Raw genomic sequence first — 461,373 nt, 5'->3', positions numbered from 1 at the left:
TTTGATGCCGCATTAACAAGTCATAGCGCCACTTAGGCGACGTCTACACTTACTCAATATCGAATTGACACCACCATCACCTCAAAGGAATTGAGGAAGCGTCGAAGAAAGGAGGGAGCCATCTGACTCCCTCACAGATGCCCGCTATTTGGGTTCGAAGGTAAAAGACTGCCCGGCCAGTGCGGCCTCATACATCAGGCCACCCTTGGCGGCGGTGAAGATCGCCATGCCGTTGATGTAGGCGGCGCTGGCGGCCTTGTTGCTGCCGGACTTGCCTGCGCCCGCCGAGTTACCTGTGGTGCCCACCTGGGCATTGGCACCGACATTGATGGCGACGGCCGAGGCGGTAGCGCCGAACTCGAAGCTGCCGCTGGTAAACTCTTGATAAGCTTTGGCATCTTTGAAGAAGATGATCTCGCTGTAGGCCTGTCCGCCGAGCTGGAAGCCAATGGACAGCTGGGTCAGGCTGGAGTCGCCGGTATGGGCACCGCCCTTGTAGACACGGCCCTTACCGTAGGCGGCGCCTATGCCTATGCCGCCCTTGCCGACTGTGGGAAAGATGGCGTAGCCATAGGCGGAGTTGAAAAACTTCTGGGTGTCTGGGGCTTTCTTGAAGTTGGCGATCGCCTCGCTGTAGCTGTCGGCGGCGAGCGTCATGGGGGACGTCAATAATCCCAATGCCACACAACAGCTTAGAATTAAGGTAGACAGATACTTATGCATGATGACCTCCATCGATTTGGATGGTTTTAGCATAGTTCGACTGGTTAAGAATGAAAACGGCTTTTGATGAAAAAAGCGCCAAAATTGACGCTTTTTCGATTGATGTCAGCTCGGGTTCAGCTAACAAATAGGCTTTTACTTAGCTTCGTCCATCTGCTTACCCAGCACATAATGCTCGAACCAGAGCTTGTCCCAGTCCATCTTGGCCTGTCTGTGCTGGTACTTGCTCAGACCATGACCTTCACCCGGATAGACCACCAACTCGACTGGCACGTTCAGGTAGTGCTTCAGGGCGCGGTAGAGACCCTGGGCATGACCCAGTGGCACACGCTGATCGTTTTCGCCTATGTGGATCAGGGTCGGTGTCTTGATCTTGTCGGCATGGGTCAGCGACGAGCCGTGGGTATAGGCCTCAGGTTTCTCCCAGGGCAGGCCCTGCATGAAGTTGATCACATGGCCTGGGGTATCCTCCAGCATCCACTGCAGACGCTGGTCGAATACGCCGGCACCCGAGCTCGCGGCCTTGAAGCGGTTGCTGGTGCTGATGAGGGCGTTGGTGAGGTAGCCGCCGTTACTCCAGCCCATGACCGCCATCTTGTCACCGTCGGCGATGCCCTGTTTGATCAGATGATCGACACCGGCCATGATGTCGGCCACCTCTATTTCGTGCTCCTGGCCGACCAGATCCGTGAGGAACTTGTCGCCATAGCCGGTTGAGCCGCGGTAGTTAGGCGACAGCAGTGCCCAGCCGTTGGCTGTGAAGGTGGCGCGGCCGTAGGATCTGTGTTGCAGCGCATAGGGGGTGGCCGAGGTTGGGCCGCCGTGGATCTGTACGATCAGCGGCAGCGGGCCATCGCTCTTCTTATAGCCTGCGGGAAGGTCCAGGATCCCCTCGACCTGGCTGCCGTCCGGCGCCGTCCATTTCACTATCGATATCTCTGGCAAGATCCAGCTGTCGGTCTGCGGGTTGATGTTGGTCAGGCGCTTGTACTTGGCCTTCTTGCTGGCGGCGTCCGCGATGAAGAGATCGCTGAAGTGATCCAGGCCGTTGTGGCTGAAGGCCAGCTTCTTACCGTTGTGGCTGAAGCTGTAGCTGCCCATGACCAGATCGCCCGCCAGCACTGTGCGGGTGTCGCCTTGTGCCTGGTTATCTATCTCGCTACAGAAGAGTTTGACCCTGGCATGATCGTAGCCGCGATAGCAGAGCTCGTCGCTGCCTGGTCGCCAATGGATGTCGCTTGAGTTGAAGGTGACATCACCCTCTGCCTTCACCTGGATTGGTTTGGCCTTGTCATCCTCAGGCTTAACCACAAACAGCTTGCCCGGGTGGCCGTCGAAGTCGATGCGAAACGCCAGGCGTTGGTTGTCTTCATGCCAAGCCAGGCCCAGTAGCCAGCCGTAAGGCGAGGGTGCCTGCTCGCGCCAGGCGCTGTCTTCCAGCACCTTGTTCTGCTGTGACTGGGTGTTGTACACCTCTATGTTCGACCAGCCTTCGAGGTTGACCAGCTCGTTGTCCTGGGTGGTGATACGGGCGATCTGGCTGGCGTCCCGGTTGACGCTGAAGTGCCATACCACCTTGTCATCGTCCAGCACCAGGCTCTGTTGGTAGTGCTCGAGATTTAACTTGTAGAGCGGGTTGGTCGTAACCTTGCCGTGACCATACTTAGGTGCACCATGCTTGGCGCGGACCTTAGCCCAGATATCTTTGTCTGTGGTGCTCTTGTTGGCGAGGAAGTAGAGGCTCTTACCGTCTTGGCTGAGCTGAAACTCTTTCACCCCTTCGGCCTCTTTGGTGACAGGCACGGCCTCAGTGCTGCCAAGGGCTATTCTGAACACCTGCGCCTTGCCGTTGTAGGGGGCCTTGTTGTCTTCACGGCTCTGCTTGACCAGGTAGTAGATGGCGCTGCCATCCGGGCTCCACTGAGGGCTGGATTCGCTTTCGTTGGTGAAGGTCAGGCGGTTGGTCTTGCGTGACTTGGTGTCGATAAGCCAGAGATCTTTCTGTGCCTTGTCCAGCTCCTTGTCCCAGCGGGATTCTAGCCAGAGTGCGTGTTTACCATCTGGGCTGAGCTGAACGTTGCCCATGTTGCCTATGGTGAAAAAGTCATCCGTGGTGATCTGGTGAGTACGCTCGACGGCCAATACGCCGCTGCTCAGTCCCATGGCGCCCGCACAGATCGCCGCCAGTACGGTGAGTTGATATCCCCTTCCCATCTTGATCCCTTCTCTAGTGATTGCTTGAGTAATTCTTGTTAATTGAGGTGGTTAAGCCCGGATACATTAACGCAAAACCGCTTAGGTATAAATTGAGTTAATTATTTTTTGTCGGATTGCAGCAGTTGTTGCAGATAATTGAGTTCTTCGGCACTCAGCAGCTGACGGCTGCTGTTTGGATGAGCTTGGGCTTGTAGGTCTGGGGAGAGGCGGCCCCTGAGATAGGCTGACATGGTGATCTGCTTGAGGCCATAAAGCGCCAACAGGTAGAGGCTGAGGAGTAGAAACAGCCGGGTACTCGCCTGAGCCGCCAGGCTGACCTTGTCGCCCAGCAGGTAGGGCATGATAACTAAGGCCATGCGTACCAGCCAGTTGGTCAACATGGCCAGCGTTAGGGCCAGCAGCCACCTGAACTTGATATCCTTGAGGCTGTCTTGATGGGCGCGGTGTACCCGTCCCTTGAAGCGGCGCAGCAGGCGCAAGATGGCATAGAAATAGAGGCCGGTCTGCAGCACCAATAGCAGAGGCAGCAGGGTGCCCAGTAGGGTGACATGGTTAAACTGGGCGAAGCTACTGGTAGCCAGTAGCTGGCGCATCTCGCTGCTGAGCAGCACGCTGAGACCGATCAAGAGTACCAAGATGATAGCCGGCGCAAAGTGCCGCGACAGGCCGACCGCCCCTTTGATGTCGTGCAGGCTGCGATAGCAGTAGAGATAGAGCATGGGCATCATCAGGAAATAGGCCGGAATCAGCAGGATAAACAGCTGTTGCAGCGGCAGCGGTGAGTTGTCTTTGTTGAGCAGGCCGGTAAGAAAATAGAGCGCCAGCAGGCTGAAGATGGCGCCTAGTAGCTTGTGATTGTCGTTGCGGTCACGGTAGAGATATCTGAGGTAAAGCCCCAGGCCGATACAGTGCAGGCCACCCAGTAAGGAGAGCCACCAGTATCCTTCGAATAACAAGCCGGGAGAGTGCGTATCCATAGCCTCATTGTTGACTTAAAGTGGCCGGCGAGGCAAGCATGAAGTGGGATTTCGAGGTGAAATTCCTCTATGAGTTACGGCCCTGATCTCACCTTGGAAATAACGGGTTAACTTAAGGTGATTTTTGGGCCTTATCGCAGCGTTTATTAGGGATTTTTCGCTCTGGGTTAGGAGGACTGCTGTTTCTCCTTGGCCAGGCGAAGGTGACGATTGGACGCCGCCGCAGGGGGCTTACCCGGCACCGGGCCGCGTTCGGCCCACAGGTGGCGAATAGCCATGATGGGGTGGGGCAGTAACATGCGCGGGCCGGCATAGATCATTATCTCTCTCGCCTTGGCCTTTGGCTCAGGCTTGTAGCAATGCACAGGGCATTTGTTGCAGGTGGGTTTATCCTGGCCATAGGGGCAGCGATCTAGCCTGGTGTGGGCATATTCAAGAAACTCGCTACATTCTGGGCAGTTGGGCACATCGCCCTTGGCTGGGCAGTGGTCCTTGCAATAGATATGTACCATGGCGGCGATCGTCTTGAACTCTCGCAGCAGCTTACCACTTAGGATCTCTTGGCTCATGATATATCCGACTCATTTACTAGGTTATAGCTAGCCTAGCCCGAGGGAAGCCGGAACACAAAAGCAAGGCGTGAAACTATGAAGATGCGCACAAAATGCTATTTATTGCCCGCCATGTTTGACCAAGGGATATGACCAAGGGATATGAGCAAGGAAAGGGGGATTTTTGCCCCCTAAGCATGATTTTACCTGCTGTTTTTGATACCCGAGCGAAAAAGAGGTATAAATATTTGATTTATAGCAAGAGAATCGACTAATAATATCGGTTAATATCTAGACATATTTGCGATATGAAACTGCCTGATACTGGGCGCGATTAATCAACGGTGGATGATAATGAAATATATAGCCATTATTTTGCTGGTAGCGGTGGGCGTTTACCTGTACAAACGAGCGCAGCGACTGGCACAGGAAGAGCAACAAGCAACCCAGAAACCGGTTGAGAAGGTAGTATCGGGCGAAGCCGTGGATGTGCCGAGCCAGGAAGCGGAGAAGGTGGTGTCGACGCCAGCCGACGAGGGCGTCACCTTCGAACCTGTCGAGCCCGTTGAGACAGAGGCTGTTGAAGAAACTGTTGTTGAGCCTGCTGAGCCCGTAGAGAAGGCAGAAGCCGTTGAGGCTGTCGAAGAGCCGGTCGAAGTGGTTGAGGCTGCTGAAGAGACTAAGCCGGCCGAAGTGGTTGAGGCGGAAAAAGCCCCTGAACAGGCTGTTGCAGAGCCAGAGCCAGAGCCAGAGCCAGAGCCAGAGCCAGAGCCAGAGCCAGAGCCAGAGCCAGAGCCAGAGCCAGAGCCAGAGCCAGCCTTCAAGATGCTGGCGGTGACCGACGAGTCCTGGGCCAATGATAAGCTGAGCGCGTCTTTAGCCCAATATCGCGCCGAACCAGAGGCCGAAGGTAAGCATATGGCGCTGCTACAGGCGATCGCCGAGTGTTACAAGCAGCGTAAGCAGGAAGAGTACCGTGAATATGGCGCGGCCTTGTCGCCTTATTATCAGTCGCTGTTTGCGGCCCTGCCAGAACCTACCAAGGAGAAGGGGGTTGGCTTCATGCACCTGGCCACCCTGCTCAACGACTGTGGTGACTTCGATGGTGCAATCAAGACTTGTCAGGCGGCCATAGGCTATGGCCTCTCAGACGGTACGGTTACCGGTTTCGAGGGACGTATCACTCGCATCGAGAAGGCCAAGGCGAAGGCGCAGGCCTGATCTTAAGCCCGGCAGTAATCTACTGCATCTCGGCGAATAGCCGTGTAAACTAATCAAGCAATACTAAAGAGGCGAACCGAGTGTCGCCTTTTTTATGTCCGGAATATTTATGCCATTTGCCCAGGGATGGAGAGGAAATGGCGTTATGTCCGGAACATTTATGCCCTATCCGCAGGATGACTGGTATGAGTCCCAGGGATGGAGAGGAAATGGCGTTATGTCCGGAACATTTATGCCCTATCCGCAGGATGACTGGCAAGAGTCCCAGGGATGGAAAGGAAATGGCGTTATGTCCGGAACATTTATGTCTCAGGTCGCAGGGCTATATTGGCCTTGGTTTAGGTTGGACAATCTGTGGTAACAGGAGATCAAAATGCGCAGCATGATGGCTTTCGCGGCGTTACTATTAACTATGACGGCTTGTACCCAGGTGCCACAATGGACCCTCTTCTATTATCCCGATGCGGCGCCGGGTGCCTCCGCCGAGGCGCTGACGAGTCAAGGTGAGCTAGACCAGCACATAAGCGGCTACTATCAGCAGCTGGATCAGTGTCTGGCCAAGGGCGCCGGTATGGTGAAGCTGAGTCAGACGGGCAGCGGCAGTTATCTGTGCGGTGAACTATGTCAGCGCAATGAGGCGGGTGAGCTTAAGTGCCAACGCCTGGAAACTCTGGTGAGCCAGTGAAGCATAAGGGTTAGCCAATGAAGTTTAAGCAAGATTATTTCGACCAGCTGAGCGGGTTTTATTCCCAGGTGACCCCTCAGGGGCTGCCGCGCCCGCAGTGGCTGGCCTGGAGTGAAGATGCCGCCGCGCTAATTGGGCTTAAGCAGCCCGATGATGAGTTGCTGCAGGGGCTGGCGGGCAATCAGGCTATCCCGGGTGCCAGCTATTATGCTCAGGTCTACAGTGGTCATCAGTTTGGCGGCTACTCGCCCCAGCTTGGCGACGGTCGCTCCATCATACTGGGTGAGGCCGAGGGGCCGCAGGGTTACTGGGATGTGGCACTCAAGGGCGCCGGCATGACGCCTTACTCCCGCCATGGCGATGGCCGCGCCGTGATGCGCAGTGCGGTGCGCGAATTTCTGGTTTCCGAGGCGCTGCATCATCTCAATATTCCCACCACGCGCGCCCTGGCGGTGATCGGCTCTGACTTGCCGGTATGGCGTGAGACTCAGGAGACGGCGGCCATTACCGTCCGTCTGGCCAAGAGCCATATCCGCTTCGGTCATTTCGAGTTCTTCTGCCACAGCGAGCAGGGCAGCAAGGATAAGCTCAAGCAGCTGCTCGACTTTACCCTGAGTCAGCACTATCCCGAGTTGAGCCGTGACCAGGCCGGCTACATCGCCTGGTTTAACCGTGTGGTGGCCGATACCGCCAAGTTGATCGCCCACTGGCAGGCCGTCGGCTTCGCCCATGGGGTGATGAACACAGACAACATGTCGATCCTCGGCGACAGCTTCGATTTCGGCCCCTTCGCCTTCCTCGATACCTTCGAGGAGGACTTTATCTGTAACCATTCGGATCCCAATGGTCGCTATGCCTTCGGTCAGCAGCCGGGCGTCGGCCTGTGGAACCTGCAGCGTCTGGCCCAGGCCTTAGTGCCGATTATCGCCTCGGACGATCTAATCGCCGCCCTCAATACCTATCAACATCACTTGGTGCAGGCCTATCTGGTCTTGATGCGCGATAAGTTGGGCATCAAGTTGGTTGAGTCGGCAGGCAGCGAGCAAGATGAGGCGGACCTACAGCTGATCGGCGGCTTTACTCAGCTGATGGAGGCTAACCGTTTGGATCACACCAACACCTGGCGCCGCTTTGCGCAGCTGGATCCGAATAGCCAACACTCCTCTCTCAGAGATGACTTTATCGATCTCGCCGGTTTCGATTCCTGGTATCAGGCCTATCAAGAGCGTCTGGGGCAGGTGAGTGATGTGGCCGGCTGGCAGGCGGCGCGGGCACAGGTGAACCCAAAGTATGTGCTGCGCAACTATCTGGCTCAGGAGGCGATTATCGCCTGTGAAGAGGGCAATACCCAGCCACTGGCCGATCTGCACCAGTTGCTGACACGCCCCTTCGACGAGCAGCCGGAGAAGGAAGCCTACGCCAAGCGTCCACCCGAGTGGGGACAGGGACTTATCATGTCCTGTAGCAGCTAGCCGGCCGAGATAGCCGCGCGTGGGTCTAAAAGAATCAGTTTGAAGAGGCAGGGAACACCCTGAGTAAGTTATGAATCAAGAGTTGAAGATCACCGCCATTAAGGTCGAGCCCCAGGCCAAGAGCCTGTCGATTCTGGCCGATGTGGATTTTGACCGCTTCGATCCTTTTGCCGAGGCGCTCGTTAAGGCGCTGGATTGCCGGGTGATCGAGCGTCATTGGGGCGCCGACAGGCATCAGTGGCTGCTGGAGTTCGAGGGCAGCCTGTTGCAGCTAAATTATGAGTTTTACGGCGATGTCTGCTGGCTGTCTGTGGAGCGCGATGATGAAGTCGAGGTGCTCGTCTATCTGGCCAGCCTATTGGAGTCACAGCTATGACAGAATCGATGCAAGGGGCGGGGTTTCATTTTCAGGCCTTGACGCCGGATCTCATCCTGGATGCCATTGAGTCTGTGGGCATCTACCCCGAGACAGGGCTGTTAGCGCTCAATAGTTATGAGAACCGCGTCTATCAGTTTCGCTGCGATCTGGGGCGACGCTATGTGGTGAAGTTCTATCGCCCCGAGCGTTGGAGTAATGAGCAGATCCAGGAGGAGCACGACTTCTGCGCCGAGTTGGTGGAGGAGGAGATCCCTGTGGCGGCGCCCGTGATCATCGAGGGGCGCTCATTGCAGGAGTATCAGGGTTATCGCTTCGCGCTGTTTCCGTCCATGGGCGGGCGTGCCTTCGAGGTGGATAACCTGGAGCAGCTTGAGGAGGTGGGACATTTCATCGGTCGTATTCATCAGATGGCCAAGCGGCGTCCCTTTGTGCATCGTCAGACCCTGACGCCAAAATTGCTGGGCGATGAGTCTCTGGCGTGGCTCAAGGGCTCAGATCATGTGCCACCTAGCCTTGAGACCGCCTATTTCACCATAGTGGAGCAGGTGCTGGAGAAGGCGAAAGCCATCTGGCATCAACATCCCACCGAGGCGATCCGCCTGCATGGGGATCTGCACCCTAGTAACATCTTGTGGACCCCGGACGGCCCAGGATTTGTCGACTTGGATGACGCCAAGATGGGACCTGCGGTGCAGGATATCTGGATGATGCTCTCGGGCGAGCGCTCGCAGCAGACCCTGCAGCTGGAGGTGTTGCTGGAGGCCTATGAGGAGTTCTGCGACTTCGACAATCGCCAGCTGCATCTGATCGAGTCGCTGCGGGCGATGCGTATGTTGCATTACAATGCCTGGCTGAGTCGGCGCTGGCAGGATCCGGCCTTTCCGATGCATTTCCCCTGGTATGGCGAGGAGAAATATTGGGAGCAGCAGATCTTGGCGTTCAAGGAGCAGCTGGCCAAGTTGGACGAGCCGCCGCTCACCCTGATCCCCTATTAGCCCGGCAAACCTGGCTGTAATTTGTAACAGAAAAATGAACTTATCCGCTTGAGGTGGACTCCAAACCACTTTAAGGTATGGTCAATCTATTTGTCATAGTGGTGCTTAGGCACTGGGAAGGAAACATAATGAAAAAAGCGTTATTGGTAGCACTGGCACTCTTAGTTGCCCCTATGGCGGCACTGGCCGCCGATTACAAAGAGGGAGTTCATTACACAGTGATCAACGATGGCCCAGCTACGGCTAAGCCAGAGATCGCCGAGTTTTTCTCTTTCTACTGCCCACATTGCTACAACTTTGCCAAGACTCAGGTGCCTAAGATCAAGGCTAACCTGCCAGAAGGTGTGGTGTTTAAGCAGAACCATGTTGAATTTATCGGTCGTGAAATGGGCCCAGAGATGTCTCGTGCCTTCGCCGTAGCGAATCAGCTGAAGGTTGAAGACAAGATGGAACACGCGCTGTTTGCCGCTATCCACGACAAGAAGCAACGTTTCGTTAGCCGTGACGATATCCGTCAGCTGTTCATCGCCAATGGCGTAGATGGCAAAGATTTCGATGCCGCCGCCAACTCTTTCATGGTGAGCGCACAGATGGCGCAGATGAAGCGTGCGACCGAGAATGCCAAGCTGTCTGGCGTACCTGCCCTGGTGGTAAACGGCAAGTACCGTGTCGAGACTGGTGCGATTAAGTCTTATGACGAGTTGCTGCAGATCGCTTACTATCTGACTAGCTTGAAGTAATCGGCAGTCGGTTATCGAAAGGGGCTTAGGCCCCTTTTTTGTTGCCCAGAATAAAAAAAACCGTATTTCCGGTCGCTTTGGAAATACGGTTATTGAGCTAAAAAGCTCTATTTACCCTGAGTAACTATTCCAATCTACCAGCGTGTCAAAAATTTGGCAAGTGACAATTTTTGTTTAGGCTAGTCTATTAGTCTGATAGACAAGGTAAAAATTTCGCACTATGGCATGAAGGTCAAAATTAGCGAAAAAAATGCTCAAAAAATTGAAACTAACATGGTAAAAGACCTGTCGAATCTAAGTATAAAAATAAGAACGCAGAGTCTTGCTTGGAGGTCTCATGAGAGTTTTTCCTGTCTACGCGCCGAAATTGATTGTTAAACATGCCCGAATCTTTGTTTCTGGGGTGATCTGGGTGAAAGACCTGGGACGATTAGAGTTCGAGAAAGGAAAATTTTTGCTGCCGCGTCAGAGCCTGCCTCAGGTAAAACGCGCCATCATGGAATTGAATGAAATGATTGAGCACCAACATAACGAGGCGAAGACGGCTTAGGTCTTCGCGCATCGAACGCGCTTATCAATAGAGCCTCATGCTCCTTGTATAAGCGCCTCTACTCTGAAGTTATTCGCTAACTTCGTCGTTCAGCAGACCCACAAGCCCGGTCACTTTTTCGTTCCAAGAGTTGAGATCTTGACTCAGCTGTTGGTTCTGTTCGTTCAGGGTGTGGTTCTTCTGCTTCTCTTCTTCAAGCTCCATTTTCAGTAGCTCAATGGTTTCGAGTGCCGCTTGGATTTTTGTCTCCAGCTTGGACAGTAGTTCAAGGCTCATGGGGAGGTCCTAATAGTTTCTGGATGGTGCTTCGATTCTATCAGTGCCGCTATCTGAGTGAATAGCTAATTCGTGCTAAATGTCTAAAAATCCATCTATATATGGATTAAACATTGTTTATTTCGTCGGCGCGGCGAGCATACTGCGCTAAAGGGCTTGTAAGTGACTCGCCGGCGGCCCCTGGCGTTAATCTTGTTAGGGTTTCTTGGCTGCGGCGATCACCACACGATCGAACGCCGCGCCCTGGGTTAAGGGGGTGATGGCCTGAATATGATCCAGGCGGATCTCCTGCTCGCCCGCCTCGTTTCTCACGGTCAGGTACTCGCTCTTATCCGACCTGGTGGTGCGTGTGATGGCGGTGGCACGAATGTCGCCTTCTGAGGTCTCGATAAGCAGTTGGTAACCCCTGATGCAAGCCAGCTCCAGGTGGTCGTGAACATGACAGTCTATGATGCGATAGGGTTCCATAGGTTTTCCTTTGATTGAAGAGGGCATCTTTGAATGTAAATGGCGCGGCGCCGGGTCTCTTAAGTAGATGCCTATCATCTTGGAGGATAACCCGTGCCGAGTAAACTTGCCCTATTGCTCTTGCTCAGTCTGTTTACTCAGCCGCTTTTGGTGGCGCAGACGCAGACGCAGACGCAGTTTCACAAGCGCAGTGGTGAGCTGCAACCGCTTGTGATAGAGCTGTTTACCTCTCAAGGCTGTAGCAGCTGTCCGCCAATGGATCGTTGGCTCTCGGGTTTCAAGCGGGAGACCGGCCTGTGGCGCGATTACTTTCCCTTGGCCTTTCATGTGACCTACTGGAACTACCTCGGCTGGCGGGATCCCTTTTCCAGGCGTGCCTTCAGTCGCCGCCAGTATGACTATCTAAACCACAAGGGCATCTCCCAGGTCTATACGCCGCAGCTGGTGATCAATGGCCGCGAGTGGCGCCCGGGTGGCCAGGGTTTACTGCCCGATGAAGCCGCTATGCGCCCGTTAGTGGGCAAGCTAAGCGTGACCATAGCGGGGCAAGCAGTGACGGCGACATTTGACAGCCTGTTGCCCAGTAATGAGGGGCTCACGTTGCACCTAGCCTTGCTGGGCAGTGGTATGGCGACTCAGGTTGGCAGGGGAGAGAATCGCGGCAAATATCTGCGAGAAGATTTTGTGGTCTTAAGTCACCAGCACTTTCGAGGCATTGACGCTACCCCGGTAAGCTTCTTAGGCACTTTGGGTGCCTTACCCGGTGAGGCCAGAGAGGCGAAGCGCTTGGCCTGGGTAGCCTGGGTAGAACAAGATCATCTCCCCCTGCAAGCGGTTGGGGATTGGCTGGAGAATGAGTCAATAGATGAATATTAAAAAAGCCCCTTGCGGGGCTTTCTTGTATAGACTCGGCTTAGAAGCGGTAGTCTACAGACAGGTAAACCTGTTGGCTGTCATCCAGTGAGAAAGATGCCTTGTCGCCAGCGTCTGACGCGAAGCCTTTCTCATAGTCTTGCTTCAGGTAACGGTAGCCGATCTCTGTGCTCAGGCTATCGTTGATCTTGTACATGAAACCTGTTTGACCACCCCATACGAAGGTGTTTTTAGATTCCAGCATGTCTGTGTCTGGGCTCACATGGTTCACACCAGCTGTCGCACCGATAAACCAGTTGAACTTGTTGTTTGCATCTAGGCCGACCAGGTAGTCGTAAGACATCAAGAAGCTCTGCTGCTTAGCGAAGTCATCTGAGTTGTAAGAGTAAGTACCGTATACGCGGTTGTTGTCATTGAGGTAAACACCGCCACGTAGCTCATAGATCATGTCGCTATCTGAATCTTTGAAGGTGCCCTTGCTGAAGCCAGGATCGACCGCTTCGGTGATCTCTGCCTTGTAGTTGTTCTCTTGTGAACCGATACCGCCACCGATGAACCAATCTGCGGCCATAGTTGGCGCTGACAATGCTGCGGTGATGACTGCGGCTACTGCTAATGTCTTCTTAGTCATAATATGCTCTCTCTTAAAAGGTGGTGTTGTTTTCGTTGAGGGCATAGTAAGTTAGCCTTGCTGAACCAAAACTGAATGAGATCTGCAAGTTAGATTGCAGGTGTCATGTCTATAGATGTGGCGCCTGTGGAGCTTAAGGTCCCCGATGAGCGTCGAGACAAATGAAGGAGTGAGACGATGAAACTGGTGTTTGTACATGGATGGAGTGTCACCAGTACCCAGACCTATGGCGAGTTGCCCCAGGCGCTGCTTAAGCTGGCCCCCGAGGCCTTGGCCCTGGATATTGAGCACATCTATCTGGGGCGTTATATCAGCTTTAACGACGCGGTGACGCTGGAAGATCTCAGCATCGCCTTCGAGTCGGCTCGCCTCGCCGAGCTGGGGGATGAGCCCTTCTCTGTGATTACTCACTCCACCGGCGGTCCACTGATTCGCCACTGGTTGTGCCGCTATTACCAAGAGGCAGCGACGACGCCGCTACAACACCTGATCATGCTGGCGCCCGCCAATCATGGCTCGGCATTGGCGCAGCTGGGTAAGTCAAGGGTGAGTCGACTCAAAGCCTGGTTCGATGGTGTCGAGCCGGGTCAGCGAGTATTGGATTGGCTGGAGCTGGGCAGCGACGGTCAGCATCAGCTCAATCTGAGCTGGCAGCAAAAGGATTGGCTTAGCAGCGACGTCTATCCCTTCGTGCTCACTGGAGAGGCCATAGACGGCGCGCTTTACGACTATATGAACAGTTACACCGGCGAGGCTGGCTCTGATGGCGTGGTGCGGGTGTGCGCCGCCAACATGAACTTTGTCTATGCCAAGCTGGCGCAGCAAGTGGGCGTACTCTGCGACAGCTTCGACGGCGAGTGCGCCGAGACTTTGGTGCTAACGGAGTTGACCCAGGCCGTTGAGCCTTGCGTCTTAGGGATTGTGCCTAGGGCGAGTCACAGCAATCGCAAGATGGGGATCATGAGCTCAGTGACCCAGAGAAATGCCGCTAACAAGCCTGTGGTCGCCGATATTCTCGATTGTCTGAGGGTAAAAGATCGCCAGGGGTATCGTAAGCTGAGAGAACAGATGGCGCTCGAGTCCGAGGCGAGTCGTAAACCACCCCGTTACTGCATGCTGGTGGTGCGAGTGTTCGATAACCTGGGCCATGCCGTCACCGACTTCGATTGCTATCTCTTGGCGGGCGATGAGTACCATGCCTCGCGGTTGCCCCACGCCATGGTGCTGGATAAGCAGCGTAACAGCGTCAACGGTAACGTGATCACCTTCTATTTGGATGCCAATAAGCTCTCCAAGATAAAGGCGGGTAAGCTGGGGCTTAAGCTGATCCCAAGGCCAGACGAGGGTTTTTGCCATTACAAGAGCGCCGAGTTTCGCTGTGAGCCCGAGCAGTTAACCCAGCTGTTTGGCGCCGATCAGACCCTGATGCTCGATGTGCAGCTTGAGCGCTATATTGCCCCCAATACCTTCGGCTTTGCTAAGGTTGGCGAGAAAGCGGACTTTAAGCAAATACCGCCGCAGGATTAAAGGTGGATAAAACAAAAAGCGGAGCCAGAGGCTCCGCTTTTTAGATTGAGTAGACGAGCTTATACCAATCGTAATAAATAATTGATCATTCTAGCTTGTTAAAACGCTCGATAACTGTAGTAGTATTTTTAATTGTAGAATAACTGCTTATCTAAAAATCCTGCTTTGTTCTCAAGCGTTTTTTCTGCGCTATTTCTGATCACATGTTTACTGTGATTGGTATTATTTCTTAAAGAAGGCTTCGTTGGTGCCGTAGGGGCCTAAGTTAAGATCACGCTTACGGATGGCATCGACGCGATCGAAGGCTTCTTCGGCAACACGCAGGTTTTTCACGTCTTTACGCCAGTAGTATTTGAAACCGTCGAAGTGGGCGTTGTTCGGATACCAGTAGATCACCCCCAGGCCCTTCTCAGACATGATAGGCGTGTTGTGGATAGTGGCGCCTGGAATATAGAAGTATTGGCCGGTGCCGAGTTTCTTAAACTGGTTGTCTGCCAGGGTTTGTCCCTCGCCGTTGACCACGTAGTAACATTCTGGTTGACCGTGGAAGTGAGGCGCATGGTCTGACTTGCCACCATCGGTAATACCAATCACCACAGGGCTATCAGATAGCTCTTTCCAGATATAACCCACAGGGGATTTAGTGCGGTCACAGTCTTTGACTTCTAAGATGTTGCCGTCATCATCTAGGGTCTTACAGAAGCGTTGATCGGCGGCGATACTGTCGTTGGCTTGAATCGTGGTGAAGTCGATCTTGCCCGCTTCCCAATCGGCAATATAGGCCTCGACCTCAGGGTTACTGCACTGCTCTGGCATAGTGTCTTGCGGTGAGTAAGGTGTGCTGTCGTATGGTACAGGCGTCATCTGCTGAAACGGCAGCTGCGCATGGTTACATTGTGGGCCCTGGGCCACGGCGGTTGTTGAAGCCAGAGCGGCCACACCTAATAGCATTTTTAATTTCATCATTCCTGTCCTATTGTTGCAGCCAATGGCCGCGTTATTTTGGGTGTAAATTTGTGTATGGACTAACGATAAAGTGATTAGTTTGTTGTAAAGGTGAAATGGATCACGCCACTTTTTTAACAGCAAACTTATTCGTGACTCAGCTCGCGAATAATCTTACCTATCGCCGTCTATTACAGTGAGAATTGCATACTCAACTGGGCATAGTTTGAGGCCCCGCGGGGGCTCGGGGCTGTCGTGTCAGTGCTGGCGTCCTGAATCTCATAGCGCCCGAATTCGACCCCGACGCTGAGCGCCGGCGTGAGATCGGTAAACAGGTTGACGCCCCAATGGTAGCGGTCCGTCTGTTCGACCTCTGTGGTGGTGCGCCCATAGAAGAGGGTCGAGCGGCTGCGTTCGCTCCAGAAATGGCGATAGGCAAACATGCCCGATAGCGACGTCTCTATCTCGCCCTCTATGATGTCCCTGGCTGCATCTGTGCCTACGTAGCGCCCCAGGTTGCCGTAGTGCAGCTGTAGGCGCAGATCGTCTCGTCCAAAGGTGAACAGCTTGGCCCCCACCGATAGCCCGCTGCCCCATTGCCGGCTGCCGTCTGGATCGAGATAGCGGATCAGGGTCGATACAGAGACATTGCCCCATTCGCCTGTTTGATCGTATCTGATGATGGCGTCGGGCAGATAGTCGTTACTGGTATCTATCCACTGCATCTGCCCTTGGTTGTCAGGGCTGGTGGTGCCGTAGGTGTAAGGGTTTTCCAGGGCAAACTGCCAGTGTGTGGTGCTAAAGCGAAACTGCGCCTGTCTGATCATGGCCTGACCGACCAAGGGGCCGCCGAGATCGGCTGTTTCGGCAAAGCTGCTGGTGTTGACTAGCGTTGACCAGGTTTGCCCGGCGGTAATGCCTTGATACTGAATGAAGGCATGCCTGAGTCTGGGGGCATAGGAGTTAGAAATGATGGGATTGCCCTGGGCGGAGCCGACAAAGTCTATCTCGGCGAAGCCAAAGATCTGCTCATGATTGAGTTTGACGTTGAAACGGCTCTCCTGAGCGCTAAATTGAGTGCGCTTAGCCGGATCGACGACCCGGCCGCCGCCGCTCCAGCTGTCTTGAAAGGCGATGTTACCGTCGACATAGCGTGCATTGGCCTTGAGAAAACCACCCAGTTCGATGCTGGTGGCGTGAGCCGAAGTGGCTGAAAGACTGAGGCAGAAGAGGGCACAGCTTAAGTATGTTTTCATAGTCTTGGCGTCGATTGATGGAGAAAAATTAAAAAAAAAGCCCTATCAGATAGGGCCAGATTGAAAATGCGTTATGCGTGGGGAGCGGCATCTAATCTCAATAAAGGGAAATGGCAGAAACCCAGTGAGAGCGACCAGGTTTCTGCCGGGCACTTATGCCAGGTTAGAAATAGTAACCAAAGTTAATGTTGACCCGTTTGTCCCAATCGTCGCCAACCTCTGGAAGCCCCACATGGTCATTGTTAGCGGTTGAGAAGGTCATGTTCTTACCCATCACGAAGTCGACCATGGTATAGGTCGGGCCGGCGGCGATGGCACAGCCAGTGACGTTTTGCATGCTGTTGTCATAGCTGTCATCGGCAACGTCGGGTGTCATTACGCCAAAGTCGTTGTAGCACTTCACGCTACCCCAGTCGGTGTTGAAGGTCTTGGCAAGGTTCACGCTATATGCCTGACCCTTACTGGCGATTTCATATTGCCAGCTCACCACTGAGACCCCAATCTTGTTTGGGTCGACGGCGTCGGCGGCGTCGTATTCATACTGCATGGCCTGCAGTTGAAGGTTCCAGCCCTTGTAGCTGCTGTCTAGGTGCAGCGCGACTGCATAACGGTCACCGTTGTTGCCCGTCTTATTGTTATAGATCTGACCATACTGCACAGAACCGCCAACCGTGGTCGAGCCGCCTTCATGCTCCAGGGTGTAGGTTTGGCGCACGTTGAACTGGTTGGTCTCTTCGTTGTTGTACTCGGTGCCGTTGATGGTGCCCGTGTAGAGATCTGTGGCGTAGCGCTTGTTCTCTGCCGGGCCATACTCAGGGTTCTTGTAGAAGGCCAGGTCTGTGTGCCAGCCGTTCTTTTCATAGATAGCCTTGATACCTACATCATGATCATCTTCGAAGCCCAGGTAGTAGGGGATGCCGAACCACCAGCTGTTGGAGATGAAGTCGCGGTTACCAAAAGGCACCTTGTTGATACCGAGCTGCAATTGCCAGTCGGGGTCGATATTGTAGTAGCCATAGCCATACTTGACGTAGTCGGTACTGGAGGTGAAGCGGTATTCTGCCGCCAGGCCCCAGTCGCCTTTTTGGCCGTTGAACTTGATGGCCGCCATATCGAAGGTCAGATCACCGCCCTTGTCCTTAGAGGCCTCGCTATAGTCTTTATAGCCATAGTTAACACGTACCGCACCGCCAACATTGATACCGTCTTCCTGTTCCCCGGCAAACGCCGTTGAGCCAGAAAGGGCTATCGCGGTGGCGACCATAGACAACATAAACTGAGTGGTCTTTTTCATCATCATTACCTATTAGTATTTTTAAGTATTTACGTCAGAATTTGTTACATCTCACCGAACCAGGTGCGGTGACATTCGGCGCAGACTGGCGCCTTTTTCTCGTGTTCGCCATGACAGGCCAGGCAGCTCGCGCCTTGGTTATAGTGCAGAGACTTATGTGGATGGGCCTCTGGGATGGCCAGCTTGCTTTCGTCTACCGGAATGCTATTGATCTCGCCGTGACACTCGACGCAGGCGGTATCTGTGGCGTTCTTCTTGCCTGATCCCTGGTGACAGCCCTGGCAGCCATCTTGGTAGATAAACTCGTGGTTGGTGCGTCCCTGAGTCTTGCCCTTCATCTTGACGAGATCGCCGGCGTAGACGCTTGAAGACAGTGCCAGTCCCAGTAAGAGGGTTAAAATACATTTGTTCATAGTGATTAAGCCTGCGCGTCAGATTTGATGGTTTCAGAAACGACGATTCCCATCGCCAAACATTCGAGACAAGAGGTCGAGCTGAGTCTGGCCTCGCCGTGAACGCCACCCGTGGCCTCACCAATGGCATAGAGCTTGTTGATGGGTGACATGGAGCGGCCATCGATAACCCGGGCGCCGAGATCTGTCTTTAGACCACCCATGCAGTAGTGCACCTTAGGCCAGATGCGCGAGACTACATAGGGGCCGGTCAATACCTCGGCCGTGTCCATCTTGCGGTTGAATAGCGGGTCTTTACGGGCTTTAACATGGCCGTTGTACTCGCTGATGGTGCGTTTTAGCTCGGCCGCCGGGATGTTGAATTTGCTGGCTATCTCATCTAGGCTGTCCAGTTTCCAGGCCATCTTGTCGCGCAGCGCACGCACCACACGGTCGTCGTCCTTGTATTTCTCGTAGTTGAACAAGACTACTGGGTAGGCCGGACTGTTGTCTGGATAACGGTTTTTCATGATTGCTTCGGAGCAGGTTTTACGGTCTGCACGTTCGTCCATGAAGCGTTTTCCATTGAGGACGCTGATGGCGGCGCCTTGGTGCCAACCAATTGAAAGCAGAGCATTTGACCAGCCAAAACCACCCTCATCGGGTGAACCCCAGTGGCCGGTTTGAATCAGGTTCATGTGCACGGGCAGGGCGCCGTGTGCCATGGCGGTGAGGGTTACCTCGCCGGTGGCGCCAAGGGCATTGGTGCAGTCAAGTGTCGGGTCCAGCGAAGGGTCGACCACCTCCCTGAGTTTCATGTTGCGGGCGAAGCCGCCATTGGCCAGGATCACCGCCTTGTTGGCTTTGATGTAGACGGTGCTGCCGGTCTTGATGTCGGGGAAGCGATAGTTTTTACGTACCTTGAGTCCGACTATGGTTTGGCCATCCATGATGAAGTCTTCAATATAGTGTTGCAGGCGGTACTCGACCCCCTCTTTGACACCTGCCTCATACAGCTTGGTGGTGATGTCGCCACCCGTACCATGCTGTGTCCGTATGGCGCGAGCCTTGTTGTGGCCGCCGACCTGAATGTTGAAACCATCGCGGAACTTGACGCCTGTGCCTATGCATAGCTCATAGGCATCGAGGGCGCGATTGGCGATCTGACGCAGCGCGGCCTCGTTCTGCATGCCGCGGCCAGAGATGATCTGGTCTTTGACTAACTCTTCGGGAGAGTCATCTTTGATGCCCTGTGCCAGCTGAATCGGGTTTTTGGGGATGGCTAGCCAGCCACCATTGATGGCCGAGTTGCCGCCGATGACCTGCATCTTTTCCAGTACCAATACCGAGCCGACGCCTTGACGCTTGGTATTGAGCGCCGCCGACAATCCGGCAAAGCCGGAGCCGACGACGATAACGTCATGAGACTCGTCCCATTGTATCTCTTTGCACTCTTTGGCAAAGGAGGTGGCGGGCATTGCCACGGCCATGCCACCTATGGCGGCTCCCGCACTAAGCTTTAAAAAGTTTCTTCTGTTGTGCATTGCTAATGTCCTCTGTCTCTTTATGCTGGCAAAGATAGAGGTTCTGCAAAGCGTTAAAGGTGAAGTAAGTCACGGCTTTTTTTGAGTGGCAAACTTATTCGTGAACCATGTCTCGAATAACTTTTCTGAAATGTTTCTATGCCGGCGAAATGTAGGCGCAAGTGTATCTGGGCGTGAATTTTTCTGCGTGAATGTTTGTTTGACGTGATTCACAAAGCCTGACAGTAGCGGCCGTTTTACGTGAGGTTTGTCCCGATTAGTTAAGGGGTCACTGTAATTCGAAAATAAATTGGGCGCATACTCTCGCCTCTTCCACGATAAGGGTGTAAACGATGAAATGTCCCACCGATACTTTGCCAATGATGCGTTGCAATCAGATCTTGGATGCTGCGGAGCAGCTTATCGAGTCTCAAGGGATAGTGTCATTTAAATTCTCTCAGCTGGCGAAAGAGGTGGGTTGCTCGACCGGCACTCTCTATAAATTTTTCGAGCGAAAAGAAGATGTGTTGGTCTGCCTCTTCCTGAGGAGTGCGACATCGAATCACTTACCCATCTTTATCGATAAACATCCCGAACTGACGGCGCAGGAGAGGGTGCTCTTGCCTATCATGTTCACCTTCGAGACCATTAAACGCAGCAAGAGCTTTTTCACCCTGCGTTCGGTGTCGGTCAATACCATGGTGTGGCAGCTTGCCAGCGACGAAAAAATTGAGCGATTTAAGAAGCGAATCAATGCCTTTTGGGGCTGGTTTACCGAGTCGTTGCACCAGGCGATAGAGAGGGGAGAGCTGGAGGCGACACCCTTACAAGTTAAGGAGCTGGTGCAAGGCATCACCTTCTATCTGACCGGTTCGCTGACCCAGTTTGAAAGTCAGTTGATCGCGCCCGAGTATCTGTCAAATCGTCGTGAGACCTGTTATCGCCATCTCGCCAAGTTGATGGGGCAGTATCGCTGGCATAGGCCGTTAACCCCTGAATTATTCGATTCGCTTGAGGCACAAACCACGGCGTTTTTCGACCAGCACTATCGCGATCATATGAGCTGCGCCGCCTGCAGTGCGCTGACGAGTGTTAATTTGCAGGATTCCCCCGAGTGTACTAGGGCCTGTTGACCTTTCAAGTTTAATTTTTGTTCAATCTAAACGCGTTTTGCGCGAGGCGAGAGCCATGAAGCATAGTTACTCTATGTGAATGGCGAACAACAAAGTGCAGCGCGCGTTTAGATGAACCCGTTGGGCAGCGTTTGTAGGCCATTTCTACGGTGTTATCGTCAGTTTGTGTAGGATACTACACGGCACAGGCTCTGCCTTGTATAAATCACCTTCAAACTGCTGCAAAAACAAACGGCAAAGATCAACAGGCCCTAGGCATAACCTCACCGAAAAAAGCCCTCGATAGGGTCGAGGGCCGGGCCAAATTTGTTGCGGTGGTGTGATTAGATGAGCAATAGCGCGGCCCTAAAGCTGCAAGTTAGGCGGAAGGAGCAACTGCCACCTAACTTTTGTTGCCAGGTTAGAAGTAGTAACCAAAGTTGATGTTGACCCGCTTGTCCCAATCGTCGCCAATCTCTGGAAGCCCCACATGGTCATTGTTAGCGGTTGAGAAGGTCATGTTCTTACCCATCACGAAGTCGACCATGGTATAGGTCGGGCCGGCGGCGATGGCACAGCCAGTGACGTTCTGCATGCTGTTGTCATAGCTGTCATCGGCAACGTCGGGTGTCATCACACCGAAGTCGTTGTAGCACTTCACGCTACCCCAGTCGGTGTTGAAGGTCTTGGCAAGGTTCACGCTATATGCCTGACCCTTACTGGCGATCTCATACTGCCAGCTCACCACTGAGACCCCAATCTTGTTTGGGTCGACGGCGTCGGCGGCGTCATATTCATACTGCATCGCCTGCAGCTGAAGGTTCCAGCCCTTGTAGCTGCTGTCTAGGTGCAGCGCGACCGCATAACGGTCACCGTTGTTGCCCGTCTTGTTGTTATAGATCTGACCATACTGCACAGAACCGCCAACCGTGGTCGAGCCACCTTCATGGTCCAGGGTGTAGGTTTGGCGCAGGTTGAACTGGTTGGTCTCTTCGTTGTTGTACTCGGTGCCGTTGATGGTGCCCGTGTAGAGATCTGTGGCGTAGCGCTTGTTCTCTGTCGGGCCATACTCAGGGTTCTTGTAGAAGGCCAGGTCTGTGTGCCAGCCGTTCTTTTCATAGATAGCCTTGATACCTACATCATGATCGTCTTCGAAGCCCAGGTAGTAGGGGATGCCGAACCAGAAGCTGTTGGAGATGAAGTCACGGTTACCAAAAGGCACCTTGTTGATACCGAACTGCAATTGCCAGTCGGGGTCGATATTGTAGTAGCCGTAGCCATACTTAATGTAGTCGGTGCTGGAGGTGAAGCGGTACTCGGCCGCTAGGCCCCATTCGCCTTTTTGGCCGTTGAACTTGATGGCCGCCATGTCAAAGCTAAAGTCGCCAGCTTTGTCTTGAGAGGCGTCACTATAATCTTTATAAGCGTAATTGACCCGAACGGCACCGCCGACATTGATGCCATCTTCGGCGTGGACGATAGTGCTTGCGCTGCCTAGAACGAGGGCGAGTGCGATGCTAGAGCTTAAAAGTGTGGCTTGTTTCATCATGTTTACCTATAGAGTTTACTGCGCGGTGCCGAGCTCAGTGTGAGTGGCTCGATGCCGAAGGGGCGACTTTAACTGGGTAGGGAATGGCTTCATCGCCCTGAATGAAGTAACCCGTTTGTGCAAAGGCATTCTTTTCTGAGCGCACTGCGAGAGTGCCTGAGATATAGATGGGCTGTTCTATCTCAGGTAGGGCAATGGGCTGCTCAAATGTTACGTGGATCAATTGGTTTGGACCTGGCGGTGGTCGGTGGATACAGGCACCTTGTCGTGGCGACAATAAAAAGTCTCGTGTTTGTCCCTCTAGAGTATCCAGAGGAATAACGAAACCAGGAATAACCACCTGCTTGCCATTAAGCGCCTGATTAATGTTGACTTCAGCCGGGAGTTTGGCCGGCCCGGGTGCCAGGCTGTTCCAAAGGATCGCCTGTGGTGCATCGGCAAAGATATTGCTGCTAAACAGTAAGCTAAAGATAAGAATGTATTTTTTCATAGTTATTTAAGGGGCCGTTCTTAACGGCCCCTTACTCTGGCCTAATGAAGACTAAGCGTTACTTTTTCGATGACTGGATAACATCCCAACCATAGCCGCCTTTACCTGAACGGACGGCGTGTGAGTTGGTATATGGGATGAAGTCAAACATCAGGGTTTCACCTGGGCCAACATCTTTTGGCCATTGATACTTAAAGGTGGAGAACTTGCCGTCGAGTGGGAACCAGTACATGTAGATCAGATCCTGATCATCATAGGTGTTTGGTGTGTAGTGCATCGCCTTACTTGGGATTTCGATGTAGTCACCAGGTTGGAATGGCTGCATTCTTTCTTGCGCCCAGGTTAGGCCTTCACCGCTAAGATTGTAGTAACATTCCATTTCTCTGTGGTAGTGAGGAATGGCCGTACCCGGTGCGACGCGAACTAAGCCAATAACAGTAGGTTCGTCGTTAAGCTCTTTCCAGCACATACCCACTTCAGTTGCACTGGCGCCGCCTTCAGGACATGGAATAAGCGTATCGGGATCGGCAATTGTCCAGGTTAGCCAGCCTGAGTCATTCGCCCCCTTACCACCATGGTCGTTTGACTTGACTGAGAAGATATCTTTTTCGCCACTTTGCAGCTCTTTGAGGTAAGCCATTGCCTGCTCCTGCTTACAAACCATAGGCATGGTCTTAGTCGGAGCATTAATGGTCGAAAGCGTTGGCTTTTCGTTGTGCCAAGGCTTATCGGCTGGTTTATCGGCAGCAACGGCGCAGCCTGTCATCAGTATTGCAGAGGTGATTAGTAGTTTTTTCATCATCATTTCCTTTGGCGATTATTCGCCTTTTTAGTGTTTAAATTTTGGGTAATCAAAGTTGTGACAATCCATACAGATTGCTTGCTTTGGTGTGTGCTCTCCGTGACATTCCATGCAAGGCGCTTCTTGGCCATAGTGCATGCTGTCGTGAGGATTCTGTTTGGCGTCATGGCCCTCGCGTTTGGTCTGCTGTGCCAGCTCGCCCATGTCGTGACACTGTAGGCAGGCATCATCTGATGGAAAGCGCTTGGTGCCTTGGTCATGACAGGTCTTACAGCCTGAGTCATAAACCATGTCATGGTAGTCGCGCTTATCTCTTGCTTGAGCCGACAGGGCGATACAGCTAGTTAGTGCCAGCATAAGTAGTACGTTGATCTTGTTCATGTTTAATCCTTAAGCCTTCATGATTGAACGTGCTGCGGTTACGCCGAATGCCATACACTCTGGTGTGGAGCAGCCTCCTAAGCGGCTGACGCCGTGAATCCCACCTGACACTTCGCCAGCGGCATAGAGGCCTGGGATTTTCTCGCCAGTTTTGGCGGCAATCACTTCGGCTTTTGTGTTGATTTGGATACCACCTTGGCAGTAGTGGACCTTTGGCCATAGGCGTTGCACGATAAAAGGTGCCTTGAGGTAAATCCCTGTGCTCATGTTCATTCGTTTGCCAAATTGTGGGTCTTCGCCCGCTTTGACATAGGTGTTCCAATCATCAATCTGTTTTTTCAGCGGCTTGAGTGGTACATCGAAGTGCTTGGCGATTGCTTCGACGCTGTCGAACTCCCAGGCGACGTTATAGCGCAGCACATTCTCCATTGAGGGATCTTTTTGAGCCTCATGCTTGGGCGCAATTAGCAGGGCTGGGTTAGGCTTGCCATCTTTATCACGGCGCTGTACTTCGAGGTCTGCTCGTGTCTTGCGATCGGCAGTTTCATTCATGAAACGTTGGCCTGTAGAGCGATCGACCGCGATAGAATGTGGGAAGTTGTAGAGTGAGAAACCTGCACCATAGCCAAATCCGCCTTCATCGGGAGAAGCCCATGGGCCAGATTGAATAAAGCTGAGGTGAACAGGCATGGCACCTTCGGCAAGCATGGCGATAAGGCCGTCGCCGGTAGCGCCACGTGCGTTAGTACAACCGACTTCTGGACCCAAGTTAGGATCTAATGCCTGACGGAAACTGACGTTGGCACCAAAGCCGCCCGTTGCAATCAGTACCCCCTTGGAGGCGCGAACATTGATCAGTTCGCCTGAGCCTTCGTGACCGAAGTGATAGCCTCGACGCACTTTGATACCCAATACTTTGCCGTCGGCAGCTGTGATTAGGCCTTCAAACTTGTGACGAATCTTGGTTTTGACACCGTAACTGCGCGCCGTTTTAAGCATAGGGCGAATGAACCCGGAACCGCTGCGTTCGACGACTTGGTGGCTACGCGTGGCGCTGGTACCGCCGGTATTGATGATGTGGTCGCGGTAGACACACCCACAATCTTTGGTGAGTTGGTAGATGTAGGGGCCTAACTCGGCACTGTGGCGTAACAGTTCTTCACTGGCGTAGCCGCGTCCCGATTTCAGCTGGTCTTGCACCATGAGCTCGGCGCTATCTTCGATACCGAGCTTTTTCTGTAGATCTGTGTTGGCAAAGCAGGCTTGACCGGCATTTAGGGTGCTGTTACCACCGTATACGCCGAGCTTTTCGAATACGACAACATCTTTGGCACCGAGTTTTCCCGCTTCAACCGCTGCTGCTAGGCCTGCAAAGCCTGAACCGACGATGATGATTTCGTGCTCTTCATGCCACTTTATGTTTGATGGGCTTGCATTTGAGCTGAAGGGAACTAGCGCGCCAGCCGCCGCGGCGCCAGCTCCTAGTTTTAAAAATGAACGTCTTGTTTGCATGTGTTACCTCCGATTAACTTGGGGTAACAATAATTTTTAAGTTGCTTTTCAATTATGCGCCAAATCACACTTTATTAGGGGGGAGAAAGTTTTATGTGATGCTGATTAAGAAAATGTTTCTTTTAAGTATATTAATAGTATGAGCGCCATAAAATAGATTAATAGTTGAGTGTTAAATGGTGATTATATGCGCTGTCCCAAAGATAGTTGTGAGGCGTTGCGATGCAACCAACTGCTAGATGAGGCGGAAAAATTAATTGATAATCAGGGTGTTGTTTCTTTTCGCTTTGCTCAGATCGCAAAGCAAGCTGGTTGTTCAACCAATACGCTTTATAAATATTTTGAATCAAAAGAAGATGTATTAGTTTGTCTTTTCTTAAGAAATACTACATCTACTCGAATTCCTGTATTTATTAAGGAAAATCCGCAGCTTAATATTCATCAGCTTGCCGTCTTGCCAATTTTATTTACCTTTGAGGTGGTTAAAAGAAGTCCGATATTTAATATATTGCGTGTTGTCTCAATTAACAGTATGTTCTGGCAGTTGGCAAGCTCAGAAAAAATTGATGTTCTGCGAAATAGAGTTAACTTATTTTGGAGCTGTATTCGTCAGCCTATTGATCATGCGGTCAGCGTGGGAGAGTTGGATGCAACGGAGGCAGAAGTTAAGGAACTGGTGCAATCGCTATATTTCTTTCTGGCAGGAGCGACCTCTTCATACGAGAGTAAACTGATGGATGAATATTACTTTACTCCCGATGATGAGACTGGTTATCGCCATATCAGTCGACTGATGAATCGATACCGCTGGCAGAAACCTATCACCAAAGAGATGATGCAGGAGATGACGCAGAAGATCAGCGCCTTTCTAGATAAGGGGGAAGGTAAGGTGCGTTCCTGTAATACTTGTGCAGAGATAGGCAAACGTCACCATTGCAGTGAAATTGAATAGCAAGTGATGTAACGCTTTGGGTGGATTAGCTGTCTATATATCTGTACTCCCACTTTAATGAAGAGTTTGATGGCAGGCCCCATTGAGCTTGACTTTAAAGCAGGGCGTCCATAGTCTGCTAGATCAGTATTCAAGGTGGTATGCAATGCAAATAAATTATAATTTAAAACCTGCGTCTGAACGCCGAACACAGCAGTTTAAGCCTGAAGCCAATGTGGGCTTCGGTAATCTTAGAACTGACCATATGTTTTTGATGGATTACCGCGATGGGGAGTGGCGGGATCCGAGAATCGTTCCTTACGGACCATTCGAGATGGCACCGGGTGCCATGGCTCTGCACTATGGTCAATCCATCTTTGAGGGGGCTAAGGCCTTCATGCATGACGATGGCGAGATCTATACCTTCCGTTTAAATAAGAATGCCGAGCGTCTCAACCTGAGCGGCGAGGTGATCTGTATTCCGCCCATACCCGAGGCGATGCAGCTGGCGGGGATCAATGCATTGATCGATGTCGATAGGCTCTGGTTTCCGATGCAGGATGGGGCCTGTCTCTATATTCGTCCCTTCGTATTTGCGACCGAAGACAGACTCTCTGTGAGCCCGAGCCAGCAGTACACCTTCTGTGTCATGCTGAGCCCAAGCGGCGCCTACTATGCAGATGGTTTCGATAAGGCGATTCGTCTGTTGATCACCGAACGTTTCCACCGCGCGGTATCGGGGGGTACGGGCGCCTCTAAGGCGGCGGGCAACTATGCAGCCTCGCTCAGAGCGGGCAAGGCGGCGGCAGAATATGGCGCGGCCCAGGTGTTGTATCTCGATGCCAACAACAAGCAGATCGAAGAGGTGGGCGCGATGAACCACTTCCATGTGCTAAAAGATGGTACCATCATCATACCTAAATTTACCGATACCATTTTGAAGTCTATTACCTCGCAATCCATCATGGAGCTTGGGGAGGCCCTCGGCTGCGAGGTGCGTCAAGAGACAGTGATGCTGGATAAGTTTATTGCCGATATCGAGTCCGGTGAGATCGTCGAGGCCGGTGGCTTCGGTACTGCCGCCGTGGTGTCGCCTGTAGGCTCCTATATCTTCGAAGACCATAGGGTTGTAACGGTCGGCGATGGTGAGGTGGGTGTGCATACCCGCCGCATCTATCAGGTGTTGACGGATATTCAGAAGGGCAAGCGTCAGGGCCCAGAAGGCTGGATGCAAAAGGTTGAGCGCGTTGCGCCTTAACTCCTAGCTATGCCCTTGATAGCTATACCCATGAAAAGAAAAGGCGCCCAGGAGGCGCCTTTTTTAATCGAATGTTACGGTTGCAGAGACCCGCACCGGCTGGGCCGTCTTGTTGTAGACCGTGGCGTTAAATCTCTGCTGGCTAAATCTGGCGAGCAGTGCTTGTTTCTGTTCGGGTGAGAGGGTCAAGTCGTCGAGTTCAAGATCCACTAGCTGCCCTGACCCATTGATGCCAAAGCTGATGTTGAGCTTCTGTTTTTGTTCTACCAAACCTTTCCAATTCAGGGTACTGTCTTGTATGACCCAATACTTGCTTAGCTGAGTCGGGGTGACTTCCAGATAGTCTCTTGGAGTTTGGGTAATAGCATTACTCTGGCAGGCGGAGACAAATAGCGGTAATGCGAGTAACGCTGCCAAGCGAAATAGCGATGATAGTTTGTGTCTGGCGACAACATCGAGTGGGTTCACAGCAACTACTCTCCGTTAATGCGTTTTTATGCATGTATCTTGCTCATTTAGGCGGTCAAGTATATTAGCATTCACTTAAAAGTTGTAGTCAGTTTTGTGACATTTACAATAATTTGGCGTTAAAGATGAGTGACTCTTGCTTAATATAGAGAAAAGGCCTTGCCGGAAGGGAGGGGCAAGGCCTTTTCGAGTCGATGCCAACGAGTGTTCGCTGGCATGAACCAGGTTGCTGCTACTCTGCCTGTAGCGCCTTAAGTCGTTTCTCTGTGTTGATTCGGCCCTGCTCTATGTGACGGCGCATCAGCAGGCTAGCCAGTTCGCCATCACCAGCGGCAATGGCTTCGACAATGCGTCTGTGTTCGGCAATCGCCTTGGTCGGTCTGGTCTCGCTGGTGCATTGATAGCGATACATGCGCAGCAGATGATAGAGGTTGCCGATGAGGGTTTCCTGCAGATGCTTGCTACCGCTCGCGCGTATGATGCGGTAGTGAAAATCCACATCGCCATCTTGCTGAAAATAGGTATCGCCCTTGGCTAGCGATTCTTCCTGACTATCCATCAGACGTTGTAGCTGCATCAGCGCTGTGGGACTTATATGCTTCGCGGCCAGTTCGCAGGCCATGCCTTCTAACACGCTGCGCAGACGATAGAGATCGCCCAGCTCATCTATCGACAGCTGAGCGACGCGGGCGCCGACATGGGGAATTCTGACGATGAGGCGGCGACGCTCCAGGGTCAACAGGGCTTCCCGTGTGGGGCCGCGACTGATGCCGTATCGCTGGGCGAGCATCTGCTCGTTGATCTTACTGCCGGGGGCGAGTTCTCCCTTAATGATACTGGTTTGGATCGCCTGCAATGCCTTATCCGCCAGGGTGAGTGCCGGCGTCTCAGTGTCTATGGTGTTTAATGCGTCTAACGCCATCGGCTTGCTCATTAAGGGATAAGAGGAGTAATGAAGTTAGTGCGGATGGTTTGGATTGTCAACAATCTGTCGGTAAAACTTAAGTCTAACGCAGGCATTTAGCCTTGAAATCGTCATTTTATGGATAGCTTACGGCTTTGCTGGGGTGGTATTGTAGACAACCTTGGGTGTTCGCCGCCCGAAAAGGCGACGAATCCAATAAAATTAGCGACTCTCTGCCAGAGATGGGGTCTCTTCGGTGATCAGCTGATCTGAGTTATAGCGGGTCAAGATCTGATGAATCTGCTCATCTTTTTGTTGCCAGACGCCATTGAGCCAACGCTGGAACTGAGCACGACACTCGGCGTCGTTGAAGTATCTCTGGTCGTCGACCTCGGGTACCGGCATAGATTCGATGCGCACCACGATACTTTTCACCTTGCCGTGCATCACCTCGGATAGCGTGTTGTCGGCCGAGTCTGGATAGACCAGGGTGACGTTAAGCAGGCTGGTAAACTGCTCGCCCATGGCCGAGATGGTAAAGGCGATGCCGCCTGCCTTTGGGCGCAGCAGATAGCGGTATGGAGAGCGCTGACGAGCCTTCTTCTCCGGGGTGAAGCGACTACCTTCCACATAGTTGATGATAGAGGTAGGAATGGTCCTAAACTTTTCACAGGAGCGGCGGGTGGTCTCTAAGTCTTTGCCCTTGAGTTTAGGGTTTTTACGCAGCTGCTTGGCGCTGGTGCGATTCATGAAAGGCATGTCCAATGCCCAGCAACCGAGGCCAAGGAAAGGCACATAGAGCAGCTCTTTCTTCAGGAAGAACTTGAGCATAGGGATGTTGTTACGCAGCACATAGGTGAGGGCGGCGATGTCGAACCCACTGAGATGATTGCTGATCAGCAGGTACCAGCCATCTTTCTTCAGTCCTTCTAGCCCTTCGATATCCCACTCTATCTTGGCGATCAAAAACAGAATGCCGCCATTGAGGCTGGCCCAGCTCCACATGCAGCGATTCATCAAGTGAGTGATCCCGGTGCGCAGCAGTGTGATCGGTAGCAGGAGTTTAATTATGCCGCCAATGCAGATCAAAGTACTCCATAACACAGTGTTGATGATCAACAAGGTCAGGCTAAGCGCAAACAGGAGGGGTCCGGGTAAAAAATTTAGCATCTTTCTAAAGCACCTTATCTGCGGTTATTGCTGCGCCATTTTCGTTAACATGGCGTCCTTTTCTTGCCAGATACGATTGAGTTGTTCCTGAAAACTGATCTTGTAGGCGCGATCATTGAGGTAGTCGCCACGCATCTCGGGAGCGATTTCGCTGACCTTGATGTGGACCCTGACCTGTTTGACCCGGCCGCAGATATAGTCCCAGTAGCTGGGTGTGTTGCCTGGATAATAGATGGTGACATCGACTAGTTTATGGATCTGCTCACCCATTGCCGACAGGGCGAAAGCCATACCACCCGCCTTCGGCTTGAGCAGGTGGTTAAATTCTGAGTTTTGCTTTTGATGTTTCTCGGGTCTAAAGCGGGTGCCCTCGACAAAGTTCATCACACTGACCGGCTTAGTCTTAAACTTGGCGCAGGCCTTACGGGTGATCTCGATATCTTTGCCCCTGAGCTTTGGATTCTTGCGCAGTTGCGCGCTTGAGTATCGGCGCATGAATGGGAAGTCTAGCGCCCACCAGGCGAGGCCCAGCACTGGCACGTAGAGCAGCTCCTGCTTCAGGAAGAATTTCAGGAAAGGGATCTTATGGTTGAAGATACGTTGCAGGACCAAGATATCTACCCAGGATTGGTGGTTGGCGATCACCATGTACCACTCCTTGGGGGAGAGATTGCTGTCGCCTTCAATCTGAACATCCACTCGGTGGAACAGACGTTCGATTAAGGTGTTGACGCTGATCCAGGCGGTCGCGCAGTGATCCAACAGGTAGCTACACAGGGTACGTAGCGGCGTGATAGGGATAAGTTTTATTATACTTACCAATAAGATAGGTATTACCCAAAAAAGGGTGTTGATGACATAACAGCTAAATGCCAAGCTGCCTCTTATTAGTGATAACACCGCGCCCATTAAAGCCCCCATAAAAAATTCGGAGACCTATGTTACTCGCCTGAGCCCATTAGCTCAATCTTATCCTGTTCATCTTGCCAAGATAACCCTGTTTTAGGTAAGGGTATAACTGGTCTCAGTAAGGCGTTTTCAGGCTATTGAGCAGACGATCCATAGCGCGATAGCCAAGTGCTTGGGCGATGTGGTGGCGTGCAACATCTTTGCTCTGCTCAAGATCGGCTATGGTGCGGGCAACCCTCTGCAGCCTGTGATAGCTGCGCACCGAGAGCCCGAGCTGGTTAACGCTCTGCTCGAGAAACTCGAGATCTTTCTGGCTGAAGCCTGCGGTTTGCGTGAGCAGTTTGCCGCTCAGCTCGGCGTTGAGTACTCCGGCGCGGCTCAGCTGGCGCTCCCTGGCCTGATGCACTCGCTGAGCAACATCTCGGCTGGTTTCACCACGCTGACTGCTGGTGAGTGTGCCTTGGGGCAGCCGGGGGACCTCTATGGTGAGATCGAAGCGATCGATGAAGGGCCCCGAGAGTCTGGCGAGATAGCGCTGGATCTGATCCGGGGTAGCCCTGGCGTTGGCGCTGTCGCCGCAGGGGCTGGGGTTCATGGCGGCGATCAACTGAAAGCGGCTGGCAAAGGTGAGCTTGGCGGCGGCGCGGGAGATCACTACCTCGCCTGTCTCCATCGGCTCTCGCAGGCAATCGAGCACCTTGCGGGGAAACTCGGCGACCTCATCGAGGAAGAGCACGCCGCGATGGGCCAGGGAGATCTCGCCTGGCTTGGGGTGGCTGCCGCCGCCCACCAGTGAGATGGCCGAGCTGGTGTGGTGAGGGCTGCGAAAGGGACGTTGATAGAAGGCCTGCATGGGAATGCTGATCCCCGCCACCGAGTGAATGGCGGCGACCTCTAACGCCTCATCATAGTCCAGTGGTGGTAGCAGCTGCATCATGCGGCTGGCGAGCATGGTCTTGCCCGTGCCTGGAGGGCCGAGAAACAACAGGTTGTGATTGCCGGCTGCGGCGATCTCCAGCGCGCGCTTCGCCTGATACTGGCCGATCACATCGCTGAGGCACTTGTGGTCCGTGTTTGTCTGGCTATCGAGCCACTCTAGATCTTGTGTCAGTCCTGGCAGGGAGGCTTGTCCGTGCAGGTATTGGGCTAAAGCTTGTAGGTGGGCGGCGAAGAAACATTTACGGTAGCCCACCAGTTCGGCGTCGGCGCGATTTTCCAGGGGCAGGACTAAGGCCTTATCCTGTTTACGGGCATCTATGATCACCGGCAATATGCCGGTGCAGGGCCTTATTTGTCCGGAGAGAGCCAGCTCGCCGATGAACTCATGATCACTTAAGTGGGTATCGGGTATCTGTTTGGAGGCCGCCAGTATGCCGATGGCGATGGGGAGGTCGTAGCGGCCACCCTGCTTGGGCAGATCGGCTGGCGCGAGATTGACCGTTATCCTGCGTTGTGGGAACTCGAATCCCGCGTTGATCAGGGCGCTGCGCACACGCTCTTTGGCTTCCTTGACCGAGGTTTCAGGTAGCCCCACCAAGTTGAAGGCGGGTAAGCCATTGCTGAGATGTACTTCGACTGTGACTTCGGGAGCTGCCACGCCCAGGCTGGCGCGCGTGGTGACGCAGGCAATGGCCATAAACAAATCCTTTTGTTTTTGTTATTAAACCTTTTTTAAATAAGTGTAGCAGCAATGAATTATTTGGACTGTCTGTACAAAATTTAGTTGCCTATTGGCCAATTTCTGATAAAAGGTGCTCCATGTTTTCAGCCGCATTCTGTCGCGGCGACTTTCCCGCAAACTTGCATCCTGAGGTGGAATCTCAATCACGTCTTCTGAAGGCGTAGATCACTATAATTGTCGGCGTCTTCACACGGCTTACATCATTTAGGGTTAATGTCACTTTATCCCCTGACAGGGAGAGTTCCTGGCCGTCGCTGGCCCGTATGAGGTTTAGGTTAGGTTTAAAATGAGTCTACTAGATAACATCTTGATTATTTTGTTGTTAATCGGCACGAGTTGTTTCTTTTCCATGTCGGAGATCGCCTTGGCTGCGGCGCGTAAGATCCGCCTGCGTCAGTTGGCCGACGAGGGAGACCTGCGTGCGGAAAGGGTGTTGCATCTGCAGGCTCACCCCGGCAGTTTCTTTACCGTGGTACAGATAGGGCTGAACGCGGTCGCTATCATGGGGGGGATCGTCGGTGAGTCGGCCTTCACCCCCTACATTAAGGCGGGTCTGCACTCCTGGCTGGCCGATCCCTGGCTTAGCCAGCTGAGCTTCATCTTGTCTTTCATCATAGTCACCAGCCTGTTTATCCTGATCGCCGACCTGATGCCCAAGCGAGTGGCCATGGCGATGCCTGAGCGGGTGGCTCTGGTGCTGGTGGGGCCCATGACCTTCTGCATCCGCCTGCTGACGCCGCTGGTATGGATTTTCAACGGCCTGGCTAATGCCATCTTTCGCCTGCTGCAGATCCCCACGGCGCGCAACGACCAGGTAACCTCAGACGATATCTATGCGGTGATGGATGCCGGCGCCGAAGCCGGTGTGCTGGATAAGGATGAGCAGCAGATGATCGAGAATGTGTTCGAGATGCAGACCGTGCCGGTAACGGCTGCCATGACGGCTCGCGAGAGCCTGGTCTATTTCCTGCTGCAGGATGATGAAGAGGTGATTAAGCGCAAGATCGCCGAAGATCCCCATACTAAGTTCCTAGTGTGCGACGGCCAGCTGGACACTATTAAGGGAGTCGTGGATGCCAAAGAACTGTTGATTCGGGTGATAAATGGTCAGAGCATCACCCTCAAGGACAGCTCATTGGTGCATAACTGCCTGATCATTCCTGATAGCCTTAGCCTGTCGGAATCGATGGAATATTTTAAGAATCACAGGGCCGATTTTGCCGTGGTGATGAACGAGTATGCCCTAGTGGTCGGCATAGTGACGACCAACGACTTGCAGAGCGCCGTGATGGGGGCCTGGTCACTCCATGAGAGCGAGGAGCAGATCATCGCCCGGGATAAAGATTCCTGGTTGGTGGATGGCGTGACACCCATTACCGATGTGATGCGCGCCTTCGGTATCGAGGCCTTTCCCCAGAGTCAGAATTACGAAACCATCGCCGGCTTCATGATGTTTATGTTACGCAAGATCCCCAAGCGCACCGACTTTGTCAATTTTGGTGGGTATAAGTTTGAGGTGGTCGATATCGATGCCTATAAGGTGGACCAGTTACTGGTGACGCGCATCCCCGTCGAGGCTACGTTGCCATTGACCACGGGCGTAGAGCTTTAAATGCTCTCGTTTAGGGGCGAATTACTCGAGTTTAGGGGCTGAATTGCCCCAGAGGCGGAGGCGTGTCGATCACCTGAGAGAAGGTCTCATAGTCGCTGTTATTTTGTTTGCTGCGATACATGGCAATATCGGCATGCTTCATCAGGGTCTTCCTGTCGTCGCCATCTTGGGGATAGAGTGCCATGCCTATGCTGATGCCGACGGCCAGCAGGTGGCCCTCGCAGTGAATATCTTCAATCACTGCCTTCTGGATCTGTGCTGCCAGACGTTGCGCCTGGCCGAGTTCGCTCTTGGGGAGGATCACGGCAAATTCATCTCCTCCCAATCGCGCGGGTAAGGCCTGAGGGGGCATGATACGCTCGATGCGATAGGCGATGATCTCCAGCACCTTGTCACCGGCATCATGACCCAGATTGTCGTTGATCATCTTGAAATCATTGAGATCCATCATGATAAAGGTAAAGGATGAGCCATTTTCTCTGATCAGGCGCTCCATGGTTTCATACAGCATGTGGCGATTGGGGAGATCGGTCAAGGAGTCGTGATAGGCCTGGTAATGTTTATCCTCCAGTGTGTCTTGCAGTTTGACTATGGTCTTCTTGCTCATCTTTACGACCAACCAGACGAAGGCGCCGCCGGCGGAAAACACTACGGAGACGACGGTTTCCAGGGGGCCGGTCTCGCGATTGAGCAGCATCCAGAGGAAACCCAGATAGCCGAAAATAAACAGACCTATCATGCACAGCAATAGATACCAGCCCTGGCTCTGTGGCGGTTTTAGCTGACAGATCTGATAGGTAGGAATGAGCGATGCGAGCAGTCCCATCAAACCGATCAGTACGATAAAAATGGCAAAGGCGGTCATGTCTTCCCCTTGTACTGCATATTGGCGTTGAGGCGTCATTCCATGGCATGGACGTGCCATCTTTTGGGACAAAGGCTACGTCGGGCTCGCCAACTGCTTGAGAGTCATATGGCTGATATATCGGTCTTAAGTATAGGCTAAGTTGGCTGCAAGCATGACGAGCGCCGCCGTTATCTCATCGAAAGTACATTAACGAGTCTGCCTTAGCAGCTGTAGATGGTGTTCCAGCAGCGGGCGTAACTTACCTTCCTTGTTGAGCCTGTCGACCTTGGTATCGAACAACTGCTTAATGGCCTCTTTGTGAGGTGAGTTTTTAGAGATAAGCATATAGAAGGGTTCAGGCTGGATATCGGGGACAGATATACCGGTGAGTTGGGTGTAAAAGTCATCCATCTTATTGATGGCTAAGGTGCCGCTGAGGGTCTCTTTGCGGGCGAGAAAGAACTGACAGCGCTTCTTGGTGAGCATCTCGGGAAGATGCGCCAGGTTACGGATTTGAAACATGTGAAAGTCTGGCTTGAGACCAAAGTTTTCATAGTTGAAGTTTCTAATGCCGCACACGCTGCCATAGTCGTTGAGCTGCTCAAGATGCTTTACCTGTACCCCCTTGGGGAAGTCCGTCTTTAGGTAGTAGTAGCTGGGTGTGAGGAAATAGTAGGGGGTGGAGATCAGATAGTCGCGGCGTCGCTCACCGTTGAGTGAGGCGCTCATCGCCGCATCGACCGTGCCCTGTTTGACCTCCTTCAGGCAGCGATTCCAGGGGAGGGCGACCACCTTGTGGCTTAGCTCGCTCTGGTCGAAGGCCAGTTTGAGTAGGTCAATATCATAGCCTATGGTGCGGGGCTCCACGCTCTGGTTGCGATCGAAATAGTTGAAGGGTGGGAATTCGGTATTCTCGACACATATGGTGATAGAGGCCGTGGCCATGGCGGGAAGTGCCGAGCATAACAAGGCGAGGCCACAGCATAAGCGGGTGACCCAGAGTCTCCATGACACCATAGCTAACCTCTTGATAATTAGTCGATGAAATCAGTATAGCAGAGGTCTGCACTCTGCCACTTTTTTGCTACTTGACCTCATTGAGTTCTTTCACGAAGGCGGCAATTACAGGCTCATCTTCGCGACTCTTCTTGCTGCAACAACCAAGCTCAAAGGGGGGGATTGCCACTGGTGAGGCCAGCTGCTGGATTCTGTCTTTCACCGGGCTGTTTTGAATCACCACCTCAGGGGTAATGCTTACCCCACAGCCCAGTGCCACCATGGAGGCGATCGCCTCCTGCCCGGAAACCTGAGCATAGACATTGGCATTGAGCCCCAGTTGCTTGAACCAGTTCTCGATTCTCAGCCGTCCCGGGCCGTGTTCCGGCAGGATGAAAGGCAGTCGATCCCAGGGGATGTAGGGCTCGGTCAGCAGCTCCTGCACGGCGCACTTGAAGGTGGGGGCGATGATCACCAGCGGCACATTATCTATCTTGATGAAATGCAAGGATTCCGGCAGAGATTCGGGCTTGGCGGCGATACTGATGTCGGCGCGGTTTTGCCGCACCATCTCCACTGCGTTGGCGGCGTCTCCCGTGGTCAGCGCGATCTCCACCATGGGATGTTCGTTGCGAAAGCGATCCAGCAGTGCCGGCAGGTGACTGTAGGCGGCGGTGACCGAGCAGTAGATGTTGAGGCGGCCGCGCAGCAGATCTTGTTTGGGATCCAGCCTGTGTTTGAGCTTGCTCCAGTTATCTAACGTCTGCTCGGCAAAGTGGCGATACTCGATGCCGGCATTGGTGAGGGTCACGCTGCGATTATCGCGCTCGAACAACTTGGCGCCCACCTCTTCTTCCAGGCGCTGCATGGCGCGGCTTAGGGTGGAGGGGCTGACATGCATCTGCTGCGCGGTACGGGCAAAGTGGAGACTGTTGCTCAGGTGCAGATAGAGTTTGATGGTACGAATATCCAAGATCCCGCCTCGTCTTATCGTCTAGTTGTTGAGCTAAATATTGCATTTTATGCAACGTGACATTTCGAATATATCATTTTAAGCAATGAAATACATGGGCTATAGTTGATTGCAATCACAGCTTGGCCAAGGCGGTTGAGCCCATATTCAACGGTTTCGTTTTAAAGGTAGGGAATCTGATGGCTAATTACTTTAACTCTTTGAATTTACGCCAACAATTAGAGCAACTTGGCCAATGTCGTTTTATGGACCGCAGCGAATTTAGTCAAGGCTGTGACTATATCAAGGGCTGGAATATCGTCATCCTGGGCTGTGGTGCCCAAGGCCTTAACCAGGGTCTCAACATGCGCGATTCGGGCCTGAATATCTCCTTCGCTTTGCGTGAGCAGGCGATTGCCGAGAAACGTGCCTCTTACCAGAAAGCGACCGGCAACGGTTTCCGCGTGGGTACCTTCGAAGAGCTGATCCCGGAGGCGGATCTGGTGCTTAACCTGACCCCAGACAAGCAGCATACGGATGCCGTGAATGCCGTGATGCCGTTGATGAAGCAGGGCGCGGTACTCTCTTACTCTCACGGCTTCAACATAGTGGAAGAGGGCATGCAGGTGCGTCCCGACATTACTGTCATCATGGTGGCGCCTAAATGTCCGGGTACCGAGGTGCGCGAAGAATACAAGCGTGGTTTCGGTGTACCAACCCTGATCGCCGTCCACCCAGAGAACGATCCTAAGGGCGATGGCCTGGAAGTGGCCAAGGCCTATGCCAGTGCTACCGGCGGCGATCGCGCCGGCGTGCTGCACTCCTCTTTCATTGCCGAGGTGAAGTCAGACTTAATGGGTGAGCAGACCATCTTGTGTGGCATGCTGCAAACCGGTGCCATCCTGGGCTATGAGAAGATGGTGGCCGACGGTATTGAGCCAGGCTACGCCGCCAAGCTTATCCAGCAAGGTTGGGAGACCACGACCGAAGCGCTTAAGCATGGTGGTATCACTCACATGATGGATCGCCTATCTAACCCTGCCAAGATCAAGGCATTCGAGATGGCCGAGGAGCTCAAAGCGATTCTGCAGCCACTGTTTGAGAAGCACATGGACGACATCATCAGCGGTGAGTTTTCTAAGACCATGATGGAAGATTGGGCGAACGACGATGCCAACTTGCTGAAATGGCGCGCCGAGACCAACGAAACTGGCTTCGAGAATGCCCCAGCATGTGATGAGGCGATCGACGAGCAGACCTACTTCGATAAGGGGATCTTCCTGGTCGCCATGATCAAGGCGGGTGTTGAACTGGCCTTCGATACCATGGTATCGGCCGGTATCGTCGAAGAGTCGGCCTATTATGAATCGCTGCACGAGACACCACTGATCGCCAACACCATCGCTCGTAAGCGTCTGTATGAGATGAACGTGGTGATCTCAGATACCGCTGAATATGGCTGCTACCTGTTTAACCACGCCGCCGTGCCATTGCTGCGTGATTATGTGAATCAGATGTCTCCCGAGTACCTGGGCGGGGGCCTGAAAGACAGTGGCAACGGCGTCGATAACCTACGTCTGATCGAGGTGAACGATGCAATCCGTCACACCGCGGTTGAGTACATAGGCGCCGAGCTTCGCGGTTACATGACCGAGATGAAGCGCATCGTAGAAGAAGCTTAATTATCAATGCATTAACCCACGGATTTTTAGTGGTTGGGCCGAGTCCTCTCTGTTTCGATTTGTCGAATTTGGGCCGGCCCAAGAGTCAAACCCGAGAGTCACATGAGTAGGGAAATATCTGGTCTTGATTGGCTTGCTAGCGCTGCCCAAGACGCCTGTGACCAGGCTTTTTACAGATAGTCGCAGGTTTTGGTTGTGTTATTCGTTGGCTTTGTGGTATTGATTAAAAGGTCGGCTAAATTGAGTCGGCCGAGATACAGAATTTAAGCAAACAGAGATTAGGAAATACAGATACACCATGTTTAACCAAGCTGCCCTCCTCATTATTGAGATTATTACCGTAGTGATTATTCAATCACAGCGGGGGCATCGCATGGCGCGTCGACACACCTAATCAGGTCAAGATTGCAACAAGAACCCCCGCTCCGAAAGGACCGGGGGTTTTTTGTTTTTAGCACTCATGACTTGCTTAACCCAGAAAAACACTTAAATACGCAGGATAGGGCAGATGGAACAAGGGCAGAAGATCAGAGGCGCAGACGCCGTCATCAAGGCATTGGCCGCGCACGGCGTGACCACGGTATTTGGCTATCCAGGCGGGGCGATTATGCCCATCTACGATGCCTTGGTTGGCGCGCCGGTTGAACATCTGCTCAGTCGTCATGAACAAGGCGCCGCCTTCGCCGCAGTGGGCTATGCCAGAGCCAGCGGTAAGACGGGAGTCTGTTTCGCCACCTCGGGCCCAGGTGCCACAAACCTGGTGACCGCCCTGGCCGATGCCCTGCTCGATTCCGTGCCTTTGGTGGCCATCACGGGTCAGGTCTCTACCGCCGTTATCGGCACAGATGCGTTTCAGGAGATCGACGTGCTGGGCATGTCGCTTTCCTGTACCAAGCACAGCTTCATGGTGACTGATGTCGAGGAGTTAGTGCCTACCCTGTACCGTGCCTTCGAAATCGCCGCTTCTGGCCGCCCAGGCCCTGTGCTGGTGGACATTCCTAAAGATATCCAGATCGCCCTACTGGACTACAAGGCGCCACTCCAGGCGATACAGCCAGAACCCGAAGTTGAATCCAGTCAACTTGATGCCGCCAGAGCGCTGATTGCCCAGGCACAGCGCCCCATGCTTTACGTGGGCGGCGGCGTGGGCATGGCGGGTGCGGTCGAGCAACTGAGAGGCTTTATCGACAAGACAGGCATGCCTTCGGTGGCGACCCTCAAGGGGCTGGGCAGCATAGCCCATGACCATCCTGGCTATCTGGGCATGCTGGGCATGCACGGCGGTAAGGCGGCCAACCTGGCGGTGCAGGAGTGCGATCTACTGCTGGTGGTCGGTGCCCGTTTTGACGACAGGGTTACCGGTCGTCTGGCCAGCTTTGCCGAACATGCCAAGGTGGTGCACCTGGATATCGATATCGCCGAGCTGGGTAAGCTTAGACGCCCCGATGTCGCCATCGCCGGGGATCTGCGTGAGATCTTGCCTGCGTTGGCGCAGCCGCTGGAGATAGCGCCTTGGCTGGCCGAGGTTGCCACATTGAAAGCCCAGCATGCCTGGAGCTACGACAGACCCGGCGAGCTGATCTTCGCGCCTAAGCTGCTCAACAGTCTGGCGGCTAAGTTGCCCGAGGACAGCGTGGTGGCCTGTGACGTGGGCCAGCATCAGATGTGGGTCGCTCAGCATATGTGGTTCAGACGCCCCGAAGATCACCTCTCCAGCGCAGGTCTCGGCACCATGGGGTTTGGTCTGCCGGCGGCGATCGGCGCCAAGGTCGCCAGACCCGACGCCTGTGTGGTGGCCGTCTCAGGCGATGGTTCTTTCATGATGAATGTGCAGGAGCTGACCACCATCAAGCGACGCCAGATCCCGCTCAAGATCCTGCTGATCGATAACCAGAAACTGGGGATGGTGAAGCAGTGGCAACAGCTGTTTTTCGAAGAACGTTTCAGCGAGACAGACCTTTCCGACAACCCGGACTTTGTCACCATGGCCTCGGCCTTCGACATCCCGGGGCGCACCATCACCCAGGCGGGTGAGGTGGAGTCGGCGCTCGATGAGATGCTCGATGCAAAGGGGCCCTTCTTACTGCACGTAAGAATCGACGAAGCCCACAACGTTTGGCCTTTGGTGCCGCCCGGCGCCAGTAACCGTGACATGATGGATGAGATGGAGAAGCAGACATGATCTATAACCTAGCCTTAACCCTAGCCCAGCAACCCGAGGTGGTAGAACGTGTCCTGCGAGTCACACGCCACCGTGGATTTAAGGTCACCGAGATGGATATGCACCTGGGTGACAATGGTACGACCCGGCTCGGCATGGTGGTGGAGAGCGAGCGCGCGCTCGAGCTTCTGAGCCATCAGCTGAATAAATTGATCGATGTCACCGAGTGCGAGGTCCTTTCAGCCAAGCCCGCCGCGACAAGATACCCCCAACACGCAAGCGCCTAAGACGCGAAACAGATAGGTGAGAGAAGATGGCCGCAAAAACAGCAGAGTTGATTTGGTTTAATGGAGAGATCATGCCTTGGGGGGATGCCAAGGTACACGTGATGTCGCACGCCTTGCATTACGGCACCTCGGTGTTCGAGGGGATCCGCGTCTACGACACGCCACAGGGACCGGCGGGATTTCGCCTAACCGACCATGTGCAGCGCCTGTATGACTCGGCCAAGATCTATCGCATGCCTGTGCCCTATAGTTTCGAGCAGACCATGCAGGCCTGCCGCGACATAGTAAAGCGCAACAAGCTCGACGCGGCCTACATTCGTCCCCTGGTGTTTTTCGGCGACGTAGGCATGGGGATCACCCCGCCTAAGGATGCGCAGTGCGATCTTATGGTGGCTGCCTTCCCTTGGGGCGCCTACCTAGGTGAGGGCAGCATGGAGCGCGGCGTCGATGTGGCCGTGACCTCCTGGAATCGTTTGGCGCCGAATACCATTCCTACCGGTGCCAAGGCGGGCGGTAACTATCTCTCCTCATTACAGATCTCCACCGAGGCCAAGCGTAACGGCTTCGATGAGGGGATCGCCCTGGATGTCAACGGCCTGGTGAGCGAAGGCGCCGGTGCCAACCTGTTTGTGGTGAAGAAGAACAAGCTCTATACCCCGCCAGCCACAGCGGCCATTCTGCTGGGGATCACCCGATATACCATCATCACCCTGGCGAGAGACCTGGGTTATGAGGTAGTCGAAGAGCCTATGTCGCGCGAGTTTCTCTATCTGGCAGACGAGATCTTTATGACAGGAACCGCCGCTGAGATAGTGCCGGTGCGCAGCGTCGATCGTATCGAGGTGGGCGCCGGTGGCCGCGGCCCGGTAACCCAGGCCTTGCAGGCGAGCTTCTTTGGCCTGTTTAATGGTGAGACCCAGGATAAGTGGGGCTGGTTAGAGCCGCTTTAACCTCCCGTATGCAAGTTTTAAGATAAGATTAAAACCTCGGCGGTGGATTTGCCGTCGAGGCTCCAATTTAGCTCAGGTGGCCAGGCCGCCAACGCAACAGAAGGAAAGTGTCATGGCAAAACTACGTTCAGCTACCAGTACTCAAGGGCGCAACATGGCCGGAGCCCGTGCCCTCTGGCGGGCGACCGGGGTAAAAGACAGCGATTTTGGTAAGCCGATTGTCGCCATTGCCAACTCCTTTACCCAGTTTGTGCCGGGACACGTGCATCTTAAGGATATGGGCTCGCTGGTGGCCGGTGCCATCGAAGAGGCGGGCGGTATCGCCAAAGAATTCAATACTATTGCCGTGGATGATGGCATCGCCATGGGCCATGGTGGCATGCTCTACTCCCTGCCATCGCGGGAGCTGATCGCCGACAGCGTCGAGTATATGGTCAATGCCCATTGCGCCGACGCCCTGGTGTGTATCTCCAACTGCGACAAGATCACCCCAGGCATGCTGATGGCGGCGCTCAGACTCAACATCCCCGTGGTGTTTGTCTCCGGCGGCCCCATGGAGGCGGGTAAGACCAAATTGTCGGACAAGCTGATAAAACTGGATCTGGTGGATGCCATGGTGGCCGCAGCCGACGATCGCGTCTCGGACGAAGACAGCGAGAAGATAGAGCGTAGCGCCTGCCCAACTTGTGGCTCCTGCTCGGGCATGTTTACCGCCAACTCGATGAACTGCCTGACCGAGGCCTTAGGCTTGTCGCTGCCGGGCAATGGTTCACTGCTGGCGACCCACAGCGATCGCCGCGAACTCTTCTTAGAGGCCGGTCGCCGGGTGATGGCGCTGGCTAACCGTTACTACCGCGATGATGACGAGTCGGTGCTGCCACGCAATATTGCCAGCTTCAAGGCATTCGAGAATGCCATGGCACTGGATATCGCCATGGGCGGCTCGTCGAATACCGTATTGCACCTTTTGGCCGCGGCCCAGGAGGCCAAGGTAGATTTTACCATGGCCGATATCGACCGCCTGTCCCGCCAGGTGCCGCACCTGTGTAAGGTGGCGCCGTCGACCCCTAAATATCATATGGAAGATGTGCACCGCGCCGGTGGCGTGATGGGCATCTTAGGTGAGCTGGACAGAGCTGGCTTGCTGCACACGGATGTCAGCCATGTGGCCGGTGAGAACCTCAAGGCGGTGCTGGCCCAGTATGACCTGGTCCAGACCCAGGATGAGGCGGTGCAGCAGTTTTATGCCGCCGGTCCTGCCGGCATCCCCACTACCAAGGCCTTCAGCCAGAGCTGTCGCTGGCCGAGCCTGGATGTGGATCGCCAGGGGGGCTGTATCCGCACCCGCGAATTTGCCTTCAGTCAGGAGGGCGGCCTGGCGGTACTGTCGGGCAACATCGCGGCCGATGGTTGTATCGTCAAGACAGCCGGGGTCGATGAAGCCAACCATACCTTCGTGGGCCATGCCCGTGTGTATGAGAGCCAGGACGATGCCGTGGCCGGCATCTTAGGTGGCGAGGTGGTTGCCGGTGATGTGGTCGTGATCCGCTACGAGGGCCCTAAAGGGGGCCCGGGTATGCAGGAGATGCTTTACCCAACAAGCTATCTTAAATCTAAGGGGCTGGGTACCTCTTGTGCGCTTATCACCGACGGACGCTTCTCAGGTGGCACCTCGGGTTTGTCTATCGGTCATGTGTCACCCGAGGCGGCGGCCGGTGGCACCATAGCCCTGGTGGAGACCGGCGATCGTATCGAGATCGATATTCCTGCAAGGTCAATCACTTTGGCAGTGAGCGAAGAAGAGCTTGAGACTCGTCGTCAGGCCATGCAGGCCCGTGGCAAGCAGGCCTGGAAGCCGGTTAATCGTGAGCGCAGCGTGTCGCTGGCGCTGAAAGCCTATGCCATGCTCGCCACCAGTGCCGATAAGGGCGCGGTGCGCGACGTCAGTAAGCTGGAGGATTAGTATGTTGGCCCTTGCCTCTCAGTCTCAGTTGGATCTCGCCCACTATTATCTGCAAAAGATCTTGCTGTCGTCGGTTTATGATGTTGCCAAGGTGACGCCGCTCTCTAGCCTCAATAAGCTGTCGGCGCGCCTCGGGTGTCAGGTATTTCTGAAGCGTGAAGATATGCAACCGGTACACTCCTTTAAGCTGCGCGGCGCCTACAATCGTATCGCCGAGCTGAGTCAGGAGGAGTGTCAACGTGGGGTGGTGTGCGCCTCGGCCGGTAACCATGCCCAAGGGGTCGCCATGTCGGCCTCAGCGCGTGGTGTCAGTGCGGTTATCGTCATGCCCCAGACCACGCCGGATATCAAAGTGGATGCGGTGCGTCGCCTCGGCGGCACAGTGGTGCTGCACGGCCAGTCCTTCGACATGGCTAACGAGCATGCTCAGCAGCTCGCCCGCGATGAGGGGCGCATCTATGTGGCGCCGTTTGACGATGAGGCGGTGATCGCCGGGCAAGGCACGGTTGCCCAGGAGATGCTGCAACAGCAGCGGGATCTTGAGGTGGTGTTCGTGCCCGTGGGCGGTGGCGGCCTGATCGCCGGTATCGCGGCCTACTATAAGGCGGTGATGCCGCAGGTGAAGATCATAGGCGTAGAGCCGGAAGACTCTGCCTGCCTCAAGGCGGCACTGGAAGCCGACGAGCGGGTGGTATTGTCTCAGGTGGGGCTGTTTGCCGACGGCGTGGCGGTGAAGCAGATAGGCGCCGAGCCTTTCAGACTGGCCCGTGAGTATGTGGATCAGGTGGTGACAGTAACCTCAGATGAGATCTGCGCCGCGGTGAAGGATATCTTCGAGGATACCCGCGCCATCGCCGAACCGGCGGGCGCGCTCTCTCTGGCGGGGCTAAAGAAATATATCGGCGACGAGGGCAAGGGGCAGAAGGTGGCGGCGATTCTCAGCGGCGCCAACGTCAACTTTCATAGCCTGCGTTATGTGTCCGAGCGTTGTGAACTGGGTGAACAGAAGGAGGCGATTCTGGCGGTGAAAGTGCCGGAGCGTCCGGGGATCTTTCTGCGCTTCTGTGAGCTGCTGGAAAAGCGTGCCATGACAGAGTTTAACTACCGTTTCTCTAGCCGTGAAAAGGCGGTGGTGTTTGCCGGTATTCGCCTGTCTCACGGTCAGGCGGAGCTGGACGAGATAGTGGCGCGGCTCGAGGGCGATGGCTTCGAGGTGCAGGACCTGTCTCACGACGAGACGGCCAAGCTGCACGTGCGCTACATGGTCGGCGGTCTGCCGCCCGAGCCGCTGCAGGAGCGTCTGTTCAGCTTCGAGTTTCCCGAGCATCCCGGCGCCCTGTTTAAGTTTCTCACCACCCTGCGTAGCAAGTGGAACATCAGCCTGTTTCACTACCGCAACCACGGTGCCGCCTACGGACGGGTGCTGGCCGGTTTCGAGGTGCCCGAGAGCGATAGCGTCGCCTTCCAGCAGTTTCTTACCGAGCTAGGTTTCGTCTACCAGGAAGAGACTCAGAGCCCGGCCTATAAGCTGTTTCTGGATAATCGCGACTAATGTTTTTTGCTTTCGCGTGCAGAGACAAACTTTAACGTTAAAGGGGCGCGATGGCGCCTTTTTTTATGTTATCTTGCAACAGATTCAAAGCAATAAGATGCCAGTTATACCAATCACGGTAAGTAAGTGATCAGAAATAGCACAGGAAAAACGGTCGAGAACAAGGCAGAATTTTTTGATAAGTAGTTATTCTACAATCAAAAATAGTAACGCCGTTATCGGACGTTTTAACAAGCTAGCATGATCAGTTATTTACTACGATTGGTATTATGGCACGCGAATAACTGTTCATCCGTAGGGTGATGATGGGGCGTAAAGCGTTCGTCATCAAAACAAAACGACAGTTAGCCTTAACCCTAACTTCTCAAGCTAAGGCTTGATAGAGGATATGAGATGTTAGCAGCACCCAAAGTTACCCCTTTTAATCCCCCACGCCGAGTCTTGATGGGCCCGGGCCCGTCGGATGTCTATCCCGAGGTTCTGGCGGCACAGGCAAGGCCGACCATAGGCCACCTGGATCCCCTGTTTGTCGGCATGATGGATGAGCTTAAAGCACTGATCCAATATGCGTTCCAGACCGAAAATGCTATGACGCTGGCGGTATCAGCCCCAGGCAGCGCCGGTATGGAAACCTGTTTCGTCAACCTGGTGGAGCCGGGCGAGAAGGTGATCGTCTGTCGTAACGGCGTATTTGGCGAGCGTATGCGTCAGAATGTTGAGCGTGTCGGCGCGATTGCCGTAGTGGTGGATAACGAGTGGGGCACGCCGGTGTCTCTGAGCGATGTCGAGGCGGTGCTTAAGGCCCATCCCGATGCCAAGTTTCTCGCCTTCGTCCACGCTGAAACCTCAACCGGGGCGCTGTCGGATGCTAAGGGACTGTGTCAGCTGGCCAAGGCACATGACTGTCTGTCGATCGTCGATGCGGTGACTTCCCTCGGCGGCGTGGAGCTCAAGGTTGATGAGTGGGGCATAGATGCTATCTATTCGGGTAGCCAGAAGTGTCTCTCCTGTGTGCCGGGCTTGTCGCCTGTCTCTTTCTCACCGGCGGCGGTAGAGAAGCTCAAGGCGCGTAAGACGCCGGTGCAGAGCTGGTTTTTAGATCAGAGCCTGGTCATGGGTTACTGGAGTGGCGATCAGGGGGCGGGCGGTAAGCGTAGCTATCACCATACGGCGCCGGTCAATGCCCTGTATGCCTTGCATGAGTCGTTACGCCTGCTGGCCGAAGAGGGGCTGGAAAATGCCTGGGCTCGTCATCAGTCTATGCATGGCTTGCTGCGCGATGGTCTGGAAAATCTGGGGCTTAAGTTTGTGGTCGAGGAATCTTCGCGCCTGCCGCAGCTCAACGCCGTCTATATCCCCGAGGGCGTCGACGATGGCGCCGTGCGTAAGCAACTGCTTGAAAACTATAACCTTGAGATAGGTGCCGGACTGGGTGCCCTCGCCGGTAAGGCCTGGCGTATCGGCCTGATGGGCTTCGGGGCGCGGCGCGAAAATGTGGCCCTCTGCCTAAGAGCGTTAGAGGAAGTGCTGCGTTAAACCAACTGCAAATCTAAAAAAGGGGGCTTAGGCCCCTTTTTTGTTGTTAGCGCCTCCCTGTTTAGAGGGAAAACCTTTGATTTAGTCTATCGTGGTGCCATAAGCGATGAGCGCCAGGGTCGCCATTATGGTCACCGAGGAGAATATGGTCCCCAGAATGGCAAAGATCTTCTTGCGTTGTTTCTGCACCAGGCCGCCAATCCCCAGTCCCAAGCCTACCAAGGCTAGGCCGATAAAGGCAAAGATCAGCATGCCGACGATGATCGCCTCGGGAGAGGTTTCATCCATGCCACCGGGCGTGGTCGCCTCTAGGATGCCAGCAATGGTGACTAGCGCGAAGATGAGCAGAGTCGAGAGAATACTCAGAATGAAGGCGGCGATACCAAGGCCCGAGTGTTTTAACGCAGGTGCGGTTGGCGTGCTCGGCGCCTGCATAGCGGGCTGAATGTGTAGCTGAGAGTCTGATTGAGTGATTGCGGAGGCGGTTGCTTGTGACGGCTCAGATGCCGCGCCCTTGTCGATGGATGCTGTGTCCATTAACGATTCCTTTCGTTGAAGAGTGTCATTCAAAGCATACCTAAGTCTCCCCCGGCTGTCTTCAAAAATTTTGTCGAGACTGGTGAGGTAAAAAATTGTCTAACCTCATAATAATATTGCCTTTGTCTTGTCTGATTCAGGGGCTTTTTTCCCTTGGTGGTGAGGGCATATTTTGTGCCCGAATATTGCCCTGAAATAGGCTTTTTCACCTTGTTTTGATCTGGATTAATTCGGCTGTAGATAGTGCCTTTCCAGCAGTAAAAATTGGGACTAAGGGACTAAAATTAGATCAGGGAGCCCAGAGGGCTTGCGCTTTGGGCTGTTCGTAAATCCTCTGAATCTTGCCTTAGGGAGATTCAGCCAACAAAGGAGCTTGTTATGCGATCTTTCTTCCCCTCCATCTTTCATAAAGATGATCCGCGAACCGCTCTGCATTCGCGGCTAGACAATGTATTCGATGATTTTGCTAAAGACTGGTTAACCACTTGGCCCAACGCCCGCGCCGAGATGGGTGTCATGCCTGCCATAGATGTCAAAGAATGTGCCGAATATGTCGAGATCAAGGCCGAATTGCCCGATATGGAAGAGAAGGATATCGACGTCGACATCCGCGGTAATTACCTCACCATCAGCGGTGAGAAGCGTCATGAGCAGGAGAAAGATGAAAAGGGCTATCACCTCAGAGAGCGTTCATTTGGCTCATTCCAACGGCAGATCCCATTAGGCTTCAATATCGACGCCGACCAGATCACCGCCCAGTACAAGAAGGGTGTGCTCGCCATTCATGTGCCAAAACCTGCCGAGTTGCAGCAAGATGCTAAGAAGGTGAAAGTCGACTTTCATGAGTAGCAAGTGAGGTGAGTTAACAGCTATAGCAAGTCAATCGAATGTGAATCGAAGGCGCCCAGTTGGGCGCCTTTTCACTGAATTACGCAGGGTTAATAATATAAGCAGATTGCCGGTGGAAGTTGTGCGTCTTCCGGTGCGATTAATTGGGGGTATAGCTCGGTCATGTCAGCATATAATTTTGTGTATTTTAACCGTAAAAGCGCCATTAACCTGATATGTGCTGGCTGAATTGGCGGTTCGAGTGACATGATAAACGGTAAATAGGTCATGAGTTGATCCGGATTGAACCTATGATCACTCGTGTCTAACAAGAGATATAAAGGATCCCGTCCAACCACTCTTTCGGGATAGAGAATGTGCTGCGAGATGAGATAATTAAGCAGTTGAAGATCTTCTTTTGTAATCGCTATGTCGAGCAGGCTCTTACCTGAATAATCGAGCTCGTCGATATCTATACCCTGCGCAATAACGTCGACCATTTTACTCTTGCTGGCGTCGTATAACAGCGAATAAGAGAGCCTTTCCTGATGCAGGCGACTGGTCTGTAAAGGTACAAAATAAGTGGGGTCGTAACCTAGCAGTTGATAGAAGAAATGGCGATATTCCGCTTCATTAAGCTGCGCCTCTTCTAACAGGCTTATGGCTTCAGAGATCTTATTCTCACGAGCGAACCCGTAGACCTTATCTTCCAACTCTCTATCGTGAAGGTAACTTACCCCAAGTGTTTCCGGTGCAAACTTTGAAGAACAGTCTGCCAGGATAGGATCGATTTCATTGAGGGTTTCTCTGGTAACAGTTTTCCCCTCATCAGTGAGCTTGGTGGTGAAAAAGTTGAGATCCCGAGGTTGCCACTCTTGATCGACTCGAGCCACAATTTTCTTGCATTGGTTGCGCTCGGACTCTGAAGCAATAGTTGTTAGCTGCTCTGCGAGTTCTTTCTCAAGAGCTTGCATTAAGGCGCTCTGTTTATCGAACTTCAGGCCCTGCTTGGGGAGGATTTGAGCCAAGACTAAATCGTGAGTTTGCTGTAGGAATGCGATTTGCTGGGCGTCGAAACTGTAAAAGTGCCTTGGGAAGAATCCTTTAACACTCTGTTCTGTGTTTGAGATGAAGTTTGCGGGGCTCCCCTGTGACTGCAGGAGTCTGATGATCTCTATCTGGTGCTTAAAGACTTCATCATCGTTGAGTTTGTTCATTCGGAATCGATAGTCGAGGCCTGCAAGGGCATATTCCATCGTCGTGCCCAGATAGGGATCATTAGTCAGTTGGCTACCTTTGTTTAGTAGGGCAGAGACCACTTGGTTGCGACCATGAAAGGCTGCGGTATCGATTAGATGTAAGGTTTCATCCTGTGTAATACCGTAGCCGAGCAAAGCGTTGACATCTTCGATTTGATTGAGTGCTTGTAGCAAGAGGGTTTGAGGTAAGCTCTCTTGTTTCAGCAGCCAATTTAGATCATCGATTGAAATCTCTGTGGACTCAAGTAGGGCTAGAGCCTCTTCTTGTTTTAACTCAGTTATATTTGCGAGTTGTGGCTGCGGAACAGCTTTTTCTACGCGAACGAAACTCGGCAAGTCGGGTATCAGCGCCTTTACCTGCTCGCCGAGACTGCGATTAACCTGACTTAGCTGAGAATTATGTTTGAGCTGTTTGGCTCGCCAGCTGCCTACAAAGTTTGTATTGAGATAATGACCCATAGCCAGGGTAATGTCGTCTATGGAGTAGCCTTGTTCGAGTCGTTGATCCCAATCTTGCTCTCCGGCCCATTTTTGCTTGAGATCCTTGGCAGATTGAAGCGTATTACGGCAATCGGCGTAATTTAGTCCATCGAGTGCTTGCGAATGGCTTGCAGTGTCAGGCGCCACATTAGCAGATTTATCGGTAGGGGCATTGGGTGTATCGGCTGCTTGAATAGGGACGATGAGCGAACTGTCACGCGTCTGCCAATAGAGGATAAAGGCCACAAATAGAATGATGGCGACAAAAAATTTTTTCACTATGTTTCAATCCCTAAAACAATTTTGATGGTTAAATTTTTATTGTCGCCATTCTAGCATCTCGAATCGCAGAGGAAAAATCAGCCCTTGATGCCAAGCGAGTGGCGAGCCTCAAGGGCAGAAGATTATTCGTTTAGTGCTAAGTTGAGCTGTTCCTCCCGCCACCAGGCGACGCTTTCGGGCGTGTTGTGAATATCCAGTACCTGTCCCACGATTGGCGTGATGAGCTGTGTGTTTGCATCGGCGGCTAGGGCGGCGATGCGTTCCAGTGGCTCGTACCAGCTGTGAAAGGCCAGGTCGAAGGTGCCATTGTGGATCGGCATCATCTGACGTCCACCCAGATCCAGGTGGGCCTGCAGGCTCTGTTCTGGTGTCATATGAATGCTGGGCCAGTCTTTATCATAGGCGCCCGTCTCTATCATGGTGAGGTCGAAGGGGCCGAACCGCTCGCCTATGGCCTTGAAGCCGTCGAAGTAGCCCGAGTCGCCGCTGAAGTACAGCTTGCTCCTGTCAGATTGAATGACATAGCTGGCCCAGAGGGTCTGATTCTTGTCCCAAAGTCCCCGGCCGGAAAAGTGCTGGGTCGGCGTTGCCGTGATGCTGAGTTCGCCAAGCGTCACACTCTGCCACCAATCCAGCGGCTGCACCTTATCTTTGTCGACGCCCCAGCGAAGCAGATGTTGCTCCACACCCAAAGGGACGATGAAACGTTTCACCTTGTGGTGGAGTCGCTTGATGCTCTCTTCGTCCAGGTGATCGTAATGGTCGTGGCTGATCAACACGCCATCGATCTCGGGAAGCTGTTCGAGGGCGATCGGTGGTTGGTGGAAGCGTTTAGGGCCGATAAAGCTAAAGGGCGAGGCCCGGTCGCTAAAAACGGGATCGATCAACCAGGTTTGGCCCGCTATCTTGAGTAAGATGCTCGAGTGGCCCAGGCGGATCACGCTGTCCTGAGAGTCAGGCAGCGCGGCGATGCCATCGCGGGTCAGTGGCATCAAAGGGATTGCCTTGGAAGGACTGGCATCGATTCGTGTCTCGATCAGGTAACGCATCAGGATGGCGCCCATGCCGCTGTTCTCGGTGAGATTGGTGGCGGTATTTTGAAAGCCGCCATCTGATCTGTGGTGTGCGGCAGGCTCTCTGCTGGCAAGTTGATCACCTGAGCCCAGGGCTTGCGGCGCCGAAGAGGAGTTGATTAGGTTAGATGTCAGCATGCCGCCTCCGAGTATGATGCCAAGTGAGATGAGATATTTGCGTTTCATTGCAACCACCAAATGTAAACTAGTCAGTGTAGTTTACATAATCTTAGTTTAAAAAGTAAACTAATAAGTGTAAAATAATTGCAATTCGCCAAGGTAAACCTAATAAGTTATTTAAAATGATAGAGAAAAAATTAACTCGCTCGGAGCTGAAACGCGCGGCCATCGTCGAGGCAGCCAGTGTGGAGTTTCAAAATAAGGGATTTAGCCTAGCGAGTATGGATGACATTGCCAAACGTGCCGATGTGTCCAAACGCACCGTGTACAACCATTTCCCCAGCAAAGAGGCGTTGTTTAGTGCCATCATGCTCGAGATGATGGAGATGCTGTGTGCCTTCGAATCTTTGCCCTTCGACGAAAATAAGAGCCTGAGCTCGCAGTTGACCCAATTGGTGCAGCACGAGATTAAGCTGTTAAGTGCTAAGGGGTTTATCGATACGGCCAGGGTGATTATTGCCGAGGCGATCCATAAGCCGGAGCTGATTCAAGACGCCATGTCGGAGTTCAGCAAGCAGGAGTCGCCACTGGCGAACTGGTTCAATCAGGCGATCGCCGCCGGTGCGTTAAAGGCCAAGGATAGCGAGATCTTGGTGGTTCAGTTTACCGCTGTGATCAAGGCCTACTGCTTCTGGCCTCAGTTGATCCAGGGTGAGCCTCTGCCTAGCCAGGCCAAGCTCGATGAGATCACCCAAACTGTGGTCGAGATGATTATCAAGCAATATACCTAGGGCTAGCCCCCAGCCATTGGTGGTTGCCCAAATAGCAAGCCTAGTCATATCCCAATGACTAGGCTTTTGTGTATCTGAGCTTTAGACCGACCTTTTATGCTCACCTCAGGTTGACTTACTCGCTAAGCCTTAGGCGGTCAGCAGCTGCAATATGATGGCGAGGATCAGCACCGGGCAAACATATTTCACGTACACGGGCCAGATGTGCCAGAAGAGGCCGTCGAGCTTGGCGCCTTCCTGGGCGGCGATCGCCTTGAGCAGGCTGTTTCTATGCCATACCCAGCCAGTGTAAAGGGCTATGCCCAGGGCGATAAAGGGCTGGGCGCGCTCAGTGGTCAGGGTAATAACTAACCCGAACAGGGCATCGAAATTAAACACCATGATAGTCGCCAGCAGGGCTATGCCACCGCCCACCAGATAGGTGGCGCTGTGACGCTGAATCTCTGTCTTCTCCACCATATAGCTGGTGGGCACCTCGACAATCGAGATGGCCGATGTCAGCCCGGCTATGGTCATCAGGATGAAGAAGACGATGGCGATCGCCTGCCCTGTGAGGCCGCCCAAACTATCAAACAGTGCCGGTAACACGGTGAAGACCAAGGTGTCGGCGTTGAGCAGGCTGCCATCGGAGGCGAAGATCTGAACGCCGTTATGCTGGGCGACATACATGGCGGGAATGATCATCAGGGCGGCGAGGAAGGCGATGCTGGTGTCGGTCAGGGTGACGTATGCAGTCAGCTTGGCCAGGTTTTCCTGCCGATTCAGGTAGGCGCCGTAGACCATCATGGCGCCTGTACCCACGGTGAGTGAGAAGAAGGTCTGGCCCAAAGCGCCGATAAGCACCTGAGGTTCCCAAATGCGGCCGAAATCCGGCACCAGTAGGGCGTTTAGCCCCTGGCTCGCACCGGGTTGAGTCAGAATATAGGCCACGCCCAATATCAAGATTGCCAACAGCAGCGGCATGAGCCGCTTGGACCAAGCCTCGATCCCCTGCTGTACTCCCTGGCGGATCACTAAGACCACCATGAGGATAAAGATTAGGGTAAAGAGTAGATTACGCTCCAGCGAGAAGCTCCTTAGCCAGTGGGCAATCTCTGGCATTCCCACTAGCCTGGCGATTGGCGCCAGGGTGAAGCTGACAAACCAGCCAGATAGGATGCTGTAGAAGGTGCAGATTAGGGTGGCGGTAATGATGGAGGCGAAACCTATGGTCTTGCCCAGGTTGCGACTCAGCTTACTGCTACCCAGCTTGGCCATGGCATCGGCAGGGTTGGTCTGGCCGTGGCGGCCAATCATGAGTTCGGCCACCAACATGGGGTAGCCCAGTAAGAAAATCAGCACCAGATACACCAAGAGGAAGGCGCCGCCCCCATGGGTTGCCGCCTGAGTGGGAAATCCCCAGATGTTACCGACACCGACGGCCGAGCCAGCAGCCGCCATGATAAAGCCTATGCGTGAGCTGAAATGCCCTAAATCTTTTGCGCTCATCTATTCCTTACCTCAGTGTTAAAGAGGGCGCATCATAGTCCTTTATTATAGTCGGTCAAGGATGGTAAATGGCGTGATTCCAGGTTAAGCCTTTGTTGTTATCGCGTCATATTGCTATTGGGTGAAAATAAATTTCGCTATCTGACTTTATTGGCGAAATTATTGCGATGGTCGCATTGAGACAGGCGTCGACGCGATAGGATTGCGCGGCCAAAAAAATGAGAAATTGCGTGATTTATCAAGCTTTATCGTCTTGAATGCCGAGTTCCGGCAGGGGAATGGCGGTGCGGCTCTTGACCTGTTTGAGCACGAAGCTTGAGCGTATGCCTGCGATATGTGGATTGCTGGTGAGCTTCTCCAGCAGGAAGTGTTTGAAGGCATCCATGTCTCTGACTAAGACCTTGAGCTGGTAATCGGCGTCGCTACCAGTGAGCAGGGCGCATTCGAGTACCTCGTCATAGCCGTCGATGGCCTGCTCGAACGCATCGAGTATTGCTTGGGTGTGTTTTTCCAGGCGCACCTGCACGTAGGCGGTCAGGGTTAACTGAAAGTAGGGCGCATCGACTAAGGCGGCGTAACCGGCGATGATGCCCGCCTCCTCCATCGCCTTGACCCGGCGCGAGCAGGGCGAGGGCGACAGGCCGACGCTTGCAGCCAGATCTTGGTTGGCCATGCGTCCCTGGGCTTGGAGTAACTTGAGGATCTGAATGTCGGTCTTGTCGAGTTGTAGTCTTGTCATGTCAGTCGCCGGGTAAGAGTAAACCCTTGTGGAAGTAAAATACTGTTTCAGTCAAACATTAGCCCAGTTAGGCATTAGCCTTGGCCGATGGCGCCATTTTTCGGTGATCAGCAAGGCCAGCAGGGCGATAGCGCCGCCAAGCAGGGTGGCGGCCAAGATATCCTGAGGCCAGTGCATGCCCAGTAACATGCGGCTAAACCCCATGGCCAGCGCCCATAAGCATAACAGAGCGGCGAATAAAAACCTTTGCGCCGCCAACAAAAAATAGCTGACGACTAGGGTGAGCGTCACCGCAAACAGTGTGTGACCCGAGGGGAAAGAGTAACCCACCTCATCTTGCCAATGCTGGGCTATCTTGGGGGAGAGGGATAGCTTGGTCTCCTGTGATAGCTTGGCAACCTCTTGTGCCATCAATGCCCGTCGCGTCGGCTGACTGGCCTGATAAAAACCGCTAAGCGACAGCCCTTGGTTCTCTGCCAAGAATTGCACATTGGGTCTGGGGTGGCCGAAGTAAGGCTTGAGAAAGTGATTTAGCCCTAGGCTGAGCCCCATGGCGAGGCAGACGCTAAACAGCAGTGGCGCAAGCTGTTTGCGTGGCAGCAACAGATAACAGGCGAGTAGCAGGGCAAGCACGGTGAGTATGCCATAGGGCGCCGTTCCCAGGCTGGTTAAGCCATAGAGTAGCTGCGCCTTGATGGAGTCTAGCTCGAGCCAGGGAAACAGGCTGAGGCCACCCAGATAGAGCGCGGCGGGAATAAGTGCTAGGCCGCCCCAAAGGAGTAACAGATAAGCGTAGGGATTTAGCCGATCGTTTCGTGTCATAAATGCTCCCTAAAAAGCGCTAGGCTAACCTGCCGCGGTGATGCTGGCTAGCCCGACGTTGTATTTAGTCGTTCGCGGCCTGCGGCGGCTCGACCTGGTGGCGGGTCAGGTACATCAGAATCAGCAAGACTAGCATCAGCAGCCCTGAACCCATCAACAGCGCATAGTCTTCCAGCTTCAATATGGAGTAGAGCACGCTGTAGAGCGCCAGCAATATGATGGCCATGAAGACGCCCCGCTGACGACTGGCGGTGACGCTGGCGATATAGGCCGAGACTGATAGCAGTGGGACGGAGGCGGCCATCAGATAGGCGTAACCGAAGCTGATATGTTCCGACAGGGAGAGGAGCAGCAGATAGAAGAGCGCCATGGCGCTGGCGACCAGCAGATACTGAATCGAGCTTAGGGTCTGTTGTTGCCCCAGTTCGAAGATCAGCAGCATGATGCTGGTGAGCATGATAAACAGCAGACCATATTTGACCGCGCGTTCTATCTTACCGTAGTGGGTAACCGGTTCAAATAGGGTCGCCTGAGCCGCTATCTCCTGCAGGTTAACCTCCTGTATCTTGGTGAATACCTGCGGATAGTTGCGGGTCAGGTGGCTCACGTCCCACTGGGCGCTAAAGCCCTCAGCGCTGATCTGCCGCTCGGTCGGCAGCAGGCCGTGGAAGCTCGGATGAGGCCAGTCTGCAGACAGTGTGACCTGGGTCTGTTGTCCTATGGGCAGCACAGAGATCCCTTGGGAGCCGCGCAGGCTGATATCGAAGTTCACCCAGAGTTGCTGGTTGTCAGATTGCAAGGTGATTGGCTGATGAAACCCTCTGTCTAGCCCGCCGAGCTGCTCCAGCCCTGTACCCGGCATGAGTCGTTGGGGAGCGGCCTCCTGTTGATCAATCTTAGCCGTGAAGCGGTTGATCTTGTCGATGGCCTGGTTGGCAGAGATGCCAAATACCAGCCTGGCTAGCTCGGGGTGCAGGCTGACTAAGTTGGCCGGAGTGTAAGGTTCGAGGCGAAAGTGTGCCGAGCCTGTGACCTGAGATTGATAGACGAGTGAGCGAAAGATACCGCGCGACAGAAAGCTATGGTCGAGCGAGACGGCGAGATTGAGCTGCTCGGGTAGCACGACCAGCTCGCTGTCGTAGGTGTGCCTTGCCTTGGTCATCTTGCCAGTGTCGCTGATACTCTCCTGCACCACCTCATAGGTGTAGGGGATCACCAGCGCCGGCCCCGCAATGGTCTGCCGCTCGCCCCAGGAGCGACCTATCTCATGGACCACGTCGTGGTACAGATGCTGCCTGTCCGAGGTGAGGCTATCGATGAGTCCCAGGGGGATCATCGCTACCAGGGTGAGAATGGCGATGAAGATAAGTTTCTTGCTTAGGGGGCTGTTGGCTAGGGGTAACCGACTTAACATAAAATTCCCTCTCAATGACGGTCTGGGTGTATTGCGCCATTACACCACAAGTCGCGCCAAACAGGCTGGCATAGCGATGACCAATTGTGGCAAAACCGAGGCAATTTAAAATGAGCAATCGAAAGCCGGGCCCGTGGAGGAAACGGTAAGGAGAGGCAATAAAAAAGAGCGTCGTGCGCTCTTTTTTGTGGATGGGGCGTTATAGTCGCCGCCTTTCGCAGATGGGCTTAGGCGTCGTCTTGCTGTCTGAGTCTGGCTTCCAGGGCATCGACCTGGGCCTGGAGTGATTCCAGCTTCTCACGGGTTTTCAAGAGCACGTGCTGCTGCACATCAAACTCTTCGCGCGAAACCAGATCGAGTTTCATCAGCTGGTTTTGCAGTATCTGCTTACTCTTCTCTTCAAACTCACCGGCAAACTGCTTAAGCCCGCTGGGGAGGTTATCGCTTAGCTGCTTAGCTACTTCTTCGATCTTTTTGGGGTTAATCATCTTTTCTGTCCGCCATTGGCCGTTTAATGCTATGCCCGAATTGTACCTAAGCCTACTGGGATGACAACTAAAAACCGGTGGCTTGGCCCCGTGTTTGGGGCGGGCTCACGTCTGAGGCAGGCCGGTCATCTGCGGTTAAGCTCAGGGCAAAGCCTGGATATTTTTGTCTGAGCTATGGCAAAGATTCTGGTATGATCCCTGGCCGATCTTAAGATTTCTCTAGTTGGTAGCCGTTAGTTAATGAAGCTCAATCCCGGTCAAAATGATGCTGTTCACTATGTCTCTGGTCCCTGTCTGGTGCTTGCCGGCGCGGGCAGTGGTAAGACACGCGTGATCATCAATAAAATTGCCTATTTGGTACAGAAGTGTGGTTATCAGGCTCGCAACATCGCCGCGGTGACCTTTACCAACAAGGCGGCGCGGGAGATGAAGGAGCGTGTAGCCCAGTCGATGGGGCGTAAAGAGGCCAGAGGGCTGTGGATCTCGACCTTTCACACCCTGGGGCTTGAGATCATCAAGCGGGAGTATAAGGTGGTCGGTCTCAAGCCCGGCTTCTCCCTGTTTGACGATCAGGACACCTTGGCGCTGCTGAAAGAACTCACCGAGAAGGAGTTTGACGGCGATAAAGATCTGTTGCGCATGCTGATGACGGCGATCTCCAACTGGAAGGGCGATCTGATGACGCCGGATCGCGCCATCAAGAGTGCCCGAGACGAACAGTCACAGCTGTTCGCCCTGCTCTATCAGCGCTATGCCCAGCATATGAAGGCCTATAACGCGCTGGATTTCGACGATCTTATCCTGCTGCCCACCCTGCTGCTGCGGCACAAGCAGGAGGTACGCGAGCGCTGGCAGAAACGGATCCAATACCTGCTGGTGGATGAGTATCAGGATACCAACACCAGCCAGTATGAGTTGGTTAAGCTGCTGGTGGGCGAGCGCGCCCGCTTTACCGTGGTAGGGGATGACGATCAATCTATCTACTCTTGGCGTGGGGCCAAGCCGCAGAACCTGGTGCTTTTGGGGAAGGACTTTCCCAATCTTAAGTTAATTAAACTCGAACAGAACTACCGCTCCAGTCAGCGTATTTTGCGGGCGGCTAACATATTGATCGCCAATAACCCCCACGTCTACGACAAATCACTGTTCAGCGAGCTGGCCTATGGTGAGCCGCTGCGGGTGCTGATCGCCGCCAACGAGGAGCAGGAGGCCGAGCGTGTGGTGGCCGAGATGATCCGCCACAAGTTTGTGGGCAAGACCCAGTTTGGCGATTATGCCATCCTCTATCGGGGTAACCATCAGTCGCGCCTGCTGGAGCGCGCGCTGATGACCAACCGCATCCCCTATAAGCTCAGCGGGGGCACCTCCTTCTTCGGCCGCGCCGAGATCAAAGATATCATGGCCTACCTGCGTCTGGTGGTGAATCCCGACGACGATAACGCCTTTCTGCGGGTGGTTAACCTGCCCAAACGCGGCATCGGCCCGGCGACCCTGGAACGCCTGGGTAACTACGCCAACGAGCAGCACATCTCCATGTTCGAGGCGATATTCCAAAGCGAGCTGAACCATCATCTGCCGCCGGCGGCCATGTCGGCCCTGTATCAGTTTGGCAAGTTTATCGTCGATACCGGCGAGGCGGCGACCCGCGGCGAACCGGTTGAGGCGGTGAAGCAGCTGATCCGCCACATCAACTACGAAGACTATCTGTACGAGACCAGTACCAGTGCCAAGGCCGCCGAGATGCGGATGAAGAACATCTCCGAGCTCTATCGCTGGGTGACCGAGATGCTAGAGGGCGATGAACTGGACGAAGGGATGACGCTGCCGGAAGTGGTGACCCGTCTGACCCTGAGAGACATGATGGAGCGCAACAGCGAAGACGAGGCTGGTGATCAGGTGCAGCTAATGACGCTGCACGCCTCTAAGGGGCTGGAGTTCCCCTATGTCTTTATGGTGGGAGTGGAGGAGCGCATCTTGCCGCACCAGACCAGCATAGATGAAGACAACGTCGAGGAGGAGCGCCGCCTGGCCTATGTGGGGATTACGCGGGCGCAGCGGGAGCTGTGGTTCATGATCTGCCGCGAGCGACGACAGTTTGGTGAGGTGATGCGCTGTGAGCCTAGTCGCTTCTTGATGGAGCTGCCTCAGGACGATCTCATCTGGGAGAACCGCAAGCCCCCTCAGTCCGAGCAGCAAAGAGTGCAATCGGGCCGGGCCAATATTGCCAACATACGGGATATGCTGAAGAAGTAATTGGACTAGCCTAAGTGGACATCTCTGCTTAGGCAGAGATGCTGCCGCTGCGAGACCGGCTTGGCTCAGGTAGTTTACAGGGGTCGATAGACTCACCCAGGGCCTGGCCCTGACCCTGATCGAAGCCTAGGCTGACCAGCTGCTGCCTGTGCAGATCTGTCTTAACCCCTTCCACAAACAGGGTCAGTTCGAGCGCCGATGCGGTCAGCTGATGCGCCTTAAGCAGGCGTTTTTGCTGCGGATTATTCAGATGACTGATATAGCTAGGGTCGAGCTTCAGGCCGCTCAAGGGCAGGAAGCTTAGGCTGCTCAGCGCGGTGTGGGCACTGCCGTAGGCGCAGAGGCCTATGTTTATTGACTGCTTGGCCAGGATGTCGAAGGCCTGAATATGGCTGTCGCTGTCGGCGACAAAGGCCTTTTCGTTGAAGAAGACCCAGATATTGGCTGGCTTATAGTAGCTCTGCTTGATGCGATTCTTGAGCTTACGCACCGCATGCTTATGCTTGAGGTGCTGACTGGCGACTTTGATATGTAGCTGCACCTTGCCATCGACCTGCTGCATGACCTTGTCATAGTCGCTATTGAGTTGATCGAAGAGGTAGAGATCCAGCTCCTTGGTCAGGTTGCAGTGTTCGGCAATGTTGCTTAGCTGATCCTGCTTTATCTTCCCCAGCTGCTCGTGTTGCCAGTAGAGTCTGGGTTCCAGCGCGATAACCTCCTGGGTCGCCAATGCCATGACGGGGAAATACTGTAGTGCCAACGCCTTCTTGGCTATCGCCTCCCTCAGCTCTATCTCTAGGGTGATGTCGTGGCTCTGCTGGTGGCTGGTATTGTGATCGAATATGACGAAGCAGCCCTTGCCGTTGGACTTGGCTTGATACATGGCGGCATCGGCGTCCTTTAACAGCGATTCGCTGGTATCGCCACTGCTTTGGCCGCTGAAGGCGATGCCAATACTGGCCCCCGAGGTAAAGCTCTGATTCGACAGCTGGTAGGGCTCGCTCAGCTCGCCTAAGATGCGCTCGGCCACCTCGATGGCGTCACTATTGGTATTAATGCTGTCCAGCAATATGACAAACTCATCGCCGCCGATACGCCCTAAGGTGTCGTTGCTCCTGATGCAGAGGTTGAGGCGACGGGCGGTTTCAATCAGGAAACGGTCACCCTGTAGATGGCCCAGGGTATCGTTGATCAGCTTAAAGCGGTCGAGGTCGATAAACAGCAGGGCAAATCTGTCTCTGGCATGGCGCCTGACATGTTTGACCGCCTGTGCAAGCCGCTCCATAAACATGGCGCGATTGGGCAGGCCGGTTAAGGTGTCGTGGCTAGCATCATGCACCAGCTGTTGTTCGACCTTACGGCGCTGGGCGATCTCCTTCTCCAGGTCTTGGTTGAGCATCGCCAGGGCGCGGGTACGTTGGGCGACTTTCTCTTCTAACTGCTCGTAGCTCTGTTTCAGTGATTCCGCCGATAGCTTGCGCTCGATCGCCGCCGCGATATGCTGCGAGACGAAGGTGAGCAGATCCAGATCTTTCTCCTGGTAGGTCTGCGACGGGGTAAAGCTGTAGATGGTTAGCGCACCCTTGACTATGCCCTGAATAAACAGCGGCACGCCGATCCACTGGTGTATGGTTTCGGCGTAGTTGAGCTGGGGTGCCTTGGCGTAGAGTTGCTTGTTCTTGATCAGCGTCTTGATATCGCTGCCATCGAGCAGCAGGGGACGTTTATGTTTGAGGATAAACTCCGTCAGGCCATCGGCCAGAGGGCGCCTTTGCGGCGCGCCTACGTTGAGCTGAGAGACATAAAAGGGAAAATGCAGCTCACGGCCATTGTCCTCGAGCAGGGCGATATAACAGTTGTTGGCCGGTAGCAGGTGGCTGATCACCCTGTGTAGTTCGCGGTAGAAGCTCTGGTGGTCTATGGTCGCATTGGAAAGCTCGGCTATTTCAAACAGCGACTTCTGCAGGTTTTCCGCCCGTCGCCGTTCGGTGACCTCCTGCTTGAGCTTATCGTAGGCGACGCTCAGCTCCTTGGTTCTGTGCTCGATAGCCGCTTCCAGGTTGTGTTGGTATTGTACCCGCTCGATAACGCCCGAGATATGTTGGCTGATGAAGGTCATCAGCTCGACCTCTATCTCGCCATAGGTGATATTGGCATCGTAGCTCTGCACCGCGATCACCCCTATGGTCTGATCGCTGCTGAAAATTGGGACCCCTAGCCACTGGTGGCAGCTAGATCCCCGACTGACGATCTCGCCGCTGGCGAGCAGATGCTCAAACTTGTCGTCATCACACAGCAAAGGCTGTTGACTGCGCAGCACATAGCCGGTGAGGCCGCTGTTGAGCGTGGTAGACAACTCTTCACTGGGGTAAAGCTGGCTTGGGTGCTGGTCCTTCTCATCGACGAAGAAAGGTACACCTAATTTGTTGGTTTCTCTGTCTGTGATGGCGATGAAGAAGTTGTCTGCGGGGAGGAGGCGGTTGAGATTGGTCTGGATTCCAGCATAGAAGTCTTCGGCGCGCTCGACTCGAGCGGCAAGATTGGAGATATCCAATAGTGTATGTTGGACGATCTCAGAACGCTTGTACTTCCGAGCCAGGCTCTTTAAGCGAGATATCCTTTTATATAAACGGCCAACTTCACGGGGTGAATGTTGGTCTGTTTTATCCCTAAACATGGTTCCGCCAATCACAAGTAATTATATTTTTTCGCTAGGATTTGGGGTAATGATTATAAATAGCATAAAAAAACACCAGCACCAAGTCATTATTTTGACGTCGTCAGCTTAATATCTCCTTAAATATGCTAAAACTTGAGCAAACGCGTAAAAAAATATGTGTTTGCTATAGACGCGCAGTAAAATAATCCATACTATATGCGGCGCTAACAAGGCAGGCACCCATAGCTCAGCTGGATAGAGCGCACCCCTCCGGAGGGTGAGGCCGAGGGTTCGAATCCTTCTGGGTGCACCAGTTGGATGAGGGTCAAGTTAGCGTAAAGAAGTCAACATCAGTGGTGATTGTAGCTCAGTTGGTAGAGCCCCGGATTGTGATTCCGGTTGTCGTGGGTTCAAGTCCCATCAGTCACCCCACTTCTTCTTGCAACAGACTTCACGAGTCATTCTTATCCTTGATATAGTGAAGCGAGGCGGCACCTCGTAAAATATCCCTTGTTTCGGTGATTAGCGCAGTCCGGTAGCGCATCTGGTTTGGGACCAGAGGGTCAGAGGTTCGAATCCTCTATCACCGACCAGTTTCCAAGTGAGTGATGTTTTAAGATGTCATTTACTGATACAAAAAGATTTTCGGTGATTAGCGCAGTCCGGTAGCGCATCTGGTTTGGGACCAGAGGGTCAGAGGTTCGAATCCTCTATCACCGACCAATCATAGAGAAGCCCCTCGAGTAATCGAGGGGCTTTTTCTTTGCCTGTCTTTTGTAAATAATACCAATCGTAATAAATAATTGATCATTCTAGCTTGTTAAAATGCTCGATAACTGTATTAGCAATTTTTAATTGTAGAATAACTACTTATCTAAAAATCCTGCTTTGTTCTCAAACGTTTTTCCTGCGCTATTTCTGATCACATACTTACTGTAATTGGTATAAGGCCCTCTTTCTATTTATTAAGCCGTATTATCGGGATAAAAAAAGCTGCCTTTTGGGCAGCTTTTTTTGTTATAGCTCAACCCGAGTGGGCGGGTAGATGTAGCCCATGTAGGCGTTGGCCTTGAGCGGCTCGAAACGTGCCAATTGTGGCTGCTCCTGAATGCCTGTGACGATGATCTGGATATCCAGGCCTCTGGCGACGTTTACCAGGGCGCGGCACAGCTCGCTGTTGTGCTCGTTCTCATCATAGTAGGCGAAGGATTGATCTAACTTGACGTAGCTAGGTCTCAGGTTCTGCAGGTAAGACATAGAGCCAAACTGACGACCGAAGTGATCGATACCGAAGTGGGCGCCATTATCGCGAATGATGTTACATAGGGCCTGACAGGCATCGGGATCGCTATAGACGCCGGCCTCTGGAATATCAAACACGATACGCTGGGCCTGCTGCGTACTGCTCAGGAACTTGTTGAGCCATTTATGGAAACTGGTATCGCTCAGACTGTTGAAGGTCAGGTTAATGGCGATAGGCTCATCATTACGCTCCAGCAGACCATTTTCCACTATGGTTTCGATCAGGCATCTGTCCAGCATAGACCCCAGTGAGAGCAGCTCGACATAAGGCATAAACTGGCCCGCGTGGATCTCTTTATCGCCTATGGTGAGCTGACAATAGAGCTCACGCTGCACCACCTCATCCTTATGGGTATGGTAGACCGGCTGCCATTTGAACTGGAACTGCTTGCTGCTGATGGCCGCGCTCAAATGCTCTCGCCACTGCTCACGGGTGTAGAGCTGTTTCTCGTTACTCTCGAACCAATGGAATACCTTGTTGTCGGCGATCGCCTTCTGCAATGCGTTATCTGTCTGCGCCAGAATGTCCGATACCGTCATGTTGTCGGTGCGCTGGGCGATACCTATGGCAAACTGCTCGTTAGGCTTACAGCCCGCCTTGGAGATCTCCTGATTCACGGTTCTGATCAGGGTATGCAGGTACTTGCTGCTCTGCTCCTGTTCGGCACTGGTGATCAGGAAGGCAAATTCATAGGCGGCGATACGGGCGATGACGGAAGGGGCGATCTCGTCGAGTTGCTCCTGCATCTTCTCGGCCAGCAGGCGTATGGTTTCATCGCGAACCTGATAGCCATACTTGCTGTGTACCTCTTCTAGCCAGTCAAACTTAGCCATCATCAGCGAGCCATTGTTAGGTTCATTCAACCAGCTGTTGAGACGGCCCATCATATATTGTCGGTTTGGCAGCTTAGAGACTTGATCCACCAGGTTCTTCTTGCGCAGTTCTGTCACCTCTTCGTCTAGAGAGCTGAAGATCTGCTTGAGCTGGTGAGACATGCTGTTAAAGGCTTCGACCACTGACTTGAGCTCTGAGGTCTTAGGAATTGCCATGTCAGGGCCAAATTTGCGCTGGGCTATTTCGGTCGCATGCTCGGCAATCTCATGCAGTGGTCGCAGGATCCAGGTTAGCCCGAAGCGCGCCAGCATGATGGCGAGTAAAAACAGGATAGAAATGACTATGATGGCGTTGGTCAGGGTGCGCCACAGCTCGTTGTAACCAAAGCCGGGGTGGGCAGTGATCTCTAGCTTGGCCAGTTGAATCCAACCCGAGGTAATGGTGCTTTCGCGTTTAATGGTTTCGAAGAACCCTAGGTCGATAAACCATTGGGGGACGCCCTCAATCTTAACGTCGTTTTCCCACACCTGTTGTTTGCCATCGACCAGCCAGGTGAGTTTCACCTGTTGGTAATAGCCGCCTTCGAAGATGACGTTGATCAGCGTCTCCGCGCCGACAATGTCACCCGCTTCCAGATCGGGAACCAGCATGATCCCCAGACTGTGGCTGGTGTTATTGAGATCGGACTCCATCTGCTTGGTCAGAAAGCTTTGTGTCTCTGTAAATTGTACATAAGCCAGGCTGATGACAACGACCAAGAACAGGCCAAAAAGCAGTGAGTATATCTGTCGAAACAGTGTCATTGTTTTCGCTACTCCAATCTTAACTTAGGCATTTTGAGTCGCTCAACACCTAATCTATTTTTGAGATCATTCCATTTTTCAAGGCGTCCCGATGAGCCTGCCAGTACACCGCGACCTTTTTCTTTGTTTAGCCACAACTGACGACCGTTAAAGCTGTATACGGGGATCAGATCTTGTCTCTGGGTGGCCGGTTTAATCTGTCTGTCCAGGTTATCCAACACCAAGGGGATGGAGCCGGGCGTTTCATAATAGGCTAACACCATGTGGTACTGGTTGACCGAGGTGGCCTTGACCATGGTGATCCGCAGCTTGTCATCGGGCACCCCCAGCTGCAGCAGGGTGAAATATTTGGCGATGGAGAAATCTTCACAATCGCCACCATTCACCCCGATAAACTCCATCGGTGTGGCCCAGTAGTTACTGACGCCCCACAGCTTGATGTCGTCGACAAACCTAAACAGATTGAAAAAGTTATTTACCTTGGTGATCTTCTCTTGTTCACTCAGGCCCTGCGATTCATCCAGCACCTTAAACCAGGCGGCGACGCGCATGCCTGCGCGCTCACCGTATCGGGCTTCTAGGGTGGACTTAATGTAGTTGGCGTCGAGTGTTTGTGTCGGAGAAGCGTATAGGCAAGAAAACCCCAGGGCCGTTGCCACAACGCAAAGTTGGCAGACCCTTTGAAAGCGTTTTTGCCTGCCAATTTTGGCCTTCATCTTCTCCGACTATTTTTTATTTTACTTGTTCATCAACTGTGTAGATGTGCCACTTCATATCGGCTCTGGTGTCTTCACCCGTTACCTCTGCGATCACGCGGCGGTTACGTGTGTGTGCCATCTTGGTATGAGTAGGGTCTACCGGTCTGTCGTAGCTGTAGCCTATGGCGGTCAGACGGTCGTTGGCGATACCGAATCGCTCAGACAACAGCGAAGTTACGGCATCGGCGCGGTTTTGCGACAGCGTTAGGTTGTGCTCATAGCTACCCGTCTTACTGCAGTGACCTTCAATGGTCACCTTAGTATTGGGGTACTGTCTCATGAAAGTCGCAACCATTTCTACCTGATCATAGTACTGGGGATCAATGTAGTAAGAGTCGTTGGCGAACAATATCTTAAGCTCTTGACGCTCATTGATCGGCTTAATCTTACCACAGCCGTAGTTATCAATGTTGGCACCGAGCACTGTATCGTTACAGCGTTCGCGAGCGACAATAACACCATCTTTATCTTTGTCGTTAAGATCGAATACCTGATTGGTTGGGGTATCCATGGTCACTATGTCGCGCGAGGCGCAGCCGCCCAGTAAGGCGACGCTAAGAATAATCAGTAAGGCTTTCATTATTTTACTCCCCCTTCGTATTCGCGCTCACCCTTCCAGACATCGGGGCGAGTCACACGAAGCGATTCCAGTAGTCTTCCTGTAGCGTTAAGGATGCGATATTCAGAGAGGATCTCGTCATATTCGGCATCGAGGTAATCCTTACGCGCTTCAAACAGTTCGTTTTCGGTATCCAGCAAATCCAATAAGGTGCGCTGTCCCAGGTTGAACTGTTGGCTATAGGCGACTTGAGTGTCTTTGGCTGCGATGACGTGATCGCGGATATAGAGCTTCTGTGGCTCTAGCATCTCATAGGCGTTCCAGGCCAGGTTGACCCCTTCGACCACCTGACGATAGGCACGCTGGCGAATCTCTTTCGCCTCACCTATCTTGTAGGCGGCTTCTTTCTCGCGGGCCAGATCTTTACCACCGGCAAACAGGTTGTATTTCACCCTTACCATGGCGACAAGATCATTGTTGTGACCGCCGACATTCTGGTTGGCAAAAATTGAGTAGCCGTCTTCACCGTCCAGGTTGTCATTCCAGTTGCCACCTAATTCTAGCGAGAGCTTAGGGTAGTAGTTGGACTGGGCTGATGAACGCTCGTTCTCTGCCGCCGAGATATCACTGGCGGCGGATTTCAGAATAGGATGGTTTTCCTGGGCAACCTTGAGGCCGTCGGTGAGGTTGGTCGGCAGCATATCGTCATCAGGCACGGGAACGATTAGGTTTTCCGGCTCTTTCTCGACGATACGAACAAACTGCGCCTTGGCATCGAAGAAGTTGTTCTTCGCCGCGATCACGTTGGCGTTGGCGCGGGCCAGACGACCCGTGATTTGAGACAGATCTGCGACTGAGCCCAGGCCCGAATCGGTACGCTGTTTGATCTGATCATAGATGTCTTTATGACTCTGCAGGTTTTTCTCTGCCAGGGTCAGCACTTGCTCACTACGAATATAGTTGACGTAGACTTTAGCCACATCCAGTGCGATATCTTCGGCAGCGGCAAACAGGGCCCATTGATCGGCGCTGGCTTCGAAGCTAAAACGATCCACTTCGCTCGAGGTGTAGAAACCGTCGAAAAGCATCTGCTTGATGCTAAATCCGACTTCACCACGCATCAATTCGATGACACCATCTTCGTCAACATCGCCCTGGCCTGCACGGCGGCGGGTAGACGGACTATTTGTCTGCTCCCAGCCATAGCCACCACTGATATCAACGCTTGGCATGTAACCGGCGATTGCCTGATTGACCTGCTCTTCGCGTGCCTTGAAGCGATTAAATGCGATGCGAATATCTGGATTGGTATCCAGCGTATGGGCGACAGCCTGTTCTAGCGTTTGGCTAGAGGCTGCCCCGGGTATCAACATCGCACTAATGGCGAGTGCCATGGCACTGCGCTTTAGTTGATGCATGGTTTGCTTACTCATTTGGTAACCCCCCTGGTTATTGTTGTGAACTTAACGTTCACGTAGAGCAGTGTCTCTTGCTCTCAAAATTGGATTAAGTATGTACTCCAGAACAGATCTTTGCCCAGTGATCACATCCACCGTGGTTAACATGCCAGGTATGATGGGCATCTGGGTGCCGTCGTCTTTCGTCAAACTTGATAGTTCAGTTCTAACCCTTACAAGATAGAAACTGTTTCCCTCTTCGTCCTGTGTTGTATCGGCACTGATGTGCTCCACAACGCCATTGAGGCCACCGTAACGAGTGAAATCGTAGGCAGTAACTTTAACAACGGCGGGTAAGCCAGGATGTAAAAATGCGATATCTTTCGGAATGATCTTGGTTTCGATAAGCAGCTGATCTTCAGATGGCACTATCTCTATGATGTCGATGCCAGGCTGAACAACACCACCTAAGGTGTTGATATGAACTGTTTTGATCGTGCCGTTTACCGGCGAGACGATCTCGGCCTTGCTCACCTTATCTCGTGCGCCCACCTGAGCCTCGTTGATGCGCGACAGACGTGTCTGCATCTCGTTGAGCTGGGTGCGGGCCTCTGCGGCGTAGACGAACACGGCTTCGCGGCGTTTCAGTATCGCCTCATCCTGTGATGCCTTAACCTTCGGCCTGAGTAGCCTGAGCGAGCTTAGCTCACCGCGAATGTCGTTGACGTTACGTTCCAGCTTAAGCAGCTCAACCTCGGGCACAATCCCCTTGTCGGCTAGCGGACGGGTCAGCTCAAGTTCCCGGGTCACCAGCTGGAAGCTGGTTGTCAGGGTATTGATCTTAGAGGCCAGCTCTTCGGTTTCCTGCTGCTTCTGTTGGATCTGGCGCGCTAGGATCTCCAGCTGATTGCTCAGGTTGTCCAGCCTGCCCGAGTATTCGTCGCGCTGACGCTCTATCAGGTCGTGTTCGCTTTCGATCAGCTCAGGCGGGAACTGTAGCGGCTGTTTGGCGATCTTCACCTGCTCGCGCCAGTCGGCGGCCACATCTGAGATGGTGATGCTGTTGAGCTCGGCGCGCAGACGAATAACGTTAGCCTGCAGGCTGTAGACCTCCTGCTCCTGCTGGGCGAAGTCTGAGCGAAAACGGGTGTCATCTATGCGCACCAGAGGCTGGCCCTTGGTGACCGTCATGCCTTCACGGACATACAACTCTTTCATGATGCCGCCGTCCAGACTCTGAATCACCTGTACCTGAGACGAGGGAATCACCTTGCCTGTGCCCGTGGTCACCCGATCCAGCTCGGCAAAATAGGCCCATACCAGGAAGCTAAAGGCGAGGGCGGTCAGGGCCCAGATTATCAGCCTGTGACTGGTGGGCGCATCTGTCATCATGGCGCCGTAGACGTCATCGACCATCTCTAAATCTTGGGTAGTTAAGTGCTTACTCACTCTTCGGCCCTCCCGAAAGTAGCCCCTTGGCGAGCTGGTTGAGTACCTGCTCTTTCGGGCCGTCGGCCACCAGATGGCCTCGATCTAAGACTATGATACGGTCAACGAGATTCAGCAGGTGCATCTTGTGGGTGATCAGCAGCAGGGTGCGCTCCTTGGAGACATTCTTCATGGCGCGAATAAATTGCTTTTCGGCGCGCGCATCTAGGCTTGCGGTGGGCTCATCCATCAGCAGCACTGGCGGATCGTTTAGGGTCGCCCGTGCCAGCGCTATGGTTTGGCGTTGACCGCGAGACAGAGACTGACCGCCTTCACCGACCTGTTGATCTAAGCCTTCGGTCTCGATATCGGTAAACTGGTTGACGCCAGACAACTGCACCGCACGGATTAGCTGATGTTCGGTGACCTGTCGGGTACCGAAGAGTATGTTGTCGCGGATTGTCCCGTGGAATAGAGTGATGTCCTGAGGCAGGTAACCGAAGTTTCTACGCAGATCTGTTGGGTGAATCTGCGCCGAATCCAGGCCGTCGTAGCGCAAACTGCCCTTGGTAGGTTGGTAGAGGCCGACTAAGAGCTTGGCCAGGGTGCTCTTGCCCGAACCGTTGCGGCCTATGATGGCGATGCGTTCACCCGGTGCAATCGACAGGGACATGGGGTGCAGTACGGGACGCTCTGAGCCAGGATAATTAAAGCTGACGTGGTCGGCGTTGATCTGGCCCTTGAGACGCTGTTTGCTGACCAGATGGCCCTTATTCTCAAACTCATCTTCCTGGGTCATGATCTGATCCAGCTGCCTTAGGGCGCTGGCGGTATGGTTGCCTCGGGTCATCAGGCCGGCCAGCTGCGCCATGGGTGAGATGGCCCGGCTAGACAGGATCACCGCGGCGATAATGCCGCCCATGGAGATATCGTTATCGGCGACGCGATATACCCCTAAGATCACCACGCAGACCACGGAGAGTTGTACGGTGAAGTTGGCAACGTTGGTGACCGAAGTGGAGATCTTCTTGACCTTCAGCTGCCAGTTAGCGGTGTGGCCAATCATCTGCTGCCAGCTCTTCTGCACTAGGCCTTCGGCGCCGCTGGATTTTATCGACTCGATAGAGGCCAGAGACTCGATCAGGTGACCATGTTTCAGGCCAGAGAACTTGTTGCTCTCTTCGATAGCCGCCTTGAGGCGCGGCTGCATGATCAGGGTATAGGCAATGATAATGATGCCGCCTATCACAGGAATGATGGCTAGATCGCCCGCAACGATATAGATGATCAGCATGAAGAACAGTGCAAACGGCAGATCGACCAAGGTGGTGATGGTCGCCGAGGTCAATATCTCGCGTATGCTGTCAAATTCGCCCAACTGGCGTGCCATGCCGCCGATACTGGGGGAGCGTTTCTCTAAGGGTATGCCTATGGCCTTAGCGAAAAGCCTCGATGACACTATGATGTCGACCTTCTTGCCAGCCACATCGATCAGGTAGGCCCTGAGTTGCCGCATGACCAGATCGAAGATGTAGGCGATGCCGGCGCCTATGGCGAGTACCCATAGGGACTCAAAGGCGAGGTTAGGCACCACCTTGTCATAGACATTCATGATAAACAGTGGCGATACCAAGGCGAACAGGTTCACCAGCACGGAGGCTATTAAGGCGTCTCGGTAGATGGGCGCCGAATCTTTCAGGGTTTGGATAAGCCAGTGGGTGCGACTGTCGTGCAGATGCACATCCAGTCCCATGTCGCCACGGTATTGCTGCTTCACGAGAAATAGATACCCGACGTACATGGCTTCGAGCGCTTCTATGCTGAGCACTTCTTCGCCGCCGGTTTCCGGCAACTGAATCACAGCCCTGTCTTTGTCTATGTCGATCTCTCGCAGCAGACAGGCATTCTTATCTTTTAGCAGCAAGATACAAGGCAGGAGGATCGGGGAGATCTGATCCAGCCCCTTACGAGTCAGCTTGGCCGCCAACCCGGCTCGGCTTGCTGCCTGAGGGACAAGTTCGGGTGTCAAAATACTCCCCGACAGCGGCAGTCCTGCGGCTAATGACTCGCTGGAACAGGGGCTGCCAAAGTATTCTGTCAATAACACTAAACTGTCTAACAAGGGATCGACAGTCACTCTTTGGGAGGCTGAAACTGTCCATTGCTCAGTTTTTGGAGACGCTGAAGCTTGCACCTTAAAAGCTTATCCTTAAGATTTTATTATAAAATTATCGTAGAACAATTATAGAAGTAATACTAAAACATCACCAAAGTAAAAATGACACCAATTAGCCGAAACTAGTTGGTGCCATTCTACTGTTCTCCTTTTTAAGGGAGTATGACTTGGATTTGGCCATCATCGTCGAGGGTTGTCGGTACGGCAAAGCTCGAAGCCGCCTGGTTCACGTTGGCATTATCTACGATCAATGCACCGTGACCCTCCGAGCCCAATAAACCGTTGATGATTTGACCATCGGTTGTGCCCAGATGGCTCAGGTCGACGCCGTCGAGGACGATGGTCTGATCCACGTGACCATCGTTATTGGCATCAATCTCGATGGTAGTTGAACCATTATCAACGGTGAAGTGCAGGTAGTCTTCCAAGTTACCGCCGTTTTCGCCCTGGAGCAGATCGCTTAGATCCAGCTTGTCCTGGTTGATATCGAAATCGGTAATATGGTCGGTACCCGTATCACCTTGCTGCCAAACGAAAGTATCGGCTTCACTATCTGCCTTACCTGAGCCACCGGTTAGGGTGTCATCGCCCAGGCCGCCGATGAGAATATCTTCGCCGGCACCACCGATCAGCATGTCGCTGCCATGGCCGCCTAGTAGCATATCATCGCCGCTACCGCCGTGAAGCTCGTCATTGCCGCCTTGACCGAAGAGGATATCGTTGCCCTGATTACCGGCCAGTATATCGTTGCCATCTTGGTCGCGAGAGGTGTCGAATAGCGCTGGATTGGCCGCCACGAATTCGTGAACATCTTGGATTGTAACGGTTGAAGCATCTTCACCTAGTTGCTGTGCCACAAATTTCTGCAGTGCTGCGTAGCCCTGACCGTCAATACCGTCGAACTGAACCAGATCGCCAAACACTATGTCGTGGCCCTCGCCGGCGTTAACCGTGTCATCACCTTGAAGTAGCATCTCTTTAGAGCCCAAGATGATGCTGGCCAGATCGCTGACGTTGATGTTGGTTGCAACGTTACCATCAGAGTCATATGGAGTTAGCTTATTCAGGCTAATACCACTGCCTATGCCGATGGCTTCGACATTAGACAGAGTGTTAAGCACTTGGAAGGCCGCCAATGCTTCAGATTCTGCCGTGACGTCGGTACCGTTACCATTGCTGTATCCGGAGGCGATCTTCGCGACATAGTAGTCGCCATTTTCATCGACTCTCATGCTACCAGTCTGATAATGCTTCCATGAGCCATCGTCTCTATACCAGTAATTAATGTTACCGTATTCATCGATGATGACTTTGCCATTGTGCTTAAGTTCTTGGCCTGGGACGTACTTATCTAGAAGATCGGATAACTTCTTATCCCAGTCATTGTAGTAATTATTATAAACCCACACATCTTCAGGATCGGCATCAACGTTGTAGTTGTTGGTTTCACCATCTGTGATGAAGTAGGTCAGGTTGGTTCCTGTATTGCTAGCTGCCGAACCATGACTAAACCAATCGATGACAGTCTCAAATGCCGCCTCGTAGTTGGTTCTACCGTTGTCGCTGCTGATTTCGTTCAGTACGCTCTCTAACTTAGAGATAGCATCTGAATCGGCTAGATTAACGGCCACATGTGCCTTAGTGCCGCTGTTAAAGTCGACAAGTAATACGTTCACCGTACCTGAGGTAGCGCCACCCACGCTGGCCTTCAATGTATTGAAGACCTGTAGTAGCTGATCCTTAGCCGACTCAATTCGATTCGAGCCCATACTTCCTGACGAATCCAGGATAAAGGCGACATTGTAGTTTTCGCCCTGTACTACCTGTATGCCGGTCGTATCACTAACGATGACGTCATGATCATTTGTCCCTGTTAGTGCGTTGTCTCCATCTGTTCCATTACTATATTGGTAGTCACGTACAACAGACTGAGGATTCACGGCAAAATGACCAATTGCGGTATCGCCGTCCGAATCGGTTGCGACAACATTGAAGTCTAGCTGTCCATCGGCGGTTGCTTCCATCGTCTTGTATTGATAGAACTCCCACTGACCAGTGCTAGGTGTAAACTCAACCTTAAAGACTAGCTCACCAGATGCTGTTTCGCCGATAAGGGTATTGCCCGACATTGAGGTAGAGATACTTTGACCATCGCTAGTCTGCAGTTTGGTTTCGTCTATGCCTGTAAGGCTTAGAGATCCCATACCATCGGCGCCCCAATCGGTATCGACTGTGCCCGTTGCATAACCCGTTGCTATGTCGTCATAGCCTAAGAACTCAATAGCCTTGATGGCAAAGTCGCTGTTATCACCATGGGCTGCACCAAAACCGTTATCGGTAGCCCTGATAACCATCTTGTCGAACCCGCCTTGTAACACTTCAAAGACTGCGGCGTAATTACCATCTTTGGCATCCGAGCTAAAGGTTTGCGTTGTGATCAGCTGGCCATCGCGATAAAACTCGACAATACCTACTTCAAGTTCACCGCCAAACATCGCAGAGAACTCTATGTTGACACCATAAGCGAGAGTATCGGCATCTAGTGTAACAACTATCTCCTCTGAGCCTTCACTACCATCGGCGAACTTCCTGAAGTCGACTTCGCCAGGGAGGTTAAGGTATGGGCTATCTATGCTTTGAACACCTATGCCACTACTTGTGCTAGAGACGTTCGCTGTCGTTAGCGTTGAGTCTGTAGACGAGCTAAATCCTCTTGCCGTGATGGTGAAGCCATCGAAATCAAGCGAGCGGCTAGCGCCGCTGCCGGTTAATGAGAATTCACCCACTAAGGTGTCAGGAATGTTATCGCCCGTCACATCAACAGTTTGGCTAGCGGCAATTTCTGGGGCATCGTCTTGTACGGTAACTGAGTAGGTGCTTGTTGCCGTCTTGCCGTTAGCATCAACCGCTATAATATCAATACCGCTAATTGTTAAATCCTCGGTGCTGACATTGTGTGGGAAGGTATCGAGAATCTCAGCGGTAACGCTTACGTTACCCTCGGCACCACTCTCAATACGATTACCATTCAGGGTCAGGCGGATAGCCTCTTTACCCATGAAGGTACCTATGAGTTGTCCGTTCTCGTTAAATGACCAGCTTATCTTGGCGTTGACACCAGAGACTTGGATATCATCCGTATCGCCAAACTGGAATGCCGTAATCGACTCACTGCCAGACTTGAAGCGCAGTGTCTGTACGTCTGACTCGGCGCCATCTTTGTAAAGGTCGGCTTCGCTCAGCATAGATACAGCATTCGAGGAGAGCGCCGTTGGAGCCGTAGTCGCGCTGCCTGGTGCATCCAAATCAACATGGATAGAACCTGTTGAGGTATCGCCGTCGCTGTCGGTCACATCGACCACAAAGTCGAGATCCACATCCACGGTCGAGCTGACGATATTCTCTGCCGACGTACCGGTAAACTGGAAGTTGGAATGCCCCCCTTGCGCACTGGTGGACACTTCGATATAGCTAATTTCGCCAAGGTTACCAATGGTTTGTCCGCTGGTAATGTCGCCTTCGCCCAGCAAGTTGCCATTGGCATCGTAGGCCTTGTAATGGATATAGGTGGCACCGCTAAAGTTGATCGAAGCCGAGGCTACCTCATTGGCGTAGTCGATGATGAGTGCTTCGCCTTGATCGACCCAGGCGTTTTGTGCGCCGAAACCATTTGTGTTGCCATTGACGGTGCTTGCAATGCTGCCCGATGTAGACGTTAAGGTGAATGCAATGTCATTCGGATTCGTTACATCATTAATATCGTTATAAATTGTACCATCGGCCATCACATAGGCTGCTGGCGTGTTACCGCCTTTACCACCACTCATGTTGGCTACAGTCACTGTGCTGAGTTCATCGATGGCATGCTTCAGATCTAGCTGGTAGCTATCGCTATTCGGATCGATAGATAGGGTAAATATCACCGATTGCGCACCGTTGCCAGAATCGTAAGCCGAAGGTGTGCCACTGGTATCCGAATAGGCAATGAGTATGCCTGGATTGGCCGGATCGACATAGTAGAACACGGTCAAACCACCGGCGGTAATGCCTGAGTCGGAGAAGGTTCCCCCGCCCGAAATATTGCCTGAGAGGTCTGCACTAAAGTCTTGATCTGCGCCGTCGACATTGATAACGCCATCATAGATACCTGCGGCATTGTCACCGGCAAGGTCTAGCGGATCGAGCGTGACGCCGTCGTCGATAACCTTCACGGATACAGAACCCGTGGCGGTTGCATTACTTGTATCTGTCGCTTCTACAGTGATGCCATTGATGACAATGTCATCGACGTTTGCGCCGTGTGGCAAGTTATCCAGCAGGGTCACTGAAACAGTTACCGAACCGGTGGCGCCCGCGCTGATGTTACTACCCGATAGACTTAGCTGTAATACCGGTGTGCCGTCTATGCTGCCGATCAGGTTACCCGAGGCATCAAGATCCCAGCTAATGTTGGCGTCAAGGCCGCTAACATTGATATCGCCAATATTAGTAAAGGCAAAACTGGTGACATCGTATACGCCTGCTGTGAAGCTCAGCCCTGAACTGTCGGTGTCGCTTGCTGAGCCAAGTGTGTTGGCGTCATCGACAGTGAGATCAGCGTTGCTGCCACCTGACACTCGTATGACGGTATGTGTCGAAATGGTGTCGGCGGTAAAGGGGTTACCGGCATCATCGGTACCAGAGACAGTGGCAGTGAACTCGGTATCAAGGGCCAAATCGCTGCCTGCGACCGCGACGCTAAAGCCCAGGCCGCCATTAGGCAGGGCGATCACTGTGGTGGTGTAGGTCGTGCCGTTGATCACCATGGTGACCGTATCACCGATGGCGGCATCGCCGCCGACGGTACCGGTGACCGTGACATTGCCGGCCGCTTCCTGGGCGTTGAGCACGTCATCACTGGTGATGTTATCCACCGTGATGGTGGCGCTGGCGTTGGTGTCGACAGTGTGTGTCGAAATGGTGTCAGCAGTAAAGGGGTTGCCGGCGTCATCGGTGCCGGAGACGGTTGCAGTGAACTCAGTATCAAGGGCCAAGTCGCTGCCGGCGACGGCGACGCTAAAGCCCAGGCCGCCATTAGGCAGGGCGATCACTGTGGTGGTGTAGGTCGTGCCGTTGATCACCATGGTGACCGTATCACCGATGGCGGCATCGCCGCCGACGGTACCGGTGACCGTGACATTGCCGGCCGCTTCCTGGGCGTTGAGCACGTCATCACTGGGAAATGGTGTCAGCAGTAAAGGGGTTGCCGGCGTCATCGGTGCCGGAGACGGTTGCAGTGAACTCAGTATCAAGGGCCAAGTCGCTGCCGGCGACGGCGACGCTAAAGCCCAGGCCGCCATTAGGCAGGGCGATCACTGTGGTGGTGTAGGTCGTGCCGTTGATCACCATGGTGACCGTATCACCGATGGCGGCATCGCCGCCGACGGTACCGGTGACCGTGACATTGCCGGCTGCTTCCTGGGCGTTGAGCACGTCATCACTGGTGATGTTATCCACCGTGATGGTGGCGCTGGCGCCGGTGTCGACAGTGTGTGTCGAAATGGTGTCAGCAGTAAAGGGGTTGCCGGCGTCATCGGTGCCGGAGACGGTTGCAGTGAACTCAGTATCAAGGGCCAAGTCGCTGCCGGCGACGGCGACGCTAAAGCCCAGGCCGCCATTAGGCAGGGCGATCACTGTGGTGGTGTAGGTTGTGCCGTTGATCACCATAGTGACCGTATCACCGATGGCGGCATCGCCGCCGACGGTACCGGTGACCGTGACATTGCCGGCTGCTTCCTGGGCGTTGAGCACGTCATCACTGGTGATGTTATCCACCGTGATGGTGGCGCTGGCGCCGGTGTCGACAGTGTGTGTTGAAATGGTGTCAGCAGTAAAGGGGTTGCCGGCGTCATCGGTGCCGGAGACGGTTGCAGTGAACTCAGTATCAAGGGCCAAGTCGCTGCCGGCGACGGCGACGCTAAAGCCCAGGCCGCCATTAGGCAGGGCGATCACTGTGGTGGTGTAGGTCGTGCCGTTGATCACCATGGTGACCGTATCACCGATGGCGGCATCGCCGCCGACGGTACCGGTGACCGTGACATTGCCGGCTGCTTCCTGGGCGTTGAGCACGTCATCACTGGTGATGTTATCCACCGTGATGGTGGCGCTGGCGTTGGTGTCGACAGTGTGTGTCGAAACGGTGTCAGCAGTAAAGGGGTTGCCGGCGTCATCGGTGCCGGAGACGGTTGCAGTGAACTCAGTATCAAGGGCCAAGTCGCTGCCGGCGACGGCGACGCTAAAGCCCAGGCCGCCATTAGGCAGGGCGATCACTGTGGTGGTGTAGGTTGTGCCGTTGATCACCATGGTGACCGTATCACCGATGGCGGCATCGCCGCCGACGGTACCGGTGACAGTGACATCGCTGGCCGCTTCTTGGGCGTTGAGCACGTCATCGCTGGTGATGTTATCCACCGTGATGGTGGCGCTGGCGTTGGTGTCGACAGTGTGTGTCGAAATGGTGTCAGCGGTAAAGGGGTTGCCGGCGTCATCGGTGCCGGAGACGGTTGCAGTGAACTCAGTATCAAGGGCCAAGTCGCTGCCGGCGACGGCGACGCTAAAGCCCAGGCCGCCATTAGGCAGGGCGATCACTGTGGTGGTGTAGGTCGTGCCGTTGATCACCATGGTGACCGTATCACCGATGGCGGCATCGCCGCCGACGGTACCGGTGACCGTGACATTGCCGGCCGCTTCCTGGGCGTTGAGCACGTCATCACTGNGTAAAGGGGTTGCCGGCGTCATCGGTGCCGGAGACGGTTGCAGTGAACTCAGTATCAAGGGCCAAGTCGCTGCCGGCGACGGCGACGCTAAAGCCCAGGCCGCCATTAGGCAGGGCGATCACTGTGGTGGTGTAGGTCGTGCCGTTGATCACCATGGTGACCGTATCACCGATGGCGGCATCGCCGCCGACGGTACCGGTGACCGTGACATTGCCGGCCGCTTCCTGGGCGTTGAGCACGTCATCACTGGTGATGTTATCCACCGTGATGGTAGCGCTGGCGTTGGTGTCTAAGACTGCAGAGTCAGTACCCGGAGCAGATATGTTTCCAGCTTGATCGGTGACAGTTGCGGTAACAACTATCTCATTACCTTCACCTGGTGATGGTAAAGTCATATCTACACTGTTGTTAGTAATATGTTCCTGAGTAAGGACTATTGAAATTCCATTTACTGTAAGAGTGTCACCGACAATTGCTCCTGTATTTTCAAGGCTAATGGTTACATCAATTGTCGTGCTCCCATTTAATTCACTGTTGCTGATAAATGCATCATTGTTTATATCAGTGGTGATCGTAACTGTTGGAGCTCCATCAATAACTGGGGTGACATTAATGGTCAGGGTCGCGCTTTCACCGGTATTGGTGGTGTAAGTGATGACCGGCACACTGCCGTTCCAGTTGTCGTTTGGCGTAAAGGTGTAAGAGCCATCGGCGTTGATCACCAGGCTGCCACCTTCTAGCTCGACGGTGGTGCCGGCGTTAACGGTTTGACCGTCGACGCTGAAGCTGACCACAGACAGCTGACTGTCGATATCGCTGTCGTTATCGAGCACGTTGCCGCTTGCCACGGTGTCTTCTGCCACGGTGTTGCTGTCGTTGGCCAGTACAGAAGGGTCATCTACTGGGGTGACATTAATGGTCAGGGTCGCGCTTTCACCGGTATTGGTGGTGTAGGTGATGACCGGCACACTGCCGTTCCAATCTTGGTTCGGTGTAAAGGTGTAGCTGCCRTCGGCGTTKATCACCAGGCTGCCACCTTCTAGCTCGACGGTAGTACCAGCGTTAACGGTTTGACCGTCGACGCTGAAGCTGACCACAGACAGTTCGCTGTCGATATCGCTGTCGTTATCGAGCACGTTACCGCTTGCCACTGTGTCTTCTGCCACGGTGTTGCTGTCGTTAGCCAGTACAGAAGGGTCATCTACTGGGGTGACATTAATGGTCAGGGTCGCACTTTCACCGGTGTTGGTGGTGTAGGTGATGACCGGCACACTGCCGTTCCAGTTGTCGTTTGGCGTAAAGGTGTAGCTGCCGTCGGCGTTGATCACCAGGCTGCCACCTTCTAGCTCGACGGTRGTRCCRGCRTTRACGGTTTGACCGTCGACRCTGAAGCTGACCACAGACAGTTGGCTGTCGATGTCGCTRTCGTTATCGAGCACGTTACCGCTTGCCACTGTGTCTTCTGCCACGGTGTTGCTGTCGTTGGCCAGCACGGATGGGTCATCTACTGGGGTGACATTAATGGTCAGGGTCGCACTTTCACCGGTATTGGTGGTGTAGGTGATGACCGGCACACTGCCGTTCCAGTTGTCGTTTGGCGTAAAGGTGTAGCTGCCATCGGCGTTGATCACCAGGCTGCCACCTTCTAGCTCGACGGTAGTGCCGGCATTGACGGTTTGACCGTCGACACTGAAGCTGACTACTNGTGTCTTCTGCCACGGTGTTGCTGTCGTTGGCCAGCACGGATGGGTCATCTACTGGGGTGACATTAATGGTCAGGGTCGCACTTTCACCGGTATTGGTGGTGTAGGTGATGACCGGCACACTGCCGTTCCAGTTGTCGTTTGGCGTAAAGGTGTAGCTGCCATCGGCGTTGATCACCAGGCTGCCACCTTCTAGCTCGACGGTAGTGCCGGCATTGACGGTTTGACCGTCGACGCTGAAGCTGACCACAGACAGTTGGCTGTCGATATCGCTGTCGTTATCGAGCACGTTACCGCTTGCTACTGTGTCTTCTGCCACGGTGTTGCTGTCGTTAGCCAGTACAGATGGATCATCTACTGGGGTGACAGTAATGGTCAGGGTCGCACTTTCACCGGTGTTGGTGGTGTAGGTGATGACCGGCACACTGCCGTTCCAGTTGTCGTTTGGTGTAAAGGTGTAGCTGCCGTCGGCGTTGATCACCAGGCTGCCACCTTCTAGCTCGACGCTGGTGTCGGCATTGACGGTTTGACCGTCGACGTTGAAGCTGACCACAGACAGTTCGCTGTCGATGTCACTGTCGTTATCGAGCACGTTACCGCTTGCTACTGTGTCTTCTGCCACGGTGTTGCTGTCGTTGGCCAGTACAGAAGGGTCATCTACTGGGGTGACAGTAATGATCAGGGTCGCACTTTCACCGGTGTTGGTGGTGTAGGTGATGACCGGCACACTGCCGTTCCAGTTGTCGTTTGGTGTAAAGGTGTAAGAGCCATCGGCGTTGATCACCAGGCTGCCACCTTCTAGCTCGACGCTGGTGCCGGCATTGACGGTTTGACCGTCGACACTGAAGCTGACCACAGACAGTTGGCTGTCGATGTCGCTATCGTTATCGAGCACGTTACCGCTTGCCACGGTGTCTTCTGCCACGGTGTTGCTGTCGTTGGCCAGCACGGATGGGTCATCTACTGGGGTGACATTAATGGTCAGGGTCGCACTTTCACCGGTATTGGTGGTGTAGGTGATGACCGGCACACTGCCGTTCCAGTTGTCGTTTGGCGTAAAGGTGTAGCTGCCATCGGCGTTGATCACCAGGCTGCCACCTTCTAGCTCGACGGTAGTGCCGGCATTGACGGTTTGACCGTCGACACTGAAGCTGACTACTNGTGTCTTCTGCCACGGTGTTGCTGTCGTTGGCCAGCACGGATGGGTCATCTACTGGGGTGACATTAATGGTCAGGGTCGCACTTTCACCGGTATTGGTGGTGTAGGTGATGACCGGCACACTGCCGTTCCAGTTGTCGTTTGGCGTAAAGGTGTAGCTGCCATCGGCGTTGATCACCAGGCTGCCACCTTCTAGCTCGACGGTAGTGCCGGCATTGACGGTTTGACCGTCGACACTGAAGCTGACTACTGATAATTCGGTATCGAAATCAAGATCATTATCTAAAACGTTGCCAGTTGCGACTTCATCTTCTGCGATAGTATTAGTGTCATTAGCGGTAATGGTAGGGGCGTCATCACTACTAACGGTAAACGCTTGAACTGTAGGCTGTTCTACAGAGAATCCAGATGTAGTATATCCGGCGCCAGCGATTGTTTGGGCGCCAGTTCTGCTTACGGAGATAAAGCCAGAGTCACCTTCACTGGTGGCAGTATTACCCGCGGCGGTTTCTGGTAATTCGGCTGTTGGATCTTCTCCTGATGCGATCAGTGCTTGAAGTTGTTCAATTTCATTTAATGCATCAGCTTCAACAGACGAAGTGTCATTGATACTTTGACTTGTAAAAGAAGTGCCATCTGCAAACTCAAGCTCTAAATCAGCCTGCTCAGCAATGAGAATCGTGCTTCCTTCGGGAATCACTTCACCGATAGTTACTGCTTTTTGCTCGGTTTCTGTTACCAAAGAAACCTTCCCTTTCACATCTATAACTTGTCCATTTTTGGTTGTAACTATCGATTTCATACCTGCCCCCGCAGAATTAAATGACACAACTTGATTTTAAGTGTTGTAACTGTTAGCGCGTTTTTTCGCCAAGTGTTGAATGTTATCAATAGTCTGTACAGTGGTCAATTTTTTGACACACAAATAATGCTAAAGGTAAGGTATGCTCGCAGTTTGTAATGCTTGTGATTGACAAATAAAAAGGCCAAACCACTAATTGTTAGGGTTTGACCTTGTAGGGTGTCGCGACAATGTCAGCTGTTATGGAATTGTATCAATAATCAGGTTTTCGTTGCCGAGTAGATTGTTGATGATCTGTGTATCGCTTAAGGTGTTGTTATTGGTTAAGTCAACATTGTTCAATACGATCGTGAGATCAACGATTCCATCATGGTTGGCATCGACAGAGATCTCAGTATTCCCACCGCTGAAATTGAATGCTAAGTATTGATCTAGAGAGTACATACCATTCTCTTCGTCGACTAAGATTGCTGACAAATCTAACTGATCCATACTGATGTCGAAATTGAGCACAGTATCTATGCCGTTGTCGTCGGAACCAATATCCCAGACCAAGGTGTCAATGTCGCTGTCAATACCCGCATCTATGGTATCGCTGCCTGCACCACCAATGAGTATATCGGCGCCTATGCCGCCATCGATAGTGTCGTTTCCTAGGCCTCCTAAGATGATGTCGTTACCACTTCCGCCTTCTATCAGATCGTCACCAGAGCCACCGATGAGTTGATCGTCGCCTTCCAAACCGAATATAGAGTCGTTGCCTTCTCGACCATATATTTCGTCATCGAGGTTTGCCCCTGTTAGAGAGTCACCCTCTGTGGTGCCGAAGATAAGGTTATCCACATCATCAGTACCTGTGACTGTCACCGCTGTATCAGCTAGCAGCTCATGGGTAAAGGTGGCCTGTACAAAGCGAGCCTGATAGGAGCCACCATCGTTATCCAAGTAGGTAATGGTCCAAATATCACCGGGATCGACTGGATTAGCTGCTAAGTAATCGGCAAGTGTAATACTATTGTCTGATTCCATAAGGATGTTTGTATAAGAGATATGGGCATTCATCAGACCTGAATCAGCATCATAAAACCAATCCGTTACGCCATTAGCTGCCGCTATCACAATGAAGGTGATACCGTTAATAGTCAGCCTTACTGATACTTCCTCCTCCCTTTCTATGCCTGTCTGTCCGCCAATTTCGCTGTTAGGAATTGGGATATCGAAAGGCGATTTTTGGAAATCAGTAAACAGATCTAATGCACCGCTGCTTGGATCTAAGTTGATGGCGCTGGCAAATGCGCTACTAACGGTCAGGAAGGCATCTTGATCATTACCTGAAGTTAGTGGTGATGAACCATCACCAATGAGCACAGTATTTCCGCCCAGGCTATTCGCTGGAACCGTATGTATGACAAAGTTACCATCGACGCTATCGGAACCCGAGTTGATTGTGAAGGTGAGGTTAATGTCTAGCTGCTCGCCTGTATCTCCATCACTTCCGGGGACATATATTAGGCTACCGAGTTCAGAAGCCGATAGCACGACGGGACTATCGAAGAGATACTGGGTCAACTCCCCGGTAACATCATCTATATACCAAATTTCGCCTATGTCGGCTGTCTCGTCAGGATCGACGAAGGATAGATTCAATCCTGTGATAGTGATGACATCTGTGTAGTCTTGGTCCGTTGGTATATCAATGTTGAGTGGATAACCATCAAGGTAAGGTATGGCTATTTCAGCAAGCGATGCCGGTACCCAGATCTCTTTAGCAAATTCGCCCTCAATTGGATCGTTAGTTCCATTGATGGTGATTGTGACTGTTTGAGTATCTGTGCCCCCGTCATTATCAGTGACTGTGACATTGAAACTCAGGGTGATGGTTTCATCTTCAGCAAGGAACTGCACCAGAGAGTTAAGGATGCTGTAATCCCAGCTGTCGCTGTCGACGCTGAAGCCGTCGATGAGGCTCTGGATTTGACCTGCGCTGAGCACGCTGGTCAGGTCACCACCGCTCCAGCTGATGTCATTGTTGTAGACCTCGGTGACGCTGTGGGTGTTGTTGACATCCACGTCGGTGAAGCTGAGTGCGCCGCTGTCGGTCAGGTTAGGATTGCTGGCATCTTCCGTCACGCCGCCTGTGGCATCCACGGTGAGTACCGGCAGGTCGTTGGTACCGGTAATGGTGAGGCTAACCGTCTTGGTGTCAGACCCGCCGTCGTTATCGGTGACCGTGACCTCGAAGCTTAAGGTGATGGTCTCATCTTCAGCAAGGAACTGCACATCACTGTTCAGGATACTGTAATCCCAGCTGTCGCTGTCGACGCTGAAGCCGTCGATGAGGCTCTGGATTTGACCGGCGCTGAGTACGCTGGTGAGGTCACCACCGCTCCAGCCGATGTCATTGTTGTAGACCTCGGTGACGCTGTGGGTGTTGTTGACATCCACGTCGGTGAAGCTCAGTGCGCCGCTGTCGGTCAGGTTAGGATTGCTGGCATCTTCGGTCACGCCGCCGCTGGCGTCCACGGTGAGCACCGGCAGGTCGTTGGTGCCGGTAATGGTGAGGCTGACGGTCTTGGTATCAGACCCGCCGTCGTTGTCGGTGACCGTGACCTCGAAGCTTAAGGTGATGGTCTCATCTTCAGCAAGGAACTGCACCAGAGAGTTGAGGATACTGTAATCCCAGCTGTCACTGTCGACGCTGAAGCCGTCGATGAGGCTCTGGATTTGACCGGCGCTGAGTACGCTGGTGAGGTCACCACCGCTCCAGCTGATGTCATTGTTGTAGACCTCGGTGACGCTGTGGGTGTTGTTGACATCCACGTCGGTGAAGCTCAGTGCGCCGCTGTCGGTCAGGTTAGGGTTGCTGGCATCTTCCGTCACGCCGCCGCTGGCGTCCACGGTGAGCACCGGCAGGTCGTTGGTGCCGGTAATGGTGAGGCTGACGGTCTTGGTGTCAGACCCGCCATCGTTGTCGGTGACCGTGACCTCGAAGCTTAAGGTGATGGTTTCATCTTCAGCAAGGAACTGCACCAGAGAGTTAAGGATGCTGTAGTCCCAGCTGTCGCTGTCGACGCTGAAGCCGTCGATGAGGCTCTGGATTTGACCTGCGCTGAGCACGCTGGTCAGGTCACCACCGCTCCAGCTGATGTCATTGTTGTAGACCTCGGTGACGCTGTGGGTGTTGTTGACATCCACGTCGGTGAAGCTGAGTGCGCCGCTGTCGGTCAGGTTAGGATTGCTGGCATCTTCCGTCACGCCGCCTGTGGCATCCACGGTGAGCACCGGCAGGTCGTTGGTACCGGTAATGGTGAGGCTGACGGTCTTAGTATCAGACCCGCCATCGTTGTCGGTGACCGTGACCTCGAAGCTTAAGGTGATGGTCTCATCTTCAGCAAGGAACTGCACCAGAGAGTTAAGGATGCTGTAATCCCAGCTGTCGCTGTCGACGCTGAAGCCGTCGATGAGGCTCTGGATTTGGCCTGCGCTGAGCACGTTGGTCAGATCGCCGCCGTCCCAGCTGATGTCATCGTTATACACCTCGGTGACGCTGTGGGTGTTGTTAACATCCACGTCGGTGAAGCTGAGTGCGCCGCTGTCGGTCAGGTTAGGATTGCTGGCATCTTCCGTCACGCCGCCTGTGGCATCCACGGTGAGCACCGGCAGGTCGTTGGTGCCTGTGATGGTGAGGCTGACGGTCTTGGTGTCAGACCCGCCATCGTTGTCGGTGACCGTGACCTCGAAGCTTAAGGTGATGGTTTCATCTTCAGCAAGGAACTGCACCAGAGAGTTAAGGATACTGTAATCCCAGCTGTCGCTGTCGACGCTGAAGCCGTCGATGAGGCTCTGGATTTGGCTGGCGCTGAGTACGTTGGTGAGGTCACCACCGCTCCAGCCGATGTCATTGTTGTAGACCTCGGTGACGCTGTGGGTGTTGTTGACATCCACGTCGGTGAAGCTGAGTGCGCCGCTGTCGGTCAGGTTAGGGTTGCTGGCATCTTCGACCACGCCGCCGCTGGCATCCACGGTGAGCACCGGCAGGTCGTTGGTGCCTGTGATGGTGAGGCTGACGGTCTTAGTGTCAGACCCGCCATCGTTGTCGGTGACCGTGACCTCGAAGCTTAAGGTGATGGTYTCATCTTCAGCAAGGAACTGCACCAGAGAGTTAAGGATACTGTAATCCCAGCTGTCGCTGTCGACGCTGAAGCCGTCGATGAGGCTCTGGATTTGACCGGCGCTGAGCACGCTGGTCAGGTCACCGCCGCTCCAGCCGATGTCATTGTTGTAGACCTCGGTGACGCTGTGGGTGTTGTTGACATCCACGTCGGTGAAGCTSAGTGCGCCGCTGTCGGTCAGGTTAGGATTGCTGGCATCTTCCGTCACGCCGCCTGTGGCATCCACGGTGAGCACCGGCAGGTCGTTGGTGCCTGTGATGGTGAGGCTGACGGTCTTGGTGTCAGACCCGCCATCGTTGTCGGTGACCGTGACCTCGAAGCTTAAGGTGATGGTTTCATCTTCAGCAAGGAACTGCACCAGAGAGTTAAGGATACTGTAATCCCAGCTGTCGCTGTCGACGCTGAAGCCGNAGTGCGCCGCTGTCGGTCAGGTTAGGATTGCTGGCATCTTCCGTCACGCCGCCTGTGGCATCCACGGTGAGCACCGGCAGGTCGTTGGTGCCTGTGATGGTGAGGCTGACGGTCTTGGTGTCAGACCCGCCATCGTTGTCGGTGACCGTGACCTCGAAGCTTAAGGTGATGGTTTCATCTTCAGCAAGGAACTGCACCAGAGAGTTAAGGATACTGTAATCCCAGCTGTCGCTGTCGACGCTGAAGCCGTCGATGAGGCTCTGGACTTGACCGGCGCTGAGTACGTTGGTGAGGTCACCACCGCTCCAGCTGATGTCATTGTTGTAGACCTCGGTGACGCTGTGGGTGTTGTTGACATCCACGTCGGTGAAGCTGAGTGCGCCGCTGTCGGTCAGGTTAGGATTGCTGGCATCTTCCGTCACGCCGCCTGTGGCATCCACGGTGAGCACCGGCAGGTCGTTGGTGCCTGTGATGGTGAGGCTGACGGTCTTAGTGTCAGACCCTGTGGCATCCACGGTGAGCACCGGCAGGTCGTTGGTGCCTGTGATGGTGAGGCTGACGGTCTTGGTGTCAGACCCGCCATCGTTGTCGGTGACCGTGACCTCGAAGCTTAAGGTGATGGTTTCATCTTCAGCAAGGAACTGCACCAGAGAGTTAAGGATACTGTAATCCCAGCTGTCGCTGTCGACGCTGAAGCCGTCGATGAGGCTCTGGATTTGACCGGCGCTGAGTACGTTGGTGAGGTCACCACCGCTCCAGCYGATGTCATTGTTGTAGACCTCGGTGACGCTGTGGGTGTTGTTGACATCCACGTCGGTGAAGCTGAGTGCGCCGCTGTCGGTCAGGTTAGGATTGCTGGCATCTTCCGTCACGCCGCCTGTGGCATCCACGGTGAGCACCGGCAGGTCGTTGGTGCCTGTGATGGTGAGGCTGACGGTCTTAGTGTCAGACCCGCCATCGTTGTCGGTGACCGTGACCTCGAAGCTTAAGGTGATGGTTTCATCTTCAGCAAGGAACTGCACCAGAGAGTTAAGGATACTGTAATCCCAGCTGTCGCTGTCGACGCTGAAGCCGTCGATGAGGCTCTGGATTTGGCTGGCGCTGAGTACGTTGGTGAGGTCACCACCGCTCCAGCCGATGTCATTGTTGTAGACCTCGGTGACGCTGTGGGTGTTGTTGACATCCACGTCGGTGAAGCTGAGTGCGCCGCTGTCGGTCAGGTTAGGGTTGCTGGCATCTTCCGTCACGCCGCCTAGGCCGTCAATTGTCAGTATTGGAAGATCGTTAGTACCCGTGATGGTAATGGTCAGTGGGACGAGTACCGCGTCGCCGTCGCTGTCGGTTAGCAGGTAATTAAAGGTTTCTGTTATCTGCTCACCGAGCGCAAGTGACTGTACTGAGTTGGAGCCATTGTTGAGTTGATAGCTATAGCTGCCATCGGCAAACAGGGTGAGTACCCCGAACTGGCCTTGGATGCTATTGATCTCACCAAGGTTGATGGAGGTGCCTTGGCTATTGGTGACGGCTGTAACCTGAGCTGAGTCTGCACCCAGAGTATCATTTACGAGCAAGTTGCCTGTTGCCACGGTGGCCGAATCTTCTGTGACGGCGTTACTGTCGGCGAGTCCTGTAGGTTGATCGTCGATAATATTGACTGTAATGGTACCTGTGGCGACAGCACCCTGATTATCGATCAGTTCAATGTTGAACAGGAATTGCAGTTGATCGCCTGCGCTGTGATCGGCTGCGCTATTGAAAGCATAGTCGTAGGTAAATTGTCCCGATGAGCTGTCAAAGCCTGTAATGGTGAGGACACCGTTTGGAGTATTGATCACTATAGGACCGGCAAATTGGCCGCCACTAATGATGTTGATGCCATTGATGGTGAGACTACTAATGCCTGCATCTGCTGCGGTTTGAATACTGTTGGCAAAACTGGTTAATAGGGCAGACGGTGAGCTACCCTGCGCCAGATTGGCCTCGAATAGCGAGAAGGTCGCAGAGGATACCGTTGGCGTGGGTTGAAGCTCGGGAATGATCACTTCTTCAACCGTGGTATCCGATGTCAGTGGGAAACCTGTTGTGTCCCAGCCCGCATCGGCAAGTGTCTCATCGGCGGCTCTGCCGACGGAGACGAAGTCGGATCCACCTTCATTACCGCCAGTACCGGCTCCGGCCGCTGTTTCTGGGAGTCCTTGGGTCGGATCATCACCGGCTAGTATCTGGGCTTGCAGTGCGGCGATTTCGGGATCCAGAGCTACTGGCGTATCGGTTTCGGGCGCGGCGTCATTCTGTTGTCCCTGGCTGGTAGCATTGCTGACCCTTATGTCTTGATTAAGTGTATCTTGCATCAAGTTGGCTTGGGTCGTTGATGAGCCATCTTCATATTCAAGATTAAACTTAACATTGGGTGAAAATATAAGTTGCTCCCCGGCATGGATCAGGTCGCCTATTTTTACCTCTCTGATATTTCCTTGTTCATCTTTAACCTTGAGTTCGCCTACAAGGTTAACAACTACTGCATCCTGTGTTGTGATTGAAGCACCCATAATCATTTCTCGCTCTACTAAATGTAAAATCAAGAGCAAAAGAGTTCTGTTTTGCGCTTGCTATTGGTATACCCACCTGGTTTATCTCTTTAAGTGTGGTTGGCATTGAATAGCTGTCAAATAGCGGCAATTAAGCGAAAAATAGGGGAAAATACAGTGTTTTGATAAAAGTACAACTAATTGATTGTTTTAGAGAGGGTTATATGGAAGGAAGCAAGTTAGGGACTCCTTTAAAAACAAAAAACCACCAGTGATGGTGGTTTCTTATCTAAAAACAGTATAAGAAAGCGTCAAAAAATTGCCGCTTTACGGTAATTTTGTAGCGCCTGGTTCTGTTCTCCCAGGTGTTCGCAGGCCTCGGCAAGCGCCAGCCAACGCTGTTTAGTGGGGGATTGTTGACAGACTCTTAACCACCATTTCTGTGACTCTCTAAACTCCTTGCTCTGATCATACAGGGCGGCGATACAGGCTTGGTATTCGGTCTGTTCGCCGAGTTTCTTCTCAAGTTCAAAAAGTTGCTTTCTTGCGTCGAGATCGGCGGGGGTCAATACCTGGGGAAGAGCGTCGAAGATCGCCTGCGTCGGCTGCTGTTTTGCCTGCTTCATCAAGAGCTTGATCGCCTCGTCTCTGCGCTCGAATTTGGCCAGACCCAGGGCATATTGTGCAATAAACTCGGTTTGTTTGCGTTCTGCACGGCTAAGCCAGTGCCAGGCTTTTTCTAATGCCTGTTCGTTCTGGCCGGCAGCTTGCCTGAGCAGGGCCAGATTCACTTCGGCGTTGAGCTGCTGATGCTCTGTCTCGTCGATAATCCCGCGCTTCTTAACTATGGGAAGCAACAGCTTGAGGGCTGACCAATCTTCCTGGGCACGGTAGAGATCGAGCGCCAACCCTAACACAGGCGGCTTACTCTTGCTGGTTGGATTGAGCTCGTCCAGTAGTGCGCGTGCCCGGGTGAGTTCACCCTGTTGTAGCAGATATCTTACTCGTGTCGTGAGTACCGCCTTGTATGCGGCAGGGTCTTTTGCCGCCTCGTTGAGGTAATGGTCACGGGCATCATGATCGTTTCTGTGCTGGGCGGCGCGGGCGGCAGCTAATAGATTCAACGCCGGGATCTCGCCCTTATCGGCGCCACGGGCCATCGCCTTTTCGGCGGTCGACCAATCTTCTTCGGCCAAGGCTAAGGCGCCTGTGAGAGTATGTTTTCTGGCCGCCTTACGGCGCCACTTTTCCGGTAACAGACGGCTGTTTAGGACCAGGTTCACGCTCCAGACGACCAGCATTTCCAGCAAGACCAGGCCCACGTAAAACATGACGGCAGCAAACATGGCAAATACTAGGCTGGTTTCCAGTTCATAGTCGCCGATGGCGATATAGATATAGCCCTTTAGCCAGGACAGATAGGGGCTGGCGATTAACCCTATGATGACGATTACCAGGTAGATCAAGGCTCTTATCATAGCGATGTCTCCCGATCTTTAAGCAGGCTGCCGTTTGAGACCAGTTGCTGTAGCAGCGGCGTGGCGGCAAATTGTTCTATGGTGGGCGACTGGATTTCCAGCGTGGCCAAGGCATCCAGGGCGGCCAGTGTCTGCTCGGTTTTGTTATCGTCGAGCGCGAAGTACTGGAAGATCCACTTTCTGGCGAGGTTTACCGACTGACGATAGTTCACCTGATCCTGACGGAACAGAGCCAACTGTGCCTGTAGGAGTTTGTTGCGAATATTTTCAACAAGATACCACTGCTGATCGGGTGCCAATAGGGGGGCTGGATCAGTAGTGCGCTTGCGTATAATGACAAACTCTTCGATGAGTGCCTGCCAGGACTTGGCCAGATTGGTCTGCCAGTCGTCGATAGACTCGGTGACTTGCAGGGAATCGTCTCTGGCGTTGATCTTGGATTCGCTACGGTTAACCTTTAGTTTCGGCAGGCGCTCTATGATGGTGTCTAGGCTAAGCACAGTGCCGGCGACATCGGTACTCTTGATGGCGGCGACATCGCTCATGTCCCGTGCCAGGGCTTTGCGGATCGGCGTCAGCGAAGGATCTTTCATGGTTTCGATGCGATCGTCCGCGGCCTCCAAGAGACTCAGCGCCGTCTGGGGATCTTTCTCTAACCAAAGCTTATTGCCGGCCATTCTGACCAGATACTTGGCCTCTTCTGCCCTCCAATGATTAGGATTACGCTGAGCCAGTTTGTTGACTTGGTCCTGCACCTCATTCTGCTTAGCCTGTAGCTGGGCAAGCTTTTGATCGAATTGATTTTCTGAGGTGCGTTGCTGCTGTTCCAGATGGGTGATGCGGGTGCGCGGGTCGTCGAGACCCTGTTGCAACTGTTTAGCCAGCGCGGCCGTCTTTTCCTGTTGCTGGGTTAACTCCTGATACAGGTAGAAACCACCTGTTGCCGTGGCAAATAGGAGCAACAAGATAAATACCAGATTAAAGAGAAATCCCCAGGAAACCCCGCCGCTAGACTGAGGAGGCTTGGCCTCCTGAGGTGCCGTCGATTTGGCCTGTGGCGTCTCGGTAAAGGTCTCATCGATAGACTCATCGTGCTCTGTGGTGGCAACCGCTTTACTCTCTTGGGTATTTTTGTCCATTTAGGCAGATCCTTGAAGACGAGGGCGACATCGGCGAGCAGCTGAGTAAGAAGGTTTAATCCTGTAAACCTAAGGCTGTGAGTACTGCGTCGCGGTTTGCTGCTTTTGCATTGGTGACCCGTGTAAAACCTGCCGCGATGGCTTGGTCATAGACACGTTCGCTGGGCACTATAATATGACATGCGTGCAGCCAAGCAAATAATTCTTTAGGTACAAGTGTAATTAGGTTAGCCAGAATTTCACCACTGGTAATGACTATGGTGTCAATCGCTTGCGCTTGCCATTCAACTGCGGTGCTGGGATCGAATTCAGGGCAGGCGCGGCGATAGACCTCCCAGTAGTCCACCTGTGCCCCTCGCTCTGCTAGCGCACTAGCCAGGGCTTCTCTGCCACCAACGCCTCTGACTATGGTGATCCGCTTAGCCGTTAAGGCCTGGAGTGAAGGTAAGGTGAGTAGGCCTTCAGTTTGCTGACAAGACTCGGGGGCCTCGGTGGCGGTAATGCCCTTGTCTTTAAGGGCGCAATAGGTTGCCTGACCGACCGCAAAATATTGCTTATCCTTCGGCCAATCTGACGCTAGGGCGATATCGGCATACTCTACTGCGTTGGTGCTGATAAAGATGATGATGTCAGACTGATGAAATAGCTTTTTCTTGTGCTGATGGTCGGCGGCGTCGTTAGCGACGACCTGAAGTAACGGCGCTATGGTAAAAGGCACGCCACGCTGTGACAATGCCTCGGCCATAGACTGATTGCGCCCTTCTGGGCGCGTCAGTAGTAGCTTCATTTTTACTTGGCGTATACCGCATCTAAGATGGCTTTGGCGCCTTTAGACAGCAGCTCATCGGCCAGTGCAATACCCAGCTGCTCCGCATCTTGCTTAGAACCGCTGGTCGCGCCGCGGATCACCTGGCTACCATCTGGGTTACCCACCAGGCCGCGTAGCGACAGGGTGTCACCGTCGATTTCGGCGTAGGCGCCGATAGGTACCTGGCAGCCACCCTCAAGGCGAGTGTTCATGGCGCGCTCGGCGATGACACGATAGCGTGTCTCTGTATGTTCGAGTGGTGCCAACAGTGCCTTGACGCGCTCATCGTCGGTGCGACATTCGATACCCACGGCGCCCTGGCCGTTAGCGGGTAGCGAGTCTTCTGCCGAGATAAAGCTGGCGATACGCTCTTCGAGTTTCAGGCGTTTTAGGCCTGCTGCCGCCAAGATGATGGCGTCGTAGTTACCGGCATCGAGTTTCGCCAGACGAGTGCCGACGTTACCGCGCAGGTCGCGAATTTCTAGGTCAGGACGTGCCGCACGGATCTGGCATTGGCGTCTCAGGCTCGAGGTGCCGACGATGGCTCCCTGTGGCAACTCTTCGATGTTTTTATAGGTATTAGAGACGAAGGCATCGCGGGGATCTTCGCGCTCGCAGATCACCTGCAGTCCCAGGCCTTCGGGGAAGTCGACCGGCACATCTTTCATCGAGTGCACGGCGATATCGGCCTTGCCTTCGAGCATGGCAACTTCCAACTCTTTAACGAACAAGCCTTTACCGCCTACTTTTGCCAATGGCGTGTCCAGAATGACATCCCCTTTGGTGCTCATAGGTAGGAGTTCGACGACCAATCCCTCATGGGCTTTTTCTAGTTCGGCTTTAACAAATTCAGCTTGCCACATTGCCAGTGGACTTTTACGTGTAGCGATACGAATGACGTTTTGAGACATGCTCGATATTCCATCAGAGGCCATAGTTGCGCTAATGCTAACATTGCTTATTGCTATATGTAAGAAATGCCTGTCGATTCTTTGAAGTTCACCCGTTTACCGTTTTAGCGCCATGAGGAAAAAGTGTGATCCAGCTCTCATATACTTGCTGTTTTTGTCTAAGCTGTTAGCATGCTATAGGTGAGCTAAATTGACTAGGTTGCTTGAAATTGAAAGAGCAAGAGCATTTTATCGCAACGGCGGAGCGCTTAAACAAGGTACGTTTAGCACGTGCGCTTGCCATATTGACGCCCCTACAGCGTCATTTGATGCAACTGATCCCTGTGCTGTTTCATTATCATCGTAGCGACTATCCCGGCTACAACGGCCCCATGACGCCTAGCGGCATATTCGAATACTTTCCCAGTGATGATGCCCTTGAGGCCTGCGACACCCTCGGGCTCAGCGAGCCGCAGGTGATTCACCAGCAGCAGAGTGCCATCTATGGCGTCTACACCATGGGCAGCACCGCCAGCTTCGGCCAGAACCCTAAGAGTGATATCGACGTTTGGTTGGTGTATGACCCGACCCTGGCCGAAGATGAAATTGCCTCCCTGCAGGAAAAGTCCCAGCGACTGACGGCCTGGTTTGGCCAACACGATCTCGAAGTGAATATCTATCTGGTTCATCCGAAACAGTTTCTTGCCAGTAGTGGCGAAGGCGTATATCAGGCTGCCAGCCTCGGCTGTGAAAACAGTGGCAGTGTGCAGCACTGGTTGCTGCTCGAAGAGTTTTACCGCAGCCACATCTGTCTTGGCGGTAAGCGGGTCGCCTGGTGGCCAGGAGCCGAGGCGATAGAGAGTCATCTCTTCCTGGGGGACGTGAGTAACTTGCCCGCCAGCGAGTACTTTGGCGCCTCCCTGTGGCAGCTCTATAAAGGCTTGGACAAGCCCCATAAGGCGCTGCTCAAGGTAATGCTGCTGGAGGCTTATGCCAGCGATTATCCCAATAGTAATCTGGTGACCACCCAGGTTTGGCAGCGCACCCTGGCAGGGGATTTTTCGGCTTTCAACGATGCCTATTTTCTGCTGTATCAATCGATCGAACATTATCTGGAATACAAGGGAGATAAGAGGCGCCTCGAGATTGTACGCCGTTGTTTCTATTTGAAATGTGGTATCAGGCTGACGGTCGCCGAACACCCTAAAGACTGGCGCTACTACAAGTTGCAGTCGCTGGTGACGCGTTGGGCCTGGTCTGACAATTTGCTGCGCACCTTAGATCAGTGCGCCAGCTGGCACTGTGGCCAGTTACAGTGGTTCAACGAACAACTCAATGAGTTGATGCTTGGCTGCTACCAGACCCTGCTGCAATTTGCCTCGGCCAACAAGTTGAGTGACAGCCTGAAGATCTCCGAGCTGGGTCTGTTGACCCGTAAGCTACACACCTATTTTAGTGAGGATGATAAGCAGATCATCAGCCTCAATCGGCTCTGGACGCGATCCGTGGCCGAGGCGCACCTGACGGTGATCTATAGCCACAACTCCAAGGAATATTACCTCTATCGCTGCACGCCAGAGTCGAAAAACTTCATGGGGAATCGCGCGGTATTTCACTCCCATAGCAAGGCTAAGCTATTGATTTGGGCCAGCCTAAATGGTGTGTCGACCGCTCAAACGCAATGGTATGCCTTCGGCGAGGGTAAGGGGCATGACAGGGCGCTCACCAAGGCGGCCAAGCGTCTGCCAACTATCATGTCGGAGCGTCGCTGGCGGGCATCCAAGTTGGATCTGTGTCAGCCATGGCATTTTCGTCAGCTGTTGTTTCTGATTAATTTTAATCGCGACGAGACCGAGTTGTGGCGGGGACAGGAGATCATTTTCGACTATATGAATGCCAATATTTTCTCAATGGGTCGCCATCATAAGAACATGGTGCAGTCGTTGGATGTGATCTGCCAAAACAGCTGGGGAGAATGGCATTGCCATCACTTTGAAGGCAATGAGGCCATCTTAGATGCCCTGGTTCATATTACACCCGGCATGCAGAGGGCGCCTCAGCCGGTGAAGGTGGATGTAGTGAGCTGTTCCAGCCGGTTAAGTTCGCAGATCGAGCGCAGCATCAGCCAGCTGGTTCACAGAGCAAATCGTATGTGTACCAAGGCGAAAACCTCGTCGACCATGGTGCATCCGCTTCAGGTGGGTGGCATTAAATATGGCCTGTTTTTCAACTCTAAAGGCATGGTGTATCAGGATCTGAGTGAATCAACGGCCTTCTATCAGCGACTCTCCAAGCAACGTATGCTGGAGCTGCCGCGGCCGGATCTCGGCAACGAACCTTTTAGTAAGATCCCTGAAGTGATCCAAGATTTTGCCGCCATAGGTGCGATTCAATACTTCCTGCGGCCGGGTAAGGAAGGGATAGATGTGTTTGTGCTCGATGAAAAAAATGAGCTGAATCATTATGTTCAGCCGGGGAATAACCTGGAAGAGCTGGTGAGTCAGGTGAGCCATCATCACGCCTTTGCCGACTCTTATCTGGATAACGAACGCTTTAATCTACCGCAGTTTTTCCGTCTGGTAAGAGTCGATGGCCGACTGGAGGCGCAGCCCTTTGGGGTCAACGCCGATGAGGCAGCCATCGAATTTTAACGCGGCCTTATAGGCTCAATGCTATGCCACCCTGACGCAGGATAGAGGCGAGCACGAAGGGCATAAATTCGCCAGCATCGCTGCGCTCATCTAACCATTTGCCATCGACGTAAGAGAAATGGTATCCGCCAAACTGTGTCGCCACCCAGATCTGATGCAGGGGCTCTTGCTTATTGATGACGATCTTGGACTTGTCCTGAAACTCGAGTTGCAAAACATTGCCTGAGGCATCGATGTCGATATCGGCATCTTGCTCATCGATTGCATTCTCTATGGCATCTTCAAGGGCGTTAAACATTTCGTCGGCGAGCTTATGGTACTCGGAATCTGTCATTGCCATCTGGGCATCCTTCAGTGGAGTGGGTTGTTGCAGAGCCCACATAGTAATACCAATTTTACTAAATATCTAACTTTGGCCAGGTCTGGGTGCAGTTAAGGTTTTATGTGGAACAGGAGTTTCATTTACCACTCTGGAATAAGGGCAGGCTGCCTTTGGCACGAGAATGAATAAAAATATTCATATTCGGGGTTTTTAGTCTGGGTTAAGCTTGACGTTTTAACCCTATCTCTGCAAACATCAAGCAGACTCTATATTGATTGTGCAAGTGTGAGTCCCAAGCCGGATGAGCACACTGTTTGATGGTGATAATGCCTGCCTGCACAGCTTAGGGAATTCGTTTTTTCCTGATGATGGCAGACATATGAAATATAGATTTTTATAGGCTTTGGCGGGGATTTATCCTGTTTGGGGTAAAAATCATCTTTTTCTCCCCTCTAGCCTCGATAGCGCATACAATCATGAGAAACATGATTAAAAAAGGTGCGGAGCCCTTGGCTACCGTGTGTGATCCCCTCGATACTGGAATGTCTGATGTTGAATAAGATGAAACCAATTTTGTTTATGTTATTGGCGAGTGTTGTGCTGAGTGCCTGCGGACAGAAGGGGCCTCTGTACAAATCGCCAGAACAGGAAGACAACCAGAAGGCGCAGGTGGAACAGCCCACATCAGCAACCCAGCAGAAGAACAATAAGGACTAAGCCAAGTGGATCACTTTCTTTATCAACAAGACGAGCTCCATGCCGAGCAATGTGCCGTTGCCGAACTCGCCAACACCTATGGCACCCCCCTCTATATCTATTCGCGCGCGACGTTAGAGCGTCACTGGCATGCCTTCGATAAGGCGGTCGCCGACCATCCGCACATGATCTGCTATGCGGTGAAGGCCAACTCGAATCTGGCGGTGTTGAATGTGTTAGTCCGGCTGGGCAGTGGTTTCGATATAGTCTCCGGCGGCGAACTCGCTCGGGTATTAGAAGCAGGTGGAGAGGCGAGTAAGGTGGTCTTTTCCGGCGTCGGCAAGACGGTTGCCGAGATGGAGATGGCGCTGGAGGCGGGGATCTACTGTTTTAACGTCGAGTCGGCCGCCGAGCTTGAGCAGCTAAACGAGGTCGCCCTGAGGCTGGGTAAGGTCGCACCTGTGTCGCTGCGGGTGAACCCGGATGTGGACGCCGGTACCCATCCCTATATTTCGACCGGTCTTAAAGAGAATAAGTTTGGCATCGCCATGGAAGAAGCCGAGGCGATCTTCCTGCGGGCCAATACATTAGCTGGCTTGGCGGTGAAGGGCGCCGATTGTCATATCGGTTCACAGCTGACCGAGTTACAGCCTTTCCTCGATGCCATGGATCGTATGTTAGCCCTTATCGATCGTCTGGCAGAGCAGGGCGTTAAGATTGCTCATCTGGATGTGGGCGGCGGCTTGGGGGTCACCTATGATGGTGAACAGCCGCCTGAGCCGAGTGCCTATGCCAGTGCCTTGCTTGGCAAACTCGCGGGACGCGACCTCAAGCTCATCTTCGAGCCAGGCCGCGCCATCGCCGCCAATGCCGGTATCTTTGTGACTCAGGTGCTCTATCTGAAAGAGAATGCCGATAAGAATTTTGCTCTGGTCGACGGCGCCATGAACGACCTGATCCGTCCTTCCTTGTATAGCGCCTGGCAGAAGATCATCCCTGTGGTTCCTCGCCCGGGTGAGACCCGTCATTATGACGTGGTGGGCCCAGTGTGTGAGACTGGCGACTTCTTAGGTAAAGACAGGGCGCTCAATATCGCCGCAAACGATCTTCTAGCGGTGCGCTCGTCGGGCGCCTATGGCTTTACCATGGCATCAAATTATAACTCCCGTCCTCGCGCCGCGGAGGTGATGGTGGATGGCGATCGTCATTATTTGGTGAGAGAGCGAGAAAAAATCGCTCAATTGTGGCAAGGTGAACAACTCCTCCCTTAAGCAAGGGAGGCCGGTTATTTATTGAAGGAAAACACTTTTGATCCATTTCACCAAGATGCATGGTTTAGGCAATGATTTTATGGTGGTCGATGGCGTGACGCAGAATGTCTATTTCTCGCCCGAGCAGATAAAGCGCTTAGCGGATCGCAATTTCGGCATAGGTTTCGATCAGCTTCTGTTAGTGGAGCCGCCTTATGATCCTGACCTGGACTTTCATTATCGCATCTTCAATGCCGATGGTAGCGAAGTCGAACAGTGTGGTAACGGCGCGCGCTGTTTTGCTCGCTTCGTCAAGAGCAAGGGGCTGATCCATAAGCAGAAAATTAAGGTCAGCACCTCATCGGGAAAGATGACCTTGCGCCTCGAGCGTGACGGCAGCGTCACGGTCAATATGGGTATCCCTGTGCTAGAACCCAGTAAGATTCCTTTCAACGCCAAGAAGGCGGAAAAGACCTACCTGTTGCAGGCCGATATGCCTGAGGGGATGCAAACCTTCTTGTGTGGCGCCGTGTCTATGGGTAATCCCCACTGCGTGCTCGAGGTCGATGACGTGGCGAATGCCGACGTCGAGCGGATCGGTGCCTTGCTGACCAAGCATGAGCGTTTCCCCAAGGGGGTGAACGTGGGGTTCATGCAGGTGGTCGATGCAAACCATATTAAACTTAGGGTATATGAGCGCGGCGCGGCCGAAACCTTGGCCTGTGGCAGCGGCGCCTGTGCGGCCGTGGTCGTGGGTCAGTTGCAAGGCAAGCTGGCCAGACGCGTGCGGGTCGACCTGCCCGGTGGTAGCTTAACCATTAATTGGGAAGGCGAGGGTAAGCCCCTATGGATGACGGGGCCTGCTGAACATGTATACGATGGACAGATACAGCAATGAATGATGCGATGAACAAAAAAGCCGAGTTGCCCTTCGATGAAGTCTTGATCCGCGAGTATTTGCTCGACAATCCCGACTTCTTCACCCGCTACCCAGAGTTGCTACTTGCGATGCGAATCCCCCATGAGCAGCGTGGTGCCGTCTCACTGGTGGAGCGTCGTCAGGAGATGCTGAGAGCCAGGGTGACGCAACTCGAAGAGGAGATCACCTCGCTACTGTCCATGGCCTCGCGTAACGAACAGATCTATATGTTCAATACCGCCTTGTCACTCAAGCTGTTGCAGGCCGAAGATCTGGGGGAATTAAGACAGATACTGTCGAGCGAGTTACAGCAGCAGTTTCAGTTTACCCATGTGCGGCTGATCACCGTCCATGATATCGACAGTGAATTGTCCAATATCTGGAGTGAGCGCCTGAAACAGGGCTACTACTTCGGCCGTCTTACCCAGAACGAATCTAAGCGTCTGTTTGGCTGCGAGGTGGGCTCGGTGGCGCTGTCCCGCCTGTCACAGCAGTGTGGTCAGGTGATCTTTGCTATCGCCAGCCAAGACCCTATGCATTTCCATCCCGAAATGGATAACCTCTTGCTGGATCAGCTAAAACAGTTGCTCGATCACCTGCTACCTAAGTTGTGATATCGCTATGTCAGTCGACTGGGTGAAGGAATTTGTCTCTTATTTGGCGAACGAGCGGCAGCTCTCTCCCCACACGGTCAGAAATTATCGCTTCGAGCTCGACCGAGTCGGCGAGCTCTTACCTCAAGATCTTGCGTGGGGTGAGGTGAGTGACGAGCAGCTGCAAGCTGTGCTCAATAAGCTGCACCGTAGGGGGCTCGGGCCTCGCTCCATCGCCCTGACGCTTTCGGCCCTTAAGCAGTTTTGTCACTATCTGCTGCAAGAGGGCTATATCAGTAAAGATCCCAGCCTTAACCTCAGCGCTCCCAAGCTGCAAAAGCCCCTGCCTAAGAACATGGATCTCGACTCTGTGACCCATCTTCTGGCTATCGAGGGCGACGATCCTTTAGCGCTGCGAGACAAGGCGATCATGGAGCTGTTCTACTCTTCCGGCCTGCGCCTGGCGGAGTTGGCGGCCCTGGATACCCGGGATATTGCCAGCGGTGAGCATCAAGTGAAAGTCATGGGTAAGGGCAGTAAAGAGCGTATCGTGCCCATAGGTAGCATGGCGCTGACTGCCATCGACGACTGGCTCAAGGTGCGAGCAAGCCTGCCCTGTGAAGACGATGCCCTGTTTGTGACCGCCAAGGGTAAACGCCTCGCCCATCGAAGCATTCAGGCCAGGTTAAACAAGTGGGGTCAGCAGCAGGGGTTAAACGTCCGGGTGCATCCCCACAAACTGCGTCACTCCTTCGCGACTCACATGCTGGAATCCAGCGCCGATCTCAGGGCGGTGCAGGAACTGCTTGGCCACGCCAACCTGTCGACGACTCAGGTCTACACCAGCCTGGATTTTCAACATCTTGCCAAGGTCTATGACGGCGCCCATCCCAGGGCCAAGAAGCGAGGTGGCAATGGTTAGTGTGGCCATAGGTCTGCGCCCCTTCAAGGCGATCAGCTTCGACCTGGACGATACCCTGTATGACAATCGGCCCATCATCATGACGGCCGAGAGGCGCCTGCTGAGCTACCTGGCCGAGAAACATCCGGTAACCCAAGATTGGAGCCTGGATGACTGGCAGGCCTTGAAGCGTCAGCTTATCCAGCAAGCGCCCATGTTGGCCCATGACACCTCGGCCGCGCGTCTGGCGACGCTGGAGCAGGGATTGATGACCTTAGGTTATGCCAGCAAGACCGCAGCAGAGGCGGCGCAGCAGGCGTTAGCCTACTTTGTGGAGCAGCGCTCAGACTTTAGGGTCCCAGCTGAGGTGTTGGCACTGCTCACCAGGTTGGCCGAATCTTATCGATTGGTGGGGATCACTAACGGCAATGTGGACGCTCATCGCATTGGTTTAGGCGAGCTATTTGAGTTTGTTCTGCACCCAGGCAATGGCACCCGCATGAAACCCTATCCCGATATGTTCTACCAGGCCTGTCATCGGCTCGATATCGACTGTGATCAGCTCTTGCACCTAGGCGATAGCTTTAAGGCCGATGTTCAGGGGGCGCGCCGAGCGGGGTGTCAATCTGCCTGGCTCAACCCTGCGGTCGGACGGGAGCCACAGAAAAGCGCCCAGGGGCAACTCCCTCATATTACCTGTAGCAGTTTGGACGTTCTCCTAGCGCTTATTGACTAGGGCACTTATTTATACTTTTTAGCTAAGCGTCACAGTCCATTAATCTTATTTCCTCTATTGTCATCGCTATCATTTCAAGGATAGAGAGGACTCATGCGTACAAGGTTACTTCCCCTATTGCTGCTGGCGTGGACAACGCCGGTATTTGCCCATGGCATCACTCACGGTGCCGGCTTCATGACAGGCTTTAATCATCCCGTATTGGGCTTTGACCACCTCCTAGCCATGCTTAGCGTGGGCCTGTTGAGTACTCAGCTGGGTGGGCGAGCGATCTGGACCGTACCGCTGGCCTTCATGGCCTTCATGTTATTTGGCGGAATACTGGGGCTCTATGGGGTAGAGCTGCCACTGGTAGAGTTGGGAATTGCCTTGTCTGTATTGCTGCTTGGCCTGGCGATCGCCTTGGGTCGACAGATTCCGCTGCTGCTCGCCATGGGATTTGTCGGGCTGTTTGCCATCTTTCATGGCCACGCTCACGGTGCCGAGATGCCGGCGTTAGCCAGCCCGGTGCTATATGCGTTAGGTTTCCTCACTGGTACTGCGGTGATCCATCTGCTAGGCGTGGCGCTCGGCATCATAATGCAACACCTTAGCCGTAAGCTGCCGCTTCTGCGCCTCAGTGGTGGTGTGATTGCCTTGGTGGGTGGTTACCTGATCGCTGGATTTTAAAGGCTTGATACAGTGGGGGCTCCGACGGCAGAGCCCCGAGAGAAGCCCTTTTAGATAGCCAGGGTCTTAGGGAAGAGGATGTTGTTTTCGATATGGATATGCTGGTGCAGATCGGCGACAAACTCTTTTAGGCTGGCATAGCAGATACGCCAGGTGGTACAGGCGTGTGCCGGCGGGGTAAAGTCGTTAGTGAGGGCTCTCAGGCGCTCGACGATCTCGCTGGCCTCATCATGCTCATGTTCCATCGCATTGATGGGATTACCTATGTGACCAAAGCAGCCGCTGACCTGTTCGCCATTAGCCATGGCGCGGATGGCCGGGAACAGGATCTGTTCTTCCTTCATCAGGTGGGGCATGAGATCTTCTATCAGGGCACGCACCCAACCGGCAAAGGGTTTTATCTCGTCATAATGTTCGCCATGGGCGCGCACCATCTTCTGGCTATATTCGATCAGCAGGGGGGCTTTCTCACGAACATAGTCATGGTGGGTCGCCTCGATATAGTCGATCAACTCGGCGAGGGGGAGTTGATTCAGGCTATCTTCCTGCATCCCTTCAGCCTTAACGGCCTGGAGCGCCGCCTCCACCTCTACCAGTGCTATGCCTGCTCGATCACAGGCCTTTGCCAGGGTGCGCTTGCCGCCACAGCAGAAATCGATGCCAAATTGGCTAAATACATGGGCACGGCGAAAGTCGCCAGCCACTAAGCTGCCAACCGTCTCGTCGGCAAATTCTGAGGCCAGTGGGGACTGTGTAGATAAAGACATGGTGACTCCAACATTAAAAAAGATGTATTTAATAAGCGTGTTTTGATGGTAGAGAGATTGCCGATTAAATTCAACGTAAACTTGAGTAATTTAGTCGGGTTTGTTGAGGCAGATCATGATTTGTGCGCTAAGGCGCTAGCACGAGATGGTGGAATAGAATGAAGGCTCGTACGGTTGGGCTTGCATTAAGTGGCTGAAAGCAAAACGGGCTCACCATTGCTGGTGAGCCCGTTTAATACAGCTAACTAAGAAGGTCTTAGTTCATGCCGTATTTCTTTAATTTCTTACGCAGAGTACCACGGTTGATACCTAGCATGTTGGCAGCACGAGTCTGGTTGCCACGGGTGTGTTGCATGATGATATCTAGTAGAGGTGCTTCAACTTCACATAACACCATTTCATAAACTTCTTCGGCTTCCTGGCCGTCCATTTGAGCGAAAAAGTTAGTTACCGCACGCTTCACTGCGTCACGAAGTAACTGAGGCTTGATAGTGCCGTTAGCGGTTTCGATTTTGCCTACGGTAAGCTGATGAGCTTCTGGTTGAGTTGTCTGATCAAACATTCGTATTCTGCTCTTTATTAATTCTTTACTAATTCATCAAAATAACGCTCCAACATGGAACGTTGTTCTTCAACAGTTTCCAGCCGATTGAAGTCGGCTCTAAAAGATCTCTGCGCTTCTTGGTCCAGATACCATCCAACATGCTTTCTGGCGATACGTAACCCTTTGTATTCACCATATAATGCATATAAATTCTTGAGGTGTTCCAGCATCACTTGACGCTTTTCGTCCACTTCAATGGGCGCTAGCTTATTACCTGTTTCCAAGTAATGTTGGATCTCTCTGAATAGCCAAGGTCGTCCTTGAGCGCCTCTTCCTATCATCACGGCGTCTGCCCCCGTATAGTCCAGCACGTGACGTGCCTTCTCTGGAGTGCAGATATCGCCATTTGCGACAACTGGAATAGAGACATTCTGTTTAATCGCACGAATCGTGTCGTACTCGGCATCGCCTTTGTACATGCATTGTCGCGTACGGCCATGGACCGCGAGCGAGGCAATGCCACAATCTTGCGCAATTTGGGCTATCTGAACGCCATTTCGGTGTTCTGGCGCCCAACCTGTGCGAATCTTCAGGGTGACGGGTACATCCACAGCGGCAACGACAGCCTGTAAAATTGCTTTTACCTGCTCTGGTTGCTGCAGTAGTGCCGAACCTGCCAACTTCTTATTCACTTTCTTTGCAGGACACCCCATGTTGATATCGATGATCTGTGCGCCTTGTTGTACGTTGACAACGGCGGCATGGGCCATCATATCGGGGTCGGCACCTGCAATTTGTACTGAGCGAATCCCATCTTCACCAGCGTGTGCCATGCGCTGTCGGCTCTTGTCCGTGTCCCACACTTCGGGATTAGACGAAAGCATCTCCGATACGGCCAGGGCGGCACCGTAGCGTAAACAGAGATTTCGGAAGGGTTGGTCGGTGACTCCTGCCATAGGAGCCACGATCAGCTGATTCTTCAGTTGATAGGGTCCAATCTGCATTAATCATTACACCTTGCGCTTCAAAGGGGCGCTATAGTACGCCTTTTTCAAGCCGGTGAAAAGGTCAATAAATGACCTGAGAGCAACTTTTTTGCTTGACTTTTGCGAGCTGAGAAGTCTGTGGCGGCCTTGCGGCCGCTGGCTTTTACCCCTATTTGCGTCTGCCTGTCAAGCGGCTCCAATCTTCTTTGTGAGCTGGTGCGTCCATGTCGAACCACTGGGCATAATGCTGGCTGATCTCGTCGGCTTGTTCCTTTAACAGACCAGAGAGTGCGAGCAAGCCGCCCGGTTGTACTTTTTCGGCGATCAGCGGAGCCAGTTCGCGTAGCGGGCCGGCAAGGATGTTGGCAACCAGGACTTCCGCCTTAAGGTCGGCCGGTTGGTCCTCTGGCAGATACAAGGCTAACTTGTCGGCCACATGGTTACGTTCGGCGTTAGCCTTAGAAGCCTCGATCGCCTGGTAGTCGATGTCGATACCGGTAACCTTGGCGGCGCCCAGCTTGAGCGCTGCGACGGCGAGAATGCCTGAACCACAGCCAAAATCGATCGCCTCTTTATCTTTTAGGTCCAGGCTGTCCAACCATTCGAGGCACAGGGCCGTGGTTGGGTGGGTGCCGGTACCGAAGGCTAGGCCGGGATCCAGCATGACGTTGACTGCGTCTGGGTCGGGGACTTCGCGCCAGCTTGGGCAGATCCATAGGCGACGACCAAATTGAATGGGGTGGAAGTTGTCCATCCACTCTCTTTCCCAGTCTTTGTCTTCGACCTGTTCTATCTTGTGGCTAAAGTCTGCGCCTAAATAAGGCTGTAGCTTAAGCATCTCCACCACAGGCGCCAGATCATAGTCTGCCTCGAACAGGGCGGTGATCACCGTATGGCTCCATAGCGGAGTCTCGCCCAGGTTAGGCTCGTAGATCGGAGTGTCTTTACCATCTTCGTAGGTGATCGACAGCGAACCCAGCTCCATCAGCATGTCGCTGAGTTGCTCGGCGTGTTGGTTATCTGTGTCTATCTTTAACTGGATCCAGGCCATGGGATCTTCTCTCTAAGGTCAATATAAGTTCAATAATGGCCCTATTGTAAACCAAGCCTAAGGCAAAGGCCGAGGAATCTGTGCTGAAACTGAGATTTGAGGGAATTAGCATCTAAATTCAATTGGTTATTTTTACCGATTTGTCATTGATTGTATTGTTTGAAATGGTTGTTTAAATTACTGATTAATAGTGGGTAATTGGTTTTACCTTTGTTTTGTTGTTGGCATATTGTTTGTGATCGGCGTCAAATGTTCCACCTTGGCATGGTGAGGTGTCTCACGCTTTTTAGGCATCCGTATAGGCAGCTCAAAACTTGTTGGTATGGTGTAGATCCCGACACTAGGCGCAGAAAGATCATGAAGGTTAACAGCTTGCAGTACCAACACACACATTACGCTGCTTTGGGCAGTCCCTGGTCGGCCAAGGCTGACAGAATACAGAGTGCCACCGGCATCTTATTGGGATGTTTCTTGTTGGCGCATCTGCACTTCGAGTCGAGCATCCTCTTCGGTAAAGAGACCTTCTATCAGGTGGTGCAGTTTCTCGAAGGCGGCATGTTTAGCAGTGATGGCCATGGCATGCCGATAGTGACCAAGGTATTTTCCATTTTTATCATGGTGGTGGTGATGCTGCATGCGGCGGTGGCTCTGCGTCGCTTCCCGGCGCAGCTGGGTCAATGGCGCGCGTTGCGTAATCACATGCAGGGGATTAAACATAAGGATAGCCATGCCTGGTTCTGGCAGTTGGTCACGGGCTTCATCCTGTTCTTCCTGGCGCCTGTGCATATCTTTACCATGATCACCAACCCTGAAATTGGTCCGCACCTGTCGGCCGAACGCGTCTATCACGCCAATGCCTGGCTGCTGTATGCCCTGTTGCTGCCCGCCGTGGTAGTGCACGCCATGATCGGCCTGTACCGGGTGGCGGTGAAGTGGGGGCTGATCCGTCACCGTAAGGGACTGAGAAAGGCGATCAAGGTCTTGATCATCTATCTGATGACGCTAGGGATCCTCAGCCTTATCTCTTACATCATGATTGGCAGATCACTGGTGTTGCCAATTACGCCGTTTGTGCCTTAACTGTGTAGGCGCGAGATAGATTAGCAAATTGTAAAGTATAGGGTTTTGTTTTGATCTATCTCACGGTTTTTGTTGGGTTTGTGAGCGACATTAAGGCTAACTATTTTTAGCTTTTGCACTGTCTTGCCCTTATCCCACTATTCACAGGAGTGCCTATGTCGCTGGCGAAGAAAAATAATAATGTAAGCGGTTGGCTCGATATGAGTCAGAGTGTCTCGGGCGTCATCTTGGCGCTGTTTCTCTGGACACATCTGGTATTGGTTTCCTCGATCCTCCTGGGAGCCGATGCCATGACCTTTGTGGCGCGCACCATGGAGCTGAGTTTTCTCAGCGCCGATGGTCATGGCTATCCCTGGGTGGTGTCAGGCATCGCCATCATAGTGGCGCTATTGGCCTTGATACATGTCTTGGTCGCGGTTCACAAGATGCCACTGAACCTGCAGCAGCAGCGGGCGCTACGTCAGCAGATGAGCGTGATCCACCACGACGATACCAAGCTGTGGGTGTGGCAGGCGATCACCGGAGTGGGCATCTTCCTGCTCTTGCCTGTGCATCTGTGGTTGATCGGTAGTGCACCGGAAACCATAGGCCCGATCGGCAGCGCCGATCGTATCTGGAACCAAGGGGTTTGGATGGTCTATCTGCCGCTGCTCCTGTGTGTCGAGTTACATGCCGCCATCGGCATCTATCGTGTGGCTATCAAGTGGGGAGCAAAACGCGCCATCGATGCCCGCGCCCGAATTAGAAAAATAAAAACCATAGTGAGTGTGGTGTTTGTGGTCATAGGTCTGGCGTCTCTGCTCGCCTTCCTGCCCTACGCCAGCTAATCACTTAGAAGCTAAATTTGATCTCTTATCCCTCGTAAGGAGCAAGTGTGAAACTGATATATACCGATTCTTTAGTCGTGGGCGCAGGACTGGCCGGACTGAGGGTCGCCATAGCCTCGAAGGAACGCGGCCTGGATACCCTGGTGCTGTCATTGATCCCCGCTAAGCGTTCTCATTCGGCCGCGGCCCAGGGGGGCATGCAGGCCAGCCTGGGGAATACCGTCAAAGGCATGGGAGATGATGAAGACGTCCATTTCCAGGATACGGTAAAGGGATCGGACTGGGGCTGTGATCAGGAAGTGGCGCGGATGTTTGCGCACTGTGCGCCCAAGGCGGTGCGTGAGCTGGCAAACTGGGGTGTGCCCTGGACGCGAGTCACCAAGGGGCCACGACAGGTGGTGGTGAATGCCGAGAAGGTCACCATCGAAGAGGCCGAAGAGGCCCATGGCCTGATCAACGCTCGTGACTTCGGCGGCACCAAGAAGTGGCGTACCTGTTATACCGCAGACGGTACCGGCCATTCGCTGCTTTATGCCGTCGACAACAAGGCGATTTCACTCGACATTCCTGTGCACGAGAGAGTAGAGGCGCTGGCGCTGATCCACGATGGCAAGCGTTGCCATGGGGTGGTGGCCAGATGCCTGATCACGGGGGAACTGCGTGCCTATGTGGCCAAGTCCACCACCATAGCCACCGGCGGTTATGGCCGTATCTACGAGGTGTCTACCAATGCGATCATCTGCGAGGGGATAGGCCAGGCGTTGGCGCTGGAAACCGGCGTGGCGACACTGGGTAATATGGAGGCGGTGCAGTTCCATCCGACTGCCATCGTGCCCGTGGGGATCCTCACCACAGAAGGTTGCCGCGGTGACGGTGGCCTGCTCAGAGACAAAGATGGCCATCGTTTCATGCCCGACTATGAGCCGGAGAAGAAAGAGCTGGCCTCGCGGGACGTGGTATCTCGCCGCATGACAGAACACATGCGCAAGGGCAAGGGGGTCGATAGCCCTTACGGACCACACCTCTGGCTCGATATCACCCTGCTGGGGCGCAAGCATGTGGAGACCAACCTGCGTGAGGTGAAGGAGATCTGTGAGAACTTCCTCGGCATAGATCCCGCCGAAGATTGGATCCCTGTGCGTCCAACTCAACACTATTCTATGGGCGGTATACGTACGGATGCCAAGGGACAGAGTCCTCAGCTAAAAGGCCTGTTCAGTGTGGGTGAAGCCGCCTGCTGGGATATGCATGGCTTCAACCGTCTGGGGGGCAACTCGTTGGCGGAAACCGTGGTGGGCGGCATGATTATCGGCAAGTATGTCGCCGACTTCTGCGAGGAGAACACACTCGAGATAGACACCGCACTGGCCGAGCGTTTCGTGGCTCAGGTGCGCGATGAGATAGACAGCCTAGTCGAAGGCCAGGGCAGTGAGTCGGCCTATGAGCTTAAGCGCGAGATGCAGCGCATCATGATGGATTATGTGGGGATCTTCCGTAATGGTCCCGAGCTGACCAAGGCGGTCGAGGAGTTGGAAGCCTTGCTGATCCGTTCGCGTAACCTCGGCCTTAAGTGCAAGAAGCGTCATGCCAACCCAGAGCTGGTGGAGGCGCTTAGGGTCAAGCGTATGATCAAGGTGGCGTTGACGGTGGCCTGCGGCGCCGAGGCGCGCACCGAGAGTCGCGGCGCCCATGCCCGCGAAGACTATCCGCAGCGTAACGATAAAGAGTGGCTCAACCGCACGCTTTCTTCCTGGCCGAGCGCCGATGCAACGCGGCCGCAGCTGGATTATGAAGCGCTCGACGTGATGAAGATGGAGCTGCCGCCTGGCTATCGTGGCTATGGTATCAACAATGCCATCGCCCATCCGGATACCGAGAAGCGCGAGAAACAGATCGTCGAGATCTTGAGTAACCTGGGAGAAGAGGCCGATCGTCACGAGCGCCAGCACGCCTTGATGCCGTTCGAGGTACCAGAATCCCTTAGAGAGAAGAATGAGCGTTTGCATGATAAGCCGCTCGGAAACAGTCAGCAGCTTGGAGAAGAGAGCAAATGAGTCAGGGTCGTACACTAACCTTTAATATCTTCCGTTATGATCCTCAGGTGCCGGACGATAAGCCTAAGATGGTGAAGTATCAGCTGGAAGAGGCGCCGGGCATGACGGTGTTTATCGCGCTCAACATGCTGCGGGAACAGCAGGATCCCTCGCTGCAGTTCGACTTCGTCTGCCGCGCCGGGATCTGCGGCAGCTGTGCCATGGTGATCAACGGCTATCCCACCTTGGCCTGCCGCACCCTGACCAGCAAGTATCCTAAGGGGGAGATCACCCTGATGCCGCTGCCGGGCTTTGAGCTGATCGGCGATCTCTCGGTCAATACGGGCAAGTTTATGCGCGAACTGGCGGAGCGTCTCAAGCTGTGGCTGCATCCGAGAAACGACGAGGTCGACATTCATCGCATCGAGGCGCCCATGGATCCCGAGGAGGCCGCCAAGCTCTATGAGCTGGAGCGCTGCGTCGAATGCGGCGTGTGTGTCTCGGCCTGTGCCACCAAGCAGATGCGCGACACCTTCGTCGGCGCCGTGGGCATGATGAAGATCGCCCGCTTCGAACTCGACAGTCGCGATGCCCGCAGCGTGGAAGACTTCTACCATGTGATCGGTAATCAGGATGGGGTGTTTGGTTGTATGACCCTGCTGGGTTGTCAGGACAACTGCCCTAAGGATCTGCCCCATATGCAGCAGATCGCCTACCTCAGACGCAAGATGGCGACCGCCTTGGTCTAAAAGCTCTAAGCCGATAGCGCTAAAGTGTCTGCGTAATACCTAAAGAAGCCTGCCCATGCAGGCTTTTTTATTGTCTCTCTGCCTTTTATCAAAAATATTTTGATAAAGGTAAGGTTTTTAGCCAGTCTATGCTTAACTGAAGCGAATAAAAAAGGGCTCTTAAAAAGGGGCTCATTAAGAGAGTCTCACAAACGAGAAGCTTCGCGAGAGAGGCGGTAAGAGGACGGGGAAACGGGCTATGCAAGTCAATGATCTATTGTTATTTGTAAGGGTCGCCGATTGCGGCAGCCTGAGCGGCGCGGCGGTGGAGCTGGAGATCTCCGCGGCGGTAGCCAGTGCCAGCCTGAAGCGGCTGGAGAAGGAGCTGGATACCGTGCTCTTTATCCGCAGCACCCGCAGCCTGAGGCTGACCGATGCCGGCGAGCGTTACCTCAGCTATTGTCGCCGGGCGCTGGAGGACTTGCGTCTCGGCGAACAGGCGCTGGCCTGCGCCAAGTCGCAGATTGCCGGTAAGTTGAGTGTGGCCCTGCCGTCCGATGCCGGGCGCAACTATATTCTGCCCTGGCTGGATCATCTGATGGACGAATATCCCAGGTTACAGCTGAGGCTGCATCTCGCCGACAGCCTGACTAACTTCTATCACGACAAGATAGATGTGGCCCTGCGGAGCGGTACCCCCAAGGATTCTAGCCTGGTGGCCTTTAAGATCTGCTCGGCCCAGCGCATCCTGTGCGCCTCGCCCGAGTATATTGCTGCCCATGGTCGCCCCGAGACCCTGAGCGATCTGGAGAAGCATAACTGCTTGTTTTTCATGTTAGATGAGAAGACCCACGACCAATGGTGCTTCTATCGCGATGGTCAGACACATAGGGTGAGGGTGTCGGGCAATCGCACCTGTAACGATGCCGAGGTGGCCCGCAAGTGGGCGTTGGCGGGCAAGGGGATAGTCTATAAGTCATCGCTGGACCTGGCGGATGATTTGGCCAGCGGCGCCCTGGTGCCACTGCTGACTCAGTACAGTGGCGAGAGCGCCGATCTCTATCTCGTCTGCCCAGGACGGCAGCATGTGACGCCTCTGGTGCTGACCCTGAGGGATCAGCTGCGCCAGCGCTGTGCTCAGCGCGCCCAGAGGCTCGCCGAGCAGGTATAAAAAAAGCCGCATGTTTGCGGCTTTTTCTTTATCGCTAAAGTCTTAAGATTTTAGGACTTAGCGCGTTTCATCGCGGTAAAGAACTCTTCGTTAGTCTTGGTCATGGCCAGCTTGTCGATGAGGAACTCCATGCCGCTGACTTCGTCCATCGGATTGAGGATCTTACGCAGGATCCACATCTTCTGTAGCTCGTCTGGTGTGGTCAGCTTCTCTTCGCGACGGGTACCCGAGCGGTTGAAGTCGATGGCAGGGAAGACACGCTTCTCGGCGGCCTTACGAGACAGGTGAAGTTCCTGGTTACCCGTACCCTTAAATTCTTCGTAGATCACTTCATCCATCTTAGAGCCTGTATCGACCAGCGCGGTGGCGATAATGGTCAGGCTGCCGCCATGTTCGATGTTACGAGCGGCGCCGAAGAAGCGCTTAGGACGGTGCAATGCGTTGGCGTCCACACCACCGGTAAGTACCTTACCTGATGAAGGGATCACTGTGTTGTAGGCGCGTGCCAGACGGGTGATAGAGTCGAGCAGGATCACTACGTCTTTCTTATGTTCAACCAGACGCTTCGCCTTCTCGATAACCATCTCGGCTACCTGTACGTGACGGCTGGCTGGTTCGTCGAAGGTAGAGGCAACCACTTCACCCTTCACCAGGCGTTGCATCTCGGTTACTTCTTCTGGACGCTCGTCAATCAGCAGTACCATGAGGACAACTTCTGGGTTGTTGTAGGTGATACTCTGGGCAATGTTTTGCAGCAGCAAGGTTTTACCTGCCTTCGGCGGCGCCACGATCAGACCACGTTGGCCCTTACCGATAGGCGAGCAGAGGTCGAGAATACGGGCGGTAATATCTTCGGTTGAACCGTTACCACGTTCCATTCGGATACGTTCTTCTGCATGAAGTGGGGTTAAGTTTTCGAAGAGGATCTTGCTGCGGGAGTTTTCGGGTTTGTCGAAGTTGACTTCACTGACTTTCAGTAGCGCGAAATAACGTTCACCTTCTTTCGGGGGACGGATTTTACCAAAAATGGTATCACCGGTGCGCATGTTAAAGCGGCGAATCTGACTCGGTGAAACATAGATATCGTCTGGACCTGCAAGGTAAGAACCGTCTGCGCTACGAAGGAAACCAAAACCATCTTGCAGGATTTCGAGTACCCCGCCACCGAAAATATCTTCACCGCTTTTGGCGTGGGCTTTAAGGATTGCGAAAATAATGTCCTGTTTGCGGGCTCGGGCCATGTTCTCGATTTTCATATCCTGGGCCAGAATGACCAGGTCTGAAATCGACTTCTCTTTTAATTCTGATAAATTCATCGTGGTGGGTCTTGTATATTGCGAGACAAAGCTATTCTAGGACTAATAGCATAAAGTTGTTTGGATATTAATCGAAATAGCGAGGTGTGGTTAATGAGAAAGTTTCTGGTTATTAAAGTAGCACTATAGGAGCAGGGCGTCTAGAAATTTAGCGACCCTCGACACAATTACTTGACTAAGCTGTGTCGAGAATCACTTTCTATGACAAAAATGTCATAGGGATCGATGCATTTATAGTTGTGCGTCGATGAACTCTTTCAGTTGAGTCTTAGAAAGGGCGCCTACTTTAGTGTCGGCAAGCTCACCATTCTTGAACATAAGCAGTGTTGGAATGCCACGTACGCCATACTTGGCCGGAGAGGCGTTGTTTTGGTCTACGTTTAGCTTAGCGATAGTTACCTTGCCGGCATATTCGTCTGCAACGTCATCCAGGATTGGGGCGATCATTTTACAAGGGCCGCACCATTCTGCCCAGAAATCAACGAGGACTGGCAGATCTGATTTTAAAACGTCGTTTTCAAAGCTGTCGTCGCTTAGGGTAATAATTTTATCGCTCATGATGTTCTCCAGTTAGGTTGCCATTGCTGGTTTGTTAATGGCTTAAGCTGTATATTGGGTCTGAAATTCGCTTTTCAAGAGTTATTCGCGGCTTTCAACGGTCTTTTTTTATTAGCCGTTATTTCAAACGATCGAGTTCCTTATTGCAACCCTAACTGGTATGCTTGCGCTATGAGCGAAACACATTTAACGAATCAAAAGTTTGCCGACTTTTCTCTGCATCCAGAGATACAACAGGCATTAGTCGAAAGCGGCTTTGAATATTGCACACCTATCCAGGCATTATCATTACCGATTTTACTCCAGCATAAAGATATCGCAGGCCAAGCGCAGACGGGTACAGGTAAAACCCTGGCTTTTCTGGTCGCAACCTTCAATCATCTGCTAACCACCCCCATTCCCGACGGACGTCAACTCAATCAGCCGAGAGCCATAGTGATGGCACCAACCCGCGAACTGGCTATTCAGATCGCCAAGGATGCTGAGCTGTTGGCGAAACATACTGGCCTGAAGGTGGGTATTGTCTACGGCGGCGAAAGCTACGAAGTACAGCGTAAGGTGTTGGATAAAGGGGTCGATATCCTTATAGGCACTACCGGACGCATCATAGACTATGTGCGTCAGGGGGTGATCAACCTCAGCACCATCCAGGCGGTAGTGTTGGACGAAGCCGACCGCATGTTCGATCTCGGTTTCATCAAAGATATTCGCTTCCTCTTTAGACGTATGCCAGACGCCAACGAGCGTTTGAACATGCTCTTCTCGGCGACCCTGTCGATGAAGGTGCAGGAGCTGGCTTACGATCATATGAATGATCCTGAGAAGGTCGAGATCGCGCCAAGCGAGAAGACGTCTAAAAACATCACCGAGGAGATCTTCTATCCTTCACAGGAAGAGAAGATGCGTCTGCTGCTTACTCTGATTGAGGAAGATTGGCCAGAAAAAGCTATCGTGTTCTCTAACACTAAGCACAGCTGTGAAAACCTTTGGGCTCACCTAGAGGGTGATGGTCACCGAGTTGGCCTGCTCACCGGCGATGTGCCGCAGAAGAAACGTATCCGTATTCTCGAGCAGTTTACCGAGGGTCAGCTGGATATTTTGGTCGCGACAGACGTGGCTGCGCGTGGTCTGCATATCTCAGACGTGTCTCACGTGTATAACTATGATCTGCCCGATGACTGTGAAGATTATGTCCACCGTATCGGTCGTACCGGACGTGCGGGTCAGAAAGGGGTCTCTATTAGTTTCGCTTGTGAAGAGTACGCCCTGAACCTGCCGGCTATTGAGAATTATATTCAACATAGCATTCCTGTGACTAACTACGACAGCGAAGCGTTGCTCGATGATATTCCGCCACCAGTGCGCATTCATCGCAAGCATTCGCCACGTCCTGCAGGCCGTTCGGGTGGTAGTAAGCCACAGGGTGGCCGTCCAGGTGCTCGTCCAAGACGTCACGACAGGACCCGTAGACACAGTTAATGAAGCACTCTGGCGTCAGTCCCTTGTATGCGGCCATTACCTTAGGCTCGAATAGTTTTAACATGCTGGTGGCGCAAACCCGTGCCGGCAAGCCGACCGTAGTGGCCAAGTATAAGCGCAAGGTACGCCTTGCCGAGGGGATAGGCGCAGATGGCGTGCTCAGCCCCGAGGTGTTCGACCGTGGCCTGGATTGTCTGCAGATGTTTTCGCAGATGCTGGACCAGGACGGGGTCAGTCGCGAGCATATTGCCGTTATCGCCACCGCGACCCTGCGCAGTATCAGCAATGCCGAGGCCTTTTGCGAGGCCGCCCTGCCTATCCTGGGACAACCCATAGAGATCATCTCTGGCCTGCGTGAGGCGGAGCTCATCTATCAGGGGATGGTTGCAACCACCCTGGGCGAGGGGCGACGCCTGGTGATCGACATCGGCGGTGCCAGTACCGAGTTCATCATTGGGGATGGCAATAAGGTGCTGCTTAAGACCAGCCTGCCCATGGGCTGCGTCACCTTCAACGATAAATTCTTCAACAGCTTCCCATTTCAGCAACTGGATTTCGATGCGGCCCAGAGCCAGGTCGAGACCGCCCTGGGTGACTATCGCAGGCAGCTGACCGATTATGGCTGGCACTGTGTGGTTGGCGCCTCGGGCACTGTGCAGTCCGTGGTGGAGCTACTCAACGATCGCGGCGTCTCCGCGACCATTACCCCGGCAGTGCTAGCCGATCTCAGGGGTGAGGTGCTGGCACAGACAGATGTGAGCCTGCGAGATATTCGCGGCCTGCATAGTGAGCGCGCGCCAACCTTCGCCGCCGGATTAGCCATACTATCAGCCCTGTTTAATCTGCTCGACATTCAGTCCCTCAATCTCTCCGGCGGCGCCCTGAGAGAAGGCGTGCTGCATCAACTTGCCCAGCGAGTCTTGGCCGCCTAATTCTGCCTTTTATTGGCGATTGCCAACATTGAATTAACGCCCTTAGCCTTCGGTACCTCTCCTACTTTTTCTTGACGAAAACAAAATAATCCAATTTTTCATAAACTTGCAATCCTTTATTGCCTGTCTCCCTCTCTCCCTCTCTCCCTCTCTCCCTCTTGACTGCTTTGCATGAAGATCTTTTGTATATTGAAGATTGTATAAAATATGTCTTTTATGTTATGTTTTTGTTGCGTTCGGGGGCTGTACCCATAAAACCTTAAATTCATTGCCTCGAACGTCAGCAAAATAATAAAGAGAAGGGAGATAAAACTTATGTCAGGAAGTAACGCTACTAAGCGTTTTGTCCCGAGAAAGACCCTGGCGGCAATCGCTGTCGGTTCGGTACTTATGATGTCCGCACCAGCCGCGATGGCGGCCGATGGTCTGGGCACGATTAAAGGGCATATCACAAGTGCTGTCGGCGCCGACGTGAATAATGCCAAGGTGATCATTCGCCACGAGAGCAAGGGTATAGTCAAAGAGACCACCACAGGTGCCAACGGCAGCTTTTCATTGAAGGGTCTGCCGATCGGTAATTACACCATCACTATCGTTAAGGATGGTTTCTATCAGGTACAAGAGCAGCATGTGGCCGTGACCGTGGGTAACGCCTTGACCTTCGATGTGGCACTGGATGCACAGAACAATGAAGTGGAGCGTATCGCGGTGACAGGCGCCCGTATCAGCCGAGTCGATACCTCGAGCACCACTAACTCTCAGGTGATCTCTATCGAAGAGCTTAATCAGCTGCCGGTAGAGTTGGACTCCACCTCAATCGCACTGCTGAGCCCTGGTGCGGTCGCCGGCGATAACGGTTTCGGCGGTGTTGCCATCGCCGGTTCTTCGGTGGCCGAGAACGGCTACTATCTAAATGGCCTGAACATTACCGATCTGCGTAAGGGGATGGGCGATATCGATCTGCCTTGGGAAGCGATCTCGCAGACAGAGGTACAGACTGGCGGCGTGTCGGCGGAATATGGTCGTTTCATCGGTGGTGTGGTCAACCTGGTGTCTAAGTCGGGTGACAACGAGTGGAAGTTCGGCGCCAAGGCCGAAGTCGCCCCGGATGCCCTGGCCGAACCTGTGCCGCGCATGAAAGATGACGGCAGCATAGAAACCGTATCCGATGCCTATTGGCAAGAAACCGAATATAACCTCTGGGCGTCTGGCGCCCTGATCGAAGACAAGCTCTTCTTCTACGGCCTGTGGAACCCCTATGGCGAGGAGTCGACCGCCTATGGCGAGACTACGCTGCGCGATAAAGAGTGGGATACCAACCGCTGGTTTACTAAGGTGGACTGGTTTATCCATGAGGATCACTCTGTCGGCGTGATGGCCTTCAGCAACGAAGGGGATTATGCCAGCACCCAGTATCGTCGCAATGACGACGGTAGTCGTGGTGATGCTATCGGCCTTACCGAAAGCACCTACGGCGGCATCGGCTGGAACGCCCAGTACACGGGTTATCTGACCGACGACATTACCCTGTCGGCCATGTATGGTGAGATCACGCAATCCACCAAGGACAACTCGGGCACCCTAGATCAGTCCACCTATGAAGATTACCGCTCGGGCAGCTATCAGCGTCTGGGTGACTGGGTTGGCTATGGTTCTTCCGAGACGGAAGATAAGCGTATTACCTACCGTATCGACCTGGACTGGGTCATTGGCGATCACACGCTGCGCGCCGGTTATGACTATGAGCGTCTCGAGATCGCCGACTTCTATACTCCGCACGGCGACGGCTGGTATGAGTATTACACCGCCGGTGCCGACAACGCCTATGGCCTAGCCGAAGGCACAGAATATGCTGACTTACGCATCTGGGGTAAGGCGAGTGAGACTGAAAACGTGCACACCGCCCTGTATGTGTCGGACACCTGGATGGTGACAGATACTGTGACTGTGAATGCCGGCGTGCGTTACAGCGAGTTCAGTAACACCACAGGCTCTGGCGACAAGTACGTCGACCTCGACGGTCAGTTTGCGCCGCGTCTGGGCGTGACCTGGGATGTGATTGGTGATGGATCGAGCAAGGTTTACGCCTCTTATGGCCGTTACTTCCAGCCGGTATCGCCTAACACCAACCTGCGCATGGCCTCTGCTGCCTACGATTCGCACATCGTCAGCCATCTTAATGGCGTGAACGCCGACGGCTCGCCAATCCTGGGGGATGAGATCTCTCGCCGCGTGGTGGCCGATGGCACAGTGCCAGATGCCGACCAGCTGTTTAACAACAAGGCTGGGTCTATGTACTCGGATGAGTTTGCCCTGGGCTTCCAGCAGCAGCTCAACGACGACTGGGCCGTGGGTATTCGCGGTGTCTATCGCGACCTTAAGCAGTCGATTGAAGACGTGTCCTTTAACTATGGTATGAACCAGTGGATTAAGGAAAACTACGATTCTTCCTGGTATGCCGGCAATGGCGAGACCAGTGCCGAAGATTACTTCGTCGGTGGCTGGTTCCCGACGCTGACCAACCCAGGCATAGGCACTGAGATCAACTATGATGTCGACGGCGATGGCGTGAAAGAGACGGTTAACGTGACCGCAGATCAGATGGGCTTCCCTAAGGCGACTCGTACCTATAAGGCTGTTGAGCTGAGCTTTAGCGGTAACGTGACCGAAGACTTTACCCTGAACGGTTCATACACCTGGTCTAAGAGTGAAGGTAACACAGAAGGTTTGGTACGTTCGGACAACGAGCAGGCCGATCCGGGTTGGACCACTTCGTTCGACTATCCTGAGTTGATGGACAACGGCGAAGGCTACCTGCCTAACGACAGACGCCATAACTTCAAGCTCTATGGTGTGTATCACATCACGGATGACTTGAGTGTCGGTTTTAACTCTTATCTGCAATCGGGTCGTCCGATCAATGCCTTCGGCTTGCATCCGGCGGATCAGGGTTACTGTGTGAAGGCGATCGCCATCGATGGTACCTGTTATGGTCGTGACTGGTACGGCGCTTCCTCTTTCTACGCCAATGGCGAGGCGGCACCGCGTGGCAGCATGGGACGCACTGACTGGGTCTACAACATAGATCTGAACCTGTCCTACACCATGGACTTCGATACGGCGGGACGCCTGAACTTCAAGTTGAACGTGTACAACCTGTTTAACTTCGACGGCATCACTGGTGTGGATGAGCAGTATGAGCTAGACAGTGGCGATAAGAACATTCGCTACGGTTATGCCGACAGCTTCCAGACGCCAAGATATGTACGTGCGTCGGTACGCTACGACTTTTAATCTTTAGTCAGATCAAAAAAGGCCGCAATTGCGGCCTTTTTTATTGATGCGGGTTTAGTCGAGGATCTTCGCCAGATCCACCTCGAGTGAGGTTTCTGGACGCTCGACGATACGACCTATCTCTTTGCCATCCTGCTTCACGATGAAGGTTGGGATGCGGGTAAAGTCATACTTGGCAGCTAGGCCTTCTGGGTCGAGTTTCTTACGATCCACCCCTATGTAGGTCACCTTGATGTTCGGGTTGTTGGCCGCCTCCATGATGCGGATGAAGCGCGGGGTCTCACGGTGACAATCTGGGCACCAGGTGCCAATGATGACGACAATCTCGGTTGGTGTCTGCAGCTTCTTGATTGGCGCGATGGCAGCCTCGTCGACCTGATAGCTCTTATAACCCTGGGTGAAATCGTCAAGCTCTGTGACTAAGGTCTGGGCTTGTACTTCGCCTGTCAGTATCACTTCCTGTTTCTCCTCACTGCAGGTGGCGATAAAGCCTTCCTGCTTCTCATCAAATGCACAGCCATTATTTGCCAGTGCCTGAGTGCTAAAGAACAGCGCTGTGGTGGCAAGTAATGCTTTAATATTATTGGTCATAAATAGTACCTCAGGCCCGTAGACAAAAACCAGAATTGAGCATTCATTTCATTCTGATGCTATTCAATCATCTAAGTTGCACCGAGAGTAGCGCCAATGCGGCGAGCTGTTAACTGGATCACGCCATGATGGCCTGCTTGGCGCAGGGCTTCACACATTTGTCGCTAAATTGCAGAATTTTTCCGCTATCGGCAACAAGGTGTTAACCCTGCGGGGCGCGAGGTAGTTAGGCGGCGACTAGCTTGGCGAGATCCGCTGGGCGATAGTAGACTGACTTGAGCACCTTGCCCTGACGCACCACCTTACCGGCCATCTCCACATCTTTGGCACACTTGGCGATGATGAAGTCGCCCTTGCGGCTGCCGACGATCTCTACACCCTGCTTGGCGTAGTGGGCGATGGTTTCTTGCAGTTCCTGCTCGTTACGGCACACCTTACTCATGTTGCTCGAATGCACCTCGTCCCAGCAGCGGACGAAGTCGATGTCGCGGTTCTTGGCGACATGCAGCAGCAGATCGATCACATAGCTGATCTCCAGGCGGTCATTGACTTGCTTAGCCCCCAGATGTACCAGGCGGCCCATGAGCACATAAACCGAATCGACGATGGCATCGGCCTGTTCGACACGGTTATCGGCCTCGGCCAGCTCGGTCAACTCCTCGATGGCGAGTGAGGTGTGCAGGGTATCGGCCTGCTCATCCAGGCTGGTCTCATCTTCGATAGGCAGATCGAAGGTTGAGCGGAACTGGTGGATGTCACGGTAGAGGTGGTCGTAAAGGGGCTGATCGAGTGCGGTCAGTTTCATCTGTGTGCCTTACTGGGTCTTGAATGTCTAAATGCGTGGCGGCAATTTTAATTTAACGGCGCAGTAATTGAAAGCTGACTTCCAGGCGCAAAGTCAGCGAGTATTAGGGACTTTTTTCATCCTTTTAAAAGCACAAAATATATGTGCAATAGATGCATAACCACGCTCAAAACCGCCTTAGTGATGAATTTATACGCTCAACGGCATGGCTTTGCCGCGCCTTGGGCGTATCGGCATCCCAGGCCGGTCTGGACTGGATTGTTAAAAATGTGTAACTATGTTCGGCCCGCCTGAGGATTAAACCTTTGATGCCCGAATTAATAGGGCCGGTGTGATGGCGGGGAGAAAAATAGGAAACCCCATAATTATAATAAGGATTATCCATGACCTCTCATCCGCAGTCGCCAGAACAGCCTGGCAGAGATTCGAGTCCCGCGTCTGACACCACACATAAGCAGCCGACGCTATTAGATGCCCTGATCCCCATTTTTGCCTTGGTCTGCATGTTAACTGCATCAGTGTATCTGTTCTCTTCAGACAGCTCCTATGGCGCCAACCAGATTGCCCTTATCATGGCGGCCTGTATCACCCTAGTTATCGGGGTGAAGAACGGCTATAGCTGGAAGGAGATGGAGGCGGGGATCGTCAAGAGCGTTTCCCTGGCCACGGGCGCCTTGTTGATCCTGTTTTCCGTCGGTTCCCTGATCGGTACCTGGATCCTGGCCGGCACAGTGCCCACTATGATCTTTTACGGTATGAAGATCTTAAACCCGGATTATTTCTACGCCGCCTCCTGTCTGCTGTGCGCGGTTGTGGCCTTGAGTATCGGCAGTTCCTGGACGGTCGCCGGTACCTTAGGTATCGCGCTGATTGGCGTCGCCGGTGCCATGGGGCTCAGCGTCGAGATCACCGCAGGTGCCATCATCAGTGGCGCCTATTTCGGTGACAAGATGTCGCCCATGTCCGACACCACCAACCTGGCGCCAGCTGTCGCCGGTAGCGAGCTGTTTGGCCATATCCGCCACATGGTGTGGACCACCACGCCGAGCATATTGCTGGCCCTGACAGGCTTTCTGTTTATCGGTCTGAGCAGCGACAGCAGTGGCGCGGTGACGGATCTTGCCGCGACCATGTCACGCATCGAGGCTCAGTATCACCCAGGCCAGCATCTGCTGCTGCCCTTGCTGGTGGTCTTAGTGCTGGCCTACAAGAAGCTGCCCGCCTTCCCGACTGTGATTCTTGGCACCTTGGCCGGTGCCATCTGTGCGGCGCTGTTCCAGTTCGACGGGGTGATCAAGTTTGTCAACGACGACAGCCTGCCCACCATGGTCGCCCTAGTGAAGGGGATCTGGGTAGCGATGTTCGATGGCTATACCGCTAATACCGGAGATAAGACGCTCGACAGTCTGCTGAGCCGCGGCGGCATGAGCAGCATGGTCAATACCGTCTGGTTGATCCTCTGCGCCATGGCCTTCGGTGGCGTGATGGAGAAAACCGGCCTGCTACAAAGGTTGTTGCAAGGGGTGCTACGTCTGGTGAAATCCAGTGGCAGCCTGATCATCACCACCCTGGCCAGTTGTATCGGCGCTAACCTGATCACAGGCGATCAGTTTATTGCCATCTTGCTGCCGGGTCGTATGCTCAAGGTCGAGTATGAAAAACATGGCCTGGCACCTGTAAACCTGAGTCGTGCCCTGGAAGATTCGGCCACCATCACCAGTCCCTTGGTGCCCTGGAATACCTGCGGCGCCTATATGGCCAGCACCTTAGGGGTCGCCACCATCGCCTATCTGCCTTTCGCCTTCTTCAATCTCATCTGTCCCTTCATCAGCGCGGCGTACGCCTATTATGACTTCAAGATTGAGCGACTGGCAGAGAGTGAAGCCATGGAGGCCGTGGCTTAAGTTGGCGGGATAACCCGCTTTGATTTAGTTATAAAAAAATCCGCCCGGCGAAGTGACTGGCGTGGTGCCGGGCGGGAGCAATAAAGTGTGATGGTGGATACGGCGCCGAATGACGCGATTGCTTAATGAAGATTTTTTGCCGTGTCAGGGTTGGCGTACTTAGCCGTTAGTTGTTCCAGATAGGGCTGAACCGCCTTGTCCCCCCAATCGAGGTAACCGCGTAAGAAGCCGACCAAGTTGCCCTCGCCATCGAAGGCGTAGGTGGCCGGAACAATATTGGCCGGCAGCATGGTTTCCACCTGCAGCTTGGGGTCGATTAGCGTCGGATAGCCTGCCAGCTGATGGCGGGCCAGGAAGGCCGCGACCTCGCCATGGGCCTCGTCGATGGACAGGGGCAGCACTACCAGATCTTTGTCGAGATTGTCCCGTCTTATCTTATCCATCATAGGGATCTCCTTGATGCAGGGAGCGCACCAGGTAGCCCAGAGGTTGATTAATACTAGCTTGCCTCGATAATCACTCAGCTTCACCTGATGACCATTGAGATCCTCGAATGTGGCCTCGTCGACCTTGCGGGCGCTGGTCATCTCCACAAAGCGCGACATGATCATTGGCTTGGGTAAGTTCTCCCCTGTGTCATACACCTTGGCACTTGGCATGACGGCCAGGGAAGGTAGGCTGAGCGTCATTAGGCTAAAGGCGAGCAGGGGAAGTGGTAATTTTCTCATGATCTGTGTTCCTGACTATGGGGTAATGGTCGGCGCGTATGCATTTGTCGCAGGTACCAGAATAGGACGGCGGCAAGCAGCCCGAGTGGTATAAAAAAGAGGAGGGCGGTACCCGATGTCAGGCTGGGCATATAGCGGATCCGCTCACCGTAGCGGGCGACCATAAAGTCGACAATCTCATCGGCCGTCTTTCCCCGTTCAAGTTGCAGATAGATCTCCGCCTTGAGTTCGCTGGCGATCGGGCTTTGTGAGTCCAGCAGGTTCTGATTGGTGGACATGGGGCAGCGCAGGGTGGCTGCAATCTCTATGGCCTGGCGCTTTAGCACCGCCGGTGCCTGCAAGGAGGTGTTAGTCTGCACCTCTGCTTGTGCCTGCCCGAGGAGCAGTGTGAGCGTGGCGCCAAGTAGAAGTAGTCGCTTAATGCTTGTCATCATCGGGCTCCTTTTACCGCGAGTTGAGGGGCCGACACGCGGGCTTGTCTGCAGGCGTCGCTCGGGCGCAACAGGCTGAGACCGGCAAACATCATGATGAGGGCGCCAATCCAGATCCAGCCGACGAGTGGCTTGTAGCTGATGCGGATTAAAAACTCCTCCTCGCTGAGCTGGTTGCCCATGGAGATATAGAGATCGGCAAACAGGCTACGATGGATCCCCGCGGCGGAGATCTGCATGGCGTTGCTGTTAAAGGTCTGGCGCTGGGGATAGAGATAGGTCAGATGCTGATCGCGTTTGTCTCTCACCTCTATCTTGGCCTGTAGCGCACTGTAGCTAGTGTGCGAGACCGTTTCTGTTGCCTGGTAGATAAAGGTATAGCCCGCCACGACCCTGCCCTGACCTGGCCCCATCCTCAGTAGCTCTTCCTGCTGAAAATAGCTTGAACAGGTGGCGCCTAAGATACTCAACGCCACACCTAGGTGGGTAACACACATGACGTAAAAGCGTCTGTTGCCGGTAGGGAGCGTCATTCTTCTCAGATGATTACGTACATACAGGCCCGTACAGGAGATCAGCCAGAGGCTGGCGAAACTGCCAAGCATAAAGTGAGCATCTATTTCACCCAGCATCAGATAATTGAGGCTGAAGCTGCCCCCTAGGCAGATGCATGCCAGCAGCGCGAGTGGTTTTATCGCATCTTGACGCGATGCCTGCCAGCCCATCAAGGGGGCGGCGCCCATGAAGAGACTGATGATCCCAGTTAATGGAATGAAGAGGCTATTAAAGTAAGGTGCCCCCACCGAAATGCTTTGCCCCGTGACGACTTCATACAGCAATGGATAGCAGGTACCCAGCAAGATGGAGAGCGCGGCAACCAGCAGTAACAGGTTGCCAAGTTGCATCAGGTTTTCCCGGCTCAGCCCTTGGGTGCTTATCGGCCTGATGAGTTTTGGCAATCTGTGCAGCAGCAAGGTAAAGCCGCAGATAGAAACCAGAGCGAACAGGGTGAGCATGGCTGCGCCACGCAGGGGATCGGCTGCAAAGGCGTGTACCGACTGCACCACGCCCGAGCGAACCAGAAAGGTGCCCAGCAGGCAAAGACTGAAGCCGAGTATTGCGAGAAACAGGCTGGTGCCGTGAAACCTGTCCCTTTGCTCGCCTAAAATGAGTGAGTGCATGAGCGCCGTGGCGACTAACCAGGGGATAAACGAGGCGTTTTCGACCGGATCCCAAAACCACCATCCACCCCAGCCCAGTTCGTTATATGCCCACCAGGCGCCGAAGGCGTTGCCCCCGGTTAGCATGGCCCACGCCAGAATGGCCCAGGGGCGCATCACTCGGCAGTGATGCTTCATAGATTGGCTATTGTCTAACAAGGCGGCGACAGCCGCGGCGAAACAGACAGCCAGCCCCACATATCCCACAAATAGCAGAGGTGGATGCAGGATAAGACCTATATCTTGAAGTATGGGGTTGAGATCCCGCCCTTCGACTGGGATGCCGGGTAATAGCCTGGCAAAGGGATTTGAACCTATGAGGAGAAAGGCGATTAATCCGGCTTGAATCGCACCTAGGACCGCGTGAAGGTAGTGAAAAAAGGGCGCGGTGGCATCTGATTTCAAGCTGATCACCCAGCTCCAGATGCCGATGGCGGCAACCCAAAACAACATAGAACCTTCGTGTCCTCCCCAGACGGCGGCGACCTTATAGAGGCTGGCCAGTTGGCTGTTGGAGTTATTGGCCACGTATGCCACAGAAAAGTCGTTATCCAGGAAGAGGAAAACGAGGATCAATAGGCTAGCCAGTTGCGCCAGCGTGTTTAGCTTAATAAAGAGAGACAGATAGTCGTGCAGTGCCACGCGGCAACGGCAGGCCTGCGCAATAGGCATCGCGGCCATGAGCAAGCATAGCGTCAGTGAGATAGTAAGAAGTAATAAGCCAATTTCTGCGTTCATCGCCTCGCCTTCAACCAATCGAACGAAATAATTCGTCTAACTAATAGTGATGGGTAAGTTTGTCTCTGATTGAGCCTAACCTTAGGTGAACTTCTTCATGGATTCTGTGAGCTGTGGCAGGGTCCGTTTTACCCCTTTTCTCCCTCAATCTTTTTCATAACTCAAAAAGCGACTTGAGGTTTTTTGAGATCTAAAAATACCGGTTTTAGAACTAAAAAAGAAAACACTAAAAAGATTTAAATATTTGTTTTTATTTGTTTTATATCTATTCACAACTCATGGTTTTTTCCCTGTGCGCCAGCTCAACTTTTTTGTCTTTGGTCTGTGAAAAATACTGAAGCTGCTCAGCTGTAAAGTCGTTCGGTTAACGATGAGGTTTATTCCCTTTAATTCCCGTCAGCGAAAAGGATGAGCCGATCTGGAATTAAGCATAAACAGATAAAACTAAAAATATTTAGGAGTGAATGATGAGACGATGGAAACACAAGGTAGCCTTGAGTGCGCTATTTTGTTTCGGTGCCATTGCCAATGTGAACGCTGCTGGTGGTAAATACAACAGCGTGCCTGAGATGGGCGAAACTGCCAAAGGCGCGATCGCAAACTATCAGGGCATGGAAAAAGTCAACGGCGTAAAAACCCTTCAGGACTATGTAGTTCAAGAAGCCGCGTTGTTTGACTTCTTGTTTGAAAACCACCCTATGTTCAAATACCAGGAAGCGGGCAATCTGGTTGGCGATTATCATGTCAGTGATCGTGGCGAAGAGTATCTGGATACCGGCCATAGCCCTGACTACAGCAAGAAAGTGGGTAAACCCAGAGCCGTACAGTACAGGCTAGGCGCCAAGTCTATCCTGGACTTTCCCAACAATTTTGTCGGCCCGGAAAAGTGCGCCGAATGTCATGCGACCCAGTATGAGAAGTGGAGCCGTTCACGTCATGCCAAGACAGTTCGTTTCCCTGGGGAGCATCCCGAGGTGGACAACGACCTCAACAAGACAATGTATGGCACTAAAGACACTTCTATTCTCCCCGACGGCATCACGCCGGATGTGATCTATGCGACCGTGGGTACGCCCAGAACCAAATATGGCTTTATCGATGCCTGGTTGGTGCGTGGCTCTTACCATATCGAAGGTGGCTTATTGAAGGATGGTACCGGCAAGATGGTTGCCGGTGCTAACCAGTTCTCTCGTGGTTGGGCCGAGTGGTTAACCCCTGAGATGGCTAAGAAGATCAACGCCGTGATCCCTGAGTTCCCTACCACCTTGGCTGCTTATGGTGACTCGGGTTCTCATCAGTGGGGCATGAGCTCTTACGGCGCCAAGTACCGTAAAGAGATGTTGTTCCAGCCAGCAAGTTCTTACTGCGAAGTTTGTCATACCTTCAAGTTCGACTTTAAGTCTCAGCAAGAGTACTTCGATGCCCTGGGCGATCCTAAGAAGCTGCAGGAACACACCATCAGTAAGGGCATTGCCTGTGAGGAGTGCCACGGTGCTGGTGGCCACCTAGATGGCGGTACAGGCGGTATGCAGTCTAACTGCGAACGTTGTCACCAACGCTTCCAATACGATCCTGTCATGGCCGAGACGCCAGCCGCACAGGAAAAACCTGAGCTGGCCTTTGGCGTGAAGATGAAGTCGCTATGTCCTTCTTGTGGTACCGAAGGCTCACAGATGTACGGTTCGGCGCACTATGAGAAAGGCATGCGTTGTACTACTTGTCACGATCCTCACGAGGTCACCGATGGTTCCTGGTTGTCGGGAATCACTAAGCCCAAGTTGAAGAAAGACTGTAAGGACTGTCACGAGGCGCAGACTGTGATAGCCAGCAACACAGACACTCACGCCAACCAGACCTGTCAGAGCTGTCACATGCCAAACATGGGTAGCTGTGAAAACTTCAAGGCGATGCAGTTCCCCGATCAAGCAGGCTTCGACGCCGTTCGTAAGTCACACATGTGGAAGATTGATGTCGACCCTGTGCGCAAGACGCTTAACCCACCAGAGGGAGCGCCTAGAACCCAGGGACCAGATGCGGCTAAAGGCTGGACTGTGGCCAAGAACGAGGAGGGACGTACCTATCTGGATCTCATGTGGTCTTGTGCCCGTACCTCAATTTCTGACCACGATGTGGTGGAAAACAAGGGCTGTCACAGCCAGTTCCAATCTGAGCTAGAAACCGGCCTGCACTATAAGGATCAGCTGGAGATCTACGGTGAAGTCATGAAGTGGCAGAAGCCGATCAAAGAGGTCTTCGGTCAGGTTGAGCAGGCGCTGGTGCGTATCGATCAGCTGCTTGAGGTCACTAAGTTGTCTACTGAAGACAAGACTCAGGTGCTGATGTTGGCGGAGAAGGCTCAGGCCACAGTGGATCTGATCAAGCAAGATGGTTCTTGGGGCGTTCATGGCTTCCGTTATAGCCAGAAGCGTCTGGATGCCGCGCTGACCTATGTGACTCAAGCGCAGAAGATCTTAGATGGCAGTGGCTATTCGGCCAAGGCGAACTAGTTCTCTCACAGTAACGTGATTGACCAACCACCCGGCGCCACGCCAGGCGCCGGGTATTAGGGGAGAGAGAAGATGAAATCGAGAATAGGCCTGTCTTTGGCCTTGCTGTTGGGCTTGACTCCGCTATGCAGTCAGGCGGGCGGCGGCGCCGAGATGGCACCGGCTCACAGGTATGAACATAGCCTGCACACTATTAGTCTGGCCCAGGCCGAAGCCCTGCTGGCCGAGGGGAATGTTTACTTCTTCGACGTCAACACCTTAGAGCTTTGGGCCGAGGGGTATATCCCTGGGGCCGTCTACTTCAATGTCGATAACTGGAAGACCCTGCTACCGGAAGATAAGGCGGCGCGAATGGTGTTTTACTGTGCCAATCGCCTCTGTAATGCCAGCGAGATTGCCGCCCATCAGGTAATGAAGCTGGGCTACACCAATGTGATGCAGATGCACGATGGGATCTATGGCTGGCGCCTGTCGGGTCGAGCTATTGAAAAACCATAATAAACAAATCCTTGCGTAATTTTTTGAACAGTTAGCATTTTGAGCAATAGATGAACGAGAGTGTGAATATGAAAGCGAGTCTACTGAAATCTTGTCGTGTTACCACCTTAGCCCTGGCCTTGAGTGGGTCATTCTTTGCCGTGGCCAGCGAGTCGCCTCAGGAGGTCGAAGATGCCTCCTATGCATTAGGTGCGTCCGTGGGCCATTACATATCGGGCAAGATCTATAACCAAGTTGACTTAGGTGCCCAGGTCAATATCGACACTGTGGTCAAAGGGGTCGTCGATGCCCTCAAGGGTGAGGGCAAGATGTCCAATGAGGAGATACTGACCCATCTCAACGCCCGCGCCGAATGGCTCAATAATGCCAAGAGCGCCAAGCTGGAGGCCTTGGCCAATAAGCATCTGGCCGAGGGGCAAGCCTATCTGGCAAGGAACAAGAGCAAGGCTGGGGTGACGGTAACCGAATCGGGTCTTCAGTATGAAGTGCTGAAGCAAGGCGATGGCCCTAAACCTGTCGAGTCTGACGTGGTAACGGTTCACTACGTAGGTAAGCTGCTCGATGGAACCGAATTTGATAACTCTTATGAGCGCGATGAACCCAATCGTTTTGCCCTAATGTCGGTGATTGATGGCTGGAAAGAGGGGATAGCCCTGATGCCCGTGGGTTCCACCTATCGCTTGACCATTCCTGCCGAGTTGGCCTACGGCAAAGAGGTGGTGGGGATTATCCCACCGGGCTCGACCCTAATCTTCGATGTTGAGCTGCTCAAGCTTGAGGCTCCTGGCGAAAACGCCCATGGCATGGGGCTAAGTGGTATGGGCATGGGCGGCATGATGGGCATGGGTCACTAGGTTATCGGCAGTAGGTGCTTGTTATGAATCATTTAGTGTTTGCCATGGCGGTCACGCTTGTTTGTTTTATTGCGCCTGTTTGGCGCCACTATTTCATCCAGGCGGCGAATGCCAAGGCCGGTGATGCGACCATCCCTGCTAGGAAGCGGATCCAGACACCAATTTGGGTGACGGGCATGCTACTGCTGATACCACTGACCCTCTATGGTCTGCTGGGGCGTTTTAACGACTGGCACACAGGCCAGATAGACGAAAACATCGATTACTTGATTGCCGCCGACATCAACAAGAATGCACGTATCTTAGATGATGCCCCCCTCGATAGGCTTGCCTTGCTCAATCTGGCCAATGCCTACGCCGAAGGTGGTCGCTATGGCGATGCGGTAGCGACACTAGACAAATTACTGGCAATAGCGCCCGACGCCGAGCTGTTTGGCATGAAGGCGACGGCGCTCTATTACCGTGATAACCGCGCCATGAGCCTGGAGGTATCGATTGCGATATCTCAGGCGCTGGCGCTCGATCCTAAGGAAGTGCAGTCACTGCTGCTGATGGCGACCCACGCTTATTTGAATAGGGATTTTCAACAGGCGATCGCTTATTGGCAACAGTTACTGGACAGTGATAACCCCAACATAAACCGAGCATCGATTAACAGTGCGATTGTCAACGCTGAGCAGAAAATGGCTAACCGTACCGTGACTGCATCTGAGTAAAAGTCACCAAGATGAAAGATTCAATGAGGTCGGCGTGCGTGCCGACGGATGGAGGATGCTGTGAGTGAAAATATAGAGAGACGGAGGTTCCTGAAATGCTTAGGAGCCGGCTCTTTGATGTTGGCGCCCTTGGGCTGCAGCGTTAAGGAGCAGACTGCTCAAACCGAATCGCCACACTATGTGATGGTGTTCGATCAAAATAAATGTGTGGGGTGTGGCGGTTGTAAGGAGGCCTGTAATAAAGCCAACAACCTGCCCGAGGGACGTTCGCGAGTGATACTGGAGCAGCAGTCATCTGCCGTTGCGGGGCAGGCTTGTCCCCATTGCGGCAAGACAGATTGCGATTGCCAGCGTAAGTATGTGCGGGTCTCCTGTCAGCAATGTCAGAATGCCCCCTGTGTGTCTGTGTGCCCAACGGGGGCGGCTCACAGAGATCCCAACACAGGCATAGTCACCATGGATGCCAGCAAGTGTGCCGGCTGTAAATACTGTATCGCCGCTTGTCCTTACAACGCGCGCTATATCAATAGTGAGACGGATGTGGCCGATAACTGTGACTTCTGCCTCGAGAGCAAATTAAGCAAGGGAGAGTTGCCTGCCTGCGTACAGGAGTGTCGTTACGATGCCCTGATCTTTGGCGATGCCAACGACCCTAACTCCTATGTGAGTCGTTTGCTGGCGGTGAAGGATTCGGTAAGGATTAAGGCCCATCTGGGGACCGAGCCGAGCCTACGTTACATTCCTATCGTTAAGTTGGGGGTATAGAGATGGACGGAACACTCGGATTTACCATAGGTTTGTCGGAAGGGGTTGCCTGGCCTTGGCCCATTGCCGTGTACCTGTTTTTTGCCGGTATCTCGGGCGGTGCCCTGTCGGTCGCGTTGTTCATTCGCTTCTATAAACAGCAGAGCGTTAACACCCCCTTCCTCAAGGCGTCGGCGCTAATTGCCTTCGTGACCATAGCTCTGGGCATGCTTTGTCTGGTGTTGGATCTGACCAACCCGCTGTTTTTCTGGCGTATCTTGGTCTACTACAACCTCAACTCCGTGATGTCTGTCGGGGTGATCGCCTTGTCGGCCTATATCCCGCTGGTCGCCTTGATCGCCTTGTTTGCCCTGGAGGAGGAGATCCGTCGCCTGCCTATTTTGGCGCCGCTGCTGCCGCTTATCGACAGGTTAAGACCCTGGCGACGGGCGAGTGAAACCTTAGTGTTGCTATTGGCGCTGGCAGTATGTGCCTACACAGGCTTCTTAATCTCAGCCTTGATTCGCTTCCCTATCATCAACACCTCGGTGTTGCCTGCGCTGTTTGTGGCCTCTGGTCTGTCGGCCGGCGCGGCGGCGGCCAAGATGCTGGCGGTTGGGTTGTTTAAGGAAGACAGACACAGCAGCGACATGCAGATTTTGCACGGTGCCGAGTGGCCGATCATGTTTGCCGAGGCCTTGTTCCTCTTCATGATCATCATGTCACTGGCCACTGGTAATGCCGGCGCGCAGAGTGCCTTCGAGGCTTTCCACAGCGGCAGCTGGTCTATGGTGTTCTGGCTGGGTGTCGTGGGCATCGGATTTGGTGGTCCTCTGCTGCTGAATTTTGCCACAGGTAAGCAATTCAGTCATTCGGCCCAGGCCTTCTACCTCTCGGGTCTATGCGCCGTGAGCGGCATGATGTGCCTGAGGATGTTCATCCTCTACGCCGGTCAAAACTTTGCGATTTGATCCTTTAGCTCAGCCCCTGTGTGACAGGGGCTGATTATCCGTTTAGGAGACACAATGAGAGCCTTTATCTTCATTTTTATTTGTTCCTTGTTTATGTCGGGGTGCGGCGCGGCCGAGAGCGACACTCATAGTCACGCGAGTCTGGTGATCGACGCCCATGAACGCTGTCACATGTGCGGCATGATGGTGAAGCAGTATCCCGGCCCTAAGGGGAGCCTGCATCTTAAGGGGGGAGAGCTACAACCTAAGTTCTGTTCGACCCGTGACATGTTCATGTTTGCCCTGCAGCCCGAGAATCGACGTCAGGTCGAGACACTTTGGGTGCACGATATGGCGGCAACAGATTGGCAGTATCCGGACGATGAGCATTTTATCGATGCCACTAAGGCCTGGTATGTCTATGGATCCAATCGTAAGGCGGTGATGGGGGTTGCCGTAGCTCCTTTCTCAACTCTCACTGCGGCCGAAGAGTTTGCCCGCCAGTATGGCGGCGCCGTGTTCAAATATGACGAGATAACTCTTGAGTTACTTTCGGCTGATTAAGCACCGTCTTTGGCCTGTGTTGGCTCAGTCATTGGGCCTGTGCCTGTGTGGTTTACTGTTTATGGCGCCAGTGCTGGCACAATCCAGTGATGGGACTCGGCACGTTACTGTGGTGGACAGCGAGACGTTACACTCGGCGTTGGCCTCCATGCCCCAAGGCGCAGAGATACGGCTAAAACCTGGGCTCTATCGGGGGCACTTTCACATCGAAAAGCCCCTGACCCTCATCGGAGCACCTGGCGTGGTGTTCGATGCTCAGGGAGTCGGTTCGGCAATCGTGGTCAGTGCGCCGGGGGTGAGTATTACCCGGGTGACTGTGCAGCGCTGGGGGCAGGATCTCTATGAGAAGGATGCCGCCATTCGCCTGATGCCCGGCGCAAACGACGTTGCAATTATTGCCAATCGGCTTGTCGGTCCCGGTTTCGGTATCTACGCCAGCGAGGTGAGCGACCTTAGGTTGCTGGATAATCAAATACAGGGAGATGAGCAGACATTCTTGCTGGATCGCGGCGATGGGATTCATCTGCTGAAGGTGAATCACCCTACTGTTCGCGGCAACCGTATCAGCAAGGTGCGTGATGGTATCTACCTTGAGTCGGGTATAGGCAGTCGCATCTATAGCAATCATCTCTCCGATCTGCAGTATGGCCTGCACTATATGTATACCCAACAGGATGAAGCCATGGACAACCAGGCGACTCGGGTGAGTGGTGGTTACGCCCTGATGAACTCGCAGGGGATTCATTTGATCGCAAACACAGTAAAGCACGCCCAGGAGTTTGGGGTGCTGCTCAATCTTACCCATGACGCCAAGATCCAAGCCAATCAGATTGAGGCGACCCAGATGGCCAATAGTGTGGCCGGCGATCTGTTTAGCGAAGGCAAAGGCTTGTTTGTATACGGCGCTCAACGCAATCAGATCATCGGCAACTCAGTTACAGGTAATCAGATTGGCATCGCCATGGCGCTAGGCGGTGAAGACAATGCCGTTTATCAAAACCAGTTTTTAGCGAATACGACCCAGGTGCGCTACGTGGGGGAGCAGCGAGTTGAGTGGAGCTTTCAAGGCCGGGGAAATTACTGGAGCGACTATCAGGGCTGGGATCTCGACGGTGATGGCATAGGCGACAGTCAGCATCTGCCCAATGATAATTTGGATCGTCTGTTTTGGCTGTATCCGGAGGCAAGGTTTTTAATGGAGAGCCCCATAGTGAAGTTACTGAAATGGTTGGATAACCAGATACAAGACGAGCATTCTGCTGGCGTGGTAGACAGCTATCCTCTGATGGTGCCGTTAAATGCTTTCGTGTCGCATACCGGGGAGGCACTATGAGTCAGATAGCCGTGAGTGTGAGGCAGGTGAGTCATTTTTTTGATGAGCGCTGCGCCCTGAATGAACTGAGTTTCTCGCTGCCGAGCGGCCAATTGATGGCGCTCTTGGGCCATAACGGTGCGGGCAAGTCGACGCTGATCAAGATGATTCTGGGCCTATTGCGTCCTACCTCGGGCGAGGTAAGCGTATTCGGGCGTGCGGTGACGACATCGGGTGCCATGACTGAAATAGGGTATCTTCCCGAGAACATTAGCTTTTACGACAAGTTAACGGGCCATGAGGTACTGAGTTATTTTGCGGCGTTAAAGGGGATCTCAAGACAGACGGTGAATCGGCTGCTGGAGGAGTTTGGCCTGGCCTATGCGCAGCACAAGTCGGTTAAGGACTACTCCAAAGGGATGAAACAGCGCCTGGGATTTGCTCAGGCCATTCTGGCCCGGCCCAGGTTGCTGCTGCTGGATGAGCCTACTGTGGGGCTCGATCCGCAGGCGTCGCAGTTTATCTATCACAAGATCAAACAGCTGGTTACACAGGGAAGTACGGTGATTGTTTGTACCCACGAACTACAGCTGGTGGAATCGCAGCTGGATCTCGCCTTAATTCTCGGCAGAGGGCGCAGACTTGCCTTCGGTACGCTCGACGAACTGCTGCACAGCGGCAACATGAACCTACGCGTAGAGCACCCACGCCTGGATAGCCTGGTAGCGACCCATCCCCTATTAAAATCTTTTTACGCAGACGGCGGCTTAAATTGTCCTGTCTCACAACGTGAGGTGTTGATGAAATATCTGATCTTAGAGTGCCAACTGTATGATGTTAAGGTGAGCCCCCCGGATCTGGCGCAGGTGTACCATGCCAAAATGGCTCAGATGCAGGTTTTAAACGAGCTGGGACTGAGCCTGACACCGGGAGATATCTGATGCTGACCATAGCTAAGCGGCCGAGCCTCGGCCTCATCAGGGTGATCGCGAACAAAGAGCTGAAAGACAGCCTCAGAAATCGTTGGGTGCTGGTGGTTTTTGCCATCTTCTGGGTCTTGGCGTTGAGCATGACTTTTGCCGGCAGCGCCGTCAGCGGCACGCTAGCCTTACCTAGCCTAAGTAGCGTTATCGCATCCTTGACCACTGTCTCTGTGTTTATCATCCCCCTGGCGGCGATTTTGCTCAGCCATGATGCCTTCGTGGGGGAGGAGGAGGCGGGCACTCTCTGCTTACTGCTTACCTATCCGGTGAGCAAGTCGCAGATCCTTGTCGGTAAGTTGCTGGCCCACTGTATGGTGACATTTACTGCCATTACCAGCAGCTACGGCAGTAGCGCCGCGATCTTGATGCTGTTTGGTCGTGGTGAGGCCTGGGAGGAGATACTGTCGGCCTTTGGGCTCTTGATTGCCAGTAGCTGCCTGCTGGCAACAATCTTCATTCTGATCAGTTACCTGGTGAGCCTTAAATCGGCAGAAAAGGCCAGAGCGGTAGGGAGTCTATTGGGACTCTGGTTTGCCTTGGTGCTTATCTATGATCTGCTGCTGTTGGCACTCTTGGTGGCCGATCTCGGCTATGGCAGCCAATGGTTGGTCAACCTGCTTATCTTGCTAAATCCAACCGATCTCTACCGCGCCATTAACCTGGTGAGTGCTGGTGCCCCTCTGGGAAGCCTTGGACTGCTGGCTCAGTATGAGTGGAGTTTGCCGCTTCTGCTGGGGGCCTGCGTTGCCTGGCCATTGCTGCTTCTGTTTTGGACTCGCCGCGTATTTATCACCAAGTTGGTGTAGTGCTTAGCCGCAGCATATTGAAGCAGGGTTTTGGGCGGTAGTTCACATTCTTCGTGGCTGCCTGAAATCCTGGCGCAGTATTTGAGTGAACAATCACGTTAATTTTGTAGGGACATTAATAAAATATCATAGATAACAATAAGATATTTCTAATTGATGATTAGGAATTATTGAGGTGTCAGGTGTTAAAAATTACGCCATATCTTGAGTTCGATGATGAGGCGCACCAACTGCATGATCGCACCTGTGGTGCCACCGTAGGGCTGAGCTTTTCCGAGTCGGCGGTGTTGGCGCACCTATTGTCTCAGCCTGATGCCATCTGTAATAAAGAAGCGTTGATCGCCGTTGGCTGGCCCGATCGTGTGGTGGCGGCGACCTCGCTGACACAATGCATCAGCACTCTTCGCAAGAAGCTGGAGCCTTTTCCCGAAGTTCAACTGAAAACGGTCGCCCGGCGTGGCTACCAGCTACATGTCTCACCTAAATCCCGTGTCACCATGCTGGCGGTGACTGATGCGGAGTCGATCAAAGATGCGCTGATCGATGTTTCCTTGATGGTTAAGATTAGCGGCATCTTGATTGCGCTGGGGATTGTGGCCACCCTCTGGTATCAGAGTGATTATCATAAGGTGATGAAACATTCGGCCAAGTGGGTGTCAGGCAGCGAAATTAATCTGAACATAGGGGGAACCAAGCGGCCACTGACGCTGATCCACCCTAAAGGGGTCGATAGTCTACATCCTTCCAATTGGCAAAAGCATATTGCGCCCGAGAGCAATAGCATTGAGGGATTTAACCATTTTGGTGGTTTCGCCTTTACCGATGGCACCCACTATTCGGTAGCGGTATGCGACCTGGGTGACAACGGCGAGTGTCGCCGAGATAAGATCATCAATTTGACCGAAATCGACCTGAAGCCTGCCGGCCTCAACATGGTGGAGTTTGTCGAGCTGAGTAAGCGAATGGAAGATAGGATCCGCTACAACCGCATCCTGATCCCCCCTAGCGAGGCCGAAGGTGAGCTGGTGGAACATCACTACAATGGTGATATCTATTTTCCGGTGGCAGACGAGTTGCTGGTACGTGCCGACTTAGGGATCTCTCTGGTGTACGACAAACCTCTCAGCGGTAAGTTTTACTCCCGCGCCTGTATTACGGATCAGGACTGCCTGACCACGCCGATTAAGTATCAGATCCGCGGCGAGTTCGAGCAGTATCGTCAGCAGCTTGGTCAGCTGGATGTGGATGTCTTTTATGTTAAGGTCAGGCAGAAAGATCTGATCATGCCAGAGGTGGTGAGTGACTCGGCCATGCACTTCTATCGTGAGATTCGTAAACATAATATTCGCGACGAGGAGCTGTTTTACATGCGAATACATGCCGACAACGGCACTGCGGTCTGGGTGGTGCCATTGCTAGGCAGTCTGGTCGCCTGGACCAAGTATGAGAAGGTAGCCCTCTAACGGTGAGGGCATAAGCCCCGACCTTAAAGGTCAGGGCTTGCGCGATAGCATTACTTGATGAAGGCGAAGGCGTCGCCGTAGAGGTGCTGCTCTTCGACGCCTATCTCACGGAACACTTCGCGCGCCGCGCCGACCATGTCGAAACGACCGGCAATATAGATGTCGTAGCCGTTGAGGCTGACATAATCCTGCTTAATCTGCGCCAACAGGTTGGCCGTCTTGCCTTGCCACTCGGGCGTCGACTCTTCTACCACAGGCACGAAATGTAGCCAGGGGTGATCCTGATGCCACTGACGTGCCAGCGACTCATAGTACATAGCATCTTGGTTACGACAGCCCCAGTAGAGGGTGGTCTCAACATTCTGCCCAAGGGCGATCGCCTGTTCGACTATGCTCTTGATGTAGGAGAAACCTGTGCCACCGGCGATCAGCAGGCGGGGTCTGTGGCTGTCGGCGCGTAGGAAGGCTTCGCCGCCCGGCACTTCGATGTCGATATATTCGCTCTGCTGCAGGCGCTCGACCACCTGCATGGGGTAGCTCTCGCTGACGGCGGCACCTATGTGCAGCTCGATCTGCTCCTGGCCTGGCGCAGAGGCGATAGAGAAGGGACGTTTATCTTTTTCACCCATTACGACGCAAAGGTACTGACCAGCCTTAAATTCGAAGCTGGTTTCTGGGGTTAATGCTACCTGATAGACGGCATCATTAAAGGCGGTAACATGTTCAACTTTACAGCGTATGGTGTTCATTGGTTTTCCTTTCAGACCCTCTCTGTGGAGGTTTAGCACCTCTGAATACCTGATTAAATTTTTCAGGTATTCAAAGGGTTAACTTCTTTGATTTATTTTTAAAATTCAGACGATTAGTTTATGTCTGATATTGATTATAGCGTTGGCGCTTCGTCTATGCCCAGGTCATCCCAGATCGCATCGATCCTCTGTTTGACCGCTTCGTCCATGACGATAGGGGTGCCCCACTCGCGATTGGTTTCCCCTTCCCACTTGTTGGTGGCATCCATCCCCATCTTAGAGCCGAGTCCGGCAACCGGGGAGGCGAAATCCAGGTAGTCGATAGGCGTGTTGTCTATCATCACGGTATCGCGCTTGGGATCCATCCGGGTGGTGATGGCCCAGATCACATCGTTCCAGTCGCGGCAGTTGACATCCTCATCCACTATGATGATGAATTTGGTGTACATGAACTGGCGCAGGAAGGACCAGGCGCCCATCATTACCCGCTTGGCATGTCCCGGATACTGCTTGCGGATGGAGATCACCGCCATGCGATAGGAGCAGCCTTCGGGCGGCAGATAGAAGTCGACGATCTCCGGATATTGCTTGCGCAAGATAGGCACGAACACCTCGTTCAGTGCCACACCCAACATGGCGGGCTCATCGGGTGGCCTGCCGGTGTAGGTGCTGTGATAGATGGCGTCGCGTCTGTGGCTCACATGGGTCACGGTGAAGACAGGGAACTCGTCGGTCTCGTTGTAGTAACCCGTGTGATCCCCGTAAGGCCCTTCTTCGGCCATCTCGCCGGGCTCGATATAACCTTCAAGGATGATCTCGCTGGTGGCGGGCACCTCGAGATCGCAGCTCAGCGCCTTACACACCTCGGTGCGTTCGCCGCGCAGTAGACCTGCAAAGGCATATTCGCTCATAGCGTCGGGCACAGGCGTCACGGCGCCTAAGATGGTCACGGGGTCGGCGCCCAGCGCCACCACCACGGGATAGCGTTCGCCGGGATGCTGCGCCTTAAAGTCTTTGAAATCCAGCGCGCCGCCGCGATGATCCAGCCAGCGCATGATCAGCTTGTTCTTGCCCAGCAATTGTTGGCGGTAGATCCCTAGGTTTTGGCGTTTCTGCCTCGGTCCCTTGGTGATGGTGAGTCCCCAGGTGACCAAGGGGGCGACATCGCCGGGCCAGCAGTGCTGAATGGGCAGCTTAGTGAGATCGACCTCATCGCCACTGACCACAACCTCCTGACACGGAGCATTGCGTATCGTCTTAGGTGGCATGTTTAGCGCCTGCTTGAACATGGGGATCTTGGCGATGGCGTCTTTAAAGCCGCGTGGCGGCTCGGGTTCCTTGAGGAAGGCCAGCAGCTCACCCACATCGCGTAGGGCGAGTGGGTCTTCTTTACCCAGGGCCATGGCGACGCGTTTGGGAGTGCCAAATAAGTTAGCCAATACCGGCATGGTCTTGCCGACAGGATTTTCAAACAGCAGCGCCGGGCCCTTGGCTCTTAGCACACGATCGGCGATCTCTGTCATCTCCAGATGGGGATCGACGGGGTGGCTAATGCGTTTTAGCTCGCCATTGGCTTCGAGGTGATCGATAAAACTGCGTAAATCCTTAAAACTCATTTGGAAATACTCGCGTTGAGAAAAATGTGATATGGCGCGCACTATACCATTTATGGGCGTTATTCCCAAATGCCTTACACCGGCTTTGCGACCCCAGCATGGCAAGATTTTCAGGGCGTATAATTAAGGGTAAGATGCGGTGAATCTCTCGGGCATGAGGTGGCAAGATGAGGCTTAATGTGAACCCTTTATTACTTCTGGCTGGGCTGTTGTGGCTTGGTGCCTTGCCGCCGATTGCTACCGACGCTTGGGCGCTGAAGTCAGACAAATATCAGCTGACTCCATACGTAGGTCTAGGGTGGGGCTATCGCCCTGGCTGGCATCGGGACTTCTATGACCCTTGGCGCTGGCAAGTAGGTATAGGCACAGGTTTTCCCTACTGGCGCCATGGCTACTGGCGCAATGACTGGGGTTATTGGCGAGACGACTGGCGTTACCCCTATCGCTATCAGCCGCGTAAGCGCCGGGAGCCTAAACCTATCGCACCGCCTCAGCGGGTGACCACTAGCCTTACTCAGAGCGATGCGATTCATAGCCTGCCAGCCAATGCCAGAGTGAAGGTGAAGGACGGCAGGACGGTATACGAATGGCAAGGCGTTGAGTATGCCTACGACTGGAATAGCGACAGCTACCGGATTGTAAAGTAGCCGCCGCGGCTTACTCTTTACGCTTTAGATTTTAGAGTGGCTGCAACCAACGCTCTGGCCGGAATAGGTAATAGTGTTCCGGGTCGTTGGAGAAGGCGACTCTATGGGCCTTGCCGGTGATCTCTTCGCGGGGGACGAAGCCGATGACGCGGGAGTCGGCACTGGCGTCGCGATTGTCACCAAGGGCCAGGTAGTGCCCTTCGGGCACGGTCACAGGACCAAAGTTGGCAAGTCTAGACGGTTGGGCATTGAGCCTGATGGCGTGAGGCTTGCCGGGCAGGGCTTCTTGCCGTTCGCTATAAGCTTGTTTTCCTGTGCCAAAGACTTGCTGCTCGCCAGTGTTATTGGGCGCCTCTTGGTAGCTTAAGGCCTCGCCATTTAGGTAGAGGCGATTGTTGCGCATGGCCAGGGTGTCACCGGGCAGGCCTATGATGCGTTTGACCAGCTTCTTGTCGGCCACGGCCGAGTCGAAGGTGATGATGTCGCCACGCTCTGGATCCGCCAGCTTCATCAGGCTGATATGGGTAAAGGGCAGACGCAGATCGTAGGCCATCTTGTTCACCAGTATGCGATCTCCCTGCACTATGGTGGGTAGCATGGAGCCGCTGGGGACATGATTCCAGTCGGCGACGGCACTGCGAAACACCAGCATCAGGCCGATAAACAGGATGAACTGGCGATGTTGTTTTATAGAACGAATCACTTTTTTTAGCATACCAACTCCTTGGAAAGTAAAGTGTCTGGCAGAGTCAGACGCTTGTTTGCCCGAGTGGTTCCAACCGTATTCGCGTATAAGCGTAAGCAAATATTTTTGCTCTGCTCAGCGTGGCATTGATATAGTGCTGCCACTTGTCCTGAGGCCATCCCATGGAGAGAGAATGAAGTACCAGTGGATATTATTTGACGCCGATGAAACCCTGTTTCATTTCGACGCCTTTAAAGGATTACAGCTGATGTTTTCGCGTTTCGGTGTGGACTTCACCCTTACCGATTTCGAAGAGTATCAAACGGTTAATCTGCCTTTGTGGGTGGATTATCAAGACGGCAAGATCAGCGCCCGCCACCTGCAGGTGACTCGTTTCGAGCGTTGGGCCGAGAAGCTCTCTGTGACCGCCGAGCATCTCAATGCGGCGTTTCTTTCGGCCATGGCCGATATCTGTACCTTGCTGCCCGGTGCCGCCGAGCTGGTGGACGCCCTCTATGGCAAGGTGAAGATGGGGATCATCACCAATGGTTTCACTGACCTGCAGACGGTGCGCCTAGAACGCACCGGCTTGCTGCATGCCTTTTCGCCCGTGGTGATCTCCGAAGAGGTTGGCGTTGCCAAACCCGATGTGGCGATCTTTGAACACGCCCTGTCGCAGATGGCTCACCCCCCCAGGGAGCATGTGTTGATGGTGGGGGATAACCCTCATTCGGATATTCAGGGTGGGCTCAATGCCGGGTTCGATACCTGTTGGCTGAACCCTGCCAGTCAGCCCGCACCCGAGGGGATAACGCCACACTATCAGGTGACTTCGCTCACCGAGCTGAAACACCTGCTGCTTAAAGGCTAACTCAATTCGGGCTAACAGCCTGAATCGACAATCTCGAAGGTCGGGCCCTGGGCAGTACTCAGGGCCTGAGTGTATTTGAGGTAGCAGTTTTGGCCGCTGGATTTCCTGCTTGGGTGCATGAAGCGGATAAAAGGCTCGGCCTTGTTATTGTGAAAGTACCAATCGGCCGGATCGTCGGCATTGAATACCGCATCGGCAAAGGTGGCTTCTAATAACAGTGCCCAGGCGTGGGCCGAATCGGCGGCGGGGTAACCATAGGCAAGCTCGACCTGATCGCCGTTGAGGCTGATATTGGTGCTGGCCTGAGTCTGCAGGTTTTCCAGGTTCGCCTTGGTGAAGACCAGGGGCAGGGTGCCGCTCATCTCCCCTTTGAGTCCCTGAAGGGCTGCAACGCGGGCATCGGACTGGATATTGATGAAGCGTGGCAGGGCTATCGTTGCCAAAATCGCCAGTATGATCACTGTGATGACAAGTTCAATTAGGGTAAATCCGTTAGGTTTCATCTTGCTACCTGCAGTTTTCTTTGTGTTTATACTACACACTGAGCGGGCATTTTATCCCCTAAACAAGCTTAAAAAGGTTGTTTTTAACGCATTTGTCATCGAAAAATGCCTTAATGGATTATTTGTTGCTCAGTTAGTGAAATTTAGGCTTTACATTTAAAGTCCATTTCCTTACTATTCTCGGCGTTCGGAGAGATGGCAGAGTGGTCGAATGCACCGGTCTTGAAAACCGGCACGGGTTTATAGCCCGTCTAGGGTTCAAATCCCTATCTCTCCGCCACATTAAGAAAAAAGGCTTCCAGAAATGGAAGCCTTTTTTCGTTCTAGCTTTCGAGTGCTGGGCACTGTCTTGTCAGCGCTTTTCATTCTGTCCTCTGGAGCCGGGTTAACAACCAACACGAGCAACATTAGCACCATAAACTCATGAGCTTAGACGAGCGAAAAATAGATGTCGGTGATCAGCTCATGCTCCGCCACTTCGGGGAAGAAGTTGTGGTACTCGAAGTAGAGGGGGAAGTCCCTCAGCTCCTCTCCGCTCTCGGGTAACCAGTCGCGGTAGAATTGATAGATCTTATCGTCCATCTGATCGTGTGGCCCCTGGTGGCGGATCACGGCGCAGCGACCGCCGGGGATCGTCTTGGTGATCACCCCAAAGTCATTGGCCTTGACCTCAGACGCTACCGAGCCACAGATGTCGAAGCGAAACGCCTCGGGTGCTACCGTATTGGGGTCGTTAAAGGGGACGCCCAGGGTCAGGCTGCTGGCTACAGGGGATTCGCCGCTCTGTTTGCGCCAGTTGATAAATTGTTGAATCGAGTCGTTCAGTGCGGCCGGGCTGCCTTGGTGTTCCAGCACGGCGACCTTGATATCGTCTCTTTGCGTGAGTTTGATCTGCACAGTTTCTCTCCTTGTATAGTTCACCTTGGCATATTGTTGACTCCATTGCTCCCACTGCGGGGTCAACCTGAACTGGGATGGGGTCTGGGCAAATATCTGCTTAAAGGCTCGCGAGAAGGATTCGCCGTTCTCAAATCCGGCATCGAGGGCGATGTCGGTGATCTTGAGCTCGGGGTGAAACACCAATCGGTATGAGGCCCGTTTTAGCCTGAGCAGGCTGATGTATCTACCTAAGGTTATGCCGGTATACACCTGAAACTGGCGATGAAAATGATACTTGGAGAAGTGCGCCTTCTGGCTCAGTTGTTCCAGCGTCAGGGGCTGATCCAGATGTTTGGCAATATAGTCGCATACCGTCTGTATGCGTTGACTGTAGGCCTGGTGCGCTGCTCGGTTCATATACATCCCTTTTCAAGTGAGAGGCCATTGTGCGACGAGACGGTCGGCTTTACCTGACTCATATTGCTCAATTGAGGATGGCTGAGCGGACTGCCTTAAAAGCCTCTGCGTTTCCAGAAGTTGGCCACCTGGCTTTCCTCGTCATTAAGGTGCACATGAAAGGTCTTCTCGGCAACCACCTTGTCGCCCAGGGAGAGGGTCATGCGCCACTTGCCCACCTTATCATGCTCGGGGGCCCAGATGGTGTCACCCAGGTAAAACTTCCAGTCGTTAGACTCGACGAACAGCTCGCCCTCGAAGGGCGGGCGAATATTGCCCTGCTGATCGGTAATGTGGGGATGATAGATGCAGTAGGTTAGCCTGCGATTCTTGGCCTTGCGGATGCGGGCGATAAAGCCAAATTCTATGTCTATCTCTGCAGGTACATGGACTGTGGCCTTGAGAAATTTGGGCAGATCTGGGCTATCTTCATCCCAACGGCTGAAGAGTCCCGCCTGCAGTATGGTGACGTCGGCTTTGAGCTTAGACAAAGTAGGCTGGTCTTACGGCCTAGGTGTGATACTTCACGGCCATGTCGATCAGCGGCTCGCGGCTGGCCTTGGCGGCGCGCAGCCTGGCCAGATAGTTCTCCCATAACTCCACCTGATTGGTGGCTAAGTCATAGAGCACCTTCCAGGAGTAGAGACCCGTGTCATGGCCGTCATCGAACACCAGCTTGACCGCATAGTTGCCTACGGGGGTGATAGCGTTGATATTGACGTTCTTCTTGTGAGTCACCAGCACTGGATTGCCGTGACCATGCACCTCGGCCGAGGGGGAGTACACCCTTAAGAGTTCACAGCTGAGGGTATATTGCTGGCCGTTATCGAAACTGACTTCCAGCTGACGCGACTTACGTTTGAGTTTGAGTCCTGTGACCTTGGGGGTATCGCTTTGAGGAGTCATGGCTTTGCCTTTTGGGAACGCTTGGGTGTTAAAAAAAGAGGGCCCGCAGGGGAACTGACGGGCCCTTTAAGTTTACAGGATGAAGCGGCTGAGGTCTTCGTCCTGTACCAAGTTGTCCAGGTGAGCGTTGACATAGTCGGCATCGATCACTGTGGTGCTGCCCGATTTGTCCGAGGCCTCGAAGGAGAGGTCTTCCATCAGACGCTCCATCACGGTATGCAGACGGCGGGCGCCAATGTTTTCGGTGCGTTCGTTCACCTGCCAGGCGGCCTGGGCGATGCGCTCGATACCCGACTCGCTGAACTTTACCTTAACTCCTTCGGTCGCCATCAGCGCCATATACTGCTCTGTGAGCGATGCATGGGGCTCGGTGAGGATGCGTTTAAAGTCGTTGGCCGAAAGGGCTTCCAGCTCGACACGGATCGGCAGACGACCCTGCAGCTCAGGAATCAGATCCGATGGCTTGGACATCTGGAAGGCACCCGAGGCGATAAACAGGATATGGTCTGTCTTGACCATGCCGTGTTTGGTGTTCACCGTGCAGCCTTCTACCAGTGGCAGCAGGTCGCGCTGAACCCCTTCGCGGGAGACGTCTGGGCCCGAGGTGTCGCCACGCTTACAGATCTTATCAATTTCGTCTAAGAACACTATGCCGTGCTGCTCAACCAGTTCGATAGCCTGTTCCTTAAGATCGTCAGGGTTTACCAGCTTGGCAGCTTCCTCTTCGATCAACAGCTTGTAGGCTTCCTTGATGGTCATCTTGCGACGCTTGCTGGCGCCGGGGCCCATGTTTTGGAACATGCTCTGTAGTTGGTTGGTCATCTCCTCCATGCCGGGAGGTGACATGATCTCTATGCCCACCTGAGGCGCGGCGATATCGATTTCGATCTCTTTATCATCCAGCTGGCCTTCGCGCAGTTTCTTACGAAATACCTGGCGAGTGCCAGAATCATCTTTTTGCTCGCTGTCCCAGTCTTCCTTCGGCTTAGGCAGCAGGGCGTCGAGAATGCGCTCTTCGGCGGCTTCCTCGGCTCTGAATTTACACTTGGCCATCTGCTCTTCACGGGTCAGCTTAACGGCGGCGTCGGTGAGGTCACGGATGATCTGCTCGACCTCCTTACCTACATAACCGACTTCGGTAAACTTAGTGGCCTCGACCTTGATGAAGGGCGCCTTGGCCAGCTTGGCCAGACGGCGGGCGATCTCGGTTTTACCTACACCCGTTGGGCCTATCATCAGAATGTTTTTTGGGGTGACTTCTTGGCGCAGCGCGGCGTCAAGCTGCATACGGCGCCAGCGGTTGCGCAGGGCGATAGCGACCGAACGCTTGGCATTTTGCTGGCCTATGATGTGGCTGTCCAGCTCGTGAACAATCTCGCGTGGAGTCATCTCAGACATAAGTATCCCTTAATGCTTGGGTGCATATATTTGTTAACAATGAGCGGACTCAGTGTTAGTAATTCAGTTCTTCTATCGTCTTGAATTGGTTGGTGAATACACAGATGTCACCGGCAATGGTCAAAGACTTTTCGGCGATCTCTTTGGCACTGAGATCGGTATTTTCCAGAAGTGCCGTGGCCGCGGCCTGGGCAAAGTTGCCGCCCGATCCTATGGCTATCAGGTCGTTTTCTGGCTGTACCACATCGCCGTTACCTGTGATGATCAGGCTGCACTCGGTATCGGCCACCGCCAACAGGGCCTCAAGCTTGCGCAGGACCTTGTCGGAGCGCCAGTCTTTAGCCATCTCGACCGCGGCGCGCATCAGATGTCCTTGATGCATCTCTAACTTGGCCTCGAAGCGCTCGAACAGGGTAAAGGCATCTGCGGTACCGCCGGCAAAGCCCGCGAGGACCTTATTGTGATATAGGCGGCGAACCTTTTTAGCGTTTCCTTTCATCACTGTATTTCCCAGTGATACCTGGCCGTCTCCGGCAATAACAACCTGATTGTTGCGACGTACTGAAACGATTGTGGTCACGGTATTTCCTCTTCTCAAGCCGACGAGTAGGAAACTCATCGGTGGATAATAGCTTAGATATGGGGATGGCATTTCGTTTTTCAAGGGAGATCACCCATAGGTTTACCCATGCAATCCGCGAAAAGCCGAGTTTTGTGCCTCTTAGGTGGAAAAGCCTTTTATTTTTATCGCCTTATTCATTTGAGTATGACACCGAGGCTAATACTAAAGAGGGGGTATTCCTGGGCAAAACTAGCCGCTTGGTGGCGGGCTTTCATACCTTAGCCGGATGAAGGGGGAGGGGCTTGTCCGCATACTTTTGCCTGCCAGCAAAGGCTGGCGCTTGTTTCTAAGCCGCTTGTTTCAAACATGGGGATGAAAGGAAAACGGTTCGCGGTGTAGGGGTCGATTGGCCAGAGGTTGCACGGTGACGCTTGTCGGAATCTTCTCTGGATGCGCCAACATCTCAGTGATGGGCGATGAAGATTCGACATCTGGTAATCGCAGTTTCATGTTACTGCTGAGACTTGCATAGGATGCACCACCAGACTTGGTGTGCTTGGGGGCCGCTTTAGCTGAGCGCCCGACAGATAAATTTAGTAAAGGATATTACTCATGACAAAGCTACTTCCACTGGCCGCCGCCATTGCGATGACAATTGGTACCGCCCACGCTGCAGACAGCACGGCGACTACCTCACAGAATGGTTCAGGCAACCTGGCGACTACAGTGCAGACAGGGACTAACCATACTGCGACGATTAACACAGCCCTGGGTTTCGACAGCTCGGCCAACATAGACCAAGCCGGTGATGCACAAACCGCTACCATCAACCAGGTTGGCGGCGTGGCTAACTCGAGCGCCACGGTGACTCAGTCTGTATCGTCAAACAATGCCACCATCAACCAGGAGCATATGGATAACACCCATGCGACTGTGACCCAGGCCGGTGAGAGTAACAACGCCGATGTGAACCAGCTGCATGTTAACGATTCTCAGGCGATCGTTCAGCAGCAGGGTAACACCAACAACGCCAACATCAGACAATATGGTTTCGGTATCCATAATCCGGCAGGTTCGACCATACTGCAGACAGGTAACAACAATAGCGCGACTTCAGATCAAGATACCTCTACCGATGCCCTGTCGACAGTGGTGCAGACCGGCGCAGATAACATCGCCAACGTAAACCAGATGAACGGTGCCGAGCGCTCGATTGTTGCCATCAATCAGATCACTAATAGCTCTCTGGCCACCGCGACTCAGGATGGTTCTGCCGACTCGAGCATCACCATCAACCAGATCAACGGTTCTATCGGCACCGCTGATGTCACTCAAAGCAACGGCAGCGGCAACCTGGCGAGCGTGACTCAGGATGACAACAGCCTAAATGCGATTGCAAGCGTGTCGCAAACCGGCAGCTCTAACCAGGTCAGCACGCTACAGCAGCACGCAATCAACACCAGCCTGAGCGTGATGCAAGAGGGTGCGTCTAACATCGCCTCTGTTAATCAAGAGCATGTGAATGACAGCGTCGCGACCGTGAATGTGACCGGTGACTCTAACACCAGCACTGTACGTCAGAATGGCTTTGGTTTCCATGAACCGGCATCGGCTACCGTAACGACTGTGGGTAACCTCAACAATGCCAACATCAACCAAGATACCTCCTACATGGCGCAGGCGACCGTGGACCAGGCAGGTAACGGTAACATCGCCTTGGTGAGCCAGCTTAATGAGTCAGACAACGCTAACGTCTTTGTCGCTCAGATCGATGGTAGCGAGTCGGGTAACGTTGTCGTGGCGCAGAACCAAGCTGCAGACTCTACCGCGACTGTGATGCAGTCTGCCGTTAACGGTTCGGCGGTATTTGTGGCCCAGGGCCCAGGTAGCCAACTGAATGCCGACGTGAATCAGACTGGCAGTATTGGCGGTATGGTAAACGTGAACCAAGATGGCGTTGACCAAGCCGCAGTGGTGAGCCAGAGCGGTACGGATAACATGGCCGATGTTTACCAGACGGCTTCGCTTAACCGCGCGAACGTGACGCAGATGGGCGACTTTGGTGCGGCCGATATCGATCAGACCGGTGCCGACAACGAAGCTTGGGTAAACCAGAGTGGTGGTGAGTACAATGACGCCGTGTTGCTGCAACAAGGCGATGAAAACTACGCCATGATCGAGCAATCAGGCTTGGGCCAGGATGGCGCGCATAACCTGGCGACCATCAACCAGCTGGGCATGAACGATAGCGCTTCTATCATGCAGGCCGGTGGTTTCGGTAACACGGCGACCATCACCCAGAACTAAGCGATTAACGCAGACAACAAAAAGCCAGCATCATGCTGGCTTTTTTATTGCCTCAAACATAAAAAAACGGGCCTTGGCCCGTCTTTAGTCTGCTGAGGTTAACTGCCTTCCCAGAACCAGATCTGACAGCCGTTGAGGCCGCCGCGTTGCAGGATATGGCGATGCTTCTCGGCGAGGCGTTTACGCTCGTAGGGGCCTAAGACCACCTTGTACCAGATACCGCTACTGCCGCTGACTTTACGCACCTGAGCCTCTAGGCCCTGAAAGGCGATAACCGCTTTCATCTCATTAGCCTGAGCCTCTTTCCTGAAGGAGCCACACTGCATCTGATAGGGACGGGTCGGCGCGGTGTTTTCCGGAATATCCACCTCGACCTGCTTGTTTTCAAGCTCCTCTTGGTAGGTCCACTCCTCCTTCGGCTTTGGCGGCAGCGCATTAGGGTCCTTCTTGACCACCTTAGGCTTAACCGTTTGCACCTCGGGCTGAGTCTCTACCTTGTCGGCGCTGTCGTTGATGCTCCACAGGAAGTAGCCGAAACCGCCCACCAATCCTAAGGTCACCAGTGAGAGCACGAAGGGGAAGCGTCTCGGCTTTGGTGCCGACTTACGTCGGCCACCGGTGCTCTTCTTGCGTCCTTTCGAGGCAGGTCTTCTGTTGGCGTAATCGCGATTGCTCATCCTAGCGCCCTATACTACATGCGTTCTAAGGTTTCGATACCCAGTAGATCCAGACCCTGCTTCAAGGTCTTAGCGGTCAGCTGTGCCAGCAGTAGACGGCTCTTCTTCTCATCTTCGCTATCGGCCGCCAGTACAGGACAGGCCTCGTAGAAGCTTGAGAAGGCGCCAGCCAGTTCGAACAGGTAACCACACAGGGCGTGAGGCTGCCCCTTGGCCACCATGCGACCTAGCACCTCGGCAAACTGGGCCAGCTTGTTGCCCAGCTCTTTCTCCTTGTCGTGTTCCAGCTTGATGCTGGCACCGGTCAGGTCGACGTCGGCTGCACGCTTGAAGATACCCGCCACACGCGTGTAGGCATAGAGCAGGTAAGGCGCCGTGTTGCCCTCGAAGCTCAGCATCTGCTCGAAGCTGAAGATGTAATCGCTGGCACGGTTCTTCGACAGGTCGGCATATTTCACCGAGGCGATACCGACCACCTTGGCGATCTTGGCCAGCTCCTCTTCATCCATATCTGGATTCTTGCTGCGTACCAGTTCCAGTGCGCGGGTCTCTGCCTCGCTCAGCAGGTCAACCAGCTTCACTACACCGCCAGAGCGGGTCTTGAATGGGCGACCGTCTTCGCCGTTCATGGTGCCAAAGCCCATATGTTCTAGGCTCATCTCTGGACGGACGAAGTTAGCGGTGCGGGCCAGGCTGAATACCTGCTGGAAGTGCAGGGCCTGACGCAGGTCGACGAAGTACAGGGCGCGGTCGGCCTTGAGTACGTTTGAGCGGTAGCGCATCGCCGCCAGATCGCTGGTGGCATACAGGAAGCCGCCGTCAGCCTTCTGGATGATCACTGGCAGTGGCTCACCCTCTTTGGTTTGGAACTCATCCTGGAAGACCACCTTGGCGCCGTTACTTTCTGACAATAGGCCCTGGGCATCCAGATCCCGTACCACCTGCTCCAGGTCATCGTTGTAGGCGCTCTCGCCGCGCACGTCGGCGCGGGTCAGGCTCACGCCCAGACGCTCATAAACCTCGTGACAGTGGCTTAGGGAGATATCGTTGAATTCACGCCATAGCTTGTTGCAGTACTCGTCGCCCGATTGCAGCTCAACCACGAGCTGGCGAGCGCGGGTAGCAAACTCTTCCGACTCGTCGAAACGTACCTTGGCGGCGCGGTAGAAGCTTTCGAGATCCGCCAGCTCAACCTGGGCTTGCTCGCCTTGCTGAGCGCGTAGCTCTTCCATGTAGGCCAGCAGCATGCCGAACTGAGTACCCCAGTCGCCGACATGGTTCTGACGGATCACCTTGTGACCCTGGAATTCCAGGGCGCGTACCACGGCGTCGCCGATGATGGTCGAGCGCAGGTGGCCTACGTGCATCTCTTTGGCCAGGTTCGGCGATGAGTAGTCGACCACCACAGTCTGTGGCGCTGGCAAGCTGACACCCAGATGATCGTCGTTCAGGGCGGTCATCAGTTGGTTGGTCAGGGCGTTCTCATCGATAAAGAAGTTGATGAAACCTGGGCCGGCGATCTCCACCTTAGCCACCTGGCTATCTTGCGGCAGGCTATCGATTATCAGTTGCGCGACCTCACGAGGGTTCTTGCGCGCCACCTTGGTCAGCATCATGGCCAGGTTGGTGGCAAAATCACCGTGGGTTTTGTCTTTGGTTCGGTCTACCTGAATGCGAGCCTCAAAATCCGCAGGGATGATCGCCTGCTGTTTTAGGGTTTGAATGGCTTGTTCGAGCAAAGATTGAATATGTGATTTCATTGGCGTTTAATCGACAGTTGCTAAATATAAAAAGATTCAGGGATAACCGCGTATTTTAGCCGTTTGTGGTGGCCAATTGCTATCCTCTTGCCGGATTTTTATGAGCTATTTTTGCATTTTTTGATCACAAGAGATCCTGCGGGTCGCGATCTAGGCTCCAGCGGCATCGCTTGGCCAGGGGCAGGGCTTCGATCTGCGGCAGCGCCTGTTCGAAGGCCTGCTGCAACAGGCCGCGGGTCTTGGTCTGGAACATCAGTTGACGGCGGAATTTGCCTGCCTTTCTGTCCATGGGGGCGGGCATGGGGCCTATGATCTCGCACTGCTCGTTTTGTGGCAGCAACTGGGCGACCTGGGCCAAAAAGGCGTCGGCATCCTCGGCCCTGTGGGCCTCGGCGCGCAGCAACAGCATGTGCCAGGCAGGTGGCAGCAGGGCCTGTTTGCGCTCTTCCAGCTGACCACGGGCGAACTCGCCGTACCCCTTGTGCATCAACTCTCGCAATATGGGGTTATCGCATTGGTGGGTCTGTAGCAGCACGGTTCCTGGCTTGCGTGCCCGCCCGGCGCGGCCCGATACCTGGGTATAGAGCTGGCCGAAACGCTCGGGGGCGCGAAAGTCGGCGCTGAACAGGGCGCCATCGACATCTAACAGGCCTACCAGGGTAACATCGGGGAAATGGTGTCCCTTGGCGAGCATCTGGGTGCCCACCAGGATCTTATATTCGCCCTTATGGATGGCATTGAGGTGGTTTTCCAGCGCGCCCTTGCGGCTGGTGGTGTCGCGATCGATTCGCACCACGGGGTAACGGGGAAATTCCTTGGCGAGGGCATCGGCCAACTGCTCGGTTCCCACGCCTTGGCCCATCAACATGGTGCTGCCACACTGGTGACACTGTTTGGGGATGGCGTATTGATTGCCACAGTGGTGGCAGCGGATCTCCCCCAGAGACTGATGCACGGTAAAGAAGGCGTCACAGCGGTCGCACTCGTGTAGGTGGCCACATTCATGGCACAGCAGCGCCGGGGCGAAACCGCGACGATTGAGAAACAGCAGCACCTGGTTGCCCGCATCCAGATGGATTCGCATCTCGTTGAGCAGGCCATGGGAGAGGCCATTCTTCAGCGGCTGGTTACGGATGTCGATGATCCCCTGGCGCACCTTCTCGGCGGCGCCGGCGCGGCTGCCGAGGCTAAGGTGTTGGTAGCGTCCCGACAGGGCATTCTGTAGCGTCTCTAAAGAGGGGGTGGCGCTGCCCAGCAGCACGGGGATCTTTTCCAGATGGCCGCGCATCACCGCCAGGTCTCGGGCGTGATAGCCTATCCCTTCCTGCTGCTTGAAGCTGGCATCGTGCTCCTCATCCAGGATGATGATGCCCGGATAGCGCATGGGGGTGAACAGCGCCGAGCGGGTGCCGATTATGATGGCGGCCTCGCCGCTTCTGGCCTGGCGCCAGGCGCCGAGGCGTTGATTGTCGGTGAGCCCAGAGTGGATAACTACCACCTGTACCTTGAAGCGGCGTTTGAAGCGGCTGATGGTCTGAGGGGTCAGGCCGATCTCGGGCACCAGAATCAGCGCCTGTTTGCCCTGTTTCAGCACTGTTTCCAGCAGGGCCAGATAGACCTCTGTCTTGCCCGAGCCTGTGATTCCCTCGAGCAGGGTGCAGTGGTAGCCCTGTTGCTGATTGAGGGTGGCAACCGCAATGGCCTGCTCAGGGTTGAGCTGATGGGGCGTCTCAATGAGCTCAAGTCCATCGCGCCAGCTGAGATCTGAGGCGACTTGTCGCTCAAATGATTCGATCCAGCCCCGCTCCACCAGTGCCTTCAGCGCCGTCTTGCTTAGCTCCAGGGCATTGAGTTCATCCTGGCTGAGTTCAGTCTCTAACAGGGCGAGTAGCAACTTGCGCTGGGCCGGGGCGCGCTTGAGCAGATCGATATCCGCCTCCTGCCCGGCCGGGGTGACGCGCCAGATCTGCAGCTGCTGGGCCTCTATCTCGGCCCCCTTACGCAGGGCGACGGGCAGGGCCTGAGAGAGCATCTGCCCCAGGCTGCAAAAATAGTAGCGGGCGGCCCATTGGGTCAGCTTGTAGAGCGAGGGAGGCAATACGGCTTCTTGGTCGAGAAAGGCGATGACAGACTTGATCTGATTCGGCGCCAGGTCGCAGCTCTGGCTGAGGCCGGTTACTAGTCCGATCAACTGCTGCCTGCCAAAGGGGACTCTGACCCTGACGCCTACCTGGGCCTTGTCGAGATCGGCCTCTTTGACGCGATAGCTAAAGGCCTGGCGCATGGGGACGGGGAGGGCGACTTCGACAAACAGGGACATAGGTTCGGCTGGGACTCGGCTGGCTTCAATAATAGTAGAGCAAGTGTAACCAGACAGTCTGACGAGGGCTACCAGAATCTGTCACGAGTCGGTGGAAAGCTTAGGCTGTTCAGATCTAAGACTTGTGACAAAATTGTTGAAACATCAAGGAGCTTGTAGCTTAATAGCTAATAGACTTATGGGGCGTTAGGCGAGTGTTGTCCCGTTGAGCCCTATTAAGGTCGGCGTCAAAGATTCGAGTCTGTTCACCCAAACAGGGATAAGAAGGTTGCGATGAAGAGAGTGCAATATCTGGTCATGCTTTGCTTAGTACTGGTGAGTCAAGCCGGACTAATGAGTCAGTCCGCCTGGGCCAAGCTTACCCACGTCAGTATCAACCAAAGGCTGTCAGATCTGGGGCAGCGCCCGACGCTCAGAGTCAATATCGTCGCCCAATCGGTTAACCTGGATAAGGTGCAGTTTATTGTCGAGCAGCGATCGGGCAGCGAGCGATTGATGGTCAAGCCGATGAACACCTATATGTTGTTGCTCAGTGGCGTAGAAGATGTGCGGGACAGTGAGGCGGAGCTGGTGGTCAAAGAGTATCAGGTCAACAACTGGCAAGAAGTGAAACGCATGCCATTGTTCGATGCCGGCATGCGAAGCGCTAGCGCCGATAAACGAGTCAAGGCGGCTAAGTCGAACGAGTCGGTGAAAGCAATTGCGAAGGCTTCGCGAATTGCCGATGCCCGTCAACCTATGGCTGCCTTAGGGACTGTCGATGCCGGCGATAGAGTGCAACCTGGCTGTCTGCTGGATTATGCCCCGCCGCAGACTCTGTGGCGACTCGGCAGTGCCTATGCCAAGCAGTGGGAGCTGAGTACCTACGGTGCCATGCTGGCGATCTTCGAGGCCAATCCTAGGGCCTTTAACGGCGGCAAGATCAATGGCCTGCGGGCAGATGTGACCCTCAAGTGTCCGTCTGCTGCCCTTAAGCAGAAATATCTTAGTGCAGAGGCGGCAAGAGTCACCTTCGAGGCCCTGTCGGCCGAGTAAGCATGGTGCCCGGCCGATTCGGGCCGGATGCCGATATTCCCAGCCGCAATATTTTTAGATGATGCAGCAGAATAGTTACAGGCTATGCTTGTATCTATTGGTGGTATCCTGTACTATCTCGCGCCTAAATATTTTATTAACTGCATGTGGTGTCCGACTTCGGGTTGGAAGTGCGACATGGCCTTAAACTTGAGGTAATCCCAATGAAACCAGGCATTCATCCTGAATATGCTGAAATCACTGCAACTTGTACTTGTGGTAACGTTATCAAAGTAAACTCAACTGCAGGTAAGCCACTGCACTTGGACGTATGTGGTGCATGTCACCCATTCTACACTGGTACTCAGAAAGTTATGGATACCGGTGGACGTATCGACAAGTTCAACAAGCGTTTCGGTATGCTTGGCAAGAAGTAATACTTCTGCAAAGAACTCTGAAAAAGGCGCCTCTAAGGCGCCTTTTTTGTTGCCTGTTCGGCAGCCTACTCGGTGCTGGTTTGCCCCTCAAGCAGGCCCTTGGCAATAAAGTTGGCACTCGGCCCAACAAGCTAGAATGATCAATATTGATTACGATTGGTAGTATACCAATCACAGTAAACATGTGATCAGAAATAGCGCAGGAAAAGCGCTTGAGAACAAAGCAGGATTTTTAGATAAGTAGTTATTCTACAATTAAAAATACTAATACAGTTATCGAACGTTTTAACAAGCTAAAATGATCAATTGTTTATTACGATTGGTATAAGGTAATGATATAACTGATCGACCGAGCGTTTAATTTAGGGAAGTGATTCATTATGGACAAGATTCTGGCCCTCTCTCTTTCTCTCTGCTCCTTTCTGGCGACGGCCAGCGGCAGCCTGTGTGCGCCGACCCATTATGATGAGACTGTCACTTTCGCCTCGGTGATCGATGGCGATACCTTGATGCTGGAAGATGGCCGTCAACTCAGGCTGATCGGCATCGACTCGCCCGAGATAGACAGACATTATCCCGAGTTGTCTGAACCCTTCGCCAATCGGGCTCGCAACTTTCTGGCGGAGCGCTTGGTACCCGGTCAGGCACTCAAGCTGGCCTTCGATCGTAAACGTCTGGATCCCCAAGGGAAAACCTTAGCCTATGCCTATACCGAATCAGGGGAGCATCTGCAGGAGATCATGCTGAGTCAGGGCTACGCTAAGGCGAGGGTCTATCAGAACGACTATTTTTGGCAGTGTTTGGCCAATATCGAGCGTCAGGCCCGCCAGGAGAGGCGGGGATTATGGAGCCATAAAAGCTATCAGGCCAAGTCGCCAGATGAGCTGGGGCGTGACGATCGCAACCGTTGGCGAGAGGTCAGAGGAGTAGTGACGGGTTTTGAAAGAAAAGGTCAGCAATTGTGGCTGATTATCGATGAAAACTTTTATGTGGGTATACCTAGAGAAGAATCTGGTAAATTTAGCAACATTTTAACCCTAAATCTGCTTGAAAGTCCGGTAATCGTGCGTGGTGAGTTGTATTATTCCTACAAAAAATGGCAGATGATTGCCCATCATCCTTCGCAGATAAGTTTGCAAAATAAGCCTTAGACCGTTTGGCTTCATAATAAACTGAAATTTTCTAATATCTTGTTTAAAAATCGCCTAATTTCGAGTATCTTAGCGCCCTAATGGCTCGCGTCGTTTTTCGCCAAATCTGGGGGAGCGAAGCGGGGCAAATAAGACCTTACCCTGAACACACTTGTCGCATTTTTTGCAGGATTACTAAAATGGCCGATTTCCGTCAGCAAGCCCTTGACTACCATGAGTTCCCCGTACCAGGCAAAACCGCCGTTAGCCTGACCAAGCCCGCAGAGACCAGCATGGATCTGGCGCTGGCCTATAGTCCGGGTGTGGCCGAGCCGGTGCGTGAAATTGCTGCCAATCCTGACGACGCCTACCGTTACACCGCCAAGGGCAATACGGTTGCCGTGATCTCAAACGGTACCGCCATCTTGGGCCTGGGTAACCTGGGGCCACTGGCCTCTAAGCCTGTGATGGAAGGTAAGGCGCTGCTGTTCAAACATTTCGCCAATATCGATGCCACAGACATCGAAGTGAAGCACCGTACCGCGGAAGAGTTTATCAACACGGTCGAGGCGATTGCCGATACCTTTGGTGGCATCAACCTGGAAGACATCAAGGCGCCAGAGTGTTTCGAGATCGAGAAGGCGCTTATCGAGCGTTGTAATGTGCCAGTCTTCCATGACGATCAACACGGCACGGCCATCGTGACCGCTGCCGGCATGATCAACGCCTTAGAGATCCAAGGTAAGAAGCTGGAAGAGGCGGTCTTTGTCTGTATGGGCGCCGGCGCTGCGGCGATCGCCTGTATGACCATGCTGGTGAAGTGTGGCGTGCAGCGTGAGAATGTCTACATGCTGGACCGCAAGGGGGTTATCCACACCCGTCGTGAAGATATCAACGAATACAAGGCGCTGTTTGCCAACAACACAGACAAGCGTACCCTGCAGGATGTGATCAAGGGCGCCGACGCCTTCCTCGGTCTGTCTGGCCCTGATGTATTGAGCGCTGAGGATGTGGCTCTGATGGCCGAGAAGCCGGTGATCTTCGCCTGTTCAAACCCAGATCCTGAGATCAAGCCTGAGCTGGCCCACGATGTGCGTAAAGATCTGATCATGGGCACCGGTCGTAGCGACTACCCTAACCAGGTGAACAACGTGCTCTGCTTCCCCTTCATCTTCCGTGGTGCCCTGGATGTGCGCGCGGCTAAGATCAACGACGAGATGAAGATTGCCGCAGTACACGCCATCGCGGCCCTGGCGAAAGAGCCGGTTCCTGCCGAGGTATTGGCTGCCTATCCTGACGTGTCTGAGCTGAAGTTTGGCCCTGATTATGTGATCCCTAAGCCGATGGACCCACGCCTGCTGTCAAACGTGGCCAAGGCGGTTGCCCAGGCGGCTATCGACTCGGGTGTTGCCGCCTTGCCAACACTGCCTGAGCACTACATGGCCTAATCGGCGCATGCGATGATAAGAAAAGGGCCTCAGGGCCCTTTTTTATTGTGCCTTTACGGCTTTATTTGTATGGTAAGTGTTAATACGCAGCCTTTGCGTTGACGCCTTTCATCGCAAGCGGTCAGCGAAGCTGTTAGGAGTCGTTCCAGACGATTTCTTTGTTGCGTGCTATTTACATAGAATAACTATGTCGTACAGCACGCGCCTTGAGCAAAACGCGTTTAGGTCGAACAAAAAGTAAACCGGAAAGATAAACAGACCCTAGATGATAAAGCGGTCTCAGACGTAAAAAATAATAATAATCCTGCAGGAAGCGGAAATGAAATTGACACAACTCCTCACCAAGAAGTTAACCGGCTTTTGGCTGCTTTCCCTCGCTGCGGTCGCCTTCATCTTTCTGCTTACCGCCCTGGTCAGTTTCATTCAGCTTACCTATAAGTTCCAACAGCAACAGATGACAGAGCTGGAAGAGATGCTGCTGCAACATCAGGTTCGCCATGAGCTGCAGCATCTGGATATCTGGTTACCGCAGATATTGGCCGCCTACGACGCGCAAAAATTTACCCTGATCCGGGGAGACGAGACACTGTACCGCTTCGACCGGGGCAATCATGATCAGAGTGTGGTCAACTACGACAGGGTACTCAACCAGACCCTAGATCTGCATTTTCATATCAGTCTGCCCCAGCCCTTCTTGCTGCATAACATCAGCTGGCACGGCAGCCTGGTGTTCCTGGTGGGCTGTATCGCCGTGGGGCTGCTGGTACGCCGCGGCTATCTCTGGCTGGCGCTGCAGCTGCAGGGCATAGAAGATCTGGCTAAGCGCAGCCATCTGATCCTCTCCGGGGACTATGACAAGGCTCTGGCCGAGACGGGCCACGGCCGCCCAAGGCTTATCAACCGCGCCCTGACCCAAATGTTGCTGGAGCTGGATGATGCCCAGAAGCAGCGCGCCAGGTTCGATCAGTTTATTCGCTCCAACACCTTCCTCGACCCCGAGTCTGGCATAGGTAACCGCCTGTTCCTCAAGAATCGTCTGGATGCCCTGAGCAACAAGGATGGCATGATGGCCCCTGGGGTACTGCTACTGCTGGAGATGGAAGATCTGGATCTTTTACAGCAGGAGGCAGACGAGTTCAGCATTCAGGAGCTGCTGACCCAGACCATAGGCGGCATCAGTCATCTATTGGACAGTCAGGCCAACAGCATCTTTTCCCGTCGCTCCTACAATCAGTTTGCCATCGTCGTGCCGCAGATCTCCCTGGCCGATGCCGAGAAGCTGGCCGCGCGGCTGCTCAAGGTCTGCCTGAGTCAGCCCCTGGAAGGGGTGAACAATCGCGACGACTTCTTTCATATCGGCGTCGCCTACTTCAAGGTGGGCGAGAGCAAGGAGCAGCTGATCGAGGAGGCCGAGATGGCGCTGCGGGCGGCGCAGTTTCAGGGCAACAGTGGCTGGTTCATGTACGACAAGGGCGCGGTGGACGAGGAGTTTGCCCGGGGCTCGGTGCGTTGGCGCAGCTTTCTCGAGTATGCGCTGGTCAACAAGCGGGTAGTGCCCTTTACGCAGGCGGTGCTCGACAGCGATGGCAAGGAGCACCACAGCGAGGTCTCCTGTCGTCTGCGGGACAGCGGCAACAACCTGGTGCGCGCCACCCTGTTCCTGCCGATGGCCATTAAGTGTGGTCTGATCCCGCAGATCGAACGTCAGGTGATCGAGGCCGTGTTGTTCGATCTGTTACCCAAGTCACCCAAGGACAAGCATAAATACAGTATTAATCTCTCTCTGGACACCCTGACCAGCAGGGCCTTTATCCGTTGGTTGCAGACGACACTGCTGGAGTATCGTCATCTGACGCCGCGGCTGATCTTCGAGATCAACGAAGATATCCTGGTAAACAACCTGGCTAAGCTGAAGGCGCCGCTGGATATGATCGCCAAGATGGGAGCCAGCCTGTGTGTCGACAGGGTTGGGCAGCAGGTGGTGAGTACTCAATATCTTCAATCCTGCCGCGTGGATCTGATTAAGCTGCACAGGTCTATCGTGCGACAGATACATTTACGCCAGGAAAATCAACTGTTTGTCAGAAGCCTTATCGGTGGCCTCTATCGCACCGAGGTGCAGGTCTTTGCCGAAGGGGTCGAGTCGCTGGAGGAGTGGCAGACGCTGAAAATTTTAGGGGTGAGTGCGGGGCAGGGCAGTTTCTTTAGCGAACCGCTCGAGGCAGAGTGATTTTGTTATCTCTCTGTTGGGGCTGATAAGGGCTTGTTAGGGCGGGGTTACTGTTCTATGTTTATCTGAGTGTATCTGATTGATGTTAGATTTTTTCTATAAAATTAGGCGATTAGTCGCTACAATAACGCTATTATTTTGACGCTTTCCTCGAGGCAATATCGGCCCTGTATTTGAGGTAGAGCGATTTGGGACACTCATGGCGCGTGAGTATCAAATTGGTGGATATGCCTTAAATGGAAAATAGTCTTTTGAGTAAATTTGCCTTCTGGCAAACCAAGCACGATAGAGTCGATTTAGGCGTATACCTCAACGTCGCCGGGATGACCTTCTTTAACCGCGATGGCGATACCTCCTTTTCTCTGCCCCAGTCGGGTGATGACTGGTCTGATGTATTTCAGGCGCTGACCGACAAGATCCCCGCTCCCAACCTGCAACTCGTTCTGAGCGAAGATTTTTACCAGCTGCTGGTGGTCGACAAGCCTATGGTCGAGCCCGAGGAGATGCATCAGGCGCTCGTCTGGTCGATCAAGGATATGGTGTCAGAACCTGTCGAGTCTTTGCATCTGGATTATTTTGAGTCGCCTGAGTCCACCAACAATAAGGTGACTGTGGTGGTGGTGAACCGGGCGATGTTGCAGGCACTGGTCAAGGCGGCCGACAAGCATGAGGTGAGCATTGGCGGGATCAGCATCGAAGAGATGGCCATCAGTAACTATGGCGCCGAGGACAAGCTGGCGCACATGGTGCTTTGCCATAAGCCGGGGAGCGAATTGTTGCTGACCGTAGTGAAACAGGGACAGCTGTATATGCAGCGTCGTATTCGCGGCTTCAGCCAGATCGACAGGGTCTCCAGCCAAGATCTTCAGCTCGGCGTGGCCGATAACCTCAGCCTGGAGCTGCAGCGTTCCATGGACTATTTCGAGAGCCAGCTGCGCCAGGCACCTGTGGCGTCTATCGCCCTGTTGATGGGTGGTGAGCGTCAGATTCTGGCCCAGCTACTGAGTAAGAACTTTGACCAAGCTGTCGAGGTGATCGCCTGCGACCAAGTGCAGGACAAGTTGGCCCAGTGGGCTTTGGTCGAGCTTGCACGTCAAACGGAGGAGCCTGCCTAGATGAATCCAAAATTGCGGGTCAACCTCTACACCGCCAGCCTGTTACCGCCCAGGCTGCGTCTCTCATTTACGCGCCTGCTGCAGCTTGGTTTCGGCCTGTTTGTCTTGATGCTGACGGCTAACTTACTGGCCTATGTACAGCTTGGTAGCCTTGAGACAGAAAAGGCGCAGCTGCTTACCGAGAAGGCCGCCTTCGATCAGCAAAAGGCGCAGCTCGAGCAGGCTATCGCCCAACGCAGTGCCTCTCAGGCCCTGGTACAAGACGTGGATCTCCTCTCACAGCAGGTGGAGCTTAAGCGCCTGCTCTTGGGTGAACTTACCCATGTGGATACGTTGACCAGTAAGGGCTACTCGCCCCTGCTGACAGGGCTTGCCCGGGTGACCGACGATAAGCTCTGGCTGAGTCGCATTCAGGTGAGTGAAAATCAGTTTGTCTTCGAAGGCTTTAGCGCCGCGCCCAACGCAGTGCCGCTGTGGCTGGCACGCCTGCAAGGGGTCGAGCCGCTCAAGGGCCAGGCCTTTAGCACGCTCACCATGAACCGGGGTGACAAGCAGCCGCTAGGGTTTGTGCTGCGTAGCAAGCGTGATGAGGAGCAGGCGAAATGAAACAACAGATAGCCCGCTGGGGCGAAGCCTTCGATCAGCTGAGTCAGCGCGAGCGGGTGATGATCGCCGTGGCAGTCGTGGTGGTGATCGGCATGTTGCTCTATCTGCCGCTTGAGTCTCTGCTGACTCAGAGCAGCCGCGTGCAGAGCAATATCAAGGCCTTAACGGCGGAGAACCGTATCTCCCTGCAGCAGATCGACCTGTATCAACAGACGCTGGCGAGCGATCCCGATCAGGAATACCGTCAGCGTCTGGCGAGTCTGCAACAGCAAGTGGCGGATCTCGATCAGCAGCTGTCGTTTCAGATGGTCGACATGGTGCCCGCCGACAAGATGCCGACCATGCTCGGTGAGCTACTTGGCCGGGTGAAGGGAATACGTCTGCAAAGTTTCGAATCATTGGCGCCTAAGCCGCTGCTGGCCCTGGGGGATGAGAATAAGCTTAATCTCTACAGCCACGGGATCAGGCTGGCGTTCGAGGGGGATTACTTTTCTACCCTCAAGTTTATCGAGGCGGTCGAGTCTATGCCCAATAAACTCTACTGGCGTCAACTGGATTATGTGGTGGGTGATTACCCTAAGGCCGAGGTGATGTTAGAGGTCTACACACTCAGTATTAACAAGGACTTTATCAGTGTTGCGAATCAAGATTAGTGTTTGCCTGTTGGCACTGCTTAGCCTGACTCAGGCCTCGGCGCAGACCCTGAGGGATCCGACCCGGCCGGGTGTAGGCGTCCAAGGCTCGGCGCAGCACCAGGGCGGTCAGAAGCTGGTGTTAAACAGCCTGATGATCACCGACCACTCGGCGACGGCCATTATCAACAACAAGATGTTCACCACAGGTGACAGGGTACAAGGTGTGAGCATTACTCGCATCACTAAGCAGGGGGTCTGGCTCGCCGATGGCCGCCAACTCAAGCTCTACCCAGAAGTAACTGCGACCAAGGGACAATAAATGACTGCGATGAAAACCATAACACCTCTGCTCGTGCTGATGTTAGCCGCCTGTCAGACAACGGATCGTCCCCAGCCCGTCGAGTCGAAATCGGCGATCGATACCTCGATCGCGGCGGCCCAGAATAAGCCGCAGACGCCCCCTCCGGCGGCTGTGATGCCAGACTCTGTGCAGCGTGAACTGCAGTCATCGGCCCTGCTCGGCTCCTTGACCCCAAGCCAGCCTAGCGAGCGTCGTTTCGATGTGTCGGCCAAGGATGTCGATGCCAAGGTGTTCTTTCCAAGCCTGGTGCAGGGCACGCCTCTGAGTGTCGCCGTGCATCCCGCCGTGACAGGCAGCGTGTCTTTGTCCCTCAAGGGCGTGACTTTGAGTGAGGCGCTGCAGGTGGTCGAAGATATCTATGGTTACGAGGTGAGCCGAGAAGGGCGTATCCTGCGCGTATTTCCTGCGGGCATGCGCACAGAGACCTTCCCGCTCAATTATCTCTACATGGAGCGTCAGGGGCTGTCGCTGACCTCGGTGAACTCTGGCCGCATCTCAGACAACAACAATAACAACAATAATAACAACGGCAACAACAGCAATAATTACAACAATAACGCCAACAATAACGGCAACGACGGCAGCAACAACAATAGCAACGAGACCACCAACGGCACCTTCATCCGCTCCAAGACCAAGACAGACTTCTGGGGTGAGCTCAAAGAAACGCTGGAATCTATCATAGGCAACACGGGGAATGGCCGCCAGGTGGTGGTCAGCCCGCAGGCGGGCCTGGTGACCATCAGGGCTTATCCTAACGAACTGCGTCAGGTGAAGACCTTCCTCAAGACCGCCGAGAGTCACCTGCAGCGTCAGGTGATCCTCGAGGCCAAGGTGTTGGAGGTGACCCTGTCTGACGGTTATCAGCAGGGGATACACTGGGAAAGTGTGTTGGGGCAGAGTGGGAATAACAGCGTCGAGTTTGGTACCTCGCAGGCGCCCGATGGCCTGGGGGATGTGATCACCTCGGCGATAGGTGGCATCACCTCCTTGCAGATTAAGGGCAAAGACTTCAGCACCATGATTAACCTGCTCGATACCCAGGGTGATGTGGATGTGCTGTCGAGCCCAAGGGTGACGGCCTCGAACAACCAGAAGGCGGTTATCAAGGTGGGTCGCGACGAATATTTCGTGACAGATGTGTCTTCGACCACGGTAGCGGGCACCACGCCGGTCACCACACCGGAAGTGGAGCTGACGCCGTTTTTCTCTGGCATCGCCCTGGATGTGACGCCGCAGATCGACGAGGAGGGCAGTGTGCTGCTGCACATCCACCCATCGGTTATCGATATCAAGGAGCAGAACAAGTCGATCAAGGTATCAGACAGCACACTCGAGCTGCCCCTGGCCCAGAGTGAGATCCGCGAGTCGGATACTGTCATCAAGGCCAATACCGGCGACGTGGTGGTGATAGGTGGCCTGATGAAGAGTGAGAATATCGAGTTGGTCTCTAAGGTGCCGCTGCTGGGGGATATTCCGTTACTGGGCGAGGCCTTTACCAATCGTTCCAATTCGCTACGCAAGACTGAGCTGGTGATCCTGCTCAAGCCGACCGTGGTGGGCGCCGAGACCTGGCAGACCGAGCTGCAACGCTCCAAGGCTCTGCTGGATCGCTGGTATCCAGAAGAGAAGCAGGAGTAGAGGTTTGTATCTGCAGCACTTTCATTTGGCGCAGCCGCCCTTTTCGCTGACGCCAAATACCGGCTTCTTCTTCGGCTTGGCGCCCCATGTCGAGGCGCTACAAGTGCTGCAAACTGCCCTGCAGACGGGCGAGGGTTTTATCAAGGTTACCGGCGAGGTCGGTACGGGTAAGACGCTGATCTGTCGCAAGTTACTTAACGATATCCCCGAGCGTTTTCACTGCGCCTATCTACCCAATCCCTATCTCAGTCCCAGCGAGCTGCGCTGGGCGCTGGCCTTGGAACTTGGTCTCAAATACAGCGCCGATCTGGATCAGCAGCGCCTCACCACGCTGATTCAGCAGCAGTTGATTGCGCTCAGTGCCCACGGCCATTCCATCGTCCTGGTGCTGGACGAAGCCCAGGCCCTGCCCGATGAGAGTCTGGAGGCGCTGCGGCTGTTCACCAATCTGGAGACGGAGAGCCGCAAGCTGCTGCAGGTGGTGCTGTTTGGTCAGCCGGAGCTGGATAGCCGTCTGCAGCAGACCCAGTTTCGGCAGCTCAGGCAGCGTATCACTTTTAGTTATCAATTAAGGGCCATGACCCCCGACGAGACCCGTGCCTATCAGGCTCACCGATTGGAGGTAGCGGGGTATCGCGGCGAAGGGCTTTTTGGCGCCCGCGAGAGTAGACGCATCGCCCGCGCCGCAAGAGGAATTCCAAGACTCATCAATATCTTATCCCATAAGGCTCTGCTGCTGGCCTATGGTGAGGGTGCAGCAAGGGTGAATCTCTGTCACGTGAAGGGCGCGATCAAGGATACTCAGGATGCCGACAAGGGGCTGTTTCCCCCTTGGTGGTTTGGCACCTTTGGCGCCGTGTCGCTGTGCTTGGGCGCGTTGTGGCTATGGTTAGCCAGGGGGCTGGCATGAGCGTCATCAACACCATGCTCAAAGACTTGGATAAGCGCCAGCAGCCCCATGGGCTGGATGAGCTGCCGGTGCCGCCGCTGCAATATCGTCAGGCGCCTCAGTCGCGACTGCCCTGGTTGCTACTCGTGCTGCTCTCGCTGTTACTGCTGACTCTGGGTTATCTGGCGTGGGAGAGATATGCGGTGCTCGCACGCACCAACCTGTCGCTGCAACAGGATAATCAGGCATTGACCCAGGAGATCGCCACAGGGAATAGCACGCCGTCGGGGGGCAGTGTAGAGAGGGCTGCCGCATTTGATGTGAGTAAAGAGCCCTCAGGTCATAAAAAGCCCTCAGCTAGACAAGAGCCCTCAGCTCATAAAGAGTCTTCAGCTAGACAAGAGCTCTCAGCTAGACAAGAGCTCTCAGCTAGACAAGAGCCGACTGGGTTAGTAACGACTCAGGCCGCAGCGGTTCCTGAATCAAAAACTGAGCCCAAAACAGAGCTAAAAACTGAACCCAAAACTGAGTCAAATGCAGAGCCTAGCGTCGAGAGCAAGCTCGTCGTTAAAAGTAGGCCAGTAACAAAACCTCAGACGGCCGCAGAGGCCCAGGCATCGAGTGCTAAGGCGGTAAAACAGACTGGCACCATGGCGGTGACCGAGGTGAAGCTTTCTCCGGAGGCGATGGCCGAGAAGCGTTTTAGTCAGGGCAAGTCGGCCCAGGAGGGCGGGCAGCTCTCCCAGGCGGTGACAGATTTTAGTGAGGCGATAAGCCTGAATCCTGCGCTGCACGGTGCGCGTCAACATCTGGCGGCCCTCTATTATGGTCAGGGGCAGCTGGGTGAGGCCAACAAGGTGCTGGAACAAGGGCTCGCCCTCTATCCAGGCGAATTCGATTACGCCCTCATGCTAGCAAGGGTGCTGCAGGCACAGGATGATAGCCAGGGGGCCTTGGCGGTGCTTGGCAAGATCCCAGATGATCACCTGCTCGCCAAGCAGAAGTGGGTGATGCAGAGTCATCTGGCCCAGCAGGCCTCGGCATTTACCCTGGCCGAAGAGAGTTATCGTCGCCTGGCCAGGGTCGAACCCAATCAGGCCAAGTGGTGGATGGGGCTGGCCTATGCCTTAGATTCCCAGCAAAAATTTACCGGCGCCAAGCAGGCCTATGGTCAGGCTCTAGGCTTACCCGGCTTGTCGCAGCAGGCCAGCGATTTTATTCAGCAGCGGCTGGCGCAGTTAGGAGATATTGAGTGAAACCCAAGTTAAAGATGCGCCTCGGCGACTTATTGGTACAGGAAGCGATTATCAGCGAGGCGCAGCTGGGCCAGGCCCTGGCGGAGCAGAAAAATACCGGCAAGAAGCTGGGGCGCACCCTGATCGATCTCTCCTGTATCACCGAGGAGCAGCTCCTTAAGTTTTTGTCGCAGCAGCTTAATATCCCCTTCCTCGATATCAGTCGCCGGGCGATCCCCCCACAGGTGGTGAACCTTCTGCCCGAGGTGCAGGCCCGTCGCTATCGCGCCCTGGCGGTGGAAGATAATGGCGATCATGTGTTGGTGGCCATGAGTGACCCTGCGGATCTGCAGGCGATGGATAATATCGAGGTGTTGCTGGCGCCTAAGGCGATCCAGATAGCCGTAGTCACCGAGACCCAGCTGCTGGAGGCTTTCGATAACCTGTATCGCCGCACCGGTGAGATCGCGCAGATCGCCGGTAAGCTGGAGGAGGAATATGCCGCCGACGATCAGTTCGACCTGGCCAGCCTGACAGATGCCGACAGCGATAACGAAACCACTGTGGTTAAGCTGCTGCAGTCGATCTTCGAAGATGCGGTGCAGATGCGGGCGTCGGATATTCATATCGAGCCAGGCGACAAGGTACTAAGGATCCGTCAGCGTATCGATGGTCAGCTCCAGGAAAATACCCTGCAGGAAGTGAATATCGCCTCGGCGTTGGTGCTGCGTCTCAAGTTGATGGCAGGCCTGGATATCTCTGAGAAGCGACTGCCGCAGGATGGCCGCTTCCATATGGAGGTCAAGGGACACAAGATAGATGTGCGTATGTCGACCATGCCTATCTATCATGGCGAGTCGGTGGTGATGCGTCTGCTTGACCAATCCGCGGGTCTGCTCACCTTGGATGAGACGGGCATGCCTGCCGAGATACTGGCGCGGGTGCGTAAACAGATCAAGCGCCCCCACGGCATGCTGCTGGTTACCGGGCCTACGGGTAGCGGTAAGACTACCACGCTATATGGCGTGCTGAGCGAGCTTAATACCGCAGATCGCAAGATCATCACGGTGGAAGATCCTGTGGAGTACCAGCTGCCGCGCATCAATCAGGTACAAGTTAACCATAAGATAGGATTGGATTTTTCTAATGTGCTGCGCACCACCCTGCGTCAGGACCCCGACATCATCATGGTGGGTGAGATGCGTGACCAGGAGACGGTGGAGATTGGCCTCAGGGGCGCACTGACCGGTCACTTCGTGCTATCGACCCTGCATACCAACGATGCGGTCACCTCGGCACTGCGTCTGCTGGACATGGGCGCCGCCAGCTACCTGGTGGCCAGCGCACTTAGGGTGATTATCGCCCAGCGCCTGGTGCGCCGTGTCTGCCATAACTGTGCCCAGCCCTTCGAGCCCAGCGCCGCCGATCATGCCTGGCTGAGTAGTATCAGTGGTCGTGACTTCAGTCAGGCCAGGTTCCGTATCGGCACAGGTTGTCAGAGCTGTAACGGCAGTGGCTATCGTGGCCGTATCGGGGTTTTTGAGATCTTGGAGCTGGACGAGCAAATGATTGAGGCGATGCGTAGCGGTAATCCCCAGGCGTTTGCCACGGCTGCCTACCAGAGCCCTAACTTTACCCCGCTGGCGGAGTCGGCGCTCAACTACCTGGCCGAAGGCATGACCACTATGGAAGAGGTGGCCAAGCTTATCGAAGATGCCAGCGATGCCCAGGTACCCATCTCGCAGGAGATGATCCATCAACATGAGATTGAGGGCTAACTATGCCTGTCTATCAGTACAAGGGGCGTGATGCACAGGGCAATGCGGTCAGCGGGCGACTCGATGCGACCACACAAAGTGCCGCCGCCGATCAGCTGCTGTCTCGCGCCGTGATCCCCCTTGAGCTGGTGGAGGCCAAGGCCGCGCGCGAGTTTCACCTTGGCAGCCTGTTTAAGAGCAAGGTCGGCCTGGATGAGCTGCAGATATTTACTCGGCAGATGTATTCGCTCACCCGCTCAGGTATCCCGATTCTACGTGCCATCGCCGGCCTCTCCGAGAGCTCTCACTCGAAACGGATGAAGGATGCCCTGAATGATATCTCAGAGCAGTTGATCTCGGGGCGTCCGCTTTCATCGGCGATGAACCATCACCCGGATGTGTTCGATGCCCTGTTTGTCTCCATGATCCATGTGGGGGAGAACACGGGTAAGTTGGAGGATGCCTTTATTCAGCTCTCTGGTTATATCGAACGTGAGCAGGAGACCCGCAGGCGCATCAAGGCGGCGATGCGCTATCCTGTCTTCGTGTTGATGGCGGTGGCATTGGCTATGGTAGTGCTCAACATCATGGTGATCCCTAAGTTTGCCGATCTGTTCGCCCGTTTCGGCGCGGATCTGCCCTGGGCCACCAAGCTGTTGATTGGCACCTCTAATTTCTTCGTCAACTACTGGTACCTGTTGCTCATCGCCTTAGTGGGGGGCTTCGTGGGCATCCGCTACTGGCACAACACAGAGAAGGGCGAGCAGCAGTGGGACAGATGGAAGCTTAAGATCCCGGCGGTGGGGAGCATCATAGAGCGCTCGACCCTGTCGCGATATTGCCGCAGCTTCTCCATGATGCTGAGTGCGGGTGTGCCCATGACACAGGCGTTAAGCCTGGTGGCCGATGCCGTCGATAACGCCTATATGCATGACCGCATAGTGGCCATGCGCCGGGGCATAGAGTCCGGCGAGTCTATGCTGCGGGTGTCGAACCAGAGTCAGCTCTTTACCCCGCTGGTGCTGCAGATGGTGGCCGTTGGGGAAGAGACGGGCCAGATAGATCAACTGCTTAACGACGCCGCCGACTTCTATGAGGGGGAGGTCGATTACGACCTCAAGAACCTGACCGCCAAGCTGGAGCCTATCTTGATCGGCATAGTCGCGGTGATCGTCCTCATCCTGGCGTTGGGTATCTACCTGCCGATGTGGGATATGCTCAATGTGGTCAAGGGGGGATAACCCATGGCAGCCATGAGCCGGGAGCTGAGCTGATGGAAAACCAGACACGGGTCGACAGCGAGCTGATGCAGGCCTACGGCAAGATGATCGCCATAGTGGTGCTCTTGCTCATCTTGGGGGGACTGGGTTACGGTTATTTTGCCAAGGTGGATCAGGTCTCTTCTCAGGGGCTGAAGCTGGAGCACAGCCGCCTGCTGAATGTGCTGGCCATGGTGCGCTCTCAATGGTTGGTGCAGGGGCGCCCAGCTGAGATGCATCTGGATTGGTCCACTGCGATGGAATTGAGGGGCGGTGAGCAGCCTCTGATCAAGATGAGTGATCAGGGGTGGCCAACCTTAGACAAGATAACCCAGGAGAGCTGCAAGACCCTCTGGTGGCAGCTGTTGGGTGGGCGCGACGATTTAGAAAAAATTGTTACAAAAGCCGACCAGGTCGGAGAGGTTTGTAGTTATATTGCTAATAACGGTGATCGTTTGAGTTATCAACTCAATAGCGGGCGTGTTATTTTTTTGACTGATCTTTGAATTTAGCAACTTCTAAGGTTTTATAATTTGCTGTAACTGCTAGAATTATCAGGATTATCTAAGGGAGATTTTTATGAAAATGCGAGCCCAAAACATGGGAGTGAACCAGAGTGGTTTCTCTCTGATCGAATTGGTGATCGTTATCGTGATCCTGGGCATACTGGCGGCCACAGCGATTCCCCGTTTTTTAAATGTGACCGACGATGCCGAAGATGCTAGCGTAGATGGCGTAGCCGGTGGCTTGGCCACGGCGGTAAGCTTCGTGCGCTCACAGTGGGAAGTCGATGGACGTAACAATGCCAATGTGGTCTTAGATGGCACCCAGATCTCTCTCGATACTCGTTTCGGTTTTCCAACCGGATTAACCTCGGGCAGTGGTATCGTCAGTGCGACCGGCATGACAGATGCCGCCTGTCAGGAGGTATTTCAGAACATTCTGCAGGGCGCGCCGCGTAACGTGTTGTTTAATCAAGATGCCCGTAATCAGCGTTTTACTGCACGGGTATTAGACGGCGCTGGTGGCAATGGCGTGGCGATCGATGGTACCCAGGTGACCAACTTAGATCTCTGTGTCTACCATCAGGTGACTTCCCTGGTGTTAAATACCACTACAGGGGTGCCCACACCCGCGCCGGATCTGGATACGGCCAACGCCAAAGGGATCCTTTATAACCCGGGTACCGGCCAGGTGGTGAGTTTTATCAATTAATCTTGCGCCTTGCCCTCGGCGAGGCCAATAGAATTTTATAGAAAAGTTGAAAGTTAAAAGTTAGCAGAAGCGACAATAACAAGGGTACGACATGAAGAAGCAAAACGGCTTTACGCTGATCGAGTTAGTGGTTGTGATCATCATCTTGGGGATTCTGGCCGTGACCGCAGCACCTAAGTTTATTAACTTACAGAGTGATGCGCGTAAATCGACGGTTGAAGGGGTAAAAGCGGCACTGCAAGGCGCTAATTCTCTGGTTTATTCTAAGGCGGCCATTGCCGGTAAAGAGAAGGATCAAGGAGCGTCTATTACAATCGCTACCGGCGTGGCTGTCACAACAGATTATGGATACTTGGATAGCGCAACCGATACGGCAACGGTAAAGACAAACCTAGAGAAAGCCATGGATATGACTTTTGAAGCCTTGAGCGCTACCGATAGTGTTACAGCCCAAGATTGGGGCGTGCTCTATTCAAGTGAAACTAAGTTTATCATAGTGCCTAAGGGCAAGAAGTCGACAGATGCATGCCGCATCGACTATACGACGGCAGAGAATGCAAGCACACCGGCGGTTGTTGCCGCTGTTACTACAGATTGTTAATTGGGGCGCTGTAAATGAACAAACAGAAAGGTTTTACGCTAATCGAATTAGTGGTCGTTATTATCATTTTAGGTATTTTGGCGGTAACCGCCGCACCTAAGTTTATTAACCTGCAGAGTGATGCTCGTAAATCGACGGTTGAAGGTATGAAGGGGGCACTACAGGGTGCCAATACCTTGCTTTACTCCAAGGCCGCAATCCAGGGTAAAGAAAAAGATGCTAATTCGAATGACGCAAATAACGTTGATACGACTGGAGACGGCACTGCTGATACCAAGGCCGTATATGGTTACGTGAAGGCGGATGCGACAGAGTTAGCTAAAGTACTTGAAGTGGATAGCGCTGATTGGACGATAGTGGCACCAGCAGCTGGTGTGAGCACTGCCGATATCATCATTCATCCTGCAGATTTTACTCCGGCGGCAGATAAGAAGTGTTTCCTTGAGTACACGGATGCTACATCCAGTAGCCTACCTATTTATAAAACCGTTTTAGATAACTGTTAATGGTTTAGCGTTATATAAAGGCCTGCATTGCAGGCCTTTTTTGTCTCTGCAGTGAGACTAATTACTGAAATCGATGGCAATATTTGCCATACTCTGTAGGTTATTAGAAAGTTTAACGCTATCAGCGTGTTGCAGCTGGGGTGTCGATGAATAAACAACAAGGTTTTACCCTTGTAGAGCTGGTTACAACCATCATCTTGATTGCCATTCTTTCTGTGGTGGTCTTGCCGCGCTTCTTTACCGCCTCAAGCTACAGCGCCTATACCCTCAGAGACGAACTGATTAGCGAACTCAGACGGGTACAGCTGATGGCCCTCAACAATCTGGATCGCTGCTACAAGGTGAGCGTGACTGAAGCGGCCTATCGCGCCGATATCTATGGCGCCGACTGCAATAGTCTGACGGTCACTGGCAATGCCCAGTCGCTACCCCGGCAGACAGGTCTGAGCCTAGGTGGGGCGAACAGCTTTACCCTGGCATTCGATCGCGATGGTCGGGTGACCGGAAGCTGCGCGTCGGGTTGTACCATCAAGGTCGCCGCCGATGAAACCTTAGATCTTACTATCGAGAGCCAGGGGTATATTCATGGACGCTAGTAGATTCAAGGCATCAAGGCGCGCCTCTGGTTTTACCCTGATCGAGTTGGTGGTAGGCATGATAGTCTTAGGCGTCGCCCTGGTCATGCTCACCAGCATGCTGTTCCCCCAGGCGGATCGCGCCGCCGAGACACTACACAGGGTGCGCTCTGCCGAGCTGGCTCACTCCCTGCTTAACGAGATCTGGGGCAAGCGCTACGATCAGAATGCCAACCCTAATGGCGGCGTGCCCGCTTGCGGCGCTGCGGCGCGGCCAGATCTTGGCTTGCCCGCCGGACTGCCCTGTACCGACCAGGCTGATTTTGGCCCTGACGGCCTGACGCGCAACGCCTATCGTGACGTGGATGACTACCATGGCCTGACCCAGGCCAGCAAGATGCTGAATTCGGATCGCACCTATGCCCAGGAGTACCTCAACTATCAACTGTCGGTGAGCGTGACCTATCCCGGCAGCGACAAGAACAGTAAGCTGGTGGCGATCAATGTGACCACCCCCAGTGGTGAGGTGATCACCTATCATGCGCTGCGGAGTAACTATTGATGAGCAGATCACCGCAGATGAGCAGGCGAGTGAATAAGGGCTTCACCTTAGTGGAGATGGTGACCGTCATCATCATACTCGGCATCCTGGTGGTTGGGGTGAGCAGTTTCGTCATCTTGGGCACCCGTATCTTCGTCGAGTCCAGTTCGGTGGATCAGGTGTTGAGCCAGAGCCGTTTCGTGATTGAGCGCATGACCCGTGAGCTGCGTAATGCCCTGCCAAATAGCATTCGAGTGGCGAGCACGAGCGGTGGCCAGTGCATAGAGTTTATGCCTATCACCGCCAGTGCCAGCTATATCAGCCTGCCTATTGCGCCCGATAGCGAGACAGACAGCGGCAGCATCATGTTGCCGGCGCAGGGAGTAAACCTGGCCCATAAGATAGTGGTGTATCCGCTATCGCCCGCTCAGCTCTATCAAGACACGCCTTCGACGACTCAGGGACGTATCTTCGCTATCAAGCAGTTGAGCGGTAATCGGCTCGAGTTTAATAATGCGCTGCGTTTCGATGAGACATCGCCTCAGCGGCGTTATTTCATGGTCAATGGCGCCGTGAGTTACTGTTTCTTGAGTAGCGGCGACATCAGGCGTTACGACGGCTATGGGGTTCAGACCAGCCAGCCGACACCCGCGCAGATGGGGACGGGCGCCTTGATGGGCCAGTATGTGGTCAATAATCTAGGTAGCGAGGCGCCGATTCACTACACGCCTGGCACTCTGGTTAACAATGCCGTGGTGCAGCTGTCGCCCCGGTTTGAAGTGAATGGCCAGACCTTTCAATATCAACATCAGGTGCAGGTGATCAATGTTCCTTAATCGATCAAGCCAACGAGGCAGCGCCCTAGTGATAGGTATCTTCATCATTACCGTGATGTTTCTGATGGCGGCTGCGCTCATCAATATCGTCAGCGATGCCGATGAGGGGGTAAACCTGGAGGTCTTGGCGACACGCGCTTTTGCCGCGGCGAACAGCGGTGCCGATGCTGCCATGGCGCAGTTGTTTCCGTTAAGCGGCACAGTGATCGGTTGTTCTAGCGTCTCAGCTAGTTGGACACCGCCGAATGTAGTGGGCTTTCATGGCTGTAGCGTGGCGTTAAGTTGCAATCAGACCACAGTGACGATTGGGAGTGAGAGTGTAACCCAATATCTTATCGGCAGTGAGGCGACCTGCGCCGTGGGCAACTGCGATGGCGATGCCTGTCTGCGCGTTAATCGAAAGGTGGAGGTTGAGGCTCGTGAATAGATTCCTTCTAACCCTGCTCGCTGGTTTGTTATACCTGGTATTCTCCACAGGCGTTTTCGCCGTGCCTCAGTGTGATGCGATCTTTACCGACCCACCTTCAGGTAACCATTTCCCAAATGGTATATGGCCTCCTGATAATTTGGAGCCTACTCGAGGAAATCTTACATGTCGAAAGCAGGGGCGATCTACCTATTGTTCACCAAGCTATTATAGTTTCTCTCCGGGAGATTATAATTTTTCCACGGGCAGTTTTAGTCACGGAAGCTATGTGGCAACAAACGGTGCCAGTACTCGCTTATATTTTGATGATTTATATTTAAACCAAGCAAGATTGAATCAGTTTGGTAATGCCGCTGATTTAGTTATTTATGTTCGAGGCAGTTTATCAATCGCTGGGCAGAATTACATAAATGGTATTGTTTATGTAGCGGGCAGTGTGTCAGTAACAGGCAATGCTTCGATCGATGGTGCTCTTGCCTCTGGCGGGGCAATGGTCATTAATGGTAATGGTAATGTCGATGTCGACCTGAGTGCCGTGGATGATGCCGACTTCGGTGGCATGTGCAATAAGGGCGGGCCAAGTGTCGATCATTACCGGCTCGAATTTACCTCGGATGCGCTGAGCTGCGCCGCCAAAGACATACTGCTGCGGGCCTGTGTCAACGCCGACTGCTCGACTCAAGCGAGTGTCTCTTCGAGCGTCGAGTTAACCAAGAATGACAATAAATATGCCGATGTCGGCTTTACCGGATCGACTCAGACCCAGGTATGGCACCCTGATGGTGGCAGTGTGTTACTCGGCTTAGATGCCACGGCACCATCCGCGCCCTATCGCTGTTATATCGACGGTGCTCTGGTGGCTAATGCCCAGTGCCTGCTCGATTTTGCCGATACGGGATTCTATTTCGATGTGCCCGACAGCACCGCCTGTAAGACGGGTAACAGCTTTAACCTGTTTGCGGTGACCAAGGATACTCAGACGCAGCAGTGTAAGCCCCTGTTTGCCAACCAGACCAAGACGGTCAACTTCGGCTTCGATTATCTGCGCCCGGCCGTGGTCAACAATCCGGCCAAGCTTACCCTGAACAGCCTGTTATCCCCGACGGATACGGTAGTTATTGATGGCGGCGGCACTCAGACAGTGCAGGTGCATTTTAACGGTGAAGGGGTTGCCAACCTGTCGGCCAACTACCCTGAAGCGGGCGTGGTGACGCTTAGCGCCGAATATAACCACACAGTTTCGCGTCCCGCCGGAGGCTCAGAGACGCTAGTGCTCACCCACAGTGATAGCTTTACCTCGGCGCCCGCCGGTTTTCATTTTGCCAATGTCAGTGCCAATGGGCGCTGTGATGCCGGCGATCCCTATGATGCAGGCTGTAAGGTGCTGGCCGCGGCGGGGGAACCTTTTAGCATGCAGGTGACTGCGGCCTGTTGGCAGAGCGATGATGATAAGGATTTCGGTGACAATACTGCATTGCAAAACTTCGAGCATAATGGCCTGTCTGTGATCTCTCAGGTGGTACAGCCCGATACTGGGGTCAATGGCGTATTAGGCCGTGATAGTTTGGCGTTCTCGCTATCATCTGGTGCCAGTGCCCAGATCATCAATGATCAAAGCTGGAGCGAGGTGGGCACTATGAAGGTAGCGCTTGGCAGCGATGTCAGCTTTGAGGGAGTAACCATTCCCGCCAGCCACGCTAGCAGTGAGGTGTTTGGCCGTTTCACGCCAGCCTATCTAGGCATTACAGGCAATACCCCTGAGGCTGACCAGAGCTGCGGCACATTCACCTATCTGGATCAGCCCTTCGGCTTTAAAACGGGCGTCGAGCCAAAAATTGAGGTGGCGGGGTTAAATGCCCAAGATAAGGTGACCAGCAATTACCAGATCGGCGATTGGTGGCGTTATAAACATAGGGATGAGGCCGAGCGCAATCAGTGGGCTGAGCGCAGCTATCAAGACAGCACCGGGTCTGCTGTGATTGGTGACAGTCAGGCGCCGGCACTCTCTGGACAGGTCAATTATCTTAGCTCTCCAAATGTCGCTGAGTTAATCGGCGCAGAGCCGAGTTACCAGCGCACCAAGACGCCGCTGGCTCCTTTTAATGCCGAGTTTGCTCTGGTTTTGTCGGCGCTGGACGTCAGCGATGAAGATGGTATCTGTTACCAAGATAACGCCACGGCCCCTTGCCGCGGATTTACCTTCAGCGATATCGGCGACGGTAAGGCCTTCGAGCTTCGCTATGGCCGCATGGTGCTGGAAAACGGCTATGGTCCTCAGTCCGAGAGCCTGCGTCTGCCGCTACGCAGCGAATATGTTTCCAGCGTGACAGCTGGCGTGCCGGTCTGGACATTAAATGGCGACGATAATTGCTCGATTTTTAATTCGCAGACCTCCTTAGATGCCGGCGAGACGGCAACCTCTGGCCTGTATCGCGTTCTTCCGCCGGGCTTCCCCGATCTGCAGGCCTATAGCGATAGCGGACTGTCGCTGCGAAGTGGCGCCTTACTGAATGGCTTGGGCAATCTCTATTTTGCCATCCCCAATCAGGCGGGCGAGGTGCCCCTCAAGCTGCATGTCGAGCCTTGGTTAAAGGGATACTGGAACTATCCAGGTAATGCCGCCGATACCCTGTTTGATCCCAGAGCAAACGCCTATTTTGGCACCTACCGTGGGCACGATAAGATCATCTATTGGCGGGAAGTAAAATAGCCACTCTCCCAATTGCTGAGCGAGTGTTCACTTAGGCTGACACAAGCCCCAATGATGAACAGATATTTATCTAAGGATCAGCATAATATCCTTGTGGAATGCGGGGGGCATTGATAAAGTTACCTGATTTTTATTTTTCCGACTCCACTGAGACAGGCTGGTTACATGTTCAAGAAGCTGCGTGGCATTTTTTCTAACGATCTTTCGATCGATTTGGGTACGGCTAACACCTTAATTTACGTTCGCGAAGAGGGCATAGTGTTAAATGAGCCTTCGGTTGTTGCAATTCGAGGCGAACGCGGCAGCGGCGGCCAAAAATCGGTTGCCGCCGTGGGAACAGAAGCTAAGCAGATGCTGGGTCGTACGCCGGGCAACATTCAGGCCATACGTCCAATGAAAGACGGCGTGATCGCCGACTTCTATGTGACCGAAAAGATGCTGCAGCATTTCATCAAACAGGTACACAACAACAGCGTATTCCGTCCAAGCCCACGCGTCTTGGTGTGTGTGCCAGTGGGAGCCACTCAGGTCGAGCGTCGCGCGATTCGTGAGTCGGCCATGGGCGCAGGTGCTCGCGAAGTCTATCTGATTGAAGAGCCGATGGCGGCCGCTATCGGTGCCGGTCTGCCAGTGTCGGAAGCAACAGGTTCTATGGTTGTGGATATCGGTGGTGGTACTACCGAAGTGGCTATCATCTCGCTAAATGGCGTGGTTTATTCTTCTTCTGTGCGTATCGGTGGCGATAAGTTTGACGACGCCATCATCAACTATGTGCGTCGCAACTATGGCAGCCTGATCGGTGAAGCCACGGCTGAGCGTATCAAGCACACCATAGGTACCGCCTATCCGGGTGACGAAGTGCTGGAGATCGAAGTGCGCGGCCGCAACTTGGCCGAAGGGGTACCACGTAGCTTTACCCTGAACAGCAACGAGATCCTCGAGGCGCTGCAAGAACCGCTCTCTGGCATCGTCAGCGCCGTGATGGTTGCACTGGAACAGTCTCCGCCAGAATTGGCCTCAGATATCTCTGAGCGCGGCATGGTACTGACAGGCGGTGGCGCGCTGCTGCGTGACCTCGACCGTCTGTTGATGCAAGAGACAGGCATCCCTGTGATGGTAGCCGACGACCCGCTGACCTGTGTGGCCCGTGGCGGTGGTAAGGCGCTTGAGATGATCGACATGCACGGTGGCGATCTCTTCTCTGACGAAAACTAATTCGGCCCAAATAAAATAGGCAGCAAGACTCTGGTTATCCTCCGGGCGAGACATAGCAACTGATGGCTCGCCGCCCCGACACCACAAGGTGAAAGGGTAAAGCGGGTACCGGGTTCGCTGCCTTAAGTGTTTTATGAAACCTATTTTTGCCCGCGGTATTTCGAATCAATTCAGGCTCACATTGGCAATTGTTTTGTCGGTGATCTTACTGGTGGCCAACGATAGGCTGGAGCCGGTTCGCCAATCTATCTCCTCTTTGCTCAGCCCCTTACAATATGTGGCCAATATTCCCGGTGTCGTGCTGGACTGGTCGGCCGAGAGTATCGCTACCCGCAACATGCTGGCCAAGCAAAACAAGCAGCTGCTCAGGCAGCAACTCTTGATGAGCGAGCGTCTGCAGCGTTTCGAGCACCTGAGACAGGAAAACGATCGTCTGCGCGCCTTGCTTGGCTCTCCGGTGCATATGGACTCCAAGAAGATGGTTGCCGAGGTGATGGAGGTGGCCAGCGATCCCTTTCGTCACTATGTGGTACTCAACCATGGCGCCCGTAGCGGCGTATTCGTCGGTCAGCCGGTGGTGGATGCCCACGGCGTCGTCGGCCAGGTGGTGGAGATCAGCGAGCTGACCAGTCGGGTACTGCTGATCTCAGATGTGACCCACGCCATTCCGGTACGGGTGACCCGCAACGATGTGCGTCTGGTGGCCCAGGGCATAGGTGAGCTCGATGAGCTAGAGCTGCGCCATGTGGCGAAGAGTACGGATCTCAGGGTCGGCGATCTCCTGGTCTCCTCAGGCCTGGGTAAACGTTTCCCCGAGGGCTACCCGGTGGCGCGCATTATGAAGGTCGAGCGTGATGATGGCCAGAGCTATGCCACGGTAACCGCTCAGCCCCTGGCGGCGCTGGACCGTATTCGTTATCTGCTGTTGATCTGGCCAGACGGCAACCAGAGTGAATTGAGCGAGCCTCAAGCCGAGCCGCAAGCCAACGAGCCTAAAGCGGAGGAGACGCCATGAGCATGCATATTCCCCACGGACGTTGGGTGGTCTGGCTAAGCTTCCTGCTGGCCATGTTGTTTCAGATCATGCCGCTGCCCGGCCTGGTCGAGGGCTGGCGTCCCGACTGGTTGCTGCTGGTCATGATCTACTGGGCGATGGCACTGCCGCACCGCTATAACATCTTATCTGCCTGGTTACTGGGTGTGTTGCTGGACATCTTGCTGGGGGCACACCTTGGCATACGCGCGCTCTCCATGTCGCTGGTGATCTATGTGGTGGTGTTGCATTTCCAGCGGCTGCGTAACTTCCCCATGTGGCAACAGGCCCTGATGGTGGCTAGCCTGGTGTGTCTGCACCATCTGCTGGTGTTCTGGACACAGTTTGTGGTGAATGTGGCCAGCTTCGATGCCAGCCTGTTCCTACCAGCCCTGTCGAGCCTGATCATCTGGCCTTGGGTATTTTGGATGCTGAGACGCATTCGTCGTATTTATAAAGTGAGATAATCATGCAACTGGTATTAGCCTCTGCCTCTCCCCGTCGTCGTGAGCTGCTGTTGCAGGTCGGCCTGGGCCAAGCTGAATTTAGTTTCGAGGCGCTGGCCGCCGATATCGATGAGAGCCATAGGGCCGGGGAAAGTGCCGCAGAGTTCGTGGTGCGTCTGGCGATTGAGAAGGCCAATGCCGGATTGGCACTGTGGGGGCAATCGGATGCCGTGGTGTTGGGCTCAGATACTATAGTGGTATTAGAGGGGGCTATCTTAGGTAAACCTAAGGATGAAGCAGACGCCAGGCAGATGCTTAGTGCGCTTTCAGGTAAGCGCCATAGTGTGATGACGGCGGTGGCGGTGACCGATGGTCAGCGGACCCTGTCTCGATTAGTTGAAACTAAAGTGCAATTTTGCGGCCTAACAGAACAGGCTATCTTGGCTTATATCGCCACCGGCGAGCCTATGGATAAGGCCGGTGCCTACGGCATTCAGGGCCTGGGCGGCTGCTTCGTCGAGGCCATAGATGGCAGCTATTCGGCGGTAGTGGGCCTACCCCTGGTGGAAACCCGGGCGCTGCTGGCCGAGATGAAGCTGTTATCCATTTAGCATTTTACCCAGTAGATTGAGCCATTTAGGTGTAAATTGTTCTAAAATTAACGGTCCGTTAGGGCCGTTAATGCATTAATCATATTTAAGTGAGTAAGCATGAGTCACATAGTCAAAAACAGAGTACAGAAAAAGATAGGTTCTGAGTTATTGATCAATGTGACGCCGACCGAGGCGCGGGTAGCGCTGGTGGAATATGGCATCCTGCAAGAGGTGCATATAGAGCGCCGCATGAAGCGTGGTCTGGTTGGCAATATCTATAAGGGCAAGGTCAGCCGGGTGCTGCCAGGCATGCAGGCAGCCTTTGTGGATATCGGTCTAGACAAGGCGGCCTTTCTTCATGCCTCAGATATTGTGCCTCATACCGAGTGTGTGGCGGATATCGAGAAGGGCAACTTCGTGGTGCGTGATATTGCCGAGCTGGTTCGTCAGGGCCAGGACATCATGGTGCAGGTGGTAAAAGATCCCCTGGGCACCAAGGGCGCACGCCTCACCACAGATATCACCTTACCCTCACGTTATCTGGTGTTCATGCCGGGCTCCAGCCATGTGGGCGTGTCGCAACGGATCGAGTCCGAAGAGGTTCGCGCCCGTCTCAAGGGGCTGACTGAACCCTTCGTCGACGAAGATGGCGGCTTCATTATCCGCACCGCCGCCGAGAATGCCGGCGAGCAGGAGCTGGTTCAGGATGCGGCTTTCCTGCGCCGAGTCTGGGCCAAGGTGTGTGAGCGTCGTAAGCGTCCCGGTGTCTCGCTGCTCTATCAAGATCTCGCCCTGCCTGTGCGTATCGTACGCGACTTCGTCGGCACAGAGCTGGATCAGATCCAGGTGGACTCAGGCCAGACCTATGAGGAGCTGCTGCAGTTTACCCAGGAGTTTATGCCCGAGATCGCCGACAAGATTGAACACTATTCTGGCCGGGTACCCATCTTCGATCTCTACGATGTGGAGAACGAGGTGCAGCGCGCCTTGGGGCGCAAGGTAGAGCTCAAGTCTGGCGGCTATCTGATCATAGATCAGACCGAGGCCATGACCACTGTGGATATCAACACAGGCGCCTTCGTCGGTCATCGCAACCTTGAAGAGACCATATTCAACACCAACCTGGAGGCGACACACGCCATCGCCCGCCAATTGCGCCTGCGTAATCTGGGGGGGATCATCATCATAGATTTTATCGACATGCTGAACGAAGATCATAAGAAGCGTGTCCTCAGTACCCTGGAGGCGGCGCTGGCCAACGACAGGGTGAAGACCAATGTCAGCGGCTTCTCGGGCCTCGGCCTGGTGGAGATGACCCGTAAGCGTACCCGCGAGAGCCTGGAACATGTGCTGTGTGGCGAGTGTCCGGCCTGTTTCGGTACCGGGAGTCTGAAGACAGTCGAAACCGTCTCCTATGAGATCTTCCGTGAGATCATCCGCCTCAACCGCGGCTATGATGCCGACGAGTTCCTGGTCTACTGCGCCCCCACGGTTTATAACAGCCTCACCGGCGAGGAGAGTCATCTGGTGGCAGAGCTAGGAGCCTATATCGGCAAGCATGTGCGTCTGCAAAACGAGCCCATGTACGCGCAAAACAAATTCGATGTGGTGATAATGTAGTGTCCCGCCCATTCTGTCCCCGCACCTTCGGCCGCCTATGTTGGCAGATGATCGCCATCATAGTGGTGCTCTTCGCCCTGAGTGTCAGCCTGTTCAGAGGCCTGCTGCCTAAGCTGGATCAGGTCCGTCAGGAGCTGGTGAGCTATATCTATGAGCAGTATCAGGTGAAGGTCGAAGTGTCAGAGCTGACCGCCGAATGGCAGGCGTTCGGCCCGGCGGTGACCATCAAGCATCTGGTGTTGCCCGTGCAGGAGAATCTGCCGGTCACCTTCATCATAGATAATGTCCATCTCAAGCTGGATTTCTGGGACAGCCTGGTCTCGGCCTCGCCGCAAATTGAGAATGTGATCTTCGAAGGGGTTAAGATTGCCCTGGACCTGGATCGCGTTGGTCAGGGCGGCAAGGGCGAGCAGAGCAGCGATGCCCCTGTGGTGGAGCAGAATACCGATTGGCTCTATGCCCTGATGCTGGAGCAGTTCGATCGATTCTCTATCACAGATGTGACCATGCAGCTGATCAGTCGCTCCCATAAGTTCAGGCCTATTCATGTCAGGGACCTGCGCTGGCGCAACTTAGCCGGGCGACACCGGGCCGAGGGGGCGCTGTTTCTCGACGAGCGGGCCTCTGAGGTCGAGCGCCTCTCTCTCGCCGTCGATATTCGCGGCGATGGTCATAGCCCCGAGTCTTTGACCGGTCAGCTCTATCTGGCGGCCAACTCACTGGATCTCGGCGAATGGGCATCGCGCCAGGAAAACCCTTATGCCTCGGGTAAGAAGCTGCCTCTAGAAGGCGTGGTGAACCTGCAGGCCTGGGCCGAATTTTCCAACCGAGCCTTTACCGCGGCGACGGTCGCCTTCGAGCCGAGCTGGTTGCAATGGGAGCTCAAGGGCGAGCAGCAAAAATTTGAGATACAGGGCGGGCAATTCAACTGGCAGCCGCAATTCTCGGGTTGGCAACTGACCAGCTCAGATCTGGCCTTTGTGACCAATGGCCAGGCCTGGCCGGTGCTGCATATTGGCGCGCGTAAGCGTGACGACCAGCTGATGGCCAATATCAATCAACTCGATGCCAAGGTATTGCTGCCCCTGTTGCCACTAGTGCCCGGCATGGATCTCGATGGCCTCCACCTGTGGCAGACGATAGATCCCAGTGGCACCATAGAGCAGCTCAAGTTGGGTTATGGCGAGCAGCAGGGCTTTGCCCTGTCGGCGCAGTTAACTCAGTTTGCCTGGCAGGCGAGTGGTTCCATTCCGGGGGCCGAGGCGATCGATCTCATGCTCGGCATCCAGGGCAGCGATCTCTATCTGTCTGCGCCCGAGCAGCATTATCGATTGGATTTTAATGGCGGCTTCGAGGCGCCACTGTCGCTTGACGGCGATGCCTTTACGCTTAAATACGCCATGGGCGAGGCGGCGCTGGTTGCGCCTAAGCTGCATTTCTATAACGCCGATCTGGATCTCGACGCGGCCATGAAGTTTGGCTTTTCAGGCGAAGCCAGCCTAAATCTGCTTGCCGATGTACAGGTGAAAAACGCCGCCAGGGCCAAATACTATTTTCCGAAACATGGGATGAGTGAGTCGCTTGTCGATTACCTCAGCGGCGCCATCAAGGCGGGACAGAGCCAGGATGCCAAGGTGGTGTGGAACGGCGCCCTCAAGCATTTTCCTTATGACGACAATAGCGGCGTATTCCAGGCCGGTTTCTCCCTGAATCAGGCTCGCTATCAATTCCAGCCCGATTGGCCCGAGGTGACCGAGCTGAGTCTCGATGCCTTGTTTGAAAATGCGGCTATGGATATCTGGGTGAACAAGGGGATGTTAATGGATGTCCCCGCCGACGGTGCCCACGTGGCCATTCCGCGTATGAGTCATGAGACTCTGCTGACGGTGAAGGCGGATCTTCGCACTCAGGGTGATGCGGCCAAGCAGGTGCTGCTGCGCTCGCCCCTGGCCGATACGGTTGGCGCGACACTCGAGGTGGTGCAGGTGCAAGGCGATGTCTCGGGCAAGCTGGATCTGAGTATTCCCCTCTATCATGGCGGCAAAGCGCAGATATTGGGACAGGTAAGCTTCGACAACACCCCCGTTTATGTTACTCAGCCGGGCGTGCAGCTCGAGGGCGTAACCGGTGTGGTGCATTTTGCCAACGATGTGGTGACGGGCGAGGAGATACAGGCCCGTCTGTTCGAGCAACCCGTGAGTTTCAGCTTCGATACCGGTAAGAGCAACAAAAATTATGGCCTGAACCTGGATATGCAGGGTAAGTGGGCACTGGCCTCGCTCCCACCGTCATTGGATAATCCACTGAAGGATTACTATAGCGGCGAGCTGGATTGGCAGGGCGCCATGACGCTGATCTTCGATGAGCTGGGCTATCGTATTCAGGCGCAGGTGAAGAGCGACATGCAGGGCGTCGAGCTCAGCCTGCCGGGTAAGTTTGCCAAGACGGTGGACAGTCAGCGAGCGCTCTCCTTCGAGCTTATCGGCGATAACAAGCAGGCCTCCCTGGGGGCCAAGCTTGGGGACCAGATGGAGTTCTGGGGCGGTTTCGACGAGCAGTCGGGCGACCATCTGGCGCACTTCGACCTGCTGCTGGGACGCCTGTTTAAGCCCGGCGATCAACTCAAGCGTCAGGCCGGCCATCTACAGCTGGACATGCCTGCCACCGAGTTTGCCCCCTGGCTACCCATCATCAAGGGATTCATGGGGGACGCCGCGCTGGAATCCTCCCTGGATGCCGCCATGCGTCAGGCCCTTGAAGGACAGACACAAGAAACCCCGCTGCTGCAGGCAGAAGAAGCGCCTCAGAAGAGCCATTTCTTCCCGCCCTTGATCGCGGTCGACGGCCAGGTACGCCAGTTAAATCTCTATGGGCAGCCGCTGACCGAGTTGAGCCTGGAGGCCTATCCCACAGAGCATGGTTGGCGCTTCGAGGGTAACGCAAACGAATTTAGCGGCCGGGTCGATTTCTATCCCGACTGGTCGACTCAGGGGTTAAAGCTGGTGGCGAGCCGGTTTAACTTTGCCCCCGAAAGCACACAAGGCGATGAGTCTGAGTTAGCCGGCGACGAGGTGCTTAGCATACTGCCGCCGCTGGCGGTGGATGTGGATCAGTTTAGTGTCCACGGCAAGTCTCTCGGTCACCTGGTGTTGCAGGCGACCCCCAAGAATGGCGACTATCAGATTCAGACAATCGCCATCACCACGCCCGGGATCACCCTCAAGGGTAAGGGTGCCTGGTCGAACAGTGAGGGGCAGAACCTGACCGAGTTTGAAGTGGATCTCAAGGCCAAGCAGTTCGATGAGGTCTCCGAGCGGCTGGGCATAGACCCGGGTCTCAAGGAGGCGCCGCTGGATCTGCAGGCCGAGCTGTCCTGGCAGGGAGCACCCCACGCCTTCTCGCTGGAGACTCTCAACGGCCAGATAAGTTATAAGCTAGGCAAGGGCCATCTGTCAGAGGTGAGCGACAAGGGCGCGCGTATCTTCTCCCTGTTCAGCCTGGATTCCCTGCTGCGTAAGCTGTCGCTGGATTTCTCCGATGTCTTCGGCAAGGGGCTCTACTTTAACGCCTTTACCGGTACCCTCAAGCTGGACAACGGCGTGGTAAAGACCACAGATTCCGAGATGGATGCGGTGGCGGGTAACATGAAGGTGCGGGGCTATACCGACCTCACCACAGAGAGCCTCAATTATGACATACGTTTCGTGCCGCAATTGGCTTCCAGCGTGCCGACCGTGGTGCTGCTCAGCACTGGTGGTTGGACCCTAGGCCTAGGCGCGTTTGCTCTGACCAAGGTGCTGGAGCCGGTGATCGAGGTGATCTCGGAAATTCGCTTCAGGCTGACGGGCACCATGTCAGAGCCTAAGCTCGAGGAGCTGGAGCGTAAGAGCAAGGAGATAGAGATCCCCGAGTCTGTCTTGCCTCGCCAACCAGAACAGCAGCCTGGCGCAGAGACTAAGCCCCAGAGTGAATCGAAAGAGCCTAAACAGGAAAAGGCGCAAGAGCCAAAACAACAGCTTCAGCAAGCACAGCAGCAACAACAGAATCAGGTGCAACAGCCTGCAGCTCAGCCAGTGGCAGTTTCGGCAGATGAGCAGGTGATGCCATCGGGTGTCGCTATCCCTAAGAGTGCGGTCGAAGCCATGCCCGAGTTTAAGGAGACGCCGACCGGCCAGCAGCCCGTCGAGCAAGAACCTCAGGCGCCGCAACAGCAAGAATCACAGGAAAAGCCGGTGAACAAGGAGCCAAGCGATGCAGGTCAGCCTATTACAATGTCAGAGTGGTCGCGACGTCGAGGAGAACCTCAAGTTTATTCGCGAGCAGCTTGATCTGCTAGAGAGTAGTGAGCGCCCCCATTTGGTGGTGCTGCCAGAGTGCTGTCTGCTGTTTGGTGGTCACGAGCGCCAGCAGCTGGCCTATGCCGGCAATGATGCCGACAGCGAACTCAAGCAGACCCTGGCCGCCTTGGCCAAGCAGTATGGTGTCTATCTGGTGGCCGGTACCATTCCTATCCTGGCGGATGAGGGGCGGGTGTTTAGCCGCAGCTATCTGTTTGACGACAACGGCGAGACCTTAGGCCATTACGACAAGCTGCACCTGTTCGATGTGGATGTGGACGATGGCACTAAGTCCTACCGGGAGAGTGACACCTTTTGCCCCGGTGAGGCGGTAACCGTCGTCGATACGCCTTTCGGTAAGGTCGGGATGGCGATATGCTATGACATCAGGTTTGCCGATCTATTTCGGGCCATGCGTCTGCAGGGGGCGGAGATCATCGTCTTGCCGGCGGCCTTTACCCGGGTGACCGGGCGGGTGCACTGGCTGCCCCTGCTGCAGGCCAGAGCCATAGAGACCCAGTGCTTTGTGTTGGCGGCCGCTCAATGGGGCGAGCACAATCAGGGCAGGCGCGAGACCTGGGGACACTCCTGCGTCATCTCTCCTTGGGGGGAGGTGCAGGCGATCAAACCCGAAGGTTGTGGCTGGTTGTCGGCAGAGATAGACCTTAAGGCCATTGAGGGGATACGTCGTAACATCCCAGTGGTCGAGCACAATCGTTTCGAGCCACCCAAATTAAAGAGATAATAAAATTGCGTCTTCATGCAGGCGCCAAAGAGAGAGAATTAATGCCATTTTTAACCCAAGTAGAACAGAGCCTCTTGCAAGACGGATTGTCGCTGGATCAGTTGCAAGGCTATATCAATAGCATTCATCAGCATCAGGTGGACTTTTCCGATCTCTATTTTCAGGGCAGTCGCCACGAGTCTTGGGTGTTAGAAGATGGCATAGTCAAAGAGGGCAGCTTCCATATCGAGCGTGGTGTGGGCGTGCGTGCCATCAGCGGCGAGAAGACGGGCTTCGCCTATGCCGATGAGATCACCCCCGTGGCGCTTAGCGCGGCGGTCGAGGCGGCTCGCGGCATCTCGGCGGCGGGCAAGAGCGGTGGTGTGCAGGCCTGGAAACAGCAGAAGGTGACGCCGCTCTATCAGAGCGCCGACCCTATCGCCGCCATGGAAGAGGTGAAGAAGATTGAACTGCTTAAACAGGCAGACGCCTATGTACGCAGCCTGGACCCGCGCATCATACAGGTGGTGATCAGCCTCTCTGGCGTGCATGAGGAGATCTTGGTGGCGGCCAGTGACGGCACCCTGGCGGCGGATATTCGTCCGCTGGTACGTTTCAACTGTAGCGTGGTGCTAGAGCAGGAAGGCAAGCGCGAGCGCGGCGCCAGCGGTGGCGGCGGACGCCACGATTATCAAGTCTTTTTCGAGTCGGGCGACGACGGTCTGCCCAGCTGTTTTGCCTTTGCCCGCGAAGCCGTGCGTCAGGCTTCGGTCAATCTGACCGCCATAGATGCGCCCGCCGGCGAGATGCCTGTGGTTCTGGGGGCCGGTTGGCCCGGCGTCTTGCTACACGAGGCCGTGGGGCATGGCCTGGAGGGTGACTTTAACCGTAAGGGCAGCAGCGCCTTTAGTGGCCTGGTCGGCCAGCAGGTGGCGTCAAGCCTGGTAACTGTGGTGGACGATGGCACCCTGGAGAATCGCCGCGGCTCGCTGAGCATAGACGATGAAGGGGTGGCGACGCAGAAGACAGTGCTTATTGAGGACGGTATCCTCAAGGGCTATATGCAAGACAAGCTTAACGGCCGTCTGATGGGCCAGGCCTCAACCGGTAATGGTCGCCGTGAGTCTTATGCGCATCTGCCGATGCCGCGTATGACCAATACCTATATGGAAGCTGGCGACAGCTCGCCTGAAGATATCATCAAGTCGGTCGACAAGGGGATCTACGCGCCTAACTTCGGCGGCGGCCAGGTCGATATCACCTCGGGCAAGTTTGTGTTCTCGGCGTCCGAAGCCTACCTCATAGAGAAGGGCGAGATCACCCAGGCGATCAAGGGTGCGACTCTCATTGGTAACGGCCCGGAGGCCATGGGGCAGATCTCTATGGTAGGTAACGATCTGGCGCTCGATAAGGGCGTCGGTGTCTGTGGCAAAGATGGTCAAAGCGTGCCCGTGGGTGTGGGCCAGCCTAGCCTGAAACTCGATCGCTTGACGGTGGGCGGCACGGCCTAGTTCGCCGGATCTCGTTGTCTGTAGAAAGCGTTAGCGGCGATTGCTGGGAAGACTGCCGATAAGGCGCTAGAGAAGCTTGCCTACAAGGCCTGCTTCTCAACGCCTCCATAGGGTGTTAACATTTGCCAAGGAAGTAGAGTATTAGCTCTAGAGGTGTAGATGAGATATTCACATGTTATTTGGCTGTCGTTGTTGACCCTGGTGGGGCATGCGGCGCAGGCGCAAGAGCTCGCCTTTGGCGAGGCCTGGCAGCAGCTGCTACAGGTCAGCGACAAGCTGCAGGCCAGTCAGCAGGAGGTCAACCGTGCCCAGGCCGAAAAGGCCGCCGGGGAGGATCTCAACCTGCCTTCGCTGTCGATCAACGGCAGCTATACACGCTTAGAGAAGCCCCTGGAGCTGGACCTGAGGGATCTCAATCCCTTAGCCAGCCTCGATCCCGCGAGTCTGCCTCCGGCGCTCGGCGCCGCCCTAGGCGCCATTCCTGGCTCGCTGTTTATTACCCCTTTTACCGAGCAGGATGTCTTCCGCTCCAGTCTGCAGGCGATGTGGCCCATCTATACCGGCGGTCGTATCAGCGCCGCGCAGGGGATCCATGAGGCGCAAGTCGCCGAGAAGGAGCAGCAGCATCAGCTGTCGACGCGGGATCTCTTCATCAAGCTGGTGGACAGATATTATGGCGTGGCGGTGAGTCATGCCCTGATGACCACCCGAGGCCAGCTGGTGGATGCCTTGAGCGAGCATGCCGAACATGCCGTCAAGCTGGAAGAGCAGGGACAGATCGCCAAGGTCGAGCGTCTCAACGCCCAGGTGGCGTTGGAAAATGCCCGAGTGGATTATGCCAGCGCCAAGCGTCAGCTGGAGATGACTCAGATCGCCCTATCGCGCATGTTACATCGGGAGAATATCGATACCGCCTCCAGGCTGTTTATGCTGGAAAACTCGCCCTCTTTAGGTCAATTAAGCCAGCTGACCCTGACGACACACCCGGCGCTCAAGCTGCTGGAAGCCAAGGAAGTCCAGGCCAATGGCCTTATCGACGTAGAGAAGGGCAGTTATTACCCCACAGTCTTTCTTTACGGCAACTACACACTATATGAAGACGATAGCCTACTGGCCAAGATGGAGCCCGATTGGATGGTCGGCGTCGGGGTGAAGATCCCGCTAATCAGTCGCGACGGACGCAGTGGCAAGGTCGAAGCCGCCCGCAGTGCCTTGCTTCAGGCACGTTATACCAAGGCGCAGACCCAGCAGGATCTCAGCCTCTTGCTGGACCAGAGCTATCGCCAGCTCGAGCAGGCCAGAGAGGAGACAGAGTCACTCAACCTATCGCTGGCCCTCGCCAAAGAGAATAAACGCCTGAGGGATCTCGCCTTCAGTCAGGGGCTGTCGACTTCGATTGAGAAAGTTGACGCCGAGCTCAAGCTGAGCGGCGTGCAGACCCAACAGTTGGCGGCCCAGTACCGCTATGTGCAGGCCTATGCCAGATTGATGGCCATCAGTGGCCAGTTAGATGAATTTATCGGTCGCTCATCGAGTGCCCAGGAGAGAGTCAATGCGAACTAATAGAGCCTTAGCCGTTGTCGCCTTACTGGTGTTGGTGGCTTTACTCGGGTACGGATTAAAGTTAGCCCATACCCCTAAGCCCGAACGACTACAGGGGCAGATAGAGGCCAGGGAATATAACATCTCCTCCAAGGTGCCGGGACGGGTCGCCAAGGTGCTGGTGCGCCGTGGCGATCGGGTGGCCGAGGGGGATCTGTTATTTGCCATCGACAGTCCCGAGCTCAACGCCAAGCTGATGCAGGCCCAGGGAGGCCGCGATGCTGCCAAGGCCTTGCAACAGGAGGCGGATAACGGCGCCCGTAAGCAGCAGGTTGCCGCGTCGAAAGAGCAATGGTTGAAAGCCAAGGCGGCGGCGACCCTGGCCGAGACCACTTATAAACGCGTAGAGGTGTTGTTTAGCGAAGGGGTGCTGGCGCGCCAGAAACGCGACGAGGCCTTTACCCAGTGGCAGGCAGCCAAGTATACCGAGCAGGCGGCCTACGCCATGTATCAGATGGCCGAAGAGGGCGCTCGCGAAGAGACCAAGGCCGCGGCCGAAGGCAATGCCCGTATGGCCGAGGGGGCGGTGAAAGAGGTTAGTGCCATTTTGGCCGACAGTCAGATGCGCTCGCCCAGAGCCGGCGAGGTAAGCGAAGTCCTGTTGCAGCCAGGTGAGCTGGCGCCGAGCGGATTCCCCGTGGTGAGCATTATCGACATGCAGGATGCCTGGGCGGTTTTCCAGGTGCGTGAGGATCAGCTTAAAAACTACAAGATAGGCGACACCCTCGAGGTCGAGATTCCGGCATTGGGGGCCAGTTATCCGTTCACCATCAAGCATATTGGTGTTATGGGGCACTTTGCGACCTGGCGCTCTACCGAGAGCGGTCACGACTTCGATATGCGCACCTTCGAGATGGAGTTGCGGCCAAACGCCCCGATCGCCGACCTGAGAGTGGGCATGACAACTCTGCTGGTGCGTTAAGCCTTGGCCACCATGAAGCAGCTAATTAAACGCGAGTTAATCGCCTTGTGGAATGACCCTTGGCAACTCGCCTTAGTGAGCTATATCCCCTTGGTGGGGATATTCGGCTTATGGTGGCTATTTAGTGCCGGTCTGCCACGTGAGTTGCCCGTAGCGATCGTCGATCAGGATCAGAGTCAGATCAGCCGTATGCTGGTGAGACGGCTACAGGCTAACTCTGTGATCACCCCAATTCATTATCAAGACATCAATAGTGCCAAGGCCTCGATGGAGAGCGCCGAAACCTATGCCATGGTGGTGTTGCCGTTTCAGCTCAATCGCGATCTACTCACGGGTCATCAGCCAACCATAGATATACGTTACAACAGTCAGTACCTCTTGGTTGGTAAGCTGTTATCGAGTCAGATCCAGCTCAGCCTGGCCGATGGGCTCAAGAGCAAGGCGCTCTTGAAGCAATTGGCCGCGGGTGTGCCTATGGCGCAGGCCGAAGTGAACCTTAACTTAGTGAAGACCCAGATAAGCGCGCTCTATAATGCTAACAGCAACTATGTGGTGTTCTTGCTGCCACCGATACTGCTCGCCCTGGGGCAACTGCTCGCCATGTTAGTGTTTGCCAACTCCCTTAATCGGGAGCTAAGACAGGAGACCATGACCGAGTGGTTTAGCCTGGGCACGCGGCGTGTGTTATGGGCTAAGATGCTGGTTTATACACCCTTGATCGTGCTGCAGGGGCGCCTGATCCTGACCCTGCTATATCAATACCTGGGATTGCCGCTGGCGGGGGTATTCGGTCAGCTATTGTTGGCGCAGATAGTGATGTTGTTGGCGGTGTGGCTGCTGGTGCTCACCATCTTCTTCCTGTTGCAAGACGCCGCCAGGGTGATCAGTTTCTGCACCGCGCTATTTGCTCCGGCATTTCCCTTTATGGGGATCACCTTTCCAACCCAGGAGATGCCGCAGTTGGCTCAGTGGTGGCGAAAGCTGATGCCATCGAGCCACTACATAGATACCCATGTTGGTGTGGTGAGTTATGGCCAGGATTTTGCTGTCTTTGTCCAGCAGGTGACTAGCTATTGGGGCTTCTTGTTGTTGGTGCCTGTGATTGTGGTCTTGGCTCGTCGGGTCAGGCGGGAATGGTCTGCCGAAGCCAGCACTCAGCCTATGAATGAGGCGCCTTAATATGGATTTCTGGTCTTTGATGTGGGCAGACTTTAAGTCGATCGTGACAGACAAGGCGATCGCTATCACCTTGTTTGGTGGCGTGCTCTTCTATTCTGTGCTCTATCCTCTGCCTTATCTGCATGAAGTGCCGACCAAGCAACAGATAGTCGTCGTCGACGGGGATCACTCGAGCCTGAGTCGTCAGTTGATTCGCCATGCCGATGCCAGCCCCAAGCTTGAGGTCGTCGCTGAGCTGAATAATATTAACCAGGCGGAGGACTGGATCGCCTCGGGTAGAGCCCACGGCTATATGGTGATCCCTGAAGGGTTCAGGCGGGATCTCATTCGTCAAAAAGGGGTGACCTTAGCCTACGGCGGCGATGCCAACTACTTCTTAATCTACTCTGCCGTGCTCGAAGGGCTAGTGTCCGCCGGGATCGATGCGGGCAAATATGTACAATTTAATGGTCTGCTGGCCAGGGGGAGTTCGGCCAAACAGGTGAAACATGACCTGGAGCCGATTAAGCTCAACAGCGTACCCGCCTTTAATCCGAGCCTGGGCTACACCCCTTATGTGGTGCCTGGCGTGCTGTTATTGGTGCTGCACCAGACCCTGCTTATTGGCGCGGGCATACTCGGTGCGGGGCAATGGGGAAGAGAGGGCTACTGGCAGCAGGTGCCTGCCATGAAGCTTATTTTTGCCCGGGTGAGTGTGTTCGCCCTTATCTACAGCCTGTTTACCAGCTTCTATGTGGGCTTCTGTAACTACTGGTATGGGGTCAGCGTACAGGGCGTGCTATCCCAGGTGGTCCTGTTTCTGGTGCCCTTCGTTATCTGTACGGCAATTGCCGGTGTCGCCTTTAGCTGTATGTTTACCCGGCGTGATCTGCCGACCCAGGTGCTTTTGCTGATCTCTATGCCGATCCTGTTTGTCTCAGGGTTTATCTGGCCGTTTGAGTTGATCCCGTCGCCGCTTATCTGGATCGCCCAGGTGATCCCCGCCATACCTAGCATACAGGGCATGTTGCAGTTAAATCAGATGGGGGCTAGCTGGAGTAGTGTTGCCGGCTTCTGGTGGCAGTTATGGGGCTTGGCCCTGGTCTATCTTCTGCTAGCCTATCTGGGCGTCAGGTACCGTTTAAATAGCAAATAGCCCGCACTGATGACGGGCTATTTTCGCGAAAGGCTATTTGCTCGAAAGGCTATCTTTTCGAGGGACTATCTTCTTGAACTAGTCGTGCCTATTCGCCGGTCTCGGCGCGCAGATACTTGACCAATTCGGCGGCAGACTTAGAGGCCTCGTCGGGCTTCTTGGTCAGCTCCTTGTTGGCCTGTCTCACCAGCTGGCGCAGCTTCTGGCGCTCTAGGCCTGGATGCTGTTCGAGCAGGGCCTGAATCGCCTCATCACCGCCACTTAGCAGCTGATCTTTCTGCTTCTCGGCGACGTTCTGCTTAGAGCTTTCGTTACGATTCTGGTTGAGCACGTTCTTCAGGTTTGCCTGCAGCTCGTCGATATCCACGTTGCGCATCAGCTTGCCGACATAGTGCAGCTGGCGGCGATGGGCCTCGCTATTGATGCGGATCGTCTTGGCTTTCAAGATGTTATCGTGCAGCAGCTCGTCCAGCTCCAGCTTCTTCAGCTGGCTCTTGCTGAGGGAGACCAGTTTCTTACCTAGCTCTTGGTAAATGGCAATCTCGCGCTTTATATCGGCTCTGCTGACGTAATCATCGTCATGATCGAAGGGCTGTTTAAAGTGTTCTGAGTCACCAACAATATTATTCATTAAAACTCTCTGGGGTCTAAGCCATAACTCCCCTAATGATACCATTTCCGGCCAATATCGCCTACGAAACGGCTCAGTTATTTAATGTGAAAGCCTGACGGGTTTGCTATGCTACGGCCACGTTTGATAACAAAAGAGTAGATTTGTGCCTTCTCCCAGCATCGAAACCGGATTGAATTCACTGAAAGACGCCGTGTCTATGGCATTGGAATATGCCGCCAAATTGGGTACCTCGGGGGCCGAAGTGGCCATCAGTAAGCAGCAGGGACTCTCAGTCTCTACGCGCCTGAAAGAGGTTGAGACCGTTGAGTTTAATAAAGATGGTGCGCTGGGGATCACACTGTTCAGGGATGGCTGCAAGGGGAGTTCATCGACCTCAGATCTGAGCCCTGAGGCGATTCGCCGCGCCGTGAAGGCCGCCGACGATATCGCCCGCTTCACCTCGGAAGACCCCTTCAATGGTCTGGCAGATGCCGAGTTGATGGCCAAGCAGATAGAAGATCTCGAACTCTACTATCCTCACGAGGCTGCGCCTGCCGAGCTCGAAGCCCTGGCGGCAAGCGCCGAAACGGCGGCGTTAGATAGCGATGCCCGCATCATCAATTCCGACGGTGCCAGTGCCAATGCGCACACAGGTGCCAAGGTGTATGGCAACAGCCATGGCTTCTTAAATGGTTATGTCAGCTCACGCTACAGCCTGAGCTGCGTGGTGATCGGCGAGCAAGACGGTCATATGCAGCGTGACTACGACTACACGGTCGCCCGCCGCTTCGAAGACCTATGGACGCCCGAGTCGGTAGGTCAGCAGGCCGCCAAGAAGACTTTGAGCCGTCTGGGGGCACGCAAGATAGCCACCACTAAGCTGCCGATTCTGTTTGCACCTGACGTGGCCACCGGCCTCATGGGGCATCTGGTAGGCGCCATCAGCGGCAGCAGCCTGTATCGCAAGTCGAGCTTCCTGCTCGATGCCATAGATACCCAGATCTTCCCCGAGTGGTTTACCATCGCCGAGCAGCCGCACCTCAAGGGGGCACTGGCCAGCGCTTGTTATGACAGCGAAGGTGTGGCGACAATCGATCGCAACATCATCGACAGCGGCATTCTCTCTACCTATCTGCTGACCAGCTACTCGGCGCGCAAGCTCGGCCTGACTAACACGGGTCATGCAGGTGGTATCTATAACTGGACGCTTTCTCATACTGGGCAGACCTTCGATGAGCTGGTGAAGCAGATGGACACAGGTCTTATTGTCACCGAAGTTATGGGTCAGGGGGTCAACGGCGTGACTGGCGATTATTCTCGCGGCGCCGCCGGTTTCTATGTGGAGAAGGGCGAGATCCAATTCCCCGTGGAAGAGATCACCATAGCCGGTAACCTCAAGGGTATGTATCGCAACATGGTGGCCGTGGGTAAGGAGCGGGATCTGCGATCTTCTATCCGCACCGGTGCCATACTGCTCGATGAGATGAAGATTGCCGGTAACTAATCCGACATATTCAGACTGATATTTTAAATACTGATGTTTTAAATGATAGGAAGCGAGCCCGATGGCTCGCTTTTTTTGTGTCTGCTCACTGCTGCGTGTCGTGTTACAAGCGTGGCAAACAAGACTTGAATATACGGAAAAGCATATATATGCTTAGCCATATATTTATGTGTGGGAGTGCCAATGGCCGTCGCAATCTTTAAAGCCCTTTCCGATGAGACCCGCCTGCTGAGCCTGCTGTTGATCCAGGCCGAGGGCGAGCTGTGTGTGTGTGAGTTGATGGTGGCGCTGGACGAGAGCCAGCCTAAGGTCTCACGTCACCTGGCGCAGCTGCGTAAGGCAGAGCTTTTAAGTGACCGTCGTCAGGGTCAGTGGGTGTTTTACCGTATCAACCCCGAGCTACCCGCCTGGGCTGGCGAGGTGATCCAAAAGACCCTGGCGGGCAACCCTGAACTCTTGCGTCAGGCCCAGGCCCGTCTGGCTAAGATGGGTCAGCGTCCCGAGCGGGTACAAGTCTGTTGTAAAGGATAAGTCCATGGGACTATTTGAACGTTATCTGAGTGTCTGGGTAGGGCAGGCCATAGTGGCTGGTGTCGCATTGGGCTATCTGCTGCCGGCGCAATTTGCCCTAATTGCCTCCTTTGAATATGCCAGCGTCAATCTGCTGATCGCCCTGCTTATCTGGGTGATGATCTACCCTATGATGGTACAGATCGACTTCTCGGCTGTGAAGGATGTGGGCAAGCGCCCCAAGGGACTGGTGCTGACCCTGGTGGTGAACTGGCTGATCAAGCCCTTTACCATGGCACTGCTGGGCTGGCTCTTCTTTCGTGTGCTGTTTGCCTCCTGGGTCGATCCGCAGACCGCCAGTGAGTATATCGCCGGCATGATCCTGCTGGGTGTGGCGCCCTGTACCGCCATGGTGTTTGTCTGGAGTCAGCTCACCAAGGGCAATCCTAACTACACCTTGGTGCAGGTGTCGGTGAACGATATCATCATGGTGTTTGCCTTCGCGCCTATCTGTGCCTTCCTGCTGGGCGTCAGCGACATCCAGGTGCCCTGGCAGACGCTGCTGATCTCAGTGGTGCTTTATGTGGTACTGCCGCTTGTCGCCGGCGTGATCACCCGTAATTTATTGAATAAGAAGGGTCATGTGTTGAGCGTCGAGGGCTTTGTCGCTCGCCTCAAGCCCTGGTCTATTCTGGGACTACTGGCGACCGTGGTGCTGCTGTTTGGCCTGCAGGCCAACACCATATTGGAACAGCCGCAGAACATCCTGCTGATCGCCATACCCTTGCTTATCCAGACCTATGGCATCTTCTTCATTGCCTATTTTGCCGCTAAGCGACTCAGGCTGGAACAGGAGGTGGCGGCGCCTGCCTGTATGATCGCCACCTCTAACTTCTTCGAGCTGGCGGTGGCCGTGGCCATCTCATTGTTTGGCCTGCATTCGGGTGCGGCGCTAGCTACAGTGGTGGGGGTGCTGGTGGAGGTGCCCGTGATGCTCTCCCTAGTGGCCTTCGTCAATCGGGATAAAACCAATTATTTGCGCGGCCTGGGTAAGGCCTAGGCGGCAACAGAAACAGCGAATTGAGAGAATAGGATAACAAGATGACAATCAAAGTAGGCATCAACGGCTTTGGCCGCATGGGACGTCTGGCGCTGCGCGCCGCCTGGGAGTGGGACGATATCGAGTTTGTGCAGATCAACGACCCGGCGGGCGATGCCGCCACCCTGGCGCATCTGCTCACCTTCGACTCCATCCATGGCCGCTGGGCGCATGAGGCTGTTGCCGAAGGCGATCAAATAGTCATAGGTGATAAGCGCATTGCAACTAGCGCTAACCGCGCCATCGGCGACACCGATTGGTCGGGCTGCGACCTGGTGATCGAGGCCTCTGGGGTGATGAAGTCGAAGGCGCTGCTGCAGGCCTATCTCGACCAAGGGGTCAAGCGAGTGGTGGTGACCGCGCCAGTGAAGGAGGAGGGCGTGCTCAACATCGTCATGGGGGTTAACCATCAGCTATATGACAAGGACAAATATCCGATAGTCACGGCGGCCTCCTGCACTACCAACTGTCTCGCCCCCGTGGTCAAGGTGCTGCATGAGCAGATCGGCATCAAACATGGCTCCATGACCACCATTCACGACATTACCAATACCCAGACCATCTTAGATGCGCCCCACAAGGATCTGCGCCGGGCCCGCGCCTGCGGTCAGTCGCTGATCCCGACCACCACGGGCTCGGCCACCGCCATCACCCATATCTTCCCCGAGCTGAAGGGCAAGTTAAACGGTCATGCGGTGCGTGTGCCCCTGGCCAATGCTTCCATAACAGACTGTGTGTTCGAGATGCAACGCCCTGTGACCGAACAGGAGGTCAACGCCCTGTTTAAGGCGGCCGCCGAAGGTGAGCTTAAAGATATTCTTGGCTACGAGGAGCGCCCGCTAGTTTCGGTGGACTACAAAACAGATCCCCGCTCCAGCATAGTCGATGCGCTGTCGACCATGGTGATCAACGACACTCAGCTCAAGCTCTATGTCTGGTACGACAACGAGTGGGGCTATGCCAACCGCACCGCCGAGTTGGCGCGTATGGTCGGCCGGTTGGATAAGGCCTAAGGTTCGCCGGCATGCTAACTAGCCTGCGCGCCCTACCGAGTGAGATGCGCCAGTATCTGCTGGTGACCGGCAACTACTGGGCCTTCACCCTCACAGATGGCGCGCTGCGTATGCTGGTGGTGCTGCATTTTCACCAGCTTGGGTATTCGCCGCTGTCGATCGCCATGTTGTTTCTCTTCTATGAGATATTCGGCGTGGTGACTAACCTGGTGGGCGGCTACCTTGGCGCCCGCTTGGGGCTAAATCGCACCATGAACATCGGCCTCGGCTTGCAGGTTGCGGCACTGGCCATGCTGCTGGTGCCCAGTAGCTGGCTTACCGTGCCCTGGGTGATGGCCGCCCAGGCTCTGTCTGGGATCGCTAAAGATCTCAATAAGATGAGCGCCAAGAGCAGCGTCAAGATGCTGGTGGCCAAGGGCGAAGAGGGCAGGCTGTACAAGTATGTCGCCGTGCTGACGGGTTCTAAGAATGCCCTCAAGGGGGCGGGCTTCTTCCTCGGCGGCGCCTTGCTGGCGCTGCTGGGCTTCAAGGGAGCTATCGGCCTGATGGCGACCCTGCTCAGCATCGTCTGGCTGGTTAGCATCATCAAACTCAAACAAGATCTGGGCAAGGCCAAGAACAAGCCTAAGTTTACCGAGCTTTTTTCTAAGAGCCGGGCGATCAACATCTTATCGGCGGCGCGCATGTGCCTGTTCGCCGCCCGAGACGTCTGGTTTGTGGTGGCTCTGCCCGTTTATCTTGCCAGTCAGTTTGGCTGGGACCACTATCGGGTGGGGGGCTTTCTGGCGCTGTGGGTCACAGGTTATGGCGCGGTGCAGAGCCTGGCGCCCAGAATCACCGGCAAGGCCAGCGGCCAGGTGCCCGATGGCCGCAGCGCCATGTTATGGGCGGCTGGGTTGACACTGATCCCCGCCGCGATTGCGCTGGTCCTGACTGGACAGCTCGGGCTTGCGTCGGCGATGGCCCAAGAGGCGGCCTTGCTGATCGGCCTCTTGCTGTTCGGCGCCGTGTTTGCCATCAACTCCTCCTTACACAGCTACCTGATCGTCAGCTATGCCAGCGACGATGGCGTCTCCTTGGATGTCGGTTTCTACTACATGGCCAATGCCATGGGACGGCTATTGGGCACTATCCTCTCGGGTTGGGTCTATCAGGCCTATGGGCTGGCGGCTTGCTTATGGATCTCGACGGCATTGCTCGGGCTGACGGCTGTGATAAGTGTGGGGCTGCCGAGGCGCTAGCCTTGGCATGAAGACTGAGCATTATTTTGCTCTGCCATCGACGTCCGCAGCTGCATCTGCAATCGATCATTTACTCTCTTAGATTTGATGGCATTTGAATCATTGGGGGCTCAATTCCTGAGGTTGCTGTTTCTCCGCTTAGCCCCCTTCAATTCATAGTATTTCGTCTCAGTGAAAGAGTCGCAGGCCGAGCCCGAATATGCCGTGGGTGAGCAGGCTGTGTAGTCGAGCCAGGCCCGGGTTGGGCAGACGTGAGGCGGCGATGCCTGCGCCCATGCCGGGTTGCATCAGCAAGAAGGGGGCGAGCACAGTGACTAGGCCCACCGCGAGGGCGGGAGACAGGCTTGGCTCTGTGAGCCACTGTGAGCCAGTAATGAGCAGCAAGAGGGCGGCAAAGCTGACGCCGATAAGATAGTGGGCCAGCCAACCTATGAGGGTCTCACCCGGGACGGGCGTGGCCTTGGCGATCGCCTGGTGACGAAACTTACCCTTGGGCATGTGGCATAGCCAGCGGCCCACCAGATAGTAGCTAGGCAGGGGCATACCCAACAGGGGATGACGCAGCAGGCCCCAGAGGTCCATGATGAGGGTGGCGATACAGTCTATTAGGGGAGACATATTCATTCCTTTGTTGTGTGAAGCCGTTGATATTGTTAGCTTACAGCTTCAAGTCGACTTGAGGTCAAGGGAAGGATATGGATATTTCACTGGTCGCCAAGCGCTCGGGCGTGCCGGCGTCGACCCTGCGTTATTACGAAGAGCGGGGGTTGATCCGCTCGCTGGGGCGTCATGGCATTCGCCGCCAATTTGGCGCCGAGGTGCTAGAGCGTCTGGCGTTGATTGCCCTTGGCCGCTCGGCGGGATTGTCCCTCGATGAGATTGCCAGCATGCTCGCAACAGGCGGTGATCCCCTCATAGACAGAGAGCTGCTGCTACGCCGGGCCGACGAGCTGGAGCGCACCATCTTGAAGATGCAGGCGATGCGTGACGGTTTGAGACACGCCGCCAACTGCACCGCGCCCAGTCACATGGAATGCCCCAAGTTTCGCCGTCTGATGAAGGCCGCCGCAGCCGGTGCATTTGACCCGCAGTATAAGTCGTCTCTACCAAGGCGCTAGCGGTTCGCTTGCGTCAAATTCCTCATGAAAACGCCTTGAGTCATATTCTTAGGCAGTAGGCTTGCCGCCTCGGCTAACATCTCTCTTTGTTTCAATTTGTTAACAATCGCTGCTTTCATTTTGAACGCTTTTCGTTGTACTCTGGGATGCAATCAACAAAGCGTGGCGTAGATCACCAAAATAACGATAAAAACGACGAGGTTTGAATGGAAGTTATTACTGAGTTTGTCAGTACGATTAACGGGTTCGTATGGGGTACTCCCATGCTCGTGATGATCTTAGGCGTGGGACTCTTTCTCTCCTTTGGCTTGCGGTTGATGCCGATCCTCAAGCTGGGTACCGGCTTTAAGTTGCTCTGGTCTGGGCGTATTCCCGATAAAGATAAGCAGATGAAGGGGGAGATCAGCCCCTTTAATGCCCTGATGACCTCACTGTCGGCCACCATAGGTACGGGAAACATTGCCGGGGTGGCGACCGCCATCTTTATCGGCGGCCCGGGTGCCCTGTTCTGGATGTGGTGTACAGCCTTAGTCGGCATGGCGACTAAGTTTGCCGAGGCGGTGCTGGCGGTGAAATACCGTGAAGTCGACGATAACGGCAACCATATCGGCGGCCCCATGTACTACATCAAGAATGGTCTGGGCAGCAAATGGGCCTGGCTGGGTACAGCCTTCGCCCTGTTTGGATCCTTCGCCGGTTTCGGTATCGGCAACACAGTACAGGCCAACTCTGTGGCCGACGCCCTGAGCAGTAACTTCGGCGTGCCCACCTGGGTGACTGGTGTGGTGCTCATGGTGTTGGTGGGCGCTGTGCTGATGGGCGGTATCAAGCGTATCGCCGATGTGGCGGGTAAGCTGGTGCCCCTGATGACGGTATTCTATATCGCCGCCGGCCTGTCGGTGATCGTGGTTAATTTCGCCGACATTCCCGATGCCATCGCCCTTATCGTGCACAGCGCCTTTAATCCTGTGGCGGCCCAGGGCGGCTTCGCCGGTGCGGCGGTGTGGGCCGCGGTACGTTTCGGTGTGGCCCGCGGCGTCTTCTCTAACGAGGCCGGTCTAGGTAGCGCGCCTATTGCCCACGCGGCGGCGCAGACCAACAACCCTGTGGCCCAAGGCCTGGTGGCTATGCTGGGTACCTTCATCGATACTCTGGTGGTATGTACCATTACCGGTCTGGCGATCGTGGTCTCAGGTGCCTGGACATCGGGTGAGAATGGTGCGGCGCTGACCTCCTATGCCTTCTCCCACGCCCTGCCTATGGGGAACTATATCGTGGCCATCGCCCTCTCTATCTTTGCCTTCACCACCATCCTGGGCTGGAGCGTCTATAGCGAGAAGTGTGTGCAGTACCTGTTTGGTGTGCGCGCGGTAAAACCCTTCAGAGCCATCTGGGTCATAGTTGTTCCGCTAGGGGCCGTCAGCTCGCTCGACTTCATCTGGCTGCTGGCCGATACCCTGAATGCCATGATGGCGATCCCTAACCTGATCGCCTTGTCGCTGCTCAGCCCAGTCGTCTTCGGCTTGACTCGTGAGTACTTCATCAAGAAGCGACAGCAAGAGGCCGAGGCCAGTAGTTAAACCGTCTGTTATGAGCAACAAAAAAAGCGCCCGAGGGCGCTTTTTTTGTTGCTCATATGACTAGTCGAGACGCTTATTGAAGCGCAGCGAGGCCACTAGGATGCCGACCAGGGTAAAGCCGATAAGCCAGAGGGCATCGAACTGCATGTCGCTCAGGTCGCCTCCCCGCAACACTATGGCGCGTATGATGCGCATGAAGTGGGTGGCGGGCAGAAGCTCGGCGATCCACTGGGCCGGCCTGGGCATGGCCTCGAAGGGAAACATGAAGCCGGACAACAAGATAGTGGGCAGTATGATGAAGATGGTCATCTGCATCGCCTGCAGTTGCGTCTTGGCGATGGTGGAGATGATCAGCCCCAGGGTGAGGCTGGCGGCGATAAACAGCAGGGTGCCCATCAGCAGCTGGGCGATGGCGCCATTGATGGGCACATCGAAGATAAGATGCCCCAGGCCGAGGATGATGGTCATCTGCACCAAGCCCACCAAGATGTAGGGCACTATCTTACCCAGCATCAGCTCTAGCGGCTTGATGGGCGTGGTGATCAGCAGCTCCAGGTTGCCGCGCTCGCGCTCTCGTACTATGGCTGCCGAGGTAAAGAGGATCATGGTCATGGTGAGGATCACCGCGATCAGCCCCGGTACTATGTTGACCGCCGAGCGCTGCTCTGGGTTATAGAAGAGGGCGATCTCGAAGGTGGGCAGCCTCTGTGTGTCTTGCCCTGTGATCTGATCCAGAGGCATGTTTCTCAGCTGGCTGATCGCCGAGGCAACCATGGTATCCGAGCCGTCGACCACCCATTGTCCCAGGGTTTCGCCGTTGGCCAGCTTCTGGGTGAGGTTGGGCGGCAGGATCAGCGCCGCGCGTACCTCACCCCGGGTAATGGCGGCCTCGGCCTCTTCGGCACTGGCGTAGTGCTTCTCTATGCTGACCACCTGAGTCACCTTGATCGCCTCGACTATCCAGCGACCGGCGGCGGAGTGGCTCTGATCCACCACGACCACGGGCACGTTACGCACATCGGTATTGATGGCATAGCCAAACAGCAGCAACTGGATCAGCGGGATCATCACCACCATGCCGAAGGTGATACGGTCGCGCTTGAGCTGGCGGATCTCCTTGGTGGTGATCGACTTTATGCGCCTCAGGCTAGCCAGTAGCATCTTGCGCCTCCCGCGACGTGCTGAGCCCCTTGCCGGTGACCGACACGAAGAGATCTTCCAGATTGGGGGCGACCTGAGTCAGTTGCTGTGGCGTCAGTTGGCCTGCTACGGCGCTACTCTTCTCCAGCAACCAGGGAATGGGCGCATCTATCTGCTTGTCGACCAGGACCCGTAGGCGATCGCCTAGCTGGGCGGCGGAGGGGATCTCGCCGAACTGGCTAAGGTGTGACTTAAGCTGTCTCAGCCTGTGTCCGGCTATCTCGATGACGTGCAGCGACATCTCCTCAAGCAGCGCCTGAGGATTGCCCTTGGCGCGAATGTGGCCGCTTTCCATGATCGCCAGCTGGTGGCAACGCTGCGCCTCATCCATGTAGTGGGTGGTGACTAAGATGCTGGTGCCGCGCTCGGAGAGATCGAACAGCTGTTCCCAGAAGTCGCGCCGGTTCTGGGGATCCACCGCCGAGGTGGGCTCGTCGAGAAACAGCAGCTCTGGCTCGTTGATACAGGCGCAGGCCAGCCCCAGGCGCTGTTTCTGTCCGCCGCTGAGGGTGCCCGCGAGCTGCTGGCGCTGGGCGTCGAGATGATAGGTATCGATCAGCTCATCTATCTTGTGTTTGCTCTCCCTGACGCCCAGACCATAGATGTCGGCGATAAATTGCAGGTTCTCCCTGACACTCAGGTCTTCGTATAGGGAAAACTTCTGTGTCATATAGCCTATGCGCCGCCTGAGTGCCTCGGCCTGCTTGGGGATCGCCATGCCGAGCACGGAGATCTCGCCTCGGGTAGGGGTCAAAAGACCGGTGAGCATGCGTATTGTGGTGGACTTGCCACAGCCGTTGGGGCCGAGAAAGCCGTAGATGTGCCCCTTCTGCACCTGCAGATCCAGCTCGGCAACCGCAAGTAGGTCGCCAAACCGCTTATCAACGCCGCGGGCATCTATTGCCAGCTCCGCACCTGGAGACATCAGGGCAGCTCCACCTGGGCGGGGATCCCCGTGGGCAGGCTCTGAGCCGAGTCGTCGAGATCGAACTCCGCCAGATAGACGAGGCGAGACCTGTCTTGTTGATTTAAGGCGTAATAAGGGGTGAAGGCCGGCTCCTTGCTGAGCCAGCGTAGCGTGCCGGTAAAGGGCTGCTCTTGACCGTCGACATGGACTTTTAGCTGCATCCCAATGGTGAGTTTGGCCATGGCGGGGGCGGGAATATAGACCCTGGCATAGGCGGCCTTGTCGGCCTGAATCGCCACCACCACGGCGTTGGCGGGCACTCGTTCGCCGAGGTTAAAGGGCAGGCTGTCGAGGCGACCGCTGCGGGTCGCCGTGATGCTGAGATCTTCCAGCAGTTGCCGCGCCAGATCCAGCTCGGCGGCCGCCGCATCCAGTGCCGCCTGGGCCTGCTGAATATCTTCCTGACGCACGCCGACAATCAGTTTACTCAAGGCTTCGTTCGCGGCGTTATGTTCGGCGATGGTCTGATCCCGGCTAGCAATGGCCTGATCCAGCTCCTGCTGGCTTACCAGGTTCTGTCGCTTGAGTTTGTCGATGCGCCTGTAGGTCTTCTCCGCCTGCACCATGGCGGCGGTGGCACGCTCCAGATTGGCCTGAGCGCTGGCGATATCCTCCGGGCGTTCGCCATTGGTGAGCCTGAGCAGGTAGGCCTGTGCCTTCTGCCACTGGGCCTGGGCGTTGGCAACACGTGCAAGTTGTTTGCGGGTGTCGAATTGCAGTAGCAAGTCGCCTTGGGTGACCTGGCTGCCTTCGCGTTTAGGTAAGGCCGTGATGATCTCTGAGGTGGTGGCGCGCAGGAGTACCCGGTCGCGCTCTAACGTGCCCAGAGCCTGGGGCGGCTCGGCGCCCTGACAGCCGCTTAGCAGCAGGATAAGTGGGGCGATAAGGCGTAAGGATTTGCTTAGCGTCATGATGACCTCTTGCAGATAAACTGCCCGGAAGAATTATGACTATCAATAAGTTATGTACTGAATTTAATCTTACACCAATTTAACCAGTGGAGAAGGGGAATCTTAACAAGCCCTCGGCTCGACCTGATAAGTCACTTTAAGACGGAACAAGATTAAGCCTGAACCAGATTAAGGCCTGTGTTGCACAGCAAAGAGCGTCCTAATAGGGCGCGTTTTTTGTGTTTGAGATGGATGATTCTTGGATTGAGTTGCTAGGCTTGCTGGCGCTAAGTGGTGAGTGGCTTCGACCTATGGCGCTAGGCTGTTTTTCTTTGTTTCGAACAATTTTTGGAGGAGAGATGACAACAATTGAAGGGCGATAACATCGCTATCCAGGTTGCGATTAGGCTTGGTGGCGAGCCTTTTCTTACGCATTTAAGTGGTTTGGGTCCTTGGTTAGGCGTCGTTTGGTGCAAGGCTGTCACTTATCGGTTTGTTAACATCTCAGTGTCTTGGCGGGTGGTATTAAGGCGTTTCTTTTGGTTTCTCCTCTAGGTTGACCGCATTTCGCCTAGAGAGTGTAAAAGTAATGTGAGCGCCGCACTTTCTTGTGAGAGGTTGGCGCAATTAGCGTGTATCTTATTGTTTTTTAACTTGCCACCCCTGGTAACTGGCTGATTTTTTGGTTGTTTTTGTTTTGTTTGCGTGTTGCCTCATTGCTATCTGTTTTGAGTTTTCCCCTTTCTCGCTTCTTAATGCGGGTGTTCGTTTGCGTTTGCCTGTTATCCATTAATTAAATCTTATCGACTTTGTTACCGGGATCACATCTCGTTGCAAAATGTTCACATTTACCCCCCTGAACTTGACCGCAATGTGAGGCCGCTCTCATTAAGTGCGAAAAAGAAAAATTAGAGTAAAGACTCTAATTTAGAGTAATTGCTCTATAAGTTGTTCAGGTTAGCGTCGATGTAAACGTCAACCTGAATCAAGTTAACTCAGGAGGCGTTATGGACATACCTGTCTGGCAATATGTTGTTTCGATGAGCGGATACATAGTGTTCTTGCTCGTGTTGGTGGAGGGCATGCGCCGTACACCTCGATTAACGGCAGCCTTTTGGCTGTTGTCATTACTGACCGCGCCCTTATGGGCGGATAACCTCGACGGATGGTTCCGTTGGGCGAAAACCGTGAGTGTGCTGATCCCTACCGCTATCGTGGTAGGCGGCGCTCGCATCGCTTATCTCTACTATGACAATCCAAATAGGGTGCTGGCGTTCTTCAGGGGCGACTGGGTGCTCAAGGTGTTGTACGCCGTGTTGTTCCTCAACATTGCCGAGGCAACGGCTAAAGACTTTGTGACCGCCAATTACTTCAATGCTATCTGTGGTGTGATTCTGTGTATCACCATTCCGTTCCCTCGTTACAAGAACGGCCAGCGCATGTATTGGGTGATAGGTCGAGACAAGCCCAATGATCTCTTGTTTTATTCGACTGCGGCGTGGAACTTCCTCTACACCACATGGAACCTGGCCTTCGTGTTTGGTGAGAACCCAGGCTACTTCGCCAGCTCCTTCTGTATCTTAATGGCGGCAGAGCTGTACCCCATCATCAAGGGACGACCCGAGCTCTACATCATCGCTCGTGTGTACACCTTAGCCTTCCACATTCTGGTTCGCGCCAATGCCGACATCTTCACGCCTGTGATGGATTCGACCAGCTGGGCCAACGACACAGTGCTCTGGGTGTGGGGCGCGATCAACCTGTGTCTGCACGTTCCATTTGCCATCTGGTACTTCAATAAGCAACGCACTAGCCCAACAGGCGAGCCGCCTACGGGGGACAACGAGCCGCCGATGCTTAATGAGTACTACAAAGATACGCCGGAAAAACAGCAACAACTAACCACGGCTTAAGACCTTAGGGCGCCGCTAGGTGGCGCCCCTCATCTAAGCATCACGATTGAGAGAGTGAAATTATGAAACTCAGGGTGAAACAGATATTTAGCACTATGTTTGCCATGTTACTGATGCTATGCAGCTCAGTTAGCTACGCAGACGACGCCTTAGATGCGACATCGCATCTGGACAATATTCAGGGGCAGGTTTGGCAGGGAACGCGAGACGGTAAGCCGGGGGAAGGCAGCCTGTTTTATCGCCTCGAATTTGGCAGCGATGATACGGTTCAGGTCATCAAGCAGTCGGGTGGCTTTAACCATAGCGAGATTCAGCACTGGGCATTGTCGGGTCATGACCTGACTATCGCCAGTCAGCCAGGCGCCTTGATCACCGACTTCGATGGCGCAAAGATCAGCTTCGTCGAAGCCGAGACCATGCGTTTTAGCCTGGATGGCGATGGCTTTAACATCCACAAGTGGTATCAAAACCGCGCCTTCGGACACGTGCTTTTGGTGCTGATTGGCTTGATGCTGCTCAACGAGCTATGTCGTCGCTTCAAGTACAGCAACTACCTGCTGTGGTTTATTCTGCCCATCGTATTGATTCCATTGTGGTCCAGCTATGGTGTGACCTATTGGTTCAAGTGGGTCAAGCTCTATTCTGTGGTGGGCGCCGCCGCGCTATTTACCTTGATCCGCTTTACCAAGATAGGGGATATGAAGTGGGCCAAGTTTGGCGCGGCCGCCTTCCTCGCCATCAACATTTCAGAAGCCGTTATGCAGGATTTTAGTATGGGTAACCTCGCTAATATCCTCAACGCCATTGGCGGCGTGTTGTCCATCATCACGCTGGCGGGCTGGGCGCAGATCTTTGCCGACAAGTCTAAGCAGCAAGACATGATTTGGCCCGCGATGACCACCTTCTGGATCATTGCCTATGACGTTTGGAACATCGTCTTCGTTTACCTCAACTTCCCGGGTTCTGCGACGGCGCAGATGATGGTGCTGATCGCCGCGACACTGCCCGCGCTGTTCATCAAGAAGGGTACCTGGTTGCAGGCGCGTGCGTTCACGCTGGCCGGCTCCTTCATGTATTACTTCAGCTGCCCATTCATGTACGAAAGCAACGTGGTGCCAATGCCACGTAACGATGAGCTCATGCTTGCCGCCGGGCTGGCAAGTTTCGTGATTAACAGTGCATATGCCTATGTCTTCTTTACTGGCAAGTGGAAGCGCCGTCAGGCACTGGCTGCGGCAAGTTAACCGCCGTAATGCGACAAGTGATTAAAACCGATTTTTTATAACAAATAGATCAAATGATGACGATGGAGTCAATTATGAAAAAGCATCTTTTAAGTGTTGCGGTTGTAGCGTCAATGACTTGTGGTTTCAGCGCGATGGCGGCAGATGATGCCGATATCGATATGTCTAACCCAACGGATGTGTATACCTCTTTGGGGGCTTCCTATGGTAGTGAAGGTGCAAATTTTAAGGCGCAGTTGATGCTGTCTGAAAAGACGGCCACCTCGGGGCAAAAAACAGGGGTGATCTTCGAGGCGAAAAACATCTTCAATGAGGGAGACAAGACGCCGCAGTTCACAGGCATGGTGGCTCACCCTGATTACGGCATGATCCCAACCTTTAACGACGAGACCAGCAAGCGTTCATATCGTATGCGCTACGGCACCATTAACACAACCAATGGCACCGGCTGGTCGATCGATGCCATCCTGGCGGACCATCCCTTCTACGGCAACATGGCGGTGATTCAGGCGGGTCCCGTGATGACGATTCCAGTGACAGACAGCTTCTACATCTGGCCGATTCTCTATGCCGGCGCCGTGGTAGTTGAAGATAACATGTCGCAGATCTTGCCGCCTGATATGGCCGCTAGTACCGCGGTATCGAGCAGCGGCATCGATGTGCCGTCACTCATTCTGACCGGCATGGTTTACGCTCGCTATGCCTTTAACGATCACTGGTGGACCCTGGTGAGCGCCTCTTATACCGATGAGATTCAGGGTAAGGGCTGGAGCGATGACATCATGGATGGTGGGTTACAAATGGCCAGTTTCAATGGTGAAATTTCGGTGGCCTACCAGATGAATAAGCGTCAAAACATTCGTGTGAACTTTAAGACGGACAATAGTGACAGCACGGATGACAGCTACTGGATCGAGTACAACCACGCATTCTAGCTGGTGCCCTTTGCGCTAGCGTTTTGCTCCCCAGTTCGGCGTTAGTGCCTTTTTATTATGTCGTGTGCGGAAGGCTCGCTATGAGTGGCCTAGCCTCCCGCCACGGCCTGGAATTCGATGGAGTCACAAATGAAAAAACAGAGTTTATTATTGGCGAGTGTGCTGTTGTTGAGTACCTCTGCTGTGTCGGCAGTCGAGGTGGCGGGGGTCGATGTTGCCGACACCATGACCTCTCAGGAGCAGGTGCTGCAACTTAATGGTGCAGGTGTTCGCAGTAAGTTCTTCATGGATCTCTATGTGGGATCCCTCTATACGGTTGGTCCTACCGATCAGGCCGCCAATGTAGTCGATGGCGAACAAATTTCCGCGATTCGGCTCAACATCACCTCGGGCATGATCACCTCAGAGAAGATGACCGAGGCGATGCATGATGGCTTCGACCGCGCGACCGATGGAGACACCAGCGCCATTGCCGATAGCATCAACTCCTTTATTGCAACCTTTGCCGAGCCGATCAAGGAGGGCGATCAATTTACCTTAGTGAGCGTACCGGGTACTGGGATTGTCAGCTATAAAAATGGTCAGCAGCTGTCGGTCACCAGTGGTGAAGATTTCCGTAAGGCCGTGCTCGCGATTTGGTTGGGTGACAATCCAACGGATAAAGGGCTAAAGAAAGAGATGCTTAAAGGGTAAGTTTTAAGTCGGCCTGTTGCGGTCAGCATTTGATGTGCCATCAGACTTGCCTCTATCAAATGAGCCAGTGTCGATGAGCCACTCCTGTTCACTCGGTGGTTGCAATGCAACGTCATGCTGATTAGCGACAGGCTGGCTTAACTCGAGCCTGAGTTCTAACGTGGCAGGAGAGCAAAGCCTATGACCCCTCTCGCTATCTGGCGCAAGTTGTTTTTCCCAAAGCGCCATGGCTGGAATGATGATCAAGTTCGTTTGGTCGATACCCTGTTGTTCTTCACGCTGCTTTGCCTGTTTACAGGGCTATATAGCCTGATGAAATGGGCCCAGCAGCCCCATACCCTGTTGATGATCACCTCGATGATCTTAATCTCCGTCGAGGTGATCGCCGCCGCGACGATTCGCTTTCTGCGGCAGATAAACCTGGCGTTAAACCTGGGCTTCTTTGGCATGGTGTTGCATGCCCTCAACGTTATCTACCAGGGAGGTGGCATACTCACCTCCAGCCAGAGCCTCTGGGTTGCTGTGTTGATTATCGCCTTCTATCTCACCGCCAATTTAGTCATGGCGACCCTTTGGAGTCTGGTCGTTATCGCCCTGTCGGCCGTGATGGTGCAGCAGGGATTGCAGCAGCAGATAGTGGTGACCATAGCTTTGTCTGAAGCCGGGGAGGCCATAGAGGCCTGGAGTGGCATGATACTCCCGCTTGTGGTCATAGTCGTCGCGCAGGGTTATAGCTGCGCGGCCCGGTTTAAGGCCAATCAGGCGCAGGCCGAAGCACAGCAAAATATGCAGTCGAGCGCCGCCAAGGCGCAGGCGGGCGAGCAGCGCCTCGGACAGGTGCTGACTCAGGCGAGTGAGGATGCCTCGGCCCTGTCTGGCGTCGCCACCGCGCTGGACACCCAGGCGTTGACACTTCATCGGCAGGTGACTCAGCTTAATGTGAACTGCGAATCTCAGGCCAGTGCGGCCGAGCAGATGAGTCAGCAGGTGTCGCAGATGACCCAAGACATGCGCCAATCTGAACAGTTTATGGAGGAGCTAAAGGGGCGCTGCCAATCTATCGATCGCCGGGCGGCCAATAGCGCCCAATCCTTAGAGGCGTCCACCAACGCGATTGCGGCGATACTGAAAAGCAACCAGGAGATAGTCTCGGTCGCCGATCTCATTACCTCAGTGGCGGAGCAAACGAATCTACTGGCGCTAAACGCGGCAATTGAGGCGGCCAGGGCCGGCGAGTATGGACGAGGCTTTGCCGTGGTGGCGGAACAAGTCAGGGAGCTGTCGGCTAAGAGTAACCGCTCTGCGATAGAGATACGTCAGCTGCTCGGCAACAGCCGTGACGAGGTGATTCAAGGGCAAAGAGTGATAGAGCAGAGTGCGGAGGAGCTGACGCAGATCATCGACCAGATTGCCAGTGTGGTTCACGACGTTAATCAACTGGCGGGGTTAATGACCCAGCAAGGAGAGGCGCTCACCCAGCTAAACTGTGCCAGCAGCGAGGTGGCCAGCAGTGTGGTGGGCACTAACCAAGTATCCGAATCGGTTGCTATTGAGGGCGAGCAGTTGGCCAAGCGGGTTGAGCAGCTGCAGGCGTTAGCCAATAGCCTGACTAAGGTTGTTCACTGCCAGGCGGATTAGCATTTAAGGGTAGGGATGGCCTACCCTAATCGCTAACTTTCAGTAGAAATCGCCCCCCATGGCGCGTTTGAGGGCCGCCTCTTCGAGTAACTCTTCTAGGCGACGTTTGACTTCGCGTCTGTGTTGCAGCTCACAGGCGGCCTTAGGGTTTTTGGGTGCTGTGATCGCTTCGATTTCAGCATCGTTCGGAATAACATCGAGTAACTGAGCCATAGTGAAATCCTCGTCAAATAAAGTGCTTGAGCACTCATTTGGTGCTGCTTAGCACTGAGCCGCTTTAACATAAAGTTAACTGAGTCAAAGCGTTAGCTAGTTTAGCGTCCTAAGGCCTGGGCACATTAGCGAGCGCTAATGAGAAAAATAGCAGGGGATTTTCAATTTTTGTTTGATCGAGTTAACACATTTGTATTTGTCGATTTTCTCGACAAAAGCGGAGGGCGTTGGTGAGTGTGTGGATTTTAATTGATTGTTTTTAAATGGAATAGTGGCTGAATAATAGTGAGTTGCCAGCTAAATTAGCGGCAACTCATTTAAATTTAGATCACAAATCGAAACTATAGCTGTAGCCTACCACCACTTTAGGATCGTCACCGTCGAGGTCGGTATCGCTGACCAAGAAGGAGATGGTACCAAAGTCGGTCTCCTTATCCAGAGAGAGGGAGTAGTCGGCATAGTTGTCGGTATCGAACCAGGCGTTGACCACATCGCCGCTGGAGTAGCCATAGTGAGCCGAGAATGACAAGGTTTCCGATAGCGGGAAGCTGACACCTGCGTTGATGTAGCTGAGATCTTTCTCATCGAAAGGATCGGCTGCCACATCGCTATCGGCATTGACTACCTGTGAGTAGGCGAGGCTAAACCACTTCCAGCTCAGGGCCAGGGTGACTTCACCGAAGTCTATGCTCGAATCGCTGTCGGGATAGGCGTAGTAGAGATAGCTGATGTCATAGCCAAAATCTTCCCCCACGCTGCCCGCATAGCCGCCGTAGAAGTCGATCTCGTAGCTGGTGTCGTCACCGAAATCCACATTAGAAGCCCATGTGCCTAAGTAAAGGCCGCTTTCGTGTTCGAAGTCTATGCCGCCTTGAACCGCGGGTGCGTCTCCTGTCTGTGTGGCACCGCGCCACAAGTAGTTGGAGGTCGCACCAATGTTGCCCGTGACGCTAGCGCTGGTAGGTAAGGCCACTATCAAGGTGCCCGCGAGTAGGCTTAGGGTTCGCAATGCTTGTTTCATACTCATTCCTTCTTATTGGTCTATGGGAGCGGCCTTGCCTGTTGTTATGAGTATTGTCAGGCCGCGTACAAGCTATAGCGAAGAGTGTGCCAAATATTTATTGGTTATTTTTCAATTGGTTATTTTATTTGTGTCAGAGGTAGGCTAGCGATTGATTAAAAATGAGGCAGAGGGTGCACTAGGAAGGTGCATAAAAAAACCTCCATGGCGGAGGTTTTTTCGACGGATTAAATACCGATTTAGTTTACGCTGTCTTTTAGCGTCTTACCGGCTTTAAACTTAGGTACTACAGCCGCTGGGATCTGAATTTCTTTGCCCGTCTGTGGGTTGCGGCCTGTACGTGCTGCACGGCTAGTGGTCTCGAAAGAACCAAAACCTACAATAGAGATTTTTTCGCCGTTCTTCATCGCTTCCGCTACCGTTTCTTCGAAAGACTTTAAGGCGCGAGCAGCTTCAGCTTTAGTGAGTTCAGCGCTTTCCGCTATTTTTGCAACAAGTTCAGTTTTATTCATTTGGATAGTCTCTTCTTTCCGTAGATTTAGTAATACCAATTACATTAGATACTTGCAATTGCTGGACTTAACATGCCACAAGCATCCCTATAATGAAAGCGGTTTTATGCGCCCAAAGGGTGCTTTCAGTCAAATTCAGTAAAAATTTACCTTAGTGGCAGCAAAAAGTGGCCGATATTTCCCACTCTTGGCTTGAAAGGCTCACCAGACAAGGCTTGGGCCTTATTTGGCTCATTTACCAGGGGGATTATTTAAGCCTCGCGCTTATCGCTTGTTTGCGCCGCTTGTGGCAGATACTGTTTCATGCTCTTAGAGAAGGCCATATACCACTGAAAACTCAAGAGTATGGTGACCACCAGGGCGATAGCCCAGATAGGCAGCTCCTGACCACGCACCACCACCTTAACGTCTTCAGGGGTGATCTGATAGGCGATCACCGCCGTGGCTCCAAGCGCCGTGAACCCCAGGGTTTGTATGCCAATATAGATCTTCAGCACCAGGCTAGCCCAGTTGGTGCGTGCGATCAGACCGATCAGCACAGGGATCACGCCTAGGGTAAAGAGATCGAGTGTCTGGCTGTCTAACGCGCGCCAGCCGGCGAGAATGGCGATAACGATATAGAGGGCGATCAGTAGCAGTATGCTGGGAGTCGGTCGGTTCATCTTGGCTCTTGGGTGAATGATTTGCCCCGCAGTGTAGAAAAATGGTGCGATTTAGTCCAATGCTTTGCCTAATTTGCCTGTCTATGCTGCTCAGCGTTGCCGGTTAAGGTAAGATGTGGCGGACTTAGATAGCGTGAGAACCCCATGACAGAGAGTGAATTTTGGCAGTTAGTGACCCGCCGCGAACCTCAGCAGGATCAGGAAAGCCTGGCGGTCGAGCTTAAGGCCAAGCTGACCGAGTTGAGTAACGAGGAGCTGGCGGCCTTCGATAAGCTGTTTTCCCAGCAGATGCGCAGGGCCTATCTCTGGTCGCTCTGGGGGGCGGCTTATATCGTCACGGGCTGCGACAGCGAGTATGGGTTTGCCGAGTTTCGTGCTTTCTTAATCTCGCTGGGCCAGGAGTGGTTCGAGCGGATACTGCTGGAGCCAGATGCATTGGCGCAGCTGCCAGCCTGGCCTGAGAAGGACGGCTATGCCTATCCCTTCGTGGAAGATTACGATCTGCTTGCCGGGCAGATCTATGAGGATCGTACCGGCGAGGAGTTGCCCTTTGTGCCTTCTGGCCAGGCGACACCTCAGGGTAAGAAGTTTTCGCACAAGAAAAAACAGCTGAAGGCGACTTACCCCCAGCTGTTTCAGTTGTTTCCCTTTTAGCGGCGTCTCGGCGAGTCAGGTTTAGTAGCAGACCTGGCTGTCGTTGTCGAACTGCAGCTCATGTTCGGCGCAGGCGTCTTCCATAAAGGCTTCCTCGGCCTTGTCAAGCTGGTTGTCCAGGTCTGCCTGGAAGCTGTCAAGCCTCTGGTTGTCGCTCGCTTCTTGCTGCTTATCCAGAATCTGGAAGTGTTTTGCTACCGCGGCGCGTTCGCTGTCGGTCAGCTCATTGGCGTTAACGCCCGAGATAAAGGCGAAACCAAGGATTAGCGAGGCCAATAGGGCGAATTTCCCTGAGAATCTTGTGCGGGTGAGTTGGCTCATTGTCATAGCTCCTGTCAGTATCTTAAATCGAATTCTTTGCCGCTAACCGGGCCATGCTATTGCGCTTTGTTGTGCGCTTGCAGACTGCCCCTGCGGTTTAATTGATACCTATGTTAATGACAATTGCTTGAACAGGAGCTGAATAAAAAACGAACAGGTGGAGTCGGTCTGTGGATCTCTGAAGAAAAGGGAGCCGACTTACTCCTGATTCTTCATGGTCTCGCACTGAAAGCCCTGACGGCTGTTGTCGAAGCGGCACCTTAGTCCACACTCCCACAAGACATCGCCAAGCGCCTTAGCCTGTTCGGTGGCGAAGGTCTTACAGCTTTCATAGTCCTCGAAGTCATCGGTTTTCTTGTAGCGGCCCGAGTTGTAACCGTGGGCATAGACGAAGGCCGACCAGGTCTCTGGCGTTTGCTGGGTCTCTTCTGCGGTGATCCAATAGAGGGCGCCTGCCAGTAGAGAGAAGATAATGACGACGAATAGCAGAGCGGATCGATTTTGCATGATTTACCTTAGTAGACTTGCCGAGTCTGAGAGTCTACCCCAGGGGTGCAGCAAATTGATACAAAGGCTGCCAAAAACTGTGGGCTCGGGAGAAAAGGGTTAATCGTGATTGTCCAATAGGTAAAAAGGCGGCGAAAAGGTTCGCCAGTGTTTTACATTAAGCCTATATTCAGGTTAGCTTTTGTACACTCAGTGTTGTAACAAGACTCAATAGGTGTCCCAAGCTTGGGCGATTAAGGAGGCAAAATATGAAGTTTCAATCTCTACTCCTGGTGGGGGCGCTGGTGTCGCTGAACCTTGCCGCCGAAGAAGCCAAAGAGAACCCGGTCACCGAGGCCGGAGTGGTGAAGATCTCTTGGCAGGATGTGGACAACTATCGTGACGTGAAGGCGGTAGGCGATATTCAATCTCGCTACGAGCTGCGTGTGTTCGAGACCCTGACTAAGAATCTCAACAAGGCGGCCGAGAAGACGCTTAAGCCCAACCAGAAACTGGAGCTGGTGGTGACAGATGTGGATCTGGCCGGCGACGTGCGCCCTACCTTCGGTGCGACGCCAAACGATATCCGTGTGGTCAAAGACATCTATCCGCCGCGCATGACCTTTAGTTATCAGGTGCTCGACGGTGAGCAGGTGGTGATTGCCGGCGACGAGAAACTCAGAGACATGAGTTTCATGCACACCACGGGTACCATGAATGACAAGCCGCTGAGATATGAGTCTAAGATGCTCAGCGATTGGCTGAAGAAGACGGTGGAGCCCAAGCTTTAAGGCAGGGCTGTCTCTTAAGCTAACTTAAGCGGCCGATACATAGCAATTGCCCCGTCATTGGGCGCGGGCGTAAACAGGCTAAAGCCATTCAATGCGGCTTTGGCCTGTTTTTTTGCCGCCGCGCTATAGGCCGACAGCTCCTGCTCGTCGCAGTAACGCGTCACCTCTGGCGGTAGCAGGCCGACACATAGGCTGATCAGGGGATGAGTCACCCTCTGTCCCTGTCTGTCTTCTGCCATCACACTCTGGGCCAGCCAGTCGTCGGGACTGTAGAAGGCCTCCCTGGCTTGGTTGAAGCTGAGGAGCAGGCGACGACACTCATCGACGATCGCCTGGCTAGTGCCTATCACCACAAAATCATCGCCGCCCACATGACCGACAAAATGGTCGGCGCCCAGTTGCTGCTGTAAACGCTTTGCCAGGGATTGGATCACCTCATCTCCCCGGCAGAAGCCGTAGAGATCGTTATAAGGCTTGAAGTGGCACAGATCGAAGTAGGCTAGGTAGAAGGCCCTGCCTTGCTGGCGTAGGCGTTGCAGCTCCTCCTGGATGGGGATGTTACCGGGAAGACCGCTCAGTGGATTGGCGTGGCGGGCCATCTTGATCCGCTGCTCGGTGATCTGTTGCAGCAGATCTTTGGTGTGACCTATCCCCAGCAGTTGCTGGCCGCGCATCACCAAGAAATGTTGCGCCACAGTGCCATGTTCGGCGGTCAGGCATTGACTCACCTCGGAGATCGGCATGCAGGCGGGTACTTTCAGCACCTTGTCGTTCATTACCTCAGCCACAGGGCTGTTCTCGTGTAAAGCGCGGCCATAGGGCGTACTGAACAGCTCCATCAACTGCGCCCTGTCGACCACGCCCAGTGGCAGCTGCTTGGCATCGACGATGGCGACTACCTGCAGATGAGGCGAACGGGCGAAGCGGGCGCTCAGCGCCTTTAGCTTGGTCTGTGGGGAGACGCATATGGTACGGGTGGACAGGCTTTCGGCCGATTCGGCGTAGCGGGTCTGGCGTTGGCGGGTGTCCTGGGGTGCCATCGCCGCCAGGGTCTGCGTCGGTTGTGTCTGGGGACGCCCTAAAAAGTAGCCCTGGCAATAGACTATTCCCAATTGGGTCAGCAGGGCCAACTCTGCCTGGGTCTCTATGCCTTCGGCGATCACCTTACAACTCAGGCTCTGACAGAGATCTATGATGGAGCGGACAAATTCCTGCTTCACCGGCGATTGGTCAATCTGGTGGATGAAGTGGCGGTCGATTTTGACATAGTCTGGCGCCAGTTCTGACCAGAGCCTCAATCCCGAATAGCCTGTACCCAGATCGTCGATGGCGGTCAGGAAGCCCTGGCTGCGGTAGTGGTTGAGGCACTCCTTGAGCAGATCGATATCATCGGCGGGGTATTGCTCCGACAGCTCTATCACTATCTGATCCGGCGACAGCCCAAGCTCCTGCACCAAACTTAAGGTGAGTCCCTTGGCGTGGCTGGGTTCCAACAGGGCCTTTGGCGAGATGTTGATAAACAGCTTGCCCGGCAGTTCGCGGGCGTCAAACTGCCTGATGGAGTGACGACGGCAGATCTCTTCCAGTTGCGACAGGCGCCCCTCATGGGCAGCGGTCTGAAACAGGGGCACAGGAGAGAAGAGGGCGCTATGCTCTGGGCCTCGACTCAGGGCCTCGAAGCCGTGCAGCTTATTGCTTGCGATGTTGAAGATGGGCTGAAACAGCACATGGATCTTCTCATGCTCGATGATCTTATCCAGTTCACTGCTCAGGTCGATTGCTGTCATCTAGGTCCGCCTCCTACGAAAAGTAGGGCGATTCTAGGACCAGGCCATGACAGCAATATGACACTAAAGTATGAGGTTACCCGCTCATTCAGTTGCTTTAGTTACTTGGCCTGGCTTTTAAACGCCTGCAGGGTCTGCAGCAGCACCCCGAGTTTACGCACGAAAGTTTCAAGCGCCGGCGCCAGGCCATCGCCTTGGCTAGGCAGCTTAGTCATGTCGTCGGCCAGCTCCTGTACATAGGGGCCGAAGCGGTTGCTGCGTGCGCTAAAGCCTTCTTCTTGGGTGAAGATGGTGGTGAACTTGCCGTGGCCGGCCTTCTTTAACTCATCCAGTTTGGCATCGGCATCGATTGCCTGGCGATAGGCCAACTGCAAGTTCTCTTTAAGTTGCTCAATGAGGTGACTATGTGGCATAACTGCCTCGTGTTGAAAAATTTAGCCGAATTATAAGGGGCAAGCCTGATGGCAACAAGTCGACCGCGTTTATTCACCATAGGGATTTTATTACTGACAGGGATCATGTCACTCGGCGCGATGGCCGCGAGCGACGACAAACCGCCCTTCTATAAGCTCAGTTATCAAGGCAAACAGACCTATCTGTTGGGATCCATTCACATCGGTCAGGCCGATTTTTATCCCATGGCGGAGCAGATAGAAACGGCCTTTGCCAAGTCGGGAGCACTTGCGGTCGAGGCCGATACCAGCAAGGCAGATATCATGGGATTGATCCGCAAATATGGCCTGACTCAGATGGCGGCAAATGCCAAGACCCAGGCCCGCCTGGCTGATTATTGCCGTAGCCGCAGCGAGATCTGCACCCCAATGCAAGCCTATGCGCCCTGGATGCAGGCGATGCAGTTTAGCGTGATGCGTTTTGCGTCCCTGGGCTACCAGGCGCAGTGGGGCGTAGACCAGGTGCTGCAGAGCAAGAATGGTGAGCGTCCCGTGATTGAGCTGGAGAGTACCGAGTTTCAGTTTGAGCTGATGGCCTCGTTCAGTCCTAAGCTTCAGTGGGAGATGGTGCTCGAGGCGATCGATGCCCCTGACGAGGAGATGGAGCTGCTGGTAAGGGCCTGGCGCAGCGGCGATGAGGCCGCCCTAGATGACTTGATGCAGGGGCAGATGCTGCATGATGGTGATAAGGAGCTTATCGACAAGATGCTCTGGCGGCGCAACGAGCAGATGACTGCCAAGATCCGCGCCTTGATGATGCAGCAAGACGGTCCGTCGCCGCTGTTTGTGGTGGTGGGGGCCGGCCATGTGGTGGGCGACAAGGGGATACCCGCCAAGTTTGCCGCCATTGAAGGGGCCAAGGTTCAAAATTGCTGGCAGACGGCCTGCAACTGATTCCTTTTTAGAACTCGGCGCCAAGCTGAAGGGCATCAATGTCTGTCGTTTAGCTATACTGTTAGGCAGGATAAATATTGGCCAAAATATCGATGGGCGTAAAGTCCATCGATGCAGGGAGGCAAGATGCAGGCTGAGGCGCCCCTTTTCCCCGTTCGACCCGAGTTTGAGGGTATCCCCCGTCAGTGGGATACCCGCCACGACGCCGTGGTGGCCCGTGTCGACCCAGGTAACTTCTATGTCACCGCCCATGATGAGCTGATCTTCACCCGCCTGGGATCTTGTGTCGCGGCCTGCATCTGGGATCCTCTGTTGGGGATAGGCGGTCTCAATCATTTCCTGCTGCCCGAGCGGCAACTCCATGAAGATTGGCACCAGCTAACCAGTTATACCTGCCGCTATGGTAACTGGGCCATGGAGCAGTTGATCAACAGCATATTGAACCTGGGTGGCATGCGCAGTCGTCTCAAGGCCAAGGTGTTTGGCGGTGCTCAGATGACCACATCCAGCGTGCTGAACGTGGGCGAGTCCAACATCAGCTTCGTGAACAACTACCTCAAGACCGAGGGGATTGAGATAGTGAGTGAAGATCTCGGTGGCCCCTGGCCGCGAAAGGTGTTGTTTCATCCCAATAGCGGCAAGGTCAAGCTGATGCGTCTGTCGCCGGAGCGGATCACTAAGATGATGAGCGAAGAGCAGCGCTACCTGAAACAGATAGTCACCGCTCAGGGCGAGAGCCAGGTGGAGCTGTTCGACTAGTGAGCTAGCTATCTTTGCCAACGGATGATGAAGTGGACGTATCGCCCCAGGCCTATGTAGGCGGGGTGAGTCGAGTATTGCAGCTCCATCTCAAGCAGTTGGCTGAAATCGGCATTGGGGGGCTGGTGGGTCTTGAGATAATCGTGGATCACTCTAACGCCCGACTCCGATACCAGCTCCATCTGCCAATCTGTCACCCAGGCCCGCACATCCTCTATATACAGGGGATAACTAGGGGTTAGCCCCACCTTCTTCTTCACCTTAAAATCCGCCGCCACATAGTCGAAGTTGCCGGAGATCAGGCTGTGAAAGCGCATCGCCTCCTTGTTGTAAAACATGAGGGAGAACAGGCCCTGTGGTTTTAACAGCTGGGTGAGATCGGCCAGCGTCTGCCTGGCATCGCTGAGCCACTCGGCGACCGCGTGGCAGAGGATGAGGTCGAACTGGCCAAGATCGTCTCGGGTAAGGGATTGGATCGGTGCGTGCAGCAGTGTGATATCCAGTTTCTCGCCGCTGCTCTCCTCATAGGCTTCAATCTGCGCTTTGCCCAGGGCTAACATCTCGCTGGAGATATCGCACAGGGTGACGCTATGGCCCATCTTTGCCAGCTTCTGGCTGAAGAAGCCGAAGCCGCCACCGGCATCCAAAATACGCAGAGGCCCCTCGGGCAGTTGTGTCATGGCCTGGGAGAGATCTCGCCATAGCACGGCGGCGCGAACCTCGCCCTTAGGGGTACCGTAGATGTTTTTGGCAAATTTACCGGCTAATGCATCGAAGTTTTTGTCTTGCACTGAGTGACGCCCATGGGAAAAGCTGACTGAAATTAGGAGGGCTATTTTGCCATAGGCACGGGCGGCGCGCATTAAACAGACTTAAGGTTTAGGTAAAAAGCGTGAATTTGGGGTATACTCGCGGGCTTGCAATTTTTAGGCTAAGTAAAGTGTGAAGGGTTTGGATAGCGTGAATAAAGAAATTTGTGTTGAACTTAAGGCGATGCCGTCGCTGTTATCGCTTTATCGCAAGATCTTTTTTGGCCGAAAGCCAGGCTGGGATGAGCAGCCGTTGCCCCATGTTAAGGTGACCTGTCCACAGGTGGCCGTGCGCGGCGATAAGGTCGCCCAATATGCCAAGGTGTGTGGCTTCGAGTTCGATGGCCAGCAGCTGCCCCTGACCTATCTCTATGTCATGGTGTTTCGTCTGCATGCCAGCATCTTTACCTTAGATGCAATTACCTTCCCCTTGCTGGGGATGATCCACCTCAAGAACAGCATTACCCGTTATCGCACCACGGGTGTCGATGAGCGTTACGATCTCGAGTGTGAGTTGACCAGCAGCCAGATGACGGACTCTGGGCTGGAATTTGAGCTGGTGTCCCGCGCCTTCGTCGGCGGCGAGCTGGTGTGGGAGTCGCTATCGACCTATCTCTATCGTATCGAGGGCAGTGGTAAGCGCGCCCGCCCACCTAAGGCGACCCCAATGAGCTGGTCTAATCCGGTGAGCTGGGAGCTGAGTGAAGATCTCGGCCGTCGCTATGCCAAGGCATCGGGCGACTATAACCTGATTCACCTACATCCTGTGCTGTCCAAGCGTTTCGGTTTCGACCGCGTGTTGGCCCACGGCATGTGGTCTAAGGCGAGAAGTGTCGCCCAGCTGATGCCAGAGATCGGCGACAAGCCCTGTACCATAGAGGTGGCCTTTAAGTTACCCCTCTTGATGCCGGCTCAGGTGAGCTTCGATTTCGACACCGAGAGCGCCGAAGGCCTGATGTTTGAACTGCGTGACGTCAAGGGACGCAGACCTCATCTGACGGGACAGGTGAAGTTTCACGACTAAGTTTTAGGACTAAGTTTCAGGACTAAGTTTTTGCTTACGTCTCAAATCTGAGCCGTGAGCCTTGAGATAGAAATGATAAAGCCAGCGGATTGCTGGCTTTTTTGTTGCTGTCAACAGGCCCTAGGGCACGCTGTGGCCGGTGGCGGCCTGCCAGATGCTAAACCACTCCTGTCTGTCCAGTGTGATCTCGCTGGAAGCCACGGCGGCGCTGATGCGCGCTGGATTGCCGCTGCCTATGATGGGTTTTGGCTGGCTGGGGAGGGCCAGCACCCAGGCATAGATGATCTGGCTGATATCGTCCGTGCCATGGTTGGCGGCTATCTGGCTCAGGGTCTTACGTAGCCTAACGGCCTGCTCGCTCTGGCTGTGGAAGATCTCACCGCCCCCGAGACAAGACCAGGCCATGGGAGGACAGCGATACTGCTGCGCCTGATCTAGGCTGCCATCGCTCAGGGTATGCATGGCCAGGGGGGAGATCTCCAGCTGGTTGGTCACCAGGGGGCGATCCAGCCGGGACTGTAACAGGTCGAACTGAGCCGGGGTGAAGTTGGAGACGCCAAAGTGGCGCACCTTGCCGGTCTGATAGAGCTGTTCGAAGGCCTGGGCGACCTCGTCGGCATTCATCAGGGGATCTGGTCTGTGGATCAGCAGTAGATCTATCTCATCCACCCGCAGCGCCTTAAGCGAGTTATCGACGCTGGTGAGAATGTGCTGATAGCCTGTGTCATAGTGGTTGACGTAGCGCTCTGGTGTCGAGGCGAAGGCAGGCTTGATGCCGCACTTGGTGACAATCTGCATCTGGTGTCTCAGCTCGGGCTTTAGGGCCAGAGCACGGCCAAATAGCGCCTCGCAGCTGTATTCGCCGTAGATGTCGGCATGATCCATACAGGTCACGCCTAGGCTGAGATAGTGCTGGATTAACGCCAGGGTCTGCTGTGGCGTCTGTTGCCAACTATCGAGGCGCCAGAAGCCGGCGATAAAGGGGGAGAATGTAAAGCTATGCTGACTCATGGGCTGCTCCGTTTGGATTAATTTTTTCCATTAATAATCATTTTATTGATTTAGATTCATAAATCCTTAATTAATGCCTTAGCCGACAATGAATAGGTTTGTTGTGACCACTTTTTGCTCTATATTCGCACCAGCTCGCTTTTTTCATGCTTATTTATTGTAGGAGCGCTATATGCTGACTGACATCGAAATTTCACGCCAAGCCAGCTTACAACCCATAGAAGACATTGCCACTGCCTTCGGGATCTTGCCCCATGAATTAAGCCCCTATGGCAGGACCAAGGCCAAGGTAGATCTGGCTATCACAAACCGAATTAAAGATAACAAACAAGGCAAGTTAGTGATAGTCACCGCGGTCACGCCGACTCCCTTCGGCGAAGGCAAGACAGTGACCAGTATCGGCCTGACCCAGGGCTTGCAGGCGATCGGCAAGAAGAGCTGCGCCTGTATCCGCCAACCCAGCATGGGCCCGGTATTTGGTATCAAGGGCGGCGCCGCAGGCGGTGGCCTGGCCCAGGTGGTGCCCATGGAAGATCTCAACCTGCACCTGACTGGCGACATACATGCGGTGACTAGTGCCCATAACTTGGCGGCAGCGGCCATCGATGCCCGCCTGTATCACGAGCAGCGCCTGGGCGGTGATGCCTTTCTCGAGCAGTCCGGGCTCGCGCCTTTGGATATCGATCCCGAGAAGATCTTATGGCGCCGGGTGGTGGATCAGAACGAGCGCAGCCTACGTACCATCACGGTTGGCCTGGGCGAGGTCAACGGCCCTGTGCATCAGGGGGGCTTCGATATCAGCGCCGCCTCCGAGCTGATGGCGATTCTCGCGCTGAGCCGGGATCTTAAGGATCTGCGTGCCCGCATCGGCCGTATCGTGCTGGCGCAAAATAAACAGGGCGACTATATCAGCGCCGAAGATCTCGGCGTGGCTGGCGCCATGACGGCCATCATGAGTCAGGCCATCTCGCCGACGCTAATGCAGACGCTAAGCGGCGCGCCTTGTCTGATCCACGCCGGCCCCTTCGCCAATATCGCCCACGGCAACTCGTCGGTTATCGCCGACGATATCGCCCTGAGACTGGCGGATGTCGTGGTGACCGAAGGAGGCTTCGGCTCCGACATGGGCTTCGAGAAATTCTGTAACATCAAGACACGTCAGTCGGGCAATGCGCCGGATGCGGCTGTGTTAGTGGTAACGATTAAGGCGCTCAAGTCCCATGATCCCCAGGCGGGAAGCGAGATGGACAAGCTCGCCGCCGGCTATGCCAACTTAAGCTGGCACATCGGCAATGTGGCCAAGTATGGCCTGCCGCTGGTGGTGTCGATTAACCGTTTCGCCGAGGATACCCAGGAGGAGCTGGACTGGCTCAAGGCCCGCGTGCTACAAGAGGGGGTGTTTGCCTGTGAGATCTGCGAAGCCTTCTCTCAGGGCGCCGAGGGCGCCGTGGCACTCGCCGAGGCCGTGGTGCGCGCCACAGAGCAGCCGAGCCAGTTCCGTTATCTCTATGAGACCAAGCAGTCCATCGAGGCCAAGTTGCTGACCATCGCCGAGGCGGGTTATGGCGCCGGAGGCATCAGCCTATCCGACAAGGCCAAGACCCAGCTGGCCCAGCTGCAACGCCATGGATTCGATAAGCTGGCGCTGTGTATCGCTAAGACGCCCATGTCGGTCAGCCATGATCCTAAGCTCAAGGGGGCACCGCAGGGATTTGAGTTACCCATCGCCGAGCTGAAACTCAATGCCGGTGCCGGCTTTATCACGGCGCTGGTGGGTAAGGTGATGACAATGCCGGGGCTGGGAATACGCCCAGGCTATCTTAATATCGATATCGATGAGCAGGGGGAGATCACCGGACTGGCCTAAGGCAAGTGGATTATTGGCTCTGATTCTAGTGAGATAAAAAAACGCCTGCAATTGCAGGCGTTTTTATGTGAGCGACTATTTTTCTGTCTGATAGATATGCACGTCGCGCTGTGGGAAAGGAATGGAGATCTTTTCCTGATCGAAGCGCATCTTCACCGCACGGGTGATGTCCCAGTACACATCCCAGTAATCTTCCGGCTTCACCCAAGGGCGCACCACGAAATCCACCGAAGACTCGCCCAGTAGATGCAGCTTCACCGTCGGCTCGGGTTGCTTGAGCACCTTTGGATGCTCTTCGACTATGCCGCGTAGCACCTGTTCGGCGTGTTCTATGTTGTCGCCATAGCCAATGCCGAAGGTCATGTCGACGCGGCGTTGATGTTCTACCGTGATGTTGTTGATGGTATCACCCCAGATCTTGTTGTTGGGGATGATCAGGCGCTGGTTATCCAGAGTCTTGATGGTGGTGGAGACCAGGCTCATCTGGCTCACCTTGCCGGTGACGCCCGCGGCGTTGATCAGGTCGCCCACATCATAGGGGCGATAGATGAGGATCATCATGCCCGAGGCGAAGTTGGACAGGGTATCTTGCAGGGCGAAGCCTATGATGACACCCGCGACCCCAAAGCCTGCCAGTAGTGGTCCAAGCTCGAAGCCCAGCTGTGACAGGGCGATCATCAGACCCAATGCAAATACCGTCTTACCCGACAGGGAGATGAAGAAGTCTTGCAGCAGCTTGCTGAATTTCAGCTTAGAGTTACTGACCATCTTCTTGACGATGCGCTGCACCGCCTTGCCGGCCAGGTGGGCTAAAAAGAGGATCAGCAGGAAGACAAACAGCTTGAACAACAGCCCTGGACCGTTATCCAGCAACTGATTCTTAGCCTTGTTCCACCACTGATCCAGCAGGTTGCTGGCCACGTCGACGTTGAGTACATCCTGGGTGATATCCCCTGAGATGCTAAACAGGGTCTGTTTTAGCACTGTGGTGTCCTGGCTCAGGGCGTCTAGTAGCTCGATCGCCACCGACAGGCTGGCGCTGGTGAGGCTGAGTCGCTCGTTGAGATTGGTGACCAGGGCCGTCTGCTCAGCAGTGACATCCTTACCCGCCTTAGCCGCCTCGTCGACGGCTAACTTGAGCTTGTCCTGGGTAAAGTGTACCAGGCTATTGAGCATGTCTGAGCGCTTGAGTAGCTGAGTCGTGAGTTGGGTCTTGATGGCCTGAGTGTCTTCGCCTAGCTCATCTAGCCAGGTGAGGGTCTCGTATTTAGCGCCGAGGATCTCGTCGCGCTGACGATCCCGCATGGCCAGCTTATACATGACACCCGTGTCATTATCGCTGCCAAGTTGTTGTTTAAATTGGTCGATATCGGCGGCGTAGTAGTCGGCCACCTTGTCGATGAAGGCCAGATGCTTCTGCAGTAGCGGCAGAAGTGCAGCCTTATCCAGCGGTTGCTGTTTCATCAGCACCTTGAACTTGTCATGGACCTGATTGGCGTGTTCCTTGATGCGATACTCGATGAACTGCTTCATCTCACCATTGGCATTGCCAAGTTTAGCAATATCTAAATCTATGGTCTGTTGCAGTTGAGTCAGTTCGGTCAGGGGCTGAGGTGTCTGGAGGGCTTCATCGGCGGTGGCGGGAAGATGGGCTAGCGCCATCATAGTCACCAGCGCCAGGGCTAAGGTGCGTAACATATTATCCGTCCTGTGTTAGCTAATCGCTGGATCATAATCTGTTCCATCTGCGCTGTAAATTCACAACGCGCGGCGGTTCAATCTGGTAGACTAGCACTCTTTGTCGTCATTTGAGAGTTTGTTGTGCTTTGTCCTCACTGTAGTCATTCCTTTCGCGCCGCTCAGGTCGATGCCCAACGGGGCAAGGGGCTGGATGCGCAGATCCAATGCCCCCACTGCGAGGCCTGGCTAGGGCGAAGTGCCATCTTGATGCGATTGAAAATACTCGGCTTCTATCTAGGCCTGCTGATGCTGGTCCTGGGCTATTTCTTGCCTGACTGGCGCAACCTGACTACGCCAGTGGCGATATTTGCCGTGATGATATTGCTGGTGAGCCATATGATGGATCACCTCAAGGTGATTCAAGCGCCGCCGAGGCAAGAGGTGGATGATAGCGAGCAGCGACAGAAGTATCGCTGAGATGAGCTGGCTGGTGAAAGCCAGCTAAGAAGATGCCGGGTTTTATCTTGGCTTAGCGCTCGCCATCTTAATCTATGACTTGAACCTGGGCCTCGAGCGCCGCTTCGACGTAATAGATCCCGCCCAGGATGGCGACGATAAAGATCGTGGTCCAGAACAGCATTTTGAAATTTTCGCGAAAAAATTCCTTCATAGAGAGCATTTCCTTTAACCTTGAATGGGAAGAGTCGGTAGCCGATAGCCACTATGGCTGTAATCTTAGTGTCACTAACTTAAGTCAGACTTAATTTTAGCCAATCTGGCCGTGATGTGGGCCACGCTTTGGGTCGGCGCATAAGTAAAATTTTCGAATAACTTTTGTTACATTCCAGCCTGAGCCACCGCCAATTCTGGCTTGACTTCATCACTCGTATCCCTAAACTTGGTCGGAATTTGAATGGTTCCAGTTGATCTCATGGCAATATCGGTTAGAGCAAAAGTAAGAGGAGTGGCGATATGGCTTAGTGCCGTATTGTTCTGCTTGTCTGTGCTCGCCCCGGCACATAGCCTGGAACATCTGGACGATGGGGCGACAACTCACTGTACCCTGTGTATTCAAAAACTGCAGCTTAACAGCGTCTTGCCTGTCGGCGAGTTCAGCTTTAGCCTGCCCACTCTCTCGGTGGAAGTGCCGCTGCGAGAGTCTACTGCGCTTGCAGCCGTTCATGTCGACTATTTCCAAAGTCGCGCCCCGCCCGCCTTATCGTAATACCTCAAAAACTTAAGAAGATTAATACTCTGCGCCCCCTTGGCAGCAGAGTCGTTTAGCTGTTTTTTGGAGACATTATGATAAATTTCAATGCGCGCCTGTCGGCGGTTGCTCTTGCCTGTGCCTGTTTACCTAGCCTAATGCCAAACCTAAGTTTTGCGGCGGATCCAACCCTGACGAATCCTGCTATTAGCGCCGTACTCGATGGTTATTATCAGAACGCCGAGCGTCCAATGGCCGAGCGGGTCGAAGGCTTTGGCCTGGGCCATACAGAGCTGGCACTGAGCGCCAACATAGATGACATGTTCTACGGCAAGCTGACCTCGGTGATCGAGGTCCATGACGGCGAGACCGAGGTGGGGCTGGAGGAGGCCTTCATTCAGACCCTGGGTATGCCCTATGGTTTCTCTATGCGCGGCGGTCGTTTCCTGTCGGATGTTGGTTACCTCAACAATCAGCATGTGCACACAGATGCCTTCTCGGATCGCCCGGCGGCCTATCGCGCCTTCCTGGGCAGTCATTATTTTGATGACGGTGTGCGTCTGGACTATGTCGCGCCGACCGACCTCTACTGGACCATGGGTATCGAGGCCTTCAAGGGCGACAGCATGCGCGCCGAAGATGAGCATGGTGAGCGCGAGTTTAAGAACGTCGGCGTCTACACCGCCTACACTAAGCTGGGTGGCGACATAGGCGTCAGCAGCTCCTGGATGTTGGGCCTGAGTTACCTGCGTAACGAGAACGGTCGTCTCACTGCCCATGAGGAGCATGAAGAAGCCGTGGTGGCCGAAGAAGAGCACGATCATGACCACAGCCATGGGGCAAGGTATACGGGTGAGAACACCTACATCGCAGACTTCGTCTATAAGTGGGCACCACAGGGTAACTACAAGTATCAGCATTTAACCCTGAGCGGCGAGTATTTCCGCGTCAGCGACTATGCGCCGCTCGAGGAGCACGATCATGACCTGGTTGACGATCACGATACCTCAAAGCCGGATGCTCACACCGGCTGGTACCTCAGCTCTGTGTATCAGTTCTCGCCAAATTGGTCGGCGGGCGTGAGATACGGTCAGGTCGATACACATCTTTTGCACGATGAGCATTTCGATGCACAGAAACTGAAAGAGACAGAGGTGAGCCTGGCCTGGCACCACAGCCATTTCTCGACCGTGCGTCTACAATATACCAATCAGCAGGGCACTAACTTTGACGGCATCACCGACGATAACGTCATTACACTTCAATATGTTATGACTTTGGGGGCTCACGGTGCGCATCAATTCTAATTACTTAAAGGCCGGCGTTGCGGCGCTGGCACTCAGCTTTGCCTGTGGGGCACAGGCGAAACTCAATATCTTCGCCTGCGAGCCTGAATATGCCGCGCTATCCAAGGAGCTGGCGCCGGATGCTAAGGTGTACGCTGCGACGACCGCGATGCAGGACCCGCATCAGGTTCAGGCCAGACCCAGCCTGATCGCTAAGATGCGCCAGGCAGATCTGGCGGTCTGCGCCGGTGCCGATCTCGAGGTGGGCTGGTTGCCCATGTTGCAGATGAAGTCGGCCAACGCTCAGGTGCGCTCGACCGACAAGGGGCTGTTCTATGCCGCCGAGCATACCCAGACCCTAGATAAGCTGGCCCAGGTCGATCGCAGCATGGGTGATGTGCATGCCCAGGGCAATCCACACCTGCACTTCGACCCAGAGCGTCTGCTCCAGGTGGCTAAGGCCTTGTCGGCCAAGATGGTGGTGCTCGATCCGGATAATGCCGCGGGTTATGAGTCGGCCCTGGCCGATTTCAGTCAGCGCTGGCAGGCGGCGATGGGCCGCTGGCAATCACAGGCGGCGCCACTTCAGGGCAAGAAGGTGATCGCCTATCACACCAGCTTCCGCTACCTGTTCAACTGGTTAGGCATGGAGCAGGTGGGGGATCTCGAGCCCAAGCCGGGGCTGCCGCCGAGCACGGGTCACCTGGCAAGCCTGCAGGGGCGTGCCGGTCAGGGGGATGTGATGGCCATCATAGTCGCCTCCTATCAGGATGAGCGCGGGGCCAAGTGGCTCGGTGAGCGCACCGGCCTGCCAGTGGTGAATCTGCCCATGTCGGTCGGCGGTAACGATGACGCACAGGATCTCTTCGGTCTGTACGACAGTGTTATCCAGTTATTGCTGGGTGTGAATCGCTAGCCTGGCTTATATCCGGCGCCCCATGGGGCGCCGTTGTTCGTTTTTTGGTACTCAATCATGTTTGATCTCGATCTCTTATCTATCCTGCTACCCGCCTTCGCCGCGGGTATCTTGGTGCTCTCAACCCATGTGCTGCTGGGCAGTCAGGTGCTCAAGCGCGGCATCATCTTCATCGACCTGGCGATCGCCCAGGTGGCGGCGCTGGGGGCCATCATTGCCCACACCAACCACGAGCTGGAGCATCTAGCCTATGTCACGGTCTGGATGCCGGCCCTGTTTGCCCTCTTGGGGGCAGGGTTTATCGCCTGGCTGGCCAAGCGAATGGCCAACGAGCTGGAGGCGATCATAGGTTGCTTCTATGTGTTGTCGGCGGTGGCGGCCATGTTACTGCTGTCAAACGATCCCCACGGCGCAGAGATGCTTAAGCAGTTGATGTCCGGCCAGATCCTCTGGGTGAACTGGTCACAGCTGATTCTGCCTGCCGTGGTGTCTGCACTGGTGCTGGCAATCATCGCCCTGCGCCCGGCCATACTCAATGGTGCCGGTTTCTATCTGTTGTTTGCCTTAGTGATCACTTTGTCGGTAGAGCTGGTGGGCGTCTATCTGGTGTTCAGTTCCCTTATCCTGCCGGCGCTGGCGGTTAACAAGCTGCGCGGCAGGGGCAAATGGCCGCTGGCCTATCTGGTGGGTCTGCTGGGCTATGGCATTGGCCTGTTGCTGTCGGCCAGTTTCGACCTGCCGAGCGGCGCGGCGATTGTGGCGACCCTGGCGGTCAGCACAGTGGCGTTTCGTCTGTTACAGCCTCGTCTAATGAGGGAAAGTTCGATTACGAAGGTTAGCGCTAACTAGAAAAGTCGATAAAGACGACGTGCTTGAGAGATGAGCGGGTAGGGTGCAACAGGCACTCTCCCGCTTTTTTCTTGCCTGCATTCCGTTGAGGCGATGTTTTTTCACTGTTAATTCCATGACTTATATCGTTAACACTTGGCAAGTATGCTGTAAGCCCTTTGAGGCCCTAAGACGACAGGTGTAAGTCAAAAGGCCTGCTGCTATAATGTCGCCACTGAAATCACAGGAGTAAGTTGTGCTGTTAATCTTCAGATCTCTGATCTTAGCCATCATGTTGTTGTTGGCCTTTGTCTTCGGTGGCCTCTATTGTCTGCTGCGCCCCCGCCATAGAGACAATGTTCATCTGTTTGCTAAGATATTTTCCTGGGCCGCGCCTGTCTTAGGGGTCAAGGTCGTGGTACGTAAGCCCAAGGTGGAGCGCAGCGAGCCTTGTATCTTCCTGGCCAACCATCAGAATAATTTTGATATGTTTACCCATACGGCCGCCGTGCCTAAGGGCACTGTCAGCCTGGGCAAGAAGAGCCTGGCGTGGATCCCTTTCTTCGGCCAGATATACTGGTTATCGGGGAACATATTGATTGACCGTAAAAACCGTAACCGCGCCTTCGAGACCATGGCGCAGACCGCGAAGAAGATTAAAGATAAGTGCCTCTCTATTTGGATCTTCCCCGAGGGCACACGCTCACGGGGCAAGGGGCTGTTACCCTTCAAGGCCGGCGCCTTCCATACCGCCATCGAGGCCGGTGTCGCCATGGTGCCTGTGTTGGCTTCGAATCAGGAACATATTAAGCTTAACCGCTGGAATAACGGCGTGGTGATCATCGAGATGATGGATCCCATAGAGACCAAAGGCCTGGCTAAGTCGCAGGTAAAAGAGCTATCGACTCGGATTCATGCCATGATGGCGGAGAAGTTGGCTCAGCTGAATCAGGAAGCCAGCGCCCTGATGGCCAAGAAAGCAATTAATTAAGAACACTTTTATTCGGAGAGATCCATGTCTACAGAACGTCAACTGCAGGAACAGAAACAGGAAAACCAGGAGATCGTCGACGCGATTCTTGCCGATGGTTCTGAGCCTGATGCCGAATACACCATAGAACACCACTTCTCGGCCTCTAACTTCGACCGTCTGGAGAAGGCGGCGGTGGAAGCCTTTAAGATGGGCTTCGAGGTGAACGATGCCGAAGAGATGGAGCTGGAAGATGGCTCAGTGCTCTTCTGTTTCGACGCCATCGCCTACCATAAACTCGACGTGGCTTTGCTGGACAAGGCCTGTGAAGATCTGATCCAGCTGGCGGCTAAGCTGAAGGTGGATTACGACGGCTGGGGCACCTACTTCATCGGCGACGATATGGAAGGTGGCGACGAGGAGTATGAAGAGGAAGACTCTCGCTTCCATTAAGCTGTTTTTATTAAGCTGTTTCCATTTAGCAGCTGCCATTAAAAAAGCCCATCTATGATGGGCTTTTTTGTGTCTGTGACCACTTGCCATTTAACACCTACCGCTTGCCACTTGCCATTTAGCCGTGGCGGACTAGTCTGCCTCGCCTGGCTCGAAGATGACGCAGCAGTTACGCCCTTGCTGCTTGGCCTGATAGAGGGCGCTGTCGGCCTGACCCAGCCACTGGGCGCTGTTGCTCAGATGCTCGTCTATGCCGCAGATGCCGATACTCACCGTCACCTTAAGGATGGCGCTCTCGAATCTCAGCTCCGAGGCTTCAATCTTCTCCCGCAGACGATCGGCAAAATGCAGTGCGGCCTCGGCGTTGGTGTTCGACAGCACCACGGAAAACTCCTCGCCGCCGTAGCGGCCGGCGCAGTCTGTGTCCCGCAGGGACTGGCGCAGGATATGGGACACATGCTGGATCACCTTGTCACCGGCGATATGGCCGTAGGTGTCGTTGATGCGTTTGAAATGGTCGATGTCGAACATCACCAGCGTGGTGGGTTCGCCATAGCGGGCGTGGCGGTCGAACTCCTTCTGCATACACAGCTGCCAGTGGCGGCGGTTATGCAGCTGGGTCAATCCATCTGTCTGGCTCAGGTGTTCCAGGCGCTCGTTGGCGGCCTTGAGCTGTAGCTTGTTGATCGCCACATCGGTGACATCATAGATGATCATGCTGATATGGGTGATCTGGCCGGTGAGCGAGGAGAGCGGCAGCAGGGTCACATTCTGGTACATGAAGTCGGCGCGGCCCGTGATGGGACGATAGTTGCCGAACTTGAACACATAGGGGCGCTGCTCCCAGCTGATAAAGGCGCGATTCTTCAGCAGGAAGACAGACTCCATCTTCTGTTTCAGCCAGGTCGCCGGCAGGTAGTCGAACTGATCGAACAGGTACTTGCCCTTGATGGAGTTGGGTGAGATGCCACTATGGTTCTCCATGAAACCATTCCAGAGCTGGATGTTGTAATCGCGATCCAACACGACCAGGCCGACCTCTATGGTCTGCACCATATCGATTAGCCAGTGGAGTTCGTTCATCGCGCTTTGGTCATATGGCATATCTTGATCCAACTTAATCCAGCAAATAGCCCAGCTTATAGTTAAGCGTCGGCAAAGATTCTTCGGTAAATAACAAGAGAAGATCGCATTGAATATCATGCCCTTCGATGCGGTAGTTGATCTCCATCGCCAGGGTGCGAGACCACTTCTCCGAGTTGTCGTGGATCAGGTCGTTCACCGTGCAGTGGCGCCCCAGCACCACGGGATGGCTCTGGCTGAATTTCATGTGTAGCTGCTCTGAGATGCCGCTGAGGAAGGCGCCGATCAACACGTTGCCCGTGTCTATCATCACCTCTATCTCAGTATTGGCATCCTCAGGGTTTGCCAGTCCCATCAGCTTGGCCATGTCCTGAAAGGAGGAGTCGTGAAATAGCAGTAGTGCCTCGCCAGCTACCCCTGCGCCGATAAAACCCTGACACAGGGCCGATACCGTGCTGTACTGCTCGGTGGCCTTGAGGGTCATGGTGAGTTCGCTGACTTCCAGCACGTTGACGTTAGGGATGGGCAAGAGCACGAAGACATCCAGCAGCTTGGCCAGCAGATCGGCGGCGCGGCCCATGGCCACGTTGGCGACCTCCTGACAGGCGTCGCGTAGATCCACCTCGATCATGGGGTTGTCGTTTTCTTGCTCGCCCAGGGCTATGGTGAGTATGCCGTATTCCTGGAGTATGTTACTGATGGCATCGGCGCTGACGGGCTTCTGAATAAAGTCCAGGGCACCCAGGGCCTTCACCTTCTCGTGGGCCTTGATCTGAATGTCGCCCGACACCACGATCACCAGGGCGGGTAGATCCTCTTTCTGAATGGTTTCCAGTACCTCGTAGCCATCCATCACCGGCATGTTGAGGTCGAGAAAGACCACTTCGCCCTTACCGGCCCTGATCGCCTCGATACCTTCGGCGCCATTGTTGGCAAAGGTGATCTCGACATCCCACTCCTTGGGCAGGGTCCTGGCCATCTGCTTGCGAGCGAGTGCGGAGTCATCGCATATGAGTACGGGGATCGACATCTAGTTATAACATCCTAATCTGCCTTCATTATTAGAAGATAACACCAAATCACTTGCTTGGTGGCTAAAAGCTTCATCCTGAGGCAGTTTTATCGGTTTTGTCTTTGGTAACGACAGGGATTATCGGGGCTTGTTGCTGATGCATTTACCGGGACATTTACCCGATCTCCAGGCATCCGAGCCAGCTTGGCGCGGGTAGCGGGAGCAGGTAAATGACAAACTCTGTCCAAAGGTTATTATCTATCAGCTTGATTAACAACCGTAAACTCTTGGGTGGCAATATTTTGACGATAGTCAAAAAACGGACTCATGTTATATCTTTTAGGGATATTTGCCAAATGTGTTACATTCCCTTCTGGACTGACCAGTAGCAGAGTTTAAGCGCAGCGATTGAGGAGTAAAGGAATGCAACACCCCAACGTCACCCTGACCATAGCCGAAGGCATCGCCTGGGTAGAGCTGTCACGGCCGGAAAAGTACAACGCCCTTAACTATGAACTGTTTGAATCTATCGTTGAGGTGCAGAAGCATATCTCCAAACGCCGGGATGTGCGGGCGGTGATCTTAACCGGCAGCGGCGGTAACTTCTGTTCCGGCCTGGATGTGGCCAGCGTGATGAAGTCGCCGATGCAGGCGTTTAAGTTGCTGTTTAAGTGGTTGCCGGGTAATGCCAATCTGGCGCAGCGGGTCTCAATCGGCTGGCGCCGACTGCCTGTGCCTGTGATCTGCGTGCTCGAGGGGATCTGCTATGGCGGCGGTACCCAGATAGCCTTAGGGGCGGATATGCGTATCGCCGCGCCAGACTGTCGTCTCTCTATCATGGAGGCCAAGTGGGGACTGGTGCCTGACATGGCGGGCTTAGTCGGTCTGCGAGAGTTAGTGGGTAAGGATATCGCCATGCAGCTCACCATGACGGCCGAGGTGATCGACGCCCTGCAGGCCAAGGCCTATGGCCTGGTGACCCAGGTGAGCGAGGCGCCGCGGGAGGTGGCAGAGGCCCTGGCACATCGACTGGCCAACACCTCGCCCGATGCCAATGCGGCGATCAAGTTCAGCATCAACAAGAGTTGGCGCGCCGGTGAGCGTAGCCTGCTGGCCCGTGAGTCCCTGAGTCAGGTGCGTCTGCTTGTGGGCAAGAATCGGCTGATTGCCGCCCTGCGTCAGACAAAAGATCCTGAGCGTCGTTACCAGCTGCGTCAGCCCTGGTGGCGTTAACTGAATGAGTCACAACAGATTTTCAATGTGATCGGCTTCACACTACCTCTCGCCCGGCGAGACGAACACCCCGAGGCTCGCTAGTATCCTGCTGCCAAAATTTTGATAAAGGAAAGCTGGATAATGCGACAAGGGTTTGAACGATTTCTCTGGAGTAGCCGCCTCTCAGTGATGATAGGGGTGTTTGCCTGTGTGCTGGCGGCCCTTGTGGTGTTTGTCATGGGCATCAAGGATGTGATCCATATGGTCGACCTGCTGTGGGACTATGTGATCAGCGGCAGCTACGAGGTGCGTAACGATCTTGTGATGGTGGTGGTCGAGATCTTAGATACCTTCCTGCTAGGGTCTGTGCTGCTTATCTTTGCCTTTGGCCTCTATGAGCTGTTTATCAGCAACCTGCAGGCGGCGGAAGACAGTGTCGCCGGTGGTAAGATCTTAGTGATCAGCAGCATAGACTCGCTCAAGAGCAAGCTGGGTAAAGTGATCCTTATGATGTTGATCATTAAGGTGTTCTCCTACTTTACCGAGATGAAGCCGACCTCCATGTTGGAGTTGCTCTACATGGGCATCATAGTCGTGCTGATCGCCCTGGCGCTGATGCTGAGTAAAGATAAGAAGTAAACCTCTAAGCCTTAGGGATAGGCTCGCAGAATACGCTGGGCGAAGCCCTGAACCAGGAGCAGAACCTCCTGCCAGGCTGTGGGCTGATCCAGGTTTAACGCCAGTCGCTGCTGCTCATAACGCAGTGGCTGCCCCATGGGGGAGAGGGTCTTGCGGGCCTTTTGGGTCGCCAGGGAGGCGGGCAGTCCGTCCGGCGATTGAATATCCAATACCGGCAGCTCGAGCTTAGCCAGCTTGCCCGGCAGATCCCGATTCTCCGCCTCAAGTTCCAGATAGGGATTGATCACCACCAGCAGATCCGGGCTTGGCAGCGCGGCGGCGGTCAGCATCTCGATAACCAGGCCGGCACTCTGGCCGCTGACAATAAGCATCCGCTTACCCGGATACGCCTTCCCCAGGCCGTCGAGCTGCCCCAGGGTTTGACTCAGGGCGGTTTTCTGTTTCTCCCGTAAAGCGGTCCAATCTTCCTGGCTGTATTTGGGCAGGCTCTGATCACGCTTCTGGCTGAGCTGCGCCTCGCCGGGCTTGGGGATCTCACCGGCATCAGTGATATGGTTGGGCTGTGATGCCCCCTGGGGGGCACCTATGCTCAGGGTCGCCCAGCCCTTGGGCGTGAGATCGCGTCTGAGAAAGGCGAGCAGGCCTTCTGGGTCGGCATCTTCGCCCAAGTCCCCTAACAATACCGCCGCGCCATATTGATTTCGTCCCTGCCAGGGGCGCACCAATACCGGCTGCTCTGTGCCCTCGACCGTGATTTTAGCCACCTCGGTTGGCGGCAGGTAATCATAGTCTTGCATGGTATTGCGCTGGGCGAGAGCCATAAGGGGAAACAGGGTAAGGATGAGCAGTGTGGTGCGTAGATTCATCGGCTTATTGGGTCATCTGGCGTTAACTTTGACTATGGCGTCAGTATAAGCCTAAGTGCTTGCCAATGGCGATAAAATGCGAAAGAAGCTGGCACCGACCAGGGTCGGTGCCATAGGGAGAGAGTTATGCGTAACTGGAATTAGGCATGGCTGACTAGGACCAGACGCACGGCGTCCAGTTGCAGCTGGCAGCCATCTAGGTAGTTGCCCAGCTCGACCATCTGATTTCTCAGGTGCTCCAGCTCCTCGTCACGGATGTTGGGGTTGACTGCCTTGAGGGCCTCCAAACGTTCCAGCTCGGCGGTGAGCTGCTGAGTCATCTTGGCGCAGGCCTCTTCGGTCAGCTGTTTCATCGCCGCCTCGGCAAAGGCTTCACCCTTGGCAAACAGCGGGTGCAGCAGGGTCTGCGACGCGTTGACCAGCTTGCTGGCGATGTGACGGTTGACCGCGCTCAGCTGCTTGTCGAAGCTCTCGTAGCTGACGTTCTCCGACAGGTTGTTGCCATTCTTGTCCAGCAACACACGAACCGGGGTAGGTGGCATGTAGCGGTAGAGCTGGCTCGAACGCGGCGCCGAGGCATCGGCCATGTAGATCAGCTCAAGGAAGACTGTGCCTGCCGGCAGGGCCTTGTTCTTGAGCACGGCCACGCTGGTGGTGCCTGTCTCGGAGGAGGTGATCAGATCCAGACCCGTCTGTACCAGCGGGTGCTCCTGGGTGATCAGGGCGATATCGTCGCGGGACAGCGCCATCTCTCGGTCGAAGGTCACGGTAATACCGTCTTCCGGCAGGCCTGGGTAGGTGGGGAACATCATATGCTCGCTCGGGTGCAGCACGATGGCGTTCTCGCCGCTATCTTCCTGCTCGACACCTATGATGTCCCACAGGCGGATCACTGAGCCAATCAGCTGGGTGTCCTGGTCGCGGGCCGCCAGGCTCTCCACCAACTTCTGCGCCTTGGCGCCGCCGTGGGAGTTGATCTCCAGCAGCTTGTCGCGGCCCTGTTCCATCGCCTTCTTCAGCGCCTTGTAACGGGTCTGGGTGTGGTTGAGCAGCTGGGTGAACTGATCTTCGTCGCGATACACCAGCTGGGTCAGCAGCTCGTCGGAAAACTCGTTAAACAGTATATGGCCCGTAGGACAGGTCTGCTCAAAGGCGTTCAGTCCCTTGTGGTACCAGTTCATCAGGTTTTCCTGGGCCGTGCCCGCTAGGTAGGGCAGGTGGATCTCGACATCGTTGGCCTGGCCGATACGGTCCAGACGACCGATACGCTGCTCCAGCAGATCTGGGTTCAGCGGTAGGTCGAACAGCACCAGATGGCTGGCAAACTGGAAGTTACGGCCCTCTGAGCCGATCTCGCTACAGATAAGTGCCTGGGCGCCGCCGGTTTCCTGGGCGAAGTAGGCGCCGGCCTTGTCGCGTTCTATGATAGACATGCCTTCATGGAATACTGTGGCCTGAATGCCCTCGCGGGTACGCAGCGCCTCTTCCAGGCTCAGGGCGGTCTCCGCCTGGCTGGCGATGATCAGCACCTTCTTGCTGCGATGATTCTTGAGGAAGTCGATCAACCAGTCGACCCTTGGGTCGAACTTCCACCAACTGGCACTGTCGCTCTCAAACGCCTGATACAGCTTCTCCGGGCTCAGCGCCTGTTTCACCTTGGCGGTGAGATCTGTCTGGCCACCCATCATCTCTGACACGCGGGCGGCGGTCTCGTACTGGGTCGGCATGGTCTGCGGATGGGCGTTGAAGATACGGGTCGGGAAACCCTTCACCGAGGCGCGGCTGTTACGGTAGAGCACGCGGCCGGTGCCGTGTCTGTCTAATAGCTCCTGTAGCAGCTCGCTGCGGGCCTGTTCGCGTTGATCATCATCGACACTCTCGTCCTCGATCAGACGCAGCGCCGGGGTGATATCTTTCTCGTTGAGTAGCTCGGTCAGGCTGGCAACGGCCTCGTCGGGCAGACGCTTGCCACTGGCCAGGGCATCGGCGGCACTGGCCACCTCTTTGTAGCTCTCCTCCTCTTTGAGGAAGGCCTGATAGTCGTAGAAGCGATCCGGGTCCAGCAGACGCAGACGGGCGAAGTGGCTCTGGTGGCCCAGCTGATCCGGGGTCGCGGTCAGCAGTAGCACACCGGGGACCACTTCACTCAGGGCCTCGACCACGCGATAGGCGCGGCTCGGTTCCTCTTCGGTCCACTCCAGGTGGTGGGCTTCGTCGACTACCATGAGATCCCAGTCGGCATCCAATGCCTGGTCCAGGCGTTTCTTCTTACGCAGCAGCTCCAGCGAGCAGATCACCAGCTGTTCGGTGTAGAAAGGGTTGTCGTGGTCGGCATAGGCCTCGACGCATCTGTCTTCGTCAAACACTGAGAAGCGCAGGTTGAAACGGCGCAGCATCTCCACTAACCACTGATGGCGCAGCGTGTCTGGCACTATGATCAGGATACGCTCGGCGCGGCCGGTCAGCAGCTGCTGGTGAATGATCAGGCCGGCTTCGATGGTCTTACCCAGGCCTACCTCGTCCGCCAATAGGACGCGCGGTGCAAAGCGCTGGCCCACTTCATGGGCGATCCACTGCTGATGGGGGATCAGGCCGACACGGGGCCCCTGTAGGCCCAGCAGATCTGAGGTGGCCAGCTTGTGACGCAGTAGCTGGCTCTGGTAGCGCACGCCAAATCTGTCGAGACGGTCGATCTGGCCGGCAAACAGTCTGTCCTGGGGCTTGTTGAAGCGAATATTGTGGTTGAGCAGGGTCTCGCGCAGGCTGACCTCCTCGCCGGTTTCCGTGTGGATACCGTGGTAGATCACCAGCTGGTTCTTCTCTTCGACTTCGCTGACCTTGAGGCTCCAGCCTTCGTGACTCTCGATGATATCGCCGGGGTTATAGATCACTCGGGTTAGCGGGGCATCGTCGCGGGCAAACATGCGGTTTTCGTCAGTGGCGGGGAACATCAGGGTGACCATACGGCCTTCGAGTCCAATGACAGTACCTAAACCGAGTTCCGATTCGGTATCACTAATCCAACGTTGACCTAAGGAAAAGGGCATTTACAAATTCTCATCTACAGGGTGAATCACGAAAGGGCGCGTATGTTATCCAATCGGGGCTTTGATGTCGAACACATCTGACCCGTAATTGCCTCGTTAAAAAGCCTAAAGATTACAAATTATCCAATCGGATCGGCTGGCACCCGCCTTGTCATCTTAATGTCATTTTAGGCCACCAGTCTCAAATTGGGTCGGGCGATTTTCTGGGCAAGTTTCCGTTGAAGCCGTGAGATTTTGGTGTCAGTATGGATTTAACCGCTAAGTGCTTTGTTGCGCGTCACTATACTGATAGAGAAGGAGGCTAATTACCCACTCAGTTCGCTCGACTACAAATATAACACCCTACGCACAAGTGGAGGCGCCATGGAACAAGACGACAAGAAGTTGTTTGTACTGGATACCAATGTGTTACTGCATGAACCCTTAGCCATCTATTCGTTTAAGGAGCATGATGTCGTAGTCCCCATGACTGTCCTTGAAGAGTTGGATCAGATCAAAGACAGGAAACGAGATATTAGCCGAGATGCCCGAGTCGCCATTCGCGCACTGGAAGATATACTCGGTGGGCAAACCACCCCAGAAGAGATTGTCAGCGGGGTGCCCTTACCCAAACGTGAAGGACACGGTGACGCAGTAGGTTCCCTCTCTATCTTCCCCGACCATCAACTCGAATTTACCCAGGCATCCCTGCCTGGCGACAATAACGACAACCGCATCATCAACACAGCACTGCATCTGCAGAAGCAGTTTGCCCCACGCCATGTGGTGCTGGTGACTAAAGATATCAACATGCGCCTCAAGGCCAAGGGCGCCGGCATTAACCTGGTCGAAGACTACCGCACCGACCAGCTGATCGACGACATTCGCTTCCTCACCAAAGGTTTTCACCAGTTTGAGGGGGATTTCTGGGCGCGCAAGGAGCATGTGAATACCGAAACCCAGGGGCGCCATACGGTGCATAGGGTGCCGGTTAGGGAAGTGGGTGAGGAAAACTTTTATACCAACCAATACCTTATCGACGAAGACTCTAACTTCTGTGGCCGGGTATTGAGCAATAACGACGAGGATCTGGAGATATTGGACCTCGGCCGTGATCGCCTGCTCAACCTGGATGCCTGGGGCATCAAGCCCAAAAATATCTACCAGGGGATGGCGATGCAGGCGCTGCTGGATCCAGATATCGATCTGGTGATCCTCACCGGCCCCGCCGGTTGTGGTAAGACGCTGCTGGCCATGGCGGCGGCGCTGGAGATGGTGGTGGAGCGGGGCCTCTACGACAAGGTGATCGTCACCCGTAACACGCCGGAGATCGCCGAATCTATCGGCTTCCTGCCCGGCACCGAAGAGGAGAAGATGGCGCCCTGGCTCGCGGCCATTACCGATACGCTGGAGGTGTTACACAAGCATGACGTCAACCCCAGCGGCAGCATGAACTACATCATGGACAAGGCCAACATACAGTTTAAGTCGATTAACTTCATGCGTGGACGCTCGATACAGAACTCTGTGGTCTTGCTGGACGAGTGTCAAAACCTGACCGCCTCGCAGATCAAGACGATGATCACCCGTATGGGCGAGGGGACTAAGCTGATCTGTAGCGGTAACCTGGCGCAGATCGATTCTAACTACTTGACGGCGGTGACCTCGGGGCTCACCTATATCGTCGAGCGCTTTAAAAATTTCGATGGCAGTGCCAACGTCTACCTCAACGGCGTGGTGCGCTCTCGCCTAGCCGAGTTTGCCGAGGAAAACCTATAGCCGCTTAGACGGTCAATGACGATAAAAGGCTCCCAGGGTGGAGTCTTTTGTCTAAAGAAAGCGCAGCGCTAGGCAGCTGCATCAATTTGTCGGCCCAGGCCAACTGAGATCATTCTGGCAAAAGCGACTCCCCTTTGTATTCCATTGGGCTGGCTTCCTGATACTATATGCAGAATATGATGCGCCGCTCAGGTTAACCCCAAGGGCAGATGCTTGTTTTCAAAGGTAATCAATGAAGTCGACAGAGCCGGACTTACAGCTTAAGTCTCCGATTCAAAAAAACTACAATCGCGCGGTTTTCTATACCTATATCGGCGTGATCATCATGGCGTTGCTGACGGCCTGGATCTTCTTCGAGCGACAAAAGACCCAGATGATGGAGCAGCGCGAAGAGCTGGTCGAGCGTCACGTGTTGCAGATCGACCTTTTGTTGGAATCCAGCATTCGCGCGGTGAAGAGCCTGCGCAACGTGGCGGTGGATCACCTGCGTCTGGGCGAGCTGGTGCGTACCGACCGTCTGCCCCAGTATGAGAAGTTTAACGAGAGCGGCCAGTTCTTTACCTTAGAGCCCAGCTATGCCCAGAGCGGCAAGCCCTTCACCAACATGGGGCGGATCACCGGGGCGGGCTCCCTCAATGGCCGCAGCGACAAGTTTTATCAGGAGCTGGAGATGCTGTTCGAGCTCTCCCTCTCCTTCCCGGTCGCCCGACAGGCGGCGCCCAAGGCCTCCTCCATCTACTACATCTCCAAACACAGGATGATGTCTTACTATCCCTGGCCCTCGGACGAACAACGCTTTCGCGACGAGCTGCTGAAGAAGCAGCAGTTCCAGCTGGTCACCCCCGCCATGAACCCACAGCGCAGCGTGGCCTGGAGCCCCGCCTATGTGGAGCCTAATGGCAAGGGGCTGCTAACCACTGTAGGTGTGCCCATCTATCTGGAAGATGAGTTTATCGGCTCCATCAACCTGGATATGACCCTCTCCTCCCTGGACAAGCAGATCCGCCTCTACTTCAAGATGCCGGGCACGGTTATTCTGCTGGATCAGCAAAACAATATTCTCTCTCACAGCGATATCGACGCCGCCGACATCAACCGGGTGTTCCATATCAGCCAGAAGATCCCCTCGGCGCTGCATTCGGTGCCCGAGTCAGAGCTGTTCGATGCCCATGAGGGGATCATGCGTAACGGCTACTATATCCACTCGGTGGCGCTGCAAAACGCACCCTGGCGCCTCCTCTACCTGCAGGACGAGAACGAGCTGTTTAAGGATTCCTGGGAGAAGCTGGAGCTGACCTTCCTGCTGGTGGTGATCGCCCTGTCTGTGTTGGTGACCATAGTGCACTGGCAGACCCGCCGCTCCTTCGTTAACCCGGCGTCGCGCCTGTTGTCGCACCTCGAGGGCTGCTCTCAGGAACCGCGCAAGCCACCGGCCAAGATCACCCAGGGCTGGGAGCCATGGTTCCAGCTGGTGAGTCGTATCTTCGAAGAAAACCAGCAATATACCCGGCACCTGGCGGAGCAGAACCGTCGCCTGGATAACCTGGTGGCGCGGCGCACCGAGCGTCTCAAGGAGACCACAGAGCGGCGCGAGCGGGAATATGCCTTGTTGCGCTCCCTGCTGGACTCCATCCCAGAGGCGATCATCTTCAAGGATAAAGAGGGTAAATACCTGGGCTGTAACAAGTCGGCTGAGCGCATGCTGGGTTACACCGAGAGCGAGATGATCGGCCAGGATTCCCAGGCGATGACCAGCAACGAGCAGTCGATGCGGATCCGCGCCGAAGATGAGCGGGTGCTGTCCGAGCGTACGCCGCTGAGGTATCAGGAGAAGGTGGAGCTGGCGGGCAAGCCGGTGCTGCTGGATACCCTCAAGCTGCCTTTCTACAACCGCCGTGGCGAACTGCTGGGGCTTATCGCCGTGTGGCGTGACGTGACCCGGGAATATGAATCCGCCGAGCAGCTCAGGCTGTCGGAGGAGCGTTATCACCTGGCGATGGACGCGGTAGAAGATGGCCTGTGGGACTGGTATCTGGATTCTGAGCAGATCATCTGTAACCCGGCCTACTACTCTATGCTCGGCTATAAGAGCAACGAATTCCCGGCCCTGGTGTCGACCATTGACGAGCTGGTGCATCCGGATGATCGCATTCGGGTGCAGGAGTACCGCGAGCAGTATCTGGCGGATCCTATCGGCGCCTACGACATCGAATTCCGTATGCGCGGCAAGAGCGGCATGTATCACTGGGTACTCAGCCGTGGCCGTGTGGTGGAGTTCACCTCTGACAACCAGCCTAAGCGTATGGTGGGTACCCACAAGGATATTACCCGCCATAAGAGCAACGAGGTGGCGCTGCTGGAGGCCAAGCAGGACGCGGAATCGGCCAACCTGTATAAGAGTGAGTTCCTGGCCAACATGAGTCACGAGATCCGCACGCCGATGAACGCCATTATCGGTATGTTGCAGCTGGCCAGCCGCACTCAGCTGACGCCGCAGCAGGCGGACTACCTGGATAAGGCGGGCTTCTCGGCGCAATCCCTGCTGCGCATCATCAACGACATCCTCGACTTCTCCAAGATTGAGGCCGGTAAGCTGGAGCTGGAACGGGTTGCCTTCCCGCTGGACAAGGTGCTGGACCATGCCTTGGACCTCAACGCCCTCAAGGCCCAGGAGAAGGGCGTCGAGCTGCTGCTTTACGCCCCTGTTACCGCCGGGCTTATCCTCGAAGGGGATCCCCTACGTCTGGGGCAGGTGCTGATCAACATGCTCAGCAACGCGGTCAAGTTTACCCAGAGCGGCGAAATCGAGCTGGGCTGTGAAGATGTGGGCGAGCGGGATCATCGCATCACCCTCAAGTTCTGGGTGCGCGACACCGGCATAGGGATCAGCAAGGAGCAGCAGGCGAGCCTGTTCGACGCCTTCGCCCAGGCCGATGGCTCGACTACCCGCAAGTACGGTGGCACAGGCTTGGGTCTCTCCATCAGTAAGCATCTAGTCTCCATGATGGGCGGCACCATGCAGGTGCAGAGTGAGCTGGGGGTGGGCAGTACCTTTAGCTTTACCATCAGCTTCGAGATCGCCGAAGAGGCCGAGGTGAAGCCCCTTATCGTGCCCGAGGTGATAGGTAACCTGAAGACACTGGTGGTGGACGACAACCCGACGGCGCTGCAGATCTACTCGACCGCCATGCGCGACTTCCACTTCGACGTGGATACCGCCTCTAACGGCGCCGAGGCCCTGTACAAGCTGGAGCACAGGCCGGTGGATCTCCTGCTGCTCGACTGGATGATGCCTGAGATGGATGGGGTCGAGGTGATCAAGGCCCTGGACGCCATGGTGGCCGATGGTCGCCTGGAGAAGCGCCCGGTGATCATCATGATGACCGCCTACGCCTCGGAGCCGCTCAAGGAAGATCTGGACGATCTCGACATCTACGCCATGTTGCAGAAGCCGTTCAAGGCCTCGGCCCTGTTTGACGAGATCATTTCAGCCTTCATCGACAAGCCTAAGATCAATCCTGCGGCGGCCCTACCCGTGGAAGGTAAGGCCACGGGATCTGGGCAGATCCTGCTGGTGGAAGATAACTTCATCAACCAACAGGTGGCCACCGAGCTGCTTAAGAGCGCGGGTTACGAGGTAGATGTGGCCGAAAACGGCCAGGTTGCCCTGGACATGGTGGACGCCAAGCAATATGACGCCGTGCTGATGGATATTCAGATGCCTGTGATGGATGGTCTGACGGCCACCAAGGAGCTGCGTAAGCGCTACACCAAGGAGGAGCTGCCGGTGATCGCCATGACGGCCCATGCCATGTCGGGTGATCGCGAGAAGAGCCTGGCGGCGGGCATGAACGCCCACATCACTAAGCCTATCGTGCTCAACGAGCTGTTCGACACCCTGGCCCAGTGGATAGTGCGTCACTAATCGGACAGTGCAATGCGTATGTGAGAGAACAGAAGGGGCCTTGGCCCCTTTTTTGTGGCTGTCGATTTGCTGGCCAACAAGGCGTAGAGGCTTATGATGCGGCGTGAATTATTTGCACTTGAGCCTGAATCGAGACCTGTTAAGCTAAGTGACTGATATTCACGAGACGCATAATATTTGAACAACTCAGTCTCCCATTATAAGTCTCAGCAAGGAGATAACATGAGACCCTCTACACTCGCGCTGGCCCTTGCCCTCATTCTGGTCCCGACTGGCCCCCTGCTCGCCGTCGAAAATAGCGCTAAGGTGATCAAGAGCAGTCAGGCCGCCAAAGGCTTTATCAACCTCTTCTATCAGCAAGGCTCGGGCGATCTCTACCTGGAGGCGACCCGCCTCAATCAGCCTTTCTTGCTGGTCACCAGCCTGCCCCATGGCGTGGGCTCTAACGATATCGGCCTGGATCGCGGCCAGCTGGGAATGACCCGCCTGGTGCAGTTTGAACGCCATGGACCCTATCTCATCCTGAAACAGCTTAACACCCGTTACCGCGCCACCACGGACAACGGCGCCGAGCAGCGGGCGGTCAAAGAGGCCTTCGCCGAGTCTGTGCTCTGGCGCGGCAAGGTACTTGAGGGCAAGCGGGCGCTGGTGGCGATCAAGGATCTTGTACTGCGCGACCTGCATGGCATAGTCGATACCCTAGAACAGACCAAGCAGGGCAATTATCAGCTGGACAAGGAGACCTCGCTCATCCTGCCTCAGGGGGTTAAGTCCTTCGAGCGTAACAGCGATGTCGATGTGCTGCTCACCTTCAAGGGCGCCAAGGCCGGGCCTCAGGTGGCTCTGGTGACCCCCGATGGTAAGCAGATGTCGCTGCGGATGCGTTACTCCTTCGTCGCGTTGCCGGACGATAATTATCAGCCCAGGGCCTACCACCCCAATAGCGGTTACCTGTCCGATGAGTATCTGGATTACGGCGCGCCAATCGACAGCGACATAGTGCAGCGCCATCTGCTGCGTCATCGCCTGGAGAAGGTAACCCCGGGTGACGCCCCCAGTGAGGTGGTCAAACCCATCATCTATTATCTGGATCCCGGCGTGCCAGAGCCTATTCGTAGTGCCCTGCTAGAGGGGGCTCGCTGGTGGGAGAGTGCCTTCAACGAGGCGGGCTTTATCAACGGCTTCAAGGTGGAGCTACTGCCGGAAGATGCCGATCCCCAGGACATTCGCTACAACGTGATCCAGTGGGTACACAGGGCGACTCGCGGCTGGTCTTATGGCAGCGCCATCGCCGACCCGCGCACAGGTGAGATCATCAAGGGCCATGTGACCCTGGGCAGTCAGCGTGTCAGGCAAGATCATCTCATCGCCCGCGGTCTCACCGCAGGCTGGGAAGACAGAGAGGCGGCTTCTCAGGCGGTGACAGACCTCTCGCTGGCGCGTATTCGCCAGCTGTCGGCTCATGAGGTGGGTCATACTCTGGGTCTGGACCATAACTTCGCCGCGTCGAGCAACGACAACGCCTCAGTGATGGATTACCCGCACCCCAAGGTGACACTCAAGGGCGGCAAGATAGATATCTCCGCTCCTTACGATGAAGGTGTTGGTGCCTGGGATAAGTTTACCGTGGCCTATGGCTATGGTCAGTTTAGCGCCGAGGCTCAACAGGCCAAGTTGACCGGGTTGATGCAGGCGGTGGAGCGCCAGGGGCTGAGATATATAGGTGAGGCAGATTCGCGCCGCGCCGGTTCCAGCCAGGCCTATGCCAGCCTCTGGGACAATGGCAAGGATCCTGTGGCCGAGCTGAGCCGTCTGGCCAAGGTGCGCGAGGTGGCCATCGACAACTTTAGCGACGCCGCGCTGCTCCAGGGCCAGCCCTATGGTGAGCTGCGCGACGCCTTCGTGCCCATCTATCTGCTGACCCGTTATCAGATCGAAGCCGCGGCCAAGTTTATTGGTGGCAGTGACTACAACTATTCCACTCAGGATGGGGGGCGCAGCTGGCACTATATGGCCCCCGAGCTGCAAAAGAACGCGCTGGATACCCTGCTGCAAGGCCTGAGTGCAGATGCCCTGGCCTTGCCGACTAAGGTGACCGACGCCCTGGTGCCTAAGTCGGGCAACTATGGCGCCACCCGCGAGAGCTTCGATGGCGCCACCGGCGTGGTGATCGATCCCCTCGGAATGGCCGAGGTGCTTAGCCGTCACACCTGTCAGCAGCTGCTGCAGCCTCAGCGTCTCAATCGCGTCAATCAGGGCTACTTTGCCGACAGGGAGCAGCTGTCTGTGGTGACTCTGGTCAATAAGCTGCTGGCTAAGACCCTGTTTAGCGATGCGCCTAATGGGGCGACGCAGGGGGTATGGATGCGGGTCAATGCCGTGGTGATCGATGCCCTGCTGGCCAGCTACCATGATGGGGCGAGTTCGCCCGAGGTGAAGGCGCAGCTGGCGGGTCGTCTGGCCTATGCCCAGAAGCAGCTTAGCCGTCTGGTGAAGCGCAGTAGCGACTATGAATCGGCGCACTATCAGTGGCTATTAGAGGGGATAGAGCAGGGGCTGAAAGAGAGCAAGCATAAGCTGATCCACAAGCCGCTTGCCATGCCGCCTGGCTCGCCGATTTAAGCTCTGTAACATTAGCTAAAAGCCCCGCATCGCGGGGCTTTTTTATGGTCTAAATTTGCCCGAGCCGGCGGCTAGAGGCGCTGCACCGAGTCGAGGAAATTACGGGCGGTCTGCTCTTCGCGGCTGGACTGATAGCTGGCCATCAAGAGCAGTAGGTGGTCGTCGATGATATAGATGTGTTGCAGCATGCGCAGATCGTCCTTGGGCATCCGCATCTCAACCTCGTAGCCGCGCATGCCATTGGTGTTGATATAGCCCTTGCTTAAGGATCATCTCCTCGAGAATGCTGGCCACTTCAGGCCCCGCCATGCTGGTGTATTTATCCAAATCATAAGGCAAGAACTCCAAGTCCTCTGGTTCTAAATGCTCCATCGACGACTTGAAACTCATCACGAACATGGTGAGCTTGTCGTCGCTGCTTTTCTGGGTATTGAGGGACTCGAATTCCACCTGGCTGTTTTGCTTGTGCAGCACTTTAGGGTCAGGCAGCAGCTCGAGGCTCACCGGCACCGACGCCAGGCGGTAGGTTTGTAGCGGGTAGGGGGCAAACCAATGCTGGTAGCCGAAATAGAGCGCAGCCACCAGGGCCGCCAGTTTGATCAGGTGCGACATGCTTATTTCCTTGTCTGCTTAGCGCTGGGCTAAGGGTTATCCGTAACGCGTTAATTTGTCGTGCCAGCCATATTTGCCCCGCTGGCACCCAGTCAGTTTACCCAGCGAATCGTCAAAATAGCAAATTTGCTGCATGGGGCCGAGGCCGGCAAAAAGTGTAACAAATTGCAAGCCTTAGTGTGATCTTGTTCAAAAAATGTGTGGTTTAGGTTAGTATCTTTGTTAGCTAATTGTGGTCAATAAGATTGGAGTACATGATGAAGTTGTTAGCCAGCACGACCTTAGCTTTAGCCTCTCTACTACTTACTACTCAGGCGTTTGCCGAGAGACCGGATTTCTCTAAGACCGCCGCGGCAAGAGCCGATTATCGCTTTTCCGACAACCCAGGCGCCAAGCAGAATCTGGTGCCGCAATCGAGCAGTCGTCACGATTTTTCCAAGACGACCGCCGCCAACAGTGAGTATCGTTTTGCCGACAATCCCCCCGCAGATGAAACTGAGCCTGCGTCGAGATCTACTCAACACGATTTTTCGCGAACCCAGGCGGCAAGCAAACAGAGCTAAAGATGATTTGAGATCACCGAGGAGCCGATTAGGCTCCTTTTTTTATGGCCAGCTTTTATGGCGAGAGTTTATGTTTCCTGATTCAGGGCTTCTTCACGCATCTGCTTCTTGCCCTGGCGATAGGCATCCAGAATGCCGATGAGCCAGCCGAGGATGAAGGCCCAGGTAGCCACCTCGATCCACAAGGCCTCGTTTCCCTGAGGTGCCTGGCTGATGGCGGCGTAGATGGCGCCATAATCCAGGGGGAACTCTCCCGATAGGATCTTATCCGACACACTCGTGGCGCGATTGACCGCCTGATACAAGAGGTAGGCGAGGCCGCTGAGGCTAAGGCAGGAGATGAGCGTGCCTGCGTTATAGCGCTTGAGGTAGAAGTGGCCCGAACCTGGGCAGACGAAGGCCGAAAGCAGGGTGGCGATGATGGCTTTATTCATAAGGCTCTATTCATAAGGTTTGCTGCTGAGTCGTGTGGTTACAGGACTGTCGTTATTGGCATTTTTATTATGGGTAAGCTATTCCAGATCGATGCGTCTGATGGCGGCCCTGAGATGCTCGGCCCTGGTGCGCATCGCCTCGGGAGCCGCATCGCCACTGGCCGCCAGCTGGCTCTCGACGCCGCTTAGTGTTTGCACCAGCCAGCCACGCACCATCACATAGTAGCGCGAATCCGTGCCGTAGCGGGCGATCACCTCAAGGTGCTCGGGAGAGGGGACGGCGATAGCTTGTTGCAGCGCCTGCACCATGACCCCTAGCCGTTGTTGCTCCACCTCTGTTTGGCTGGGCGTGGCTACGCATCCCGTCACTAGGCTGGCGGCGAACAAGAAGAGGAAAATCTGACGACCCATAGGTTTCAACTCGGTGGCTTAAGGGTGAGTTTGATGATAACAGAATTTAGTAAAAAGCCACCGCCCGGAGGCGGTGGTTAGCAGAGTAGAAAGCTAGTTCTGTTTGGCGCCTTCATCTATCCAACGTTTGATCGTGGCGATCTGCTCGCTGCTGAGGGGCTTTCCTTCGCCTTGCGCAAATTTATCACTGTGGTGAGGGGGCATCTGGATCTTGCTGTCGACCTTGTGATCGATCGCCAGGTAGAGGGTGCTTGAGGCGGCGCTGCCGGGGACCACGACGGGGCCAAGCTGGGTGCCGCGCATCACGCCCTCATAGCTATCCAGTGCCAGATGGGTTTTTGCCATGCCTTCGCCTGCACCCGAATGACAGCTGATGCAGGAGGCGTTAAGTATGGGCTGTACCTGAGATGAGAAGCTCACCGGCCGCTCACAGCCCAGTAGCGCCGTGGTGGCTAGTGCCGCTACCAGTAACAGGCGCCTGTCGATGGAGTGATGAGCATACATAGTATCCTCCCGATAACCTTACATTGTTTACGGTTTAAGTATAGTCCCGTCGTGCCTGATCCTCCTGTGTGACGAGTGAGACGAGGCGCCTGTGGTGAGCGGGTGTAAATCCAGCTTGCCGCTAATCCGAGATGAACCAAAGAAAAAGCCCGACTCTTTCGAGCCGGGCACGCCGGGAAGCGAATTGGAAAGGGGTGAAGCCCGCCTAGGCGCGCTTAGGCACCTTGATGCCGAACACTAGCGTGTAGGTCACCGGCAGCACCACCAGGGTGAGCACAGAGGCGAACCCCAGGCCGAAGATGATGGTGATCGCCATGGAGCCGAAGAAGGCGTCCGGCAGCAGGGGGATCATCCCCAGCATGGTGGTGATCGCCGCCATCAACACGGGGCGCACGCGGCTCACCGAGGAATCGAACACCGCCTGATAGGCCTGCTTACCCTGGCTCAGCTCCAGGTTGATCTGATCTACCAGGACGATACCGTTCTTGATGATCATCCCGGTAAGACTCAGCAGGCCCAGCAGCGCCATGAAGCTGAAGGGGGCGTCGAACAGCAGCAGGCCTGAGACCACGCCGATAAGCGCCAGGGGCACGGTAAACCAGATCACCAGGGGCTGCCTGACCGAGTTAAACAGCAGCACAGTTATCAGGAACATCGCCAGATAGCCCATTGGAATCGAGCTAAATACCGACTGCTGCGCCTCGCTTGAGGTCTCGTATTCGCCGCCCCATTCCAGTTCATAACCGGCAGGCAGGCTGATGGCCTCGACTTTGTCACGTAGCTTTCTAAACACCGAATCTGCGGTCTCATTGCTGCCGTTGACCGGATCGGCGAGCACAGAGATCACCCGCTTACGGTCGCGGCGCATGATCAGCGGGTTCTCCCACTCGGTGGCAAAATCGCTGACGACCTGAGAGATGGGCACGAACACATTGTTTTCTGTGCTCCACACCTGCAGCGCCGAGATGCTGTCGGCATTGAGACGCTCATCGGCCGGTGCCCGGGCGATAATCGGCAATAGGTGGCTGTTCTCGCGGTACAGGCCCACCTGCTTGCCGCTGAAATTCGTCAGCAGAGCGTTATCCAGGTCTTGCTTGCTGATGCCGGTTTCGCGGGCCTGAGCCAGCGCCAGTTGCGGCCGTACCAGGGTCACCTGATTACGCCAGTTGTGGCGCACGCTGGTGGCGCTCGGCTCGGCGAGGAAGAGCTCGCTGGCCTGCTGGGCCAACTGCCGCAGCACCTCAGGGTCTTCGCCGTAGAAGCGCGCCTCTATCTTGGCCGCCGGGCTTGGGCCATTCTCCATATACTTGAAGCGATATTCCGCCTCGGGATAATGCTGTACCAGATCCTGCTCTAGCCTGCGCATATAGGCGTTGAGGGTCTCCAGGTTGCTCATCTCGATCAGCAGCTGACCATAGGCTGCATAGCCCTTCTCCGGCACATAGGGCAGCACGAAGCGTTGGGCACCCTGGCCCACCACGCTGGTGATGTTCACCAGGCCGGCATCTTGCTTCTGCTGCTCCGCCATCAGGTCCTGCTCGATACGGCCCAGCAGGGCCTCGGTGGCCTTGATGTCGCTGCCCTCTGGCATCCATACATCCACGAAGAAGATAGGCGTGTTAGAGGCCGGGAAGAAGACGTTCTTCACCTGACCAAAGCCCATGACAGAGCCTACCAAGGCCAGCAGCACGACCAGCAGGGTCAGACCGCGAAAGCGCATCGCCAGGCCTAGGCTGGCACGATAGAGCTGGAACAGCCAACCCTTGTAGGGGTCGCTATCGGCCTCGTCTGGGATCTCGCCATCCTTAAACAGCAGATCGCAGAAGAAGGGGGTCAGGGTCATGGCGGTGATCCAGCTGATAAACAGTGAGATCAGCAGCACCAGAAACAGGGAGATACAGAACTCACCCGTGGCGTTATCCGACAGACCGATTGGCGCGAAGGCGATGATGGCAATCACGGTTGCCCCCAGCAGTGGCCACTGGGTCTGGGTGATCACCTGCTTGGCGGTCTCCAAGCGCGACTGGCCGCGCTTGAGGCCGATGAGGATCCCCTCGGTCACCACGATGGCGTTATCCACCAACATCCCCAGGGCGATGATCAATGCCCCCAGTGAGATGATCTGTAGTTCGATATTGAGCACCTGCATCATGATGAAGGTCCCCAGAATGGTGAGCAGCAGTACCAGCCCCATCAGCAGGCCAGATCTCAGCCCCATGAAGATCAGCAGCACGCCGATGACGATGGCGATCGATTCCGCCAGGTTCACCAGGAAGCCGTTGATGGTTTGATCCACCATCTTGCTCTGATCATAGACTGTGGTGAGTGTCATGCCTACGGGCAGCTCGTCGCCGAGCTCCTGCATCTTGAGGTTGACCGCCTCACCCACCTTGACCACGTTGACGCCGCTGGAGAAGGCGATGCCCACAGACAGCGCCATGTCGCCGCCGCTGTGATACAGGTTACTTGGGGTCTCGTCCATCGCCTTGTAGATGTTGGCGATATCTCTCAGGTAGATAAGCTTGGCACTGCCGGGCGCACTCACCACCAGGCGCGATAGCGCCTCGACGCTGTCGAACTCGCCCGTGGGGTGGATGCGAATACGGTTGTCGCCCACGCGAATGCTACCCGCGTTAGAGACCACGTTCTGGCTGTTGATCAGGCCATAGATATAGTCCTGGTTCAGCCCCAGGGCGTTGATCTTCTGGGTGGAGATCTCCACCACCACCTGCTGGTCGACGATACCGGCTATGTTGACCCGCTTGATGCCGTCGACCAGCACCAGCTCACGGCGCAGAAAGTCGGCGTAGTTTTCCAACTCGCGCTCGCTATAGCCGTCGCCGCTGAGGTTGAGCAGAATGCCGTAGACATCGCCAAAGTCGTCGATCACCTGAGGCGTCATGGCGCCACTGGGCAGACTCCCCTGGGTATCGCTTACCTTACGGCGCACCAGATCCCAGATCTGCGGCAGCTTCTCGGCATCATACTTGTCTTCCATCTCAATCTGGATCTGCGACAGGCCGGCGCTGTTGATCGAGGTGATATGCTTCACCCCATCGAGTTGCTGCAGCGCGTCTTCCAGTGGCAGGGTGACCTCTTCTTCCACCTGCTCGGGCGAGGCACCAGGGTAGGCGGTGACAACCAGCGCCTCCTTGATGGTAAATTCTGGAAATTCAAGCTGCCCCAGGCTGAGGAACGACAGGCTGCCGCCAATCAGCAGTAGCAGGGCAAACATCCAACTGATCACCTTGTGGGTGATCGAATACTCGGCAAAATTCATCGGTTAAACACCTCGTTGCCAGCGCAGAGGCTTGACCTGTTGATGTTCGCTGAGCTGGGCCACACCGGCGACCACCACACGGTCGCCCACCGTCAGGCCCTGGGTGATCTCTATGCCCTCACTGGTGACCTTACCCAGGCTCACCTCGCGGGAACTCACCTGGCCCGTGCCCAGATCATAGGTCCAAACGATAGGCGTGCCGTCCTGATCTCGCTTGAGCACGGCGCTCGGCGGCACTACGGTGCTTTTCTTGTCGGCATCGGGGCCGGCAATATCCAGCACCAGCTGGGCGCTCATGCCCGGCAGTACGCTAAATTCGGTCGGGGTCGGCAGGGTAAACACCACCTCATAGCTCTGGGTACCCGGAGTGACCTGGGTGGCGAACTCCTTGAGACGCGCGGCATACTGCTGCTCTGGATGGTTGCTAAAGGTCACCATGGGCAGCGAAGGCGAATGGGGATTAAAGGAGGTCACGCGGCTGGCCAGCGACTCGGGCACCTGGATCACCACGTCGATGAAACGATCTTTCTGTAGCACCAGAATCGGCTGGTTGGCCTGCACTATCTGGAAATTTTCTATCTTGGTCTTGGCGACCGTGCCGCTGAAGGGCGCCTTGATCACCGTATAGCTCAGCTGATCCTGGGCGCTGGCCAGGTTGGCGGCGCTGGATTTCAGCTGCGCCTTGGCTAAGTCATATTCCGCCTGGGAGATCAGCGCCTGGCGCAGCAGCTCACCCTTACGGTTAAAGTCGGCCTGGGCCAGCTCATGATCCGCCTCGCGGTTGAGCAGGTTGTTGCGGGCGTCTCTGTCGTCCAGACGCGCCAGCACTTCGCCCTTGGTGACACGCTGACCATCCACCAGGGTGAATTCGACCAGCTGACCCGACAGGCGGAAGGAGAGCTCGGCCTGCTTGGTGGCGGCCACCTTGGCGGGGAAGCTTCTCAGGGTGCCGCTACCTAGCTCGGTGATCTCCAGCAACTTAACGGGGCGCACACTGGGCGGGGTTATCTCGGCAGATTCTGTGCTGCAACCAGCAAGTACTAGAGTCATTACGAGTAGTGAAAGTGAGGTTGTCAGGGGTTTCATATCGTAAACTCCATTAATTGTGACAAGGTGTATCTCATGGCTGGCTAAGATAGCAGCGCGATACATCTATTAAAATGGAATTATGTGGAACTGTGGGTTCCATAAAATGAAACGATATTGACTTGATTTAGCCTGACGTGTGTGTGCAAAGTAATAGGCAATCAGGTTTAGCGTGTTAGTGAGTCAGTGATGAAAACCGAAGATATTGCCCTGTTCCACCGTATCGTTGAGACGGGTAGCCTGGTCGAGGCGGCCGATATACTCAATGTGCCTAAATCGACCCTGAGTCGCCGTCTGCAGGCGCTGGAAGATGAGCTCAATGTGAAGCTGTTTCATCGCCAGAGCCGGGCCATGACCCTCACCGCCTCGGGCAGTCATTTCTACAATAAAACCACGCCCTTACTGGCGACCCTGGAGCAGACCTTCTCAGAGCTGTCGGGGGGCGAGGCCGCTGTGTCTGGACACCTGCGCATACTGATCTTTCCAATCCCTGAGCTCCTGCACATCACCCACGCGATATTCGAGTTCATGGATCTCAATCCGGCGCTGACGGTGGAGATCATCGTCAGCTCAGAGCCCAAGGATATGATCCGCAATAATATCGATCTGGCCTTCATGCTCGAAGATGCGTTTAATGAAAATGAGATGGTGGCGCGCCACCTGATCAGCGAAACCATACACTTCTTTGCCAGCCCGGAATACCTGGAGAGGGCGGGTAAACCGACTAAGCCGGAGGAGTTACCCGAGCATAATTCGATCCTGTTCCGTTATCCCAACGGTAGGATCTTCAACGAAGTCCCCTTCGGTAAAGACAGGATACTGTCGGTGTCGGGTAACCTCTGCGTCAACAGCCTCGATACCTGTTTAGAAGCCGCTCTGATGGGGCGGGGGATCGCCATGATGCCGCTGCCGATAGCCCAGGAATATGTGGAACAGGGCAAGTTGGTGATGCTATTTGAAGATATCGAACCCTATGAGGGTAAGTGCTTCCTGGTCTATCCGTCGCGGCGTTTCATCAGCCTCGCCAGCCAGCGCTTCATCGACCACATGATGCGGGCGTTAGAGGAGTGCATTCAAAGCGGGGCCTGTGACCGCGAAGCCAGAACCAAGGGTGTGATCAAGCCGCTCTCCTAAGCTGGCATTGATGACAACTCGGCTCGAGAAGGCCGATAACCGAGAGCCATCATCAGGCTCTCAGGTATCATTGCCAGTGCTACCGACCATACCAGCTAAAACACCATCAGCCGCGACTCAATTCCTCTTAGAAAACCTTTGCCAAACATGGCGGAGGCGCTAACGCTTGTAGAGCTCCACATGCTTAGGCGCTTAGCTAACGCTTGTAGATCTCCACATGCTTAGGCGTGGTGTCAGGTTCTGTGATGCGACTGGCCAGGATATAACAGGCGATGCCCATCACGGCGTTGGTGACAGGTAGCGCCAGCAGCAGCCCCTTCACCCCGCCCAGATAAGAGCCCAGCGCCGCCAGCGGCAGCAGGAGCAGAAACAGGCGGCAGAGGTTAAGCACCAAGGAGCTCATGGGCCTGTGGTAGGCGTTGAGCGAGGTGGCGGTGAGGATCACCATGCCCAGCGGGCCATAGGCGGCGGGCAGGGCGATGATGTAGAAGCTGAGCCACTCGATCACCTGGGGATCTTTACTGAACAGCTGGGCGATAGGGTTCGCCAGCAGCGCCAGCGGCAGATAGATCAGGGTCTGGAATACTAGCACGAAACGCAGCGACAGCATGAGGGCGTCGCGGGCGCGCTCCGTCTGTCCCGCCCCCAGATTTTGGGCGATGAAGGGCACCAAGCTGGAGGAGAGCGCCATCACGGCGATCAGCAGTACCGACTCCAATCGGGTGCCGGCGCCGAAGGCCGCCACCGCGCTGTGGTCGATGCGCGCCAGCATGGCCATGATGATGGCGTTAGCCACAGGGTTGAGCAGGTTCATCAGCGCCGCCGGCTGGGCGATATGGGCCAGCTGGCGCCAGTTGCAGTGAATCCGCTCAAGGTTAAATTCGGCAAAGTCCACCAGGTTACGCTTGATGATCAACAGGTATCCCGACAAGGACAGCGCCACTATCCAGGAGACCAGGGTGGCGATGGCCGCGCCCTGAATTTCCAGGCGTGGGAAGGGGCCTAGACCGAAGATCAGCAGCGGGTCGAGCACCAGGTTGATCAGCGCCGCCAGCGCCATGATCTTGGCCGGTGACTTGGTATCGCCGGTGGCGCGCAGCCCCTGGTTACCCACCATCAAGAGCACCAGCAGCGGCGCCCCCAGATACCAGAGAAACATATAGTCGCGGATCAGCGGCAGGCTGAGTTCGTTGGCCCCCAGCAGGCTAAACAGCGGGCCGATAAACAGGCTGCCCAGCAGCGAGATGGCGGCGATCAGCCAGAAGGTGATCAGCAGGGCGTCATGGAGAAACACCCTTGCCTTGGGGCTGTTGCCGCTGCCGATGAGGCGGCCAAGATTGGTGGAGACCCCGGCGCCTATGCCGATGGCTATGCTGGAAACAATCAGGGTGACCGGAAAGGTAAAGCTGATGGCGGCCAGGGCTTCTGTGCCTAACTGGCTGATAAAAAAAGTGTCTACAAGGCTGAACCCAAGAATGGTGAGAATACCAATCAGGTTCGGGAGGCTCATATTTAGCAGTACACGACCGATTGGCTGACTGAGCAGCCCGTGTCTGTCTCTCATGTAAGTGAAATGCCTAGGTAACAGAAGGAGGGCAATTCTATCAGGAATGGCTGATCTTTTATAAAACCCAGTTAAAAAAAATCAGATTTTTTTTGTAAAGCCCTTGGATCTCAGCAACCCCATCCCCATATATCGAACATCCCGCGGCGAAAGCGAAGTCGCCGCACTTTTTTTTGATAAACCGCCAACGTTTGTTGGGCAAAAAAATCATTAGGAGAGTCCGTAGATGAATATTCGTCCATTACATGACCGCGTCATTGTTAAGCGTTCTGAAGTTGAATCAAAATCAGCCGGTGGCATCGTACTGACAGGTAGTGCAGCCGAGCAGTCAACTCGCGGTGAAGTTCTTGCTGTAGGCAATGGCCGAATTCTTGAAAATGGCACTGTGCAGCCACTCGACGTAAAAGTGGGTGACATAGTGATCTTCAACGAAGGTTATGGCGTGAAGAAAGAGAAGATCGACGGCCAAGAGGTCTTGATCCTTTCTGAGTCAGATTTAATGGCTGTAGTGGAATAATCCACTCAATATCCCGTTTAACCAGAATTTTATTAAAGGATACAGAACATGGCAGCTAAAGAAGTTTTATTTGGTAATGATGCTCGCGTAAAAATGCTTTCGGGCGTAAACGTACTGGCTAACGCAGTTAAAGTCACCCTGGGCCCTAAAGGCCGTAACGTAGTGCTAGACAAGAGCTTCGGCGCACCACTGATCACCAAAGATGGTGTATCGGTTGCTAAAGAGATCGAACTAGAAGACAAGTTTGAAAACATGGGCGCGCAGATGGTGAAAGAAGTTGCTTCTAAAGCCAACGACGCCGCCGGTGACGGTACCACCACTGCAACCGTACTGGCGCAAGCTATCGTGACCGAAGGTCTGAAAGCCGTTGCCGCTGGCATGAACCCAATGGATCTTAAGCGCGGTATCGACAAGGCAGTTGTGGCTGCTGTTGCCGAGCTGAAGACACTGTCTCAAGAGTGTAGCGACACTAAGGCTATCGCTCAGGTAGGTACCATCTCTGCTAACTCTGACGAGTCTATCGGTGAAATCATCGCAACTGCGATGGAGCGCGTGGGTAAAGAAGGCGTGATCACCGTTGAAGAAGGTCAGGCGCTAGAGAACGAGCTGGACGTGGTTGAAGGTATGCAGTTTGACCGTGGTTACCTGTCTCCATACTTCATCAACAAGCCAGAAACCGGCAGCGTTGAACTTGAAAACCCATACATCCTATTGGTTGACAAGAAGATCTCTAACATCCGTGAGCTACTGCCAATCCTTGAAGGTCTGGCGAAAACTGGTAAGCCACTGATGATCATCGCCGAAGACGTCGAAGGCGAAGCCCTGGCGACGCTGGTTGTGAACAACATGCGCGGTATCGTTAAGGTTGCTGCGGTTAAGGCACCTGGTTTCGGTGACCGTCGTAAGGCGATGCTACAAGATATCGCCATCCTGACTGGCGGTACTGTGATTGCCGAAGAGATCGGCCTAGAGCTTGAAAAAGCCACTCTGGAAGATCTGGGTACGGCTAAGCGCGTGGTTATCACCAAAGATGACACTACCATCATCGACGGTACCGGCGAGCAAGAGCAGATCTCTGCCCGCGTTGCTCAAATCAAGATCCAGGCTGAAGAGTCTACTTCTGACTACGACCGTGAAAAACTACAAGAGCGTATGGCTAAGCTGGCCGGCGGTGTTGCAGTGATCAAAGTCGGTGCCGCTACCGAAGTCGAAATGAAAGAGAAGAAGGCTCGCGTAGAAGATGCACTACACGCGACTCGCGCCGCCGTTGAAGAAGGTGTGGTTGCCGGTGGTGGTGTTGCCCTGGTTCGCGTTGCCTCTAAGATCGGTGAAGTTGAAGTGGCTAACGAAGACCAGAAGCACGGTGTGACTATCGCACTGCGCGCCATGGAAGCGCCACTACGTCAGATCGCCACTAACGCAGGTGAAGAAGCCTCAGTGGTTGCCAACAACGTTAAGAACGGCTCAGGTAACTATGGTTACAACGCCGGTAGCGACGTATATGGCGACATGCTAGAAATGGGTATCCTTGACCCAACTAAGGTGACTCGTAGCGCGCTACAGTTCGCTTCATCTATCGCGGGTCTGATGATCACTACCGAAGCTATGGTTGGTGAGATTCCACAAGAAGCTGGTGCCGGCGATATGGGCGGCATGGGCGGAATGGGTGGTATGGGCGGTATGGGCGGCATGATGTAATTCTAGCTGGTTAAAATCGTCTATAGCGGCGTTATCTTGCCACTCGTTTAGACAGCTAAACGTCGCGGCAAGATGCCTTGCTCTAAAACGATTTTTCCTGCGCTAGAACATCTGTTCCATAGGCCTGAGTGCTTAGCTAAATCGCTAAGCACAACACCTAAAAAGAAAATCCCTGATACTTCACAGTGTCAGGGATTTTTTTGTATATAGGGGGAGAGTACGCTGCGTTGCTTCATCACATGAATGTAAGGTATTAGCAGTGTACTAAACGTTGCGGTAAAGCGCCTTGCTCTAACAAGATTTATCCCACGTAAAATGCTCTGCTGGTCTAAGCTTAACAGCCTGAAACTAAGTAAAAAAACCGATACCTAAGGGGGGCGGTTTTTATGTCTGAATTTTTTATAAGGTAAATTAGTAGGATAGATGTTTTTGAGTCCATTGCATACGTCTAATGCAGCTGGGTCTGAACCTTTAGTTTAGGGGGCATATTTTAGATGTGTCTACCTAATTCAGTAAAACTTGATACATTGGATTATCTGGGAGTGCTTCAATGTTATTTTTATGATTTTCATCATCAAAGCCTTTAGATGTTTTTATATTTAAATAACAGTTTTTAACATATGGTATAAATATAAACAATAAGTCTAATTGAATTTGTTATGTAACTGATTGTATTATTGTTTGATATTTTTGTATTTACATGGTTGTTAGATGATTGATAGTCGAGTGCGTTCTGTTGAAGAAATAAAAAAACCTTCGGGAAAGCAAGTTTTGAGGGCCGGAGAGTGTTTGATTAATTCAGATACCTATCTTCCACAAAATGAGGATAAATTGAACGAGGCCTTCAGTGTTCTGTCTTATTGGCGATTTAGTTATGAGAAACCATTGGAGAATGCTTTAGACAAGTTGCAACCAGCTGTTAAAGAAATTGATGAAAAGGCTATTTTTGCTAAAAGATTAAAAAGATTTCCATCTATAGTTCTGAAGCTAAGGCGTTTTCCTAAAATGAACTTAAAAAACATGCAGGATATCGGTGGCTGCAGAATCGTTTTAGGTAACAGTAAGAAAGTCGCTCAAGTTTCAAGAGTTCTAAGGAAAATGCCAGAGTTTAGATGGGATGATGGATTTCGTATTAAAGATTATATTAAAGAACCAAAGGATGATGGATATAGAAGCTTGCATATAGTGGGAAGATTTCCAGACTTATCTGGAAGAGATAAAAAAATAGAGGTTCAATTAAGAACAAGAATTCAACACTATTGGGCGACAGCTTTGGAAATTATTGACTTGTTTACTAAGCAGTCTTTAAAAACAAATCAAGGTCAGAAAATGTGGAGTGATTTTTTTATTAATGTTAGCAAGCAGTTTGCAATCATGGATAATATTCATTTGTTTGAAAGTTTAAGTGATAAAGATAAAAAAATTCAGTACATTTCTCGACTAATAAATGATAAAGAATCGTCAGAATCTGTCCTATCTATTTGTGAAAACACTAGGAATCTGAAGGTGGCAGATAAGCTAAAGGCATTTGCTAATTCGTTGAAAATTATCGGTGAGGAACTAGATACTATTGGAAAGGAAGGCTATGTTTTACTTGAGGTAAATATTTTGAATAAATCTTTGACTTATACTCATTTTAGTGAGGACGAGTCTAAAGAAGCGCAGGATATATATACCGAAACAGAAAAAATTACAGCTGATAAGGATTCTAATGTTGTAGTTGCATTAGTGTACGCAAATGCCGTTGGTGGTATAAGGGAGGCATACCCTAACTTTTTCGCTGATTCATCAAAATTTAGTGAACACCTAGAATATATAATGAGTGCTGAAAACATATTCAGGCAGAATTTCTTTGCTAAACTCCTGAAAAAAGCAAACTTAGCTGACTCCTGGGGAGATGTTTCACGGTGAAGATTAGAGTGGTAAAAATGGGTGGTAAAAAGTGGGGGCAGAGTAAACTTTATTAATACCTGAGTCGATATTCGAATTTCGTTTGGTAAGCCTAAACCACCTGCTGATTAAAGCTGCATTCTTGGCAGTGTAGCGTGTAGGTTTCTCGCCTTTTCTGTACTCGGGTATGCTTGCTTTGGCACTGGGGACACTCCTGTTTCATGGGCGTGTTTTTAGTGCACTGGTTGCAATGGATGTAGTATCCGTACTTACCATACATTGGCTTGTAATTAGCTGATTCCCCACAGTGCTTACAAAGCAGTTTTAGTTGTGGGACTGCATCATGCTGACGAGCTTGGTAAGGGGGATGGGCCTCTTGTAGCTGCATTATGGGCTGTGGCTGAATCGCCTCTGAATCTATAATAATTTCGCCTTGTTCTAAGTTTTTATGTTTCCACGTAGCCTGCTCGCTAGCTTCGTGCTGTTCTTTCGAGTGCTTGTTATCGAAGTCATGGCTAATCAAGAAATCGGCGATTGAGTTGAGTTCATCTTGGCTAAAGTCGGGTCGGGTATCGGTAAAATTAACCAATCGTGTAAACTTGCCCTTGAGATTCATTATCTCGTTGAGTTTGTCGACCAGGAACTCGGTTTTCACTAGTTTTTCTGAGACCTGCTTAGGTATGGTGTCGCGGTTAATTATTGCATCGCTCGATACGGCGCAAAGATGATCCCATCCTCGTAACCTGAAGCCCTGCTGTTTGATGCCCAATAGCTTACCGAGAATTTCACTTCTGTGATGCGTTAATAATTGCAGCAAAAGCGCCTGTTGGAGTTCGACTTGTTTGATGGGCGATGCCATACCAAACCAATTGCCCTGGTGGCTGCGAGTCCACTCTTCCTGTTGGTTGACTTTAACCTGACCTTTGATGCTCTTTGACTCGATTAATACAAAACCATAGGTGTAGATAATCAGATGGTCGATCTGCGCCGTTTCATCGTTAAAACTGAACTTAAAGTCATTGATGACCAACACTTGGGGATGATCTTTGAAGGCGCGGCGTAGAAAGAAAGCAACGTCCTGTTCTTGCTTTTGTCCAGCATAGGCTTGTGCGGAATGTACTGTTTGAAGTGATTTGTTTTTCAGAATCATTTATCAATTGCATCCATTCACTGCTCAATAATGAGCAAACTGATAATGGGCAAGTGTATCTGATTTCATCTAGGTGACAAAGCATTGAAGAATGTTCAGGATTTTCTATGTGGATAAAGAATATGCGTTAAGAGCTAATGTTGCTGTTGTTGATAACCAAGGCGCAGGTGCTGTTCGTAGGGATAATGCTGTTGGTCCTAGGGCTTCGATAACACTTTCTCATTCTGTACGACTCAAAAAGTGTAACAAGTGACACTTTTGGCCCATTTGCTAACTTGAACAGATTAAAGGTGTATGATGTTACACTTTTTGGCTGTTGATCTTGTTAATACTTAAAAAGTGTATGTTGCTACACTTTTATGTTGAATCATCCCTTTATCGTGGCTAAAGTGTAGCAAAGTACACTTTATGGTGATCTTATGAGCTCCTCGTTAAACCAAGATTCGTTGGGATTACTGATTAAGACCCGCAGGAAGGAAGCGGCGCTGACTCAAGAGGTGGCGGCAATGTTGTGCGGTGTCACTAAGAAAACCCTGATTCGTGTCGAGAAGGGGGAAGATGTCTACATCTCTACCCTATTCAAGATACTCGATGGCTTGGGGATTAGGCTCGCTGTCGAGTCAAAGTCGGATGCCGGTTCAAGTGAGTGGTACTAGCTATGGCCGAATCACCAATCCTTGTGTTAGAAATGCTTCTCGGTGACCAAGTCATCGGTGAGTTGTCATTTAATCCAAGCGATGAGCGTTTTGCGGTCAGCTACACCCAAGCCTGGCAGCAAAGCGGTTTTCCATTATCACCTATGATCCCTTTGGATGGTTCGGGTAGCAGTACGCAAATTGCCATGTTTCTGGTTAATTTGCTGCCTGAGAATAAGGGGCTCGATTACCTTGTTGAATCGCTTGGTGTTACAAAGGGCAATACCTTTGCGCTCATCCGGGCCATTGGCCTAGATACTGCGGGTGCCATCGCCTTTTCTTCTAAAGGTTCAGCATTTCCACCGACAAGATTCCGGGCTATCAGTGACGATGAGATCGTTCAGAGACTGGAAGCTCCTGACTACTGGCCAATGGAGATTTGGGATGGTAGACCTAGGCTGTCGGTGGCTGGGGTACAGTCTAAGTTAAATCTCTTCTTTAACGGTGAGGAGTTTGGCTTCGGCGAAGGAGCGCTGTCATCGACACATATCCTGAAATTTGAACAGCATCCGCATCTGGTCATCAACGAGTTCCTTACTATGCGCTTGGCTAAGGCGCTGGCCTTGAATGTCGCGAATGTCGAGATTCGTTGTTTTGGTCAGTATAAATCCTTGTGTGTCGAACGTTTCGATCGTCGCTATCTGGCCGATGAAAACAGGGTGCAGAGGCGGCACATTATCGATAGTTGCCAAGCCCTTGGTTTTAGCGTCAACAAGAAATATGAACGTAACTTTGGTAGTGGACGGGATGTCAGGGATATTCGTGAAGGTGTCAGCCTGCCAAGGTTGTTTGGTCTTGCGAATCAATGTATTAATCCGGCTGCAGCCAAGCAGGATATGTTGCGGTGGACGCTCTTCAATTTATTGAGTGGCAATGCCGATGCCCATGGGAAAAACTACTCGTTTTTTATGACGCCCAGCGGTATGACGCCTACGCCTTGGTATGACCTAGTTTGCGTGGCCTTATATGAGGATTTTGAACAAGAGTTGGCAATGGCGATAGATGATGAGTTCGATCCCAATAAGATCTATGCCTATCAACTTGCCGCCTTTAGCGAAGAGGTGGGATTACCAAGAGCCTTAATCGTAAATAGCCTGGATAAGATGGTAGTTAAGATAAGGCTCGAAATTGATGGTGTCATCGCCATGCTCAAAGACTTGGACGAAGATGAGCAGGCTTTTGTGGAGGCATATAAGGCACAACTACTGGCCAGATGCGAACGTTATTCGGCGATCGCTCCTGACATCAAGGCAATTGCGCTTTAACCTGAACAATTATCCATTTTTAAGATTTGCCTCAGCTTGCCTAGGTAGCATGGTGACTGTTTTGTATCTGGAATGGTTATCAAGGGAGCGAGCATCATGGGAGAGCGGCATTTAAACGGGACTAAGCGTGGGCCTTGGATGGCGATTGGGGTGAGCTTGGCCGTGGTGGGGCTGATCGCGCTGCTGATCATGATGATGCCCAAGGGCTTTAAGGCGACCCATGAGGAGATAGGTCAGGGGACGCCTGCCCTAGTGTTTGTCTACGACCCTAACCTGGCGGTGAGCCATACCCAGACAGAGCAGATGAACGAGGCGCGTGGTCATCTTGGCGATAACCTGGTGTTTCTGCTGGCCAGAGTCGGCACTCCAGAGGGCGACCAATTGATTGCTAAATACCGGGCGGGCGCCGCCGAACTCCTGCTGTTCGACGGCTCGGGTAAGCTGATTAAGCGCCAGCTCGGCGGGCTAGACGCCAATCAGCTAATGCGTTGGGTACGCTAACAATCTCATGGTTTCCCTAATATAGTTATCGGGATTATTGAATGAGTTTGTTTGGTGTGAATGTGGTTATAAATGGTATTTCACTAAGAATGAGAAGGTGTTTTGGTCTATCCCTTCTACGCCGTATTTGTTTAGCCATAGGTCATACTCTATCCCGACCAGCAGTTTGCTGGGTTGATTAAACATGACCTGTCCCAGGTCATACTTTATCTGGGGATTTAGGTGGAAGCTGTCTATATCTGTGTCGGTATTAAATACCCAATCGATATAGCCGTCGATGATGAGGCTGCTGTTGCCTACGGGGACCTCAAGCATGAAAGAGGGAGATAGCTGCCATTCATTGTCGTCCTGGCCACTGTGTAGGGGATGCTTCTTGTAGCTGTTGAGCTTCACATATTTAAAATAGGGCAGATCGAAGTCGATGCCAACACCGTAGAGTAAGGTTTCAAGCGGACCCTCTCCTTCTTCTAATTGCAATGCCAGTGAGAGATCTTTAACGATCGAAAAGCCAATATCTGTGTTGAAGATTTTGTTGGCGCTGAAACGTGTGGTGATTTCGCCATAGGTGGTATTGCTTTTTCCGACATCGCTGCCGTTGAAATAGGTCAGGTCTTGAAATGCGAACCAATCGCCGTAACGCCAGCCTCCTGCGGTTTCAAAGGTGAATGTTGTCTGCTTATCCGACGGGGCTAGATCATAGTTTTCGCCGTAGAGTGCCGAAGCACTAAGATCCCACCAGTGGATCAACGGAGTGGATTCTGCGTGTACCTGGGTGCTGCAGACCAAAGCTATACATGCGTAAAGGGTTTTCATCTCATGACTCCTAGGGGTAAAGGTTTGTACAGCAACAATGAGGCTAAATTTGATATTGGTTTGATGTCGCTGAACATTGTTGACTTCATGGGTAACTCTAATGAAAACGCAAAATATGTTTCATCTTTAAATGTTGTTTGATTTTCTTATTGTGATGTTGTTTTTATTATTTCTGCTAGATGTGAATATTTTTCGTTTTTATTTGTGACTGGGTTAATGGTGACTTTTTCATGGTCTGTTAATATGTGGGTGTTACCGTGATTGAGCGAAGGCCATGAAGTCTAAGAAATATAGTGATAGAGAGGTTTTATTACTGAATGAGGCAAAGCGCCTTATTGAGACGCAGGGGGTGATGTCTTTTCGTTTCTCTGAATTAGCAAGTGTTGTTAAATGTAGCGTAGGCACATTGTATTCCCATTTTACTAATAAAGAAGATCTGTTCTTAGCTATTCAAACTCAAAATCTTGAGCGTCATCTATTACACTTTCCAAGTTTATTTAATTGTGAACTCACCCCGGCGGAGATCTGGTTGGCGATCACCTTGCTACCCTTCTGGCATGCGAAGCAGACTGGTCTTGGCACTGGGGTGCATGTCATGGCCGAGTTGCCATCTTTGCTGCATAGGGCTAGCAGTGGACGAAGACAGGCATTTTTAAATAAGCTTAACTCTTGTTGTCTAGGTATTGATGCATTATTAAAAAGAGCTAAGGCTGCAGGTGAACTATATAGTTGTAGCGATGAAATTGCATTAGTCCGCACAAGTGTTGTTTGTATTCAGCGTGGTGCTATGGCGCTATCTGATGTTGAAATATGTGGCAATAATCCACGTCTATTAGACGAGCATAATTTTGCCAGGTGTTTATTTGGTTGTATTAACCAGCTTGAGTGGAAAAGACCATTGAATAGTGATTCTTATGCTAAGGTTATTAAGCAAATTAATCGGATTGTTATGATTTACGATGAATGAGTTTCTGCTTTTATCATGAATTAAAATGATGCTGGCATCTAATAGTGATTAAGTTTTCTATTCAATAATGTAATCTTTAAATCCACCCGCATAAAAAACGCTGAATTGTTCGTCCCGCCTTTCTATTATCATTACTGGTAACGCTTTTTCATTTGCAAAGGCCAACGCTCGCTGGACTCCCATTACCGATAAGGCCGTAGCATAGCCGTCAGCATACATACAGCTGGGGTGTAGGACGGTAACCGATGCAATATGGTTGGTAATAGGTTTACCAAGTTGCGGATCGATCAGGTGACTGTAAACCTTGTCCTGATAGCGATAGAAGTTGAGGTAGTCTCCAGAAGTCGCAATCGCGAGGTTGTTGGCACGGATGATTTGTTGAATCTGCTGCTGTTGAGCATCGGGTTTGAGGATGGCGATTTTCCATGGTAGTCGCTGCTGATTAAGCCCCTTAAGCCTTACCTCGCCGCCAATTTCGACCATATAGTCTTCAATGCCGTGTTGCTCGAGAAGGTGGGCGATGCGATCGACGCCATACCCCTTCGCAATTGCCGAGAAATCGAGTGTGGCACCAGCAACTTTCTTCGTGAGGTGCTGGTTTTGTACCTTGAAGCTACTTAGTCCCATCTTAGATTGGGCATGTTTGATCTGGCTGTCACTGGGTATCTTAGCTATCTGATGTGGGCCGAATCCCCAGAGATTTACCAGTGGTGCCGCCGTGACGTCTAAGGCCCCTTGAGTCTGTCTGTATAGTTCCATTCCCGCATCGAGAATCTTGCGAAAATCATCGCCTATGGTGACGCTCTGGTCTGGATTGGAGCGGTTATATTTTGCGATTTGTGAGTTCGATTGATAGGTGGATACCTGCTGATTGAGCGCGGCAAGTGCCGCGTCGATCTCTGCTTGTCGTGCCTTTGGAGAGCTGGAGATCCACTTGATGTGATAGACAGTGCCCATGGTGTCACCGCTAATGCTATGAAGCTGTTGAGCCGCGGCGGGAAGAGCGCAGCAGAGGCATAAGTAGAAGGCGACGAACAGGTGACGCGACATAGGTGACTCCTTTGATGAATCGCCCCGCACTCGCCTATGGTTAGGTGGGGGCGATAGTGACGCTAAGTGAGACTACAGGAACACCTTGTCTAGGTGTTTGGTTAGATCTTGACGTAGTTGTTTGATTTCACTTTGATAGTTATCTGAGTCGTTCTTAGGCGTACGGTCGTTCATGAAGCGACCGAGGTTTTCCATGCCCCACCACGACGAGGTGTCGTCATCGAGTACCTTGAATGCCTTCATATAGCTTTCCCATTTCGCATCATTGATTCCGACACCATCACCTATGTAACCGCGCCCGCCACCTAGGAAGCCGCAGTTCATGATGGTATACATGCCTTTGCCTTTTAGCAGACCAACCGGGCCTTTAGCGCCGCTATCGTAGGCAAATTTTTTGGAGAATACTCTTTCCTGGTACCCCTTAATCATGGCGTTGGGTGTATCGTGCCAGTTGGTGTAAGAGAAGATTACGTAATCGGCTCGCTCAATTAGTGCCTGCTCATGCGCCACGTCTTCTTGGGGCTCGCCGATGCCGTCTTTCTGGAAGTAGAACTCCTCTTTGTGTAATACGGGCTGCCACTCCATGGCATATAGATCTCGCACTTCTACCTCGATGCCTTGGGCTTCAAGGTGAGCCATGGCGGTGTAGGCGAGGTCCATGTTTACGCTGCGTTGACGAGGATCGGCTAACACAAATAGAGCCTTCTTGGCGTCGGATTGGCTAAAGCCTTTAGGAGTATATTGTTGCAGGTACTCTTTCTGCACTAAAGAAGCGGAGGTAACTGCATCTATGTCTGTCACTTCTACTTTGGCTTTCTTGGCCGTTGCGGCAGACTTGCCATCATGTTTGTCGGCAAAAACAGGGCTAGCAAATAGCGCGGTAATTGTTGCGGTAACGAGTAGTTTTTTCATTGAATAGTCCTCTGGCACTTGTCGTTGTGATTAGATTGGACTGACTCATGAGGTGGTACAATTACTGCTAAAAGAATTGCTTTCAATGTTTGATGGCGGACAATAAAGCGGCAGAAAAACTGAAAAAAAATCGTATTTTGTAGCCAGTTATTGATTCCGTTCACAGCCGCCGGTGATAGAAAAGGCAAGATTAACCTGGAGCGACAGTATGCCTTGTTCCAGAAGAGTTGCTCCTGAGAGATCGCCGATAGCGATGGCCCTAATCGATAAGATGCTTGTCGGTCATATTGTCTTGATGAAAATTAGTCAGGCATCACGACTATTCCTAGTGGTTCTAGTAATTGCTCCGTCTGCCAGGCACAGATCTTCACGCCTTCCAAGTCGACACTTCTGATGTCGAGCCCCTCAAGCTCGGCATGGGTGAGGTCACACCCGCGTATGTTCAAGTTCTGCCAGCAATCTTGAGAGAAGCTGCCGCGACTAAGATCCGAGCCCATCAACGAGGCACCGTTAAGATTGGCGCTGCGCCAGTTGTTTTCAAATAGTTCGCACTTTTCCAGGCATTGGTCGTTCAAGTTGGCGTAGGCGAGGTTGCAGCCCGTGATGTAGGCGGAGCAGAAGTACACAGTATGACTGATCTGGTTGTAAAATCGGCTGCGGGAAAAGTTGGCGCCCTTAAGATCGCACTCTCTGAATTCGATGCCAAAACAGTTGGCACCGGCAAAATTGGCCAGAGAGAGTCGGCAAGCCTTAAAACTCGCATCACGCAGGTCGGCGAAGTTAAAGTGACAGCCTTCTATGGCGCCAGGTTCGATGAAATGACACTCTTCGAAGCTGGCATCTCGCAGGTTGGCGTGGCGAAAATCGCACTGGTAGAAGTGGCAACGTCGAAAACGGCAGTCGCTCAAGTCTTGGCGCGAAAAGTCCTGCTGTGTAAAAACTTTGTCGATAAGATCCATACTTACTCCTCAAATAAACCGCCTGCACCTTAGCACTCAGATGTTCAATTTTCACCAAAATTAAACCCTTTAAAATCAGTATTTTAAAATGTGCTCAAATCGCGATGCTAAGGGGGCAAAACGGCATCCTAAGCCACGTTCGGCATCGAATCGGTATGAACGGGTGGTGAAAAAAGTTTTTAGCCTTAGTGCGTTTGATTAAATTCGACTCAATTCAGGCGGTGAATCGTATCTTCGCGGCACTTTAGTTGAACCATTGGCGGCATTTTTGAACATTTGTTAATCGAAAAAGTCGTTGTTGAACGGCGCTGGGGTGGTAAAATGCCGCTCGGCTTTGGTGCGGCCGTGGCCGAACTTGGGGTCACCTCGCGAGTGCCGAGCTTATTTCTCTTTTTCCATTACTGATTCGAGTGTCTATGAAACGGATTTTATGTTTGTCCCTGCTGGCCTGTTCTAACCTGGCGTTTTCTAACCTAGCGTTTGCCGTCGACCCCCTGATTGAAACCCCGAAAGATATGCCGCCGACCTGGGTGGATGAGATCCTCGACGTGTTTGGCGCCGACGGTGAGTTTGACGACAGCAAGACCATAGACATGAGCTATCTGCCGACTGCCTATTACACGCCGGAGAAGAAGTTCGGCGTGGGTCTGCTGATGGTGGGTCTGTATAAGACGGACGGCGCGGCGCCCGAGGAGCAGCCTTCCTCACTGGTGCTGAACTCCTTCGTGTCGATGAACAACTCCTACGGCGTCGAGGTGGAGAACATGACCTTCTTCAACGGCGGCAAGCAGCGTCTGCTGCTGGGCCTGGAGCTGCACAACGAGGCGTCTGTCTATTACGGACGTGGCATAGCAGATGGCAACATAGACAGCAATCATCATGAGTTCGACGAGCAGCTCTACAGCTTTACGCCGCGCTGGATGACTCAGCTGGCCGACAACTATTTTGTCGGCGTGGGCGCCGACTTTACCTACGCCAGTGCTGACAAGTTCACTCGGGTGGAGGGCGACCTGCCCCTGCCATCCGATGGCATACTGCCCGATAACCTGAGTTCGGGTCTGGTGGTGACCAGCATCTATGACTCGCGAGACTATCGCCTCAACGCCACCCAGGGTTGGTTGTTGCAACTGGACGCGGGTTTGTATCAAAACAGCGAGTACGACAGCTTTGCCAAGTACGATCTCGAGTTGGCGAACTATATCGATCTCAGCACCACCTCTTTACTGAGCGGCATGCCGGGGCTGATTGCCTGGCAGGTGCAGGGTCACTTCACCAGTGGTGACGTGCCCTGGAACATGCTGCCGGATCTCGGCGGCTCAAGTGCCATGCGCGGCTACATCAAGGGCCGCTACCGTGACAAGCAGATGATGATGGGGCAGGTCGAGTACCGTCTGCCTATCTTCCAGCGTTATGGCATGGTGTTCTGGGGCGGTGTGGGCAGCGTGGCCGACAAGGTGAGCGAGCTCAATGACGAGCTGTTGACCACCTACGGCACAGGCTTCCGCTTCAAGCTCAAAGATAAGATCAACCTGCGTCTGGATATTGGTGTCGGCGAGAACGAGACCAACTTCTACCTCAACGTGAACGAAGTCTTCTAGTGATGCTGTTGCCGTTCGCTCTGCCTGCCCGATTGTGTCTCAACGTCAAGTTTTTGCTGGTCGCCTCGGTTGTTATCTCCGCCCTGGCGACGAGCCAGCCTGTGCAGGCGGGCGAGACTCAGCTCCATGATGCACAAGATAAAAAGGCCCAGTGCACGCGCCGTGCCGAGTACGATATCTATCTTAGCGGCATACACACGGGCACCATGAGCCGCACCGAGCAGTGGCAGGGCAAAAGCGCCGTGGTGACCTCAGACAGTGAGGCCAGCATCTTAGGCATAGGCACCCGCTACAGGCAGAGAGCCGAGTTAACCTGGTCAGAGGCCACCCAGGAGTGGATCACCCAGGCGTTTCATCAGCAGGTGAGCGGCTTTCGTGCCCGCGACATGCGGGTAGAGTTTAGCGACAATGGCCGCGCCTCACGGGTAGACTTGGATGGTGAGGTAACCGACTATCGCTCACCGGAGAAGGCACTGCGCGACGTGGACACCCTGGCGATCGAGATGCGCCGCTTGCTGTTAAAGGGGCGACACCAGTTTGCCCTGATTCGCCAGGCCTCGGATGCCATGGAGCCCTATCAATTCTATGTAAAATCCCCTCAGCCTTTACAGCAGACTCCCTGGGGTAAGCTGACCTTAGTGCCGGTGGAGCAGACAGGCGCCGAAGAGGTGACCTACTACTTCGCCCCCGAGCTGGATTATCAGCTCATTAAGGCGCGCTATCACGGCATCCTGCTGCAGGGGCTTATCGAGCTCAATCACTACAGCTCGAGTTGCGACTCAACCTCATAGGGCCCAGCCGCAACTATCATTTGGGTAAGGCTTTAAGCGTCAATAGGCTTGGCTCTTATTTAGCCCTGATTTAACCCTGGTTATAGTGGCTAATGGGCAGCTGGCTGACGCTGTCGAGTCGCCAGGCACCTTTCTCGTAGACGAAGCTGACGCTGTGCAGTGCATCCTTAAACTCATAGCGTTTGTTCGAGGCCGGCAGGGCATGGTTAAACTCGACCTGAATGTGTTGGTAGCCATCGTTTAGTGACATCTTACCCAGGTGCTTGGGCAGGTCGATAAGGCGGCTCAGCGCCTTGTCTAATTCGCGATCTCGTATCGGCAGTTGCTGCTTAAACTGCTCGCTGAACAGCGCCGAGAAGGCCTGCTTGTCCTTGCTGTGGGTGTAGGCGGCAATGGTCCAGTCGGCCAACAAGAGGTCGAACGCCTTATCGGCCTGGGTCAGTGAGGCGACGGGCGTCTTGTTGTCGTTGCTAAGGTAGTTGTTAAGCGTCTCCTCGGCTGTTTTTATCGCGTCTTCAAGCAGCTGAGCCACCTTTTCCGCCGCTGGTTCTTGGCTGACCTTGAGCTCGCCGCTGACCCTGTCGACTGCCTCTACTCGTTCTTGCCAGCTGTTGAAGCCCTTCATAAGCCCTTGTAGCGAGGCCATATGTAGCTTCATCACCTCGGCGACGGCCTTGTCTTGTTTGCGCGCCTCTCTGGCCTCTGTGCCCACAGTGTCTCTAAAGGTGCTATTGAGCAGGTTTTCGGGCGAATCGAAGTAGAGTCCGGCACCGCTGTAGGGATCGACCCAGAGATCGCTGGTATCGACAGGCGCCATGGATTTGGGCTTTAAGTCGCCATAGTAGAGCTGGGCCAACTCGGCCTTATGCTGGCTAACGAAGCCGCCAATTGCCTTGCGATCGCTGGCCGGCAGTTGTTGGTACTGGCTTGCCAGTTGTTGCAATTTGTCTGAGTGCTGCACCCTTTGGCTGGCATAGTAGCCGCAGCGCAGGTTACAGGCTTGCTTGGTCAGGCTGGAGGCTGGGCCTAAGGTGATCGCCTTGCTCTGCACAAATACCTCGGCGGTATATATGCCTCTGGGGATGACGCCACTCTTGTCCATCAGGTAGATGGTATTGTTGGGGCTATGGCGGCCGACGACCTCAAGATCTTGCTTGCTGGCGCACAGGGAATAGTCCCGGCTGGTGACAGGCAGCTCCTTGTTGTAGGTGGAGACGACCAGCTTATCCAGGCTAATCCCGTCGGGCACTTTGCCTGTGATGGTGAGATCGCACTGCTCAGCGTTGACGTTGAGGGCCAGGCCACCCAGGGCCAGACCGAGAAATACCAATCCTTGTTTCATGAAGCTTCCTTGTCGTTGTAGCTGTTAATTGATTTAGGGTGTTCCTTTAGCCGCACCACTGTTTTTCACAGGGGACACCGTCATGGTTGCCGTCCATCTTAGTATCTGGGCAATTATTGATATAGTAGATGGCCTCCTCGCAGGAGCGCATATGACTGCAATGTGTCTTACCTGCCTCACAGCGAAACTTGGGGGTAGCCGGTTGCCACTCTTGGGGCTCGACTGCGGGGAGTTCCTCGTAGGTGATCACCGGAGTGGCATTGAGTGCCTGATACTGTCTTAGGCCGAAAAAGCCAATTCCGAGCAATAGGCTCAGGGTGATGAGTCGGCGCAAAGGCGAGCCTGAACGGCGGTGAGTGTAGTGCGGCGTTTGGTGGCGCTCTCTGCCTGGGGCGCCTGCATTTTGCTTTGGCTTGGGTTGTGGCTTGCGCGCGAGGCCGGAGGTTACGCCCGATATGACGGCGACCCCCTCGATGCTGGCTTTTGTCGCCTTTATCTTGCCATCGCTCTGTTGCTGGCTTTGATAGACTATCTCGTCGCCCACCACAGGCTTTCTGGCCATCTGTTTCAGGGTGGAGATATGGATAAACACATCTTGGGCATTGGGCGTATTTGGCTTGATAAAGCCAAAGCCTCTATCGTCGTTCCAGCGAACCAGGGTGCCTCTTTCCATGGCGAAGGTTGTCCTTTTTTGAATTGTTTTGCTATCGATGCAGTTGCTAAGCAATGATTTTCACTCAGCTTTTTATCTATGCTATCGCGAATGCTCCCGCTTTGTCATCCGCTAATGGTGACCAGATTCAGTATCCAGCCCATCAGGGTGAAGGCGACTAGCAGCAGGCCAAACAGCATGGCGAGTAAGCGCCAGCGCATCACCTGCTTGAGCATGACGAACTCGGGAAAGCTGGCGGCGACTGTGCTCATGCAAAAGGCCAGGGTAGTGCCCAGGGGGACGCCCTGCATCAACAGGCTTTCCAGCACGGGGATAACGCCGGTGGCGTTGGCGTACAGGGGGATGCCCATTAACACGGCGACAGGGACTGACCACCACTGGCCGTCGCCCAGATTGGCCTCCAGGAAGCCGGCGGGCACGAAGCCGTGCAGGGCCGCGCCCAGGCCAACCCCTATGATGACCCATTTCCACACTCGGCCGAAGATGGTGAGTGTCTCCTCCTTGGCAAACTGGTGACGCTGGCGCCAGCTCATGCTTGGCGGACTCATGGGCGAGGAGTGAGCCGCGGCGGTTTGCGCCTGAGAGATGCCGCGTTGGTAGGCGTTGGCGGCCAGTGGTTGTAGCCAACGCTCGGCATGTAGCAGATCCAGCAGGGCGCCACCGAGAATGCCTATGGTGATGCCGGTGAGGGCATATAATAGGGTAACCTTGGCACCGAGCAGGCTAAACAGCAGCAGGATGGCGACCTCGTTGATCAGCGGCGAGGTCAGCAGAAACGCCATGGTGATCCCCACGGGAATGCCCGCCGTGGTAAAGCCGAGAAACACTGGGATGCTGGAGCAGGAGCAGAAGGGAGTGATGGCGCCAAAGCCCGCGCCCAGGCCATAACCCAGCAGCTTAGGCTTACCTGCCAGATAGTCGCGAACCCGCTCGACGTTGAGCGCCGCCCGCAGCCAGCCGATCAGGTAGATCATCATCAGGAGCAGGGCGAAGATCTTGCTGGTGTCTTCGACAAAGAAGTGCAACGCCTGACCCCAGGCGCTCTGAGCGGAGAGGCCGATGAGATCAACGACCAGCAGGTCGGCGAGTTGGGTAAACCAGGCTAGCATGGGTCCTCCCTTGAGATGCCTGAGGCGTTATTGCACCTTGTGGATCTTGGTTAGCAGTTGGGTGAGTTCTTCGTCGCTGGGCAGACGTCCTGCCGCCAGCACCTCGCCGTCGATCACTATGGCCGGGGTCGACATGACGCCATAGGCGGCGATCTGGGCGATGTCGGTCACCTTGGTCAGCTCTATATTGAGGTTAAGCTCATCGGCGATCCTGGCGATGTCGCTGGCGAGGTTGGTGCAGCGTTTACAGCCACTGCCGAGTACTTCTATCTTCATCTGTTGCTCCTTATCTAACGGATTGAATTTATTCGCTATGAGCCTTGTTCATTGCTGGTGGGTGATTATCTGCCGCAGCAGCTTTTGCTTGTTTGTGCCTCGAGTGCGGTCTCGATACAGGTCAGCATGCCCAGCAGGCAAGGCGTTTCCAGGCGATAGTAGATCTGCTTGCCCTGGCGGCGGCTGGCGACTATACCGGCTTGCCTAAGCAGTAACAGGTGTTTGGAGACGGTGGAGATGTCGGCATCCACGCCGTCGGTGAGCTCGCAGACACAGCGCTCTTGCTGTTCCAGCTGCTCAACCAGCCAGAGGCGGGTCGGGTGGGCCAGCGCCTTGAGCAGGGCGGCGCGACTGTTGAGTCGCTCCTGGCTCTGGGTATGAGTCTGGGCCTGGGTCATGACAGGTTTCATGGCGCGCCTTAAAAAAGTGTTGGCTTCATTTGGCATAATAGCCAAATGTTTTGCCGACGAGTAACCTTTTATCAAGGGTTTAGCTCGGCTTTGTGATGCAAGTGTCATCTAGCGGATGCTTTGTGAGACTGGGCTGATTTGCAATGAATGGGATTCGCCTATGCAGTTTATGCAACTCTGGCGAGTCCACATGGCAAGCTGTATTTAGAGAGTGGTGAAAATTTGTACTTAGGTTGCTTGGTGCTAGAGTGAGTAAATCGCTCATCGAAAGGATCTAAGATGAAGACACCGAAAATATCCCCTAGATTACCGCTGGCCCTGCTACTGGGATTGGGGCTGTTTAGCGCCCAGGTTTCCGCCAGCAATGGCTTTAACAGTGAGGCGAGCCATGCCGCCGGCGGCGCCGTGATGGCCGGGGCACTGGTGTGGGCATCCGATGCCTGGACGCCTCAGTATGACAGAGCCAGGGTGGGATTCTCCGTTAGCGCCGCCCTCGGCATCCTGGTGCAATATCATGAGTATGACAAGGGCACCAATACCGCCAGCGAAGCCTTGCTCGACGCGGCGTCTCATACCCTGGGCGCCGCCATCGGCGCCTATGTCACCGACGGTTATCTGCTTAGCCCTGTGGCCAAGCCCGAGCACGGTGGCAGTTATGTGGGCGTGGATTTCTCGTTTCGTTTCTAGCGCCAGCCGCTACTGAATTCTGGCTGAGTTTAAAGGATTAAGTTTGGTTTAAGTCTTAGGGCCGATCATGTTGGCCAAATCACAATAACAACAAGTTGAAGGAGAGGACGCGTGAAGAAGATAGCAATACTCTTGCTGTGCATCTTGATGCCGGTAACGACGGTTTTTGCCCAGACGGGCAAGCCTCTGTCGGTGGAGGTGCTGTGGCAGCTCAGCCGAATAGGTAATCCTAGCATTTCCCCCAATGGCGATTACATTATCGCCCCAGTGACCGAATACGATGTGCCCGAAGACAAGGGCAACACCCAGCTGTGGCTGTTCGGCAAGGATGGCAAGCAGCAGCGGGTGCTGACCGCCAAGGGGCTGCGGGTGAGCGAGCCGGTATTCTCGCCAGACAGCAAGACCCTGGCCTTTATCAGCAAGCGCGATAAGGATGAGGCGGGTCAGATCTATCTGCTGCCTATGGATGGCCCGGGCGAGGCGCAGCGTTTGACCGAGGTGCCTAGTGGCGTCTATGGCCTCAAGTGGGTGGGCGAGCACCTCTATTTCATCAGTTCTGTCTATCCCGGCAAAAACTGGAAAGAGATAGGCGAGCAGCTCAAGGCCGACAAGGACAACAAGGTATCGGCCCACCAGTGGAACGCCCTGCCTTATTCGAGCTTCGATCACTGGATCGATGAAGGCCGTCAGGCCCATGTATTCCGTATTGCCGCTAAGGGCGGCGAGGTAGAAGCGATCACTCAGCCGCTGAACATAGAACTGCCGCGCTCGTCCCAAGGTGCGGGTAGCTATGATATCAGCCCGGATGAAGCCTGGATCGCCTTTAACGCCAACGGCAGCGACAACCTGGTGAATCCTAAGCTAGATCTCTTCCTCGCGGCCATCGGTAGCGGCAAGGCCGAGAACATCACCCCAGACAATCTGGCGCCGGACGCCAGCCCGCAGTTCAGCCCCAACGGTAAGACACTGGCCTTTACCCGCCAGCATATTCAGGGCTTTTACGCCGATACCGCCAAGCTGATGCTGTTCGATCTGAAGAAGCGCAGCACTAAGATGCTCGCCAAAGAGTGGGATCGCTCTGTGGCCCGCTTCGTGTGGACCCCTGACAGCAAGGGCTTCTATGCCGCCATCGACGACGCGGCCACCAGGCGCCTGTACCATATCGACGCCAAGAGCGGCAAGGTAAGGGCGATTACTAAGGCGACCAACTTTGGTAAGCCCGCTATTGCTCAAGATGGCACCCTGGTGGCGGCCAACGACAGCTTCCTCTACCCGGCGCGTTTGGTGAAGGTGAATGGCAAGAACGGCAAGACCAGCCGTTTGGATAGCTTTAACGACCAGATCCTCGCGGATGTCGATCTGGGCAGCTATGAGTCGGTGACCTACAAGGGTTATAACGACCAAGAGATCCAGATGTGGGTGCACTACCCACCAGGGTTTGATCGCAGCAAGAAATATCCGCTGATGATGCTGGTGCATGGCGGGCCGCATAACGCCATCTCAGATGGTTTCCATTATCGCTGGAACGCCCAGACCTTCGCCTCCTGGGGCTATGTGACCGCCTGGCCTAACTTCCACGGCTCCAACAGCTTCGGTCAGGCGTTTGCCGACAGCATCAACCCGGATTGGAAGAACAAGTCACTGGAAGATGTGCTCAAGGCAGCCGACTGGTTTAAGCAGCAATCCTGGATCGATGACAAGCGCATGGTGGCCGGTGGTGCCAGCTATGGCGGTTACCTGACCTCTATCATCCTGGGGCAGAAGCATCCCTTCAACGCCCTGTTGATCCACGCCGCCGTATACAACATGTACTCGCAGATGGCGGCGGACTTCTCGGTGCACAGCTCCCGCTTTGGCAACTACTGGGATAACCCAGAGATCTACCAGTCTATCTCGCCTCACTATGGCGCAGGCAATTTCAACACCCCGACCCTAGTGATCCATGGTCAGCTGGATTATCGCGTGCCTGTGGGCCAGGGCTTCGAGCTGTTTAGAACCCTGCAGACCCGCGGCGTAGAGTCGCGCATGATCTACTTCCCAGACGAGAATCATTGGATCATGAAGCCTAACAACTCCATTTACTGGTATCACCAGGTGAAAGACTGGATGACCCGCTTCGCCGAGCCAGGTGGCAAGTAAGCGACTGATTGGTTAGGTGAATAGTTGAATTAAGTGAATAGTTGAATTAGGCGAATAGATGAATCCTATCGCCTAGCACTAAAGAAAAAGGCTGCCTCGCATAACGGGGCAGCCTTTCTTATATCGCAGCATATCGCAACAGATATGTTAGGGCTTTTGCAGTTGCGCCTTGGCCGCTTCGACCTTGGCGAAATCCAGCCCGAGCTCGGTGACTGCCTCTTTGATCAGTGCCGGGTTTTGCATCACCAGCGCCATCAGTTGCTGCAGCTTTTCAGGGGCGATCCCCAGCTGGCCTATGGTGCCCATGGCCATCAATGGGTTTTCGGTCAGGGCTTGAAACAGCTCCTGGATCTGCGCATCGCTGACGTTATGTTCTTTTAAGATCGCAATAATCGGGTTCATTGCACTACCTTGTCTCGGTTGAAAGTAAAACAGGTCGCTAGTCTAGCATCCTCTACGACTAGCTCAAGCCATAGTCTTGCATCAGGTCGCATAGGCCCTGTCTTGGCGAGCATGTCGGCTGAGCCAGTTGCTGTTGAAGCCTTGCTTACAGGAGCGGGTCGCCTGACTTGCTTTCTACCTTGCCGATCACCTCGATATCGCTCAGGGTCGAGAGTATGCCCCACTGCTGTATGGTCATCATATCCTTCACCTCCTGGGCCTTGAAGCTCAGGCGCAGGCCGTCCTTGCGATACTCCTCGGGCAAGTTTTGCGGCAGTATGTGGCGGCCATCGTCGGCAACTATGCCCCAGAAACCGCCTTCGAGATTGAAATACCTAACCGTGCCCTGTGTCATGGTGATCGCCTTATCCAGTGATTCGCTCTTCTCGATTGATAAGCCATTGGGGACGGCTTTTAGCGCTTCCTTGCTAGGCTGCTCGGCCTTAGGCGCTGCTTGCTCTGCCGCCTGCTCGGTTGGTTGAGCGGGAGCCTCTTGCTCCTGATTGCAGGCGCTAAGGGCGAATACGGCAAGCAGGGGAAGTGACATCTTGGTTACTAGATTCACGGAATAATTCCTCTCTTTCGAAATGGACAATAAGTAATGTAACAGAAACCTCTAAGGCCAGTTTAGCTTTCGGATTTAAATTATGTTTAATCTAAACGCGTTTGGCGCTGGCAGGCAAATTAAGCATAGGCTAATAAATTGAATTAAAAGCAACAAATGGCAATCGGCCCTAGCTTGCAAGGTGACGGTTTTAGTCTTGCCAGGGTATCGATTTGTGGTGAATAAACCCTGGTCTGTGCCTCAGGTTTCTTTCTGCCCTTGGTCGAAGTACCATAGCCTGCAAGAAATGACTCTATGCGCCTAGCCTTTGTTGATGGGTGGGCAAAGGAAGGTGTGATCTTGGCTAATACGTTTAATGCTGGATTGGCGATTCATCGTCAGCGAGGTTTTAGTGGCATGCAGATCTTCATGATCGTGCTCCTGACCATGGTGCTGACCGCAGTGGCCAGCTTCTTTATCATCAAGACCTATATTTTTCCCTCGCCCTTCACCCCTGTGACCCTCAATGCGAAGGAGGAGCAGCGGCTAGACGGCAAGCTGTCGCAGCTGGGCTGGCAGGTGGAGCGTAAAGACGATCGCCATGGCGGGGCGGGTAAGCTTGAGCCCGAGCCCTATCGTGAGCGCGACGCCGACAGGCAGGTGACCTTTAGCGAGAAGGAGGTCAACGCCATGATAGGTCGTAATCCGGACTTTGCCGAGCGCGTGGTGATCGATTTCTCCGACAACCTGGCCAGTGCCAAGATCTTAATACCCATTCCACAGGATTTTCCCGTCATGGCCGGTGAGATCCTGCGGGTGAACGCCGGGCTGGATATCCACCTGGATTCGGCCCGTCGCCCGGTGGTGGCGCTTGTCGGCGTCAGCCTGATGGGCGTGCCGATTCCCAACGCCTGGCTGGGCAACATGAAGAACGTCAATCTGGTGGGGGAGTTTGGCGATCGCGGCTTCTGGACCACCTTCGCCGATGGTGTCGAGGATCTGCAGATCCGCGATGGTGAGCTCTACCTTAAGCTAAGGCGTTAGCGAACAGGCCTTGCGACCAGGCTCGGTGGATAGACGTTAGCAAAATAAAAGCCGGTGATGAGAGCCGGCTTTTTGATGCAGTGGTGTAGGGAGGGGGAGATGGTGCCTAATCCTTAGCCTGATCCGTCTTGGCCTCCTGCTGGCTAGCCTTCTCTTGATTCGTCTCTTCCTGTTTCGGTTTTTCGGCCTGTCCGCCGCATCCGCCACAACAACTCATAAATACTCCTGTTATCTCGATTAAGTGGCCACAGAGTACTTGATTAAATTACTCGGGTATTTGATCTCGATCAGCTTTTGTCTACTTGTTGTGATCGCCGCCCTCGGCGAACGATCACGGATGAGAGATCAGGCGGTCAGCTCCTGTTGTTCACCTTGGCGTTCTCTGGCGGCGAAATAGCTGAGCGTATCGCTGATGATCACCTTACGCAGGCCGATGAGGGCGATGAGGTTGGGAATAGCCATCAGGCCGTTGACGGTATCGGCCAGCAGCCAGATAAGATCCAGCTGAATAAAGGCGCCCAGGGCGATGAGACTCAGAAAGATAAACTGGTAGATCTTTATGCCGTGTTCGCCCAGTTTCTGCCCCGTGAGATAGTACCAGCAGCGCTCGCCATAGTAGTGCCAGCCCAGTATGGTGGTGAAGGCGAAGCAGACCAGTGCGATGGTCACCAGGTATTGGCCGATGAGGGCAGAGCCACCGGTGGCGAAGGCGGCGCTGGTCATGGCCGCGCCAGCTGCATCGCCGCTCCAGACTCCTGTGATGATCAGCACCAGCCCGGTCATGGTGCAGATGAGCAGGGTATCGAAGAAGGTTCCCGTCATGCTCACCAGTCCCTGTTCGACCGGCTCCTTGGTCTTGGCGGCGGCGGCTGCGATGGGGGCGCTGCCCAGCCCCGACTCGTTAGAGAAGACGCCGCGGGCGATACCTATCTGAATCGCCTGTGCAACCGTGGCACCGAGGAAGCCGCCGGCGGCGGAGATGGGGCTGAAGGCCGAGTGGATCACCAGCTGCAGCGCCGGAATTATCTGGTCGCTAAAGGTGAACAAGATCCATAAGCAGGCCAGCAGATAGCCCAGGGCCATGCTGGGCACCAGTTTTTGTGCCACCTTGGCGATCCGCTTGACGCCGCCCAGGGTGACAGCCGCCACCAATAGGGTGAGCACCTGCGCCGTTACCCAAGCGGGTACATGAAAGGCGATGGTCATGGCGTCACTGATGGCGTTGACCTGGGCAAAGGTGCCAATGCCGAAGAAGGCCACGCCTACGCCGAATAGGGCAAACAGCTTGGCCAGCCAGCCCAGACCTAGTCCGCGTTCTATGTAATACATGGGGCCGCCGGCGATATTGCCGCGTGCATCTGTGGTGCGATACTTGAGCGCCAGCATACACTCGCCATACTTGGTCGCCATGCCGAAGAAGGCCGCCAGCCACATCCAGAAGAGGGCGCCAGGGCCGCCTACCTTGATGGCGGTGGCCACGCCGACGATATTGCCCGTGCCTATGGTGGCCGACAGGGCGGTGCACAGGGCGGCGAAGGAGGAGAGATCGCCCTGGCCGCTGGCGGGTTTAAACAGCAGTTTGAGCGCCAGTGGCAGCTTGAAGATCTGGATGAGCCGCAAACGCAGCGTGAGATAGAGGCCCGTGCCGACTAACAGGCAGAGGGTGATAGGGCCCCAGACGATGGCGTTGATCTCGCTTAGTAACGCGTGAAAATTCATGATGTTCCTCGAATATTAAACACTAGGGTCTATAGACCCTCTAATATGGAGGAGGAAAAGAAATGTCTGTGTGGAGACCGACGTCTGTGATCCATTGGCGAGCACCAACAAGCTAAAAGCGACAAACGACAGTGACTGAATATAGCCATGGCTATAACCGCGACAGTCATCCTCTCCTCTGTCCTTTTGCCTGAGCGTTTCGCGCAGCCATGTGGGGCTGCACTTTCGCCTTCGGCGCCGTAATACCCAGGGATCATCCTGGGCTCACAGTCTCTCCAGAGGCTCGTCCAGTAACAGTCCACGCCATACTATGGCACCTGAAAGAGTGGTTTCTCGCCGATAACGCCTGGCGACAAACTTGCCTCGTCGGTGTGGGGTTGACTCCCCACTCTCCTGCTACCTTCATCCGAACGGAATCCGGGGGCGGCAGCCCCCGGGCCGGATAGCATGCGTCAAATGCCGCGTCGGCTCAAGGGGGACGAGTCACAATTTGTGGCTTTAAGTCGAATATCGTTAGGGATCTTCGACCAAAGGCGAAGCAAATTTTTTGTTTTGCCCCTTAACTTGGCGCCCTCGCAGGGTTTAGAATAAATGCTCGTATCCACCTTGTGGTCATACTGGCATACCTTGCTTAGCTGTCCAGCCTTAGGGCTCACAGACATTCAGGTGTATCGTCACCTCACGACTTGCCATTTTTTGCCAAGCGCAGACAAGCCTTGATCTCGACTCGTTACACTCAGATGTCCGCTATTGTGTTGCGGCCGCTAGCATTATTTCATCGGGATCAAAATGTTATCAGCACTCAAGAAAAGCATCAGCGCTAAACCTTCTACTCAGGAGATACAGACCAATATATTGGCGGGATTGACCGTGGGGGTGATTGCCCTGCCACTCTCAATGGCCCTGGCGATCGCCAGTGGCGTACCGCCTCAGCACGGCCTCTACACGGCGATGATCGCCGGCATAGTGATCGCCCTGTGTGGCGGCTCTAAGGTCAACATCTCGGGGCCGACGGCGGCCTTTGTGGTGATTCTGCTGCCCATAGTGCAGCAGTTTGGCCTGGGGGGACTGCTGCTCAGCGGCCTGATGGCCGGGGTGATACTGCTGCTGATGGGGCTGGGCAAGCTGGGTAAGTTGATAGAGATAGTGCCCTATCCGGTTACCGTCGGCTTTACCGCAGGCATAGGTGTGGTGATCGCCACCTTTCAGATCAAGGACTTCTTCGGCCTCGAGGTGGCCGGCGGTGGTGAACACTATCTGGAGAAACTCTCTTACATCGCCCAGGCGCTGACCAGCATCAATTGGCAGGAGACGTTGGTGGGCGGCTTAACCCTAGCCGTGTTGTTGGCCTGGCCCAGGCTCAAGTCAAAGGTGCCGGCGCATCTGGCGGCGCTGTTAGTCGGCGCCTTGTTCGCCTGGATCATGACCCAGATGCTTGGTGATTTTTCGGTGGCGACCATAGGCAGTCGCTTTCACTATGAACTGGACGGCATGTTGGGCAGTGGTATTCCTCCTATCATGCCGAGCTTCGAGTGGCCCTGGAACCTGCCGGGCGCCGATGGCCAGCCTATCGGCATGAGCTTCGAGCTGGTACGTGAACTGCTGCCCTCGGCCATCACCATCGCCATACTCGGGGCGCTGGAATCCCTGCTGTGCGCCGTGGTGGCCGACGGCATGTCGGGCAAGAAACATAATCCTAATGATGAGCTGATCGGCCAGGGGATAGGTAACATGCTGGTGCCTCTGTTTGGCGGTATTCCGGCGACAGCGGCTATCGCTCGCACCGCAGCCAACGTCAAGGCGGGCGGAACCATGCCGCTGGCCTCTGTGGTGCATGGCCTGTTTATTCTGGCGGGGATCCTCCTGCTGGCGCCACTGCTGTCTTATATTCCCATGGCCTCGATGGCGGCTTTGCTGCTGGTGGTAGCCTGGAACATGAGCGAGGCCAAACACTTTGCCCGTACCCTCAAGGTGGCGCCTAGGGACGATGTGCTGATTCTGCTGCTCTGTTTCGCCCTGACCGTGCTGTTCGACATGACCATTGCGGTGGCGGTGGGCATGGGCTTGGCGGCCATGTTGTTTATTCGTCGCAGCATTAGCCTGACCGATGCCAGAGCCGTGGAGACCAATCATCAGGCCTACCAGGTGCCTGATAGCGTGGTGGTGTATGACATCAATGGGCCGCTGTTTTTTGGCTCGGCCCACAAGGCGCTCAAGACCATCGCCCTGGTGCGCCCCGATGTGCGGGTAGTGATTCTGGATATGTCGGAGGTGACGCTGCTGGATATGAGCGCCATCGTCGCCATGGAGTCGATCGCCCAAGATCTTTCGGCCAAGCGGGTGGGGCTCATCATCAACAACCTGCAACCACGTATGCTGCTCAAGCTCAGGCGGGCGGGGATCCGTAAGCGTCGCGGTCAGGTGGAATATGCCCGCACCATGGATGACAGCTTTACCCTGGCACGGCGCATGGCCGCACAGGAGTAATTTTATCTGGATATTTGGAGTCGCCTAATACATTTGTTGTATTTTTGTTGACAGTCTTTAGTTGTAGCAGTAGCTTCTAGTTTCTTTTTTTTGAGGGAACAAAAATCGTGACTAACTACAAGATACAAAAACATTTTTCACTAATTTTAGGAGTCCTCCTATTAGGGCTGACAACAGGTTGTGCCACCTCTTATAAGGTTGACCCCGAGTTGGTGAGTCAGTTTAAGCCTGAGGCGACACCGACTCAGGAGGAAACCTTCGTCTATGTGATCCGTGGCGCTAACTTTCAGGGAGGTGCCCGCGGTGCCTGGGTGGCGGCCAACAAAGATGTGGTTGCCGATCTCTCCAACGGTAGCCATACCTTGCTGAAGCTGGCAACCGGGCTGAACTCTGTGCACTTGGTGCAGGGCTTGGTGGGGTTCGGTTATAGCCGTGTGGATAATCGTCCCGGTGAGACTGTGTACCTGACCATAGATTACACCACGGGTAAGATGAAGGAGGTCGAACGGGATCTCGGTGTCTCCATGATCATGCAGACCAAGAAGGCCAAAGATATCGGCGCGCCGCGAAACAACGATGCTTACGATAACCTGATGGCTAACCCCGCCTTGCTGGGTTTCCCCGTGATGAAACCGGGTGTTGAACCTATTAAGCCCGATGCCGAGACGGCGGTGATCAACTTCTACCGTATGGAGACTCTGATCGGTGAAGTGCCTTTCGATATCTGGTCGGAAAACGGCTATGTGGGTAGTACCAAGGCGGGCACCTATTTTCAGGTGAGAGTCACGCCGGGCAAGCATACCTTCGTCTCACTCTCCGAGCGTTACTCTGTGCTGGAAGCCGAGGTCGAAGCGGGCAAGGAGTATGTGGTCGAATATGATGTGGACATGGGATGGAATCAGGCCCATGTACAGATCTTGCCTATCGATCCCGTCAAGTCGGCCAAGACCATTAAGAAGTGGCAGGCCAAGGCTAAGCTGATGGTGGTGGATGAGGCCGTGGTGAATCAGAGTGAGTTTGCACAGCGTGTCGAGATGGCCCGCGAATACCTGACGCCAAAGTTTAAAAGTATCGATGCCGGCGAGATGAGCAAGCGAGTATTGAATAAGCAGCACGCGCTGTAATCTACAGGCGGTTATGGCTTGAGGCGAATCACTGTTAAAGGTGGTTCGCCTTTTTGTTCTTAAGGGTTTACGAATGCAACCCAGTGTGACTCGCCCCTCAGTTTTCATCGATGAGATGACTCAAAATCAAGTTATTGGCCTAGGCCAATAACTCGTGTTCAGCTTGTCCTCGCCACGCCCTTAATATTGCGCCGTGGAGGATGCGACTGAACGTCTTGCTATGTAATCGATGAAGGTAATGGTCATGCCAAGACCCAAGAAATGTCGTCATCTGCAGTGTCGCCCGCCCTGTAGCCTGTTTAAACCCAATGGGATCCCCAGTGTGGAGCTAGAGCAAGTCCAGCTTGAGGCCGATGAATTTGAGGCCTTGGCGCTCGGCGATGTGCAGCGGCTCAGTCAACTGGAGGCGGCTGCGTCTATGGGGATCTCCCGTCAGACCTTCGGCAATCTGCTGGCCAGTGCCCGCCACAAGGTGGCGACGGCGATCACTCAGGGGCAGGCCATAGTGCTGCCGACATCGAATCAATAAGGAATCATCATGATAATTGCTATGCCCATGAGCAGGGGCCGTCTGGCGGCGCATTTTACCAAGGCGCAGCGCATCGGCTTCTTCAACGAATATCACCAGCTGATCACCAGCTTCGATAACCCGGCCATAGGTGGCGGTGGTTGTCGCGCCAAGAGTGAGTTGCTAAGCCTGATCAAGGCGCAGAAGACAGATATAGTGATAGTGCAGCATATCGGCGAGCGTATGCTGGGTAAGTTGCTGGCGGCAGGGATCAGTGTCAGCCAGGGGGACAACGCTGAGAGCATAGAGGTGCTGCTCAGTCAGACTCAGCTGCTGGAGCGTCGTTTGGTGGATGCCTCACAGGGACGGGCTTCCCTCAATCACGCCAAGAAGGGTGGTTGTTGCGCTGACGGTGGTGGCTGTGGTGCTAGTGAGGGCGGATGTGGCTGCGGCGGTCATAAGCCTATGCCTGAGGTATCGAGTTTGCTACAAAAGCCTGAGTCAGCCCAGGGTGAACAGGCGTCTGTCTCCTATAGCGGCTTTCGACCTCTGAGTTAGGCTCATCAGTCCAGCAGTTGATAGGGGCGAGCGATCGCCTCTCTCACCTCGGCCATAGAGAAGACCTTGATGAAACGCTCGAAGGGCTGGCCGTGAAAATAGAGTTCAACAACGGGTAGGGTAAAGACTCGGTGGGCGGCGGCGATCTCGCCCTGCTCTGCACAGTCGATATAACAAAGCTGCATCTTGGGATACTCGGTCTCGAGTAGCTGTTTCAGCCTGGGTTTAATGCTGTGACAGACGCCGCAGTCGGGAGCGCCAAATAACAAGAGTACCGCCTGCTGCGTTTTCAGGTAGGCGTGCAATGCCGCCAAAGAGTCTGTGTGTAAAGATCTCACCTGTCTTATCCTTCTCTGTGCCAGATGTCAGCATGCCTCTAAAGAGGTATTTAAAAACAACATCATAGCCTATTTTACCTATCTGGTTCACACTTCTTTTGTTCGGTTCGAATATCCATTGTCCGTCATATGTCCTCTGAGTAGACTGGCAGCATTAAAGCGATATTCAAGATGTTTGTTTAATTACTGATTCAGGCCGAGGCGCTGCAGATGCTTAATATTGATGATCCTAAAGTGGTCGACAAGACGCCGGCGATTTGGCGCCTGGGGTTCAGACCCTTCTTTCTGGGCGGTGCATTGTTGGCGGCCCTCTATGTGCCGCTGTGGCTGGTGACCTGGTATTTGCCCGAGATGAGCCTGCTGAGATCCCAGTTTTGGGTGAAGGTGGTGCCGCTTTGGTGGCATCCCCACGAGTTGCTGTTTGGCTTTGCCATGGCGATCGTCTGTGGCTTCCTGCTAACCTCGGTACAGACCTGGACCAATCAACCCAGCCTCAAGGGCTGGCCGCTCGCGATAGTGTTTGCTTGTTGGTTGCTGGCGCGTGTGCTCTTATTGGCGCCGCTAGAGCTGCCCGTCTGGTTACCTGCGCTGTTTGACAGCCTGTTTCTGCTGCTCAGCGCCGCCAAGCTCTGGTCCTGTATCTACCGGGTCAAACAGTGGCGCAATATAGGCTTTCCCATCATGTTGCTGGTAGCGACCGGCATTAACCTGCTGAGCTATTATGCCCTGAGTCAGCGCGACTTCGTGCTGAGCCACCATATCTGGCAGGGCATGCTCTGGTGGCTGGGGCTGTTGATCACTATCGTCGGTGGGCGGGTGATCCCCTTCTTTACCGCGGTGCGGATCAAACAGCCCAAGCCCGAGCCTATTCAGGCGCTGGATCTGAGTCTGATCGGCCTGATGATCCTATTGATTATCCAAGGCATCACTCAATATCTACCACTCGGCGCCGAGCAGGCCTTGCTGGCGGTGACGGCGCTTGCGCATCTGCTGCGTTGGAGTCGCTGGTTGCCTCACAAGACGCTGAAGGAGCCTATGCTCTGGTCGCTGCAGCTGGCCTATCTGTGTCTGCCGTTAACCCTGGCGGCCATAGCCTGGAATATAGATGATGAAAACGCCTATCGTCATCTGCTGCACCTGTTTGCCATAGGCACCATGGCGGGGCTCTGCCTGTCGATGATCTCTCGGGTCTCTCTGGGCCATACCAGTCGCAATATCTATCAGGGCCCCAAGATGTCACTGGCCTTTATGGGTATCACGCTGGCGGCCCTGTGCCGAGCCGTGATGCCGTTGTGGTTTCCCGAATATAGCGAGCTGTGGCTGTGGATCGCCGGCAGCTGTTGGAGCCTGGCCTTCGGCTGGTTTGTCTGGTGCTACGCGCCCATATTAACCCGGCCAAGAGTCGACGGACGTCCGGGCTAGCCCAGACACAATTTATCCCAGAACAAGTAGTCATTTAAATGAGTGTGGAAAGTGTAATGAAGAGACTAACAGCCATCGCATTGAGCCTGTTGAGCTGGTGCACCCTGAGTCAGGCGCTCGCCGCAGATGTTAGCCCCGAGGCCATGGAGAGTATGCAGGCCATGCAGGCCAAATACCCTAACCAGTATGCCAGCTGGCAGGCGACCTCGACCCAGGCGACGCGCAGCGACATGCTGGCCAGCTATCCCGCCGCCATTATCCTCTGGGCGGGCTCGGCCTACGCCAAGGAATACCATAGCCCTCGTGGGCATCAGTTTGCGGTAGCGGACGTGACCCATACCCTGCGCACAGGCGTGCCGCCGGGAGAGGGCCAGAAGGGGCTGTCGGCGAGCTGCTGGACCTGTAAGTCGCCGGATGTGCCAAGACTTATCGATGAGCTGGGGGTCGAAGGCTTCTCGACGAAGAACTTCACCGATCTCGGTAGCGAGATGAACAGTGTGGTCTACTGCAGCGACTGCCACCAACAGGGCAAGGCGGAGTTGGCCCTGCCGCGTCCTCACGCCCGCGATGCCATGGCCAAGGTCCATCTGCCCTTCGACAAGCAAGATGAGGCGATGCAAGGGGCGCAGGTGTGTGGCCAGTGTCATGTGACCTATTACTTTCAGCCGGAGCGCAGCAACAAGGTAAACATTCCCTGGATCTTCGGCAGCAGCGCGGATCTTATTGAGAAATATTACGATACCCGCCGTTTCTACGAATGGATCCATCCCGTCTCTAAGACGCCCATCCTCAAGGCGCGTCATCCAGAGTTTGAGCATTGGAGCCGCAGCGAACACGCTAAGGCAGGTGTCACCTGCGTGACCTGCCACATGCCAGCGACGACCGACGGTGAGGGCAAGGCCTACACCAATCATCAGGTGGGCAAGGCGCTGCCAAACTATGACGCCGTGTGCAAGGGCTGCCACGAGAGTAAACAGACGCTGATGAAGCAGCTGAACTCGGCCAAGTCGCAGATTGCCGAGAAGGCGAGACATGTAGAGCAGTTGCTGGTCAAGGCCCACTACGAGGCCGGGGCCGCCTGGGATGCTGGTGCAAGCTGGGCTATCATGAACGATGCCATCATGGCGATTCGCCATGCCCAGTGGCGCTGGGACTTTGCCATGTCGTCCCACGGCAGCTATGCCCATAACCCTCAGGAGGCCAACGCCCTACTGGATACGGCGATTAAGCAGGCCGAATATGCGCGTAGCGCCCTTGCGGAGATCCTGAGCATGTTGTCTGTCAGCGAGGTGAGCTATCCCGATATCTCCAGCAAGGAGGCGGCGCAGCAGGCGGTGGGCATTGAACTGGAAAAACTGACCAAAGCCAAGCAGACCTTCATCAAGCAAGAGGTTGATAAGCATTGGCCCGCGGTGAGCCGCACGGGTTACTAACTGCTCTTAACTCACTCGTTTTGAACAACGCCGACCCTAAGGTTTGTATCTGGGTCGGCGTTTTCGTATCTGGGGTCCGGGGCTTATATAGCTGCTTGTCCTAGGAGGCTATTTAAAAAACTGTTAAATAACCCAGCTCTAGGACTTTGGCTGCGGATATTGGCTGTCGAACGCCTGGCATTTCTGTTTGAGAAACTCGATACAGGTGCGGACCTTATGGCTGGGATAATCTGTCTGCAGGTAGGTGAGCTGTAGCGGGATCGGCTCGGCCAGATAATCTGCCAGCAGGAGTTCGAGCCTGCCCTCTGTTACCTCTTGAGCCACATCGAACCAACTCTTGTAGGCGATCCCTTCACCGGCGAGCGTCCACTCCTTGATGACGGCGCCGTCGTTGCAACTCTTAATCCCCGTAAGCTCTACCTCCAGCGGTGCTTGTTTGTCGGCAAAGTGCCACTTATGCCATGGGGTGTTCCCCCGGTTGAGCAGCAAGATCTTATGTTGGCTTAGCTGCTGGGGATGGCTGGGGCGGCCATGTCGTGCTAAGTAGTCCGGGGCGGCGACTGCCACCCTGTGCATACGTGCCAGTTGCCGACGCATCAGGGAGGAGTCTGGCAGTTCGCCGTATCTCAACGCCAGATGGACATTTTGGGCGATGAGGTCTTCCATCTGATCGCCAAAATAGAGGCGCAGAGTTAACTCGGGCGCCTGGGCCGCTAGCTCGTCCAGCCAGCCTCTGACGCGGTTGCGGCCGAGATCTGAGGGCAGGGCGATACGCAGTTCGCCCCTGAGTTCGCCTCGCTTGTCGGCGAGGGCGTCGCTGGCGCCTTGCAATAGATTGAGGGCCTGACGCCCGGTGTCGATGAAGGCCTGTCCCTCCTCGGTGAGCTGCATGTTGCGGGTCGAGCGAGCAAATAGCTGGCAGTTGAGCTTATGTTCCAGGCGCTGCAGGGCGGCGCTAGCCGATGCCGGTGTCATACCCAGCTCACGGGCGGCGGCCGATACGCTGTGCAGGTCGGCGATGCGGATCGCCAGTTGCAGGTCTTTGAGATGATACATATCAAAAATTTTTTGAAAATGATTTCAATACTAGCCTAATTATCAAATTATGTAACGGGTAATAGACTCTGTTTCATCGAAACAACTTGAACTGCATCTGCCGCGACCTGTCGGCATAAGGAAACCCGATGAAACTCTTTAACTCCTACCAGATGGGCCAGCATACCTTGGCCAACCGTATCGTGATGGCGCCCATGACCCGCTCACGCACCAGCCAGCCGGGCAATCTGCCCAACCAGATGATGGCCACCTACTACGCCCAGCGCGCCTCGGCGGGGCTAATAGTAACCGAGGCGACCCAGATCTCAGGCGATAGCCAGGGATATTCCTTCACCCCAGGTATCTATACCCAGGCACAGATCGACGGCTGGCGTCAGGTGACAGATGCGGTGCACAGTGCGGGCGGCAAGATCTTCAATCAGCTCTGGCATGTGGGCCGGGTGTCTCATCCTGTCTTTCAGGGTGGCGAGGCGCCCATGGCACCCTCGGCCATCAAGCCGCAAGGGACTCAGGTCTGGGTGGTCGATGCTGCGCACCCCGAGGGGCAGATGGTAGATTGCCCTATGCCCAGAGAGATGACCCAGGAGGATATCGACCGTGTGGTGAAGGACTTTACCGATGCGGCGAGCAATGCGGTGACCGCCGGCTTCGATGGGGTGGAGATCCACGGCGGTAATGGTTACCTCATCGATCAGTTCCTGCGCACCAACTCTAACAAGCGCCGCGATGCCTACGGCGGCAGCGGTGAGAAACGTATTCGCTTCCTGCTTGAGATAGTCGCTGCCGTGAGCGAAAGAATAGGCGCCGAGCGGGTCGGCGTGCGTCTTGCCCCCTTCGTGACCTTTAAGGACATGAGTTGCCCGGAGATTGTCGATACCATCTTGCTGGCAGCCGGCGCGCTGTCGAAGATAGGGATCGCCTATATTCATCTGTCAGAGGCGGATTGGGATGATGCGCCGCAGATCCCCGAGTCTTTCAGGGTGCAGCTACGCAACCTGTTCGACGCCACTATTATCGTTGCAGGACGCTACGATCTTGCCAGAGCCAGCGAGGTGCTAAGTAAGGGGTATGCGGATCTGGTGGCCTTCGGTCGTCCCTTTATCGCCAACCCGGACCTGCCCCACAGATTGCAGCACAAGTTGCCGCTGGCAAGCTTCGACAAGGGCCCATTGTTTGGCGGTGGCGCGGCGGGATATACGGATTATCCCGCTGCGAGTTAGGCATAATAAAATTCTGATGGGAGGTATTCCCTTAGCCCCAAGGATTAGTACAAAGGCTAGGGGATTAATCGACTCAGTGCCTGAGATCAGAGATCAGGTGCCACTGCCGGCGGCCCATTTCCAATATCACCCCTACGGCGAGTCCGGCGGCGGTATTGATGGTCAGGCAGACGGCGGCGGTGGATAAGATCACAAAGATGCAGAAGGGTTTGCCATCGAGGAAGCGTTTCGACCAGGCCAGTTGTAGGCCGGCGATTGCCAATAGGCTCCCTAGAATCGCCAGGGGGATCAGGGACAGCACCTGGGCTATGGTGTCGCCCCAGCACAGGGCGACTAGCAGGCAGCAGATACCGAACAGGGCTGGGGCACGCCAGCTTCTGGCACCAAAATGGTATTGCACCGCCAGGCCGCCCGCGCCATGGCACATGGGCGTGGCGCCTAGTGGGGCCAGCAGCAGGTTTGCCCAGCCCGAGCTGGTGGCCAGACGCTGCGGCGAGAAACGTTTGTCATCGATCAGCCTATCTTGGGGAAACTTCTCACCGGCCATGGCCGATGTGGCGATCACCGCATTGGTGAGTGTGAGTGCCAGCTGCGGTAGCACCAACAGCAGAGCGGCAGATTGCCACTCGTCGATATTGGGCCAGCCCAGTTGCCAGTCTGTAGTGGCGGGCAAGTTAAAGCTGGGAGCCGAGCCCTGATTTGCCTGCCACAGCACGCCTAACCCTAACACCAGGGGCATGGCCAGATAGGGAAGCGGCATGAAACGGCTCATAAACAGGGCGCTGAAGGCCAGTATGCCGATGAGCCAAGTGCCGCTCATCATCTGCCCGCCCATCCAGATGAGTTGCAGGCCGATGGCTAGTTGTATGCCTATGCTTACCGCGGGTGACAGCTGTTTGGCCATCCAGCCGATGGCGCCGCTATAGGCCAGCAGCAAGAGTATGAGTCCCATCAGGATACCGCTGGCCTGCAGCATACCGGGCGTCAGTCCCTGGGCGATCACCAGCGCCGCGATCACCTTCATCGGCTGCACTGGAATGGGCCGACGATAGAAGTAGGCGGTAAAGAGGGCGAACAGGCCGAAGCCGAGAAAGATCCCCTGTGGGGAGAAATGGTTGATGGCGATCAGGCCGAGCACCAGTGGCAGAAAGGTGCCTAGATCGGCGAAGGCGCCGCTGAATTCTCCTATGTGTTTGTGTAGCGGGTTGTTGTCTTGGGTGTTACATCTCATATTGCTTGCCGTGGGAAATCATCACTTATTTCACGGCAAATTTAATGCCATGTTTTTTGTAGGCTTTTATCGGTAAAACCGAGCCATAATGGGCCATTTGGCTAACAAGGGTGAGACAAGTTGTCACATAGGTCGGTGATATTGGGTCAAGAGATCTCAAATTAATCATTGCTAATCTTCCTAGGCTTCTTCATGCAAGTAACTTTGTGATCGGGCCCATGTCTGCTGCTTGTGTTAACAAATCAGAAGAAACGAGTGATATTCGCCTGCTTTTATCGTTCATGACGCTGGTTAGGGTTAGATGAAGGTGGGGCTTTGATAGAAACACTATTTCGGCGTTATTCAACTTCAGCAGGGCTAGGCATGCTGAAGTTGCATGCTTTGAACTGTCGCTGCTATCAAAGCCAGAGCTGCGCGACGACTTGTTCGCACCTTTCTTAGGGGAAGGATATGGCTACATTACTTCTGAGATGCGCGTTAAGGCACTAATGATTCTAGTGGCTAAGGGCATCTATCGACAAAAAGGCCCGCAAGCGGGCCTTTATTTTATCTTAGAACTGGTTATGCATATCGTTTAAGGCGTTGTGCAGCAGCTCGTCGTCATTAGCGTTGGCATGGTGCTCCTCTACTGGGTCGTCGATATCTATGCCCCTATGCTTTAGCTCCTCTTTTTCATGGTGATCCAGCAGCGGATTGTCGAAGTGATCTACCTGAGTCAGGGTGAGAGCGTCGGCGTCGAACTGCTCTGCCGGCATCGGCGGCGTATCCAGATCAGCTTGAGACCTGGTGTGGTTATCAAGCAGCGCCAGATCTTGCTGGCTAAGTCCTATCATCTGCAGATAGTGATCCACAGGGGCGAGCGTAGCGGCCGCCAATGGCTGGGGGTCTGCCTCTGCATGAGAGGGGTCGGCACCACTTGTCATCTGCTCATGGGGCTGATTAACAGGCTCCTCATCTTGAGCTGCTGCGCGTTGTGCATGTTTATCCTCTGCCTCGTTTTCGTTTGCCTGGATGATGACAGGGGCATCATCGCTAACGTCCTGATTACCATCCCATTGGGGGGTATCATTCAGCTCAGGCGGCGGTGGTGGTGGGGCCGGACTCATGGTGACAGGAGTGACCGTCATGTCCACCAACTGGGTCGACTGTTGGTTGTGGCCACTATGGCCATGGATATAGGTGATATCCAGATTCACCTCCACATCCACATTGGAGGAGTGGCTGTCATGGTAGAGGATGTGGAAGATATCGTGGTGGGTTTCTGAGATGGTCTCGCCCGCCCAGTGGGTGCCGCCCGCAGCCTTGTCGCCTGGTGTTGGTTCTTGGTTATAGAGATAGTCTACGTGGCCTGTATCTGGGTCTATGGTAAGGGTGCCGTATTGCCCCTTAAGACTGTGTGTGGGGTGTCCATGACCGTCATCTATTGCCCATGCGCCCTTGGTGGATAGGTTAGGGGTGAGTTGCTGAAGCAATGGCGGAGCAATGAGATCGCCTGAGATATGTGAGCCAATGCTACCACTACCTGTTGGTGTAGGGGGGGTCTTAAAGCTCAAAGTGGGTACAGGGTTAGCGCTATCGCTAATAAACAGAGGGCTGTGTATTGATGCTAAATTCCCCGCTAAATCTTGAACCGATGCGCTGATATCAACCGTTCCCCCAGGCAGCGCCTGAACCTCCGCTGCGGTTAATGATGTGTGCCAAGCGCCTTGAGTTACCACGGCTTGATGCTGCTGACCCGCAATCGTTACAGTAACTGTTTGCCCATCTTCAACGCCAGATACTGTACCGGTTATATCAATCGCTTGTTGGTGTTCGCTGCCTTCAATGACATTGTCGCTGGTGATTGGGTTAACCCTAATGGCCGTAGTATCGGTGCTGTAGTGATGATTATCCGCCGCACTGGTTGCCGTAGTGCCATCAGGCCCTGTGGTGGTGACTTCTACATGTAAGGGGACATCTCCAGTTGGTGCAGTTTTAGGGAGTACAACCTCAATGCTTGAACGATGCCAATCTTGCACTTCGACTGCTTGGCCATTCTGAACTGTAGCAGTGTGTCCATGGCCGTCATCAAGAGTTGTACCATCCGGAAGGCCAGTTAGCTTAACGCTTGTAACATGATCATCCGGATCATTGGGCTGCACATCCAGGTTCAGATCGTGATGGAATGGATTCCCCCCTATTTGTGGTGTATTCAAAGTGTGATGTGCCAATGCATCGGTTTGGTGTCCTGTATGATCGACTAGTTGCCCGCCTTGGATGCCTAATTCCAGTAAAACCCTGCCAGAACCAATTCCTGGTGTTGATTCACTTAATGGTCCAGAGGCTACCTGTTGGGCTGTTACTTCTCCTTGCATAATGACAGCACTGGTAAATACAGCTTGCACACTTAAATCACTCGCAGGCGCTTTCATCTGCCCATCGCTGTACATTACCTGCCCATTTTCATTCATCAGTGGGTGTAACCCATCACCTAAATTAACCCCAGTATGTCCTACTGCTTTTGCAATAAAGATTGGTATATGGTCTCCCCCACGACCTTGGTGGTTAAACCAAAAGGTAGGATTTCCAAAAATCTGTGCATCATCTCCAGCAGTGTTGTAACTATTCATGCCTAAATCACTATCATGCCATATCTGAGCACTGTTGGTGTGAAAGACAGGTTGACCATCTTGATAAACAGTGGCGCTATGCGATGCAGTATTTACTGAGAAGGTGAGTCGATGTGGATCATGGTTTTGAGTAATATCAATACCTGTTTGAATTGGTTTATGTCCCGGTAGCCAAATAGTAAGGTTTTGTGGGTTGGTGACCGTAAATGTATTTAACGTGTTGGTATGACTGTCGTCTGAATAAATTTTACATACTGCTGCAGCTCCTTGTTGTTCACCTTTGGCGACAGCATTACCAAATTGTATTAAAACGGATTCTTTATTAAGGTGTGAGCCTGAAGGAATTTTAACCACGACTTCAGCGGTTAATTCTGGTGAAGTCTGATGGGTAAGGTGAGAACCATCCAAGCGAGTAACAGCAAGCCCATTCCCTTGTCCTGATTGCATGGTTGCTTCAGTCGCGCTCAGATGCATCGAAATCGACGCTGCATCGGTGACGCTGTCTACCGTAATATGACCTGAAGCCGCTGCCGACTGCATGCCATTTTCACTCACGGTAAATCCAAAGCTGGCATCACCGTGGTAGTTTTGCGCTGGTGTAAAAACAAGCTGGTCAATGTGGGCTGTGTCGATATGTTGTCCAGCTGCCACAGGCTGCCCATTGAACGTCAAAGTGCCGTGTGTTACATCAGGTAAAGAACTGATGGTGAGCTGATCAAAATTGTCCGCACTGAACTCTGCAGCAGTAAAGGTATGTGGGGAATCTTCATGCATCTGAATGATCCCGGAGCTTGCCGTTGGCGCACTGCCCATACTGGCATGAACAGACACTGAAGCTCCTTCAGGGTCGGTGACCTGATAACTGATGTCTACCGGCCCTTTGTATCCATTTTCAGGATGGTATAGATAACCTCCATGTCCATCAGGAGTAATGGTGCCGTGGTCTGCTTGTAAGTGGCTGACACTTAAATGCTGATTGTCATGCGTATCTGGGTCGCGAACATTAGCCAGCAAATCACGTAAAGCGATCGGTGTATTACCATTTTGCGGCGTGATAAAGGTTTGCCCATTCACAACTGGTGCATCGTTGGTTCCTTGAATTGTGACTACAATGTCATGTTTGGTTCCATCACTGGCGGTCACCGTGATCTTATCTTGTACCGTCTCTTTAGCGCCAACATGTTGCACTTTGCTTTGATCAAGTGTGTACTCCCAATGCCCATTATGCATAGTAAAGTAGCCGTAACCATTGTCACCCGATGTGGATGGCATGTCTGGAAGCGTTGGTGTTTGATTGGTGTCTGGGTCGGTGATGGAAATACTGCCGTGCACCGCAGCAATATCCCCTACATTTCCTTCCCTTAAATTTCCTGAGAAGTCTCCTTTAAATTCAGAAGGTGTGTCGGTTCCCGTCAGATTAATCGTAACTTGATGCGTCACCCCATCATGGGTTCTAAACGTAAAGGTTTCTTGGGCTTTTGCACCATCAGGCAGAGATGTGGCTTTGTCACCAGCGGTAAAAGACCAGTGACCATCTTTCATCGTGAAAGTACCGTAACCATGATCTCCTATTTGGTTTTGTACATTAACAAAGGTGTCTGGGGTCGCATCTGGATCAGTAATATGCAAGTCACCATGGGCATCATCGGTCACACCATTAAAATGCGCCGTGGCACTGTTTGTCCCGCGCGTAAACATTGCATAGCCATTTACACCATAATTTGGGTCTCCCATGTTCATTACCCAAAACCCATGCTGCAGATCCAAGCCCTGAGCAGCACCACCTGCCGGACCCTCATCACCGCCTACAGAATACCAACGACCAGCGTTTGGATCGTTTTTGGTCACCGGTGGAAAGTCAAAACCAGCAGAAATGGTGGCCAGCCAAGCCCCTTGGGGAACCGTCAAATCTGGCATAGCACCTTGTGAACCGCCCTCAGTGACAGAGGCACTGTTATCACCTGAAATCTTTGCAACATCGTTCACTGCCACCAAGTTAATAGAGGCGGTTTGTGGTATAGACGCCCCATGCTCATCTTGCACTTGGTAACTAAACTGGACTGGACCGTTATAGTCCTTGTCAGGTGTAAAACGAAAAGTACCATCGTGGTTGTCTACAATTTGTCCGTGATCGGCAGACAAATTATGTATGCTCAGTTGTGCGTTATGGTCAATATCACTGGCATGGGCTAGCAAATCAGAAGCTTGCAAGGTCACAGTCGTGTCTTCTTTTCCTGTAGCCAATATGACTGACGATGACACAGTCGGAGCATCATTAGTGCCCGTAACGGTAATAGTAATGCGGTGAGACGTGCCATCCGAAGAATGAACCTCATAGATGACATCTTTAGTTTCACCTTGCTTTAGGGCTTGTACCGCTGGATTGCCATTTGCTAGGACGTAATCCCAATTGCCATGACGGTCGATGTGCATTTCTCCCTGGAAGGGGTCACTGATAGCTTTTTCGTGTCCAAATGCCCCTGACGCCCTAAAGTGATCTTCACCAGCATCTGGATCGGATATAGAAAGGCTTCCGGTCACTTGAATATGATGCATCGAATCGGGGAAAACGTGCCGATCTTCAGTAATTGAACCAGTATCGACACCTGCGATGATCGCAGAGTCGTTGCTACCTTGTACATTTATTTGAATATGTTTTGTTGCTGTAGAGCCATCACTTGAAATGGCAACAATATCAAATCCTTCTGTTTGATTTTGTCCCGCCGTTAAGTGCTGTGCTTTGGCCGGATCTAATTGGTAATGCCAAGTACCATCTGTCGCGACACTGAAACTGCCAAAATTACCGGTTAAATTCTGCGTTTGAAAATGCACGCTATCATCTTTATCAACATCGTGTGCTTGTAATGTGCCTGATAGCGTGGTTTTTTGATCTTCAATGGCAGTGCCAATCGATGCTGTTAACGAATCAGGTGTATCGATAATAACGCTATCTTCTGTGCCTTTAATCGTCGCTGTAATAGGAATTCGTGTGCCATCTGCGGTGATCAACGTCATGTGATCGGTGAGACTTTGACCATCTTTTAATTGTTGAATTTCAGGGTGATTATTATCTGCGATATAAAGCCATTTATTATGTCCATCAAATCCATGAGTGGTAACAAATGAACCGTGATCCCCCTGTAAAGTCATTGCAAAATTTGCGGGGACGCTATGCTCAACACCATTAACTTCAATTTTGACAATTTGTGCATCGGCTTGACCATCGGTATCAGTAATATCAAGGTTTTTCCAATAAGAAGTTAACGTATGAGAAGAGGAACCGCTAAGATGATCTTCAATCACTTCGTTGCTAGATAACGCACTCGCAAGTACTGAAGCATCATTGACAGCAACTAAATTGATCGTTGCGTCTGTGTGTGTAGTCCCCCCGTGGCGATCAATGACATCATAATTAAAGTGTACAACTCCGTTGTAGTCTTTTTCTGGCGTGAAGGTGAAACTGCCATCGGCATTGGTGCTGACTGAACCATGGTCGGCTGTTAAGTGGGTGGCTTTTAGCCAGCCTTGATCGTTGCGGTCACTATCACTGGCGTGAGCTAATAAATCCTGTTGGGTTAATATCACCTGTTTATCTTCACTGCCTTGGCTCAACACAAGTCCACCGGTCACAGTTGGTGCATCGTTACTACCGTGCACGACGACAGTGACCGTTTTACTCACTTTGCTTCCATCGGTTGATATAGCCTCAACGGTGAAATGCTCGTTCCATTCATCACCTTGCCCTAATGCTCCTGCTTTTGACTCATCGACAATGTAGTGCCACTGACCATTGGCATCTATTGAGAACGCACCATATTTCCCAGTTGTTTGAGTAATGGCCCAGCTCACTGAATCATGAGTATCACTATCATGAGCCTGTAGTTGACCGCTGACTTGTGCGCCTGTTGATTGATGCTCAATCACATCACCAATATGATTGGGTGAATCGATGATAACGTGATCTTCGGTCCCTTTAATTTCAACCGATAGAGACTGGCGGGTGCCATCTGGTGCAACTAAGGTGATACTTTCATGTAAAGACTCGCCCTCTTTTAAACCTTGAATTGATGGGTTGCGATTATCACCGTTATACAACCAAACTAGCTCCCCCTTGTGCGGACCATGAGAATATGTTGTTAGTTCGAATTTGCCATATTTGGTTTGAATATCAAGAGGCGAACCGACTTGCCAAGTAACCGTTTTACCGCCAAATTCAATGTCAACCTGATCGACCTTACTGTCAATGTCGGTAATCGTCAGTTGATGCCATTGTGAGTCGGCGAAGCGACTGCCGCCAAAGTTGCCATAAGAGCTGACTCCAGGATCGATGTCTTCTTTAACTGAGTCAGTTGAGACACCGCCAAACACAGTCTTGTCGTCAACGGCCGCTAGGTTGGTGGAAGCACCTGTATGTGTAATACCACCATGGGCATCTTTCACATCGTAAGTAAAATGCACCTCGCCGTTGTAGTCTTTTTCTGGCGAGAAGGTAAAGGTGCCATCTTGGTTGTCTCGAATGGAGCCATGGTTGGCAATCAAGTTAGCGACGGTAAGCTGACCTTGGTCGTTACCATCAATATCGGTTGCATGCGCCAGCAAATCAGCCGCAGTAATGGTTTGAACAGAGTCTTCCTTGCCTGAGTTTAACTGCACTTCACTTGATACTGTCGGGGCGTCATTAGTGCCGTGGATGGTAATGACGATATCGTGGGTGGTGCCATCTTTAGAGTGTACCGTCACCGTATCCGTTAAGGTTTCACCTTTCCCTAAGTGCTGGATTTCAGGTTTGCGGTTATCTATGTAGTAATTCCAGTTTCCTTTTGGGTCAATTGCCAATTGGCCACCCAGCGATGATGAATATGGCCGCCACTCTGGGTGCGTTGCTGCTGAGATAAGGGTTTTAAAATCAAAGCCTGATTCATCCTTGTCGGGGTCGATAGCAGATAATGAGCCTTGAGTCTCCAATTTATAGGCGTAGTTTCCTTGCACGCTGGCATGAGGGTTTAGGTCTTCAGTAACACTACCTGTATCAATGCCTGCAATAACCGCATTATCTTGTACCGCCGCTAAAGTGGTACTGGCGCCAGTATGAGTCATACCGCCGTGTGCATCTTTGACGTCATAGCTAAAGTGCACCGCGCCGTTATAGTCTTTTTCTGGGGTAAAAGTGAAGGTACCATCGCCATTAATTAATATCGAACCATGGTCGGCGTGTAGGTTTTCAATAGTTAGTTTACCCGCGTCATTGGCATCCACATCGACAGTGTTTGCCAACAGTTGAGCGGTCGTCAGCGTTTGGCGTGTATCTTCAGTGCCACTTTGTAGTACGACCTCGGATGAACAATAGGGGCGGTCATTACTGCCATGGATGGTGATAACAATGTCATGAGATGTCCCATCTTTTGAATAAACGGTAATGGTATCGGTCAGGCTTTGCCCTTCACCGAGCTGGTCAATTGTCGATCCTCTGTTGGACGCGTAGCCACCTTTAATACGCACACCGCCAGCATCAGCATAATAGGTCCATTGACCATTTTCTTGCAGCAGTAGATCGCCAAATTTACCCGAGTAGGTGAAGCCGACCCCGTGAGTGTTGAAGGCTGCTTCGCCGGAATCCNGCACACCGCCAGCATCAGCATAATAGGTCCATTGACCATTTTCTTGCAGCAGTAGATCGCCAAATTTACCCGAGTAGGTGAAGCCGACCCCGTGAGTGTTGAAGGCTGCTTCGCCGGAATCCAAGTCCGAAATGGTTAAGGTGCCACTGGCATACAGAGGGTTACGGCCAAGGTGAGCCATACCTGGTTGCGCATAGTCAGGTGACATATCTTTACCGGCGGAATTTTCGGTAACACTGCCGGTATCGATACCGCCAATCACGGCTTTATCGTCGGTGCCGTTAATGGTCACTGTCACCTTCTGTTCGGTGCCATCAACCGAGTGAACCAGCACGGTATCCGTGAGTGATTCACCCGTTTTTAAGCCTTGAATCGCGGCTTGTGCGTTATCGGCGGTGTAGGTCCAGTGGCCATGCTCGTTAATAGTGAGGCTGCCGTACTGGCCTTGAAGACTGGTGGCAACAAACTGGTTTTGTCCGCTGTCAGGATCGGTGATAGTTAGTACACCATCAGCGTGGATCATTCCTTGATGAACGTTTTTATCTTCAGTCAAACTTACTGTACTAGTTCCCGCGATTTGAGCCTTATCATTGACGGCTGCTAAGATGGTGCTGGCACCGGTGTGGGTTATGCCGCCATGGCCATCTTTCACATCGTAAGTAAAATGCACCTCACCGTTGTAGTCTTTTTCTGGTGTGAAGGTAAAGCTGCCGTCACCATTAATTAATATCGAACCATGGTCGGCGTGCAGGTTTTCAATAGTTAGTTTACCCGCGTCATTGGCATCCACATCGACAGTGTTTGCCAACAGTTGAGCGGTCGTCAGCGTTTGGCGTGTATCTTCAGTGCCACTTTGTAGTACGACCTCGGATGAGCAATAGGGGCGATCGTTACTGCCATGAATGGTGATAACAATGTCATGAGATGTCCCATCTTTTGAATAAACGGTAATGGTATCGGTCAGGCTTTGCCCTTCACCGAGCTGGTCAATTGTCGATCCTCTGTTGGACGCGTAGCCACCTTTAATACGCACACCGCCAGCATCAGCATAATAGGTCCATTGACCATTTTCTTGCAGCAGTAGATCGCCAAATTTACCCGAGTAGGTGAAGCCGACCCCGTGAGTGTTGAAGGCTGCTTCGCCGGAATCCNGCACACCGCCAGCATCAGCATAATAGGTCCATTGACCATTTTCTTGCAGCAGTAGATCGCCAAATTTACCCGAGTAGGTGAAGCCGACCCCGTGAGTGTTGAAGGCTGCTTCGCCGGAATCCAAGTCCGAAATGGTTAAGGTGCCACTGGCATACAGAGGGTTACGGCCAAGGTGAGCCATACCTGGTTGCGCATAGTCAGGTGACATATCTTTACCGGCGGAATTTTCGGTAACACTGCCGGTATCGACACCGCCAATCACGGCTTTATCGTCAGTGCCGTTAATGGTCACAGTCACTTTTTGCGAAGTGCCATCAACCGAGTGAACCAGCACGGTATCCGTGAGTGACTCACCCGTTTTTAAGCCTTGAATTGTGGCTTGTGCGTTATCAGCGGTGTAGGTCCAGTGGCCATGCTCGTTAATAGTGAGGCTGCCGTACTGGCCTTGAAGACTGGTGGCAACAAACTGGTTTTGTCCGCTGTCAGGATCGGTGACGGTGAGCGCGCCATCGACGCGGAGTTGTCCTTGGTAGAGGTCTTTGTCCTCGGTCACTGAAGCCGTAGCAGTACCGCCAATGACGGCGTTATCGTCGGTGCCGTTAATGGTCACAGTCACTTTTTGTGAAGTGCCATCAACCGAGTGAACCATCACGGTATCCGTGAGTGACTCACCGGTTTTTAAGCCTTGAATTGTGGCTTGTGCGTTATCAGCGGTGTAGGTCCAGTGGCCATGCTCGTTAATAGTGAGGCTGCCGTACTGGCCTTGAAGACTGGTGGCAACAAACTGGTTTTGTCCGCTGTCAGGATCGGTGACGGTGAGCGCGCCATCGACGCGGAGTTGTCCTTGGTNCACGGTATCCGTGAGTGACTCACCGGTTTTTAAGCCTTGAATTGTGGCTTGTGCGTTATCAGCGGTGTAGGTCCAGTGGCCATGCTCGTTAATAGTGAGGCTGCCGTACTGGCCTTGAAGACTGGTGGCAACAAACTGGTTTTGTCCGCTGTCAGGATCGGTGACGGTGAGCGCGCCATCGACGCGGAGTTGTCCTTGGTAGAGGTCTTTGTCTTCGGTCACTGAAGCCGTAGCAGTACCGCCAATGACGGCTTTATCGTCGGTGCCGTTAATGGTCACAGTCACTTTTTGCGAAGTGCCATCAACCGAGTGAACCAGCACGGTATCCGTGAGTGACTCACCGGTTTTTAAGCCTTGAATTGTGGCTTGTGCGTTATCAGCGGTGTAGGTCCAGTGGCCATGCTCGTTAATAGTGAGGCTGCCGTACTGGCCTTGAAGACTGGTGGCAACAAACTGGTTTTGTCCGCTGTCAGGATCGGTGACGGTGAGCGCGCCATCGACGCGGAGTTGTCCTTGGTAGAGGTCTTTGTCCTCGGTCACTGAAGCGGTTGAGGCANGTTTTTAAGCCTTGAATTGTGGCTTGTGCGTTATCAGCGGTGTAGGTCCAGTGGCCATGCTCGTTAATAGTGAGGCTGCCGTACTGGCCTTGAAGACTGGTGGCAACAAACTGGTTTTGTCCGCTGTCAGGATCGGTGACGGTGAGCGCGCCATCGACGCGGAGTTGTCCTTGGTAGAGGTCTTTGTCCTCGGTCACTGAAGCGGTTGAGGCACCCGCAATCATCGCTTTATCGTCGGTGCCGTTAATGGTCACAGTCACTTTTTGTGAAGTGCCATCAACCGAGTGAACCATCACGGTATCCGTGAGTGACTCACCGGTTTTTAAGCCTTGAATTGTGGCTTGTGCGTTATCAGCGGTGTAGGTCCAGTGGCCATGCTCGTTAATAGTGAGGCTGCCGTACTGGCCTTGAAGAGTGGTGGCTACAAATTGGTTTTGTCCGCTGTCAGGATCGGTGACGGTGAGCGCGCCATCGACGCGGAGTTGTCCTTGGTAGAGGTCTTTGTCCTCGGTCACTGAAGCGGTTGAGGCACCCGCAATCATCGCTTTATCGTCGGTGCCGTTAATGGTCACAGTCACTTTTTGTGAAGTGCCATCAACCGAGTGAACCAGCACGGTATCCGTGAGTGACTCACCGGTTTTTAAGCCTTGAATCGCGGCTTGTGCGTTATCAGCGGTGTAGGTCCAGTGGCCATGCTCGTTAATAGTGAGGCTGCCGTACTGGCCTTGAAGACTGGTGGCAACAAACTGGTTTTGTCCGCTGTCGGGATCGGTGACGGTGAGCGCGCCATCGACGCGGAGTTGTCCTTGGTAGAGGTCTTTGTCCTCGGTCACTGAAGCGGTTGAGGCACCCGCAATCATCGCTTTATCGTCGGTGCCGTTAATGGTCACAGTCACTTTTTGCGAAGTGCCATCAACCGAGTGAACCAGCACGGTATCCGTGAGTGACTCACCGGTTTTTAAGCCTTGAATCGCGGCTTGTGCGTTATCAGCGGTGTAAGTCCAATGGCCATGCTCGTTAATAGTGAGGCTGCCGTACTGGCCTTGAAGAGTGGTGGCTACAAATTGGTTTTGTCCGCTGTCGGGATCGGTGACGGTGAGTGCGCCATCAACACGCAAATGCCCTTGGTAGAGGTCTTTGTCCTCGGTCACAGCGCCCGTTGACGCGCCGCCAATCACCGCCTTGTCGTCGGTGCCGTTAATGGTGACGGTCACCTTCTGCGCGGTACCATCGACCGAGTGCACCAGTAAGGTTTCGGTGAGCGACTCGCCAGCTTTCAGCCCTTGAATCGCAGATTGTGAGTTATCAGCGGTGTAGGTCCAGTGGCCATTTGAATCAATCGACAAGGTACCAAATTGGCCTTGAAGAGTGGTGGCAACAAACTGGTTTTGTCCGCTGTCGGGATCGGTGACGGTGAGTGCGCCATCAACACGCAAATGCCCTTGGTAGAGGTCTTTGTCCTCGGTCACAGCGCCCGTGGCCGTGCCGCCAATCACTGCCTTGTCGTCGGTGCCGTTAATGGTGACTGTCACCTTCTGCGCTGTGCCATCGACGCTGTGAACAAACAGGGTCTCGGTGAGTGATTCACCTGACTTGAGCCCCTGAATGGTGGCCTGAGAGTTGTCGGCTGTGTAGGTCCAGTGGCCGAGATCGTTGATGGTCAGGGTGCCGTATTGGCCTTGCAGGCTGGTGGCGATGAACTGGTTTTGTCCGCTGTCGGGATCGGTAACGGTGAGCGCGCCATCAACGCGGAGATGTCCTTGGTAAAGGTCTTTGTCCTCGGTCACAGCGCCCGTGGCCGCGCCGCCAATGACTGCCTTGTCGTCGGTGCCGTTAATGGTGACGGTCACCTTCTGCTCGGTGCCATCGACCGAGTGTACAAACAGGGTTTCGGTAAGCGACTCGCCAGCTTTCAGCCCCTGAATCGCAGATTGTGAGTTATCGGCGGTGTAAGTCCAGTGCCCTAAATCATTGATGGTAAGTGTGCCGAATTGCCCTTGGTGTGTGGTAGCAATGAAGTGAGCATCGCCGCCATCGGGATCGATCACCGTCAGTTGCCCGGATGTCTGTAGCTGCCCGGCGACCAGGTCTTTGTCTTCTGTCACCGAGCCGCTGGCCATGCCATGGATGATGGCTCGCTGATCTGTGCCGTGAACTTCTATGGTCACTATCTGGCTGACGGGTTGTCCTGAGCTGTCGGTTGCTGTGACTCTGAAGGTCTCAGTGGCCACCTGGCCCGCATGTAGGGCCAGGGTGTTGGGGAAGCTATTATCGAGCCGATACTGCCAGAGACCTGTATCTGGGTCGATAACTAGCTCGCCATAGACGCCGGATGAATGGGGCACGGCCCAATGGACGCCGTCTCCCGAGTCGGGATCTGTGGCGATCAATTGCCCCGATACTCGGTCAACCGAGCCCTGTTCATTTAGGCTGGCATGATGGACGCCAGAGATCACCGGCAGATCGTTACTGCCCTCGACGGCGACGCATATGACGCTGCTGACGCTGTTGCCCTGATTGTCAGTTGCCGTAATGGTGAAGGTTTCATTGTGGTGCTCGCCTTCGGAGAGGGCATTGGTCTTGGCATCGAAGTTGTTGAGATGGTAGTGCCACTCACCCGTGCTGGGGTTGAGCACAAGATCGCCATATTGTCCCTTGCTGGTCTCTACCGACCAGGTGATGGCGTCCTTGGTGTCGCCGCTAGCCGCGAGTTTTCCTGATACCGTATCGATAACACTGTTTTCTTTAATCGTTTGAAAATTTTGTTGACTATCAATATGCAACGGATTTTCATGCGTGCCAGTGCCAGTGCCAGTGCCAGTGCCAGTGCCAGTGCCAGTGCCAGTGCCAGTGCCTGTCAGCGAGACCTGTGGGTCGGTAGTGGGGCGGTCAGTTGTTGGATGCTGAGTGCCTGTTTGCTGTGTGCTTGGAAGCTGTGTCGAGCCCGTGTTCGGTAGTTGTGGCTTGTGAGTTGGCGTCTCGTTGGTGGTTAGGGTCACCTGAAAGGCGGGCAGGGTGCCGCTTGAGGTGAGTGCATGGGCGAGGGGCGTCAGACTTGGGGGCTGTGCTGTGCCTTTTTCGAAGCCGCTAAACTCCTCTATTCCCGTGGTCTGCGCCGCGCGGTGGGCCAGTTTGTTTTGCGGCTGCGCCGCATTTGCTTGTGCTTCTGACGTTTGAGTTTCTTGTGCCAGCGCTTTTTGTGACTGAAGCTCTTGAGATGGGTTTTCCTGTGGCTGCGCCGCTGACGTTATCTTATCGTCTAATTCTGTTGAGCTTGGTGTCTGATCGCCCTGAACCATTGGGCCCAGAACTGCACTATTTGCCAGATCTGCGTCTAGTTGCTCTGGCTCTGACTCTGGTTCTGGTATTGGCTCTGGCTCTGCGCCTGCGCTGGCGGCAGTGTGCCAAGGCTTCTCCGCCACCAGATCTTGATTAAATCGGCTCGATGTCTTGCCGTCCCGGTACTCTTCGGCCTTGAGCTGCTCGACCGCCTTGTCTTGCGCCCTGGCGAGACGTTTCGCCTCGCGTTCACGTCGCTGAGCCTCTGTTAACTGCTCCTGCTCGCTCGCTGGCTGCGAATTGGTTTGCGGCTTAGCCTGATTCCTAGCCTGACTAGATTCGTCTTGAGGCGGCTTGTTGGGGCGCTTATCTTGGCTCATGGCGTTCTCCTAACGTTCACCAAAGGCTTCGGTCACATTGGTAAATACGGGTTTCCACAGGTATTGGAAGACAGTTTTGTCGCCTGTCACTATGTCGGCTTCCCCAGTCATGCCGGGAATCAACGCCAGCTTATCGGGTTGGTCGCCGAAGTAAGGTTTGTCGATGGCGATCTGTACCTTGTAGAAGACGCCGCCCTTCTCGTCTGCGTCTGTGCTGGGGGAGATCTTCTTCACCAGCCCATCAATGGCGCCATAGCGGCTGTAATCGAAGGCATCTATCTTGATGCGAGCTTTCTGTCCGACGGTGACGAAGCCTATGTCTCTAGGGGACAGCTTGGCCTCCAGTAGCGCTGTTGGAGTGGTGGGGACGATTACTGCGACTGTACCGCCCGGTTGGATCACGCTACCCGCCGAGTTGTTGGGGATAGATTGAATGATGCCATCCACCGGCGAGGTAACCCGGTTCTGTTGCACCTGGGAGTCAGAGGATTTGAGTCTCGCTATGATGCCCAGCAGCTCTGCCTGGGCGTCGGTGCGTTTCTCGCCTACCTCGTTGAAGAGGCTTGCCTGCTTCTGGGCCAGCTGTTTCTCTTGATTGTCGATATTGCGTTTCAGTACGCTACTACGTCCCTCCAAGACTTTGAGTTCTCGGATATAGGAATCAAGTTTTTGTTGTGATTCCATCATCCTGAGCTTAGAGACTGCCTGTTGCTCCTTGACCGAGTTCATCATCTTGAGGGTTTGTTCCACCGAGCGGATCTGATCTTTGAGCGGGGTGATCTCCTGCTCGACACTGGCCAACTCTGCCTCAGACTTAGCCACGTCAGATTCGGACAGGGCGATAATTGCCTGTTTCTCCTGATTCATACGTGCCAGGGCATTGATGTGCTGGGCCACTAGGGCGGGAAAGGCAAGCTGATAGGCTTCGAAGTCTGCTTCTCGCTCTTCGAGGAAGGCATTGTATCTCTCTATCTTCAGCTCCAGGTTGGCCTGCTTGCTTTGAAGCTCCTCTTTGAGAGCCTGGCTGTCGGTGGCGACAAAGTTGGCGATCAGGTCACCCTTCTTGACTAGGTCTCCCTCGGCGACGGCGATCGATGCCAGGGTACCGCCGGTCTGGCTCTGGATCACCTGCCTGTGTCCCAGTGGCACCACCTGGCCTTTGGCCTTGGCTATCTCTTCTATGTTGGTGAAGATAGACCAAATCAGCAGAATGAAGACGGCCGTGGCGATAAAGAAGGTGATGCGACGAATGGCGCGTTTCTCGGCGGGCGCCTCGACGGCCTCGGTAAATTCGTGTTCAGGCCAGGATTGCTGAGTGAGTTTGTTATCATTCATTTTGTGAGGCCTCCATGCTGGGGGTTGGGTCCTGATTGGTTGCACTTTGTGTCGTCACACCGTCTTGGTTAGGCAGCGGACCTGCGTAGACTACTGTGCCCTTGTCGAGGATCACCACCTTGTCCGCCTGCTGAATGAGCGAATGGTCATGTGTGGTGAATAGGATTGTGGTTTTGCCCTTGAGGTTTCTCAGGGTCTTGATAAAGGCCTGTCTGGCAAAAGGGTTTCGATTGGCTATCGGTTCATCCATCACCAGCAGGGGGGAGCCTTTCAACAGGGCTCTTGCCAGGCTGATATAGCTGCTCTCTACCGCAGAGAACATGCTGGTGCCGCGGGAGAAGAGGTTGGCATCTATGTTCTGTTTCAGCGCCTGCAGCAGCGAGGCGCCGCCGGCATAGGTAATAGCCTGCTTAAGCTCTTCGTCGCTGGCCTCTGGCTTGGCCAGGCGCAGGTTGTCCGCCAGGGTGCCGGGTAAGAGCTCGCTGTTGGTGGGGCTGTAGGCGGCCCACTGACGGAAGATCTCAGGGTCGAACTGCTTCAGGTTCTTGCCATTGACGGTGACGAAACCGGCCTGGGGCTCGATAACCCCTATGGTGGCGAGTAGCAGCGAGGTCTTGCCGCTACCGTTAGGGCCTATGATGGCCACCGTTTCGCCTGCTTCTATATCGAGTGTGACGCCTGAAAGTGCTGGCTCACTGTCGCCGCTGTATCTAAGGGTGACGTGTTTGAAGGAGAGCGTTGGTGCTTTGTTAAGGTCCGGTGAGTCGAGTCTGAGTTCATTGAACTCTGTTGTGACCGCCATGAAACGATCGAATTGGTCGATCGCTCCCTTGAGTAGTGTAAATTTTTGTCGCGAGGCGAAAGCCAGTTGCGCTGGCCCTGTGATCCGCCAGATTAGCATCACGCAGGCGATTAGTGCCCCTGGGGTGATGCTCTGGTTGAGCACCAGGAAGATGCCGGTAAATACTGTGGCGAGGGCGGTAAACAGCCCCATGGCATGAGCCACCGCTGCGTTGAGTCCCGCGCGCTTGCTGTAGAGAAAGTTCTGCCGGCAATTTTCCCGGGCGCGGCGCATAAATTGCTCGTACCAGGCGCCGCTCTCGCCTGCACTCTTTAGTGGTAGCAGATGAGTCGAGAGTTCGTTGAGGCTGTTCTGATACTCGCCGCTGATGGTGGGTGCGGCGGCCTGGGTAAACCTGTCCAGCGCCTTCATCACCAGGTAGAAGATCAGCAACATGGCCAGCGGCACCAACACCAGAAAACCACTCAATAGAGTGATGGCGACCAGAGCGATGAGGGTAAAGGGCAGATCGATGAGGCCAGCGCCGCCAGGGCCAGCCACTAGACTGCGCACCTTCTCGGCGTTGCGCATCCGAGCTAGATGACTGGAGAGTCCTACACGCGAGAGTAGGCCAAGGGGCATACTCAGCAGACGATTGAAGGTGATGCCAGAAAGATCCCTGGCGAAACGATTGCTGACATTGGCCAAAGCCTGTGCTCTAAGCAGCCTACTGGCGACAAATATCCCCAGGGCTAGTGCAGCCCCTAGGGCGATGCTTGGCAGGATCTGCGGCGCCTGACCACCGATGACTCTGTCGTACACCGCCATGGTAAAGAGGGGGATGGCCAATCCGCCGAGACTGGAGAGCAGGCTCAGCCAGAAGATGGGGTGATACCAAGGCCTGAGCTTAGCGAGATGGGAGGCAAAGACGCTGCTGTTTCGGCTCTGGGCCGGTAGACTCTCGACCAGAAACACATGGCCGACGCTCGGCAGTTTGTCGAGTGCGAGCCATTGATTATCTTGGCTTAAGTATTGAAAACTGTGATTACTGCGCCGCGCTACCATAGGCTCGCCATCCTGTGGCAGCAAGATGAAGGGGTAGACGCTGTGGACCAAGAGGTTAGTGTCTAGTGCCTGTACTTTTATTCCCACATGATGTTTCTTCAGCAAAACATAGGCTTCTAGGTGGGTTAGCCTGTCGTTGAGATCGCTCTTGTCGATGTTGCTGGCCTGCACGCTAAGGCCTAGCTGATGGAACAGGTCGATCAGCAGTGACTTAGGTAGATGTATCGGATCCAGGGGCTGCTTCATTAGTGCTCTCCTCCTTGAACTTGGCTGACTAGCTCGCCCTGCTCGCCGAGAGCGATCTGCATGTCACTCAGTGCTGCTACCTCGTCAAAATAGGAGGCGATGACAACCGTCATCTGCCCGCGCCGCTCGGCTAACACCTGCAGCAGACGGCTCTGAGAGTCGGCATCTAGTGAAACCATGGGCTCGTCCAGCAACAGGATAGATGGGGATTGTGCCAGGGCTCGCACCAAGGCGATCAGCTTGATAGCCCCCTTGTTGAGCACCTGGTTTTCATTGCTGCCAACCTGGGTCTGATAACCTGCCGGCAGCTGCGCTAGGGTGGCTGATAGGCCGAGTTGGTCGGCGATCACCATGGCACTCGCCTCACGCTCGCGACGAAACAGCGTCATATTCTCTAAGATGGTACCGCTGAAGAGGCTGGCCCAGGGAGGGACGTAGCAGATAGACTGACGGTACTCGAAGCCGTCGTGATCCTGCTGCGGCACACCCGCGATGGCTATCTGCCCGCTATCTAGCTGGTGAAAGGCGCCTATGGTGCTCAGTAGCAGGCTGGCATGTGTCATGGGGTTGGAGGTAACGGTAGCGATGCTGCCTGCGGGTATGGTGAGGCTGATGTTGTCGAGCTGGGCGCTGGTCTTTTCGGCGCAGATACTCTCCAAACGGATAGGGCCTAGGGGCAGCTTTTCTTGATAGCGGGTCTGGCCGTTAAAGGTTTCCTGAGGCGTTGCGATCAAAGCATTGACCTGATCCATCGCCTCCTTGGCACTGACATATTTGGCCCTCAGGCTGCCGATGGCGCTTAAGGGAGCGACGGCGCGACCAGCCAGGATGGAACAGGCCGCCAAGCCACCTGTGGTCAGGTTACCGTTAAGTACCTCAAAACAGCCAATCATTACCAGGCACAGGGTGGTGGCCTGGGCGGTGCCCTGGATCAGTTCCTGAAGTTTCGCCGACAACCAGTCGACCTCCTCTTGCTGAGCCAGACGTTGATGATTGATCTTCTTATAGGCGTAGGTCATGCGGGACTCAAGCGCCATTGCCTTGGTGGTGAGACCGGAGAGCACCAGCATCAACAGACGGGTACGTTCATCCTGACTCAGACTCAGTTCCTTGGTGGCGAGAGAGAGCTTCTGTCCGAGTTGCCATACTCTTATGCCAGCGATTAGCCAGACCAGTAGGGGGATAAATACCAGAGGTCCACCTATGTAGGCGACTAAAGCAAGGAAGATAACCACGAAAGGAAAATCCATCAGTGCGACGGCGGCTTGTCCAGAATAGATGTCGCGCATCGCCGCTATGCTGTGAATGCCGTGGGAGATCTTGCCTGTCCCTAAGTTTTCTATGTGATGATAATCGGCATTGAGCAGGCGTTTAACCACCCGGGTGATGGTGTGCAGTTCATAGTTGGCCGCCGAGGCGCCGAGTAGCCAGCTGCGGGCGTATCTGAGTATCAGCTCCAGCAGGATGGCGATGGCAACTCCAATTACAAGAACCGTTGCTGTACCATGCGCCTCGTTGGGCAGGATACGATCGTAGATCTGTAACATGGTGAAAGGCAGGGCGAGTGAAAGCAGATTGATAAACACAGAGGCCAGGAGCAGTTCGTTGAACGATTGATTCTGTGCGAGCAAACGAAAGGTTTTAACCATCTATGTTGTCCCTTGGAATAATTAGTGATTAAACAAGAGTGTAGTTCAAAGTTGCTATAACCAAAGCTAGCAGCTTGTTTTCATTTTAGATATAAGACAAATTTCTACTCTTGTTACTGTTTTTCTCTCAACTCAAGCCAACTTTTACCTTTGCTTAACAGGTGTACGTCGCGTTGATGCATTTAGGTTCACTTGGATGTAAATAAACTAACCCATCTAATACTTGGTTCCATTTTAGTTACCCGTGATTGAGTAAGGGTTCTACTTGCGTTGAAGTGGATTAGGAGATCTTATTCTCTATGGATAAGGTGAAATTAAGGTGAGGGCTAAAAAAAGAGGTCTGGCGAACCAGACCTCTTTGCTGCAGGGAGATGACGATGGGAAAACTATTTAGCGTGTTTAGGGCCTTTCTTGTTCTTCATTGGATCGCCGTCGTAGCCTAAGGCTTGCCAGTCTAAACGTGTGCCCTTGTTGTGGCAGTCGTTACATTTGAGCGCCTGATCTTTTGGTGAAACCATGTGGTTGATACGCCACCACATCTCGGTTTCGGCAAAACCATGCTCGCCACTGTACTTAATGCCTTGCTGGGCCAGTGCCTGGTTAGCCTCCATGCCGAGCTTGGCGGCCTTATCCCAGTCGAACTCTTTCCAGTAACCACCCTTGCCATAGACCTTGGCGGTCACGAAGATGTTCTGCTTCTTGTCGTAGATCTGCTTGCCGCGATGTACCTTGAATGGGTAGATCTTGGCAGTCTTGTCAGCGATATCACCTAGTGGCGTGGTGAGCTTCGTGACCTTAGTCGGATCCATCTTGTCGCCCACCATGTAGGCATCGGCCTTGCCGTTGTACCAGGCGTATTCCGGCTTAACCATCTTGCCCCAGACGAAGCTGCCTTTCTTCTTCATAAAGGTGTGCTTGCCATACTCGTCGACGGTCTCCTCCTGATCGCTCCCGGCGGTTGACCAATCCCAGCTCATCTTAGTGGGTTCGTTGCGGGCGAAGAAAGGAATATGACAGGTCTGACAGGCGACGCTGGCGGTGTGGGTATTGAGACGCTTGTTGGCGTGTGGTGCGCTATCGTGGCAGTTTTCACAGCCAATATCGTTGTCGCCGCCTGGCGATACGCCCATGGCATTCCCCGTGATCTGGTGCTGCTCTGTGGTGTGACAGGTCTGGCACTGGAAGTCATTGCCGTCGGTATCCATGTGTACGTCGGTCGCCTTGTCGGGGTAGGCCATAGAGGAGTCGAGATCCCCGTGCTTGACCGCGTCGCCGCCGCCACCATAGAAGTGGCAGGTACCGCAGTTGTCACGTACCGGCATACCAACATTTTGTGCCACGCGTTCCAGGTTGACCTTGGCCAGGGCCTCGCCGGCGCCGGCGGGATCCTTGATATAGGTACCTGTGGTGTCGTGACAAACCAGACAGTCGACCTTGGTCATGTCGCTAAAGTCGAAGCTGTTGTCTTTCCAGCCGTAGCCGGCGTGACAACTGGTACATCTGGGCTCGTTACCCGCGATTGAGGTACAGAAGTTGTTGATGGCGTTTTTCTTACCGCGTTTTACCGTGCGGCCGGGGAGCTTCTGCTCCAGTTCCCAGGTCCAGTGAGACGATTTCATGAAGTCTTTGGCGTGATCTTCATGGCATTCGATACACTGCTCGGTCACCTGAGAGCCTTGAGTGAAGGGGCCTTGAATGGCTTCCTTATGGGGGTTATCGGCGACGGCATTGAGGCTGGCCAGGCCGAGAACTCCGGCGGCAAACATCGCCGTGAGAGAAAGTGAGTATTTCATGGTGCATTCCCTACCCCCGGCCGCAGCCGGGGGAGATATTTTAATTAGAAGTTGACGACGAGTGAGGCGTTGAGGTCATAAGCGGTATCGACCACAGGCAACATGGAGAAAGCTGAACCATTGATCACGTCATCCACTTTTTGCGGTGCGCCCACTGGAGTGCCACTGCCGGTATATTCGTAGTCGTAATAGAGACCGGCGAGCTTGATAAACATCCTAGGGTTGATATCAAACATATAGTAGGCTTCGGCGACATGACCGCGTGTGGCCAGCTTGCTGCCGATAGGGTCGTCCTGGGCCTGAGTAAATGGGGTCCAGTACTTGGAACCATAGTTGTATTCCAGACCGAACTTGCCGTATGGCGCGGGAACCTGAATACCCACATAGATACCGTAACCATCTTTGGTGTCGGCTTCGTCGGCGGCGCTAGGCATCATGATGATCTCGCTGCCGTCGGCGTTGAGTTGTGCCTCGAAGACCGCATCACTGAGCATGCCACCAAACATACCGGCGTTACCGTTGCCTTCGGCGCGGGTCCAGCCGAATGAGGCGAAGGCCTTGAAGTCTTCATCGCTCTCGTAGGCGTAGCCTATGCCACCTAGGTACATGTCGCCGATCACGCCGCTAGGCTGTACTCGGGTCTGGAAGTTGAAGTTGCTGAACTTCTGCATGTCTTGGTACATGGTCGGTGCGAAGATGCCGGCCAGTTGTGTCGGGAAGGCCATGGTGCCCTTGAAGCCGTCGTTGATATCTTTGGCGCCAAACAGGGTGATTTGCAGGAAGTGGTTGCCGTCGTTGATGGCATCTATGTTAAAGCCGCCCAGGTGGGTGTCTTTGGTGACGATATCGCCAAACATCTCACCGTTGCCCCACTGTGACTCGAAGCCCTGGCCATAACAGAAACGCACCACTTGACCGTCGATACCAGTGATCTCGCCCAGTTTGTAGCCCAGTGTCAGACCATCGAAGTTGAAGTTAACCAGATGGCCCGATGGCGTGCCGCCACGCATCTCATTTTCACGGTATTGGGTTGGTGGGCCATAGGTTGAAGGACGGCGGCCGATAGATAGGTAGGTTTTTGAACCACCAATGTTTTTCCAGTCGAAGTAGGCGCGTTCTACGCGGAGCCAGTCACCGCTGGTGTTACCACTGTTGGTGCCATCCATGGTGAATGAACGCCAGGAATCGAACACCTGCACGCCGGTAGAGTCTCCCCAGTTTTTATACATACTGAGACGACCGGCGAAGTTGACGTTATCCCATACCTTGGCCTTGAGGTTTAGTCTCAGGCGAGTGGTGTAGAAGATGTCGTTGTTGATGTCCTGAGTGGTCTTGGGCGCCAAGACGTAGGGCATCACGCCTTGCAGCATACCACTCTGGAAGGCGGCGGCCAGATCCGGGTTGGCCTGCATCATCTGTCCCAAGGGGGAGTTGGGATCGTTGGGCATACCAAAGGCACCAGACATGGCTTTTGCACCAAAATCATTGAAGTCTACCTTGATTGCAGGGTTCCAGGTGACATTTTGATAGTGCAATGAATGGGCCTTGGTACGGAAATCGCCAGTGAGTTGAATTCTATCGAGCGCGCTATGACGTTCGTTTTTGTCAACACGACTGTTGATGTCTTCAATCTCTTCGGTGAGATCGGCAAGCTGTTGTTTAAGCTCGGCTAGTTTTTGTGCATCACTATCGGCGGCATAGGCTGAGCCAGAGATGGCGAGTGCATTTGCGATGAGTATGGATAGTAGAGTACGCATGTGAATCTCTCCTTATGCGCTCGTTGGGGTTGTTGACGAGCGCACCGATAACAAGTCCGTGGTTAACCGCATGTCTGTGGCTGATCTGAGTCGGCCGCATGGTCATAGAGGAACTGTTGGATGTCTAAACGATCCTTTTCAGAGAGCTTCTCGAAGACTTCCGGCTTTACTTTATGCATGTCACGTTTGAAGTAACGATCCCATTGGCTCATGGTCTTGCTCATAGGGGTCAGTTCACCGGCGGCATCGCCCTTGCTGTGGCAGGCTTTGCATTCTTTTTTATACAGGTGTTTCCCTTTCTTAGGGTTACCACCGTCGACGGCGTAGGCTTGTCCGCCAACTGTGAGGGCGAGGAGTAAGCATGTAGCTATTTTGGCAACGTTTTTCATCATCATTTTCCTTAATCGCTACTCTGAGCGATTTATTAACCTGAAACAAAATGCTTGTTTCTTGTTGGAAAATTTACCAAAAGGGAGTAGTTGTAAACTTGATGTTGATCACTTTCATGAAAAAAATCTAATTGATAAAAATATCATGGATATAAATCTAATGAATGTTTTGTAATATGTTGAAATTTAATAATTTCATGTTCTTGCGATTGGCGTGCGGTGTTCCTGTAATCGCTATAAAAGTACCTAGTTAGATCACACTTTATTACTTAAGTTATCTCTAAATGGGTATTCTTGGCTGTGTTTGTATTGCATAGGCGCCGAATTAGGGGGGAGGGGCGCCTACCGAATCGACAGGATTTATATGTGTGGGTAGGGGCGACTAAATAATTTGAAAAAAAGTGTTTAAACCTCGGGTTTGGAGAGCACTTTTTTGTCGTCTTAGTCTATCTTTAAAGACGACTCGGGTAGCTTCCTGAGCGAGAACAAAAATAATGAACAGGGTGAATAAGATGAAATACCTTAGCTTGGTCATCGCGGTGTTATTGTCTGGTAGTGCCTCTCTGGCGTCTGCCGCTTCTCTCTACAACGAGGCTCGCAGTGATGCCATGGGCGGAACCGGGGTGGCAGCCTCTAACCGTGAAGGTGCCGCCTTTATCAACCCCGCCTTATTAGCCATTCATGCGCCCAAGTATTCCGGCGGCGCGGTGATGTTGCCCGTGCTCGGTGCCGAGGTGGCAGATGTCGATAACCTGACCGACAAGTTCGATGCCCTGCAGGACTCCTATGACGGCCTAGAGGCGGCCATCAATGCCAGTGATGTGGCGGGCATTACCAATTATCGCGACATGCTGGTTGCCGATCTTAGATCCCTCGATGGTGAAAATGCCTATGCCAGCGTGGGCCTGGGGTTTTCTGTTGTCTTGCCAACCAAGCGTATGCCCATGTCTATTTTTTATAAGACCTATATCGATGCGGTGAGTGTGGCGGTGATCGAGGAGAGTGATATCGATACCCTGACCGATTTGGATCCCAACAACCCGCCCCAGGTGACGGATCTCGACTCTCAAGGAGCCGTGGTTGCCGGGGCTATTTCAGAGATCGGGGTCGCCTTGAGCTTCCCGCTGTCGATTGTGAACATGCCGGTGGCCGTCGGTATTTCCCCCAAGCTGCAGCGTATCGATACCTATAACTATGTGGTGAGTGCCAACAACTTCGATGCCGATGATTTTGATGACAGTAAGTATCGCAACGATGATACCGTGGCAAACTTGGATATTGGCGTTGCCATTCAGCCCATGGATGGTATGACTCTGGGCTTGTCTGGCCGCAATCTGGTGAGTCAGAAAGTTGATACCGTGGAGGCTTTGGGACGTCAGTTTACCTATCGGGTCGAGGCCTTATATACCTTAGGTGTTGCCTATGACTGGGACAATTTCAGCCTGACCACAGATGTGGATCTCAATAGTCATAAACGTTTCGATGAGATAGGTGAAACTCAATACTGGCGTCTGGGCGGCGAGATGCGGGCGACCGATTGGCTGGCATTGCGTGTCGGCTATCGCCACGATATGAAAGATACCAGCAGCAACCTCTATACCCTGGGCACAGGCTTTACCATAGGCCGCTCCTTTAATCTGGATCTCACCGGTCTGGTGGGCACAGATGACGCCGTGGGCGGGGTGATTCAGACCTCCTATCATTTCTAGGGATAGGTTTTTTAGCTGAAACAAGAAGGCCGGCTGTAATGTCGGCCTTCTCTTTATCCTAGAGGAGTTACAGCAGGGCGCTTGAGGACTTGGCGGCCAGCAGGATGGCGCTCAGACTACAGAGCACCAGGGTCATGAGGCGGGTCTTGTTCTTGTCTATGCGCCCCACCAGGCGATTGGCCACCAGGTAACCGAGCAGCACTGAGGGAAGCAGCAGCGCCGAGCAGTAGAAGTGATGCAGGGTCAGCAGACCTGTGAGTCCCAGAATCACTATAGCGATAGTAGAGCTGAAGATGAAGAAGGCCGATAGGGCCGCGCGAAACTGCTTAGCATCTTTGCCCGAGAGCAGTATGGCCAGCGGCGGTCCGCCGATGGCGGCGATGTTGCCGAAGATGCCGGAGATCACCCCGGCGATAAACAGGCTGCGACGGTTAACCACCAGGTTGAGCCGCAGCAGGCTGAGCAGTACGGCGATGGCCACGATGATGGCGATGGTCATTCCCAGCACGGCTTGAGGCGCGACCAATAGCAGGCCTGCACCGATGAAGCCGCCGGGGATGCGTCCCAGCAAGGCATACTGTAGGCCGTTGAATTCCAGGGCGCCACGCTCGCGCAGCAGGGTCAGCATAGCGATAGAGAAGCCCATCAGGATCACGGGGGCCGGCACCAGTGACGGCTCGATAAGATAGAGCAGGGGCGCGGCAACTACCGCCATACCAAAGCCGATTAGGCTCTGGGTGAGGGCGCCGACGAAGACTATCAGTGAGGCAAGCGCCAGAATATGGGGATCGAGTGGAAGTGCAGGCACTGGGGTGTTCCAGATAAAAGTTGAAAACTAAAGAGGGATCGCTAAGCGATCCCTCTGTCGATTCGTGTATGAGTGGACTATTCCATCTCTTCCCACTCTATGCCCATCTCTGTCATCAGGCGTTTGACTTCGGCTGGGATGCTATCGGGTTTGTCTTTAGACAGGTCATCGTCTTGGGGAAGTGGCTGGCCAGTGTAGGCGTGCAGGAAAGCCTCGCATAGCAGTTCGCTATTGGTGGCGTGACGCAAGTTGTTGACCTGGCGCCGAGTGCGCTCATCGGTTAACACCTTAAGCACCTTTAGAGGAATAGAGACAGTGATCTTCTTTACCTGCTCATTCTTCTTACCATGTTCAGCATAGGGGCTGATATAATCGCCATTCCACTCAGTCATTGACTCACCTGTAAATTCTAAAATTCGGTGCAGATTTTAAACCCTTACAAATTACAGTCAAATTATTGCCTCGAATTTTTGGTAAATGCAAATAGATTTCTAAATGTTTGGACGTCTAAACGTCTAAAAGTTGTTGACGCTCACTACCGGCTTAGGTACATTTAGACGTCCAGACATCTCTTTAGTCTAAGATGCCTGCCCAGATCCATATTGAGGAGTTGAAGATGACAGCGCGTAAACTAGCCACCGCCGCCGTACGACGAGGCATAGAGTCAGACACTCAGCACGGTGCCGTGGTGCCGCCTATCTATCTGTCGACAAACTACTCGTTTGAAGGGCATCAGCAGCCGCGGGATTTCGATTACAGCCGTTCCGGCAACCCGACCCGTTCTATTCTGGGGGAGGCGATTGCCGAACTGGAGCAGGGGGCGACTGGCGTGGTGACCTGCACCGGCATGGCGGCCATCACCCTAGTGACCAGCCTGCTAGGGCCGGAGGATCTACTGGTGGTGCCTCACGATTGCTATGGCGGCAGCTATCGACTCTTCACCAATTTGGCCAAGAAGGGTGCCTTTAGGCTCCTGGTGGTGGATCAAACCGACGAGCGTGCGCTTGAGCAGGCACTGACCCAGTCTCCTAAGATGGTGTGGCTGGAGACCCCCTCTAACCCGCTGCTGAGAGTGGTGGATATTCAGGCCATCGCCCAGGCGAGCCACAAGGTGGACGCTCAGGTGGTGGTGGACAACACCTTCCTCTCTCCCGTTTTACAACAGCCACTGCTGCTGGGGGCCGACATTGTGGTGCACTCGACCACTAAATATATCAATGGCCATAGCGATGTGGTGGGCGGCGCCGTGGTGGCGAAAGACCCTGAGGTGGGTGAGCTACTGCACTGGTGGTCGAACACCCTAGGTCTCACCGGGTCGGCCTTCGACAGTTACCTGACTCTGAGGGGGCTGAGAACCCTGGCGGTGCGCATTCGTGAACACCAAGCCAACGCTCAGAAGGTATTGGCACTGCTTTGTGACCACAAGGCGGTGGAAAAAGTGTATTATCCGGGGCTTGCCGAGCATCCTGGCCATGAAATTGCGGCCAGACAGCAGAAGGGCTTCGGCGCTATGCTGAGTTTTGAGCTAAAAGGTGGCGAATCGGCACTCGTTGCCTTTTTAGATGCGTTACAATACTTCTCGGTAGCCGAGAGTCTGGGAGGCGTAGAGAGTCTGGTGGCGGTGCCCGCGACCATGACCCATAGAGCCATGGACCCAGAGGCGCGCCGCGAGGCGGGCGTTAAAGATACCCTGATCCGTTTGTCAGTGGGCATTGAAGATGGCGAGGATCTGGTGGCAGATATTCTTGCGGGTTTAGAAGCGGCTATCGCGGTAAGTAGTTAAAGGGTTTGAGGAGCAGATAATGACACGATGTCATTTGCATAAGTTTGGTGGTTCTAGTTTAGCGGATGCAGATTGTTACCGCCGCGTCGCCCACATTTTACTGACCCATGGCCACAGCGATGATCTTATCGTGGTGTCGGCCGCGGGCAAGAGTACCAATTTCCTATATCGTTTGCTGGAGCTGTGCGACACAGATCAGCTGTGGCAGGAAGAGTTACAGGTGCTGGTGAGTTACCAGCAGAATCTGATCGAGCAACTGCTCTCCAACGAGCAGGCCCGTAGCCTGAGAGAGCGCCTGGCCACCGACAAGTCGCAGCTTAGCAGCCTGTTATCACTCGATGAACTTAACGATTATCAACGTAACCAGGTGGTGAGTTTCGGCGAGCGCTGGTCTTCACGTCTGCTGGCGGCGTTGCTGCGTGAGTCTGGCGTGGCGGCGCTTGATGTGGATGCCCGAACCCTGTTGGTGGCCGACGAAGGTGCCGTGCCGCAGATCCGAATCGGCGAGTCGCGCCAAAAGGTACAGGCCCTGCTTGAGGCCCACCCTCAAGAGCGTCTGGTGATCACCGGCTTTATCTGCGCCAATGAGCAGGGCGATACCTTGTTGCTCGGCCGTAACGGCTCAGACTTCAGCGCCACCTTGCTGGCGAGCCTTGCAGATATCGAACGTGTCACCATCTGGACAGATGTTGAGGGGGTGTTTAACGCCGACCCTAACCGGATTAACGATGCCAAGTTGCTCAAGAGCATGTCGCTCACCGAGGCGAACCGCCTAGCGCACCTTGGCTCTCCTGTGCTGCATAACCGCACTCTGCAGCCGCTATTCGATACCGAAGTCAGCCTGGCGGTGCGTTCAAGCTACGCCCCCCATACAGATTTTACCCTGATCGCCCCTAAGAGCTCTTCGGCCAGTGCCCCAGTGGTGACTAGCCTTTCCAGTGTCAGTCTGTTTAGCCTGACCATAGGGGTCGAGTTGCCGCAGCTGCTGGCCTGTTTTGCCCAGGCAGGTTTGACGCCGCTGGCCTACTGGTCGCTGGCTCATGGCCGCGCCGAGCTGGCCTTTACTCATGAAAATCAGAAGCAGGCTCAGGCCATCTTCGAGGCCAAGCGCAGCGAGCTGGGGATTGATGAGTTACAGCTGCGCGACGATCTCGGCCTGGTGGCCCTGGTGAGCGCCGATGCCAGCCTCTATCGTCGCGGCTTCTCGCGCCTGCTGAGCCGTGAGGCGCATCCTCTGTGCAACGATGGCCTGAGTCTGGTGACCTTGGTGCCAAAGGCGCAGGTAAACCTGTTGACCCAGAAGGTGCACAGACGCTGCGCCGGACCGCGCAAGCGTATCGGTGTCCTGTTGCTAGGCATAGGCAACATAGGCGAAGCCTGGATCGATCTCTTCAAGCGTGCCCGCCCCGTGCTCAATAAGGAGCTTGAGGTCAGCGTCGAGTTGGTGGGACTCTTGAGTTCGAAGAAGGCGCTGCTGAGCGAGACAGATATTGACTTAAGCAGCTGGCAACAGGCCTTCGACGAGCGGGGCACGGCTTGGCAGTACTCCCATCTGTTCGAGCAGTTGCAGGCACTAAATTGCGATGAGTTGATCGCCCTGGATATCAGCGCCAGCGCCGATCTCACCCTGCAGTACCCGGAATTCTTTGCCCGCGGCATCCATATCGTCAGCGCCAACAAGCTGGCGGGTTCTGGGCCGCTGGCCTTCTATCAAGAGCTGAAACAGCAACTAGGTAATCGTCGTCTGTTTTGGCGTTATAACGCCAGCTGTGGTGCGGGCTTGCCGGTGCAACATGCGCTGAACGATCTGCATAACAGCGGCGATAGCATTGAGGCGGTCGGCGGTATTTTTTCTGGCACCCTGTGCTGGCTGTTTGAGCACTATGATGCCAAGAAACCCTTCTCCGAGCTGGTGCTGGAAGCTAAGGGGCTGGGCATTACCGAGCCGGATCCCCGCGACGATCTCTCCGGTCGGGACATGCAGCGTAAGTTGCTGATTTTGGCCCGTGAGATAGGTTACGACATAGAGCTGGACGATATCGAGCTGGAGTCTCTGGTGCCGACTAAGCTGGCTGAGATCCCGCTGGATGATTTCATCAAACGCATGGCCGAACTCGACGGTGAGATGTTGCAGCAGTATCAGGCGGCGGCCGAGCAGAACAAGGTGCTCAGGTATGTGGCGTCATTGGATTCAGACCAGGGCCAGCTCAAGGCCAAGGTGGGGATCCAGTGGGTCGATAGGAGCCACCCTTATGCCAATCTGACGCCGGGCGATAATGTCTTCGTGATCCGCAGCGATTTCTATCAGGACAATCCGCTGATCATACGTGGTCCGGGCGCCGGGCGCGAGGTGACGGCTGCCGCGGTGCAGTCGGATCTGGCGCAGATCTGCCGGGATCTCCTGCAAGAGTAATCTAATGGGTCGATGTGCATGTCGCGCATCGACCCGCTATTCACGCCTTTCTCTCTTCTTTTTTTCTATTCTTATTAGTGGGTTTCGCCGGGTTAATTCTGTGAGACAGGCGTCTCTGTGCCTGCCGCCCTACTCAGTGTCTATCATATAAACAAATTGTTTCTTAACGAGGCAATTTTTAGGCTTGACATCACTCTGAGTTTCTCTAGTATATGGACATATAGACGTCCAAACGTCTAAATGTTTCTTGTTCTAGGTCTGAGGGAATTAAGATGGCTTTTCATCACGCACAACACGCCAATTCATTGAACCAAAGCTTGTCTGAGCTTAATGGTGATATCAATGTGTCATTCGAGTTTTTCCCACCGGCGACCCCCGAGATGGAAACCATCTTGTGGAACTCCATCAGACGCCTAGAGCCGCTGAATCCCAAGTTTGTCTCGGTAACCTATGGTGCCAACTCGGGGGTGCGCGATCGTACCCACGGGGTGATCGAGCGCATCCAGAAGGAGACAGATCTTGTGGCCGCGCCCCATCTGACCCTGGTCGATGCCAGCGATGAAGAGCTGGTTGAGCTGGCGAAGCACTACTGGAACTCGGGCATACGCGATATCGTTGCGCTGCGTGGCGATCTGCCTGCGGGCAGCCCTAAGCCGACCCGTTTCGCCAACGACCTGGTACGCCTGCTGAAATCAGTGGCCGATTTCGATATCTCGGTGGCGGCCTATCCCGAGGTACACCCTGACGCGCCTAATGCCCAGGCGGATCTGATCAACCTCAAGAAGAAGATAGACGCCGGAGCCAACCGCGCCATTACCCAGTTCTTCTTCGATGTGGAATCTTACCTGAGATTCAGAGACCGCTGCGTCGCCGCCGGTATCGATGTGGAGATAGTTCCGGGTATCCTGCCTGTGACTAACTTTACTCAGCTCAAACGTTTCGCCGGCATGACCAATGTGTCTATTCCCAGCTGGCTACACAGGCAGTTTGAGGGGTTAGATGACGACCCGTCGACTCGTCAGATGGTAGGGGCCAACGTGGCCATCGATATGGTTAAGGTGTTGTCTCGCGAAGGGGTGAAAGACTTCCACTTCTATACCCTGAACCGCGCCGAACTGACCTATGCCATCTGTCACACACTCGGGGTCAGACCCGGTAAATAGCGCATTTTACATGTCAGGATAGAGGGTTAGCCCCGCCCGATAGGTGGGGCTTTTTACTGCCACGGCTGATCCTTGTCGGTATTGGATTTTACACCCATTGGAGCTGGCTGAGCGGCAGTTGTTGCTTTTGTGTGTCGCGAAGCAAGCCATTGGCTCACTATTCAATTAAACCTCAATTCAATTGAACATTAATGCAATTGAACATCAACTCATTAGAGTATTAACGCTGGCTTTTAGCTCTGGCGACCAGTTGCAATGCTCCTCCTATTGTCCCGTTCGAGACAGAGTGTTAACGTTAATGGCTAACTCTCAGTTTCTATGGTTTTTATGCACGCGAATGCGAGTCACTGCCCTCTGTGTCATCAGCCTAATCATTGTGCCTTGGCGGCTCAGCGGGAGAGCGACACCTGTTGGTGTCATCATCAGGAGTTTCCGCCTAAAGCCCAATTATCTAAGGCCCAATTACCAAAGGCCATAGCCCCTGATGTTTGTATCTGCCAGGCCTGCGCCGAGGCGCTTAGGCTAGAGGTTAAGTTGGGGGTTAAGCGAGTCGATTAATGTTAATTATTTAAGGATGAATATTTATGAAAAATACCGCCACTATACTCATAGGCCTGCTTGTGCTCGGGGGATGTAGTAATTTAAATATGACGACAAATATTTCTCCGGCACCAGAGGAAGCACTTAAGACGTATAAGGTGGAAGAGTACAGTATGGCCGAAATTGGTCGTTATAAGGCGGAGTCTCTGGGAAAGGTCTCATCATCCTTTTGTGGTACTCGTAACAGTCAGCCGAAGCCGACCGAGTCATTGTTGATTGGTAATCTTAAGTATCAGGCACAGAAGCGGGGGGCTAACGGCATAGTGGTCATGGAGTGTGTCGATCATAAGCTCAATAATGATTGTGCCGAGTTTTTGCGTTGTGATGCGCTGGCCTATCGGGTCGATTTCGACACTCTATAAAGTAAAATCTGTCATGAAAAAAGAGGCGAAATCGCCTCTTTTCATTTTATGCTCTAACGACTTGGGAAGTAGTTGGGTCATTCGAGTCTAAAGGCAAGAGTTTCTCTTCCCCAATCTGACAACATCACATCTCTTATACGTTCGCTGTCTCCCTCACTACTGCATGCCCACATCTCGGCGCAGGTGCGTCCGGCAATGTTAGACCCTGTGCCCGACTCTGTATCTGGACGACTGTTGTTGAGACGGGCGATCTCGTCGTCGAAGTAGCTGTTATAGTCGGGAGCAGTTACGGTAATGGTTTCCATTTCGCCAACCGGTGCATCACTGCCTGGTTTGGCATTCATATCGGCGTCGATCATGGCATATAACTTAGGTAATGATAGAGTCTTAGCCAGTTCTGAATTTTTTAGTTTCTTGGCAAAGTCTTTAGCTGAGACGTTGTTTAGCTCGTATGCCTTAGACAACCATTTGTCTGCTTCAGTGAGATCCTGTTTTATTAGATTACCACTAAGGTAAACCTTACCCAGTATTAGGGCACTTGGTGAAAAGTCGACTCTTAGACTACGTTCCAATAGGGAGATAGCCTTATCGACATCTTGATAGTCGGTCTCTTGCAGATACATGACGGCAGCTTTGTACTGCGCCGTTGTGTTGCCAAACTTGGCCGCGCGTCTAAACCACTTTAGCGCCTTCTTGTTGTTCTTCTTGGTGCCGTAACCTGCGTAGTAGAGCTCTCCAAGCGTCGCCATGGCGTCAGAGTGACCCCGTTTGGTCAAAATGGTATACGCCTTGAAATACTCCTTACATTCGGCCGAGTCACACTCGGGTAACCCTGAGGCATAACTGCTTGATGTGATAGCCCAAAAGCTTAAGCCAATTGAGAGTGCTTTGATCATCCTTTTCATTATATTTCCTATTTATGATGGTTTATGTGCATCAACCCTACTTTAAGCGTCAATCGGCTTAAAGTAGGGGTGTTGAGGCTTATGTTATCGAAAACTGAGTGCCACTTTCCCCCAGTCGGATAGCAGGAAGTCGCGAACACGCTCACCGTCTCCCTCTGAGCTACATGCCCACATTTCGGCACAGGTTCTACCGGCAATGTTGGAGCCTGTGCCTTTTTCTGTATCTGGACGAGTGTTGTTGAGACGGGCTATCTCATCGTTGAAGAACTGGGTAAAATCAGGCGCCGTCACCGTGATGGTTTCCATCTCACCGACAGGTGCGGTGCTGCCTGGTTTATTGCTGGCTTGCCGATCAATTAGGGCGTAGAGTGTCGGCATGTCGATTGCCTGGCCCTTTGTCGATGCCTTGAGCTGTCTGGCAAATTTCTGCGCCTCTTGGTTGTTGAGCTCATAGGCCTTGGCGAGCCAGTGATCGGCTTCGGCAAGGTCTTGTTTAACCAGCTCGTTACCGAGATAGATCTTGCCTAGCACGAAGGCGCTAGGAGAGAAGCCTATTTTGCTACTGCGTTTTAGCAGTGTGATGCCTTTGTCTATATCTTGATCTTCTGTATCTTGAAGATACATGATCCCCGCCTTATACTGGGCTGTGGTATTGCCAAACTTAGCTGCGCGCCTAAACCATTTGAAGGCCTGTTCTAAATCTTTTTCTGTGCCATAACCTGCATAGTAGAGTTCACCAAGCGTTGCCATGGCGTCCGAATGGCCTCGTTTGGTTAAAATGGTATAGGCCTTGAAATACTCCTGGCATTCTGCGGTGTCGCACTCTGGGAGCCCAGCGGCATAACCTTGAGCGCTAACAGCTAATAGGCCCAGTCCAACCGTGAGTGATTTGAGTGTCTTTTTCATCATCTCTTTCCTTGATTGTGTTGACAAAATTCAACCCTTCTCGCCAGAGGAGGCTAGAAGTACCACTCGTTGAAATGAAATTACCTAAAATTTAAGGCTAATGCGATGTTACCCCAGTCCGATAACTGAAGGTCACGAATGCGCTCACTGTCCCCCTCGCTGCTACAGGCCCAGATATCTAAGCAGGTTCGTCCGGCAATGCTTGAACCTGTCCCTTTTGCCGTGTCGGGACGACTCTGATTAAGTAGTGCGATCTCTTCGTCGAAGTAGGCGGCATAGTCAGGAGCCTCAACCAGTATCACCTCCATCTCTTCCATCGTAGATTTACTGTCTTTTGCGACGGGTTTTTCGGCATCGACGAGTGCAAACAGCTTAGTTAGGGGGAGTGTGGTGGTGTCAGGCGACTCTCGAAGGGTCTTGGCAAATTTCATTGCCTCTAAGTTGTTAAGCTTATAAGCGAGAGTGAGCCATCTGTCTGTTTCGGCGAGATCGGTTGGGATCAATTTGTTTTGTAGGTAGATCTTGCCTAATGCCAGCGCGCTGGGGGAGAAAGTTGCCTTGGCGCTGCGTTTTAACAAAGCGATCCCTTTATCGATATCTTGGTGTGCAGTCGTTTGCAAGTACATGATCCCAGCTTTATATTGTGCCGTGGTATGGCCAAATTTGGCGGCGCGTCTAAACCATTTAAAGGCCTTATCTAGGTCTTTTTCCGTGCCATAACCTGAGTAGTAGAGTTCACCGAGTGTTGCCATGGCACTGGAATGACCGCGCTTAGTCAAGATGGTGTAAGCATCAAAATAGGCCTCACATTCTGCCGATTTACAAGGGGTCAACTGAGTTGCATTGCAAAGAGGGGCTATCGCGAGCAAAGCTGCTACTAACAAAAGCTTATTCACGATTCGCTGCATGCCAATATCCTTTAGTAAAATGTTAATAACTATTACTATCAGTAACTAATAATGAGTGCCATAGTACTAAAGTGCTAATGTTTACGGTGGTCTAAGACGACTTCTTGCTTGATTCTGCCGCAGATAGTTTTAGGCCATATTGAGACATGTTTTACTCATGCTGGTCATTCGGCCTGTTTAGACGCATTGATCAGATTGGTGTGAAGAAGGCTAAGGAAGTGAGTGATGGATAAGTTCGATGCCGTGGTTATCGGCGCAGGAGTCATAGGGCTGGCGGTAGCTGCCAGCTTGAGTCGGCGTTTTGCAAGCGTGCTGCTCATCGATCGCGCCGAGGCCATAGGTACAGGTATCAGTAGCCGAAATAGCGAGGTGATCCACGCGGGGATCTACTATCCGACCGGCAGTCTCAAGGCGAGGCTGTGTGTGGAGGGAAGGCAGAGGTTATATGCCTATTGTGATCGCCGAGGTATCGCAGTGAATCCCCTGGGCAAGGTAATAGTGGCGACTCAGACGGAGCAGCAGGCGCAGCTCGATGCCTTGCTTGCTCAAGGCTGGGCCAATGGTGTGACAGATCTCTACCCCCTCAGCCGGCGTCAACTGGCCGAGTTTGAGCCTGCACTGGCGGCGACGGGTGGCTTATTCTCACCCTCTACCGGCATAGTCGACAGCCATAGTTTGATGCTGAGCCTGCTGGCGGAGGCGGAAGAACAAGGCGCGATATTTTGTCCCCATAGCGAATTTATCGCCGCCCAAGCCGGTGGCAGTGGCTTTAGGGTCGAGCTGAAGCAGCTGGGGGAGCGGATGAGCATCGACACAAGTTACTTAATCAACTGCGCCGGTTTATATGCCACTCAAACAGCGGCTCGCATCGAGGGGCTGGCGAAATCCTTTATTCCACCTCTGCATTGGTGCAAGGGGCATTACTTTGCCTATCAGGGCAAGAGTCCGTTTTCCCATCTCATCTATCCCGTGCCCGAACCCGGGCTGAAAGGCTTAGGCGTACACGCCACCTTAGATCTCGGTGGCCTGCTTAAGTTTGGCCCGGATACCCAATTTTTGACGCCCGGCAGTCAGGAGAGTTACCAGGTACCCGATGCGCTGCGCCAGAGTTTCTTGGAGGCGATATTCCGTTATTATCCCGGCATAGATATCGACCGTTTGGTGCCGGCCTACGCCGGTATCCGTCCTAAATTGCAGGGACCGGACGATAGTGAGGTGGCTGACTTCTTGATTCAGGGGGAGGCAGAGCATGGGGTTGCAGGCTTGGTTAACCTTATTGGCATCGAATCGCCGGGCCTCACCGCCAGTTTAGCCATTGCCGAACTAGTCTGTCGGCGTCTGCCTGCTATTTAGGCAACAAAAAAGGAGCCGATAGGCTCCTTTTTTAGTGGCTAACGCCTGACGCTAGCCGTTGTCTCTGTTGCCCTTGCGGTGAGACTTGCGTTCACCCGCTGGCTTGCGACGGCGTGGCGCACGATTGTCATCGCTAGCGTTTGCCATCTCGGTACCCGCTTCACGAATGTTTAGCGGTTTGCCACAAACGCGCACCTTCTTCAGGTGTTGCAGCACATCTTTTGGCATGCCATCGGGCAGGTCGATCGAGGTGATCTGATCGAACAGTTGGATCTGGCCAATGTAACGGCTGTCGATGTTGGCTTCGTTGGCTACTGCACCCACGATGTTACCTACACCCACACCATGGTCACGTCCCACGTCGAGTACGTAACGGCACATCTTAACGTCTGGATGATCCTTCAGTGTATCTGCCTTGCCCAGATTTGTCGGGGTCGGACGCGATTCGCGACGACCACGAGGGTTACGCTCGCCACGATCGCGTGAGTTACGCTCATCACGGTTATCGCGTTGACGCTCCTGGATTGGAGGTAGCTGCAGAGGACGCTCCTGTTGCACCATGTTTAGCAGGGCGGCGGCTAGCACTTCTGTGTCGACTTCCAGTTGCTGACATAGCTGGGCAACGGCGCCATGCATGAAGTCCAGCGACTCGTTGTTGATGGTGTTCGATACCTGCTCACCCAGACGAGACAGACGACGCTCGGCTACCGTCTCAGGGCTTGGTACGTTCATCGGTGAGATGCGACTCTTGGTTGCACGCTCGATGGTGCGCAGCATGCGCATCTCTCTGTGGGTAACGAACAGAATCGCCATACCGGTACGACCGGCGCGACCAGTACGACCGATACGGTGTACGTAGGCTTCGGTGTCGTATGGAATGTCGAAGTTAATCACGTGACCGATACGCTCAACGTCCAAACCACGGGCGGCAACGTCGGTAGCGATAAGGATATCCAGCTTGCCACGCTTGAGCTGGTCAACGGCGCGCTCACGGGCCTGCTGGTTCATGTCGCCATGCAGTGGCGATGAGGCATAACCGCGGGCTTCCAGCTTCTCGGCCAGCTCGACACAGGAGTTACGGGTACGAACGAAGATGATGATACCTTCGGTGTTTTCCACTTCCAGTACGCGTACCAGGGCCTCGAGTTTGTTGTGCTGAGAAACCTGCACGAAACGCTGTTCGATAGACTCAACTGTGGTGTGGCTGGCGGCGATGCTAATGTGTACCGGTGTCTGCAGGTACTTGTTGGCAACGCGTTTGATCTGCTCAGGCATGGTGGCAGAGAACAGTGCCAGTTGACGTTCCTGTGGTGTGTGTTCCAGGATCCACTCGATATCGTCGATAAAGCCCATCTTGAGCATTTCATCTGCTTCATCGAGCACCAGGGCATTGAGTGTTTCTAGCTTAAGGGTGCCACGACGCATGTGGTCCATGACGCGCCCTGGGGTTCCCACAACAATCTGCGGACCACGGCGTAGGGCGTTAAGCTGCTGATGCATGCTCTGACCGCCATAGATAGGCAGTACATGCAGGCCTTTCATAAACTTGGAGTAACTACCGAAGGCTTCGGCAACCTGTACCGCCAGTTCGCGAGTCGGTGCGAGCACCAGGATCTGTGGCACGTTGCGGCTAGGATCGATAGCGTTGAGCAGGGGCAGGGCGAAGGCGCCGGTTTTACCCGTACCGGTTTGTGCCTGGCCAAGAATATCTTTACCCTCCATCAGGGGGTCGATACTGGCGGCCTGGATCGGCGTAGGATTTTCATAACCTAGCTCGTCGAGAGCACGCAACAAAGGCTCGGACAGGCCGAGTTCGCGGAAAGTTTTTTCACTGGATGACATGGGTTGTAGCCTTGTGGTGTAACTAAAGTGCAGAGACTGCACCAAAAGATGTAAAAGACAGAAAATCAACCCCGTGTCGACTTCCCGCACCGAAAACGAATCAGTAAGCCGATTATTATAACAGTAAGCCAGATATCTTTCCACCACCTGGCATAATTTTCGCAGTAAACCCAGATGTCGTTAATTTAACCACTTAGTTAACAGTGGGTTATATTTTTCAAAAATACAAAAATCCCTGTGGTTTGTATTAGTTATTCAAGAGATAAGTGTCAATTATTAATAGTTTATAGGCGGTTTCCGTAACAGCGGCCAGAAAATTAACATCTATCTTGCTCGCCTCGTCACTGGGCTGGTGATAATCCTTGTGGGGCGGGACGCCGAAGTAGAGCCAGGGGATACCTGCCTGATGAAAAGGATAATGATCTGAAGCTCTTAACCAATCGACCCTCTGTAGTGTCTTGCCCGCTTCCGGGGGATGATTGGCGCGAATACAAAGATCTACCGTCTGCTCCAGTTGGGCCTTTATCTGCTGGAACTGACTGAAGCCACGGCGCCCCTCTAGGTAGATGCGGGCGTTGCGCGCCGGTCGGCCTATCATGTCGAGGTTAATCATTAACTCAATCTGACTGGCCTTGAGTGGGGCACCGGGCGTCAGCAAGCCATCCACGAAGGCCTTGGAGCCATATAGACCGGGCTCTTCGGCATCGGTAGCGATAAACATCAGGTTGGTATCTCTTGCTCGGCTCATGCTATGGGCGGCGATCTCCAAGAGGGCGGCGATGCCCGAGGCGTTATCGTCTGCGCCGTGATAGAGCTTGTGTCCTTGCTTGCCCAGGTGATCATAATGGGCCGCTACGACTCGCCAGCGATCGCTCGGGCGGCTTGCGGGCAGTATGCCGATGACATTGGTGCCCAGGCGAGTACCGAATTGATAGTCATATTCAAAATCGTGATTGAAATGTCCCTGCCAGGGAGTGAGACCCGACTGTCGCATCTGGCTCATTATGTAGTCTCGGGCCAGGGCGGCGCCGTCTGTGCCTGTCTTGCGGCCGGTGAATTGGTCGCTGCTGAGGGTCTCGACATGGGAAAACAGCCGCGCTTGATTGCTCCACACGAGTCGATAGTCATCGCCGCAGCGCCTATCGTTCGGGCTCTCGGCGCAGCCTAGTAGAATCAGCGAGAGCAGGCCTAGGGAGAGCAGAGCAACAAATAGCGCGGGTCGAGGGCGCCTGATGTCGACAAGTGGATGAGGCGTTTTCAACGAAGACTATCCTTAGGTTCGAAAACTCCTAAGCTACCTGGGTTTGTGCGTGAAATAAACAAAAAAGCCAGCCCGTCGGGGCTGGCTTCTTAAGGCCGTCAGCTTGAGCTGCTCTTTAATAGCGGCTTGAGGAAGCGCGCCGTGTGGGAGCTTGGATGCTCGGCGACCTGCTCAGGTGTGCCGCTGACCAGTATGGTGCCGCCGCCGGAGCCGCCCTCTGGGCCGAGGTCGACGATCCAGTCTGCCGTCTTGATCACATCCAGGTTGTGCTCGATAACCACTATGGTATTACCGTGTGCCTTGAGTCTATGCAGTACGTCCAGTAGCAGCTGAATATCGGCAAAATGCAGGCCCGTGGTCGGCTCATCTAGGATATAGAGAGTCTTGCCGGTATCGCGCTTACTCAGCTCCTTGGCCAGCTTGACCCTTTGGGCCTCACCGCCCGAAAGTGTTGTCGCGCTCTGACCCAGGCCGATATAGGAGAGGCCTACTTCCATCAGGGTCTGTAGCTTGCGGGCGATGGCCGGCACGGCGTCGAAGAACTCCCGCGCCTCCTCGACCGTCATCTCAAGTACCTCGTGGATGTTCTTGCCTTTGTAGCGTACCTCTAAGGTCTCGCGGTTGTAGCGCTTGCTCTTACAGCTATCGCAAGGCACATACACATCCGGCAGGAAGTGCATCTCCACCTTGATCAGACCATCACCCTGACAGGCCTCACAGCGCCCGCCCTTGACGTTAAAGGAGAAACGCCCCGGCTTGTAGCCTCGGGTCCGCGCCTCTTGCGTGGCGGCAAACAGCTCTCGGATTGGGGTAAAGATCCCCGTGTAGGTGGCCGGATTAGAGCGCGGCGTGCGGCCGATGGGGCTCTGGTCGATATCCACCACCTTGTCACAGTGGTCCATGCCGGTGACTTTCTGGAAAGGAGCCGGCTCATCCACCGTGGCGCCGTTCAGCTGGCGATGGGCGATCTTATAGAAGGTGTCGTTGATCAGGGTCGACTTGCCCGAGCCAGACACCCCGGTGACACAGGTAAACAGCCCCACGGGAATGGTGAGATCGACATTCTTCAGGTTGTTACCCGAGGCACCGAACAGCTCGATCACTTTGCTGGCATCGTACTCTGCGCGTTTCTCGCTGATCTGGATCTGCTTCTTGCCCGAGATATATTGGCCGGTTACCGACTGCTCGCAGGCGACGATCTCCTTGAGCGGGCCGTCGCAGATCACCTGACCGCCATGCACCCCGGCGCCCGGGCCGATATCGATAATATGATCCGCCATGCGGATGGCATCTTCGTCGTGTTCGACCACGATTACCGTGTTGCCGAGATCTCTGAGGTGGATCAAGGTGTTGAGCAGACGCTCGTTGTCTCTCTGGTGCAGACCGATGGAGGGTTCATCCAGCACATACATGACACCAACCAAGCCGGCGCCGATTTGGCTGGCCAGACGGATACGCTGGGCCTCGCCGCCGGATAGGGTATCGGCCGAGCGTGACAGGCTCAGGTAGTTGAGGCCGACGTTCACCAGGAAGCCTAGGCGATCGCGCACCTCCTTGAGGATCTTCTCGGCGATCTGTGCCCGCTGGCCGGTCAGGCTCAGCTGCTCGAAGTATTCCATAGCCTCGCCGATAGACCACTCGGTGAGTCTTGGCAGGTTGAGGTCTTCGATAAACACATGGCGGGCCTCTTCACGCAGGCGCGAGCCACCACAGCTGCTACAGGCCTGGGTGTTGATATACTTGGCCAGCTCTTCGCGTACCGCGTTTGATTCCGTCTCGCGGTAGCGTCTGTCCATGTTATTGAGGATCCCTTCGAAGGGGTGGTTGCGCACCACCACGTCGCCGCGATCGTTAATGTATTTGAAGGCTATGCTCTCCTTGCCCGAACCGTGCAGGACTATGTTACGTATCTTGGCGCTCAGTTTCTCAAACGGCGCCTCGACATCGAACTTATAGTGCTCCGCCAGCGAGGTGAGCATCTGGAAATAGTAGAAATTGCGTCTGTCCCAACCGCGGATGGCGCCACCGGCCAGAGAGAGTTCTGTGTTGGTGATCACCCGGTCGGCATCGAAAAACTGCTGCACGCCCAGACCATCACAGGTGGGGCAGGCACCGGCGGGGTTGTTGAAGGAGAAGATGCGCGGCTCCAGCTCCGCCATAGAGTAACCACAGTGGGTACAGGCAAAGTTGGCCGAGAACAGCAGCTCTTCACCGTCGCCGTCCATGGAGGCGACCGTGGCGATACCGCCGGAAAGTTCCAGGGCTGTCTCGAACGATTCTGCCAGACGCTGCTGCAGATCGTCACGCACCTTGAAGCGATCCACCACCACCTCGATGGTGTGTTTCACGTGCAGCTCCAGCGCCGGGGGATCGGACAGGTCGCATACCTCGCCATCGATACGGGCGCGGATAAAGCCCTGGGCCGCCAGGCTGTCCAGCAGCTTGACGTGCTCGCCCTTGCGGTCGTTGATCACTGGGGCCAGCAGCATCTGTCGGCTGCCTTCTGGCAGGGTGAGTACCTTGTCGACCATCTGGCTGACGGTCTGGGCCGCCAATGGTTGGTTGTGAGTCGGACATCTAGGCTCGCCCACACGAGCAAACAGCAGACGCAGGTAGTCGTAGATCTCTGTGATGGTGCCCACGGTGGAGCGTGGGTTATGGGAGGTCGATTTCTGTTCGATGGAGATCGCCGGACTCAAGCCCTCGATATGATCCACATCAGGCTTCTCCATCAGGCTGAGGAACTGGCGCGCGTAAGCCGACAGAGATTCGACATAACGACGCTGTCCCTCGGCGTAGAGGGTATCGAAGGCGAGTGAGGATTTTCCCGAACCCGACAGGCCAGTGATCACAATAAGCTTATCTCTGGGGATCGTCAGGTTGATGTTTTTGAGATTGTGGGTGCGGGCGCCACGAACTTCAATCTTGTCCATCTGTCTCTCTGAATGTGCCGAAAAAGAGACTGATTATCGCATAAAAATTGAGTCAGGTCATAGAAAAGCCCAGCCTGTGATCTAGCCATGGGGGGAGGGCAATTGCGCATTTTGCTCGCATCTTCAACTTTTCTTTTTGAGCTATTTCTCCGCTTCGTGATAAACTGCGCGACTTATTTATGAATACAGATCAGGGCGAATAATGGCCAATAATGGACTGTCTAAGACTGAGAAAAGAGTCGCGTTTTCACTAGCCAGTGTATTTGGGCTACGCATGATGGGCTTGTTTATGATCATGCCTGTCTTTGCGTTGTACGGACAACACCTTGAGGGATTCTCTCCCCTGTGGGTGGGGATTGCCATCGGGGCCTATGGCCTAACCCAGGCCATCTTGCAGATCCCCATGGGGATCCTATCGGACAAATATGGCCGCAAGCCTATCATTCTCATCGGTCTGGCCCTGTTTGCGCTGGGCAGCCTGCTGGCCGCCTCGGCCGATTCAATCTATGGCGTCGTTGCCGGACGTGCCCTGCAGGGGATGGGGGCAATTGCCGCCGCCGTGTTGGCGCTGGCCGCCGACCTGACCCGTGACGAGCAACGCACTAAGGTAATGGCCATCATAGGCATGTGCATCGGCTTCTCCTTCGCACTTTCTCTGCTGGTGGGCCCTATCGTGGCCGAGCATCTTGGCCTGTCGGGTCTGTTTGCCATGACAGCTGGTCTCGCCCTGCTGGGGATGGTGATAGTGCAGCTGCTGGTGCCTAACCCCATAGGTCAGGCGCCCAAAGGCGATACTGTCGCGGCGCCGGCTAAGCTCAAGGCGATGCTCACCGATCCTCAGCTGTTTCGACTGGATGCGGGTATCTTCATCCTGCATCTGGTGTTGACCGCCGTGTTTGTGGCGCTGCCGCTGGATCTGGTCGATGCGGGCCTGGCGAAAGAGAAACACTGGATGCTCTATTTTCCCGCCTTCGTGGGGGCCTTCTTCCTCATGGTGCCGCTTATCATCATTGGGGTGAAGAAGAAAAACACTAAGGCGACCTTTCAGATTGCGCTGCTGATCATGATCGCCGCCTTGGCCGCCATGGCGCTGTTTGCCAATAGCCTGGTGGTGCTGAGCGTTGCCGTGGTGCTCTTCTTTACCGGCTTTAACTATCTCGAGGCATCGCTGCCGAGCCTGATCGCCAAGTTCTGCCCAGTGGGCGACAAGGGATCGGCCATGGGGGTCTACTCTACCAGTCAGTTCCTAGGCGCCTTCTGTGGCGGCCTGTTAGGCGGTGGTGCCTATCAGCTGCTGGGGGCGGCGGGTGTCTTTACCGTGGCGCTCGGTCTGATGTGCCTCTGGTTATTGCTGACATTCGGTATGCAAAACCCGGTTTTATTAAAGAGTTATACCCTGGAAGCCGAGGTGGAAGGCAAGGAACAGGCCCGTGCCATGGCAACCGAGCTGTCGCAGCTACCCGGCGTGGCCGAGGCCATAGTCGTGCTTGAGGAGAAGGTCGCTTATTTGAAAGTTGATGAGCATTTCGATTTGAGACAGGCGCGAGCTGTGTTAGGCTCTTCCAATTAACAGATCCACGGCCGAATATGGCCGAGCATCTGTACCCAATTTAGATTTATAAGATTATCGCAGGAGATTTCAATGGCCAGTCGTGGTGTCAATAAGGTAATTTTGGTCGGTAACCTGGGGAAAGATCCCGAGGTTCGTTACATGCCAAACGGCAACGCCGTAGCCAACTTTACAGTGGCGACCAGTGAGTCTTGGAAAGACCAACAAGGTCAGATGCAAGAACGTACAGAATGGCACAACATTGTAATGTACCGTCGTCTTGCGGAGATCGCAGGTGAGTACCTGAAGAAGGGCTCGAAAGTGTATCTGGAAGGTAAGCTGCAGACCAGCAAGTGGCAGGATCAGCAGACCGGACAAGATCGCTACAAGACAGAGATCAACGTTAACGAGATGCAGATGTTGGATAGCCGTGGCCAAGGTGGTCAGGGTGGTCAGCAAGGTTATGGCGCGCCGCAACAGCAAAACCAGAACCAGTACGCACCTCAGCAATCTGCGCCGGCACAGCGTCAGCAACAACCTCAGCAATCGGCTCCTCAAGGTGGTTATGGTGCCCAGCAACAGGCTGCACCACAGCAGCAAGGTTATGGCGCTCAGCCGCAGCAGGCACCAGCCTATGCGCCTAAGCCACAGGCCGCACCGCAACAGCAGGCTCCGCAGCAGCGTCCGGCGCCTCAGCCACAACAGAACTTCACGCCGGATCTGGATGACGGTTGGGACGACGATATCCCGTTCTAGGATTAGGTCGACAAATGTTTGCTTAAAACCCTGCCGTGGCAGGGTTTTTCTTTTCTTAGACTCTGCCGCGCTATGCTCTTCTTAGCGCGCGCCGATTGGCGTCATCCCGCGGGAGTGTTCATTTGTTGTCATGCGGTGTAAAATGCGCGCCCAGCCCGAGAGAGGGCGACTGCTAAACTTGGGTTACCCTTATTTATGTCATCTGCCACTATGCCAACTGCTATTAATCGTACCTTCTCCATTGCGCCCATGCTGGATTGGACCGACAGACACTACCGCTATTTCGCGCGCCTGATGTCCTCTGAGCTGCTGCTCTATACCGAGATGGTCACCACCGGGGCGATCATTCATGGCAAGGGCGATTACCTGGCCTATAACCAAGAGGAGCATCCGCTGGCGCTGCAGCTGGGGGGATCAAATCCTGAAGACCTGGCCAAGTGTGCCAAGCTGGCGGCCGAGCGCGGCTATGATGAGGTTAACCTGAATGTCGGCTGCCCGTCGGATCGTGTGCAGAATGGCCGTTTCGGTGCCTGTCTGATGGCGGAGCCAGATTTAGTGGCCCAGTGTGTGGCGGCCATGAATGAGGTGGTCGACATTCCGGTAACGGTGAAGACCCGCATCGGCATCGACGAGCAAGACAGCTATGAGTTTCTCACCGAGTTCGTCGACAAGGTGAGCGCGGCTGGCTGCGACACCTTTATTATTCATGCCCGCAAGGCCTGGTTGCAGGGGCTGAGTCCCAAGGAGAATCGCGAGATCCCCGAGCTTGACTATGACAGGGTATATCGCCTCAAGCGGGATTATCCTCAGCTGAGCATCTCCATCAATGGTGGGGTCAAGACACTTGAAGAGTGCGGCGAGCACCTTAAGCAGTTAGACGGTGTCATGGTGGGACGTGAAGCCTATCAGAACCCTTACATATTGGCTCAGGTGGATCAACAACTGTGCGGTCAGGATAAGTCTGTGCTGAGCAGAGATGCCGTTTTGGAGAATATGATTCCCTATATAGAGAAACATCTAGTGTCCGGTGGTCGCCTGAATCATATTACCCGTCATATCACAGGTTTGTATCAGGGCGAGGCGGGGTCTCGTGCCTGGCGTCGTTATTTGAGCGAGAATGCTCATAAGCCTGGCGCCGGTATCGAGGTGGTCCATCAGGCTAGGGCCAGTATGGATCTTAAATAATTGCTGATTAAATAGAAGCTTATCTCATCATTTTCTAAAAGAGCCGCTGATAACTTAGCGGCTCTTTTTGTCTAAATTTTATACTCATTACTAAAGTTAGTGAAAATTACCAGCCGGTGGTGAAACTCACTATCTTCATCATCTCGTCGTCTTTGCCTTCGCCTAAGTCTTTCACCAAGGTAAACCTATAAATCCTTATTTATCAAATGATTATATTGTTTGCGAAAAGTTGGCACACCCCTTGTATTATCCAAGATGTCATAAACGAAATGGAAAGGAAGACATCATGAACAAGCTAACTAAAGTATCGCTAATCGCCTCTCTACTGGTAGGTGCTAGCTTCTCTGCCTCGGCAGATGACTTTATCCCTACAGATATCACCGCCAAGCTAGAACGTCATTTGGCGACTCAGATGCAGGAGATGATGGTGACCGCTCAGCAAGAGCTGACACTTTCACTGCAGACGCAGCTATCGGAGTCATTATTCGATACCAACCTTAAGCTGGCTGAAACGGCGACTAAGAGTGAAGAGGCGCCAATGAAGAGCGCAATGGTTAAGGAATAAACTGGTTAAGTCATCACTTTGGTTAAGGAATACCACTGATTAGGGAATCATTATGACTTATCTGTTTGAGTTGGCAGCACTGTTACTGCTCCCTGTTTTGAGCTTCGCGCTCTGCGCAACCTTAGTCTGTACCCTGAAATGGCATAAGGTGTTATAGCCGGGGCTCACGATTTTGTTGATAGTGAAGGACACATATTATGAATATCGATGATCTGGTTAGAAGGTTAAAGAATCCCCGCAGCATGGTATGTGGTGTGGCGGCGATGACGGCAGACAAATTTGCCTGGTCTTGCCTGTGGACACGTGTGGTCTGGGCCGTGGCAGCCTTTATGAATCCGGCTTTCGTCTTGTTAGTTTATTTTGTCTTGGCGCTGGTGCTACCGAAATGGAAACCAGGCTACTAGCCTTTTGGGATGATGAGCGTGAAGGGACGTACGAATTTACAAAAAGCGCTGGATATCCTGCTGGCCTTGGGGGTCTTCCTCTTTGTTGCAGCGGTGCTGTTGACGCTAGGACATTATTTTGAAGCGCGTTGGTTTTATATCAGCCTGGAGTCCCCTCAGTGGATCGACATTGGCCTGTGGAGTACGGCGCTGGTCAGTGCCCTGTTATTGATTCTGTTACTCTGGCTCACCCTGGCCTTTAGTTTTATCGCCCTGGTCTCCTCTTTCTGTGTGCTGAGTGCCATCGCCATGTTGTTTGCCGGTTTTTCGCTGTTTTGGCCGATTATTCTCTTATTGCTCGCCGCCTGGGGCGTAGGCCAAGCCAGCCGGGTCGACTAGCCTGGCCCAATTTCTTTATCTGCTCAGGAAGGCGTTAAATTGCGCCTTGGCCTCGTCACTCTGCAGGCGAATGGCAAACTCTTCCAACTCTTTTAGCATCTGCTCTCTTATTGGCGCCTTATCGCCACGTATTAGCCTGCGACTGGCTCTGAGTGCCTGAGGTGGCTTCTTCGCCAGCTTGATGCTTTGGTTCAGGGCATGGCTCATCAATTTATCGCTTGGCAGCAGATCGTTGATAAGCCCTATCGATAGGGCGCTCTGGGCATCGAAGGCCTCACCGAGCAGCAGCAATTCGCTGGCCTTGGCCTGCCCGACCAGACGGGGCAGCAGTAGGCTAGCACCGGCCTCAGGCACCAGTGCTAGGTTGACGAAGGGAAGCTGAAACTTAGCCGTGTTGTCGGCGTAGATGAGGTCGCAATGCAGCAGCAGGGTAGTGCCTATGCCGACGGCCGGGCCGCTGACCGCAGCAACCAAAGGTTTAGTCAGATCCAGCAGGCTGAACAGAAACTTGAATGCCGGATGATCTGGCCCTAAGTCACTATTTTTTAAAAAGTCAGCAACATCGTTGCCCGAGGTGAAACAATCGCCTTCACCTTTGAGGAGAAAGGCGTTAATTCCGTTGTCTGACTCCCCTTGGATAAGGTATTCTGTGAGCTGAGTATACATCTCAAGGTTAAGCGCATTACGTTTTTCGGGGCGATTGATCGTGATGATGCGTACGCCCTGCTCATCCTGAAATTGAATGTTACTCATGGGTCAATAATCCTTATATGGCAAATGGGGTTAAAAAGGAGTTTAAGGCATTGAAACAGATTTTCAAACACGCGTTTAATTTTGTCCTGCTATCATGCACTTCATTTTCCGTATTGGCAAACGTCATGTTTGTCGATGGCTATGTCAGGGCCATGCCGCCGAGCGTGCCCAATAGTGCCGCCTATTTCACCCTGATGAACCACGGGCCTGAGGTCGACCTTGTCGGCGTCGAGACCGAGGTAGCCGCCGAGGCGCAGCTGCACACCCTGGTGGAAGAAGAAGGCGTGGTGAAGATGCGTCAACTCCCCAAATTTACCCTGGCCAGTCACGGCAACCTTGAGCTCATGCCTTCGGGCAAACATGTGATGTTATTGGGATTAAAAAAACCGCTGACGGAAGGACAGGAAGTGGTGTTGAGGCTAAAGTTTAGCGATGGCAGCGAGCAGCAAGTAACGCTGCCGGTGAGCAAGCAAGCGATGGCGACACAAGATGATGGCCAGCACCATCATCACCATTAATGGAGTAAGAGTATGCAGGTAACATGGAAACGGGTCAGCCTGGCGGCGGCCGTCTTATTTTTGATTGGCTATATCATCAGCGTATGGTGGAGTGTAGAGCCAGACAGTATCGAGCCCTATCAGCTCAATAACGAGACGGGTCATAAGATAGTGGGCTACGCGACCACCACCTCTCTGATTTTGACTATGGAAACCCTCCTCGATAAAAACGGCGGCTGGCTGTCCAACGATGTGATGCCGCCTTCGCTGTTTATGGATAACATGCCGGCCTTCGAGTTTGGCGCCATCGAGCAGGCGAGGGACCTGGCGCTGATCATGCGCAAGGAATTTAGCCGTTCCCAGTCGCAGTCTACCGCCGACAAAGATCTGCTGGCGGCCCACTCTAAGCTGAATATCGAACACACGAGCTGGTTAGTGCCGAGCGCCGAAGGCGAGTATCGCGATGCCATCAAGCTGCTCAAGCTCTATCGTGCCCGCATCGCCGACACCAATAATCCCGACGCACAGTTCTACGCCCGTGCCGATAACCTCAATGAGTGGCTCAAAGAGGTGCAGAAGCGCCTGGGCAGCATGTCGCAGCGCCTGTCCGCCAGCGTCGGTCAGGAGCGAATCAACACAGATCTCGCCGGTGACACTGAGGCCAGCCAGTCGACGCCTAATCTGGCCAGCCAGGAGATCAAGACCGGCTGGTGGCAGATCGACGATGTCTTCTATGAAACCCGTGGCGCCACCTGGGCACTGTTGAATTTCATGAAGGCTATTGAGGTGGATTTTGCCGACGTATTGAAGAAGAAAAATGCTGAAGTCAGCTTGCAGCAGATCATTCGTGAGCTGGAAGAGACACAGCAGCCTGTGTGGAGCCCGATCGTGTTGAACGGATCTGGGTTTGGCATAGTGGCCAACCACTCCTTGGTGATGGCCAATTATATTTCCCGCGCAAATGCCGCGGTGATCGATTTAACTAACTTATTGACTCAAGGCTAATTAGATGAAAAAAACACTACTTGCATGTGCTCTGCTCGGGTCTTTGGCAGCGACGTCTGCACAGGCGGCTACTGTAGTTGGCTTTAAAGTGGGCGGCGACTACTGGAATGCCGACACCGAGGGTACCTTCGCGCAGAAGGGCCAGGCTCAACAGGAGTTTGATTACAGCTCTTCATCTCAGGGTAGTATCTGGGTCGCCATCGAGCATCCTATTCCTTTAGTGCCTAACCTAAAGATCCGTGAAAACCGTCTGGATGCCGACGGCAAGGCGACTCTGGCCGGCGATCGGGTATTTAGCGGCGACGTGACCACGGCGAGCAATTTGAGCAATACCGATTTCGTGCTCTACTATGAGCTGCTGGATAACGACATAGTGGCACTGGATCTCGGCGCCGCCTACAAGAAGATGCACGGCTCTTTCCGCGTACATCAAATCTCGCCATCTGGCGTTGTCGGTGCCTATTCACAAAAAGATCTTAGCGATGGTGTGGTCATGGCTTACGCCAATGCCGAGGTAGGTATTCCAGGCCTGGGTCTGTATGGCTTTGCCGATGTGATGCAGGGCGTCGATGAGAGCAGCGTTTACGATTATCAATTGGGTCTGGGCTGGCAGTTCGACGGCGTGGCGCTCGATACCAAGCTGCGTGTCGGCTACCGTGACTTTAACTTCGACGTGAACAACTTCGATGGTGTGACGGCCAACATGCAGTTTAAAGGCTATTTCGCCGGGGTTGAGCTAGTCTTCTAATTGCTAGTTTGCAGACATAAAAAAAACCGCCATGTTGGCGGTTTTTTTGTGGCTAAAGCCTGATCTCTTACTGACTGACTTCAGGTGCCTTCAGGCCATTGTTGATGGCGATGACATCGTCTTCGCTCAGGGTGCCAGTCGCTTGTTTCAACGCCAGAATAGAGTTGATGTAGCCATAACGGGCATTAGAGAGCTGACGCTTAGAGTCATACAGGTCACGGGTACGGTTGAGTACGTCAACGATGGTACGAGTGCCGACTTCGAAACCTGCCTGAGTTGCCTTCAGTGCGCTCTCAGAAGAGACCACAGATTGCTCATAGGCGCGGATAGAGCTGATAGAGGCACCAACGTTGTTGAAGTTGTTACGCACATCTTTTACTACCTTGCGGTAAGTCTGCTCCATCTTTTCGCTGGCTTCTACGTACTGGTATTGTGCCTGGTTAACTTTAGAGCTGACCTTAAAGCCTTCGAAGATAGGCACGCTCAGTTTCAGGCCCACATTGGCGTTGTCGTAATCGTTCAAATCACCTGTCTGATTCTTCTGATCCAGGTTTGTGGTGTAACCTGCGTTCAGGCTCAGAGATGGCATGTGACCCGCTTTATAGAGCGAGATAGTCTGCTGGGCGATATCTTTACCGATACGCGTCGTTAGCAGATCCACACTGCTGCTTTCGGCCATCTTTAACCAATCATTTGGCTGGGCTGGGCTCGGTGGTACCGCGGTGAAACGCGTGGTGTCCAGAATATCGATAGACTTGTGGTCTATACCAGTGATCTCTCTGAGCGCTTCGTAGCTGTTGATCAGCTGGTTTTCCGCCAGAATTTCCGATGCTCGGGCCAAGTCATACTGGGCTTGGGCTTCGTGTACGTCTGTGATCGCGGTGAGACCCACGGCAAAACGTTGCTTGGTCTGCTCGAGCTGACGCTCGATGGCGCGTTTTTCCGCACCCTTGAATTCGTAGTTATCTTTCGCGGCTAAGACGTCGAAATAGGCGCTTGTCACGCGAATGATGAGTGACTGAAGTGTCGAGGCATAGGCCGCGTCGGCCTGTGAGGCCGCCAGCTCAGCAAGATCGAGTCCAACCCAGGCGCTGTGATCATAGATCACCTGATTGAGTGACACTCCAGCATCGAGTCCGCTGTTGTACTTGTCATCATCAATATTGGTCCAGCGCTTTCCATAGCCTACGCTGGCGCTGATGGTAGGTAGCAAGGGAGCGCGGTTCTCTTCGATCTGCTCGTAGAGACGGTCACGCTGAGCTTGTGCCTGTAGTGCAATAGGATCGTTGGTGAGAGCCTGCTGATATATCTGCAGTAGATCGTCGGCATGCACGGCAGAAGTCGTTGCCGCGAGAGTCAACGCTGCACATAAGGTGCGGATCTTAAATTTCATTAGCTGTCCTTTTTTAGACATAAATACTCCTAGGCGGAGCCATTTACTTAATAAAGTTAAGTGATGCTTCAGCGCAATTCATTTGCGCGAAGCGGTTTGCGCTTCCCGACGCTTCCCGATACATCTAAACTTATTAAGGTTAAGATATTAAGAAATTAACCATTTTTAAGTCAACAAGGAAGTGTAACAGTTTTTAACGGTAAATCTGCATTTTTTAATGGTCTACATGATATATTGAGAGCCCCTGGGGATAAGCAATTACTAACTGAGTCGCGGGATGAGTCATGAGTCAGAAATTCACCAAAGATGACGTACAGATGCTGGGAAAACGAACCCTGTTTCAGGGTTTTTTTCGTATGGAAGAGTACAGATTCAAACATAGGCTGTTTGCCGGTGGCTGGAGCCAGGAAGTGGTGCGTGAGGTGTTCGAGCGCGGCCACGCCGTGGTCGTGCTGCCCTATGACCCCGTGAGTGACAAGGTGGTGCTGATTGAGCAGATACGCATTCCCGTGGTTGACGCGGCGCCCACGCCTTGGTTGCTCGAGTTAGTGGCTGGCATGATAGAAGAGGAGGAGTCGGCCGAGCAGGTGGCTCATCGTGAGCTGCTTGAGGAGTCAGGCCTGGTGGCCAGCGAGATGCACTACATCAGCCAATATTTTTCCAGCCCCGGCGGTACCAGCGAGCGATTCGATTTCTACTGGGCACGGGTCGATGCCAGTCAGGCCGATGGCCTGCATGGCCTGGACGATGAACATGAAGACATTAAGGTACATGTGATGCCGCGTGAGGCTGCCTATCTGTTGCTGTGTGACGGCACTATCAACAACGCCTCCACTGTGATCGGTCTGCAGTGGCTACAGCTGCACCATCAAGATCTAAGGGCGGCTAAGTGAGCCTGTCGTTAAATAAGAGAAAGCCCGACTACCAGGCAAACGTGAGTCGTTTTCTCGCCTTGTGCAGTCGCAACTATTTCAATATATTACGCTGGCTACCCGCGGGGTATGAGCAAGGACAGTCATGGCAGGTCGAAGGAGACTTTGGCTGCCTCGAGGTTAAGCTGCTGGAAAATACCCAATATACCCAATTAATTGAGATCTCCCGCCCGCTAAAAATCGCGCAATACGTTGATACTCCTAAAGTTGTAGTACGTGTTTACCATGACGCTAAATTAGCAGAAGTGTTAACTAGTCGACAGATTTATCGATTAAGACCAGTATATGATTATCCAAATATACGTATGTACCATAGAGATGAAAAGTATCAGGTAAATGCTTTTCTTGAAGAGTTACTCAAGATTGACAACCATGCCCGCATCATTTGTCAGTCCGAATCTTAGGGTTTTAATGTGCTAAAAGAGGCTATCTCTTATTCCATCGATCATGATGAGAGCGTAAAGCTGGTCCAGGTGACGGACCCTCATCTTTTTGCCGATCCCGAGGCGCAGCTGCTGGGTGTGAATACCGCACATAGTTTAGATGCTGTATTGAACACCATTAAGGCCGTTGAGTATCCGGCACACCTCTTGTTGGCGACTGGCGACATTAGCCAAGATTATTCCAATCAGTCTTACCATAACTTCGTTGCGGCGATTGAAAAGTTAAACCTTCCTTGTCATTACCTGCCGGGCAATCACGACGATCCACGCATCATGCATCTGCATATGCAGGGCCCCAGGGTCTATGGCGATAGGCGCATCCTGGTGGGAAAGTGGCAGATCATCATGCTGGACTCCACCGTTAGGGGAAAACCTGGCGGGCATATGGCCGACAGTGAGATGGAGTTGATTGAGGCGGCGGTGGCGGCTCATCCCGAGCTACATACCCTGTTGGTGATGCACCACAATCCGATTCTGGTGGATTGCAAATGGTTGGATCAACACTGCATGGACAATGGTGACGCATTTCTCGACAGAGTCACGGCCATGCCTCAGGTCAAGGGCCTGTTATGGGGCCATGTACATCAGAGTCTGGATCAGAATTATCAGGGCAAGAGTGGCCCGGTTAAGCTGATGGCTACGCCTTCGACCTGCATCCAGTTTAAGCCCAAGTCTCCCTATTTCGCCCTCGATGCCCAGCAACCCGGTTATCGCCTGCTTGAATTAAGACCAGACGGCAGCATTCAGGCCAACGTCTATCGGGTGCCCGGCAACAAGTTTTCACCTGATCACGACTCCAGCGGTTATTAGGCGGCCATCTTGGTTACCCTGTTAGGCAGGCAGTTTGCTAAGCATCGATGGGTTAATATTTGGTTAATTGCCGCGTGGATGATAGCATCTGATTGCCCGACGCGAGGTGGAGAGACTAAGCGACTGAAACTAAGCGGCAGAGACTAGGTTCAGCGCCGTTCTGGCCGGTAAGCCGTCGTGTAAGGGATACATCGCCTTTTTATCATTCACTGCCGAGGACATATGCTGCTCTATATTCATGGATTCAATAGTTCACCGCACTCAGATAAAGGTGTGGTCACTGCCAAATATATTGCCAAGCATTTTCCTGATATCAATTTCGTACAACCTCAACTCCCCGCCACGCCAATGGCAGCCATGGCACTGCTGACAGATTTGGTCGAGCAGGCGCTGGCACGTGGGGAGCGCCTCGGCTTTATCGGCTCTTCCCTTGGCGGCTATTTTGCGAGTTATCTGGCGGAGCACTATGGCGGACGAGCCGTGCTGGTTAATCCTGCGGTGAAACCCTTCGAGCTGTTTGATGAGTTCCTCGGTCCCCAGTACAATCCCTACACAGAAGAGGATTATCAGATTCTCCCCGAGCACAAGTTAGAGGTGGCGCAATACGATACGCCGGCCATCTCACATCCCTATCGATTCTTGGTGCTGCTGCAGTCAGGGGATGAGGTGCTTGATTATCGGCAAGCCGTGAATAAATACCAATGTTGTCAAATGCTCATCGAGGCGGGAGGCGATCATAGCTTCGTCGGCTATGAGCAGCAGATGCCAGGGATCTGTGATTTCCTGTTTCTTGACAAATAGACATGTAGGGCCGCAACATGGCCTGAATAACAATATATTGTGTGCGCTATGACTAACCAATACACTTCAGATGCAATTGAAGTCCTCAATGGACTCGACCCGGTAAAACGTCGCCCCGGTATGTACACCGACACCACCCGCCCCAACCATTTGGGCCAAGAGGTGATCGATAACAGCGTCGATGAGGCTCTTGCGGGGCACGCGACCAAAATTGACGTGATACTGCACAAGGATAATTCGCTCGAGGTGATCGACGATGGCCGCGGCATGCCGGTGGACATCCATCCCGAAGAAGGGATACCTGGGGTAGAGCTTATTCTCACCAAGCTGCACGCCGGTGGTAAGTTTTCCAACAATAACTATCAGTTTTCCGGTGGTCTGCACGGAGTGGGGATCTCTGTGGTCAATGCGCTCTCTAATCGCGTCGAGATCACGGTGCGAAGGGGCGGTCAAGTCTATGAGATGGCCTTCGCCCACGGTGACAAGGTAGATGACCTGACGGTGACAGGTACCTGTGGTCGACGCAACACGGGCACGCGGGTCCATTTCTGGCCCACCGCCAGCTATTTCGACTCGGTTAACTTCTCGATTCCCAAGCTTATCTATCTGTTAAGAGCCAAGGCGGTACTCTGCCCGGGGCTGCGCATCAAGTTTACCAATAAGCAGACGGGTGATATCGAAGAGTGGTGCTACGAGAGCGGCCTGACCGACTACCTCAAGTCGTCGACCAATGGCGCCATGACGCTGCCTCAGGAACCTTTTATCGGCAGCATGCAGGGCAATACCGAGGCGGTAGACTGGGCCATCACCTGGTTGCCCGAGGGCGGAGACTCCCTCAACGAGAGTTATGTCAACCTGATCCCGACGCCGCTGGGGGGGACCCATGTCAATGGCTTCCGTCAGGGACTGCTGGAGGCGATGCGCGAGTTCTGTGAGTTTCGCAACCTGATCCCCAGAGGGATCAAGCTATCACCCGAAGATATCTGGGATCGCAGCAGCTTTATCCTGTCGATCAAGATGCAAGACCCTCAGTTTGCCGGACAGACCAAAGAGAAACTCTCCAGTCGTCAGAGCGCGGCGTTCGTATCGGGTGTCGTCAGAGACGCCTTCAGCCTTTGGCTCAATACCCATACGGATCAGGCAGAGGCCCTGGCCGAGATGTGTATCAGCAACGCCCAGAAACGCCTGAAGGCGGCTAAGAAGGTGGCGCGTAAGAAGGTCACTTCTGGCCCTGCACTGCCGGGTAAGCTGACCGATTGTAGCGGCCAAGACCCAATGCGAGGCGAACTCTTCCTGGTGGAGGGGGACTCGGCAGGCGGCAGTGCCAAGCAGGCGAGGGATCGTGAATTCCAGGCGATCATGCCGCTGCGGGGGAAGATTCTTAATACCTGGGAGGTGGAGGCCTCGCAGGTGCTGGCCTCTCAGGAGGTGCACGACATCTCGGTCGCTATAGGTTGTGACCCGGACAGCAACGATATCTCCGAACTCAGATACGGCAAGATCTGTATCCTGGCCGATGCCGACTCGGATGGTCTGCATATCGCCACCCTGCTGTGTGCCCTGTTTATGAAGCACTACAAGGTGCTGGTGGAGAAGGGACACATCTATGTGGCCATGCCGCCGCTGTTTAGGGTGGATGTGGGCAAAGAGGTGTACTACGCCCTGGATGAAGCCGAGAAGCAGGGGATCTTAGATCGCATCACTGCCGAGAAGAAGAAGGGTAAGGTGCAGGTGACCCGATTCAAGGGGTTGGGTGAGATGAACCCGCTGCAGCTGAGGGAGACCACCATGGATCCCAACACCCGAAGACTGGTACAGTTAACCATAGATGATGCCGAGGATACCCTGGCCATCATGGACATGTTGCTGGCCAAGAAGCGTTCTGGCGATCGTAAGACCTGGCTTGAAACCAAAGGCGACTTAGCCCAGCTATAGCTATGTCATTAAAATAAAAAGATAAATCGTTAGACAAGCTTAATATAATGCATAATAAAAGAGTTAGTTGTTATTTTCTGAGTGCGATGTTTGCCATGGTGGCATCGGGCGTGGCCCTGACGGCACGTGCCGAGCAGCCTATCATGATCACAGTCACCAAGGGATTTGGACTCTCCTTATATGCCTCAGATCTCGGGGATGCCAAGCAGATGGCACTGGGTGATGAGGGTACGCTGTTTGTCGGCTCCTATAAATCTGGCAGCATTCAGGCCTTGGTGGACAGTAACGCCGATGGCCGTGTAGACAAGCGTTACGTGGTCGCCAAGGGGCTCGAGTACCCAGAGGCGATCGCTTTTTACAAAGGGGATCTCTATGTTGCCGAAGAGGAGCGTATTCTGCGCTTCGTGGACATAGAGAACCGTCTGCGACGTCCGGGCAGGGGTAAGGAGGTCTACGACCGTCTGCCGGGCAAGACCAACAAGAGCCGCCGCGCCATGCGTTTCGGCCCAGATGGTCGCCTCTATGTCGCCATCGGTGCGCCCTGTAACGTGTGTGAGGCCCATGCGCCCTTTGGCAGCATCATCGCCATCGATCTCGAGAGTGGCAGCAGCGAGCAGATCGCCACCGGCATACGCAACGTCACCGGCTTCGACTGGGCCCCTAAAGACAGCAAGCTGTGGTTTGCCGATCTGGGCCGCGACTGGATGGGCGACAGACTGCCACCGGATGAGATTAACCGTGTCGATATTGTCGGTGCCCACTACGGCTTTCCCTATATTCATGCCAGCAGCGTGCTAGAACCCGCCTACGAGAAGCCCAAGGGCCTTAAGGTGACGACGCCCGTCTTCGAGCTACCGGCCCACGTGGCGCCCATGGGGCTCGAGTTCTACCGCGGTGAGCAGTTCCCCGAGAAGTACCGTGACCAGCTATTCGTGGCCGAAAACGGCTCCTGGAACCGTTCCAGTAAGATAGGCTACCAGGTCACCATGTTGACCCTGGAAGATGACAGTATCAGCAAGCGCCAGACGGTGGTGAGCTTTCTCGATGGAGAGTTTCCCGTTGCCCGGCCCTATGACTTAATCATGGCACCCGATGGGGCCATGTATATTTCAGACGATCTCAAAGGCAATGTGTATCGTCTGTTTTATAAAGAGAACACGAGCGAAGAGAGCGAATCGAGTGAAGCGAGTGAACAACAGGATCCTAATCAATGAGTGATGCGATAGATTTAAGCCTCGATGGCGTCGAACAGATGCCCTTGAGACGTTTCACCGAAGAGGCGTATCTAAACTATTCCATGTACGTCATCATGGATCGCGCCCTGCCACATATCGGCGACGGATTAAAACCGGTGCAGCGCCGTATCGTCTACGCCATGAGCGAGCTTGGCCTGTCGGCGCAATCTAAGCACAAGAAGTCGGCAAGAACCGTGGGTGATGTACTGGGTAAGTATCACCCCCACGGCGACAGTGCCTGTTACGAGGCCATGGTCTTGATGGCGCAGCCGTTCTCATACCGCTACCCCTTGGTAGATGGTCAGGGTAACTGGGGGGCGCCGGACGATCCTAAGTCATTTGCGGCCATGCGTTATACCGAGGCGCGTCTCTCTAAGTTCTCCGAGGTGTTGCTGACCGAACTGGGTCAGGGCACGGTAGATTGGGGCGTCAACTTCGACGGCACCCTGAAAGAGCCTATGGTGTTGCCTGCGCGCCTGCCGCACATACTGCTCAACGGCATCACAGGGATCGCGGTGGGTATGGCCACCGACGTGCCGCCACACAATGCCCGCGAGCTGGTGGATGCCTGTGTCGAGCTGATCGACAACCCTAAGGCGGATCTGGAAAGGCTGATGGAGCTGGTGCCCGGCCCTGACTATCCTACCGAGGCGGAAATCATCAGTCCGAGAACCGAGATCGCCAAGATCTACGAGACCGGCCGTGGCTCTATCAAGGCTCGCGCCGTCTATACGGTGGAGTCGGGTGAGATAGTGATCACCGCGCTGCCACACCAGGCAAGTGGCGGTAAGATTCTCGAGCAGATCGCCGCCCAGATGCAGGCCAAGAAGCTGCCCATGGTGGCCGACCTGCGTGACGAATCGGATCACGAGAGCCCGGTGCGCATCGTCATAGTGCCGCGCTCCAACCGTGTCGATTGTGACCAGCTGATGGCGCACCTGTTTGCCACCACAGATCTGGAGAAGAACTTCCGCGTTAACCTCAACGTGCTTGGGCTCAATGGTCGTCCTCAGGTCAAGGGGTTGAAACTGCTGCTGACCGAGTGGCTGGAGTTCAGGCTGACCACGGTCAGACGCCGTTTAGAGCACAGATTAGATAAGGTACTGGCAAGGCTGCATATTCTTGAGGCCTTGATGATCGCCTTCCTCAATATCGATGAGGTGATCGAGATCATTCGTTACCACGATGATCCCAAAGCCGAGCTGATGTCGCGTTTTAACCTGACCGATGAGCAGGCCAACGCCATCCTGGATCTTAAACTGCGTCACCTGGCGAAGCTGGAAGAGTTTAAGATCAAGACGGAACAGAGCGAGCTAGAGGCGGAGCGCGAGAAGCTTGAGCTAATGCTGAGCTCAGATCGCCGCATGAAGACGCTGATCAAGAAAGAACTTAAGCAAGACGCCGAAACCTATGGCGATGAGCGTCGCTCGCCGCTTGTCGAGCGTAGCGAATCCCGTGCCCTGTCTGAGCAGGAGTTGGTACCGGCCGAAGCGGTAACCGTAGTGCTGTCGGAGAAGGGCTGGGTGCGCTGCGCCAAGGGCCATGATATCGACCCAACGGCGCTCTCCTATAAGGCGGGTGACGGCTTCCTCTGCGCCGCGTCGGGCAGGAGCAATCACGCCACCGTCTTTATCGGCTCGACCGGACGCGCCTTTGCGACCGATACCCATACCCTGCCATCGGCCAGGAGCCAGGGTGAGCCCGTGACCACTCGCTTCCAGCTGTCACCGGGCGAGTCTATGGCTCATGCGCTGCTGGGTGAGGATGGACAATGCTTCCTGCTGGCCTCCGATGCGGGCTATGGTTTCATCGGCGACTATAAGGATATGGTGTCGCGCAACAAGGCGGGTAAGGCGCTGCTGAGCCTGCCAGCCAATGCGCAGGTGCTGCCACCGAGACGCGTGGATAAGAGCCGCAGCGAGTCTATCTTGGCGATCACCAACGAGGGCCGCATGTTGCTCTTCTCTGTCGACGCCCTGCCACAGCTGGCTAAGGGTAAGGGTAACAAGATCATCGGCATCGCCAGCGACAGGGCCAAGAGCCGCGAAGAGCTGCTGGTGCATCTGCACGTGGTGCCCCAAGATACCGCCGTCACCCTGTGGGCGGGTAAGCGCAAGCTCACCCTCAAGCCGAGCGATCTCGAGCATTACCGTGGTGAGCGCGGTCGTCGTGGTGCCAAGCTGCCTCGAGGTCTGCAACGTGTGGATAAGGTGGAGTTGGGTGAGGACGAAACCAGCCTCTAGTCGACTGTCAGACATAAAATCCAGACATAAAAAAAGCTGCTCTAGAGCAGCTTTTTTTATGTCTGTTTGAAGCGGGCCTTAAGCCACTTCGTAGAAGTTAGGGGTAACATCGAGTCGCGCCTGGATGATCTCGGTGGCCATCTTGCTACATTTACCGCATTGGTTGCCAACGCCCAGACGACGCTTAACGTCGGCAAGAGACATATCTCCTTGATCGACAGCTTCTTTTATTTGCTTGTCGGTAATGGCGTGGCAAAGGCAAACATACATACAGGTGACTCCCCTACTTCAGATGCACGCAAGTATAAATGAAAACGATTCTCAATGCTAATAACTCCTGGTTATAGAATGTGCACTATGGCGCCTTTACGGGGAATTAAAAATTGTGAACTATCCCACTAAACACGGGGCCTCTAGCCTATCTGGGGATAGGATTTGCCTCGTTGGGCTTAGATTTTGACCGACGCAGTAACGCTGGCAAGCGCGCCAGCTAGGCCGGATTAATTTAAGAGGTGATGGTATTAACCTGGTCGAGCCTTGCATTCATACCTGTAAGCCAGTGCTGAGCACACATGGGGCTTGCTCGCGGCTTCCTTAGTAGCCGCGCTCGAAGTTAACCCTGTGGCTCAGGGGCTCTCCCTTGATGAACTTGTGGTAGTTATTGGCGAAGATCTCCACGACCTGCTCGGGAAAACTCGGGGCGGCGATATGGGGGGTGATGATGACATTCTCCAGCGACCAGATGGGATGCTCCTGGGGCAGGGGCTCCTGATTGAAGACATCCAAGATGGCGTTTTGCTGAGGGTGGCTCAGTAGCTGGGCATAGAGGGCGTCAAGATCCAGCACATCGCCGCGGCCCAGATTAAAGAGGATCGCCTCAGGCTTCATCAAGGCGAGCATCTCTTGATTGAGTGCGCCCTGGGTCTGTGGTGTGCTGGGCAGGATCGCGGCGATGGCATCCGCATTACCTATGTGCTGAGCCAGATTCGCCAGGGTATCGACCTTGTCGAAGCCTATGGTGGGCTTGGCGCCGCGGTTGATGCCGGTGACCCGCATGCCAAAATGTTTAGCGGTCTGGGCGAGGTGCTTGGCGATATTGCCCGTGCCTAATAGCAGCAGCTCCTGCCCTTGCAGGGTGCGAAAGTTGCCCGGGCGCCAGATCTTTTCTGCCTGCTGGGACTGATACTGCTTATGTTGGCGCTGGTGGGCCAGTAGGTAGCCAAACAGGTACTCGCTCATCAGCGGGCCGAAAATTCCCCTCACATTGGTGAGCTGATAGTCACGGCGTAGCCTGGGTTTGACCAGGAGATCGACGCCGGCATAGGTAGATTGCATCCATTGGATCTGTTTGGCATGACCCACCAAGGGCGCCGCCAATGGCGGTTCGGCCAGCCAGATATCGGCCTCGAGGATACTCTGAGGATTGTCGCCCAGCAACGTCAGGTGCGGCAGATGACAGGAGCCGAGCAGGTTGCGATATTTGTCGTTATCGCTGGTTAGCAGCAGTAGCTTGTGTTCCATAGCGAGTCCTTTTGGCTGTTATTATTTTTGTATGAGACCCAGAAAATGGCTGGTTTATTTTTGTGGCGAACTTTATTTAGTCGCACTTAGTCATTATAGATGTTCCCGCTGGCCTTAGTACTTAAGTGGGGTAGGCCCTAGTTCTACAGTTACAAAAAATGGCAGAGGTGTCCACCGCTAGTGCGGACTTTGCTTATTTGTTGGGCGGTTTGGCGTGAGTAAGTACTAGCGTGTCAGCAGGAGTTGATGCACGCAGTCGGCGCTGACGTCGGGGAAATTACTGAAGATTCCATCGACCCCAAGCAGCGACAGGTAGTGGATATCGTCACGATTATCCACGGTATAGACAAACACCTTGGCGCCGCGGGCGTGGGCATCCTCCACTAACTCCCGGGTGACGAAGTTGACGCTAAGATGCAGTGAGAAGGCTTCTAATCGGGTGACTATGGCCGCCAGGTCTTCCGGTACCCCTTCGATTAATGGCGCCAGCACTATCTCGGGATAGGCCTGTCTCAGGGCAAACAGGAAGCCGTGATGGAAAGAGGAGATCAGCAGCTGATCGGTGCGGTAGTTGAGTTTATTGAGGATCTCAGGGTAGAGCGCCATGAAGGGACCGAGGGAGTTAAGTCCCTTGAGCTCTATGTTAATCAGGGCGTCGAAGGGCTGCAGATACTCGAGGAGCTCCCAGAGTTTGGGGATGGGCTCGCCATCCACGCTAACGCTCGCCAGATACTCTTGAGTCACCGCCTCGATAAGGCCAGTACCCGAGCTCTTGCCATCGAGACGCCTGTCGTGAAACACATAGAGTTCGCCCTCGACGCTGTGCACATCGATTTCGACGGCATTACAGCCCAGGGCGACCGATTTTTTGATGGCGGCCAGGGTATTTTCGGCGCCGTAGCCGCTGGCGCCCCGGTGAGCATAGACACGCATTAGCTTCTAATTAATCCCTGAGTCTCTTTACTTTGACCACTAATATGCACCTCTAGCTGCGGATAGGCGAGCTCTAGATGATTTTCTCTGAGTTTCTTGCTGACTTGCTTGTGTAGCTTATGCCTTAGTGGCCAGCGGGTGTTCATATCCTTGGCATAGGCGCGGATCTCATAATCCTGGGTATGCTGACCAAATCCGGCAAACCAGACCTCTGGCTCGGGTGTGGTCAGGGCATCGTCACACTCCTTGACGGCCTGGTACAGGGCCGCCTCCACCCGCGCAGGGTCTGAGTCTCTGGCGACCGAGACGTAGACGATCACTCGGGTGATGGGATCCGACAGTGACCAGTTGATCAGCTGCTCGGTAATAAAGGCCTTGTTGGGCACTATGATCTCTTTCCTGTCCCAGTCGACGATAGTGGTGGCGCGGATCTGAATCTTACTCACAGTGCCGGTCAGATCGCGAATGGTGACGGTATCGCCGATACGCACAGGTTTCTCGAACAAGATGATCAGGCCCGAGATGAAGTTGGCGAAGATCTCCTGCAGGCCGAAACCCAGGCCCACAGAGAGCGCCGCGACCAGCCATTGCAGCTTAGACCACTCCATCCCCAGGGTCGAGAAACCACTGAGCATGCCGAAGAAGACTACCAGGTAGCGACTCACCGTGGTGATGGCGAAGCCTGTGCCCTGGGACAGATCCAGTCGCTGCAGGATCATCAGCTCCAGCAGGCCCGGCAGATTGGTGGCGATCATCAGCGAGAAACCGACGATGATCAGCCCAAGCAACAAGGACTTGAGGGTGATTGGCAACTGCTGGGCGATGCCATCGACCGTGCTCGAGCTGGTCCACAGAGTGATGCCATCCAGGAAGGAGAAGATGGCGCTATGGGTCTGGGTCCAGAGGCCGATCAGGCTGATCAGGAAGGCCAGAGTCAGCAGTGAGCGTACCAGCCCCAGAGATTGACTGGAGATGGTCTCTAGATCCACCACGGGTTCTTCATAGGTGTCCGGTGGTTCGTTGCTGTTGGGGTCGTCCTCTTTCTCCCTTTGGGCTAGTATTTCGGCGCGCTTGGCCTTGGCACGGTTGAAGGCGATGCGGCGGCGTTCGATCAACATCCAGCGCTTAATCAACTGATACAGCAGCATAAAGCTTAGGGATAAGATCAATGACAGCTGTAGCTGCAGCAGCATCTGATAGGCGGTGAAGTAGTAGCCCCTGAAGGCCAGCACGGCGCAGGCCGGTGGCAGTAGTATGAGTATCGACCAGAGCAGCTTCTGTAGCAGGCGTTTGTTTTTATCGTCCTGATGATAATGATGCTCCTGCTTCGACAGGCTCAGCATGTCGCGGTAGAACCAGAACAGCATGAGGGCCAGCAGGATGAAGGCGCCGCGACCCAGGCTGTTGCGTACCAGCGAGGTCTCTAACACCTCGGTAAAGCCGATAACGCCCACGATAGGCATGGCCAGAATGGTCAGGGCGCGCAGGCGTTGCTGGCCGGCACGTATGATGGGCTTGTCGCCCTTGAAGTGACCGATCAACAGACCCTTGTCCAGCGCCAGCAGATAGGTGAGGCGATAGAGCTGATACAGCATACCTATGGCCAGTATGCCCATGCCGACCGAGGAGACCAGGTTGTGGTTGCTGAAGTAGAAGATCAGGCCGCCGCAGATCAATGGCAGTGGCTTGATGCAGCTATAGAGGAGCGAGCCAACCAGGGTATTGAAACTATAGATAAACTTATCTTGGGTGACATTGCCCACATAGGTGACGTTCTTCGCCAGTAGCTGGGTAAACTTGGGCGTGACCAGATCCTGCATTACCAGACAGAGCACCATCAAGATCACCCACCATGACCAGAGGGTGCTTTGCTCGCTAAGGGCGTCGTGTAGCTGATGCCAGGGGGCCTGAGTGAGCAGCCATTGGGTACTCTGGTACAGGTCGCTTATCCAGTAGCCGTCTATGCTATTGGCGTTGGCCACCCAAAACAGGTGTTCGTTGAGTGTGGTCTTGAGGGTTTGATATTGCTGGCTTAACTGTTCATACAAGACCCTAAGTTCGGCGAGCTCACCAATATAGAGGTCATAGTTTTCCAGTAGCTGACGCTGCAGCTCTTTTTGGGCGCTCAGGAGCTTGCTTTGCAGCGGCGAGAGCTGCTCTGCGGCGCCGAGCAGCGGGTGCAGGGTCTGATCTTGCTCTATCTGGTAGCGTGCCAGGCGGGCATTGGCGATCTCATTACTGATCTTATCCTGACTCGGCGGTTTGGGCAGCGAATAGAGGATACGCAGGAAACGCTCGCCGAAGGCCGAGTTGAGCTTTACCAGGGCGATCTGCTGCTGAATGTTAGTGATCTGCTTGGCCTGGAATTGGTATTGGGTTTCGGCCTGCTCCTGCAGCGTCATCACATTGGTCACTTCATGGGTGAGCTGTTTCAGCTGCTCGCCATAGGCCTGATTCTGGTCGTTCAGCTTGATGGCGATGGCATCGTCTGTGATGGAGGTTTCGATCTGGCTGGCGGCGATGGTGGCCGCCGTGGCCTTATGACGCTGCTCGGCGATGGCGCCGTTGAGCCTTTCGATCAGGGCTTCCTGCTGAACTAGCTGACTACGCACCAGCGCTAGCTGTTGCTGGGTCAGGGCAATCTGTTTCTGGCTGCTGGCTAATTCTGATTCCAGGGTCGAGAGGCTCTGAACATAGACCCGGCGCTGCATCTCGCTCAGAGGCTGATTGTCGTTGCCGGTCGCCTGTTTGTGCTTGACCAGGGTCAGGTTGGCTTGGCTTATCAGGCTGGGCAGCTGCTGCTGACGCTTGATCAATTCGTTGACCTGGGTGGCCAGGTTGGCCTCTGTCTCCTTGAGTTCAGCCAATCTCAGGTATGAGAGTGATGCCTGCTGGCTCAGGTCTTGATTAGGGTTGTATTCCAGTGGCGTGGCGGCTTCTTTAAGCTGCTGTGTCAGCGCCTGTTTCTGGCTCTGATACTGGTGAATGATGGCGTCGAAGCTGGACTGTAGGGCCTGCTGTTCGGTGAGCTGTTCTTCGAGCAGACTGAGTTGCTCGGCGGTGCTCTTGCTGGCGACCTGGGGTTCTTGTCCTATTCCCAGGCGTTTATTGAGGTTCAGGGGCGAATTAGCGGCACCCGAGAATGAGATTAGACAGAGAATAATCAGTAATATACGAGACATAAGCCGCTTTGTTTACACCAGCATCAATGGACGCTTATATATTACCAAGTTAGTTCAAAAATGATATCTATGAATCGGTTAATTTGACCCGTGTGGCGTTTCATTTACCACCAAGGAAAATGCCTTAGGATTTTGCTTGTTGGGCGCGATTGGCCTTATGGCTTTTCTGGGTCTCATAGACGGCGGTAAAGACCACTAAGGCGCCGCCAATCAGCGTCTTCATGGCGAGTCCCTCGCCGAGAATCAAAAGGGCCAGCAGGGCACCATAGAGGGGTTGCAGGCAGGAGACCAGGCTGACCGTCTTAGCGCTTAGCTGGCGCAGTGCCGAGGTAAACAGGGCGTGGGGTGCGGCGGTAAAGACTATGCCTAAGAGGATCACCAACCACCAGACGTTGGCTTGGATGGCGCTTGGGTCGACCTCGAGCCAAGGCAGCAGGAAGAGGGCGCTGACCCCAGTCTGATAATACATGGCCTGGGCACCGCTGTAGCTGGCGAAGTAGCGCTTGTGTAGCAGGTTTCTGGCGGTGAACAGGGCCGCCGACAGTATGCCTATGATGATCCCTAGGGTGACATCGTTGCCTAGGTTGGCCTCTGGGATCAGCAGGCTGACACCGAGCAGGACACAGATGCCGCTTATGATATCGGCTAGCTCTAGGCGCTTGCCGGTAAAGAAGGGCTCCACTAACACTGTCATGACCGGGTAGGTGAAGAAGGCGATCATGCCTATGGCCACCGAGGAGAGTTGCATGGCGGCAAAGTAGGTGACCCAGTGCAGGCTGACTATGATGCCGAGGCCCAGGGCTATGCAGTAGTCTTTACCGCGATTGAGCCTGAGGTGCTTGCCGCTGACCTTAACTAATAGAGCGAGGGCGAGGGCGGCGATGCAGCAGCGAAGTGCTGTGATATCCAGGGCACTGAGGGGAATCAGCTTGGAGAAAAGGGCCGTACCACCAAACAGGAGGACGGCCAGATGCAGTTCGATTAAGCCAGAGCGTTCGCTGCTACTTGTGTTCAAGATTTCCTCTAATCGATTTTGGCAAAAGCCTGACCCATGCGGGTAACGGCCTTAGGCTCGACGCCATCGGCAAAGTGTTCCAGTGCGTCTTTGGCAAATAGCATCACTACAGTGCTGCCAAGCTTGAAGCGTCCCATCTCCTCGCCCTTGTCCAGGGTGATCGCCTCTGGGCCCTCGGTCGGATAATCCCAGGTGAATACCTTCTTGCCCGTCGGCGGGGTAACGGTACCGGCCCAGACGGTTTCTATGCTGGCTACGATAGTGGCGCCAACCAAGACCATGGCCATGGGACCGATTTCGGTTTCGAAGATGGCCACGACTCGCTCGTTACGGGCAAAAAGGCCAGGCACATTCTCGGCCGTTAGTGGGTTAACCGAAAACAGCTCGCCCGGCACATAGGTCATCTTAGACAGGGTGCCTTTTATGGGCATGTGAATTCTATGGTAATCCTTAGGTGCCAGATAGATGGTGGCAAAGTCACCGCCTTCGAAGCGTTTGGCATCATCGGCCTGATCGCCTAAAAGGGCAAGTGACGAATATTCATGTCCCTTGGCTTGAAAGATGCGCCCCTCTTTGATCGGCCCGCATTGGCTGACGGCGCCATCGACCGGATGAACGATATAGTCGTCATCTTCACACAGGGGACGAATGCCGGGCTTCAAAGCGCGGGTAAAGAACTGGTTGAAGCTGGCATAGGCTTCTGGTGCACTCTCGGCGGCCTCGCTCATGTCTATCTTATATTGCTTGATAAACCATTTAATTACGCTTGTCGTTACCGCGCCGAGTTCGGCGGCAGCCAGCTTACCCACGAGTCGCGATAGCAGGTGTTTCGGCATTATGTATTGCAAGGCAATCTTCAATTTGTCCACTGTCTGTTTTCCTTCAAATCCAGTTTGGCTGTCTTTAATTTAGTTAGTCGTTATCGTTTTTGAAATGACGGGCGTGTCGCTGCTCATCCAGGCTGTCGATAATTCTATGGTAGTTCTGATACCTGTCTTCGGCGATCTTACCTTCCTCGAATGCCTGGGTGATGGCGCAGCCTGGGTCATTCTTGTGTTTACAGTCTCTAAACTTGCAGGTGCCCAGGTAATCCCTGAATTCGACGAAGCACCAGCCGACGCGCTCGGCGGGTAGGTGCCACAGGGCGAATTCGCGCACGCCGGGAGAGTCTACCAGGTCACCGCCGCTAGGGAAGTGCAGCAACTTGGCTGTGGTGGTGGTGTGTTGGCCGAGGCCAGAGTTCTCGGATACGTCGCCGGTGATCAGTTCGGCTTCAGGTAGCAGGGCGTTGATCAGGGATGACTTGCCCACGCCAGATTGGCCGACAAACACGCTCACCTTGTCTTTTAATAGGGTCTTGATCTCCTCGACCCCTTCGCCAGACTTACTGCTGACGCGATATACCTGGTAGCCGATGGCTTGATAGCGTTGCAGCGCGGCTTCGACGGCTGGCGCCTCTTCGTCGCTAAGCAGGTCTATCTTGTTGAGTATGATGACCGGGGCTATGCCTGTGTCTTCGGCGGCCACCAGATAACGGTCGATGATCTGGGTGGTGAAGCTAGGCACCACGGAAGAGACGATAAGTATCTGATCGATGTTGGCGGCGATGATCTTTATGCCGTCGTAGAGATCCGGCCGTGACAGTGAGGAGTGTCTCGGGTGAACGGCCTCGACCACACCGGCGATGGTGGCTGTGGTTTCACTGGCCTGGCGCATGATCACCTTATCGCCGGTGACCAGGCTTTGAATATTTCGGCGAATGTTACAGCGAACCAGTTCACCGTTTTCCGTTTCGACATCAGCGTGTTGGCCGAAACGAGAGATGACGGTGCCCAGCTGTTCTGGCCCCAGTGAGCTATCCTGTAACTCAATGGTTGTTTCTTTTGCGTCTTTGCGCTGCAGCCGTTTCTCTTGATTGGCGCGCATGCGGCGGCGTTGGCCTTGGCTTAGGGGTTTCTTTTTACTCACAGTGTCGTCATCGTCAAAATAAGGTTATTTTGTGTCTTCTAAAAAAGCAGTATGATACACGGTCTTAAATAAAAAAGCCTGAATTTAGGCAAACACGCATTGATAAGGCAGATATATGGCTGCAGATGAAACAAATCTGATCTGGGTTGATCTGGAGATGACGGGACTAGAGCCCGAGGTCGATAGAATCATTGAGATAGCAACGATTGTGACCGACAAGGAGTTGAACATCTTGGCCGAAGGGCCGGTGATTGCCATCCATCAGAGTGAGGATGTACTTGCGGCGATGGATGACTGGAATCAGAAGCATCACGGCGAGTCAGGCCTGATCGACAGAGTCAGGGCGAGTGACTTCAGCGAGCAAGATGCCATCACTCAGACGATTGCCTTCTTATCCGAGCATGTACCAGCCGGTGTGTCGCCAATGTGCGGTAATAGCATAGGTCAGGACAGACGTTTCATGAATCGTTACATGCCAGCCCTGGAAGACTATTTTCACTATCGCAACATAGATGTCAGCTCTGTCAAAGAGTTAGTGCGTCGCTGGAAGCCTGAGGTAATGAACGGTTTTAAGAAGCAGGGCACTCATCAGGCACTGGTTGATATCCAGGAGTCGATTGCCGAACTGCAATATTATCGTGAGAAAGTATTTAAAATTTAACCAAACGGTAGAAAATTTTAAATTAGGGGGTTGCAGAGGGGCGAAATTCTCCTATAATGCGGCCTCAACTTTTTACTGGCGCAAACGCCGGTGATGATTGAAATGCGACATTAGCTCAGTTGGTAGAGCGATACCTTGCCAAGGTATAGGTCATCGGTTCGAACCCGATATGTCGCTCCAAATTATGCGACATTAGCTCAGTTGGTAGAGCGATACCTTGCCAAGGTATAGGTCATCGGTTCGAACCCGATATGTCGCTCCAAATTATGCGACATTAGCTCAGTTGGTAGAGCGATACCTTGCCAAGGTATAGGTCATCGGTTCGAACCCGATATGTCGCTCCAAAATTTGAGTTACGTTAACTCAGTTGATGAAAGGTGAAAGACGATCCCTTTTGTCGATGATGACAGTTAGGGTAGCACGAAAAATTTATGCGACATTAGCTCAGTTGGTAGAGCGATACCTTGCCAAGGTATAGGTCATCGGTTCGAACCCGATATGTCGCTCCAAATTTTCCTCTCTAAGCTTCAGTTTCCAACAGTACTTAATATTTATCCCGCTGCTTGCGTGTATTGTCCCTATGCGACATTAGCCCGTTGGTTCTTTGTTCACTGCGTTAGGCGATACCTTGGCAAGGTATAGATCGAGCGTTTAGCGCTACCGATTCGAACCCGATATGTCGCTCCAAATTTTCCTCTCTACGCTTCAGTTTCCAACAGTACTTAATATTTATCCCGCTGCTTGCGTGTATTGTCCCTATGCGACATTAGCTCTGTTGGCTCTTTGTTTCTGTCTGCAACCTCCATCCTTTATCCATCATTCTTCTTCGAACGCGCTTAGGTGCCATAGATTTTGGTCTTGGTGAATTTCTATTCACTATTGAAGGGTAATTTTGATGAGTGTTTTGTCGTTTTATCTATTGCCAGAGCCTTTAAGTTAACGATTATTAGCCCTTTATCGGCGTGAAGATCACAAAATTGTCATTAGCGTGATGTGAGATAAAATTCTTTAAGCTTGTCTAATGTAGCGACTTCAGAAGTGCGCAAACTATGACATTGTTCAAAAAAAACTGCGCTAATTACTCCCATAATGAAATCAAGTCAGTATTAACGCCTAACGCTTGGCATCGATTGGAGTAGGAAAAATGAGATTTCAACAACTTAATGAACAGTTGGCATATGTCTCTAAGTGTCGCTTGGAAATGGCTCGTTTGTATGCGCGTTTACACAGCGCGGTAGATTCGTCTCGCGTGAAATTGATGCTGGAGTATTTGCAACAGCATGAGAAAGAGGTGTCTAAGAAGATCGATGACTACATCGAAGAGGCGCCAAGCCGTCTGCTGGAACTCTGGTACAACGACATTGTGTTTGAAGACTTCATCAAGCGGTGTCAGGATGTGATTCCAGCAGCCAACATGAATGAAGATGATCTGCTTGAGCTACACCTGGATCTCGATAACCGTCTGATCGGCTTGTTTGAGAAGACGGCGGATTCCTCTGTGCCGGGTGATGTGAAGAACGCCCTCAACGATCTGGTGCGGGTCGAGAAGATTCAGCAGCAACGTCTGGTGCACAGCAGCCTGAGAATGGAAGATATTTAAGCAGAGTTATTTAAGCCGAGTTATTTAAGTCGAGTTAAGTAGGCTTAGTTTTTTAAGCTGAGCTATTTGACCATTTCGGACAAAGACACATATGAAAAAGGCGCCTTGGGCGCCTTTTTCTATTCACACCCAGCTTATTTTAAGTCTAAGGTTATAGCTAACTATTTTTAATTGCTTTTTTGTGTTTCAACCAGGGTGAAAACTTCAATTATCTATATCCACTTAGGGTTTTATAACCTCAATAGTTCAGTAATTTGGCTGACTACCTAAGTTATTTTTTCTCAGTTCGATGAAATGTTTTGTTATCTCTTTGTTGGCCTTCGGGGCTCTGAGCTGGCGGATTTATTGTGCCAGATCAAACTTCCTCCAATCTCTGGCGTTTAAACGGAATCTCTTGGCGATTAAAAACTTAAATATCGAATATGCTTAGGCATAGGGCAAACCGCCCCGGTGATGAGTCTTGTTAAGGAGAATCCAGATGTTGTTTAGTGACGGCCAGCTGCCATCGGCCTTATATACGGCGCAGATGATTCGTGATGCCGAAGCGCGCTTTATTGCGTCCGGTGAGGCTAACTTATGTCAGTTGATCGACAGCGCCGGTCAGTCGGCCTTCGAACTACTGCAGCGGGAAGAAAGGCTTAACAACAAAATTTTGGTATTGGCGGGCTATGGCAACAACGGCGCCGACGCCTATATCTGTGCCACCTTGCTGCTCGAATCTGGCTGTGATGTCGCCCTCTATGCCGTGGAGCGTCCCGAGCCAGGCGAGGGGATTAGCTACGCCAAGGCGGCCTTTCTCGCGGCGGGCGGACATCAGCTATCTGATTATGAAGAGGCACTCAAGGAGGCCGAGGTCGTCGTCGATGGCCTGCTGGGCACAGGGGTAAAGGGAGAGCCTCGCGCCCCCTTTGCCGAGATGATTAAGGCGCTGAATGCTTATTCCCCCTGGATCTTATCCTTAGACGTACCCTCTGGGATCGATGTGGATACCGGCGCCGGCCAGCTGGCGGTCAAGGCCGATGTGACCCTGACTTTCGGCGCGCCGAAACAGGGGCTTATCACGGGTAAGGCGAGGGACTGTGTCGGACGCCTCTGGTTTGCCGATATAGGGTTACAGGACTATCTGCCGAATTCTAAGGTGCTCAATATTGCCTACAGGCTAACCGATTTGGGATTGCCTGCCAGGGCGCAGAACAGCCACAAGGGCGCCTGTGGCAAGGTGACCGTTATCGGTGGTGACAATGGGATGGCCGGGGCGCCGCGTTTGGCGGCCGAGAGTTGTCTGCGAGCCGGAGCCGGTTTAGTGGCGGTGATCTCGAGGCCCGAGCATTTGACCGTGGTTAACTCGGGCAGACCAGAAATCATGTTCTGGGGCTGTGAGCTGGTGGATATGGAGGTGTACCAGCGCCTGGGCTGGGCCGATATTTTGCTGATCGGGCCTGGACTGGGCAAACATGACTGGGGCTATAACTTGCTCAAGGCGACGAGTCTGAGTGACAAGCCCTGTGTGATGGACGCCGATGCGCTCAATCTACTGGCGCTTGACCCATCACGGCAGAGTAACTGGGTGCTAACTCCCCACAGTGGTGAGGCGGCTCGTCTTTTGGGTATCAGTATCGCCGAGGTGGAGGCGGATCGCTTTGCCGCCGTCTATGCTCTGCAGGCAAAATATGGCGGCGTAGTGGTACTTAAAGGGGCTGGCACTTTGATCTATGACGGCAAGGTGTGTCATGTGGCACCCGTGGGTAACCCTGGGCTTGCCAGTGGCGGCAGCGGTGACGTGCTAGGCGGCATCATAGCGGCCCTGATGGCACAGGGGATGTCTAAGATGGATGCGGCCAGCGCCGGGGTGGTGGTGCATGGCGCCGCGGCGGATCTTGCGGCCAAAGATGGCGAGCGAGGCATGCTGGCCTGTGACCTGTTTGCTCATATACGTGCGCTGGTCGATAGGATTTAGCCTGGGCAGATTAAAATGCGCTAATGTTTGTTTAGATAAACGCCGGTTTAGGTTAAAGTATTCGGTTCAAAAAAGGATTGTCCTTAATTAGCGATAGATACGATGACATCAGTAAAAGTTTATCTTGAAAATGAAGCAGAAACCGTTAGCTTAGGCCAAAGGCTAGCCAGTGCGATTAAGCCGCCATTGACCCTCTATCTGAGTGGTGAATTGGGGGCGGGGAAAACCACCTTTAGTCGTGGTCTGATTCAGAGCCTGGGGCATCAGGGGGCGGTGAAGAGCCCGACCTATACGCTGGTTGAGCCTTATGAACTAGGTGATATTGATGTATATCATTTTGATCTATATAGATTAAGTGATCCAGAAGAGCTCGAGTTTATGGGGATTCGAGATTACTTTACCGACTCGAGCCTGTGTATTGTCGAGTGGCCCGATAAGGGCGTTGGCCTCCTGCCCGAGGCCGATCTGGCGATACACATTCAATATCACCAACAGGGCCGAGAGGTCACGCTGACGGCGCATTCGCGCGCCGGAGAGATTTTGTTAGATAGTTTACATAATTAATAATGATAAGAACTGAGTCACTAATAAAACGCCTATTATTGATTGTCTTGCTATGTATTCCTTCCATTGCCTACAGCGCAAATAAACTGGAAGGCGTACGTATCTGGGCGGCGCCAGAATCCACACGTGTGGTGTTTGACCTGCGTGAGCCGCCAAAGTATTCCCATTTTACCCTCACCAGTCCCTATCGCTTGGTGGTCGATCTGACTACCACGGCAACAGGGCTCAATCTGAGCAAGATTGAGAATAACAGCAAGTTGGTTAAGCGGGTGCGCATCAGCAAACCGCCCAAGAAGGGCACTCTTAGGCTGGTGATCGATCTGGTCAAGCCCGCCAAGGCCAACTTGTTTGCCCTGTCGCCCACGGCCCCCTATGGCAATCGCCTGGTGGTGGATCTTGAAGGCGGCAGCCAGAGCCCTAAGACGGCAAAGGCTGAACCCCAGCAGGAGCTGAGAGACATTATTGTCGCCATCGACGCCGGCCATGGCGGCGATGATCCGGGCTCTATCGGTCCCTCGGGGATCTATGAGAAGAAGGTCGCGTTACAGATCGCCAAGAAGGTAGAGGCCAAGATCAATGCCACACCGGGCATGCGCGCCATTATGACCCGCTCGGGTGACTACTTCGTCAACCTGAATAAACGCTCTGAGATCGCCCGTAACAGCAAGGCCGATCTGCTGGTGTCTATTCACGCCGACGCCTTTACCTCGCCTAAGCCTCAGGGCGCCTCTGTGTGGGTGCTGTCGATGCGCCGCGCCAACAGTGAGATCGGTCGCTGGTTAGAGCAGAAAGAGAAGCACTCTGAACTGCTTGGCGGTGCCGGTGAGATTATCCAGAACGCAGATAACGAGCAGTATCTGGCCATGACCCTGCTGGATATGTCGATGGACAGATCCATGGCGATCAGCCATAACATCGCCGGAGACGTGCTCGCTAATCTGGGGAAGGTGACACGCCTGCATAAGCATAAGCCGGAGGCAGCCAGCCTGGCCGTGCTCAAGTCGCCGGATATTCCCTCTATCCTGGTGGAGACGGGCTTTATCTCGAATCACAAAGAGGAGCGCCTGCTGACCCAGAGGGATCATCAGAACAATATCGCCAACGCCGTCCACAAGGGTGTGGTGCGCTATTTCGAGAATAATCCTCCTGCTAACACCATGATGGCCAGTAAGAGCGGCATCAAGCATAAGGTGACGGCCGGCGAGTCATTGTCGGTGATCGCCCATCGCTATCAGGTATCAGTCGCCAGCATCAAGAAGGCTAACAAGCTTAAGTCCAACACCCTCTACATTGGTCAGAAGCTGATCATTCCCCGGGCGTAAGGAACCAAGATGACTATTCGAATTTTGCCTCCTCAACTGGCTAACCAGATTGCCGCCGGGGAGGTGGTAGAGCGTCCTGCTTCCGTTATCAAAGAGCTGGTGGAAAACAGCCTGGATGCCGGCGCCACCCGCGTCGATATCGAGATAGACAAGGGCGGCAGCAAGCTGATTAAGATCACAGACAACGGCTCTGGCATCCCCAAGGAGGAGCTGAGTCTGGCCCTGTCTCGTCATGCCACCTCTAAGCTGGCCTCGTTAGATGATCTGGATGCCATCCTGAGTTTCGGCTTTCGCGGTGAGGCGCTTGCCAGTATCAGCTCTGTCTCCCGTCTGACCCTGACCTCGAGAACGCAGCAGCAGAGTGAGGCATGGCAGGCCTATGCAGAAGGCTCCGAGATGGCGGTCAGGGTGATCCCGGCGGCACATCCCGTGGGCTCGACGGTGGAGGCGGCAGATCTCTTCTTCAATACGCCGGCCAGACGCCGTTTCTTAAAGAGCGACAAGACAGAATTTACCCATATCGATGAGTGGCTCAAGCGAATCGCTTTGGTGCGCCGCGACATTCATTTTACCCTCAAGCATAACGGCAAGCAGGTGCGCAACTATCGCCCGGCCAAGACAGAGGCGCAATATCTGCAGCGTATGGCCCAGGTCAGCGGTAAGGCCTTTGCTGACAACGCGCTCAGGGTCGACTGTACCCACAACGGCTTAAGTCTCAGCGGCTATATTCAATCGCCATTTGGCGAGCAGGCCGTTGGCGACACCCAATATTTCTATGTTAACGGCCGTTTGGTGCGTGACCGCCTGGTTAATCATGCGGTGCGTCAGGCATTTGCTCAGCAGCTGCAAGGAGAGCAGGTTGCCTTCGTGCTCATGTTGACCCTGGATCCCCATCAGGTGGATGTCAACGTGCATCCCGCCAAGCATGAGGTGCGTTTCCACGAGAGCCGTTATGTGCATGACTTTATCCTGCAGGCGCTGGAATCGGCGCTGCGTCAGTCGAGTGAGTTGGCCTTAGAGGCGGCTCAGGACAGAGAAGTGGCAGAGCAGGAGACGTCCGCCTCCTATATTCGTCCGCTGCAACCTGAGTCTAATAGGCGTGAGCAGAGTAACTATGCTGCTAAAACGACTGAGCAGAACGAAGCATGGTCAGGGGATGAGCGCCGTGCCTATGCGGGACACAATGGTGGGTTAGGAGCCGGCGGTGAGCGGGTGCGAGAGACGCAGGTGAGCGCCTATGGCGGCAGTCAGTTTGCCGGGCGAGGACGCAGCCATGCGAGCGCCGAGCTGCCCAGTCAGGCGGCCGTCGACAGTTATGCCCAGCTGATGACCACACCAGGTGTGACGAGTCAGCCTGTTCAACAAGCAGGTGACGTTCCGCCCATGCCACAGCTGCTCGACGGACAATATTGGCTGCTGGTTCGGGGCAGCGAGCTTGCCTTGCTCAGCCTGCAGACCGCTGTGCGTGAAGTGACGCGCCGTGAGATTCAGGCCAAGCTGGATGCCGGTCTCATTGGCCAGCCGCTCCTGATGCCCGTATCGGTCAAGGTCGACGAGGATTGGCAGCAGACCTTGGCCGAGAGAGACCTTTTAGTGAGAAAATTGGGATTAGAGCTAACTATTCGCCTCGGCCAGTTGATAATTAAAAAAGTGCCCCCATATCTAAGGCAGAGTCAGCTGGCGAGCGTGATCCCCGAGTTTCTCCAATGGATACGCTTCGAAGAGCCGACAAACGATGCGCTGGTTAATTGGCTGGTGAATCAAGCGAGCGAACAGTTTAGCTCGGCGAGTCGACTCTGGGGCGAACTCATGGGACTAACCGAGTCGCAACAGCAAGAAATTTTATCTATGGCCAAGGTGATGCCTTGGCAAGAATGGTTAGGTGAGCAAACGAGTGAATAGCGAGAGTCAGCCGACAATTATCACCCTGATGGGGCCGACGGCGTCCGGTAAGACAGCGCTTGCGATGGCATTGGCCGAGCAGCACAACTGCGAGATCATCTCGGTCGACTCGGCGCTCATCTATCGCGGTATGGACATCGGCAGCGCCAAACCGACCCAGGAAGAGCTAAGCCGCGCGCCGCACCGTTTGATCGATATTCGCGATCCTAGCGAGAGTTACTCCGCGGCGGATTTTCGTAGCGACGCCATCGCCAACATTGAAGCGATCCTAGCGGCAGGCAAGACGCCCCTGCTGGTTGGCGGCACCATGCTGTATTTCAAGGCGCTACTCGAAGGCCTGTCGCCATTGCCATCGGCGGATGAGGCCATCCGGGCCGAGATAGCCAGCGAGGTCGAAACCAAGGGCTGGCAGGCGTTGCATGACGAGCTGCGTCGTGTGGACCCAGTATCGGCAGAGCGAATCCACCCTAATGATCCCCAGCGTCTGTCGCGGGCATTGGAGGTATACCGCATTAGCGGTAAAAGCCTGACCGAGTTGACCCAGGTGAAGGCCGATGCCTTGCCCTATAAGGTGGTGCAATTTGGCATAGCGCCGAAAGATCGCAAAGTGCTACACCTTGCTATAGCAGAAAGATTCAAATTGATGTTAAATCAAGGTTTCGTCGAAGAGGTGCAGCGGCTCAAGGCGCGAGCGGATCTGCATCTAGACCTACCTTCGATGAGATGTGTCGGATATCGCCAGGTGTGGCAGTATCTCGATGGGGAATATGACTATGATACTATGGTCGAAAAATCCATAGTTGCGACTAGGCAATTGGCCAAGCGTCAATTAACATGGTTGCGAGGATGGACCGATCTAAATTGGCTGGAGAGTGGGGATGAAGCTAATCTGGCGCGACTATTAGAACATTGTCGCTAGCTAATTCATTCACTCTATATAATACTAAAACCAAACCAGAAATTGATGCTGTATTAGGTTTTAATTAATTTTAATAAAAAGGAAATTACATAATGGCAAAGGGGCAATCTTTACAAGACCCATTTTTGAACGCATTACGACGTGAACGCGTTCCGGTATCTATCTACCTAGTTAACGGTATCAAGCTTCAGGGACAAGTTGAGTCATTCGATCAGTTTGTTATTTTATTGAAGAACACTGTCAGCCAGATGGTATACAAGCACGCTATCTCTACCGTGGTGCCTGCACGTCCATTTAACGTGAGCAACCATCACAACACGCCTAACCAGGCGGCGGGTTACAATGCACAACATGACGATAGCGCTGAGTAATTTCCTGAGGAGTTCGCTTTTTGTTTGAACGCTATGAGGCGGGAGAAGCTGCAGTACTTGTCCATATCGACTTTTCAGATGAAGACAGTAGGGAAGATATTACCGAACTTCGTTTACTGGTCGAGTCGGCAGGCGCTGAAACCGTTGGCGTGATCACGGGAAGTCGTCGTTCTCCAGATAGAAAGTATTTTGTTGGTACAGGTAAAGCGGAAGAGTTGGCGGCCATGGTGGCAGCCACCGACGCGAATGTGGTGATTTTTAACCACGCCTTGAGTCCTGCACAAGAGCGTAATCTTGAGCTGATCTGTCAGTGTCGGGTCTTAGACCGTACGACGCTGATTTTGGATATTTTTGCTCAGCGCGCCAGGACCTATGAGGGTAAGTTGCAGGTGGAGCTAGCGCAATTGCGCCACATGTCGACGCGCCTGATTCGTGGTTGGACGCACCTTGAAAGGCAAAAAGGTGGTATCGGCCTACGGGGACCGGGTGAAACCCAGCTGGAAACCGACAGACGTCTGTTGCGTGGTCGTATCAAGACCATCAACAAGCGACTGGAAAAGGTCGATAAGCAGCGTGAACAGAGTCGCCGGGCAAGGCAGCGAAGCGAACTCGCGACCGTGTCCTTGGTGGGTTACACCAACGCCGGTAAGTCGACCCTATTTAACGCCTTGACCGTTTCCGAGGTCTATGCCGCCGACCAGCTGTTTGCGACACTCGATCCGACCCTGCGTAAGTTAGACTTACAAGACGGTTCGGTCATTTTGGCCGACACGGTCGGTTTCATCAGACATCTTCCCCATGATCTCGTGGCGGCGTTTAAGGCCACCCTGCAGGAAACCCGCGAAGCGGATCTTCTGCTACATGTGGTCGACAGTGCTGATGAAAACATGGGCGACAATTTTGAACAGGTACAGTTGGTACTCAAAGAGATTGGCGCCGAAGAGATTCCACAGTTGATCGTCTGTAACAAGATAGATCTCTTGGAAGATGTGGGCCCTAAGATCGACTATGACAGCGATGGGGTCCCAACGCGTGTGTGGGTTTCGGCCCAGCAGCGACTAGGCTTGGACTTGCTCGAGAAGGCCATCAACCAGTTGGTTGGGCGGGCCGTATTAGAGCTTACCTTGCGTATTCCGGCGACGGCCGGACATTATCTTGGTCAGTTTTATCGACTGGATGTGATACAGCAGAAAGAGTATGACGATCTGGGGAACTGTATCTTATCTGTGCGCTTATTGGAGGCCGATTGGCACCGATTAGCCAAGCAGAGCCAAGGGGAGTTGGAAACCTTTATTGTTGAAACCGCAGCAATAGAGTAGTTTTTAGTAATCTCGTTTATTTCATACACCTATGGAGTGCTAAATGGCTTGGAACGAGCCCGGTAACAAGGGTCAAGACCCTTGGGGAAACAAGAACGGCAATGACAAGGGGCCGCCAGATCTCGACGAAGTATTTAAGAATATTTCGAAGCGTTTTGGGGGTAAAGGAAATGGCGCTGGCGGCGGATTCAGCGCACTAGGTTTTATCATTGTATTAGGCATCGCCGTTGTCGTATGGGGACTATCAGGTTTCTATACGGTGAAAGAAGCCGAGAAGGGTGTGGCGCTTCGCTTTGGTAAATATATTGGCGAAGTAGAGCCTGGCCTACAGTGGAAGGCGACCTTTATCGATGAAGTCTTCCCTGTGAACGTGAGCAACGTTCGCTCAATTCCAGCCTCGGGCAGCATGCTGACCGCCGACGAGAACGTCGTGCTGGTGGAGCTGGATGTACAGTATATTGTGGTCGATCCTTATCGTTACCTGTTCAGCGCGGTCGATGCTAATTCGAGCCTGCGTGAGGCAACGGATAGCGCCCTGCGTTATGTGGTGGGCCACAACAGGATGGACGATATCCTGACCACGGGACGTGATCAGATCCGTCGCGATACCTGGGAAGAAGTTGAGCGTATCATCAAGCCTTATAACCTGGGCATAGAGATCCGCGACGTGAACTTCCTGCCGGCCCGTCCGCCGGAAGAGGTGAAAGACGCCTTCGATGACGCCATTGCCGCACAGGAAGATGAGCAGCGTTTCATCCGTGAAGCCGAAGCTTATTCTCGTGAAATCGAGCCAAAGGCCCGTGGTACAGTGCAGCGCATGGAGCAGCAGGCGAACGCTTATAAAGAGCGTGAGATCTTAGAGGCGCGCGGTAAGGTGGCTCGCTTCGAGAAGCTGTTGCCTGAATATAAGGCGGCGCCGGAAGTCACCCGCAATCGTCTCTACATCGATGCCATGTCTAAAGTCTTATCGGGTACCAACAAGGTGCTGGTGGACTCAAAGGCGGGCAACAACATGATGTATCTGCCGCTGGATAAGTTAATGGAGCAGCGTCCACAGACTAAGACGAGTAAGCCTGTCGAGGTGGACACGGTCAATGACTCAGTGAACAGCATAGTAAATAGTGTTGGCATGCCGTTAGATGGAAGGCCTTCTCGTAGCGACCGTACTCGCCAGGGGAGAAACTAATCATGGGTAGATTATCTGTTATTATTGCGGCCATCTTAGTCGCTATGGGTCTATCGTCCCTGATGGTGGTCAACGAGGGTGAACGCGCTATCGTGTCGCGCTTTGGTAAGATCATCAAAGATGAGGGCGTGACGCGCATCTATAAGCCGGGTCTGCATATCAAGTTGCCGGTGATCGATAAGATCAAGTATCTCGATTCTCGCATCCAGACCATGGATGGCGCGGCGGACCGTTTCGTTACCTCAGAGAAGAAAGACCTTATGGTCGACTCTTATGTGAAGTGGCGCATCAAGGATCACGAGAAGTATTATCTTGCGACCAACGGTGGTAACAAGGTCCAGGCCGAATCGCTACTCCAACGCAAGATAAACAACGATCTGCGTACCGAGTTTGGTCGCCGTACCATCAAGGATATCGTTTCGGGTAGCCGTGACGAGCTGCAGCAGGATGCGCTGAGAAACGCTTCTGACAGCGCGCAGGATCTGGGTATCGAAGTCGTTGACGTGCGTGTTAAGCAGATCAACCTGCCGGCCAACGTGAGCTCAAGCATCTACCAGCGTATGCGCGCCGAGCGTACCGCTGTGGCTAAGGAGCATCGCGCTCAGGGTAAGGAACAGTCTGAAATCATTCGCGCCAAGACAGATGCCAGCGTGACCATTCAGATCGCCGAAGCCGAGCGTAAGGCGTTGCAGGTACGTGGTGAGGGCGATGCCATCGCCGCTAAGATCTACGCCGATGCCTATAAGAAAGACCCAGAGTTTTTCTCTTTCCTGCGTAGCCTAGAGGCTTATCAGGCGAGCTTTGGTAATGGTTCGAATGTGATGGTGCTCGAGCCGGAAGGCGATTTCTTCAAGTACATGAAGAGTTCTGATGCGAAATAGTTCTCATTGAGGATTATTAAGATTAAAGCCCGACGAGTTCGGGCTTTTTTATTGCTAATTGTCGCAAGTTGCTAATTTAGCTTTGATTGTTATTCTCGTTTACCATTTTATTGGGTAAAATCTCCCTCGTTTCATCCCGCACTTGCTGCACATTTTCTTCTGGAATGCCCAATTTCCTAACATAGTTAACTTTGTGCTTTGTTTTACTATGATCTGCTTCTAATTTTTGGCTATAATGGGCCCCGCCTCAAATTTGACTTTTGCGCTTTGGGGTAAAACCCCAATTTCAAAAGTTTTTAAAACAAAAATTCCAACACTCTCTGGAGATAAGTGGATGAGCAATGCGCCAGTCGATACCGGACGTCGCAGATTCCTGACCGCAGCAACCGCCGTAGTGGGTGGTGCTGGTGCCGTCGCTGTAGCGGTTCCTTTTATAAAGTCATGGAATCCGAGTGCCAAAGCGAAAGCTGCAGGTGCACCGGTAGAAGTAAATATTAGTAAGTTAGAGCCGGGTCAGCTGATCCGTGTTGAATGGCGTGGAAAGCCTGTATGGGTTGTCCGCCGTACCGAAGAGATCTTAAAAGGTCTTGCTACTCACGATGATCAGTTGCGCGATCCAGCGTCTAACGAAGAGCAACAACCTGCCTATGCGCAGAACGCCGTTCGCTCAATCAAGCCTGAGTACTTTATTGCCGTTGGTCTGTGTACGCACTTAGGTTGTTCTCCAACGTATCTGCCTGATACATTCGGTGAACAGGTTGAAGGCGTCGCTTCTGGTTTCTTCTGTCCATGTCATGGTTCTAAGTTTGATATGGCTGGTCGCGTATTCCAGGGGGTTCCAGCGCCGTTGAACCTAGTTGTTCCACCTCATCAGTACATTGATGACGGCAACGTGATTATCGGTGTCGACCAGGGGGCTGCGTAATGGTTAAAAATATTATCGATTGGATTGATGCGCGCATCCCTATGACGGCTACCTACAACCGTCACGTAGGTCAATATGCGACGCCGACCAACTTCAACTTCTGGTACTTCTTTGGCTCTCTGGCCATGCTAGTACTGGTAAACCAGCTGCTGACCGGTATCTGGTTGACCATGAACTATGTACCAACCGCAGAAGGTGCCTTCGCCTCTGTCGAATACATCATGCGTGATGTTGAGTACGGCTGGCTACTGCGTTACATGCACTCAACCGGTGCATCGGCCTTCTTCGTGGTGGTTTATCTGCACATGTTCCGTGGCCTGCTCTACGGTTCTTACCAGAAGCCGCGTGAACTGCTGTGGCTGTTCGGTATGTTGATCTTCCTCGTACTGATGGCAGAAGCTTTCATGGGTTACCTGCTTCCTTGGGGACAGATGTCTTACTGGGGCGCACAGGTAATTATCTCTCTGTTTGGTGCTATTCCTGTTATCGGTGACGACCTGACACTATGGATTCGTGGTGACTTCGTTGTTTCTGGTGCGACACTGAACCGCTTCTTCGCACTGCACGTTATCGCGCTGCCATTGGTGCTAGTGGTACTGGTGTTCCTGCACCTTATCGCTCTGCACGAAGTGGGTTCTAACAACCCAGACGGTATCGAGATTAAGAAGAACAAAGATGAGAATGGCTGGCCGAAAGATGGCATCCCATTCCACCCATACTACACGGTGAAAGATATCATGGGCGTCGCTGGCTTCCTGATCGTCTTCTGCTACGTGTTGTTCTTCATGCCTGAAGGCGGTGGATACTTCCTCGAGAAGCCTAACTTCGAAGCGGCGAACCCGATGAAGACTCCTGAGCATATTGCGCCAGTTTGGTACTTCACACCTTTCTACGCCATCCTACGTGCGATTCCTGACAAGCTGTTAGGGGTTGTGGGTATGGGTCTAGCGATTGCCGTACTCTTCGTTCTACCTTGGTTAGATCGTTGTAAGGTGAAGTCAATCCGCTACCGTAGCATGATTCATAAGCTGAATATTGGTCAGTTTGCCGTATCTTTCGTTATCTTAGGCTACCTGGGTGCCGTACCTGCGACGCCAACGCTGACAATTGCTGCGCGTATTTTCACTCTGACATACTTCGGTTTCTTCTTAGCACTGTGGCTATACAGTAAGAATGAGAAAACTAAGCCTGTACCAGAGAGGTTGACCCACTAATGAAAAAATTACTGATTGCATTAGTTACATTAGTACCATCTCTTGCGTTTGCTGCAGGTGGTGCCCATGTTCATCTAGAAAGTGCTAACGTCGACCTGAATGACAAAGAGTCGCTGCAACGTGGTCTGGACAGCTTCCAGCACTACTGCTCAGGCTGTCACAGCACTCAGTATCAGCGTTATAACCGTGTTGCCGAAGACCTAGGTATTTCAGTGGACGATATGCGTAACAAGTATATGTTCAATGCCGATGCCAAAGTGGGCGACCTGATGGAAAATGCCATTCCTGAAGTCGACGCGGCGAAATGGTTCGGTGCTGCGCCACCGGATCTGACGCTGGTTGCACGTGTACGTGGCGAAGACTGGATCTACACCTATCTGAAGAGTTTCTACCAAGATGAGACTCGTCCATTTGGTGTAAACAACACTGTCTTCCCTTCAGTGGCTATGCCGCATGTACTGCAAGAGCTGCAAGGTCTGCAGGTTAAGCAAGAAGACGGTAGCCTAGTGGCTACTGGCGGAAAGCTGACTGCCGAAGAATATGATCAAGTCGTTCGTGACATCACAGGCTTCCTGGTTTACTCAGGCGAGCCGGTCAAACTTGAGCGTGAAAGCTTAGGTTGGTGGGTAATGGGCTTCCTGTTTATTTTCTTTATTGTGGCCTACCTCTTGAAGAAAGAGTACTGGAAAGATGTACACTAACCCCCGTTAGAGGTTAGAATATATTATCCGCATATTATAAACGGGGGGCTCTGCCCCTCGTTTGTTTTTGCTTTTTTAGCTTTCATATTTTAAATCTTGGAGGGTATCAATGGCTGTTGCTGCCAATAAACGCTCAATCATGACCCTGTTTTCAGGCGCCGACGATCTCTATAGCCATCAAGTCCGTATCGTCTTGGCGGAAAAGGGAGTGACTGTCGATGTTCTGCAGGTGGATCCTAGCGATATGCCTGAAGATCTTATTGAGCTAAACCCATACAACACAGTGCCAACTTTGGTTGACCGTGAGTTGGTGCTATATAACTCACGCATCATCATGGAATACTTAGATGAGCGTTTCCCGCATCCTCCGCTGATGCCTGTCTACCCGGTTTCTCGCGGTCAGACTCGTCTGATGATGCACCGTATCGAAAACGACTGGTACAGCCTGGTGGATCGTATCCGCAAGGGTGACCGTGCCGATGAGGCGCGTAAAGAGCTGCAGGAAAGCCTGACCGCTATCGCACCTATCTTCAACGAAATGCCATACTTCATGGCTGAAGAGTTTGGCCTGGCCGACTGCTACCTGGGCCCACTGTTGTGGCGTCTACCTGTATTGGGCATCGAGCTGGACAGCCGTACCGCCAAGGAAGTTAAAGCCTATATGACACGTCTATTCGATCGTGAATCATTCAAGGCGTCTTTGACCGAGGCAGAGCGCGAAATGCGCATGGGTATCTAAGATGAAACCTATGACCCCTAACCGTCCTTACCTGTTACAGGCCTATTACGACTGGCTCATGGATAACGAGCTGACCCCTCATGTGGTGGTCGATGCTTACGTGCCCGGTACCCAAGTACCGCAGCAGTATGTGAAAGATGGACAGATAGTGCTTAATATTACCGCCAGTGCCGTGGGTAATTTGCAGATAGGTCATGACTTCATCGAGTTTAATGCCCGCTTCGGTGGTGTGCCGCAGCAAGTGGTACTGCCTATGGCCTCGATCGTCGCCATCTACGCCAGAGAAAATGGTGCCGGAACCGTATTCGATCAGGAAGAAGCCTATCAGCTCGAGGCCGACGCCAGCGACTTGGGGCTCTCCGTAGTCGATGAGACTAAGAGCGAAGAGCCTGTCGCTGCCGAGCCTTCCGCCGAGCAGGAAAAGCCGAAACGCCGTGGTCATCTCACCCTGGTGAAGTAAGCGGCTATTCTGAATTATATGCATAGGCGACATAACGACATAAAAAACCAGCTTAGGCTGGTTTTTTTGTGCCTGTAAAAGGACTGGCTCCGGGGTATACCTAAGCTACGCCCAATTGGTGGCTAAGCTACACCTAAGCTATTCCTATGGTATGAGCAGGGTATAGGCCAGGGCAGGGAATGAGGCAATTGAGTCGAGTGCGGTATGCGCCAGGCGTCAGTAGAATGGATGATCCTGTCTGGACTCTGTGTTAGCATCTGCGCCAGAAAATGTGGCGCAACTCACACCCAATTCATACGAGCAATTTATCCATGATCCTGATGATCGACAACTATGACTCCTTTACCTTTAACCTGGTGCAGTATTTTCAGCAGCTGGGGGAGGAGATAGTCGTCAGGCGCAACGATGAACTCAGCCTCGAGGAGATTAAGGCGCTTGCACCAAGCAGACTGGTGATCTCCCCCGGCCCATGCTCACCCAATGAGGCAGGTATCTCGCTGGCGGCGATAGAGGCCTTTGCCGGTAAGCTGCCCATATTGGGGGTCTGTCTCGGTCATCAGGCGATCGCCCAGGTCTTCGGCGCTCAGGTGGTGCGCGCCAAGCGAGTTATGCACGGCAAGACAAGTGCCATAGCTCACACAGGCGCAGGCCTGTTTGCTGGGCTGAATCAGCCGCTCACCGTCACCCGTTATCACTCACTCTTGGTTGAGCGGCTGCCCGATGACTTTATTCTGGATGCCTGGTTCGACGACCCCGTCCACGGCCGCGAGATCATGGCCATGAGTCGACCCGAACTAGGCCTGTTCGGCGTGCAGTTTCACCCAGAATCTATCCTGACCGAGCAGGGACTCGAGCTGCTGGCAAACTTCGTCAAGCAGAGCATTCCTTCCAGTAACTAAAAGGGTGCTCGAGCCTAGTGCCACGAGCGAATTAGGCCCATTCTTTTTCAAACTGTTACAAGTTTTATCCCGACCTTATCCCCGTCCCTCCGCCATTTTGTGATATAAAAGGCAGCAAAATAACAAGGTTGGGGCTTTGCCCTGACGATATAAATCATAAGGAAGGACGATGACGGGCGCGTTTCGTGGATTTGGTCTCAGCATTTTGACCCTCACCATCTTGGGGGGCTGTGCAGCCACCCCTTCAACCGATACTCAACAGACTCAGGCGAACACTCAGGCAAGCACTCAGGTGGCGTTAGCCACGCCGCCAAGCGTGGATCAGGCCCTGACACTCAAGCAGATTATGGCTAACCCGGATTGGATGGGGATCCTGGCCAAGGGCGAATACTGGAGTGATGACAGCCAGTCAGTTTACTTTGCCCGTCAGGCGCATCAGTCTCCTCTGCGAGACTATTATCAACAGTCAATAACAGCCGGTGAAGCCTCAAAGTTGGCACTTGATGCCCTACATCAAGCGGATCAGCAATATGGCGTACTAGATAGTGACCGTACTCGTAAGGCCTATATCTATCAGGGCAATCTGTTCGTTAAAGATTTGCTCAGTGGCAAGGTGTCACAGCTGACACGTCAAAACACTAAGGTCGATGGCGTGCGTTTCCTGACCAATGGCGATATCGCCTATTGGCAAGGGCAGCAGGTGTTCCGTATCCATGGCGATACTGGCCTGTATGAACAGATTGCCAATATTAAGATGGCTAAGGCACCTAAAGGTGTTGAGGCGCCGAGCAGCTATATCGCCAAGCAGCAGCACAGGCTGATTGAGTATGTCGCCTTGCAGCAGACCCAAGCCGAACAGAAAGAGCAGTATCAGGCGGAATTGGCCAAGCAAGATCCCACAATGACCGCTAAAACCTGGTATCTGGGCGAAGAGGAAACCGTTTCCCAGATGAGTCTGTCGCCCGACGGTCGCTACCTGTTGCTCTCTCTGGTCGATAAAAACTATAGCTGGCGCTCAGAGCATGACATTATGCCCAACTACTTAGGCAGTCAGGGTTATGTGGATGCCGTGCCTGCCAGGGCCCGTGTCGCCGAAGATAAGTTTCCCGGGGAGCGTCTGGTGCTGCTTGATCTGGTGCAGCATGAGAAGCGCGATATCACTATCGAAGGACTCACGGGGTTCGATGAAGACGTTCTGGCCTCGGTGAAGGCAGAAAATGCCAAGGCCAAGGGCGAGACTTATAAGAGTGAGAAGGCGCCGCGTAAGGTGCAGCTGATGCAGGACTGGGGCTGGACCCAGAGCGCCATGCAGTGGCAGGCTAAGGACAACAAGGTCGCCATCATGCTCGAGGCTGTGGACAACAAAGACAGATGGATCGCGACCCTCAACCTCAAGTCGGGCTCGCTCAAGACCCAGCACAGGCTGCACGACGATGCCTGGGTGAACTATAACTTCAACCAGTTCGGCTGGTTGCCAGAGAGCGATACCCTCTATTACCTCTCGGAAGAGACTGGTTATTCGCACCTCTACCTTAAGGCCAGCGACGCCAAGCCACAGGCCCTGACTCAGGGAAAGTATGTGGTCAGCGATATTACCCTAGGCCCTAAGGCCGAGTATATCTACTACAAGGCCAACAAAGACCACCCGGGCATCGACAATGTTTATCGTGTCAAAATCGCCGACGGTCAGAGCGAGCAGCTCACCCAGTGGGATGGTCAGCTGGATTACAGCCTGAGCCCAGATGGCAGCAAGCTGCTACTCAAGGCCTCTCGTCGTACTCAGCCGAGCGAACTCTATGTGCAGGCGATTGGCGGTGAGCTAAAGCAGCTGACCCACTACACCTCGGATGCCTTCAAGCAATACCCTTGGCAGGCCCCAGAGGTGGTTAAGGTGCCATCTAGCCATGGTGCGGGCGATGTCTATGCCAGGGTCTATCTGCCACAGGGCTTCGATAAGTCACGCAGCGATAAGTACCCTGCGGTGATCTTTAACCATGGCGCCGGCTATCTGCAAAATGCCCATTATGGTTTCTCAGGCTACTTCCGAGAGTTTATGTTCCACAACCTGCTGACCCAACAAGGCTATGTGGTGATGGACATGGACTATCGCGGCTCTAAAGGTTACGGCCGTGACTGGCGTACGGCGATCTACCGCAACATGGGCCATCCCGAGGTGGAAGATCTGAAAGATGGCGTGAGCTGGATGGTGGCCAATACCCATGTGGATGGCCAGCGAGTGGGCACTTATGGTGGTTCTTACGGTGGCTTCCTGACCTTCATGGCGCTGTTTACCGAGCCAGAGCTGTTCCAGGCCGGCGCCGCGCTACGTCCCGTGAGCGACTGGGCGCACTACAACGCGCCATACACCTCTAACATCCTCAACACGCCTGATGTGGATGCCATCGCCTATGAGCGTAGCTCGCCTATCGAACACGCCCAGGGGCTGCAGAAGCCGCTGTTGGTGATGAGTGGCGTGCTGGACGACAACGTCTTCTTCCAGGACAGCGTGCGTCTGGTGCAGCGCCTGATTGAGCTGGAGAAGCCGATGTTCGAGACCGCCATCTATCCGGTCGAGCCTCACGGTTTCCGTCAGCCATCGAGCTGGCTGGATGAATACCGCCGTATCTTCAAGTTGTTCGAGCAAGAACTGAAATAACGACAAGGGCCTCAATAGAGGCCCTTTTTATTGCTAACTTATCACTGTTAAGTCAGGGATTTGGTGTAATATATGCCTTAAGCATCCAGATTGCTGAGGAGAACAGCTTAGGTGGCAAAGTCCATTGCCGGCGGGGTCCGTCCGGGGATCATCATAGATATCGAACACAGGCTTCTGAAACAGATCATCAAAGGTAAGCAGAAGGCCGTGGCCTCCATGTTTGATGACTTAGATAGAGAACTGGAGAACGACGCCAATAAGCTCGCCATCGAGCGTGACGCCGTGTTTGAGCGCCTCTCAAAGCAGATCCAGGCCAGGCAGGTGTTCGAGGCGGTGTCCAAGCAGCTGATCACTACGGTCAATAGCACACTGGACAATCAACTGGCCTCGCCAGAGCTGCTGATACAGCACTCGGGCATCAACGCCAGTCAGATGTTGATACTTGAGCTGTTACAGCAGAAGAACCTGGATCTGAGTCGGCTGCGCCTGTTGATCGCCGATCTGCCCTGGCTGGCGCGGGATCTGACCAACATGGTCAACAGCCCCTCGTTTCGCCATAAGCGCCAGCAGCGATCCGATGTGAAGGTGACCGAGATAAAGCTGGTACTCAACTTTATCGGTGTGGAAAACCTCAGGCTTCTGATCCCCTATTATTGTCTGCGTAACTGGCTCCCAACCGGGCATGCTAACTTGCTCTGGACCACACGCAAGCTGTGGCGCTACGCCATGATAACCGGCATCGCCGCCAAGGCCCTGGCGCAGCTCAATGAGCAGGACATGGCAACGGCCTACACCAGTAGCTTGTTCTATCAGTTGGGGATCTCAGTGGTGCTCAAGAATGGTGCCAAGGTCTACGAGAATATCTGGGGCAACTGGCTGAGGGAAGCCAGTGGTAGTCGCGATAAGGAGCTACATGACGCCGTATTGGCTACCGAGTTTCCCGCCGAGGATATCTATCAACAGGTGCTGCACCATGCCCATACCCTCAACTGGCGTTTGCCCGAGCTGCTCGATTTCTCGGCCAGCAGTCTGACGCAAACCCAGAGAGAGCTGGACACTTGCCTGAGTTACAGTGAGCTCTCCACCGAGGCCGCCCTGGTTGCTAGGGCTAGCTGTTATGCCAAGGTGTTGATGCTCGAGGAGATGCGGTTGATCTCGCCCAAGGAGAAGCAGATGATGTTCGACTACTATCAGCTCTCCGAGCAGGAACAGATCCGTCTCAAGGGGCAGAACTACCGTAAGCTAGATCTCTACTAGTCGATAGCGCGTAGAGCATGGCTCATCATCCCGGCGCCCCAGATATGATTTAACGCGGCGCCTTCTCCTTACCTCCCCCCCTTTTTTTTGTCACCTATCCTAATGATATGTATCGCATCATTCGGCTTTCCGTCAGAGCCTAGCAATCGTCTTTAATCCTTGATTGAAGCCAGTCAGAGCCTATGGTCAACACGGCTCTTGAGAAGGAGCAGTCATTTCGATGGTTTTAGTATGCTTTGCTATGGAAATGTTTTACTATCCAGACCACGTCAAAACATGACTTTATATTCATAAAATTCACATTGTTACGCGGAATTGTGGTCGATAATTTTTTTTCTGACTATTTATGCTCAAGGCTAGGTTATAAACGCTTGTATAACCTTTAAGCTCAAATCTTTATGCATTTGTTATGCACATGCTAAGAAGGCGATATGGTAGGAACTGGTATTTTGATCACGTTTTCGCTATTAATGTCCCCCTAGATAACAAAATAACCGTCACCGAAAGGCATGGCTTTTCGGAAAAAGACGGGTACGACAGGCGATTGAAGCCTTCGGCAACATTGAAAGGATGAGTAGAATGAGCGTAAACCAAAAGCTAACCCGAGCCCAGTTTGATGAAGTAATGGTGCCTAACTATGCACCTTCGGCTGTGATCCCTGTCCGTGGTGAGGGTAGCCGTGTTTGGGACCAGGAAGGCAAAGAGTTTGTCGACTTCGCCGGCGGTATTGCGGTGAACTGTCTGGGTCATTGTCATCCAGCGCTGGTTGGCGCTTTGAAAGAGCAGGGTGAGAAGATTTGGCACCTGGCTAACGTGATGACTAACGAGCCAGCACTGGCACTGGCGACCAAGCTGGTTGAAGCCACCTTTGCAGAGAAGGTTTATTTTGCTAACTCAGGCGCAGAAGCCAACGAAGCGGCCCTTAAGCTGGCCCGTCGTTACGCCTTGGACAAGTTCGGCGCCGACAAAGATCAGATCATCGCCTTCGATAAGGCCTTCCACGGCCGTACTTTCTTTACCGTAAGCGTGGGTGGCCAGGCGGCCTATTCAGACGGCTTCGGTCCTAAGCCACAGTCTATTACCCACCTACCATTCAACGATATCGCGGCGCTGGAAGCCACGGTATCTGACAAGACTTGTGCCATCATGCTCGAGCCACTACAGGGCGAAGGCGGCATCATAGACGCCGATCCCGAGTTCCTGCGCGCCGTACGTGCCCTGGCCGACAAGCACAACGCCCTGGTGATCTTCGATGAAGTTCAGACAGGTGTTGGTCGTCTGGGTGAGCTTTACGCCTACATGCGCACCGAAGTCACGCCGGATATCCTCACCACAGCTAAGGCGCTTGGTGGCGGTTTCCCTATCGCGGCTATGCTGACCACCACAGAGATCGCCTCTCACCTTAAGATAGGTACCCATGGTTCGACTTACGGCGGTAACCCATTGGCTTGTGCCATAGGTAATGCGGTACTGGACGTAGTTAATACCCCTGAGGTGCTTGATGGTGTTAAACGTCGCGAGCAGCTGCTACGTGACGGCTTGAACAAGATCAACGAAAAGTACCATGTGTTTACCGAGGTTCGTGGCCAAGGCCTGCTGTTGGGCGCCGTGCTTAACGAGCAGTACCAGGGTCGTTCAAAAGATTTCTTGGTTGCCGGTATCGCTGAAGGCCTGATGAGCCTGGTTGCCGGTCCAAACGTGATCCGCTTTACTCCTTCTCTTGTTATCCCTGAGGCAGATATCGCCGAGGGGCTTGCTCGTTTCGAACGTGCAGTAGCCAAGGTTGTAGCTGGCTAAGCGACGGCATAAGCGCGGGGTAACAGCCGCGCTTTTTTGTCTGAAAGAAATACTTGAACCTCAAGCGTGGCATGTCGGTCTTAATTGTTAAGGCTGTCTGCGTTTGAACGACAAGGACAAGTGAGGAGACCCGAAGATGTTAATTATCCGCCCCATACGATCGAGCGATTACGATGCCTTGTATCAGATCGCCATCGAGTCAGGTCATGGATTCACGTCTTTACCCGTCAATGAAGAACTATTAAGAAATAAGATCGCCCGCGTCGAGGCCTCGTTCGTCAAAGAGATCGAGAAGCCCTTCGACGAGGGTTATCTTATGGTGCTGGAAGACACAGAGACTGGCGAAGTGGTCGGTACCTGTGGCCTCGAGGCCGCGGTCGGCATGGTCGATGCGTTCTATCACTATCGCCTGGGCACAGAGGTCTACTATTCAGAACAGATCGATGTGCGCAACGAGGTGGAAACCCTGACCCTGTGTCACGACTACACGGGCGCCGCCGAGCTATGCACTCTGTTCTTGCGTGATACCTACCGCAAGAACAACAATGGCCGCATGTTGTCCCGCAGCCGCTTCCTCTTCCTGGCACAACATGCCGAGCGTTTCGGTGAGACTGTGATCGCCGAGATGCGTGGCGAGAGCGATGCCGAAGGCAACTCGCCTTTCTACGGCTGGCTGCAGAAGAACTTCTTAGGCATAGACTTCGTGCAGGCCGACTATCTGTCGGGCCTGGGGCAGAAGGCCTTCATGGCCGAGATGATGCCGAAAAACAGCGTCTATGTCTGTCTATTGCCCGAAGAGGCGCAGAAGGTGATCGGCGAGGTGCACACCAACACTCGTCCGGCGCTCAACCTGCTGCAGGCAGAGGGCTTTAGATGTCGCGGCTATGTGGATATCTTCGACGGCGGCCCGACGGTCGAATGTAACTTAAACGATATCCGCTCGGTGAAAGAGAGCCGTCTGCTGACGGTCAAGGTGGGCGAGATGCCTGCCTCGAGCTGTAGTTTTATTATTTCAAATACCTTGTTAGCGGGTTACCGAGCCACCTCGGCCAATCTGATGGTCAGCGACGAAACCGACGAGGTGATTCTTTCCCCTGAGCTTGCCGGTGCACTGCTGGTAGCCGAAGGTGAACAGATCCGTGTCTTGGCAATGTAGGAATTTATAATGAGTCAATTTATTAACGGCCAGTGGGTTGCCGGTCAGGGCCATGATGTGGTCTCTAAGAACCCAGCAAATCAAGAAGTTATCTGGGAAAGCAAGACGGCGACCCCAGAGCAGGTTAACGCGGCAGTCGAGGCGGCGCGCGCCGCTCAGTTCGACTGGTTCATGCTGGGCTTCGACGCCCGCCTGGCGATTGTCGAAGCCTACCGCGACCAGCTCGAGGCGCACAAGGGCGATATCGCCGAGGTGATCGCTCAGGAAACCGGTAAGCCACAGTGGGAGACCGCCACCGAAGCGGCGGCCATGATCGGCAAGATCGGCCTGTCTGTTGCTGCCTATCACAAGCGTACCGGCACCACAGAGAACGATACACCGGCCGGTCGCGCCGTGCTGCGTCACAAGCCACACGGCGTAGTGGCGGTATTTGGTCCCTATAACTTCCCGGGCCACCTGCCAAATGGCCATATCGTACCTGCGCTGCTGGCGGGTAATACCGTGGTGTTTAAGCCATCTGAACTGACTCCTAAGACGGCCGAGCTGATGCTTAAGCTGTGGGAAAAGGCTGGTCTGCCGGCTGGCGTGATCAACCTGGTTCAAGGGGAAGTGGAAACCGGCAAGGCGCTGGCTTCACACCCACAGATTGACGGCCTTTTCTTCACCGGTAGTTCGCGCACCGGCCATATCCTGCATCAGCAGTACGCGGGTCACCCGGGTAAGATCCTGGCGCTGGAGATGGGCGGTAACAACCCGCTGATCATCAAGGGCGTTAAAGATACCCTGGCGGCGGTTCACGATATCATTCAGTCGGCTTACATCTCGTCGGGTCAACGCTGTACCTGTGCCCGTCGTCTCTACGTGGAGAAGGGCGCCGAGGGCGATGCCCTGCTGGCTAAGCTCGCCGAGGCGGTTAAGCAGATCAAGGTGGGTCCTTGGAACGCGCAGCCACAGCCATTCATGGGTTCTATGATCTCTGAGGCCGCAGCCAAAGGCATGGTGGAAGCTCAGCGTAACCTGATCAACCTGGGCGGTACGCCGTTGGTTGAGCTTAAGCATCTGGAAGCCGGTACCGGCCTCGTATCTCCTGGTCTTATCGATGTGACTCAGGTGATCGAGCTGCCAGACGAAGAGTACTTCGGCCCACTGCTGCAGGTGGTGCGCTACACAGATTTCGACGAGGCGATCAAGCTGGCGAACGACACCCGCTATGGCCTCTCTGCCGGTATCCTGGCGGACAGCCGCGAAGACTATGACTACTTCTTGGCGCGTATCCGTGCGGGTATCGTCAACTGGAATAAGCAGATCACCGGTGCATCAGGTTCGGCCCCCTTTGGTGGTGTCGGCGCCTCGGGTAACCACAGAGCGAGCGCCTTCTATGCCGCAGACTACTGTGCCTACCCTGTGGCTTCGGTCGAGGCCGATGCCCTGGCCATGCCAGCCAACCTGAGTCCGGGTCTGACCCTTTAGTAAAACAAGCATGGGAGTGGGCGTCTTGCCTGCTCCCATTTTTATAGGCGTACACGAAAATTCTCGTTGTACTTATATCGTGAAAACAAACAAACCGGCGCGATAACGACCGGTAACACGATGATGTTAAGGAAGAAATTGATGCATACCGATGTAAACCAGCTATTTGCCGCCCTATGGGACGACTATGTTGAAATGACCCCCTCAGCCGCCAAGGTACACCAGCTATTGGCCAAGGGTGAGACCATCATCAACGATCATATCGCCCTACGTACCTTCAACATTGCCAAGGTGAACCTAAGCGTTCTGGCGAAGCATTTCGAGTCTCTGGGCTATGTGGCCTGTGGCGACTACGACTTCGAAGCCAAGAAGCTTAAGGCTAAGCACTTCGAGCATCCGGATCCGACTCAGCCTAAGGTATTTATCTCTGAGCTGATGGTCGAAGCCTTCAGTCCTGAGCTGCAGGCCATAGTCCATGGTCTGGTGGAGCAGGTTGATGAAGCCGCAACTACGGCGGATAACTTCCTCTACTCAGGTCGTCACTGGGAGCTGGATTATACAACCTACGAGCAGCTACTGGCCGAGAGTGAGTACGCGGCATGGGTTGCGGCATTTGGCTACCGCGCTAACCACTTCACGGTTTCGATCAACCACCTGCCAGGCTACAACACCATACTCGAGGTGAACGACACCCTGAAGCAGGGCGATTTCGTGCTCAACAGTGTCGGCGGCGAGGTGAAGGGGTCTGCCGAGGTCCTGCTCGAGCAATCATCGACCATGGCCGACAAGGTCAATGTGGCCTTTAAAGACACTCAGAAGACGATTCCAAGCTGTTTCTACGAGTTTGCCTTGCGCTACCCTAAGGCGGACGGTGAGCTGTACACAGGCTTCGTGGCGGCCTCTGCGGACAAGATCTTCGAGAGCACCAACAACGCAGGTTAATTCCGGGGTGAATCTCTGACAGTAAAAGCCGATGCACTGCATCGGCTTTTTTGGTTTTTAACTAAAGAGCTTAACTCATTATCTTAATTCACTATCTTTAGACCCTGAAGCCCAGGGTGATCTTGAGCCCGCCCAGCTGCTGGCTATGCTCGAAGTCTAGGCTTATCTCATACTGCTCGGCAATATCCTTGACGATGGAGAGCCCCAGGCCGTGGCCCATGATCGCCTCATCCAGGCGCTTGCCTCTCTGGGTCAGCTGGCTGAGGGCCTCGTCGGCAACGCCCGGGCCATCATCTTCTATGGTCAGCAATATCTGCTCATCGGCTTGCGTCGTCGACACCGCCACTTTGCTGTCAGCCCACTTGAAGGCATTGTCCAGCAGGTTACCGATAAGCTCCATGCCATCTTCTCTATGGATGGGTAGGCGGTGGATGTGGGTATCGAGATTAAACTGGCAGGCGATCGCCTTATGGCCGTGCACCTTAGTAAGGGTCTGCGCCAGATCCTGCAGATCTTTGGGCAGCTGCATCTGGGCCGCGGGTAACATGTCGCCGGTGATCCGCGCTGCCGCCAACTTGCGCTCTATCATCTTGTGGATCTGATCTAGCTGGGCCTGCATGGCTGCGGCCGCATCGGGATCTTTCAGTCCCAGCACTTCCACCTGCTGCTGCATCACCGCCAGCGGCGTCTTGAGGCCATGGCTGAGGTTGCCCAGGTTGTTGCGGCTGCGCTCCATCTGCTTACTCGAGTATTGCAACAATTCGTTGTAGGTCTGGGCCAGTGGCGCCAGCTCAGGTGGGATCTTGCCGGTATCCAGCGCGGTGATCTCGCCCTCCCTGAGCTTCATCAGTGCCCGCTGCATATCGTTGATCGGCTTGAAGGATTGCCTTAGCAGAATGAAGATCCCCGCCACCATGGCCAGCAACATGGCCAGGTTGACCGACAGCTTAGTGCCGTAGACCTGGGAGAATACCTGACGGCCGATACTGAGATCCTGGGCGACCGTGAGGGTCGCCTGCACCTTGGCATCGGCGCTGCTTAGCCCCAGGGAGAGTAGCTGGATGTCGTGATTCTGCGGTCCCTTGGTCTGCCATACCCGGGTCTGGCCCTTGGTGAGCGGCTCTATCTCCAGGCGTTGATCCCACAGGGAGCGGGATCTGAGCTCGATATCCTTGAGGTTGAGCTGGTAATAGCGCCCGGAATAGACCGGCTTGTAGAAGTTAGAGACCTGGTTGGGATCTATGCTGATGTCGCCGTTGTCGAACTGAATAGCCAGCAACACCTGTTCTAAATCCTCTTCGAGGCGGTCGATGATAGAGTCGTGAAACGCCTGGCGTAACATGGACTCGAAGATGACGATCGCCACGAAGGTGGAGATGATGACTAAGGCCGACAGCCAGAGGCTGAGCTTAGTGCGGATCGATATCATGGCTTGAGGCCGTGGAAGATATAGCCCTGTCCGCGACGGGTCTCAATCGCCGTCTTACCCAGCTTCTTGCGCAGGTGAGTCACATAGACCTCCACCACGTTGCTCTCCTTCTCATCGTCAAACTGATACAGCTTATCGGTCAGCTGCGCCTTGGAGAGCAGTTTCTTGGGTGACATGAGGAAGATCTTCAGCAGGCGAAACTCCATGGCGGTGAGTTCGAATTCTTGCTCACCCACAGTGACACTCTGCTGGCCCTCGTCCAGGGTGACGCCCTCGAAGCTCAGCTCCTTGGTGGGGCTGTTGGTCTTGCCGTGGGCGCGGTTGATCAGGGCGTGAATACGTGCCAGCAACTCCTGGCTGTGGAAGGGCTTGCCCAGATAATCGTCCGCACCGGCGTTGAAGCCTTCAACCTTCTCGTGCCACTGACTGCGGGCGGTGAGCATGATCACCGGCGTGTTTATGCCCTGGTTGCGCCAGGTCTCCAGTAGCTGGAGTCCGTTGCCGTCGGGCAGGCCGATATCCAGGATGACACAATCATAATGAGTTTCTTTAATCAGGTAGTCGGCTTCGGCGGCTCTGTCTGTGACATCTGTGACATAGCCGGCCTGTTTCAGCTGTTTGGCAAGTTCATCGACCAGTAGGGTGTTGTCTTCGACCAGCAGCAATTTCATCGTCTTTCTCTACCTTAGCGCAGGAGGCGCTTCTGTCTACAGGGAGGCGGCCAACTCGCATCGGCCTGAATTGATAATACACTTTTTCACCCTAAGCGGATATTTCGGCGCTAGTTTTTCTGTGGCATGCAGGCTGGGGGCAGGGGCTTTTGGTCGCTGTGCCGACCCGTGGTGGCATCGATATCCAGGGAGATAAGTTCGCCGTTAGCCGTCTTGATCTGGAGATCGTATTGCCATTTGCCTTGGGCATGAAACAGGTGGGCGTCTACCAGCTTGCCATAACAAAAGGTTTGTACCTGGCTGAGGGTGAGGTCGAGGGAGAGGATCTTGCCTTCGTTGACCAGGGCCTTGGCCTGGTTGTGTTCCAGTTCGATCGCGGCGTTGGCGGCGGGACTGAGCTGTGAGCAGACACTAAGCAAGAGGGTGCTGATAACGACGGTCGGTTTCACTAAGCTGTCCTAAAAAAATGGCCTGACTAAGGAGTCAGGCCACTTTAACTAAGATCTATTAAATCTAACTTAATGTTAGCTTATCGGGTACCGTAAACCACGATAGTTTTGCCGTGTGCTTGGATCAGATTCTGCTCTTCAAGCATCTTGAGGATACGGCCCACGGTTTCACGAGAACAACCCACGATCTGACCAATCTCTTGGCGAGTGATCTTGATCTGCATGCCGTCTGGATGCGTCATGGCATCAGGCTGCTTAGCCAGGTGCAGCAGCGTCTGTGCGATGCGACCGGCAACGTCCAGGAAGGCGAGGTCGCCCACTTTCTGGCTGGTGCTCTGTAGACGGTAAGCCATCTGAGATGACAGCTTCATCAGGATCTCAGGGTTAACCTGGATAAGCTGCTTAAATTTCTTGTAAGAGATCTCAGCGATTTCACAGGCTTGCTTGGCACGAACCCAAGCAGTACGTTCGGCTTGTTCTTCAAACAGACCCAGTTCACCGATGAAGTCACCTTGGTTCAGGTAAGAGAGGATCATCTCTTTGCCTTCTTCATCTTTAATCAAGACGGCAACAGAACCTTTCACTATGTAGTACAGAGTGTCTGAGTCTTCACCCGCATGGATCAGAGTGCTTTTGGCTGGGTATTTATGAATGTGACAGTGTGATAAAAACCATTCCAACGTTGGATCAGGTTTAGGCTTACCAATCAGAGCCATGCCTATGTTCCTCGACTGATTAATGTAAATACAAGAATATGCTAAATAAGCAGATTACGTCAATTAGGCCCAAAAAACCTCGTCAGAGATCAAATTATGGCAATAAGTATGCAGCCAATAACCTAATTTACTTTGCTGTCAGTAGTGGGAGTTTATTTTGATACATTAGTAATATATGTCAACCAATACCTTAGTCAGGCCAGTTTATTTGGCCGACAATGCTGCCCATATCACATCTGTCTACGTCTATTTGCCGGGCCAGGGGGATAAAGCCGCTAATTTTCATGCAGTAAAATACGGTTTTTACTCGACTTGGCGGGGGGATTATTGATAGTGTTAGTCTCTGCGCCGGCGCATCAGACCCGGGCCGGGGCAGCTCAAAGTGGTGACTATTTCGTGCCGTATTCAGAAGGCGCGAACTGGTGAAGGAGAGTCTTGAATCGTGACAAAACATGTTTGGAAATTGGCCGCAGGCCTGCTGGCGCTGTTTGCCGTGCAGCAGCAAGCCCTAGCGTTTTCTGTCCCCGCCACCGAAGCGGCGGCGCCCGCCAGTAAACTGGCCCATATTCAGCTTAAAGCCAGCCAGGGTGAATCTGAGGCGCAATTTCTTCTCGGTTTAATGTATCTCTCCGGTCGTTTCGTCGAGCAGGATCCTCAGCTGGGTGCCAGCTGGGTCGAACGTGCCGCACAGACGGGCCACAAGAAGGCGGCTCAGACCATAGCCGATCTGGCCTTCGACGGTAAGATCATTCCAAGAGACCTGGCGCTGGCCGAGCGTTGGTATCTGAGCCTGGCCAAGGAAAATGACAAGTGGGCCCAGTTCCGTTTAGGCTTCATCTATGCCGCCGGCGGTAATGGCGTGGCACGCAACTGCGGTAAGGCGGTCGATAACTTCATGGCGGTGGGCGATGAGATCTCCCTTGGCAATGTGGTGTGGATCCTCTCTACCTGTCCCGAGGCCAAGTACCGTGACGGCGGTAAGGCCCTGGCCATAGGCAAGGGGCTGGTGGAGGCCAACAAGCAAGATCCGACCAACCTGGATAACCTGGCCGCAGCCTATGCCGAGATTGGCGACTACAGCGCTGCGGTGGATCTGCAGCAGCAGGCGATCAAGGCGCTCAAACAGACGGCCGAGTTCGATAAGTCAGACGAATTTGAATTAAGGCTGGAAAACTACCGCCAACAGAAACCATATCGTGAAGTGGTGCCCCTGTCCCAGTAGGGGATTTATTCGTATCAATGAAGACGTCGACTCGGGTCGGCGTTTTTTTATGCCTGAACGCTTTATGCTCGAAGCATGAGTCTTGAAATTTTTAAGCCTGAAATGGTTAGGAAGGTAACGCAGGGAAATTAATGCAGAGTGGCGTGCAAGAGGAGGTGTCGGGACGCTAGCATACTCGAGGAAGCAAACAGATCAAGATGGGGGAATTTACTCCCAAGAGTATACTAACTATCAGTCTTTCGCCTGAAATCCCGATAGCCAGCATTCTATGTGAGCAGACTTAAATAAAGCTTAAGCGAAACAATCTCTTTCTGAAGCAAGTGCAAGCGATTAAAAATTATTCGCTATCCAGGTCCAGCAGGTGCTGACGCTTCTCCAGCAGATCGCGGATCAGCGGCGTGAGGATAAGCTCCATCGCCAGCGACATCTTGCCGCCGGGCACCACTAAGGTGTTGATGCGCGACATGAAGGAACCGTCGATCATCTTCAGATAATAGGGGAAGTCGACATTCTTGATGCCGCGAAAACGGATCACCACGAAGCTCTCATCCAGGCTGGGGATGGTCTTGGCGCTAAAGGGGTTAGAGGTGTCAACCGTCGGTACCCGCTGGAAGTTGATATGGGTGCGGGAGAACTGCGGCGTCATATGGTTGATATAGTCTTCCATGCTGCGCACGATAGAGCCCATCACCTTCTCGCGGCTGTGGCCTCTGTCTGAGGTGTCGCGGATGATTTTCTGGATCCACTCCAGGTTGACGATAGGCACCATGCCGATCAGCAGATCCACGTGTTGGGCCACGTCGCAGTCGTCGGTGACCACGCCGCCATGTAAGCCTTCGTAGTAGAGCATGTCGGTGTTTTCCGGCAGCGGTCGCCACTGGGTGAAGGTGCCGGGCATCTGGTTGAAGGGCACCGCCTCATCGAATGTGTGCAGGTAGGATCGGGTCTCGCCCTGGCCGGTGGCGCTATAGTCGCTAAAGCACTGCTCCAGCTTGGCAAAATCGTTGGCCTCGGGGCCGAAATAGCTGATGTTGCGATTCTCGTTCTGCGCCTGGCGGATCTTCAGTTCCATCTCGGGACGGGTGTAGTGGTGAAAGCTGTCACCCTCGATCATCGCGGCATTGATCCCCAACTGACGGAAGATATGGCTAAATGCTGTCGTGGTCGTCGTGGTGCCTGCTCCAGAGGAGCCGGTCACGGCAATAATAGGGTGTTTAGCTGACATTCTTCTACCTAAAAGCGCTGAGCTGATGCCTGAGAAAAGGCATTTGTGAACCAATAGTTATACGGCACACAGAACCTAAAGGTCAACAGGGCTCGTCATCTCGTCCCTGCTGTGTCAAGGTATCTTGCCGCTGGCGAATGGCGATCGATTCCTCCTCTTCGCTGTATTCGACCACAAGCTCGCTGCGGGCCAGCGCCTGACGACACTGCGCGATGGCTCGGGCCAAGGCCTGGTCATCCAGGCTGGCGAAACTGCCATCCTCGGTCTGAGTGAAGAGAAACTCCTTGATCAGATTATCCAGGGTCTCACTCGGCAGCTGCAGCAGGGATTGATAGGGCACTAGCATCTTTAAGCCTCCAGCAGAAAATGGACAATACGCTGCTCCAGATAATATCTGGGCTTGAGGGGATGACCACCGTCGATAAAACCGACATGGCCGCCCTGTTGGTGCAGCTCATAGGTGACCTGAGGCGACAGCGCCTCCTGGCTTGGAATCACCTCATCTGTCATGAAGGGGTCATCCTGGGCGTGGATCACCAGGGTCGGTTTGGCGACTTGGCTCAGGTAGGGCAGGCCGCTGGCGCGGGTGTAGTAGTCTTCCACGCCATCGAAGCCGTGCAGCGGCGCCGTCACCCTGTCATCGAACTGGTGAAAGGTGGTCAGGCTCTCGACCTCGCTCTGGGTCACCGGCATCTGGGCGCTCAGGTCGGGCATCGCCAGCTTATCGCGCACCTTCTGCTGCAGCTGCTTGATCAGATGGCTCTGGTAGATCTTGGAGAAGCCGTGTCTGAGCCGTTTGGCGCAGGCGCCCAGCTGTAGCGGCGCCGAGATCACCACGGCGCGATCCACCAGGCTGTCACTGCCATGTTCGCCCATATATTTGGTCAGCACATTGCCCCCCAGGCTGTAGCCCACCGCCAATAGCGGCGAGTCTGGATAGTCCTTGCGTAACTGGCTCAGGGTGGTGTGCAGGTCCTGGGTATCGCCGCTGTGATAGCTGCGGGCGAGGCGATTGGTCACCCCAGAGCAGCTGCGATGATGATGCACCAGGGCGCTGACCTTATGCTCGCCCAGCAGAGTGAGTAGACGCCTGGCATAGTGAGAGTCGGCGCTGCCTTCCAGCCCGTGCACCAACACGACTATGGGTTCACCGCACGCGGGTTTAGTCAGCCAGTCGAGATCGATAAAGTCGCCGTCATCCAACTCCAGGCGCTGACGAGTCAGGGCTGGCCTGTCCACCTTGGTTAGCACCGGCAGTATGGTTTGCACATGGGGATTTCTTGCCCACCAGGGGGGCGTGAAGGTACGCTGGGTCATAAATCGCTGTTGCCGAAGATTAAAACATGTGTTTAATTGTTAGTTATCCGGCTAGTGTAACATAGATTCAAGTAGCTCCTTGTCGTCAAAGGACGACCCATGGAGTATCGCTAATCATAAAGCACAGGGAATAAGATGAACCGACGCACCTTTTTGACCACGGCCCTCGTGGGGACCGGCGCCCTGGCATTGGGGGTGAACCTGTATCACCCGCCGCAGGTGAGGGTAAGCGCATCCCTGGATCAGTCCCATCGCCTGCTATTTAGCCTGCTGGTGCCCGTGTTTCTCGACGGCGCCTTGCCCCATACCCAGTCGCTGCGCGTGGCGGCACAAAACCGCACCTTAGATGCCATAGTGGCGACCATGGATCTACTGCCCGATGAGTCCCGCGAAGAACTCGAGCAGTTATTGGAGCTGCTCGAGTCGCGCCTAGGCCTGTTACTGCTCACCGGCAACATGACCCCCCTGTTAATGCGTCAACCCCAGGAGCTGGTGGCCATGTTGGAAGCCTGGCGAAGCAGCTTTCTCGACCTTATGGTCACCGCCTATCAGGGGCTGCGGGAGTTGGTGCTGGCCAGCTACTACAGCAGTCCCGAGCACTGGTCACGATTAAATTATGAGAAGCCGCGGCTGTTTAACTGATTTGCCCCTAATCTGCTGGGAGTCTAAGCCGCTAGAAACTTAAGCCGCTACAAACCCGAACCACCGATTACATATCATCGGACTGATAAACATAGACCCTGATAACAGGGCAAAGGAGCGCCATTGGCCATCGAAGATCCCATAGTGACCGGCCTTGCAAATGGCTGGAAGCATATAGATGCCAGTCAACTGACCCAAGACCAAACCCTTGAGGCCGATGTGGTGATCGTCGGCAGTGGCGCTGGTGGCGGTGTGGCGGCCGAGATCATGGCCGAGGCGGGCCTGTCTGTGATTATCGTCGAAGGCGGGCCGCTGAAATCCTCCGAGAGCTTCAACATGGAGGAGCGACGCGCCTATCCCAACCTGTATCAGCAGGCCGCGTCCATGAAGACCAAGGACAAGGCGATCGGCATCTTTCAGGGACGGGCCGTCGGCGGCTCAACCACCATCAACTGGACCACCTCGATCCGCACGCCGGAAAATGCCCTGGCGTTCTGGGCCAAGCACAAGTCGGTCGAAGGCCTCTCCAAGGAGGCGTTGACGCCCTGGTTCGAGAAGATGGAGCAGCGGCTGAGTATTACAGAGTGGCCCTTCGAGCCCAACCGCAACAACATGGCGCTCAAGCAGGGCTGCGAGGCTTTGGGCTGGGACTATACCGTCATCAAGCGTAACGTGGCCGGTTGCTGGAACACTGGCTACTGCGGCATGGGCTGCCCGGTCAACGCCAAGCAGTCTATGCTGGTTACCACCATACCCACGGCGCTGGAGCGTGGCGCGACCCTGGTGAGCCGCGCCAAGGTGAGCAAGATAGAACACCATAACGACAGGGTGTACGCACTCAAGGCCCAGGCATTAACCGAATCGCTGCGCCCAAGCGGCGTGCAGCTGATGTTTAAGGCCAAACACTATATTCTCAGCGCCGGCGCCATCCACACGCCGGCCCTGATGATGCGCTCCCGCCTGCCTGATCCGCAAAAGCTGCTGGGCAAGCGCACCTTTTTGCATCCGACCGTGCTCAGCGGCGCCCTGTTTAACGACGCCATCAATGGCCATAGCGGCGCACCGCAGTCTATCTATTCGGATCAGTTTGTCTGGCAAGACGGCGCCGACGGCGAGCTGGGCTACAAGCTGGAGGTGCCGCCCATCCATCCCGTGTTGATCGCATCGAAATCCCTGGGATACGGCCAGAGTCACGCCGAGCTGATGGCACAGTTTAATCAGTTACAGGTGACCATAGCCCTGATGCGAGATGGCTATCATGCCGATAGTCCGGGTGGCCAGGTACAGCTGACAGATAAGGGTTATACCCTGGATTATCCGCTGACCGACGCCTTCTGGCGGGCCGCGCGCCGCGCATTCGCCAGCATGGCCGAGTTACAGTTTGCCGCCGGGGCGCAGAAGGTGCTGCCCATGAGTGAGGGGATGCCCTATCTGCCGAGCTGGCAGGCGGCCAAGGAGGCTATCGCAGAGATGACCCTGGCCCCCTTCAAGACTGTGGTGGCCTCGGCTCACGTGATGGGCGGTTGTCCGCTGGGCGAAGATAAGCGTATGGCCATGGTGGATAGCCGGGGCCGCAGCCACTATCTGGAGAATCTGTCTGTGATGGACGGCTCGCTGTTTCCCACCAGTCTCGGGGCCAACCCTCAGCTCTCCATCTACGGTATCACAGCCCGCAACGCCAGCCTGCTGGCCGAAGAGCTAGGCGGCGCTTAAATCGCAGAGTTGAGGCCTTAGGCCTGGCGGGTCAATGTCTGCGCCAGCTGGTGGTACTTGTCTATCTCTATCTGAAACAGGCCGAGATAGCGGGGCAGGTTAGCCTGGCCCTGCTCGCTGGGGAGTTGTCTGAGCTGGCGCAGTATCATCCCCTGGGACTTGCGCTCCAGCATGAGTTCCACCTCTAGCATCTGGCGATACTCGGCCTCGGCCAGGTTGTGTTTGCTGAGCTTTCTCAGCCTGCGGTAGGGCTTGAGCACCTTCTGTTCCCAGGTCTCGATCTGCTCGCTCAGCTGCCGCCAATCTTGATCGCTCAGGTAGTAGTGCTGCTCGTCGAGCCACTGGGCCAGCAGCAGGAGATTGACGTTGAGCCCGTAGTCATCTTGCAGCTTGAGGTAGAGCAGCTGCCCCTTCTCGTAGAGGCTGTCGCAGGTCTGCCACAGGCTGGCGTCAAAATGATTTACATGGCTCATATTTCATCCTTGTATTGCTTAGGTATCCCTTAGGTAGTGGGCGAGCTAGAGGGTTAGCCAAGATAGTTAGCTCTGCAGCTTGGCCTCTTGCTCTATCGCCTCTATGTTCTCTTGCAACTCGAGCCACTCCATCTCGCTCTCTTCAAGCTGTTGGGTATGCTGGGTGCGCTCGGCCAGGATCTGGGTGAGTTTGGCCTTGTTGTCGGCCTCATACAGGCTGGTGTCGGCCAGCAGGTTTTCCAGCTCGGCCAGCTTGTCGCTGCAATCTTGTTGGATCTTCTCCAGTTTGGCCTGGGATTTTTTCAGCGGCGACAGCTTCTGTCTCAGCTCTGCCTCCAGCCGCTTCTGCAGCTTCTTGTCCTGGGCCGGTGTCGCATCATCCAGGGCAGCCGGTTTGTTGGCCTCCTTGGCGGCTTCCAGCAGCCACTGATGATAGTCGTCCAGATCGCCGTCGAAGCTCTTCACCTCGCCGCCATCTACCAGGTAGTAGTCGCTACAACTCAGGCGCAGCAGATGCCTGTCGTGGGAGACTATGATCATGGCACCCTCGAAGGATTGCAGCGCCATGGTCAGGGCATGACGCATCTCGAGATCCAGGTGGTTGGTGGGCTCATCGAGGAGCAGCAGGTTAGGGCGCTGCCATACCAGCAGTGCCAGCACCAGACGAGCCTTCTCGCCGCCGGAGAAGGGGCGCACCGGCGACAGGGCCATGTCGCCATTAAAGCCGTAGCCACCGAGGAAGTCTCTCAGCTCCTGCTCCCTGTGGTTTGGGGCGAGACGCGTCAGGTGTTGTAGCGGCGAATCATCCAGGCGCAGAAACTCCAGCTGATGCTGGGCGAAGTAGCCGATATTGAGACCAGGGTTTGGCTCATAAAGGCCGCTCATGGGTTTGAGCTGTTCGGCCAACAGCTTGATCAGGGTCGACTTACCCGCGCCGTTACGACCGAGCAGGCCGATGCGGGCACCGGGTACCAGGTTCAGATGGACATGGTTGAGGATCGCCTTGTCGCCATAGCCGACCGACACCTGCTCCATCTTCACCAGCGGGTTGGGCAGGGCCTCGGGGGCGCGAAACGCCATATGGAAGGGACTGTCTGCCTTGGAGGGCAGCAGCTCAGTCATTCTCTCTAACGCCTTGAGGCGGCTCTGGGCCTGCTTGGCCTTGCTGGCCTTGTAGCGGAAACGGTCGACGAAAGATTGCATGTGGGCGCGCTCTTTCTGCTGGCGCTCAAAGGCCACCTGTTGCTGAGCCATACGCTCGGCGCGGATCCGCTCGAATGCCGTGTAGTTGCCCTTGTAGTAGTTAAGCTTATGGTGCTCGACATGCACTATCTCGTCGACGATGGCGTCGATAAAGTCTCTGTCATGACTGATGAGGATCAGTGTGCCCTGGTAGGCCTTTATCCAGCCCTCCAGCCAGTACATGGTATCCAAGTCGAGGTGGTTGGTGGGTTCGTCCAGCAGCAGGAGTTCGGAGCGGCACAGCAGCGCCTGGGCCAGGTTGAGACGCATGCGCCATCCCCCCGAGAAGCTCTTCACCGGGTTTTGCTGCTCGGCCTCACTAAAGCCCAGTCCGGCCAACAGGCTGGCGGCGCGGGCACGGATGCTGTAGCCGCCGATGGCGTCTATCTTGCCGTGGAGCAGGGCGATCTGGTGGCCGTTGTCTTCCAGCTGCGCCTTGTGCAGCGCCGCTTCCAGCTCGCGGTATTCGCGGTCGCCGTCGATCACATATTCCAGCGCGCTCACCTCAAGTGCCGGGGTCTCCTGGGCGACGGTGGCGATCTGCCAGCCCGTGGGCACGCTGATCTCGCCCTTATCCAGGCTGAGGTGTCCCATGATCAACGCAAGCAGAGACGACTTGCCCGTGCCGTTGGCACCCACCAGGCCCACCTTGTGGCCGGGGTAGACAGTCAGAGAGGCTTCATCCAATAGGGTCTTGGAGCCGCGAATAAGTTGCGCTTGGGTAATGGTGATCATTGAGGTCGACTTGATGCATAGCTAAGGATTGATAGGCTTGGGATGATAGCCCAGTTGGGGGGCCGCTTGCCACTCTTTAGCCGGGACATTTTGAATCCGATAGGGTGTTTTGCCGCGCCTTGTGGCAAAATGTCCCCATCGACAGAGTTTTTATCCCAACAGGTTGAGTCAAGCGTGAGTAGAGTTAGAGTCAAGAAGCGTTTCGTTGCCGGTGCCAAGTGCCCCAAGTGTCATGCCCAGGACAGCATAGTGCTGTTTAAGGACCAGGGTGTCGAGACGGTGGAGTGCGTCGAGTGCGACTACCGTGAGCAGCAGGCCGAGGCCGAGGTGGCCAAGCAGGCCACCGGCGACGTAATAGGCGTGTTTAAACCCTAACGCTTTTAGGCGTGAAAAGCCTAGTCGCGAAAAACTTAGTCGCGAAAAACTTAGTCGTGAAAACCCTGCTGTAGAAACAGGTGGCGCGTCTGATTGAAACGCGACTCATCGGCGAGGATGAAGTCGATTGCCAGCTGGGCGTTTTCCTGCCTGAACTTCTCCGTCTTGGCTATTTCATATTCGTTCATCACGATATTCATCGCCTCCACAGTCCATTCACATTCCCCCTGGCCTATGCTGACCTCGTCGGGATCGTAATGGGTCACCATCCAGTCCTGTAACTCTTCGTTGCCTATCTTGGCCTGTTGCCAGGCTGTAAGTTGGTCGATGAGTTGTTGTTTGCTGATGTTGGCTTGGCTCATGGCGAGAATTCGGCTTGTCACTGTCTATTTGATATGGATGGCGCTAAGCATAACCCAAAGCCAGGCTGGCGCGAACATTTACGGCAGCCTAAGCCCCTGGGCGCTGATCGGATCTTTCGTTATTGGGTTGCTTTGGTTGCATTTTTGTCATCAATGGTTAAGGAAACTTGATCCCCGTCATCACACTAAGGTTGCGTCTGGGCGCGGCTCGGGGTAGTTTGAGGTGTTTTTTTGCCTGGAAGACTCAAAATGAATAACAATACTCAGTCCACAGCGGCGCCGCGCTTCCCCAGAATCTTCTGGATCGCCAACGGTGTCGAGCTGCTCGAACGAGCGGCATATTACGGGGTGTTCATCGTTATCACCCTCTATCTGTCACGTATCTTAGGCTTTAGCGATGTCGAAGCCGCCTGGTTGGCGGGTTCATTCTCTGCCGGCCTCTATTTCCTTCCCACCTTCAGCGGCGCACTTGCCGACAAGATAGGTTTTCGCGGCGCCCTGCTATTGGCATTCGGCCTGCTGACCATAGGCTATGCCTCGCTGGCGATATTCCCGGCGCTCATTGAATCTCAAGGGCTGGTGGAGTATGGCAAGGAGACCATCTATCACGGCCTGAAGGAGGCGGATATTCGCTGGGCTATCGTGCCTATCCTGGTCGTCATCATGATAGGTGGCTCATTTATCAAGGCGGTGATCACAGGCACAGTGGCGCTGTCGACCACCACAGAGACTCGCGCCAAGGGCTTCTCTATCTTCTACATGATGGTCAACATTGGCGCCTTCTCGGGTAAGACAGTGGTGAAGCCGCTGCGCGAATCCATGGGTGACCTGGGACTGATTAACCTCAACTACTTTGCCGCCACCATGACGCTGATCGCCTTCTTCAGCATCATGCTCTTCTTCAAGAGCACGGAGGAGAACCGTTCGGGCAAGAGCCTGGGCGAGATCTGGCAGGCGCTGCTCAAGGTGCTATCTAATGGCCGCCTGATCACCCTTATTTTGATCATCACAGGCTTCTGGATGGTGCAGCATCAGCTCTATGCCACAATGCCTAAGTATGTGCTGCGCATGGCCGGCGAGGGCTCATCGCCTTCATGGTACGCCAACGTTAACCCTCTGGTAGTTTTCCTCTGCGTCAGCTTTGTCACAGGTTTGATGGCCAAGCGCAGCGCGCTGACCTCTATGACGGTGGGCATGTTTATCATGCCGGTATCAGCACTGCTGATGGCGTCTGGCAACATGTTTGCCGGTACTGACACCATCTTAGGCATGCATCCTATCGCCGCCATGATGATCATAGGCATCGTATTCCAAGGCCTGGCCGAGTGCTTCATCTCGCCGCGTTTCTTAGAGTATTTCTCGCTGCAGGCACCTAAGGGCGAAGAGGGGCTTTACCTAGGCTTCTCGCACCTGCACTCTTTCATCAGCTCCCTGCTGGGCTTCGGTCTATCGGGCTATCTGCTAGAGGCTTACTGTCCGGATCCGCGCGTCTATAACGACCACGCCGCCTGGGTCGAGGCCTCGGCACATGCTCACTATATCTGGTATGTGTTTGCTGGTATCGCCAGCGTGTCGGCGGTATCGCTGATCATCTATGGTGCCGTGATCAAACGTATCGATGCCAAGGATGATACCGACGCCGAACTGGCTACCGCTTAACTGATAGGCTCAGGTTTGATTGGCTAGAGCTAATTAGCTAAAGCTTGGTTAAACCTTGAATGCCGTCGCGATCCCACGCGGCGGCTTTTATTTTATTCCCCCAGCTAATTGGCGCATTGCCGCCTTATTGCTGCTATAATCGCCGCCATATCCACGCACGCCCTTGAAGATTCATCGGCTGCTGCCATCACATAGCTTTATTTGTGCCTGATCTACTTAAGTTTTTCTCGGCACAGCATTAGGAAATTACCGTGAGTCAATCTGACGCTACTACGCCAAGCGGGGCTTTTAACAGTCTACCGCTTAAACCCGCTTTGCTCGATACCCTGAAATCTATCGGCTTTCACCAGATGACGCCTATTCAGGCCCAGAGTCTGCCAGCCATCCTCAATGGGCAGGACGTCATAGGTCAGGGCAAGACGGGTTCGGGCAAGACTGCCGCCTTCGGCCTTGGGCTGCTTAACAAGCTAAACGTGAAGCGTTTTCGCATCCAGTCCCTGGTACTTTGCCCGACCCGTGAGTTGGCTGATCAGGTGGCGGCGGAGCTGCGCACCCTGGCTCGTGGTATCCACAACATCAAGATCCTCACCCTGTGCGGTGGCGTGCCCATGGGGCCCCAGATAGGCTCGCTGGAACACGGCGCCCACATTATCGTCGGCACGCCGGGGCGCATCATAGATCACCTCGAACGTGGCCGCTTGGATCTCGACAACGTCGATACGCTGGTGCTGGATGAGGCCGATCGCATGTTAGAGATGGGCTTTCAACGTGAGCTGGACGCCATCATGCAAGAGGTGCCCCGCGAGCGTCAGACCCTGCTGTTTAGTGCCACCTTCCCCGATCAGATCCAGAGCCTCAGCGAGCAGTTTATGATCGACCCTCTGATGGTGAAGGTCGAGGCTCACCACGACGGCGACAGTATCGAGCAACATTTCTATGAGTGCGGCAATAACAATGATCGCATGAAGGCGCTGCAGCTTCTGCTGCTTAAACATCAGCCCGAGAGCGCCGTGGTTTTCTGTAACACCAAGCGTGAGACCAAGGACGTGGCGGCCAAGCTGACCAACGCAGGTTTTAGTGTCGTGGCCCTGCATGGGGATCTGGAGCAGCGAGATCGCGACCAGATGCTGCTTAAGTTTGCCAACAAGAGTGCCAGCGTCATGGTGGCCACAGACGTGGCCGCCCGCGGCCTGGATATCGACGCCCTGGACATGGTGGTCAACTACCATATGGCCTATGACACAGAGGTGCACATTCACCGTATCGGTCGTACCGGACGTGCCGGTAGCAAGGGCGCGGCCTATAGCCTGTTTAACCATGAAGATGGTTACAAGCTCACCATGCTGGCGGATCTGCTTGGCCGCGAGATCGATGGCGAGGCGTTGCCAGGCGAAGGCCTGCTCGACACCCTGCCGCCTCAGCCTAAGATGGTGACCATACAGATAGATGGTGGCAAGAAGCAGAAGATTCGCCCCGGGGATATCCTCGGCTGTCTCACCGGCGAGAACGGTATCGAGGGCAGTGAGGTGGGTAAGATTAAGATCACCGAGTTTCGCTCATATGTAGCGGTAGATCGCAAGGTGCTACGCAAGGCCCTTAACAAGATTGTGAAAGGCAAGCTTAAGGGAAAGAGTTATCGGGCGTGGGAGTTAAGGTAAGGGTTCACGCTAGCATAGCGTGGTAATTGGAAAAGGAGCTGACTGACGTTAGCTCCTTTTTTGTTGTCTGGTGTTTGGTGGGAGGGATTGGTTGAGTTTGTTTGAGTAGCTTTTGGCTGCATGTTTATTTGTTGAGTGAGATTGAAGGTCGGCCCTTCATGGCAATCTAACGCCTGCCCGGCGGGTGCTGTACATGGAAGTACCAATGTCGTGATCACAAGGATGTGAAGGAGCGACGTATGTGCAGATACGCCTGTGAGACGCCGTGAATAAGTCCCTTTAGGCTCTGCCGAAACATCCCTGTTTCGGAAGCTCACTGGCGTATCTACACTCGGTATCTAACGTCTCTTCGATTTGGCCGTGTTTGGTGTGAAGAGGGAAGATGAAAGCTAACTTGGTTTTGCCCCAAAATGAGTTAACACTTTGTCGGTGGAGCAGTACCTAACGGACTTTCTGGCCTGGCAATTTGTCATCGCTACACCTGCGTGATCTAATTCACTACTCCCCAACCTAAAAAACTGGATAACTATACAGTCATATTCAAATCACAAGGATTTTGAACGACTTTTATCCTGTATTTGTGCGCGTTTTCTCATTTCGGTATAAATAAATGGCTTTAAAATTAACTACTTATAACACTCGTTAAGTAGATAATAGGTTTGGAAAACGCGCATGCGCGTTTTTCCAGATGGTATATTTGGCAAAATGCTGATAAGTTCATTACATACAGATAGTTAGCTATGCGCGTATTCACTGGTCCAACGAGGTAAACGCGCATGCGCACTAATAAGCTGTTAGCCATCATTGCCCGCGATTTTGAGTATTTGAACGGCGTCTTCGTCCTGATGGCTTTGCCTTTTTAGGGTTGCTCCCAGTATTCCACCACGAAGGTTTGACGTCAGGCTCTTTTCCTAGAATTCCCTTCATAATTGAAACCAAGTCAAACGAAATTAATCCATCAATATGTTCATGTAGACTTGGATCGATATTGTTTCGTAGTGCATCTAAAACAAAGTCTAAGCCATTTATTCGTGCTAGCTTCGCAGCTGGAACAAAGTCGCTATCACCAGCGATAAGAATTATTTTGTCTACTTTGTTCCCTAGTGAGAGGGTGGCTACATCTACACCCAATTTAATGTCTACACCTTTTTGACGAAGGTTATAGTAAAAATCATCATTTGAAAGTTCAGAAAACTGCCGTTCACCTTTCAGCAAATCGTTTAAAGCCCTATCCGTTAATTTCCACTGCTTATCGTGCTTGATTGTTCCAAGCCGTAAAGCAAATTTTCTTTGCTTTTTTAATTCGTCAAAAATCTTATTCCTGTGAAGGGTTTTGTCTTCTTTAGAAAAGTCGATTACGCGTTTATTGGTTTCGCCGGGTAAGGCCAATGGATAATGAGCTTTGATATCGATTGGAGGGGAATCGTAGTAAAACACTCGGTATAGGTGTTGATATGTGTCTTGCCCGCCATTGTTAATATGTCGCTTGACACATTCGCTCAATATTTGAACAGTTTGTTCTGGGGATAGGTCGGGCTGAGGCCCATAATACTTTCTTTTGAAGAATTGCAGTCTTTTTAAAAAGAACGACCCATCAACTAAAACGGCTACTTTAAGATCCATTTAATAGCTAACTCCTTGAATTTTAGGCAAAAAAAACCCGCGGGTTAGGCAAAGCTGTTAACGAATGAGCTAAGCGTGGCCGCGGGTGCTATGTGGACATTCTAGTTTAGTTACCTGTATTGTCAAGAAAAAATGGCTAACAAGCGTATGTTGCCGGTCTGGTTTTCCGCTGCGCTCCAAACCAGCCGCAAATACGGGCGTTACTGAACAAATATTCTAATGCGTTTCTGTCCCAAAATATTTTAGCTTGTGCTAGTCACACAATTAACGCTCGATCGAAGAGACGATAAATATCGGTATAACACGTTTTTGGCCTTCGAAATCATGGATGATTTCGCAGAGCCCACAGGGAAGTGCTAGTGGCGTGCCAAAAACGTGTTTGCACATGAGCCCACCGCAGGTGATAAGTACACCATGAAGCCATGGTTTGAAGCAGCCCTTCAAATGACGAAGTCCGTTGAAATTTACCAATCGAAAACAGCTAAAGACCTACCATCTGTAACGTCAAATCGAAAAGACGGCCACAAAAGGTTGTTTACTCACCCATGTGATCACGACATAGCTGCATCCATGCACTGCACCTGCGGCAGGCAATTGATACACCATGAAGCCATGGTTTGAAATCCTCATTTCAAATGTCAAAGTCCGTTAAATTCTCCCAATCGAAAATAGCTAAAAACCAACTGCTATCAGTAACCTAAGATCAAAGACACGATAGGTAAAGGTGTTGGCACATAAGAGCGTTCCTTTACATCTGGCCTATAGGGACATGGGAAAGATCAACATTAGTCCCTCGCTCTGACATTTATGGAGTAAAGCGAATCGCTGCGACAGATTTTGTCGCAGGTGAGTAGTATGCTGTTGATATTGCTCATCAAGGGAACTCTGAATGCAAACCAATATCCAGCGCCAGCTTAAGATGCTCGAGCTTATTCCCAGGCATCCGAGAAAGATCACGGCCAATAGAATCACCGAACGACTCAGCGACTTAGGTTTCGATGTGGGGCTGCGTACCGTGCAGCGCGAGCTCAAGGCCATGTATGAGATGGGGCTGTTCGGCCTGGAGATGGATGACAGATGCAAGCCCTTCGGCTGGTCGGTCGCCGCCTGTTGGCAGGGGATGAACCTTACCCTGATGGATCGTCATGTGGCGCTGGCGTTTTTCACCTTGAAACACAACGCCCGCCAGCTATTGCCACCCGGTAGCCTCAAGCAGTTGGCGCCCTATTTCGAGCGTGCCGATCAGGTGCTGGGCAGTGACTCGGACAGGTCCTGGCTCTACTGGGCCTGCCGCGTGGCTCAGCTGCCCGAGCCCTTGCCCCTGATGCATATCGAACAAGACCCAGAGGTGTTGGAGATAGTGCAGGAGGCCCTGCTGCAGAAGCGCCAGATCGCATGCCAGCTCAAGCGTTTTATCAAGGATAAGGTGCACTGGGTGGACTATTCACCGATAAATTTGCAGGGGATAAAGATCACCGATGGTGTAGCCTTGCTGGTGTTCACCATAGGCAGCTTTCACACCAAGCTCTACGCCAGACCCATAGATTCTGTCCGCCACGTGCGCCTGCTCGATTCCCCAGTGGTGACCCGGGAGAACTTCGCTGAGGCCTTGCATGATGGGGTGCGTCATCCTGAAATGATCGACATAGAGCTGCTGTTCTCCCCCTCGGCCAACTTTATTCTCAGGCAAGCCAAACTTGCGGCCGATCAGCGGGTTGAGCGTCTGAGTGATGGCCGCTATTTGGTACAGGCTAGGGTGAAGGATACCCCTAGGCTTAAGGCCTTCCTGTGGGAGATGGCCGATAGCGTCGAGGTGGTGGGACCGCCTAAGCTTAGGGCCCATTTTTCCCGCCTAAGTAGCAAACTGAGTCAACAATATCAAACTGTTGCGACGGGGCTTGTCGCAGCCACGGGGTAAGCTAGGTCGAGTCATCAAGTGGAGGCTTTACCATGTTCGATCTCATTCCCCAAGGCGGTTATCTTCCTAAGCTCTTGGTTGTCGGTGTTGGCGGCTGTGGCTGCAACACCATCAACCAACTCAGTCAGGCCGAGCTAAATGATTCGGTTCAGCTGGTGGCGGTCAATACCGATGCCCAGTCCCTTGCTAGCGCCCAGTGCACCAGTCGCCTACAGATAGGCGAACAGAGCACTCGCGGCCTGGGGGCTGGCGCCAACCCAGAGAAAGGACTGGCCGCCGCGAAAGAGTCGGAGCAGGCGATCGGCGAGCTAGTAAAGGATGCCGATCTGGTATTCATCACGGGTGGCATGGGGGGCGGTACAGGCACAGGAGCCACGCCGTTTATCGCATCCTTGGTAAAGCAGTTGGGTAAGCCACTGGTGGCCGTGGTCACCACCCCCTTTGCCTTCGAAGGCGAGCAGCGTAACCGCGTTGCCCTGCAAGGGGTCGAGAAACTGTCGGAGCAGGCTAATAGCCTGATTGTGCTACCCAATGACAAGCTGGTCGCCATGCTGGATGAGAAGATAACCCTGGTAAATGCCTTTAATCAGAGTAACCGGGTTCTGCAGGATGTATTGCAGGGGCTGACGGTGACCATCAGCCAGTCAGGGCTTATCAATATCGATCTCAATGATTTCGTTACCGTGATCAGCCATCAGGGGCGCGCGGCCATGGGCGTTGCCAGGCAGCTGGGCAGGGAGAGCTTAGCCGATACCGTGGCCCAGGCCCTCAACAATCCGCTGCTGGAGGAGATGGAGCTATCCAAGGCTAAGGGGGCCATCGTCAGCGTGGTGGCAACCGAAGCGGTCGAGCTTAATCAATATCATGCCATAGGCGACTTGGTGCATCAGCATCTCGGCAGCCAGGCCCAGGTGATCATAGGGCTCTCGATAGTGCCCGAGCTGGAATGTGAGTTAGAGATCATGGTGATCGCCACAGGTATGCCGGGAGCCAGCGAGGTGTCGCAGCCTAATGAGCGTTTTAACAACGCCGAGCTGCTTAATATCACAGACTTCCTCAAGGAGCGGGGTGAGCCTCTGGTGCAGGAAGAGGCGAGTCATGAGATAAGCCCCGAGGTGTACGACATCCCCAGCTGTATTCGCCCTACCGGGCTTAGAAAACGTATGAAGCTGGATGTGACTGGCAGCCGCCAGGGTTAACCTTAGTAAGGTAATTTTGCGTAAGGTAATTTTGCCTTGCCGGGCGTTTTAGTATAGATTCCGCCCTCGTTAATCTATTGGTATGTAAGAAAAAATGAATAAAGATGCCGTTGTCGCGGGTCAGGCGATCTACTCCAAGAGTGTGCTCGCCATCTATGATCTCTGGGTGCTGGGATTTTCCAATCACTATCTGTGGAAGTGTCCTACAAAGCTGATCGCCGAGCAGTTTGCCGCCTTGACCTCGGCCAATCACCTGGATGTCGGTGTCGGCACAGGCTACTACCTCAAGCATCATCTGCCGGAGCATACCCGGCGCATCGCCTTGATGGATCTTAATGAGAACAGCCTGGCATCGGCCTCGGCCGTGGTGCGTCATCTCTCCCCTGAGATTTATTGCCGCAACGTCCTGGAGCCACTCGAGCTGACATGTGATGGCTTCGATTCGGTCAGCGTGAACTATCTGCTGCACTGCCTGCCGGGCACCATGACAGAGAAATGCGAGCTCTTCTCTCATCTCGAATCTGTGATGAAGCCGGGCGCCGTGCTGTTTGGCAGCACAATTCTAGGCACAGGCATCACGCCCAATGCCTTCGCGGCCAGGCTGATGGCTGTCTACAACAAGAAGGGGATCTTCTGTAATCAGGCTGACGATATCGATTCCCTGACCCAGGAGTTAAGCGCCAGATTCGATCGGGTCAGTATCAAGCAGGTGGGCTGCGTCGCCCTGTTTAGCGCCGTGAAGCGCTAGAGGTCGTTTCTTTCTAAACCCGCCTCAGCCTTCACTGCGGCTCTGACGGTATTTTGGTAGGTCGTCGTCAATCTTGAGCCAGTTGGGTTGATTGTCCGTGTAGATGTGATATCTGGGGGCGACGGCGTTGGCGTCGTCCAGGCTGGCGATGCTCAGGGTGTAGTAATCTGGGTAGTCGGTACTGCGGTAGCTGATGCTGGTGCCGCACTGCTGGCAAAAGCCGCGGCGTATGGTGTCTGAGGAGGCGTATTCCTTGGGCGCCCCCTGTAACCAAGTGACCTGGTCGGCCTTAAAATCCATCCAGCAGGCGGCCATAGCGCCGGTACTCTTTTGGCATTGGCGGCAGTGGCAGTAATCGCTGTCAAAAGGCGCGGCCGACACCTTGTAGCGCAGTGCGCCGCACAGGCAACCGCCTTGTAAATACTGATCGTTCTGTGTCGTCATGCCGGGCTCCTTGTTCGCTAAAGGCTCCTTGTTCGCTAAAGGCTCCTTGTTCGCTATAGGCCCCTTGCTGTTTAAGGGCTACTGTCGGTAAATCGTCCCGATAAGTCAATGCCGTGGTCATCCTATCGCAACTAAATGCTTAAGTGGGGATATGAAAAAGCCTGTCGGATGACAGGCTTTTAGGCGTTCGTTGTTAAGTGCTCGCTCGATTAATTAGCGGCTGGCTTAGGCGAGCCCTGGCTCGGTCTGCGGCGTCTGCGGCGGCGTGCTGGGGCGTTACCGTCTCTGTGCTCCTGCTTGCCTTGGTTTTGCGCTTGTTGCCCTTCGCTAGTAGGCTTGCTCGTACCAGTACCAGTACCAGTACCAGTACCTGCGCCTGTTCGGCGACGGCCCTGACCCTCTTTGTTGCCCTGAGCTTGCTCGCCGCGGCGAGGCTGGTCTGCCTTGTCTGCCCCTTGGCCGTTGGTTGAGCGATTGCTGCTGCGTTGGCCATTGCGTTGGCTGTTGCTTTTAGGCTTAGGGTTACGCGGTCCCTTGTGCTGGCCGTGGCGCTTTGGCGTCAGATCTGTCTCGGGTAGCGTGTGGCTCGGCTCTAGGCCCTCTACCAGGGTGCGCGGTAGGTTCTTGCCGATCAGGCGCTCGATATCGGCCAGCAGCTTGGCTTCTTCGTCGCTCACCAGGGAGATCGCCTTACCGTCGGCACCTGCGCGGCCGGTGCGGCCGATTCTGTGCACATAATCTTCGGGCACGTTTGGCAGGTCGAAGTTGACGACTTGAGGCAGCTGGTCGATATCCAGGCCTCGGGCGGCGATGTCGGTTGCCACCAATACGCGGATCTCGCCCGACTTGAAGTTGGCCAGCGCCTTGGTGCGGGCCCCCTGACTCTTGTTGCCGTGGATGGCCGCGGCGGTGATCCCCTTGGCGTCCAGGGCCTTGGCCAGACGGTTGGCACCGTGTTTGGTACGGCTAAATACCAGTACCTGTTGCCAGTCACCTTGCTGGATGAGTTTTACCAGCGCCGCCGACTTCTTACTCTTGTCTACCGGGCAGATCAGCTGGGCGACTGTGTTGGCCGTGCTGTTGCGCGGAGTGACCGAGACCTCTACCGGGTTGTGTACCAGCCCCTTGGCCAGGGTACGGATCTCATCGGAGAAGGTGGCGGAGAACATTAGGTTCTGCCGCTTGGGCGGTAAGATGGCGAGGATCTTCTTGATGTCGTGAATAAAGCCCATGTCCAGCATGCGATCGGCCTCATCCAGTACCAGGATCTCCAGCTGGCTGAAGCTGAGTGCCTGTTGCTGATAGAGATCCAGCAATCGCCCCGGGGTCGCTACCAGAATATCGACACCGCGCTGAAGACGGCTGATCTGCGGCCCTATGCCGACACCACCGAATACCACAGCGCTGCGCAGCGGCAGGTGCTTACCATAGGTGGTGACACTCTCGGCGACCTGAGCGGCCAGCTCACGGGTTGGGGTCAGCACCAGGGCGCGTACCTGCTTGTTGCGGGCGCGAGGGCCCTGACTGAGCAGCTCCAGCAGCGGCAGGGTGAAGCCCGCCGTCTTGCCTGTCCCGGTTTGCGCCGCCGCCATCACGTCTTTGCCAGACAATACCGCAGGGATAGCCTGAGCCTGAATGGGCGAAGGGGTCTGATAACCTTTGTCTGTGACGGCCGTTAAAATGGGGGCGGATAAACCTAGGGAGGAAAAACTCATAGAGGGATCTCTTGGGCGACGATGGCGCATAATTGGGTGCCAGCGGGCTGGCGGGCGTGCAGCTTACATTAAGCGATAGCAAAGTGCTATCGAATTCGCCAGTTATGCTTAGCTGAAAGGGGCAACTTTTTCGCAAATTGTGCGCGCTAATGATTGAGTTTTATCCAGAGGAGACTACAATAGCCGCCTTTCTGACGACAGTGGTATATTGGACCGCTGTTTCCCTCAATGAGCGGCAAGTTTGCACTCGAAGATCGAATTAGGAAATTAACATGGCACAAAACAAGAAATACGGTCTTCGCGTGAGCGAAGCCGAAGGCAGCTGGACTGCCGAAGTCACCCGTCGCATGACGGCGCGTAAGATAGGCGTTACCAAGGCGAAATCCGGTTTTGCCAGCGAAGCCGAGGCGACTGCCTGGGGCGAAGAGACCCTTAAAGGCATAGTCGACAACCTGATGGTGCGTAACGAACGCCGCGCCAAGCAACGCACCGAGCGCAACGAGGCCGCTGCTGCCAAAGAAGCCGCCGCCGAGAAATGGCGCGCCGAGCGTGACGCCGCAGGCGACAGCGATTTCGATGACGACTACTTCGACGAAGACGACGAGTAACGGGACGAAGACGACGAGTCATCGTGAATTCATCTGATAAAAAAGCCCAGCATCTGCTGGGCTTTTTGCGTTAGGTGGGGAGGGATTAGCTGATGTAGCTCTGACCCGCGTAGATCACAAAGTGTCTCAGGGCCAACACCCCGGTGAGGCTACAGCAGGCCACGGCGATCATCACGCCCCTGCTGTGACGTGTCTGTGACGGCATCAGCATGGTGAGCAGTGGGATGGCAAAGCCGATACCGACCACACCGACCCAGAATACGCTGGCCCAGACACCGGTTGTGAGTGACGCCAGCGCCGCCGCGGCCGCTCCACCCTTGAAGTAAAGCGCGCAGAACAGCATGAAGAGGAACATCAGCTCGCTCAGCATCACCGGCAGCTCCAGGCCATGCATCTTGCTCAGGTTGGCGTCATGGGGATGGGTGTTAAACATCAGTAGCGCGCCGATGGCGTTAGCCGCCGCCCCGGCTGACAGGCCAGACACCAGGAAGAGCGCAGGCAGTACCGCCGTGTTCAGCATTGGGTAGGCGTTCATCGCCGAGATGAGGAAGCCGGTGTAAGCGCCCACACCAATGGCCAATACAAACAGCACGACCTCGATCGCCTTTCTCATCGGCATCAGGGCATCGGCCAATGGTACCAGGAAGCCCAGCTGCCACTGACTCAGCTCGTCTCTCAGCACTATCAGGGAGTAGGCGATGCCGATAGGCGAGTAGAGCAGCAGCGCCAGCACACCGATGGACATGACAGAGCTGAAGTTGTAGATGACCAGGATCAGCCAGAAATCAAACGGCTTGGTCAAGTCAAACACCAGACAGGCCAGGCCTATGATGATCGCCAGCGGACTGATGATGGCCGCCGACTTGAGAATGGCGCTCTCTAGCGCCTTCTCCTTGCTGTACCAGCGCAGTCCTATGCCGATAAGAATCGAGCCTGCCGAGAGGCCGGCCATAAACAGGTAGACTGCGATTACCCAGTTCCAGGTGACTGGATCATATTGCGCCATATCGCCCCAGGTATTGTTCATGACTGTATCCCCCCGCGTTTAGTTGGAATGCGATAGACCCTGGGCTTAGTCCCCAGGTGGGTCTTCTCCTGATAGGTCGCTTTGGTGTTGATGAGTTTGGCCACCTCGCTGCTCGGATCGTTGGCATCGCCAAAGGTCAGCGCATCGGTTGGGCACACAGTGACACAGGCGGGCAGTTCGCCCCGCGCCAGACGGGTGTCCTTACAGAAGTTACACTTGTCGGCCGCCTTGGTTTCCGGGTTGATGAAACGCACCTTGTAGGGGCAGGCTGCCACACAGTACATACAGCCGACGCACTTATCTTCCTTGATGGAGACCAAGCCGTCCTCGCCCACATAGGCAGCGCCTGTGGGGCACACGGTAACGCAGGGCGCGTTCTCACACTGCTGACAGGAGACACGGTTATATTTAAAGTGCAGGTGCGGGGCATCGCCGAACGGGCCTTCGACCCGCACTTGCAGACGGGTAACTCCCTCGGGAGTACCGTTTTCGCTGCGACAGGCGACGCTACAGGCCTGACAGCCGATGCAGCGATTCTCGTCGTGCACCATTACATATCTTTTACTCATACTGGACTCCTATTAGATCTTCGCTAGCGTGATGCCAGTAGTGTGGATATTCATGCCGCAGACGGGTGCGGTCGCGTTGGGCAGCAGGTTGCCGCAGTGAACGCCCTTGCCGGTCGCTCTGGCGAGTTCTTTGTTTTTCGAGCCAAAGCCCATGTAGGCGAACACCGTATCCTGGCGAATACCTGGGGTGACCAGTGCGGTACCCTCTTCGCTGCCGACGCTGCTGGTGAGGCGGATCTTATCGCCGCTGGAAATGCCTAAGCGTCCTGCGGTAACTGGGTGGATCCACACGCCGTTATCAGACATCAGGTTGGCCAGCATAGGCACGTTGTGGGTGGCACCATTGGTGTGCACCGCGACCTTGCCCTGGATAAAGTAGAGCTCGTTGTCCTGTTTGAGTTTGACCTCGCGGTACTTGATCACCCCGCGACCGGCGGCCATCTTCTCGACCTTGTCCGAGCTAAGCTCAATCTTGCCGCTTGGGGTCTTGAAGCTCATGGCGCTGGCGTAGGTGCCATCTTCGTCGGTGGGCTTGGCGTTAGGGTATTGTTTGACGAACGCCGCCACCATGGCAGGTTCGCGCAGCATCAGTGGCTTGCCGTAGCTGACATAGCCCTTCTGCTTGATCTCGTCATAGCGCGCCATGTCGCGATCCAGCTGCAGAAGTTGCAGGCTTTCCATGTTCTCCCATGGGAAGTATTGCTCCAGGCCCATCTCGTGGCCCAGCTCCTTGAAGATCTGCCAGCTTGGCTTGGTGTCGCCTATGGTCTCCACCACACGTTGGCGGACATAGTAGGCCGGGCTCTTACCCGACTTGTCGGCGATCTCTTCGTCCCGCTCCAGGTAGGTGGACTCAGGCAGTATGATGTCGGCGTAGGCGGCGGTTTCGCTGATGTAGACGTCGCAGCTGACCACAAAGTCCAGTTTCTTCAGGGTCTCGACCACCTTGGCTCTGTCGGTCATGGTCTGCATCGGGTTGGTGCGGCTCATCACCCAGGCGCGCAGCTGGTAAGGCTTGGCTTCTAGGGTGGCATCGAGAATGGTTTGATAGATACCGCCGGATGACCACATCATGGCGTACTGCTCGTCTACCTGGTCGATACGTTTGGCCTGGGGCTTAGGCATGCCTTCGACGCCTGGCTTACCCAGGCCTGGGGCGACCTTGTCACCGGCAAACTTGTTGTAGGTCTTGGCCTTCTTACCCAGGTAGAGGCCGCCCTTGCGCTCTATGTTGCCGATCAATACGTTGGCGGCAAACAGGGCGCGGCGCATCTCGAACTCTTCCGGGGTGAAGGTGGCACGGTGACCGAAATCCACCACGGCATGGGGCGCCTTGGCGGCAAATTCATGGGCGATGCGGCGGATATCCTTGGCGGGGACGTCGCTGATCCCCTCCGCCCACTCAGGGGTATAGGCTTTGACCTCCTTGGCGAAGGATTCGAAGCCCTCTACGTGACGCTCGATGAAGGCCTGATCGTAGAGGTTGTCGTAGATCAGTACGTGACACAGGGCCAGGGCGACGGTGACATCCGTGCCCGGACGTATGGCAAACCACTCGTCGGCCTTGTCGGCGACAACCGAGAAGCGAGGCTCGAACACCACCAACTTGGCACCCTTGCTCATCTGCGCCTTCATCAGGCCGCGGGTCTCGGACATGTTGATCCCTTCATAGAGATTGTGACCGAAATTGATGATGTATTTGGAGTTGCCTAAGTCGCGCTTCACCTTAGTGCCAAACATCGCCTTGGCGGCGATCACATAGCCGCCGGGGCAGGTGGAGGCGTGGGTGAAGGTGTTGGGCGAGCCGAAGGCCTTACCCAGATGGAACAGGTGTCCCGACAGAGAGCCGGACTTGGAGGAGAAGGCCACGGCCTCGGGGCCATGTTGTTGCTTGATGTCGTTGAGCTTGTTGGCGATGGTCTTGTAGGCCTCTTGCCAGCTGATCTCTTCCCACTTGCCTTCGCCGCGCTCGCCCACCCGGCGTAGCGGTTTCACGATACGCTGTGGATCGTACAGCAGGCTGTGGCCGGCACCGCCGCGGGCGCATACCTTGCCGCCGAAGGACTTGGCGGCGCTGTTGCCCTGGATAAACACATTCTTGCCATCGATCACTCGCGCCGAGATGGGGCAACGTGTCGAGCACATCTCACATATGCTGGCGACTTCCTTGCCCACTCCCTGCAGGGGCTTCTGCTCCAGCGCTGCCAGCGAGCCGGGCAATAATGTTGCCAGTGCACAGCTTGCTCCCCCTGCACCGGCTCCCTTAATAAACGTTCGTCTATCAAGCTCTATCATGGTTTCCTCCTTCATCTGCAAGGGCAGATGAAATCACACACTGTTATTGGTTTTTGTTCCCTCCCGCAGGAGGTCTGAGTCCATTGTTATCCCCTATAAAAATCAGGGGTATTGTGGTAAACCACATAGGCGGGGCGCGCGTGATCTGGCGCAGTTTTTTTGGTCTGAGATGTGAAAAAAATGTGACCTCGATTCACAGGGGATCGTGAAGGATTTTAGGGGCTAAGGCTTTAGGTTTAGGCCTAGTGGGATGGAGCTGACCCGCAACAAAGGCAGGTCTTAATTCAATCTAGTTATCTGTTTTTATTGTAGGTTTGTTGTTAAATCTGGCTGTACTTGGCTAGTTCGGCCAGGTTGTGCACCTTGAGCTTTTTCATCACGTTGGATCTGTGTACCTCTATGGTGCGCAGCGACAAGAACAGCGCCTCGGAGAGCTGTTTGTTGGTCTTGCCCTGGATAAGCAGCTCAAGCACCTGATGCTCGCGATCGCTCAGGGTGGCCAGGTTGTGGCTCAGCTGCAGTGCCTCGAAGGCCTTCTGGCTATGGAGCATGCTCTTGTCGATGGCGGCCGCCAGGGCCTGACCCGATACCGGCTTCTGAAAGAAGTCGCAGGCGCCCTGACGAAAGGCATTGACCGCCATGGGCAGGTCGCCATGGCCAGTGAGGAAGATGATCCCCAGGGGGCTCTGCTTGGTCAGCAGCTCTTGTTGCAGCGCCTGACCGCTGATGGCCGGCATTCGGCTGTCGAGTATGACGCAGCCAGGCTGGCTCAGATCCACCTCTTCTAAGAAGCGCAGGCCAGAGACGAAGGTGGTCATCTCATAGCCGAACTGGCGCAGCATGAAGCTGAGGGAATCGAGGACGGCTTCGTCATCGTCCACCAGATAGAGGGGCATAGGTTGCGGCGTGGCTTGCGGCATAGCTTTAGTGGGTCGTTAGCCTTGGGTTGTATCTAGCCTAGCGCCTCTATTTGAGGCTGGCAAAAGGGGCATTTGGGCCTTTGAGACAGATCACTAAATGATAATTTTCTGATGGAGTCACGAGGGGATGTTTGCACCGCCTCACATCAAACTGCCCCTTTCTTGCCTAGAGTAGTAGGTTCAATAAAGTGACTGGGCGAGCGATGAAAGGGCGATTGGGTTATTGGTTGAGATCTTGTCTGCGGGCGGGATGGCTAAATCTCTGTATATCTGGCCTGTTTGCGTCAAGCCTGTTGCTGTTTAGCCAGCTAGCCCTTGCCGCGACGCCCGAAACAAGTACCGACGACCTTATTCATTTCAGGGTCGGGGTGCTGGCTAATCACGGGGTGCAGAAGGGGATAGAGCGCTGGCAGCCCATGATGGACTACCTGTCTCAGGAGGTGCCGGGTACGCATTTCGAGGTGGTTCCGGTGGATTTCGACGAGATGAGCCGCCAGCTGCTGGCCCACGAGCTACAGTTTATCGTCACCAACCCGGGGCAATACTTTAACCTCAGCAGTAACTTCCCCCTCTCCTGGCTGGCGACCATGAAGAGCCATATGCATGGCGGCGCCACCTTTGCCATCGGCTCTACCATCATCGTGCGCGCCGACAGCCAGATCTACACCCTCAAGGATCTCGAAGGCAAACACCTGGTGGCCAGCGATCCCCAGGCCTTGGGGGGCTATCAGGCCGCCATCGGCCTGCTGCATAAGATGGGCTATAACCCGGAGAACTACTTCGGCTCGCTGCGCTTCCTGGGCTTTCCCCTGGAGCCCATCGTCTATCAGGTGCGCGACGGCACGGTGGATGCGGCCATCACGCCCTTCTGCACCCTGGAGGAGATGATTCAGGACGGCCTGGTGAAGAAGGAAGACTTCAGGGTGATCCACCCCACCATGCCGGCGGGCTATGAGTGCCTGGTGAGCACTCAGCTCTACCCCAACTGGTCCTTTGCCGCCGCCGATACCGTGCCGCCAGCCATCACCCAGAAGATCACCCAGGCCCTCTATGCACTGGGGCCGGACCATCCCGCCGCCATTCAGGCCAAGACCCTGGGTTGGACGGCGCCCATCAGCCAGCTCAAGGTGATCAAGCTGTTTAAGGAGCTGCAACTCAAGGCGCCACCGCCGCCGCTGCACTACACGGTGCTCAAATGGATGGAGAAGAACAAGGAGTGGGGCCTGGCGCTGCTGTTGCTGTTTCTGGTGTCCACCGTCTATCACCTCTGGCTTGAGTATAAGTTTCGGCAGAAGAGCGACTTTCTGATCGACACAGAGCGTCAGCTCAAGGATAAGGCGCTGCAGGTGGAGCGGATGAAGAGTGCGGCTATTCTCGGCGAGATAGGCTCGGGCCTGGCCCATGAGCTAAACCAGCCCATCGCCGCCATCACTCAATACAGCGAGGGGGGCATGATGCAGCTCAACAGCCGCGGCGATGCCGACTCAGATCTGTATGAGCTGCTGGCCAAGATCAATGCCCAGTCTGCCCGGGCCGGCGCCGTGGTGCACCGCATCCGTGGCTTGCTCAAACGGCGTAAATCCCAATATGAAGCCCTCTCCTTAGACGAAGTGGTCACCAACACACTAGCGCTGTTTCGCCGCGAGTTTCAGCAGCAGGGCATCGTCCTCACCCAGGAGGTGCGGGGTGAACCCTACAGCCTGTTTGGCGACGGCGTCGGCCTGAGTCAGGTGCTGGTGAATCTGATCAAGAACAGCCTGGATGCCATGGCCGAGATGAAACCCGACAGGGAGAAGCGATTGCTGCTGACCCTTGAATATGGTGCCCAGCAGGCGACCCTCAGGCTGGTGGACAATGGCCCAGGCCTCAAGGGCAAGGCCCAGGATCTCATGGCCTCCTTCTACTCCACCAAGGACGACGGCCTGGGGCTGGGTCTGGCCATCTGCTGCGATGTGATGCGTCAGCATAAGGGACAGTTCACCATAGATAACTGCGCCGATCACGCCGATCTTCCCTGGCGGGAGGGATGCGTGGTGAGTTTGAGTTTGCCAAGAAACTTAGGAACTTGTTAGAAAACAAGTTAGCCAGTTTCTTCAATCGGGGGGGGCATCTCGTACTAGTTTGGTATTTGATTCGGGGTTGTAGCGTTTGGCCGCATGTCCATTTATTGAGTGGATTTCAAGGTCGTACCTTCGCTGTAATCTAACGCCTGCCCGGCGGGGGATGTGCAGATACGCCTGTGAGACGCCGCAAGTACGCTCCCTGTAGGCTCTGCCGTGACATCCCTGTCACGGAAGCTCACCGGCGTATCTACACTGGGTATCTAACGTCTCTTCGATTTGGCGGTATTTGGCGCGAGTAGCGTTTGGTGGCAGGTTTACTTGTTGAGTGAGTTTGAAGGTCGTACCTTCGCTGCTACCTAACGCCTGCCCGGCGAGTGCTGTACATGGAAGTACCAATGTCGTGATCACAAGGATGTGAAGGAGCGACGTATGTGCAGATACGCCTGTGAGACGCCGCAAGTACGTTCCCTGTAGGCTCTGCCGTGACATCCCTGTCACAGAAGCTCACCGGCGTATCTACACTGGGTATCTAACGTCTCTTCGATTTGGCGGTATTGGGTGCGAGTAGCGAATCTAAAGCCTGGGTTATTTTTGCCCCATTGCGTATTTTTTCAGATGGTGTATTTAGCAAAATGCTGATAAGTTCATTATATACAGATAGTTAACTGTGCGCGTTTTCATTGGTCCAACGAAGTAAACGCGCATGCGCACTAATAAGCTGTTAGATTTTTTGAGGAATCATGGGAACAACTAAACTGAAAAGCTCGGCAATGGCTAAAAGAGGAGTTAATTATGTTCGAAACATAATTGAATCCTCAAACAGTATCTTTCATGAGGTGCACCAAGAAAATGATTATGGTAACGATGCATTTGTAGAATTAGTAGATGAAGAAGACGTGAAGGGTATTACTGTCGCATTGCAAATTAAGTCGGGGAAATCTTTCTGTACCAATAAATCTTGCTCCATTCCTGCTTCTAAAAAGCACTTTGAGTACTGGAAGTCACACTCATTACCTGTAATAGGAATTGTCTATGATCCGGATGAAGATACGGCTTATTGGACAAATGTTAAACACCACATTGGCTCCGATAAGGACGTAATAAATAATGGACCTTACACCGTAACGTTCAATAAAACAGAGTTCTCAAGTTTCACGTTTCAATATTTTGAAAAGATATTCAAGCCCATACATTTGAAACAAGAGATCAAATTGTCACTTGAGGAATCAATAAAGTTTTCTGAATCGAACGACTATACAGAGCACTGTCTAGGCCTAAGCTCATTGGCTAGATGTCATGCCCAATCTGAAGAGGCTTGGATGAAAATACTTGATATTTTCAAAAGTTGGGACGTTAACGAGTTAGATTCAGGTATCTTGTACTATTTGGCACACATTCCTGGGCACCCTGATATATTCTGGCGTAGCGGGCAAGATATCCCAACTAGCTTAAGGAATAACTTACGCTCATCTATAGCATCCATGTCAGAAAGTGATGTTGTTAAAATGCTGAACTTGCTAGATGAAGATGATTGCTTTGAACGTGGCTCATTAGGGCAAAGTGCTGAATCTCTTATCTCGTTGATTCATCAAAAAGAACTCAAGCTCCTAGCTATCATTGAAAATAAAGAGCTAATGACACATACACGTGACTCGGCAGTGATTCTTTATGCTCATTATTTACAAGAGAAAGCCATTGGTATGTTGAAACTGCTTTGGGAAAAGCACCCTGAGTTAAGCTGGGCTAAAGAGATGGCCATACAGTTAGAGCAAGAAGGCTACGTATACCTTTACTAAAAAAATCTAACAAGTTGCTGCACACGGAAAAATTACTCGCTGAGTTCGCCTATATTCCGGTGAGCAAAGCGTTGCCTATACAAAAATTAATCCGAATCAGAATGGGTATGTCTAAAATCCAAACTTACTTTTGTCCAAAAATGTTTTAGAGCTAGGCTGTCCAGTAACGTTAAATCGAAGAGGCGTTGGATACCTGGTGTAGATACGCCGGTGAGCTTCCGAAACAGGGATGTTTCGGCAGAGCCTAAAGGGACTTATTCACGGCGTCTCACAGGCGTATCTGCACATGAGCCTGCGGCAGGCAATTAATAGCCATGAAGGTGCGATTTTCAGTCTCTCTAATTAATTCAAATTTGGGTCAAAGCTAAACCCATAGCAGCAAACAATAAGGTCAAGTCGAAGAGACGATAGATACTGGTGTAAACACGTTTTTGGCCTTCGAAATCAGGGATGATTTCGCAGAGCCCACAGGGACGTGCTTGTTGCGTGCCAAAAACGTGTTTGCACATCAGCCCACCGCAGGTGATAGATTGCCATGAAGGTGCGACCTTCAAAACCTTTTCAAACACTGATCTCGGTGGTGGCTAGTCCGCTAATCTAAATGTTTGTAGTGGGTAGATGATCCATCAAAATCCAACAAACCAGACACCCTAAAAACCAAACTCGATAAAAACTGAGTTCCCGGTTTTTTTGATCTAGCTCAATTTTTGTGAGCCTACTAACAATTCCCCACCCGCTGGTTTATTCCTGTGCGTGAGCCTGCGATACTCTTGCCATCGAACTTAGTGTCCCTGCCTGATAACGCGCGGAGCTCAATGGATAAGACCCTCGAAAAAGTCCTCGGCCGCTGGCTTAAGCAGCAAAAATCGGCCTGTGGCGCCTACCTCAATCTGACCGTGTTGTTTGGTGTGCTTACCGGCTTTGCCCTGGTGGCTCAGGCCTATCTGCTGGCGACCATGCTCCACGGTTTGATCATCGAAAACTTGCCTCGTGATGCCTTTACCAACGAGTTTATCGCCCTGATTGGCGTGATAGTGCTGCGCGCCGCGCTAGCCTATGGCCGCGAGCGCATCAGCTTCAAGGCGGGAATGTTGCTGCGAAGTCAAATTCGTCAGAGTGTGCTGGATAAGCTGGTGGAGCTGGGGCCTGTGTTTATCAAGGGGCGTCCGGCGGGCAGCTGGGCCAGCATAGTGCTGGAGCAGGTGGAAGACCTTCACGATTTCTATGCTAAATATCTGCCGCAGATGTTGCTGGCGGGCTTCATTCCCCTGACCATATTGGCTGTGGTGTTTCCCATCAACTGGGCGGCGGGGATTATTCTGCTGGGCACCGCGCCGTTGATCCCCCTGTTTATGATCTTGGTGGGCATGGGCGCCGCCGATGCTAACCGCAAAAATTTTGGCGCCCTGTCGCGCCTCAGCGGCCACTTCATGGATAGGCTGAGGGGACTTGGCACCCTGCGTCTGTTCCACGCAGGTGAGCGAGAGCAGCAGGCGATCGAGAATGCCTCTGAGGAGTTTCGCAGCCGCACCATGGCGGTGCTGCGCATGGCCTTCTTAAGCTCGGCGGTGCTGGAGTTCTTCGCCGCCGTCTCTATCGCCGTGTTGGCCGTCTATTTCGGTTTTAGTTTTTTAGATCATCTCGACTTTGGCCACTACGGCGCGGGTATGACGCTGTTTATCGGCCTGTTTGTGTTGATTCTGGCGCCTGAGTTTTATCAGCCCCTGCGGGATATGGGCACTCACTATCATGCCAAGGCCCAGGCCATTGGCGCCGCCGAGGCGCTGATGGAGCTGCTGAATCATCAAGGGGATGAGGCTGATGATGCGCCGCGCGTGCCTTTTACCAGCGAGACGCCTTTGAGCATTAAGCTGCAAGGGGTAGAGGTATTAAGCCCAGACGGTCAGGTGCTGCTGGGGCCGATAACGGCGGAGATCACCGGCGGCGAGCAGCTTGCCATCGTCGGGCCGAGCGGGGCGGGCAAGACCAGCCTGCTCAACATGCTATTGGGCTTCCTTGATTATCGCGGCAGCGTGCTGGTCAATGGCCAGGAGTTAAACAGCCTGGAGTCGGGCAGCTATCGTACTCATCTGGCCTGGCTTGGGCAGGAGCCGCAGCTGTTTCACGGCACCATTGGCGACAACGTCACCATGGGTAAGACGATGACGGAAGAGGCTATCTATACATTGTTGGACAGCGCCCGTATCGGCGATTTTGTGCGGGCACAGCCTCTTGGGTTCGCTCACCCCATAGGGGAGCAGAGCGCCGGAGTTTCAGTGGGTCAGGCGCAACGTCTGTGTCTGGCGAGGGCGCTTGGACAGTCGGCCAAGCTGTTTGTGCTCGATGAGCCGACCGCTAGCTTAGATAGCCACAGCGAGGCGGCGGTGATGCAGGCGCTGTTCGATGCGCGCCAGGGCGCCACCAGCCTGCTGGTGACCCATCGCCTGGATGCCCTCATCGATATGGACAGGATCTGGGTGCTCGATGGCGGCAAGCTGGTGCAGCAGGGGGATTATCACACCCTGATGGCCGAGCCTGGGCTGTTTAGCGACCTGTGCCATCGACAGGAGGAGGCGTAATGAAACACCTGCTGCCTTTTATCAAACTATTTAAGCGCCAGTGGCTGATGATGCTGGTGGGGCTGCTGCTGAGCCTGACTACACTCATGGCGGGGATCGGCCTGCTGTCACTATCGGGCTGGTTCCTGTCGGCTACCGCCGTGGCGGGACTGAGCGTGGTGACTGCCCAAGCCTTTAACTATTTCACCCCGGCCGGTGGGGTGCGTTTCCTCTCCATCGCCCGCACCGCTAGCCGCTATGGCGAGCGTCTGGCGACCCACGAGGCCACCTTCCGCCTGCTGACCGAGCTGCGCACCTGGGCCTGGGGCAAGCTGATGCCACTGAGCGCCAAGGATCTGAGCCATCTGCGCGGCGGCGATCTGCTCAACCGTCTGGTGGCCGATATCGACACACTGGATCATCTCTATCTGCGGTTAATAACACCGCTGCTGGCTTCGCTCTTGATGATCGCCGCCCTGTATGGCTTTCTTTCCTGGTTTGACAGTGAGCTGGCGCTGACCCTGTGCGGCGTGCTGCTGACTCTGTGGTTCCTGCTGCCTCTGGTCTTCTATCGTTTGGGCCACAGGCCGGGCATCGCCCAGCTGGAGAGCCGGCGTCAGTATCGGGTGCTGCTGCTGGAATACTTGCAAGGTCAGGCGGAGCTGACACTGTTTGGCGCCGAGAAGCGCTTCAGGGCCGAGCTGGACAGCGCTCAGGCCAAGTTGTTTACTAGCCAGTCCACCATGACGGCGGTGACCGCCCTGAGCCAGGCGCTGCTGATCCTAAGCCATGGCCTGGCCTTGGTGCTGCTCTGTTATCTCGCCGCCGATGGAGTGGGTGATAGCGTGCCGCCCGGGCCGCTGCTGGCGCTGGTGGTGTTTATGACGCTGGCCTGTATTGAGATGCTGATGCCGCTGGCAGGCGCCTTTCAGCACCTGTCGGCCTGCGTGCAGGCGGCCGAGCGGGTGAGCGATATTACCGAGCGTCGCCCGAGCATCGCCTTTGGTGACGATAGTCAGCTGGCGGTGAGTCGCGGTGAGCTGACCATCACGGATGTGAGCTTTGGTTATCAGCCAGGTCAGAAGGTGCTCGATGGCCTGAGTCTGACGGTGAAGCCGGGCGAGAAGTTGGCGCTGCTGGGGCAGACGGGCTGCGGCAAGTCGAGCCTGCTGTCGCTCATTACCCGGGAGTGGACGCCCGATGCGGGCACTCTGTTGCTCGATGGCCGCCCCATCGAGGCCTATAGCGAGCAGGCGCTGCGCCGCGCCATGACGGTAGTGAGCCAGCGCATCTATCTGTTTGCCGGGACGTTGCGCGACAACCTGACCTTGGCGCAATTTGAACAGGCGCCATCTCATGGGAGCCGCAGCGAACGCAAGGCATGGCGTGAGGCCAACGATGCCAAGCTTATCGCCGTGCTGGAGCGTGTCGGCTTGGGGGCTTTAACTCAGGGCGACAAGCCGCTGGATAACTGGATAGGCGAGGGGGGCAGGCAGCTCTCAGGCGGTGAGCGCCGCCGTATCGGCGTGGCCAGGGCGCTGCTGCGCGATGCGCCCTTGCTGCTGCTCGACGAGCCTACCGAGGGGCTGGATCAACGCACCGAGCGGGAGATCATGACGCTGCTGCTGGAGTTTGCCAAGGACAAGACTATGGTGATGATAAGCCACAGACTGACCGCCATGGACAAGATGGATAGCATCCACCTGATGGAGGCGGGCAAGATCCGCACTAGCGGCACTCACCAAAGCCTGCTGGCTCAGGATGCCCACTATGCCAGTTTGAACCGCGTGCTAAGTTAAGGCGTATTCTTCGCCTTGAGTGCTTAGTCCTTAGCTCTTAGTCCTCAGTTCTTTTAGCCCTTGTGACGGGTAATAAAAAAGCCAGTGGAGATCCACTGGCTTTTTTGTCGAACGCTCAAGCAGACGAGATTATTCGTCGCTGTCACCCAGAGAGAGTAGGGTAGCGTTACCGCCGATGGCGGTGATGTTGTTGGTACGTGTCTTCTCGGTCACGAAACGGGTCAGGTAGTGTGGACCACCGGCCTTAGGACCCGTGCCCGACAGGCCCTGGCCGCCGAACGGTTGCACGCCAACCACGGCGCCGATCTGGTTACGGTTGATGTAGACGTTACCCACGTTCACCTTGTCGGCCACTTCCAGGGCATGGCCCTCGTTGCGGCTGTGGATCCCCAGGGTCAGACCGAAACCGGTAGAGTTGATGTCGTCGATCACCTTAGGCAGATCGGCCGCCTTGTAGCGGATCACGTGCAGAATAGGACCGAAGTGTTCCTTCTCCAGTACCTTGATAGAGTCGATTTCTACCGCGGTCGGTGCAACGAAGTGACCATTTTCGGTGCCTGCCGGCAACTCCAGCTGGTTGAGCAGACGGCCCACCTGCTTGATATGGTCGATGTGGGCGTTGAGGTTCGCCTTGGCGGTCGCGTCGATCACAGGGCCGACATCCGTCTTCACCGAACTTGGGTTGCCTATGGTCAGCTCGTCCATGGCGCCCTTCATCACGTCGATCACGCGATCGGCGATATCTTCCTGTAGATAGAGCACGCGCAGGGCCGAACAACGCTGACCGGCGCTGGTGAACGAAGAGGAAACCACGTCGTTAACCACCTGCTCTGGCTGTGAAGTCGAGTCCACCACCATGGCGTTTTGACCACCCGTTTCGGCGATTAGCGGGATGATGGCACCGTCACGCTGGGCAAGTGTCAGGTTGATGCGCTTAGCGGTCACGGTAGAGCCGGTAAAGCAGACGCCGCCGATACGCTCATCGGCCGTGATGGTCGCACCGACGGTAGCACCCGTACCAGGTAGGAACTGCAGGGCTTCCTTAGGTATACCGGCCTCATGGGCCAGCTGCACCGCGCGGTAACCCACGATAGAGGTCTGCTCGGCAGGCTTAGCAACCACAGTGTTACCCGCCGCAAGGGCTGCGGTAACCTGACCTAGGAAGATCGCCAGTGGGAAGTTCCATGGGCTGATACAGACGAATACGCCGCGACCTTGCAGGAACAGCTCGTTCAGCTCACCCGTTGGGCCAGGAAGCAGCTCAGGCTTGCCCATCATCTTCTTGGCTTGGACCGCGTAGTAGCGACAGAAGTCGACCGCCTCGCGCACCTCGTCGATGCCATCTTGAATGCTCTTACCCGCTTCACGGGTACAGAGGGCGATCAGCTCTTCGCGATTCTCTTCAAGCAGATCCGCCAGCTTCTGTAGCGCGTTGGCACGTACTTCAACTGGGGTTGAGCACCAGCTGCCGAAGGCGTTGTGAGCGCTGGCCAGAGCCTGCTCGATCGCCTGATTGTTGGCGAAGGCAACCTTGCCGACGATCTGTGTGGTGTCGTACGGGCTCTTCACCTCAATGGTTTCACCGCTGAGGGTTTCGCCATTGATGATAGGGCCGGCAGACCACTGCTGGTCTTTGAACTTGTCCAGCGCGGCGAAGAAAGGCTCAGATTCTGAGATGATGTTCATGTTGATTCCCTTGGAGTTTTTACGCTCGGCGCCGAAGATGTCGATCGGCTGAACGATTTTATTGTTGGCTAGGGTTTTATAGCTTTGTAGGGTCGTCAATGGGTGGACAACCAAAGATTCGATCGGTGTCTTAGGGTCGACCAGCTTATGTACGAACGAGGTGTTGGCGCCGTTTTCCAGCAGGCGACGCACCAGGTAAGGCAGCAGATCTTTGTGGGCACCCACAGGGGCGTAGATACGAACCGTGCTGACGCCGCTCTCGGCCAGTAGGGTGTCGTACAGCTCTTCGCCCATGCCGTGTAGACGCTGGAACTCATACAGACGGTCGCCGGCCATGTCGGTGATGGCGGCCACTGTCTGGGCGTTGTGGCTGGCAAACTGCGGGTAGATGGCACCGCGGGTGGCGTCGGACAGCAGGTAGCGTGCACAGGCCAGGTAAGAGACGTCAGTGCCTGCCTTGCGGGTAAATAGCGGGTAGCCGCCTTCGCCGGCGACCTGAGCCCATTTGAGCTCGCTGTCCCAGTAGGCACCCTTTACCAGACGCACAGGGATCTCATCGCCCTGATCTTTGGCCAGACGGGTGATCCAGCACAGCACAGGCAGGGCACGCTTAGAGTAGGCCTGAACCACTATGCCTAGCAGGCCCCAGCCCTTGGCGGCGTCAGAGTTATACAGCTTTTGGAACAGCTTGAGAGACAGCTCGAGACGGTCAACCTCTTCGGCATCGATAGAGACGCCCACGTTGAGGCTACGGGCCTGAGAGACCAGCTTGACCAGGGTGTCATACAGCTCGGTCATGGTTCTGTCTTCGTTGGCCACCTCATAGCGAGGGTGCAGCGCCGATAGCTTGATAGAGATGGTTGGGCGTGGCGCCTCGCTCTCATCGTACTGCTGAGCGCCCAGTGCCGCGATGGCATTGGAGTAATCCTGGTAGTATTTCTGCGCGTCTTTCATGGTCAGGGCGGCTTCGCCCAGCATGTCGTAGCTGTGGGTGTAGCCCAGCTTGCGCTTGTCGGTACTGTTCTTCAGCGCCTCTTGCACAGTGCGGCCAAGGACGAACTGCTTACCCATGATCTTCATCGCGGCTAGCATGGCCTGACGGATCACTGGCTCACCCAGGCGGTTGACCAGACGGTTCAGCAGGCTGCTTGGCTTGCCATCGATATTCTTGTCCAGGGAGATGATCTTACCCGTGAGCATCAGGCCCCAGGTAGAGGCATTGACCAGGGTCGAGTCACTCTTGCTCAGGTGCTCGTCCCACTTGGCGCCGGAGAGCTTATCGTCGATCAGTGCATCGGCGGTGGCGGCGTCAGGGATACGCAGCAGGGCCTCGGCCAGACACATGAGGATGATCCCCTCTTGGGTCTCCAGGCTGTACTGTTGCAGGAAGGCGTCGATACCGACCATGAGTCCCTTCTTGTCGTATTGACGCACCTTGTGTACCAGGTCATGGGCACGCTTGGTAATACGTTGAATCTCTTCATCGCTCGAGGGAACAAGCTTAATCAGTTCAGAGAGGTATTGCTCTTCGTCGACAATATAGTTGTTGGTGATCGCTGTAAATAGCTCATCTAGGGTAGCTGAGTCGTAACGACCAGTCAGAACTTCACTTGCTTTGAACATAGTAATCACTTCCACCTGGACCTAAATAGGGACAGTTTTGGCTTGAACAAAAGGTAAGTTTTCAGGCGTTTAGTATTATTTTTGTATACAATCTGGCGCCTTTCGCGCGCCGATTATACATCCAAAATGTGATGAGGGACACTCTTGTGTGGGTGAATGTGACCTTTGTTTGATCTCGTCCGGCCAGAAGGCGCGCAACGCCACTGTTTATCGGGCCTGCGGGCCTGAGACCTTGGTCAATATAGTGGGGGCTTTATCGGCGTTTCAGGCATAAAAAAGCCAGGGACTCGGCCCTGGCTCATGCTATTCGCTCGCGCTTGTGTCGCGGGAATTACCAGCGGTTCTTCTGGCGACGACGTGGACGCGGCAGATAGACTAGGATAACCCCGATCAGCACACCGATACCGGCGATCATGCCGCCCTGTTTCATCAGCTCGAAGCGCTCATCATTTTTCAGACGGGTCAGTTCGCGGGTGGCACTGTCGCGCTCGCTTGATGCCTTGGCCAGGGACTCTTCGGCGTTGGCCAGCTGTGAGCGTAGCTGACGGATCAACTGAGCGCTGCTGTCGCTCTCGTTGGTGATGCTCTCAAGATCGGCCTTTACCTTGGCGAGTTCGGCCTGAACTTCGGGTAGCTGTACGCGGAAGCTCTTGCCTGAGTCCAGCATCTTGCTGTCGACCCAGCCTTCGCGGCCCTTGTGGTCGACTACCTTGGCGTAGTCGTTTTGCATCTCACCCAGGTAGGTCACCGGCTGACCGGCTTCGACGCTGCCCAGAATACGGTATTGGGTGCCAGGGCCCCCGTGAATGAAGGTGTAGACGTTATCTGAGATATAACGTGTCTGCTCTGCCGCCATCAGGGTCGATGACACTAGCATCATGGCGAGAATAGATAGGAGTCTTAACACTTTGAGTTCTCTTCAGCGAAATATTGGCACATGCTAGGGATTTAGCCACATATTTGCAAGTGCAACATGGGAAGTGTTACCAGGAATTAATCTTTGTAGTGGGTAAGTGTGGCAGACAAGTTGCACAGAAAAGATAAGCCCGAAAGGCATGGCTAAAAGCCGAGGTAAATGAAAACAAAAAAGGAAGCCCTGAGGCTTCCTTTTACTTTTCTCATCCATAGGGCTTAGCTTAGCTAAAGATACCCTTGATCATGAAGAAGAAGATGATTGACAGACCCGCGCCCGCAGGCAGGGTTACGACCCAAGAGACCACGATGTTGCGGACCACGCCGATGTTGATGGCGGCGATACCACGTGCCATACCCACACCTAACACGGCACCGACCAGTGTCTGAGTGGTCGAGATTGGCAGGCCAGTACCCGAGGCGATAACCACGGTAGAGGCGGCAGCCAGCTCGGCGGCAAAACCACGGCTCGGTGTCAGGTGAGTGATGTTCTTACCGATAGTCTGCATTACGCGCTTACCGAAGATAGCCAGACCCATGACGATACCGAAGGCACCCAGAGGTAGGATCCACCAAACCAGTTCTGCCTTGCTGGCGATCTCGCCACCGCTATTTACCACAGAGACCACGGCGGCTAGCGGGCCAATAGCGTTAGCGACATCGTTAGAACCGTGGGCGAACGCCATACAACAAGCGGTCACTACCATCAGGATAGCGAATACCTTTTCCACGTTGCCAAACTGTGTCTGACGATCGGCGCTCTGGCTCATCTTTAGACGTTTGATGGCAATCATGCCGCCTATGCCAACCAGGATAGCGATGAAGATAGCCAATGAGTAGGCTTCGACGTTGCTAAAGTGCAGACCCACGTGCTTCAGACCCTTCTTGATGGTCACCAGCGACATGACGAAACCTGCCAGTGCCATGTAGAAAGGCACATAACGCTTGGCGTTTTCCAGCGGGTTGTCAGTGTTGAAGATCAGCTTCTGCACGCTTTGGAAGATGGTAAAGGCGATAAAGCCTGAGATCGCCGGGGTGATGACCCATGACCCCACGATACCCAATACCTTGCTCCAGGCAACAGAATCGGCGCTCACACCTACGGCGGCGAAACCTACGATGGCGCCAACGATAGAGTGAGTGGTCGATACCGGCCAGCCCAGTGCTGACGCCACAACCAGCCAGATACCGGCAGCCAGTAGCGCCGAGATCATGCCGTATACCAGCAGCTCAGGTGAGTCGACGAAATAGGCCGAATCGATGATCCCTTTACGGATCGTGCTGGTCACTTCTCCGCCTGCGAGGTACGCGCCGGCAAATTCGAAGATCATCGCGATGATGATCGCTTGTTTAATGGTGATCGCGTTTGAACCCACTGAGGTTCCCATAGCATTAGCGACATCGTTTGCGCCAATACCCCACGCCATTAAAAATCCAAATGCAGCCGCAATGGCAATTAGCCACGGGCCATTGGTGATTAATACATCAACCATGTTGATACCTTGATAACTTTGTTTTTAGACGCGAGCTAACATTAGCTCTAGGCGGGAACCGACACGCTCGGCAAGATCTGCCAAGTCTCCAACCCACTCAATTATCTTATAGAGGAACATCACATCCACAGGGTTTAGATCATTTTCGATGCTAAACAGCTGACGACGGATTTTGATTTGAAGATCGTCTGTGTCCTCTTCAATTTTGTCGAGTTCAACGATCATTTTAGCGACAAGATCGACTTCACGGCCTCTGAAACCTGTTTCGAGCAGGTCATCGAGTTCGTTGATGGCTTGCTTAGCCTGTGCTACTGCATCTAGGCAGCGGGTCAGGTAGGCACTGAAGGTATCTTGAATTGCTTCTGGGACAAGTAGTTGACGGCCGATGATACGACCCGAAATGTCTTTCGCCTTGTTGGCGATCTTATCTTGCTGGGTAAGTAGCTCCAGTAAGTCAGTTCTTTCAACTGGCATAAACAGGCCGCCGGGAAGCGTTAAGCGGATTTCACGCTTGAGTTCGTCTGCTTCACGTTCTGCTTGGCTGATTTGCTTACGGAGTTGAACCGCTTTGTCCCAGTCACCTGCGACAGTAGCGTCAAAAAATGGTACAAGAATCGAGGCACAATCGTGCACCTTATCGATATGATCTTGTAATGGTTTAATTGGCGATTTTGCAAACACGCCCAAAATAGAGTTTACTGGCATTGCCGTGTACCTATTTAGGTTATTCCACTGTTGGAAAATGCGGGCGCATGTTAACCCAAGCGTCCACGTATTGAAACTGCGTTTTTATATAAAAACTGACAGTTTTTATTCTAACGAGTTATATATAAACTGCAATGCGAGATACTAATGGCCTATTATGACATTAATATGACATTGTGAAATTTTCATTAAAGTATAATGACACCTTCATTACAGTTCCGAATTCTAGATTAAAAAAGTGAGCAGCTGGCGAATGGAAGCCGAGATAGAGCTAAAACTATTTTTCCCCGAAAACAAACGCGAAGCCTTGGTATCACTGCTTAACAGTCTACCCCATAGCGATGCAAAAGGCGCGGTTCATCTAAGCAACAGTTACTACGATACTCAAGATCTGCAGCTCAGACGCTGGGACATGGGGCTGCGTATTCGTGGCCGCGACGGTCAATTTGAGCAGACCATCAAGACGGCCGGCACCGTGGTGGGCGGGGTGCATTCCCGTCCCGAATACAATATTGATATCGATCAAGCAAAGGTTAATTTGTCACTATTCCCGAGTGATATCTGGCCAGCAGGCGCCGATATCGGCGCGGTGCAGGCTGAGTTGGTGTCGCTGTTCGATACCGACTTTACCCGCATGAGCTGGCATATCTATCTCGACGAGAGCCTGGTCGAGGTGGCGCTGGATATCGGCAGCATAAGCGCCAACGGCCAGTGCGAGCCCATCTGCGAGCTGGAGTTTGAGCTGCTCGCCGGCGATGCCCAGGCCCTGTTGGCATTGGCCGAACGGGTGACAGAGCAGATCCCGGCGCGGCTCGGGCGAGCCAGCAAGGCGCAGCGGGGCTATCGTCTGGCGGCCATGGCCAGCCCTTTGCAGCTAGATACCCTGGCCTTTATCGCCTTGCCACAGAAGGGCACTCCGAAACAGGCCCTGGTGACCCTGCTGGAAACTGGCCTAGATCGCTGGCAGCTGCTGGAAGAGATGTTACTGGAATCCCGTCAGGCGGCGCGGCAGCTTCCCCTGCTGGGCTATCGTCTGCGCGCCTGTATTCGCCTGCTGCGCTGCACGCTGGCGCAGTTTGCCCTGTTGGATGATCCCCTGCTCGAGGCCTTCGCTGCCATAGAGTCTCAGCTAAGCTTCGTCGACAAGGGGCTGAGCCTGTGTGAGCTACTGGATGGCGATGGCGCCCTGCTGGGCAACCTGAGTGAGTCAGAGCCTCTGCTGGCGGCGGTGCGCCAGCAGCTGGCAGGGCTCGATATGGCGCGGCAGATAGATGCCATGCTGGCGGATGTGACCTATGGTCAGTTGCAGGTGCGTCTGGTGAGTCTGCTGATGGCGGTCAATGCCGGACAGGTGTATATCGGTGAGCAGCAGAGTCTGCAGGCCTTCGCCGATCAATTACAGGAAGCCTCCTGGCAGCGAATCGTCGATCTTATGCCTTCCAATGCCGAGCTGAGCAGCGAAGATTATCAGTCTTTTGCCAAGGCGCTGGATGAGAGCATACTGGTCGGGGTGGCCTATGGGGAGCTGTACAAGCACAAGTCGCGGGATCAGTTTCGCGCCCCCTGGCAAGATCTTGTGTTAGGCATACGTACCCTGGGGGCCTATCGTTGCCTGAGGGAAACCGCCACCACCCAGGGGCTGGAGATAGCCGACTGGCTCGATAGCAAGGAGCAGAGCCTGCTGTTTGCCATGGAGCATTCGCGCCGCTCGGCGCTTAAGGTGCAGCCCTACTGGCGATAACTGTCCAGCAGGGCTATCACTCCAACAGGGACGCCACTTAACGTATGACTCGGCGCAATCGCCCTGAGTCATCCGTTACTTATTTTTCTCATTTAACTGCTGCTTTAGCGTCGCAATTTCGGACAGCAGGGTCTCCTGATTCTTCTCCATTCGCTGCAGTACCATCTCTAACTCATCACGCATCTGTTGGCTCTGGGCCTCCTGTCGCTGCTTGCTGTCGGGGGCGATGAAGATGGACGCCATGTAACCCGAGATCACCCCGAAGAAACTCACGCCACAGATGATCACCAGGCCGCCGATGAAGTGACCCACTGTAGTGACTGGATAATAGTCGCCATAGCCCACGGTGGAGATAGTCACCAGCGCCCACCAGATGGCGTTTTCTGCTGTGTTGATATTAGCGTTGGGTTCGCCGCTCTCCACCAGGAGGATCATCACCGAAGCCAGGGTGAGTATGGTCACCATGGCTACCAACAGGCTGGCCAGTGTGGTCTCCTGACGCTGACGCATCAGGGGGATCAGGATAGAGCGCGTCATGCGGATCAGGCGGATCACCCGCAGGATCTGGAAGAAACGGGCTAGCCTCAATGCCTCGATGGCGGGGATGCTGGCCACCAGATCGATCCAGTGATGCCTGAAGTAGTCGCGCTTGTCTTCGGCGCGAAATAGGTTAACAAAGAAGTAGCTGATGAAGATGATGCAGATGCTGGTGTCGACGAAGAAGAGCAGCCGGCGGGTCTCGTCATCTAGCTTGGCGAAGGTCAACATGAGTACCACGATGACTGACAGCAGGGAGAGCAGCATCATCGCCAGCTCGAAGGGAGTGGGGTTTTGGTTGATGGGCAGAAGCCAGCGCTTTCTATCGATCATGATATCGATTCCTTTTTGGCCGCGGCGCTCAAGCCTAATTTCCCTGTGAGTCGCCCTAAAATAGTATGCAGCCCATGATCTTATTCGTTTTTGTCGACAAAATGAACCAGGTCATCCAACACGCGGCGTTTTATTTCCAGCTGCTCATCGGCGGACAGGCCATATTTTTCGGCCAGTTGCTGATAATCTTCCGGGCTGAGGGAGACGGTGAGGCGTGGGCGCTTAGGGCGCTTGGTGGTGGCCAGCCCTAGTATGCTGCGGATCTGATCCGAGGGGCTCACCCCGGCATCTAATGCCGCCTTGCGGATGGAGTATTGAAACTTCTCGTCTAGGTCGAAGGCGACCTGGGTGGCCTTGGCGGCTTTCTGATTCTGCTGCCACTGTTCGGGAAGCAGCTTCTTGTTCTTGCTCATTAGATTGCCTTAAGGTGCTGTGGATCTCACAAAGTGGGCGGCAACACCGCCCTGTGTTGTTTATAGCTGTCCCGGCCAATATTGGCGAATATCGCTCAGGGGACGGTAGAGGGTGAGGCTAACATCTGTGTCGCCCCCTTCATACACCTCGACCTCGACGGCGCGGTTTTCCTCTTCATCCAGCAGCAGATAGCTCTCAAACGGTTCTCCCGAGGTCATCCCCTCGTCTTGGGGCGGACGCATGCCGCGATAATCGGCGCGGTGGAAATAGCCAAACTGGGCGAAGTTTACCTGATGATAGCGCTCGCCCAGCCATCCCATGAGGGCGGCAGGGGTCTCCTTAACCTCCAGCTCGGCGTGGCTATCCTCTTCGAAGATCTCGCTAAAGGCGTCCAGATCGAACAGCTGCTCTACCTGGCTGCGGGGGATCTTGATGGAGAAGGCCAGATAGGTTTCATCGTCTTCATCCAGAGACAGGCAGAGGCTGTCGTTGCCGTGGCCCTTGAGTACCCACTCGCACTGCTGTTTGCGCTGATATTCGTAGGTGTTGATCCCCTCGACTCTCAGCTGTTGGCCGCGCAGTTGCTCGGGCAGGGCGAAGCTGTCATCCAGGCTGATGATGTCGCCTTTTTGTAGATGATTAGGATGGTTGAGTTGGCGTTTGGGCGCCTCTTTCTTACCAAACAATCCTTTTAAGAATCCCATGAACTACCCTCGAGAAGAATAATGGTTGATACCAATCCTAGTAAATCACTGCTCATGCTGGCTTGTTAAAACCTTCGATAACTGCTTATCGAAAAGTCCTGCCTCGTTAGCAAGCGTTTTCCTGCGCTATTGCAGAACGCTTACCGTGATTGGCATAAAAGCACCTTGGGCTGGGCCGCAAGGTGCTTTGATTTCGCTAGTCGCCTATGACTTACTTACGTGCCTTGAGGCGATCCAGTACCGCGTTGGCATTGGACTTCTGCTCGCCGATACCGGCCTCGGCCAGCTTGGCCTGTAGCGACTTGTCGCTGTTCTCGTCGGCCAGGGTTTCGGCGGCCTTGAGACGGTCGTCAAACTGCTGCTGACGTGCCTTGATGCGTTCCAAAGAGTCCTTGGCGTTCAGCAGTTTAGAGTTGCTGCTGGCGAAGGAATCTGTGATGGTTGCCGTGGCCTTCTGCACGCTTTCCGTGGTCTTGACCATGCTGAGCTGACGCTGATAGTCGGCCAGCTGACGCTCTGTCTTGCGTACCAGGTCTTTCAGGCGAGCGGCGTGGGCGCTAAAGTTGTCGTTGGCGCTCTGGTGCTCGGCAAGCTCCTGCTCAAGCAGGGCGATCTTCTCGGCCACTTCTAGGGCCAGGGCTTCGTTTTCCTTCTCCAGCGCCTGGGTCGCATAGCCTTCGTGTTCGGCGATGGCGCGCTTGAGGCGATCCACCTCGCGGCTGGCTTGCATCTCTTTGGCCATGACGTCGGTCAGCTCGCGCTTGGCCTTGGTCAGGTGTTTCTCTGCGTCACGGATCTCTTGTTCGAAGATGCGTGTCGAGTTGGCGTCGACTATGCTCTGGCCAACTTCGGTGGCACCACCGCGAAAGGCGGTGAGGATCTTGTTCAGTATGCCCATAATATGACTCCTCTTGGGGTAATGGCGCCGCCTTCTGCGTGGACCATTACATGACTAAATTGGTTAGCGGTTACTTTAAGAAATCGGCCAGCTCGTCGATCACTTCCAGACAGTTGTCGGACAGGACTGACAGCTCTTGCTCTATCTCTAACATGCTCGATTGCACAGAAAGGGCACCATAGACCACATACTTGTCGTCGACCTTAGCAAAGGAGGACAGTGGCATAGGGATGTTGAGTTCGAGCATGGTTTCAAACATCTCGCTGCGACGTTCTTGCTTAACTTCGTCTTCGCCCCACAGGTAGCTGATGCACAGGATTTGGTTGTCCGTTACCGATACAAACACAGGGATCTCTTCGCGTCCCACAACGTTGACTTGCAGTACTTCGACGTCGCCATCTATGGGATAACAATCGAATTGAAAGCCGGTGTGGCTGTTGTCGCCAAGTGCATTGAGGTGGTTGGCAATGTTGTGAATGTTCATATTTATCCTCTTTGACATATTATGTCTGCGATTAAAGATAGCACTGCGACATAATATGTCAAGCGCTATTTTTGTGTTCCATTTTACCTTCAGTCGAGCGTCAGGTTTTCATCCTCTGACCAGGCGCGCTGATGGTAGCGATACAGGTGCATTGAGCCTATATCGTTGACCTTCACCTGGTCTGCATGTTCATAATAATTTTTAGGAAATTCAAATGCCGCCCTGATAAGCCCGGGCGTGAGCCAGGGGTCATCGACCGGCAGTTGATTCAGGCTCGATAGTCGCTGCCTAGCATCTTGCCCCCTAAGCGTGCCTATGCTCCAGCCCCATTCGCCGAAACTGGGCACGTTATGGTGATACTGTTCAACCTGAAAGCCGGCAGCCTGTAGCGTCTTGCCGACCGAGATGAAGGCCTTGGCGGCGTGGTAGGGGGAGGTCGACTGCACAGAGATCGCCCCGTCGCTGCTCAGTAGCTCCTTGAGCTTGCGATAGAAGAGATCCGAATAGAGCTTGTTGAGATCCGGATGGCTGGGGTCCGGCAGATCCACGATTATGGCGTCAAACTTCTCGCCCCGTCTTATCAGCCTGTCGGCGCCGTTGAAGGCATCGTCTATCAAGAGCTCGACCCGCTCGTCGTTAAAGGCATCGCCATTGAGCTTGAGTAAGGCGCTCGCCAGACGCTCGGGCATCTCTGGGTCGCCTTCCTTGAAGAGCCTCACCAGATCCGCATCGAGATCCATCAGGGTCACCTGCTTGGGTTGCCACTTGAGCACCTGTCTCAGGCCCAGGCCGTCGCCGCCGCCTATGATCAACACCTTGTCGTGGCGAGCGCTGGCGGCCAGGGTTGGGTGTACCAGAAAGGCGTGGTAGATATGCTCATCCTGGCTGGAGAACTGCAGGCGGCCGTTGATATACAGAGAGTACACGGGCGCCAGGTGATTGCCCCGTAGTCGCTCGGTAAAGGTGAGCTGCTGAAAACGGGTCGCCTTGGCGTAGACCACCTTGTCCTTGTAGAGCAGATTGTTGAAGGCCTGATCCCACTTGGGACCATGAATGGCCAGCACCAGCAGTACACCCGTGGCGATGAGGTGACCAAGCAGCAGCAGGCGGTTGAAACGGATCTTGGACCAGAAACGCCAGATAAACAGGAAGCCTGCCAGCAGGTTGAAGCTGGCGGTCAGCGCCGCGGCCAGCTGGATATCCAGGGCCAGCATGAAGATCACCCAGATGGCGGCGCCCACACCGGCACCTATGTAGTCGGCGCCATAGATGGTGCCGGCGTTATGCATCAGGTGCTCATCGCACAGAGACTGACGCACCCTGGCAATCAGGGGGATCTCCATGCCGATCATCAGGCCGAGTAACACGCCCCAGGCGTAGGGCAGGTATTCGCTCAGCTTCTGCAGCGTGCCGATAAAACCGCCCTGGGGGAGCTGATCCGGCGGCAAGCCTATAGTGCTGGCGATGATGATGGGCAGCTGCTGGCCGAAGCCGATGACGGCGGCGGTGATCAGAATCGCCAGGGCACCACAGAGGGCGACGCAGAGTTCCAACATGGCAAAGCCGGTAAAGGCGCAGCGGATCTTGCGCGCCGCGAAGGCACCTATGCCCATGGAGACTATCATCAGGCCGATCATGGTGTAGATGGCGGCTTCCAGGGCCCCCAGGATACGCCCGGCATAATGGGACAGCAGGTATTCGTAGATGAGGCCGCAGGCGGCCAGTACCGCCATGATCCCCAGCAGCAGGAGATCGTCGAGCCAGCTTAAGGATTTAACGCCCGCGGGGGCAGGCGTTGTGGTGTGTGTCGATTGCATTCAGGGTGAGCGTCTTAGGCCATCAGGCTGGTGAGGATCAGGGCGATGGCCACGCTGATGGCCAGCTCGACTGTGGCTATGCCAATGTTGTGTTGCTGCTCGACCTCTTCCTTCAGGTTGATCTTGGCCAGCACCAGCTTCTTCACCAGCGCCAATAGCAGGGAGAGGGCGATCAGCATGATCACCGAGAAGATCAGCCAGCCGAGTATGTTGGTCACATAGGCGGTCGGCATGAAGACGATGAAGTGGCTGGCGGCGTTAAAGCTCAGCGCCATGGCCAGCATATAGCCACTGTGACGAATCGCCACGGCGATATGGCCCTTGGCCAAGGCATCCTGCATCGAGCTGTCGTCGTGGCGCTTGGCATAGCTGCGCTCGCGCAGACGGGTCAGCAGCACTAGCATCAGCTGTGAGATGGCAAAGGCGCTGAAGATGGCGATAAAGGTGTCCAGGGTCAGATCTTCGGCCCACAGCAATACAGAGCGTATGATGATGGCGGTCGCGATGGCGGCGGTGGCATCCACTATGGCCACAGAGATGTTGCCCTTTAAGATCATGGCGTTCTTATCTATCTCGTTCAGCGCTACCTTGTCGTGTAGGAAGCGGCCGAGTTTGATCAGAATAAGGCCGAATATGCCGTAGGCGCTCATGCCGATGGCCTCAACCAGATAAGACTCTGCTGCCTCGCCCGTGATGGCGCCGGTGAGCACTATGCCCAGGCCTGCTACGGCACCGGCTGTGCTGATGCCGAAGGCGAAGTTATCCCGCTCTGAGAGCTCGTGGGTGCTGTTGACCTTGACGGTCCAGCCCTGCAGGTAACGCATGGCCGTGAGCAAGATGATGGCGATAGTCAGATCTATGGCCAAGATGATTGCCAGTTCCTGGGTCAGACCGTAGTGTTGAAAAAATGTCATCTTAATATCCTTTATTTGCCCCGACGAACACTGCGCGTCGTACGACTGCTAGAGTTTCTGAAGTTACTGTTCTTAGAGTAGTTAGAGCGGAACTTGCTGCCGCCGCTAGCTCGTCCCGTGGTGCTAGTCTTAGGCGTCGAGGCGCTCTGACGTGACAGGCTGGTAGAGCCTGAACGCGACTTGGCGTAGGGGCTGTCGAAACGCTTGCCCTGACGGCTGAACTGCTTCTTGGTGCGCTCGAAGGTCTGGTTCTGGGCGCGGGCCTGCTTGGGCGAGGTGTAGCGATAGCGACCCACATCGTTGTAGTAGCTGTAGTTACGGCGGCTCGACCAGCGGTCGTAGTAGATGGGGCCGCGTACCAGGTTGGAAAACATGGAGTACATGCCGTACCAGGCCCAGAACGACATGCCGTTGCTGCCCGTCTGCCAGCTACCGTAGGCGGGGTTACCCACAAGTTGGCTGCCTGCGCCAAAGTCTTCGCCGCCATTGGCGAGAATATCCGCCTCCCGGCTGATGGCATTCACCCGACTCAGGGCGCCGTCAGACATGTCGGCCACAACGTTGACCGGATCCGACAGCATGTCGTTAAACAGGCTAGGGTCGGCGGCCTGGTAGAGGTTTTCCGCCTCGGCAAGCTGTTGGTCGAGATCGATGAAGTTATTTTCGTTGCCCAGCTCCTGCAGACGCCTCTTAAGCGAGGTGTACATGGGGCCCTGGCTGCCGGCGTCTTTGGCCAGCTCCTGCAACAGTGGGGCGACATCTGGCTTGGTTGAGGCGAGGATATCGCTATATTGCTTGAGTAGGTTGGCGTTACGCACCTCGCCGTTGTCCAGCATCTGGCCTAGGGTGTCGACCCTGGATTGAGCCAACTGTTGAAACTTGGCGATCTTCTCTGGCCTGTCGTCGCCGCATCCCGCCAGGGCGAACACCAGGGTCAGCGCGAGAACACGCATTAGCATCACTGCCATGTTTTCTCCATAAATTTAGTTAGATTGAGACCGATAAATGAGTGATCAGTCTGCGACTTCTTTGCATAATATAGCGATAAGCTGGGTTATAGTAACCTGTAGTGCAGGATAAAAAGTTATCTTTACTTAGTGAGTAATATTGATGACAACTTTATGCCAAGATGATTACCGCTTGGTTGCATTAACATCTTATCTATAGCATTGATGACATAATATGTCGACCGTTTAAGGCTGAAGGATTTTTCTGGCGATGGAAAACATGAGCGAGCAAGCGTTACCCCATGAAGTCAATCAGGTTGCCGAGCAGCATTGGCAGCGCCTCGCCGAGGCCTGGCCGGATATCTCCGAGCAGCTCAGCCCGGAGCAGACCCGGGAGCTGAAAGCCATCTTCGGTCTCAGTGACTTTGTTGCCGAGCAGCTGTGCCGACACCCCAACTGGATAGTCTCTCTGTTCGAGGGGCAACTCACTAACCTGGCCCGCGACAGTTTCAGCGGCGAGCTACACTCCATCCTGGCCGGCGCCAAGGATGAGGAGCAGGTCAAGGCGATACTGCGCCGCTACCGCAATCGGCAGATGGTGCGTCTCGCCTGGCGGGATTTTCTGGGCTACGCCGAACTCAACGACTCGCTGCTGGACCTCTCGGCCCTGGCCGAGGCGCTGATCATCGCCGCTCGCGACTGGCTCTATGAGCAGATGTGTCAGCAGTATGGCACCCCCTGTGACGGCGAGGGCAACCCGCAGCCCTTGATGATCTTGGGCATGGGCAAGCTGGGTGGCCGCGAGCTTAACTTCTCCTCGGATATCGACCTCATCTTCACCTTCCCCGAACACGGTGAGACCCAAGGTGGGCGTCGCAGTCAGGACAACCAGCAGTTTTTCATCCGCATGGGTCAGCGCCTGGTCAACCTGCTCAATCAGGTGACTGTGGATGGTTTCGTTTACCGGGTCGATATGCGTCTGCGCCCTTACGGCGAGAGCGGCCCTTTGGTGGTCAGCTACAGCGGCCTGGAAGACTATTATCAGGAGCAGGGGCGCGACTGGGAACGCTATGCCATGGTGAAGGCCCGCGCGTTAGGCCCATGGAGCGCCTACAGCGACGAGCTGCATGACATGCTGCGTCCCTTCGTCTATCGCCGCTATATCGATTTTTCCGCCATCGAGTCCCTGCGTAAGATGAAGCAGCTGATCACCCAGGAGGTGAGACGCCGTCGCCTGACCGATAACATCAAGCTGGGGGCGGGTGGCATTCGCGAGGTGGAGTTCGTGGTGCAGAGCTTTCAGCTTATCCGCGGCGGCCGCGAGCCGGCGCTACGCCAACAGAGCCTGTTTGGCGCCATAGATACCCTCTATAAGCTGGGGCAGCTGGAATACCTGGCGGTGGACGAGCTTAAACAGAGTTACCTCATGCTGCGCCGGGTGGAAAACCTGCTGCAGGCCATAGGCGATCAGCAGACTCAGACCCTGCCACAACACCTGCTGGACTGGCAGCGCCTCTGCTTTGCCCTAGGCATGGCGGGTGAGGCCGAACTGCGCACCCATATCGAGTCGGCGATGACCAAGATACATCGCTACTTCAAGGAGACGGTAGGCGGCCAGGAGAGCGACGAGGTGGCCGAGCAGTGGACCGCCCAGCTGTGGAGCCTGATTGATGATGAAGACGCCGAGTCTCTGCTGAGAGAGCACGGGGTGGAGGATGACGAACTCTGGCCCGCCCTGAAGACCTGGCGTGGTACCGTCGCCAAGCGCACCATAGGCCCGCGCGGGCGAGAAACCCTAGATAAATTGATGCCCTGGCTGTTGCAGGAATTCATGCAGCTGCCGACGCCGACCAAGGCCTTTATCCCAGTGACTAAGGTGGTGGATCAGATCTTGACCCGCACTACCTATCTCGAACTCTTGTTTGAAAATCCAGGTGCCCGCCAGCAGCTGGTGAGCCTGTGTCTGGCCAGTCCCTGGATTGGCGAGCAGCTGGCCAAGTTTCCCATGCTGCTGGATGAGCTGATCGACCCCGCGCAGCTGTACGACACCACATCCTTGGATGATTACCCCAGCGAGCTGCGTCAATATCTGCTGCGGGTGCCCGAGGAGGATATGGAACAGCAGATGGAGGCGCTGCGCCAGTTTAAGCTGTCGCAGCAGCTTAAGATTGCCGCCGCCGATGTCACCGGCGTGTTGCCTGTGATGCAGGTGAGTGACCATCTGACCTTCCTGGCCGAGGCGATCATCGAACAGGTGGTGCTGCAGGCCTGGCAACAGGTGAGCAAGCGACACGGCGTGCCGCCCTATCTGGCCCCCGAAGAGACGGGCTTTGCGGTGATAGGCTACGGCAAGGCCGGTGGTTTAGAGCTGGGATATGGTTCGGATCTGGACCTGGTGTTTCTGCACAACTATACCCGCGATAAGTATCCCGACGCGCAGCAGACCAACGGCGATCGTCCTATCGACATAGGCCATTTCTATCTCAAGCTGGCCCAGCGGATCTTGCACCTCTTCTCCACCCGCACCACCTCGGGGGAACTCTATGAGGTAGATATGCGTCTGCGCCCATCCGGCGCCTCCGGCCTCTTGGTGAGTGAGATAGAGTATTTTGGTAGTTACCAGCGCGAAGAAGCCTGGACATGGGAGCATCAGGCCTTGGTGCGGGCGCGTTTCCTGTTTGGTGACAATCGCTTGGCCGCCCGCTTCAGCGAGCTGAGGGCCGACGTGCTCGCCATGGAGCGGGATAAGACAGAGCTTGCCAAGGAGGTGCGCGAGATGCGCCAGAAGATGCGCGATCACCTACTCAAGGTCGATAAGGGCTGCTTCGATCTCAAACAGAGCCCGGGCGGCATCGCCGATATCGAGTTTATCGCCCAGTATCTGGTGCTGGCCAACACCCATGAGCATCCCGAGCTGGCGATCTGGTCGGATAATGTGCGTATCTTCGAGGTGTTGTCTGAGCTTGAGTTGCTGCCTCACCTGAGTGCCCAGCATCTGACTCAAGCCTACTGCTATCTGCGCGACGAGAGCCACAGGCTGACGCTGCAGCAGGCGCCGGGACAACTGCCCCAGGAGAGCGTGGATCTGCATGTGCAGCGTGTGCTGGCGATCTACGAGCAGGTGCTCAATAGCGGCCAATAGCCTTTCTGCTACACTCAAATTAGGTCGGTGACTCATGGGGTGGGCATGTGGCGGTATGTCGGGCGTTGATCTTAGCCCTTGTGGCATTTTTTAGCTGCAATGGCTCGCTATTGGCCTTAGATAAGCTGTCACAGCTTAGCTATTTCACCGAGTCTTACCCGCCCTATAACTACCGCGAGTCAAACCAACTCAAGGGGATCGCGGTGGATCTGTTGAATGCCGCGGCTCACCGGGTCGACGGTCAGTTCGATCTCCGCCGTATTCAGCTGGTGCCCTGGGCCAGGGGCTATAAGCTGACCCGCACCGGCAGAAATACCGTGCTCTTCTCCACCACTCGCACTCCCTATCGCGAGACGCTGTTCGACTGGGTTGGCCCCATCTCGGCGACTCGGGTGGTTATCTTTGCCCGCACCGATCGCGGCATCAAGATTACCGACGAGGATCAGCTCAATGGCTACACCATAGGGGTGATCGCCCAGGATATCGGTGAGCAGGCCCTGCTGGCCGCCGGCGTAGCGCGTGAGCAGTTGCGTCGTGCCCATGAGGCAACTTCTCTGGTGCATATGCTCAGACGGGAGAGGGTGGATCTCTGGGCCTACGAGGAGGCGGTGGGGCGCTACCTGATGAAAGGCGAGGGCGTGGATATCGACGAATTTGAGGTGGTCTTTACCCTCAAGGTGAGCGAGCTCTACTATGCCTTTAGCCGTGACAGCGACCCCGAAATGCGCCACCGTCTGCAGCAGGGGATAGACAAGGTGAAGGCCACCATAGAGGCCAATGGCAAGACCCAATACGAGAACATACTGGCCAAGTATCGCTAGGCGTGTTTTGCGGCTGAATCGATCTGTTTTATCAGCAACTTACCACTTTTGTTCAGGCATTGGCGTACCGCCAGGCTGAGGGCGATTGCTACGCTTAGGCTTAACATCACCAAGATGGCCAGCATGATAACCACCTGATATTTCACCGCTATCAAGGGATCGCTACCGCCGAGGATCTGCCCCGTCATCATACCCGGCAGGGTCACCAGTCCCATGGTGCTCATGGCGGCTATGCTGGGGGCCATGGCTTGTTGCAGGGCGCTCTGCACGAAAGGAAGTGCCGCCTGCCAGGGTGTTGCACCCAGGGCGAGCCGGCCCTGATATGTCTCCTGTTGTTCGTCGAAGGCATTAAACAGCCGCTGTAGCGCCAATATGTTACCCGACAGGCTGTTACCCAGTAACATGCCCGCCAGGGGGATAAGATATTGTGCCTGATAGACAGGAATAGGCTGTAGCAGGGCGAGCAGGAGTAGCGCCAGCAGGGGCAATAGGCTGATGCTGAGACTAAATAGTAGGGGCAGTAGTAATCTTGCCTTTGGGAGTTTGGCACCGCCTAAGATGGCGCTGGCCCCCACAATTAGCATGACAAACAGCCAGAGCAGATTGATCCAAAGGCTCTCCAGGTTGAACAGAAATTTGAGATAGATACCCACCAAGATGAGCTGCAGCGTCATGCGGGCGGCGGCCAGCAGCATGGTCTTACCCAGCTTGAGACGAAACAGCTGGCTGATCCCCAGAGGCACAAGCAGCACCAGCATGAAGAGTGCCAGCGGCAGCCAGCCGATATCCAGACTTGCCTGCATCTGAGTCTCCATGGGTTAGGCCCCGCCCGGAGAGTGGCTTGCGGTCAGATATTGGCGCGACTGCATCTCGACGAGGCGACTGATGGTGCGTTTGAACTCGAAGGCCAGGGCGCCCGGTGTATAGAGTTGTTCCAGCGGCAAGCTGGCCTCGAGGTAGAGTTTGACGCCCTGATCGTAGAGCTCATCCACCAGGGCGATAAAGCGCCTGGCCGGATCGTCATTTGGGGCGTAGTTGAGTTGGCGGTCGCCTGCGGCCACAGCGGCGGCGCCATCTTCTGTGCCTCTGGCGCGGATCCAGCTGCGGGGCGTGCCCCCAAGTGGCGGCACGTCGCTCAGTAGCAGGGTATCGAACTGGCTGGCGATGGCGATATAGTCGAGCTGTGAGCGCGCGCCGCCGCAAATGGCGTCGAAGTCGAGCCATAGGGTCGATGTGCCGCGGCGAATAACGGTGATTTCACGGCCTAATATGGTCAGGGGCGAAGTGCTCACATCGCCGGGTTCCAGCTCATCGAAGCGCCTGTCAAACTCCCCCTGTTCCGGCTCAAAATAGGTCTGCACCCTATCGAGATGGTGCAGACGATGGTCCATGCCGCCATCCAGATGCAGGGCCTGGGTGTGGGCCTCAAGCAGGGCGATACAAGGCAGAAATCTGTCTCTTGCCAGTCCATTCTCATACAGGCGGTCGATGGGAGTGTTGGAGGTGGCGACCAGGGTGAGCCCCTGCTGAAGCAGGGCCTCAAACAGGCCGGACAGTATCATGGCATCGCCGATGTCGCTGACGAAGAACTCATCGAAGCAGATGACGCGACACTCCTGGCGTAGCCGGGTGGCGATGCGTTTGAGGGGATCTCGATGACCTTTCTCGGCATTGAGCTCCCGGTGGATCCTGGCCATGAAGCGGTGAAAATGCAGCCTGAGGGCCATTCCCTGGGGCAGGCTCTGACAGAAGAGGTCCATCAACATGGTCTTGCCACGACCGACATCGCCCCAGAGATAGAGCCCGCGAATGGATTCCTGATCTTTGGGGCTCTGCCTATGCAAGGCCAGGTATAGGGCTTCTAGCGCCATGATGGCGCTATGCTGAGCGGGATCGTCGACAAACTTCTCCTGGGCGATTTGTTGTTTGAAGCCATGGAGGGGAGAGCGCGACATGAGAGGACCCAGAAAGTGAATGGCTGGTTATTATATCAAGAAGATATTAATTAAACAGCGCCCACAGGGGGCGCCGTTTGATGGACTATTGCAGGTCTGATCTCAGTACCAGCTCGACGCGGCGATTGCGCTTTCTGCCTGCCTCGTTCTGGTTGTTGGCCACAGGCACATATTCCCCCACGCCCATGGGGCTAAGCTGGGCCTTGTCTATGCCGTGGGATTGGGTGAGGGTGGCGACTACCGCCTTGGCGCGCTGCTCCGATAGTCCCTTGTTGTAACCCTGTTTGCCCTGATCGTCCGTGTGGCCCACCACATAGAAGCGCTGCTTAGGGTGGCGCTTAAGATAGGTGGCCAGGGTGGTGATCACTTCCTCTGCCTCGGGCAGCATCTGATCGCTGTCGAACTTGAACAACAGGCCGTCCAGCGCCACATGGCCTTGCTGGGCGATCTTATCCTTGAGCCCCTCGAGATCTATGACCACTCTGTCGTCGACGAGTTTGGTTTCTTCTACCACCTTTATCTCGCTCCATAGGCCGCCGCTAAAACCTGTGATAAAGACCATGGCGTGCACAGCGCCTTCGGGGCGATCGAGTCGATATAGGCTGTAATATTGGTTTTCATCGAAACCTATGCTGATCAGGGTCTTGATGCGACGTTCGATGAGATCTGTCTTACCACAGGCTAAGCCCTGACAGTTAAAGCCGCGCACAAAGCCAAGCTTTTCCAGCGCCGCCTTATAGTTAGCATCGACCTCAAACTCCGAGTAGCCCCTTGGGAGTTTATAGCCGATGTCGGTGACCTTGCCCTCTAGGGTCTTGATCTTATGTTGGCCCTGTTCGACACCGTCAAATACCAAGGTCTGGGCATAGCCCTGCTGCTGATATTTTTGGATGAAGGCACCGGGAAGCCTGGCTATCATCGGATGGTCCTTCGAGCCCTGGGTATCCTTGTTGCCTCTGTCCTTAAACTCGCTCTGACTGACTTCGCTTGTCAGGTAGGCCTGGTTGGTGGCAAGCAGATCCAGCGGCTCGTCAATTACCTCGACGATATCCAGCTGCAGGCCGGCGCCCTTGTGCCAATTAGCGCCATAGACGGAAAGATATAGCTGTTTCTTGGCAAGCGGTAGCTTGGCGGTTAGCAGCGCGGGAGTCTTCTTGGGAATGTCGCTGAGCGGCGCTATCCGTTTTGAGAGTTTGTGGTCATCGCCACAGGCTTGCTCCTGGCACTCGAACAGTATTGTGCCGCCGAGTTTTTCGATCTGTGCCTTATAGTTGTTGACGGCGTGGGAGGCCAGATAGCTGCTTGGCAACTTGTAATTGACTCGTTTCAGCTGACCGGCAACCGTCTGCGTCTGGTAGGTGTTTTTGTTGACGCCAATCACCAGGTCGAAGGGAGTGTAGTGGCGATCTTCTTGCTTATAAAGTTTACCTTCCGGCAGTGGCTGAAAGGGGAGGTCATTGGCCAGGGCCAGGTCGCTGAGGCCTAAGCCGCCAAATAAGGCGAGTGTGCAGGCGAGAGTTTGGGGTTTCATCTTAATTCCCTTTAAGTTTTTGAAAAGTCTACTTTATCAATATCTATTCTGTGCATATTACGGGCCCCACTTAAGGCGCGGGGCAATCTGTCATTATGGTGAGCCCCAGCATAGATGCCTGGCGCTGCATGAGATCGGCCATGGCCTGTGGCGATAGGTCTTTGTAGAGCAAGGCAACATTTGGCTGATTTGCGAGCGGCTTCAAGGCCTCGCAGCGGGTCGGCGACATGATGGCGATCGACTCGGCTTGGGTACTTGCCAGAGCCTGCCAGTCTTGGCTATCGACCTCGCTGAAGCTAAGGTTGCCCTTAAGCGCCTTGAGGTCGCCAAAGGTGATGATCTGACTCTGCTCTATGCTCAGCATGCTGAGATGGTTAAGGCTTGCCAGCGCCGATAGGTCGGCCAGCACGCCGCCCTGTAGGCTCAGGATCTCCAGGTTAGATAGCTTGCTCAGCCGCTTTAGGCTGACGGAGGTGCTGGAAAGGCGGCAGCTCAACACAGTAAGCGCCTGGGTCGATGTCAGCCCCAGTTGCGAGACCTGCTGTGCGATACAGGCATCGAGCGCCTCGTCTTGCTGGTTAAGCTTGTCACTGTTGGCAGACTTTGAGCCAGAAGTGGCTGGGCCTGCCGCATTATATTCGGTGCGGATCGCAGCCGCGCTCTCAATATCAGTCCCGTTAAGGTCTGGTGCGTTAATGCTTGATTCAGCCGGGCTAATTTCGATAGGGCTAGATTCTGAATGCGCTAGCCCTTCAGGCTCGGGTGCCGATAGGTTGGCCGACTCGACTATTTCGGGTAGCCGCTCGGCCATGAGGCCTTCGAGCCTTATGATATCTTGGGCGGCTTCTGGCATGGCCTGGGTGACAAAGCAGAGTTTGCTGGTCTCCAGCAGGTTGACCAGCACGGCCGCTCTGCTCTGACCGATATTTATCGCCATCAGGGCCGCGTAGGCATCTCCCTGATCTTGAGCCTGATTCTGGGAGCTGATTAGGCCTTGCAGTTGATTGAGATAGTCTTGTACCTCGTCTCTGGTCTGTTGAAATTGTTCGAGTCGTTTGGGCTGATAACAGCTGGAGTTCTTATCGATTCGGGCGAGGAAGGCGCGATAGCGAGGCAGATACTCGTTGGTCAGGGTTAACATCTTACCCGCCGTGAGCGCCATCTCACCGATTAAGGTGTCTTGCAGCAGCGGCCTGGCGTCCTGATATTGGTCAAGCTTGTTCGAGAAGCTCTCCATCTGCTGGCTGTGTCTGCGACTCAACTGATGGGCGCGTTCGTTCAGCGGTATCGTTTCCCGTTGAAACTGTTTGATGGCATCTCTGTCGGAGTCTGCGCTGGTATCGGCAGAGGCCAGACCGCTAGTTGAAACTAAGCTAAGCGCCGAGGTCAGCACCAGTGGGCGCAGTACCTTGCCGCTGAAATTGGAGATGCTTTTGGGGAGTCTAAGGGCTTGATCAAATAACACGACTTAGCCTTATCAGATGGCGAGCGTTGAGGGAGCGTCAATCTTGCGATTGAGCCGCCTTGGCATAGACAATCCTGCCTATGCCATGGCGATCAGCTTTAGAAGTAGAGGTTGTCTACTAGCTTTTCGTTGACATAGAGCTCGCACTTATCGGCTGTGCTGCTCTTAGAAGATTGCACTATGCCTGCGATGGCGCCGAAGGCACCGCCCTGATTACCCAGTACAGAGCCGAAGTAGCAGTGGCTTCGTACGGCAAAGTCTTTGTAGTTAGCCTTAAGGTTTTGGGTTGGGGTGTAAGGGGCGAATCGGCCCTGCATGATTGGGTCGCCGTTGACGCTGAGGATCAAGATGTTCTTCTTGTCGTGGTAGCTGCCGTTAAACTTGAGCATGGTGCCATCGACTTCGACGGTTTTCTCCAGTGCCATGCGTGGGCCGGGATCTGAGGCGCAGGCGGTTAACAACAGGGCTAGGGATAGAGCTGAGAGTGAAGCAATTTTCATCGAGTTAGTCCTTTAGATGAATGGAAAATTCGTCCTGTGTGATTGCATGCTAATTTGAGCGAAAGTCGTCCCAATATGCTGTATTCACAATCACTTAAAATAAGCCTTTAGGTCTATTCGTAGCGATCCTATCGCAAAATATCGACCGGAAACATTATTCTTTCGGGTGTATTTTGGCGGTTTAATCGGCAAAAAAATCATCGTTATGCATCGCCTAAGCGCTTTCAGCGTCAAGTTAAGGGCTGATGAAAATCATCCATAGGTTCAGTAGCAAGACACTCGCCCCCAGGGCGAGGAGAAAGCTAACCAGTCGCTCCTTGGGGGGCTTAGTTTCCTGCATAACGATAGGGTAATCGAAGAAGATGGCCAGATAGAGCAGGCTTCTGAGGGGATAGGCCATGCTGGATAAACGGTAGCTTTTCCCCTGTTTCAGCCTGATGACGAGGCTATGGGCGCGCTTACGTTCTTTTTGATTGCTGTTGTGGTAGCTGTGCCAGTCGAACCGCAGCTGGGCTATCTCTTCTCGGCCTATGCTTTGCGACGACCCAGAGTTGCTGCTGAGAAAGGGGGGCAAGGTGATGCCAGATTGGCTTATGATGATCTGCTGATTTGCCTGACTATCGGTTTCTATCCCCAGGTGCGCCTTGACTTGGCGTTTACGGATAATGGCGTAAACCAGCAGGCCTATTATGGTCAATATCGGGAAGCGTAAAAAATCGAACCTGGGGTCGACAGAAGGAATGAACAGTGCCAATAGGATGAAGGGGAGCAGACTGGTGGCGAGCAGGAACTCTTTCTTAAGCGGCAGGGCAAAGAAGTTAAACGAGATCGGGAGCTTCTTCTCGCTCTGCTTGTCGAGGCCAAGGTATTGGCTCAAGAAGACGGTATCGAACCATTTTAGATTTTCCAGCAGGTGATCGAGTGAGTTCATCGCGTTTGAAAGTCCTTTTTCTTCCCATTTATGTTGAGCATCAATGCTCAGATTGCCGCGTAATAGATCAAAAAGGGCAATCAAGTTGCCCAAGAAGATGCTGAGAATGTCTCAGATAATAGGTGTTAATTCAAGGCTATAGCCGTAATGAGCGGAAATACCAGCTGTCACCTATGCGTAGGTATTTGCAAGCAGTTAGATGACCACCGCCAAGTTCATTGCTCATATCTATCTCTACTTCCCTGGCCTCGGAGGCACCGAGTCGCTCCTTCTCTATTTGAGCTACCTTGGCTGATTCTATCGAACGTATAGTGATGGAGGTGGGTTTATCTTGATAGGTCTCTATGTAATTCCCATGTCTGTCGGCGAGCTGTTTCCTCAAGGTCTTCTCACCGAAGATGCCTAGCCAGGGCTCGGGAAACTCGGCAATATAGGCGTCGAAGTCCTCAGCAGCGTAGATATCCAGCATCTTAATGCAGCGCTGAGCCAAGGGGTCATGACTGTAATCCTGCTCGGTTGAGGCCTGGAGATCGGTTGATATTAGCGTTCCCGCTAATGTTCCCGCTATGGTTCCAAGTAATGCTATTGCCGTCCATGGTTTGTTCATCCGGTTTGCTCCTTGTTAAGTTGATGGGCTTACAGAAAATACTCTTTAAACAGCAAGCCAGTTACCGCCACAAGCGCAACGATAGGAAAGGCGACAAACAGGCTACGAGCGACGATGGCCAAAGAGTGTCGACGTTTTTGCGTTGCGATGGGGTAGTCGAAATAGACTAGCAGGTAGAGTAGCGGCTTAATCGGGAAGTAGAGGCTCTTCAAACAGATTGATTTACCCGATTGCAGCATGATGACGAGTTCGCTGACATCATAGGTGGTGCGCAGGTCGCGTGTGCTGGGCCAATAACGCACGTCTATCTGCTTTATGTCTCGTCGTTGAATTTCCACAGGGCCCGCTTTGATATCGATAAGGCGACTGCCGGGAATACAGAGCCTTTCGGCGTTAATCTGGCAAACATGGTTTTTCGCCAGGCCATAAATACCATTGATAAACAGTTTCTTGAGAAGCAGATAACTTATGATGGCGCCGATATTTAGCATCAGCCAGGCCTCTGGAAGCATAAGGCTAGGATTGATAAAGGGCAGAATGGCCAAAGTCAGTGGGCCAATGAAAAAGAGTATTTCTAACGGGAAGGGCAACGGATAGAGCAGCCTGGATGAATTTAGGCGTATGTCGCTATCTCGGCTTAGATGATTTTTTCCCTTGAAATCAGTGGTGCCGAACCAAGGGGTGTCGTCAAGGGCTAGCTTTTCCATGCTTATCGGGTTCCTTTTATGCCAAGTGAGCCTGTGAATGCCGCTATTTGAGTAAATAAATCATGTCGTGACTGTCGCCTTGTGGAGCGCCGCGGTAGCTAGCCAAAGTTATCAATACCGCGAGTGGTTTTAACATTTTTTTATCCCTGATAAAAAAATGGCCCCTAGGGGCCATTTTGTCCTTTATTGGTTGGCCTTGGGACACTCTGTTGGTGTCTCGGCTGCCATATTGGCATACTCGGGTTGCAATATCATTGGCTGTATCTGTGCTTTTAACGAAGCCGATTGCCCTGAGCTGTCAGCGCCGCTGGCGATGGTGACTTTATAGGTCTTATGTGTATTTGGACATAAGTCTCTACCCGTTAACGCATCACCGCTGACATTGACAACATCACCAGCAAATTCAATGTAGTAGGTGGCAATGCCGTCGTCGGCGCGAATACCTGTTAACTGGACAGTATGTTCACCTTCCTCAAGTGAGACGTTTAGTGGGCCCACCTTGCGTTGAGGTTGGTTGTTGTCATACATCACCTTGTTATTGACCGATAATTTAAACACATCGTCGTTAAAGTTACCATTGTCACCAAAGGTGATCAGTAGCTGGCTTGGTCCAACGAATGGGTATTGATTACTCAATATATTGGCGACCTCCACGGTGATATACCCAGTCACCGCACCATTAGGCACGATAATCACTAGGGTATCTGTGGTGGCAGACTTTACCGCAGCTCTAATACGTTCCCCATTCGCACCGCTAAAGGTGACGATATTGCCCATTGGTTGTTTACTAAAACCAATGCCACTTATCTCTAACTCTGTGCCGGGAGAAGCCTTGTTAGGCGTTATGTTAGTGATCGTGAGATCTGTGCCGATAAGAATTTCATAAGGTACCTCGGCCACCTCATCTCTGTGGTGAACCTCAACCTTTAAGGGGCCTACAGCATTCTCGATTTGGCTTATGTCATTAAGGTCAAAGGTCAGTTCAGTGCCCAGTTTATTGACGCTTACGAAACTGGTGTCGAGCTGCTTCTCACCCTTGCCCAGATCGAAGACTTTCACTTCTGGTTTGGTATCACCAAATACCCCTTTAACGACGGCCATGCCACTTCCGACTAGGGTAAATCGTTTAGTTTCTTGGGTCTTCTCAATGGCTCTTGGCGTGATATCTGAGGCCTTTAGTCCCCAGGTAACGATATAGTCGAGCTTGGTCGGCACATCGACCAGATCGTCTATGGTTTTGGCCATATCGACCATAGAGTCCGCAAGCTTACTGGCTTCATATACCGAGGTAATAGTCCCCCAGCCGGGAATAAATTTTTGGGCGACCTTTTGCAGCATTTTGTTGATGAAGTATTTCTCGTCAACCTCTAATGCAGTCAGAAGTGCCATGGTGACTGGGCCGTAGGAGGCACGATTGGTTGGATCTGAGATCACCGCCTTGATCTCTTTGCTGTATAACTCCTTCCCTAGATTAGCCGCAAGGGTCTGCCAGTCGTCAAAACTTGGCTTATCCTTGGCCATTAGTTTGTCGATCTCTGTGCTGATGGCTGGCAGGTATTGATAAACGGCTTTGACGATTGCCAGGGCTGTTGCCTGTTTCTTGTATTTGCTGTCGTTGAGGTCTATGCCCGCCGCATCGAATAATATGGAGTAAAACCGAATGACGACATTATCTATGATGGTCCTGATCGCCAACATCTTACGGGCATCTTGAGCTCGCTTATCGTAGGCCTCTTGCCCCCTGAAGCTGAATGGGCTGGGGCCGAAAATGCCATCAACGCCAGGTGTGATGATCTGGTATAGGCAATCTGTATAGACGCACTTGTCGATAAGGGAATCACTCGACCAGAGCGAAATGCCTAACCAGGTACCAGATTGCGGCCCCATCATGCCCGAATCCCAAGGGGTAGTGATATGGTCGGCAATCGGTTTGTTGAGAGAGGCTAGATCTGTTTTTATCTCTCCTGTTTTGGAATCGATAGGATAGATTCTGGCGCTTAGGTAGAGCTGACTGCGATTTCTAATTTCAACACAGCCATCGGCATTTAATACTTGGTACCACTTGGGATCGACCCCTTCGCCACAGTTATTCATTATCTCTGTACTGTTTTCGGCGAAGGTTGTGGCCGCCATCGACATGTCGAAGGCTTGCCAAGTGCCATTGGTCTCTGGATAGGAGACTATGCTGGGTTCAATAGCGGATAGTGCCTGGTTGGTACTCGAGCCTGCGGCATCGTTATCTAGAGGGGTAAACCTAGCCTTGGATGGCGATAACGAGGATTTTAGCAAACCCTTTGAGGCCAGCTCTTCCTTGATTTTCGACTCAAACCGGTTGAGGAGATCGTAAGCCTCAGCTTTTCTCGCCTTATAGCCGAAGAAGCTCGAATCTTTGGCTAGTGCCGCTTTGGCCTCTGCGAGGTAAGCTTGGTATGCCTGTGTTGTCTGCACTATTTGCATGAATTTCTCTGTGCCGACACCTTTTGCCTCATAGTAATAGTTCATATGAAGTACCAAGCTTGCCAAGGCTGTTGATTCGAAGCTCAATGAGATACTGTCTTGGTTCATGGAATAGACTGTACTCAGGTAGGCTTCGAGTTGGCCGTCGGCACCCTGGGTATAAGAGAAGATGACTTCCGCCTCACTCCCCATTTTCTCCAATTCGAAGCTATTACCATTAAGCGCCTTGGCCATCTCGGGATAGATCCCCCCTATCGCAGCTAAAGGTTTGGCTGAAGGTTCGAGGACGTTAACGGCTATCTCTTGTGTGATGATGAAGGTGATGGGGTTACTCTGTCCGTGAGCATTGCTGACAGAGTAGCTACCACCACTCAATGTCTCTGGCACTGTGGTTCTAACAGTGTTTTCATCGACGAACTGGGCATTGACAGGTTGGTTGTTGAAGAAAACGCTGGTGTCTTCATCAAAGTTGTCACCACTAAGTGTTATCTGTTGGCCTGGTTTGAGGCTTCTAGGGTTAGAACTCATGAGTAGTGGCAGTTCAGCGTCGCCAATTTCAATTGGAAATGGGTCAGATTTATTTGTGCCGATAACAATCGAGAGCGCGCCCTTACCCATATCCTGGGGAAGTAAAAACCTTAGGTGGCTTCTTTGCGATGCGTGTTCGACCTGCTTTGGAAATAGGTTGTAAATTCTGCCATTTATGTTCACCACTAACAGGGTGTTTTCAGACGCACTAGACACTCCTTCGACGGTGAGTTCGAACTCATCCCCGGCTCTGAGATAGTTTTTGATCTTATTCTGCTGGAAGAGGGTGTGCAGAGATTCGATAAAGAGATCGCCTGGCTTGGTCCAGGAGACAATATTGGCCGGGATTAAACGTTGAGCGTCATTCTTGTCGAAGATATCGTCGTTGTCGTCGTCGTTATCTAAGTGATCAATGAATTTATCGTTATCCGTGTTAGTGGGATCATTGCTGTTGCCGCTTTCTAGTTGATCATCAATACCGTTACCGTCGGCATCGCGCTCAAGGAAGTTGGGGGCGCCGTCGTTGTCCAAATCTTCCATGCCTTCGATGGAATCGTTGAAACTATCGCCGTCTGAGTCGGTATCTAACCAATTGGGAATGCCGTCCCTGTCTGTATCTAGTCCTAGACTCTCCAAGGCCATACTGAATTCGATACCGTCAATGATTTTGTCTTTATCTTGATCATTTTCATTGATATCTGCGCCTAAGGCGGGCTCTTTCGTATCGTCGAATCCGTCGATATCCTGATCGTTAAACATAGTCACTTGATAGGTGAGGTCGCTACCGCCAGCATAGTTCTCATCTATGATACTGAGCTGATAAGTACCTGGTGTATAGACGGGAAAGTTCACTACATAGGTATTTGCTCGCGTGTATCGATATAGTTGAATGTCATTAATAACCAAACCATTGGCATCTGAAACATAAACCTGAGGTTTAAACCTTGCCGAAGGTGAAGTGAAATAGGCTGTGTAAGATTGTGGCTCATCGACATGGAATTTAAACAGGTCGCCTTTATCAAACTCTGAGTCAATGACACCTTGTACCCTGACGCCGAGATCGATTTCGATTGGGGTGGCTACCGCAGGATTGTCATTTGGCTCTTGTTCTACAAACAGAGGATAAGCATGCTTGCTGGCATCAAACGGATAATCATCCAATTCATCCACCACGCCATCGCCATCTTCATCCTTGTTCTCCCAGGTGCCTACCTGAGGAGGATCGCTTGGATCTGTGGGATCCGTTGGTTCTGTGGGGTCGACAGGATCGACGGGATCCGTCGGTATCTCAGCGTTTGGGCCTTCTCCCTCTTCGAGTTCGCCGTTACAACCCGTTATTGCCAGGGTTGAGCTAAGCATGAGTGCCAGCCAATGTTGCTTGGTCAGGCGAGACGTGTATTTCATCTTATATATCCCTATGATTTTACAAGGTCCAGATTGTCTGTTTGGTATTGAATATTCGGTTTAGGTATTTCGTCGGGCTTACATTCGAAACGGGGTCTGCATGCGCATCAGCCCCTGTGCCGTGAGCGCCAGATAGGTATCTCCCGTTGCTAGCCCCAATAGGTTGCAGGCAAGTTGGTCCTGACTCGGGTTGTAAAACGGCGAGGTGACTATCTCCTTGATGAGGTAATTGGCAAAGGGCACGATCAGCTTTTGGCACCAGCGCACCTCTATCTGCAGCAGGTTGGCGTCCTGCACATTCAGCTGTCGGTTATTGCCGACATTCTTAGGTGCTGGATTACGAAACATCAGGTTGTTGTTGGGGATCTCGTAGCGATAGCCAGTGTCATACTGACTGCGTACCTTGAACTGGTCGAAGGTTTCCCTGTCTGGGCTGAGTATTCTTATCTGGCTTTGTACCAGGGTGGCGATTCTCGCCTTGGCATAGGCCTGAACCGTGTCGGTCATGCCTGTACCATGGGCAAATAACGGCATCATCCCCTGGGCCAGCCCTTTGCGGATCTCATCGATACTGCCATGGTGCAGCGTACCGGCCCGGACGGCGGAAACCGTGGCGGCATCCAGGGTGCTCTTGCTGGTATAGATAAAGGCCCACTGCACAATCAGCATCATGGCCACCAGTATGATGGGCATGAGAAAGGGCAGGGCGAGGCTGAATTCAAACATGCTCTGACCTCGCTGCTTTGAGCGCGCCTTTATCATAACCCTGCCTGTGCCGTGTTCTGTGGCTGGCTCTGCAGCTGGTTAAGGGCGTCGAGTAGCGCCCTGATCTGACGGCCCACGGCTGAGTCGGCATCGCCCTGGCTGCTGGCGGTGTTGAGTACATTGGTCGACTGCTTGATACGTACCAGTCCCATGTTGTACCAGGCCTTCTGGTTATTCGGCTCTAGCTCGATGCAGCGTCGATAGGCGGCGATGGCGGCCTCATGACGGTTGGTGCGGGTATAGATGTTGCCCAGGCGAAACCAGGCTGGCGCATAGTTAGGCACGCTCTTTAGTACCTCCAGGTAGAGGCTCTCTGCCTGATCAAGCATGGCTAGCTTGTAGGCTTGCTCCGCCTGAGACTGAATCGCCATGATCTGCTCGTTACCCTTGTGCTCCGGCTTCTGAGGCGTCGATGAGCAGGCGCCGAGCAATGCCGTGATGGCTACGATTAGTGAGAGGCGTATTAGTTTGCCCATGTCAAAATATCTCCGGGTTTTATCTGTTTGTGGGTAGAGTTGCCTGCCGCCAGTTCCAGCACCTGGGTGGCGCCGCGACAGGCGCTGCCGCGCCAGGGCTTGAGGTCTCGGGTGACTTTGAGCACCTTGTTGTGTTTATTGAGGTAGACGATATCCAGCGAATAGCCCATGCCTATGGTGTGTACCGAACTGCAGGGAGCGATCAGCATGCCCTGCTCATTCGACAGTGGCCTGCGACCCAGGAGCCCCCTGAGTCTGAGCCAGGGGGTATCGGCCACGAACACTTCGCTGATCGCCTGACCGTTTGGGGTTTTCAGTTTGGTTTTCTTCATGTTAGAGCTCGTACATAAACTTCATGGCGATCGGGAAGGCCAAGATCATAAAGGTCACGGGAAAGATGAAGACGATCAGCGGGAAGACCAGCTTGACCGGCGCCTCCAACGCCTTCTTCTCGGCGCGTTGAAAACGCTCGATTCGGCGTTGATCCGACTGGATCCTCAGCGTCTGCCCCAGGCTGGCACCGGTTCTTTCCGCCTGCGCCAGAGCGCTGACCAGGCTGTTGACCTCGGTCACCTGTACACGATCCGCCATGTTACGAAACGCCTGGGCACGTGACATACCGGCACGCATGTCGCGGATCACCTTCTCAAACTCGATACGCAGTGGGCCGGCGGGGCCACGCTCGACCGCCTGGCTGAGTGCCCCCGTCATGTTCAGGCCCGCTTCGATGGACATGGTGAGGTAATCCAAGTACACGGGCAGGCTCTTGACGATCAATCCCTGGCGTTTCTTACGCAGATCGTTAAGGGTCATCACAGGCAGAAAGTAACCCAGCACGGCGGCCAGCAGCAGGTACTGAGGTACATAGGCGTCTAGCATGGCACTACAGATAAGCGTCAGCCCCAGGCTAAACAGGGTGCTTAAGATGCGGATGGCAAAGTATTGCTCCGCGGTCATGATGTAAGACAGCCCCGAGACCTGGAGTTTCTTGGAGACCCGCTCCAGATAGTCGACGCTCAGGTTTTCACTGACATAGAAGGCCAGCAGGCGCACCAAGGGCCAGATAAGCTTAAGACCCGGCGACAGCGGATCCATAAACTCACGGTTTTCCTTGGGGACCCTGAGGTAGATACGGGCGCAGCTGATGGTCAGGAAAACCAGGGAGACCACGAAGCAGGCGACAATAAGATTGACCATGATTTTTCCTATACGTCTATCGCGACGATCTTACGGATCGACAGGTAACCACTGGAGAGCATGATGATGACCAGGGCGATCAGGGCCCAGCCCATGGGCTCGGTGAAAATGCGGCCCATGGCGGAAGGCTCCATGTGGTAGAGCACCACGCCGATGAACACGGGCAGCAGTGTCATCACTATCCCTTGCATCTTGCCCTGAGAGGTCAACGCATCGATCTTGCCTTCCATCTCTATCTTCTTACGCAGGGTGGCAGAGAGTCGCAGCAGCACCTCGGCCAGGTTGCCGCCGACCTCGCGAGAGATCTGCATGCCGGCGGTCACCAGCTGAAACTCCTCTTCCGGGATGCGTTTAAACATGTTGTCCAGCGCGGTGTTGAACTCCACCCCCAGGCGCTGCTCACGCAGGAATAGCTGAAACTCCTGCTTGATCGGCGCCTCCATCTCCTCGGCCATAAACTCGATGGCGTTGCTGACGTTGGCACCAGATTGCATCGAGGAGGCGACCATGTTGAGCGCGTCGGGCAGCTGGTGGACAAACTTACGGCGACGGCGCTTATGCAGGAACTGATAGGCAAAGCGCGGCAGCAGGGCCAGCACGATACTTACCAAGATCCCCAGCACCCAAGAGCCGAAGAAGAGCCGCACCACGAAAGGCACCGCCAACAGGGTCAGCATGTTGATGACAAACAGCTGCCTGGGCTCGATAAACAGGAACATATCGAACAGGTTGGTGCGGGCCGAACTGGTAAAGGTTTCCTGATAGCGCTTGGCGAATCGTGTCGACAGGTGCTTTAGCGCCCATACCAGCATGGTGACCGAGGCAAACGCCAGCAGGGCGGCGATTAACGGACTACTCATAGCGGCTATCCTTGTCGAAAATATCCAGACGCACGGCGATTCCTTGTTTGCGCAGCTGTTCATAGAACTCGGGCAGGGTGCCGGTAGCCGTGTAGTAGCCCTGTACCTTACCCTGCTCGTCGAAGCCGGTTTGCTGG

General features: G+C 54.1%; 392 protein-coding genes, 10 tRNA genes, 1 pseudogene and 2 riboswitches (1 of these 405 only partly in view). Of the genes and pseudogenes, 214 read left to right on the top strand and 189 right to left on the bottom strand.

All coding sequences use genetic code 11. The features are described 5' to 3' along the window. Positions 1-144 precede the first annotated feature (144 nt). The 4 genes from L1D43_RS16000 to L1D43_RS15985 all read right to left on the bottom strand — a co-directional run bounded on the left by L1D43_RS16000 (position 145) and on the right by L1D43_RS15985 (position 4,489). Complete coding sequence (locus L1D43_RS16000; protein WP_239853108.1) at positions 145-723, bottom strand: lipid-binding SYLF domain-containing protein; 579 nt, start codon at positions 721-723, stop codon at positions 145-147. 135 nt (positions 724-858) lie between these two features. Continuing rightward, positions 859-2,937 carry a S9 family peptidase gene (locus L1D43_RS15995; RefSeq protein WP_239853106.1) on the bottom strand — a complete coding sequence of 693 codons (2,079 nt, stop codon included), beginning with the start codon at positions 2,935-2,937 and terminating at the stop codon, positions 859-861. A gap of 101 nt (positions 2,938-3,038) precedes the next feature. Continuing rightward, on the bottom strand, positions 3,039-3,917 hold the full coding sequence (locus L1D43_RS15990; RefSeq protein WP_239853104.1) for a hypothetical protein: 879 nt from the start codon (positions 3,915-3,917) through the stop codon (positions 3,039-3,041). 167 nt (positions 3,918-4,084) lie between these two features. Continuing rightward, positions 4,085-4,489, bottom strand: a complete 405-nt coding sequence (locus L1D43_RS15985) for a nitrous oxide-stimulated promoter family protein (protein WP_200890567.1) — start codon at positions 4,487-4,489, stop codon at positions 4,085-4,087. Between the two features lie 333 nt (positions 4,490-4,822). Here L1D43_RS15985 and L1D43_RS15980 point away from each other — a divergent pair, with 333 nt between their 5' ends. The 7 genes from L1D43_RS15980 (at position 4,823) to L1D43_RS15950 (ending at position 10,510) form a co-directional block, all read left to right on the top strand. Further along, a complete protein-coding gene (locus L1D43_RS15980) occupies positions 4,823-5,689 on the top strand; it encodes a hypothetical protein (protein WP_239853102.1) in 867 nt (288 codons plus the stop codon). A gap of 373 nt (positions 5,690-6,062) precedes the next feature. After that, entirely contained in the window at positions 6,063-6,374 is a 312-nt protein-coding gene (locus tag L1D43_RS15975) for a hypothetical protein (protein ID WP_239853101.1), read from the top strand. A 17-nt stretch (positions 6,375-6,391) separates the two neighbouring features. Next, positions 6,392-7,846, top strand: coding sequence for a YdiU family protein (locus L1D43_RS15970; protein ID WP_239853093.1), 1,455 nt, complete (start codon positions 6,392-6,394; stop codon positions 7,844-7,846). 70 nt (positions 7,847-7,916) lie between these two features. Next, the gene (locus L1D43_RS15965; RefSeq protein ID WP_239853091.1) at positions 7,917-8,222 is read left to right on the top strand and encodes a DUF3630 family protein; all 306 of its coding nucleotides are present in this window, start codon (positions 7,917-7,919) and stop codon (positions 8,220-8,222) included. Then, positions 8,219-9,220, top strand: a complete 1,002-nt coding sequence (locus L1D43_RS15960) for a serine/threonine protein kinase (protein WP_275659157.1) — start codon at positions 8,219-8,221, stop codon at positions 9,218-9,220. Before L1D43_RS15965 ends, L1D43_RS15960 begins: the two co-directional genes overlap by 4 nt. A gap of 128 nt (positions 9,221-9,348) precedes the next feature. Then, a complete protein-coding gene (locus L1D43_RS15955; RefSeq protein ID WP_011864071.1) occupies positions 9,349-9,960 on the top strand; it encodes a thiol:disulfide interchange protein DsbA/DsbL in 612 nt (203 codons plus the stop codon). Between the two features lie 337 nt (positions 9,961-10,297). After that, on the top strand, positions 10,298-10,510 hold the full coding sequence (locus L1D43_RS15950; RefSeq protein WP_011864072.1) for a DUF1107 domain-containing protein: 213 nt from the start codon (positions 10,298-10,300) through the stop codon (positions 10,508-10,510). Positions 10,511-10,579: 69 nt separating this feature from the next. Here L1D43_RS15950 and L1D43_RS15945 read toward each other — a convergent pair whose 3' ends face one another. Further along, on the bottom strand, positions 10,580-10,786 hold the full coding sequence (locus L1D43_RS15945; protein ID WP_041511814.1) for a cell division protein ZapB: 207 nt from the start codon (positions 10,784-10,786) through the stop codon (positions 10,580-10,582). A 195-nt stretch (positions 10,787-10,981) separates the two neighbouring features. Further along, positions 10,982-11,254, bottom strand: a complete 273-nt coding sequence (locus tag L1D43_RS15940) for a Rho-binding antiterminator (protein ID WP_239853089.1) — start codon at positions 11,252-11,254, stop codon at positions 10,982-10,984. A 93-nt stretch (positions 11,255-11,347) separates the two neighbouring features. Here L1D43_RS15940 and L1D43_RS15935 point away from each other — a divergent pair, with 93 nt between their 5' ends. Further along, on the top strand, positions 11,348-12,130 hold the full coding sequence (locus L1D43_RS15935) for a DUF1223 domain-containing protein (protein WP_239853087.1): 783 nt from the start codon (positions 11,348-11,350) through the stop codon (positions 12,128-12,130). A gap of 37 nt (positions 12,131-12,167) precedes the next feature. Here the strand turns inward: L1D43_RS15935 and L1D43_RS15930 are convergent, their stop codons facing one another. Continuing rightward, on the bottom strand, positions 12,168-12,758 hold the full coding sequence (locus tag L1D43_RS15930) for an outer membrane beta-barrel protein (protein ID WP_239853086.1): 591 nt from the start codon (positions 12,756-12,758) through the stop codon (positions 12,168-12,170). 177 nt (positions 12,759-12,935) lie between these two features. On the opposite strand from L1D43_RS15930, the gene L1D43_RS15925 reads away from it, so the two are divergent. Beyond that, positions 12,936-14,285, top strand: a complete 1,350-nt coding sequence (locus L1D43_RS15925; RefSeq protein ID WP_239853084.1) for an alpha/beta hydrolase — start codon at positions 12,936-12,938, stop codon at positions 14,283-14,285. 222 nt (positions 14,286-14,507) lie between these two features. On the opposite strand, the gene L1D43_RS15920 is transcribed toward L1D43_RS15925, so the two are convergent. The 5 genes from L1D43_RS15920 to L1D43_RS15900 form a co-directional block, all read right to left on the bottom strand. After that, positions 14,508-15,251, bottom strand: a complete 744-nt coding sequence (locus L1D43_RS15920) for a cupin domain-containing protein (protein WP_239853082.1) — start codon at positions 15,249-15,251, stop codon at positions 14,508-14,510. Positions 15,252-15,421: 170 nt separating this feature from the next. Further along, on the bottom strand, positions 15,422-16,486 hold the full coding sequence (locus L1D43_RS15915; protein ID WP_239853080.1) for a hypothetical protein: 1,065 nt from the start codon (positions 16,484-16,486) through the stop codon (positions 15,422-15,424). Positions 16,487-16,649: 163 nt separating this feature from the next. Next, a complete protein-coding gene (locus tag L1D43_RS15910) occupies positions 16,650-17,783 on the bottom strand; it encodes a hypothetical protein (protein WP_239853078.1) in 1,134 nt (377 codons plus the stop codon). A gap of 41 nt (positions 17,784-17,824) precedes the next feature. Continuing rightward, positions 17,825-18,193, bottom strand: coding sequence for a cytochrome c3 family protein (locus L1D43_RS15905; RefSeq protein ID WP_239853076.1), 369 nt, complete (start codon positions 18,191-18,193; stop codon positions 17,825-17,827). Between the two features lie 5 nt (positions 18,194-18,198). Further along, positions 18,199-19,716 carry a flavocytochrome c gene (locus L1D43_RS15900; protein WP_239853075.1) on the bottom strand — a complete coding sequence of 506 codons (1,518 nt, stop codon included), beginning with the start codon at positions 19,714-19,716 and terminating at the stop codon, positions 18,199-18,201. 332 nt (positions 19,717-20,048) lie between these two features. Between L1D43_RS15900 and L1D43_RS15895 the strand changes: the two genes are divergently transcribed. Next, entirely contained in the window at positions 20,049-20,828 is a 780-nt protein-coding gene (locus L1D43_RS15895; protein ID WP_239853073.1) for a TetR/AcrR family transcriptional regulator, read from the top strand. 400 nt (positions 20,829-21,228) lie between these two features. Here the strand turns inward: L1D43_RS15895 and L1D43_RS15890 are convergent, their stop codons facing one another. Genes L1D43_RS15890 through L1D43_RS15870 form a run of 5 tightly spaced genes read right to left on the bottom strand, consistent with a single transcriptional unit; the run spans position 21,229 to position 25,541 of the window. Then, the gene (locus L1D43_RS15890; RefSeq protein ID WP_239853071.1) at positions 21,229-22,356 is read right to left on the bottom strand and encodes a hypothetical protein; all 1,128 of its coding nucleotides are present in this window, start codon (positions 22,354-22,356) and stop codon (positions 21,229-21,231) included. A 34-nt stretch (positions 22,357-22,390) separates the two neighbouring features. After that, positions 22,391-22,846 (bottom strand): DUF3299 domain-containing protein, encoded by a 456-nt coding sequence (locus L1D43_RS15885; RefSeq protein WP_239853069.1) that lies wholly within the window; start codon positions 22,844-22,846, stop codon positions 22,391-22,393. A gap of 58 nt (positions 22,847-22,904) precedes the next feature. Continuing rightward, a complete protein-coding gene (locus tag L1D43_RS15880) occupies positions 22,905-23,645 on the bottom strand; it encodes a cupin domain-containing protein (protein WP_239853067.1) in 741 nt (246 codons plus the stop codon). A gap of 30 nt (positions 23,646-23,675) precedes the next feature. Then, positions 23,676-24,029 (bottom strand): cytochrome c3 family protein, encoded by a 354-nt coding sequence (locus tag L1D43_RS15875; RefSeq protein WP_239853065.1) that lies wholly within the window; start codon positions 24,027-24,029, stop codon positions 23,676-23,678. A 9-nt stretch (positions 24,030-24,038) separates the two neighbouring features. Further along, on the bottom strand, positions 24,039-25,541 hold the full coding sequence (locus L1D43_RS15870; protein WP_239853063.1) for a flavocytochrome c: 1,503 nt from the start codon (positions 25,539-25,541) through the stop codon (positions 24,039-24,041). 187 nt (positions 25,542-25,728) lie between these two features. Here L1D43_RS15870 and L1D43_RS15865 point away from each other — a divergent pair, with 187 nt between their 5' ends. Further along, complete coding sequence (locus tag L1D43_RS15865) at positions 25,729-26,493, top strand: TetR/AcrR family transcriptional regulator (RefSeq protein WP_239853045.1); 765 nt, start codon at positions 25,729-25,731, stop codon at positions 26,491-26,493. Between the two features lie 145 nt (positions 26,494-26,638). Beyond that, on the top strand, positions 26,639-27,730 hold the full coding sequence (locus L1D43_RS15860; RefSeq protein ID WP_239853043.1) for a branched-chain amino acid aminotransferase: 1,092 nt from the start codon (positions 26,639-26,641) through the stop codon (positions 27,728-27,730). A gap of 63 nt (positions 27,731-27,793) precedes the next feature. Here the strand turns inward: L1D43_RS15860 and L1D43_RS15855 are convergent, their stop codons facing one another. The 5 genes from L1D43_RS15855 to L1D43_RS15835 all read right to left on the bottom strand — a co-directional run bounded on the left by L1D43_RS15855 (position 27,794) and on the right by L1D43_RS15835 (position 32,817). Further along, positions 27,794-28,198, bottom strand: coding sequence for a hypothetical protein (locus tag L1D43_RS15855; protein WP_239853041.1), 405 nt, complete (start codon positions 28,196-28,198; stop codon positions 27,794-27,796). A gap of 232 nt (positions 28,199-28,430) precedes the next feature. Further along, a complete protein-coding gene (locus L1D43_RS15850; protein ID WP_239853039.1) occupies positions 28,431-29,120 on the bottom strand; it encodes a GntR family transcriptional regulator in 690 nt (229 codons plus the stop codon). A 204-nt stretch (positions 29,121-29,324) separates the two neighbouring features. After that, entirely contained in the window at positions 29,325-30,272 is a 948-nt protein-coding gene (locus L1D43_RS15845) for an acyltransferase (protein ID WP_239853034.1), read from the bottom strand. Between the two features lie 24 nt (positions 30,273-30,296). Next, on the bottom strand, positions 30,297-31,181 hold the full coding sequence (locus L1D43_RS15840; protein WP_144203859.1) for an acyltransferase: 885 nt from the start codon (positions 31,179-31,181) through the stop codon (positions 30,297-30,299). Positions 31,182-31,296: 115 nt separating this feature from the next. After that, positions 31,297-32,817 carry a YifB family Mg chelatase-like AAA ATPase gene (locus L1D43_RS15835; protein WP_239853032.1) on the bottom strand — a complete coding sequence of 507 codons (1,521 nt, stop codon included), beginning with the start codon at positions 32,815-32,817 and terminating at the stop codon, positions 31,297-31,299. Between the two features lie 331 nt (positions 32,818-33,148). Between L1D43_RS15835 and L1D43_RS15830 the strand changes: the two genes are divergently transcribed. Next, positions 33,149-34,474, top strand: coding sequence for a hemolysin family protein (locus L1D43_RS15830; RefSeq protein WP_239853031.1), 1,326 nt, complete (start codon positions 33,149-33,151; stop codon positions 34,472-34,474). Between the two features lie 31 nt (positions 34,475-34,505). Here L1D43_RS15830 and L1D43_RS15825 read toward each other — a convergent pair whose 3' ends face one another. The 3 genes from L1D43_RS15825 to ilvY form a co-directional block, all read right to left on the bottom strand. After that, positions 34,506-35,399, bottom strand: coding sequence for a GGDEF domain-containing protein (locus L1D43_RS15825; protein ID WP_239853030.1), 894 nt, complete (start codon positions 35,397-35,399; stop codon positions 34,506-34,508). A 129-nt stretch (positions 35,400-35,528) separates the two neighbouring features. Continuing rightward, complete coding sequence (locus L1D43_RS15820; protein WP_239853029.1) at positions 35,529-36,338, bottom strand: transporter substrate-binding domain-containing protein; 810 nt, start codon at positions 36,336-36,338, stop codon at positions 35,529-35,531. Positions 36,339-36,405: 67 nt separating this feature from the next. Then, on the bottom strand, positions 36,406-37,290 hold the full coding sequence (gene ilvY, locus L1D43_RS15815) for an HTH-type transcriptional activator IlvY (RefSeq protein WP_239853028.1): 885 nt from the start codon (positions 37,288-37,290) through the stop codon (positions 36,406-36,408). A 179-nt stretch (positions 37,291-37,469) separates the two neighbouring features. On the opposite strand from ilvY, the gene ilvC reads away from it, so the two are divergent. The 7 genes from ilvC to L1D43_RS15780 all read left to right on the top strand — a co-directional run bounded on the left by ilvC (position 37,470) and on the right by L1D43_RS15780 (position 47,400). Continuing rightward, the gene (gene ilvC, locus L1D43_RS15810) at positions 37,470-38,951 is read left to right on the top strand and encodes a ketol-acid reductoisomerase (protein WP_239853027.1); all 1,482 of its coding nucleotides are present in this window, start codon (positions 37,470-37,472) and stop codon (positions 38,949-38,951) included. Positions 38,952-39,459: 508 nt separating this feature from the next. Beyond that, on the top strand, positions 39,460-41,133 hold the full coding sequence (gene ilvG, locus L1D43_RS15805) for an acetolactate synthase 2 catalytic subunit (protein ID WP_239853026.1): 1,674 nt from the start codon (positions 39,460-39,462) through the stop codon (positions 41,131-41,133). Continuing rightward, positions 41,130-41,399, top strand: a complete 270-nt coding sequence (gene ilvM / locus L1D43_RS15800; protein WP_144203851.1) for an acetolactate synthase 2 small subunit — start codon at positions 41,130-41,132, stop codon at positions 41,397-41,399. The genes ilvG and ilvM overlap by 4 nt, the downstream gene beginning before the upstream one ends. A gap of 26 nt (positions 41,400-41,425) precedes the next feature. Further along, positions 41,426-42,349 (top strand): branched-chain amino acid transaminase, encoded by a 924-nt coding sequence (locus L1D43_RS15795; RefSeq protein ID WP_239853025.1) that lies wholly within the window; start codon positions 41,426-41,428, stop codon positions 42,347-42,349. Between the two features lie 112 nt (positions 42,350-42,461). Next, the gene (ilvD, locus tag L1D43_RS15790) at positions 42,462-44,312 is read left to right on the top strand and encodes a dihydroxy-acid dehydratase (RefSeq protein ID WP_239853024.1); all 1,851 of its coding nucleotides are present in this window, start codon (positions 42,462-42,464) and stop codon (positions 44,310-44,312) included. A gap of 1 nt (position 44,313) precedes the next feature. Then, a complete protein-coding gene (ilvA, locus tag L1D43_RS15785) occupies positions 44,314-45,864 on the top strand; it encodes a threonine ammonia-lyase, biosynthetic (protein WP_220043961.1) in 1,551 nt (516 codons plus the stop codon). A gap of 393 nt (positions 45,865-46,257) precedes the next feature. After that, positions 46,258-47,400 (top strand): alanine--glyoxylate aminotransferase family protein, encoded by a 1,143-nt coding sequence (locus L1D43_RS15780; RefSeq protein WP_239853022.1) that lies wholly within the window; start codon positions 46,258-46,260, stop codon positions 47,398-47,400. Between the two features lie 81 nt (positions 47,401-47,481). Here L1D43_RS15780 and L1D43_RS15775 read toward each other — a convergent pair whose 3' ends face one another. Next, the gene (locus L1D43_RS15775) at positions 47,482-47,937 is read right to left on the bottom strand and encodes a hypothetical protein (RefSeq protein ID WP_239853020.1); all 456 of its coding nucleotides are present in this window, start codon (positions 47,935-47,937) and stop codon (positions 47,482-47,484) included. Positions 47,938-48,315: 378 nt separating this feature from the next. Between L1D43_RS15775 and L1D43_RS15770 the strand changes: the two genes are divergently transcribed. Beyond that, positions 48,316-48,786 carry an Hsp20/alpha crystallin family protein gene (locus L1D43_RS15770; protein ID WP_239853018.1) on the top strand — a complete coding sequence of 157 codons (471 nt, stop codon included), beginning with the start codon at positions 48,316-48,318 and terminating at the stop codon, positions 48,784-48,786. Between the two features lie 89 nt (positions 48,787-48,875). Here L1D43_RS15770 and L1D43_RS15765 read toward each other — a convergent pair whose 3' ends face one another. Together L1D43_RS15765 and L1D43_RS15760 are read right to left on the bottom strand one after the other, a co-directional pair. Next, a complete protein-coding gene (locus tag L1D43_RS15765; RefSeq protein WP_239853017.1) occupies positions 48,876-50,783 on the bottom strand; it encodes an ankyrin repeat domain-containing protein in 1,908 nt (635 codons plus the stop codon). A 125-nt stretch (positions 50,784-50,908) separates the two neighbouring features. Further along, positions 50,909-52,045, bottom strand: a complete 1,137-nt coding sequence (locus tag L1D43_RS15760) for an MBL fold metallo-hydrolase (protein WP_239853016.1) — start codon at positions 52,043-52,045, stop codon at positions 50,909-50,911. 116 nt (positions 52,046-52,161) lie between these two features. On the opposite strand from L1D43_RS15760, the gene L1D43_RS15755 reads away from it, so the two are divergent. Further along, positions 52,162-52,770, top strand: a complete 609-nt coding sequence (locus tag L1D43_RS15755; RefSeq protein ID WP_239853015.1) for a TetR/AcrR family transcriptional regulator — start codon at positions 52,162-52,164, stop codon at positions 52,768-52,770. Positions 52,771-52,899: 129 nt separating this feature from the next. Here L1D43_RS15755 and L1D43_RS15750 read toward each other — a convergent pair whose 3' ends face one another. The 5 genes from L1D43_RS15750 to L1D43_RS15730 all read right to left on the bottom strand — a co-directional run bounded on the left by L1D43_RS15750 (position 52,900) and on the right by L1D43_RS15730 (position 57,721). After that, complete coding sequence (locus L1D43_RS15750; protein ID WP_239853014.1) at positions 52,900-54,258, bottom strand: sodium-dependent transporter; 1,359 nt, start codon at positions 54,256-54,258, stop codon at positions 52,900-52,902. A gap of 238 nt (positions 54,259-54,496) precedes the next feature. Beyond that, on the bottom strand, positions 54,497-54,997 hold the full coding sequence (locus L1D43_RS15745) for an Lrp/AsnC family transcriptional regulator (protein ID WP_144203841.1): 501 nt from the start codon (positions 54,995-54,997) through the stop codon (positions 54,497-54,499). 51 nt (positions 54,998-55,048) lie between these two features. Then, complete coding sequence (locus L1D43_RS15740) at positions 55,049-55,819, bottom strand: phosphatase PAP2 family protein (RefSeq protein ID WP_239853013.1); 771 nt, start codon at positions 55,817-55,819, stop codon at positions 55,049-55,051. Between the two features lie 64 nt (positions 55,820-55,883). Continuing rightward, complete coding sequence (gene creD, locus L1D43_RS15735) at positions 55,884-57,233, bottom strand: cell envelope integrity protein CreD (protein WP_239853012.1); 1,350 nt, start codon at positions 57,231-57,233, stop codon at positions 55,884-55,886. A gap of 227 nt (positions 57,234-57,460) precedes the next feature. Then, positions 57,461-57,721 carry an accessory factor UbiK family protein gene (locus tag L1D43_RS15730; RefSeq protein WP_041511851.1) on the bottom strand — a complete coding sequence of 87 codons (261 nt, stop codon included), beginning with the start codon at positions 57,719-57,721 and terminating at the stop codon, positions 57,461-57,463. Positions 57,722-57,961: 240 nt separating this feature from the next. Here L1D43_RS15730 and rep point away from each other — a divergent pair, with 240 nt between their 5' ends. Continuing rightward, positions 57,962-59,974: a DNA helicase Rep gene (rep, locus tag L1D43_RS15725; protein ID WP_239853011.1), complete on the top strand. Its 2,013-nt coding sequence runs from the start codon at positions 57,962-57,964 to the stop codon at positions 59,972-59,974. A gap of 28 nt (positions 59,975-60,002) precedes the next feature. Here rep and L1D43_RS15720 read toward each other — a convergent pair whose 3' ends face one another. Beyond that, a complete protein-coding gene (locus L1D43_RS15720) occupies positions 60,003-62,651 on the bottom strand; it encodes a diguanylate cyclase (RefSeq protein ID WP_239853009.1) in 2,649 nt (882 codons plus the stop codon). Between the two features lie 218 nt (positions 62,652-62,869). On the opposite strand from L1D43_RS15720, the gene L1D43_RS15715 reads away from it, so the two are divergent. From L1D43_RS15715 to L1D43_RS15700, 4 genes are all read left to right on the top strand, one after another. Further along, positions 62,870-62,946, top strand: a tRNA-Arg gene (locus L1D43_RS15715). A 43-nt stretch (positions 62,947-62,989) separates the two neighbouring features. Further along, positions 62,990-63,065: transfer RNA gene (locus tag L1D43_RS15710), tRNA-His, on the top strand. Positions 63,066-63,149: 84 nt separating this feature from the next. Then, positions 63,150-63,226: transfer RNA gene (locus L1D43_RS15705), tRNA-Pro, on the top strand. Between the two features lie 53 nt (positions 63,227-63,279). Next, positions 63,280-63,356 (top strand) — tRNA-Pro (locus tag L1D43_RS15700). A gap of 294 nt (positions 63,357-63,650) precedes the next feature. Here L1D43_RS15700 and L1D43_RS15695 read toward each other — a convergent pair. The 17 genes and pseudogenes from L1D43_RS15695 to hemC all read right to left on the bottom strand — a co-directional run bounded on the left by L1D43_RS15695 (position 63,651) and on the right by hemC (position 93,757). Next, positions 63,651-65,573: an EAL domain-containing protein gene (locus tag L1D43_RS15695; RefSeq protein ID WP_239853000.1), complete on the bottom strand. Its 1,923-nt coding sequence runs from the start codon at positions 65,571-65,573 to the stop codon at positions 63,651-63,653. Positions 65,574-65,581: 8 nt separating this feature from the next. Further along, positions 65,582-66,289 carry a transglutaminase-like cysteine peptidase gene (locus L1D43_RS15690; RefSeq protein ID WP_239852998.1) on the bottom strand — a complete coding sequence of 236 codons (708 nt, stop codon included), beginning with the start codon at positions 66,287-66,289 and terminating at the stop codon, positions 65,582-65,584. Between the two features lie 16 nt (positions 66,290-66,305). Then, complete coding sequence (locus L1D43_RS15685; RefSeq protein WP_239852996.1) at positions 66,306-66,911, bottom strand: OmpA family protein; 606 nt, start codon at positions 66,909-66,911, stop codon at positions 66,306-66,308. Then, entirely contained in the window at positions 66,911-68,323 is a 1,413-nt protein-coding gene (locus tag L1D43_RS15680; protein WP_239852995.1) for a TolC family outer membrane protein, read from the bottom strand. The genes L1D43_RS15685 and L1D43_RS15680 overlap by 1 nt, the downstream gene beginning before the upstream one ends. A 30-nt stretch (positions 68,324-68,353) precedes the next feature. Next, positions 68,354-69,736, bottom strand: a complete 1,383-nt coding sequence (locus L1D43_RS15675) for an HlyD family type I secretion periplasmic adaptor subunit (RefSeq protein WP_239852994.1) — start codon at positions 69,734-69,736, stop codon at positions 68,354-68,356. Continuing rightward, positions 69,729-71,909 (bottom strand): type I secretion system permease/ATPase, encoded by a 2,181-nt coding sequence (locus L1D43_RS15670; RefSeq protein WP_239852991.1) that lies wholly within the window; start codon positions 71,907-71,909, stop codon positions 69,729-69,731. Before L1D43_RS15670 ends, L1D43_RS15675 begins: the two co-directional genes overlap by 8 nt. Before the next feature lie 134 nt (positions 71,910-72,043). Beyond that, complete coding sequence (locus L1D43_RS15665; RefSeq protein WP_239852990.1) at positions 72,044-77,182, bottom strand: Ig-like domain-containing protein; 5,139 nt, start codon at positions 77,180-77,182, stop codon at positions 72,044-72,046. Next, a complete protein-coding gene (locus L1D43_RS15660) occupies positions 77,103-78,704 on the bottom strand; it encodes an Ig-like domain-containing protein (RefSeq protein ID WP_239852989.1) in 1,602 nt (533 codons plus the stop codon). The genes L1D43_RS15665 and L1D43_RS15660 overlap by 80 nt, the downstream gene beginning before the upstream one ends. Then, complete coding sequence (locus tag L1D43_RS15655; protein ID WP_239852988.1) at positions 78,640-80,400, bottom strand: Ig-like domain-containing protein; 1,761 nt, start codon at positions 80,398-80,400, stop codon at positions 78,640-78,642. The genes L1D43_RS15660 and L1D43_RS15655 overlap by 65 nt, the downstream gene beginning before the upstream one ends. Next, a pseudogene (locus L1D43_RS15650) lies at positions 80,382-81,451 on the bottom strand (Ig-like domain-containing protein); the annotation flags it as partial. The gene L1D43_RS15655 and the pseudogene L1D43_RS15650, both read right to left, overlap by 19 nt. Continuing rightward, positions 81,345-82,310 (bottom strand): retention module-containing protein, encoded by a 966-nt coding sequence (locus tag L1D43_RS15645; RefSeq protein ID WP_239852987.1) that lies wholly within the window; start codon positions 82,308-82,310, stop codon positions 81,345-81,347. The gene L1D43_RS15645 and the pseudogene L1D43_RS15650, both read right to left, overlap by 107 nt. A 240-nt stretch (positions 82,311-82,550) precedes the next feature. Further along, entirely contained in the window at positions 82,551-86,840 is a 4,290-nt protein-coding gene (locus L1D43_RS15640) for a VCBS domain-containing protein (RefSeq protein ID WP_239852986.1), read from the bottom strand. A gap of 7 nt (positions 86,841-86,847) precedes the next feature. Continuing rightward, entirely contained in the window at positions 86,848-89,442 is a 2,595-nt protein-coding gene (locus L1D43_RS15635; protein WP_239852984.1) for a retention module-containing protein, read from the bottom strand. A gap of 290 nt (positions 89,443-89,732) precedes the next feature. Next, a complete protein-coding gene (locus L1D43_RS15630; RefSeq protein ID WP_239852982.1) occupies positions 89,733-90,899 on the bottom strand; it encodes a heme biosynthesis HemY N-terminal domain-containing protein in 1,167 nt (388 codons plus the stop codon). Beyond that, positions 90,896-92,038, bottom strand: coding sequence for a uroporphyrinogen-III C-methyltransferase (locus L1D43_RS15625; protein WP_239852980.1), 1,143 nt, complete (start codon positions 92,036-92,038; stop codon positions 90,896-90,898). Before L1D43_RS15625 ends, L1D43_RS15630 begins: the two co-directional genes overlap by 4 nt. A 55-nt stretch (positions 92,039-92,093) precedes the next feature. Further along, entirely contained in the window at positions 92,094-92,825 is a 732-nt protein-coding gene (locus L1D43_RS15620) for a uroporphyrinogen-III synthase (RefSeq protein ID WP_239852975.1), read from the bottom strand. 2 nt (positions 92,826-92,827) lie between these two features. Further along, positions 92,828-93,757, bottom strand: a complete 930-nt coding sequence (gene hemC, locus L1D43_RS15615) for a hydroxymethylbilane synthase (protein WP_041510748.1) — start codon at positions 93,755-93,757, stop codon at positions 92,828-92,830. Positions 93,758-93,966: 209 nt separating this feature from the next. Here hemC and L1D43_RS15610 point away from each other — a divergent pair, with 209 nt between their 5' ends. Next, positions 93,967-96,387, top strand: a complete 2,421-nt coding sequence (locus tag L1D43_RS15610) for a class I adenylate cyclase (protein WP_239852967.1) — start codon at positions 93,967-93,969, stop codon at positions 96,385-96,387. Positions 96,388-96,394: 7 nt separating this feature from the next. Here L1D43_RS15610 and cyaY read toward each other — a convergent pair whose 3' ends face one another. Continuing rightward, on the bottom strand, positions 96,395-96,727 hold the full coding sequence (cyaY, locus tag L1D43_RS15605) for an iron donor protein CyaY (protein WP_041510749.1): 333 nt from the start codon (positions 96,725-96,727) through the stop codon (positions 96,395-96,397). Positions 96,728-97,270: 543 nt separating this feature from the next. Between cyaY and L1D43_RS15600 the strand changes: the two genes are divergently transcribed. The 7 genes from L1D43_RS15600 to L1D43_RS15570 all read left to right on the top strand — a co-directional run bounded on the left by L1D43_RS15600 (position 97,271) and on the right by L1D43_RS15570 (position 102,473). Then, a complete protein-coding gene (locus tag L1D43_RS15600; protein ID WP_239852965.1) occupies positions 97,271-97,426 on the top strand; it encodes a lipoprotein in 156 nt (51 codons plus the stop codon). 5 nt (positions 97,427-97,431) lie between these two features. Next, positions 97,432-98,676, top strand: coding sequence for a diaminopimelate decarboxylase (gene lysA / locus L1D43_RS15595; protein WP_239852962.1), 1,245 nt, complete (start codon positions 97,432-97,434; stop codon positions 98,674-98,676). A gap of 37 nt (positions 98,677-98,713) precedes the next feature. Beyond that, entirely contained in the window at positions 98,714-99,553 is an 840-nt protein-coding gene (gene dapF / locus L1D43_RS15590) for a diaminopimelate epimerase (protein WP_239852961.1), read from the top strand. 8 nt (positions 99,554-99,561) lie between these two features. Next, a complete protein-coding gene (locus L1D43_RS15585) occupies positions 99,562-100,188 on the top strand; it encodes a DUF484 family protein (RefSeq protein WP_239852960.1) in 627 nt (208 codons plus the stop codon). 7 nt (positions 100,189-100,195) lie between these two features. Continuing rightward, positions 100,196-101,089, top strand: a complete 894-nt coding sequence (xerC, locus tag L1D43_RS15580) for a tyrosine recombinase XerC (protein ID WP_239852959.1) — start codon at positions 100,196-100,198, stop codon at positions 101,087-101,089. A gap of 1 nt (position 101,090) precedes the next feature. Beyond that, positions 101,091-101,804: an HAD-IA family hydrolase gene (locus L1D43_RS15575; RefSeq protein ID WP_239853260.1), complete on the top strand. Its 714-nt coding sequence runs from the start codon at positions 101,091-101,093 to the stop codon at positions 101,802-101,804. A 93-nt stretch (positions 101,805-101,897) separates the two neighbouring features. Next, positions 101,898-102,473, top strand: a complete 576-nt coding sequence (locus tag L1D43_RS15570; protein ID WP_041510755.1) for a HupE/UreJ family protein — start codon at positions 101,898-101,900, stop codon at positions 102,471-102,473. Positions 102,474-102,523: 50 nt separating this feature from the next. Here L1D43_RS15570 and ric read toward each other — a convergent pair whose 3' ends face one another. The 4 genes from ric to prmA all read right to left on the bottom strand — a co-directional run bounded on the left by ric (position 102,524) and on the right by prmA (position 105,821). Then, entirely contained in the window at positions 102,524-103,240 is a 717-nt protein-coding gene (gene ric, locus L1D43_RS15565) for an iron-sulfur cluster repair di-iron protein (RefSeq protein WP_239852958.1), read from the bottom strand. Positions 103,241-103,496: 256 nt separating this feature from the next. After that, a complete protein-coding gene (fis, locus tag L1D43_RS15560; protein WP_011864135.1) occupies positions 103,497-103,802 on the bottom strand; it encodes a DNA-binding transcriptional regulator Fis in 306 nt (101 codons plus the stop codon). A gap of 17 nt (positions 103,803-103,819) precedes the next feature. Beyond that, on the bottom strand, positions 103,820-104,788 hold the full coding sequence (gene dusB / locus L1D43_RS15555) for a tRNA dihydrouridine synthase DusB (protein WP_041510757.1): 969 nt from the start codon (positions 104,786-104,788) through the stop codon (positions 103,820-103,822). 151 nt (positions 104,789-104,939) lie between these two features. Then, positions 104,940-105,821 carry a 50S ribosomal protein L11 methyltransferase gene (prmA, locus tag L1D43_RS15550; RefSeq protein WP_041510758.1) on the bottom strand — a complete coding sequence of 294 codons (882 nt, stop codon included), beginning with the start codon at positions 105,819-105,821 and terminating at the stop codon, positions 104,940-104,942. Positions 105,822-106,178: 357 nt separating this feature from the next. On the opposite strand from prmA, the gene L1D43_RS15545 reads away from it, so the two are divergent. The 5 genes from L1D43_RS15545 to L1D43_RS15525 all read left to right on the top strand — a co-directional run bounded on the left by L1D43_RS15545 (position 106,179) and on the right by L1D43_RS15525 (position 111,660). Beyond that, on the top strand, positions 106,179-106,901 hold the full coding sequence (locus L1D43_RS15545) for a fumarate reductase cytochrome b subunit (protein ID WP_041510759.1): 723 nt from the start codon (positions 106,179-106,181) through the stop codon (positions 106,899-106,901). Between the two features lie 155 nt (positions 106,902-107,056). Then, positions 107,057-107,728: a fumarate reductase cytochrome b subunit gene (locus L1D43_RS15540; protein WP_239852957.1), complete on the top strand. Its 672-nt coding sequence runs from the start codon at positions 107,057-107,059 to the stop codon at positions 107,726-107,728. Between the two features lie 47 nt (positions 107,729-107,775). After that, complete coding sequence (locus tag L1D43_RS15535) at positions 107,776-109,782, top strand: fumarate reductase flavoprotein subunit (protein ID WP_239852956.1); 2,007 nt, start codon at positions 107,776-107,778, stop codon at positions 109,780-109,782. After that, positions 109,779-110,510: a fumarate reductase iron-sulfur subunit gene (locus L1D43_RS15530; protein WP_041510762.1), complete on the top strand. Its 732-nt coding sequence runs from the start codon at positions 109,779-109,781 to the stop codon at positions 110,508-110,510. Before L1D43_RS15535 ends, L1D43_RS15530 begins: the two co-directional genes overlap by 4 nt. Positions 110,511-110,748: 238 nt before the next feature. Continuing rightward, positions 110,749-111,660 (top strand): LysR family transcriptional regulator, encoded by a 912-nt coding sequence (locus tag L1D43_RS15525; protein WP_239852955.1) that lies wholly within the window; start codon positions 110,749-110,751, stop codon positions 111,658-111,660. Positions 111,661-111,710: 50 nt separating this feature from the next. On the opposite strand, the gene rho is transcribed toward L1D43_RS15525, so the two are convergent. Beyond that, a complete protein-coding gene (rho, locus tag L1D43_RS15520; RefSeq protein ID WP_011864143.1) occupies positions 111,711-112,976 on the bottom strand; it encodes a transcription termination factor Rho in 1,266 nt (421 codons plus the stop codon). 231 nt (positions 112,977-113,207) lie between these two features. After that, positions 113,208-113,534, bottom strand: coding sequence for a thioredoxin TrxA (trxA, locus tag L1D43_RS15515; RefSeq protein ID WP_041510764.1), 327 nt, complete (start codon positions 113,532-113,534; stop codon positions 113,208-113,210). A gap of 171 nt (positions 113,535-113,705) precedes the next feature. Between trxA and rhlB the strand changes: the two genes are divergently transcribed. The 3 genes from rhlB to L1D43_RS15500 all read left to right on the top strand — a co-directional run bounded on the left by rhlB (position 113,706) and on the right by L1D43_RS15500 (position 119,239). After that, positions 113,706-115,013 carry an ATP-dependent RNA helicase RhlB gene (rhlB, locus tag L1D43_RS15510; protein ID WP_144200086.1) on the top strand — a complete coding sequence of 436 codons (1,308 nt, stop codon included), beginning with the start codon at positions 113,706-113,708 and terminating at the stop codon, positions 115,011-115,013. Beyond that, positions 115,013-115,945 (top strand): exopolyphosphatase, encoded by a 933-nt coding sequence (locus tag L1D43_RS15505; RefSeq protein WP_239852946.1) that lies wholly within the window; start codon positions 115,013-115,015, stop codon positions 115,943-115,945. The genes rhlB and L1D43_RS15505 overlap by 1 nt, the downstream gene beginning before the upstream one ends. A 315-nt stretch (positions 115,946-116,260) precedes the next feature. Beyond that, positions 116,261-119,239 (top strand): TonB-dependent receptor, encoded by a 2,979-nt coding sequence (locus tag L1D43_RS15500; protein ID WP_239852945.1) that lies wholly within the window; start codon positions 116,261-116,263, stop codon positions 119,237-119,239. Positions 119,240-119,293: 54 nt separating this feature from the next. Here the strand turns inward: L1D43_RS15500 and L1D43_RS15495 are convergent, their stop codons facing one another. Then, positions 119,294-119,830, bottom strand: coding sequence for a thioredoxin family protein (locus L1D43_RS15495; RefSeq protein WP_144200080.1), 537 nt, complete (start codon positions 119,828-119,830; stop codon positions 119,294-119,296). Positions 119,831-120,056: 226 nt separating this feature from the next. Further along, the gene (locus tag L1D43_RS15490; protein ID WP_239852943.1) at positions 120,057-120,635 is read right to left on the bottom strand and encodes a nucleoside triphosphate pyrophosphohydrolase family protein; all 579 of its coding nucleotides are present in this window, start codon (positions 120,633-120,635) and stop codon (positions 120,057-120,059) included. A 383-nt stretch (positions 120,636-121,018) separates the two neighbouring features. Between L1D43_RS15490 and nhaC the strand changes: the two genes are divergently transcribed. Then, a complete protein-coding gene (nhaC, locus tag L1D43_RS15485; RefSeq protein WP_239852941.1) occupies positions 121,019-122,539 on the top strand; it encodes a Na+/H+ antiporter NhaC in 1,521 nt (506 codons plus the stop codon). 122 nt (positions 122,540-122,661) lie between these two features. On the opposite strand, the gene L1D43_RS15480 is transcribed toward nhaC, so the two are convergent. The 3 genes from L1D43_RS15480 to L1D43_RS15470 are packed head-to-tail and all read right to left on the bottom strand — an operon-like array spanning position 122,662 to position 125,656. Continuing rightward, a complete protein-coding gene (locus tag L1D43_RS15480; protein ID WP_239852940.1) occupies positions 122,662-123,267 on the bottom strand; it encodes a TlpA disulfide reductase family protein in 606 nt (201 codons plus the stop codon). Beyond that, complete coding sequence (locus L1D43_RS15475) at positions 123,264-123,701, bottom strand: cytochrome c-type biogenesis protein (RefSeq protein WP_239852939.1); 438 nt, start codon at positions 123,699-123,701, stop codon at positions 123,264-123,266. The genes L1D43_RS15480 and L1D43_RS15475 overlap by 4 nt, the downstream gene beginning before the upstream one ends. After that, a complete protein-coding gene (locus L1D43_RS15470) occupies positions 123,698-125,656 on the bottom strand; it encodes a heme lyase CcmF/NrfE family subunit (RefSeq protein ID WP_239852938.1) in 1,959 nt (652 codons plus the stop codon). The genes L1D43_RS15475 and L1D43_RS15470 overlap by 4 nt, the downstream gene beginning before the upstream one ends. A 467-nt stretch (positions 125,657-126,123) precedes the next feature. Between L1D43_RS15470 and L1D43_RS15465 the strand changes: the two genes are divergently transcribed. The 11 genes from L1D43_RS15465 to L1D43_RS15415 all read left to right on the top strand — a co-directional run bounded on the left by L1D43_RS15465 (position 126,124) and on the right by L1D43_RS15415 (position 137,053). Continuing rightward, positions 126,124-128,163, top strand: coding sequence for a multiheme c-type cytochrome (locus L1D43_RS15465; protein ID WP_041510772.1), 2,040 nt, complete (start codon positions 126,124-126,126; stop codon positions 128,161-128,163). Positions 128,164-128,235: 72 nt separating this feature from the next. Then, on the top strand, positions 128,236-128,661 hold the full coding sequence (locus L1D43_RS15460; RefSeq protein ID WP_041510773.1) for a rhodanese-like domain-containing protein: 426 nt from the start codon (positions 128,236-128,238) through the stop codon (positions 128,659-128,661). 68 nt (positions 128,662-128,729) lie between these two features. Then, entirely contained in the window at positions 128,730-129,515 is a 786-nt protein-coding gene (locus tag L1D43_RS15455; RefSeq protein WP_239852937.1) for an FKBP-type peptidyl-prolyl cis-trans isomerase, read from the top strand. Positions 129,516-129,538: 23 nt separating this feature from the next. Then, positions 129,539-130,231 (top strand): tetratricopeptide repeat protein, encoded by a 693-nt coding sequence (locus L1D43_RS15450; RefSeq protein WP_041510775.1) that lies wholly within the window; start codon positions 129,539-129,541, stop codon positions 130,229-130,231. 60 nt (positions 130,232-130,291) lie between these two features. Beyond that, positions 130,292-130,996 (top strand): 4Fe-4S dicluster domain-containing protein, encoded by a 705-nt coding sequence (locus tag L1D43_RS15445; RefSeq protein WP_041510790.1) that lies wholly within the window; start codon positions 130,292-130,294, stop codon positions 130,994-130,996. 2 nt (positions 130,997-130,998) lie between these two features. Continuing rightward, positions 130,999-131,946, top strand: a complete 948-nt coding sequence (nrfD, locus tag L1D43_RS15440; RefSeq protein WP_239852936.1) for an NrfD/PsrC family molybdoenzyme membrane anchor subunit — start codon at positions 130,999-131,001, stop codon at positions 131,944-131,946. Positions 131,947-132,000: 54 nt separating this feature from the next. Beyond that, entirely contained in the window at positions 132,001-132,489 is a 489-nt protein-coding gene (locus L1D43_RS15435; protein ID WP_239852935.1) for a nitrous oxide reductase accessory protein NosL, read from the top strand. Next, positions 132,467-133,822: a nitrous oxide reductase family maturation protein NosD gene (gene nosD / locus L1D43_RS15430; protein ID WP_239852934.1), complete on the top strand. Its 1,356-nt coding sequence runs from the start codon at positions 132,467-132,469 to the stop codon at positions 133,820-133,822. Before L1D43_RS15435 ends, nosD begins: the two co-directional genes overlap by 23 nt. Further along, on the top strand, positions 133,819-134,742 hold the full coding sequence (locus L1D43_RS15425; protein WP_239852933.1) for an ABC transporter ATP-binding protein: 924 nt from the start codon (positions 133,819-133,821) through the stop codon (positions 134,740-134,742). Before nosD ends, L1D43_RS15425 begins: the two co-directional genes overlap by 4 nt. Next, complete coding sequence (locus L1D43_RS15420; RefSeq protein WP_239852931.1) at positions 134,742-135,590, top strand: ABC transporter permease subunit; 849 nt, start codon at positions 134,742-134,744, stop codon at positions 135,588-135,590. The genes L1D43_RS15425 and L1D43_RS15420 overlap by 1 nt, the downstream gene beginning before the upstream one ends. Positions 135,591-135,772: 182 nt before the next feature. Next, entirely contained in the window at positions 135,773-137,053 is a 1,281-nt protein-coding gene (locus L1D43_RS15415; RefSeq protein WP_239852930.1) for a winged helix-turn-helix domain-containing protein, read from the top strand. Between the two features lie 50 nt (positions 137,054-137,103). Here L1D43_RS15415 and fre read toward each other — a convergent pair whose 3' ends face one another. Next, the gene (gene fre, locus L1D43_RS15410) at positions 137,104-137,802 is read right to left on the bottom strand and encodes an NAD(P)H-flavin reductase (protein ID WP_239852928.1); all 699 of its coding nucleotides are present in this window, start codon (positions 137,800-137,802) and stop codon (positions 137,104-137,106) included. A 134-nt stretch (positions 137,803-137,936) separates the two neighbouring features. Further along, complete coding sequence (ubiD, locus tag L1D43_RS15405; protein ID WP_239852926.1) at positions 137,937-139,418, bottom strand: 4-hydroxy-3-polyprenylbenzoate decarboxylase; 1,482 nt, start codon at positions 139,416-139,418, stop codon at positions 137,937-137,939. 179 nt (positions 139,419-139,597) lie between these two features. Here ubiD and L1D43_RS15400 point away from each other — a divergent pair, with 179 nt between their 5' ends. After that, on the top strand, positions 139,598-140,065 hold the full coding sequence (locus tag L1D43_RS15400; RefSeq protein ID WP_239852925.1) for a hypothetical protein: 468 nt from the start codon (positions 139,598-139,600) through the stop codon (positions 140,063-140,065). 31 nt (positions 140,066-140,096) lie between these two features. Here L1D43_RS15400 and lepB read toward each other — a convergent pair whose 3' ends face one another. Then, on the bottom strand, positions 140,097-140,780 hold the full coding sequence (lepB, locus tag L1D43_RS15395; protein WP_239852924.1) for a signal peptidase I: 684 nt from the start codon (positions 140,778-140,780) through the stop codon (positions 140,097-140,099). Positions 140,781-140,943: 163 nt separating this feature from the next. On the opposite strand from lepB, the gene yjjG reads away from it, so the two are divergent. Further along, the gene (gene yjjG, locus L1D43_RS15390; protein ID WP_239852923.1) at positions 140,944-141,621 is read left to right on the top strand and encodes a pyrimidine 5'-nucleotidase; all 678 of its coding nucleotides are present in this window, start codon (positions 140,944-140,946) and stop codon (positions 141,619-141,621) included. An 11-nt stretch (positions 141,622-141,632) separates the two neighbouring features. Here yjjG and L1D43_RS15385 read toward each other — a convergent pair whose 3' ends face one another. Continuing rightward, positions 141,633-142,124 (bottom strand): prepilin-type N-terminal cleavage/methylation domain-containing protein, encoded by a 492-nt coding sequence (locus tag L1D43_RS15385; RefSeq protein ID WP_239852922.1) that lies wholly within the window; start codon positions 142,122-142,124, stop codon positions 141,633-141,635. A 189-nt stretch (positions 142,125-142,313) separates the two neighbouring features. Between L1D43_RS15385 and L1D43_RS15380 the strand changes: the two genes are divergently transcribed. Next, positions 142,314-142,404: transfer RNA gene (locus L1D43_RS15380), tRNA-Ser, on the top strand. Positions 142,405-142,553: 149 nt separating this feature from the next. On the opposite strand, the gene L1D43_RS15375 is transcribed toward L1D43_RS15380, so the two are convergent. The 5 genes from L1D43_RS15375 to hslV form a co-directional block, all read right to left on the bottom strand. Then, on the bottom strand, positions 142,554-143,420 hold the full coding sequence (locus tag L1D43_RS15375; RefSeq protein WP_239852921.1) for an AraC family transcriptional regulator: 867 nt from the start codon (positions 143,418-143,420) through the stop codon (positions 142,554-142,556). Between the two features lie 95 nt (positions 143,421-143,515). Further along, positions 143,516-143,950, bottom strand: coding sequence for a DUF3859 domain-containing protein (locus L1D43_RS15370; protein ID WP_239852920.1), 435 nt, complete (start codon positions 143,948-143,950; stop codon positions 143,516-143,518). Positions 143,951-143,969: 19 nt separating this feature from the next. Next, positions 143,970-144,365 (bottom strand): DUF971 domain-containing protein, encoded by a 396-nt coding sequence (locus L1D43_RS15365; RefSeq protein ID WP_041510794.1) that lies wholly within the window; start codon positions 144,363-144,365, stop codon positions 143,970-143,972. A gap of 72 nt (positions 144,366-144,437) precedes the next feature. After that, positions 144,438-145,763, bottom strand: coding sequence for an HslU--HslV peptidase ATPase subunit (hslU, locus tag L1D43_RS15360; protein ID WP_239852919.1), 1,326 nt, complete (start codon positions 145,761-145,763; stop codon positions 144,438-144,440). Positions 145,764-145,818: 55 nt separating this feature from the next. Continuing rightward, a complete protein-coding gene (hslV, locus tag L1D43_RS15355) occupies positions 145,819-146,343 on the bottom strand; it encodes an ATP-dependent protease subunit HslV (RefSeq protein WP_033539082.1) in 525 nt (174 codons plus the stop codon). Positions 146,344-146,384: 41 nt separating this feature from the next. On the opposite strand from hslV, the gene L1D43_RS15350 reads away from it, so the two are divergent. Next, on the top strand, positions 146,385-146,615 hold the full coding sequence (locus L1D43_RS15350; RefSeq protein WP_239852918.1) for a hypothetical protein: 231 nt from the start codon (positions 146,385-146,387) through the stop codon (positions 146,613-146,615). Positions 146,616-146,937: 322 nt separating this feature from the next. Continuing rightward, positions 146,938-148,632 carry a hypothetical protein gene (locus L1D43_RS15345; RefSeq protein ID WP_239852916.1) on the top strand — a complete coding sequence of 565 codons (1,695 nt, stop codon included), beginning with the start codon at positions 146,938-146,940 and terminating at the stop codon, positions 148,630-148,632. A gap of 98 nt (positions 148,633-148,730) precedes the next feature. Here the strand turns inward: L1D43_RS15345 and L1D43_RS15340 are convergent, their stop codons facing one another. The 3 genes from L1D43_RS15340 to priA all read right to left on the bottom strand — a co-directional run bounded on the left by L1D43_RS15340 (position 148,731) and on the right by priA (position 153,389). After that, complete coding sequence (locus L1D43_RS15340) at positions 148,731-149,309, bottom strand: SPOR domain-containing protein (RefSeq protein WP_239852914.1); 579 nt, start codon at positions 149,307-149,309, stop codon at positions 148,731-148,733. Between the two features lie 14 nt (positions 149,310-149,323). Next, positions 149,324-151,069 carry an arginine--tRNA ligase gene (gene argS, locus L1D43_RS15335; protein WP_239852912.1) on the bottom strand — a complete coding sequence of 582 codons (1,746 nt, stop codon included), beginning with the start codon at positions 151,067-151,069 and terminating at the stop codon, positions 149,324-149,326. A gap of 124 nt (positions 151,070-151,193) precedes the next feature. After that, positions 151,194-153,389 (bottom strand): primosomal protein N', encoded by a 2,196-nt coding sequence (gene priA, locus L1D43_RS15330; protein WP_041510800.1) that lies wholly within the window; start codon positions 153,387-153,389, stop codon positions 151,194-151,196. Positions 153,390-153,662: 273 nt separating this feature from the next. Here priA and L1D43_RS15325 point away from each other — a divergent pair, with 273 nt between their 5' ends. The 35 genes from L1D43_RS15325 to L1D43_RS15155 all read left to right on the top strand — a co-directional run bounded on the left by L1D43_RS15325 (position 153,663) and on the right by L1D43_RS15155 (position 192,874). Continuing rightward, positions 153,663-154,424 carry a FimV/HubP family polar landmark protein gene (locus L1D43_RS15325; RefSeq protein WP_239852910.1) on the top strand — a complete coding sequence of 254 codons (762 nt, stop codon included), beginning with the start codon at positions 153,663-153,665 and terminating at the stop codon, positions 154,422-154,424. A 203-nt stretch (positions 154,425-154,627) separates the two neighbouring features. Beyond that, a complete protein-coding gene (gene rpmE, locus L1D43_RS15320; RefSeq protein WP_011864187.1) occupies positions 154,628-154,840 on the top strand; it encodes a 50S ribosomal protein L31 in 213 nt (70 codons plus the stop codon). A 380-nt stretch (positions 154,841-155,220) separates the two neighbouring features. After that, positions 155,221-155,991, top strand: coding sequence for a thermonuclease family protein (locus L1D43_RS15315; protein WP_239852908.1), 771 nt, complete (start codon positions 155,221-155,223; stop codon positions 155,989-155,991). A 179-nt stretch (positions 155,992-156,170) separates the two neighbouring features. Next, positions 156,171-157,418: a malic enzyme-like NAD(P)-binding protein gene (locus L1D43_RS15310; protein WP_239852906.1), complete on the top strand. Its 1,248-nt coding sequence runs from the start codon at positions 156,171-156,173 to the stop codon at positions 157,416-157,418. A 319-nt stretch (positions 157,419-157,737) separates the two neighbouring features. After that, positions 157,738-159,648, top strand: coding sequence for an RNase E specificity factor CsrD (csrD, locus tag L1D43_RS15305; protein WP_239852904.1), 1,911 nt, complete (start codon positions 157,738-157,740; stop codon positions 159,646-159,648). A 236-nt stretch (positions 159,649-159,884) separates the two neighbouring features. After that, entirely contained in the window at positions 159,885-160,763 is an 879-nt protein-coding gene (locus L1D43_RS15300) for an MSHA biogenesis protein MshI (protein ID WP_239852902.1), read from the top strand. Continuing rightward, complete coding sequence (locus L1D43_RS15295) at positions 160,764-161,369, top strand: PilN domain-containing protein (protein ID WP_239852901.1); 606 nt, start codon at positions 160,764-160,766, stop codon at positions 161,367-161,369. Then, positions 161,366-162,022, top strand: coding sequence for an MSHA biogenesis protein MshJ (locus L1D43_RS15290; protein ID WP_239852900.1), 657 nt, complete (start codon positions 161,366-161,368; stop codon positions 162,020-162,022). The genes L1D43_RS15295 and L1D43_RS15290 overlap by 4 nt, the downstream gene beginning before the upstream one ends. Then, positions 162,006-162,323 (top strand): MSHA biogenesis protein MshK, encoded by a 318-nt coding sequence (locus tag L1D43_RS15285; RefSeq protein ID WP_239852899.1) that lies wholly within the window; start codon positions 162,006-162,008, stop codon positions 162,321-162,323. Before L1D43_RS15290 ends, L1D43_RS15285 begins: the two co-directional genes overlap by 17 nt. Continuing rightward, positions 162,324-164,006, top strand: a complete 1,683-nt coding sequence (mshL, locus tag L1D43_RS15280) for a pilus (MSHA type) biogenesis protein MshL (protein WP_239852898.1) — start codon at positions 162,324-162,326, stop codon at positions 164,004-164,006. A 4-nt stretch (positions 164,007-164,010) separates the two neighbouring features. After that, positions 164,011-164,916, top strand: coding sequence for an AAA family ATPase (locus tag L1D43_RS15275; RefSeq protein WP_239852897.1), 906 nt, complete (start codon positions 164,011-164,013; stop codon positions 164,914-164,916). Further along, entirely contained in the window at positions 164,913-166,151 is a 1,239-nt protein-coding gene (locus L1D43_RS15270; protein ID WP_239852895.1) for a tetratricopeptide repeat protein, read from the top strand. The genes L1D43_RS15275 and L1D43_RS15270 overlap by 4 nt, the downstream gene beginning before the upstream one ends. Then, positions 166,148-167,908, top strand: coding sequence for a type II/IV secretion system protein (locus L1D43_RS15265; RefSeq protein ID WP_239852893.1), 1,761 nt, complete (start codon positions 166,148-166,150; stop codon positions 167,906-167,908). Before L1D43_RS15270 ends, L1D43_RS15265 begins: the two co-directional genes overlap by 4 nt. A 2-nt stretch (positions 167,909-167,910) precedes the next feature. Further along, the gene (locus L1D43_RS15260) at positions 167,911-169,128 is read left to right on the top strand and encodes a type II secretion system F family protein (protein ID WP_239852891.1); all 1,218 of its coding nucleotides are present in this window, start codon (positions 167,911-167,913) and stop codon (positions 169,126-169,128) included. A gap of 32 nt (positions 169,129-169,160) precedes the next feature. Beyond that, on the top strand, positions 169,161-169,652 hold the full coding sequence (locus L1D43_RS15255; RefSeq protein ID WP_239852889.1) for a hypothetical protein: 492 nt from the start codon (positions 169,161-169,163) through the stop codon (positions 169,650-169,652). A gap of 94 nt (positions 169,653-169,746) precedes the next feature. Continuing rightward, on the top strand, positions 169,747-170,361 hold the full coding sequence (locus tag L1D43_RS15250) for a type II secretion system protein (protein WP_239853258.1): 615 nt from the start codon (positions 169,747-169,749) through the stop codon (positions 170,359-170,361). Positions 170,362-170,452: 91 nt separating this feature from the next. Continuing rightward, on the top strand, positions 170,453-170,962 hold the full coding sequence (locus L1D43_RS15245) for a prepilin-type N-terminal cleavage/methylation domain-containing protein (RefSeq protein ID WP_239852887.1): 510 nt from the start codon (positions 170,453-170,455) through the stop codon (positions 170,960-170,962). A 14-nt stretch (positions 170,963-170,976) separates the two neighbouring features. Then, positions 170,977-171,468 (top strand): type II secretion system protein, encoded by a 492-nt coding sequence (locus L1D43_RS15240; protein ID WP_239852885.1) that lies wholly within the window; start codon positions 170,977-170,979, stop codon positions 171,466-171,468. 146 nt (positions 171,469-171,614) lie between these two features. Next, complete coding sequence (locus L1D43_RS15235) at positions 171,615-172,064, top strand: prepilin-type N-terminal cleavage/methylation domain-containing protein (RefSeq protein WP_239852883.1); 450 nt, start codon at positions 171,615-171,617, stop codon at positions 172,062-172,064. Beyond that, positions 172,054-172,605 carry a type II secretion system protein gene (locus tag L1D43_RS15230; protein WP_239852881.1) on the top strand — a complete coding sequence of 184 codons (552 nt, stop codon included), beginning with the start codon at positions 172,054-172,056 and terminating at the stop codon, positions 172,603-172,605. The genes L1D43_RS15235 and L1D43_RS15230 overlap by 11 nt, the downstream gene beginning before the upstream one ends. Continuing rightward, entirely contained in the window at positions 172,605-173,420 is an 816-nt protein-coding gene (locus L1D43_RS15225; protein WP_239852880.1) for a prepilin-type N-terminal cleavage/methylation domain-containing protein, read from the top strand. The genes L1D43_RS15230 and L1D43_RS15225 overlap by 1 nt, the downstream gene beginning before the upstream one ends. After that, positions 173,410-173,847 (top strand): MSHA biogenesis protein MshP, encoded by a 438-nt coding sequence (locus L1D43_RS15220; protein WP_239852878.1) that lies wholly within the window; start codon positions 173,410-173,412, stop codon positions 173,845-173,847. The genes L1D43_RS15225 and L1D43_RS15220 overlap by 11 nt, the downstream gene beginning before the upstream one ends. Before the next feature lie 490 nt (positions 173,848-174,337). Then, on the top strand, positions 174,338-176,557 hold the full coding sequence (locus tag L1D43_RS15215) for a DUF6701 domain-containing protein (RefSeq protein ID WP_239852876.1): 2,220 nt from the start codon (positions 174,338-174,340) through the stop codon (positions 176,555-176,557). Between the two features lie 165 nt (positions 176,558-176,722). Further along, positions 176,723-177,772 (top strand): rod shape-determining protein, encoded by a 1,050-nt coding sequence (locus L1D43_RS15210; RefSeq protein WP_011864209.1) that lies wholly within the window; start codon positions 176,723-176,725, stop codon positions 177,770-177,772. 133 nt (positions 177,773-177,905) lie between these two features. Beyond that, positions 177,906-178,787 carry a rod shape-determining protein MreC gene (gene mreC, locus L1D43_RS15205; RefSeq protein WP_239852874.1) on the top strand — a complete coding sequence of 294 codons (882 nt, stop codon included), beginning with the start codon at positions 177,906-177,908 and terminating at the stop codon, positions 178,785-178,787. Beyond that, positions 178,784-179,272, top strand: a complete 489-nt coding sequence (gene mreD, locus L1D43_RS15200; RefSeq protein ID WP_239852872.1) for a rod shape-determining protein MreD — start codon at positions 178,784-178,786, stop codon at positions 179,270-179,272. The genes mreC and mreD overlap by 4 nt, the downstream gene beginning before the upstream one ends. Positions 179,273-179,274: 2 nt before the next feature. Beyond that, positions 179,275-179,862, top strand: a complete 588-nt coding sequence (locus tag L1D43_RS15195) for a Maf family protein (protein ID WP_275659154.1) — start codon at positions 179,275-179,277, stop codon at positions 179,860-179,862. 99 nt (positions 179,863-179,961) lie between these two features. Next, entirely contained in the window at positions 179,962-181,464 is a 1,503-nt protein-coding gene (gene rng, locus L1D43_RS15190) for a ribonuclease G (protein ID WP_052813792.1), read from the top strand. Further along, on the top strand, positions 181,464-185,792 hold the full coding sequence (locus L1D43_RS15185; protein ID WP_239852870.1) for a YhdP family protein: 4,329 nt from the start codon (positions 181,464-181,466) through the stop codon (positions 185,790-185,792). The genes rng and L1D43_RS15185 overlap by 1 nt, the downstream gene beginning before the upstream one ends. Next, positions 185,716-186,546 (top strand): carbon-nitrogen hydrolase family protein, encoded by an 831-nt coding sequence (locus tag L1D43_RS15180; protein ID WP_239852866.1) that lies wholly within the window; start codon positions 185,716-185,718, stop codon positions 186,544-186,546. The genes L1D43_RS15185 and L1D43_RS15180 overlap by 77 nt, the downstream gene beginning before the upstream one ends. Before the next feature lie 41 nt (positions 186,547-186,587). Continuing rightward, positions 186,588-188,036, top strand: a complete 1,449-nt coding sequence (gene tldD, locus L1D43_RS15175) for a metalloprotease TldD (RefSeq protein ID WP_041510825.1) — start codon at positions 186,588-186,590, stop codon at positions 188,034-188,036. 159 nt (positions 188,037-188,195) lie between these two features. After that, the gene (locus L1D43_RS15170) at positions 188,196-189,599 is read left to right on the top strand and encodes a TolC family protein (protein ID WP_239852864.1); all 1,404 of its coding nucleotides are present in this window, start codon (positions 188,196-188,198) and stop codon (positions 189,597-189,599) included. Continuing rightward, positions 189,589-190,560, top strand: a complete 972-nt coding sequence (locus L1D43_RS15165) for an efflux RND transporter periplasmic adaptor subunit (RefSeq protein WP_239852862.1) — start codon at positions 189,589-189,591, stop codon at positions 190,558-190,560. The genes L1D43_RS15170 and L1D43_RS15165 overlap by 11 nt, the downstream gene beginning before the upstream one ends. Before the next feature lie 12 nt (positions 190,561-190,572). Beyond that, the gene (locus tag L1D43_RS15160) at positions 190,573-191,739 is read left to right on the top strand and encodes an ABC transporter permease (protein ID WP_239852860.1); all 1,167 of its coding nucleotides are present in this window, start codon (positions 190,573-190,575) and stop codon (positions 191,737-191,739) included. A gap of 1 nt (position 191,740) precedes the next feature. Further along, on the top strand, positions 191,741-192,874 hold the full coding sequence (locus L1D43_RS15155) for an ABC transporter permease (RefSeq protein ID WP_239852858.1): 1,134 nt from the start codon (positions 191,741-191,743) through the stop codon (positions 192,872-192,874). An 88-nt stretch (positions 192,875-192,962) separates the two neighbouring features. Here the strand turns inward: L1D43_RS15155 and yjgA are convergent, their stop codons facing one another. Continuing rightward, positions 192,963-193,505 carry a ribosome biogenesis factor YjgA gene (gene yjgA, locus L1D43_RS15150; RefSeq protein WP_239852856.1) on the bottom strand — a complete coding sequence of 181 codons (543 nt, stop codon included), beginning with the start codon at positions 193,503-193,505 and terminating at the stop codon, positions 192,963-192,965. A gap of 145 nt (positions 193,506-193,650) precedes the next feature. Between yjgA and pmbA the strand changes: the two genes are divergently transcribed. The 5 genes from pmbA (at position 193,651) to arsJ (ending at position 198,854) form a co-directional block, all read left to right on the top strand. Further along, positions 193,651-194,991, top strand: coding sequence for a metalloprotease PmbA (pmbA, locus tag L1D43_RS15145; protein ID WP_345773711.1), 1,341 nt, complete (start codon positions 193,651-193,653; stop codon positions 194,989-194,991). A gap of 183 nt (positions 194,992-195,174) precedes the next feature. After that, a complete protein-coding gene (locus L1D43_RS15140; protein WP_239852854.1) occupies positions 195,175-195,522 on the top strand; it encodes a metalloregulator ArsR/SmtB family transcription factor in 348 nt (115 codons plus the stop codon). 4 nt (positions 195,523-195,526) lie between these two features. Further along, on the top strand, positions 195,527-196,561 hold the full coding sequence (gene arsB, locus L1D43_RS15135; protein ID WP_239852852.1) for an ACR3 family arsenite efflux transporter: 1,035 nt from the start codon (positions 195,527-195,529) through the stop codon (positions 196,559-196,561). Between the two features lie 41 nt (positions 196,562-196,602). Continuing rightward, positions 196,603-197,613: an ArsJ-associated glyceraldehyde-3-phosphate dehydrogenase gene (locus tag L1D43_RS15130; RefSeq protein WP_239852850.1), complete on the top strand. Its 1,011-nt coding sequence runs from the start codon at positions 196,603-196,605 to the stop codon at positions 197,611-197,613. 11 nt (positions 197,614-197,624) lie between these two features. After that, positions 197,625-198,854 (top strand): organoarsenical effux MFS transporter ArsJ, encoded by a 1,230-nt coding sequence (arsJ, locus tag L1D43_RS15125; protein ID WP_239852848.1) that lies wholly within the window; start codon positions 197,625-197,627, stop codon positions 198,852-198,854. Positions 198,855-199,022: 168 nt separating this feature from the next. Here arsJ and L1D43_RS15120 read toward each other — a convergent pair whose 3' ends face one another. Next, a complete protein-coding gene (locus L1D43_RS15120) occupies positions 199,023-199,472 on the bottom strand; it encodes a DUF2938 domain-containing protein (RefSeq protein WP_239852842.1) in 450 nt (149 codons plus the stop codon). Between the two features lie 77 nt (positions 199,473-199,549). On the opposite strand from L1D43_RS15120, the gene L1D43_RS15115 reads away from it, so the two are divergent. Both L1D43_RS15115 and L1D43_RS15110 read left to right on the top strand, forming a co-directional pair. Then, positions 199,550-199,972 carry a helix-turn-helix domain-containing protein gene (locus L1D43_RS15115; protein WP_239852841.1) on the top strand — a complete coding sequence of 141 codons (423 nt, stop codon included), beginning with the start codon at positions 199,550-199,552 and terminating at the stop codon, positions 199,970-199,972. A 206-nt stretch (positions 199,973-200,178) separates the two neighbouring features. Continuing rightward, complete coding sequence (locus tag L1D43_RS15110) at positions 200,179-201,552, top strand: sodium:alanine symporter family protein (RefSeq protein WP_239852840.1); 1,374 nt, start codon at positions 200,179-200,181, stop codon at positions 201,550-201,552. 60 nt (positions 201,553-201,612) lie between these two features. Here L1D43_RS15110 and L1D43_RS15105 read toward each other — a convergent pair whose 3' ends face one another. From L1D43_RS15105 to L1D43_RS15095, 3 genes are read right to left on the bottom strand one after another with little or no spacing between them, the layout of a single operon-like run. Then, a complete protein-coding gene (locus L1D43_RS15105) occupies positions 201,613-202,713 on the bottom strand; it encodes an ABC transporter permease (protein ID WP_239852833.1) in 1,101 nt (366 codons plus the stop codon). Further along, positions 202,700-203,677 carry an ABC transporter ATP-binding protein gene (locus tag L1D43_RS15100; RefSeq protein ID WP_239852831.1) on the bottom strand — a complete coding sequence of 326 codons (978 nt, stop codon included), beginning with the start codon at positions 203,675-203,677 and terminating at the stop codon, positions 202,700-202,702. The genes L1D43_RS15105 and L1D43_RS15100 overlap by 14 nt, the downstream gene beginning before the upstream one ends. Beyond that, positions 203,677-204,630, bottom strand: coding sequence for an HlyD family efflux transporter periplasmic adaptor subunit (locus L1D43_RS15095; RefSeq protein WP_239852829.1), 954 nt, complete (start codon positions 204,628-204,630; stop codon positions 203,677-203,679). Before L1D43_RS15095 ends, L1D43_RS15100 begins: the two co-directional genes overlap by 1 nt. A gap of 986 nt (positions 204,631-205,616) precedes the next feature. On the opposite strand from L1D43_RS15095, the gene L1D43_RS15090 reads away from it, so the two are divergent. The 5 genes from L1D43_RS15090 to L1D43_RS15070 all read left to right on the top strand — a co-directional run bounded on the left by L1D43_RS15090 (position 205,617) and on the right by L1D43_RS15070 (position 211,032). Beyond that, positions 205,617-206,522, top strand: a complete 906-nt coding sequence (locus tag L1D43_RS15090; protein WP_041510842.1) for a hypothetical protein — start codon at positions 205,617-205,619, stop codon at positions 206,520-206,522. A gap of 62 nt (positions 206,523-206,584) precedes the next feature. Next, positions 206,585-207,766: a DUF5692 family protein gene (locus tag L1D43_RS15085; RefSeq protein ID WP_239852827.1), complete on the top strand. Its 1,182-nt coding sequence runs from the start codon at positions 206,585-206,587 to the stop codon at positions 207,764-207,766. 74 nt (positions 207,767-207,840) lie between these two features. Beyond that, on the top strand, positions 207,841-208,701 hold the full coding sequence (locus tag L1D43_RS15080) for a hypothetical protein (RefSeq protein WP_041510843.1): 861 nt from the start codon (positions 207,841-207,843) through the stop codon (positions 208,699-208,701). Positions 208,702-208,830: 129 nt separating this feature from the next. Then, a complete protein-coding gene (locus L1D43_RS15075; protein WP_239852825.1) occupies positions 208,831-209,394 on the top strand; it encodes a chalcone isomerase family protein in 564 nt (187 codons plus the stop codon). Positions 209,395-209,574: 180 nt separating this feature from the next. Continuing rightward, positions 209,575-211,032 carry a methyl-accepting chemotaxis protein gene (locus L1D43_RS15070; RefSeq protein ID WP_239852823.1) on the top strand — a complete coding sequence of 486 codons (1,458 nt, stop codon included), beginning with the start codon at positions 209,575-209,577 and terminating at the stop codon, positions 211,030-211,032. 39 nt (positions 211,033-211,071) lie between these two features. Here L1D43_RS15070 and L1D43_RS15065 read toward each other — a convergent pair whose 3' ends face one another. From L1D43_RS15065 to L1D43_RS15050, 4 genes are all read right to left on the bottom strand, one after another. Further along, on the bottom strand, positions 211,072-211,245 hold the full coding sequence (locus L1D43_RS15065; protein ID WP_011864234.1) for a hypothetical protein: 174 nt from the start codon (positions 211,243-211,245) through the stop codon (positions 211,072-211,074). A gap of 328 nt (positions 211,246-211,573) precedes the next feature. Beyond that, on the bottom strand, positions 211,574-212,266 hold the full coding sequence (locus tag L1D43_RS15060) for a TorF family putative porin (protein ID WP_239852815.1): 693 nt from the start codon (positions 212,264-212,266) through the stop codon (positions 211,574-211,576). Between the two features lie 239 nt (positions 212,267-212,505). Then, positions 212,506-212,778, bottom strand: coding sequence for an HU family DNA-binding protein (locus L1D43_RS15055; protein WP_011864236.1), 273 nt, complete (start codon positions 212,776-212,778; stop codon positions 212,506-212,508). Positions 212,779-213,029: 251 nt separating this feature from the next. Further along, the gene (locus L1D43_RS15050; RefSeq protein WP_239852814.1) at positions 213,030-213,440 is read right to left on the bottom strand and encodes a hypothetical protein; all 411 of its coding nucleotides are present in this window, start codon (positions 213,438-213,440) and stop codon (positions 213,030-213,032) included. A 144-nt stretch (positions 213,441-213,584) separates the two neighbouring features. On the opposite strand from L1D43_RS15050, the gene L1D43_RS15045 reads away from it, so the two are divergent. Next, positions 213,585-214,094 (top strand): DUF4240 domain-containing protein, encoded by a 510-nt coding sequence (locus L1D43_RS15045; RefSeq protein WP_239852813.1) that lies wholly within the window; start codon positions 213,585-213,587, stop codon positions 214,092-214,094. Between the two features lie 21 nt (positions 214,095-214,115). Here L1D43_RS15045 and L1D43_RS15040 read toward each other — a convergent pair whose 3' ends face one another. Then, positions 214,116-214,415: a hypothetical protein gene (locus tag L1D43_RS15040; protein WP_239852812.1), complete on the bottom strand. Its 300-nt coding sequence runs from the start codon at positions 214,413-214,415 to the stop codon at positions 214,116-214,118. Between the two features lie 198 nt (positions 214,416-214,613). Next, positions 214,614-214,922 carry a hypothetical protein gene (locus L1D43_RS15035; protein WP_041510850.1) on the bottom strand — a complete coding sequence of 103 codons (309 nt, stop codon included), beginning with the start codon at positions 214,920-214,922 and terminating at the stop codon, positions 214,614-214,616. Between the two features lie 248 nt (positions 214,923-215,170). Here L1D43_RS15035 and L1D43_RS15030 point away from each other — a divergent pair, with 248 nt between their 5' ends. Beyond that, the gene (locus L1D43_RS15030) at positions 215,171-215,692 is read left to right on the top strand and encodes a DUF3016 domain-containing protein (protein WP_239852811.1); all 522 of its coding nucleotides are present in this window, start codon (positions 215,171-215,173) and stop codon (positions 215,690-215,692) included. Positions 215,693-215,706: 14 nt separating this feature from the next. Here L1D43_RS15030 and L1D43_RS15025 read toward each other — a convergent pair whose 3' ends face one another. After that, positions 215,707-217,479, bottom strand: a complete 1,773-nt coding sequence (locus L1D43_RS15025; RefSeq protein ID WP_239852810.1) for a bifunctional diguanylate cyclase/phosphodiesterase — start codon at positions 217,477-217,479, stop codon at positions 215,707-215,709. A gap of 101 nt (positions 217,480-217,580) precedes the next feature. Beyond that, the gene (locus L1D43_RS15020) at positions 217,581-217,892 is read right to left on the bottom strand and encodes a hypothetical protein (protein WP_041510853.1); all 312 of its coding nucleotides are present in this window, start codon (positions 217,890-217,892) and stop codon (positions 217,581-217,583) included. 48 nt (positions 217,893-217,940) lie between these two features. On the opposite strand from L1D43_RS15020, the gene L1D43_RS15015 reads away from it, so the two are divergent. Beyond that, positions 217,941-218,825 carry a TraB/GumN family protein gene (locus L1D43_RS15015; protein ID WP_239852809.1) on the top strand — a complete coding sequence of 295 codons (885 nt, stop codon included), beginning with the start codon at positions 217,941-217,943 and terminating at the stop codon, positions 218,823-218,825. Positions 218,826-218,951: 126 nt separating this feature from the next. Then, positions 218,952-219,584: a chemoreceptor glutamine deamidase CheD gene (locus tag L1D43_RS15010; RefSeq protein WP_239852808.1), complete on the top strand. Its 633-nt coding sequence runs from the start codon at positions 218,952-218,954 to the stop codon at positions 219,582-219,584. A gap of 8 nt (positions 219,585-219,592) precedes the next feature. On the opposite strand, the gene L1D43_RS15005 is transcribed toward L1D43_RS15010, so the two are convergent. Continuing rightward, positions 219,593-220,375 carry a methyltransferase domain-containing protein gene (locus L1D43_RS15005; RefSeq protein ID WP_239852806.1) on the bottom strand — a complete coding sequence of 261 codons (783 nt, stop codon included), beginning with the start codon at positions 220,373-220,375 and terminating at the stop codon, positions 219,593-219,595. Positions 220,376-220,577: 202 nt separating this feature from the next. Here L1D43_RS15005 and L1D43_RS15000 point away from each other — a divergent pair, with 202 nt between their 5' ends. After that, positions 220,578-221,417 (top strand): MaoC/PaaZ C-terminal domain-containing protein, encoded by an 840-nt coding sequence (locus tag L1D43_RS15000; protein ID WP_239853248.1) that lies wholly within the window; start codon positions 220,578-220,580, stop codon positions 221,415-221,417. 120 nt (positions 221,418-221,537) lie between these two features. On the opposite strand, the gene L1D43_RS14995 is transcribed toward L1D43_RS15000, so the two are convergent. Beyond that, positions 221,538-222,428: an aldo/keto reductase gene (locus L1D43_RS14995; RefSeq protein WP_239852804.1), complete on the bottom strand. Its 891-nt coding sequence runs from the start codon at positions 222,426-222,428 to the stop codon at positions 221,538-221,540. 172 nt (positions 222,429-222,600) lie between these two features. Between L1D43_RS14995 and L1D43_RS14990 the strand changes: the two genes are divergently transcribed. Further along, positions 222,601-224,295, top strand: coding sequence for a formate--tetrahydrofolate ligase (locus tag L1D43_RS14990; protein WP_239852802.1), 1,695 nt, complete (start codon positions 222,601-222,603; stop codon positions 224,293-224,295). 75 nt (positions 224,296-224,370) lie between these two features. Here the strand turns inward: L1D43_RS14990 and L1D43_RS14985 are convergent, their stop codons facing one another. Further along, a complete protein-coding gene (locus tag L1D43_RS14985; RefSeq protein ID WP_239852801.1) occupies positions 224,371-225,993 on the bottom strand; it encodes a mechanosensitive ion channel family protein in 1,623 nt (540 codons plus the stop codon). A gap of 123 nt (positions 225,994-226,116) precedes the next feature. On the opposite strand from L1D43_RS14985, the gene L1D43_RS14980 reads away from it, so the two are divergent. Beyond that, the gene (locus L1D43_RS14980; protein ID WP_041510860.1) at positions 226,117-226,452 is read left to right on the top strand and encodes a hypothetical protein; all 336 of its coding nucleotides are present in this window, start codon (positions 226,117-226,119) and stop codon (positions 226,450-226,452) included. Between the two features lie 67 nt (positions 226,453-226,519). Here the strand turns inward: L1D43_RS14980 and L1D43_RS19905 are convergent, their stop codons facing one another. Then, positions 226,520-226,645 (bottom strand): hypothetical protein, encoded by a 126-nt coding sequence (locus tag L1D43_RS19905; protein WP_268747965.1) that lies wholly within the window; start codon positions 226,643-226,645, stop codon positions 226,520-226,522. Positions 226,646-226,939: 294 nt separating this feature from the next. On the opposite strand from L1D43_RS19905, the gene L1D43_RS14975 reads away from it, so the two are divergent. The 6 genes from L1D43_RS14975 (at position 226,940) to rraB (ending at position 231,635) form a co-directional block, all read left to right on the top strand. Beyond that, entirely contained in the window at positions 226,940-227,200 is a 261-nt protein-coding gene (locus L1D43_RS14975) for an ABC-type zinc uptake system zinc chaperone (protein ID WP_239852798.1), read from the top strand. Between the two features lie 77 nt (positions 227,201-227,277). Continuing rightward, positions 227,278-228,489, top strand: coding sequence for a hypothetical protein (locus L1D43_RS14970; RefSeq protein WP_239852796.1), 1,212 nt, complete (start codon positions 227,278-227,280; stop codon positions 228,487-228,489). Next, entirely contained in the window at positions 228,473-229,384 is a 912-nt protein-coding gene (locus L1D43_RS14965) for a zinc ABC transporter substrate-binding protein (RefSeq protein ID WP_239852795.1), read from the top strand. Before L1D43_RS14970 ends, L1D43_RS14965 begins: the two co-directional genes overlap by 17 nt. A 57-nt stretch (positions 229,385-229,441) precedes the next feature. Then, positions 229,442-230,233 carry a metal ABC transporter permease gene (locus tag L1D43_RS14960; protein ID WP_041510863.1) on the top strand — a complete coding sequence of 264 codons (792 nt, stop codon included), beginning with the start codon at positions 229,442-229,444 and terminating at the stop codon, positions 230,231-230,233. A gap of 235 nt (positions 230,234-230,468) precedes the next feature. Then, on the top strand, positions 230,469-231,203 hold the full coding sequence (locus L1D43_RS14955; RefSeq protein ID WP_041510864.1) for a 1-acylglycerol-3-phosphate O-acyltransferase: 735 nt from the start codon (positions 230,469-230,471) through the stop codon (positions 231,201-231,203). 24 nt (positions 231,204-231,227) lie between these two features. After that, the gene (gene rraB, locus L1D43_RS14950; RefSeq protein ID WP_239852793.1) at positions 231,228-231,635 is read left to right on the top strand and encodes a ribonuclease E inhibitor RraB; all 408 of its coding nucleotides are present in this window, start codon (positions 231,228-231,230) and stop codon (positions 231,633-231,635) included. A gap of 132 nt (positions 231,636-231,767) precedes the next feature. Here rraB and L1D43_RS14945 read toward each other — a convergent pair whose 3' ends face one another. Further along, positions 231,768-232,739, bottom strand: a complete 972-nt coding sequence (locus L1D43_RS14945) for a sensor domain-containing diguanylate cyclase (protein WP_239852791.1) — start codon at positions 232,737-232,739, stop codon at positions 231,768-231,770. Between the two features lie 13 nt (positions 232,740-232,752). After that, positions 232,753-233,748 carry a response regulator gene (locus L1D43_RS14940; protein ID WP_239852789.1) on the bottom strand — a complete coding sequence of 332 codons (996 nt, stop codon included), beginning with the start codon at positions 233,746-233,748 and terminating at the stop codon, positions 232,753-232,755. 405 nt (positions 233,749-234,153) lie between these two features. Here L1D43_RS14940 and L1D43_RS14935 point away from each other — a divergent pair, with 405 nt between their 5' ends. Together L1D43_RS14935 and L1D43_RS14930 are read left to right on the top strand one after the other, a co-directional pair. Then, entirely contained in the window at positions 234,154-234,963 is an 810-nt protein-coding gene (locus L1D43_RS14935; RefSeq protein ID WP_239852787.1) for a crotonase/enoyl-CoA hydratase family protein, read from the top strand. A gap of 123 nt (positions 234,964-235,086) precedes the next feature. Next, positions 235,087-235,584 carry a YqhA family protein gene (locus L1D43_RS14930; protein ID WP_041510868.1) on the top strand — a complete coding sequence of 166 codons (498 nt, stop codon included), beginning with the start codon at positions 235,087-235,089 and terminating at the stop codon, positions 235,582-235,584. A gap of 11 nt (positions 235,585-235,595) precedes the next feature. Here the strand turns inward: L1D43_RS14930 and L1D43_RS14925 are convergent, their stop codons facing one another. Next, positions 235,596-236,450, bottom strand: a complete 855-nt coding sequence (locus L1D43_RS14925) for a DUF3530 family protein (RefSeq protein WP_239852785.1) — start codon at positions 236,448-236,450, stop codon at positions 235,596-235,598. 140 nt (positions 236,451-236,590) lie between these two features. Further along, positions 236,591-239,497 carry an RNA polymerase-associated protein RapA gene (rapA, locus tag L1D43_RS14920; RefSeq protein WP_239852784.1) on the bottom strand — a complete coding sequence of 969 codons (2,907 nt, stop codon included), beginning with the start codon at positions 239,495-239,497 and terminating at the stop codon, positions 236,591-236,593. Positions 239,498-239,860: 363 nt separating this feature from the next. On the opposite strand from rapA, the gene L1D43_RS14915 reads away from it, so the two are divergent. The 3 genes from L1D43_RS14915 (at position 239,861) to L1D43_RS14905 (ending at position 247,802) form a co-directional block, all read left to right on the top strand. Continuing rightward, positions 239,861-241,255 carry a PhoH family protein gene (locus tag L1D43_RS14915; RefSeq protein WP_239852782.1) on the top strand — a complete coding sequence of 465 codons (1,395 nt, stop codon included), beginning with the start codon at positions 239,861-239,863 and terminating at the stop codon, positions 241,253-241,255. Positions 241,256-241,487: 232 nt separating this feature from the next. Further along, positions 241,488-245,180, top strand: a complete 3,693-nt coding sequence (locus L1D43_RS14910; RefSeq protein WP_041510871.1) for a response regulator — start codon at positions 241,488-241,490, stop codon at positions 245,178-245,180. A gap of 222 nt (positions 245,181-245,402) precedes the next feature. Beyond that, positions 245,403-247,802, top strand: a complete 2,400-nt coding sequence (locus L1D43_RS14905) for a zinc-dependent metalloprotease (protein WP_239852780.1) — start codon at positions 245,403-245,405, stop codon at positions 247,800-247,802. 71 nt (positions 247,803-247,873) lie between these two features. Here L1D43_RS14905 and L1D43_RS14900 read toward each other — a convergent pair whose 3' ends face one another. Then, positions 247,874-248,017, bottom strand: coding sequence for a hypothetical protein (locus L1D43_RS14900; protein ID WP_239852778.1), 144 nt, complete (start codon positions 248,015-248,017; stop codon positions 247,874-247,876). A 1-nt stretch (position 248,018) separates the two neighbouring features. Beyond that, positions 248,019-248,414, bottom strand: coding sequence for a hypothetical protein (locus tag L1D43_RS14895; RefSeq protein WP_239852776.1), 396 nt, complete (start codon positions 248,412-248,414; stop codon positions 248,019-248,021). Positions 248,415-248,668: 254 nt separating this feature from the next. On the opposite strand from L1D43_RS14895, the gene L1D43_RS14890 reads away from it, so the two are divergent. Further along, positions 248,669-248,977 (top strand): hypothetical protein, encoded by a 309-nt coding sequence (locus tag L1D43_RS14890; RefSeq protein WP_345773710.1) that lies wholly within the window; start codon positions 248,669-248,671, stop codon positions 248,975-248,977. A gap of 68 nt (positions 248,978-249,045) precedes the next feature. Here L1D43_RS14890 and L1D43_RS14885 read toward each other — a convergent pair whose 3' ends face one another. The 5 genes from L1D43_RS14885 to L1D43_RS14865 form a co-directional block, all read right to left on the bottom strand. Further along, complete coding sequence (locus L1D43_RS14885; protein ID WP_239852774.1) at positions 249,046-249,411, bottom strand: hypothetical protein; 366 nt, start codon at positions 249,409-249,411, stop codon at positions 249,046-249,048. A gap of 78 nt (positions 249,412-249,489) precedes the next feature. Continuing rightward, positions 249,490-249,822: a hypothetical protein gene (locus tag L1D43_RS14880; protein WP_239852772.1), complete on the bottom strand. Its 333-nt coding sequence runs from the start codon at positions 249,820-249,822 to the stop codon at positions 249,490-249,492. A gap of 93 nt (positions 249,823-249,915) precedes the next feature. Continuing rightward, positions 249,916-250,326, bottom strand: coding sequence for a c-type cytochrome domain-containing protein (locus tag L1D43_RS14875; protein WP_239852770.1), 411 nt, complete (start codon positions 250,324-250,326; stop codon positions 249,916-249,918). A gap of 205 nt (positions 250,327-250,531) precedes the next feature. Then, positions 250,532-253,606 (bottom strand): efflux RND transporter permease subunit, encoded by a 3,075-nt coding sequence (locus tag L1D43_RS14870; protein ID WP_239852768.1) that lies wholly within the window; start codon positions 253,604-253,606, stop codon positions 250,532-250,534. A 3-nt stretch (positions 253,607-253,609) separates the two neighbouring features. Continuing rightward, positions 253,610-254,692: an efflux RND transporter periplasmic adaptor subunit gene (locus tag L1D43_RS14865; RefSeq protein ID WP_239852766.1), complete on the bottom strand. Its 1,083-nt coding sequence runs from the start codon at positions 254,690-254,692 to the stop codon at positions 253,610-253,612. A 189-nt stretch (positions 254,693-254,881) separates the two neighbouring features. Here L1D43_RS14865 and L1D43_RS14860 point away from each other — a divergent pair, with 189 nt between their 5' ends. Continuing rightward, positions 254,882-255,826 carry a LysR family transcriptional regulator gene (locus tag L1D43_RS14860; RefSeq protein ID WP_239852764.1) on the top strand — a complete coding sequence of 315 codons (945 nt, stop codon included), beginning with the start codon at positions 254,882-254,884 and terminating at the stop codon, positions 255,824-255,826. A gap of 196 nt (positions 255,827-256,022) precedes the next feature. Here the strand turns inward: L1D43_RS14860 and L1D43_RS14855 are convergent, their stop codons facing one another. Further along, positions 256,023-257,390: an MATE family efflux transporter gene (locus tag L1D43_RS14855; RefSeq protein WP_239852762.1), complete on the bottom strand. Its 1,368-nt coding sequence runs from the start codon at positions 257,388-257,390 to the stop codon at positions 256,023-256,025. Positions 257,391-257,616: 226 nt separating this feature from the next. On the opposite strand from L1D43_RS14855, the gene L1D43_RS14850 reads away from it, so the two are divergent. The 3 genes from L1D43_RS14850 to L1D43_RS14840 all read left to right on the top strand — a co-directional run bounded on the left by L1D43_RS14850 (position 257,617) and on the right by L1D43_RS14840 (position 261,516). Beyond that, on the top strand, positions 257,617-257,907 hold the full coding sequence (locus tag L1D43_RS14850) for a co-chaperone GroES (protein ID WP_011864277.1): 291 nt from the start codon (positions 257,617-257,619) through the stop codon (positions 257,905-257,907). Between the two features lie 48 nt (positions 257,908-257,955). Further along, entirely contained in the window at positions 257,956-259,605 is a 1,650-nt protein-coding gene (gene groL / locus L1D43_RS14845) for a chaperonin GroEL (RefSeq protein ID WP_239852759.1), read from the top strand. 711 nt (positions 259,606-260,316) lie between these two features. Beyond that, the gene (locus tag L1D43_RS14840; RefSeq protein ID WP_239852757.1) at positions 260,317-261,516 is read left to right on the top strand and encodes a RelA/SpoT domain-containing protein; all 1,200 of its coding nucleotides are present in this window, start codon (positions 260,317-260,319) and stop codon (positions 261,514-261,516) included. A 91-nt stretch (positions 261,517-261,607) separates the two neighbouring features. Here L1D43_RS14840 and L1D43_RS14835 read toward each other — a convergent pair whose 3' ends face one another. After that, positions 261,608-262,645 (bottom strand): nuclease-related domain-containing protein, encoded by a 1,038-nt coding sequence (locus tag L1D43_RS14835; protein WP_239852755.1) that lies wholly within the window; start codon positions 262,643-262,645, stop codon positions 261,608-261,610. A 419-nt stretch (positions 262,646-263,064) separates the two neighbouring features. Here L1D43_RS14835 and L1D43_RS14830 point away from each other — a divergent pair, with 419 nt between their 5' ends. From L1D43_RS14830 to L1D43_RS14820, 3 genes are all read left to right on the top strand, one after another. Continuing rightward, the gene (locus L1D43_RS14830) at positions 263,065-263,301 is read left to right on the top strand and encodes a helix-turn-helix domain-containing protein (RefSeq protein ID WP_220044101.1); all 237 of its coding nucleotides are present in this window, start codon (positions 263,065-263,067) and stop codon (positions 263,299-263,301) included. 2 nt (positions 263,302-263,303) lie between these two features. Continuing rightward, positions 263,304-264,605: a HipA domain-containing protein gene (locus L1D43_RS14825; RefSeq protein ID WP_239852753.1), complete on the top strand. Its 1,302-nt coding sequence runs from the start codon at positions 263,304-263,306 to the stop codon at positions 264,603-264,605. A 96-nt stretch (positions 264,606-264,701) separates the two neighbouring features. Next, entirely contained in the window at positions 264,702-265,106 is a 405-nt protein-coding gene (locus L1D43_RS14820; protein WP_239852751.1) for a hypothetical protein, read from the top strand. Positions 265,107-265,172: 66 nt separating this feature from the next. Here L1D43_RS14820 and L1D43_RS14815 read toward each other — a convergent pair whose 3' ends face one another. Next, positions 265,173-265,919 (bottom strand): outer membrane protein OmpK, encoded by a 747-nt coding sequence (locus L1D43_RS14815; protein WP_239852749.1) that lies wholly within the window; start codon positions 265,917-265,919, stop codon positions 265,173-265,175. A gap of 274 nt (positions 265,920-266,193) precedes the next feature. Between L1D43_RS14815 and L1D43_RS14810 the strand changes: the two genes are divergently transcribed. Beyond that, a complete protein-coding gene (locus tag L1D43_RS14810; protein ID WP_239852748.1) occupies positions 266,194-266,886 on the top strand; it encodes a TetR/AcrR family transcriptional regulator in 693 nt (230 codons plus the stop codon). A 57-nt stretch (positions 266,887-266,943) separates the two neighbouring features. On the opposite strand, the gene L1D43_RS14805 is transcribed toward L1D43_RS14810, so the two are convergent. From L1D43_RS14805 to L1D43_RS14795, 3 genes are all read right to left on the bottom strand, one after another. After that, positions 266,944-267,936, bottom strand: a complete 993-nt coding sequence (locus tag L1D43_RS14805) for an FAD:protein FMN transferase (protein ID WP_239852745.1) — start codon at positions 267,934-267,936, stop codon at positions 266,944-266,946. A 72-nt stretch (positions 267,937-268,008) separates the two neighbouring features. Next, a complete protein-coding gene (locus tag L1D43_RS14800; protein WP_239852742.1) occupies positions 268,009-268,848 on the bottom strand; it encodes an NAD(P)H-dependent oxidoreductase in 840 nt (279 codons plus the stop codon). Between the two features lie 302 nt (positions 268,849-269,150). After that, entirely contained in the window at positions 269,151-269,807 is a 657-nt protein-coding gene (locus L1D43_RS14795) for a Qnr family pentapeptide repeat protein (protein WP_239852740.1), read from the bottom strand. A 416-nt stretch (positions 269,808-270,223) separates the two neighbouring features. Here L1D43_RS14795 and L1D43_RS14790 point away from each other — a divergent pair, with 416 nt between their 5' ends. Together L1D43_RS14790 and L1D43_RS14785 are read left to right on the top strand one after the other, a co-directional pair. Further along, positions 270,224-271,405, top strand: coding sequence for a BamA/TamA family outer membrane protein (locus L1D43_RS14790; protein ID WP_041510889.1), 1,182 nt, complete (start codon positions 270,224-270,226; stop codon positions 271,403-271,405). A gap of 2 nt (positions 271,406-271,407) precedes the next feature. Continuing rightward, on the top strand, positions 271,408-272,196 hold the full coding sequence (locus tag L1D43_RS14785) for a hypothetical protein (RefSeq protein ID WP_239852739.1): 789 nt from the start codon (positions 271,408-271,410) through the stop codon (positions 272,194-272,196). Positions 272,197-272,266: 70 nt separating this feature from the next. On the opposite strand, the gene L1D43_RS14780 is transcribed toward L1D43_RS14785, so the two are convergent. The 5 genes from L1D43_RS14780 to L1D43_RS14760 all read right to left on the bottom strand — a co-directional run bounded on the left by L1D43_RS14780 (position 272,267) and on the right by L1D43_RS14760 (position 276,006). Further along, the gene (locus L1D43_RS14780; RefSeq protein ID WP_239852736.1) at positions 272,267-273,538 is read right to left on the bottom strand and encodes a hypothetical protein; all 1,272 of its coding nucleotides are present in this window, start codon (positions 273,536-273,538) and stop codon (positions 272,267-272,269) included. Between the two features lie 46 nt (positions 273,539-273,584). Beyond that, complete coding sequence (locus L1D43_RS14775; RefSeq protein ID WP_239852735.1) at positions 273,585-274,211, bottom strand: excalibur calcium-binding domain-containing protein; 627 nt, start codon at positions 274,209-274,211, stop codon at positions 273,585-273,587. A gap of 104 nt (positions 274,212-274,315) precedes the next feature. Next, positions 274,316-275,320 carry a permease gene (locus L1D43_RS14770; RefSeq protein WP_239852734.1) on the bottom strand — a complete coding sequence of 335 codons (1,005 nt, stop codon included), beginning with the start codon at positions 275,318-275,320 and terminating at the stop codon, positions 274,316-274,318. Between the two features lie 27 nt (positions 275,321-275,347). Then, positions 275,348-275,596, bottom strand: coding sequence for a thioredoxin family protein (locus tag L1D43_RS14765; RefSeq protein ID WP_239852733.1), 249 nt, complete (start codon positions 275,594-275,596; stop codon positions 275,348-275,350). A 65-nt stretch (positions 275,597-275,661) separates the two neighbouring features. Then, positions 275,662-276,006, bottom strand: coding sequence for a metalloregulator ArsR/SmtB family transcription factor (locus tag L1D43_RS14760; RefSeq protein WP_239852727.1), 345 nt, complete (start codon positions 276,004-276,006; stop codon positions 275,662-275,664). 279 nt (positions 276,007-276,285) lie between these two features. Between L1D43_RS14760 and L1D43_RS14755 the strand changes: the two genes are divergently transcribed. Beyond that, the gene (locus L1D43_RS14755) at positions 276,286-276,693 is read left to right on the top strand and encodes a hypothetical protein (protein WP_239852725.1); all 408 of its coding nucleotides are present in this window, start codon (positions 276,286-276,288) and stop codon (positions 276,691-276,693) included. Positions 276,694-276,804: 111 nt separating this feature from the next. Then, a complete protein-coding gene (locus tag L1D43_RS14750) occupies positions 276,805-278,832 on the top strand; it encodes a S9 family peptidase (RefSeq protein WP_239852724.1) in 2,028 nt (675 codons plus the stop codon). Positions 278,833-278,979: 147 nt separating this feature from the next. Here L1D43_RS14750 and L1D43_RS14745 read toward each other — a convergent pair whose 3' ends face one another. Together L1D43_RS14745 and L1D43_RS14740 are read right to left on the bottom strand one after the other, a co-directional pair. Continuing rightward, positions 278,980-279,234 (bottom strand): DUF2999 family protein, encoded by a 255-nt coding sequence (locus L1D43_RS14745; RefSeq protein ID WP_239852723.1) that lies wholly within the window; start codon positions 279,232-279,234, stop codon positions 278,980-278,982. A 145-nt stretch (positions 279,235-279,379) separates the two neighbouring features. Beyond that, positions 279,380-279,838: a hypothetical protein gene (locus tag L1D43_RS14740; RefSeq protein ID WP_239852722.1), complete on the bottom strand. Its 459-nt coding sequence runs from the start codon at positions 279,836-279,838 to the stop codon at positions 279,380-279,382. A gap of 396 nt (positions 279,839-280,234) precedes the next feature. Between L1D43_RS14740 and L1D43_RS14735 the strand changes: the two genes are divergently transcribed. Further along, positions 280,235-280,861 (top strand): arginine N-succinyltransferase, encoded by a 627-nt coding sequence (locus L1D43_RS14735; protein WP_239853246.1) that lies wholly within the window; start codon positions 280,235-280,237, stop codon positions 280,859-280,861. Between the two features lie 345 nt (positions 280,862-281,206). Here the strand turns inward: L1D43_RS14735 and L1D43_RS14730 are convergent, their stop codons facing one another. Continuing rightward, a complete protein-coding gene (locus tag L1D43_RS14730) occupies positions 281,207-282,580 on the bottom strand; it encodes a sodium:alanine symporter family protein (protein WP_239852721.1) in 1,374 nt (457 codons plus the stop codon). Positions 282,581-282,748: 168 nt separating this feature from the next. After that, a riboswitch (glycine riboswitch) is annotated at positions 282,749-282,869 on the bottom strand. Position 282,870: 1 nt separating this feature from the next. Beyond that, positions 282,871-282,986: riboswitch (glycine riboswitch) on the bottom strand. Positions 282,987-283,369: 383 nt separating this feature from the next. On the opposite strand from L1D43_RS14730, the gene dauA reads away from it, so the two are divergent. The 4 genes from dauA (at position 283,370) to L1D43_RS14710 (ending at position 287,257) form a co-directional block, all read left to right on the top strand. Then, entirely contained in the window at positions 283,370-285,067 is a 1,698-nt protein-coding gene (dauA, locus tag L1D43_RS14725) for a C4-dicarboxylic acid transporter DauA (RefSeq protein WP_239852720.1), read from the top strand. 212 nt (positions 285,068-285,279) lie between these two features. Then, positions 285,280-286,191, top strand: a complete 912-nt coding sequence (locus tag L1D43_RS14720) for a DUF2846 domain-containing protein (protein ID WP_239852719.1) — start codon at positions 285,280-285,282, stop codon at positions 286,189-286,191. Between the two features lie 244 nt (positions 286,192-286,435). Further along, positions 286,436-286,720 (top strand): DUF134 domain-containing protein, encoded by a 285-nt coding sequence (locus L1D43_RS14715; RefSeq protein WP_239852718.1) that lies wholly within the window; start codon positions 286,436-286,438, stop codon positions 286,718-286,720. Positions 286,721-286,729: 9 nt separating this feature from the next. Beyond that, positions 286,730-287,257: a NifB/NifX family molybdenum-iron cluster-binding protein gene (locus L1D43_RS14710; RefSeq protein ID WP_239852716.1), complete on the top strand. Its 528-nt coding sequence runs from the start codon at positions 286,730-286,732 to the stop codon at positions 287,255-287,257. 5 nt (positions 287,258-287,262) lie between these two features. On the opposite strand, the gene L1D43_RS14705 is transcribed toward L1D43_RS14710, so the two are convergent. Then, positions 287,263-287,595: a thioredoxin family protein gene (locus L1D43_RS14705; RefSeq protein ID WP_235375410.1), complete on the bottom strand. Its 333-nt coding sequence runs from the start codon at positions 287,593-287,595 to the stop codon at positions 287,263-287,265. A gap of 210 nt (positions 287,596-287,805) precedes the next feature. Here L1D43_RS14705 and L1D43_RS14700 point away from each other — a divergent pair, with 210 nt between their 5' ends. Together L1D43_RS14700 and L1D43_RS14695 are read left to right on the top strand one after the other, a co-directional pair. Further along, positions 287,806-289,017, top strand: coding sequence for an NnrS family protein (locus L1D43_RS14700; protein WP_239852714.1), 1,212 nt, complete (start codon positions 287,806-287,808; stop codon positions 289,015-289,017). Between the two features lie 56 nt (positions 289,018-289,073). Continuing rightward, positions 289,074-290,450, top strand: a complete 1,377-nt coding sequence (locus L1D43_RS14695; RefSeq protein ID WP_239852712.1) for an ammonia-forming cytochrome c nitrite reductase subunit c552 — start codon at positions 289,074-289,076, stop codon at positions 290,448-290,450. Positions 290,451-290,588: 138 nt separating this feature from the next. On the opposite strand, the gene L1D43_RS14690 is transcribed toward L1D43_RS14695, so the two are convergent. Further along, positions 290,589-291,506, bottom strand: a complete 918-nt coding sequence (locus tag L1D43_RS14690) for a LysR family transcriptional regulator (protein WP_239852710.1) — start codon at positions 291,504-291,506, stop codon at positions 290,589-290,591. A 128-nt stretch (positions 291,507-291,634) separates the two neighbouring features. On the opposite strand from L1D43_RS14690, the gene L1D43_RS14685 reads away from it, so the two are divergent. Beyond that, positions 291,635-292,726, top strand: coding sequence for an alkene reductase (locus L1D43_RS14685; protein ID WP_239852708.1), 1,092 nt, complete (start codon positions 291,635-291,637; stop codon positions 292,724-292,726). 73 nt (positions 292,727-292,799) lie between these two features. Here the strand turns inward: L1D43_RS14685 and L1D43_RS14680 are convergent, their stop codons facing one another. The 9 genes from L1D43_RS14680 to L1D43_RS14640 form a co-directional block, all read right to left on the bottom strand. Continuing rightward, positions 292,800-293,957: a putative sulfate/molybdate transporter gene (locus L1D43_RS14680; RefSeq protein WP_239852704.1), complete on the bottom strand. Its 1,158-nt coding sequence runs from the start codon at positions 293,955-293,957 to the stop codon at positions 292,800-292,802. Positions 293,958-294,508: 551 nt separating this feature from the next. Beyond that, the gene (locus L1D43_RS14675; RefSeq protein WP_239852702.1) at positions 294,509-304,726 is read right to left on the bottom strand and encodes a VCBS domain-containing protein; all 10,218 of its coding nucleotides are present in this window, start codon (positions 304,724-304,726) and stop codon (positions 294,509-294,511) included. Next, positions 304,656-308,402 carry a VCBS domain-containing protein gene (locus tag L1D43_RS14670; RefSeq protein ID WP_239852700.1) on the bottom strand — a complete coding sequence of 1,249 codons (3,747 nt, stop codon included), beginning with the start codon at positions 308,400-308,402 and terminating at the stop codon, positions 304,656-304,658. Before L1D43_RS14670 ends, L1D43_RS14675 begins: the two co-directional genes overlap by 71 nt. A gap of 9 nt (positions 308,403-308,411) precedes the next feature. Next, complete coding sequence (locus L1D43_RS14665) at positions 308,412-309,737, bottom strand: HlyD family type I secretion periplasmic adaptor subunit (protein WP_239852698.1); 1,326 nt, start codon at positions 309,735-309,737, stop codon at positions 308,412-308,414. Then, positions 309,730-311,829, bottom strand: coding sequence for an ATP-binding cassette domain-containing protein (locus L1D43_RS14660; protein ID WP_239852696.1), 2,100 nt, complete (start codon positions 311,827-311,829; stop codon positions 309,730-309,732). Before L1D43_RS14660 ends, L1D43_RS14665 begins: the two co-directional genes overlap by 8 nt. Further along, the gene (locus tag L1D43_RS14655) at positions 311,829-313,478 is read right to left on the bottom strand and encodes an ABC transporter transmembrane domain-containing protein (RefSeq protein WP_239852694.1); all 1,650 of its coding nucleotides are present in this window, start codon (positions 313,476-313,478) and stop codon (positions 311,829-311,831) included. The genes L1D43_RS14660 and L1D43_RS14655 overlap by 1 nt, the downstream gene beginning before the upstream one ends. 386 nt (positions 313,479-313,864) lie before the next feature. Then, a complete protein-coding gene (locus tag L1D43_RS14650; protein ID WP_239852686.1) occupies positions 313,865-315,271 on the bottom strand; it encodes a tetrathionate reductase family octaheme c-type cytochrome in 1,407 nt (468 codons plus the stop codon). Between the two features lie 44 nt (positions 315,272-315,315). Next, positions 315,316-317,028 (bottom strand): DUF3373 domain-containing protein, encoded by a 1,713-nt coding sequence (locus tag L1D43_RS14645; protein WP_041508323.1) that lies wholly within the window; start codon positions 317,026-317,028, stop codon positions 315,316-315,318. 62 nt (positions 317,029-317,090) lie between these two features. After that, the gene (locus L1D43_RS14640; RefSeq protein ID WP_239852685.1) at positions 317,091-317,420 is read right to left on the bottom strand and encodes a cytochrome c; all 330 of its coding nucleotides are present in this window, start codon (positions 317,418-317,420) and stop codon (positions 317,091-317,093) included. A 509-nt stretch (positions 317,421-317,929) separates the two neighbouring features. On the opposite strand from L1D43_RS14640, the gene L1D43_RS14635 reads away from it, so the two are divergent. Continuing rightward, the gene (locus L1D43_RS14635) at positions 317,930-319,126 is read left to right on the top strand and encodes a conjugal transfer protein TraF (protein WP_239852684.1); all 1,197 of its coding nucleotides are present in this window, start codon (positions 317,930-317,932) and stop codon (positions 319,124-319,126) included. A 67-nt stretch (positions 319,127-319,193) separates the two neighbouring features. Here the strand turns inward: L1D43_RS14635 and L1D43_RS14630 are convergent, their stop codons facing one another. Both L1D43_RS14630 and metJ read right to left on the bottom strand, forming a co-directional pair. Further along, positions 319,194-319,934: a sulfite exporter TauE/SafE family protein gene (locus L1D43_RS14630; protein ID WP_239852683.1), complete on the bottom strand. Its 741-nt coding sequence runs from the start codon at positions 319,932-319,934 to the stop codon at positions 319,194-319,196. Between the two features lie 77 nt (positions 319,935-320,011). Further along, positions 320,012-320,326 carry a met regulon transcriptional regulator MetJ gene (gene metJ, locus L1D43_RS14625; RefSeq protein WP_011864325.1) on the bottom strand — a complete coding sequence of 105 codons (315 nt, stop codon included), beginning with the start codon at positions 320,324-320,326 and terminating at the stop codon, positions 320,012-320,014. Between the two features lie 224 nt (positions 320,327-320,550). Between metJ and metB the strand changes: the two genes are divergently transcribed. The 5 genes from metB to L1D43_RS14600 all read left to right on the top strand — a co-directional run bounded on the left by metB (position 320,551) and on the right by L1D43_RS14600 (position 326,255). Beyond that, positions 320,551-321,717: a cystathionine gamma-synthase gene (gene metB, locus L1D43_RS14620; RefSeq protein ID WP_239852682.1), complete on the top strand. Its 1,167-nt coding sequence runs from the start codon at positions 320,551-320,553 to the stop codon at positions 321,715-321,717. Positions 321,718-321,736: 19 nt separating this feature from the next. After that, positions 321,737-324,130: a bifunctional aspartate kinase/homoserine dehydrogenase II gene (locus L1D43_RS14615; protein WP_239852681.1), complete on the top strand. Its 2,394-nt coding sequence runs from the start codon at positions 321,737-321,739 to the stop codon at positions 324,128-324,130. Positions 324,131-324,402: 272 nt separating this feature from the next. Continuing rightward, positions 324,403-325,293, top strand: coding sequence for a methylenetetrahydrofolate reductase (metF, locus tag L1D43_RS14610; protein ID WP_041508328.1), 891 nt, complete (start codon positions 324,403-324,405; stop codon positions 325,291-325,293). 318 nt (positions 325,294-325,611) lie between these two features. Further along, positions 325,612-325,851, top strand: coding sequence for a cysteine-rich CWC family protein (locus tag L1D43_RS14605; protein WP_345773709.1), 240 nt, complete (start codon positions 325,612-325,614; stop codon positions 325,849-325,851). 89 nt (positions 325,852-325,940) lie between these two features. After that, a complete protein-coding gene (locus L1D43_RS14600; RefSeq protein ID WP_239852678.1) occupies positions 325,941-326,255 on the top strand; it encodes a hypothetical protein in 315 nt (104 codons plus the stop codon). A 77-nt stretch (positions 326,256-326,332) separates the two neighbouring features. Here the strand turns inward: L1D43_RS14600 and L1D43_RS14595 are convergent, their stop codons facing one another. From L1D43_RS14595 to L1D43_RS14585, 3 genes are all read right to left on the bottom strand, one after another. Further along, positions 326,333-327,160, bottom strand: a complete 828-nt coding sequence (locus tag L1D43_RS14595; RefSeq protein ID WP_239852677.1) for a tetratricopeptide repeat protein — start codon at positions 327,158-327,160, stop codon at positions 326,333-326,335. Between the two features lie 84 nt (positions 327,161-327,244). Further along, positions 327,245-328,066, bottom strand: coding sequence for a tetratricopeptide repeat protein (locus L1D43_RS14590; protein WP_239852676.1), 822 nt, complete (start codon positions 328,064-328,066; stop codon positions 327,245-327,247). A gap of 80 nt (positions 328,067-328,146) precedes the next feature. Then, positions 328,147-328,899, bottom strand: coding sequence for a tetratricopeptide repeat protein (locus L1D43_RS14585; RefSeq protein WP_239852675.1), 753 nt, complete (start codon positions 328,897-328,899; stop codon positions 328,147-328,149). A 300-nt stretch (positions 328,900-329,199) separates the two neighbouring features. Here L1D43_RS14585 and L1D43_RS14580 point away from each other — a divergent pair, with 300 nt between their 5' ends. After that, positions 329,200-330,327, top strand: coding sequence for an NAD(P)/FAD-dependent oxidoreductase (locus L1D43_RS14580; protein WP_239852674.1), 1,128 nt, complete (start codon positions 329,200-329,202; stop codon positions 330,325-330,327). Positions 330,328-330,378: 51 nt separating this feature from the next. On the opposite strand, the gene L1D43_RS14575 is transcribed toward L1D43_RS14580, so the two are convergent. The 3 genes from L1D43_RS14575 to uvrA form a co-directional block, all read right to left on the bottom strand. Next, entirely contained in the window at positions 330,379-332,169 is a 1,791-nt protein-coding gene (locus tag L1D43_RS14575; RefSeq protein ID WP_239852673.1) for a DEAD/DEAH box helicase, read from the bottom strand. Between the two features lie 247 nt (positions 332,170-332,416). Beyond that, complete coding sequence (locus L1D43_RS14570; RefSeq protein ID WP_239852672.1) at positions 332,417-333,430, bottom strand: M28 family peptidase; 1,014 nt, start codon at positions 333,428-333,430, stop codon at positions 332,417-332,419. A 98-nt stretch (positions 333,431-333,528) separates the two neighbouring features. Further along, positions 333,529-336,363: an excinuclease ABC subunit UvrA gene (gene uvrA / locus L1D43_RS14565; protein WP_239852671.1), complete on the bottom strand. Its 2,835-nt coding sequence runs from the start codon at positions 336,361-336,363 to the stop codon at positions 333,529-333,531. Between the two features lie 202 nt (positions 336,364-336,565). Between uvrA and L1D43_RS14560 the strand changes: the two genes are divergently transcribed. From L1D43_RS14560 to L1D43_RS14535, 6 genes are all read left to right on the top strand, one after another. Beyond that, positions 336,566-337,933, top strand: coding sequence for an MFS transporter (locus L1D43_RS14560; protein WP_041508337.1), 1,368 nt, complete (start codon positions 336,566-336,568; stop codon positions 337,931-337,933). A gap of 72 nt (positions 337,934-338,005) precedes the next feature. Next, positions 338,006-338,668 (top strand): single-stranded DNA-binding protein, encoded by a 663-nt coding sequence (locus tag L1D43_RS14555; protein WP_041508338.1) that lies wholly within the window; start codon positions 338,006-338,008, stop codon positions 338,666-338,668. A gap of 195 nt (positions 338,669-338,863) precedes the next feature. After that, positions 338,864-339,853, top strand: a complete 990-nt coding sequence (dusA, locus tag L1D43_RS14550; RefSeq protein WP_239852669.1) for a tRNA dihydrouridine(20/20a) synthase DusA — start codon at positions 338,864-338,866, stop codon at positions 339,851-339,853. 286 nt (positions 339,854-340,139) lie between these two features. Then, positions 340,140-340,418, top strand: coding sequence for a hypothetical protein (locus tag L1D43_RS14545; protein ID WP_239852668.1), 279 nt, complete (start codon positions 340,140-340,142; stop codon positions 340,416-340,418). Between the two features lie 197 nt (positions 340,419-340,615). Beyond that, complete coding sequence (locus L1D43_RS14540; RefSeq protein ID WP_011864344.1) at positions 340,616-340,822, top strand: PspC domain-containing protein; 207 nt, start codon at positions 340,616-340,618, stop codon at positions 340,820-340,822. Between the two features lie 18 nt (positions 340,823-340,840). Further along, complete coding sequence (locus L1D43_RS14535; protein WP_239852666.1) at positions 340,841-341,200, top strand: hypothetical protein; 360 nt, start codon at positions 340,841-340,843, stop codon at positions 341,198-341,200. 15 nt (positions 341,201-341,215) lie between these two features. Here the strand turns inward: L1D43_RS14535 and L1D43_RS14530 are convergent, their stop codons facing one another. After that, the gene (locus tag L1D43_RS14530; protein WP_239852665.1) at positions 341,216-341,953 is read right to left on the bottom strand and encodes an enoyl-CoA hydratase; all 738 of its coding nucleotides are present in this window, start codon (positions 341,951-341,953) and stop codon (positions 341,216-341,218) included. A gap of 17 nt (positions 341,954-341,970) precedes the next feature. Here L1D43_RS14530 and L1D43_RS14525 point away from each other — a divergent pair, with 17 nt between their 5' ends. From L1D43_RS14525 to L1D43_RS14515, 3 genes are read left to right on the top strand one after another with little or no spacing between them, the layout of a single operon-like run. Then, on the top strand, positions 341,971-342,471 hold the full coding sequence (locus L1D43_RS14525) for a copper chaperone PCu(A)C (RefSeq protein ID WP_239852664.1): 501 nt from the start codon (positions 341,971-341,973) through the stop codon (positions 342,469-342,471). 12 nt (positions 342,472-342,483) lie between these two features. Beyond that, positions 342,484-343,455, top strand: coding sequence for a DUF2333 family protein (locus tag L1D43_RS14520; protein WP_239852663.1), 972 nt, complete (start codon positions 342,484-342,486; stop codon positions 343,453-343,455). 4 nt (positions 343,456-343,459) lie between these two features. After that, positions 343,460-344,203, top strand: coding sequence for a TIGR04219 family outer membrane beta-barrel protein (locus L1D43_RS14515; protein WP_239852661.1), 744 nt, complete (start codon positions 343,460-343,462; stop codon positions 344,201-344,203). A gap of 67 nt (positions 344,204-344,270) precedes the next feature. Here L1D43_RS14515 and tolC read toward each other — a convergent pair whose 3' ends face one another. Then, entirely contained in the window at positions 344,271-345,596 is a 1,326-nt protein-coding gene (gene tolC, locus L1D43_RS14510) for an outer membrane channel protein TolC (RefSeq protein ID WP_239852659.1), read from the bottom strand. Positions 345,597-345,880: 284 nt separating this feature from the next. On the opposite strand from tolC, the gene nudF reads away from it, so the two are divergent. The 7 genes from nudF (at position 345,881) to parC (ending at position 353,995) form a co-directional block, all read left to right on the top strand. Further along, positions 345,881-346,489 carry an ADP-ribose diphosphatase gene (gene nudF, locus L1D43_RS14505; RefSeq protein ID WP_239852658.1) on the top strand — a complete coding sequence of 203 codons (609 nt, stop codon included), beginning with the start codon at positions 345,881-345,883 and terminating at the stop codon, positions 346,487-346,489. Next, positions 346,486-346,932, top strand: coding sequence for a DUF1249 domain-containing protein (locus L1D43_RS14500; protein ID WP_011864352.1), 447 nt, complete (start codon positions 346,486-346,488; stop codon positions 346,930-346,932). Before nudF ends, L1D43_RS14500 begins: the two co-directional genes overlap by 4 nt. Positions 346,933-346,941: 9 nt before the next feature. Further along, complete coding sequence (cpdA, locus tag L1D43_RS14495) at positions 346,942-347,781, top strand: 3',5'-cyclic-AMP phosphodiesterase (RefSeq protein ID WP_239852656.1); 840 nt, start codon at positions 346,942-346,944, stop codon at positions 347,779-347,781. A gap of 222 nt (positions 347,782-348,003) precedes the next feature. Beyond that, on the top strand, positions 348,004-348,582 hold the full coding sequence (locus L1D43_RS14490; protein WP_239852654.1) for a YqiA/YcfP family alpha/beta fold hydrolase: 579 nt from the start codon (positions 348,004-348,006) through the stop codon (positions 348,580-348,582). Between the two features lie 48 nt (positions 348,583-348,630). Beyond that, the gene (gene parE, locus L1D43_RS14485) at positions 348,631-350,517 is read left to right on the top strand and encodes a DNA topoisomerase IV subunit B (protein WP_041508348.1); all 1,887 of its coding nucleotides are present in this window, start codon (positions 348,631-348,633) and stop codon (positions 350,515-350,517) included. Positions 350,518-350,603: 86 nt separating this feature from the next. After that, the gene (locus tag L1D43_RS14480) at positions 350,604-351,731 is read left to right on the top strand and encodes a PQQ-dependent sugar dehydrogenase (protein WP_239853245.1); all 1,128 of its coding nucleotides are present in this window, start codon (positions 350,604-350,606) and stop codon (positions 351,729-351,731) included. After that, positions 351,728-353,995 carry a DNA topoisomerase IV subunit A gene (gene parC / locus L1D43_RS14475; RefSeq protein WP_239852652.1) on the top strand — a complete coding sequence of 756 codons (2,268 nt, stop codon included), beginning with the start codon at positions 351,728-351,730 and terminating at the stop codon, positions 353,993-353,995. Before L1D43_RS14480 ends, parC begins: the two co-directional genes overlap by 4 nt. A 78-nt stretch (positions 353,996-354,073) precedes the next feature. Here parC and L1D43_RS14470 read toward each other — a convergent pair whose 3' ends face one another. The 7 genes from L1D43_RS14470 to rsgA form a co-directional block, all read right to left on the bottom strand. Continuing rightward, positions 354,074-354,265 carry a bacterioferritin-associated ferredoxin gene (locus tag L1D43_RS14470; RefSeq protein WP_011864358.1) on the bottom strand — a complete coding sequence of 64 codons (192 nt, stop codon included), beginning with the start codon at positions 354,263-354,265 and terminating at the stop codon, positions 354,074-354,076. A gap of 324 nt (positions 354,266-354,589) precedes the next feature. After that, complete coding sequence (locus tag L1D43_RS14465) at positions 354,590-355,516, bottom strand: D-2-hydroxyacid dehydrogenase (protein ID WP_239852650.1); 927 nt, start codon at positions 355,514-355,516, stop codon at positions 354,590-354,592. Between the two features lie 225 nt (positions 355,517-355,741). Beyond that, a complete protein-coding gene (locus tag L1D43_RS14460; protein WP_239852649.1) occupies positions 355,742-356,449 on the bottom strand; it encodes a glycerophosphodiester phosphodiesterase family protein in 708 nt (235 codons plus the stop codon). Then, on the bottom strand, positions 356,449-359,631 hold the full coding sequence (locus tag L1D43_RS14455) for a mechanosensitive ion channel domain-containing protein (protein WP_239852647.1): 3,183 nt from the start codon (positions 359,629-359,631) through the stop codon (positions 356,449-356,451). The genes L1D43_RS14460 and L1D43_RS14455 overlap by 1 nt, the downstream gene beginning before the upstream one ends. 124 nt (positions 359,632-359,755) lie before the next feature. Beyond that, a complete protein-coding gene (locus L1D43_RS14450; protein ID WP_239852645.1) occupies positions 359,756-360,646 on the bottom strand; it encodes a DMT family transporter in 891 nt (296 codons plus the stop codon). Positions 360,647-360,654: 8 nt separating this feature from the next. Further along, a complete protein-coding gene (gene asd, locus L1D43_RS14445) occupies positions 360,655-361,515 on the bottom strand; it encodes an archaetidylserine decarboxylase (RefSeq protein ID WP_239852643.1) in 861 nt (286 codons plus the stop codon). Positions 361,516-361,558: 43 nt separating this feature from the next. Further along, entirely contained in the window at positions 361,559-362,614 is a 1,056-nt protein-coding gene (rsgA, locus tag L1D43_RS14440; RefSeq protein ID WP_239852641.1) for a small ribosomal subunit biogenesis GTPase RsgA, read from the bottom strand. A gap of 115 nt (positions 362,615-362,729) precedes the next feature. Between rsgA and orn the strand changes: the two genes are divergently transcribed. The 28 genes from orn to L1D43_RS14300 all read left to right on the top strand — a co-directional run bounded on the left by orn (position 362,730) and on the right by L1D43_RS14300 (position 389,512). Beyond that, positions 362,730-363,275 (top strand): oligoribonuclease, encoded by a 546-nt coding sequence (gene orn, locus L1D43_RS14435; protein ID WP_041508361.1) that lies wholly within the window; start codon positions 362,730-362,732, stop codon positions 363,273-363,275. Between the two features lie 104 nt (positions 363,276-363,379). Then, a tRNA-Gly gene (locus tag L1D43_RS14430) sits at positions 363,380-363,455 on the top strand. A gap of 6 nt (positions 363,456-363,461) precedes the next feature. Beyond that, positions 363,462-363,537 (top strand) — tRNA-Gly (locus L1D43_RS14425). 6 nt (positions 363,538-363,543) lie between these two features. Continuing rightward, a tRNA-Gly gene (locus tag L1D43_RS14420) sits at positions 363,544-363,619 on the top strand. Between the two features lie 89 nt (positions 363,620-363,708). Continuing rightward, positions 363,709-363,784 (top strand) — tRNA-Gly (locus tag L1D43_RS14415). Positions 363,785-363,857: 73 nt separating this feature from the next. Then, positions 363,858-363,962, top strand: a tRNA-Ala gene (locus tag L1D43_RS14410). A 457-nt stretch (positions 363,963-364,419) separates the two neighbouring features. Then, positions 364,420-364,875 (top strand): hypothetical protein, encoded by a 456-nt coding sequence (locus tag L1D43_RS14405; RefSeq protein ID WP_239852639.1) that lies wholly within the window; start codon positions 364,420-364,422, stop codon positions 364,873-364,875. A 478-nt stretch (positions 364,876-365,353) separates the two neighbouring features. After that, positions 365,354-366,832: an NAD(P)H-hydrate dehydratase gene (locus L1D43_RS14400; protein WP_239852637.1), complete on the top strand. Its 1,479-nt coding sequence runs from the start codon at positions 365,354-365,356 to the stop codon at positions 366,830-366,832. A 102-nt stretch (positions 366,833-366,934) separates the two neighbouring features. Then, a complete protein-coding gene (gene tsaE / locus L1D43_RS14395; RefSeq protein WP_041508364.1) occupies positions 366,935-367,396 on the top strand; it encodes a tRNA (adenosine(37)-N6)-threonylcarbamoyltransferase complex ATPase subunit type 1 TsaE in 462 nt (153 codons plus the stop codon). Between the two features lie 2 nt (positions 367,397-367,398). Further along, entirely contained in the window at positions 367,399-368,718 is a 1,320-nt protein-coding gene (locus L1D43_RS14390) for an N-acetylmuramoyl-L-alanine amidase (RefSeq protein WP_041508365.1), read from the top strand. Between the two features lie 9 nt (positions 368,719-368,727). Further along, positions 368,728-370,620, top strand: a complete 1,893-nt coding sequence (mutL, locus tag L1D43_RS14385) for a DNA mismatch repair endonuclease MutL (protein ID WP_239852636.1) — start codon at positions 368,728-368,730, stop codon at positions 370,618-370,620. Continuing rightward, complete coding sequence (miaA, locus tag L1D43_RS14380; RefSeq protein WP_239853244.1) at positions 370,613-371,539, top strand: tRNA (adenosine(37)-N6)-dimethylallyltransferase MiaA; 927 nt, start codon at positions 370,613-370,615, stop codon at positions 371,537-371,539. Before mutL ends, miaA begins: the two co-directional genes overlap by 8 nt. Positions 371,540-371,631: 92 nt before the next feature. Next, the gene (gene hfq, locus L1D43_RS14375) at positions 371,632-371,910 is read left to right on the top strand and encodes an RNA chaperone Hfq (protein ID WP_041508368.1); all 279 of its coding nucleotides are present in this window, start codon (positions 371,632-371,634) and stop codon (positions 371,908-371,910) included. A 20-nt stretch (positions 371,911-371,930) separates the two neighbouring features. Further along, on the top strand, positions 371,931-373,229 hold the full coding sequence (hflX, locus tag L1D43_RS14370) for a ribosome rescue GTPase HflX (protein WP_239852634.1): 1,299 nt from the start codon (positions 371,931-371,933) through the stop codon (positions 373,227-373,229). Between the two features lie 43 nt (positions 373,230-373,272). Beyond that, entirely contained in the window at positions 373,273-374,415 is a 1,143-nt protein-coding gene (gene hflK / locus L1D43_RS14365) for an FtsH protease activity modulator HflK (protein ID WP_239852632.1), read from the top strand. A 2-nt stretch (positions 374,416-374,417) separates the two neighbouring features. Continuing rightward, a complete protein-coding gene (gene hflC / locus L1D43_RS14360) occupies positions 374,418-375,296 on the top strand; it encodes a protease modulator HflC (RefSeq protein ID WP_041508371.1) in 879 nt (292 codons plus the stop codon). A gap of 334 nt (positions 375,297-375,630) precedes the next feature. Beyond that, the gene (gene petA / locus L1D43_RS14355) at positions 375,631-376,221 is read left to right on the top strand and encodes a ubiquinol-cytochrome c reductase iron-sulfur subunit (protein WP_041508372.1); all 591 of its coding nucleotides are present in this window, start codon (positions 375,631-375,633) and stop codon (positions 376,219-376,221) included. Next, positions 376,221-377,435, top strand: a complete 1,215-nt coding sequence (locus L1D43_RS14350; RefSeq protein ID WP_041508373.1) for a cytochrome bc complex cytochrome b subunit — start codon at positions 376,221-376,223, stop codon at positions 377,433-377,435. Before petA ends, L1D43_RS14350 begins: the two co-directional genes overlap by 1 nt. Beyond that, positions 377,435-378,136: a cytochrome c1 gene (locus tag L1D43_RS14345; protein ID WP_041508374.1), complete on the top strand. Its 702-nt coding sequence runs from the start codon at positions 377,435-377,437 to the stop codon at positions 378,134-378,136. Before L1D43_RS14350 ends, L1D43_RS14345 begins: the two co-directional genes overlap by 1 nt. Before the next feature lie 109 nt (positions 378,137-378,245). Next, positions 378,246-378,875, top strand: a complete 630-nt coding sequence (sspA, locus tag L1D43_RS14340; RefSeq protein ID WP_041508375.1) for a stringent starvation protein SspA — start codon at positions 378,246-378,248, stop codon at positions 378,873-378,875. A 1-nt stretch (position 378,876) separates the two neighbouring features. Beyond that, positions 378,877-379,335, top strand: coding sequence for a ClpXP protease specificity-enhancing factor (locus L1D43_RS14335; protein ID WP_041508376.1), 459 nt, complete (start codon positions 378,877-378,879; stop codon positions 379,333-379,335). A 311-nt stretch (positions 379,336-379,646) separates the two neighbouring features. Next, positions 379,647-380,234 (top strand): aminodeoxychorismate/anthranilate synthase component II, encoded by a 588-nt coding sequence (locus L1D43_RS14330; protein WP_239852629.1) that lies wholly within the window; start codon positions 379,647-379,649, stop codon positions 380,232-380,234. Between the two features lie 169 nt (positions 380,235-380,403). Beyond that, positions 380,404-382,890: a prolyl oligopeptidase family serine peptidase gene (locus L1D43_RS14325; protein WP_239852627.1), complete on the top strand. Its 2,487-nt coding sequence runs from the start codon at positions 380,404-380,406 to the stop codon at positions 382,888-382,890. A 111-nt stretch (positions 382,891-383,001) separates the two neighbouring features. After that, on the top strand, positions 383,002-384,147 hold the full coding sequence (locus tag L1D43_RS14320) for an HDOD domain-containing protein (protein ID WP_239852619.1): 1,146 nt from the start codon (positions 383,002-383,004) through the stop codon (positions 384,145-384,147). Between the two features lie 579 nt (positions 384,148-384,726). Further along, complete coding sequence (locus L1D43_RS14315) at positions 384,727-385,944, top strand: aspartate aminotransferase family protein (protein ID WP_041508379.1); 1,218 nt, start codon at positions 384,727-384,729, stop codon at positions 385,942-385,944. 136 nt (positions 385,945-386,080) lie between these two features. Continuing rightward, positions 386,081-387,100 carry an arginine N-succinyltransferase gene (gene astA / locus L1D43_RS14310; protein WP_041508380.1) on the top strand — a complete coding sequence of 340 codons (1,020 nt, stop codon included), beginning with the start codon at positions 386,081-386,083 and terminating at the stop codon, positions 387,098-387,100. 9 nt (positions 387,101-387,109) lie between these two features. Beyond that, complete coding sequence (gene astD, locus L1D43_RS14305) at positions 387,110-388,570, top strand: succinylglutamate-semialdehyde dehydrogenase (protein WP_239852617.1); 1,461 nt, start codon at positions 387,110-387,112, stop codon at positions 388,568-388,570. Positions 388,571-388,711: 141 nt separating this feature from the next. Further along, entirely contained in the window at positions 388,712-389,512 is an 801-nt protein-coding gene (locus tag L1D43_RS14300) for a DUF1338 domain-containing protein (RefSeq protein WP_041508382.1), read from the top strand. Between the two features lie 97 nt (positions 389,513-389,609). Here L1D43_RS14300 and L1D43_RS14295 read toward each other — a convergent pair whose 3' ends face one another. The 4 genes from L1D43_RS14295 to crp all read right to left on the bottom strand — a co-directional run bounded on the left by L1D43_RS14295 (position 389,610) and on the right by crp (position 392,777). Next, entirely contained in the window at positions 389,610-390,941 is a 1,332-nt protein-coding gene (locus L1D43_RS14295; protein ID WP_239852615.1) for a sensor histidine kinase, read from the bottom strand. Continuing rightward, positions 390,938-391,612, bottom strand: a complete 675-nt coding sequence (locus L1D43_RS14290) for a response regulator transcription factor (RefSeq protein ID WP_041508384.1) — start codon at positions 391,610-391,612, stop codon at positions 390,938-390,940. Before L1D43_RS14290 ends, L1D43_RS14295 begins: the two co-directional genes overlap by 4 nt. A 110-nt stretch (positions 391,613-391,722) precedes the next feature. Next, positions 391,723-392,043, bottom strand: coding sequence for a hypothetical protein (locus L1D43_RS14285; protein ID WP_239853242.1), 321 nt, complete (start codon positions 392,041-392,043; stop codon positions 391,723-391,725). 98 nt (positions 392,044-392,141) lie between these two features. After that, entirely contained in the window at positions 392,142-392,777 is a 636-nt protein-coding gene (crp, locus tag L1D43_RS14280) for a cAMP-activated global transcriptional regulator CRP (protein ID WP_011864391.1), read from the bottom strand. A gap of 493 nt (positions 392,778-393,270) precedes the next feature. On the opposite strand from crp, the gene L1D43_RS14275 reads away from it, so the two are divergent. Further along, positions 393,271-393,999, top strand: a complete 729-nt coding sequence (locus L1D43_RS14275; protein ID WP_239853239.1) for a tetratricopeptide repeat protein — start codon at positions 393,271-393,273, stop codon at positions 393,997-393,999. 337 nt (positions 394,000-394,336) lie between these two features. On the opposite strand, the gene L1D43_RS14270 is transcribed toward L1D43_RS14275, so the two are convergent. The 3 genes from L1D43_RS14270 to L1D43_RS14260 all read right to left on the bottom strand — a co-directional run bounded on the left by L1D43_RS14270 (position 394,337) and on the right by L1D43_RS14260 (position 396,541). Further along, a complete protein-coding gene (locus tag L1D43_RS14270; protein WP_041508385.1) occupies positions 394,337-395,224 on the bottom strand; it encodes a phosphoribulokinase in 888 nt (295 codons plus the stop codon). An 82-nt stretch (positions 395,225-395,306) separates the two neighbouring features. Further along, the gene (locus L1D43_RS14265; RefSeq protein ID WP_239852613.1) at positions 395,307-395,570 is read right to left on the bottom strand and encodes a YheU family protein; all 264 of its coding nucleotides are present in this window, start codon (positions 395,568-395,570) and stop codon (positions 395,307-395,309) included. Between the two features lie 2 nt (positions 395,571-395,572). After that, positions 395,573-396,541, bottom strand: coding sequence for a hydrolase (locus tag L1D43_RS14260; RefSeq protein WP_239852610.1), 969 nt, complete (start codon positions 396,539-396,541; stop codon positions 395,573-395,575). Positions 396,542-396,676: 135 nt separating this feature from the next. On the opposite strand from L1D43_RS14260, the gene L1D43_RS14255 reads away from it, so the two are divergent. Then, entirely contained in the window at positions 396,677-397,183 is a 507-nt protein-coding gene (locus L1D43_RS14255) for a twin-arginine translocation signal domain-containing protein (protein ID WP_160797159.1), read from the top strand. 123 nt (positions 397,184-397,306) lie between these two features. Continuing rightward, positions 397,307-398,896: a GMC family oxidoreductase gene (locus L1D43_RS14250; protein ID WP_239852608.1), complete on the top strand. Its 1,590-nt coding sequence runs from the start codon at positions 397,307-397,309 to the stop codon at positions 398,894-398,896. A 17-nt stretch (positions 398,897-398,913) separates the two neighbouring features. Here L1D43_RS14250 and L1D43_RS14245 read toward each other — a convergent pair whose 3' ends face one another. Both L1D43_RS14245 and L1D43_RS14240 read right to left on the bottom strand, forming a co-directional pair. Then, positions 398,914-399,369 (bottom strand): TIGR02444 family protein, encoded by a 456-nt coding sequence (locus L1D43_RS14245; RefSeq protein ID WP_239852606.1) that lies wholly within the window; start codon positions 399,367-399,369, stop codon positions 398,914-398,916. A 66-nt stretch (positions 399,370-399,435) separates the two neighbouring features. Next, positions 399,436-401,346, bottom strand: coding sequence for an ABC transporter ATP-binding protein (locus L1D43_RS14240; RefSeq protein ID WP_239852604.1), 1,911 nt, complete (start codon positions 401,344-401,346; stop codon positions 399,436-399,438). 174 nt (positions 401,347-401,520) lie between these two features. On the opposite strand from L1D43_RS14240, the gene L1D43_RS14235 reads away from it, so the two are divergent. After that, positions 401,521-401,721, top strand: a complete 201-nt coding sequence (locus L1D43_RS14235) for a YheV family putative zinc ribbon protein (RefSeq protein WP_160797167.1) — start codon at positions 401,521-401,523, stop codon at positions 401,719-401,721. A gap of 50 nt (positions 401,722-401,771) precedes the next feature. Here the strand turns inward: L1D43_RS14235 and L1D43_RS14230 are convergent, their stop codons facing one another. After that, the gene (locus L1D43_RS14230) at positions 401,772-402,083 is read right to left on the bottom strand and encodes a hypothetical protein (RefSeq protein ID WP_239852602.1); all 312 of its coding nucleotides are present in this window, start codon (positions 402,081-402,083) and stop codon (positions 401,772-401,774) included. Between the two features lie 249 nt (positions 402,084-402,332). Here L1D43_RS14230 and L1D43_RS14225 point away from each other — a divergent pair, with 249 nt between their 5' ends. Next, on the top strand, positions 402,333-403,742 hold the full coding sequence (locus L1D43_RS14225) for an MFS transporter (RefSeq protein ID WP_239852600.1): 1,410 nt from the start codon (positions 402,333-402,335) through the stop codon (positions 403,740-403,742). A 251-nt stretch (positions 403,743-403,993) separates the two neighbouring features. Beyond that, positions 403,994-405,400, top strand: a complete 1,407-nt coding sequence (dbpA, locus tag L1D43_RS14220) for an ATP-dependent RNA helicase DbpA (RefSeq protein ID WP_239852599.1) — start codon at positions 403,994-403,996, stop codon at positions 405,398-405,400. Between the two features lie 801 nt (positions 405,401-406,201). Here dbpA and L1D43_RS14215 read toward each other — a convergent pair. Then, complete coding sequence (locus L1D43_RS14215) at positions 406,202-407,023, bottom strand: NYN domain-containing protein (protein WP_239852598.1); 822 nt, start codon at positions 407,021-407,023, stop codon at positions 406,202-406,204. 889 nt (positions 407,024-407,912) lie between these two features. Here L1D43_RS14215 and L1D43_RS14210 point away from each other — a divergent pair. The 3 genes from L1D43_RS14210 to L1D43_RS14200 all read left to right on the top strand — a co-directional run bounded on the left by L1D43_RS14210 (position 407,913) and on the right by L1D43_RS14200 (position 410,888). Then, positions 407,913-408,941 (top strand): WYL domain-containing protein, encoded by a 1,029-nt coding sequence (locus L1D43_RS14210; RefSeq protein WP_239852596.1) that lies wholly within the window; start codon positions 407,913-407,915, stop codon positions 408,939-408,941. 32 nt (positions 408,942-408,973) lie between these two features. Then, a complete protein-coding gene (gene ftsZ / locus L1D43_RS14205) occupies positions 408,974-410,140 on the top strand; it encodes a cell division protein FtsZ (protein WP_239852589.1) in 1,167 nt (388 codons plus the stop codon). A gap of 94 nt (positions 410,141-410,234) precedes the next feature. Beyond that, positions 410,235-410,888, top strand: coding sequence for a class I SAM-dependent methyltransferase (locus L1D43_RS14200; RefSeq protein WP_239852587.1), 654 nt, complete (start codon positions 410,235-410,237; stop codon positions 410,886-410,888). A gap of 24 nt (positions 410,889-410,912) precedes the next feature. Here L1D43_RS14200 and L1D43_RS14195 read toward each other — a convergent pair whose 3' ends face one another. Both L1D43_RS14195 and L1D43_RS14190 read right to left on the bottom strand, forming a co-directional pair. Then, a complete protein-coding gene (locus L1D43_RS14195) occupies positions 410,913-411,332 on the bottom strand; it encodes a GFA family protein (protein ID WP_239852585.1) in 420 nt (139 codons plus the stop codon). 209 nt (positions 411,333-411,541) lie between these two features. Further along, positions 411,542-413,047: a DEAD/DEAH box helicase gene (locus tag L1D43_RS14190; RefSeq protein ID WP_239852583.1), complete on the bottom strand. Its 1,506-nt coding sequence runs from the start codon at positions 413,045-413,047 to the stop codon at positions 411,542-411,544. 272 nt (positions 413,048-413,319) lie between these two features. Here L1D43_RS14190 and L1D43_RS14185 point away from each other — a divergent pair, with 272 nt between their 5' ends. Beyond that, positions 413,320-413,655 (top strand): DUF3622 domain-containing protein, encoded by a 336-nt coding sequence (locus tag L1D43_RS14185; RefSeq protein WP_239852582.1) that lies wholly within the window; start codon positions 413,320-413,322, stop codon positions 413,653-413,655. 85 nt (positions 413,656-413,740) lie between these two features. Here the strand turns inward: L1D43_RS14185 and nrfD (L1D43_RS14180) are convergent, their stop codons facing one another. The 4 genes from nrfD (L1D43_RS14180) to L1D43_RS14165 form a co-directional block, all read right to left on the bottom strand. Further along, positions 413,741-414,682 (bottom strand): NrfD/PsrC family molybdoenzyme membrane anchor subunit, encoded by a 942-nt coding sequence (gene nrfD, locus L1D43_RS14180; protein WP_239852580.1) that lies wholly within the window; start codon positions 414,680-414,682, stop codon positions 413,741-413,743. Beyond that, positions 414,679-415,251: a 4Fe-4S dicluster domain-containing protein gene (locus L1D43_RS14175; protein ID WP_041508400.1), complete on the bottom strand. Its 573-nt coding sequence runs from the start codon at positions 415,249-415,251 to the stop codon at positions 414,679-414,681. The genes nrfD (L1D43_RS14180) and L1D43_RS14175 overlap by 4 nt, the downstream gene beginning before the upstream one ends. Positions 415,252-415,263: 12 nt before the next feature. Then, complete coding sequence (gene phsA / locus L1D43_RS14170; RefSeq protein WP_239852578.1) at positions 415,264-417,546, bottom strand: thiosulfate reductase PhsA; 2,283 nt, start codon at positions 417,544-417,546, stop codon at positions 415,264-415,266. A 320-nt stretch (positions 417,547-417,866) separates the two neighbouring features. Then, positions 417,867-418,466, bottom strand: a complete 600-nt coding sequence (locus L1D43_RS14165; protein WP_239852576.1) for a response regulator — start codon at positions 418,464-418,466, stop codon at positions 417,867-417,869. 203 nt (positions 418,467-418,669) lie between these two features. Here L1D43_RS14165 and L1D43_RS14160 point away from each other — a divergent pair, with 203 nt between their 5' ends. The 4 genes from L1D43_RS14160 (at position 418,670) to cydC (ending at position 426,682) form a co-directional block, all read left to right on the top strand. Continuing rightward, positions 418,670-420,538, top strand: a complete 1,869-nt coding sequence (locus L1D43_RS14160) for a sensor histidine kinase (protein ID WP_239852575.1) — start codon at positions 418,670-418,672, stop codon at positions 420,536-420,538. A gap of 731 nt (positions 420,539-421,269) precedes the next feature. Beyond that, complete coding sequence (locus L1D43_RS14155; RefSeq protein ID WP_239852573.1) at positions 421,270-422,325, top strand: DUF4365 domain-containing protein; 1,056 nt, start codon at positions 421,270-421,272, stop codon at positions 422,323-422,325. Positions 422,326-423,140: 815 nt separating this feature from the next. Next, positions 423,141-424,904, top strand: a complete 1,764-nt coding sequence (gene cydD / locus L1D43_RS14150; RefSeq protein WP_239852571.1) for a cysteine/glutathione ABC transporter permease/ATP-binding protein CydD — start codon at positions 423,141-423,143, stop codon at positions 424,902-424,904. Next, complete coding sequence (cydC, locus tag L1D43_RS14145) at positions 424,904-426,682, top strand: cysteine/glutathione ABC transporter ATP-binding protein/permease CydC (RefSeq protein WP_239852569.1); 1,779 nt, start codon at positions 424,904-424,906, stop codon at positions 426,680-426,682. The genes cydD and cydC overlap by 1 nt, the downstream gene beginning before the upstream one ends. 129 nt (positions 426,683-426,811) lie before the next feature. On the opposite strand, the gene putA is transcribed toward cydC, so the two are convergent. The 4 genes from putA to L1D43_RS14125 form a co-directional block, all read right to left on the bottom strand. Continuing rightward, the gene (gene putA, locus L1D43_RS14140) at positions 426,812-429,991 is read right to left on the bottom strand and encodes a bifunctional proline dehydrogenase/L-glutamate gamma-semialdehyde dehydrogenase PutA (protein WP_239852568.1); all 3,180 of its coding nucleotides are present in this window, start codon (positions 429,989-429,991) and stop codon (positions 426,812-426,814) included. A gap of 331 nt (positions 429,992-430,322) precedes the next feature. Further along, on the bottom strand, positions 430,323-430,871 hold the full coding sequence (locus L1D43_RS14135; protein WP_041508407.1) for a TIGR04211 family SH3 domain-containing protein: 549 nt from the start codon (positions 430,869-430,871) through the stop codon (positions 430,323-430,325). Positions 430,872-431,127: 256 nt separating this feature from the next. After that, positions 431,128-432,396, bottom strand: a complete 1,269-nt coding sequence (locus L1D43_RS14130) for an inorganic phosphate transporter (RefSeq protein WP_041508408.1) — start codon at positions 432,394-432,396, stop codon at positions 431,128-431,130. Positions 432,397-432,420: 24 nt separating this feature from the next. Further along, complete coding sequence (locus L1D43_RS14125) at positions 432,421-433,101, bottom strand: TIGR00153 family protein (RefSeq protein ID WP_041508409.1); 681 nt, start codon at positions 433,099-433,101, stop codon at positions 432,421-432,423. A gap of 253 nt (positions 433,102-433,354) precedes the next feature. Between L1D43_RS14125 and L1D43_RS14120 the strand changes: the two genes are divergently transcribed. Next, complete coding sequence (locus tag L1D43_RS14120; RefSeq protein ID WP_239852566.1) at positions 433,355-434,842, top strand: CYTH domain-containing protein; 1,488 nt, start codon at positions 433,355-433,357, stop codon at positions 434,840-434,842. Between the two features lie 75 nt (positions 434,843-434,917). On the opposite strand, the gene L1D43_RS14115 is transcribed toward L1D43_RS14120, so the two are convergent. The 8 genes from L1D43_RS14115 to L1D43_RS14080 all read right to left on the bottom strand — a co-directional run bounded on the left by L1D43_RS14115 (position 434,918) and on the right by L1D43_RS14080 (position 441,911). Beyond that, complete coding sequence (locus L1D43_RS14115; protein ID WP_041508411.1) at positions 434,918-435,712, bottom strand: ion transporter; 795 nt, start codon at positions 435,710-435,712, stop codon at positions 434,918-434,920. Positions 435,713-435,792: 80 nt separating this feature from the next. Next, positions 435,793-436,125: a hypothetical protein gene (locus L1D43_RS14110; RefSeq protein WP_239852564.1), complete on the bottom strand. Its 333-nt coding sequence runs from the start codon at positions 436,123-436,125 to the stop codon at positions 435,793-435,795. 60 nt (positions 436,126-436,185) lie between these two features. Further along, positions 436,186-436,830 carry a DUF4178 domain-containing protein gene (locus L1D43_RS14105; protein ID WP_239852562.1) on the bottom strand — a complete coding sequence of 215 codons (645 nt, stop codon included), beginning with the start codon at positions 436,828-436,830 and terminating at the stop codon, positions 436,186-436,188. 211 nt (positions 436,831-437,041) lie between these two features. Continuing rightward, a complete protein-coding gene (locus L1D43_RS14100; protein ID WP_239852560.1) occupies positions 437,042-437,728 on the bottom strand; it encodes a PspA/IM30 family protein in 687 nt (228 codons plus the stop codon). Between the two features lie 70 nt (positions 437,729-437,798). Beyond that, entirely contained in the window at positions 437,799-438,212 is a 414-nt protein-coding gene (locus L1D43_RS14095) for a DUF2170 family protein (RefSeq protein WP_041508415.1), read from the bottom strand. 89 nt (positions 438,213-438,301) lie between these two features. Beyond that, complete coding sequence (locus L1D43_RS14090) at positions 438,302-440,029, bottom strand: polyamine aminopropyltransferase (RefSeq protein ID WP_239852559.1); 1,728 nt, start codon at positions 440,027-440,029, stop codon at positions 438,302-438,304. 14 nt (positions 440,030-440,043) lie between these two features. Beyond that, positions 440,044-440,943: a DUF350 domain-containing protein gene (locus tag L1D43_RS14085; RefSeq protein WP_239852558.1), complete on the bottom strand. Its 900-nt coding sequence runs from the start codon at positions 440,941-440,943 to the stop codon at positions 440,044-440,046. An 11-nt stretch (positions 440,944-440,954) separates the two neighbouring features. Beyond that, on the bottom strand, positions 440,955-441,911 hold the full coding sequence (locus L1D43_RS14080) for a hypothetical protein (protein WP_239852557.1): 957 nt from the start codon (positions 441,909-441,911) through the stop codon (positions 440,955-440,957). A gap of 244 nt (positions 441,912-442,155) precedes the next feature. Between L1D43_RS14080 and glnE the strand changes: the two genes are divergently transcribed. Together glnE and L1D43_RS14070 are read left to right on the top strand one after the other, a co-directional pair. Beyond that, entirely contained in the window at positions 442,156-445,032 is a 2,877-nt protein-coding gene (gene glnE / locus L1D43_RS14075) for a bifunctional [glutamate--ammonia ligase]-adenylyl-L-tyrosine phosphorylase/[glutamate--ammonia-ligase] adenylyltransferase (protein ID WP_239853230.1), read from the top strand. Between the two features lie 110 nt (positions 445,033-445,142). Further along, on the top strand, positions 445,143-445,853 hold the full coding sequence (locus L1D43_RS14070; RefSeq protein ID WP_239852556.1) for a transporter substrate-binding domain-containing protein: 711 nt from the start codon (positions 445,143-445,145) through the stop codon (positions 445,851-445,853). On the opposite strand, the gene fetB is transcribed toward L1D43_RS14070, so the two are convergent. The 15 genes from fetB to L1D43_RS13995 all read right to left on the bottom strand — a co-directional run. Then, complete coding sequence (gene fetB, locus L1D43_RS14065; protein ID WP_239852555.1) at positions 445,850-446,656, bottom strand: iron export ABC transporter permease subunit FetB; 807 nt, start codon at positions 446,654-446,656, stop codon at positions 445,850-445,852. The genes L1D43_RS14070 and fetB overlap by 4 nt on opposite strands. Before the next feature lie 15 nt (positions 446,657-446,671). Continuing rightward, positions 446,672-447,808, bottom strand: a complete 1,137-nt coding sequence (zapE, locus tag L1D43_RS14060) for a cell division protein ZapE (protein WP_239852554.1) — start codon at positions 447,806-447,808, stop codon at positions 446,672-446,674. An 85-nt stretch (positions 447,809-447,893) separates the two neighbouring features. Beyond that, entirely contained in the window at positions 447,894-449,339 is a 1,446-nt protein-coding gene (locus tag L1D43_RS14055; protein ID WP_239852553.1) for an OmpA family protein, read from the bottom strand. Between the two features lie 70 nt (positions 449,340-449,409). Then, positions 449,410-450,804 (bottom strand): hypothetical protein, encoded by a 1,395-nt coding sequence (locus tag L1D43_RS14050; protein ID WP_239852552.1) that lies wholly within the window; start codon positions 450,802-450,804, stop codon positions 449,410-449,412. A gap of 98 nt (positions 450,805-450,902) precedes the next feature. Then, a complete protein-coding gene (locus L1D43_RS14045; protein ID WP_041508426.1) occupies positions 450,903-451,304 on the bottom strand; it encodes a hypothetical protein in 402 nt (133 codons plus the stop codon). Between the two features lie 235 nt (positions 451,305-451,539). Then, the gene (locus tag L1D43_RS14040) at positions 451,540-452,235 is read right to left on the bottom strand and encodes a hypothetical protein (RefSeq protein ID WP_239852550.1); all 696 of its coding nucleotides are present in this window, start codon (positions 452,233-452,235) and stop codon (positions 451,540-451,542) included. A gap of 136 nt (positions 452,236-452,371) precedes the next feature. Then, entirely contained in the window at positions 452,372-452,842 is a 471-nt protein-coding gene (locus L1D43_RS14035; protein ID WP_239852549.1) for a hypothetical protein, read from the bottom strand. A 29-nt stretch (positions 452,843-452,871) separates the two neighbouring features. Further along, the gene (locus L1D43_RS14030) at positions 452,872-453,549 is read right to left on the bottom strand and encodes a hypothetical protein (RefSeq protein WP_239852548.1); all 678 of its coding nucleotides are present in this window, start codon (positions 453,547-453,549) and stop codon (positions 452,872-452,874) included. Positions 453,550-453,732: 183 nt separating this feature from the next. Further along, positions 453,733-457,938 carry an IPT/TIG domain-containing protein gene (locus L1D43_RS14025; protein WP_239852546.1) on the bottom strand — a complete coding sequence of 1,402 codons (4,206 nt, stop codon included), beginning with the start codon at positions 457,936-457,938 and terminating at the stop codon, positions 453,733-453,735. A 78-nt stretch (positions 457,939-458,016) separates the two neighbouring features. Further along, positions 458,017-458,664, bottom strand: a complete 648-nt coding sequence (locus L1D43_RS14020) for a pilus assembly protein (RefSeq protein WP_239852537.1) — start codon at positions 458,662-458,664, stop codon at positions 458,017-458,019. 32 nt (positions 458,665-458,696) lie between these two features. Continuing rightward, the gene (locus L1D43_RS14015) at positions 458,697-459,179 is read right to left on the bottom strand and encodes a tetratricopeptide repeat protein (RefSeq protein WP_239852535.1); all 483 of its coding nucleotides are present in this window, start codon (positions 459,177-459,179) and stop codon (positions 458,697-458,699) included. Beyond that, on the bottom strand, positions 459,167-459,511 hold the full coding sequence (locus tag L1D43_RS14010) for a DUF192 domain-containing protein (protein ID WP_239852527.1): 345 nt from the start codon (positions 459,509-459,511) through the stop codon (positions 459,167-459,169). The genes L1D43_RS14015 and L1D43_RS14010 overlap by 13 nt, the downstream gene beginning before the upstream one ends. 1 nt (position 459,512) lies before the next feature. Then, positions 459,513-460,376: a type II secretion system F family protein gene (locus tag L1D43_RS14005; protein ID WP_239852525.1), complete on the bottom strand. Its 864-nt coding sequence runs from the start codon at positions 460,374-460,376 to the stop codon at positions 459,513-459,515. Between the two features lie 8 nt (positions 460,377-460,384). Then, entirely contained in the window at positions 460,385-461,236 is an 852-nt protein-coding gene (locus L1D43_RS14000; RefSeq protein WP_041508435.1) for a type II secretion system F family protein, read from the bottom strand. Continuing rightward, positions 461,229-461,373, bottom strand: the final stretch of a protein-coding gene (locus tag L1D43_RS13995) for an ATPase, T2SS/T4P/T4SS family (protein WP_041508436.1). The gene runs 1,562 nt beyond the window's last position; only the last 145 of its 1,707 coding nucleotides appear in the window; its start codon lies off the right edge, out of view; it ends in the stop codon at positions 461,229-461,231. Before L1D43_RS13995 ends, L1D43_RS14000 begins: the two co-directional genes overlap by 8 nt.

It is taken from the genome of Shewanella sp. Isolate8, assembly GCF_022398495.1.
GTDB classification, from domain to species: domain Bacteria; phylum Pseudomonadota; class Gammaproteobacteria; order Enterobacterales; family Shewanellaceae; genus Shewanella; species Shewanella aquimarina.
Note: the sequence above shows the minus strand (reverse complement) of the source record. Positions and strands in the feature narration are given on the sequence as shown.

Bases quoted from the DNA above. Each gene is read 5' to 3' on its own strand.
- L1D43_RS16000 (WP_239853108.1), bottom strand. From the start codon at position 723: ATGCATAAGTATCTGTCTACCTTAATTCTAAGCTGTTGTGTGGCATTG.
- L1D43_RS15995 (WP_239853106.1), bottom strand. From the start codon at position 2,937: ATGGGAAGGGGATATCAACTCACCGTACTGGCGGCGATCTGTGCGGGC.
- L1D43_RS15990 (WP_239853104.1), bottom strand. From the start codon at position 3,917: ATGGATACGCACTCTCCCGGCTTGTTATTCGAAGGATACTGGTGGCTC.
- L1D43_RS15980 (WP_239853102.1), top strand. From the start codon at position 4,823: ATGAAATATATAGCCATTATTTTGCTGGTAGCGGTGGGCGTTTACCTG.
- L1D43_RS15975 (WP_239853101.1), top strand. From the start codon at position 6,063: ATGCGCAGCATGATGGCTTTCGCGGCGTTACTATTAACTATGACGGCT.
- L1D43_RS15970 (WP_239853093.1), top strand. From the start codon at position 6,392: ATGAAGTTTAAGCAAGATTATTTCGACCAGCTGAGCGGGTTTTATTCC.
- L1D43_RS15965 (WP_239853091.1), top strand. From the start codon at position 7,917: ATGAATCAAGAGTTGAAGATCACCGCCATTAAGGTCGAGCCCCAGGCC.
- L1D43_RS15960 (WP_275659157.1), top strand. From the start codon at position 8,219: ATGACAGAATCGATGCAAGGGGCGGGGTTTCATTTTCAGGCCTTGACG.
- L1D43_RS15955 (WP_011864071.1), top strand. From the start codon at position 9,349: ATGAAAAAAGCGTTATTGGTAGCACTGGCACTCTTAGTTGCCCCTATG.
- L1D43_RS15950 (WP_011864072.1), top strand. From the start codon at position 10,298: ATGAGAGTTTTTCCTGTCTACGCGCCGAAATTGATTGTTAAACATGCC.
- L1D43_RS15945 (WP_041511814.1), bottom strand. From the start codon at position 10,786: ATGAGCCTTGAACTACTGTCCAAGCTGGAGACAAAAATCCAAGCGGCA.
- L1D43_RS15940 (WP_239853089.1), bottom strand. From the start codon at position 11,254: ATGGAACCCTATCGCATCATAGACTGTCATGTTCACGACCACCTGGAG.
- L1D43_RS15930 (WP_239853086.1), bottom strand. From the start codon at position 12,758: ATGACTAAGAAGACATTAGCAGTAGCCGCAGTCATCACCGCAGCATTG.
- L1D43_RS15925 (WP_239853084.1), top strand. From the start codon at position 12,936: ATGAAACTGGTGTTTGTACATGGATGGAGTGTCACCAGTACCCAGACC.
- L1D43_RS15920 (WP_239853082.1), bottom strand. From the start codon at position 15,251: ATGATGAAATTAAAAATGCTATTAGGTGTGGCCGCTCTGGCTTCAACA.
- L1D43_RS15915 (WP_239853080.1), bottom strand. From the start codon at position 16,486: ATGAAAACATACTTAAGCTGTGCCCTCTTCTGCCTCAGTCTTTCAGCC.
- L1D43_RS15910 (WP_239853078.1), bottom strand. From the start codon at position 17,783: ATGATGAAAAAGACCACTCAGTTTATGTTGTCTATGGTCGCCACCGCG.
- L1D43_RS15905 (WP_239853076.1), bottom strand. From the start codon at position 18,193: ATGAACAAATGTATTTTAACCCTCTTACTGGGACTGGCACTGTCTTCA.
- L1D43_RS15900 (WP_239853075.1), bottom strand. From the start codon at position 19,716: ATGCACAACAGAAGAAACTTTTTAAAGCTTAGTGCGGGAGCCGCCATA.
- L1D43_RS15895 (WP_239853073.1), top strand. From the start codon at position 20,049: ATGAAATGTCCCACCGATACTTTGCCAATGATGCGTTGCAATCAGATC.
- L1D43_RS15890 (WP_239853071.1), bottom strand. From the start codon at position 22,356: ATGATGAAACAAGCCACACTTTTAAGCTCTAGCATCGCACTCGCCCTC.
- L1D43_RS15885 (WP_239853069.1), bottom strand. From the start codon at position 22,846: ATGAAAAAATACATTCTTATCTTTAGCTTACTGTTTAGCAGCAATATC.
- L1D43_RS15880 (WP_239853067.1), bottom strand. From the start codon at position 23,645: ATGAAAAAACTACTAATCACCTCTGCAATACTGATGACAGGCTGCGCC.
- L1D43_RS15875 (WP_239853065.1), bottom strand. From the start codon at position 24,029: ATGAACAAGATCAACGTACTACTTATGCTGGCACTAACTAGCTGTATC.
- L1D43_RS15870 (WP_239853063.1), bottom strand. From the start codon at position 25,541: ATGCAAACAAGACGTTCATTTTTAAAACTAGGAGCTGGCGCCGCGGCG.
- L1D43_RS15865 (WP_239853045.1), top strand. From the start codon at position 25,729: ATGCGCTGTCCCAAAGATAGTTGTGAGGCGTTGCGATGCAACCAACTG.
- L1D43_RS15860 (WP_239853043.1), top strand. From the start codon at position 26,639: ATGCAAATAAATTATAATTTAAAACCTGCGTCTGAACGCCGAACACAG.
- L1D43_RS15850 (WP_239853039.1), bottom strand. From the start codon at position 29,120: ATGGCGTTAGACGCATTAAACACCATAGACACTGAGACGCCGGCACTC.
- L1D43_RS15845 (WP_239853034.1), bottom strand. From the start codon at position 30,272: ATGCTAAATTTTTTACCCGGACCCCTCCTGTTTGCGCTTAGCCTGACC.
- L1D43_RS15840 (WP_144203859.1), bottom strand. From the start codon at position 31,181: ATGGGCGCGGTGTTATCACTAATAAGAGGCAGCTTGGCATTTAGCTGT.
- L1D43_RS15835 (WP_239853032.1), bottom strand. From the start codon at position 32,817: ATGGCCATTGCCTGCGTCACCACGCGCGCCAGCCTGGGCGTGGCAGCT.
- L1D43_RS15830 (WP_239853031.1), top strand. From the start codon at position 33,149: ATGAGTCTACTAGATAACATCTTGATTATTTTGTTGTTAATCGGCACG.
- L1D43_RS15825 (WP_239853030.1), bottom strand. From the start codon at position 35,399: ATGGCACGTCCATGCCATGGAATGACGCCTCAACGCCAATATGCAGTA.
- L1D43_RS15820 (WP_239853029.1), bottom strand. From the start codon at position 36,338: ATGGTGTCATGGAGACTCTGGGTCACCCGCTTATGCTGTGGCCTCGCC.
- ilvC (WP_239853027.1), top strand. From the start codon at position 37,470: ATGGCTAATTACTTTAACTCTTTGAATTTACGCCAACAATTAGAGCAA.
- ilvG (WP_239853026.1), top strand. From the start codon at position 39,460: ATGGAACAAGGGCAGAAGATCAGAGGCGCAGACGCCGTCATCAAGGCA.
- ilvM (WP_144203851.1), top strand. From the start codon at position 41,130: ATGATCTATAACCTAGCCTTAACCCTAGCCCAGCAACCCGAGGTGGTA.
- L1D43_RS15795 (WP_239853025.1), top strand. From the start codon at position 41,426: ATGGCCGCAAAAACAGCAGAGTTGATTTGGTTTAATGGAGAGATCATG.
- ilvD (WP_239853024.1), top strand. From the start codon at position 42,462: ATGGCAAAACTACGTTCAGCTACCAGTACTCAAGGGCGCAACATGGCC.
- ilvA (WP_220043961.1), top strand. From the start codon at position 44,314: ATGTTGGCCCTTGCCTCTCAGTCTCAGTTGGATCTCGCCCACTATTAT.
- L1D43_RS15780 (WP_239853022.1), top strand. From the start codon at position 46,258: ATGTTAGCAGCACCCAAAGTTACCCCTTTTAATCCCCCACGCCGAGTC.
- L1D43_RS15775 (WP_239853020.1), bottom strand. From the start codon at position 47,937: ATGGACACAGCATCCATCGACAAGGGCGCGGCATCTGAGCCGTCACAA.
- L1D43_RS15770 (WP_239853018.1), top strand. From the start codon at position 48,316: ATGCGATCTTTCTTCCCCTCCATCTTTCATAAAGATGATCCGCGAACC.
- L1D43_RS15760 (WP_239853016.1), bottom strand. From the start codon at position 52,045: ATGAAACGCAAATATCTCATCTCACTTGGCATCATACTCGGAGGCGGC.
- L1D43_RS15755 (WP_239853015.1), top strand. From the start codon at position 52,162: ATGATAGAGAAAAAATTAACTCGCTCGGAGCTGAAACGCGCGGCCATC.
- L1D43_RS15750 (WP_239853014.1), bottom strand. From the start codon at position 54,258: ATGAGCGCAAAAGATTTAGGGCATTTCAGCTCACGCATAGGCTTTATC.
- L1D43_RS15745 (WP_144203841.1), bottom strand. From the start codon at position 54,997: ATGACAAGACTACAACTCGACAAGACCGACATTCAGATCCTCAAGTTA.
- L1D43_RS15740 (WP_239853013.1), bottom strand. From the start codon at position 55,819: ATGACACGAAACGATCGGCTAAATCCCTACGCTTATCTGTTACTCCTT.
- creD (WP_239853012.1), bottom strand. From the start codon at position 57,233: ATGTTAAGTCGGTTACCCCTAGCCAACAGCCCCCTAAGCAAGAAACTT.
- L1D43_RS15730 (WP_041511851.1), bottom strand. From the start codon at position 57,721: ATGATTAACCCCAAAAAGATCGAAGAAGTAGCTAAGCAGCTAAGCGAT.
- rep (WP_239853011.1), top strand. From the start codon at position 57,962: ATGAAGCTCAATCCCGGTCAAAATGATGCTGTTCACTATGTCTCTGGT.
- L1D43_RS15720 (WP_239853009.1), bottom strand. From the start codon at position 62,651: ATGTTTAGGGATAAAACAGACCAACATTCACCCCGTGAAGTTGGCCGT.
- L1D43_RS15695 (WP_239853000.1), bottom strand. From the start codon at position 65,573: ATGACACTGTTTCGACAGATATACTCACTGCTTTTTGGCCTGTTCTTG.
- L1D43_RS15690 (WP_239852998.1), bottom strand. From the start codon at position 66,289: ATGAAGGCCAAAATTGGCAGGCAAAAACGCTTTCAAAGGGTCTGCCAA.
- L1D43_RS15685 (WP_239852996.1), bottom strand. From the start codon at position 66,911: ATGAAAGCCTTACTGATTATTCTTAGCGTCGCCTTACTGGGCGGCTGC.
- L1D43_RS15680 (WP_239852995.1), bottom strand. From the start codon at position 68,323: ATGAGTAAGCAAACCATGCATCAACTAAAGCGCAGTGCCATGGCACTC.
- L1D43_RS15630 (WP_239852982.1), bottom strand. From the start codon at position 90,899: ATGATAAGAGCCTTGATCTACCTGGTAATCGTCATCATAGGGTTAATC.
- L1D43_RS15625 (WP_239852980.1), bottom strand. From the start codon at position 92,038: ATGGACAAAAATACCCAAGAGAGTAAAGCGGTTGCCACCACAGAGCAC.
- L1D43_RS15620 (WP_239852975.1), bottom strand. From the start codon at position 92,825: ATGAAGCTACTACTGACGCGCCCAGAAGGGCGCAATCAGTCTATGGCC.
- hemC (WP_041510748.1), bottom strand. From the start codon at position 93,757: ATGTCTCAAAACGTCATTCGTATCGCTACACGTAAAAGTCCACTGGCA.
- cyaY (WP_041510749.1), bottom strand. From the start codon at position 96,727: ATGGCAATGACAGATTCCGAGTACCATAAGCTCGCCGACGAAATGTTT.
- L1D43_RS15600 (WP_239852965.1), top strand. From the start codon at position 97,271: ATGAAACCAATTTTGTTTATGTTATTGGCGAGTGTTGTGCTGAGTGCC.
- L1D43_RS15585 (WP_239852960.1), top strand. From the start codon at position 99,562: ATGAACAAAAAAGCCGAGTTGCCCTTCGATGAAGTCTTGATCCGCGAG.
- xerC (WP_239852959.1), top strand. From the start codon at position 100,196: ATGTCAGTCGACTGGGTGAAGGAATTTGTCTCTTATTTGGCGAACGAG.
- L1D43_RS15570 (WP_041510755.1), top strand. From the start codon at position 101,898: ATGCGTACAAGGTTACTTCCCCTATTGCTGCTGGCGTGGACAACGCCG.
- ric (WP_239852958.1), bottom strand. From the start codon at position 103,240: ATGTCTTTATCTACACAGTCCCCACTGGCCTCAGAATTTGCCGACGAG.
- fis (WP_011864135.1), bottom strand. From the start codon at position 103,802: ATGTTTGATCAGACAACTCAACCAGAAGCTCATCAGCTTACCGTAGGC.
- dusB (WP_041510757.1), bottom strand. From the start codon at position 104,788: ATGCAGATTGGACCCTATCAACTGAAGAATCAGCTGATCGTGGCTCCT.
- prmA (WP_041510758.1), bottom strand. From the start codon at position 105,821: ATGGCCTGGATCCAGTTAAAGATAGACACAGATAACCAACACGCCGAG.
- L1D43_RS15545 (WP_041510759.1), top strand. From the start codon at position 106,179: ATGAAGGTTAACAGCTTGCAGTACCAACACACACATTACGCTGCTTTG.
- L1D43_RS15540 (WP_239852957.1), top strand. From the start codon at position 107,057: ATGTCGCTGGCGAAGAAAAATAATAATGTAAGCGGTTGGCTCGATATG.
- L1D43_RS15530 (WP_041510762.1), top strand. From the start codon at position 109,779: ATGAGTCAGGGTCGTACACTAACCTTTAATATCTTCCGTTATGATCCT.
- L1D43_RS15525 (WP_239852955.1), top strand. From the start codon at position 110,749: ATGCAAGTCAATGATCTATTGTTATTTGTAAGGGTCGCCGATTGCGGC.
- rho (WP_011864143.1), bottom strand. From the start codon at position 112,976: ATGAATTTATCAGAATTAAAAGAGAAGTCGATTTCAGACCTGGTCATT.
- trxA (WP_041510764.1), bottom strand. From the start codon at position 113,534: ATGAGCGATAAAATTATTACCCTAAGCGACGACAGCTTTGAAAACGAC.
- rhlB (WP_144200086.1), top strand. From the start codon at position 113,706: ATGAGCGAAACACATTTAACGAATCAAAAGTTTGCCGACTTTTCTCTG.
- L1D43_RS15505 (WP_239852946.1), top strand. From the start codon at position 115,013: ATGAAGCACTCTGGCGTCAGTCCCTTGTATGCGGCCATTACCTTAGGC.
- L1D43_RS15500 (WP_239852945.1), top strand. From the start codon at position 116,261: ATGTCAGGAAGTAACGCTACTAAGCGTTTTGTCCCGAGAAAGACCCTG.
- L1D43_RS15495 (WP_144200080.1), bottom strand. From the start codon at position 119,830: ATGACCAATAATATTAAAGCATTACTTGCCACCACAGCGCTGTTCTTT.
- L1D43_RS15490 (WP_239852943.1), bottom strand. From the start codon at position 120,635: ATGAAACTGACCGCACTCGATCAGCCCCTTTACGACCACCTCTACCGT.
- nhaC (WP_239852941.1), top strand. From the start codon at position 121,019: ATGACCTCTCATCCGCAGTCGCCAGAACAGCCTGGCAGAGATTCGAGT.
- L1D43_RS15480 (WP_239852940.1), bottom strand. From the start codon at position 123,267: ATGAGAAAATTACCACTTCCCCTGCTCGCCTTTAGCCTAATGACGCTC.
- L1D43_RS15475 (WP_239852939.1), bottom strand. From the start codon at position 123,701: ATGATGACAAGCATTAAGCGACTACTTCTACTTGGCGCCACGCTCACA.
- L1D43_RS15470 (WP_239852938.1), bottom strand. From the start codon at position 125,656: ATGAACGCAGAAATTGGCTTATTACTTCTTACTATCTCACTGACGCTA.
- L1D43_RS15465 (WP_041510772.1), top strand. From the start codon at position 126,124: ATGAGACGATGGAAACACAAGGTAGCCTTGAGTGCGCTATTTTGTTTC.
- L1D43_RS15460 (WP_041510773.1), top strand. From the start codon at position 128,236: ATGAAATCGAGAATAGGCCTGTCTTTGGCCTTGCTGTTGGGCTTGACT.
- L1D43_RS15455 (WP_239852937.1), top strand. From the start codon at position 128,730: ATGAAAGCGAGTCTACTGAAATCTTGTCGTGTTACCACCTTAGCCCTG.
- L1D43_RS15450 (WP_041510775.1), top strand. From the start codon at position 129,539: ATGAATCATTTAGTGTTTGCCATGGCGGTCACGCTTGTTTGTTTTATT.
- nrfD (WP_239852936.1), top strand. From the start codon at position 130,999: ATGGACGGAACACTCGGATTTACCATAGGTTTGTCGGAAGGGGTTGCC.
- L1D43_RS15435 (WP_239852935.1), top strand. From the start codon at position 132,001: ATGAGAGCCTTTATCTTCATTTTTATTTGTTCCTTGTTTATGTCGGGG.
- L1D43_RS15425 (WP_239852933.1), top strand. From the start codon at position 133,819: ATGAGTCAGATAGCCGTGAGTGTGAGGCAGGTGAGTCATTTTTTTGAT.
- L1D43_RS15420 (WP_239852931.1), top strand. From the start codon at position 134,742: ATGCTGACCATAGCTAAGCGGCCGAGCCTCGGCCTCATCAGGGTGATC.
- fre (WP_239852928.1), bottom strand. From the start codon at position 137,802: ATGAACACCATACGCTGTAAAGTTGAACATGTTACCGCCTTTAATGAT.
- ubiD (WP_239852926.1), bottom strand. From the start codon at position 139,418: ATGAGTTTTAAGGATTTACGCAGTTTTATCGATCACCTCGAAGCCAAT.
- lepB (WP_239852924.1), bottom strand. From the start codon at position 140,780: ATGCTAAAAAAAGTGATTCGTTCTATAAAACAACATCGCCAGTTCATC.
- yjjG (WP_239852923.1), top strand. From the start codon at position 140,944: ATGAAGTACCAGTGGATATTATTTGACGCCGATGAAACCCTGTTTCAT.
- L1D43_RS15385 (WP_239852922.1), bottom strand. From the start codon at position 142,124: ATGAAACCTAACGGATTTACCCTAATTGAACTTGTCATCACAGTGATC.
- L1D43_RS15375 (WP_239852921.1), bottom strand. From the start codon at position 143,420: ATGAACCGAGCAGCGCACCAGGCCTACAGTCAACGCATACAGACGGTA.
- L1D43_RS15365 (WP_041510794.1), bottom strand. From the start codon at position 144,365: ATGACTCCTCAAAGCGATACCCCCAAGGTCACAGGACTCAAACTCAAA.
- hslU (WP_239852919.1), bottom strand. From the start codon at position 145,763: ATGTCTGAGATGACTCCACGCGAGATTGTTCACGAGCTGGACAGCCAC.
- L1D43_RS15345 (WP_239852916.1), top strand. From the start codon at position 146,938: ATGACAAAGCTACTTCCACTGGCCGCCGCCATTGCGATGACAATTGGT.
- L1D43_RS15340 (WP_239852914.1), bottom strand. From the start codon at position 149,309: ATGAGCAATCGCGATTACGCCAACAGAAGACCTGCCTCGAAAGGACGC.
- argS (WP_239852912.1), bottom strand. From the start codon at position 151,069: ATGAAATCACATATTCAATCTTTGCTCGAACAAGCCATTCAAACCCTA.
- priA (WP_041510800.1), bottom strand. From the start codon at position 153,389: ATGTCCCTGTTTGTCGAAGTCGCCCTCCCCGTCCCCATGCGCCAGGCC.
- L1D43_RS15325 (WP_239852910.1), top strand. From the start codon at position 153,663: ATGAAGAGAGTGCAATATCTGGTCATGCTTTGCTTAGTACTGGTGAGT.
- rpmE (WP_011864187.1), top strand. From the start codon at position 154,628: ATGAAACCAGGCATTCATCCTGAATATGCTGAAATCACTGCAACTTGT.
- L1D43_RS15315 (WP_239852908.1), top strand. From the start codon at position 155,221: ATGGACAAGATTCTGGCCCTCTCTCTTTCTCTCTGCTCCTTTCTGGCG.
- L1D43_RS15310 (WP_239852906.1), top strand. From the start codon at position 156,171: ATGGCCGATTTCCGTCAGCAAGCCCTTGACTACCATGAGTTCCCCGTA.
- csrD (WP_239852904.1), top strand. From the start codon at position 157,738: ATGAAATTGACACAACTCCTCACCAAGAAGTTAACCGGCTTTTGGCTG.
- L1D43_RS15300 (WP_239852902.1), top strand. From the start codon at position 159,885: ATGGAAAATAGTCTTTTGAGTAAATTTGCCTTCTGGCAAACCAAGCAC.
- L1D43_RS15295 (WP_239852901.1), top strand. From the start codon at position 160,764: ATGAATCCAAAATTGCGGGTCAACCTCTACACCGCCAGCCTGTTACCG.
- L1D43_RS15290 (WP_239852900.1), top strand. From the start codon at position 161,366: ATGAAACAACAGATAGCCCGCTGGGGCGAAGCCTTCGATCAGCTGAGT.
- mshL (WP_239852898.1), top strand. From the start codon at position 162,324: ATGACTGCGATGAAAACCATAACACCTCTGCTCGTGCTGATGTTAGCC.
- L1D43_RS15270 (WP_239852895.1), top strand. From the start codon at position 164,913: ATGAGCGTCATCAACACCATGCTCAAAGACTTGGATAAGCGCCAGCAG.
- L1D43_RS15260 (WP_239852891.1), top strand. From the start codon at position 167,911: ATGCCTGTCTATCAGTACAAGGGGCGTGATGCACAGGGCAATGCGGTC.
- L1D43_RS15255 (WP_239852889.1), top strand. From the start codon at position 169,161: ATGGAAAACCAGACACGGGTCGACAGCGAGCTGATGCAGGCCTACGGC.
- L1D43_RS15250 (WP_239853258.1), top strand. From the start codon at position 169,747: ATGGGAGTGAACCAGAGTGGTTTCTCTCTGATCGAATTGGTGATCGTT.
- L1D43_RS15245 (WP_239852887.1), top strand. From the start codon at position 170,453: ATGAAGAAGCAAAACGGCTTTACGCTGATCGAGTTAGTGGTTGTGATC.
- L1D43_RS15240 (WP_239852885.1), top strand. From the start codon at position 170,977: ATGAACAAACAGAAAGGTTTTACGCTAATCGAATTAGTGGTCGTTATT.
- L1D43_RS15235 (WP_239852883.1), top strand. From the start codon at position 171,615: ATGAATAAACAACAAGGTTTTACCCTTGTAGAGCTGGTTACAACCATC.
- L1D43_RS15230 (WP_239852881.1), top strand. From the start codon at position 172,054: ATGGACGCTAGTAGATTCAAGGCATCAAGGCGCGCCTCTGGTTTTACC.
- L1D43_RS15225 (WP_239852880.1), top strand. From the start codon at position 172,605: ATGAGCAGATCACCGCAGATGAGCAGGCGAGTGAATAAGGGCTTCACC.
- L1D43_RS15220 (WP_239852878.1), top strand. From the start codon at position 173,410: ATGTTCCTTAATCGATCAAGCCAACGAGGCAGCGCCCTAGTGATAGGT.
- L1D43_RS15215 (WP_239852876.1), top strand. From the start codon at position 174,338: ATGGTCATTAATGGTAATGGTAATGTCGATGTCGACCTGAGTGCCGTG.
- L1D43_RS15210 (WP_011864209.1), top strand. From the start codon at position 176,723: ATGTTCAAGAAGCTGCGTGGCATTTTTTCTAACGATCTTTCGATCGAT.
- mreC (WP_239852874.1), top strand. From the start codon at position 177,906: ATGAAACCTATTTTTGCCCGCGGTATTTCGAATCAATTCAGGCTCACA.
- mreD (WP_239852872.1), top strand. From the start codon at position 178,784: ATGAGCATGCATATTCCCCACGGACGTTGGGTGGTCTGGCTAAGCTTC.
- L1D43_RS15195 (WP_275659154.1), top strand. From the start codon at position 179,275: ATGCAACTGGTATTAGCCTCTGCCTCTCCCCGTCGTCGTGAGCTGCTG.
- rng (WP_052813792.1), top strand. From the start codon at position 179,962: ATGAGTCACATAGTCAAAAACAGAGTACAGAAAAAGATAGGTTCTGAG.
- L1D43_RS15180 (WP_239852866.1), top strand. From the start codon at position 185,716: ATGCAGGTCAGCCTATTACAATGTCAGAGTGGTCGCGACGTCGAGGAG.
- tldD (WP_041510825.1), top strand. From the start codon at position 186,588: ATGCCATTTTTAACCCAAGTAGAACAGAGCCTCTTGCAAGACGGATTG.
- L1D43_RS15170 (WP_239852864.1), top strand. From the start codon at position 188,196: ATGAGATATTCACATGTTATTTGGCTGTCGTTGTTGACCCTGGTGGGG.
- L1D43_RS15165 (WP_239852862.1), top strand. From the start codon at position 189,589: ATGCGAACTAATAGAGCCTTAGCCGTTGTCGCCTTACTGGTGTTGGTG.
- L1D43_RS15160 (WP_239852860.1), top strand. From the start codon at position 190,573: ATGAAGCAGCTAATTAAACGCGAGTTAATCGCCTTGTGGAATGACCCT.
- L1D43_RS15155 (WP_239852858.1), top strand. From the start codon at position 191,741: ATGGATTTCTGGTCTTTGATGTGGGCAGACTTTAAGTCGATCGTGACA.
- yjgA (WP_239852856.1), bottom strand. From the start codon at position 193,505: ATGAATAATATTGTTGGTGACTCAGAACACTTTAAACAGCCCTTCGAT.
- L1D43_RS15140 (WP_239852854.1), top strand. From the start codon at position 195,175: ATGGCCGTCGCAATCTTTAAAGCCCTTTCCGATGAGACCCGCCTGCTG.
- arsB (WP_239852852.1), top strand. From the start codon at position 195,527: ATGGGACTATTTGAACGTTATCTGAGTGTCTGGGTAGGGCAGGCCATA.
- L1D43_RS15130 (WP_239852850.1), top strand. From the start codon at position 196,603: ATGACAATCAAAGTAGGCATCAACGGCTTTGGCCGCATGGGACGTCTG.
- arsJ (WP_239852848.1), top strand. From the start codon at position 197,625: ATGCTAACTAGCCTGCGCGCCCTACCGAGTGAGATGCGCCAGTATCTG.
- L1D43_RS15120 (WP_239852842.1), bottom strand. From the start codon at position 199,472: ATGTCTCCCCTAATAGACTGTATCGCCACCCTCATCATGGACCTCTGG.
- L1D43_RS15115 (WP_239852841.1), top strand. From the start codon at position 199,550: ATGGATATTTCACTGGTCGCCAAGCGCTCGGGCGTGCCGGCGTCGACC.
- L1D43_RS15110 (WP_239852840.1), top strand. From the start codon at position 200,179: ATGGAAGTTATTACTGAGTTTGTCAGTACGATTAACGGGTTCGTATGG.
- L1D43_RS15105 (WP_239852833.1), bottom strand. From the start codon at position 202,713: ATGCTACTGGCTAGCCTGAGGCGCATAAAGTCGATCACCACCAAGGAG.
- L1D43_RS15100 (WP_239852831.1), bottom strand. From the start codon at position 203,677: ATGTCTCCAGGTGCGGAGCTGGCAATAGATGCCCGCGGCGTTGATAAG.
- L1D43_RS15095 (WP_239852829.1), bottom strand. From the start codon at position 204,630: ATGACGCTAAGCAAATCCTTACGCCTTATCGCCCCACTTATCCTGCTG.
- L1D43_RS15090 (WP_041510842.1), top strand. From the start codon at position 205,617: ATGGACATACCTGTCTGGCAATATGTTGTTTCGATGAGCGGATACATA.
- L1D43_RS15085 (WP_239852827.1), top strand. From the start codon at position 206,585: ATGAAACTCAGGGTGAAACAGATATTTAGCACTATGTTTGCCATGTTA.
- L1D43_RS15080 (WP_041510843.1), top strand. From the start codon at position 207,841: ATGAAAAAGCATCTTTTAAGTGTTGCGGTTGTAGCGTCAATGACTTGT.
- L1D43_RS15075 (WP_239852825.1), top strand. From the start codon at position 208,831: ATGAAAAAACAGAGTTTATTATTGGCGAGTGTGCTGTTGTTGAGTACC.
- L1D43_RS15070 (WP_239852823.1), top strand. From the start codon at position 209,575: ATGACCCCTCTCGCTATCTGGCGCAAGTTGTTTTTCCCAAAGCGCCAT.
- L1D43_RS15065 (WP_011864234.1), bottom strand. From the start codon at position 211,245: ATGGCTCAGTTACTCGATGTTATTCCGAACGATGCTGAAATCGAAGCG.
- L1D43_RS15060 (WP_239852815.1), bottom strand. From the start codon at position 212,266: ATGAAACAAGCATTGCGAACCCTAAGCCTACTCGCGGGCACCTTGATA.
- L1D43_RS15055 (WP_011864236.1), bottom strand. From the start codon at position 212,778: ATGAATAAAACTGAACTTGTTGCAAAAATAGCGGAAAGCGCTGAACTC.
- L1D43_RS15050 (WP_239852814.1), bottom strand. From the start codon at position 213,440: ATGAACCGACCGACTCCCAGCATACTGCTACTGATCGCCCTCTATATC.
- L1D43_RS15045 (WP_239852813.1), top strand. From the start codon at position 213,585: ATGACAGAGAGTGAATTTTGGCAGTTAGTGACCCGCCGCGAACCTCAG.
- L1D43_RS15040 (WP_239852812.1), bottom strand. From the start codon at position 214,415: ATGAGCCAACTCACCCGCACAAGATTCTCAGGGAAATTCGCCCTATTG.
- L1D43_RS15035 (WP_041510850.1), bottom strand. From the start codon at position 214,922: ATGCAAAATCGATCCGCTCTGCTATTCGTCGTCATTATCTTCTCTCTA.
- L1D43_RS15030 (WP_239852811.1), top strand. From the start codon at position 215,171: ATGAAGTTTCAATCTCTACTCCTGGTGGGGGCGCTGGTGTCGCTGAAC.
- L1D43_RS15025 (WP_239852810.1), bottom strand. From the start codon at position 217,479: ATGACAGCAATCGACCTGAGCAGTGAACTGGATAAGATCATCGAGCAT.
- L1D43_RS15020 (WP_041510853.1), bottom strand. From the start codon at position 217,892: ATGCCACATAGTCACCTCATTGAGCAACTTAAAGAGAACTTGCAGTTG.
- L1D43_RS15015 (WP_239852809.1), top strand. From the start codon at position 217,941: ATGGCAACAAGTCGACCGCGTTTATTCACCATAGGGATTTTATTACTG.
- L1D43_RS15010 (WP_239852808.1), top strand. From the start codon at position 218,952: ATGCAGGCTGAGGCGCCCCTTTTCCCCGTTCGACCCGAGTTTGAGGGT.
- L1D43_RS15000 (WP_239853248.1), top strand. From the start codon at position 220,578: ATGCCGTCGCTGTTATCGCTTTATCGCAAGATCTTTTTTGGCCGAAAG.
- L1D43_RS14995 (WP_239852804.1), bottom strand. From the start codon at position 222,428: ATGAGTCAGCATAGCTTTACATTCTCCCCCTTTATCGCCGGCTTCTGG.
- L1D43_RS14990 (WP_239852802.1), top strand. From the start codon at position 222,601: ATGCTGACTGACATCGAAATTTCACGCCAAGCCAGCTTACAACCCATA.
- L1D43_RS14985 (WP_239852801.1), bottom strand. From the start codon at position 225,993: ATGTTACGCACCTTAGCCCTGGCGCTGGTGACTATGATGGCGCTAGCC.
- L1D43_RS19905 (WP_268747965.1), bottom strand. From the start codon at position 226,645: ATGAAGGAATTTTTTCGCGAAAATTTCAAAATGCTGTTCTGGACCACG.
- L1D43_RS14970 (WP_239852796.1), top strand. From the start codon at position 227,278: ATGATAAATTTCAATGCGCGCCTGTCGGCGGTTGCTCTTGCCTGTGCC.
- L1D43_RS14960 (WP_041510863.1), top strand. From the start codon at position 229,442: ATGTTTGATCTCGATCTCTTATCTATCCTGCTACCCGCCTTCGCCGCG.
- rraB (WP_239852793.1), top strand. From the start codon at position 231,228: ATGTCTACAGAACGTCAACTGCAGGAACAGAAACAGGAAAACCAGGAG.
- L1D43_RS14945 (WP_239852791.1), bottom strand. From the start codon at position 232,739: ATGCCATATGACCAAAGCGCGATGAACGAACTCCACTGGCTAATCGAT.
- L1D43_RS14940 (WP_239852789.1), bottom strand. From the start codon at position 233,748: ATGTCGATCCCCGTACTCATATGCGATGACTCCGCACTCGCTCGCAAG.
- L1D43_RS14935 (WP_239852787.1), top strand. From the start codon at position 234,154: ATGCAACACCCCAACGTCACCCTGACCATAGCCGAAGGCATCGCCTGG.
- L1D43_RS14930 (WP_041510868.1), top strand. From the start codon at position 235,087: ATGCGACAAGGGTTTGAACGATTTCTCTGGAGTAGCCGCCTCTCAGTG.
- L1D43_RS14925 (WP_239852785.1), bottom strand. From the start codon at position 236,450: ATGAATCTACGCACCACACTGCTCATCCTTACCCTGTTTCCCCTTATG.
- rapA (WP_239852784.1), bottom strand. From the start codon at position 239,497: ATGCCCTTTTCCTTAGGTCAACGTTGGATTAGTGATACCGAATCGGAA.
- L1D43_RS14915 (WP_239852782.1), top strand. From the start codon at position 239,861: ATGGAACAAGACGACAAGAAGTTGTTTGTACTGGATACCAATGTGTTA.
- L1D43_RS14910 (WP_041510871.1), top strand. From the start codon at position 241,488: ATGAAGTCGACAGAGCCGGACTTACAGCTTAAGTCTCCGATTCAAAAA.
- L1D43_RS14905 (WP_239852780.1), top strand. From the start codon at position 245,403: ATGAGACCCTCTACACTCGCGCTGGCCCTTGCCCTCATTCTGGTCCCG.
- L1D43_RS14900 (WP_239852778.1), bottom strand. From the start codon at position 248,017: ATGCGGATGCCCAAGGACGATCTGCGCATGCTGCAACACATCTATATC.
- L1D43_RS14895 (WP_239852776.1), bottom strand. From the start codon at position 248,414: ATGTCGCACCTGATCAAACTGGCGGCCCTGGTGGCTGCGCTCTATTTC.
- L1D43_RS14890 (WP_345773710.1), top strand. From the start codon at position 248,669: ATGATGAAGTTGTTAGCCAGCACGACCTTAGCTTTAGCCTCTCTACTA.
- L1D43_RS14885 (WP_239852774.1), bottom strand. From the start codon at position 249,411: ATGAATAAAGCCATCATCGCCACCCTGCTTTCGGCCTTCGTCTGCCCA.
- L1D43_RS14880 (WP_239852772.1), bottom strand. From the start codon at position 249,822: ATGGGTCGTCAGATTTTCCTCTTCTTGTTCGCCGCCAGCCTAGTGACG.
- L1D43_RS14875 (WP_239852770.1), bottom strand. From the start codon at position 250,326: ATGTATGCTCATCACTCCATCGACAGGCGCCTGTTACTGGTAGCGGCA.
- L1D43_RS14870 (WP_239852768.1), bottom strand. From the start codon at position 253,606: ATGAATTTTGCCGAGTATTCGATCACCCACAAGGTGATCAGTTGGATG.
- L1D43_RS14865 (WP_239852766.1), bottom strand. From the start codon at position 254,692: ATGAAACCCCTGACAACCTCACTTTCACTACTCGTAATGACTCTAGTA.
- L1D43_RS14860 (WP_239852764.1), top strand. From the start codon at position 254,882: ATGAAAACCGAAGATATTGCCCTGTTCCACCGTATCGTTGAGACGGGT.
- L1D43_RS14855 (WP_239852762.1), bottom strand. From the start codon at position 257,390: ATGAGAGACAGACACGGGCTGCTCAGTCAGCCAATCGGTCGTGTACTG.
- L1D43_RS14850 (WP_011864277.1), top strand. From the start codon at position 257,617: ATGAATATTCGTCCATTACATGACCGCGTCATTGTTAAGCGTTCTGAA.
- groL (WP_239852759.1), top strand. From the start codon at position 257,956: ATGGCAGCTAAAGAAGTTTTATTTGGTAATGATGCTCGCGTAAAAATG.
- L1D43_RS14840 (WP_239852757.1), top strand. From the start codon at position 260,317: ATGATTGATAGTCGAGTGCGTTCTGTTGAAGAAATAAAAAAACCTTCG.
- L1D43_RS14835 (WP_239852755.1), bottom strand. From the start codon at position 262,645: ATGATTCTGAAAAACAAATCACTTCAAACAGTACATTCCGCACAAGCC.
- L1D43_RS14830 (WP_220044101.1), top strand. From the start codon at position 263,065: ATGAGCTCCTCGTTAAACCAAGATTCGTTGGGATTACTGATTAAGACC.
- L1D43_RS14825 (WP_239852753.1), top strand. From the start codon at position 263,304: ATGGCCGAATCACCAATCCTTGTGTTAGAAATGCTTCTCGGTGACCAA.
- L1D43_RS14820 (WP_239852751.1), top strand. From the start codon at position 264,702: ATGGGAGAGCGGCATTTAAACGGGACTAAGCGTGGGCCTTGGATGGCG.
- L1D43_RS14815 (WP_239852749.1), bottom strand. From the start codon at position 265,919: ATGAAAACCCTTTACGCATGTATAGCTTTGGTCTGCAGCACCCAGGTA.
- L1D43_RS14810 (WP_239852748.1), top strand. From the start codon at position 266,194: ATGAAGTCTAAGAAATATAGTGATAGAGAGGTTTTATTACTGAATGAG.
- L1D43_RS14805 (WP_239852745.1), bottom strand. From the start codon at position 267,936: ATGTCGCGTCACCTGTTCGTCGCCTTCTACTTATGCCTCTGCTGCGCT.
- L1D43_RS14800 (WP_239852742.1), bottom strand. From the start codon at position 268,848: ATGAAAAAACTACTCGTTACCGCAACAATTACCGCGCTATTTGCTAGC.
- L1D43_RS14795 (WP_239852740.1), bottom strand. From the start codon at position 269,807: ATGGATCTTATCGACAAAGTTTTTACACAGCAGGACTTTTCGCGCCAA.
- L1D43_RS14790 (WP_041510889.1), top strand. From the start codon at position 270,224: ATGAAACGGATTTTATGTTTGTCCCTGCTGGCCTGTTCTAACCTGGCG.
- L1D43_RS14785 (WP_239852739.1), top strand. From the start codon at position 271,408: ATGCTGTTGCCGTTCGCTCTGCCTGCCCGATTGTGTCTCAACGTCAAG.
- L1D43_RS14780 (WP_239852736.1), bottom strand. From the start codon at position 273,538: ATGAAACAAGGATTGGTATTTCTCGGTCTGGCCCTGGGTGGCCTGGCC.
- L1D43_RS14775 (WP_239852735.1), bottom strand. From the start codon at position 274,211: ATGGAAAGAGGCACCCTGGTTCGCTGGAACGACGATAGAGGCTTTGGC.
- L1D43_RS14770 (WP_239852734.1), bottom strand. From the start codon at position 275,320: ATGCTAGCCTGGTTTACCCAACTCGCCGACCTGCTGGTCGTTGATCTC.
- L1D43_RS14765 (WP_239852733.1), bottom strand. From the start codon at position 275,596: ATGAAGATAGAAGTACTCGGCAGTGGCTGTAAACGCTGCACCAACCTC.
- L1D43_RS14760 (WP_239852727.1), bottom strand. From the start codon at position 276,006: ATGAAACCTGTCATGACCCAGGCCCAGACTCATACCCAGAGCCAGGAG.
- L1D43_RS14755 (WP_239852725.1), top strand. From the start codon at position 276,286: ATGAAGACACCGAAAATATCCCCTAGATTACCGCTGGCCCTGCTACTG.
- L1D43_RS14745 (WP_239852723.1), bottom strand. From the start codon at position 279,234: ATGAACCCGATTATTGCGATCTTAAAAGAACATAACGTCAGCGATGCG.
- L1D43_RS14735 (WP_239853246.1), top strand. From the start codon at position 280,235: ATGCAGATCTTCATGATCGTGCTCCTGACCATGGTGCTGACCGCAGTG.
- L1D43_RS14730 (WP_239852721.1), bottom strand. From the start codon at position 282,580: ATGAATTTTCACGCGTTACTAAGCGAGATCAACGCCATCGTCTGGGGC.
- dauA (WP_239852720.1), top strand. From the start codon at position 283,370: ATGTTATCAGCACTCAAGAAAAGCATCAGCGCTAAACCTTCTACTCAG.
- L1D43_RS14715 (WP_239852718.1), top strand. From the start codon at position 286,436: ATGCCAAGACCCAAGAAATGTCGTCATCTGCAGTGTCGCCCGCCCTGT.
- L1D43_RS14710 (WP_239852716.1), top strand. From the start codon at position 286,730: ATGATAATTGCTATGCCCATGAGCAGGGGCCGTCTGGCGGCGCATTTT.
- L1D43_RS14700 (WP_239852714.1), top strand. From the start codon at position 287,806: ATGCTTAATATTGATGATCCTAAAGTGGTCGACAAGACGCCGGCGATT.
- L1D43_RS14695 (WP_239852712.1), top strand. From the start codon at position 289,074: ATGAAGAGACTAACAGCCATCGCATTGAGCCTGTTGAGCTGGTGCACC.
- L1D43_RS14690 (WP_239852710.1), bottom strand. From the start codon at position 291,506: ATGTATCATCTCAAAGACCTGCAACTGGCGATCCGCATCGCCGACCTG.
- L1D43_RS14685 (WP_239852708.1), top strand. From the start codon at position 291,635: ATGAAACTCTTTAACTCCTACCAGATGGGCCAGCATACCTTGGCCAAC.
- L1D43_RS14680 (WP_239852704.1), bottom strand. From the start codon at position 293,957: ATGAGATGTAACACCCAAGACAACAACCCGCTACACAAACACATAGGA.
- L1D43_RS14665 (WP_239852698.1), bottom strand. From the start codon at position 309,737: ATGAATGATAACAAACTCACTCAGCAATCCTGGCCTGAACACGAATTT.
- L1D43_RS14660 (WP_239852696.1), bottom strand. From the start codon at position 311,829: ATGAAGCAGCCCCTGGATCCGATACATCTACCTAAGTCACTGCTGATC.
- L1D43_RS14655 (WP_239852694.1), bottom strand. From the start codon at position 313,478: ATGGTTAAAACCTTTCGTTTGCTCGCACAGAATCAATCGTTCAACGAA.
- L1D43_RS14650 (WP_239852686.1), bottom strand. From the start codon at position 315,271: ATGAAATACTCACTTTCTCTCACGGCGATGTTTGCCGCCGGAGTTCTC.
- L1D43_RS14645 (WP_041508323.1), bottom strand. From the start codon at position 317,028: ATGCGTACTCTACTATCCATACTCATCGCAAATGCACTCGCCATCTCT.
- L1D43_RS14640 (WP_239852685.1), bottom strand. From the start codon at position 317,420: ATGATGAAAAACGTTGCCAAAATAGCTACATGCTTACTCCTCGCCCTC.
- L1D43_RS14635 (WP_239852684.1), top strand. From the start codon at position 317,930: ATGAAATACCTTAGCTTGGTCATCGCGGTGTTATTGTCTGGTAGTGCC.
- metJ (WP_011864325.1), bottom strand. From the start codon at position 320,326: ATGACTGAGTGGAATGGCGATTATATCAGCCCCTATGCTGAACATGGT.
- metB (WP_239852682.1), top strand. From the start codon at position 320,551: ATGACAGCGCGTAAACTAGCCACCGCCGCCGTACGACGAGGCATAGAG.
- L1D43_RS14615 (WP_239852681.1), top strand. From the start codon at position 321,737: ATGACACGATGTCATTTGCATAAGTTTGGTGGTTCTAGTTTAGCGGAT.
- metF (WP_041508328.1), top strand. From the start codon at position 324,403: ATGGCTTTTCATCACGCACAACACGCCAATTCATTGAACCAAAGCTTG.
- L1D43_RS14605 (WP_345773709.1), top strand. From the start codon at position 325,612: ATGGTTTTTATGCACGCGAATGCGAGTCACTGCCCTCTGTGTCATCAG.
- L1D43_RS14600 (WP_239852678.1), top strand. From the start codon at position 325,941: ATGACGACAAATATTTCTCCGGCACCAGAGGAAGCACTTAAGACGTAT.
- L1D43_RS14595 (WP_239852677.1), bottom strand. From the start codon at position 327,160: ATGAAAAGGATGATCAAAGCACTCTCAATTGGCTTAAGCTTTTGGGCT.
- L1D43_RS14590 (WP_239852676.1), bottom strand. From the start codon at position 328,066: ATGAAAAAGACACTCAAATCACTCACGGTTGGACTGGGCCTATTAGCT.
- L1D43_RS14580 (WP_239852674.1), top strand. From the start codon at position 329,200: ATGGATAAGTTCGATGCCGTGGTTATCGGCGCAGGAGTCATAGGGCTG.
- L1D43_RS14575 (WP_239852673.1), bottom strand. From the start codon at position 332,169: ATGTCATCCAGTGAAAAAACTTTCCGCGAACTCGGCCTGTCCGAGCCT.
- uvrA (WP_239852671.1), bottom strand. From the start codon at position 336,363: ATGGACAAGATTGAAGTTCGTGGCGCCCGCACCCACAATCTCAAAAAC.
- L1D43_RS14560 (WP_041508337.1), top strand. From the start codon at position 336,566: ATGGCCAATAATGGACTGTCTAAGACTGAGAAAAGAGTCGCGTTTTCA.
- L1D43_RS14555 (WP_041508338.1), top strand. From the start codon at position 338,006: ATGGCCAGTCGTGGTGTCAATAAGGTAATTTTGGTCGGTAACCTGGGG.
- dusA (WP_239852669.1), top strand. From the start codon at position 338,864: ATGTCATCTGCCACTATGCCAACTGCTATTAATCGTACCTTCTCCATT.
- L1D43_RS14545 (WP_239852668.1), top strand. From the start codon at position 340,140: ATGAACAAGCTAACTAAAGTATCGCTAATCGCCTCTCTACTGGTAGGT.
- L1D43_RS14540 (WP_011864344.1), top strand. From the start codon at position 340,616: ATGAATATCGATGATCTGGTTAGAAGGTTAAAGAATCCCCGCAGCATG.
- L1D43_RS14530 (WP_239852665.1), bottom strand. From the start codon at position 341,953: ATGAGTAACATTCAATTTCAGGATGAGCAGGGCGTACGCATCATCACG.
- L1D43_RS14525 (WP_239852664.1), top strand. From the start codon at position 341,971: ATGGCAAATGGGGTTAAAAAGGAGTTTAAGGCATTGAAACAGATTTTC.
- L1D43_RS14520 (WP_239852663.1), top strand. From the start codon at position 342,484: ATGCAGGTAACATGGAAACGGGTCAGCCTGGCGGCGGCCGTCTTATTT.
- L1D43_RS14515 (WP_239852661.1), top strand. From the start codon at position 343,460: ATGAAAAAAACACTACTTGCATGTGCTCTGCTCGGGTCTTTGGCAGCG.
- tolC (WP_239852659.1), bottom strand. From the start codon at position 345,596: ATGAAATTTAAGATCCGCACCTTATGTGCAGCGTTGACTCTCGCGGCA.
- nudF (WP_239852658.1), top strand. From the start codon at position 345,881: ATGAGTCAGAAATTCACCAAAGATGACGTACAGATGCTGGGAAAACGA.
- L1D43_RS14490 (WP_239852654.1), top strand. From the start codon at position 348,004: ATGCTGCTCTATATTCATGGATTCAATAGTTCACCGCACTCAGATAAA.
- parE (WP_041508348.1), top strand. From the start codon at position 348,631: ATGACTAACCAATACACTTCAGATGCAATTGAAGTCCTCAATGGACTC.
- L1D43_RS14480 (WP_239853245.1), top strand. From the start codon at position 350,604: ATGTTTGCCATGGTGGCATCGGGCGTGGCCCTGACGGCACGTGCCGAG.
- parC (WP_239852652.1), top strand. From the start codon at position 351,728: ATGAGTGATGCGATAGATTTAAGCCTCGATGGCGTCGAACAGATGCCC.
- L1D43_RS14470 (WP_011864358.1), bottom strand. From the start codon at position 354,265: ATGTATGTTTGCCTTTGCCACGCCATTACCGACAAGCAAATAAAAGAA.
- L1D43_RS14465 (WP_239852650.1), bottom strand. From the start codon at position 355,516: ATGGAACACAAGCTACTGCTGCTAACCAGCGATAACGACAAATATCGC.
- L1D43_RS14460 (WP_239852649.1), bottom strand. From the start codon at position 356,449: ATGCGTGTCTATGCTCACCGGGGCGCCAGCGGCTACGGCGCCGAAAAT.
- L1D43_RS14455 (WP_239852647.1), bottom strand. From the start codon at position 359,631: ATGTCTCGTATATTACTGATTATTCTCTGTCTAATCTCATTCTCGGGT.
- orn (WP_041508361.1), top strand. From the start codon at position 362,730: ATGGCTGCAGATGAAACAAATCTGATCTGGGTTGATCTGGAGATGACG.
- L1D43_RS14405 (WP_239852639.1), top strand. From the start codon at position 364,420: ATGAGATTTCAACAACTTAATGAACAGTTGGCATATGTCTCTAAGTGT.
- L1D43_RS14400 (WP_239852637.1), top strand. From the start codon at position 365,354: ATGTTGTTTAGTGACGGCCAGCTGCCATCGGCCTTATATACGGCGCAG.
- tsaE (WP_041508364.1), top strand. From the start codon at position 366,935: ATGACATCAGTAAAAGTTTATCTTGAAAATGAAGCAGAAACCGTTAGC.
- L1D43_RS14390 (WP_041508365.1), top strand. From the start codon at position 367,399: ATGATAAGAACTGAGTCACTAATAAAACGCCTATTATTGATTGTCTTG.
- mutL (WP_239852636.1), top strand. From the start codon at position 368,728: ATGACTATTCGAATTTTGCCTCCTCAACTGGCTAACCAGATTGCCGCC.
- hfq (WP_041508368.1), top strand. From the start codon at position 371,632: ATGGCAAAGGGGCAATCTTTACAAGACCCATTTTTGAACGCATTACGA.
- hflK (WP_239852632.1), top strand. From the start codon at position 373,273: ATGGCTTGGAACGAGCCCGGTAACAAGGGTCAAGACCCTTGGGGAAAC.
- hflC (WP_041508371.1), top strand. From the start codon at position 374,418: ATGGGTAGATTATCTGTTATTATTGCGGCCATCTTAGTCGCTATGGGT.
- petA (WP_041508372.1), top strand. From the start codon at position 375,631: ATGAGCAATGCGCCAGTCGATACCGGACGTCGCAGATTCCTGACCGCA.
- L1D43_RS14350 (WP_041508373.1), top strand. From the start codon at position 376,221: ATGGTTAAAAATATTATCGATTGGATTGATGCGCGCATCCCTATGACG.
- L1D43_RS14345 (WP_041508374.1), top strand. From the start codon at position 377,435: ATGAAAAAATTACTGATTGCATTAGTTACATTAGTACCATCTCTTGCG.
- sspA (WP_041508375.1), top strand. From the start codon at position 378,246: ATGGCTGTTGCTGCCAATAAACGCTCAATCATGACCCTGTTTTCAGGC.
- L1D43_RS14335 (WP_041508376.1), top strand. From the start codon at position 378,877: ATGAAACCTATGACCCCTAACCGTCCTTACCTGTTACAGGCCTATTAC.
- L1D43_RS14330 (WP_239852629.1), top strand. From the start codon at position 379,647: ATGATCCTGATGATCGACAACTATGACTCCTTTACCTTTAACCTGGTG.
- L1D43_RS14325 (WP_239852627.1), top strand. From the start codon at position 380,404: ATGACGGGCGCGTTTCGTGGATTTGGTCTCAGCATTTTGACCCTCACC.
- L1D43_RS14315 (WP_041508379.1), top strand. From the start codon at position 384,727: ATGAGCGTAAACCAAAAGCTAACCCGAGCCCAGTTTGATGAAGTAATG.
- astA (WP_041508380.1), top strand. From the start codon at position 386,081: ATGTTAATTATCCGCCCCATACGATCGAGCGATTACGATGCCTTGTAT.
- astD (WP_239852617.1), top strand. From the start codon at position 387,110: ATGAGTCAATTTATTAACGGCCAGTGGGTTGCCGGTCAGGGCCATGAT.
- L1D43_RS14300 (WP_041508382.1), top strand. From the start codon at position 388,712: ATGCATACCGATGTAAACCAGCTATTTGCCGCCCTATGGGACGACTAT.
- L1D43_RS14295 (WP_239852615.1), bottom strand. From the start codon at position 390,941: ATGATATCGATCCGCACTAAGCTCAGCCTCTGGCTGTCGGCCTTAGTC.
- L1D43_RS14290 (WP_041508384.1), bottom strand. From the start codon at position 391,612: ATGAAATTGCTGCTGGTCGAAGACAACACCCTACTGGTCGATGAACTT.
- crp (WP_011864391.1), bottom strand. From the start codon at position 392,777: ATGGCTCTGATTGGTAAGCCTAAACCTGATCCAACGTTGGAATGGTTT.
- L1D43_RS14270 (WP_041508385.1), bottom strand. From the start codon at position 395,224: ATGTCAGCTAAACACCCTATTATTGCCGTGACCGGCTCCTCTGGAGCA.
- L1D43_RS14265 (WP_239852613.1), bottom strand. From the start codon at position 395,570: ATGCTAGTGCCCTATCAATCCCTGCTGCAGCTGCCGAGTGAGACCCTG.
- L1D43_RS14260 (WP_239852610.1), bottom strand. From the start codon at position 396,541: ATGACCCAGCGTACCTTCACGCCCCCCTGGTGGGCAAGAAATCCCCAT.
- L1D43_RS14255 (WP_160797159.1), top strand. From the start codon at position 396,677: ATGAACCGACGCACCTTTTTGACCACGGCCCTCGTGGGGACCGGCGCC.
- L1D43_RS14245 (WP_239852606.1), bottom strand. From the start codon at position 399,369: ATGAGCCATGTAAATCATTTTGACGCCAGCCTGTGGCAGACCTGCGAC.
- L1D43_RS14240 (WP_239852604.1), bottom strand. From the start codon at position 401,346: ATGATCACCATTACCCAAGCGCAACTTATTCGCGGCTCCAAGACCCTA.
- L1D43_RS14230 (WP_239852602.1), bottom strand. From the start codon at position 402,083: ATGAGCCAAGCCAACATCAGCAAACAACAACTCATCGACCAACTTACA.
- L1D43_RS14225 (WP_239852600.1), top strand. From the start codon at position 402,333: ATGAATAACAATACTCAGTCCACAGCGGCGCCGCGCTTCCCCAGAATC.
- L1D43_RS14215 (WP_239852598.1), bottom strand. From the start codon at position 407,023: ATGGATCTTAAAGTAGCCGTTTTAGTTGATGGGTCGTTCTTTTTAAAA.
- L1D43_RS14210 (WP_239852596.1), top strand. From the start codon at position 407,913: ATGCAAACCAATATCCAGCGCCAGCTTAAGATGCTCGAGCTTATTCCC.
- ftsZ (WP_239852589.1), top strand. From the start codon at position 408,974: ATGTTCGATCTCATTCCCCAAGGCGGTTATCTTCCTAAGCTCTTGGTT.
- L1D43_RS14200 (WP_239852587.1), top strand. From the start codon at position 410,235: ATGAATAAAGATGCCGTTGTCGCGGGTCAGGCGATCTACTCCAAGAGT.
- L1D43_RS14195 (WP_239852585.1), bottom strand. From the start codon at position 411,332: ATGACGACACAGAACGATCAGTATTTACAAGGCGGTTGCCTGTGCGGC.
- L1D43_RS14190 (WP_239852583.1), bottom strand. From the start codon at position 413,047: ATGAGTTTTTCCTCCCTAGGTTTATCCGCCCCCATTTTAACGGCCGTC.
- L1D43_RS14185 (WP_239852582.1), top strand. From the start codon at position 413,320: ATGGCACAAAACAAGAAATACGGTCTTCGCGTGAGCGAAGCCGAAGGC.
- nrfD (WP_239852580.1), bottom strand. From the start codon at position 414,682: ATGAACAATACCTGGGGCGATATGGCGCAATATGATCCAGTCACCTGG.
- L1D43_RS14175 (WP_041508400.1), bottom strand. From the start codon at position 415,251: ATGAGTAAAAGATATGTAATGGTGCACGACGAGAATCGCTGCATCGGC.
- phsA (WP_239852578.1), bottom strand. From the start codon at position 417,546: ATGATAGAGCTTGATAGACGAACGTTTATTAAGGGAGCCGGTGCAGGG.
- L1D43_RS14165 (WP_239852576.1), bottom strand. From the start codon at position 418,466: ATGCCGCAAGCCACGCCGCAACCTATGCCCCTCTATCTGGTGGACGAT.
- L1D43_RS14160 (WP_239852575.1), top strand. From the start codon at position 418,670: ATGAAAGGGCGATTGGGTTATTGGTTGAGATCTTGTCTGCGGGCGGGA.
- L1D43_RS14155 (WP_239852573.1), top strand. From the start codon at position 421,270: ATGGGAACAACTAAACTGAAAAGCTCGGCAATGGCTAAAAGAGGAGTT.
- cydD (WP_239852571.1), top strand. From the start codon at position 423,141: ATGGATAAGACCCTCGAAAAAGTCCTCGGCCGCTGGCTTAAGCAGCAA.
- cydC (WP_239852569.1), top strand. From the start codon at position 424,904: ATGAAACACCTGCTGCCTTTTATCAAACTATTTAAGCGCCAGTGGCTG.
- putA (WP_239852568.1), bottom strand. From the start codon at position 429,991: ATGTTCAAAGCAAGTGAAGTTCTGACTGGTCGTTACGACTCAGCTACC.
- L1D43_RS14135 (WP_041508407.1), bottom strand. From the start codon at position 430,871: ATGATGCTAGTGTCATCGACCCTGATGGCGGCAGAGCAGACACGTTAT.
- L1D43_RS14130 (WP_041508408.1), bottom strand. From the start codon at position 432,396: ATGGTTGATGTATTAATCACCAATGGCCCGTGGCTAATTGCCATTGCG.
- L1D43_RS14125 (WP_041508409.1), bottom strand. From the start codon at position 433,101: ATGCCAGTAAACTCTATTTTGGGCGTGTTTGCAAAATCGCCAATTAAA.
- L1D43_RS14120 (WP_239852566.1), top strand. From the start codon at position 433,355: ATGGAAGCCGAGATAGAGCTAAAACTATTTTTCCCCGAAAACAAACGC.
- L1D43_RS14115 (WP_041508411.1), bottom strand. From the start codon at position 435,712: ATGATCGATAGAAAGCGCTGGCTTCTGCCCATCAACCAAAACCCCACT.
- L1D43_RS14110 (WP_239852564.1), bottom strand. From the start codon at position 436,125: ATGAGCAAGAACAAGAAGCTGCTTCCCGAACAGTGGCAGCAGAATCAG.
- L1D43_RS14105 (WP_239852562.1), bottom strand. From the start codon at position 436,830: ATGGGATTCTTAAAAGGATTGTTTGGTAAGAAAGAGGCGCCCAAACGC.
- L1D43_RS14100 (WP_239852560.1), bottom strand. From the start codon at position 437,728: ATGGGCATACTGAACAAGATCCTCACCGCCTTTCGCGGTGGTGCCACC.
- L1D43_RS14095 (WP_041508415.1), bottom strand. From the start codon at position 438,212: ATGAACATTCACAACATTGCCAACCACCTCAATGCACTTGGCGACAAC.
- L1D43_RS14090 (WP_239852559.1), bottom strand. From the start codon at position 440,029: ATGCAATCGACACACACCACAACGCCTGCCCCCGCGGGCGTTAAATCC.
- L1D43_RS14085 (WP_239852558.1), bottom strand. From the start codon at position 440,943: ATGACATTTTTTCAACACTACGGTCTGACCCAGGAACTGGCAATCATC.
- L1D43_RS14080 (WP_239852557.1), bottom strand. From the start codon at position 441,911: ATGGCAGTGATGCTAATGCGTGTTCTCGCGCTGACCCTGGTGTTCGCC.
- fetB (WP_239852555.1), bottom strand. From the start codon at position 446,656: ATGCAGGCAAGTCTGGATATCGGCTGGCTGCCGCTGGCACTCTTCATG.
- zapE (WP_239852554.1), bottom strand. From the start codon at position 447,808: ATGTCGCGCTCTCCCCTCCATGGCTTCAAACAACAAATCGCCCAGGAG.
- L1D43_RS14055 (WP_239852553.1), bottom strand. From the start codon at position 449,339: ATGAAACCCCAAACTCTCGCCTGCACACTCGCCTTATTTGGCGGCTTA.
- L1D43_RS14045 (WP_041508426.1), bottom strand. From the start codon at position 451,304: ATGAAAATTGCTTCACTCTCAGCTCTATCCCTAGCCCTGTTGTTAACC.
- L1D43_RS14040 (WP_239852550.1), bottom strand. From the start codon at position 452,235: ATGAACTCACTCGATCACCTGCTGGAAAATCTAAAATGGTTCGATACC.
- L1D43_RS14035 (WP_239852549.1), bottom strand. From the start codon at position 452,842: ATGAACAAACCATGGACGGCAATAGCATTACTTGGAACCATAGCGGGA.
- L1D43_RS14030 (WP_239852548.1), bottom strand. From the start codon at position 453,549: ATGGAAAAGCTAGCCCTTGACGACACCCCTTGGTTCGGCACCACTGAT.
- L1D43_RS14025 (WP_239852546.1), bottom strand. From the start codon at position 457,938: ATGAAATACACGTCTCGCCTGACCAAGCAACATTGGCTGGCACTCATG.
- L1D43_RS14020 (WP_239852537.1), bottom strand. From the start codon at position 458,664: ATGTTTGAATTCAGCCTCGCCCTGCCCTTTCTCATGCCCATCATACTG.
- L1D43_RS14015 (WP_239852535.1), bottom strand. From the start codon at position 459,179: ATGGGCAAACTAATACGCCTCTCACTAATCGTAGCCATCACGGCATTG.
- L1D43_RS14010 (WP_239852527.1), bottom strand. From the start codon at position 459,511: ATGAAGAAAACCAAACTGAAAACCCCAAACGGTCAGGCGATCAGCGAA.
- L1D43_RS14005 (WP_239852525.1), bottom strand. From the start codon at position 460,376: ATGGTCAATCTTATTGTCGCCTGCTTCGTGGTCTCCCTGGTTTTCCTG.
- L1D43_RS14000 (WP_041508435.1), bottom strand. From the start codon at position 461,236: ATGAGTAGTCCGTTAATCGCCGCCCTGCTGGCGTTTGCCTCGGTCACC.